Below are 461,373 nucleotides of genomic sequence, written 5' to 3' on the forward strand. Positions count from 1 at the left end.
TATCTACCGCGTACTTACGAATTAAAAACATTGCACTTTGCGCTGCTTTTAACTCACAAATTAAGTGATCGATTAAAATAATCGATAAATTTTCTTTTTTTACTGCCTCAATAACCCATTCATTTGGGGTTTCGCACAATAAAAAATTATTAATAGGGGCTAAAAGTTCGCTATGTGGCACAGGGCTGCTCGTTACTTCAAATAATAAAAAGCCATTTTAACACGAAAAATAACTAAGAATAAAACGAGCTAAAACAACCTCTTTAAAATGTTAATAAGCAGTTAACTTGACTTTGTATATGAACTAAACCATAAATATAGATACTGTATAAAAAACAAACTAACTAAAGCTAAATTATAACCAACAGTAATACGTTCCTTTTATGGAGTACCGCTATGATACTGAACCACCTGTGGGGCATTTATGCTCATCCACTCGAAGAATGGCAAACAATAGATAACCGCCACGAAAGCCTGACTTATAGCCTGTCGCATATTTTACTTATTGCATTATTTCCATCGATTATGGGGTATTACTCATCGGTGTATTTAGGCTGGAGTATTGGTGCGGGCAACCCAGTATTTTTAACACATGAAAGCGCACTGCTAATTGCCGTGGCTATGTATGGTGCGTTAATAGCCGGTGTGTTTGCACTGGCCTATTTAGCCCATTGGATGGCCGTTACATTTGGTGCTAAACCTACCTTTACACAAACGCTTGAACTTGCCGCTTATACTGCTACACCCGTGTTTATGTCGGCCTTAGCCGCTTTTTTACCTGAGCTGTGGTTTGTTGTTTGCGTAGGTATGATTGCCCTAGCCTACTCGGTGTACTTGCTTTATACAGGCGTGCCAATACTAATGCATATTCCACAAGAGCGCGGCTTTATTTATGCCAGCTCTGTTGTTACCTGCGGGCTAATTTTATTGGTAATAATTTTAGCTGTAACCGCAATACTTTGGACTAACGGCATTGTGAGTCCAATGTTTACCTAATCAACCACGTTGTTTGATATGAAGTGTTCCCTTTCTTTCCTTCGCAAAAAAGGAGCTAATTAGCTCCTTTTTTTTATGTCTGATTATGTTTAATCACACATTAATCAGCTTCGTTGGCATCTTGATTGTGTATTTCAAGGCCTGATGACATGGCGTTTTCGCGGTTACTTTTAGCCGAGTCGTTACGCAATTGATCAATATGGTTTAAGTAATCTTGATCGATATCGCCGGTAATGTATTGCCCATCAAATACAGAGGTTTCAAACTTAGTAATTTCTGGGTTTTCTTGGCTTACAGCGGCAATTAAATCGTTTAGTGATTGAAAAATTAAGCCATCAGCACTGATGCTTTGGTTAATGTCTTCAACTTCGCGGCCATGCGCAATAAGCTCTGCGGCAGATGGCATATCAATACCATACACATTAGGAAAACGAATTTCTGGTGCTGCTGAGGCAAAATACACATTTTTTGCTCCGGCTTCACGGGCCATTTCTACAATTTGTGCCGAGGTTGTACCGCGTACAATTGAATCATCAACCAGTAAAACGTTTTTACCTTTAAACTCACGGTCAATCGCATTTAGCTTTTGACGCACTGACTTTTTACGCATTTCTTGGCCAGGCATGATAAATGTACGACCAATATAACGGTTTTTAACAAAGCCTTGGCGGTAAGGTAAATCAAGCATGCGGGCAATTTCTAACGCCACATCGCATGAGGTTTCAGGAATTGGGATAACAACATCAATGTCTTTATCGCTCCACTCACGCGCAATTTTTTCACCCAGTTTAGTACCCATGTTTACACGCGTTGCGTAAACCGACATTCGATCGATGGTTGAATCAGGGCGAGCAAAATAAACAAACTCAAAAATACACGGCGCATAAGAGGCTTTTTCAGCACAACTTTGTGAATGAAATTGGCCATCTTCAGTTACGTAAATCGCTTCACCTGGTGCAACGTCACGCACAAATTCAAATCCGTCTGGCTTTAATGCTACGCTTTCTGAGGCAAACATGTACTCAGTGCCTTTAGGGGTTTCACGCTTACCAAATACCAAAGGACGGATACCATTTGGGTCACGAAATGCTAAAACACCGTGGCCAATAATCATCGCAATAGCGGCGTAGCCACCGGTTACTTTGTTGTTTACTTCGGTTACTGCAGTGAAGATGTCTTCAGCGTCTAAATGTAATTTGTCAGACTTACTTAGCTCATGTGCCATGATATTAAGTAGTATTTCTGAGTCAGACGTTGTATTAACGTGACGACGCGCTTCTGAGAACAGTTGCTGCTTTAGAGTTTCAGCATTGGTTAAATTACCATTGTGCGCAAGCGCAATACCAAATGGTGAATTAACATAAAACGGCTGCGCTTCAGATGAACTTGACGAGCCAGCAGTAGGGTAACGTACGTGGCCAATACCAATTGTGCCTTGTAGTCGTTTCATATGGCGGGTGTGAAACACATCCTTTACTAGGCCATTTGCTTTGCGCAAGCTAAACGTATTGTTTTCAATGGTAATGATGCCCGCGGCATCTTGACCTCGGTGCTGCAAAACAGTTAAGCCATCATAAATCGCCTGATTAACAGGAGATGTTCCGACTATCCCAACGATACCACACATGTAATTTATCCTCGCCGATTAACGGTTTACTGAATTTAAAAAGCTCGAGTTGTTTTCTAGGTACGAAAAGAACCATTCAACAACAAAGCCAAATTCTGGAATCAAAATAGAATTGCCCCACCAGTGCGTGTTTGGTGCACCAGTAAAAGCATCAAGAAAGAAGAGTAACGCGCTCACGACCAACACGCCTCGTAACGCACCAAAAACAATGCCGAAAACACGATCGGTGCCAGATAAACCAGTACGTTGTACAAGCTCACCTAAAATGTAGTTTAGTAAACCGCCTAACAGTAGCGTCGCAAAGAAGAGTATGGCAATGGCCGCCGCATTTCTTAAAAGGGGTTCAGAAATACTTGTTAGGAAGGAAGCTAAATATTGGTAAAACAAACTAGAGATGATAAATGCGCAAGCCCATACTGCTAATGACATAGCTTCTTTAACAAAGCCGCGTATTAAACCGATGATGGTAGACAGTGCAATGATGCCAAGAATGGCGTAATCAACCCAGATCATATTAACCAATTAGTCGCTATTTTGGGGCGCATTCTATACCCAAACCTCGTTAATATGCAAGTTAAAGCGGGAGATAACCAGCAACTAGCACGTACAAAAACTTATCACTTTAACGGCTATTTTTAGCCCTTAAAAACAAAAAAAGCCTTACTATAGTAAGGCCTTTTAAAATCAATTAGAGACACTGTATTGGGTGACTTTACCGTTTAACTTGGTAACAGCTTTAAGCTCGGGTAACTTTTTGGTCAGCTCCCCCTTATCAAGCGAGGGCCCAACAAACACTTTAGTCAATGTGCCGTTTGGCGTTTTAATTGGTTTTGTAAACGTTTTAAAGCCTTTCGCTTTAAGCTTAGCTTGTAAGGCCTTAACATTAGCCGCATGGGAAAAACTACCTAGCTGAATTACATAGGCCATATCAGTGAGGTTTTCTTCACTTTTACGTGGCGCAATAGGTTTTGCTTTTACCGGCTCTGGCGCTTTCGCTACAGGCTCTGGCGCAGTCTGAGGCTCTATGCTTGCTTCGACTATTTCAGGCTCTGCTGCGTATTGGCTTTCTTTGCTTGTTAGCAAATCGTCATCGGCAGCTATGTCTTCAATTTGCTCTTGTTTTAAAGGCTCAGCCTGCGCTACTTTTTCATCTATAGACTCTTGAAGGTCAATAGTTTTAAACTCAGAGCGTTCGGGGATAGCTTTAAAGCCCTCTTTGTAGTGGACCTTTTCGCCATCGAGTATATTAGGAATAAACACAATTGCTGCGATCACCACAATACTGGTTCCGACTAAACGATTTATAAAACCTGAGTTCACCGACTTTCTCTCTATTTTTTAAAGTAGTTTATAGCATCTGCAACAGTAAAAAATGACCCAAACACAATTAAAAGCGTATCACTTTGCTGTGTAGGCATAATTACATTAAGTGCTTCGTGCACACTATTATAGCGTTCATGCGTGCCTGTATGAGGTATAGTTTGCAACGTCGCGGCCATATTTTCAACGTTATCGCCACGAGGTATGTGCAAGCTAGTAAGAGACCAGTGATCAATTACATGGCTTACCTCTTTAAGTACACCCGCTTTATCTTTATCAGCAAGCATAGCGGCTAATGCATGAATTTTAAAGCCTTTATCTTTATAGCTTGCAAGCTTTAGTGCTAAATAACGAGCAGATTCGGGATTGTGAGCTACATCGGTAAACACTAAAGGTGAAGTGCTTAACTGCTCAAAGCGTCCCTCAACAACTAAGTTAGCTAAACAATGCTTAATTACCTCATCACTTGGCAATAAATTTAGCACAGCTAAGGTTGTTAAGGCCGTTGCTGCATTTTGTGCTGGGATCGCTGGCTTATCTAACAGCAAATTATAATTTTTATATTGCCATGTAAAATGCGCTTCGTGCTCTTTGAATATAAAATCAGTACCGGATATAACCATGCCTGCTTTAATCTCAGCACCGTAATCGGTCATTGTATGTGGTATGTTTAAATCACCAATAATAGCCGGCGTGTTTTGACGAAATATACCTGCTTTATCATAAGCAACTAACTCTCGTGTATCGCCTAGGTATTCTTTATGATCTAAATCTATGGTGGTGATCACGCTTGCATAAGGTGTAACAATATTGGTGGCATCAAAGCGCCCGCCCAAACCAACCTCAAGCAGCACATAATCAACTTCAAAGCGTTTAAAAATAGCCAGCGCACCTAGGGTGCCATATTCAAAATACGTAAGCGCCGTGCTAGCGCGACCTTGCTCTAGCGTGTTAAAGGCATCAACATGGTATTGATCATCAAGCTCTTGGCCATTTATGCGCACACGCTCGTTGTATCTAATTAAATGAGGAGAGGCATACGTACCTACGCTGTAACCTTGCGCAAGTAATAGCGATTCTAAACAGCGTGCAGTTGTGCCTTTGCCGTTTGTGCCGCCAATAAGAATAATTTTGCTGGAAGTGTTTAATAAGCCAATGTTATTTGCAACAGTAGCAACGCGTTCGAGTCCCATTTCAATATTTGCAGGGTGAACACTCTCTAAATAACAAAGCCAATCATCAAGGCTTGATGATTGGCTAGGAATTGTATTTGTCATAGCGTGTAATCAGTAAAGCTGAAATTTACGCTACTCTATGCTCTTGTTCGGTAGAAGGCAAGTTCATAAATTTAGCAAGTACGCGTGCTAATGTGTCGCGCATTTCACGACGGTCAATAATCATATCAATTGCACCGTGCTCTAATAAGAACTCACTGCGTTGAAAACCTTCTGGCAAGGTTTCACGTACTGTTTGCTCAATTACGCGCGGACCCGCAAAGCCAATTAAAGCTTTTGGCTCAGCTACGTTAATATCACCTAACATCGCTAATGATGCAGATACACCACCCATGGTTGGGTCGGTCATTACTGATATAAACGGCAGGCCTTTTTCGCTCATTTTAGCAAGCGCAGCGCTGGTTTTAGCCATTTGCATTAGCGACATAAGCGCTTCTTGCATACGTGCACCACCTGAGGCAGAAAAACACACTAATGGCATGTTGTGCTCTAAACATTGGTCTACGGCATCAACAAAACGTGCGCCTACAACCGAAGCCATTGAACCACCCATAAATGAGAATTCAAAAGCAACCGCAGCAACAGGAATACCTTTTAAGCGGCCCTTCATTGCTACTAACGCGTCTTTTTCGCCACTTAATTTTTGGGCTGCGCTAATACGGTCTGAGTATTTTTTAGAGTCTTTAAACTTTAATACATCTTTAGGTTCGTGCTCAGTGCCAAGCTCCGTGCGGTCACCTTCATCTAAAAAGTGCTCTAAACGTTTACGGCCGCTCACACGCATGTGATGGTCGCATTTAGGACATACGTTTAAAGATTTTTCTAGTTCAGCTTTATATAAAATTGAATCGCAAGCTGTACATTTAGCCCAAACGCCTTCTGGAATTTCTTTACGACCTGACGACTTAGTCGTTTTAGGTAAGATTTTTTCTAACCAACTCATTTGCAACTCTCTTAATGCTGTTCTGTGTCGCGAGTCTGCTAATAAGTAGCAGACAGATTTTTTCAATTAAAACATGAATTACACAAACACGGTATAAAAAACTGGTCTTAGTAGTTAGATAAACGCTTATAAATTCAACACTAACATTTCGAGTCAGGTAAAAATAATGGCCCTAGTGGGGTTTTAGGAATATTAAAGTGTTCTGGGTAATCTACATCTACTAAATAAAGACCCGCGGCTTTTGCTGTGGCACTGGCTTTAGCACGCTCTTTTAAATCTAATAGCTCTTTTAACCATACAGGTTGGTGCTTGTGTAGGCCTATATCCATTAAACAGCCGGTAATATTACGCACCATATGGTGTAAAAAAGCGTTCGCTTTAATATCAATAATAACGTAATCGCCCTGGCGTTGTACCGATAAATGATGAATAGTTCTGTTTGCTGTATTAGCTTGGCAATGCAGCGCTCTAAAAGAGGTAAAGTCGTGCTCGCCAATTAAGTACTGACACGCCTCTTGCATTTTCGTTTCATCAAGTGGGTGATGAAAGTGCGTAACGCCTTCATTCATAACTGCGCCTCTATAAGCGTAATTATAAATAACATAACGATAACGACGCGCTGTTGCGCTAAAGCGTGCATGAAAGTCTTCACTAACAGGTTGTGCAAAACGAATCGCTATATCTTTAGGGAGTAACGTGTTCATTCCCATAGTAAATGCAACCATCTCACGGGGAGCATGGGTTTCAAAGTGTACAACTTGACCAGTGCCATGTACACCTGCATCTGTGCGGCCCGCACACACTATTTCAACCGGATGATTACAAATGCTCGACAACGCTTTTTCTACTTCTTGTTGTACGCTATTTACATGAGACTGACGTTGCCACCCACTGTAACGTGCGCCGTTGTATTCAACTCCAAGTGCTACTCGCATAATTACTGCTTTACCTACTGTGCTAATGAACGGGGCATTTTATGCTATCTCGCGGTGCAATAAAAGTAACCTCGTCTATTTATAGTTATTCGCAAAATTAAGTAATTTATTTTACCCCAATAAAACACAGCGATAAGTTAGTGAGCTTTTAACGTCTTGGGTTTAATAAACATCTAAAACTAATTAAGTGCTTTTATAGGTTAGAGTTATTCGTACCTATAAAAAAACCGCATTAACAAAGCTAATGCGGTTTTTTTAATCATGAATGCTCTAGTTAAGTTTAGCTTTTAAACTTTGCGCTTCTTCTTGTACATCTTCAGGGCCACTTTCAATAACATCTTCAATCACTTTAAGGGCTGAGTCAAAGTCGTCAATTTCAATGTATGCTCGTGCCAAATCAAGCTTGGCAGAATAACCACCGCTTTCTAAGTCAACATCTGTTGGGTTATCGCCTGCAAGTAACGAATCAAAGTCACTTAACCCTACATCCATATTAACCTCGTCATAGGGTTCGTGCTCAAGTACTGAGTCATTGCTTTGTTCAAGTAGCGCGTCAATATCAACAAAATCATCGGTTGTAGCCTGCTGAGCATTTTGCGAAGGCTCTTGTTGCACCGCTTTCGCTTCAACTTCAGTGTCTAAGTCTTCGTTTAATAGGCTATCAAAGTCGACATCAAATTCGCTGCTATCTTCTAAATTTAACTCATCCGGTTCACCTAACTCACTAAGCAACGCATCAAAATCGGTTTGCGTTAAGTCAGCCATAAACTCATCGTCTAGCTGCTCGTCGGGTATAACGTCTTCATTAGTTTGATCATCAGCAGCCTGTGTTAGCTCGGCTTCTAATTGCGAATTTGTTATTTCATCTTCAACGTCTTCTGAAAGTGCTTGTTCTAAAATTGCATCGTCAAAATCAGGCTGTTCCTGCGCACTATCCGTTGTTTTCGCCTCACCTAAAGGTTCCTCTTGCGGTAAAGGCGCATCAAGCTCATCGTCAATCAGCGGCTCGTCATCTAGGTCGGCTTCTAACGCATCAATACCAGTGTTACCAGCAAGTGCATTTGCTAAATCTTGCTCAGCTTGGCTTGGCGCCATACCGCTTGCTTGCCCATCAAGTTCATCACCTTGTAATTCTTGCGGACTATATGATTGCTGATCATCTAAATCAATTTCGTCATCGTTATCAAGCTCTAACTCAGGGTACTCGTCAAGTTCTTCACTTGGAGTTACTTGCTCATCTAATAAAGCATTGAGCTCGTCGTCTAGCTCATCAACGCTTTGCAATAAATCATCATCGAAAACCCCTTCGTCTTCATCCGTATTTTCAGATAAATCTCGCTTGCTTTCATTATCAGTTAATTCATCTAGTGATGACGGCACTTGAGCGTGGTTATCATCTGCACCTATATCATCGGTATGCTTCGGCTCAAGCTCTGGCTCTGAAAAATCGTTATCAATGAGTAACTCATCATCAAAGTCGTCTTCTAAGCTATCTAATTCACTGCCTGAAAGTGCGTTTGCTAAGTCTTGTTCAGCTTGGCTTGGCTGCATGCCTGTTGCATCACCATCAAGCTCATCTCCCAATAACTCATCAGGAAGATATTGCTGTTGCTCTGTTACATCTAACGTCTCGGGCTTATCATCTGAAAAGTCTATATCATCACTAAGCGTATCATTTACAGCATCATTTTCAGGTTGAGTATCTAAAAGCGGACTCGCTGGTGTTTCTTGTGAATCAAGCGGATCGTCACCTAAATCAACCTCTACCTCTTCAATGTCATCATCAAGATCATCTAACGCCCAATCAGGGTTTTCAACATAGTCTTCGTCTGTAGCCTGCTGTAGCTCGTTGAGTAATTCATCAACACTTTTTAGGGTATCGTCAGTGTACTCTTCCTGTGCATCTTCTGGGTCGAGTAACGTTTCTGAACTATCTGTAAAGTCAGTGTTTTCAAGCAAGTCAGCATTAAGCTCTGGTTCCTCGAGAAGTTCAGGCTCTTCTTCGAGCTCTGGCTCATCTGCAAGCTCGGGTTCTTCTTCAAGCTCTGGTTCCTCGAGAAGTTCTGGCTCGTCTGCAAGCTCAGGCTCTTCTACAAGCTCTGGTTCCTCGAGAAGCTCAGGCTCCTCTTCAAGCTCAGGCTCTTCTACAAGCTCAGGCTCTTCTACAAGCTTTGGTTCTTCTGCAAGCTCTGGTTCTTCTACAAGCTCAGGCTCCTCTTCAAGCTCTGGTTCTTCTACAAGCTCTGGTTCCTCGAGAAGCTCTGGTTCTTCTGCAAGCTCTGGCTCATCAATAAGTGAAGACGCTAAGGTTTCAATATCATCTTCGTCAAAATCTTGCTGTGCATCAGCTAGATCTTCGACTGAATCAGCTAATGCGCTATCAATATCTCGCTCTGTATCATTATCTGTTGCTACTTGAGCGGCAGGTGAATCTTCAACTTCATCGATTAGGCTATCTATGTCGTCTAAATCAAAGTCATCGCTTTCTTCAACTAGCGCGTCAGTAGGTGTTTCTTCGGTTGTATCGCCGGCTTCATCAATTAAGCTGTCTATGTCGTCTAAATCAAAGTCATCGCTTTCTTCAACTAGCGCATCAGCAGGGGTTTCATCAGGTGCATCGCCCGCTTCATCAATTAAGCTGTCTATGTCGTCTAAATCAAAGTCATCGCTTTCTTCAACTAGCGCATCAGCAGGGGTTTCTTCAGGTGTATCGCCTGTGTCATCAATTAGGCTGTCTATGTCGTCTAAATCAAAGTCATCGCTTTCTTCAACTAGCGCATCAGCAGGGGTTTCATCAGGTGCATCGCCTGCGTCATCAATTAGGCTGTCTATGTCGTCTAAATCAAAGTCATCGCTTTCTTCAACTAGCGCATCAGCAGGGGTTTCATCAGGTGCATCGCCCGCTTCATCAATTAAGCTGTCTATGTCGTCTAAATCAAAGTCATCGTTTTCTTCAACCAGCGCATCAGCAGGGGTTTCTTCGGTTGTATCGCCGGCTTCATCAATTAAGCTGTCTATGTCGTCTAAATCAAAGTCATCGCTTTCTTCAACTAGCGCAGCATCAGTAGGTGTTTCTTCGGTTGTATCGCCGGCTTCATCAATTAAGCTGTCTATGTCGTCTAAATCAAAGTCATCGTTTTCTTCAACCAGCGCAGCATCAGTAGGTGTTTCTTCGGTTGTACCGCCGGCTTCATCAATTAAGCTGTCTATGTCGTCTAAATCAAAGTCATCGTCTTTTGGTGATTCTTTATCAGCTTGTTGATCTAATAATTCATCAATATCAAAGTCATCATCCTCTTCTTGGGCTAGCTCTTCGCTTAAGGCGGCCAACTCATCATTACTTTCTAAGCTGCTATCCTCGGTAGGTTGCTCAACCTCAGGCAAGTCAATTTCAGGCAGGCTATCGTCCTCGTCAAATAAATCGTCTAGGTCGTCACTGCTTAAAATATCGTCCGAATCTTTTGTATCATCTAAATCAAGGTCAATTTCATCATCTTGTTTTTCATCTACAGGTTCATCAAAGCCCTGCTGCATGAAAACGTCTAACTCGTCCCCTTCACTGCCTTCGTCATCAAAAACAATATCATCACTTAATAGGCTTTCTAATTCGTCTTGATCGAGCAAGTTTTCTGAATCAGAAAATTCATCGTCTAACGCATCATCGAGAGAATCATCAAATGCAATATCATCCTCTGGCAAAATATCGCTGCTATGATTGTCATCTAGTTGAATATCTAAATCATCAAGAGGGTCAGGAATGATTGGATCGTCTAACGCATCATTACTTTGCGGCTCGTCTTCGGTAAAGCTGGGCGTTTGTGGCAGAAAATCATCGTCATCTTGAGTTTCTTCGTCTTTGTTGGCGCGCTTTCGTAAAAACATCACCACAGCAAAAATAATTAATAACGCAGGAATGGTCATTAATAAAATAAGTACAAGTGGGTTAGACATTAAAGCGCCTAGGTCAAAAGGTTCTTCTTTTGGTACTTCTTGCACTTTTTGCTGAGCTATTATTTCGTTTTGTTTTTCTATTAGCTCTTTTAGCTGTTTTTGAATTTCGCTGTCTTGACCTAGCTGTTCTTTTACATTGGCGAGCTCTTTTGAAATACCCGACAATTGTTTTTTGAGATTATTATTCTCAGCTAATATTTCTTCTACATTATTAACCGAGCTTTTAAATTGCTGCTGCAGCTCTACAAGCTTATTACCTTGCTGCGTTTTTATTTCATTTAATTCTTTTTGAATTTCTTTTTTAGCGTCGTCAACATCGGCTTTACGTGCTTGTGTTACTTTAGTTTGCGCGGCGTTAATTTCACTGGTGGTTAGTGTGCCATTTTTCTTTTTTCCCCACAGCGCGTCATCTTGCTCTGAGCGTTGTTTAGCAAGCTGTGGATCTACGCGTCTAATTTCCGCTAAGGTGGGTATTTTTAAATATGCACCACTTTGCATGTGGTTTAGGTTTTGTTCTAAAAAAGAATTAGGGTTTTTGTTATACAAGGCTTGCATAACTTGGTAAATACTAACTGAGTTATCTGGGCGTACTTTGGCAGCAATACGCCATAGTGTATCGGTTGGCTTTATAGGCCCTATTGATCGCCCTTGCGCACCATAGTCAGCGCCTTTTGGCCCCTTTAATTGGGTGCTGTCTTGAGAGTAAATTGGAGTTACTACCAATGCAGACGCTAATATAATAAGTGAAGCTAAACCGCGCATGCTGATCCTTTAATGTGTAAATGTTAAATGATTTGCTATTTATTTAGCTGCTCAACATTAATTATTCTTGCCGTAACCAGCCAAATAGCTGATCTACATTTGTTATTACAATCTATTTTTATTGCAAGCTCTATTCCAGTTACAAACTATAAACCAGTTGCGGCCTAATATCCATTGCAACGCTTTGAAAATAAATACCTTAAAACTTTATTCTTAATACTATTTTATCGTGATAGATCAAGGCGTTTAGTTTGTAGCAACGCTAAGCGGCAATAATTTGGCTCCCTTAAATACAAAAGCGGCAAACTATAAAAGTTTGCCGCTTAATTTACACACAATATTAGCGAGTATTTATAAGTAGTTAGCGATTAACTCTTCCGCTATTTGCACACTATTAGTGGCAGCCCCTTTACGGGTGTTATCACTTACAACCCACATATTTAAACCATGAGGGTGCGAAATATCAGCGCGTAAGCGGCCAACGTAAACTGTATCATTACCACTGGCATCTGAAACCGCAGTTGGATAATCGCCCTCATCTTCAATAAGCTCGACTCCTGGGGCATCATTTAAAAGCTGTTTAACGTGTTCAAAGTCATACGGCATGCGTGTTTCAATGTTGATTGACTCAGAGTGGCCAAAAAATACAGGTACACGTACACAGGTTGGGTTAACAGCAATAGTGGTATCGCCCAAAATTTTATGCGTCTCGTTTACCATTTTCATTTCTTCGCGCGTGTAGCCGTTATCTTCAAAGGTATCTATTTGAGGAATAACGTTAAATGCAATTTGCTTAGGAAAAATTTCGTTTTCCATTGGGCGAGCATTCATTAAATTAGCTGTTTGCTTTGCTAGTTCATCTACGGCTTCTTTGCCTGCACCAGATACAGCTTGGTAGGTAGATACATTAATGCGGTCAATACCATAAGCATCGTAAATTGGTTTAAGCGCTAGCATCATTTGAATAGTAGAGCAGTTAGGGTTTGCAATAATATTGCGGTTTCTAAAGTCTTCAAGGCTTGCTGCATTAACTTCTGGTACCACTAGCGGTACTTCAAAGTCATTTCTAAAATGTGAGGTGTTATCAATTACAACACAGCCCGCATCGGCTGCAATTGGCGCGTATTTTTCTGATACACTGCCACCAGCTGAAAACAAACCTATGTGTGCTTGGCTAAAGTCAAAGCCTTCTACGTCTTGCACTTCAATGGTTTCACCACGAAACTTTATGTCTTCACCTGCGCTGCGGCTACTGGCTAGTAAAAAAAGTTGGTCTACCGGAAATTTACGATCTTCCAGGGTTTCAATAATTTGACGACCTACTAAGCCTGTAGCGCCAAGTACAGCAACGTTATATTTTTGCGACATATTTTATCCTCTTTAAGCAGTGTTAAAACAACACTACTAGTTAAATTAGTTTGCGGTGTTAAAGCCAAGCTGAGCGAGTGCATCTGTATGCTGTGCACTCCCTTTTACCGTTAAAGTGCTAAACTCACGCCTTACTGGGTAGTTTTTACGTAAACTATCAAACCCGTCTTTTGCTAAGTTGCGCAGCAAAATGCCATCATCACGGCGTACGTCGTAAATTAAATGCACTAAACGCGCAATATCAGCCTCAGTAAAGCTGCTTTGTAAACTTAGGCTTGTAACAGCAGGTTGTGGTAAAAAATCAGCAAGAGATTTTTCTGCGGTTACGCCTTTTAATTTACACAATGCTTGGTACAGCATTTGTGTGCCGCGGGCTTTTCCTTCAAGGGTATGGCCGGCAATGTGCACGCTGGCATAGCGCACATGATCAAGCAATGGAATTAAAATGTTAGGCTCGTTTTCCCAAACATCCAAAACCAAATCTAAGTCTGCCCCTTGCTCCATAACCGATAACAAAGCTTGATTATCAATTACTTCTCCGCGGCTCGCATTTATAACTGCTAACCCAGGCTTTAACGCTTTAAGGCGTTTTTCATCAATTAGATGATGCGTTTTGTGCTCACCGGTTTTAATCAGCGGTACATGAAAGGTAACCGCATCTACGCGTTCAAGTAGTTCGTCAAGCTCAACATGCTCGGCTAATAAGCCCTGCTCATGTTTAATTGGGTCACATAATAAAACATCAACATTAAGTGCTTTTAGTTTTTGTGCTAAACAGCTGCCAATGTTACCCACCCCAACAATACCTATTGTTTGACCACTTAAAGGGGCTGCGTTTTCTTGGCTTAAGGCAAACAAGCTACTTATTACATACTCAGCCACCGCCACTGCATTGCAACCTGGGGCACTACTAAAGGCAATGCCTTTATCGTTTAGTAACTGTGTATCTATATGATCAACACCAATAGTGGCGGTACCTACAAAGCTTAATTTATTAGCGTGGGCAAGCAAGTCACTGTTTACTTTAGTAACCGAACGCGTAAGTAATACATCAACATCAATTAACGCATCGGGTGTTAAGTTTCGTCCATCAAAGCGCGTTACCTCACCAAAGTCTGCAAAATACTGCTCAACTAAAGGCATGTTTTGATCGGCAAGAATCTTCATTGGGGAGTCCGTATGGCAAAATGAGGCGCTATTGTAACGAACAACCGAGCCATTACACAAACTAAAAAGCCGAGCAATGCTCGGCTTTTAATCACTATAAAGAGAAAACGAATTAACCTTTATATTTGCTCATAACTAATGTGGCGTTTGTACCACCAAAGCCAAAGCTATTAGACATAACAGTATTAAGCTGTGCATCACGGCGCTCAGTTACAATGTTAAGGCCTTGTGCTTGCTCATCTAGCTCATCTACGTTAATAGATGGCGCTACAAAGTCGTTTTCCATCATTAAAATTGAGAAAATAGCTTCGTGAACACCCGCAGCACCTAGTGCGTGACCCGTTAATGATTTAGTCGCACTAATAAGCGGCGAGTTACCACCAAACACTTCTTGAATAGCGCCTAGCTCTTTAACATCGCCTACCGGCGTAGATGTACCATGCGTGTTTAAATAATCAATTGGTGTATCAACGCCTTGCATTGCTTGGCGCATACAGCGTACTGCGCCTTCACCTGACGGTGCTACCATGTCGTAGCCATCAGATGTAGCACCGTAGCCTACAATTTCTGCGTAAATATGTGCGCCACGAGCAAGTGCATGCTCAAGCTCTTCTACTACAACAATACCGCCACCAGCAGAAATAACAAAACCATCGCGGTTTGCATCGTACGTACGAGATGCTTTTTCTGGTGTTTCGTTATATTTGGTAGATAACGCGCCCATTGCGTCAAATTCCATTGCAAGAGTCCAGTGGAGCTCTTCACCACCACCGGCAAAAATAACATCTTGCTTGCCTAATTGAATTTGCTCAACAGCGTGGCCAATACAATGTGCAGATGTTGCACACGCAGAGCTTATAGAATAGTTAACGCCTTTAATTTTAAATGGCGTTGCTAAACAAGCCGATGTCGTGCTTGCCATCGTACGCGGAACCATATAAGGACCTACACGCTTTACGCCTTTTTCGCGCAAAATATCGGCCGCTTCTACTTGCCACTTTGAAGAGCCACCACCAGAGCCAACTAATAAACCCGTGCGCTCATTAGATACTTGCTCATCAGATAAGCCAGCATCTTCAATTGCTTGCTTCATAGAAATATAAGAGTAAGCAGCAGCATCACCCATAAAGCGCATTGCTTTACGGTCTACGTGTTCTTTAACATCAATATCAATTTTGCCCGATACATTACTACGTAAGTTGTAATCGGCAAATTCTTGGTTAAAAGCAATACCGCTTTTGCCCGCTTTTAGTGACTCTAATACTTCTTGTTTGTTATTACCGATGCTTGATACAACACCGATACCCGTAATTACGGCTCTTCTCATGGGTAATTCCCTTAGCTTGATACTAAATTACTGTGTATTTTACGCTGTTTTTAGGTGTTAAGTGGTCAGCTTTCTAGCGTACACCTGTACTCTGAATTTAATAGCTTATAAATAACGCCAGACTATTTCAAAGAAAACCCGTAAAATAATTAAAAAATACTGTCTAAAAATTTAATAAGTCATGATAAAAAACGCCCAAATACACTTTAATGAAGTAGGCACACCGGTAGCCGATAACTTTGACGATGTTTATTTTTCTAATGACGACGGCCTTGCTGAATCGCATTACGTGTTTTATCAACAAAACAATATACAGGCGCGGTTACAAAATCATGACCAAACGCATTTTGTTATTGCCGAAACCGGTTTTGGTACTGGTTTAAACTTTCTAAATGCATGGCAACACTTTAATGACCACCTTGCCAATCAACAAGTTCAAAATCAAGTAGACAAACGGGTTAAGCGATTGCATTTTATTTCGTTTGAAAAATACCCACTTAATGCTGATGATCTAAAAAAAGCACTGCAAGCGTGGCCAACATTAAACAAGCTTAGTGACGAATTAATAACGCACTATCCTATAAACTTAGGCGGCTGTCATCGCATAGAATTTAATAACGGCCAAGTTATACTTGATTTGTATTTTGGCGACGTGCTTGATTCAATAAATGCAATGAGCTACCCGCAATCAGGGGTGGTCGATGCGTGGTTTTTAGATGGCTTTGCACCAAGTAAAAACCCTGACATGTGGCAACAAAGTGTGTTTAATGCCATGGTTGATATATCGCGCAAGCATGCAACACTTGCCACATTTACCGCTGCAGGCTTTGTACGCCGAGGCTTAATAGCTGCAGGCTTTAGCATGCAAAAAGCGAAAGGCTTTGGCCGTAAACGCGAAATGCTGATAGGCCAATTAGCACACGCTAATAGTGCACAGTCATCGCCCCCGTACTTTGATCAACCCCCTGCCAAGCTAGAGCATGTTGCTGTAATTGGCGGCGGGATTGCGAGTAGCTGTATTTTGCACAGTTTGGCTAAGCGTGGCATTAAAAGTAGCCTATTTTGCCAAGATGAAAAACCAGCTATGGGCGCTTCACATAACGTACAAGGCGCGGTTTACCCCCATCTGCAAGCTAAAAATTCACCTCATAGTGAATTATTTGCGCACAGTTTTTTATACGCTAAACGCAGTTACCAGCAACTACTAAAAAACGGCTTTAATTTTGATTATAGCTGGTGCGGTGTACTGCAACATGCGGTTAAAAAGCCTCTTGCCGATAAACATCAAAACTTAGAACAAAAACAGTTATGGCCTCAAGCCTTAATGCGCAATGTAACTGTAGAGCAAGGAGATAAACTGGCAGGCGTAAAAACCGGCTACCCCGGCGTTTATTTTGAGCAAGGCGGTTGGGTAAACCCACCCCAGCTAGTTGAGGCAATGCTAAAAGCAGCCAATAGCCTTAACCCTATTAATAGCTATTTTAATTGCCATATACAGCAACTTACTAAAACCGATGCAGGCTGGTATTTAACCCACAAGCATACCCAATATGGCCCTTTTAGTGATGTAATAATATGTGCAGGTGAGCATAGCGATGCGTTTGAACAAACAAACGCATTACCTATTGTAGGGGTACGTGGTCAAGTATCGCATATTCAAGCGAGTGAACAATCTAAGCAGCTTAAAACTGTGTTGTGCCATAAAGGTTATTTTACCCCCGCCTATTTAGGTAAACACTGTATGGGCGCTACATTTGAAAAAAACACAAAAAGTCGCGTCGTTACAGAAAAAGACAACCAGCTAAACCACGAGCAATTACTTAGCTTTTACCATCAAAGCGACTTTGCCACCACATTAGGTGACATTACCTGTGCTAAAGCAGCTGTGCGCTGCACGTTTATAGATCACTTACCAATGGCAGGACAATGGTGTGAGCAAAGCGATTACAGCACCGCCTTTGCTAATTTACGCCTAGGTAAACGCTATCAATACTCACCTCTATGCAAGCCACAACAAGGCTTACATATTTTTACCGGATTTGGAGCGCGCGCATTATGCAGCGCACCGTTATTAAGCGAGCACTTTATTAGCACGTTAAATACTGAACCACGCCCACTCAGCGAGCGTGTAAGCCAGGCCATTCACCCTGCGCGTTTTATAGTGCGTGATTTAATACGAAATAAAATTTAAATGACATCATTCATTTTTTGCGTAAAATAATAACCATAAAAGGAATTTATACCAATCCGCTTAATTAAGTGATCAATTTTGAGGCAGAAAAAACGTGTTGATGGCTAGGTAAAAAGTTCGCTATTTAGTTGTTCTAAATAAGAATTTTTAAAACAGGCAACGACACTGTTAGCACCGAAAAATGAATAAGTATTATTACGCACTGGTATTATATAACCAATGCGCACCATATGTATGAATGCGGATGGGTATCAATAAAAGGATAACAATGAAAGCTTTAACCTGTGCTGTAACATTACTCGCCGCTATATCGTTTAACACATTTAGCCAAGACGTAACCGCCATCCCCTTACCTGAAGAATTCATCACCACCATGGATGTAACTGGCGAATACCCGCTGGTTAGAACAGGGTATTTAGCTGCTTCTATTGATGCTATTTCTAAATTTTATCAGCAGGCCCTTGGTGATCCCATTAACAGCAAAGGCGATAATAACTACCGCACCCTTTACTATAACTACCAAAACCATGCTGTTCGCATCAGTTTATACCATCATAATTATGTTACCGAAGTCAGCATAATGATTAGCGCACGTTGACCTTTGGTGGGTGAATATGCGCTGCCCAACGGGTTCTTTCTAGGGACGATAAACTCTTAGTTGCCTACATGGATGTAGGTAAGGGGCGTCAGCAGAACGTGGAAGCTTTACTCGCTTTTTACTTATTCTTACAGGGATGTAAGTCATTACAATAATGCAGGAGCAGTTACCGAGCCTACTAGGTTACAAAGCTCACGCCGCGATTCAATCGCCCCTAGATTGAACAAATTTCAATCCAAAAAGGTCAACACACCCTAAATAAACACAGTAAAAAGCGGCTGATTTTCATACTCAGTTCAGACTCAATTTTTATTTACTTTTAAATAACCACTTTGTAGAGAAAAACAGCGTTTTACCCTTTAAAAACGAATGCCTACCCCAAGGTCTATTTGTACTAAATACCTTTACACTAAATTGAGAAGGAATTAATTATGAGTAAGACCCTAATTATTGGCGCTAGCGGACAAATTGGCAAAATGGCAACCAAATTGCTTTTAAACAATGAGCAAAATGTATCTGCATTAGTGCGTGATAAAAGTAAGTTAGATGATTTAGATAGTCCATTTTTAACCATTGTGGAGCAAGATCTCGAAGGAGATTTTTCTGGTGCGTTAAAAGATTGCGATCAAGTTATTTTTGCTGCTGGCTCGGGCGGAAGTACAGGCACAGATAAAACCGTGCTTATTGATTTATGGGCAGCCACCAAAGCAGCAACGTATGCTAAAGAGCATGGCGTAAAGCATTTTATTATGATTAGCTCTATTGGCGCTGACGATCCAGACTCAATTGAAAGCGACTTAAAACCTTACTTAGTTGCCAAACATATGGCCGATGAGCACCTTATCAACAGTGGCTTAAACTACACCATAGTGCGCCCAGGTGGGCTGACCGATGAAAGCGCCTCAATGAAAGTAACCACCGAGCGTCCAAACGATCGTTCTAAAGCTAAAATTAGCCGCGAAAACGTTGCCAATGCCCTATTACATATTGCTACTAACGCATTTAATGGCAACCGCGTTTTTGAACTATTTGACGGCGAAACGCCCATTAAAGCAGCTGTAAAATAAACACTCTGGTTGCCCTTTGTAAACCCTCTTGCAAAGGGCAACGTATTTAAATGCTAAATCGCACGCGCCCTCCCTTGCTTCACTATATTTATTAAATGTAAACAACTCGTTTAAATCGCTTTATAAAAGCAAACCCATCGCGTTCCTAATAAAACAACATGAAAAACAAGCACTTCCAATAAAACCACCACAAAACAATGCGTTAAAAACTCAACAGAGTAAATTTTGTTCAGGCTTTTTTACTAGTTTAATAAGGCTAAATACTAGAACCCCCCTATTATATCTGGTAAATTAACAGCGTGTTAAAACAATAATAAAAATTCCTCAATGGAAGTTGCACGAATAAGGACATTGCGTGAGCGCCTCATTTAAAATTATTTTTAATGGTCAATTACACCAAAATGCTGACATTAGTACCGTACAAGAGCAACTCTGTCAGTTTTTAAAAATTCCCCATAATGTCGCTGTAAAGTTATTTGATGGCCGAGCCTACGCACTCGTAAAAGGCCTATCGAGTATTGATGCAGTTAAAACAGAATCTAAACTAAAAAGTTTTGGTTTAATCACCAAAGTAGAGCCGCACGCAAGTGTAAGGGCACCCCAAAGTGCCGCGGGTACTAAACTGGTTGTTGCTCACAATGAGCCTGCAGTAAAAAACATAGCTAATACAATAACCAGCATTAAAAAATCCGGCGTAAATAGCCCTGCTGCCTTGCCCAAATTAGCACTGCAAAGCGCATTATTTTTTTGTTATAGCTTATTATTCATCTGCCTTATTTGCTCAGCAGTAATAAGCTTTAACACACTTAAAATGAGTATGATAGACAGCTCATCAGCTTCGCCCTCAACAACATTAAATTACGTTCATTATAAGCAGTACTTAGCAAAACAAAAAAAGCACCCAGAAGTCACCTTGCCTAACACCCACAACACAGGTGAGCTTAACCAAGGGGCGCAGCAAAAAATTGATAGCTATTTTGCTCGTTTTTCAACGCATATAAACAGTTACGCAAAAATTCTAAAGCAACCAAATATAAACAGCATGGGCGCAGAAAGGTTAAAGCAGCACCTACAAGAAATAGATGCGCTAGGCACTGAACATGTATTTTGGGAGCAATTAATTAACCTTGCTAAATCGCTTAATAACGACGCCCATGTAATGAGCAAGCTTGGTAATGATAACCCTGATAAAATTCAATGGATAAACGCCGTTGATTGGATAAGCCAAAGCTACATTAGGCAACAACAAAATAAGCCTGACGCTTTGCCCGTCACGCCTACAAACACACAACTCGCCAAGTCACCGATATTAGATTTAACTCTACTAATTAGCTTAATGTCGTTTTTAACGCTTATTATTATTAGTATTAAAATGAAAGTAAGGTCGATAAAAATGAAGCTAGCCACTACAAGCACAGAATAAATTAAAGCCATAAAAAAACCGCCAACTTGATTGCTCAAATTGGCGGTTTTTTATGGTTTTTAAGTAACGAACTTAAATACCTGTATTGGTGGAGCTGGGGGAGTCTTGGTAGACAATGCAATGCATTGATTTGCTTATAAATGCCAAATCAAAAACGAGGTTGATGGTACTAACCATGGTACTAAAAACAAGTGTCATATTCGAACCCCTACGTTAAATTCGTTTAATAAAACTTTTATAACTTTTTGTCCTACATTTCTTCCCACAGACTATCAGCATCTACATTTGGGTCTTTTTTCAGCTCTACTTTTTTAGTTTCTTCTGGCCATTCTATATTACTATCTCTTATTAAACCTTCCAGTGTATGCAATGACTTTGCCTTCAATTAATTTTTACCATACCATTTAATAAATCGAACTCCCAATCCCCTTACCCATATTTTACAGCTATAAAGTGAAGACCTATTTCTGTAGAAAGCCAATAACCATTTTTATGAGCTGCCTGTGCGGCAGTGAACGGCTTCTCTCTACTTGGCCGCTTTATTTCTAATTTCTGAGCTGCCTGTGCGGCAGTGAACGAGTCCGTAACGAGTTAATTAGTCTTACAGGTTTTCTGAGCTGCCTGTGCGGCAGTGAACTTAGTAGTTACACTTCGCCTATATCGTTGGCATTTCTGAGCTGCCTGTGCGGCAGTGAACTAGTAAATATTTCATGGATAGTGCTTGTTGCATTTCTGAGCTGCCTGTGCGGCAGTGAACGCGATACAAACCGCGATGACTCTAAATCGTATTTTCTGAGCTGCCTGTGCGGCAGTGAACGAAACGACGTTTTACACTCGACGCGACCCGAATTTCTGAGCTGCCTGTGCGGCAGTGAACATCCAGCAGATAGAACGTTATTTGTTGATCAATTTCTGAGCTGCCTGTGCGGCAGTGAACTTTATTGGTGTTGCCGGTACAACTTACGATGCTTTCTGAGCTGCCTGTGCGGCAGTGAACTTATAAGATTAACGAATACCGGCTTTAATTCGTTTCTGAGCTGCCTGTGCGGCAGTGAACATAAACGCCAAAGTTTCATTTACTGAAATGCAATTTCTGAGCTGCCTGTGCGGCAGTGAACATGCGTGGGGCGGCGAGATTCAAGCGGTTAATTTTCTGAGCTGCCTGTGCGGCAGTGAACGCTTACAGGTGACACAGATGAAGGTGCTCTTATTTCTGAGCAGCCTGTGCGGCAGTGAACGCTTGCCTATTGATAACTCGGTGTTTTTTATTCTTCTGAGCTGCCTGTGCGGCAGTGAACCACCTGAACCATTATAAGATGCGCGGGCACAATTTCTGAGCTGCCTGTGCGGCAGTGAACGGAAAAGCTAAGTTGCTCGGACTCGATAAGCATTTCTGAGCTGCCTGTGCGACAGTGAACTAATAGGCTGCGACCCTGACAGCTCAAAGAGTTTTCTGAGCTGCCTGTGCGGCAGTGAACAATAACACCGGAGCGGTGGGCTTTGTTGCTGATTTCTGAGCTGCCTGTGCGGCAGTGAACTTGTTGGCATGGGTCCGTGGGCTGCTGGAATATTTCTGAGCTGCCTGTGCGGCAGTGAACGTTCAACAGGTTCATAAGGGTCATCTTGACAATTTCTGAGCTGCCTGTGCGGCAGTGAACTTGCACACCAATCGCATTTACAAACGCTTCGATTTCTGAGCTGCCTGTGCGGCAGTGAACTTCAGTCGACGCAGGGCGTGTAATTAACACATTTTCTGAGCTGCCTGTGCGGCAGTGAACGTATTGGTCGTCTGAAATCGTTGAACCCGCACTTTCTGAGCTGCCTGTGCGGCAGTGAACCTTAACCCAGTCTTTCAACGATGGGCGCTTATTTTCTGAGCTGCCTGTGCGGCAGTGAACAGATGGATATTCCTGCTTCATCTTGCCTTTTTTTTCTGAGCTGCCTGTGCGGCAGTGAACTTAGCGGTTGTGTTTGACCAAGCCCCTGTTGATTTCTGAGCTGCCTGTGCGGCAGTGAACCTCTTCTGCTTGATTTAGTAGCTCAAGCTCTTTTTCTGAGCTGCCTGTGCGGCAGTGAATTGACGGCACAGCGGAGGTGGTACCCAGTGGTTTTTCTGAGCTGCCTGTGCGGCAGTGAACCTTTAAACGATTTATTATTGAAGCCATGGACATTTCTGAGCTGCCTGTGCGGCAGTGAACGCCTACCTATTGATAAGTCAGTGTTTTTTATTTTTCTGAGCTGCCTGTGCGGCAGTGAACAACAGAATATCAGCATAAAAATAAGTTACAACAAACCATTATATAAAAAGTATGTATTTAACCTTATTTAAATGAAAAGCTGTAACATTCTGTTTTTATGTCATATTTTTAAAGAGCAAAAATAAAAGGTGCATACCACCCTTTATAGATTAAAATTGAGGTACACAACCAAAATTATTTTCACCGTTCGATTTTGCACTGAGCCCATAGCTGTCAAATGTGCCATTCTCAGAGCCATTGACTTCTACTTTAGAAATAAACAAAGGGAACTTACTATTTTTATGGGGAGAACGTCGCTTAGTCTCTTGGCTATGCAAAAAGATAAACGGTAGCTTACTGTGTCCTACTGGTTTTGTCTTTTCAAGCTCAAGTAAGCATTGCGCTAAAGATTGACCACTTTTAGCAGCCCAACGTTTTGCTTTTTCTTGCATATCTCGGTCTATACGTTCAGCCGACTTAACATGTGTACGCTTAAAACAAACATAAGTTACATCAGCCGGTACTGGTTTAATGGCTTTTACGTGCACATAATCTTCAAGGCGTGTTAACCATTCGCTAATACCTAACTGTTCAAGCTCTGCTTTATCTTTAGCAAACAAGCGTAGTTTACTACCCAGTGGGAAGTTCGTTTGTTTGTAATCAGGAAACCCCACCGCGATAGCTGATTGATTCGGCGCTATTTTATTTTCAACAAGTGCTATATGAACCTGTTGAAATACATTTTTCCAAATAAAACCTAGCGCAATTTCAGCATCGGGCAGCAAGGTGACTTCTTGGTAATAATTCATGGTCTCTCCTTATTCGCCAAATACACCGCCACGAATTAACATGGCCATAATATAATGCTGTTGCTCAAGTTCAGGCTCTTTACCTTTTAACATCCAACCATCAAGTAGCTTATAAAAATCCATACTTTGTTTTGGTTGACGGTATGCTGCACCACGATTTGTAACAGACCCATATGGTTCTACTGCTATTGGCCCAATTTCATCTGCTTCAGAATGCCATGTATCTATGGTACGCAAAGCATTACCCACTTTTTGTGAATGTATTGCTGCTTGGCCATCCAATTGATATAAGAACTTGCTCTTATCACCCTTACCACCGCCCATCACCAGTTCTTGTGATGGATAAACTGCTTGCCCTTGCCCTAACTGACTATAAGCTTCAACTTTGATCAACGCATGCTCTTCGGTAAGACCTTGCTGAATGATTTGTGCTAATTCATTTATTTGTTGGTTTTCTTCAAAATCGCGCAGGCTAAACTCATAACTATCAAAAGTAAATTGCTTTCTATTTTCTTTATTACCCGCAGTAACCACCACTTTTACCGCTTCAGCGCCTACACGGTTGCGCCACAAAAAACGACCATTGGCAATGTTATGCGCGTAGCGCTTGGCTAATTCTTTAAACTCTGTTGAAATTTGGTATTGCTTTACTTTTTCAACTAATGCACTTTGATAAGCGGGATCATTACACGTTGATGGAACATGTAGGTTACTTAACACGCGTAAGGTGAAGACTAATTTTAAGGTATCTGTACTGTGTGGTAATGCGGCAACATCAACAGTTTGTAAATTGGCTTTTGATACTTCTGCATCCAATTTCGCTGGATCATTTGCCATTGCGGCTTTTAGTCTATTTGAAATGGTGCCACGTACTGCTTTTTCGCCAACTAAAATTGGTTGCCAGTTATTTTCATCTACATTCCCTGCAAACATCAGGGCATCAGATGGGATCAATTTTGCTTCAAACGCTAGTACTGAAGGGGTTTTAAGTTTTACATCTGCCATGGTTAAATCTCCGTTTATTATTAAAAGTCAGGGTCAAATACAGTATCACTTGTTTGGACTTCTATATCTGGTTCTAAAATAGTTGTTGTGGTTGAAGTTGTTTTGGCAATATACCAAGGGTACTGATAGGTATAGCGCCAAACGCCATTATTAATTTGTTTAAGGCGGTGAACGCTTTGCCACTCACCAACGCTATACGCGGTTTCTGCAAATGCGACTGGCACTGTTTTATCGCGCACGTTTTCAACTTCACCGGCCGCATAAAGCTCTGAAATTGCATAGTAGCCCGCAGCTATTGGTACTAAATAACCACCATTAGGCTTTACAACATACTTCCACGAGGCTCTTATTTTTGTGCTTTCTTCGTTTTCTTGCGCAGGCTCTACTTGCTCACTTTCACTGTTTTGATTTTCAAGTGGCGTGGCTTGAAATTTTAATTTGACAAAATCGCACCATGCATCAAATAAGCTTGTATTTTCTTGTTTAGCTTTCAGTGTTGAAAAGTGCGCTTCGAGGTAGTCACTTCTATCGAGCAAGACAAAGCCCGGCATTAAGCGGCGTAATGCTTTTTGTTGTGACTGTTCATCATTTAACACTTCACAGGATTCAAAGCTCGTTATTTGCCCACCAGCTAGGCGCATGGAAGGAATTGAATTATTTAACTCTTCTTGCAATAGCTGCAGTGTTGTTTGATCGCCTGCAACCAACCCCTCCACTTCAATCAATAAAGAGATTTGCATATTCATGCGACCTTCTTCATTAATGGGGGCAGTATTACCTTGTTGTGTAAGCGGGTTTCGCGTTAAAGCGAAAACGTAATCTCCCCATCCTTTAGGTTGGCGTACATGGACGTTATTTTTATGACTGATTACTGCGACACCCCCCAACTTTATTTTAAGCTTGTCAGGTAATTTCCGTGATAGCGCATGAGCAAAACCTAAAAAATTAGTAATCGCAGGAAAACCATAAGTTAAGCCTGCAATCGCATTAGCATTTTGTACGTTAAGTTTTTTAAGTAGAATATATTGCTGCATATTATTGTTCTCCCAACTTTAGCGTATGGCGCTCAAAAACTTTTAACTCGTGTAAACACAGCTTTTTAAAGTATTGTTGTTCAACATCGCCCAACAAATAGCACTGTTTATTTTCAAGTTTGCGCAACAGCCAAAGTGAAAAGTCGTTTGCAATAACCTCAAGCCAATCGTTCTTTTCACGCTCAGCTTGAAAAGCCGTACTTGGATTATTTACATCTAACCAAAGCGCGTGCTCACGTTTCATTTGGCATTGCTCATCACTTGCCCAACCCGCGTGTTCGGTTAGGCTTTGAATTTGTACTGCATGATTAAATAAGCTGTCGAGTAAAGGCTGAACAAAGCCATAATCAAGCTTATAACGGGTTTTAAAGTTTCTATCTTGCTCAGTAAGCCCAGTTAAAAAGGCTTTAAATTCACGAATAAGTGTTGTCGTTTTAAAACCAAATTCACGATTAAATATCGATGCACTGGTTAACGGTGGTTTACTCTGAACTTGAAAGGTTGGCGGCGCACAGTTGAGTAAAAAGCTTTGACCATATCGCTCGCTATTTAACTGTGAAATATTCTGTGGTTTAGAACCACCAAAATTTTGTACTGCGGTGGCTGGAAAGCTTTCATCTAACGCTTGATGAAAATGCCCTTTTTTTCGTGCATCTCGAATCTCTTTCGACTCACCAAAACGCGTTTTAGTAACCTGTTTATGTAGTTCATGAGCGAGTGACGATGAAAATAACGGGCACAATAAATGATATTTTTCAGCGTCATTTCCCTCTAAGTCCACGGGGTAATAAAGCTGTTTTGTCAGAGTGTGACCTGAGCGTTTTTCATCACCTAGCGCCTTTTCAAAGCCCAACTGCCACTCACGAAGTAACGCTTCATCATCAGAGAACGCCTTTAACGCATCTACATGCTTATTTTGCAGCTGATCAATTAAGCTTTCGCCGTTAACGGTTATTTTCAAAAGCTTTGCAATATCAAGTGCTGCTGCATTACCCACTGCATCAATTGCTTTAGACTCTAAGTTAGCAGTGGTTACATACCCTGTATTCTGTTGTTCTATGGCTGTCACCAGAATGCTGCTAGCTTTAGCGTCACTGTGGGTAAACTTTGCTGCATGTGTCGCTAAACTAATTTGTTTAGCTCGCTTGGCGGCATCAGTTAACCAATCGGCAGGTTGAAATGCCGATTCAATCGGTGCGGCAGCTTCATAATATTGCGATTTAGCCATGCTTATTTCGGTAAAGTCGTCACTTTTTTCTAGCACTTTATCGAGCGCTTTTTGCAAAGGCTCTAATTTAATTTTTTTGCGCTGCTCGATATAATCGGCAATCGCTTCACTTAAGGTCAATTCCATTGGTTTTCCTTATTTTTTGATTGCTCATAAACACCTAATTGCGGGTGCCATGACCATGTAATCAGTTGTTCTTCTTTTTCTGCCCTTAAATTTATTTCACCTAATTGCTGGCTGGCTTTTTGTAAGTTGCAATCAAGCGCTTCAGAAAAGTATTGATAGATATCGATTGGCGTCTCTGCAAACCACCAATGGCAGCCCTGAGCTAAGATAATATCTTCACTATTAAAGCGGCTGTTCTTTGGTGTATACCTGTAGGGTTTTTGCGTTATATCTAACTGACACCATATGAGTTGCTCATCTTCATCAATCCGTAAAACAAACGCTTCTTGCATCTGAGATTTTCGGAACTCTGTTTGACGAATAAATTCCCCATTCCAACTAGCGTGTGTCGCTGTGCACTCGCTCCACCAGATATCGGCTTCTTTATAATTGCGGTAAAACTCTTTTTTAAATTTCCCACCGTCCATAGTTTCTAAGTGAAAACGCAGCGCACGATGCTCTTGTACCATAAATTGATTCGTTGCTTTTGCAGCACCATATTTTTCATCCACTTCAAAATCAGCTAAGGTGAACTTTGGTTCGATAATCCGAGATATTGCTGAGATATGGGCTAGTTCGTTACTAACTAGTTCATTCAGGTCATGAACTGAAAGTGGTAATGAAGTACTTTCAAAGCCCGGCTTACAATAAGCAGGTATCTCATTTTTCAATGCTCGGATATTTTTATTTAATACCCGTACATTACTGGTTTTTGGTACATGTTGGCGATGCCTTTGCACTCGCCCCGCCAATTGAATAATGGAGCGCATTGAGCTCGGTTCGGCTATTGCCCAGTCATAATCATGATCACGTCCTACTTCAACTACAGATGTACCAATCACAACGAAAATATGGTTTGTCATTGAATTCATTTCTATAGCGCGTCGTATTTCTGGTTGTTGCCATAATTGCTGCTCGTCTTGGCGGCTAAGGGTCATATCTAAGCGACTTTCTTTAAAAGAGCGCATTGCCAAAGGAAACTGTGAGTGATAAATACAAAAATGAATATGGTGATCACTTTTAGGTGTCATATTCATTAAGCATTTAGCAACTTCGACCATCGGGTTAATATTGGCCATACGTACCACGCCCAATGAGACTTTTTTGCCTGACGAGTGTGTTACATAGTGGCTACTGTGCAATTGATGCATGTGTTCATAAATAGTTTGAGATGTACTTAAATACTCGCTAGGAACTGGGTAACTGCTTGCGCTCTCTAACAGTACAGGTTCAGTATTAATGATTTCACCTTTACGTAATATTTTTTGTTCTCTGGTGAGTTTTGCTATCCGCTTTTCCACAAATGCTTTATGGGTTGCGATAAAGTTTTCTTTATTTTGTATTTCCACCGTTTGGCTTTTAAATTCATCAAACCAGCCGCACCATATAGGTTGTTCTTTATCTTTTGGGAATTGCGCTTGATTGAAGTGCTGACGCCCTGATTGGTATGCATCAAATAACGCTTTCATCAATGAAGGTGGCAGTGTGGCTGAAGAAAGCAGCACCCGTGAACCCAACATCCCAGCCCAATTCACTAAACGACACAATGCTGGTAGGTCTTCTAAACCAAAATCGTCGGGTTCATCCAACACTAAATCTGAAGTGAGTAAGCGTAACATTGGCGCTATTTGTTTACCGCCACGTTTACTTTCTGTTGCTGGCATGAGGTGATCGATAGTGCTCACTAATACCGGCGCACTAATTAGCTGTTCTAACTTAGGACTAGCACTGAGCCAATACTTTAAACGGCCATCGTATATTTGACCTTCATAACTCACAAATAGCTGATCAAACAATTCATCTGCTGATTCACTACCGGAGTTTGCCATTTCAGGCTCTTTATTAAGTTGGTGTAATGTCTTAACGGCTTGAGACCCAACTAATACTGCCAATTCATCAACACCGAGCTTTAATAAGTCACGGTAAGCATCTCCTGTTTGCAAGGTTAGTGTGCGTAAACCCAATGCAACAGAAAAACGGCAGCCCTCTTTTTCATCTGACAAACCATACATAACACGCGCATTGGCAACAGTTTTACCACAGCCTGTTGATGCCATATTTATACCGAAAAACCCCTGCTTTTCAGTTGCTTTTGAAATGGCCTTTGCATGAGAAAATGCATTATCCTGCCAGCGATATTTCTCATGTTCTGCTCGTTTACTAAATAGCTTGTGCTGCGCAATAGCAGGTAAAGTATACTTAAGCGCTGGTAAGTTTTGAGCAAAGCGCTGTGCATTAACGGAAACACCAATATTATGCTCATCAAGTTGCTGCTTGGGTTTATAACTTGTCTGCTGTACGTTTTGCCTATCTGTATTGGCGATCGCTTTGTATTGTTTATCTCGCCACACTGTTTTTGACTTTTCAATTGGCAATGAGGAATAGTAGTGATCAGCAAGCATTAGCGACAATCTCGCCATATGGCTGACAAAACGTTGTTCAAACCAATTTATTTCATCAGTAAATAATAAAGGTGTATTTAAAGCCCGCTTTGCTATACGACTTGCTTTATGTTGCCATGGTTTACTGACAAAAGGCGTACCTTGCGCAAAAAGCCAGTTTTGTGAAATTGTTTTGGCACTGTATTTATCAAGGTCGATAGCATTAGCTGAATTCCAATGACAATCAAAGCAATGAGACAACCACTTATTAATGTCTTTAATTTGGACAGCATCACCATTTGCCATAGGTAGGCGATGATGCGATACGATCAACCAACCAACTAACTTTGCAAAAGGAGCAAGCTCGTTAAATACGCGTTGACTGCCTTCCCCATCAATAAACAGGTTACTGAGCACTTGTTTTTCAACTTCAACACCGTGACCATTTTCAAAAATATTCGCTAATTGCTCTAACCAATCGTTATCTGCTTTCCCTTTGGTGAACGCTTCAAATAAACGCAGCGAAATCCATTCATGACGATAAGGCTCTGCTTTTGATTCTGTTAACCCTTTTAATTTCTGCTGAAACAAATCATTAGCTTTACCAAAATCATGAAATAATCCCGCAATACTTGATGCTAAAACGACCATTTCATTTAAATACCAGCCTTGTTCCCACTCTTTATGATCTAGATTAAGAGAGGTTCGATTAACAGGCACTATGCCCTGTTCATTAAATTTCAATCTATTTCCTACAACCCACAATAACTGACTACGTGAGCGACTTCTTATCCAATGGCAACTTACTGCAGTACTGCGACTGGCAGTTTTACGCAGCATTCTTCTAACCGTTAGTAAACCGTCATCGGTGATTAACGTTTGCCATGTGTTGTCGCCAATGCGGTTGGCAAAAGCGTCAAGTACGCGGCGGGTTTTGGTAAGGGCGTTTTTTTCACATTGTGAGACAAAGGTGACCATCATATGTTTTGTGCCTCAATGTCTTGTGTTGAATAATTTTGTAAGGCAATGTCCTTAACTGTATCGAACATAAAGGCATGTGCTTTGTGGTCGGTAAAGGCTTGTAATACTTGCTGGCGAAACTCTTGTTCAGTTGCGCTTTCTTTGGCACAAATAAACGCCCAAGGTAGGACTATTGCGTCTTTAATTAAGTCAGCAACATCGAACACTAAAGCGCCGCGTCTAGTTTTACCGTGCATAACAGCAAAACCATGGGGGATGCCAAGTACCCATAAACAACTCGCCGCTAAGCCATACGCTAAGTAGTTGCCATGATTTAAAAAGTCATTGGCTTTATTGATACTATTTTTATCTGGTTGGTGTTGGCGCTTAAACTCTGATGCATTGGTATTGTTGGCAGCATATTTATAGAGTAATTTGGTGAGCTGTGCTTCGGTCAACAGCAAGTCTGATTGCTTGTTTGCAGCATCGGTGCGGGCATGGAACTTGGTTAACGCGTTCTGAATTTGCTCGCTATTAAAATCGAATCCCTCACTTTTTAAATCACGATCTTTTTGCCAGACCTTTTGTAAGTAATCAATTCGCGCTTGTTGAAATGTCTTTGCGGCCTTGAGGCGCTTTTCATCATCAAACCAAAACTGTAACCATCCATGAAGGTATTCCGTTGGGCGATATTCACTTTGCGGCGTAAACCATTCTACTTCGCAGGCCATATGTAATGGTGTGCCCCCGCCACCAGCAAAACCGACTAGTACACCTGCTTGTGCCAACATTCGTATAGCCGCTTGGGTAATTGATGTACCATTGCCCAATAACACAACAGTAGTGTTCGCGATTGGAATATTGAAAAACTGATTTTCGTTTTTAGCTTCTGTAAGATAAAGAACACGGCCATCTTTTTGCATTACCCTACAGTATTCAAGGTAAAATATATTGGCGCGTTTAGAGTGCAAAATTGTTTTTAACTCTGAGGGCGAAAAGTCATCCATTAGCTTAATCCTTTAAATCATTATCCTTTTCCGATATTCAATACACTATAAAAGTGGATGATATTCAACCTTTTTGTAATCCTTTAAACCACAGCCCTATTGAAAAGTACTTTTAATCTTCCATAAAGTAATCGCTATCGAGCGCTTTTACTTCAAATACATGTTTGGTGCTTACGCCTAAATTATGGGTAAGCATGAGTTCGGTTAGTTGTGCGCCATCCACCAGCACTATGCGTTTTTCTATCATGCCTACATATTCGAGGGCTTCTTTACTAAAGCTACTGGTGGTAATAAAAACGCCCTTTTTAGCACGGTGCATATCAAGCGCACCTGCAAAGGCTTGTATATCTGGGCGACCAACTGTTTTATTGGTATAACGTTTGGCTTGCAAGTATATCATTTCAAGACCAAGTTTATCTTCTTTGATTACACCATCAATGCCACCATCTTGGGTGTATTGAGTAGCTTGGCCTGCATCTTTACGCGAACCGCCGTAACCCATAGCAAGCATTAAATCGACCACTAGGTTTTCAAAAAATACGGGGGAGGCTGCTAATATCGCTTTTAGTATTTCGTCACTTAGGTTGGTGTTGAGCGTATCAATTGCAGCTTCTATAAGCTCTTCTGGGGTTTTATCAGCGTTATTACTTACTATGCTGGTGGTGTTTACTTGTGTGGGCTCGTTTGCGTCTTTAGATCGTGTTTTAAAATCGAGGAAAGCATCGAACTTACTTAAGTATTGGTTATTGATTGGCTCCCCCGACTCTATTGCAGCTAGACCTTTTTGTGTGATTTTGCAAAAAGCTCTTTTAGGCTGCTCTATTAAACCCGCTTGAACTAGGTAAGTTTTAGCCCATCCCAAGCGATGATAGGCATAGGTTTGCTTACCACTGGGTATGCGGAGCTTTAGTTGATCGGCACTAAGCCCAAGCTTTCGGTAAACTTCGGCATCAATATCACGCAGTTTAACTGTTTTACCATTGGCTAAGCATGCAAGTAACGGGGTCATAAAAGATTGGTAATCAGGGAGTGGCATAGTGTTCCTTTACTGGTGAAGTAGCAATAATCCATTATTAAGTAAAAGATATTATATAAAACTGACCCGTTTATCAAAACAAAGGCTACTTTGACTCTTGCATGGTAGTGAAATGGTAAATTTAAAGGCCAAAGGTGATCGAATACGAGGGCGATCACCTTTTAGAATTAATACAAGGCTTGCCACAAAAATCTTAAGCCATTGAATTTAAATGAAAAATTAGAATATCTTTGATTGTTTGGTAGCTTGATCGGTTACTTTCCTTTTTTTATTTTGCCGTGTTAAAGCGACTCTGCAGTGTACCAAGCCCACCAAAATCCTTAAAAGTCGAACGACAAAGTGCCTTTATACCTCATAAAATGTTTATAAATTAGAAGTCTAGATTCGTAACTGTCATCTTTATTAAGCTTTTTGAGAGTTTCTAACTGTACTAAGCACAACGCTTTATATTCAAAGTCAGATAGCTCTTTATCTAAGGGTACACCATGCATTACCTTAGCCCTGCCGCCATGCTTAAGAGCATTTATGTTACCTTTTGGCGCACCTGCTCCTTTTCTTTTGCCACCCCTAGCCATTTAACTACCCTCATTATATTCAAGTCTACTTGAAGAATAGTTTTTTACGGATTGCGAAACACGCCGTTTAGAATAGCATTTAGCAAGGTAACTAAGCCTGTAAACGGCCTCCTTAAAGTTATCGTAAAAGTTAGGCTGATTAATAAATAACTGATAAAAGCAATGTTCAGGTATATATAGTGTTCCACCAGCCGAAGCTTTAAACCACCCTGCTTGAATTAAACTTATTACTTTACTAGGGTGTATGATTTTATGACCATTAAAAAAGTAAGCTATGTGGTAGTGCTGCTTATCAGCTTTGTTTTGCTCTCTTACCCATATATAGGCGAACTCACCGTATGTATTCTTTATTTTCTTTTGAATACTATTAATAAACTGTGAAACAACTTTATTGTCTTTACTATATTGTTCTAATCTTAAATCGAGCCTGAGTACGAGTACTTTTGAAAACTTACAAAGCATCACATCCAATTGCTTTAGCGTAGCTTTAATAATGTCGTAGTAATATCCACTTGGGAAATTCATTATCTCCAAAGCTATATAAGACTCTTCTGATAGTTTTTGATAATGTACTTCAACACCATATTTATCTTTTAATTTTTGAACTAACTGAGATGGCATGATTTTCTCTAAATATTATAAATAACCTGCACTACAACAATGAAGTTAACCGCACTATTACTGGCGCTTTAAGCAAGTAAAGGTCATGTAAAAGGGTCTAACTAATAAAATAACATCCCTTGTTATCCTAAGAAGTGCTAATTTGGTTGAGTTGCTTTACCTCTGTCAAAGGCCAACCAATAACTTTTTGAGCTAACTCCACTGGCTCTGAAAGAGTCCTTTCTTTTACTAGCTTGCCTATTAAGTAAGACGAAAAACCAAAGTGCTTTTGAATTGCAACTTTTGAAATAAAAACATCTTCATCAGCAATTTTAACTTCTCGTTTAGCTAAAAATTTCATGCTTGTACTCTTGAGTCAATCCAATTAATAACATCACTATATTGCCACCCCATAGCGCGCCCACTTTGCACTAACTTTATACTTTGTGGGAAATCGCCTTTACTCTGTAAGTCGTAAATCATAGTTCGAGATAAACCAGTCAAAGTTTGTACATCTTTAAGGCGAAGAATTCTTTTGCTGTTAGTTAATAGGTTATTTAAATTCATGATACTGCTCCGAATCATTTGAGACTTTGTCCCGTTAATTTCTAAGATAGACAGATATGTCCGTCTAGGTACGAAGCTATATTGCAAAACTTTTTTCATCGTTTAATTAACTATTCCGTGAGGAATCGGCATTAAAACAATTCAATTGCACAAAAATCACACATAAAACTTAATTTTTTATAATTTAATTGAGTTGCTACTAATATATGTGACTAATTTGAAGAGTATTTATGGTTAATTATTAGTTTTGTCTACAGTAAGTTTTAACTGATTAGCACTGCATACTTATAGTAAAAGCCTGTAATTAAAAACTGACAAGGCTTTGTGGATGTGCTCTATAGTTTGTATTTAACCTTTTGGCTGTGTGCCAATCCAGCCTCCTTAAATGAGTACTTGATTCTGATCTCAAGTAGCTGTGATTCAATAGGTGTTAAATAACAATTACTTGGCTGCGAAAAAAATGTAGGGCTTATTGCTTTTATCTCATTATAAATAGACTGGCTATACATAAACTCATTTAAATCGGTTAAAGGCTTGCTACCTGATATTTTAATTAATGATTTAAGATGTGAGAGTATATATTGAGTTACAAGCTTTGCAGAAAGCCTCATTATAAGAGGAACATGAAGTGGCTCTACTTCCTCATCGTAACGCAATTCATACTTTAATAAGTAATGTAAGGCATCTAGGCACTTACTTAAATTAGCATCTATTGAGTCAGTGCTAGTGTGATTCTTGTATTCGAACTCTTCACTTTTATAAAATGTTGAGTAAAGTTCATGAATATCAGAGCTATACTCACGATTTAAAAAAACAACAAGCTTATCTCTTAATTTCAGCATCTCACTATTTGGCTTTCCTTTGCCTATTTCTATATTTAAATATTTAGCAATTTTTTGGGATGAACTCTTTTTTTCTATAAGCATTGCACTATCTAGCGAAGCCTTAAGAAAAATATCTACGCCACTGATAATCGCCCAATCGTTATTGGCAAAACCTAGAGTTTTTATTGCGCAAAAAATCTCTTTAGAAAGTTTTAAATAAGTTTGAGTTTTTATTTGCTTGCCAATATTAGCTTTTTGCGCTTTTTCTTTTGTTTGTTGATGTAAAAGTAAGCTATTAGCAAACCGGTGAAGGGTGTTGTATTCGCCTATTAGAGCACCTAATGTAAATAGCTCTAAGCCTTCAGGTTGCTCATTATTTAGCACATTAGTCAAAAGTTCTTCCGCTTTTGTTTTTAAATGAGTAAGGCTAACCCCTGTTAAATGCAACAAATCAAAGTCATTTAATATCCTATCCGATGTATTAGCCTCAATGGCGTAAATAGACGCGATAACATCTTTTAATATTTGCTTTAAATAAACTTTGCCTCCCTCTGCAGCCTGAAGCCGAGAGGGTTCAAAATCAATCCGTTGGATTGTTGTTTCTTGTAGCAAATTAAGGCTAGCTAACGCTTTAAAGTTAGACAAGAGACTGTACCTTCGCTTTGTGTATATACTCACTCCACCAGCACATCATTTCTCTTCTACTTTCTAGATAGTCACTTCGATTATATGCAGCTCGAACTTGGTTCGTGTCTTGATGCGCTAATGCAACTTCTATTAACTCATAGTCAAATAACCTAGATTCATTTAACACAGTACTTGCAAGTGATCTTAAGCCATGTGCAACAAGCTCCCCTTTATAGCCCATTCGACTTATTGCTGCATTTGGGGTTTGAGGGTTCATATGATCTCTAGGGTTTCTATCAGCAGGGAAAATAAATTCTCGGTGTCCACTTATCGGGCTCATCAACTCAAGTAATTTTAGCGTTCTTGGAGTTAATGGTATTTTATGGACTTTAGCTGCTTTCATTTTTTCTGCAGGTATTATCCACACATTGTTTTCTAAATCTATCTCAGACCATTTTGCTTTAGTGGCTTCATTTGGCCTTACCATTGTATGTAATTGCCACTCAATCGCACACCGAGTAGGAAACTTTATACTGGCTCTCGAAAGATCCGCCATAAACTCAGATAACCTGCTAGCATCTATCGTTGGCATCGGCTTTGTTATTGGTTTTGCAAAGCCATCTCTAATTCTTTCCAAAGGGTTATGCTTTATAATTCCTGTATTTACTGCGTAGCCCATAACTTGATTGAGTACCTGACACGTCTTTCTTACTGTTTCAAGAGTGCCTTTTGCAGCAACAGGCCTCAATGCATTAATTGTTACAACAGCATCGATACTACTTATAGGCCGCTTGCCTAGTTCAGGAAACACATGATTTTTTAACTTTCCCAGAATGCCCTCTGCGTGCTTAGGCTTTATTTTTGGTTTGTGAATCTCAAACCATTCCATCGCTACTTTCTCTAAAGTATTTAAACGCGCTTGCGTCTCTTGAATATATTGTTGCTCTTTGAACTCTTTTGGGTCTTTTTCATTAGCAAGAAGCCCGCGTGCCTCTTCTCTTTTTACTCTAGCAGCGGCAAGGGTAATTTGAGGATACTGTCCAAAAGAAATGTTTGTCCTTTTTTTAGTGAGTGGTTTGTAGTACTTAAATATCCAACTTTTAGTACCATTAGGTCTAATAGATAGCTGAAGCCCACTACCATCTGAAAGTAAGTATTCTTTTTCTTTAGGCTTAGCTTGCTTAATTTGTGTATCGTTGAGGGGTTTTACAGTTCTGGCCATTTCTTTTATGTATACCATGTTCTAGCCCTGTGAATTCAAGGCTTTCTTATTTTTAGTACCACAGCATTTTCACTAATAAGTGCTGTGGTACTAACCATGGTACTAAAAATACTGGATGCAGGTAAACATCTTGGGATATTACAGGCAATAAAAAACCCGCTAGCCTATATGGTTAGCGGGTTTCCTGTATCTGTTCGGATGTTATCGAACAGCGAATTGGTGGAGCTGGGGGGATTTGAACCCCCGTCCGAAAAGCCTCGACCGTCGGTACTACATGTTTAGTATTGTCATTTAATTAACCTTTAAATCCCGGACAAACACGGTAGATAAAGGCGAGGCCGCTTAGTTTTAACGCTTCAACCCCGGCCAGGGTTTCCGTCGCGATCAGGTGTTAGGGTGACACTCCAAAATCCAGTCCACAAGAATACATGGAAGGAGCGCTAGCCAGCCTAAGCTGCTAGAGAGTAGTTATCGTCGTTTGCGATTACTTTAAATTGCGGCTTTTTTACGAGGCAAACCGCACCTCGACATGCACCTCAGGCTTCTTGAATTCCGTCGAATCCTAATCAGCCCCTGAAATATGAATTTCTTTCAGTAAGGGCAGTATAACTGAGTAAACGACTGATACTCAAGGGGTGTGACACTTTTATTTTAGCTAACTGAATCAACTGAACAGTAAACAAGCACAAGTTTGTAAAAAAGCAAACAAATACTGAACATTTACTTAACATACCGGTCAAGTTGTGCTCAAATAAGGAGTTAAATTTACACTAGCTATAAGGCTTTAGTAGTAAAAGTAATAATCATAATAACAGGCATATTACGTAGGGAATTTATAAATGTCGGTTTTTTTATTTAATGAACAAACGGGTGAGCTGGCGTTATCTGCACACCCTATTGATAATGGATTTCCGGTGACGAGTGCTCAACTTATTGAGCTGCTTGAACAGTCTGATTATTGCGAGTTTGAAGTACTCTCTGGCAATATTGGTAAGTTATTTTCACCGAGTAAAAATTATCAGCAAGAATCATTAGTAATTGCCAAAGCCACGGACGCGAGCATTGTTATTAACGTTGATGAAAAAAACATGGTTGCAGAGGCTACGCTTACCACGGCCAAAGGCGGCGCATTACTCTCAATGGAGGCAGCTCAAGCAGCTTTAGTTAAAGCCGGTGTAAAAAAAGGCATTAGTCCTCGTGCACTTGATACGTTTTTAGGTCAGCAGTTTTCTCACCCTGCAGGTACATCATACAGCGCTATTGTGGCTCATGGCCGAAACCCTAAAGAAGGCAGTGATGCGAGGTTTGTTCGCCTTTGCTCTACAGCGCAAGACCGCGTACTTAGCCCCCAAGCAAAAGAAGGTGGCAAGGTCGATATGAAAGACCTTGGCGCGATTATTACGGTAAAGCCCGGCACCCCTTTAATGCAGCGAGTAGCAGCTACTCCAGGTGAAGATGGCTATACGGTTTTTGGCGATATGATCAAGGCAACGCCTGGTAAAGAACATCAATTACAGCCCTTTGAAGGCACAAAAATAGACCCTAATAACCCAAACATGCTCATTGCCGATTGTAAAGGTGTGCCTGTGGCCTTACCTAGAGGCATGCGGGTTGACGATGTTTTGTGTTTTCATAACGTAGATGTAAGTACAGGCCACGTTGATTTTGATGGCAGTGTAATTATCTCTGGTGATGTAAAAGACGGTATGCGGGTTAAAGCCAATGGCGATATTACTGTATTAGGGTTTGTTGAATCAGGCACGATTGAAAGCCAAAGCGCGGTAACTATTATGCTCGGCGCTATTGGCCGTAAGCGTGAAAATGAAGAAGCATTTACGTGTGAAATTTCAGCCCAGCGTATTATTTCTATTGGCTATGCCCAGTACTGTAATATTAAAAGTGCGCAAGATTTATTTATAGAACGCCAAGCATTACATTGTAATTTAAGTGCAAGGCGCTTAATACGTGTGGGTAAAGCAGGTAACCCTCGCGGCAAAATAATTGGGGGGAATATTCTTGATGCTATGCGTATTGAAACAGGTGAGCTAGGTGCGCCGGCAGGGACTAAAACCCGTGTGTTTTTAGCTCAAAACTGGCATGAACTGCGCTCAAAGCAGTCTCAAATAATTGATTTTGAAAAAGTATTAGCAAGTAAAACATCTGCACTTAAACAAGCTAAAGAAAAAGCGATAAAAATTCCAGTTGCTGCTCAACGCCAACAGCTACTAGATAAAATTGCCGCTAATGAGCAGCATATAAAAACTCGAGCTATGCACGTACAACGTCAAAAAAGATTGGTGAAGCAAAAAATATCTCAGCTATTGGCAACTAGCCGACTTAAAATTAACGAAATAATGCACCCAGGTGTGGAGCTTAAAATAGCAAAAGACACAAAACAGTTTTCGCGTATTTACCCACCCCACTTAGTAAAACTTTCTGAGGGAAAAATCACTCAGTCGTTTTAGTCTCCTCTTCGGTGTTTTCAGATTCTTGGGCGTCACTTTCGGGTAGTGGCGCTAATGGCCAGCCCCCTAGTTCTTGCCAACGATTTACTATTAAACAATATAGTTCTGCTGTGCGTTCTGTATCGTAAAGTGCAGAGTGTGCTTGGCTGTTATCAAACTCAATCCCCGCGGCTCTACATGCTTTAGCCAGTACCGTTTGACCTAAAGCTAACCCTGCAAGCGAGGTTGTGTCGAAACTCACAAATGGATGAAATGGCGTACGCTTAATATTGTTACGCTCAATGGCTGCGTTTAAAAAGCCATGATCAAAGGCGGCATTGTGTGCCACTACAACTGAGCGTTGACACCCAGCAGCTTTTTGCGCTTTACGTACTGCTTTACAAATTTCTTTAATTGCTTCGTCTTCTGGTACAGCGCCGCGCAACGGACTAAACGGGTCTATGCCGTTAAATTCAATTGCGGCTTGTTCAATATTAGCGCCTTCAAAAGGCTCTACATGAAAATGAACGGTATGATCTATGCTGAGTAACCCTTCGTCATCCATTTTTAAAATTGATACGGCAATTTCAAGTAAGGCGTCGGTTTCTTTATTAAAGCCGGCGGTTTCTACATCAATAACAACAGGAAAAAAGCCGCGAAAGCGTTGTGCGAAAAGTGTTTGCTCAGTATTTGCCATAGTCTTCTTGGTTTATGAGGATAAGCTCACTATTATGTCAAAATTGGGGGCTACTCGGCTAGGGCTTTATAAATTATTTAATTAATATATTGTAGGCATGCTATTTGCTTTTAAATAACTGCTAATTGTATTGGCTGTTATTAATTCCCATCGCATTAAATTACGGATACCAGTATGGCGCCTAGAAAATAGCGCAATAACAAGGCGAAATTATTTATAGCTTTGTTTTACATCAGTAAGTTTAACGCAGTGAGCGGGCTATTTAATATGATACGAAGATTATGTTTTTAATTAAGTTGGTATAGAGCCCTACTTTAGCCGTACGCCAAAATATTGGCTTAGTAGATTAACCGGAGCGTTTTATGAAGTGTAAGTTGTTTTTTATTAGCGTAAGCCTTGGCACCGCCTTGATGAGTTATTCATCGCAAGCGGCTATGCGCCAATACAGCGCAAATCAAGATAACTCCAATTGGGAAGTTATAAAAAAAACACGCTTACAGTGCCAATTAAACCACGAAGTGCCCTACTACGGTGAGGCCATATTTAAGGCATCGGCTAGTAAAAACAAAAACCTAACTTTTAATCTAGATATGGTTGTGCGCCCCGACAATTACGATATAGCCGGTTTAAAGGCGGTGCCACCAGCATGGCGTTCAGGCCTGCCCGCGCGTGATATAACCACGATGAAGTTACTTAAAAAGTTTGATGGTGAGCTTGGTAATAAAACCGCATGGGAAATGCTAACTGAACTTGAAAAAGGGTTTCATCCTACCTTTTACTACCAAGACTGGCAAAATAGTGCCGACAAAATTGCCGTTGGTATTTCAAGCGTTAATTTTAAGCAAGCCTACTGGGCGTTTTTACAGTGCCGCGATGAGCTTCTACCATACAGCTTTGAAGATATTTCATTTACTGTAATGAACTACCAATCAAATAGCAGTAAGCTCACTAAAGAGTCGCAAAAGCGCTTAGATAAAATTGCTGAGTATTTAAAAAATGATACCAGTATTGAGTCTATAAATATTGATTCGTATACCGATAGCTACGGTGGTCGTTGGAATAACTTAGATTTATCGCGTAAGCGTGCTAAAGCTATAAAAGATTATATGATCAGCTTAGGTGTTGATGAGGGCAAAGTACAAACCACAGGCCTAGGTGAAAAACGTTTTGTTGATACTAACGAAAATATTTTAGGGCGAAATAAAAACCGTCGTTTAATTATTCAAATAGCAAAAATGTAACCGCCCTAAACTGCTAGCTACCGCTGCGCCGCTTTGTGAGCTTATCGCCAAACTGAAAAAACGTTAGGCTCAAAAATATAATTATGGCTCCTATAATAAGCTCCTGACTTAAAGGCTCGTTATTAAGTAATGCGCCTAGCGCTAATGCAAAACTTGGTGTAATTAAACTACTTAAGGCTACAGTACTGGCGTTTAACTTTTGTAATACATGAAAATACGCTAAAGCCCCTACAATCGAGCCAAAAATACCTAAATACGCAATACTCCATAACGAGCGAGCACTCCAATAATCCATACTTATTTGCCCATCTACCAGCCACCACAGCAGCCCAAATAAAGGAGTAACAAAAACCAGCGCTCCAAAAGTGGTTGCCATAGGGTGAATAGCAATTTTTACACGTTTGATCATCACCCCACTGAGACTAAATAAAGTAACCGCCAATAACACATACATCAGCCCTATGCCCTGAGTTTGTGAGGTTTGTAGCTGGTTATAACTTACAAAATAAAGGCCTATTAATGCACAGCTCAGCGCTATTAATTTAATAGGGCTAAATTTAGGCTCATTAAGTAACCTTTGTGCTAAAAAACCAGAGAGAATAGGCGCAAGGCCAAACACTAACGAAATAATACCTGAAGGTACTGTGGTAGCAGCCATGTAACTTAATGACATACCGCCAAAAATACCCAAACTGGAGTATGCATATAACGTACACGCGTTTTTGCTCCAAGGTACACGAATATTGCCTATAGCAACAATTAACCCAGCAACAAATAAGCCTATAATCATGCGCATTAAAACGGCGAGCGTTGGTGCTACAGTTTCACTGCTCCATACAATACCTAAAGGCGTAGTACACCAAATAATGACAAGTAGTAAATAAGATAATTTAACTGGCACACGCCATTCCTTTGCACTGAGGAGGTAGAAACCCTATTAAAGTAAATTATACGCGCGAAAGTAATACGCAGTACATATATAAACGTCTAAATACAGCTGTAAATTCATAGTTACATTATTATTTACCGGCATTTATTACAAAACTATTTATGTTTTAAGTAACTAGTTATATCTTGAGTGCCTCTCACACATTTTAGGATAGTTAAGTGCTTAAAAATAAAACAATAGGCAGCATGTTAATTGTTGCAGGCACCACCATAGGCGCAGGTATGCTGGCATTGCCAATTGCCTCTGCAGGACTTGGGTTTAATACCGCGCTTACACTGATAATAGCCAGTTGGTTACTGATGACCTACACCGCTTTATTAATGCTAGAGCTCCACCAATACGCCCCTAGAGATGCAACGTTAAACACCTTAGCAAAGCGCTGGTTAGGAAAACGCGGCCAGTACATTGCTAACTTTTCGATGATATTTTTGTTTTACGCCCTGTGCGCAGCCTATATAGCCGGGGGTGGCGCGCAGTTGCAGTCGCGTATTAGTAGTGATTTGAGAATAAACATAGCGCCCCAAATTGCCTCTATTGTTTTGGCCATTGTAATAGGTAGCGTGGTTACTTTAGGCACCAGTAAAGTAGATAAACTTAACCGCGTGTTATTTACGATTAAAATTTTAGTACTAGGCAGCTTGTTTTATATGCTTACACCCTATGTACAAGGTAAGCACTTACTTGAAATGCCCGTTGAGCAAGGGCTGATTTTATCTGCCTTACCCGTTATTTTTACCTCATTTGGTTTTCATGGCTCTATTCCGTCAATTGTTAAGTATGTGGGGCTAGAAACAAAAGTATTGCGTAAAGTAATGATTGCAGGGGCTGCTTTACCTTTAGTGATTTATATTTTTTGGCAACTGCTTAGCCAAGGTATTATGCAGCAAAGTGATTTACTCAATAGTAATGGCTTAACAGGCTTTGTAGAGAGTGTGGCAAATATTGCGCATAATCCGCAGGTAACAAGCGCTGTTACACTGTTTGCCGACTTAGCATTGGCCACCTCTTTTTTAGGTGTTAGCTTAGGGTTATTTGATTTTTTCGCTGATGCATTTAATAAAGGCGACACCAAATCAGAAAGAATAAAAACCGCACTAATTACTTTTATTCCCCCTTTAGGATTTGCGTTATTTTACCCTCAGGGATTTATAATGGCGCTAGGCTTTGCAGCCATCGCCCTTGTGGTATTAGCAATATTTTTACCGGTTTCTATGGTGTATAAGCAACGTAAATCGGGCCCTCAAACGGGATACCAAGTGCGAAGTGGTAATATGGGATTAGCGGTGGCAGGGCTGTGCGGCATTGTAATTATTGTAGCTCAATTTATGCAAATGTTGGGATTAGTACCCGCTATTGGTTAATAACAAAACTAACCCCTTTAGCTTAAAAAGGGGTTAGTTAAAAATGTTAAAATACCCGAGACTCACCCCGGCCTGTAGCCTGAGAAGCTGCTTGTAACTCACCGTCTTTATTTACAATAACCTGCAAATCACCAAAGCGGCGCTCATCCAGTGTGTAGCCCATTTTTATAAGTTCAGCTTGTGTGTTTTCACTGAGCCCTGCATGTGTTCTGATCACGTTTTTAGGCCATAACTGATGATGAAACCGCGTGCTATTAACAATATCGTTGGCGCCCATGTTAAATTCAACCGCATTTAAAATAGATTGATACACCGAGCTAATAATTGTTGTGCCCCCAGGCGAGCCTGTGACCATTTTAACGCTGTTGTTTTTGAGCAGTATGGTTGGCGACATTGAGCTAAGCATACGCTTTTGTGGCTGAATTTCATTGGCTTTACCCCCGAGCGCACCAAAGGCGTTCATTACCCCAGGTTTAGCGCTAAAGTCGTCCATTTCGTCATTTAATATAAAGCCAGCCCCTTCAACCACAACGCCACTACCAAAGCTTAAATTAATCGTTGTGGTATTGGCCACCGCATTACCCATTTTATCAATAATAGAAAAATGCGTGGTTTGCTCACTTTCTTTGAGGCCTGGTTTAATGTTTTCGGTCGTTGAAATAGCTGTTAAAGAAATATCTTTACTGCGCGCTTTTAGGTAATCAATATGAGTAAGCTCAGTCACTGGTACATCAAAAAAGTCCGGATCGCCCAAATACTCTGCTCTATCGGCAAACACACGTTTACCTATTTCAGCAAGTAAATGTACGTATTGAGTAGAGTTATGTACCAGCCCCATTTCACTTTTTTTAAGCTCAAACATTTTTAGCCACTGCAAAATAGCTATTCCGCCAGAGCTTGGCGGTGGAGAGGTTAATACTTCATAACCGTTCCAGTTAGCTTTAATCGGCGTGCGCGACACAGCCGTGTAATTAGCCAAATCAGTTTGGTTAATAATGCCGCCGTGCTGGTGCATAAAGTTGGCAATAATGCGGGCTGTTTCGCCTTTATAAAACCCGTCTTGGCCGTTATCTCTTATGCGTTTTAAAGTAGCGGCTAGCTCAGGCTGTTTAAAAATCTGATTTGCTTTTATATCTGCAAAATAGTGTTTAAAATTTACATTTATATTTTGTTTGTCTAGATGAGCAATGTATTGTGCGACCCCTTGAGCCAATTTGGGCGGCACTTTAAAGCCTTGCTCTGCTAAGGTAACCGCTGGCTGTACTAATGTTTGCCATTTTAAGGTGCCGTGTTTTTGATGGGCCAGCCACATACCGGCTACGCTCCCTGGTACACCACTTGCGTGAATACCATAAATTGACTTGTTTTTAATTACATCGCCCTTGGCATCTAAATACATATCCCTGTGCGCTGCTTGGGGAGCCGTTTCGCGATAGTCTATAAAGTCGCCTTTTCCCTCTTTTTGTATAAGCATAAAGCCTCCCCCGCCAATATTTCCGGCTTCGGGTAGCGTTACCGCTAATACAAATTGCGCAGCAATAGCCGCATCAACGGCATTTCCACCTTGCTCTAAAATAGCTTGTGCTGTATCTGCACTAAACGAGTCAGGCATTGCGACAGCGCTTTTAGTAACTTGCTCCGCCTGCACGCTAAATATACAAAATTTTGCAATCAACACACTCTTTACAATGAGCCGGCTTGGTCGAAAAAATAACCCCATAAAACATCCTTACTTTATTATTTGAATCTCGCTTGGCTCATTTATGCATACCATAGAATGTTAGGTCAATGTTTATACAAGTAATTTTTTGTATGCTATAACGCCTTTGCGTATAAAACGGCATCCAAATCGCCTTGTTCATCAGTGTGTATATAGTTTTTGACCCAGGTAAACCCCAGCTTTTGCATGACGCTAATTGAGGCTTTATTATCGGCCAGTGCCATTGCTGATAGTGTTTTTATCTCTGGCTGCATTTTTAAGGCGTTACATAATGCACTAGCCGCTTCCGTTGCATAACCCTGTCCCCAACTAGATTGCTTAAAGCGCCACCCTATTTCAATATTTGTAAAATCGGGAGTTTGAGTAAAAAAGTGCATAGGCCTAATCAGCACCCACCCTATAAAAAAGTCCTCTTTTTTAAGGGTGACTTTCCACAGCCCCCAGCCTTTGTTTGCATTTTTATAGGCAAGCATTCTGGGGATCCCTATTTCTTTAATTTGTTTTAATGTCGAAGGCGTTCCTCGGTTTATGTATTTCATTACCGCGGGGTCTTGATCTAGTTCATGCAGCAGCGGCCAATCGTGTTCATTCATTAATTTGAAATTTAAGCGTGTTGTTACAGGTGTGTTCATCTTCGCTGTTCTATTATTAAGTGGAATTAATTATTTGTCTCTAAGGAGAGATAGCACATGAACAAATTAGCAGGTTTAGCTTTATTAGGCACTTTAATTACACTAGCGGGCTGTGAAGATGCTCAGGAAGTACAAGAAGATGCAAAAGATAAAAGCGCGCAAATGCAAGAGCAGCTTGGTGATACATGGAACGATGTAAAAGATAAAGCCACAGAGCTTAAAAATGATGAGTCATTAAATGAGCTGCTTGAACAAAGTAAAGCAATGGGCTTAGACATGTACGACGATGGCAAAGAGATTGCCGTTGATGCATGGATAAAAAGCAAAGAAGCAGCGGGTGAATTAACCGAAAAAACGAAGCAAAAAGCGCAAGAAATTGCCGAAGAAATTGAAGAAGCGCGTGAAGAACATGCTGAAAAACAGTAATATTATTGATACTAATTCATTTAATTAAGTAATTTTCTTTGGGGTAAAAACATTCTTTAGTAAGTAAAAATTGCTATTTAGGTGTTCTTAACAAGCGTTTTAACGCACTTAGCGTGAGGCTTAGCCCCTTAAAATACTTAATTATTATTGCTGATTGGTATTAAATAGTATTTACAAAAAAAGGCTGCAAATAACATTATTTGCAGCCTTTTTATTTATGCGCTTATTACTATAATTAAATTGCTTCTTCGTCTTCTTCTGCGGTGCGTATACGTACTACACGCTCAACATCTGTGACAAATATTTTACCATCACCAATTTTGCCTGTTTGCGCTGTTTTTACTATTACTTCTATAGCGCGTTCAACATCTTCATCGGTTAGCACAATATCAAGTTTTACCTTAGGTAAAAAATCCACCATGTACTCAGCGCCACGGTAAAGTTCTGTGTGACCTTTTTGACGACCAAAACCTTTTACTTCACTTACAGTCATACCCGTGATACCTACATCTGATAGGGCTTCGCGTACGTCGTCTAACTTAAACGGTTTGATGATTGCTTCTATTTTTTTCATGCTCACTACTTATTAAAGCTTTAGTTGCCTCGATTTTAGACAATCATGGAGTTCATAGCAAACAAAGCAATTGAATTCGATGATAAAACAACCAAGCGTGGTATAATTATTTATAAGTCTGAATTATAAATCTTTCTCAACTAGCTATAATAATAACAAATGTAGTAGGTATAAATAATATGAAAAAATTCCAAACCGGTTTAACTTTATTAGAGCTCATGGTGGCAGTAGCCATAGTAGGTATTATCGCCTCTATAGCTCTTTGGGACAGTAGCGATATGCTTGAAGAAAACCGCGCTGAGAATTTTTTGCTTGAGCTAAAACGCAATATTAGCTTTGCTCGTGCCCAAGCCGCCAGTACAGATGAGATTGTTATCATATGCCCAGCTCCTATAAATCAAGTTGAGAGTAATCGATACTTTAAATGCCAGAGCTCTTGGGGGGGGGAGTCCATAATTACTCTCTTTGTAGATACCAATAATAACGGAATATATAACTGGCAAAAAGACACTATTTTACGCACAATGGAGCAAATAAATAGTATCGACAAGGTTAAATTTACTGGGAATAGTAGCCTTCGCTTTAATACTAGTGGGCGCATTACAACAACCCTAAGCAACAGCGATAACTTTTCTGGCTTTGTATATTGCCCCAATAATGATAATCAAAACAATAAAGCGCTAAATGTATCAGTATCTGGCACTGCTTTTTACCTTGGTGACACCACCGAGGGTTGTGATTAAAAAACAGACAGCCATATCTTGTCATATTCGTATCATTTACTACACTGAGCTAATACATTTTTTTATTCAGGGCTTCAGGGATGAGGTTATCTACCCAAACTCAGGCTGGCTATACGCTTTTAGAATTAATGGCATCTATTGCTATTGTGAGTATTGTTAGCCAAATTTCTCTATCGGTTTTTCCTGATTTTTTAGCAAAAACCCGAGCCGACAATCATGTTAGTTTGCTACACAGAAACATTAATTATGGCCGCCTTTACGCCATTGAAAATGGCACTTATGTTACTTTGTGTACTTTAAAAGATAATCAATGCACTAAAGATGAGTGGGATGGGAAAATGTCGCTGTTTATTGATAACGACAAATCTACCTCATTAGACACCGACGACTTATTAATAAGCACATTTGAAAAAATCCATGATGCAGATTCTATTCAATACCCCCGAAGTGCAATTACCTTTCGGCCCGACGGCTCTTTAAATGGTTTTCAAAATGGAACATTTATATATTGCCCAAATAAAGATAAAGCCAACCTTGAGGGGCTGGCTTTATCTGTCAGTCAAACAGGCCGTATACGTATTAAATCAACTGATAAATGTCAGAAAAAGTAGCTCGAACTATCGGCCCCAACAATAACCAACATCGGAATCTCCTTTAGTACCTTCTGCACCTTTTAAACCGATATCAGTAATTGAAAGCTCTTTACAATCAGTATCCCCTTTTACAGCACCCGTAATAGGTTTTGCAGTAATTGTAAACGTATTATCGTCATCACCCACATCAATCGACAGCTTAAAATGGCCGTTTTCTGTGGTTTCTTGTATACCTAAGTCTGAGAATGTCTCTGTGTACTCACGATTATCTACAAAGTACTGCTCTTGTTTGTTTGCAGCGTCTAAAAGCGCCGCTGCGGCCTCGGCCCGAGAAGAGCGTTTTACATACTCAGTATAATTAGGCAGTGCTATTGAGGCTAAAATACCTACAATAGCTACGGCTATCATTAACTCTATCAACGTGAATCCGCGTGCTTGTTTATTCATTAATATTCCTTAATCATCAATTTCATCATTTTCTTCACGTTTATAAATATAGGTTTGTTGGGTTTTAAAGCCAAACCCTACACTATCATCGTCATTCACTAATTGTACGGTACCATCTACAACCGTTAAGCCTGGGCCCATTATTTCTACTGGCTTCATTGGGTTTTGTGCATCTTCGCCTTTTATTCCCGGCCCAATTAGGTAAAATTGGCTTTCTTCGGTCACTTCAATGGTTGGGTTATCATCACAAAAGCCGTCGCCATTTCCATCGGCACAAGAGGGGCCTTCACCAAAGTACAATTGTGGTGTATCAGGTACATCATAGCTAGTGGTAAACTTTAAGTCGTCATATACCTTGGTGCCATAATGTAAATGGAACGCATACAACGAGCCGCCACCGCCACTCAACGAACATTGGTTCTCTGTAGAGGTTTCTGATGATGGAGTAAAGCTTGTATAGTAAGCGACACCGCCCACCACTGTGGCTGCTGCTAAAGATTTTTCGCCTGTGCCTAATTCATAGCGCCAGCCTTTAAATTTGGCTAAATCGACTTCTAAATCAACAAACTCATCTACATCATCAAGTGCATTACCAAACGGGTCGCTGTTCATTAGCATTAAATCTGCTGGTTTAATCGCTGTAGGGGCGCTAGTGAATGACTGAGTTACTGTATTTTCATCTCTTATCATAAACAGCTGATCGTCTTCATTTGTACCTGTTGGTTTTGAGCGATTTCCGCTGCCTATTACAATAGCGTCATACGGCGTATCTAAACGTGTAATCACTGTTTCACCATTAATCGTTGTTTCACTTACTTTGCTATAAAGTGTACGTGCCACCAACGGCTGGTAAAAAAAGCGACGGTCTTGGCTTGCTAAACTGCTACCAAGCTCTGCAAGTTTAAAGTGCGTAAAATTACTGGTGCTTGTGCCTGGCATGTCTATACGCCAAATATCGCCCCCGGTATCGGCAGCATAAATTCTGTCAATGTAACCATCGTAATCTGAATCAAGCGTAGAAACATTTGCTGCAATCGAGTGCTTGCCTTTAAATCCATTTTCGTTTGGCGTTAAAGCCCACACTTTTTTACCTGTTTCAGCTTCTACTATATAAATACCGCGACCAACAGAGTCTTCACTTCTAACCACGGCATCTTTATTTGTATCGTACCCTGCACCAAAGACGAGTAATGGCTTATCGCCAAATGCTTTTATGTACGCTATTTTGGGTTTTGACCACGTTTGAGCTAGCTCTTTAAAATCGCCAGTACCGCCTTCTATAGGATTATCCCATAGTTTTTTAGGCTGATCGGGGTTAGTAATATCAAAGGCGTAATAGTTTTTTCCACCACGGCGCATACCTGCAAATGCCCACACGTCGTCACCATCGCTTGCATCAACAATACCATCGTTAATGCCTTCGTCATTTAAGCTTTTATCACTAAAGTAAACACTGATTGGGCCGTCCATCCCGTAGAGTTTACCGGTGTCTTCATTGCGTAAAGGCTTAATAATATCGTAAAGATCAGAGGGAATGAACGCCCAACTTTCGGTCACTTGGTTATTGGTATCATCGTCTTTAAACATATGTAAAAAGCCGGCATTAGTACCAATCAATATACGTAAGTCGTCATTGCCATAGTCGATTGCTACGGGCTTAGAATGTAAAGGGTCGCCAAAAATATCGCTGCGTTGATCGGTGTTTGAACCATCGTTGTCTTCATCGTCAACATCTATCCCCATTGCCCATTTTATATCTGAACTAGCTAGGCTAATCGGGTTGTTGGTGACTAAATCTAAAATATCGCTCACAATATTAGTAGTAAACTCAACTATATCGCCTTGCTTATCTGTATAGAGGTTGCGTCTATCTTCAGCTGGAGTCCCTGTGAGCGTAGCTAAATGATAGTTTACGCCCCCTTGTGCAACTAAGTTACCATCGGCAGACTGGCCATCTGGCAGCCAAAACGTTTTAGCATCTGTGTCTATTAAGCCATCAGAATCAAGCGCTGTATTATCTTCAGAGTCAACTATTTCACTGCCTGATACTTTTAATTTTTTTAAATTCCCACCCCACCGGGTGTTTGTTTCTGGGTAAAACATGGCAAAGTAAATAGCATCACGGCTACGTGTTTGGTCTACGTTGTTACTCGCAACTGAAGGCGAAGAAAAACTATCGTTAACTTCACGAATGCGAGAAATAGCGCTATTTAGCGAGTTAGAAAGCTCATCGGGTGTACTTGCAGGTAAGTTTTCACCACCACCTAATAAAGCTGTTTGCCGCAACAACTCTTGCCCTTCGTCACTCATGCCTGACCCAAAACCTATGGTGTATATGCGGCCTGTTTCATGAATATCAGGTGTTGATGGATACAAATCAACTGTCGTATTACTGGTGCCATGAATTATTTTAGCTAATTGATGCAAATAATTATTATAAACGTAGTCCCCCTCGACCAAAGGTTGCCCAAAATAATTATTGTGTATTGCGCTTATTGAAGCATCACTGCCATTATCGCTATTTTCGTTAATGTAACGTCTTCCCCAACGATCATATACATATCGGGGTGAAGGGTCTCCATCCGTCATGTAAATTATATTTACTGAATTATCACAACGTTTTGCCTCTGCATTTGAGTCAGCGAAAGGGGAAATATAGTTATAACTATATGTATTTTCCCACTCGTTCCAACATCTCCATCTATTACATTTACGAACACGCTCTCTTCCAGTTAATACTTCGTTCTCGATTGAGGTGTCTCTATCTGATTGATCTATTGGCTCCGCATACTCTAAACCGCCACCTGTAATATACAGATATGCTTCCCACAGAGTCTCGGCTAATGGCGTACCCCCATTAGCAGGAAGCCTGTCGATTGATGAAGTAATATCCGAGTGCGGGCTTCCTATGCCTTCAACCACATAGCCACCAGCTGTTCCTACAAAACGCATTAAGCCGAAATCGATCCCTTCATTGTCATTCACTACTTTTTTCATTGCAGTCTTTGCAGCAGCAAGACGGCTATCTGGGCAAGGAATATACAGGTTACTACTTTCATTGAAACCACAACTAAGACCTGTGTTAGATGAAAACGCCATACTGCCTGAGGTATCAAATATAAGTAAAACCCTTGGCTTTTCTTCCACATCCACATCGTGGTTTACATAAAGCTCTATGTCTTCAGCCAATGCTGAGGCGCTAAGTGCTAAACCAAGTAAAGAGACCAATGGCTTATTAAGATTAAATTTCATTCTAAATCCCCTTACTTATACTGGCCATTTCTTGAGCTACACCTGTTACAATTGTAAGTTCGTGCTTTGCTTTAGAGCCATATTGAATAGTGGTAGAAACTTGCAGCATGTTACACGATATACCCGCAGTAAAATTAAATCGACGTGGGCATTCTAAATCAAGCGCCCCCTGATTTAGGTTTATCATTTTGCTTTGCATATCGTCGTGCGTGGCTATTACCATCCCTTCATCATCTGCGCCTGCATGAGTTGATACTTCATCTGGCGTTAAAAAAAACTGATTAGCAGCACCTTTGCTTGCCTCATCAGAAATCATTCGCTGTACTTCCCCAATAAGCTCATTTTCAGCGACTTCTCGCTCTTGAGCTGCATTGGTAATTTTTATATCTACACTACTGCTGCTCATTAGTGTAACGGCAATTCCCGTTACAGCAATGACCATAATAAGGGCTGTAATAAGCACAACACCTTGTTGTTTATTTGCGTGTTTACTTAGATACGCCATAAATTTGCTCCCACGTTATTTAAACGAATTGTGGTGGTAAATACTGTTCTTCTGTAAGTATCGGTAAAAGTGAGCTCTCGGGAGTCTTCATCTTCACCTAAAATATATGTCTGATTTTTTATTTTAAGACCCGGATCTGGCTGCAATGCTCTAACTAATAAAAAAACCTGCACTGTTAGAATACTTTTGCGGTTTTCCCAGTCAGAGTGCTGCATGTCCTCAATACTTCGGTACGAATCAACACGGCTATCACTGTCTGTATCTAAACCAAATACAAAGCGCATGTTTTCAACGCCCTCCATAATGGTTTCGGCCTTCATGTTGGCGCCATTTAAGCGTTTACGCATTAATGCTGGTACTGTAAGGCTTTTATTATTTACCGTATAAGTTTGTTCTGCGAGGTAATAAACATGATGGCTATAAGGCCACACCGTGGCATTAACGTTTAAACTACCCGCAGCTACAACGCCTCGGGTAAATTCTGCGCTTTCTTGCTCAGCTATAAAATAGTTTTCATCCGCTTGTGTTTCATTAGTAGCGCCATCTACCGTGAGCTGCTCACCTTGTAAAAACTTGATTTGTAAAATGTCAGTCCCTGCAATTGGCTTACTTATACAGTTAAGCTCACTTGTTGAACTGGCTTCTTTTGCATAAATAGTTCTGAAATTGCTAGAAGATGCTAAATCTGGAAAGCTGCCGTTATTAAGCCCTTCGAAGCAATCACCATCAGGGTTAGCTAACGTTTGTGTGTTTGCTGCAGTAAACGAATCATCATAATAAGTTCCCCAAAAGCCCACCTGCTCTATATCACGCTGCATAATATTAATGGCTAAGCGGCCTGACTCTTGTAACTCGCTTATTGTCATTGTGTCTTTTGTGGTTACTTTCATGCCAATATAGGTAAACATTACCCCACCTAAAATAAGCCCACCAATAAATAATGAAATCATCATTTCTATTAGTGTAAAACCTTTTTCTCTCATGTTAGCTCCTTAGGTATATATAGCTATTTAATGCAACCAAACGGCGTTTCTTATCGTCAGTACCGCATTTTAGCGCTTTGGTTTCATCATTGGCATTAAACTCTTGGCGGCCTTGCCAAGACACTATTACTTCAATATTAAACCCACGCCCACCCGTACCTGCTGCAGCAGTAGGGTTTATACATACAGTGGCATCATCGAGAGAGCCGGTATTTTCGCGTGCACGAATGGCGCGTTTCCATTGCTGTAAATCAAGGGCTGCAACTTGCGCTGCAGTGCATGACCCACTAAAACAAGCCGTAGAGGTAGACGTTGATGTTTTACTGGTGAAAGTTTGCGTATATAAAGTAACTAGCTGTGCGGTATCATTTGATCTAATGCGCTGAATAATATCATTTCCTAACGCTACCGCGGCTGCGCGCTGCATAGAGTCAAAGCTTGCTTGCTTAGCTTTTGCTTGCAGTGCAACAGCGCCTAATAAGCCAAAGCTTAAAATAATAAACGCAATCAGCACTTCAATTAAGGTAAAGCCTTTTTGAGGTTTTTTGTGAGGTGAATGCATAGTAAAAACCAAATAAATTTTATCTGACTATAAGTTTATGCATTGAAAATGTAGATGCAATACATACTAGGACAAGCGGTTAAATTTGTTGATAAACGGTTAACAGCATCAAGCCAATTGAGCTTTGAGGATTAAAGTTACTCTATCTAGAAGCGATTTAATTCCAGCGCAATGCTGCTAATTTAGTGGGCTCAATAACGGCCTCTGCCTTACTTAAAAAGCCGAGCAATCTACTACAAATTCAACCTAAAATATAACAGGCTCTAACATAGCGCATTTTTTACTGTTTTTAGCTCTCGCCTACTTACGCTTAATTGCTCCTTACATCCGGCTAGTTCTACGCTATGTACACCAGGGCTTTGAGTATGCAAGGCAACAAGCTTTTGTTTGTTTATGAGCGTGTTTCTGTGAATACGTAATAATTGCGTTGGGAAGCGTTGCTCAAGTTGTTTTAAGCTTTGTTCAATTAGTGCCTCGCCTTCTTTGAATACCATATTGGTGTATTTTTCTTGGGCATTAAAGTAATACACTTGATCAAGTTCAATACTTTTTATTGTGCCACCAAGCTGATAACTAATTTTTGTAGATTGCTGCTTTTGCATATGCGCTTTATTTAAACGCCCTACTTGCGCTAACACTTTATTTAATGCCTGTTCAGTAACTGGTTTTACTAAGTATCCTGCGGCACTGAGCTGAAGCGCATCAAGTGCATGCTCGGGGTAAGCCGTTACAAATACTATTGCCGGTGGCACGCTCAGCGTATTTAGTTGCTGTGCTACTTCTAGGCCATTAATACCCGGCATATCTATGTCTAAAAAAACCAAATCGGGATGAACCTGCTTGATAATGGCAAGCCCCTGCGCGCCGTTATCACCTTCGCCTTTAACTAAAATATGCTCGTTGTGCTGCAGTAGCCGCTTTATTCTAGCGCGAGCTAGTGGTTCATCATCAATAATTACAACATTCATTGGGGGTTCTCAAACTGCTTAGGGATCACCACTTTTACTCTAAATACATCCTCTTTTTGTGTGATCGTTAGTTGGGCTTTTTCTTTGTAATATATAAACAATCGTTGGCGAATATTTTCAAGTGCCATGCCGTTATTTGGTCTTTTTAACGCCTCATTATGAGTGATAGGGTTAGAAACAATCAATGTTAAATACCCAGTAGTTACGTGTAGCTCTACACTAATAACGGCCCCTGTTTCACTGGGCTCTACCCCATGGCATACCGCATTTTCTATTAGCGGCTGAAGGGTTAAGCACGGAATACTAATATCTGGTAAATCAGCAGGCACTTGCCAATTAAGCTTTAAACGGTTGCCAAAGCGCCATGTTTCCAGCGCAACATATTGTTTTGATAAGGTCAGCTCATCTTCGAGAGAAACGCGCTGCCCCGAGCGCATAGCCGCTTGCGACAGCGCCGCAAGCGCAAGTATTGCTTGCTCTGCAGCATCGGCATCATGATGTGTTAGCTCGGCGGCGGTATTAAGGCTATTGTACAAAAAATGAGGGCGAATTCTGGCTTGCAAAGCATCAAGCTCCGCGCGTGAGAGCGCTTTTGTTTGCAGCTCTTTTTCAAAATAAATCAGTAAAAACTGTACAAATAAAGCCGTGATCAAAAAAACAATTAAGCAGTTTCGTAATACAAAATAAATACTCGTTTCATTATTTGTAATATCTAAAAAATAGCGGGCACACAGCACACTAAATAAAGCGGTACTGACTAAAAAGGAAATAAAAAAAGCAAAAAGTTGGGTGGTTTGCGGCTTTTTTTGTAAAACACCCCGAAAAGAGTATAAAGCAGAAATACAGACCAAAACGGTCATATGAGAAAATAAACTAATTACGCCAAGGCTTTGCCAGCTATCCCCCTCAACAAAAGGAGCAAACGCTAAGATGGTAGCTACAACTTGGGTAACAATAAGCGTGGCAAGTACCCCGCGCTCATTAAAAAGAGCCGAAAAAAGCAATGTTTCACCTTGCGGCAACTTGCTCATAACGGCTCTCCTTGTAATCTAAATAATTAATTTATATAGATTAACGCAGCTCTACAGGAACGGCAAATACGATATTCTCTTCTTCACCTGGGTTTTCAACTACCTGCTTGCCGCCAAGCTCTTTTAAGCGGGCAATAACTTGTTGTACAAGCACTTCTGGCGCAGAAGCCCCCGCAGTTACTCCCACAGCGTTAGTTTCGCCAAACCACTGTGCTTCAACATTGGTTGCATCATCGATTAAATAAGCGGTTGTGCCCATTTTATCTGCAAGTTCACGTAAACGGTTAGAGTTAGAGCTGTTTTTTGCTCCCACAACTAATAACACATCTACTTTGTCTGCTAAATCACGCACAGCATCTTGACGGTTTTGTGTCGCATAGCAAATGTCATCTTTGCGCGGGCCATCAATTGCTGGGAATTTTTCGCGCAGCGCATCAATTACATCTGCAGTGTCATCTACTGAGAGCGTTGTTTGGCTACAATAAAATAGGTTATCAGCATTTTTAACGTTAAGTTCGGCAACATCTTCTGCGGTTTCTACAAGGTAAATACCACCGTCGTTATTGTCATACTGCCCCATAGTACCCTCAACTTCTGGGTGACCATGGTGACCAATTAAAATACACTCAATACCTTTACGGCTCGCACGCGTTACTTCCATATGCACTTTAGTAACTAATGGGCATGTTGCGTCAAACACTTTTAAATCGCGGCGTTTAGCTTCTGAGCGTACTGCTTGCGATACACCGTGGGCGCTAAAAATAACAATGCTGTCATCAGGTACTTGGTCTAGCTCTTCAACAAATACGGCACCACGGTTTTTTAAGCCATCTACTACGTAGCGGTTATGAACAACCTCGTGGCGTACGTAAATAGGCTTTTCAAAAATATCTAAAGCGCGCTCTACTATGCTAATTGCACGGTCTACCCCTGCACAAAAGCCTCGCGGGTTCGCTAATAAAATATCCATTAGCCTTGCACCTCAATAATATCTACTTCAAACGTTAAACGTTGGCCTGCTAACGGATGATTAAAATCTATAGTAACCGACTCACCTTGTACTTCGCGTACCAGTCCTGGCAGCTCAGTACCATCTGGCTGAGTAAAGGCAATAATTGCACCGACTTTAGCTGGCGTTTCTGCACCAAATTTACTGCGTTCTACATAGTAAATATTATCTGGATTAGGTTGGCCAAAGGCGTCTTCTGGTTCTAACTCAAACGTTTTGCTTTCGCCTGCACTTAAACCTAGTAAGCACTTTTCAAAATTAGCCGTTAAGCTGCCATCACCCATCGTTAACTTGGCTGGTTTATTATGCACCTTGGTTGAGTCTGCGGCAGAGCCATCTTCTAGTTTAATAGAAAAGTGAAAAATAACCTCTGAGTTTTCACCAATTACAGCTTGGCTCATGCTTTATGCTCCTTCGGACTTTCGCCTGTAAAGGCATCAAATAATAATAATGCGGCACCAATACAAATTGCACAGTCGGCAATATTAAATACTGGAAAATGCGAGTTTTTATAAAACACATGTATAAAGTCAATTACATAACCATAAGCAACACGGTCATATAAATTACCAATAGCGCCAGCAAGCACTAACGCATAAGCACTACATAATATTTTATTTGTCGCTGGTAAACGCTTTAACCACCACACTAATAGCGCACTAATAGCAATGGCAATAAAACTTAAAAACCAACGTTGCCAGCCACCCGCTTCACTTAAAAAGCTGTAGGCCGCTCCATAGTTATGTACGTAGGTAATACTAAAAACAGGCAGTAAATTAATCGACTCTTGATAAGCCATGGTATTTACAACAAGTGTTTTAGTGGCAAAGTCTATTACAAGCAGTAATAGACTTAACCAAAGCCACACTAAACCACTTTTTTGGGCTAGTTTGCTCACTGAGTAAAGCTCCTAAGCGAATTGACGCTTTTCACCTTCGCCGTCAACATTGCTTACACAACGACCACAAATTTCAGGGTGTGCGGGCTCTGAACCTACATCATCGCTGTAATGCCAACAACGCTCACATTTAGTTGCATCTGTGGCTGCTACGCTAATGTACAAACCTTCAATTTCGGTTGTTTGTGTATCACTTGGCTGGCTATCCACTGCAGATACAGTGACCGCAGACGTTAGTAATACAAAACGTAGTTCATCACCTAATGCTGCTAACTTATCAGCCAGTGCTTTTTCGGCGTATAAGTTAACGCTTGCTTGTAACGTTGCGCCAATCACTTCTTCTTTTCGGGCTGCTTCTAGTACGCGGTTTACTTCGTCGCGTACATTTAGAATCGCTTGCCAGTCATCGTTGCTAAATTGGCTGTTTGTCGGTGCTTGTAAACCGTCGTACCATACCGATGTAAATACGTAATCGCTACGCTCGCCCGGTAATGCTTCCCAAATTTCTTGAGCTGTAAAGCTCATAATTGGCGCCATCCAACGAGTCATTGCTTCAGCAATATGATAAAGCGCAGTTTGACAAGAACGACGTGCATGACTGTCGCTTTTTGCTGTGTACTGGCGGTCTTTAATTACATCTAAGTAGAACGAACCAAGCTCACCTGTACAGAAGTTCATTAGCTTTTGCGTTACTAATAGCATTTGGTAGCTATCGTAAGCTGCTAAAATTTCTTCTTGTAATTGGGCTGCACGGCCAACAATCCACTTATCAAGCTCAACCATATCATCAACAGCAACTTGGTCTGTTTTTGGATCAAAACCACTTAGGTTAGCTAATAAGTAACGGCTAGTGTTACGAATACGGCGGTAGCGATCTGCAGAGCGTTTAAATATTTCATCCGATACCGTCATTTCGGCGGTGTAATCGGTAGAAGCTACCCATAAACGTAAAATGTCAGCGCCAAGTTTATTCATCACGTTTTGTGGTGAAATAACGTTGCCTAACGACTTTGACATTTTGCGGCCGTTTTCATCTACGGTAAAGCCATGCGTTAGTACTTGCTTGTAAGGTGCGTGACCGTTAATAGCAACTGAGGTCATCATTGATGACATAAACCAACCACGGTGCTGATCAGAACCTTCTAGGTATAAATCGGCTGGGCCAACTAACTCTTCTCGTGCATCAACAACACATGCATGTGTTACGCCCGAATCAAACCATACATCTAACGTATCTTGTACTTTCATGTATTGCTTGGCATCTTCTTCGCCTAACAACGTGGCAGGCTCTAGGTCATACCATGCTTGAATGCCTGATTTTTCTACCAGCTCTGCAGCTTGCTCAATAAGCGCTTGCGTATTTGGGTGTAAAGCACCAGTGTCTTTATCAACAAATAAAGCAATTGGCACACCCCAAGTACGTTGGCGTGAAATACACCAATCTGGGCGACCTTCAACCATGTTCGCAATGCGGCTTTCGCCCCACTCTGGCAACCATTGGGTGTTTTTAATTTCGCTTAACGAGTCTTGACGTAAGTTAGCCTGATCCATGCTTACAAACCACTGCGGTGTAGCACGGAAAATTATAGGTGTTTTGTGGCGCCAACAATGCGGGTAGCTATGCGTAAGCGCATGATGATGCATTAAAGCACCGCGCTCTGTTAGTACGTCAATTACACTGGCATTTGCTTTAAATACATGCTGACCAGCAAATAATTCTGTATCAGGCAGGTAAACGCCATTCGCGCCCACAGGGTTTGCTACTTCAAGATTGTAATTTAAGCCTGCCGCGAAATCTTCTTGGCCATGGCCTGGCGCGGTATGTACCACACCCGTACCTGAGTCAGTAGTAACGTGGTCTGCTACAATTACCGGTACATCAAAATCGTAAAATGGGTGAGCAACGTGTAAGTTTTCAAGTGCTGCACCTTTAACATAACCTAGTACGTGGAAATGATTAAAGCCATAACGGTCCATTGCATCTTTAACAAGCTCTGAGCCTAAAATTAAACGTTGCTGTGAGCCTTCATCATCTACTTGTACTAAGGCGTACTCTAAATCTGCATGCACTGCTACCGCACGGTTAGCGGGTAAAGTCCACGGCGTTGTAGTCCAAATAACAGTACCTACACTGCCTTGGCCTTTATGGCCATCGGCTAAATCAAAGGCATTAACAACCGCGTCTTGATCTGCAAATGTAAAACGTACGTCAATGGCTGGAGATTGCTTATCTTGGTACTCTACTTCGGCCTCTGCTAATGCAGAGCCACAGTCTGTACACCAATGCACAGGCTTTGCACCTTTATGAAGGTGGCCATTTTTAATAATACGACCAAGCACACGAATAGCGTTTGCTTCAAAGTCATAGTTCATTGTTAAGTAAGGTTTGTCCCAATCGCCAAACACACCTAAACGTTTAAAGTCTACTTTTTGACCTTCAACTTGCTTTTTAGCGTAAGCACGGCATTTTTCACGAAACTCGCTCGCGGTTACTTTAACGCCTGGCTTACCTACTTTTTTCTCAACCATTAACTCAATTGGCAAACCATGACAGTCCCAACCAGGCACATAAGGTGCATCAAAGTCAGATAAAGTTTTAGACTTAACAATTATGTCTTTTAAAATTTTATTTACTGAGTGGCCTAAATGGATATCGCCGTTTGCATACGGAGGGCCGTCATGCAAAATAAAGGTCTTTTTACCTTTTTTAGCGCTGCGAATTTGACCGTACAGGTCGTCTTCATACCATGCTTTAAGCATTTTTGGTTCACGTTGTGCCAAATTGCCACGCATTGGAAACTGTGTTTCCGGTAAATTCAAAGTATGTTTGTAGTCGCTCATTAATCCTACTTTCCGTATCTATCGGCTACCTAATTTAAACCAAAACACTGTTTTGCGGCGGCAACATCGGTTGCAATTTGTGCCGTTAACTGTGTTAATGTCTCGAATTTTTTCTCATCGCGAAGTTTTTTTATTAACTCCACGTGCATAAACTGTCCATATATATCTTGTGCAAAGTCAAAAAGATGAACTTCTAACAAAGCACGAGTTCCATTAAAAGTGGGCTTATTACCAATATTGGCTACCCCATAAACGTGTTTTCCGGCAATGTTTGCTTTTACGGCAAACACCCCATTTACAGGGCAAACTTGGCGTTTAAGCGCTATATTTGCAGTTCGAAAACCAAGCTCTCGCCCTCTTTTCCAACCATGTATTACACGCCCTGAAATAGCATAATTATGCCCTAGCATTAACTTAGCATTTTCTAAGTCGCCTGCGGCTAATGCTTCACGTATTAGTGTGCTGCTTACTCTAGCATTTAATTGGCGAAAACTCGCGGTGCTTTTTACATCCATGCCCGCTTGTTTGCCCATACTGAGCAGTAAATTAAAATTCCCTTGGCGCTGTTTACCAAATTTAAAATCATCACCTACTGTGAGTGCTTTAACGCCTAGCTTTTTAATTAAAATATCACTAACAAATTGCTCAGCATGCATATTGGCAAATTGTTGGTTAAAGCTAATACAAATAACCCGCTCAATACCTAAGTTACTTAGTAATCTGAGTTTGTCGCGTAACCGAGTAAGTCGAGCTGGCGCATTGTTTTTAGCAAAAAACTCTTGCGGCTGCGGCTCAAATAACATCACAGTACTGGGTAAGTTATGTGCTTTGGCATCCGCTAACAGCCCTTTTAACACTTCGCCATGGCCTAAATGCACACCGTCAAAATTACCAATAGTCAACACACAACCATAATGTTGCGCTCGAATATTGTGTATACCTCTAATTAACTCCATGCCACCTAATGCCTTTTTCAGCGAGTATTATTAACGACTTTAAAATCGTTCAAAACCACAGGGCTGCCGATTATAATCTTTTTTTTAGTTTGATTCAGTAGTTGCTACACTTTTTATCATATTTAGTCTTACACCAAGTAAAAACAGCACCGCAAAGTAACTTATTGCAGCAATTACTAGCAATGCAATTAACAACATTACTTGCTCAGAAAAATGCCATGTAGCCCAATAATAACGGCTGCTGACGTACCACGTTAGAGCGCCCATTACCAAGCTTGCCACTATGCACTTTACGCTAAAGCGCAGGCTCATTGCAGAAAACTGATACACGTTTTCTTTTTTAAGTTGCCTGTAAAGTAAAAAAGCATTGCAGCTGGCCGACATAGACGTTGCTAAAGCAAGCCCTAAATATCCTATAAACGGGGCTAACATAATATTAAATACCATATTAAGCACCAGCGTAATAATACCAATGCGCACAGGTGTTTTGGTATCTTGGCGCGAGTAAAAACCCGGGGCTAATACTTTAATAAGCATAAAGCTAACTAACCCTACCGAGTAGGCAACCACCCCTAGGCTTACCGCTTTGACATGATCAACATCAGCGTCTTTAAATGCGCCGTGATCAAATAGTACAGTAATGATAAGCGGGCTTATAATCACTAAACCAACCATGGCGGGTATGCCTAAAAAAATCACAAAACGCACCCCCCAATCTAACGTATGTTGAAAATCACTGAGCTTTTTACTGCTATGTAATTTAGAAAGCGCGGGTAAAATAACAGTGGCAATACCAATACCAAATAAACCAAGTGGAAACTCAATTAACCTATCTGAGTAATAAAGCCATGCGATAGAGCCCGTCATTAATAGCGAGGCAATCATGGTGTCGAGCAGGAGGTTAATTTGGCTTATTGAAACACCAAATAATGCCGGTAGCATAAGCTTACGCACTTTTTTAACGTTCTCGTCTTGCCACGCCCAGCGAGGACGTGCCAGCATTTTTGCTCGGTATAAAAATGGTAACTGAAAGAACAATTGCACCACTCCGCCCACAAATACACCAATAGCTAACGCATACGCCCCCACGCTAAATTTGTCGTGCAATAAAATGGCGCAGGTAATAATTGAAACATTAAGTAATACGGGCGTAAAAGCAGCCACTGCAAAGCGGTTATACACATTCATTACCGCACCGCTAAGTGCTACCAAACTAACAAATAACAAATACGGAAAGGTTAACTTTAATAATGAGCTTGCCAGCACAAACTTTTCTGCATTGGGGCCACCTTGCCACCAATCTATAAACCAGCCAGTACCAAATAACGCGGCAATAACAGGCGAGGCAATAACGCCAAAAATAGTCACACAAAGCAAAATAGTGCCCAGCGTACCGGCAGCCTGTGCTACAAATAACTTAACTTTATCATCGCCATGGTGTTCTTTAATTTCACTAAGTACAGGCACAAATGCCTGAGCAAAGGCCCCCTCTGCAAATAGACGGCGTAAAAAATTGGGAATACGGTTAGCAAACAAAAAAACATCAGCAGCTGCACTAGCACCTAATAAGTTTGCAACGACAGCGTCTCGTACTAACCCTAAAATACGCGATATCATTGTCATACAACTTACAATCATACCGGAGCGAAATAATCCTTTTGACACCTTAAACCTACTTAAAAACCTTTAGTTAGCGCAATTATGCCACAGTCTTTTTTATAAATCGCTTTAAAGCACTAGGCTGGGCGTCTGTGCTTTGTTACAATAGCGATATTAACTGCTAAAGCGGCAAATTGATGTTCGTTATAAGGAGCAGTTTTTCTTGAGTTGTTAAATTTAAATTGACATTCATGATAAAAACAGGCATATTCCACGGCCTTTAATTTAAGCTTTATTTAAGATTGTTAGGAGCAAACCTTGGCTAACATCAAGTCTGCAAAAAAACGCGCTATCACTAGCGAAAAAAACCGTCAGCACAACGCAAGCCGTCGTTCAATGATGCGTACTTACTTCAAAAAAGTAACCGCTGCTATTGAAGCTGGCGATAAAGAAGCTGCACAGCAAGCTTTCTCTGTTGCTACACCTATCCTAGACCGTTACGCAACTAAGGGTCTAATTCATAAAAACAAAGCAGCTCGTCATAAGAGCCGTTTAGCAGCTAAAATTAAAGCGCTATAATTTGTTTTATGATTAAAAAACCGGCCTAGGCCGGTTTTTTTATATCTAAAATTTGGTATTTAGCAATCCGCTAAACTTTAAGCTAATTTAACGCATTACTATTAAAGCTGGTTAAACGTTTTCCAAATCGGGATAAAACTTTTTCAACATGGCCGCAATTTTTTTAGGTGTAAATGGCTTAACCACAAATCCTTTAGCACCTTTATCGATGGCTTCTTTAACATTTTCTACTGCTGAATGGGCCGACACCATCACCACATTAGTTTCAGGGTTAATATCATTAATTTGCGCGATTAACTCTTTACCATCGCCGTCAGGCAGTTCAATATCTAAAAAAATCATATTGTAATTAGCTGCTTGGCATTCGCTAATGCATTGTTTAGCCGTTGAAGCCTCTTTAACGTTTTCTATTCCTAAGTGCATGAGCGTTTGGCTCAAAAAACTACGCACTGTGCTAACATCATCTACTATTAAAATTGATAGCTGCGTATCCATGTATCTTCCTCGTAGGCTAAAAGCATTGTATAAGTTATTATATAACTAGATATTTAATCATTTTATTATAGAGACCTACGCTCAAAAGGCCAGATTTGCTTTATGTCAAACAACACAAAAAAACAATCATTGCTTGGTAAAACACCACAAAAAAGAAAAACCCCTGTAAAAAAGCCCCGCAATAGGCCGCAAACAGCACCGCAATCTTCAGCTAACCCAACATCAACCCCAGCGGAGCAGCCTGTAAAGTCTAAAAAAGGGTTACTTATTACGCTGGCTATCATTTTTGCCGTAGCCATTATTTTTCCAAAACCTACTTTGCTCACCTATAAAAAATTAGGGTTAGTGAGCGAAAGTATTTATTGGCCTGGGGTCTTTGGGTATGGCCGTACATTACTTGATTCAAACTTACACCCGCAGCTAGACGAGAAGCGCAATGCCCTTTATTTATGCGCAGATATGATGGCGCCGCAAAGCTGTCAAAAGTACCAACTAATAAAAAATAATGGCTTTTTTGCAGCACTAGCTAGCTATATTTAGCATTAAAAAAACTAATCTGAAAATTTAAAATTACTTGGTTGAAAGGTGTGCAAAAGATCAACATAATGGCGCTCCTTTTTTCAACAACTGAACTATTGAAACGACCATGCTAAACGAGCTAGATTGGCTTTTAAACACTGTATTACTTGCACTAGGTTTAGGTGCATTCTTTATTAACCACATAACAATACTGCGTGTTGCAGCGATTAGTGCATGTGGTCTGTTATTTTTGTCTTTTAGCTTGGATTTAATGTCGTCGAGTGTTATTTCGAATATGAGTTTAGTGTTGATCAATACATTTTACTTGTTCAAAGTGTATACGTTTGGACAATTTAATGTAACGCAGAGTTAACATTTCCCCTTAGAATATTTTATAGCCCAGCCTTGCTGGGCTTTTTTATTTGAAAAAATTAAAAGGCTTGGGGAACAGATTGAACTAAGATAAAATTTATCTCGTATTAATCTTCATTTAGGTCTTACTATGTCTTTATCTGATTTCGATTTATTTTTATCTTCTATGGAAGATGTAAAACCTATAAACCACGATACTGTAACTCCCCTTGCAAGTAATCCCAGTGCCACCCTTGCCCAACAAGAAAAACGCAAAGCTGCCGAGCTTAGCCTTGCGAATGACGAAAATTACTTACAATCTGAGCATGTAGAGCTTTTAGACCCGCATGCATTACTCAGTTTTAAAAAAGATGGCGTACAAAGCGCAGTATTTAAAAACTTACGCTTAGCTAAATACCAAGTTGATGCCACATTAGATTTGCATGGCCAATTACTCAAAAACGCACGCACAACATTATTTAACTTTATTACTGATTGCCACCAGCGAAACATTCGCGTTGTATTAGTTCGCCATGGCATTGGTATAAAAAATAAAGCTAAGCCCGGTATACTAAAGAGCTATGTTAATAAGTGGCTACAGGCTCTACCCGCGGTATTAGCGTATCATACCGCTTTAAAGCACCATGGTGGCAGTGGCGCAACGTATGTGTTGCTTAAAAAAAGTGATGAGAAAAAGCATGAAAACCGAGAGTTCCATGCTAAACGGTACTAATTAACTTATTTTACTAAATACCAGTAACGAAGCGCACTTTAGTAATTAAATGGCCTAATGAAAGGTGGGTATTCTTTAATGATCTGGCTTTATTAAGCCAAAAACAAATTAATAGAGTCCCCTTTTTATAATGTGCCTACGAATACGCCTATTCACTTTGTGAAGTTTGTGAAGTTTCACTTTGTGGCACTTGATCGGCACTTGCTTGGTTAAACCAAGCAGACACGCCTAGCACTATAATAGAAACCACTACTAAACTTAGTTTTACTCCGCCTTGACTTGATTTCATACGTTACTCTTATTATTTTTATTTTAGTGACTAAACTTCACAATAATTAAAATTACAAATGTTAACAAGCTGTTTGTTAAACTGTTTTGCTATCTATTAATAACCTTTTGTTCTATTAACCCGATTATTTAATGTAAGGCCGCTTTTTAGGCGATTAATATTTTCTGCAATTTGCGCTGTTACGCTATTTAAATCAGATAACGCGGCGCAGTGTGGTGTAATCGTTATTTTAGCGTTATGCCAAAATGGGTGGTCGTGCGGTAGCGGCTCTTGGGTAAATACATCGAGCGTGGCAGCCCTTAACATTTCACTATTAAGTGCGTTTATTAAATCTTGCTCTACTAGGTGCTTTCCTCTGGCAACGTTAATTACACACGCATGGGCCGGTAACTTAGCTAATAAATCGGCATTAATAATACCCTTAGTATCTTTTGTTAGCGGCAGTAGACATACCAAGTAGTCAATTGTGGGCAGCATTTCATTAAGGCCTTGCTGCTGAGAATATAAATGCACCTGCTCATCACTTTTTTCAGTTTTTGACCAAGCGCTTACCGTAAAGCCATTCAGGGTTAGTTTTTTGGCGCACGCTTTACCTAGCTCACCAAAGCCTAAAATACCCACGTGATTATATTTATATGCGCGCTTAGGTTTATAATTGCATTGTGATTGCTTAACAAAATACTCTTTTAATCGCAGCTTGTGCGCAAATACATGGCCTAGTACGTACTCTGCCATATCTTGAGCAAGCTCAGTATCAACAATGCGAACCACGTCTACCTCTTTAGGCAATAAAGACATATTAATACTATCTACACCCGCCCCAAACGATGACACCGCTTTTAAGTTAGGTAATTGCTGCCACAAATCATCTGGTGCATTCCAGGCTAATACAAACTCTACATTGTTGAGCTTTTTACACTCTGGCCATTGCATTATCTCTTCATTGGGTAATAGCTCTTTTAGCTTTGCAATTAGCTTTGTATTATCTCGCCCGGTAATGGCTACTAATACCGACATAGAAGCTCCTAATTTTATTAAATAAATTTTATCTACACTAATAAACAACTGAGCAGCTCGTTATGTGCTCTTTAAAAAGTCACACAACTGCAAAGTAAATGTCACACCCTTTTTTTACTCTAAACAGGATGGCGAATAGGCCAAATTGTAAATGAGGTTAATATGATAAGCGTTGATAAAGTAATAGCTGCAAACTTACCACAATTAGAGAACTCCCCTAAAGTAAAAGGTTTAGTTAAAAAGGGGCTTGGCTACTTATTACATGAACAAGAATTTGTCGCCTTTGGCGATGCTTACCCCCATTTACAAGGGCTAGAGTTTGTTGAACAAGTGCTTGATGAGCTTGACTTTGATACCCGCTACAAACCAAAGCAAATTGAAAACATACCCAGCGAAGGTAAGTTAGTTATTGTGGCTAACCACCCCATTGGCTCGCTCGACGCACTTGCGCTGATAAAAGTACTTTCCAGCGTTAGGCAAAATTTAAAAGTGGTTGCCAATCGCATGCTAATGTCGGTCACCCCTATGCATTCATTGCTGTTGCCAGTAGATAATTTATCGGGAACCAGTAAAAAACAAGAATTAAGTAATATACAAAAACACTTAAAAGATGAAGGTGCGTTACTTATTTTTCCTGCGGGAGAGGTCTCGCGTTTAAGCCCTACCGGTATTAAAGATTGCAAGTGGAACAGTGGCTTTTTACGCATGGCTAAAAAAGCAAACAGCCCTATTTTACCTATTTATATAAAAGCTAAAAACAGCCCGCTTTTTTATGGCACCTCAATGATTTACAAACCACTTGCGAGCTTATTATTAGTAAAAGAAATGTTTAAGCAGCGACAAAAGTCATTAGAGTTTGAAATTGGTGCTTCCATTCCGCCTGAGTCATATTTAATCGAAAACTTAAAAGATAAAGAAATCGTTAATCTCATTCGCAAGCAACTTTATCGCCTTACCACTAAAAAGCCCCTTCCCCTTAAAACCCAAACCCCTATTGCAATACCTGAGTGCCGCAAAGAGCTTAAAAAAGCCATAGAGAGTTGTCAGTTATTAGGCAAAACACAAGATGGCATGCATATTCATTTATACCAGTACACTGGCAGCTCACCAGTGTTTAGAGAGCTTGGACGACTGAGAGAAATTGCCTTTAGAGCGGTAGGTGAAGGCAGCGGGAAACGCCGCGACATCGACAAATATGATATGGATTATCAACACTTAGTGCTATGGGATCCTACGCAGCTAGAATTAGTGGGTGCATATCGCCTTGCTTGTGCAAAGGAAATAATAGAGAAACATGGCCGAGAAGGCTTATACACCGATAGTTTGTTTAGTTACACACAAGCAATGAAACCGTATTTAGAGCAAGGTATAGAACTTGGCCGCAGCTTTGTGCAACCTAAATATTGGGGGCGTAAAAGCTTAGACTACTTATGGTACGGTATTGGCGCATTTATTAAAAACTACCCGCAATATCGTTACTTATTTGGCGCGGTGAGCGTTTCTAACGCCTTGCCTGAACAAGCAAAAGCCATGCTTGTGCATTACTATCAACATTATTATAAATCAGAGCAACACCTCGCCACCCCCAATAACGAGTTTAAATTAAGCGAGCAACAACTCACTCAGTGTGAAACTGTTTTTAGTGGCAACGATGTAAAAGAAGACTTTGTAGAATTAAAACATGTACTGGCCAATATGGGGGCACAAGTTCCTACGCTATTTAAGCAATATACTGAGCTGTGTAAGCCTGGCGGCGTAAAATTTTTAAGCTTTAGTATCGACCCCGACTTTAACAACTGTATTGATGGGTTGGTGCTGGTAGATTTACAAAACGTAAAAGAAAATAAAGCCAAACGCTATTTAGGCTAGTCAAATAAAGCAGCGAAGTGATTCTCGCTGTTTATTTTTATTGGGCGATTACTATTTATGGCTAAAAATTCGTGCTAATAAGTCTGTGTAAATGGCCTCAATTTTAAGTAAATCATCAACCGGAACATGCTCGTTTACCTGATGAATAGTACTATTTTTAACGCCGCACTCAATAACTTGGGTATGCTGGTTTGCAAAAAATCGGCCATCAGAAGTACCGCCACTGGTACTTAACATGGGGTAACTCCCTGTTTGCGCATAAATGGTGTGCTCTAACTGCTGCAATAAACTCCACCCGTTGGTTGGTGGCGTATAATAGGGCTCACACGCTCGCTCCCATTCAACCTCAAGGTGCTGAGCGTATTCACTCAGCGCCGCTGATATACAGTGCTTTATTGCATTGCTTGTATAACCATGGCTATATCGCACATTAAAGGTAATTTCGCATTCACTAGGCACTAAATTATCAACAACATTATTTATATTAATGCCGGTCACTTGCAAGGTGGTTTTAGAGCTTGGCTCATCGTCAGGCCATGTTAAATTACTTAAACAATTTACAATATTACCCGCAATATGCGCAGCGTTTATAGTGTTCTGTGGGTAGGCAACATGTCCGGCCTTGCCGTGAACTTTTATACGAGAAGAAATAGCGCCTCGGCGACCATTTTTAATTGTATCGCCTACGTGTGTAGAGCTTGTCGGCTCACCAACAATACAGCCATCAAGCTGTATATTATTTTTTGCTAAACGCGCGGCTATTACCTCTGAGCCAAATACGGCCTCTCCTTCCTCATCGGAGGTAATAAGCCAGTAAAAACGCCCTTTTTTACTCTTAGTATCTTTTAATAGTGCCTTAGTAGCACCAAGCATAGCCGCCACACCGCCTTTCATATCGGCAGCGCCGCGACCATACACGGCATTATTAATAATATTGCCGGCAAAAGGCGGGCTTAGCCAGTTGCTAGACTCTGCGGGCACAACATCAATATGCCCAGAAAACGCAACACATGGCCCTTCTTGCTCAAAACTAACGTAGGCAATTAAATTGGTAACGCCTTCACAAATAAACTGCTCACAGTTAAAACCAAGCGCAGTTAACTCATTGCTAAGCCAATCTATGGCACCGCCTTGGTTAGGCGTTACAGACTCAAACCTAATAAGCGTTTGCGTATTTTTTACCACCGCGCTTAAAGGCTTACTTACACTGTTTTGCGATACTTTTGCAACAGACATAACAACACACTCAATAACCATAAGAGAGATTATTAAAGCGCGAGAATATGACCAAATAATGGCAAAGTTAATACAGTGCGATGACCGTTAAATACATAGCTGTGTCAATTAATTAAAATACTTTTTGCACTGACTTTAATCTAAATCAAGAAAAGGGTTCACATACTTCAAACATTTTTGAAACTTTGATCTAGAACAGGTTTTCAACGCTCGGAGATTGTAATAATAGCGTCAATCAAAAAGTAGTTATTGGAGCACAACATGAAAACCCAAATCAGCATTGCATTACTTACCTCTTTACTTGCTATTACCCCTGCGGCACACGCTAACCTTAGCGTTAATGTTGGCGCTATTAATGTAAATCCAGATAACAGCAGCTCGGCAATTAACGAAGCGCCAACACTGGGTCTCAAAGGCGACTCTGACACGCAGCTAGGTATTACAATCGATTATGCATTTAACGATAAGTGGGTGGTAGAGCTTATTGCCGCTACGCCGTTTTCGCACGATGTAAATGGCGCAGGTGGGTTAGCTGGCAATAAAATTGCCGACATCAAACAGCTTCCGCCATCATTGGTTGCGCAATACCACTTTTTAGATACAAGTTACGCGCTACGCCCGTTTATTGGTGTAGGGTTAAATTACACCACCTTTTTTGACGAGCAGCCTTCTCAAGCGCTAAAAGCAACCCTAGGCACTGATGATGTTGAAGTAAAACTCGATGATTCGTTTGGCTTTATTGCACAAGTAGGCGCTAACTATAAAATCGATCAACATTGGGGGCTACATGCCATGGTGTCAATGATTGATATAGATACCGATGCCACAGTGTATGCAAACGGTGCAAAAGCCCTTACATCAACCGTTGAGCTTGACCCTGTCGTTGCCATGTTTGGTGTAAGGTACAGCTTTTAATTAAGTTTGCAGCGCCTATGTTCTATGTGTTTAAGGCCGTAAGGCCTTATTTTATGAAAATTATTTAGGAAGGTTATTCACCTTTTTTTGCTCAAGCATTTCTTTCCAGTGCATAATTTCGCTTGGCAAAATAGGCGCTACACCATCAAACTCGGCTACTTCAAGCATTTCTTCAATACTGACAATGCCTTTTTTGTTTTTAAACACACCGCGCACATACGCTATAGCGTGCAGGCCACGCGCAGAATGAAACTTTTGTTCAATGTAAAAATATTTATGATCCCACCCCACCAGCTTGGTACTAATGGTATAACGCTGCATAGGTTTAATATCGCGAATATAAGTAATGGCTGTAGCATTAACAATAGGAAACCAACGGCGCTTCATTACTTGTTTTAATAGACCAATTCGCTCAATCATCCAAGTACGCGACAAGTCCATCATAGCCAAATAACGCGAGTTTGTTAGATGCAGGTTGATATCGCAGTCTGTTGGCAGTGCTTTGTAATCAATATCAACAGTATCAAGTAACTGTTGGTAGTCGCGGTTGCGCTTAATTTTAAAAAATAATAAAAGAAGTCTAATATATAAGTTCACGAGAAGGTCTTACCAGTATAAAGTTAACTCAGTGTAACATAGCCACTTGTTAAGGCGAATGTTCTGTTTTAATCTCAAATTATAAATATAAAAAAGTCATAGTATGAAATATAAATTAGCGACACTTTTCACAACCAGTTTATTATGCATTAGCACCAGCGCACTGGCCGATTTTACAATTAAAGGCCCAGGTACGGTAACTTACCCAACAGGTATAGAAAAAACCTTTAATTTTGGCTTTGCATGGCAGCAGCAGCTTGGTAAATTTTCGATAGGTAGCAAAAGCTACGATATGTCGCAATTACCTAACTCATACTCGGTGGCAATCACTTTAGCTAAAGATGAAAGCCAAGTGTGGGTACAAGAGTTTAATAATGGCTTTATTGAAGCGTTTGATTGGCAAATAGGTAAACATACTGTCAGTTTAAAAAAGCAGCAATTTAAAGACCCCGTAAAAGGCAATTACGTGATTGAGCTGAATGGCCGCAGTTACTTTTTTACTCGTAATAACGCAAGCATAGTGATTAATTTTGATGAAAATGGCATAGAAACTATCGCCATTGATGGGGTTACTAAAAACATGGGCACTAAGAGCTAGTGCCCAGTAAAGCGGCTATTAAACTTTAACAGTTTTGCGATTAATACCGTAATCTCGTAGTTTATTTGCCACTGCAGTGTGGCTAAGCCCTAAACGCTTAGCTAATTGTCTTGAGCTTGGGTAAGCCGGATACAATTTGCGTAGCAAGGTTGCTTCAAAACGTTTTACAGCTTGATCTAACGACCCTTCAAAATCTGACTCTAAGTAGCCTAAATCGTGGGTAAAGGTGGGCAATTGCAAATGCTCTACACGTAGCTCGCTATCATCAAGTAACGACACCGCCCGATAAATTGCGTTCTCTAGCTGGCGCACATTACCTGGCCACGGGTACTCTTGTAAAAAGCGTAAGCACTCTTGTGATAAAAGCGGAATTGCATGGCCGTTTTGCTGTGCGTACTTTTGAATAAAGTGCTCGGCTAATGGGCCCACATCAGCTTTTCGGTCTCTCAGTGGTGCAATCTCTAATGTGAGTACATTAATTCGATAGTATAAGTCTTCTCTAAATACGCCCTCTTGCACCATTGCGGGTAAATCTTTTTGTGTGGCTGCAATAATACGCACGTTTACTTTTACTTCGTTTTCGTCTCCCACTTTTCTAAATGTGCCGTCTTGCAAAAAGCGCAGCAGCTTTGTTTGTAGCTGTGTAGACATTTCGCCAACTTCATCTAAAAACACAGTACCGCCATCGGCTTGCTCTAGTACCCCGCGTTTAGGTGCGGTGTTTTCTTCATATCCGGCGTAACCAAATAATTCAGATTCAGCCACATCATCGGGCAAAGATGCGCACGAAAGTGCAATAAACGGCTTAACCGAACGATTAGAGGCATAGTGGCACGCACGAGCAAGGAGCTCTTTACCTGTGCCAGTTTCTCCGGTTATTAAAATGGGGGCTTCTAGCTGCGACATTTTTCGTGCTTCGCGCACTACCCGGCGCATAGCAGTACTAAAGTTGTGAATTGTTGCAAAGCTTTCTTGCCCGTAACGTCTAAAGGCACTGACCTGCTGACCAAGGCGGCTTTGCGATTTTATATTTATAACCGCACCAGCTAACACGTCACCTTCACCACCTTGCGGGACGGCAATCGGTAAAATATCGGCAATAAAGTCTTCACCAGCAACATCTACCCGGGTTGTTTGTCCAAGTACTTCTTTGCCTTCTAACCAACGCGTAAAGTTAAACCCTTTTAGTAGGTTATTAATATTGGCCCCTACTACTTCTTTTTCGCTCAACTGTAGGTCTTTACAGGCAGCGTCGTTACACAAACGTACCCACCCTTTTGCGTCAATCGAGATAACACCATCGGGAAGTGCACGCAACAGTGTATTTAATTCGTTATGCTCTCGCTCAGAGGGTAAAAAGGCGGTTGTGCGAACATCATGTACGCCATCAATCAAACGAATAGAAGGCATAATTTTTTGAAATTGCTCAAATTCAATTTCAGGAAAGCTTACATACATACGGCAATTTACCGAATCAACCTCAATCCCTTTTAAGTCAACATCGTAGTTTACTAAAATATTTAGGATCTCTTGGGCAATACCTACACGGTCGGCACAATGAATATCTAGACGCATACATCCTCGAATAAGGAAAAACTATATTAGCCGAATAATACGCTAACTCCGTTATTCAATACAGTAAATTGTAAACAAATTTGGACAAACACCGCCTTTATCGCTGTAAACTCACGCCTATAAACATCAAACTGTAATAACGTGCAGCTTAAAACTAAAAAACGCAGCGTGTAAGCTGCGTTTTAAAAGGGGTCGTGCATATATGCTATTAATTTTGCGGGTATGGGGTCCAGTCTCCGCCATCTAATTGAATATAAGGGCGCTTATTAACATACATCATTATTGTGTCAGCGTTTTCGGCTACTTTAGGTGCACGAGGCAGCGTATCAACTAAGTCGGCAATATTGCCATTACCTGCAAAAAAGTTTGTGCTAAGCACGCCACTAATTAGCTCCGATAAACCAAAGTAACTTGTTGATTCGCTTACAAGCGTTTGTGAATAGCTTTGTACATTTTTACCAATAAACTTAATCGCCACTGGAACAGATACAATACTGGGGCTTGGTATCTCACGAAGCCCAGCAAACTGCACTTTATCGCCTTTTAATGCTGCGCCGTGTTCAGGTACTATCATCAGCATGACATTACGGCCACGTTTTTCTAGGTTTTTAATAAACCCGTTAATATCGTTAAATAAGTTTTTATGTCTAATTGGGTAACTTTCAAGGCTACTCATGCGGGCTTGATTCGCTAGTTGATTGCCATCATGCAAACTGGTGGTGTTGTAATACATAGCACATGGCGCGCAGTCTTCACCTTTTTCATTTAACCATGAGTTTAGTACTGCCCCGTCTGAGTAAATAGGTTTGTTGTCAAACCCGTATTGAGCTACAGGTAAGTTAGTTATATCGTAAGGCTGCTCATCTATTTTACCAAACTTTTTCACCAAACCTTTAAACTCATCAAAGTGGCCGTCGTGGTTCATTACCACATTACTTTTATAGCCTAAGTTTTCTAAATTTTTAAACAAGTGACACTGCTCTGGCGCATTTTCAAATAAGGCAGTTTGGCTTGTTTGACCACAGCTTGCTCGTAGAAGGCGAATTGCAGCAGGTCCAGAGTAAGAAGTAGCCGAATTAAAATCAGAAAACACAACATCAAAATCGCTATATAAATCATCAAGGCTTACGCCAATAGCCTCTAGATCAGCCACGGCCATCGAGCAAATATTTAGTACTATGACATCAAATAACTCGCCATTATATTGCTGAGGGAATTGGCTTGCTAGCAAACTTTGCTGCTGATAAAACTCTTTTAATTGCTGATCAGGCGATTTTGCTTCTTGTGTTACCACCTGTGCTTGTGCACGAGGCGCTGCTGTTTGAACATTATTAGCCGCCACTGGCTGTGTAATTAAATTATCCTCGTTGTTTGTGCCCTGCCAAGCTACAAACATAAGCCCAACTATTGTTACGGTGGTAAAGCGTATCCACTGTGAGCAATACCAAAAGCACACAGTAATAACAAACAGTGCCAATAACATATCAACATTAATAACACGCGCCATCAGCTCTAAAAAGTAGCCAAAGCTAAAGTCTTGCACGTTACCAGCTTGGCGTGTTAAACGGTCTATAGGGGGCAACCACGAATCTTTATAAAGTAAAACAATGGCCATTACTGCGCCTAACCAATGTTTGGCTTTATTTAGTAAAGGGTGCGTGTAAGAAATAGCAAAAAAAGCAGCCAGCGCTGCATTTGCTAATAAGCCAAAGTCGATTGCACCATAATAAAAAAGTGCAAACTTAACTAAAAAATAGAGGTTCCACACCCCTAAGCCTGATAATTTCACTATTTACCCTTCTTTATTCTATTTGGTTTGTAAGGTTCGAGTACTTCATGTTTAAACGTAAGCTGAGCATAGTATTTTTTTATTTTTTTCAGTATCAACGACCCCGACATACATAAAAATACGCCAACTAGCATCGCTAAAATTGCTGTAATCAATAATTGATTAATACTCATACGTTACTCTTTATAGCCATTTTGAACGGCACGGCATCTGCGCGCTCGTTTTTAGTAAACTCTGGTGTTTCTAAATTAGTTGCAACACTTGCATCTATTTTTTGCGAAAATTTATAGCTGTCATTCTCTGTTAATTGGGCAGAGTAATCGGTTATATCTTGGCCCGCATAATAACGCCTAAGCTGTTTACATTCTTGCTGAATATAAAAATGATCGGAAATAATATTTTGCTGCGCAAAAAAATCGTTTGTTTCTAATTTAAACAAGTGCTTTATCGCATTGTTTACATCATTTTCGCGACACGCATGTAAATACAAATACACGGTGTTTTCTACCAAACTGAATACGTCACCTTCTCGCTTTATATGAAATAAATGCAAAGGGTGGATTGGGTCAATCCGAGGCAAAAGCTCTAATTTAACCAACACCCCGCTTACCCCTAAATTTACAGCTGAGTCGCTGTGAACTTCTACCTGTTTGGTAAATTCTATAAAAGGCAGGTAACCTTTAGAAAAGGTATTTTCGGTAAATTGAAGTACATGTTCAATAGAAGGCGGTAACGGTCTTGAAAATTGAAACCCTTGAATTGACTGCACCTGTGAGAGCAACCTAGAAGGCTCTGAAAAACTATACAAAATTAGATTAACACCTAAGGTCAAAAATAAGCATTCATCTTGATGGCGGATCACCCCATCAACGTTCTGAATCACTAATTTAAGCCAGCGACCACAGTTTTTTCTCAGCTCAAAACATTGCTTGGCAAGCAGGGCTAAATCGGTATAGCGCGAAACTGCAAATACCAATGTTGCCGCCTCTAATTTAGGGCCTTTAGAAAAAAGCGCATTGTTGTCTTTTATTATTTTATATTTTGCAGGAAGCTTGGTCCCTTCAGGAATAGCTCCTTGTACAATCCACACGTCGTCTTCATCTGCAAATACACCCGATGTTGAGGTTTGTTGTTCCGTAATACTATTTTGCTGCACTTTAAAGCAGCCATTTTCAATCATTAATGGATACTGTACAGAGGCGATGATACCTGTACTGTGATGCCAATAATCGTACTCTAGTACGCGCACTGTTGAATCATTTTCAACATATACCAACCCGTCGAGGTCCGAATTTAACCGCCTTAATAAAAAGCGATAGTTAGTCACCTCAGGGCCAGAAACTAAAAATAAAACGGTCGCTCCTGATTGTGTACTAAATTTTTTATAGGTCTGAACACTTTGCATCAGTTGCTTTTGATCCAATGAGGCTAAATCAGTCGTACTAAAGTGAACAATGACCAATGCGTTATTTAGCTGTTTATAAGCATTTAGCTCTTTTAGGGTGTTGTTAATTATTTGTTGCTTTGGCCAGTCACGCGTATCTGCCGAAAACCTAAACGGATGCACTTTGTGTTGGTCAAATGCATGATTTAATGCATCGCTAAAAGGGCCTTCAAAAAATGTTTCTATTTGAGAAGAAACAATATAAATATCAGAGGTTGAGGGTTTATTAATTGCATGTAATGCCAGTTCAGTAGCAAAATTGTCTAAAGGGGCTAAAATTGCATATAACGATGCAGGTTTTAGCTCTGCAGCAGAGGGCTGCAAGCCTGAAATGTTAAAGTTTTGCACTGAATTTAGCCTATAAAAAATACTTTTTTACTAGTTTTACCCGCTATTCTATATATAATAGACAAATATTGTCCACTTTAAATAAAAATAATAAACTTCACTATAAAGGCAACAATGCGTAATTTAACGACAAAAAGCTCTGAAACCTTAACATCAAATGACATTGAGAACCTTGCACGGCGTTTTGGCGGCAAAAGTGAAGATTACGTTGAAATTGTTAATAAACAAAAAAATAAACAAACAATAGAAAAATACGCATTACTGAACGAAATACACCGTGCAGTAAATGCGTAAGTAGTAATTGAAACGACAAGTAAACAACCCCTTGCAAAGAATTTTTCTAAAAGGCATTAAAGGCGGCACTGGCGCTACTTCTATGGTTGCCAACTTAGCCTGCGTATTAAAAAAGTCGGGCTCTGACGTTATTGCTATAGATTTAGATTCTAAAAGCGATTTGGGCCTGCACTTTGGCCTGCCTTGGCAGTACAACCACGGCTGGAGTAACGAGCAGGACTTTGAACAAGCCCTTGAGCACTTTCATCAAGATAGTGATGGCATAGTGTTTTTACCTTTTGGCGATAAAAGTGTTAGTACCGCCGCGCTATTCGATTTTATAAACAATTGCAATAAACTGGATTATAACAATAATGCTTGGCTTCTTTTTGATTGCCCTGCACATATTGATATCACCCACTATCCGCTCGATAAGAACGACATAGTGATTGAAATAGTTAATTGTGATGCTATTTGCCACAGCTTAATTTATAAAAAACTACAAACGTTAAAACACACTGACAACCAGTGGAAACACTTCTTTTTAGTCAATCGTTATAACTCTGCATCAACACTTGAGTTTGACCTGTTTTCTTTGTGGCAATCTACCTTGCCGCTTATGGCGCCTTTTTTTATAAATAGTGATGAAGTAATTAAAGAGTCTACAGCCTATAGAAATGTAGCGCTTAATTGTGCGCCTTACAGTGTTGCTAACGATGACTTTGAAACACTTGCCGGCTGGCTTGTAAGTAAATCGGCCCTGTAGTTATGAGCTTTTCTTTATTTTATAAGCGCCCAATACACAGTACTTTGTATTTACTGTTAAGCATTATTTTTACTGAAAAACTTGTACGTTATATTTTATTTAAGTTTCATAGTTATTTTAACCAGCACAAAGTAAACGTAATAGAAGCCTTTTTAATGCCTTTTATTACGCTGATTAGTTCATTGTTTATCAATATAAAAGACCACAAAATTAACTTTGAACTTATTTTATATGATTACTACCCGCACCTTCGTTTGCCGTACCGCACGTTTATTTATTCAAATATTTTGCGCTTTATCATTCAAAGCGTTTATTTGTTATTTTTTAAATACAAACCTAAAAATAACTCTGTAAGGGAACGGCTATCAAATCAGTTTTATAATGGGGTAAGTTATTCACTTAAACAGTTGCGTTGGTTTGACTTAAAGCTAGGTAGATTACTAAAGCGTTTGTTATCAAAAAACGTTAAGGGTTCTAAAAAAAGTGCTTTTAAAACCATGGCTGACGCTAAGATATGGCAAAATAAACTAATAAAATATGTGGTTGTAGCCTTTATATTGTTTTTACTGGCTATTTTTATAACCATTCCGTTTAGCCTAGAAGCGCAAGCCGTGTTTATTAGTTTTATTTTGATAGTGGCATACGGGCTCAAGCGCGTTAAAGGGCAAATGGCCACCATTGTAATGATCACCCTATCGGTAACCACTTCATCGCGTTATTTATGGTGGCGCTACACAGAAACCCTCAATTGGGATGACCCTGTTGCGCTTACGTTAGGCGCAGGCTTGCTGCTGGCAGAAACCTATGCGTGGCTAGTGCTCATTTTAGGCTTTTTTCAAACTATAAACCCCCTTGAGCGTAAACCTGTTCCGTTGCCAGAAAACACCGACTTATGGCCAACAGTCGATGTATATATTCCTACTTATAATGAACCATTAAGCGTTGTACAACCTACCACGCTTGCGGCGATGAGCATTGATTGGCCTGCTGATAAGCTCAACGTGTATATTCTTGATGATGGCAAACGCCCTGAGTTTAAAGAATTTGCTCAAAAAGTGGGGGTGGGTTATTTAACACGACCCGATAATAACCACGCTAAAGCCGGTAATATGAATAGCGCCATGCGCTACACTAACGGCGACTACATTGCTATTTTTGACTGCGACCACGTACCTGCCCGCTCATTTTTACAAATGACCATGGGGCAATTTTTAAAAGACAGCAAAGTATGTTTAGTGCAAACACCGCATCACTTTTTCTCAGCAGACCCGTTTGAGCGTAATTTAAATAACCACAGCCAAATCCCTAATGAAAACATGCTTTTTTATGGCTTGATCCAAGATGGTAATGACATGTGGGACGCCACCTTCTTTTGTGGCTCATGCGCTGTTTTAAAACGTGAAGCACTCGACAATATTGGTGGCTTTGCATTTGAAACGGTAACCGAAGATGCCCACACTGCACTGCGTATGCAACGTGCCGGTTATAAAACCGCTTATATAAATATCCCACAAGCTGCAGGCCTTGCCACCGATAGCCTCTCTGCACATATTGGCCAGCGTATTCGTTGGGCTCGGGGTATGGCGCAAATATTTAGGCTCGATAACCCAATTTTAGGTAAAGGGCTCGATATACCACAGCGCCTGTGCTACTTAAACGCCATGCTGCACTTTTTATCGGGCATTCCGCGTATTGTATTTTTAACCGCGCCACTGGCACTCATATACTTTAATGCTTACATTATTTATGCGCCGTTTTTAGCTATTTTTATTTATGTAGTGCCTACACTCATACAAATAAAAGCGACCAACTCACGAATTCAGGGTAAATATCGCTACTCTTTTTGGGGTGAAGTGTATGAGTCTGTTCTTGCGTGGTACATATTAAAGCCTACAACCGTTGCGCTAATAAACCCTAATAAGGGTAAGTTTAACGTAACAGAAAAAGGCGGCTTAAATGATAAAGAACATTACGATTGGGGTATATCTAAACCCTACTTGGTACTTTTACTCATAAACTTAGTTGGCATGCTTGTAGGTGTTTTACGCTTAGGCTTTGGCGATCCGAGCCAAGTGGGCGTTTTGTTAATCAGCATGGGCTGGGCAATTTATAATATTATTATTTTAGGCGCTGCGGTAGCCGTTGCTGCAGAAGCTAGGCAAGTAAGGCAGTCACACCGTATTAAGGCAAACTTTCCGGCGGGCGTGCGCTTAGCAAATGGGCATACGTTAAAAGTTAAAATAACCGATTACTCTGATAATGGGGTAGGCATTGAAACAGAGCACGCTCATTTATGCCGAGTAAACGACAAAATAGAGCTATTAATGAGCCGCGGTAATAAACAGTTTTCGTTTACAACGTATGTATGTAACACCCGAAACAAACAAATAGGCTTAACGTTAAAAGATCTCTCGCTCGAAAAGCAAAAAGCATTTATACAGTGCACCTTTTCAAGAGCGGATGCGTGGCTTGACTGGCAAAATAATTTTCGTCATGACCGCCCTTCATATAGCTTTAAAGAAGTACAAAAAACAAGTTTAAGAGGATTTAGCAATTTATTGTTTCATGCTCCTAAGCCATTACAACCCTTTGTAAAACTAATGACAAAAATTGTTGTATATATAAACTCTTTCACCCCTAAAAAACCAATAGTGCATAATAATTATGATTAAAAATTTGCTTAATACATTTCTAATACTGTTTTTAACATGCAGTGCTTACAAAGCATGTGCTATTGAGCCAATGCACGATAAATCTGTGTTTATAAATGGCTACCCAGAAAGCGCCAACGTGTCTAGTTTAAGATTAGACTTTGCTGCTTTAGGCTTTAATGGCTACAAGCTTGATGGCATTAACAACAACTCAAGAGTGGATTTTACCAACCGCATTGATAAATTAAGCACCGATTTACAGCTTAATTTTTCGTACACAAACTCGCCATCATTGATTGCTAACGTGTCGCATTTAAAAGTGTATTTTAATGAAAACTTAGTCACTGTACTGCCCATAAATGAGCAACTAAGTGTGGTTAAAAATACCGTTAACCATAGCCTAAAACTCAATGCTAAGTATGTACAAGACTACAACCAAGTACGGTTTGAGCTTGTTGGTTATTATGATTTACGTTGCCAAGATTACTTTAGCCGCTCTATTTGGACCGAAATTAATAAATCGAGCAATATTACGCTCAACCAAAAACAACTGGCAATAGATAGCCGTTTAGAATATTTACCAGAGCCCTTTTTTGATGCCAAAGATTACAATAAGTTAAGCTTACCGTTTGTGTTTGCAAAAACACCTAACTCCAAAACGATTGAAGCGGCTGCGACTCTTTCAAGCTGGTTTGGCGCGCAAGCTGACTGGCGTGGTGCTGATTTTCCGGTGGTGATTAACAAATCATTAGATACGCACAGCGTGGTTTTTATTACCAACGATTCAAAGCCTGACTTTTTAAAAGACTATCCCGATGTGGAAAAGCCAACCGTTGAGATTATTTCAAACCCACTACATAGATACAGCAAAATGTTGCTTATTTTAGGGCGTGATGAAGACGATTTAAAAACCGCCGTCACGGGATTGGCCTTTGGCCATAAAGTCATGACCGGCAGAACAGCTAGCATAGAAGCAATTAACCAACTACCGCTTCGCAAGGCGTACGATGCCCCGCGCTGGTTACGCGCTGATAGAGCAGTACACTTTGACGAATTAATTGATTTTGACAATCAGCTACAAGCACAAGGGTTAAATAACGGACCCGTAAAATTAAACGTGCGTTTTGCTCCAGATTTATTTACTTGGCGTGAAAAAGGCATCCCCATTACATTGCAATATCGCAGCACACCCGAGAGCGAGTCTTTGGACTCTCGGTTAAATATGTTGATTAATCAAAAATTTATTAGTGGATATTTGTTAGATAATGACGACTCTGCACTCAATACTACAAAAACATTATTGCCACTTATTGCCAATACCGATACTACACAAAACGCAGAAAACTTTTCACTGAATGGCATAAACTTAGCCACTCGGAACGAGCTAAACTTTGATTTTCGATTTGGTGTGCTGAAAAAAGGTGAGTGTGCAATAGCACCACCTGGTGGTGAGTTTGGTGTTATTGATGGTAATTCTAATATTGATGTAAGTGGCTTTGATCATTACATTGCCCTGCCAGATTTAAATGTATTTGCGAACAGTGGCTTCCCGTACACCAAATATGCCGATTTACAGCAAACACTTGTACTAATTGACCAGCAGCCTTCTGCAAAAGCGTTAACTTTGCTGTTTAATCTTACCGGTCATTTTGGCGCAATAACGGGGTATCCAACCCACAGAATGACAGTGGCCCATTTAAATGAAAATGTTGATTTAGACGACAAAGATATTTTAGTTGTTGCAAAGCCTGGCAGCACAGCTCAGCAACTAGATGAAGATGCGCATACAAACGTACTTTTAACGAATAACCAACGTGAAATAAAGCAAGCAATTTACAACGGTGCATACGATGAGCAAGCCACAGATAAAATACAAGTGAGTGTAAGAAGTAGCGGAGATATGGCGGTAATTACAGCTTATCAATCTCCTTTTGATTCTGAACGCTCTGTTGTATCACTTAATGCCACCACTGAAAAAGCATTTGGCTTAATTGATAAAACCCTTATGGACTCGCAAACATTAAGCCAATTAAAAGGCAGTGCTGCGGTTATAAACTCACAAGGCGTTAAAACAATAAAAACCGAAGAGCAATACTTTGTTGGTCATATTCCTGTACATACGCTGGTGTGGTTCCATTTATCTGACCATCCATTTATTTTAGCCCTGCTTTCTATATTAACGCTGTTACTAATTTCATTTATTTTATGGCGATTACTACAAGCACTCACCCATAAGCGTTTAGCTGAAGGAGATGAATAATGACATTACTTAACCGAGCATTATTAGTAGCCGCTTTTTTAAGTTTTTCTGTGTCAGCGCAAACGCAGCAGTGCGAGCCTTGGCAGGGGTGGCAAGTATTTAAAAATCACTTTATTAGTGATGAAGGCCGCGTAATAGACCTAGGCTCAAAACAAAATATTACCACCTCAGAGGGCCAATCATACGCGCTATTTTTTGCGCTAGTAGCAAATGATAAAGCCGCGTTTGATAGCATTTTAGATTGGACGCAAGACCATCTCTCTGAAGGCGATTTAAGTACACGTCTGCCTGCGTGGCAATGGGGTGAAACAGGCAATGATACCTATGGGATTATAGACTCAAACCCAGCATCAGATTCTGATTTATGGATAGCATATAGTTTATCGCAAGCAGCTATTTTATGGGATGACCGCCGCTATAGTATTTTAGCTGCTGTATTAGCGCAGCGTATTATGCGAGAAGAAACCGCCTATATTTCAGGGTTAGGGCTTACTTTATTACCCGCCCCTGCTGGGTTTGAATTTGAAAATAACACCTATAAACTCAACCCTAGTTATTCACCGTTATTTATTTATCAGCAATTTAGCAAATTATACCCGCACTCACCTTGGCAGCAATTACATGAAGCGTCTGCAAAGCTTATTTTGGATACCGCTAAAAACGGAGTTAGCCCTGACTGGGTGATGTATAGCCCAGCAAAAGGTTTTTATTACGATAAAAAAGCAACCGATTTAGGCAGTTTTAACGCCATTAGGGTTTACTTATGGGCCAGCATGATGGCGAACGATGCGCCATACAAAGCACAACTAAGCGAGCAGTTTACCCCTTTTGTAGAGGCTATAAACAGCCGTGGCTATGTCCCTTTAAATACCTATGCGCGCTCTGGCAAAACCCAAAAGCGTGGCCCATTAGGCTTTAATGTTGCCCTACTGCCCATGCTAAAAGAAAATGGCGATGATTCTTTGGTTATGGCCATTCAACAAAAGTTAATGGTCGATAAGTCATTCACACAAACACGCTATTACGACAGTGTATTAAACCTGTTTGGTAGTAGCGCGCTTAATAAGCGCTTTTTAATAACAGCAGACGGGACGCTCAAGCCAAGGTGGAGCACTGAATGTCGTTAAAATGGGCTGTTGTTTGTACGTTAGCAGTCAGCGCAAGTGTGCATGCTAAAACAAATAATGACATTGATACACACTCTGTTGAGTGGCTTTTAAGCCAAATCAATATTGGTGAAGTGCAAGAAAATAAAGATTTAATTGCCGATAGCTTACAAAAGTTATTGGCCATTGCCCCTAATCGAATAGAAAGCCAGTGTGCGCTTGCTCGTTTTGAGTTTGCCGATGGTAAGGCTATACAAGCAAATCAAATTTTAAGAAAAATTGACGGTAACAACACACGTACCCACCCTTGTGTAGAACAGTTACGATTAATTGCTAGATTAGAAAACGAAGACAAAGCAGATATACAACAAGCTAAATTACTTGCCCGTGCGGGACGTTACGAACAAGCGCGATTAATTTACAGCAGGCTTTTTAAAAACACCTATCCAAGCTTAGCGTTTGAGCTCGAGCACTTAAGTTGGTATGCACAAGAGCAAAGCCAATGGAAAAATGTAAAAAAAGGCTACGAAAGGCTACTACGCAGTTACGAGAACATCGGCGCGGTAGATATTGCATATGCGCGCCACTTACTCAGAAATAACCCCATTGATAGCACCGCGCTAACTATTTTAAGTAAATATGGTGCCACCTCTCGCTACAGTAATGAAGTAGAAACAATCTGGTTAGGTGCTTTATCTAACATGCAATTAAATAGCGCTACAGAAAAACAATTTCAGCGCTACTTTAGCGTGTATCCGTTTAGCAGCAAAGGCGAATTACAGTATCAAGATTTCAAAAAAGATTTAAAAGCGCGACAAAAATTATTAGCTAACCCGGCCTACCAACTATGGCTTAAAGGTGAGGCGTTACTTGAAAAAAACAAGCTCGTTGCCGCAGAGCCGCTTTTACTAAAAGCGCTCAAAGGGCGCCCTAACGATGGCGCAATTATGCGCAGCCTTGGCACCCTTTATTTGCGTATGGGTAAAAATCAAACGTCTTATAATTATTTTACTAAAGCGTATTCGCATACCGCCGACTTTGCCGAGCGAGAAACGCTAAAAGACTTAGCCACCACGGCAAAGTTTTGGCTTTACATACGCCAAGCTAAAGAAGCCATTAATAATAGCCAGTTTAAAACGGCGTTGCTTAAATTAAATTTAGCCGACACACTTGAGCAAGACCCTGCTAGCGTTTTGTATAACCGCGGATTGTTACTATTTGCTCAAGGTAATTATTCACAAGCGGCCGCTATTTATCAAACCGTGTTAAAAAATGATCCGCTTAATAATGGCGCTCTAACAGGGTTATTAGAAATTGTTGAATTGGATAACAATGAGCAGTCGTTAATCAAGTTTTATAATGCTTTATCTCAGTCTCAAAAAGCACAACTTAAACCTGTGTATTCGGCAACGTTAAGTAGCCAGCTTCGCGAAAAAGCACGCCAATATAGTGATGCAGGCGATACAGAGCTTGCTGAGCAAACCTTAAAAGAGGCTATTGAACTGGCCCCTGAGCAGCCTTGGCTTTATTACGATTTAGCGTTTATTTATCAACAAAACGGGTTAACTCAAAAGGCAAAAACGTTATTTAATAATGTGCTTTGGCAGTTTCCGCTCAATCCACAGTTACGTTATAGCCATGCTTTATTTTTACGCTCAATTGATGATTATCAAGGCGCTTTAAACACCTTAGAGTATGTGCCGGTTAATGATCGAAATGACGACATAATTTCTCTTGAGCAACAGCTTAGGCTCAACGAGTCTCTTCGACAAAGCGAGCGACACTTAAATACCAAAAATAGAACCACGGCTATTTTTCATTTAAGTAATTTAGAAGCGCAAAATTTAACTCCAGTAATGAAAGCCGAGCTATCGCGTAGCTGGTATCAAATAGATGAGAAAAAACACGCTCTAAAGTTAATTAATAATGCATTAAATACCGAGCCTACTTTATCACCTTATTGGCATATGCTTTACGCGCAGTGGCTATTAGAACAAAACGAGCGCCCTTCTGTAGCGCAATGGTTTTCTCATTACAGCTTGCCTAATAATGCAAGTGCTGGCGAAGTAGAACAGTACGTCAATTTATACACCACGTATATTAATCAGTATTACGAAGGTGGCGAATTATTAGCAAAGCTTAACCAGCTTGATCAAAAGTACCAAAGTACACCCGCCATCACCACGGCATTAATAAATGCTAATTTAGCTCTGGGGCAGCAAGAGTCAGCAATTATTGTTTATCAGCAAAAACTGAAAAACAATCAGCCAATTGAACCTCAAGCAATGCTTGCAATAGCTAAAGCTTACAGAGAATTAGGTAACGACTTTCAGGCAAAAGAAGTTACTGAGCGCGCAATAACGCAAACAGATGATCAGCAAGCCTACTTACAACGCCAAATAATGGCCTCGTTAAATGACTTTAATTACGCAGGTGATGCTTTAGTTTTAGCCAATCAATTAATTGCTAAATCACCCAATGATAAAGAGCTTAGTTATTTGGGCGCTGAAGTTGCTCGAAATTTTAATGAACAAGACCAAGCTAAGCAATGGTATTTAAAAACGCTATCAAGCGAGCAACGCCTAAACGATGAATCGTTTTACAAACAAATTGCTCGCATAGATGAAAATGATGCGTGGTATATTAATGGCGCTAAGCGCGAGCTTATAAATGAGCAAAGCAAAAACCAAGCATACATTGCTATTGGGGTAAACTTTAGTGGCCAAACAAGCACCGAAAGCGAGGCAACTCTTGGCGCAGGCTTAGTACCTATTGAGGCCTACTTTCCACTTTGGCAAGGCCAAGGGTTTATTAAAATAGACCCAACCACTATTAGCGCACAAACAACTCGCTTTGATGAGCAATTTGCTGGTAGCCGCTACGGCCAAGGTGCACTTTGTATATTTACCTGTACTATTGATGAAGTAAGCCCTGAGCAAGATGGGGTCGACATAGGTATTGGATGGCAAAATGAAAATTGGCGTGTTGATGTAGGCACGACCCCACTTGGCTTTTTAATTGAAGACATAGTATGGGGTGTAAATTACGCCAACAGTATTGGCGACTTTGGTTATAGCCTAGAGTTCGAAAAACGCCCAGTAACAAGCTCCGTGCTCTCTTATGCTGGGCTTGAAGATGTAAATACCGGTGAAATTTGGGGCGGCGTGCGCTCAACAGGCCTAACTGCCAACCTATCTCATGACTTAGGTGGCGATTGGGGCTTTTGGTCAAGCGCCGACTTTACGCTCTATAAAGGGAAAAATGTTAAAGATAACCAACGCTATAGAGTAATGGGCGGGTCTTATTATCGCGTTATTAGTAATCAAGAACGCGAGTTTACCGTCGGCGCAAGTCTATTACATTGGGCATATCAGTATAATTTAAGTGAAGAAACATGGGGCCACGGCGGTTACTATAGCCCACAAAACTACGTTGGGTTGTCGGTGCCTTTAAGCTACGATGCGCGCTGGGGCGATGATTTTGTTTATCGCTTAAAAACGGGGATTTCGTATTCGCAAACAAAAACCCAAGCCATTGATTTTTATCCTAACGATACAGACTTGCAGCTACAAGCCTACGATAGAGAATCGATTACCGGGGTAGACCCAGTATTTGAGAGTGATGACAGCTCTGGCGTGTCATACAATCTTGAAGGGAGCTTTGAGTATCGTATAACGCCACATTGGTTTTTTGGTGGTTATTTAGCCATCGATCGCGCTGACTTTTACGAACCAAACTTTGGCCAGCTCTATATTCGCTATTACTTCAATCCTGTGTACGGGACGTTAGAGTTTCCTGGCACCCCAATTATTCCCTATGCAGACTTTTAACGCAGTGCAAGGTGATACATCGCGAATGCTTCCCCTCGCACTAAGGTATATGTATACTTGAGCGCAATTGTAACTAGGATAAGGGTGTGTCTCTTACCTTGTGGTGTTACTACCATTTAGCAAATCATTATCTTAGCTACAAATAATATACAGATGGTCGAGCGTTTTAGTGCCCCATGGCACAAAACAGCTAAAGCAAAAAATTATAAGGCCATTACAACAATTCTTAAAGTTAGGAAGTAAATATGAGTTCAGCTCCAGATAGTGGTTGGTTTGGCCACCCTAAAGGACTTTCGACATTGTTCTTCACTGAGATGTGGGAACGAATGAGTTACTACGGCATGCGAGCGATGCTCGTATTGTTTATGACAGCAAGCCTACAAGAAGAAGGCCTTGCCTTTACTGTTGCATCAGCGGCTGCAATCTACGGTTTATACACAGGTGCCGTTTATTTCTTAGGCTTACCGGGTGGTTGGCTAGCGGATAGATTATTCGGTGGTCAAAAGGCCGTATGGTACGGCGGTATCATCATCATGTGTGGCCATATTATTTTGGCCGTGCCTCATGAGTATTCATTTTTTATTGGTTTGATCTTTGTTGCTACAGGTACTGGTTTGCTAAAACCAAATATCAGCGCAATGGTAGGCCAGTTATACAGCGATGCTGATGAGCGCCGTGATGGCGGTTACGCTATATACTACATGGGTATTAACTTAGGTTCTTTAATTGGTTACTACGTATGTGGCTACTTTATGGAAAACGTAGGTTGGCACTGGGCATTTGGTGCAGCTGCTGTGGGTATGGCTATTGGCTTAATCCAATATAAGCGCACGCTTAACAATCTACCAGAGCACAGCGCTTTGCCTGCTAACCCATTAAGCGCTAAAGGTGCATCTCGTGCATGGTTTGGTATTGCTGCTTTTGTTGTTATCGCCGCTGGTGTGACCGCTGCAGCAATGACGGGCGCAATTATTATTAACCCAACTGTTTTAGCAGGCTACACAGCTGTTGTGTTTACTATTATATTCTTTATTTATTTCGGGGTTATTTACTTTACAGGTAAATTAACAGCGGGCGAAAAACAAAGAATGTGGGCACTATTTTTAGTGTGTGTTGCCTCTGCGTGTTTTTGGTCTGGCTTTGAGCAAGCGGGTTCATCACTTAACTTATTTGCCCGTGATTACACAGATCGCCTTATTGGTACTTTTGAAATTCCAACAACATGGTTCCAATCTTTAAACTCACTATTTATTATTGCTTTATCGCCATTTTTCGCCGCGCTTTGGATTAACTTATCTAAAAAGATGGTATCGCCGACTTACAGCGTAAAATGTGCAATGGGCTTAATTATTATGGCTTCGGGCTTTTTAGTTATGTTTATGGCCGCTCACTACGCAGCTGAAGGCTTAAAAGTAGCGCCATACTGGCTGGTAACAACCTACTTTTTACATACAGTGGGTGAGCTTTGTTTAAGCCCTGTAGCATTAAGTGCGGTAAGTAAACTTTCGCCACGTCGTTACACAGGCCAAATGATGGGTGTATTTGTATTAACTTATTCAATTGGTAACATTATTGCTGGCTTACTAGCTGGTAACTTTGATCCAAATAACGTTGAAGAAATCCCTAACTTATACTTACAAATTGCCTTATTTAGCATTGGCGTAGGTATTGTTTTAGTGCTTATGAGCTTTAAAGCGAAAGTATGGGAAAAACAAGGCCTAGAAGAAAAAGCTGCATAATATTGCACGTTTAATTACGCGTAATACTATTTATAATTTCCCCCATAAGCGCTATGGGGGAAATTTTCTCAAATTTCTATATCACCTCGCTGTAAACTGGTATCATCTGCTGATTAATTTTTAACTAGTCTCAGGGACGCAGTACATGCGCTTGTTAACTTTATCTCACACCCTATTTTTAACCTTAAGCATTGTTTTTTTATCTGCATGCGGTGGTTCAGACGATCAAGTTACAACTACCCCTAATGATCCCGTTGAGCCTGAGCCTAGCGAGTTAACAGTATCTACAACTACAGGTTTAGATGTCAGCCTTGATGAAGGAAGCTTTTTACTGACTGTACCTGCCAATGCAGTCTCTCAAAACACTGAGCTTACCTACGAAAAAACAGTATTAGATGATGCAAATGCACTACTAAATATTATCTCAGATATACACCTACTCACCCCAAGTACGCTTTCTTTTAGTAACCCAATAACAATTACCATAAAAATACCTGATGATTACCAATTAGGTGGCCAGCTATTTATTGCTAGACAATCTGGCGATAGCTGGGCGGTTATTGATAACTCTTTTGTTGCAGATGGTTTTGTAAGTGCGCAAGTAACAACACTAGGAACCTTCGCTATTATGATGCAGCGCAATGAGGCCTTTGCTGCTATAGGCCCAACGTGTGATGCCACAGCCACAGAGCAATCGGTTAGATTTGTTCATGTTGCCGACCTACATGCGCGATTTGGTTATGAGGAGCAATACTTTAGCCGTATAAAGGCCTACTACAATCAAGCACTTGCCCAAACGCCGCATACCCTTTTTACCAACGGGGGGGATGACTACGAAAAAGGCACTGTTGCTGAGCAACTATCACAAGGTAGCGCTACAGAAGAAGCCATTAAGGCCATGAAGTTTGATTTACGTGTGGTAGGAAATCACGACTACGCATGGGGGCCAGAAAAGTTATTAAGCTACTCGCAAGATGATAACGCCATAGTACTTGCCAGTAATACACGCTATGAAGGCGAACAATTACAAGACTTTGCCGCTGTAGGCTTTGCTAAAGTACAAGTAGGCTGTGTGACCTTAGGTGTATTTGGTATGACCTCAGTACCTTGGAACGAGCTAGATGAACCGATAGACGATGAGCCTATACCTGATTTTATCAAACAATTTAAAATGAGCTGGCAGTGGCAACAAATAGCACAAAGTATAGTAAACCAATACCAAGACGATGTTGACTACATGGTAATGCTAAGCCATTTAGGTGAAGGCTTAGACATTGATATGGCAACCGATGTAAGCGGTATTGATTTAGTGTTAGGCGGCCATACTCATGGCGGTGAAAGTTATAATACGCTCGAGAACGGCGCTGTGGTTATTCAGCCAGATTTTTACGCCAAAGGCATCACCGATGTTACTCTTACGTTTAACTTGCAAGATAAAACATCGCCAACAATAGATTACAGCACCATTGAAACTGACAGCATTAGCGAACGTGATGAACCAACTAAGCTGGCAATTGATGAAATTATGGGCCGCTATGCGCCTGATGCAAACACAGAAATTGCTATTTCTGAAAACTACCCAAGTAGTTTAGAACTTGCAGAAATAACGGCTTTAGCTGCAGCCCATGCAAGTGATATAACGGCGGCCATGCTTAACCCAGAATTAGTACAAACGAGGTGGACACCAGGGACCTTAACACAAGAAGACTTTCATAAAGCCTACTATGTTGAGCGCCAGCCCTCTAACACTCCGGGCTTTAATTCGTTATATAGCGTAACGGTTACAGGTAGCGATTTAAACACCATGTTTGCCAATCAGCCAGATTGGTTTTTACTCAAACCAGATGATATACAAGCTGCGAGCACTTACCAGGTTGCGTTATTTAAAGGCGCAGCACTTAATCCTGAGCTATTTTTTAGCGGTGTTACCTTTTCAAACGTAGAAGCCATTGACGAAGCATGGTGGTTACTTGATCAATATGCGCGTTTTAGAACAAGCCAGTGCTTATACCTAGATACCGATAATCAACTCTTTTCATGTAATGAGCAAAGCAATGTCACAGTGTGGAATTTTGACGATGCAAATAGCCCTTTGGCAGCAGATTATGGCCCTTCAGTATTGAGCTATTTTGACCCAGAACAAACAAACTGGGGCCCTGAAGAAACGCAATATAATACAACTCAAGCACTTGGTATTGCTGATTTTGCTGATGGCAGCTCTGGTGTAATGGCGTTTTCACGCCACGCCCCTACCGAGGGGTTATTAATAACCTTAAATACACCTGCCAATGGTGATTATGCAAGTGAAGGAATGGTTTCTGATTACACCTTAGTAATGGATTTATATTGGCCAGAAGAAGGCAAAGATATTTATCGCGCTATCATGCAAGCAAACACACAAGATTACCTCACTGATGATGCCGATATGTTTATCGACCCAACCGGCGGTTATGGTAAATCAACCAGTGATAGTGGTTACTTTGGACAAACAGAGCCTGAAAACTGGCACCGAGTTGCATTTGTATTTTATACCGCCCCCAGTAATGGGGTATTTGAAGTGTACATAGACGGCGAGCTTGCTGGTGTTAAACAAGACGGTGAAATAAATAACACCTGGGCATTAACGTCATCTGTTTTACTCTTTACAGATAACAACTTTGAAACAGTGCCCGGTTATTTAAACGCCCTTTTATATGCTGGGCGCGCCCTGACTCGAGACGAAATTAAAAGCATGGGCAGCGCACAATCAAAGCTGACATTTACCCCTACAACACGGGTATTAAACCAAGCTATTGAGCGCCATTACCAAGCAGCTCCAACCGTAACACCTAATCTTTGGCTCGAGCAGCGCAACACGTTTTTTAACAATCGCACACAAAGTGTAAACAATTAAATACAAAAAACATTACGTAGCTACATTTTTAAAAGAGGTTTTATTTTTATAAAACCTCTTTTTTATTCATTTATATCAATATCTTAAACTTTAATAAACGAAAAGCATCAAGCTAATACATGCTCGTTTACCCTAAAACGTAAGGTATAAACCTATTGACTAAGTAAACGTCTTATTAAATTTACAGTTTGCTCGAATGCTAAATCTGCTCCCCCTCTTCCCCAAACTTAAAATCTAGTTGATTATCTAGCTCAACACGACAACAACACATAATCGCAGTAGCAATATTTATTGCAGGAGTAATAAAAATGAGTGAAGCAAATAATCCACTAGGTTTAGTTGGTATTGAGTTTACTGAATACGCAACACCTGATGCAGACTACATGGATAAAGTGTTTACTGATTTTGGTTTTTCAAAATTAAAAAAATTTAAAGGCAAGGATATTGTCTATTACAACCAAAACGACATTCACTTTTTACTAAATAACGAACGCGATGGTTTTTCTGCTGAATTTGCAAAAAGTCATGGCCCAGCAATTTGCTCTATGGGTTGGCGCGTTGAGGATGCACAGCATGCATTTGAAACAGCTGTAGCACGTGGTGCAAAACCCGCAACCGACTCAACCCATAAAGACTTACCTTATCCCGCCATTTACGGTATTGGCGATAGCCTGATTTACTTTATTGAGCAATTTGGTGATAAAGGGTCTATTTATGAGTCTGACTTTGAAGATTTATCATCACCTAATGTAGTTGAAGATAAAGGCTTTATACGTATAGATCACCTAACTAATAACGTTTACAAAGGCACTATGGAAACATGGGCAAACTTTTACAAAGACGTGTTTGGTTTTACAGAAGTACGCTATTTCGATATTAAAGGTCAAAAAACAGCGCTGCTATCGTATGCATTAAAATCACCCTGTGGCACCTTCTCAATTCCTATTAATGAAGGTAAAGGCAATAACAACAACCAAATTGACGAGTATTTAGGCGAATATAATGGCCCTGGTGTACAACACCTCGCGTTTTTAACTGACGATTTAGTTAGCTCGCTTGATAAGCTTGATAAATCGACCATTGCTACTTTAGACATTATTCCTGAGTATTACGACACTATTTTTGACCGTGTACCGTGGGTTGCAGAAGATAAAGAAAAAATTCGCGAGCATCAAATATTAGTCGATAGCCAAAGTGAAAACTGCTACCTATTACAAATTTTCTCTAAAAACCTATTTGGACCTATTTTTATAGAAATGATCCAACGTGTAGATGATGGTGGTTTTGGTGAAGGTAATTTCCAAGCATTGTTTGAGTCAATTGAGCGAGACCAAGAGCGCCGCGGCGTTTTATAACTTTTTTGAGTAAATTAAAAGCAGCGATCTTCGCTGCTTTTTGTCGTTTTAATATTTAAAAAGTAGGGTGCAAGATACAAGTATGCTTAAATAAATGCATGCACCCAACATCAAACCTAAAGGATAAGTAATGAGCCAAATTAACGAAACCCACGACATTAATTTAACTAGCTGGGTAGAGTCGGCCAATATTAAAGGCTGTGATTTCCCGATTCAAAATTTACCTTTTGCAGAATTTCGTACTAAAAACACAAATGAAGAATTTAGAGGCGGGGTTGCTATTGGCGATCAGGTTATTGATTTAGCAAAATTGAGCCACTTAAACATTTTTACCGGTGATGCTAAAACAGCCCTAGATGCAGCAAGCGAATCAACACTAAATACATTTATGGGTTTAGGGGAGCAATACTGGTCAGCACTGCGCTTAGCGCTTTCAAAAGCATTGCGTGAAGGCGCACAGCAACAAAAAGAAATGCAAAGTACCCTTATTGCTCAAGCTGATATAGAGTTTTCACTGCCGTGTCGTATTGGTGATTACACCGACTTTTATACCTCAATTTACCATGCAACAGCCGTTGGTAGCTTGTTTAGACCAGACAACCCGCTTTTACCAAACTATAAATGGGTGCCGATTGGCTATCATGGCCGCTCTTCTTCTATTGATGTATCGGGGCAAACGTTTCACCGCCCTAAAGGGCAAACTAAAGCGCCCGATGCAGATACCCCATCATTTGGCCCATGTAAGCGCCTAGATTACGAGTTAGAGCTCGGTATTTACTTAGGCAAAGGCAATGCGCTGGGTGATGCTATCGCCATTGAAAACGCTGAAAACCATGTATTTGGTTTTTGTGTATTTAATGATTGGTCAGCACGTGATTTACAAGCATGGGAATACCAACCATTAGGCCCGTTTTTAGCTAAAAACTTTGCATCAACCGTATCGCCTTGGATTGTCACCACTGAAGCACTTGCACCTTTTAGAACTAGCTGGACACGTGATGAAAACGACCCTCAGCCAATGCCGTACCTAGAATCTGCCGCTAACCGCGAGCAAGGTGCATTTGATATTCAAATGGATGTTAAAATTCAGACTCAAAAAATGCGTGATGAAAACCACCAACCTACGCAGGTCTCTACCTCAAGCTTCAAACATTCATATTGGACTGTGGCGCAAATGGTGACCCATCATACTGTAAATGGCTGTAACTTTATGCCAGGTGATATGCTCGGCTCTGGCACGCAGTCAGGCCCTACACATGAAGAAGCGGGCTCTTTATTAGAGCTTTCTCGTGGTGGTAAAGAAAAAATAACCCTGAGTAATGGTGAGCAACGCAGCTTTTTAGAAGATGGCGATAACGTAATTATGCGCGGCTGGTGTGAAAAGCCAGGCTATGCCCGTATTGGCTTTGGTAGTGTAGAAAGCACAGTATTACCTGCTAAATAACTTATTGGTTATTGATATGTCCTAAATAAGCAAACACATTTGAGGACAACACATAGCAAATAAAAAAGCCACCTAGTTAAACTAGGTGGCTTTTTCGTATCTAAAGTACGGGTTGATTAAAGGTCTTTTTCAACCTCATCAAATAGCGCAGTAATATTTTGCGCTGGCTCTTTCGTCGCTAAGCTTACAACTACAATTGCAATACTTGCTAAAATAAAGCCTGGTACAATTTCGTACATGTAACTGCTTAAGCTTTGCCCATCAATCATAAATGGTGAGTAAATCCAAAACAGAACCGTACCAGCACCTACAACCATACCTGCTAGTGCGCCTTCAAAGTTCATGCGTTTCCAGTACAGGCTAAATAAAACCAGTGGGCCAAATGCCGCACCAAAACCTGCCCATGCATTACTTACTAAGCTTAATATTGAGCTGTCTCTATCGTACGCTAAGTAAATAGCACACAAAGCGACTGCTGCTACACTAATACGCCCTACAGTAACAAGCTCTGTGTCGCTTGCTTCTTTGCGTAAAAACGTTTTGTAAAAATCTTCAGTTAACGAACTTGAGCTAACAAGTAACTGCGAAGAAATTGTACTCATGATTGCAGCTAAAATAGCCGCCAATAAGAAACCAGCAATTAATGGGTGGAATAATAACTCAGAAAGAATTAAGAAAATGGTTTCTGGGTCTTCAACAACAATGTTGTTTTCGTAAGTGTACGCGGCACCAAATAAACCAGTACCCACAGCACCAATGGCTGCAACTATCATCCATGTCATACCAATACGGCGAGCCGTTGGCATATCTTTTACGCTACGCACCGACATAAAACGTACAATAATATGAGGTTGACCAAAGTAGCCCAAGCCCCACGCCATTGCCGAAATAATCCCTAATGCAGAGCCTGCACCTATCCAATTAAGCATATCGGGGTTAACGCTATGTAGCGTTGACTCTAGCGGTTGATCTAATAAAGAGTAAGCAACGGTCGGTACCAGTATCAAGGCAATAAACATAATACAGCCTTGCACAAAGTCAGTTAAGCTAACTGCTAAGAAGCCACCAAATAAGGTATATAAAACAACAACACCAGTGGTGATGTATAAACCCATTTCGTAACTTAAGCCAAACGAGCTTTCAAACAATTTACCGCCTGCTACAACACCTGATGATGTATAAAGCGTAAAGAACACAATAATTACTACCGCAGAAACTACACGTAAAAGGTTTGATTTATCATTAAAACGATTAGAGAAGTAGTCTGGGATTGTGATTGAGTCGTTCGCTTTTTCAGTGTAAACACGCAAACGAGGCGCAACTAAAAAGTAGTTTAACCACGCACCAATAACCAAGCCTATTGCTATCCATGTGCTACTAAAGCCAGTAACGAACATAGCGCCAGGTAAGCCCATTAAAATCCAACCGCTCATATCCGATGCGCCAGCAGATAATGCTGCAACACTTGGAGATAAGCTACGTCCACCTAGCATATAACCCGATACATCACTTGTAGACTGTTTGTATGCATAAAGTCCAATGCCAAGCATGACTATAAAATACAATGCCAGTGAAATAATCATTCCTGTTTCCAAATTCGCCTCCACAAAGTTGTATAAAACAGGCTTTTAATCCTAATAATGACTCTTAAAATATTATAATAAAGACACTATTGGGGTAAAAACCATCCGTCTTGACTATACCATGCTTAAAGGTGATAACTCCAACTTGTTACACTGAAGTGAACAAAAAACAGCCGTATTGACTATTTAACCCTCAAACACCCGATATACGGTAAATTTATTTACATATATAGCTAATATTTAATAACAATTCATTAAATCAATAATAATTACCTAATGCTATTTCGAACGTTTTGCCATATATTATAGCCATTGCTAATAATTATTATTTTGTACGGAACTATTTATGTATTTTTATGCTGCACGCCAACCTATTTTAGACCGCGAAAAGGAGCTTGTTGGATACGAGTTATTATTTCGTGATGGCGTTGATAATGTATTTCCAGACATAGACGGTGACGAAGCAACAACTAAGCTAATCGAAGGGAGTCAGTTTAATTTTGGCTTAGAAGATTTAACTGGCAACAAACCCGCCTATATTAACTTTACCCTAGAAACCTTACTTAAAGGTTACCCTACTATGTTAGGGAAAGAGACGGTCGTTGTAGAAATCCTTGAAACAGTGCAACCAGGTAAGCGCTTACTGGCTATTGTTAAAGATTTAAAAGAAAAAGGCTACACCCTAGCGCTTGATGATTACATTCACCAACCAGTATGGCGCCATTTTTACCCGTTTATCGATATTTTAAAAATAGACTTTTTAACCACTGATGAAAATGCAATAAAAACCATAATTAACGATATTAAAGCCTATCCACACATCAAGCTTTTAGCTGAAAAAGTAGAAACCTATGAAGCCTATAATTTAGCTCTTGAGCTTGGGTTTGAATATTTTCAGGGGTTCTTTTTTTCAAAGCCTGAAATGGTACAAAGTAAAGCACTGCCGCCATCAGAAATGGCATTAGCAGAGCTGCTTTACGAAACCTCATCTGTTGAAATGGATCTTAAAAAGATAACCGATGTGTTTGAACGTGACGTAAATCTATCTTACAAGTTATTGCGTTATTCAAACTCAGCTGCGTTTGCGCGCAGAGCAGAAATAAACACAATTAAACAAGCACTCATCGTCCTTGGCGCTAACGAAATTAAAAAGCTGTTATCTTTGTTATTTGCAGCGCAAGTTTCTGCCGATAAACCTGTTGAGCTAATTAGGCTTTCGCTAACACGTGCACGATTTGGCGAACTACTTGCTATTTCACACGGGCAGTTTAAAGATACCGGTATGGCCTTTTTAACTGGCATGATGTCGCTTATGGACGCTATTTTAGATGAAACCATGGAAAGCGTTATGCAAAAGCTCCCGCTGTCTGCAGAGATAAAAGCTGCGCTATTGAATGACGAAGGCCTGCTTGCTCAGTATCTAAACTTGGTTAAGTTTTATGAGCACGCAGATTGGGAAGCCGCCAACGAAATTGCTAAACAGTTAAATTTAGGCGAAGAAGTTGCCAATGCATACCATGACGCCTTAACGTGGGTTAATGAGCAAATGCAGCTGATGGTTAAAGAACAATAAACATTAGAGCTTATTTATTTAAGCTCAAAATACACATAAAAAATGCCAGCAATTGCTGGCATTTTTTATAGCTGTTATTTATAGGCTTTCTAAGAAGTCTTCATCAAAGTCTTCAGGCTCTTCTTTGATTGGAGGATTGCCGTCGTATAGCTCATAAAGCTGACGCTGGAAGTATATGTCTTTAACAAACAAATACGGGTCAAGAGAGTCATTAAGTAGGCCTTCTTGCGGGATAAGTGAAGCACGAGCTTCAACCGCTTTAAGCGCAAAAACTAAAATAGTTTGAGGCGTAGTCAGGGCGATTTCTGGTAACACAAAGTTATCAACTACATCGCCTGTTAAGTTACGTGCTGTAGTTGGCCCCATTGCCGGCAGCATAATATATGCGCCGTCGCCAACGCCCCACACGCCCAATGTTTGACCAAAGTCTTCATCTACCAGCTCAAGTCCAAGTGAACTTGCAACATCAAAAATACCAAATACACCTACCGTAGAGTTAACTAAAAAACGCGCTAAACTCACGCCTGCGTTACCCGCTTTACCTTGTAGCCCTGCGTTTATCATATCAACAGGCGCACTAATATTATCGGTAAAGTTAACAATCCCATTGCGTACAGGCACAGGGGTCACTTCTACATACCCTACAGCCACAGGGCGTAAAATATAAGCATCAAGAATATCCATATTAAAGTCGTACAATGGACGGTTAATGCTTTGTAGCGGGTCGCGCTCATCAACTTTGTTTTCTGGTACTTGTGCACATCCGGCTAGCACCAATAAACATAAAAAAGTAAAACTATGCTTTAACATCTAATGTCCTTAAGGTATTAATGTATCAATTTGAAGTTGGTAGTCACTTACGTTTTCACGTTGTAATGTCTCAGAGTGACCCTCTAACTCACCACTACTTGGCATAACTGACTCATCGATTGAGATCCGCGCTGTGATCACTATATCTTTAGCACTTGATAAGTTTAACCCATCAACCATTGCATTAGCATCAGTGAGTTGCACCGTTAGCGGAAAGCTGTATTCATTTAGTTTAACAACCGCTAATGGCATAGGAGAGCCTTGAGCAGCCTTGGCAAAAATAAATAAAGTCCCCTGCTGTGGCTGCTTATCGAAAAGCTCATCTGCTAAGCTCACAGTAACACTAATAGCACTGTTAGCAGAGACCGGCATTACAGAGCCCTCATTTTGCATTTGTTGCTCTATATCGGAAATACGCTGCGCTATCATTGAATAACGCGTATCGCTTTTATCCATGCTTGCCAGTAATACTTCAAACGCCGCTTTGGCTTGCGGCCAGTCCTTGCGCTCATAGGCAATAAGCGCTAATAAAGAAATAGCATCAAGGTTTGTTGGTTCAACCTTTAGCACTTTAGATAGCATACCCGCTGCACGCGTCATGTTCTCTTCGCTGCCTTCAAGCAATAAAACTTGGCTGTAGCTAATGAGTACTTGCATGTTGTCTGGGTTCATTCGCAGGGCTTTATCAAACGATTGCTGCGCCATATCAAATTCGTTTAACGACATAGCCACACGTCCAAGCAGCATCCACGCAACTTCGTCATCGCCTGATTCACTAAGCTTAGTGCGCAGCGCTAAAGCAAACGCTTGCAACTCGTTTTGAGTTAGTGGCTCACCTTTTTGCATTACCGCACGCTCGCCATAATCTGCAAGGTTATCCATTGCATCATACCACGCTGCTATTTGCTGCTGGCTCCCTGTAAAGGTGTAAAAAACACCGGTGAGGGCTAATAAAAATGCTGCGCCTGTTAAAGCAAAAATACGGTTATTACCTTTGCTATTAAGCGATTTTTCTGGCGATAGCTCGTTCAATAAACGACGTTTTAGCTCAATAACCGATTCACTGTGGCTTTGCGCATCAATACGTTGATTGTCTAAGTCGTTTTGCAGCTCAACTAAACGCTGCTCGTAAATGCTGATCAATTCTGCATTAGCATTGTGAGTAATGGTTTGCACGCGCTCTTTTTTTAAAAAAGGCAACATAATAAAAGCCAGTGCAATTAGTGTGAGTAAAGTAAAACACGCCCACATTAAAATCATTAATTTTGCTCCTGACGTTTATTTTCTGCAATTAACTTAGCAAGTTTTGCTTCATCATCGCTGTTCCAGGTTTGCTTAACTGACGCCTTACGCTGGCGAATTACAATAAAACCAAAACCCAAAATAACAATAAGTACAGGTAAAACCCAAAGTACTAATGTGGCTGGTGTTACAGGCGGATCGTAATGAACAAAATAACCGTATCTGTCTATCATGTAATCGATTACTTCGTCTTTTGTTTTACCTTCTTTTACCAACGCGAGTACCTTGTCGCGTAAATCTTTTGCAACAATGGCATCAGAGTCTGCAATATTTTGGTTTTGACATTTAGGGCACCTGAGCTCTTTGGTTAACTCTTCAAAGCGCACAGCTTGTTGGTTATTGTCAAACTGGTAGCGATCTTGCTCGGCATACACTGCCATACTTATAAAAAAGCTCAGGGTTAATAAAAACACTCGCATTAATTTAGCTCCTGCATAACAGGGGCAAATTTAGCACGCCATACGCGCAGGTTTAGATCCCCTGTATGGTGTAATAAAATTTTACCCGTTTTATCCACTAAAAATGTTTCAGGGGCACCTGATACACCTAAATCAAGTGACAAGGTACGGTGCAAGTCTAAAATATTAAACTGGTATGGGTCGCCAGCACGGCTGAGCATATCACTCACATCGGTGCGCAAAGCTTGCATATCAAATGGACCATCAAAATCGGCATCGTAGCCTTGTACATAGTACAAACCAATAATTTTTACGCCTTGCTCACGCAGCTTGGTTAAATACCCAAGTTCAACTAAACATGTAGGGCACCAAGTCCCCCATACATTAAGTAAATAAACTTCGCCTTTTAGGCTTTCATCTGTCCAGCGCTTATCATCTTGCATTAAATCAGGCAGGTTAAACGCAGGCATCGTTTGGCCTAGTCGACCGGTTTGAATTTCACGCGGGTTGGCAAACAAACCTTGATACAAAAATACACATAAAAATATAAATATTAATAACGGTGCTAAAGCTAAAATTTTACGGTTCATTACGCATTCTCCAACGCTTTTTTGCGTGTACTTGCTGATGTACGGTAGCGTTTATCAAATAAAATCATAAACCCTGCAAGCGATATAAGTACACCGCCTATCCACATCCAACGCACGAACGGTTTGTGATAAATACGCAGTGACCATGCCCCTTTACTTAATTGCTCTCCGAGCGCTAAATATAGGTCGCGAGTAAAGCCGGCATCAATTGCCGCTTCGGTCATAAATTGCATACCAATATCGTATTTGCGTTTTTCTGCGTGCAGCTCAGTCACTAGCTTATCGTTATTAAATACCGACACTACACCAGCATGTCCACTGTAGTTAGGGCCGCGTATTGCTTTAACGCCATCAAATCGGTATTCGTATTGATTAAGCGTAACAATATCGCCTTGCTTCATAGAAACATCACGCTCTACCGAGTACGCCGAAGTAAGCGTAACGCCTGCAATAACAAATGCTAAACCAACGTGACCAAGCACCATAGCCCAGTAGCTAATGCCTAAACGTTTAATGCCTTCTTTTAGCGTCCCGTGAACCGACGCCTTAGCGTATAAATCTATGGCAGTTGAGACTGCAACCCATACACCTAAGGTGGTGGCTAATAATGTAAGTGGTTTTACGACATCGTAGCTTGAGAACAACCACGCACAGGTAATAACAACACTTATCAACACGCCTATTAATACTTTATTTTGTAGTACAGCCCACTTATTTTGTTTCCAACGAAGAAAAGGCCCTATTCCCATTAATATGGCAAATGGTACTAATAAAATGGCAAACATTTTATTAAAGAACGGTTCGCCAATAGAAATACTGCCTAGGCCCATTTCTTTATGCACCATAGGTAACAAAGTACCTAAAAGAACAATTAATGTGGCTACCACTAAAAAGATGTTGTTAAGCCACAAGGCCACTTCACGTGATACAAACTTGTAACGGCCTTCGCTTTTAACTTGTGATACGCGCAGCGCATACAACGATAAACCGCCGCCAACAACAATGCCTAAAAAGGCTAGAATGAATAAACCTCTATCAGGGTCAGTGGCAAATGCATGCACCGATACAATAATGCCTGAGCGAACAATAAAGGTGCCTAATAAGCTTAGGGAAAATGCAGCGATGGCAAGCAGCACAGTCCACGATTTAAATACACCGCGCTTTTCTGTCACGCTCAAAGAGTGCAATAAAGCCGTAGCAACTAGCCAGGGCATAAGCGATGCGTTTTCTACCGGATCCCAAAACCACCAGCCACCCCAGCCAAGCTCAGAGTAAGCCCACCAGCTGCCTATGGTTATTCCTAAACTTAAAAAGCCCCAAGCAGTCATCGTCCATGGGCGAGACCATTTAGCCCAGGTGTTATCAAGTTTACCTGTTAAAAGTGCTGCAATAGCAAATGAAAACGCAACCGATAACCCCACATATCCCATATACAGTAATGGCGGATGAATGATCATACCTGGGTCTTGCAGAAGCGGATTTAAATCACGCCCTTCAACAGGGAAATACGGCAGTAAGCGTTCAAATGGGCTTGAAAGCAGTAGTGTGTACATCATAAAACCGACACCTAAAAAGCCAAGCACACCTAAAACACGTGCACGCAACACCCAAGGTAGCGATTTAGAACGCATAGCAACCACGGCGGTCCACCCTGCTTGCATTACAAGCCACAGTAAAATAGCGCCTTCGTGCCCACCCCACGTAGAGGTAATTTTATAATACCAAGGCAACGTACTACTTGAATGATACGCCACATAAGATACCGTAAAGTCATCAGTTAAGCTGGCATAGATAAGCGCAGCAAACGAGAGAAGTACAAAAGCAAACTGCCCAACGGCTAAAGACGGGGCCGCACGCATTAAACGAAGATTACCGGTATGCGCGCCCCACAGCGGAAAAATACACAGTAAAACGCTTAGCACCATGGCAAGCGTTAAAGAAAAATAACCAAGTTCTGGGATCATATTAGCTACCGCTATCTAGGTTGTATTTTGGTTTTTCGTGTTTAATTCCTTTTACGGCTTCTGCTACTTCTGCTGGCATGTATTCTTCATCATGCTTAGCCAGTACTTCAAAAGCTTCAATCACGTTTGGTTCTACAAGCACACCTTGCGCTACAATACCTTGGCCTTCGCGAAATAAGTCAGGCAAAATGCCTTGGTATTTAATTGTTACCAATGGCCCAGTATCAATCAGTTTAAAGCTGACTTGTAAACTTTGTTCATTACGAATGACAGAACCCGGCACAACCATACCGCCAATACGCAACTTTTGCCCTATTTGCGGTTTTTCTTTATCTGGGCCTTTGCCGTCTATTAGCTCGCTTGGTGTATAAAATAAGTTTATGTTTTCTTGAAGTGCATAAAGCACTAGGCCTACAGAGGCACCAATACCAAACAGTACTGCAATAATTACCAATAGGCGTTTTTTACGTCTTGGGTTCATGAGATTTGTTCCTGCTTCGCTTTTTTAATTCGCGCTTCACGCGCAACTTGCTGCTCTACTGAGGCCATAATACGTTTTGTATCACGTAAAGAGCTAAATAAAATGCCCAACAAAATTAAGGCGCATGTACCAAATGAAAGCCACACGTAAAACCCGTAGCCTCCCATTGCAATAAAATCAGAAAAAGAGTCAAACTGCATAATTTACCCCTTACTTAACAAGGCTCGAACCCAAGGTCGATGCTTTTCACGTTGTAATATTTCATTTTTAAGGCGAATTAACGTTACAGTGCCCACAAACGCTGCAAATGCTAAAATGTTTACCATAAGCGGCCAAAACATACTTGGGTCAATGGCTTTTGTATCAAGCTTTGTGATTGTTGCGCCTTGGTGCAGAGTGTTCCACCACTCTACGGAGTAGTGAATAACAGGTAAATTAATTACCCCTACAATGGCTAAAATAGACGCTGCGCGCCCTGCTGATTTTTTATCTTCAAAGGCATGGTAAAGCGACAGCACGCCTAAGTATAAAAACAATAAAATAAGTTCAGAGGTTAAACGTGCATCCCATACCCACCAAGCACCCCACATAGGTTTACCCCATGCAGCGCCGGTAATTAAGGCAATAGCTGTAACACAAGCTCCCACCGGGGCAATAGCAATTACAGCAAGTTCAGCGTTACGTAATTGCCACACTAAAGCGACAATAGCTGCTATAGCCATAGAAGAGTATGCGCCCATAGACAAAATAGCCGATGGAACATGAATGAAAATAATACGGTAGCTGTCTTTTTGTTGATAATCAGCCGGTGCAAAACCTAAGCCCCAAATCCAACCAACAAGCATACTTATAACCGTAACAACGGCAAAATAAGGCAGTAACGTATTACATAATTGATATGCGCGCTCTGCTTTTGCGTAGGGATGTAACCACTTCCACATATTAACTTACACTCACTTTTAATGCTGACGATATGGCGATGGGTGCGCACATAATAGCAACTACTAACATGGCCCCAAGAATGGCAAGCTGCCCGCTATAATCCAGCGACATAGTACTGGTATCAATGGCTGACGTTGCAAAAATTAAAACAGGAATATACAAAGGCAACACTAATAAGCTCATTAAAATGCCGCCTTTTTGTAATCCCACAGTAAGGCCAGCCCCAATTGCACCAATAAAGCTTAATAATGGCGTGCCTAATAATAATGTTAATACGGTCGCTAACAGCGCAGAGCTCTCTAAATTAAGCAATAAAGCAAATAACGGTGTCATTAATACTAATGGTAAACCGGTAACAACCCAATGCGCCGCAACTTTAGCCAACACGGTGAGTGATAGCGGGTACGATGAAGCAATTAACTGCTCCAACGAGCCATCGTTATAGTCGTCTCTGAATAATTTATCGAGTCCAAGCATGGTAGAGAGCAAAGCTGCTACCCAAATAATACCTGGCGCCATTCTGTTTAATAGACCGGGCTCTGGGCCAATTGCTAACGGAAATAAAGAAATAACAATGAGAAAAAACAAGATAGGATTGATAATTTCAGCACGCTGGCGAAACGCAAGCTTTACATCTTTACTAAATACCGCACTAAACAGCAGCCAATATGAATGTTGACGAGTCATCAGTAACGATACTCCAAGGTCACCGTTTGTAGGTTTTCAAACTGTGTTGTTAAATCTTGATGGGTTGTTAGTAAAATAGCGCCACCACTTTTTAAATGCTCAGAAAAACGTTGTTGTAAAAATGCAACGCCATTTTTATCAAGTGCAGTAAAGGGTTCATCAAGCACCCATAGTTTTGCATCACTTAACCATAATCGCACTAAAGCGACACGACGCTGCTGCCCTGCAGAGAGCATTCTTACCGGCACATCTTCAAGGCCCACTAAGCCAAGCTTAGCTAAAATTGGATATAAGTCGGGCTCATTTGTATAGCCGTTAATGTGTAACCAATGGCGTACGTTTTCCAGTGCGCTGAGCTGCACATTGACACCGGTTTTATGGCCTATAAATAGCAGGTCTGTGGCGTACTCTTCATAATGCTTGGTAATAGCTTGCTGGTTATAAAAAATAGCGCCTTCATCAGGCACACTAAAGCCTGCGACAATACGCAATAATGATGTTTTGCCAGCCCCGTTAGGACCCGCTAATTGCATGATTTGACCGCTATTTAGGCTAAAATTAAGATCCGCAAACAAACAACGTTCTTGCTTGATGCAGGTGACGGACTTAATGTGTAACAAGATGACGTTTCTCTATGCCAAAAATTAGGCGTTAGTCTACCATAATGATAGGGTAATACGAATATTGCTTTAAAATCGATTCACGAAAATTAGCGAAAACTTGATTTAAAATAATGAATAATCCAACGCAAATCACATTATCTAATTCATTGGTTAATAACCAAAGCGCTCCGAGCACTTCGGACGAATTAGTACAATTACCAGAGCAGGTACTTGCGGCTAAAAATATTCAGTTTTCAAAAGGCTCAATTACACTCGATGTTTTAATAGATAAACACTGGCAAACTCTACGCTTAGGCATAACGCATGCCCCTCAAAATACAGACAAAATAGCAAGTGCTAACATACAGCTCAGCGCTGATGGAAAGCAGCTAAATATTACTCCTAACAATACCAATATTACACTTAGCAACGCATCACAACTGCAGCGTTTTTTAAATTATGTTAGTACCGGTAGTGAAATACAAAGTAAACCCTTGCCAGTCAATGTACAGCTTTCGCCGTCACCGCAGCTTATGATACCTAGCCTTAATGCCAGTATTGCAATTAACAAAGAAACCGCACAGCTGTTAAATACCGAGCAGCCATTACAGGTACTTATTAATACAACCAATAAAGGCGCACAAATAAATGTTATTAACCGCTTTGCTGACACCGTCCATACTCAAACTCTCAGCCAACATAAAATTTCGCAGCTATTAACTAACTTACTGCCCAGCGCGCAACTACAAGCAACGCCTAAATTAGCTATTATTTCGCACCCTCAGCATAGCGGCTCGTTCACAACCCCGATAACCAATAAACAGCTTAGTGAATTGCCTAGCAAGCCCGTGGCAGTAAATATTACTAATCAAGCAGATAAGCTGCTCATTAAAACTAACTTACCTAAAATGCAGGTCGCACTTAATAACTCATTTAGTAAACCCTTTACCGACTTGGTTTTATCACAGCAGCAAAATGCAGCCAGACCCCCCGCTGATAAAACAAGCCCGCAGTTAAGTGCACAAAGCCCTATAAAGTCATGGTTACAAAGCAGCTTTAGCGATTTAAAAACGCGAATTAACGATGCCGTTAAATACTTTGAAAACAAACCCTTTGCGAGTAAAACGTCACCTTTGCAGGCTCAACAAGCTAAGCTTGATGTAAATAAAACGCCGACACAAATAAACACGCTAACAAACCTTAATTTAAGCAAGCTAAATATAACCGCTGAAGTTGCTAATCATTCTTTTACCCCTAACAGCCCTTTAGCTAAACACTTTGCGCAGCTTCCTCCTTTAGTGCAAATAACCCAGCAATTAAAGGCAAGTGTGTCGTTATGGCAATCAGCAAACAATACAGCTCAGCCCCAAGCAGTGAGCGCCCAACCAACAAATGTAAGTACGCAAGGCAACGCTTCTACGCCGCTGAGTTTAAAAACACTACATGCCACAACTTCACAGGTAAATACTCCCAATCAACCCAGTTTGTCTCACTCGCTTTTTAACACAGCTGTAAGTCAGCAGTTACAACCAACAGAAGCTAAAATTTTAACCTCGCTTTTAAATTTGCCAACAGAGAGTGAGCGCCCAAATAGTGCTTCCAACCCTAAGACATTGTTGAGTAGCCAAATTACTGACATAGCAAGTAAAGCTACTCAAAATACACCTGATCTTACGCGTTTAGTGAATCAAGCTTTTAATAGAATGGTCTCCAGTACTAATGTCCACCCAGCCACCATACAGCGAGAGCTTTTAAGTACCTTACAACCGCTTACTACGCCAAACGACACACTACAAAGTAGCTTTACAAAAGGGCTTGAGCAACTTGCGGTTACTATTTTAGCGGCGCCAATAATAAGCCAACCAAGTACTTCGCTAACGTTTAATAACCACACAGGGGTTGATGCCCTACTTAATGTGCTTTTACCTACTTTTAAAGTAGGTAATGGCGCGGATAAACTATTAGAGCAACTTCAACAAACACAAATACAAGAGCTTGCCCCAGAGCTGCTACAAGTTAAAAATACCCTTAGCCAAGTACAAGTAACTACGCCAAACCAACAAAGCGACACAAACCCGCTAGCACAGTTTTTATTTCCGATGAAACTTCCGCCTGAAGCGGGACAAACAGAGATAACCTTAGGGCAATATAAAAAAGCCAGTGTAGATAAAACCGAAAAAAACGTGTGGTTTGTTAGATTAAATTTTGATTATGCACAGCAAGGGCAATTACAAATAGTGGCTGAGCTTATGGACAAAGCGCTCGATTGCCAGCTGCTTGCCTCTAGCCAAGAAGTAAGTGCAATTGCACACCCTCACTTAGATAGCCTCAGGGCTAAATTAGCTCAGCATGGCTTGCAAGTAGGCGAGCTAAACTTAAAACGCGGAGATGCTAGTCATCAAGCGTTTTATCAATCGCATGCCATTATAAATATTAAGGTTTAACATGACTGACACCTCTAATTTAGCAGCAAATAATAAATCCGCGATTGGCCTGTTGTATGAAGCAGGAAGTACCCCAGCAGTAAGTGTAAAAGGGTTTGGCGAGTTAGCCGATGAAATAATCGCAGCAGCAAAACAAAAAGGCATTATGATCCACCAAGATGAAGCACTTGCTAAAACACTCTCACACTTAGAATTGGGAGAGGAAATACCTAAAGAGCTTTATTATGTTATTGCTGAATTGATTGCTTTTTCGTACGTGCTTCGTGGGCAGTTCCCACCTGGCTGGCAAGACTTTCAAGGTAAGCTAAATGTAAAGGCATAACTAGGTGGATGAATTATATCTCCCCCTTTATTAAGTATTACTGCACATTGGTGTTGTGTGTAGTTAAAAGCAAAAAAGACGCTAGGCGTCTTTTTGTTTATGTAACGAAAATAATAGTTCAGCCTCAGCCCTAGGAAGCTCGCACTCGCGTATCACCTCATCTAAATCTGCGCCAAGCTCAACCATTTTAACAGCACGTGAATATATTTTTGCGTCTGGGTCATCATATTTTTGGGCAGCTTGTTGTTGCATCAACTCTTGATTTTGTTGCTCAACTTCAAGTACGCGCTTACCTATACTTAAAAGCCCTGTTCTGAGCTCAGACACTTCACTGCGTAATATATGTGTTTGCTCTGAGGTATCTTTTAATTGCTGTGATACCGCATTAAGCTCCGCCGACTGTTTATTTTTTAATGCAACAATTAGCGCCAGCGATATTAAACCTATCCCTAGCGCTGCTATTGCGATACTGAGTAACAACATAATTTTAGTGGTAAAGCTTAAATATCGCTTAACTCATCCCATTCGTCATCGCTAAGTAATTTATTTAAATCGACTAAAATAAGTAATTCGTTATCGCGGTTACATACACCTTGGATAAACTTAGCGCTTTCTTCGGTACCAACATTTGGGGCGCTGTCTATTTCAGAGCTGCGTAAATACACAACTTCAGAAACACTATCGGCTAAAATACCAATTACTTGCTCTTCTGCTTCAATAATTAAAATGCGAGAGTTATCAGTTGCATCCGCAGCAGGCAAACCAAAGCGTGCACGAGTATCAATAACAGTGACTACGTTACCACGTAAATTTATAATGCCAATAACGTATGAAGGTGCTCCAGGTACTGGGGCAATTTCGGTATAACGTAAAATTTCTTGCACCTGCATTACGTTGACGCCATACGTTTCTTCTTCAAGCTTAAACGTTACCCACTGTAAAATTTCATCGTTGTTATCTGCGTTTTTATTCGCTGATAATAGTCTATCTTCGCTCATGCTGTTACCCCGTAATGGTCGTTACTACTGACGGCTATCTAAGCCTTTTTCTAATAGTGCATTTAAATTATCTACATCTATTAAAGCACACATTTTTTCTTTAATAACACCGGCAAGCCAAGGGCGTTTGCCACTGTTTTTTCGCCATTTTACATCTTCTTTACTCAATGTAATGTTATTTATTAACTTTTCGGCCAATAAACCCCAGTTGCTATCGCCTAAGGTTATTAAATACTGATAATTAAGAGAGGCCTCTAACTTTTCATCGTACTTTTCAGGCATTACCCAACGGGCAGTATCAACTACGTTTAGCTTTTCATCTCTATTAAGCATAACGCCTTTAAACCACTTTGGCTTACCAAATAAATGATTTACTTCACCTAATTGATGAATTCCTCCAAGCGCTTTCAAAGGAACAGCCAATGTTAAACCAGCCACTTCAAAAAACAGAGCCTGAAATTCACCTTCAAAGTAATCTTCTTGGCTATGTAATAAAGGGGCAGGTTCTGTACTTAACTGGGTTTGCACCTCAGCTGTCTCTACTGGCTCAGGCTCAATAGGTGCCGGTGGCGAAATAGTGGCGTCAGCCTCGCTATTACTCTCTTTTACTTGCTCAGAATAAAGCTGCTCGGTTACTTTTAATTGCGCTTTGGGCTTTAAAAGTACTTCGTCGTTTTGTAAGGCACTAGGTACTTGCTCAAGTAGCTTTGCTACAGGCTCAAGGTTTTCCTCAGGTTCGTCTTCGCATAATAGCGCCCCTAAGTATTGAGTCATTACTTTTTCATTAGCAAATAATTGCTTACTCATTCATTAACCTTGTCCAATTAAATAATCTAATAACGCTTTATAAGCGTAAACCCCACGCGAACGTGGGCAAAACTCTATGGGTACCTTTTGTGCAAGGCTTGCATCTCTAAACTTTGTATCAACGGGGATCACTCCTGGCCATACTTTATCTTTATATGTATTTTGCAACGTTTTGTAGGCTTCAAGCGACGCTTTAGTGCGCTTATCATACATAGTAGGGATTATAGTATATTGGTACTGTTTCGCTTGAGAGCTTTGCATTAATTCCATAGTGCGCATCATTCTATCAAGCCCTTTGAGCGCCAAAAACTCAGTTTGCACAGGCACTAAAATACGTTCGCTGGCGGCTAATGCGTTCACCATTAAAACACCTAAAACGGGCGGGCAATCAAGCAGCGCATAATCGTAATGTTCACTAATTTTTGCAAGTGTTTTTTTTAAAATTAAGCCCATCCCCGTTTTATTGCCCATACTTCTATCGAGGGTTGCTATAGCCATCGTCGCGGGCAATATATCTAGGTTTTCCATGGTAGAGGGGCACAAGGCTTGTAGTATTTCTTCACTTTGCATTGAGGTGCCGCGGGCAAAAATATCGTACACACTGACTTCTAAATCTTCAGAATCAATACCAAAATAGTACGTTAGTGAGGCGTGAGGGTCGGTATCAATGAGTAATACGCGTTTACCTTGCAAGGCCAAAATACCAGCAAGACTGACAGCCGTTGTGGTTTTACCTACACCGCCCTTTTGATTTGCTACTGTCCAAATCTTCACATTAAGTCCTAATTACTGTTCATTGCGCGTGGTGATTCTGATGCCACCATGAGGTAAACGAATTATTTTAATAGAGTTATCATCAGAGGGAAGTTCCACCTCTGGCTCAGGCGCAGCTTGTTGCACTTGCTCATCAGGCTCAGCTTCATTTTCGGTGGTTTGTTGTACTAAGCCATACTTAGAAAGCGCAATAACAACTTTACGATTCTCTGCTCGACCCGCTGCGGTGTCGTTATCGGCAAAAGGTGAGTATTGCCCATACCCCTCGATTGCCATTCGCGCTGGGTTAATTCCTAACGTTTCTAATTCAACTAAAATAGAGGTCGCCCGTGCAACTGACAACTCCCAGTTAGAGCGAAACATTTCATTGCGAATACTTTCGTTATCTGTGTAACCTCTTACCCTTATGTAGTTATCTACTGGGGCAATAATATCTTTTACAATTTTTACGACTTGCTTAGCTCGCGCGTGGGCCACTGAGCTACCACTTGAGAACAGCATTCCTGAACTTAGCTCAATAATAAGCCAATCTTGGTTGAGCTCTAAACTTGCTTCTCCATCACGAATTTCATCAATAAGTGCTGAATGTAATTTAGTTAACAGACTATCGAGTGGTTTACCTAAATGTTTTTGTTTTATATTGCTGGTATCACTATGTCCATCTAACAGCTCTGGGCCAGACTCCTGTTTTTGAATGCTCTCACCATACAATAACTCTTGCTCTGGGGTAACACGGTCAGTAAGTAGCCCTTCGCCTTTCACGCCCTCACCTTGTTGCGATTGTTGCCTTGCTGATTTGTCAAAAACCTGTTCTAGGGAGTCGGAGAGGATTTGAAAACTTTCTTCTTTATTTATGGCAATGGCATACATAACCACAAAAAAGGCAAACATAATGGTCATGTAATCAGCATAAGAGACTAACCAACGTTCTGTAAGTTGATTTTTTTCAGCTGATTGACGTAAGCGCCGGCGTAACATAAAAGTTACTCTACCACGACATTAGGGCGCTCTGTGCGATAAGCTTCAAGCTTTAATTCTATGTTTATAGGACTTTCGCCAAGGCTTATAGCAATCACCCCTTCGGCCATCATTTCATGGTAAAGCATTTTTTGCTCTACTCGCTGCTTAAGCTTATTGGCCATAGGTAAAAATAATAAGTTAGCTAAACCCACCCCATATATTGTTGCAATAAATGCGGTGGCGACCCCTGCACCAAGCTTTTGAGGGTCGGTAATAAATGACATTGCTTGAATAAGGCCAAGTACAGCCCCTAAAATACCTATAGTTGGGCTATATCCGCCCATGGCTTCGTACACTCTACTTGCTTCAAGTAAGCGGTCTCGTTCAAGCATTAAATCTATTTCTAAGGTGTCGCGTAGCTTTTGCTCCGAACACCCATCTACTAGTAAGCTAAGCCCTTTTGCTGCATAAGGATCTGGGTGACTAAGTGCCTCTTTTTCAAGCGCTAAGTACCCTTCCTGGCGAGCTTTATGCGACCACGTTTTAATTTGCTCTATGGCTTGCTCAATATTGTACTGAGGTGAAAAAAACACCCAATGGCTCATGCTTAGCGTTTTTTTAAAGGTGCTTGTCGCCGTTTGCAACATAACAGCCCCTAAGGTGCCGCCAAGTACAATAATAAGTGCAGGGCCATTAAATAACGCCGTGACAACGCCCCCCTCTAAAGAGTAACCAATCGCTATAGCGCCCAGCGCAATGATTAACCCTAAAACAGAGAGCTTATCCACAACCAGTCTCTCTTTTTATTCTTGCTGCTACGTCGTTTAACGCTAAATGCTCAGAGGCAAGCCCAGCGTTGGCAATAGCTTGAGGCATACCGTATACCACACAGCTTTTTTCATCTTGCGCCCAAATTGTTGCGCCAGATTGCTTAAGCATTCGCGCGCCATCACGTCCATCAGCGCCCATGCCGGTTAAAACAATAGCAAGTACATCTCCTTGGTAGCTTTTGGCAACACTTGCAAAAGTCACATCAACGCTTGGTTTGTAGCTTATACGTTCACTATTATCTTCAAATACACGCAACGTTTTGTTACCACTTCGCCCTTCTACCATCATTTGCTGTCCACCAGGTGCTAAGTAGGCTGTGCCGGCTTCTAGCCTGTCACCTTGTTGCGCTTCTTTAACGCGTATTTTGCAAAGGCTATTTAAACGTGCCGCAAACGCAGGCGTAAATGCTGCCGGCATGTGCTGAATTAACAAAATAGGGTGAGCAAAGTGAGCAGGTAATTGGGTTAATATGGTTTGTAAAGCAACTGGCCCGCCAGTTGAAGTGCCAATAGCCACTATTTGATAGTGTTTACCGCTGGCACGCGTGGGCATACTGGGTGTAGTTGTTGTCTGCACTGGGGCAGCACGTTGAAAGCTTCTATCAGGTTGTTTAAGCGATGAGCTTGTTGTGGCAAGTTTGCTTGCAGATGGAGCAGTAGTCTTACTTGATGTTAATGGCCTAACAGGGCGCGGTGCTCGCCTGCGACCAATTTCCTTCACTTTAGCTTGCAATAACTTGATTGCATCTTCGTTATTTCGTGCAATGTCTTCAAACTTTTTCGGTAAAAAGTCCATAGCTCCGGCATCAAGTGCATCTAAAGTTGCGGTTGCACCGTCGCGAGTTAATGAAGAAAACATAAGTATTGGCGTTGGGTTACTCCCCATAATTTCTTTAACTGCGCTAATACCATCAAGCACAGGCATTTCTACATCCATGGTGATCATATCTGGACGTAACTGCGCTGTTTTTTCTACGGCTTCTCTACCGTTAACAGCAAAGCCTATTACTTCGATACCGCTGTCTTGTTCAAGGATTTCGCTCACTCGACGGCGAAAAAAACTGGAATCGTCAACAACTAAAACTTTTACGGCCATTGCGCTCTCTTATTAAATTTATGTATAGGCATACACAGGTATGCCTACATTTTACCCTGCGTAATGCTTAAGCATATTAGGTACATCCAGAATCAGCGCAATACCACCGTCAGATGTAATTGTTGCACCAGCCATTCCAGGCGTACCTTGTAATAACGCATCAAGAGGCTTAATAACAACTTCTTCTTGGCCAATTAATGAATCAACCACAAAGCCAACTTGCTGAGTACCTATTTGTACAATTACCACATGACCTTGCGCTTTTCGCTGAGAACAATCAGCACCTTTAACTAACCAATGCTCTAAGTAAAATAGCGGTATCGCTTTTTTACGAACAATAATTGTAAGCTGACCATCTACCACATTGGTTTTGGTTAAATCTAAGTGGAATATTTCACTCACACCAGCAAGTGGTAACGCAAACGTTTGCTCACCAACAATAACCATCAGCGTAGGTAAAATAGCCAGTGTTAATGGTACTTTTATTTCTAAAATAGTCCCTACGCCCAACTCTGACTGTATACTCACAGAGCCATTAAGCTGCGTAATTTTAGTTTTTACTACATCCATGCCTACGCCACGGCCAGAAATATCAGATATCTCTTCTTTGGTCGAAAAGCCTGGCGCAAATATTAAGTTATACGCTTCTGTATCTGATAAGCGACTTGCCTGATCATGGTCAATAACGCCTTTACTGATCGCTATTTTTTTCAGTTTTTCCGCATCCATACCTGCACCATCATCTTTAATGGTTAACAAAATATGGTCGCCTTCTTGCGAAGCCGATAATGTAACGTTACCGGTTCTAGGCTTACCCGCAGCTTCACGCGCTGCTGGCATTTCAATTCCGTGGTCAACTGAGTTTCGTACTAAATGCACCAACGGATCGGCCAGTGCCTCAACTAAGTTTTTATCTAAATCGGTTTCTTCACCTACAAGCTGTAAATCAATTTCTTTATTTAAGCTACGGGCTAAGTCACGTACTACGCGAGGGAATCGGCCAAACACTTTTTTGATAGGCTGCATTCGCGTTTGCATTACTGCACCTTGAATATCAGCAGTGACCACATCAAGATTTGATATCGCCTTACCCATCGCTTCACTGTCTGTATTGGTCGCTAAACTGACCAACCTATTTCGTACTAATACCAACTCGCCAACCATATTCATTATTTGATCTAAACGCTTTGTATCAACACGTACTGTAGTTTCAGCAGGTGGAGGCGTAGCTTTTTTAGGTGCAGCGCTACTCGCTGGTTTTTCAGCCACTTTAGGTTTAGGCGCAGCGGCTTTTGCCGCCGGAGCTTGTTTTGCTGCAGGTGCTGGCGTAGGCTTTTCTGGCGTAGGTTTTGCTGGCGTTTGTGCTACAGGTGCAGCCTTAGGTGGCTGCGGTGCAGGTGTGTCAGCTTCTTTTGATTCTGGTGCGGCACCTTTACCATGCAGTTCATCAAGCAATGCCTCAAATTCATCATCGCTGATTTCATCATCACCGCTATCATTTGTAACAGCCGCTGGTGGTGCTGTGTGTTTTACTTCTGACTCACTGCTTGAAGTATCTCCTGCAACCGGACCAAAACTACCTACACCGTGTAATTCATCTAATAAACTGTCAAATTCATCATCGGTAATATCTGAACTTGAATCTGGCTCTGCACTTGCACTTGGTTGCGACACCGGGCTCTGGCCTTTGCCGTGTAGCTCATCGAGTAAGCTTTCAAATTCATCTTCTGTAATTTCATCAATTTGCGTGCTATCTGCTGAAGGGCTTGAACCTGCCACATCAAATAGTTCATCAAATGCAAATGGGTCTTCATCATCTGTTGCGCTAACGGGAGCTGCGGGTTCTTGTTCAACAACTTCGGGGGCTGTTTCAGTAAGCTCTTCATCCGTAGGCGGTTGACCAAGTTTGTGAAGGGTTTCTAGTAATTGAGGGTCTGCTGGGTCTGGCTGTTCGCGGTTTTGAATAGTGGCAAACATTTCATTAATGGTATCTAGTGCTTGTAAAATCACATCCATTAATTCTGAATTAACGGTTCTAACCCCTTGGCGTAAGAGATCAAATACGTTTTCAGCACCATGACAGGCATCAACAAGCTCAGTCATAGCTAAAAAGCCTGCTCCCCCTTTTACGGTATGAAAGCCCCTAAAAATAGCATTTAGTAACTCAGTATCTTCTGGGTTATTTTCTAGCTCAACTAACTGTTCAGATAAAAGCTCTAGGATTTCTCCGGCCTCTACAAGAAAGTCTTGTAAAATATCTTCATCGACTTCAAAGCTCATGCAGTTACTCTCCTCTTAGAAGCCCAAACTTGATAATAGGTCATCGACCTCGTCTTGGTCAGATACAACATCATTTCGCGACTCTTTATCAATAATAGGGCCTTCAGGACCTGCTAATGTTTGTGCGGCAACCAGTTCTTCTGTTTCTTGTTGTTCTTTACTTTCAGCTATGCTGTCATCTTGTGCAGCAAATGCTGTTAAAAGGTGGATTAAACTTTCTTCTACTTCTCTGACTAATTCAATTACACGGCGGATAACCTGGCCGGTTAAATCTTGAAAATCCTGCGCCATTAGTACATTAGTCATTAAGGTTTGCAACTCATCGGTTTTATGATGAGAGCTGTTCATAAACTTGTCGATGCTGTGGCATAAGGTTTTAAACTCGCCCAGCTCTATTTCGCGGTTCATAAGCCTATCCCAAGTAGGCTTAATATGTGCAATTTCATCTGCTAGCTGCTGCGCAATAGGGAGGCTTGCTTCGACCGCATCCATTGTCTTATTAGCTGCATTTTCTGTCATTTCCATGACATAGTTTAAGCGCTTTTTCGCATCCGGAATTGCATCAGTGGTTAAATCGGTTAAACGCGTATCAAGTTCAAAGCTTTTAAGGGCTTCGTGTAATTGGCGTGTTAACTTACCTACTTCAGCAAAAAGCTGCGATTGCTCTTGAGAGGCAGTATCTAAAATTAATTGATCTGCTTTATCTTGCTCACCGTTTTCTAAAAAAACGACGAGCTGACGAGCTTGTTCTAAAGTAATTTGAGGCGCAGCTGGTGCTGACATAAGCCTCTCCTCTCATTAACCTAAGCGTTCAAACACTTTTTCTAATTTAGTTTTCAAAGTACCAGCAGTAAATGGCTTAACAATATAGCCATTAACACCTGCTTGCGCTGCCGCTATTATTTGTTCTTTTTTAGCTTCTGCCGTCACCATTAAAACCGGAATATGTTTTAATTTTTCGTCAGCTCTAATGGCTCTTAGCAAGTCAATACCCTGCATGCCTGGCATGTTCCAATCGGTTACAACAAAGTCAAAAACCTGATTTTGCAACATAGGTAATGCTGTAGAACCATCGTCAGCTTCTTGAACATTCGTGAACCCTAGGTCACGCAACAGATTTTTTATAATACGTCTCATTGTAGAGAAATCATCAACAACAAGAATTTTCATGTTTTTATCCAAAACATCCTCCGGTGAGGTCTTAACCTATAATTTACTTACTACTAGTTTATCCAGTCATTGATTTTTGCTTTGAGCTTAATCATCGCCTGACCATGTATCTGACTTACACGCGATTCACTTACATCGAGTATATGCCCAATTTCTTTTAAATTCATTTCATCGTTGTAATACAAAGAAAGCACCATTGCATCTCGCTCTGGTAAAGACTTTATTGCCTCTAACAATGAATTATTAAACCGTTCATTTTTAACATTATTAAATGGTTTGTCTAGCGCTAAATCTTGACCTGCAGGGCTAATAACATCTTCATCTACCCCTAGGTCTTCTATACCAAGCACTTTACTGGAATTAACATCATTTAAAATATGATGGTATTCTTCTAGCGAAATATCAAGTTTTTCAGCTACTTCAGTATCTTTTGGTTCTCTATTTAAGCTATTTTCTAATTCTGTGATGGTTTCGGCTACTAATCGGCTTTTGCGGTGCACCGAACGTGGTGCCCAATCCCCTCTGCGCATTTCATCAAGCATAGCGCCGCGGATACGAATACCAGCAAACGTTTCAAAGCTTGCCCCTTTACTGGCGTCAAAGTTTTTTGAGGCCTCGATAAGGCCAATCATTCCCGATTGGATTAAGTCATCAAGCTGAACGCTAGGAGGAAGACGAGCTATTAAATGGCACGCCACTTTTTTGACGAGCGACGCGTGCTTTTCAACAATCACATTTAAATTTTGTGTTGATTGATATCCCATAGCTCTTTTCACCGATGTTGTCATAATCAGCCGTTTACTAGCTTCTCAATGAAAAACTCTAAATGTCCTGAAGGTTGATTAGGTATAGGCCATTTTACTGCTTTTGTCGCTAATGTTTTAAACGCAACTGCTGCTGGTGAATTAGGGAAAAGATCGACAATTACTTTTTGTTTACGCGTAGATTTACGCATATTTTCATCATATGGAATAGTCGCAACAAGCTCCATAGACACATCTAAAAAGCGGTCTGTTACTTTAGAGAGCTTTGCAAAAAGCTCTTGGCCCTCGCGCATACTGCGCACCATGTTTGCAACAATTTTAAATTTATAAACGCCATGCTCGCGGCTAAGTACTTTAATAAGCGCGTAGGCATCAGTAATAGAGGTCGGCTCGTCACACACCACCACCATGACATCTTGCGCTGCACGAGAAAAACTCAGCACCATGTCAGAAATACCAGCGGCGGTATCTACAATTAAAATATCAAATTCGGTATTAAGCTCACTAAAGGCACGAATTAACCCAGCATGCTCAGATGGGGTTAGCTCCACCATACTTTGCGAGCCTGATGTAGCAGGCACGATTTTAATGCCGCCTGGGCCTTCAACTAAAATCTCGTCAAGTTCGCACTCGCCTGAAAGGACATGAGATAAGTTTTTTTCAACACGTAGTCCTAGCATTACATCACAATTAGCTAGGCCTAAATCGGCATCTAATACTAATACACGATTACCCTGCTGCCCTAAAGCAATTGCAGTATTTAAAGAGACGTTGGTTTTACCCACCCCTCCTTTACCGCCGGTGACAGCGATAACTTTTACGCCGTTGTTGTTTTGACTCATTTTGCGCAGGCCGCTTGCTTGATCTAATACTGTGTTAATCATACATCCCTACTGTGCTTGGCGCCACTGCTTGGTGCCTTGAATGTTGTGCTTTTGCTCTTTTTAAATACAATTGCTCAGCTTTTTTTACTAGTTTTTCAGCATTTGCAACGCGAATATCTTCTGGTACGCGCTGACCATTAGTAAGATACCCTATTGGAAGACGATTTTGAATCGCTATACTAATAATCTCACCTAAACTTAATGATTCATCTAACTTAGTGAAAATACAACCGCTTAGCTGAACCTTTTTAAAATGTCTTACGGTTTCTTGCAATACATTTATTTGTGCTGTGGCACTTAATACTAAATAACTACGTATATCTACTCGCTGGTTGCGCATTAACGTATTTAATTGCTCTGTAAGGCGTAAATCACGTTGGCTCATACCCGCTGTATCAATTAATACTAGACGCTTATTGCGTAAATGATATAAAACTTCAGCTAATTCATTGGCATCTTTTACTTGTTTAACACCACAACCAATAATACGACCATACGTTGCAAGCTGCTCATACGCACCAATTCTGTATGTATCAGTGGTGATTAGGGCAACTTTGTCGGCGCCATACTTTTGTGCGCCTAATGCGGCAAGTTTAGCTACTGTGGTTGTTTTACCTACACCAGTAGGCCCAACAAGGGCGTACACACCCCTTTGGCGAAGAATTTCGTTGTTGGTGGTTTGCATTTGATCTTCAACCATTTGCAATAATGCTTTCCAACCTTGCTGACGCGATACGTCATCTGGGATAAAACACGCCATTTGCTCTGCAACGTCTTTATCTATTCCCATGCCAACTAAACGGTCAATCATGCATGCACGTGTAGGGTCGCGACGTGCCATATCTTGCTGCATTAAACCCGATACTTGGTGTTCTAGTAACTGGCGAATTGCGTTCATTTCATCACGCATCGCGCTCATTTGGGCGCTTTCGTTGTTATTAGCTTGACTACGCGGAGCCACAGGCGCATCTAAATCGTCAAAGTCTTGATCTAAGTCATCAAAGCCTAGGCTGTCTGCTTGGGTTTGCATGCGTTTTGGCGCTTCATTTTCGCGAGCAAACATATTTGTCGTACGTGGCTGTGCTGGTTCTTGGTAATGCTCAGACGTATCAATACCTGATTGCGAAAACATAGAGGCAAGCTCAGGAGAGCGAGGGCGTGGCGACTGGCGCTCTAATAAAGCTTGTAAGCTATCAGCTACTTTTGCTTGTGGCTCAGGTTGCGCACGCTTAGGCTCTGGCTTTACAAAGTTATGAGTAGGCTGTTGCACGGCTCTTTGCGGAGCAGGCGCTGCCTGTGGTTGCGCTGCGGCTTTAGGGGCTGCTTTGTCGTAATCTACTGCGGCAACAATTTCTACACCATTAGCGAGTTTTTTGTTCGACATAATAACGGCATCAACACCTAGCTCATCTTTAACCTCTTTCAGTGCGGTGCGCATATCTTTGGCAAAAAAACGTTTAATCTTCATGGTTCAACCCCTGTTAAAATCTTTATTGTTGGCCTACTGAGCTGACAATCTTGATCTGTCTTTCATCTGGTACCTCTTGATAAGACATCACCCTTAAACCCGGTATGGTGTACTTAACAAAACGAGATAACACAGTGCGTAACATTCCTGACGTTAGCAATATTGAAGGTTCTCCGGCCATTTCTTGATTCTGATGCGCTTCGTTTAATGATGTTTGAAGTCGCTCAGCAAGGCTTGGTTCTATTCCGGCACCTTCGTCGCCTGCATTTTGTAACGACTGATGCAACATCTGTTCCAACTCAGGCGCCAAGGTTATGACAGGGATTTCTGATGACATTCCCACAGCGTCTTGAACTATTAAACGGCGCAGCGAAATACGCACTGCAGCTGTTAAAACATCGGCATCTTGGCTACGTGGGCCGTACTCTACAAGGGTTTGAACAATAGAGCGCATATCACGAATAGCCACACCTTCGTTTAATAAATTTTGCAGTACTTTTACAACGGTTGTCAGTGGTAGTACTTCTGGCACTAACCCTTCGACTAAACGTGGATGGCTTTTAGCTAACATATCAAGCAGGTTTTGAACCTCCTCATGGCCTAGTAATAATGCGGCACTGTTAGTTAATAACTGGCTAATATGGGTGGCTACCACAGTGGCTGAGTCAACCACGGTGTAACCTAGTGATTGTGCTTCGTCTTTTTGATCAGGCTTTATCCACACCGCATCTAAGCCAAATGCAGGGTCTTTGGTTTCAACCCCTTTAATAGGGCCAAATACTTGCCCAGGGTTTATGGCCAGTTCATCGCCATGTTTGAGTTCGCCCTCACCACTTGAAACACCCATCATGGTAATACGGTACGCATTAGGGTCTAACTCTAAGTTATCGCGAATATGTACAGGCGGTACTAAAAAGCCAAGCTCCTGAGATAACTTTTTACGCACCCCTTTAATTCGGTTGAGCAGCTCACCACCTTGAGATTGGTCAACAAGCGGAATAAGCCTGTAGCCAACTTCTAAGCCAATAACGTCAATTTGTTGTACATCGTCCCATCCAAGCTCTTTTTGCTCTTGCTTGTTTGCAACGCCAGTACCGGCAACGGCACCACTTTCAGCCTCTTGGGCTGCTAGAGCAGCGGCTTTTAATTTTTGCTGCTGAGTAAAGTAAGCTAAGTAGCCAAGTAGTGCGCCTAAACTTAAAAAAGCAATATGAGGCATACCCGGAACCAACCCCATAATGATTAAAATACCTGAGGCGATAAATAATGATTTTTCGTTACCTAATTGGGCTTTAAATTGCTCACCCATGTTATGTGATTCGTTTTGGCGAGTAACAACAATAGCAGTACCAATAGAGAGTAATAATGAAGGAAGCTGCGCCACAAGGCCGTCACCAATGGTAAGTAAAGTATATACTTCCATTGCGCGGCTAAAGCTCAAGTCATGTTGGATCATGCCCACAAATAAGCCGCCAACAATATTAATAATTAATATCACGATACCGGCAATGGCATCGCCTTTTACAAACTTACTCGCCCCATCCATAGAGCCGTAAAAGTCGGCTTCGCGGGTTACTTCGCTGCGGCGCTCACGTGCTTGCTCTGCACTAATAAAGCCAGCGTTTAAGTCGGCATCTATCGCCATTTGCTTACCCGGCATAGCATCTAGCGTGAAACGAGCCGATACTTCAGAAATACGCCCTGCACCTTTGGTTATTACTACAAAGTTTATGATGATCAAAATTAAAAACACCACTAAACCTACCGCGTAGTTTCCGCCAATAACCACTGAGCCAAACGCTTCAATTACCTTACCAGCCGCATCGCCCCCGTTGTGACCCTCAAGGAGCACCACGCGTGTACTGGCAACATTTAGGGCTAAACGCATAATTGTAGCGATTAACAATACCGCCGGAAACATACCAAATTCGAGGGGTTTCATGGTGTAAACAGTCACCAGTAAAACAACTAAGGCAAGGGCAATATTAAATGAAAATAATATATCAAGAAGAAATGGCGGCAGCGGTAAAATAACCATACCCAGCGCTGCAAGTACTAGTAGCGGTGTGCCAACACCTTTGGCATACTCTTTTTTATCTTTGTTAAGTTGTTGTAATACCGCTTTAAAATCCATAACTCTACAATTCAATAAATTGACACTAGCCTGAAATTGCAATAACTATTCCAAGTATAGAGCCAGCAATAGATTCATTGAGTATTGATACAAAATTTAAAGCAAGTGAGAGACAAGAGCGAATGGGCTTTATGATTAGTATTTGCAGCCCCGTGTTGGTATTTAGGCAAGGCGCCCCTGTAAAGTGTGGTTAGCTCATCTTACCCTAATCGTATTTAAAATCATCCGGAATAGGCAGTTTAGATTTAAGAGGGATGGGGCGCTTTCCGCGACCTTTTTTAAACCGTTTAAGCTGAAATACATAGGCTAAAACTTGAGCGACAGCAGTAAATAGCTGATCTGGTATCTGTTGGCCTATTTCGGCGGTATGATAAAGCGCCCTCGTAAGCATAGGAGATTCTACAATCGGTACTTCGTTACCTTTGGCTATTTTACGAATTTGCATAGCCATTTCATCTATCCCTTTGGCAAGTACAATCGGTGCACCTGCTCGCTCAGTATCGTATTTTAACGCTACAGAATAGTGAGTAGGGTTGGTTACAATTACGTCGGCATCGGGAACATCTTGCATCATTCTTCGCTGCGACATTTGCCTTTGTGTTTGCCTAATGCGCGCTTTAATTTGCGGATCACCCTCTGAGTTTTTGTACTCGTCTTTGATCTCCTGCATGGTCATTTTAAGTTGTTTGTTGTGGTTATAACTCTGATAAGGCGCATCTATTGCGGCAATAATCACCAAAGTGCACGACAATCCTAAAAACATCCACGAGAGTATTTCAAGGGCATGAATTATATTACTAGGTGCGCTTTCAATACTTAAATGCAAAATTTCATCAAAAAAAGTTTGAATCAAAAACACCGCAAAAATAGCCACCAGCGCAAACTTTAATATAGATTTTACAAGCTCTATCGCTGCTTGTGGGCCAAACATGCGTTTAAAGCCCTTCATTGGCGACATTTTACTGGGTTTAGGTGCCGCAGCTTCCCAACTAAAATTAAAGCCGCCGAGTAAGGTATTTCCTATAAATGCTGCAATAACAATAATTAAAACAAACATCGCCATAGGAAACAGCAGCGCACTGTCCACCTCACTCCATACCGCAAACATTTTAGTGGTGTCGTAGGTTTCACTGCGATTTAAAGACAGCATCCTGCCCATAATATTGTATAAGCCTTTGCCTATTTCGGGCCCATACAACAGCAACGAAATTGCAGAAAAAATAAGTACAAACATAGTACCTAGTTCTTTTGAGCGTGCTATTTGACCTTTCTTTTTAGCATCTTCGAGCTTTTTGGAGGTGGGTTCTTCTGTTTTTTCTTGTCCTGAATCTTCAGCCATTGCCCCTCCTACACCGTACAGCCAACAAGGCTACACATTAGCTCAATCATTTTTAACCACTGAAACTCAAATTGGGTTACAAAATTACCCAAGGTGGCCCAAATAATCATTAAACCGGCAACTAATGTAAACGGAAAACCTATTGAGAAAATGTTTAATTGCGGTGCTGCGCGGGTCATAATACCAAATGAAATATTAATAATGAGCATGGCCGTTAGGGGGGCTAAAGCCAATACCAATGCAGTGGTAAACATCCAGCTGCCCCACGTTACTATGTCCCAGTAATGATCAACAGCCCACCACTGGCCGTTTATAGGCAACACCGAAAAACTATGCACCACCATTTGAATCATCATTAAATGGCCATTAAAAACAAAAAATAACAAGGTCGCTAAAATTAAGTAAAACTGGCCAACTGCAGGCACACTCGCACCATTTGAAGGGTCTATAACAGAGGCAAAGCCCAAACCGGTTTGCATTGCCAGTATTTGCCCAGCAAGCACAAAGGTATTTAGCATTAGCGTAGAGGCAAACCCTATCGCAACACCTATCAACATTTGCTGAATAACCACCAGCACCATTTCAAAAGAAAATAAATTAGTAAATGTTGCAGGTGGCAGCGCTGGCACCACTAAAAACGTTACCACTACCGCCAGCCCCATTTTAATGCGGGTAGGTACGTTTTGCGCGCCTAAGCCCGCCATAATCATGATCATAGAGCTGATGCGAACTAAAGGCAGTAAAAAATCACTTAACCATTGAATAACAACAGAAAAAGGAAATTCCACAATTAGCCTGCAATTTCAGGAATGAGTAACACTAGGCGGGTAAAAAAGTCCATTAGCTCTTGAGTAAGCCAATGCCCACCTACAATAAGTGCCCCAATGGTAATTAATAAGCGCGGTAAAAAACTTAGGGTTTGTTCATTAATAGAGGTGGCAGCCTGAAACACCGCCACCACTAAACCAACAAGTAAACCAGGTACCACAATAGCTGATACCAGCTTAATAACTAAAAATAGTGCATCGCTAAGAATATCAACAAAAATTTCTGGTTCCATGTTGTACTCCTAATGTTTAAAAGTGCGAATGTAAAACATGGTTTATGTCCCTAAGCCAAAGCTTTTGGCTAACGTGCCCATTACTAAGCTCCAGCCATCGACCAGTACAAATAACATTATTTTAAAAGGCAAGGACACTATCATGGGCGAGAGCATCATCATACCCATGGCCATTAACACCGAGGCAACCACTAAATCCACAATTAAAAACGGTATAAAAAACATAAAACCAATGATAAACGCGGTTTGTAGTTCACTGGTCACAAATGCAGGTATTAACACAATAAGCGGTGTGGCCTCTGGCGAATCAAGCTGCTCATAACCTGCTATTTTGGCAAACGTTTCTAAGTCTTTTAATCGTACCTGCGAGAGCATAAAGGCCTTCATGGGCTCCTTTGCAAGCTCTAATGCTTGTACCGAAGTAACTTGTTCATTTAAATAGGGTTCTATCGCACGTTCGTTAACTTGCTGATAAATAGGCGCCATAATAAAAATACTTAAAAAAAGCGACATCCCTAATAAAACTTGGTTTGAAGGTGTTGATTGTAAACCAATGGCTTGGCGCAAAATGGCCAGTACAACAATAATACGGGTAAACGAAGTCATCATAATTATGGCGGCAGGAATAAAGCTCAGCGCCGTCATAATTGCCAGTACTTGCAAGGTTACAGAGTAATCTTGCGTCCCGTCGGCATTGGTTGTAATGGTTAGAGCGTCTATGCCCTCTGCACTGCTTGCGGCAGGTACAAATAACACAGCTAAAATAATCAGCAGCCACTTTATCATAGGGTTAATTCTTTTTATTTTGATTCGTTTGCGGGTTTAGTAGTTTGCTAAATCGCTTAGCAAGTTCTGGCAGTTCTTTTTCACTTAACGGCGTGTCTAATTTATGTAAGTAGTTAATACTGTGCGGGGTGACCCCTAATAAATGCTGTGCATTATCTATTTCAACCACCATTAAGCGCTCTCGAGAGCCAAGCGGTAAGCTTCGTACCACTTTAAATTCTTCGCTATTAGCTAAATTTGGGTTAAGTTTTTTAACAAAAAATGCCAGCACTACAATCAATACTAGCACCGCAACCAACGACAACACCATAGACAAAATGTCGGCCGTAGGTGTTAAAGTTTCTGCCTTTGTAAATACTGAGTTTGTTAAAGCAGCAAGGGAGCTCATCGTAATTTTTTGATCCGCTCTACCTGGCTAATAACATCCGTTAAACGAATACCAAATTTATCATTCACTACAACCACTTCGCCATGGGCAATGAGCGTACCATTTACTAATACATCCAGTGGTTCACCGGCTACACGGTCTAGTTCAACAACAGAGCCTTGGTTTAGCTGCAGTAAGTTACGAATATTTATTTTAGAGCGCCCTACTTCCATAGAAATAGTCACAGGAATATCTAAAATTGTATCGAGTTTACGCTTTTCGTCACCGCTAAGTTCATGTTTAGCATCACTTAGTTCATCAAGCTCTGCTACATGCGCTTCGGCGCTCTCATCACCGCCTTCGGCTTCAGCTAGGGCTGCTGCCCATTCGTCCATTGTGTCTTGATCATCGCTCATACTTTTAACCTTTTAATCAATTACCAGTCTAAGTCTACACCGTCAGAAAGGTGTAAATCATCTTCTAGTTCTGCTAATTCTGCATCTGAATCAATTTTCTTGCCGCCTTTGGTAAATACATGCAGCTCAGATTTAACTGAATCAGGGCGTTTAATTTTTTCACTAATTTGTAGCGCAACGTTATCGCGAGAACGACCCATTTTAGCTCTAAATGTAGGTAACTCCTCAACAAATACCGTAATATGCTCTGGCATTTCTACCGGTATAATATCGCCCGCTTTAAGTTCCATTATTTGTTTAAGAGACAAATCCACCTCAAGAAGTTGAGTCGACATATCAACCTCAACGTCCATAATTTCATCGCGTAAAGCTTTGCTCCAGCGCAAATCGGTGTCTTCTGTATCCGATTGTACACCCGCATCTAATAGCTCTCTAATGGGTTCAAGCATTGAATACGGCAGAGCGATGTGAAAATCGCCGCCACCGCCATCTAATTCAATATGAAAAGAGCTAATAACCACAACCTCAGTAGGGCTCACAATGTTAGCCATTGCTGGGTTTACTTCTGAATCGAGGTATTCAAACGACACGTCCATAACCGGCGCCCATGCTTCTTTGTAATCTTCAAAGATAATTTTTAGTAGCATTTGCACGATTCGACGTTCGGTAGGGGTAAATTCGCGGCCTTCAATTTTGGCATGGTAACGCCCGTCACCACCAAAAAAGTTATCTACCAAAATAAACACTAAACGTGCTTCCATGGTGATAAGGCCAGTGCCTTTTAGCGGTCTAAAACGCACCATATTTAAACTTGTTGGTACAAATAAGGTATGAATGTATTCGCCAAATTTAATCATTTGTACGCCATTAATCGACACCTCTGCGGTGCGGCGCATCATGTTAAATAAGCTTATTCGCATATGACGAGCAAACCGCTCGTTAACAATTTCCAGGGTCGGCATGCGACCACGCACGATCCGATCTTGCGAAGAAAAGTCGTACTGTAATGTACTGCCTTCGCCGTCTTCACCTTCGTGTATATCTTCCTCTTCGACTTCATCAACGCCGTGTAAGAGTGCATCAATTTCGTCTTGGGATAATAAATCGCTCACGCTAGCCCCTTATTGCATCACAAAGCCGGTAAACAATACCCGCTCAATTACTTTAGTGCCTTCAACATCATTTAGCGCAGCTTGCACTTTTTCAAGCGCAGTAAAGCGTAATGTTTCTTTGCCTGCACTGGTGCTGAGCTCATCAGCTGTAGTGGTTGAAAACACGCTTAACAAGGTGCCTTCAATCAGTGGGATGTGCTTTTTAGCGGTTTCTTCATTTACATCGCCACGCACAAGTAATTGCACTTTTATTTGTACAATTCTATCTCTGCTTGACCCAGGTACATTAAACACAAAGGGTCTTGGCATAGCAACATACAAGGCACTGCCCATTTCAGCTGAAGAGCCTGAAGGTGTAGCCGAGTCGCTTTGCGCTGCGGTTGTTGTTTCTTCATCTAATGTTTCAACGGGTGCATCATCGCCCGCCATAAAAAAATAGCCTGCACCACCGCCAACAACAAGCAGTACTGCCACTATGATTATGATCAGCTTTTTTTTGCTTTTACCGGTTTCTTCTATTTCTAAACTTGTTTCTTCGGCCATTGTGATTCCTTTTTTAGCAAAGGTACTTGCTTGTTTTAGTTATTATAATAGCAGTACTTAGGCATAGTAATCTATTGATGATGAAGTTTGTTGTCGAGAACTTTGTGGGTTAGCTCCATCTTGCTCATCATTTTTATCCTGCTGTGTATTTTTATTAGCCGTTTGACCTTGTGATTGCCCCTCGCCTTCATCGCTTTGCTCATTACCAGATTGCCCGTAAGAAATCGTACTTTCACCTAAATCAATTCCCTGCTCGGCTAACATTTCACGTAAGCGCGGCATTGATTGTTCAAGTGCTTCTTTAGCTTGCTGGTTTTGCACTACAAAATTTATTTGTGCTTGTTCAGCATCACTTCTGATACGAATTTGCATACTGCCCATTTCTGGCGGATCTAAGCGAATTTCAGCTTCTTTATTGCTAATGCTTAGCATTGAAGATACACGCTCTTGAAGCATTTTAGCTGCATCACTTTTAACAATATTAATAGCCTGCATCATGCTTGCATCTATATTTACCTGCTTAACCTGCGCGGTGCTGCTTTGTAATTGCTGCGACTGTATAGCTTGGCTCTCTAAAATAGACTGCTCATAACGAGCGTTGTCGTACTGAGTATTTATTTGTGCCTGCGTGTTATTAATGCCATCGGTTATCAACGTAAACACCTGAGCTACACGCGATAAACCAGTATTTGTTTTAGGCTCTTTAAGTAAGCTTTCCTGCTCGGCCTCTAGGGCGTTGAACTCATCTGGATTTACACCGTCCTGCTCAATACTAGAGGGTGCTTCTGCATTAATCATGGCTTTATTTTGCGGTGTATTCGCATTCATTGCAGCATTACTGGCTTGCTGCGCATTTAAAGCCGCATTTGCAGAGCTCGACACACTTTGCGCTTTGCTCTCACTAAGCTGCGTATCAAGCATAGTTTGTAAGTTGCTTATTGTTTCATTTACTTTTTTGAGCGTATCACCTGTTGGTTGCTCGTTACTCACATAGCTTTTTAATTGGCTAAGTAGCGCCTGCTTTTCATCGCTATTTAAGTTTTTTAACTGAGATTGAACTAGCTCACCGCGCGTGCTTGTCTCTTTTTCGTTTTGTACGACAAATTCTGTCAGTAATTGTTTAACGGAGCTTGCACGATTATCACCTTCACTTGGCGTGGTTTCAGTAAATGAGCTTTTAACGTGCTCGTTTAATTGTGCACGTTGCGTTTCGCTTAATGAGTTGAGTACTTTAGATGTAGTTGATAGCTCTGATTGCGTAGATGAACGAGTCAGTTCTTTGGCTAATTGCTCTATGTCTGCATCGCTTATAGGCAGCGCACTTTCAGCATTTAATACAGTGCCTGGCGCTTTTGTATTCTCAGCACCTTTACCTTCATTATTTACAGAGGCTGCACTGCTATTAGTTTTATTAATTTGTGTTTGCACCGCTTCTGCTATTGGATTTTTAGCGGCACTACTTGCTAGGCTCTCATTTTTTAAAGACGGGGCTAAATTTTCTCCAGCGCTTTGCTTAGCTGCTTTAGTTTCAAGCTCGGCGCTCATAAACGCGCTTTTTTTGCCGTTGCTATTAACATCAGCTAAAAGAGTATCATCGGCTTTAGTCGTTATGGCATCTGCTTCATCAGTTTCACCTAATTGCGAAGCTAAAAAGTTGACACTTTTATCACTCTTTTTAGCACTTAAATCGCTAAAATCATTATCGCTACTGCCGTGTTTTTTTACACTTACGTCAATCACTTGCGAGGAGTTTATTTGTGCTAAAACGCTATCGCCAGATAATAACGTATCTTGCGTGTCATCACTTGATGAAGCTGTCGATTTTTTGCTATTGGCTAGCTGCTTATCATCTGTTGGCAACAAAGAGCCTGTTTGGCTAGTAGCCTCAGAATTAGCAGGCAATACAAAGGGTTTGTCTGCATCTTGTAGCTGGCTTAAAAAAGCATCACCAGATTCGTTACCTGCAGGTAAGTTATTGTCTTTAAATGCTAAAAAAGAGTCTTTTTCAGCTGTTGCCAACATTGAAATATCGTTTATTGCCATAATTCACCTACACAGCACTGCGGCAAGTTGCCACCGCACTTTGCCAAAATTAATTACCACCTACCAATAAAGCAATAAACGCGCCAGAGTTATAAACTTTTACGGCGCTGAAAAAATTGATTAGCAGAAAACTCGTCCAGCATTTTTTGCTCACTCTTTGCCATTAACGCTGCTTCTTTTAGGTTTTGTTTTTCAATTAATTTTGCTACGGCTTTTGCTTTTACCTGCTGCTTTAACCACAAAGCTTTACGCTGTGTTACAACTTGCTTTGCGGTATTGACCGTACTGGCTTGCTGACGAATCGCTTCTTCAATTTTTGCTATAAAGGCATGGTACTGGCCAAAGCCCGCGCTTGATAAACCGGACTTTCCTTTCACATGTAATTGCTGAGAGTATTCTAATCTAAAGTTATTTAACCCTTGCAGCTTTTGTTGGTTAGCTTGTAAATTTTGATTGGCTTGTAAGTAGCTCATGCGCAGATTTTCTTCTTTGTCGTTTTCGAGCTTAAGCAGCAAATCGAGCTTATTTTTTGCCATTATGCTTGTCCTAGTAATTGGGCTAGGCCATGTAAACCATCGTCGTAACTTATGACATCGCGCATACCTTGCTGTAAAAACGCATTGACGCGCGGCATCATATTTATAGCTTGATCAAGCATTTGGTCAGCCCCTTTTTGATACGCACCTAAGGTGATCATATCTTTATTTTGCTGATACATTGAATACACTTGTTTTAATACGCGGGCCTGCTGCATATGAGGCTCAGACACCACTTGCGGCATAACACGAGAAATTGATTTTTCGATATCTATCGCGGGATAATGACCGCTATCGGCTAAATCTCGAGAAAGTACAATATGCCCATCTAAAATAGCACGTGCAGCATCGGCTATTGGGTCTTGCATATCATCGCCCTCACTAAGCACTGTAAAAAACGCAGTGATAGACCCTTGCCCTTCGCCGCCATTACCCGCTCGCTCCACCAGCGCCGGTAATTTAGCAAATACAGAAGGCGGATACCCTTTTGTTGCAGGAGGTTCGCCAACCGCTAGCGCTATTTCGCGTTGCGCCATGGCGTAACGGGTTACTGAATCAAGCAATAACAATACGTTTAAACCTTGATCACGAAAGTACTCAGCAATGGTCACCGCACTTTCACAGCCTTTTAAGCGCATAAGGGGCGATGCATCAGCAGGAGCAGCTACCACAACAGAGCGTTTGCGCCCTTCTACACCGAGTATCTCTTCAATAAATTCTTTTACCTCACGGCCACGCTCACCCACTAGGCCAACCACAATAACATCGGCTTCACTGCCGCGGGTCATCATACCTAAGAGGACCGATTTACCTACACCAGAGCCTGCAAACAAGCCCATACGCTGGCCTTGCCCTACAGTAATAACTGAGTTTATAGCCCGTACACCTACATCCATAGGTTGGCTGATTGGTCTTCTAGCGAGGGGGTTTATGGGGTTTTGTGCAAACTTTAAATAGTGTTCGGCGTTAATTTTCCCCAGGCCGTCAAGCGGGCGGCCTAAGCCATCCACAACGCGGCCCAGAAGGCTCATACCTACGGGCAAGCCGGTATCATTTACTTGTGGAATAACACGCGCACCGGGTAACACACCGGAAATGTGGTCATTAGGCATTAAGTAAAGGGTTTGCTCACTAAAACCCACTACCTCAGCATCTACAAAGCCCGACATAGTTTCTATTTTGCATTGGCTGCCTACAGGCGCACGTAGCCCTTTCGCCTCAAGGGTTAAACCGACTACGCGGGTTAAAATACCCGCTACAGCAGGTTTAAACGCTGCAATATGTTGTTGGTATTGATTTAAGCGTTCGCTTAGAGGTGCACGTTGAGCTGCCATAACACGCCACAAAAAAGATTAGATACCGCTATTATGCAAAAAGCTATCCAACGTTTCTTTGACACGGGTTTTTAGGGTCATATCTAAAGACGATTGTGGCGTTTTAACTTCGCAACCGCCGCGCTCGAGTGTGGGTTCTGCAATTAGCTGCCAATTATTATCTGCAATAGTTTGCTCACCATAGCTTTGCTTTACCAGCTCTAGGTCATCTGGGTTTAAATGCACTCGAACTTTTTCTTGCTCAGTATTTAATGCATCTATGCTTTTTTTAAGCGTATGTAAAATAACATCGGGCGATGTTTTAATTTCTTGATAGGTTATAGCTTCTGCTAACATAACCGCTAATTGCACTAAGTGCTTTTCTGCCAGTTCGTCCACTTTATCAAGCGGAGCGCTGAGGTTGTCGATTATGCTACGCAAGCTGGTTAACTGCTCTTCTATTAACGGCTTTACGTCTTCTTGGCCTTGTGTTTTACCAAGCTCTACGCCTTCTTTATAGCCTGCTTCTTTGCCCTCACCAACCCCTTTTTCAAAGCCATCTATGTAGCCTTGTTCGTGCCCTTGCTTTAAGCCTTCCTCATAAGCATCTTGCCTAATGCGCTCAAGCTCAGCCATAGTTAACGAAGGCAGTTCAGGCTCTTGCGGCTGAGTGTCTTCTACAGCTTCTTCTTCAACTTCTTTTTTATACAAATCAGAAAGTGGTGTGCCAAAAGCCGTTGAACGATTGCCAAAACTGCGCTCATCAGGAGCAACATCAGGTATTGGCCAGTTTTTTAAAAGCTCATCAGCTTCATCTGCATGTAAAGGGCGACCTTTTAATTTAGACATAGCTTACAGGAACTCCTCGCCACCGCCGCCGCCTAACTGAATCTCACCCGAGTCAGATAGACGCCTTGCTGTAGAAAGCACTTCTTTTTGGGCAGCTTCTACTTCACTTATTCTAACTGGTGCCATTGCTTCTAAGTCATCGGCAAGCATTTCGGCTGCACGTTTAGACATATTACCCAAAATTTTATCTTTAAGCGCTTCGTCAGTCCCTTTAATTGCTTTCATTAGTACGTCTTGCTGTACTTCACGCAATATGGCTTGAATACCGCGGTCATCCACATCCATAAGGTTTTCAAACACAAACATAAGATCTTGAATTTGCTGAGACATTTCTTCATCGTGTTCACGAATAGAGTCCATCAACTGCCCTTCTACATTTGTATCTAGGTAGTTCATTATATCTGCCGCGGCTTTTAAGCCACCCATTTTAGCGGCTTGTGCGCCTGCTTGGCCGGCAAATTGTTTTTCCATAATTTCGTTAAGTTCTTGCAATGCTGCAGGTTGCACTTCTTCAAGGTTCGCAATACGCATAGTTAAATCTAGGCGCACTTTTTCAGGAAATTGCGCTAGGATTTCTGCAGATTGCTCAGGCTCTAAATACGATAAAACAATAGTTTGAATTTGCGGGTGCTCATTACGAATAATATTGGCAACTTGCTTTGAGTCCATCCATTTAAGTGAATCTAAGCCTTTTGCGCCCGAGCCCATTACAATTTGGTCTATCAAACTAGCTGCTTTATCTTCACCTAATGCGGCGGTAAGCGCCTTTTTAATAAAGTCTTCTGACTGGAAGCCAATTGTACTAAAGCTTTGTATTTGTTCTATAAATAAATTGTGAACTGCGCTTATTTTAGATTGTGACAAGTCATCTAGCGCAGCCATTGCCATACCCACTTTTTGCACTTGCTTAGGCTCTAAGTGTTTAAGTATTTGCGCTGCGTCTTCTTCAGATAAGCTCAATAAAAGAATCGCGGCTTTATCTACGCCATCTAACTTGTCAACATCAAACGCTGGCGGGAGTTGTTTTTGTTCTTGATCAGTCATCTTCTGTTAACCACGCTTTCACTACTTGTGATGAGAGTTCAGGTTCGTTCGCTACAAGTGCTCTTACCGCTTTAAGCAAATCTTCGTCGCCATGTAAATCTGGCAGCTGTAGTGTACCATCGCTTGAGAAGCCTACAGAAGCAGAATCAAAGTCTTTATTTAGCATATCTAGCGTGCTATCGCCAATATCCACCCCAGAGCTTAATGCATCTTCATCGTACTCTTCGAGCGTATCATCTGGATATATTAAGCGTTTAAGCATAGGCTTAACAACTGCCATAATAAGCACAATAATAACCAGCGCACCCAGTACTAAGCGGACGATTTTCATAAACCAGTCCTGCTCCCACAGCGGTACTTCTAAATCTAAATCAACTGCTTCGCGTACAAATGGCACGGTTACCACCTCTAATGCATCGCCACGTTGCATATCAAAACCTACCCCACCTTGTAATAGGCGACGTATATTTGACAAAGCCTCTACCGAGCGCGGCGCCATGGTTGTTTCGCCGTTTTCACCTACTTTTGGCACATAATCAACGGCAACCGAGACGCTAATTCTGCGAATAACCCCTGTTTGTTGGCGCTTATGCGAAATGGTGGTATCTAGCTCAAAGTTACGTGTAGCCTCTTTATGCACTCGGCTTGGGTTCGTTGCTGTACCAGCATTGCCTTGACCTGCCACTTCTGGAATAGTTGAATTCATAGGTGGCTGATTAGTAAGTGCCCCAGGGATACCTACCGCTAAGCCACCAATGTTGTTCTCTTCAAATGTGGTTTCGCTTCTTACTGCTGGTAAGTCTGGGTTGTAGCGCTTTTGTGTTTCTTCTACTGAGCTAAAGTCCATGTTTAAATCAACTTGCGCCGTGTAGTTACCCAAGCCGACTACAGGAATAAGAATACTGTCTATTTTTTCTAAATACTCTTGTTCACGCTTTCTTTCAATGTCGTACTCTTTACGAGAGCGTGCTGCTAATGAGTCTTGCGAGCCTGAATTAAGTAAGCGGCCGTTTTGATCTGTTACCGTAACACGTGAAGGCTCAAGCCCTTGTACTGCAGAGGCAATCATATCAACCACTGAGTCAATCTCTTCGCCATCAAGCATTCTGCCGCGCTTAAGAGTCAATACCACTGTGGCTGATGGCTTTTTCTCTCTGCGTGCAAATACGTTTTCTTTTGGAATGGCTAATAAAACTTTAGCGCGTGTTACGTTGTTTAATTCTTCTATGGTGCGGGCAAGTTGTTGTTCGCGGCCGTGTTTTAAGCGTTCACGCTCTAATCGTTGGCTAACACCAAAGCCCATATCTTGCATTATGATGTCGGTGCCTGAAGTAGGACCTTGCTCAAGGCCTTCACGGGCCATCAGCAATTTAATGTTTTGATACTCGCTTTCATCAACCGAAATCACGTTGCCGTCTAGTTCGTAGTCAATTTTTTGTGCATCTAAAAAATCAAGGGTTTGGATCAGCTCTTCTGTTGGCATTTTACCCAGCGGACGCATGTCTGGCTGACGTGCCCAAATAATCACAAATATGGCAATAGCTAAACAAATAGCCAGCGCAATAATAAGGGTGACTTGGCGAAGCACATCAACACCATTTAAGGCGCTTAAGTAGCCCGACTTTTGTTCTTGTTGCTCGTTATCTTCGCTTTGGTCAATACCGCCGCCAGCAAGAGCAAGATCTGTTGATTGATTAGATTGCGCCACAATAATTCTCCACTACCTACTTAAACAGGCATGTTCATAATTTCTTGGTATGACTCAACAAGTTTATTTCTTACTTGTACTGTAGCCTCAAATGCCACTGACGATTTTTGTGAGGCAATCATTGCCTCAGCAAGCGATACACTTCTATCACCCATTTCAACAGCCACTACTTTTTGTTTAGCATCTTGTTGTAAGCCATTAACCGTGTTTAATGCATCACTTAGTAAGTCACCAAATTGAGCAGACGATGTTGGCTGAGCTTGAGTAGGTAGCTTATTGATTTGATTTGTATGGCCTGCTTCTAAAGCCATTGATTGCATTTCTTGAAATAGCGCGCTGTTTTGAATTTTCATAATTTTCTCTGGCAAATGCAGTTAACGTTCATAAAGGGAATAAAGCACAAAGTGTGCCATAAAAATAAACCCTTAATTACATGAGGTTAACTATTATTTTGAGAGTCAGAGATTTGACAACCCTAAACTAAGCGTGGTTAGTTTAGGGTTATATAGAAGAAAGGGATAAAGTTATGCGGGCAGCGAAATACCTAAATCGCGCATTTGCGCTAGTTTATAACGTAAAGTACGCGGACTGATCCCAAGTGTTTGTGCAACATCTTTACGTTTGCCTTGGCAGCGCGCTAGGGTTTCTAATATTATTTTATGCTCTTTATCTTTTAGCTCATCTTTATAGCTGCCAGTATCAACACTAGGCAGAGAGCTACTCGCCTCTGCAGGCGTTATTTTGTCATCATAATACGCGCCACTGGGAGTGTTCGCTGGTTCAGCCGCTACCTCCTGTTTAGGCGTACTGTTAATTGGCGCTTGCACTAAGTTTTCAATAAAAATAGCCTGTTCGCCAATTACATTGCCCGTTCGCAAAATAAGCGCACGTTGAATTACGTTATCAAGCTCGCGTACATTACCAGGCCATGCATGGCTTAGTAATTTTTGCTCAGCGGCACTATCAAGCGTTGCTAGCGGCTCTTTACTTTTAACTAAATGGCGCTCTATTAAATGCTTAGCCAATACAATTATATCCCCTGGACGCTCACAGAGCGGTCGCCACATTAGGGGGAATACATTTAAGCGATAATATAAGTCTTCTCTAAATTGGTTATCTGCAACGGCTTCTTTTAGGTCGCGGTTACTGGTGGCGAGTACTCTTACATCGAGTGAAATTGTTTTACGGGCACCTAAACGCTCAACTTCACGCTCTTGCAATACCCGTAATAGCTTAGCTTGCAGCCCTAAGTCCATTTCGGTTATTTCATCAAGTAATATGGTGCCGCCTTGGGCTTGTTCAAACTTACCTGGGCATGCTTGTATTGCACCGGTAAACGCGCCTTTTTCGTAGCCAAATAAAGTGGCTTCAAGCATGTTTTCGGGAATAGCCGCACAGTTTATTGCCACAAAAGGCGCATCGCATCGGTTTGATTTATCGTGAATGTATCGCGCTAACACTTCTTTACCAGAGCCACTAGGGCCTAGCACCATAACACTTGCATCTGAGCGCGCCACTTTGCTCGCCAGTTCTAAAAGCGCAATACTGCTAGGGTCGGCAACAATTGGGCCGTCAGTGTCTTTTGGTTTTTCGGGTAAATACCGACTAACCATATTTAAAAGCACCTCAGGGGCAAATGGTTTAGCCATATAATCAATTGCGCCTAAGCGCATTGCCTCTACTGCATCATCAATCGTTGCATAGGCAGTCATCATTAATACGGGGAGATCTGGGTAGTTAAGCTTAATGCTTCTAAGTAAATCTAGGCCGCTCATCGCGCCCATTTGCACGTCGCTGACCACTAATGAAAACTCAGATTTTTTTAATTGGATCATGGCTTGCTCAGCACTATCGGCTGCAACACAGGCAATACCCGACATCTCTAACGTGTCTATGAGTGCTTCTCTTAAACCTGCATCATCTTCAACCACTAGTATTGTATTACTCATGCTGTTTTCTCCTGCGTTGAGGCCGTGCATATGGGCAGCAATAGACTAAAACATGCACCACCATTGGCATTATTAACCACTTCAACACGTCCTTGATGCGCATTAGCCACAGAGCTTACAACAGCAAGCCCAAGCCCTGTACCTTGGCTTTTTGTGGTATAAAACGGTTCAAAAATTTTCTCTATTTGGCTCAAGTCTACACCAGGGCCGTTATCGCATACGCTAATACGCACGGTATCGGGTTCGCTGCTATCGCGCTGCGCTTTTAATGTCACCTGGGCTTGGCTGCCAATAATTTGAATACTATTGTGAATAAGGTTTTGAATAGCACTGGCCAGCGCGGTTTTATTACCGGTAATTTCTATGTCTGGTTCTGGTAGCTCAACAACAAGTGAGCTGTTATTTAAGGCCACCATTGCATCGGCACCTAGTTTTACCTCGTTTAAAAGCTGCTGCATAGAAACCTGTTCAACCACTTGTTGCTCGCCGCTTTTAGCAAAAAGCAGCATATCGTTAACTTGGGTTTCTAAGTCTTTTAATCGCGACATTAATTTAGTTTGAAAGTTATCCCGTGATGACTCTGGTAGCTTTTTAGAGCCCAAATTAGCCGCGTATAACATAGCCGCCGAAAGCGGTGTACGCACTTGGTGCGCAAGCGATGCCACCATTTTACCAAGCGCACTCAAACGTTGCATATGGGCTACGCGCTTTTGCAAACGGCGCGTTTCTGTTAAATCTGTCATTAATATTAATTGCCCAGGCTCTGGCGCTAGCGCAGTAATATCAAGCTTTATAAGTCGCCCATCTTTAAGCGACACTTCGTGCCCATCATCTTGGTGGGGACGAAAAGAGCGCTGAATAATGTTAAACCACTTCTCTCCTTCGAGCGGCTCGCCTAACATATCAATCGCTATTTGATTGGCTTTTGCAATAAGCCCTTTGCCATCAAGCACTACAACACCCGCAGGCATGGTATCAACTAAATGCGACAGCCAACTTGCCTGCTGTCTTAAATCACTTAATTCACCAATGTACTCTTCTTGAAGTAAACATGGGTTATACTGCTTTGCAGTAATAAACTGTGGTTTAAGTACACTCGCAAGGGCCATAATCAAATCTCTTAATGATGTAGATATAGGGCTAAATGCACAATTTATACCAATATTATTTTATATATTTTTCATTTAGTTACCTTACAATATCGCGTAACAAAAAAATGACGCACACTAAAAGGAATAATAATGAGTGAGCAAAATAAATGCCGTTGTGCATGGCTCGACGCCACAAAGCCTGATTATGTGAAATACCATGATGAAGAATGGGGAGTCCCCCTTTATGACGACACGAAATTATTTGAATTTATTACTCTCGAGTCGGCGCAAGCGGGCTTAAGTTGGTACACCATTTTAAAAAAGCGCGCAGGCTATAAAAAAGCATTTACTAATTTTAATGTGCAAAAAGTGGCTAACTTTACAGCCGATGATATAGAACGGCTAATGCAAGATGAGAGCATAGTGCGTAACCGCTTAAAAATTGCTGCCACCGTTAATAATGCTCAACGGTTTATTGAGATTCAAAAAGAATTTGGCAGCTTTAGTAATTACCAATGGCGATTTGTGGGCAATAAACCAATTATTAGTGATTTAAATAGTGTTGAAGACACCCCTGCAATTACCGAGGAGTCAAAAGCGTTTGCAAAGGATTTAAAAAAACGAGGTTTTAAATTTTTGGGCCCTACAACGGTATACGCACATATGCAGGCCTGTGGCATGGTAAACGATCATAGTAATGATTGTTTTAGAAAAGAAGAAATTATAAAGGCTTTTGGTGAATAAGTGATTTATCACCATAAAAGTGATCTGTTCTTAAAAAGGTGAAGAGACGCTTCGCTTTAGAGAAGTAACGTGTAAGTTAATTGTGGTTTCTCATTTGATCTCGTTTTTTGGGTGGGCTAAGTAATTAAAAGCTGCGCTTTTTACGCGAGCAAGCTTCGCGTCTACCGCCAAAGTTTACGTTTTTCTTATAGCGCGAAGCTTGCTTGCGTGACGGGCAAAGCCCGTAAATTAACTCCTCAAAAATGAATAATAAATAACGAAAAGTCTTTCACCATTTGCATACTGCTAATCTCGTGAAAGATTGTACTTTTTCATTTTTTCAACAAGCGTTGTACGCCTTACACCTAATATTTCTGCGGCGCGCGCAACAACGTAATCAAAACGCTCTAACGCTTGGGTAATTAAGCTTATTTCAAGCTCTGCTAAATAATCTTTAAGCTCTATGCCCTCTTCGGGTAATACGCCAGATCCCGGTTGGCTAAATTCAGGCTCTGGTTCATTATCATAATCGCTAAAGCCTGAGCTAAAAATATCGTTAAAGGCATCTTTTTCAAGTAGCTCTTCAGGGTATTCTGGCTCGTATGCGTCTACCTCTATGTAGCGATATTTATTGGGTAAATCGGGTACATCCACTACTTTTTCAGGGAACATAATCACCATGCGCTCCACTAAATTAGCAAGCTCTCGAATATTACCAGGCCAAGCATGCTCTTTTAGGCTCTCTACCGCGCGCTCTGTAAATTTAGCCGACGTACCACTTTGCTCATTCACACGACGCATTAACTCTTTAAGTAATAAAGGTATGTCGTCTGCACGCTCATTAAGAGACGGGTTTTCAATAGGAAACACATTTAAACGGTAATATAAATCTTCCCTAAAGCTGCCCTTTTCAATCATTTCCTCAAGGTTGCGATGAGTAGCGGCAATCACCCGTACATCTGCTTGAATAGCTTTGGTGCCACCTACACGCTCGTAGCTGCGCTCTTGTAATACCCGCAATAGCTTAACTTGCATTTGCAGCGGCATATCGCCAATTTCATCTAAAAATAGCGTACCGCCTTGAGCCAATTCAAAGCGCCCTTTACGTGCAGAAATAGCGCCGGTAAACGCCCCTTTTTCGTGACCGAATAACTCGCTTTCGAGCAACTCTCCAGGAATAGCGCCACAGTTTACTGGTACAAACGGCCCAGTATTGCGTTTAGATAATAAATGGACGTTACGCGCAACCACCTCTTTACCTGTACCCGACTCGCCTAAAATAAGCACATTTGCATCGGTTTTAGCCACTTGCTCAATTAAAAAGCGTACGTTTTTAACAGCATCGGTTTCGCCAACTAAACCATCAAATGTTTTATGTGGTTTATGCTGCTTGTGACTCCCAGGAAGCATACGTTGGTACTGTTGGCAGTCGTGTAATAACTGTGTGGTTACTTCGTGATTAAACGGCTCACAAATTAAGCCCACCACATTAGCAATACTTAATAAGGGCTTGAGTGTTTCACCAATCAGTAAAAAAGGTAGGGTTGGAAAACGCTTAATTAAGCTTTCATGATCTAAGCTTTGCAATGCACCTAAAATAACAATGCATTCTTGTTGTTGATACTTACTAGATACTTGCTCAAAATCACTTTCGTCAAGTAACTGCACAGCTTCCCCAATAAAGGTAAGCGATGCATTTAATCCTATTGCACGGTTATTATTATTATCTAAAATCAAGATCATAGTTAGCGAGCCATAATTTCACTAATTTATTTTATTAGCTAAATTGTAAGCGAGATCTGAATGGATGCAAGTAATAGCGGCGGTTTTTTGACATAAACGCCAAAAAATAGACATTGCTATAAAACAATAATACTTAATAATTAAAACTTAAGTACTGGTTTATCAATTAATACTTAAAGCTAATATTCTGTACTACTTTTACTTAGTGCATAAAATTACTTTGGTCAAAAATATAAACTATAATTAGCTTAAGTTGAAAGCAACGATGCCGATAACTAAATAAACGCAAGATGCTTGGCATTAATATTGCTTTTGTTTCGTACAGACGATTTCACATATTTATTTAGGATTTCCCCATGGCTCATGTTTCATTAAAAAAATATTCTCAAGTGCGTGCCAGCAACATCGCTGAAATGGCGCCCTATGAGCAAATTAACCTTATTTTTAGTAACATAATTGGCCGTTTGGCCGCTACTAAAGGTTTTATTGAGCGCAAAGAAATAGAAAAAAAAGGCGAAAACCTTTCAGCATGTATTTTACTACTAGGTGCACTTCAAGATGCGCTTAACTTAGAAGTAGAGCAAGATCCTAGTATTTCTGATAATTTATTGGCGCTATACGCATACTGCCAACGCAGGTTAACTCAAGCTAATATAAATAATGATATTGAAGCAGTTGTTGAAGTTTCAAGCATCATTAAAGAAATAAAAGAAGGCTGGGATAGTATTCCTGTCGATCAGCGTATTCCTGCGGTATAAACTAATGGCTTTAGAGCAAATAAGCAAAGCTGAGTACATTAACCAATTACTCAGCCAAATTGAAGTATTAGTGCAAAGCAACAAAGCTGATGACGCGACGCCAATTATGGCTACTTTAAATAGTGAGCTTGAGCGCTGGTGCGAAAGCGATAACCCGCCTAACGCCGAGCAGCTTATGGCAGTTCAAACCAACATAAACAACATTAGTAAACAAGCAAATGCTGTAAAAAATGAATCATCTAAAGCCATAATTAAACAAAAAAAAACAGGTAAAGCTATCTCTGCCTACAAATCAGTTTAACTAAGTATCGCACGACGCTATTTAAACTTAATTGAGCATAAAAAAACCGTTTATAAAACGGTTTTTTTATATAGGCATTAACAAATTTTAATGGTTATGAATTGTTACTCACCACACCAGGCATATTTTCAAGCTGCGCTTGCACATAACTACTTGTAGAGTTAAGGCTCGCGACTAGTAAATCCATGGCGTTGTACTGAGCGTATAGCCTGTCAGATAAAGACTCCATTTTGCTGGCAAGGCTAAGACGTTGATCATCTAAATCGTCTAGTTGGTTAGTTTTACTGTCTATACGGTTTTGGATAATACCGTCAGAGTCTGTATAAAAGCTCATTAGCTCATCAAAAGACTGCGCAAAACCGCCCTCGTCTTCGTCATCACCTACAAAAAACTGCTGTACTAAATCTACATCAGATTCTATTTGCTCGTTTAGTGTTTCAGTATTGAGTGTTAAAACACCGTAGCGATCTGTTTCAACACCTAATTGTGAAAGTGATAATGAATTACCATCGCCTAAATCAACCGACTCAGTTATTTCACTACGTAGCTTTGACATAACACCACGAAGGAGTGAATCACCCGCCATTACACCAGCACCGCTTTCACTTGATGCACCTAAATTATTACTGAGCTCTAACAGTTCGTTGTAACTTGTAATAAAGCTATTTAAACCTGCTTGTATATTATTATTATTTTCAGTGACAGATATATCGCTCACATCATCGTCGGCATCATGCAATTTTTTTGCGGTGATATCTACGCCATCAATTACATTGCTAAATTCATTTGTATTGCTAGATACCGTTAATGCGCCATCAATCGTTATTTGGGCATTTTGCGCAGCGTTTACTTCAGTTAAGTTTGTAGTATGGTTTAGTGGGTCGGCGTCAGATACATCGTAAGCTAACCGTGAAAGCCCACCTGTATCGGTATTATTACCATCATCATCTTGTACGGTAATAGTAATTGCGTTGTCTTCACCGGTTTCTTTACTAGTAAGCACTAAATGCTGACCTGAGTCACTGGTTACTATAGTCGCCACCACCGAGTCGTTACTGTCATTCCCAATAAAAGGGCCGTTATTAATTTGGTCGCGTAAATCTTCTAAGGTGTTGGTTGCTGATAAAACAGTAGAGAAGCTATTTTCACCAGAGCCAATTGTAATTACTCCCGCGCCAATGGCTTCATCGGCCGCAAATGCAGGGGACGATAATTTATGTGCTTGCGCTAATGCATCTACTTTTACGTTGTAGCTACCTGGTTGAGCGTCTTCATCTGCACTTATCGATATAAAATCATCACCGCCAGAAGCCGTGCGTTGTTGGTATTTATCGCTGTCTCCTAACGCTTCCATTGACGTTTGTACTTTTTCAAGCGCAGACTTTAATGCACCAACGGCAGAAATATCCGTAGTTAAGTTACTTTCGGTAGTATTTAAACGAGCCTCAGCTGGAGCTTGCTCAGCATTAACTAGTGCATCAACTATATCTGATACCGCTAAACCTGAGCCTAAACCATTAAACGAAATAGACATACTTCACCTCTTTAAACCCAAAAAACTTGACTAATAATATATCAACGATACGGCGACTAAACAGTTTGGTCGATTAAAATACCCGCAGATTCAGAAAGCTTTGACACTAAGCTTAACACTTCTTCCGAAGGGTATTGCTTAATTACATTACCACTCGTTTTATCAAGTATTTTAATAACATCACGGCCTGAGTCTTCATCAACTTGAAATTGCAGACTACGGCTCATCTCCCCCATAAACTCCTGCAATTGTTGCGCCACTTTTTCAAGCTGCTCACGCTCAAGTTGTTGGTTTTGTGAACTATTAGTCTCAGTTCCTTGTTGAGCGTATTGGTTGTTTAACTGATTTTGTGGGCCTTGTTCATCCGTTTTATTTACGTCATCAACAGCGCGCTGAATCAATGTCGCTCCAGACTGCCCTACTGGTTTATCTTCACCAGTTAAAGATGTTGATGCTATCGTAACTTCTGCGTTTGAAGTAATGGTGTTCATAACGCCTCCTAAATTTTGCCGAACTTGTATAGTTATTAAACTAACAATAGCTTAATTTATACCCTTAAACCACAAAAGGAGGTAGCTAAAGCCACCTCCTTGTTTTTAAAACTAATACTGACTTTATGTACTAGATAGCTAGCCATTAAGCTATAACGTTTAACTTATTAACCTAATAAGCTAAGTGCTGTTTGAGGTAACTGATTCGCTTGCGATAAAATTGACGTACCTGCTTGTTGCAAGATTTGGTTTTTCGTCATTTCTGCGGTTTCAGTTGCAAAATCTGTATCTTGAATACGGCTACGTGACGCTGATACGTTTTCTTCAATGTTAGCAAGGTTACTAATAGTGTGTCCGAAGCGGTTTTGAACAGCACCTAAGTCAGCTCTTTGAGAATCGATATCTGCTAACGCAGCATCAATAACTGCAAGTGCATTCTGAGAGCCCACAGCAGTTTTCAAATCAATTTTAGCTACCTGATCAAGCGTTGAAGAGGTCGCTCCTACAATATCCCCAGAAGTTCCACCTACTGAAAAACTATCTGAAGATGTTAGATTTAACTCAGCATCAACGACAACACCGCTATCGTCTGCAGTCGCAGAATTTAAGGTCATAGTGTTAGTTGCTCCACCCACAATCATAACACCAGCTACATCGGTTTCTTCAATAACAACACTATCAGTGTCACTTGAGTATGTTGCATTTACACCAGATTTACCCAAATCCGATGCAAGCTCTTTAGCTGACCCCTTATAACTAGCTAAATCAAACGTTTTATCTCCCACTGTCAGCGTTCCAGTATCAGCTGAGGTGAACCCTGCGATTGTAGCTGTTACACTTGTTTGAGCGTCTATACCTGTCCCCAAACCATTGATTGTAGCTGCAACTTCTTGAGCGTTTTGACCGCTTATGTCTGTCGCAGCGGAATTGCTTACAGGGCCTGAAAATGTCGTATCTGTTGACGTAGCTGTATTAAATGCAGTCCCAACTGCAGCTGTATTATTAAAAATACTACCACCACCTTTAATTGCATTCTGGCCAATACTATCAGCGGCAATATTACTCAAAGACACGTCTATAGTTTCGTTCGCATTTGCGCCCACCTGAAACTTTTTAGTAGCAAATGAACCATCTAGTAATTGCTGCCCACCAAAAGAAGTAGTTTCAGCTATTCGCGTTAACTCTGTTTGCAATGCTGAGACTTCTTTTTGAAGAGATGCTCTGTCTGAATCAGAGTTTGAGCCATTAGCCGATTGAAGAGCAAGCTCACGCATTCGTTGTAAAATATTTGTAGATTCGCTCATCGCGCCTTCAGCAGTTTGCGCCATTGAAATACCGTCGTTAGCGTTACGTTGCGCCACTGCTAAGCCATTTACCTGTGATGTTAAACGGTTTGAGATTTGTAGACCTGCCGCATCATCTTTTGCGCTATTAATACGCATACCCGATGATAGACGTTCCATAGAAGTTGCTAAATCAGAACCTGATTGAGATAAGTTACGTTGAGCATTTAGTGAAGATACATTTGTGTTTACTGAAATCATAATAAAACTCCTGATTACTTTCGTAATGTGACTGTTTAGATTTAACCAAGAGCTATCACAATTGTATGCTCAAGCTCTATACTGGTTAAGTTAACGGCAGGAAAAATACTATCTTTAGCGTTATTTTTATTTTTTTTTAAGTAATTCATAAGAATACACTTAAGAATCTGATTTTAAATAAAATAATTAATTATATTTTTTGTTAAATGTTATTTATTTTCTTGAAACATGCTACTTACCTTCAATAAAATAAAGAAGCACACCATGAAAGGTGTGCTTCTTATTATCGGTTTTACTAATTAGAGGTCGTTGCTAACCACCTAGCAAGCTAATAGCCGCCTGTGGAATTTGATTAGCCTGCGAAAGTATTGATGTACCCGCCTGCTGTAATATCTGATTTTTAGTCATATGTGCTGTTTCAGTTGCAAAATCTGTATCTTGAATACGGCTGCGTGAAGCAGATACATTTTCGGAGATGTTTGCAAGATTACTGATTGTGTGACCAAAACGGTTCTGTACTGCACCTAAATCAGCTCTTTGCGCATCGATCCCTGCTAATGCAGCATCAATAACTGCTAACGCATCTTGAGAACCTACAGCTGTTTTTAAATCAATTTTTGCTACCTGATCAAGCGTTGAAGAGGTCGCTCCTACAATATCCGCAGAAGTTCCACCGACAGAAAAACTCTCTGAGGATGTTAAGTTTAATTGAGCATCAACAACAACACCGCCATCGTCTGCAGTCGTAGAATTTAAGGTCATAGTGTTAGTTGCTCCACCCACAATCATAACACCAGCTACATCGGTTTCTTCAATAACAACACTATCGGTATCACTTGAATATGTAGCATTTACACCTGACTTACCCAAATCCGATGCAAGTTCCTTAGCTGAACCTTTATAACTAGCTAGATCAAACGTTTTATCTCCCACAGTCAACGTCCCAGTGTCACCTGATGTAAAACCTGCAATTGTAGCTGTTACGCTTGTTTGAGCGTCTATACCTGTCCCCAAACCATTGATTGTAGCTGCAACTTCTTGAGCGTTTTGACCGCTTATGTCTGTCGCAGCGGAATTGCTTACAGGGCCTGAAAATGTCGTATCTGTTGACGTAGCTGTATTAAATGCAGTCCCAACTGCAGCTGTATTATTAAAAATACTACCACCACCTTTAATTGCATTCTGGCCAATACTATCAGCAGCAATATTACTCAAAGACACGTCTATAGTTTCGTTCGCATTTGCGCCCACCTGAAATTTCTTTGTTCCATATGAGCCATCTAGTAATTGCTGCCCACCAAATGAGGTTGTGTCAGCTATACGTGTGAGCTCTGTCTGTAATGCGGAGACTTCTTTTTGTAAAGCATCACGGTCTGAATCAGAATTTGAGCCATTAGCCGATTGCAAAGCAAGCTCTCGCATACGCTGTAGAATATTAGTTGATTCTTGCATCGCACCTTCAGCGGTTTGCGCCATGGAAATACCATCATTCGCGTTACGTTGAGCAACTGACAAACCATTTATTTGTGAGGTTAAGCGGTTTGAAATTTGTAAGCCCGCCGCATCATCTTTAGCGCTATTAATACGCATGCCAGAGGCTAAACGCTCCATTGAGGTAGCCAAACCTTCGCCAGATTTAGTTAAGTTACGTTGTGCGTTTATTGACGACACATTAGTATTTACTGTTAATGCCATTTTACCATCTCCTAGGTTTAAACAGAGTGTGGTTCAACACGTTTTAACAGGAACCACTATTCGATAATTTCTAATTATTAGAAAGCATTTACTGTGCCAACTTTTAAACAAATATAACCGCATGTTTTTAAAGCCTTTTCAATCAAAATGTCAAACGTTAATAATAAGTTACCTGGTTAGCTGGAGGGATGACAAATTATTGCCGCTTTTTTGAGGGAGGTTTTTGCCGCTTTGTATTAACTAAAGCGGCAAGGTATTTCTGCTTATAATCTGTTTATAAGTAATCAAATAAAGAAAGGTTAGTTAAACGGCCAAACGTGGCTTGTGAGGCTTGCAGTGCGGTTTCTTGTTTAGTGAGTTCACTAATGGCTTCTGCCATGTCTACCTCTACTAAATCAGATAGGTTGCTTTTGTTTTGAATATCTTGCGCAAGATTAGAGTCGCTAACTCTTTCAAGTGCATTCATACGCCCACCTAAACTTGCTTGTGTAAACACAACTTGCTCGCTGGCATTTTGTAATTGCACTAAGCCATCGGCTAGTACTTGCTGAAAATCATCACCCTCAAGTGTGCCGTCATTTAAACTTGTAATAAGCGATTGTAATGTATTAAGCACGTTTTCTTTGTGCGGCTTTTCGAGGGTAAAATCTAGCTGGCCTGGTGCTGCGCCTTCAAATTCGATTTTCATGCCTGCAAAATCGATTGTATTATCATTAACTTCCCCTGTTTGAGGGGGGTCAAGCGGCACGCCATCTTGTAAAATTTCATATGTATCAGGATCGTTTACTGTTGCACCAGCTGTGGTTACAACACTAAAAGTATTTGCTGTGGGTGACACTGAAGTCCCTGGATCAGCATTGTAATTTGTCTGATGAAACTTATCGAACTCTGTTTGACCATCGACATAAACCGTCCCTGCAGTAATATTATTTGCAGGCGTAGTTACCGGAATCGCAGCTTGATTATCAGTAACATCAAGTCGTGCGTCGCTTTTCTCAAACGTATCAAAACCGTTATCGCTAGATTTAATACTTACACCTTCAGCAATAGTTATTACATGCTGGCCTTGATCTCCATTATAAGTATATTCACCCGTAGTAGAGTCAAACTGGTATGGTTGAGTGCTATCTTGGTAGCCTGAAAAAATAAACTTACCGTCTTCTGAGCGGGTATTCATTAAATTGACGAGTGTTTTTTGTATTTCACTCAGCTCAGCCGCGATTGACTCTAAATCATCTTGAGTATAAGCACCATTGCCCGCTTGAATCGCTAGCTCTTGTGCTTGTTGGATATTGGTATTTATACTTTGTAAGATGGTTTCTTCAGTCTCAAGACGGCCAGTTAATTGGTCAATATTTTTAGTATATTGCTCATTTGTTTGTATTTTATTTGAATACAGCATTCCTTGCGAGATAGCGGCAGGTGCTTCTGAGGTAGTTAAGTATTTTTTACCTGTTGTTACTTGCTCTTGTGCATTAGCAACACTTTGTTGGTTATCGAGTATTTTATTAATGTTGTTTTGATACATTAAGTTATTTGATAAACGCATAATTACCTCGCTGCACTTAATAAGGTGTCAAAAATTTCTTGAGCTGCAGCCAACACTTGAGCTGATGCTGAATATGATTGCTGAAAACGCAGTAAATTGGCAGCCTCTTCATCTAGGTTTACACCTGAGAGCGACTCATACCACGCTTCTGATTGCTCTGCTAACGCATCAAATGCGCTAGCACTGGTAATGGCTTGGCCAGTGACTACGCCAATATCACTCACTAACCCTGAATAGGCTTGGTTAAACGTGCCATGATTGTCGGCAGCGGCTGTTGTCACTACATTTTTACGCACTAATTCGCCATTTTGTAAATCAGCAAGTTTTAAACCATTACGGTTATCATCAAAGCCGCCTTCGTTAAATTCAAGGGTAAAAGTGTCTCCAGTAGCTGGCGTGCCTTCAATATCAAAATCAAAGCCATAGTTGCTATAAGGTACGCCAGCCTGAGCCAGTACGCCCTCTGCTGGAGGCGTTACTGTAAACGTAGAGGTGCCATTTGCATCTGTAATTTGATATTCGTTTGCAGTGCCTGTTTTAACTAACGTGATATCGCCATTGGCTAAACCAGGGGTAGTGTTAAAGCCACCCGAGGTAACACTTGTTACTTCTCCGGCTGAAATAGTCGCTGTACCTACATTATCTATGCTGTTAGCTGTACGAATAGGCGATGCCAGTGCTAAGTCTTCACCGCGGCTTGTCGCAAGGGAAATACTGGTTGCCGCCTCTGAGTTAAGTTTAATTTGAAACTGATCACCTGTATTACCAGTACCTGCTACATCAATTTGTAAACCAAACGACTCCCCACTCGTAATATCATCTGAGTCGATAACACCAGATGGCGGTATCGTCGCTAAAGAGGCGCTGCCTATCGGCTCCCCTTTATTATCTATAGGCTGAATGCTCACTTCATTTGCATTAGCGGTATAAGTAACAATAAAGTCGCTGGCAGGCAGTTCACTGCCTTTACCAGCCTCAAGCGTGGCAGTTAAACTGGCGCCGCCGGTATTAGCTTGGTATGCATAAGCACCCACGGTAGGTATATTAAATATATCACCGCCTAGCTCGCCGTTAGCATCCATACCCAATTTATTTTGCTCGTTGAACGCATCTGCAATGGCCAATCCCATTTGGCCAATTTGGTTTTGTGCAGGCACGAGTATGTCGTCTCTAAAAGCCAACAAGCCGCCAATTTTGCCTTTTAATTTAGTTGCATCTATTTCTAGCGGCACAGCTTTGCCGCCATTAACGTCAAGCGTCAATTCTTTAAAATTAGGATCGGGGTCGCCCGACAGTGAAAACAAGTTAAATGTACCGTTTTCCATAACTAAAGATTCACCGCTGCCCATAAAGACGAGTTTTTCGCCATTAGGGCCATCAAGTGTTTCTATATCAACAAGCTCTGATAATTCACGAATCGCTAAGTCGCGCTGGTTATAAATAGAGCTTGCGCTTGATGCGTTATTTGTGCCATTTACGACTGCAATTTCTTGGTTTAACGTATTTATATTTTGGATAAGTGAGTTGGCTTCTTCAGAAAAAATCTCAAGCTGCTCATTCACTATACCTTGTTGCTCAAGCACGATACCCGAAAGCCTATCCATTTGATCAACTAAGCTTTGCGCATCGGTCATTACTAATGAGCGAGCAACTGTTGAAGATGGCTGATTTAGCGCCTCTTGCACGTTATTAAATAATGAATTTATGCCCGTTGATAAGTTATTAGACTCTTCTGAAAAAATAGTATCAACACGGTTGGCTTCTGTTACAAATTGATCAAAAAACGATTTATTTGAGGTGTCACGGTTTAACTGCGACTGGGCAAACTCGTTCAATAATCTGTATGTTTCGCCGCGACCTACTTGGTTATCTACCATCGTAGTAAATTCAGTGCGCTCACGTACGTAGCCTTCTGTATTTACATTGGTGATGTTTTTACTGGTCGTTTGCAACAGCTCAGAGCTTGAACGCACCCCAGCACTGGCAATATTTAATAAACTAAACGACATATTACTTCACTCCTTGGGTAAACGCGCTTGTTGCAATATTTTTAAGCTCACTGCTATTTAGCACTTTTTTTATTTTACTCGCGTAATTAGGATCGGTTGCATAGCCTGCTTTTTGTAGCGAATCTAAAAATTCGTTTGGCTGTGCTGTTTTTTGTAATGCTTCTTCGTAGCGTGGGTTTTGCGTTAAAAAATCGACAAAGTCGTTCACGCTTTCTTTTATAGATTCGTAAGCTCTAAAACTTGCTTGCTTTTTAACAGGGGTACCTTGCTCAAATTCAAGCGTTACTTTACTTGCTTTATCGCCTTCCCAGCTTTTATCTGATTTAATATTGAACAGGTTATTTGAGCTATTCCCGTCGCTTTTATTAATAATATGCTTACCCCAACCCGTCTCAAGTGCCGCTTGGGCCACCATTACTGCAGGGTTTAAACCAATTTTTTCGGCCGCTGTTTTAGCATGCTCCCACACTGCACTAACAAACTCTTCAGCATTATTAAATGACGACTGTTGTGTAGGCTGTGTTGTGGTTTTAGTTTGTGTTGCCGCGCTGCTGACTACTGAGTCATCTTTATTTGCTTGCTTTTCACTGTGTACCTTTTCGTGCGGTAGTTCAGAGCCTGCGCGTTTATCACTGATAAAGTCGTTAGTAGTTCTTAATACGGAGCCAGGCATAAAGTTCTCAGCCTCTGGTGAGAGCTGCTGAACAATTAAATCAGCCAAACCCAAAGACCCATTTGATGAAAGCTCAGAAGAGAGCTGCTGATCGTGCATTTCTTCAAAAAACTTTACACCGCTTGAGTTAAACGGGCTGTCTTCATCTTCAAATGCTTCGTTGGCTTTACGCATCCCTTTTAGAAGCATTTGTGTAAAAATAGCTTCAAATTGTGCCGCTGCTTTTTTTAGCGCCGCTTTAGACGCATCAGTAGATGCATCACCGCTGTTTAAAGCGTCTTGACGTAAAGTATTAAGATTACTTAAATCAAAAAAGTTTTGCTTATCGAGGTGATTTGTTTCCATCAGCTTTTTGACACAAAAATGAATAATGCTTTAAGAAATGCAAAAATTGAGCCAAAGAAAGGTAAACAGTAAAAAGCTTAAGTACCTTTTGAGTACTTAAGCATTATGTGGAAGGGTAAACATTCTTAAAAATAATTAAATAACAACAAGCTGTCCGTTAATTGCACCCGCTTCTTTAAGCGCTTCTAAAATAGCCATTAGGTCTCCAGGTGCTGCGCCTACTTCATTTATAGCACGCACTAAGTCATCTAAGCTAACGCCGGGGTTAAAAACAAACGCACGAGAATCATCTTGATTAACGTCAATAATACTTTGCTGTGTAACAACAGTTTCGCCTTCTGCTAACGGATTAGGCTGCGTTACATTTTGCTGTTCAGCAATTGTGACTGTTAGGCCGCCATGGGTTATTGCCGCAGGCTGTAGCTTCACATTTTTGCCAATGACAATCGTTCCCGTACGTGAATTAACAATAATCTTGGCTGAGGTATCAGCAGGCTTAAACTCTAGGTTTTCAAGCGTTGATAAATAAGACACTCGTTGCGATGCATCACGTGGCGCAATAACGCGTACTGAGGCAGCGTCAATAGCTTGTGCACTATTAGGGCCTACCAAATTGTTAATTGTTGCTTCTAAACGTTTTGCCGTTGTAAAGTCTGGGCGGTTTAAGTTAAAAGTAATGTAGTCGCCTTGCATAAAAGGGCTTTTAACTTCGCGCTCAACAGTGGCTCCGTTAGGTACGCGGCCAACTGTCGGGGTGTTAATGACCACTTTGCTGCCATCAAGCCCTTGTGCTCCTAAACCACCCACAATTAGGCTACCTTGTGCTATGGCGTATACGTTTCCATCCACCCCTTTTAAGAAAGTTTGGAGCAAGGTGCCGCCACGTAAACTGCCTGCACTGCCAATAGAAGATACCGTAATATCAATTGTTTGACCCGGCTTTCTAAACGGCGGAAGCTCAGCATGGACTGCCACTGCTGCTACGTTTTTAATTTTAGGGCTTTGTGTTGAAGGCAGTGTAATACCAAAACTGTTTAGCATGCCTCTAAAACTTTGTTGCGTGTAAGAGTTTTGCTCTCCAGTACCAGGTAGCCCCACCACTAAACCATAGCCAACCAATTGGTTAGCACGTACACCTTCAACCATAGAGACATCTTTTATACGCTCGGCGCTGGCAGAAAATTGCCAGCCTAGCAGTATGATCAAAATAAACGCTTTAATGCTATTCATACTACTATCCTCTAAAACGGAAATAACGAGCTACTAAAGAAACGTGTTAACCACCCTGGGCTTTGCGCTTCTTGTGTTTGTCCTTTACCTGAATATTGAATTCGGGCATTGGCAATTCTATTCGACTCAACCGTGTTATCGGCGCTTACATCTTGCGGACGTACAAGGCCTTCGAGCCTAATAAACTCTTCGCCGGTGTTAAGTGTTAGCCATTTTTCACCACGAATAACTAAGTTACCATTGGGTAAAACACGCATAACATTCACCGAGATATCGCCCACTAAACTGTTTGACTGATTTGATTTAGAGTCACCGGTAAATGATGAATCACTACCAATGCCAAACTGAATACTGTCGCCACCTATATTTACTGGTAAACCACCTAACCCAATAACGGGGTCTAGGCTGGCTTCGGTTTCTTTATCGGTTTCGGTTTTAGCCGCTTTTGTAGCTTGTGTTGACTCTTCAAGCTTAACGGTAATTATATCGCCGGTTCTAAGTGCTTTTTTGTCTGAATACAAATCATTAAATGTATTGGTGTTAAACAATGAACCCGTTGCAACAACAGGCTCTGCTACAGGCTCTGGGTACATGGGTGCGTAGTAGGGGTCATCTTGAACCACTTCACTATTTTGCGTAGAAACACAGCCACTTAAAAATAAGGTGCCTGCTGCAAATAAAATAACATTACGCATAACTATCCCCTTGTGCACGGTTATAACTGTTGATTGATGTAGCTCATCATTTCGTCAACGGCCGAAATTACTTTTGAGTTCATTTCGTAAACACGTTGAGTTTCGATAAGGTTTACCAATTCTTCCGTTACATTAACGTTTGATGTTTCAAGTGAGCCTTGAATAATAGTTCCTAAGCCTTCTACGCCTGGATTACCTTGAACAGGCGCACCACTAACAGCGGTTTCGGTGTAAAGGTTTTGACCAATTGGCTCAAGACCCGATGGATTAATAAAGTCACTAATTGTTAGCTGGCCAATCACCACGTTATCGGCTTGCCCTGCAACGCGTACAGATACTTCACCATCTTGAGAGACTGTAATTGATTGCGCATCATCGGGTACATTCATTTCGGGCTGAACAACAAAACCTGCACCTGAGGTAACAATGCGGCCGTCTTCATCGGTAGTAAATTGTCCATTTCGCGAATACGCAATATTGCCATCGGGTTGCAGCACTTCAAAAAAGCCTTCGCCTGAAATCATCCAATCGAGTGAATTTTCGGTGGTGAGCATATTACCTTGCGTAAACTCTTTTTGGTTAGCAACCACTTTTGCACCAGCACCTAGCATTAGGCCTGATGGCAGCTCGGTATCTTGTGAAGATCGCCCGCCAGGCTGGTTGATGTTTTGATACAGTAAATCTTCAAAAATAGCGCGGCTTTTTTTGTAACCTACGGTACTGGCATTCGCCAAGTTATTTGAAATAACTGAAATATCAGTTTGTTGAGCGTCTAGCCCTGTTTTACTTATCCACAATGCAGGATTCATAAGTATGCCCTCATTTTAAAGTTAAACTATGCGCATCAACTGATCTTGACGTTCGTCAATCTCTTCAGCTGTTTTCATTAGTTTTACTTGTAGCTCAAATTGACGTTGGTGGTTGATCATATCGACCATTTCGTGAACTGGATTAACGTTAGACATTTCCAGTGCACCACTTAACACTTTTACATTTGCAGAGGTATCGACGGTTTGCCCTGGTACAGGTCTAAATAAACCATCGTTGCCTTTTTCAAGCTCTCTGCTGTTTCCTTCAACAACGCGCAGCGTGTCTACTTCTTCTAAAAAATTGGCTGGTGCCCCTTGCGGGCGAACCTGTATGGCGCCATCTTCACTAAAACTTATTTTTTCTATAGGAACCGGTAAAATTACGGGGCCACCTTCGCCAATAACTTGACGACCATGACTTGTTACCAACATACCTTGCGCAGTAATGTTTAGCGTGCCTACTTTTGTATAGGCTTCGTTTCCTGAGTCATCTTGAACCGCAAGCCAGGCGTTATCGCTCATGGCAATATCTAAATCACGACCTGTTTCGATTATGCCGCCAGAGGTCATGTTAGAACCTGGTCGCTCTTGCATTGAAAACACGCGCGTTGGCAAGCCCTCGCCAAATGCTTGCATAGAGCGCGCTTGCGCAAAGTCAGCTTTAAAGCCTGTGGTGTTTGCGTTTGCCAAATTATTGGCTTTAAGTGCAAGCCCTTGTAGGCTTTGCTTAGCGCCAGAGGCTGCAATGTAGACCATTTTGTCCATAACATCGACTCACATAAAAAATCTCTGAGTTGATAAATGCAAAATAGATGCCAGGTTAAATTTGACGCAATATAAGGAAGGTATTGAACGGTTCAGCTACGCTAGTTTTAGCTACATAGCTACAAAAAAGGCTGCAAAAATGCAGCCTTAAAATCTTAACCAAAAATAAGGTTAACTTATCGAATCTGCAAAATACTTTGCTGAATTGTTGAGTTAACTTCAAGCGCTCTTGAGTTTGCTTGGTAGTTACGTTGAGCGGTAATCAAATCAACTAATTCGTTTGTTAAGTTGGTATTTGATTGCTCAAGCGCGGATGAATTAATACTACCAAAAGTACCCGAGCCTGCTTCACCGGCCACTGGCTCACCAGAGTCTATACTTTGCTTCCAGCTGGTATCGCCTACTTGCGAAAGGCCTTGAGAGTTTGGAAAGCGAACCATAGCAACTTGGCCTAAGTAGGTTGAATCGCCATTGCTGTATGAGGCAACAATTTTACCGTCTGTGCCAATATCAATGCCCGCTAAACGACCCACTGTAGAACCATCTTGGTCAAGTGCTTTTACTTCAAAGCCACTTGAGTACTGAGTTGGAATACGGCCAGCTGTGTTGTTTTCATCACGCCAGTTTAGCTCAATACCTGTACTTGGGAATGTTGCGCCGTTATCAAGCATTGACGATAAACCAGTACCTGCACCTGCCGGTAAATTAATTTCATCAAACGTGGTGGCGTTAGTATTTGCTACACCATCTGTTGTGGCGGGTAAACCGCTAGAATCAAAACCAAGTGTGGTAATAGGTGTATATGGTGTAGTTGTTTGCTCTGCACCAGATGTACCGTCTACCACTTTACCATCAAGCGTAGCGTATACTTCCCAGCTATTGTCTGTACCACCTGCAGCTGCATCTTCTTCTTTTACAAAAAAGTATTGCAGAATATGTGGTTCACCTAATGAGTCGTAAACAGTAGTAGACGTCGACGAATTATAGGTACCGTTCGATGTCGGATCAAAATCGAGGCCTGTTGCATCCGCTGTTGCATCTAAGTTGAACGATAAAAATACGTTTTCGGTTGCGCGAGGCGAACCAGATGAATCAGGAATTTGAATTGGGTTAGTTGTACTTAGACTTACCGATGTGGTATCACCTGATGACTCGTCTACTGGAAAAGCTTGTAAATAATTACCTTTGGCATCAACCATAAAGTTATCTTGGTTAAGCTTAAATGCACCTGCACGAGTGTAGGTTAAATCTTGCGACGAAATATCGTCGGTCATTGCAAAATACCCTTCACCGGTAATCGCTAAGTCTAATGAGTTGTTAGTAAATTGCAGTGACCCTTGGTGGAATTGCTGTGCAACCATGGTTGTTTGCACACCATCACCGTTTTTAGTTTTACCTGCACTAAAAACAGATGCAGCGTATACATCGGCAAATTCAGCACGCGATTCTTTAAAACCGGTGGTGTTTACATTAGCAATATTGTTTGCTGTTACGTCTAAGTCTTTTTGAGCGGCAGCTAGGCCTGTAAGTGCGATATTAAAGCTCATAATTCACCTCTAACTTTTAATCTAATAGCCTGCTAGCAGGCGAAATACTTTTTAATTGGTTATGCGATCTCTGCGACATCAGTCAACCTAACCGCACCCTCTTTAGTGTTAATAATAATGCCACTAGAGCCATTGATATTAACGCTTTCAATGTTTTTGAATGTTGCCACCGGTAAGCTTGAAAACTCGCCGTTGGTACTGCCCTCTGCAGTAATAGTGTATTCGCCCTCTGGTAGGCGCTCACCGGATTCATTATTACCATCCCAGCTAAAGCGCACTGCACCCGCTGCTTGCGAACCCATATCGATAGTTCTAACCAGTTGCCCAGAAGCATCTGTGACTTTAATTGTTAAATTATCAACGGCTTCTTCAGCAACCGCAGACCCTTTTGCCTCTCCGCTTTCGCCAAGCTCAAGCGTATTAGATTCTAAAAGCGCTTGCTTACCAACCAGCGTTGATGCTTGTAAGGCAGAGTTTGAGGTCATTGACGAGGCAAGTGACTCAAAATTTGTGTTTAAATCGGTGATGCCTTGCGCCATGGTAAAATTAGTCATTTGCGCAATCATCTGATCGTTATCAGCCGGATTACTCGGATCTTGATACGATAGCTGCTGAGTTAGCAACGAGAAAAAATCTTCCTGCGTTAATGCATCGCTCTCTTCAGTGGTTGTCGCTACTTGGGTCTCTTGCCAAGTTATAGAGTCCAAAAAAGATGAACTAGTACTAATATCGTTACTCATAACCTACCCTCGGTTATCGCTGCCCAAGTAACAGCGTTTTGCTTAACATTTGCTTAGCTGCATCGGCAACTTGCACGTTTGTTTGATAAGAGCGAGAAGCAGAGATCATATTTGCCATCTCCTCAACAACATTAACGTTGGGTTTATAGATATAGCCATTTTCATCCGCACTGGGGTGATTAGGGTTATATTCAATTTGTAGTGGTTTGTTACTCTCAACAATTCCCAGCACTTTAACACCAACAGCGGAGCCCTGAGGGTTGCTGGCTGAGGCAGACGCTTTCGTCAGCTCGGCAGCAAATACAGGTTGGCGTGCTCGGTAAGTTTTGTCTTGGGATGAACTAATTGTATTAGCATTCGAAATATTACTCGCGGTGGTATTTAAGCGAACATTTTGTGCACTCATACCACTGCCTGAAATATCAAAAACGTTATATAAACTCATAATTATTATCCTTGACTACCGAGCGCTTTATTCAGGCCCTTAAATTTACTACTTAAAAATTGCAGGCTTGCCTGATACTCCATCGCATTCTGTGTATACAAGTTTCGTTCCACCTGTATATCAACTGAGTTACCATCGCCTGTATCTCCTTGATTTGGATTGCGAAATAATTCAGAACCACCTACACTTCGAGTACCGCCAGCAATGTGTTTTTCATTGGTAGTAACCATGCTATTGCCGCTTTGCTGAGTTGACCTTGCCGCTTTTAATGCTGAGGCAAAGTCGATATCTTTTGCTTTATAGCCAGGCGTATCAGCATTCGCTATATTTGTGGCAAGTACTTCTGCCCGCTGTGAGCGGATCAACATTGCATGCGGGTGCACACCTAATGCTTTATCAAAACTGATAGCCATAACGTTCTCCAAAAAATTGACTTGCTTAAGTTAAAGCAATTTATAAGCCAGTAGTTTTTAGTTACGTTATTTTTTTATAGAGGGTTGTTATTAAATAAAAAAACGACGCTAAGAACGTCGTTTTTTAATAACAAAGTGATAGGATTATTTTTTTTGGTAGATGATTCCAGGGTTACAACGAACCATATCAAACTCATTACTTAAGCCCGTCATCGACTCCGACGCACCTAAAAATAAATACCCTTTTGGGTTTAGTGCTTGGGCAAACTGACCAATTATTTTTGCTTTAACCTCTGGTGAAAAATAAATCAGGACATTGCGGCAAAAAATAATATCAAACTTCCCCATTAAGGCGTAAGAATCAAGCAAGTTTAAATGTCTAAAGCTCACCTGTTTTCTAACTGAGTCGACAACTTTTGCCATACCGTTGCCGCTATCCATAAAGTACTTTTTACGGCGCTCTGCTGATAGGCCTCGCGCTAATGCCAACGCATCATATTCAGCGTTTTTACACATATCGAGCATTGTGTTAGAAATATCAGTACCAATAATTTGAGCCCCCATACGCAACACGCCCGGTTGCTTGGCCTGAAACTCAGCAACAGACATGGCAATAGAGTATGGTTCTTGGCCTGAAGAGCTGGCCGCTGACCAAATTTTTAATGGTCGGCGGGCGTCTTTAAACTCTGGAAACAGTTTATTTTTTAAAAGCTCAAATGGGTATTGATCCCTAAACCACAAGGTTTCGTTAGTGGTCATGGCATCAACTACAGCGGCTCTAAGTTGCCGCTCATGAGGGCCAAGCGTTTTACTCACTAATTGTGATAAAGATTCAACATTAAAACGAGCCATAAGCGGCGCAAGCCTACTTTTTACTAAATACTGCTTGTTTTCGCCTAGCACAATACCACATTGTTGCTCTAAAAATGAGCGAAACTGATCGTAGTCACTTTGCTGCAAATCTTTATTATTCAAATTAATAACACCTATTGTTGTTTAGTCGCAATGAACCCATTTTTTAACTGCTGTTGCCAATTCATCAGGGTTAAATTTTGCTATAAAGTCATCCGCGCCTACTTTTTCGATCATCGCCTGATTAAACACCCCACTCAAAGAAGTGTGTAAAATAACATGTAGAGGCGCTAATTTTGGATCTGCTTTAATTTCTGCTGTTAATGTATAGCCGTCCATTTCAGGCATTTCAACATCAGAGATAAGTAAACCTACACGCTCAGTAATATCATTTTTACAATCAAGCTCGGCTATTTCTTTAAGCCTAACTAAAGCCTCTTTACCATTTTTTGCAAGCTCAGTTTGCACGCCAAGTGGCTCAAGTGCTCTTTTTACTTGGTTACGTGCAACAGCTGAATCGTCGGCAATAAATACAATGCGCTCGCCTAAATCTTTTTGTATTGCACTATCGGCAGCAAGGTCGGCACTAACCTCGGTATTTACTGGACAAATTTCGTTTAAGATTTTTTCTACATCGAGAATTTCGACCAATTCGTTTTCAATCTCGGTAACGGCAGTTAAATAAGAGTAACGCCCTGCTCCTGACGGAGGTGGCATTATTTTTTCCCAGTTCATGTTAACAATTCGCTCAACGCCGCCAACTAAAAAGCCCTGCACAGAACGATTGTATTCTGCAATTATAATGAAGCTGTCTTTAACATTTTCAATAGGTCGGCCGCCTACGGCCATTGATAAGTCGATAACTGAAATAGTTTGACCACGAATATGCGCCACACCCCGAATGTATGCATTTGATTTAGGCATACTCGTTAAAGGAGGACATTGCAGTACTTCTCTTACTTTAAATACATTGATCCCAAAACGCTGACGCCCTCTGAGCTTAAATAATAGTAATTCTAGGCGGTTCTGCCCAACCAACTGGGTGCGTTGGTTTACTGAGTCTAAAATGCCTGCCATTCAAATCTCCTAAAGAAAACAAATAATGCGGAACGATAATTGCTTTCTGTTTATAAAGCTACATAACATCGCGGGAGCGTCTACTTTTTGACGCAAAATATTTATACCCTGTTTGAAACCATAAGCATAGTCGAAACATTATGAGTTTGTTAAAAAAAGTCAGAAGATACAGTGTTTTTTATTTTCTTGCTAGCCTCTGCTTAGCAACACCTTTGCATGCAAAAGTGTTTAGTAAAGATTTATTACAAGAAATAGCAATTTCTCATATTGCAGAGCAAGTTACCGTGCCACTTGAAAAAAATGTGGAGATTACCGCGCTTGCCCTCGATAGCCGCATTCCTGATAGAGTATGCGAAAACGAGCCAGAATTAGTCGTGCCAAATGAGCCGCCATTTACCCGCCAGGTGACTGTACAAATAAAATGTAACGATGCGCAAAGCTGGACTCAATATGTCCATGTAAGAATAGTTAAAATGGCGCCCGTTGTGGTTGCCACGGCAAATCTAGCCCGTGGTGAAGTTATTACTAAGTCTCATTTAAGCGTACAAATGAAGCCTTCGCAGTTTGTTAGGGTACAATATTTAGATGACCCTTTAATGCTTATTGGCAGCCGCAGTAAGCGAAATATAAGAAGCGGTATGCCGGTTTTGCTTAACCAAATTTGTATGGTTTGCAAAGGCGACGCTGTTAATATTTATGCGAGTATTAAAGGACTTAGAATAAAAACCACGGGGATAGCACTTGAAGATGGCACCCTTGGTGAGCAAGTACAGATCAAGAATAAAAAATCCGGTAAAATTTTGAATGCACGCGTAGATGGTGTAGAGTCTGTGCAAGTAAATATTTAATTTCGATTTATACTAAAGTATCCTATGTATATGCCGATAACTTGGCATAAGTTGGGTAATATACAGGTTTATTATTATGGTTAATCAAGTTAATGGCAGTAATCAACAAGCTAATGCGCTTACAAACGCAAAACAGCAACAAGTTGATATTAAAAAAGATAACGCTGCAAGTACACAAACAACACAGACTCCTTCGCCTAAAGCGGCGAGCGATTCAGTGAGCCTGACGCCGCAAGCACAGCAGTTAAAAACACTGCAAGATAAAGCACAGCAATCATCTGGCTTTGATAGTGAAAAGGTCGCTGAGCTTAAAAAAGCGATTACCGAAGGTAAATACCAAATTGATGCTGAAAAGCTGACTAAAAACTTAGCTGATTTTGAGTTTAACGTATATGGCTGATCACAATAGTTTAATTAGCGTTAAATTAAATGAACAAGTTAAATGCTTGGATTCATTATATGCGTTATTAAACGAAGAGCTTAGTATTATTGCCTCTCGCAGAGGTGAAGGTTTAAAAGAACTTGCCCAACAAAAAATGTCTTTTTTAACTAAGCTTACGCAGCTCGATAAAGAGTTGAATAAACTTTTTGCTGCAAATGATGAAAATGCCCCTGACGTGACTGAACGAGTAGCGCAAGTTAAAGCGCAGTTAGCGCAGTGCCAAAAACAAAATAAAGTAAACTCACATGCTGCCCGCCAAGCACACTTAAGTGTAAAACAATTAAAAGATATTTTAATTGGCGCCCCAACTAGTATGACTTACGACCAAGGCGGTAGCGTAGTAAATACAGATAACAAGTTAGTTCGTAACCTAAAAGCTTAACTGCTTTTATCTATCCTAATTTATTAAAAAAGCCCTTATTGAAGTCTCAATAAGGGCTTTTTTAGGTTTACTACTTAGCACAAAATAATAACCACACTTTTGATTAAGTGAGTTTTAGAAACCCACTTCAGTTATTTAACTGAAGTGGGTTACTGATTTAAATATCTGTTTGGTTATTACCATTTTCAATTAAGTGTTTAATCATTTCCTCTGATTGATTTTGAACATCAACTGCTGGCGCAGCTTCATCGGTACTTCCGCCACTTTGTGCAGGGCTATAAGCAATTGCAGAGCCTTCATCGTCAATCAAAGTATTAAGAGCAACGAGTTGCTCGGTTTCAGAGTCAATAATTACATCGTTTATATTAAGTGGCTCTGTTTCACTCACTTGTACAACTTGCTCTGATGAACTTGCCATGGCCCCTGCGTTTGCTAAGTTGGTGGTTTCGGTGCTCAACAGACCTTCATTTTGCGTATCACCCAATGCTGACTCTTCGCTAAATGACGCCGGCATAGTGTCGCCAGCACCTGAGCTAGATTGTGAGGTATACATATTTCCGGACTCCTCTATCACATTATCCGTATTTTTGATTAAGTAGTTTCCTGCCTCATCAACAGTAACAAAATAGTATTGCTCCCCTCCACCAATGTTTAGGTTGGCTAAGTTTAATACCCCTCCCCAATCTCCATTATTATCTGAAGTAAAGCTACTTGATAGTTCTAATACATCTAAATCTAGACCGAGTAAGTCAACGCCCAATAACGAAGAGCCAATAATGTATACTTCAGTATCTGGCTCTGTTGTCCCTTCAACTGATGGAAATAAAATTCCTAATACTCCTGAACTAAAATCAGTAACCACAAAACCTATTGGCGTGGTATCTATAATCAATCCAGAGAGGCTACCGCTTGAGATTGTATTGCCTGATGCATCAGTTGCTACCGCTGATACAGTATAAGCCCAATCAGCTAACCCCGTATCCGGTGAGGCACTCCATACACCTGATCCGTTAGCAGTTACCTGTTTAGTGACTTCTGTTGCACCGCTAAAGGTGACTAATATAGTTTCACCAGCGCCCGCAGTCCCCGTAACAAGTGGGTTTTGATCTGCTGTTAGTTCTAACCCCGAGTCAATTGTAATACCTGAGTCAATTGCGCTACTTGTTGATTGTGTACCTGTATTACCTGCGCTATCAGCAATGCTTACATCTACGCTGTAATTACCCTCAGGAAGTACTTCTGCAGAGGTCACACTCCAACTTCCATCAGGTCCAACTGTTGTTTGAACATTGTGAGTGGCACCCGCTGAATCAGTAAACATAACGATTACTAACGCGCCTTCAAAGCTTCCAGTTACTGACCCTGTAACAGTAGGCGTAGTATCTTGACCTACAACAATTGGATCTATGACTACAGTTGGTGCAGTGTAGTCTGTGCTTGACACCATTGTATCGCTAGAGGAGTTACCCGCAGTATCACTTATTGATGCTGTTGCACTAAAGCTACCTTCACTTAATGGAGTAGTCGCTGTTACTGACCATGTGCCATTGCCTGCAACTTGGGCAGTAAGTGTTTGTGAACCGTTATTAGCATCAGTAATAACCACGCTCAGTGTTGTACCTGCTGGTGCATCACTTATACCTGTAATGGTTGGTAGCGGATTATTAGTAACGGATAACTGGTCAACCTCAATTGTTGGCGGTGTTAAATCAACAATACCACCTAGGCTTGTAGAACTAGTAAGCCCTAAGTTTTCGACTGTCGCATCACCCGTAAACGCGCCTTCAGCTAATGGTGTGGTGGGTATTAATGTCCATACACCAGAAATAGCTTGAGTATTGTAGGTTGTTGCATTACCACTGCTATCTGTAATAACAACTTCTACATTACCGTTTATTACATCGGTAGTACCACTAATCGTAGGAGTTGTATCGCTTGTATCTATTATTGGGTTAATTAATAGGCCCGGTAAAGTGGTGCTAACGGTGCCCGTTTGTGTCACTGTTGCTATATTTCCTGCATCATCAATACTAATAGCCTCGACGGTTAAATCGCCCTCAGCAAGTAAAGGTGCAACAACAAGCCACGTGCCATCTCCTAATACTGTTGTAGTAACTTCATAAAGTGTGTTAGCAGAGTCGGTAATATTAACCGTGATTAAGCTACCGGTTTCTTCGTCACTGGTGCCAGTAATAGTAGGCGTTAATGTATTAAGTACACCAAAGGCGTCTATTTCTAACGATGGCGGTATGGTATCAATCGTCACTTGCTCAGTAGCAGACTGGCCTAGATTACCCGCAGCATCAGTAATACTTGCGAATACACTATATATACCATCAGGTAGGCTAGTGGTTACTAATGACCACGTGCCGTCGCTACCAACAAGGGCATCAAATACTGTTGCGTTGCCGTTACTATCTATCACAGTTACATCAATGTCTGTGCCTTGAGCTTCTTCAGAAGTACCAGAAATAGTTAAAATGTCAGTATTGCTGATGCTCAACGGTAAAATATCTACCACAGGCACTAACGTATCAACAACAAACTCGAGCGTTTGTGTTACTACATTTCCGGCATCATCAGTGATACTCACGTTGGCAACATGCTGCCCTTCAGTCAGCGCATCAACCTCCAGTGAAAATAGCCCTGCTGCATTCACTGTTGTTGTTAGTACTGAGCCTCCGTCCAGCTGAATCTCTACCACTCCATTAATTAAATCACTGGTTCCTTGAATAATTGGAGTAGAATCTGACGTTGTACCAATCACTTGCAAATTAAGCGTTGGCGAGATGGTATCTACTACACTGCTTAGCAGCTGTGTAGCTGTGATCCCGACTTCACTTAATACATTTACAGTTACAGTAAACACGCCCTCAGCAAGTGATTGAGGAACCTGTACAGTCCATGAATTATCTGCCTGCACTATGGCAAGCAAATCTTGTGCTATGTTATCGCTATCTACCACTCTAACTAGCACTTCGGTGCCTGGGGCTTGGTCGGTCGTACCGCTAATTACTGGTAAACCCTCGCCAGCTACAAAGTCAACCACCGCATTAAGTAACGGCGTTGAAGCATCTACATCTGCCGTCGTAATAGTGGTGGTGTTACCCGCTTCATCAGTTGCAGAGGCTTCAACAATTGATAGGCCAATAATATTAACCGCTAGGCCTAATAACTCCCAATCACCATTGGCATCGGTGGTTACATCGTAAGTTAAGTTAGCCAAATCACCTGCTAATTCTAAATTAACGGTAACTGTTTTACCTTCACCTAAATCGGAAGTACCAGATAAAGATACTAGCTGTCCTAATACGAACGAAGGCACAATTGGACTTCCCATAGTTTGCTAGACACCCAATGAGTTACATTGTAACTTCTAATTAGAGGTGTTTTATGAGCAAAGGCAAACGGTATACCCAAGAATTTAAAATAGAAGCAGTTAAACAAATAACTGAACGTGGTTATTCAGTTGCTGAAGTATCAGAACGATTAGATATTTGTACCAAAACGTTATATCACTGGCGAAGCCAGTTATCAGAGAAACCCAAACAAACCAAATCATCAGATGAACAACTAAGGATCGCCAAACTTGAGGCCGAGCTAAAACGTGTCACGGAGGAACGCGACATTCTAAAAAAGGCCGCAAGGTACTTTGCCAGCAACCCCGAGTAAAGTACGCTTTTATTCGTGAGCATCAAAATGAGTTTTCTATTGCTGCGATGTGTAAACTCTTTAAGCTACACCGCAGTGGCTTTTATGCGTGGTTAAAGAAGCCATTGAGTGACAGAGCAATCGAAGATAATCGTTTGCTTAAGCTTATTAGAGAGTTTTACGTTGCCAGTGGTGGCACTTACGGTAGTCCTTGGATACACGCAGATTTACGTGAAGCTGGTGAAAAATGTAGTGTTAATCGCGTAGCTAAGATCATGCGCCAACATAAACTCAAAGCGCAAATAGGGTATAAACGTCGCCATATTAAAGGCGGTAAAACATCGCGCATTGCAGATAACTTGCTAGCTCGTCAGTTTAATCCTCCTGCGCCGAATCAAACTTGGGTAAGTGATATTACTTATGTGAGAACCTATGAAGGATTCTTGTATGTAGCAACTGTCATGGATTTATTCTCTAGGCGCATCGTAGGCTGGTCGATGGATAAAAACATGGACAAGCACTTAGTAATTAAAGCATTGCTCATGGCAGTTTATCAGCGCCAACCCAAAGCTGACGTAATGGTACATAGTGATCAAGGAAGCCAGTATGGTAGCGCTGATTACTTAGCCTTTATGAAAGAACATAACCTTGTACCCTCAATGAGTCGAGCTGGGAATTGTCACGATAATGCAGTTGCTGAAAGCTTTTTTGCGACGATTAAAAAGCGAATAGTTAAGCGTAAGATATATTCGACAAGGGAAGATGCGAAAGCAGAGATATTTAATTTTATAGAAATGTTTTACAATCCGAAAAAACGTCACTCGCATACAGGCGGTGTTTCACCTGCTAAGTTTGAGGAAGCGTATTTTTCTGAGTTAGAAACTGTCTAGTAAAAGCTGGGAAGTCCAATACGCGCAATATAGTTTTCTGAAAAGTGCGCCTGGTTCGACTCTAAAAACTGTGTTAACACCTGAGAAAAACGGCGTAAAAAGTTAACCATTTCTACACGGCTAATCGATTCACTTATTTTATCTAAATTAACCACCCTAAATAAAAACAAAGCACCATGGGCATGATCTTTCACTTTTTGTAAATGAGCCTCTAATGTGGCACTAAAATACTCTCGATTGGCAAGCCCTGTTAGCTCATCGTGCTGGGCTTTAAAACGCAACTCCTCTAAGCGTTTATTATCTTCTTTTATAATGCGACTAAACCGTGTCGATAATAAATTCATCGACTGCACAAGGCGAGCAAACTCAAAGGTTTTTGGCACTTTTGATTTAATAAAACGCTTATCGCCAAAGGCGTTTGCTTGGTACACCACATCATCAAGTGGCGTTAAAATTCTACGTAATAAATACGCACTTATGGCACAGGCAAAAAAGGCCACCACTAAAAAGCTAAAAAACAGTTTAAGGGCGCTTTCCCACAATGCTTGCTCAGCATATTGGCTGTGGCTTTCAACAAATAAAGTGCCAAATTGCTGCCAACCGTTGTTAACCTGCCCTACACCTGGCTGTACATTAAGCCCATATACCGCTCTAAACCAAGCTGGTGCGGTATTTTCTAACGTGTCGGTAAATACGCGCTTTACAATAACCTCACCATTTGGGTCTTGCAGTTCTATGCGTTTGTAGTGACCGGTATCAAAAGTGGCCGACACTAACAGCTCAAGCTCTACAGGGTCTTTTTCAAGCTGACTAATCATCAGCGCTAAAGAGCTGGCATTATCAACATTTTTTAAATACAGCTGCGTAGAAAAATAGTTTCTAGCAGAGTTAGTACTTATTAACACGCTACTTATAAAGCCAACAAAAATCACCACCAGCAAGGTGATCCACAGCTCTTGCCTAAGAGTGATTTTTCTTTTTTTGAAAAACTTAAATAAGGAAAATGACGCCATTACCACATAATCCCTTCTTGTGATGTCTGCTCCAAAATTTTACGCCAACGCGATAGCCTTGCTGTCGGGCTGGCTACACTTTTAGTCGAGTTATTTGCCCATAAACCTTGGCTGTTAAAACTAAATACCGGGCTTAAATCAACGCGTTTTGCTGCAGGTAACACTTTTGTTATTAAACTATCTAAAATAAGCGGCTGAGCATTAGGCGTAGCAAAGTAGCCTAATACCATGTGTGCTTGTGTTTTGTTTGTACCAGCAAGCTTAGCTTTTACATATATAAGCCTAAGCTTGTCGTCGCTTACGCCTAAGGCGCGTAAACTAATGTATTTAGCAATGGCATAATCTTCACAATCACCTAAACCACGGCCAAGGGTTTCTAATGGCGTAGCCCAATAGTCGTTTTGCTTCCAAAGCTGTATATCGGTTTGGTATCGAAGATTGCGTGCAAAAAAGTCGTTGACAATTAAAATTTGTTGTTATTCTGGTTTATTTTGGGTGCGCACCAGCATAGTTTGCCAATTACGCGCTACAGTGACTCGCGCAGGGCCATATTTTTGCCCCATTAATTCTATAAAGGTATTAAATTGAATAGTTAAACGGCTCGCAAACACGCCGCTTGAAAGTAAAAAAAATAGCAGTAAATAGCGCAAATTGCTTTTGCACCAAAAAAATAGCTTATTTGAGGAAAGAGTGGGTCTAAGTGTCATTCACAGCCCAAAAAAAGAAAAATTAAAAACATATACCAAACGCTACACTACTTGTTCAAATATTATTCGTAACAACAGCATAGCACTCAATATAAAAGGATGAGATATTTTGTATGTGTTTTTTTACTAGATTTAAATTTTAACTCGGCCATTTCAACATTGCTTAATACATTAACTAACATATTGAATCATCGTTGTATTTAAAGCTGATTTATCAAACCCTAGATTTACAGAAAAACGCTCCCGTAAATAGCAAAGTTATGTATTGCTGTACGAATATATTCGACGCGTTTAACACTAAAACCAGCTGCCAAAATAGCAGCTTAATATAGCTTTACTATTTAAAGTACTGGCCAGTTACTTAGTAGTAGGTCACTTTTTTAACTTCACGCGGCTTAATTTCACCTATGTATAAGTCGTGCACGCGCTTCATGTTTAGCTCAAGCTCGGTAACGTATACATCGTCAACTGAGTAAGTTTTAATAATTTGCGCACCTTTAATTATGCCCTGCACTTTACTTTCCATGTAATCGTTTTGAGCGATAGCACCTGCTACAGACGTGCCCGCTGTAATTTTTTGCCCATAAACTTGCTCAGTCAGTTCACGGTACGCCTCAAGCTTAGAGGCCTTAATTGCCATTAATTGCTTTTGTGATTTATTAGCCCCTTGCTGCAAGCTAATAGGTGCATAACCAACCGCTTTAAGTATGGGATAATTATTTGGCTCTACATATTTGTACTCAACATGTTTATCAAACACGTTGCTGCAACCGGCAAGGCCAAGGCCTGCTAAAGTAAGTAATATAATTGCACGCATTTATTTGCACCCTTTAAAGTAATTGCGCAAATAAATGCAGGTTTAATGCCATTTGTTATAAAGTCCTCATATTGGTGCAGTCCTTGCTTAGCTAAAGCGTAATTAACTAATTTTATGTGGAGTACCAGTATGAACACGTTTTTATCATCACTATTTGCAGGTGTTACTAGCGCTGCATTATTAACGTTTTCTGCCAGTACTTACGCACAATGGTTTGAATCTACCGGCCATGCACAAATACAAAATGGCGACATAAGCAGTGCTAAATCGGCCGCGATTAAAGATGCAATTACACAAGCATTAGTGTTTTCTGGCGCCCGGGTTAGCTCGGTACAAACCTTGGTAGATGGCGTGCTAACGCAAGATCAGCTAAAAATTAGTAGCCACGGCGAAATACAAAAAATAGAGCTGGTGAGCGAGCAACGCCAAAATCAACAATTTGCCATTACGCTTAGGCTTGATGTATTTGCCCAAACAGAGCAATGCCCACAAAGTAGCTTTAATAAATTTGTTGCTGTAACCCAAAGCCAGCTTGTTCATCGTGAACATGCCTTAATGGGTCAAATATTTGACGTAAATAAAACCATTAGTAAAAAGTTATTTAGCGCTTTGCAAAGCACAAAAATGAGCGCCCTGCCCGTTGCTTACTACAATAAAGCAATTAATGTAGACAATTACTTTAATCAGCAGCACGACTACTCAAATGCACAACTAGAAGAGCTTTCAGCCAGAAGCAACGCGCAATATGTTTTATTAAGCCAAATAACCAATTTAGCGCCAAGCGATAAACTCAACAACGACTACGCCTTTTGGCAAGACGAAACCTACCAGCGCAGCTACGCTATTGAGTTTATGTTGTTAGATGGCACCACGTACGAACAATTATGGCAAAACAGCTATCATACCCAAGCTGTATGGCCATTTGAAAAAACAGCCATAGTTGATGTAAATAGTGATAGGTTTTGGCAATCACCTTTTGGGCAAAGTATTAGCGATATAAATCAAACGGTCAGTTACGATATACAAGCGGCTATGGCGTGTTTTCCTACTAAAGGAAAAATAATGCACATGGAAAACAATAAATTGGTGATAAACCTAGGCAAAGATCATGGCCTTAAAAAAGGCCAACTATTAAGCATTGCGCACCATAACTACTTAACCGATGCACAAGGCAATACTATGCCGCATACCATCACCACGCTTAACACCATTGTGGTTGAGCAACTTTATAAACAAAGCGCCATTGCTGTAAGCCTTAACGACAAGCCTTTGCCTGGGGTACAAATAAACGATGTGGTAGAAGTTGCAAGCCAAGAACGCTAAATAAGCGCCCGCTTTAAATTTGGGTGCTCTGCCAACCACTGGGCTAATTGCTCAACGCCCGCCAAACGCGGGTAGTGTTTTCTGCAAGCAAATACCACATTACGTTGCTGATTAGGAAAAATAGCTAAATAATTAATCCCTACACGCTGTGTACACGCAAGCTTGGGCACAAATGTCACCCCGTCATCTATCGCCACCAGCGCCAATAAAGTCTCTAAACTATTGCCCTGATATTGGTTTGACACATCCACTCCCGCAGCAAAACAAAACTTTTGGGCTTGATCTTTAAAGCAATGGCCATCACTTAACATTAATAGGCTACAACTTTGTAAATCGCTTAGCGCTACTTTTTTACGATTAGATAACGGGTTATCGGTTGAAACAGCAACCATAAAGTCTTCTTTGTACACATTAACCGTATGGTAGTTTTTAAGCTCGGGAACATCGGCCAAAACTGCAAAGTCGAGCTCGCCGTTATCAAGCGCCTCTAGCATAGTCGCTGTTTGCATTTCTATAAACGAAAAGTGGCTCTCGCTAAAGGCCGCTTTCATAGAGGTCAGTAAAGCGCTGAGTAAGTACGGCGCAATAGTAGGAATAATACCAATTCTTAGCTTACCTTGTAGCGGCCCGTTTGAAGTAGCCGCCAGCTCTTTTAAGATTTCTGTTTGCTCTAAAATAACGTTTATTTGTGTCAACAAACGTTCACCTTGCGCTGTTAATGTAACTTGCTTAGTTGAGCGGTCAAATAAAACAACATTAAGCTCTTGCTCAAGCTTTTTTACTTGCCCACTTAGTGTAGGCTGGCTAACAAAACAGGCATCGGCCGCTTTGCGAAAATGCTTGTGGTGCGCTATTGCTTTTACATACTCTAAATCTTTTAAGTTCAAATTCATCTCCACCTGATAGGCTATACCTATTAGTTTAATACAAACAAACGATTGGAACTATATTTAAATTCTCGCCATAATGGCTCCAACAAATCAAGAGGAACAAACTATGTTAAAGAATATTGAAGGTCAAACAATCCCAAGCGTTACATTTGCAACACGTCAAAACGACGAATGGAAATCAGTAACCACAGACGAAATTTTTACAGGCAGAACCGTTGTTGTGTTTTCACTACCGGGCGCATTTACACCAACCTGTTCATCAACTCACTTACCACGCTACAACGAGTTAGCCGGTGTACTTAAGCAAAATGGCGTTGATGAAATTGTATGTGTATCAGTAAACGATACATTTGTAATGAACGCATGGGCAGAGCATCAAGAAGCGCAAAACATTACATTATTACCTGATGGCAACGGCGAATTCACTGACGGCATGGGCATGTTAGTAGATAAAAACGATTTAGGCTTTGGTAAGCGCAGCTGGAGATACTCTATGCTAGTTAAAGATGGCGTTATCGACAAAATGTTCATTGAACCAGATTTACCAGGCGACCCGTTTGAAGTTTCTGATGCAGACACAATGCTTGACTACATCAACCCTAAACAAACTAAGCCAGAGCCAGTAACCGTATTTTCTAAGCCTGGTTGCCCTTTCTGTAAAAAAGCAAAAGAGCTACTAACAGAAAAAGGCTACGCATTTGAAGAAGTTGTTATGGGTGCAGGCGCTACATTAACAAGCCTTAAAGCAATTTCTGGCCGTGACACTGTTCCACAAATATTTATTGGTGGACAACACATTGGCGGCTCAGACGATTTAGAAAAATACTTTGCTTAATTAAGTAAAAAAATAGCAGGGGCGTACGCGCCCCTCTATATCAATCTCATCGCTCAGATTGAAAATAATAAAGGATACCACTATGAAAGAATTACAAACCGATGTTGTTGTTATAGGTGCAGGTACTGCAGGCTTAAGCGCATACCGTAACGCAAAACAATTCACCCCTAACGTTTTAATGATTGAATCAGGCCCATACGGTACTACCTGTGCACGCGTTGGTTGTATGCCAAGTAAATTACTTATTGCCGCAGCCGAAGCCGCGCATTCAATTGAAATGGCACCTGCATTTGGTGTACATAGCTCAAAGCCACGAATAGACGGCAAAGCAGTTATGGCACGTGTTAAAAGCGAACGAGACCGCTTTGCAGGATTCGTAGTAGAAGCCGTAGACGACATTCCTGATGAAGATAAAATTCGTGGCTACGCCAAGTTTTTAGACGCCAACCGCGTACAAATTGACGATGATATTATTATAACTGCTAAACGTTTTGTAATTGCCACCGGTTCGCGCCCATCATACCCAGGCGTGTTTAATAACTTTGGCGACAAACTTATTATAAACGACGATGTATTTAACTGGGACGACCTACCAGAGTCAGTGGCTGTATTTGGCCCAGGCGTAATAGGCCTAGAAATTGGCCAAGCACTTAGCCGCTTAGGCGTAAACGTAAAATTATTTGGTGTTGGCGGCGCAATTGGCCCACTTACCGACCCAGTAATTAAAGACTATGCAAACACTGTTTTTGCTGAAGAATTTTTTGTAGATACCGACTCAAACGTATCTGACATGATGCAAGTTGGCGATAAAGCCCAGCTTACTTACACCGATAAAGACGGTGCTAAACACACCGAGCAATTTGACTACGTACTTGCAGCCACAGGCCGAGTACCCAACGTAGACAAGCTAGGTTTAGAAAATACCGGCATAGAGCTTGATGAGCGCGGTGTGCCACACGCCGACCCGCACACAATGCAATGTGGTAACCCAAATATATTTATAGCGGGCGATGCCAGCAATATGATCCCTCTGCTACACGAAGCATCTGATCAAGGCACCATTGCCGGACAAAATGCTGGGCGCTTCCCCGATGTACGCATTGGCCTTCGCCGCGCTAAAATTGCCGCAGTGTTTAGTGACCCACAAATAGCAATGGTAGGCGACAGCTACAAACAAATTACAGACCGCCTAGGTGAATGTGGTTGCTTTGAAGTAGGCGAAGTGAGCTTTGAAAACCAAGGCCGCAGCCGAGTAATGCTTAAAAATAAAGGCCACATGCGCGTTTACGCAGAGCAAGGCACAGGCTTATTTTTAGGTGCAGAATTTATTGGCCCACAAGCCGAACACCTTGCTCATTTATTAGCATGGGCTGTGCAAAACAAAATGACCGTACCAGAAATGCTGGATATGCCATTTTACCACCCAGTAATTGAAGAAGGTTTACGCACTGCCCTACGCGATTTAAATGCCAGACTTAAATTTGGCCCAGATATTATTAACAGCTGTATGGAATGCGGACCAGGCGCTTAACTTTTATACAGCAATAAAACAAATACATACTTGCTAACAAAAAGCCAAAACAGTTGTTTTGGCTTTTTTATGCGCTTTTTTAACGCTAATACCCATTGTATTAAATTATGAGGTATTGATAGCAACAGATAAACAGAGTAATAACACAGGCATAATTTTCGATAGGCATTTGTTCTACTTAAAAATTTATAACGCCGTTTACGCTTTATTTAGCACGTTAGAATGACTAAATTTTTAATTCGATCGCTATAACCTCTCAAAAATTATTTTAGCTGTTACACTTATTTGATCACTCAATCACAACAAGATGGAAAAGCTATGCCCAATAATAAATTTAGACTAGTCACCCGCAGCGATTTCGACGGCTTAGTATGTGCCGTACTGCTCAAAGACTTAGACCTAATTGATGACATTTTATTTGTACACCCAAAAGACATGCAAGATGGCAAAATAGACATAACTGCAAACGACATTACCACTAACCTACCCTACGTTGCTGGCTGTCACATTGCATTTGACCATCACTTAAGCGAAACCGTACGTAACGCAAGCGATATTAAAAACCACGTAATTGACCCTAAAGCCCCTTCTGCTGCACGCGTTGTTTATGATTATTATGGCGGCGCAGAAAAATTTCCAAACATCAGCACAGACATGATGGAAGCCGTAGATAAAGGCGATGCAGCGCAGTTCTCAGAAGACGAAATACTCAACCCAACAGACTGGGTATTAATGAACTTTATCATGGATGCACGCACAGGCCTTGGCCGCTTCCGCGAGTTTAAAATTTCAAACTACCAATTAATGATGAAGCTAATTGATGCCTGTAAAGATCAAAGCATTGAAGATATTTTAAAAATGGAAGACGTAGCCGAACGTGTTGCGCTTTATAACGAGCATAACGAAAAGGCCAAAGAGCAAATAGCACAATGCGCAACCGTGCATAAAAACCTCGTGGTGCTAGATTTAACTCAAGAAGAAACCATTTACGCCACCAACCGTTTTGTAATTTACGCCATGTACCCAGACTGCAATATATCAATTCACAAAATGTGGGGCCTTAAAAAACAAAACGTAGTATTTGCCATTGGTAAATCAATCACTAACCGCAGCTCAAACACCAATGTGGGCGAGTTATGTCTTAAATACGGCGGTGGCGGCCACTTAAACGCCGGCACCTGCCAAGTAGAAACCAGTAAAGCCGAAGCAGTGCTTGGTGAGCTGATAGATACGATTACGAGTGATGCTTGAGCTGTCAGCTGTAAGCTGTAAGCTGTAAGCTGTCTGATCTGACCCCGATAAAGTAGACACGGGGTTTTAATTCATTGATTCATATTGTATGGGGCTAACATTTCCAATCGTCCCATGCATTCGCACTGAGTTGTAGTAATTCTCAATATAAAAACGACTTTGTATTGTCATTTCGCTACGACTCAGTTCATTTAGATTACTCATCCATTCTTTTTTGTACTGAGCAAAAAAACTTTCTGAACAGGCATTATCCCAGCAGTTCCCCTTTCTCGACATGCTAATCGTTACACCTCGCTTGTTCAACCACGATATAGTCTCTTTAGCTCGATACTGGCTCCCTTGATCTGAATGAAACAGTAAACGTTGCCCGTTCGGCTTGCGCACATTCCAAGCCTTCTTTAGTGTTTTAATCACTAAAACCGCATTATTAATTCGACTTGTTGCCCAGCCCACAACTTTGCGTGAGTATAAATCTAAAATGACACATAAGTACTGCCAGCCTTCTTTACAGCGCACCTGAGTTATATCCGATACCCATACACTATTAGGCTCTTCAACATCAAATTGACGAGCAAGTAGATTCTCTGTCGTTATAAAACCCTGCTTTTTATTACCACTGGTGTAGCGACGCTTACCTGATTTAGAGCGATAACCTACGCTTTGTAATAAACGCTGCACTCGGCCTTTACTGCAATCATATCCGTCGGCTATGGCGGCTTGCCACAATTTTCTGTAACCAGGTATGCAGTGCTCTTCATTACTTCTTTTTATTAAAAACTGAAGTAAAAAATCATTTTTTCTTTCAACTGGATTCGACGACTGTTTCAACCATTTGTAATACCCAGCCTTAGAAACAGATAATAACTTACATAACTTGCTTACTGTTTTCTTCACCGTCGTGGTCTTATGAATATATTGAAACCTTATTCTTTTAGACTGTCGAAGTAGGCCCTCGCCTTTTTTAGTACGTCGTTCTCCAACTGTACGTCCTCAAGCTGCTTTTCAAGGTTACGAACTTGACGTTCAAGGTCTTTATATGACTTTTCTGGACCATGGTTTTTAAGTGGCTTAGGCTCTTTTCTTGAGGTCATTTTACTTCTCCAACTTGACAGCATATCGGGATGAATACCGTATTTATTAGCGGTCATTTTAACGGTACCGTGTGAGTCTAATGACTCCTGCACCACTTTTCTTTTAAATTCCTCTGTATGTTTACGAAACGCTTTTACTTTCATGAGAACTGACTCCTAAATAGGTGTCTACTTTTATGGAGTCAGATCAGTAAGCTGTCGAAATTATAAAGCGAGTAGATTTATATTTACTCGCTTTTTTATGTGTAGTTATTAAAATTACTGTTTTACTAACACTTCAACTTAGTAGTTATTGGCATCTTTGGTTTTTTAAGGGCGGCTTTGAGCTATAAGCGGACGATCGGGTAAACTCGTTGTTAGACAGAAACGTGTTAGATCTGATGGTCTAATACGTTACTGTCAAATTAGGCAAAGTATGTGGATTTCTGTTTGTTAGGCTTTTGTACTGCACCACTGGACTTCCCACAGAAATCATCAAGCATTCTGAGAAGCTAACAGCGAAAGATGATCAAACCCGATTATAAGTTTAACAAGCGCATTAAATCTGACGCCCTACATTGTCCGATTTTTTGCTTAAAAGAAAATGACGCAAAAAAGCGTCCAACATGTTCCGCAGTTTATGCGGGCGTTAGCAGTCGATATGAAATTTCGCATAATTAGAAGCATTGAAGCACATATTATTAAAGATCGTGTACCAACTGAGTACAAGAGCTTAGCGGCAGCTTGTGAACCTCAGTTTTCTGAAAAATGTACTTTGATTACTTTTCCACATAATAGAAAAGATGTGATAAAAAGTAACCTTACAGAAAAAGCATTAAAAAAGTTTGGAGAGCCGAGCCAAGATACTTTAATAGTTGTTGGAGGCTGTTTTTCATTAGAATCTGTTAAAAAATTAAAAAAGTACAATGCCGTTTTTCTTGCTCTATCGGAGTTCTCATGGACAGATGAGCGGTACACGTTAATAAAGTCAGGCGAACCTAGGTAGAGTCAACTGCTAAGAAGTCGTTTAAAAGGACAAAAACAGTTGGCTTTTAACGAGTCGTTACGAACGTCCGGAAGTGGCACTGAGCCGAACTTCGACAAAGAGCGAATTACGGACATTGAGCTAATCTTCATTCTTAAATAATATTATGCTATACCATTATAATGACTCTTTATTTTATAGGGATTTGAAATAACAAATGATGAGAACTTTTTTATTGTGTTGCAGTTTAATCATTGCGACGTCTGCTTATGGAAATATGCCATCCTATTTCAACGAAGACATTGATAGCGAGTACAGAGAGCTGCTTAAACATGCGGACAAGATGCTTCCCCAAACGGATAAACAGCTAGCATACCTTCCTTCATTCTTTCCATTTAGTCTGTTGGATGTTCGCCCAACGAATTTCGTCAATAATGACAAGCAAGCCTTTGCAAATTTTAATTTTGGGGTATTAGGAAGTAGGTTCCTGAATATTAATAAGAAGCAACTTTCTAATTTGCCAAGCATCTCAATATGCAAGGAGCAAAAATGTAAAAAAGAACGAATTGAGCTGATAAAGCAGTTTTTAGTGGATTCTAAGAGTGAAGTTGAAATGTTGAGACAAAATACAAATCTTTATATTGTCCAGCAAACGGCACCACATGTTTTTCGCATAAATAACACGTTTTATAGTCCAACGCAGCTTATTACCTACTACCCATCCAAACAAGCAGGATTTATCCCGTCAGGTGACTATAGGCTATCCAAGCCTGAAGAAGCTCCCAAAATGTTGGCATTATCTGAAGTTACTAAGGCTCTGAGAGAGGTGATGGCTAAGTATAATGTTGCTGCAATCACGAGAGTAAACGAAGAGAGTCTCAACATAATCTTTGGAGGTATAAGCGATAACCATTGGGGAATCGTAATTAACCATAATTCAACTATTCCAACTTCTGGTGATTATAGCCATATAGGTTTGGAATTCGATATTGTTCAAAAAGTTTCTGATAGCAGTTTTTACTATCAAACTAACTAATGGCTGTTATTGGCACTACCTAGCCACTCGGCAACACAAAGTATTGATAATAATTGGTAAGGTATTTTACTGTGTCGGATGGCGCTTCGCTTATCCGACCTACGCAGGCACAAAAGAGTTACTAATATTGCATTAGGTTTTTGGTTGGTAGCCCCTGCAACCACCACGTCAACCATTTAACTTACTGATTAATATATAAATAATAAAAATAAAAAGGAGCTAGTGTAACTTACAGTGTAACAAAAACATTTTCTCTGCGTAGGTATAAAAAAACCTTCGTTATATAACTCAAATCAAAAATTGAATTTAAATATAAATAAACCTATATTTAAAAACCAAATTTAAAAACCAATCATTCAAAGAGTTACTATCATGGACGATAAAATGGATACGGCGAGAACCATTCTTAATATAACCTCTTCAATCGAGAAAATAGAGAAAGATAAAAACGAACTTTTCATTATTTTATGGATCGGGCTTGGGGTTTTATTTTCTGCTTTGAGAGATGAGCTTCTAACCTCTTGGGTTGCGGCAATTACAATCGCAGCTGTTTATGCCTATGGATTTTACAAAAAAGATGAGCTCAACAATTTAAAAAAATCAAAGAGCTATTACTTGCAAATACTCAACCCTCACATGCAACCTAAAAAATAAATATTATTTAATCTTTAAGTTTACTGAGGGGTATGCGGCCTATTTTATCGTCAAAGCTTCACTTGGATAATATCTATTAATAATGACTTAGACCTTAACGTTACCTCGTTGCGTAATAAGCATATTTTATTTGAACCGGTAATATATAAAATTTACTTAGTTTTAGTTATAACTATATGGTAAAAATAATTAAAAATTTAAGGCAAAGGAAGGCTATGAATATTTATGACAACAGACTATCTTTTCAAGAACAGTTAGAACAGTGTAAGAAAAATTTAGACAGACTCTCTGATAATGCTTTTGTCTCATTGGAGGTAGCTCAAAATTTTATCCAAGAATCTGTTTGGTGGAATCACCCTAAAAGTGGTTGGGTTAGAGCACCTAGGCATTCGAGAAATATAGAGCGAGGTAGTCGAGGCTGGGAAATTCACTTTGGTGCGAACAAGTTTTGTATAAGTTTAGCTATTACTCGATGCGTGTCAGTTCTTCATACTTTAATTACTAAATTTAGTGAAAATAATGAATATCCGCGTGAAGAGTTATTAGAAACACTCTATCACCAAGTGAGATGCTCTATCTGTAATTACAACGGAGATTTGTATAAAACCCCTTATAAGCTAAATGGCAATGATATGATATTTGGTACTACTTCTATTGATATTAAAGACTTCGTAGATGAAGTCATTTTAATATCAAAAATAACGCGATTATATAATTATAAAATAGTTAACAAGTCGTCTGCCAATTTAAATTCTTTAATCAAACATCAACATGCTACGTTTATTTCATTAAGTTCTAAGTTTTTAGAAAGTGAAGGGAATCCTGTAATGTATGAGTATGAAGCTTGGAGCAGCCAAGACTACTTCGCGCTACTTGGTGAATTAAAAACAAATTTAGATGAGAATGAGCAGCAGCTTTCTGATATTGATTACCTGTATGAAAAATATAAACCGCATATTCCTCTAAGGTAAGTTACACATCTTGCTTTATATAACGCGCACTTGACCGCACCTGTCAAAATAATTAGCAGTATTTTACTAATTATTTTGTAATTAACCTTGATTAATACCTGATCCGACCGTATGATCTTGCTATCTCATCTACCAACGTTTACGTATAAGTGTAGAAGGAGTTACGGTTCCGCCTTCTTCGGAAGGCGAGACTAGCTTTCCCCCTTCTCAGTTCAGCTTTTATTCCTTTCCCAACGCTTATTGTACTTCTTACGTTGGTGCTCATATTCAATATAAAAAGCAGTCCAGGGTAAAATAAAATCTTTTCTGTCATCTAGCACTACTAAATAACCCTCAGGCTCAAACCAAATATGAATACGCTGACTACTGCCGCGCTTTTCTGACCATACTTTGAGTGAAGGGTCTGTACTATTGTCAATAATTGGCTTAGGCCAGCAGATACGCTCACAACGACGCATATCGGGTGTTCTTTCTGCTTCATTACTGCCTTCGCTCATCATATGCCAAAACGTTGCTGACTTACCATCATACTCTGGGTGCCTTTTTAACCCTAATCGCTTGCCTCTATAGACTGGTTTATTCAAAATAAAGTCTTTTTCAAAGCAATCATATATAAAATCAAAAAAAGCATTCCAATCACCTTGGAAGTCTTCTAATAAAATGAGATCTGGCAACCACTCTGGGAGTATATTAGCTGTCATGCTCTAGGCTCCCATATTAATAAATTAAACTTGGATTCCATTTGTAAGGTATTTTTTAACAGCGCGTATCCGCTACGTTTTCGGATACGCTCAATAATGGCATTTTTAGCAGTGCTTTCGCTTAAGCCCCTATGAAGGTAAGACAAAGCACCAATTAATAAGTCAGCTAGCTGTAACTGCTCTGCTTCATCTGAATGAACTTGTTGAATACGCTCTACCATTTTTCGTGAGTAATCGTAAGCATTATTACAAAGCACATCATGTAGTGTGCTTATTTTTTCAGCGCCAAGCGTGTCTTTAATATCAATATAAACACGGTATTTTGATTGCGGTTTGAAGATAGCTTTTAGCATCACAAAGTACATTTTGTAATACCAGTCATCATGGCTTTGACCAAACTTGCCGTGTTCTAAAATATTTTTATCTGGCGCAACTACGCCTCTAAAATGTAGATCATCGTCATCAAAAAAATAATCTATCACATCTAAATAGAAAGCGAGTTTGCTGGGGCTGACCTTAGTCCATTTAATCTCAAATTGTTTTGATAAACCGTGTTTTTGTTTAATCTCACGGATGCGCTCAGCAACCTCTCGTCGCTTATCTTTAGCACACCATACTGCGCCCAGCACCATCGCTTTTTGCTTGTCATTTTCTAAGTGACAAGACTCGTCACAATAAACGTTATATGTTTGACTCATAATATCCCCTACTTACAGCGCCTGCTCGACTATGGCGTCGGTTAGGTGAAGTTTAGTGGTTTGTGCGTCGGTTAAACGGGCTTTTAGTTGATCGCATAGGGCCATTAATTCATCGACTTTAGCGACGATGCGTTGTTGCTCCTCTAATGAAGGAAAAATAATAGGAATCTGTAATAATGTGTTTTTCGTAAGCTTCTTCCTACCTGTAGTACCCGATGTTAGAGGAATAAAGGGATAATACGACAGAAGAAAATTTAAAAAGCTAGGTAGAATCACAGATGTACATTTTAACACATGTACATGATTATTTACCCAAGATTCACCCTTTATCAAATATGAAAAGGGTTTAACTCTTCCTATAAATGTTTCATCCTCTACAACTAAAACAAGCTCTTCATCGAAAAGGTATTCGCCAATAAAACCAACTGGGCCATTAGCCCCATAATAAGGAATATTACCTTTTGTCCTTTCGGACTTTTTCACCGGTACTCGTTTATGATCGAGGCTTATTACAACATCACAAAGTAAACATTGCGTCCAATTAGTAGGAGCTTTCTTATATTGATTTACAATGGTAATAGGCTTTATTTTTTCTAGCTTACCCTCTTTATTTCTAATAGATTCTTCTATCTCATATAAAGCCTTGGATAAAGGCTCAGACTCTAAATTATTAGTTTGAAAATGAGTACTATCAGAAAAACTACCTACAACAGATAATTCAATAATAGTTCTCTTTAGCGTGTCGATGCTGGCGGTGGTGGTGAATAGCGTATCGAAGTGCTCGCTTAAACGTTGCCAGTTTTGTTGGAACTGTTCAGCTGTTTGTTCCGGTGTTGCGCCTTGCTCTGGTGCTTTCAGCAAGGCCTCTAACAGCACTTCAACTAATGTTTGATGTGCCGCAATACTATTTTCAGTTTGCGCCTCAAGCGCATCACACAAGCCCATTAGCTCATCGATTTTATCAATCAACAACTGTTGATGGCTCGTTGGGGGTAACGGTATTATAAAGCCACGTATATCACCCATAGATATGTTGTCATTTGTGGAGTTTTTAGCTTCTTCAATTACACTTTGTATTAAATTTGTTTGCAAAACGTACTTCAAATATCTGGGCTCAACTTCACTTAAAAGCCTAATACCAGCTACCCTCTGATTCACTAATAAAGGTTCTGAGACTTCTTTTAGTAACAAAGACTTACCAACTGTTCCACCAGTCATCGCCATTAACAAATCGTTTTTGGCAAGTAAAAAAGGTTCAAGTTTTGGCTCGTATTCGTATCGAACAATATTTTCGTTTTTTAGCCCCCTTTCATCAAAATCTGAAATTCTTATCACTCTTGTACCGTCACCAACATATTGGGAGCTTTTGAAAGCAAAACCTCCTGTAAATACAGCTATCCGATCTAATTGTGCAAACTCCCAATTATCTGGTAGTAAATAATCAGGAACAAACTTGTTGTCGATTGCTTTAGGCTTTTTAATTTTTTTATCTTTAACCAATTGCGCTTTTTCAGCGGCTATGCGCTCTAGCAACACTGAGGCTGGTTCATCATTTGGATCTTGTGGCACTAACTTGCCACGTACTGCGAGCTCTAAAATAAGTTCACGCAGTTTTTTAATACCGTGAAGTGAAAACTTTTTAGATGAGCCTCGACCTGATGACGACTTTTGCTCAATGGCAGTCGTCCAAATATCAAGGTGCTCGGTTATTAGCTGCTCAGCGCTTGTGTTTGGTGCTTTAGTATCAGCCATTACTTGCCCTCAGTATCTTTTGAAAGGGCTGCTGATAATATACCTTTAAGCTGGTCACGCAGTGCTTGTATATCAGCTTGCTGCTTTGAGTAGTCGGCTAATAGCTCTTCTGGGTCGTGGCTGATTACCTCGCCTACGTGCGGGTTTTTAATGTCTAGGTTGTAATTACGGGCAATAATATCGTCGATTGATACTTTCCACGCTTGCTCGGTCTCTGTACGGCTGGCAAAGCCGTCTGCTTCGTTGCCCCACCATTCGAGTTCAGTTTTAAACTCTTCAAACTTCATTGGTTTTGTTTTGTTGTAATTTTTTACACCGGCTGGGTATGGGTGCTCGTAAAACCACACGTCTTTTGTTGGCGTGCCTTTGGTAAAAAACAGAATATTAGTTTTAATACTGGTGTACGGGTTAAACACGCCATTGGGTAAGCGTATTATGGTATGTAAGTTACATTCCTCTACCAATAGCTTTTTGATTTTGGTTTTTACGCCTTCACCAAACAAGGTGCCATCGGGCAATACGACTGCGGCGCGGCCTTTGGTATTAAGTACTTCTATAATGAGCTGTAAGAACAAGTCGGCTGTTTCGCGAGTTTGCATATCGCTTGGGAAGTTTTTTTCGATGCCGTCTTCTTCAGTGCCACCAAAAGGGGGGTTGGTGATGATTACATCGACTTGATCATCCCAACTTGAAAGCGGCTTATTTAGGGTATTGCCGTGTTTAACTTGTACCGGTACCTCAATGCCGTGAAGCATCATGTTGGTAGTACACAGTAAATGCGGGAGTTGTTTTTTTTCTACACCGTGTATTTGCTTTTGAAGTATTTGGTGGTCGTCGCCCGATTTAACATAGTTTGCTTTTACATGGTCGAACGCACACGCTAAAAAGCCACCAGTACCACAAGCCGGGTCCATGATTGACTCGCCTAGTTTTGGGTCGGTTACTGCCACTATAAATTTAGTGATGGCGCGCGGGGTATAAAATTCGCCCGCGTTGCCTGCGCTTTGTAAGTCTTTTAGTATTTGCTCGTAAAGGTCGCCAAATAAGTGGCGCTCTTTTGAGTCGGTAAAGTCTATTTCGTTTAGCTTATTAATTACCTGGCGTAGTAGCGTGCCGTTTTTCATGTAGTTAAAGGCATCGCTAAATGCTTGGGTGACTACATAGCCGCGCGGGTTTTTATCTATGGGTGCTGTTAGGTTTTTAAGCTCAGGGAATAGCTTGTCGTTTACAAACTCTAACAGCTCATCGCCCGTTATGCCTTCGTTATCGGCTGCCCAATTGCGCCATAAAAATTGCTCAGGGATTGGCTCGCGGTAATCGTCTAATTCAAGCTCTAGTTCTTCTTCTTGCGCGTCGAATACTTTTAAAAATAGTAACCACGACATTTGACCAAGGCGTTGCGCGTCGCCATCGACACCGGCGTCTTTACGCATAATATCTTGAATAGACTTAATAGCTGAACTGATAGACATAGTATTCTCTTGTTTGATTATTTTTATAAACAGCGGCTAAAAAGAGTGTGAAAGCTGTTTATTTTGATTTATTTGATGCTTTGCTGTCGCTAATACATAGCGACAACAAACATATAATTAAGCTGTTTTAGGCGCTGGCATTTGGTAAATTTCGGCCTCGAGCTCTTTAAGTGCTTGCTCATATTGTGGTTTGCCACCAAAGCCTTTTTTTACTATTTCACTTAGGCTGCCTATTTCGTTAAACGGCGCCACTTTAAGTGCTTGCATAGATTCTATTTCTTGCACGCCTACATCGGCGTATTTTAACAGAAGGTTCTCGAGTACGGTGTGTGCGGTACCCGAATATTTAGTGAAATAGTTACGCTTTTGTACGTTATCTGCGCGCTCTTTGCGGGTAAGGGGTGGTTGGTCGTAAACTACATGGCAGATCATATCAAATGGGTCCATGTCTTTGCCGACTTCCTCTTCAAGCGCTGACCAAATAATCCCTTCTTCGGCAAGCTCATCTATTACGGCTTGCTTACGGTCTGACTCATTCCAACGTTTTACAAAGTCATCCAATGAACTGTATTGTTTGCTCATGGTTTTACGGGTGTAATCTATAAATGACTCGGTAACCAGCTTACCATCGGTATCGTAATACTGGACTCGCTCTGCCACTTTATTAACGGTAACACCTGATACGCGGTACTTAACCATTTTACTTGTTTCATCGTCCCATTCGCCATCCAGCGTGCCATCGCCTTTAGGGTCGTTAATTGTGTCGTTATTGGCATCGGTTGTATCGTCAACGGTTGATTGATCATCGAATACGCTATCAGTCTGCTCGACACCGGTTGTATCTTCTTGTGATTCAAGATCAACGTCTTCGTCTTCAATGTCGATGGGCGTTACTTTTATTATTTTTTCTGGTGTGCCATCAAAGCGTTCATCGGCAAACAGTTCGGTGGCTTTTTTAAAGTCGAGTATGGTAAACCATAGCTTGCCGTAGCGGTCGTCAATACGGGTACCACGACCAATGATTTGCTTAAACTTGGTCATTGATTGGATGTTTTGATCAAGCACTACTAGCTTACAGGTTTTAGCATCTACTCCTGTGGTCATAAGCTCTGAAGTGGTAGCAATAACTGGGTATGGGCGTTTAGGGTTTATAAAGTTATCGAGTTGGCCTTTACCTAGTTCGTCATCGCCAGTGATCTTCATTACGTACTTATCGTTTTTAGCCATTTGCTCTGGGTTTAAGTTGGCAATGGCGCGGCGCATACGTTCGGCGTGATCTATGTCGTTACAAAACACGATAGTTTTAGCCATAGGATCTGTACGCTTTAGGTAGTTGGTAATGGTTTCGGCCACCAGCATGGTGCGCTCATCAATCACCATTGTTCGGTCAAAGTCTTTTTGATTGTATATACGGTCTTCTATTACTTCGCCTTGGTTATCAACTTGGCCTTTAGTGGGCCGCCAGCCTTGTAGGTCTACGTCAAGATCGACACGGACCACTTTGTATGGTGCTAAAAAGCCGTCTTCAATACCTTCTTTTAGTGAGTAAGTATAAGCAGGGTCGCCAAAGTAATCGGAGTTTGATACTTCGTCGGTTTCTTTGGGGGTTGCGGTTAAACCTACCTGCGCTGCGCCTTTAAAATATTCAAGTATTTCGCGCCATGCGCTATCTTCACTTGCGCTGCCTCGGTGGCACTCGTCAATAATAATGAGGTCGAAAAAGTCTGGGTCAACCTGCTTAAATGCTTTTTGAGATTCTTCTGGGCCTGTTAGCGCTTGGTATAGTGCTAGGTGTATTTCGTAAGCGGGGTCGATTGTTCTGCCGGTAATTTTGGTCATTGAAGTACCAAATGGCTGAAAGTCGTTAATACGAGTTTGATCGACCAATATGTTGCGGTCGGCTAAAAATAATATGCGTTTTTTAGCGCGTGATTTCCATAAGCGCCAAATGATTTGAAACGCGGTATAAGTTTTACCGGTGCCGGTTGCCATAACAAGGAGTACGCGGTCTTTACCTGACGATATAGCCTCTACTGTTTTATTAATTGCTTGTAGCTGATAGTAACGCGGGTGTTTACCGCTACCATCATCGTAATAGGCTTGGTTTATTATAGGGAGTTGCGATTCGGTATAGCCTTTGTAAGCACAATACTTAGCCCAAAGCTCTTGAGGTGATGGAAAGTCCTCTAAGCGTATTTCGGTTTCAAGATTATGCGCATCAGGCGTACCTAGCTTGGTTTTATCGTGGAATATAAAGCCATCGCCGTTAGAGGCGAATATAAATGGCACATCAAGCAGCCTAGCGTAATCTAAGCCTTGTTGAAGGCCTTTGCCTACTTCATGCTTATTGGCTTTAGCTTCAATGACAGCAAGCGGCATACTGGGTTTATGGTACAGCACTATGTCAGCCGATTTAACCGTTTTACGTACACCAAGTTGCCCACGTACGATTACTTTACCGTCACGTAGTTTAACCTCTTGGCGTATTTGGGTTATGTCGTCCCACCCTGCGGTTTTAACTGCGGGCAGAATGAACTTGCTGATTATATCGGTTTCACTGAGCTTTCTTTTATCCATAACTTAAACCATCCCTAAATACTACGCTATGAGTGCGCACAACTCGTTGATTCAACGCGTTTCATGCTATTTAGTGATGCTATATAAAATACGGTTAATAAGCAAAAATAAAAGGTAAACAAAATGATGTGATTAAAAATAAAATTATAACTTTTATACAAAATAGAGAAGAGGACAAATCGTTTATTTAGCGCTTTTTATGTTCCGATAAAACAACAAAGTATTATTCTATCATGCACTTAAAAATATATTTGTTCCGCCATTTGTTCCGCGTTGTTCCGTTTATAAAAAGCGTTTTTAGAACAGGTAAACGAGTGATATTTTTGCAATATTAAAGTTTACTACAACTGCTAAGCATTATCGTAATCATCTAGCCACTCGGCTACAGTTTGCTCTTGTGGTTTTCGTTTTAAATATATTCCCTCTTCTTGCTCTATAGAACGGGCTATAGCATTACCTTTTTCCGCACTACCTTGTTTACTTATACCGTGGCTATAAGACTCCGTATTATTTAATGTCCGTGATTCACAATATACGTAGTTATTCATACTCGTAGTCTCACCATTTTCTATGCCTTGGTATATGTGGCTATTAGCATTTTCGCTGCCACTGTTTAATGCCCCATAAACATGCCCCGCTATATTGCCACGGCTAAGTGCCGCACGAGTGCCACCGCTTTGCCCTTCGCCTGTCGCTAAAACGCCCCGATTAACCGCCTTAATAATTTGCTGATATGTTATGTTTGCTAAGCAAAGTGTTTTAGAGTCGAGTTTATTACCTTTTCTTATTTCAGCTTGCCACAGGTAGTTTTTCATAATATTTATTTTTTTATAAAGTTCACTTGGCCTTCTTGGTTTTGGTAAGTTTGAGCAACTCCAGAATTTGAGTAACGCTCCTTGTGCTGGTGGATTAAAAAGTTTTCCATTTAAGCGCCCTGACTTTTTTTTACGATCCAATGATACGTTAAAAATTGTGTAGTAATCTTCGTGGAAACTCAAATCAGTAAAGCTCATTGTTAGGCCATCGTATTTACTCAAATATCGTCCAACTTTAAACTGTCTAAATTGGTATATAGGCTGTGCGATCACACTGCTTAACTGGCTTAGTAAAGTGTTTTGATAGATGTGGAGCCAGTCACTAGGAACCGGCTTTCCACTTTTTGGAGTAATATTTAATTTGCCGTTTATGATACTAATTACATCACCACGGTTAATTAAGTCATTAAGATTAACCATATAACCTCCTAGCTTCCCAGGAGGTGCTTTATTGGCTTTAAAAGTTCAGCTGTTTGCTCTGGTGTGAACTCAGCTAATTTGCGTTTAATACGGCTTTTATTTATGGCAGTTATGATAGTTTCAGCAATATCTAATGAGCTAAAACTATATTTTAAATGACCACCGATACCATCTGAGTTTGGTATTTTTTCGCGTATAAATTTGAATCCGAACTCGCGCTCAAGATCTGTAAAGTAGTTTCTTCCACTTGATAAACCAGCATTACGTAAAATATCTAATTCAGTCGCACCCTCAGGATGAGCAAGAATATATAGGTTAGCTCGCTCTGTTTTAGACTGCGGCTTTTTAGGAGCAGGGCTTACGGCGTTACTACCGCTTACAGCACACATTAAGCTGCCCCTTTATGATGTTTTACACTTGGCAGGTTTTCAAGCCATTGCTGAATGTCGCTTTCAAGCCAGCCAACTGAGTTTAAACCTAGCTGTTTTCTTTTTGGAAATAAACCTAGTCGCTCTTTGCGCCAAATAGTTGAACGACTCAAACCGGTGAGTTCTGTTACTTCTTGGAAACGTAATATTTTGTTGTTCATGGAGATTCGCCTTGTTTAGTTATAGTTCAAGGCGAATGTTAGAGATTCAGAAAAAATGAACGAGAGTGATTTTTAAAAATATTTTTTCCATGAAAAATATAATATTAAAAACTCCGGTTAAAACACTAGCTATAAAACTCCGTTGGCTTTATTAATTGAAAAGTTTGCATGTAAAATAGTTTTTATCAGTTTACTTACTTTTGCATTACCTCCGGCTAAATCAGCACTATCTAAATCATTGAGATAAAATTCGACACAATTAGCTAAGACTCGCTTAGAGATCGTTAAATTTTCATGCAATTCCCAAATCATTAAATCAAATAAAGGAATGATCTTATAATCTTTAATTTTATTTATCTCAGCATTTTTAATAAATCTTTTATTTGGCTCTGGGATTTTTAATATATTTGTTCGCCAACTCGGCAACTGATTCCTAATTGACTGTAATATTTCCTCATCTGTGTGATTTTTTAAATCTAATGAGCAACTGATTTCTCCGTTTGGCTTTAAAAGAGAAATTGAGCTTAAAAGGGAGGTTCTTTTTGAGTCTTCAAGGCTAGTTTCATCGCCATCATAATAATTATTTTCAAGTAACCATCGATGATTTTTAAGAGTTTCAAAAATACTCGTAGGCATTACAGCAGAGCCAAAATTCAACACATTTTGGAAATAGAACCCTGTAGAAGAAAAAATTTCAGGTCTTATTCCAGGTACCTCTTCAGCATTCTCAAATTCAATACCGCGCTCAGAATTCGAAAGCTTTATTTTAGGATCTCCATTAAAAATAAACTCACATTGTTGAGAATAAAAAAACTCATCGCTAGATGTATTACCCAATAAGATATCTCGCCGTATTTCTAATTCCAATAAAATATCACTTTCATCGAGATAATGAATATAGTCGTAATTTTCAATCTTGAACCAAGGTATATCTTTTTGAGATTTTATTTTTTTCATAGTGCCCTCCTAGACTATTTTTAAATGCTGGTTACCTGTGACAGAATAATTGCCCGTACTAGCTTCTTCAATATGTTCAGACCACCAGCACATCATCTTACGTCTGCGTTCTAAGTAATCAGTTCGGTTGTAGGCAGCACGAACTTTATTCTTATCTACATGTGCTAAAGCTGCTTCAATAACATCAGCATCAAAACCTTGCTCATTTAATGTGGTGCTAGCAAGCGCTCTTAACCCATGAGCTGTTTGCTTGCCTATTAAACCCATACGCCTAAGTGCTGCGCCTAAAGTTTCTCGGCTGGCATGCGATCTGGGATCTTTATCAGCAGGGAAAATAAATTCTCGATGCGCACTAATAGGTTTTAGGTACTCGAGTAAAGCTAGTGCCTGCGGTGATAAGGGTACTGTGTGTGGTTTGCGCTTTTTCATTCGCTCAACGGGAATATTCCATAGCTTATTTTCAAAGTCTATTTCATTCCAAGCAGCACCGGCAGCTTCACCAGGGCGAACCATAGTATGTAGTTGCCATTCAAATAAGCACCGTGTCATTAACTTGATATTAGCGCTGTTCACTATGCTAATAAGTTTAGGAAGCTCCTGGGGTGTAAAACTAGCCATGCTTTCATGTTTGGCAGAATCAAATGCCTTACTTATACCTCTTAGGTTATTTGTTTGTATTCGGCCGGTGTTAATAGCAAACTCCATAACCTCATTTACTCTGCGACAAATACGTCCAAGAATATCGAGCTTATCAGCAGCGGCTAAAGGCTTTAAGGCCTCAATTGCTTGTTGTGCCGACAACTTGCTAATGGGCACCTTCCCTAAAGAGGGAAACAAGTGGAGCTCAAAACCTCTTCGTAAATTAAAAGCATATCGCGCGCTTACTTTTGGCTCTTTTAAGGCTATCCACTCTTTAACTACAGCTTCAAATGTACTTTTAGCTTCGGCAGCTTTATGGTTTGCAAATGCTTCTTTATGCTCTTTAGGATCTATGTTCTTTGCTAATAAGGCTCTGGCCTCATCTCTGCTCGTGCGAGCATCAGACAAAGTTACATCTGAATACATACCAAAACTAATTTGAGCTCTTTTTTTGGTGTAGGGTTTAGAGTAAGTAAATAACCACATTTTTGAGCCATTTGGCTTAACTCTCAGAGCAAGGCCTTTGCCATCGGCTAAAAGGTATTCCTTTTCTTTTGGCTTCGCTTTTTTTACTTGGGTGTCATTTAATGGGGTAACTAATTTAGGCATTTAACGCTCCACTGTCGAACTGGTAACCAGCGCTAAGAAAACAAAAAAAGTTATAATTTTGATTCTTCCTTTAATTTTCATCTGGTTACGGTTTTATGTTACACCAACCACTAAATTTTGGTTCGGTGTAACAAACAGTGTAACTAAAAATTTGAATTATGGCGACACCCTATGAACCAAGGTGGAACGCTAAAGCCTTTCATATAAAAGGCCAAAGGATAGTTGTGGTGTGTAGTGAATCACGCTGAATAGTGGTTGTGGTAGCCCCTGCAGGAATCGAACCTGCAACTGCCCCTTAGGAGGGGGCCGTTATATCCATTTAACTAAGAGGCCGCATCGAGCTTACAGCTTACAGCTTACAGCTTACAGCTTACAGCTTACAGCTTACAGCTTACAGCTTACAGCTTACAGCTTACAGCTTACAAAAATTATAACGGCATCTTGTTTTTCATATCAAGCTAAAATTAACTTAATTGCTTGATAAATATATATCTTCTTTGTTTAACACGTACAGCGGTATGAGTTTACGGCTGCTTGCTACAATATGTTTGCTGTGAACATTTATAACGCGGGTGTTTACTGCTACGCCATTTGGGCGGTAAATTAACGTACCTGCTAATACATAGTTAGCCATGCTGCTTTCGCTTAGCTTTTCTATATCGCGAGATAACACGAAGTCGCCTCTGTTTGATACATCAATGTTGTCCATGGTTTTAAAATCTACCACGCCGTAGCCAAATTTTTGCAGCTGATGAATAAACGTCTCTGCTAATTGATTACCCAACTGGTTACTTTTATTAAGCGATGCGTCTAAATCTACAATGGTGGTAACCGCTATGTTGATGCTGTTGTTATCGGGCGCTTCGGCTTCAAGCGTATCGACTAAATCCAGCGCCATTTGCTCTACATAGTTTGCCAGCGTTTTGTGGTGTTTAAGCGGTGTAAACTGCCTTGCTGTGTCGTACTCACTTTGCTGCTGCACAGATTGGTTGGCATACATAGGCGTGGGTTGGCTACTTTGCGTTACCACGGTGTAATCTGAGCGCGTGTTTATGCTTTCGTTATGCTCATTATTTTGCGTTATTGAACAGCCAGTTAATGCTAACGTTGCCGTTAGCCCCGCTATAGCAGATAGTTTGTAAAACATGGTCAACCTCACTCGCTGGCTTGTTTAAGCATAATTCCGTCGGTGCGATAGCTACTGTTTAGCGCATCAACCACTGATTGAGGGATAAACCCTTGCGCACTGCCCACTACCGCTTTACTTTTAATGCCCACTATTCGTGCATTTACCAGTACGCCACCTTGGTGGCTCACAAGAGTTCCTGCTAATACGTAATTAAAGTTTTGATCTTGGTTTAGCTCTAGGTAATCGCGGCTAAATACAAAGTCGCCTGCGGGGGTTACTCGCATATAATCGGTGGTTTTAAAATCGATAACCGGTACTCCAAAACTATGCAGCTCGTGCATAAAGCTTTCGGCTATTTGGTTACCTAACAGGCTTCCATCGCTATAGTCATCATCTAAAAATACAAAGCTAGAAACGGCAAGTGGCGTTTTGTCGTTTACGTATTGCAGGTTTTCGACCATGTCTTGCATTATACCGCGCACATAATGGTTTATATTTTTGCGTTTTGCAGGGGCACTTTTGGTGTAGTTACTTTGCTTGTTTAAATTAGACTGAAATAACGCTTCATTTGGTGCAGGTGCTTTTACCGCACGTTGCTCTGAAACAAGCTGGGCTGCATTATCTTGCTCAACCTGCTCCGGCTCTGAATGTAGCGAATTTAACATTTGCGAACAGCCAAAGCCTAATGGCAAACATAGGGTAATTAATAGGTTTCTCATGGTGTGCTCCTGATTAATATTCGCTGCGGTACAAAGAGCCGTCACGCTGCTGAATTTTTTCGTTTCCCCACATTACATTTATAGGGATCTCTGTGCTGCCTGCCGACAATACTTGCTTGTTTTCAATATTAACGAGTCGTGCATTAACTATGTAAGCATGCTGTTGGCGCGTTACAGTGCCGGTGATGACTAAGTCAATATTTTGGCGATTGCGTAATTTACTTAAGTCGCGGCTTAATATGCTGTCTGCGTTTTGCGCTAATATAAGGTTATTGCCAAGGCGGTACTCAACGGTATGATAGCCAAGCTGGGTAAATTGCGTTAATAAGCTTTCTTGAATTTGTAAGCTCAAACCCGAGGCCTGCCCTGCTACTAGCTTAGTATCTAAAGCATCGGCATAAAAAAAGCTACTCACACCAATGCGCGCATTGGCATTTAAAGCGCCATTTACATGGTTAAGCTGCGAGGTTAGATTTGCTACATACTCGTTAACGGTATAGGGTGCCATTGCTGCTTTTGGCGCGTCAGTAGGCACACTCGGCTCTGGGGGCGGAACCAAGTTGCAAGCAGTTAAATTTAACAATACTAAAGGCAGTAAAAGGCGCATAGTTGTCGTCCTCTTTAAAACATACCGAGGATATAGCAATTATTATGCCTAATTAACCTAAACTCTGGATAATAAACCTATCTCTAGCAGCTATTTTCAGTGCTAACTGCGTTAAATTTACTTGCAATAGGCCAGCTATTGACGCGTAAATTCGCCTTGTTTTCATTGAAAATCTCTGGCTAGAGATAATAAATTTAAGTATCAAGATAGTTCAATATGCTAGTAAGGCTTTTAACCAGAGTTCAGGTTAATTAACTTTGAGGCGTTTTGACGTAGTAGGTTACAAAGCAAGTATTATTGTTTATTAATGACTTACATGCATCCTTTGCTGCTTCTTTTGTTTTAAACGCACCAAGCTTTAATCTATAAAAGGTGTGCTGGTCAATCAGTACTTGCTCGGTATTTACTTCAAGCTTATTTGAGGCCGATTGAAATTGCTTTATAGCCGCTTCAAGTACCGCTTTATTTTTATATGCCCCCACTTGCACAGCAAACAGCGCATTTGTATTTACAACAGCTAAGTGGTTAGTTTGCTGTGGTTTTGGCTGCGCGTTAAGTTGTTTTAATTTATCTACTGTGCGCTGTAATTCACTTTCTAGCTTTAACAGTCTTTCTAGTTGAGGCTTGGTTTGTTGCCACTGCTGCGCTGACTCTTTTAGTACGGCTAAGTCATCTTTTTTAATGAGCACCGCCTGCTTTTGGGCCGTTGCTAGTGCGTGAGCACTGTTTGCTAATGCAAAGCCTAAAACTAATGTGGCTAAAAAATCCTTGTAGTGCAGCATAAGTATGTTGTTAATATGGGTAAGAGTGGGCGCTATTTTAACAGCCAATCAACGCTTAGCAAGTCACGCGTGCTAGGACCTATTACGCTTTTATACCAATTAGCTTAATTAAGTAATCTATTATGAGGATAGTAAAACGTATTGATAGCTAGGCAAAAAAATTGCTATTTAGTTGCTCTAAATGAGAATTTTTTAACGCAGAACGCAACTCGATTAGCCCCGTAAAATGATTATTTATTATTGCGGGTTGGTATCACTATTAAAGTTTAATTGGCTTATCGGTGTAGTTACTTACAATGCAGTCGAGCTTATACATTTTAAATACTTCACAGTCGGCTTTGGCATTTTTAAGGTTTTTATAAGAGCCAAGCTTTAAGCGATAAAAGGTTTTATCATTTATTTTTGCGGTTTCTACGTTAGTTAATATTTTATCTCTAAATAGTGGCGCTGCTTTGGTATTTAGTTCTTGCCAGGCTTTGGCTACATCCTGCTTAGAATCAACTGAGGCAACTTGTAATGCAAATACATGTTTAGGGGTATTAAGCTTTAGAGTTTGCTTTTGGTTATTGTTAGCGGCTTTGTAAGTTTGCTGACGACGTGGCTTGTTACTGGTTGAGCGCGAAGGCGTACGAGTGTAACGGCTGCTATAGGCAGGGCTTGCATTAGATTGTGCAATAGCTTTAGAGTTTATTATATCTATATGATTAACCAGGTAAGTAATTTCTTTTTCAAGCTTTAAAATACGCTCTATACCGGCGCGTGCTTGCTGCCATTGCATTGCGGCATCTTTTAATTGCGCAAGCTCTAGTGCAGTTATCGATACGTAATCGGGCGTGGTGTTAGGTATTTCATTATCAACAGCAGGTTTAGCAGTAGGCGTAATAGAGCACGCCGTGCCAAACGTAAGCGTAAAAAGGCATACAAAAAAGTGTTTATAGTATTTTTTTAATTTAAGCATGTACCCGTTATCCTGAAAGCAGTGCCTGTGCACTTACATTTCAGTTAAACATTCTCACAAGAAAGCGTTTAACTTAGCAATTTAAACAATGAGCGATTTTTGCTCCCGCACGCTAATTTACCTGCATAGATAAAATTAACATGACCCTTCCGTGAGTTTGGCTTTTAATACAACTTTGATGCCAATTAACATAAACTTTACAATATAAATTACGTTATGTTGCTATATAACGCAAGTCAAATTCAGAACATAATTAAGCGTAGACCATCTTTATTACTGGCGTGGTTAAAATTAAGTAAACCCATACCTATTTTTGTATTAATAATTTAGCACTAAAAAAGGCGCCTAAACAGGCGCCTTGGTGGGTAATTTAATAAAACCTAAATTAACGATTTAATAAATGTTTTTAAATCATCTGCAAACTCGTCGCGGCGCAGAGCAAACTCTATCGTTGCTTTTAAGTAGCCTATTTTACTACCGCAATCGTGGCTGCGGCCTTTCATTGCGTACGCGTCTACTTTTTCTTGCTGCATTAGCATGGCAATTGCATCTGTAAGTTGAATTTCGTTGCCAGCCCCTTGCGGCGTTTTAGCAAGCAGTGGCCAGATGTTTTCGCTTAATACATAACGCCCTACTACCGATAGGTTTGAAGGTGCTTCATCTACTGGCGGTTTTTCTACCATGTTAATAATTGGCGAGCTTTCACCTTGGTGAAGCTCTACGTCACCTAAATCAACAACACCAAATTTGTCTACTTCGTCCATTGGTACTGGCTCAACCATAATTTGGCTGTGCTTAGTTTCTTCAAAACGGGCGATCATCTCTGCTAGGTTGTCTTTTTTAAGGTCGCTCTCTACGTCATCAACAATTACATCTGGCAAAATAACCACAAAGGGTTCGTTGCCAATAATTGGCGCTGCACAGTTAATTGCGTGGCCTAAGCCTTTGGCTTCGCCTTGGCGTACGTGAATAATGGTCACATCTTTAGGGCAAATTGCCTGTACTTCGGCAAGTAATTGCCGCTTTACGCGTTTTTCAAGCGTGGCTTCTAACTCAAAGCTGGTATCAAAATGGTTTTCGATAGAGTTTTTACTTGAGTGCGTTACAAGTACAATCTCTTTAACGCCTGCTGCTACCGCTTCATTTACTACATATTGAATAAGCGGGCGGTCTACCACAGGGAGCATCTCTTTAGGGATAGCTTTTGTGGCAGGTAACATACGCGTTCCAAGGCCTGCTACTGGGATCACTGCTTTCATCTTGTTCTCCTTAATCTTATTATACTGAAAACGGATATTGGATTGGTTCGTGGCATTGATAGCCTACTACTTCAAAATCGTCTCGTGTTACCCATGTTTCTATATCTTCTAGTGATTTTATGTTTGGGTTAATATTTAATTGCGGTGAGTCAAATGGCTCACGTGTTAACTGCACATCGCGCATTAACGGTAACTGGTTTTCGTAAATATGCGCATTAGCAATTTTATGATACGCCTTACCTGCTTTATGGCCGGTAATTTGCGCTACCAATGCCAGTAATACAAAACACTGAATTTGATTAAAATTAAGGCCCAGCGGCACATCGCAACTGCGCTGATAGGATGTTAAATATAGCGTGTCGCCAAGCAGCGAAAACGTATGCGTGTGCATACATGGGCGCAAGCAACCAAGCTCAAACTCACCAGGATTATAAAAGGTAATTATTTCACCTCTGTCATCAATCCCGTTTTTTAAGTTATTTATTACTTTAGCAAGCTGATCGAGCGTTGAGCCATCTGGGCGCTGCCAATTACGCCCTTGCACGCCATAAACGCGGCCCATGTCGTCCTCGCCTTTGCGGTTAGGGTTATTTAGCCATGCGTTATTATCATTTGCGTTTGCATCCCAGGTTTTACAGCCTATATCGCGAAATTGCGCTGCGCTATCGTACCCTCGTAAATAACCTAAAAGCTCTGCTATAGCAGCTTTGTAGTAACTTTTACGAGTGGTGATCATAGGAAATTTATTATTACCTACATCGTATTCTAAGTCGGCATTAATAACGGTTAAGCAACGCGTGCCTGTGCGTTTGTTTTCTACCCATACACCTTCGTCAACGATGCGCTGACATAATTTTAAATATTGTTTCATGATCTGTTCTTACTATGCCTTTGCTGCGGTTACAGGTTGCGGTTTTTTGTACGCCCAAATTAATAGCCCTAGGCCACCAATTATCATAGGTAACGAGAGTATTTGACCCATTGAGATAAAATCGGCAAATAGACCAAGCTGCGCATCTGGTTGGCGGAAATATTCAATACAAAATCTAAATACGCCGTACCCTAATAAAAATACACCGGCTACACTGCCTGCAGGGCGAGGCTTTTTGATAAACCATAATAAAATTAAAAACAGGACTAGCCCTTCAAAAAAGGCTTCGTATAACTGCGATGGGTGACGCGCAAGCGGCCCACCCGTTGGAAATACCATTGCCCATGGCACATCGCTTACGCGGCCCCATAACTCGCCATTTATAAAGTTACCAATACGCCCTGCTAATAAGCCTACCGGAACCAGCGGCACCACAAAATCTCCCACTGCAAATAGTGATTTTTTGCGGGTTTTGGCAAATAGTATAATAGCGGTAATAACCCCTAATGTTCCGCCGTGGAACGACATACCGCCTTGGTCAATTCTAAATAAATATAATGGATTTTCTAAAAAGTAGCTAAACTGATAAAACAATACATAGCCAATTCTGCCGCCTAAAATAACCCCTAGCATGCCGTAAAAAAGCAAGTCGCTAACTTGCTCTTTAGTCCAGCCAGAGTTTGGTTTTTCGGCTTGACGATTAGCAAACCACATCGCAAATGCAAAACCAATTAAATACATTAAACCGTACCAACGTACGCTTAGCGGTCCAACAGAAAAAATTATTGGATCGATTTGAGGAAACTCAAGTGCCATAAATAAACCTTTAGCTAAAAACCATTTTAAGTGCGATGAGCACAAGCAACACCGCGAAAATTTTCTTTATTATATTAACAGGTAAATAATGAGTTGCTTTAGCCCCTAAGGGCGCCACAAACCACGATGTTATTACAATACCAAATAATGCAGGTAAGTATACAAACCCTGCGAACCCATGGGCTAAATCGGTTACCTGCCAGCCTGCGCTTATATAACCAATAGAGCCAAATAGCGCGATAACAATACCGCTCGCTGATGCACAGCCTATCGCTTTTTTCATATCAACTGAAAAGTAATTAAGCATAGGGGCAATAAGTGCGCCGCCACCAATACCTATTAAACCAGAAAGCGCGCCCATAAGGGCTGAAATGCTCCCTAAAATAATCCCTTTTGGTAGCGGTTTTTCTTTAAGCGATTTACTACGTGATGCCAACACCATTCTGCCTGCAATAAATACAACACTTATTGCAAACACGTTGCGTAATGCCTGTTCGGGTATTAAACTTGCGGCAAAGCCACTTATTAACGCGCCTAAGCCTACACCCGACATAACCCACGGTGCAATTTGCCACGGCACATTATCATTTTTATGATGAGCCAAGACTGAAGAAGTAGAAGTGAATAAAATAGAGGCAAGCGATGTTGCAATAGAAATAACTAATACGTGATCAGGTGAAGTAACGTCAAACATCAGTAATAAGCTACTTAAAACAGGCACAATAATTAAACCGCCGCCTATCCCTAATAGCCCAGCTAAAAAGCCAACTACACAGCCAAGTAGCGCACAACTGGCCACGAGTAAAGCTAAGTCATACATAGTGTTCTCAAATACCTTTTCGTGCGCCTATATTAAAGGATTATAAAGTTAATAGCATCTTTAAGCGCTGCATTATTTGGCGGTATAAAACAGATCGCCTAATTGGTGTTCAATCATAAAATTGCGCGTTAAGCGCAGTACCTGTTTAGCGTTCGATTGCACTAAGCACTCTGCGAGTAATTGCTGCATATCGTTAATATTTAAACGCCTTAAAATCCACTTTACTTTAGTTAACGACGACATGTTCATACTTAAATGCCTATAACCCATGGCAATGAGTAAAATAGCGCCCTCTGGCTCGCCGCCTAGCTCGCCACATAAACTAAAGGGTAAACGGTGTTTATTACATTCATTCGCTACTTTATTTAATACCCTTAACACACCGGGGTGATATGGGTTAAATAACTGAGCCACGCGCGCATTTGCTCTATCGACAGCAAGTAAGTATTGCGTTAAATCGTTACTGCCTACTGAACAAAAATCGACTTTTTTAGCCCACTCGTCGAGCATAAATATACTTGAGGGTACTTCAAGCATAATGCCCACTTCTGGGCGCTCCAAGTTTTGCTCTGGATGTTTTTCTGCCAGTTCAAAATAAGCTTGTTCAAATAACGCGAGCGCTTCGTCTACCTCTTCTGTACCGCTGATCATAGGCAGCATTATTTTTAAATTACCTAAGCCCATGTTTGCTTTTAACATAGCTTTGAGCTGATCTAAAAACAGCTCTGGATGGTCAAGGCTTATGCGTATGCCGCGCCACCCTAAAAAGGGATTTTCTTCGGTGATATTAAAGTAATCTAAAACCTTGTCGCCACCAATATCTAGGGTTCGCATAACCACTGGCGCTGGGTGGTAACTTTTTAGCACCTCCCTATACCAGTTTTCTTGCTCAGCTTGCGATGGAAATTGCCCCTTTTGCATAAACCATGCTTCGGTACGATAAAGCCCTACCCCATCGCAAATATGCGCACTGCTTTGCTCGGTATTAAGCTCAAGCCCTGCATTTAGCATTAAATTTATTTGCTCACCATCTAAGGTAACCGACTGTGCACTTTGCTCTGCTAAAAAGCGGTTATTGAGTAGTTTATCTTGGTGCTTTAGCTGTGCGTATTCATCGAGTAACACTTGCGAAGGAGAAATATATAAACGCCCTGCAAAGGCATCTAAAATCATTGGTTTAGCATCAAATTGCAATAAGGGTAAATCTTCAATACCCCAAATAGCCGGTATTCCCATCGCTCGGGTTAATATAGAGGCATGGCTATTTGCCGAGCCATTCACACTCACTACACCGGCTAAATGCCCGTTAGGTACTTCAGCCAGCATGGCGGGCGTTAAGGTATTCGCAATTAATATGGTATTGGGTGGGTAATCTTTTACTGCGTGCTCTGTGTTTACAAGGTGGTGTAATACCCTTAAACCTATGTCTTTTACATCAACTGCGCGCTCTTTAATGTAGGGGTCTTGCATGGCATTAAACTGCGAAATAAGCCGCTCAATAACAATTTTTAAGGCGCTTTTTGCACACCAGCCCTCTTGTAACTGTACCTCAACATTGTGGCCTAAACTTTTCGCATCAAGCAATTGTTGGTATACATCAAATACCGCGAGTGCTTCTCGCGGTATTGAGTCACTCAAGGTCATAGACAGGGTATTAAATTCTTTGCGGGTGGCAGCAACGGCTTGTGTAAACAAACGGCGCTGCTCGGCGCTATCGGGATCTTTTTTTAGCTCTATAGATTTAAAATCAAGCTTGGGCAGTACCACAAAGGCTTGGCCAATCCCAATACCTGGGGCACTCGAGACCCCTTTGAGCACTGAGGTTTGGTGTGATGATTCGTCTTGGCGTAAAAGCTCTTTTATTTCAGCATGCGCAAGTTGTGAGGCTAGCTGTGCTGAAAGGGTAATTAAAAACGACTCTTCGTCTTGGCTAAAAACCCGCGCCATTTTTTGTTGTACAACAATAACGCCCAATACCTTTTTTTGATGCACCACAGGCACAGACAAAAAGGCATTGTAACCTTCTTCGTTTACTTCGGGGGAGAGCTTAAAACGCGGATGAGATTTTGCAAAAGCTATATTAATGGGCTCTTCACGCTGGGCCACTAAACCTACAAGCCCTTCGGTAAAGCCAATTCTAAACTTACCTACGGCGTCGGGGTTAAGGCCTTCGGTTGCCATAAGTACAAAGTTATCTTGGCTGTAGTCGGCAAAATAAATAGAGCAGCACTGGGTTTTCATGGCCTCTTTAACCATTTTCACAAAGCACACTAAGGCACTGTCTAAATTCGCTTGTTGCGAAACAGACTCAGCAATAGTTCTAAGTGTTGCCAGCATTACCTGCTCCTTATTTTATAATTATGCTACTACCTTTTGTGTCGCCACTGTTCTTTATGATGTTCTCTTTTATTAAAAGGCATTGCAAACGGTGCAAACTCTTTCATCACCCGTCTGTATACATCGCGTTTAAACGATACCACTTGCCTTACTGGGTACCAATAACTCACCCAGCGCCAATCATCAAACTCGGGATGATGTGTTTTAAGCAAGTTTACATCTTCATCTTTGCAACGCAGTTTTAATAAAAACCATTTTTGTTTTTGCCCAATACACACCGGACTAGAGTCGCGGCGAATTAATCGCTTGGGTAATTTATAGCGTAACCAATGTTTTGAGCTTGCAACTATTTCTACATCTTCTGGTCGCAAACCTACTTCTTCGTGTAATTCACGGTACATGGTTTGTTCGGGTGTTTCTCCGTCATCAACACCGCCTTGGGGAAATTGCCAAGAATGTTGACCGTAACGTCGAGCCCAAAAAACCTGCCCCTGATTATTGCAAATTACAATTCCGACATTGGCACGAAAACCTTCGGCATCAATCACCTTAGTGCCTCATTTGTAAGTCGATTTTTAATGATTGTTCCACATTAGCTGCAATTCGGCAAACACTATTATCCCCAAAGTCATCACGCCCTAATCGCACGTTTACTATTTACGCTGTGCATAACGACTTAACCTTAAATGAGCACTGAGTAATTACAAGGATAAAATAACCCTTAATTCACGCAACTTTTAGCAAAAAAAGCTAAGCTATGCCTTGATTATTATGTTTAGTGCTATTTACTCACAGCTTGTGTATAACTTTTGATAAACAAGGCTATTTTGCAAACAAGTCCACAATAGCAGATCTAAAAACTCGCTTTCTCCACAGATTCTGTGGATAAACATGTTTATATAGTTGTATTTATCCCATATAGAATTTGCTAACTTAATTAAAGCTGAATGAGTTAATTGAAAATATTAAAGCTAGTCAGTCACTTACAGTTAAACTGTGACTTTTTGGGGTGAGCAAAATTACGCCAAACACAGTACGTATAAAAAACAACCAAAAGCAAAGATATCCACCTTACGGGGGTTTTGCTATCATGGCGCTGTTAATTATTCAAGGTAAATGAGTAGCATGCGACCAACAAAACCCCATTCAATTAATGACTTAATGCAACGCGTAAACGCTATTGCTGGTTTAACATTAGGGCAATTAGCCTCTCAATACAGCTTTAAAACCCCTGACGACCTATTACGTGAAAAAGGCTGGACCGGGCAACTTATTGAATACGTGTTAGGCGCTACTGCAGGCTCAAAACCCCTCCCCGACTTTGAAGATTTAGGCATTGAATTAAAAACACTGCCTATTTCGTATAAAGGAAAACCCTTAGAAACCACTTTTGTGTCGGTTACCCCCCTTATAAACGTAACCGGCATGACGTGGCATACAAGCGCTGTGCGTAAAAAACTCAATCATGTTTTATGGCTGCCTATATTGAGTGAGCGCGATATTGCGCCTTTTGATAGAACCATAGGCAGTGGTTTTTTATGGCAGCCTACGCCTGAGCAAGATGCGTTGCTACAACGCGATTGGGAAGAACAAATGGAGTTAATAGCGCTTGGGCGAGTTGATGAAATATCAGGCCATTTAGGGGATGCTATACAAATTAGACCTAAAGCCGCTAATAGCAAAGTAGTTACCGATGCTATTGGCCCAAATGGGCAAACAATAAAAACCTTACCGCGTGGTTTTTATTTAAAAACCAGTTTTACAGGGGCTATTTTAAAGCAGCAGTTTCAGCTCTGAGCTGTGCAGAAAATATTATGAGTTAAGCAAACCCTGTTTCGCACTACTTGCGCGAGTCAGCGAGCTTAACGCCTACAAAGCATTCTCATCTCTTTAAAAAATTATCAGGCATAAAAAATCCCCGCATTAGCGAGGATTTTATCATCTAAAATTAAAAATAAGATTCTATATAGAATAGAATTACTGACCTTTAACTTCTTTAAGACCGTTGTAAGGTGCTTTAGAACCTAGCGCTTCTTCAATGCGAAGAAGTTGGTTGTACTTAGCAACACGGTCAGAGCGGCTCAATGAACCTGTTTTAATTTGGCCTGCAGCAGTACCTACCGCTAAATCAGCAATTGTTGCATCTTCTGTTTCGCCAGAACGGTGTGAAATAACAACTGTAAAGCCTGCATCTTTAGCCATTTTGATTGCTGCTAACGTTTCAGTTAGTGAACCAATTTGGTTAAATTTAATTAGGATTGAGTTAGCAATACCGTTATCAATACCGCGTTTTAAAATCTTTGTGTTAGTTACGAATAAATCATCGCCTACTAATTGGATTTTATCGCCCATTAATTTAGTTTGGTGTGCAAAGCCATCCCAATCTGACTCATCTAAGCCATCTTCAATAGATACAATTGGGTATTGCTCAGTTAAATCTTTTAAGAAGTAGTTAAACTCTTCTGAAGTGAACTTTTTGCCTTCACCTTTCAGATCGTAAATGTTTGCTTCTTTGTCGTAAAACTCAGATGCTGCACAGTCCATAGCCAGTGTAATATCTTTACCTAGCTCGTAACCTGCGTTTGCTACAGCTGTTTTAATAGCAGCAAGTGCTGCTTCGTTTGATGCAAGGCTTGGTGCAAAACCACCTTCATCACCTACCGCTGTAGAGTGGCCGTCTGCTTTTAATACTTTAGCAAGGCTGTGGAATACTTCAGCGCCCATACGTAGGCCTTCGCGGAAGTTTTCAGCGCCAACAGGTTGGATCATAAATTCTTGAATATCTACAGAGTTATCTGCGTGCTCACCACCGTTGATGATGTTCATCATAGGTAATGGCATTGAGTAAACACCTGGTGTACCGTTTAAGTCTGCGATGTGCTCGTAAAGCTCAACTTTTTTAAATTGTGCAGCGGCTTTTGCAGTTGCTAGTGATACCGCTAAGATAGCATTTGCACCTAGTTTTTCTTTATTTTCGGTGCCATCTAAATCTAGCATTACTTTATCTACAGCACTTTGCTCTAATGCATTTTGGCCTTTTAGCGCATCCGCAATTTCGTTGTTAATAAAACCAACTGCGTTTAATACGCCTTTACCTAAGTAACGGGCTTTGTCACCATCACGTAGCTCTAGAGCTTCGCGAGTACCTGTTGATGCACCTGAAGGAGCGGCAGCGCGGCCCCAAGAACCATCAGCTAAATATACATCAGCTTCAACAGTAGGGTTACCACGCGAGTCCATAATTTCGCGACCAATTACTTTTACGATTTCTGACATCTTGATTCCTCTATATTCCCAAAATGGTGAGTTCAGCTAACTTTACTACGTTTTATATCTTTTAGTCAGCCCTTTAGACAAAAAAGCCGTGCATTATGCACGGCTTTTTCTAATTACGAAGACGTTTTTTGGTGAGTATGAGCGGCTGCTACAAACCCTTCAAATAACGGGTGACCATCACGTGGTGTTGACGTAAATTCCGGGTGGAATTGCGCGGCAATAAACCATGGGTGATCTTTGTTTTCGATGATCTCTACTAGTTTTTTATCTTCTGATAAACCGGTAAAGCTTAAGCCTGCTTGCTCTAATTGCTCTACAAAGTTGTTGTTTACTTCGTAGCGATGACGGTGACGTTCAATAATTTCTGTATTGCCGTACACTTCGTGCACCTTAGAACCCGGCGTTAAGTGACATTTTTGTGCGCCTAAACGCATGGTGCCACCTAAATCAGATTTTTCATCACGTATTTCAATGTTACCTTCAGCATCTAACCACTCTGTAATTAAGCCCACTACTGGCGCTTTTGAGTGAATATTAAACTCAGTTGAGTTAGCGTCGGTTAAACCTGCAACATTACGTGCGTATTCAATAAGTGCTACTTGCATACCTAAACAAATGCCTAGGTAAGGTACTTTGTTTTCACGGGCATACTTAGCTGCTAAAATTTTACCTTCAACACCACGGCCGCCAAAACCACCTGGTACTAAAATAGCGTCTAGATGAGAAAGAAGTTCTACCCCTTTGCTTTCTAAGTCTTGCGAGTCAACGTATTCAATATTAATGGTTAAACGGTTTTTAAGACCTGCATGTTTTAGTGCTTCGTTAACTGATTTGTATGCATCTGGTAGTTCAATGTACTTACCAACCATACCAATTGTTACTTCGCCGGTCGGGTTAGACTCTTGATAAAGTACTTGTTCCCATTCAACTAAATCAGCTTCTGGTGCGTCAAGGTGGAAACGACGACATACAAAGTTATCTAGCTCTTGTGATTTTAATAGCGCAGGAATTTTGTAAATGCTGTCTACGTCAGGAAGCGAAATAACCGCTTTTTCTTCAACGTTTGTAAACAATGCAATTTTTGCACGTTCGTTGTTAGGCAATTTACGGTCTGAGCGACAAATAAGAATATCTGGCTGAATACCTACAGAGCGTAACTCTTTAACTGAGTGCTGTGTTGGTTTGGTTTTCACTTCGCCTGCAGGGCCTAAGAATGGCACTAGCGTTAGGTGAATAAATAGCGCACGTTCGCGGCCAATTTCTGTACCTAACTGACGAATTGCTTCAATAAATGGTTGTGATTCAATATCACCTACTGTGCCACCAATTTCCACAATCGCAATATCATGACCTTCAGCACCGTCGTATACACGTTGCTTAATGTCGTTTGTGATGTGTGGAATAACCTGAATGGTTGCACCTAAGTATTCACCACGGCGCTCACGACGTAGTACATCTTCGTACACTCGCCCTTGTGTGAAGTTGTTGCGGCTGGTCATTTTGGTGCGAATAAAACGCTCGTAGTGACCTAAATCAAGATCCGTTTCGGCGCCGTCTTCTGTAACGTATACTTCACCGTGTTGAATTGGGCTCATTGTGCCTGGGTCAACGTTTATGTAAGGATCCAGCTTTAAAATGGTAACATCTAAACCGCGGGCCTCTAAAATAGCTGCCAATGACGCTGCTGCAATACCTTTACCCAACGAAGAAACAACCCCGCCAGTAACGAAGATAAATTTTGTACTCATGCGAACCCTAGAATATCAGGAATTAAAAGGAATATAACACCCGAGAAAGAGACTCTGGGTATATCATCAAGACGGGGCGAAATTGTACCAAAACAGCGTTGAGCAATCCAGCTAAAAATAGCGTTTAGACGCACAAAAAATGTTCGTTGATTAACATTAGGTTGTACTGAGCTAATCTTATTTCGCTTTTTTAATGGCTTCCCATGCTTCTTCCATTTCGTCAAGCGTTGCGCGCTCTAAACTTTTACCTTTTGCAATTAAATAACCTTGCACTTTTTCAAAGCGCGCCGAGAACTTATCGTTGGCTTGTCTGAGTAGTTGCTCTGGGTCGCGTTTAACATGGCGAGCCACATTTACCGTGGCAAATAATAAGTCGCCTATTTCTTCTGCTGTATGATCGGATGAAGGGTCGTGCTCAAGCGCTTCTTTTACTTCAAGTACTTCTTCACTTAATTTATCAAGTGCCCCGTGGTAACTCGGCCAATCAAAACCAAGTGCGGCAACACGCTGCTGAATTTTTTTAGCTTTAGTTAGGCTTGGCATATTGGTGGGTATATCTTGCCAAAGTGAGGCTTGGCTTGGCTGTACTTTTGCTGCACGCTCTTGTGCTTTAATTGCTTGCCATTGCTTTGCTAATTGCTCGTCGGTTAATGCTTGCTTAGTGTTAAAAACATGAGGGTGACGGCGGGTAAGTTTACTATTTAGCTCACTAACCACGTCGTTAAAATCAAACATGTCCTGCTCTTTGGCAAGTTGTGCGTAAAAAACGATTTGAAACAGTAAATCACCCAGCTCATTTTTAAGCTCGTTTAAATTACCCGACTCTATGCAATCGGCCACTTCTAAGGCTTCTTCTAGCGTGTGCGGAACAATCGATTTAAAGTTTTGCTTGCGATCCCACGGGCAACCGTCGGTAGGATCGCGAAGCAACGCCATAATATCGAGGAGTTGCTCAAGGGCGTTACTGTTTGCCATTTTATTGGTTTCGCTTGGCACTGTGCACACCTTCAATTTGATGCAATTTAGACAAAACCCGGTTTGTGCCCGACAGGTCATGCACTTCTATTTGCATAGTAAATACCGCTAACTGATCGGCCCCAACGGTATTGACGTTCATGTTGATCACATTTACTTTTTCGTTAGCCAGTACAGAGCTAATATCGCGAATTAAACCTGAGCGATCGCTTGCTTCTATTTTTATACTTAGCGCATAAGAGCCGTTTATTTCATCTGACCAACTAACCGATATAACACGCTCTGGGTGTTGCTCTTTTAAGTTGTTAAATGAATCGCAATCTTCGCGGTGTACCCCAATGCCACGGCCTTGTGTAATATAGCCAATTATTTTATCGCCAGGTACTGGGCGACAACACTTAGCAACGTGGCTCATTAAGCTGCCCACGCCATCCACCACAATGCCGTTTTTATCGCCAGTTACTTTACTTGGCGCTTTAAAACGAATAACGGGTTCTTCTTCAGTACGATCACTGACAAAGTTAAGCATTTGGTTTAAGCGAACATCGCCGGCACCTATGGCAACCATTAAGTCATCTAGTTCTTTAAAATTAAAGCGCTTAATAGCTGGGTCTAAATCTTTGTAGGTTAAATCTAGCTTTTGCAGTTCGTTATCAAGAATCTCTTTACCGGCGCTTAAGTTTTTATCGCGGTCGAGCTGTTTAAACCAATGATGGATTTTAGCCCTTGCACGCGACGATTTAATGTAACCAAGCGATGGATTTAGCCAATCGCGGCTTGGATTAGGCTGCTTTTGCGTGAGAATTTCTACCTGATCGCCCGTTGATAGCTGATGTGTAAACGGCACTATTTTGCCAAATACTTTAGCCCCTATACAGCGGTGCCCTACATTTGAGTGAATGTAGTAAGCAAAATCAAGCGGTGTAGCGCCAACAGGTAAATCGATAATATCGCCGCTTGGGGTAAATATATAGACGCGGTCTTCTACAACTTGGTTTTTAAGCTCTTCGGCTAAATCGCCCCCATCAACCACTTCTTCTTGCCATTGCAATAATTTGCGCAACCAGCTAATTTTTTGCTCGTAGCCTGAGCCACGCCCAGGTAAAGCGCCTTCTTTATACATCCAGTGCGCGGCTACGCCTAGCTCAGCATCTTGGTGCATTTCGCTGGTGCGTATTTGTATTTCAACGGTTTTCCCTTCAGGGCCAAATACCACGGTATGAATTGATTGATAGCCATTTTGCTTAGGTGTAGCAACGTAGTCGTCAAACTCTTTATTAAGGTGGCGCCAATTAGTGTGCACTATACCTAGCGCGCCGTAACAATCTTGCAGGCGCTCTACAACAATTCGCATTGCTCTAATATCAAACAGCTGATCAAACTCGTAGTTTTTTTGCTGCATTTTTTTATAAATGCTGTAAATGTGCTTAGGGCGGCCATACACTTGCGCCTCAATACCGGCTTCGCTTAAGCGAGCTTTTACTTGCGCAACCATATCTTCCATATAGGCTTCGCGGGCAAGGCGCTTGTCATCAAGTTGTTTAGCAATGCTTTTATAGGTGTCGGGGTGTAAATACCTAAACGATAAATCTTCTAGTTCCCACTTAAGCTGGCCTATACCTAACCTGTTTGCTAACGGGGCAAAAATATCGGCGGTTTCTTTAGCGGCAATAACACGCTCTTCTTCATCGCCATTTTTTACATTGCGTAAATGGCACACTTGCTCAGCAAGTTTAATCACCACAGCGCGCACATCTTCAACCATGGTAAGTAACATTTTACGAATGTTATCTACCTGCATAGTGCCTTTACCTTGGTGCGATAAAGTACTAATAGCAGCCATTTGCGCAACCCCAGTTAAAAGCATGGCTACATTTTTGCCAAGTTGTGCTTCTACGGTTTCAAGGTCTACTAAGTCATTTAAGTAGTAATGCGTGAGATACGCGGTTGCGAGAGATTCTGCATCTAAATTTAGCTCGGCTAAAATCTCGACCATTTCTATGGCCGTGTTTTGCCGTGCTTGGTTGTCACATGTACCACACAATGCTTGCGCTTTGTTTAGTAGCGTTATTTTCTCTTGCGATAACGCTAACTGTTTTAGGCTAGTAGCAAAGTCACCTGTGTCGTCCTGTTGATGTGATTGACGTGTAGCGACCATAAAACGCTTTACCTCCGTTGAAATAACGCCATTGTTTCTATGTGTCCTGTATGTGGAAACATATTCATTAGCCCAATTTTAGTAACTTCAAAGCCTGCTTGCGAAATAATTGCACTGTCACGGGCTAAAGTAACAGGATCGCAAGAGACATATAAAATGGTTTTAAACTGCTTTAAAGGTAGTTGCTCTAAAACAGCCATAGCACCTGTGCGAGAAGGGTCTAATACTAATACGTCTAGCGCCTTATTAAACCATTGTGCTGTTTCAATTTTTTGCGTTAAATCAAAACAATGAAAGTGCGCATTAGTGATAGAGTTAGTTTGCGCATTTTGTGTCGCCATTGCAACCGCCGATGCAACCCCTTCTACTCCAATAACCGATTTAGCATGCTGGGCTAGCACTAATGAAAAGTTACCAATACCACAAAATAAATCCAATACTTGCTCGTTTCCTTGCAAGTTAAGCCAATTTACCGACTGAGCTAACATAGCTTGGTTAACTTCATCATTTACTTGAATAAAATTACCAAGGCCAAATTCAAATTTTAATTTAAACTTTTCTAAAAAATAATACGGCGTAGGCAAATGAGCTTGCTCTATAACATCGCTGTTGTCTTGCCAAGTAATTAACCATTGCTGTGCGTTTGCCGCTTCTTGTACGTAGCTTTTGGCTTCATCTGGTATCGCTTTAGTATGGCGAATAACAATAAAGTTCCCAGCTTTGTTTTGGCACAACTGTAAATGACTTATACTGTGTAGCGCTTTATATTGATTAATAAGCGTTTCAAAAATACTAAATACGTTAGTAAATGCCTCACTAAGCACATCACATTGCTCAATACTAATCACATTTTTAGAGCTAGGCGCACGATACCCAACTCGCATTTTTTTAGCGGCTTTATCATACATTACGGCAATACGCGCACTGCGTCTGTAATGAGTGGGCTTACTTAAAAGAGGCGCTTGCCAATTTAAGTCGCTTAATTTGGCAAATTTTTGAAACAATTGCGTCACTGCATTTTGCTTTTCAGCCACTTGCTGATTTATTTCTAGGTGCTGCAACTGGCAACCACCACAGTGATTATAATGCTGACAAAAAGGCTGCGTGCGTGCATCGCTTGGATTAATAACCTTAACCAGCTTTGCACTACTGTATTTGGCTTTATCTTCTATTAGGGTTGCCGTTACTTTTTCATTCATTAAAGCGCCGCTTACAAAGCACACTTTATTATTGTGTTTGGCAACGCCCCGCCCTTGATGATCCATGGCCGTAATATTAAGTGTGAGTGTTTGCTGTTTAAGTGGTTTTTTCTTTGCTTTAAAAATTTGCGCCATGCGGCATTACCTTAAATTTTGTATTACGTATAAGCAAATCAGATGCTTTGAGAATAGCCGATGAACCGTATATACTCGATCCATACTAATAATGATAATAACGCTTCCATTATGACCAAATTAGGCTTACGTGATTCTGTTTTAACCTTAACCTTGATCCCCACAGTGATCATTGGTTTGTTACTTGGCGGCTATTTTACAATAAATCGTTACATTGAGCTTGATGAAATTTTATATCAGCAAGGCAGCTCAATATCTGAACCCTTAGCAATTGCTTTAGAGCAGCCTTTACTTGAAAAAAATAAAAAGCTGCTCAACCGTCTGATTAGTTACACACACAATAAGCACTCCCCAACCATTAAATCGATTGCTATTTTTGATACCAGCAATCAGCTTATTATGACCAGTAACTATCATCGCTCGTTTGATGAACTAACTCAAAAAGAACAAATTGAAAATCTTCACACAACAAAAATTAATAAATCAGAAGAGTTAATCACGTTCTATACTCCAATTTTTAATCACTCTGCGCCGGTATCAAAATGGGATATTAATGATTTTCAAACCCCGCTTGGCACCGTTATTTTACAACTTAATAAAGACCAAGCGATTATAGGCCAGCAGCGAGCGGTTTTAATTAGCGGCATTGTTATTTTATTTTCAATAATATTGGCATCTATTTTAGCGCTTAAGCTTAGCCGTATGTTTATGAACCCGCTTAATAAGTTAGTACTTGCCACCGACAAACTAGTTGAAGGTAAAAGAGACACGGATTTAAACGACACCATGATGGGCGAATTTGAACTTTTGCGTGAAGGGCTTAATACCATTGCCCACACTATGGTTATGCAAAAAGACGAAATGCAGAAAAATATTGATCAAGCCACGAGTGATTACCGCGAAACCCTAGAGCAATACGAAACCTCAAATATTCAGCTAACTATGGCCAAAAAAGAGGCGCAAGATGCTAACCGCGTTAAGTCCGACTTTTTAGCTAAAATGAGTCACGAGTTACGCACCCCACTTAATGGGGTTATTGGCTTTACGCGCCAATTGTATAAAACACCTTTAAATAAACATCAAAAAGACTACCTCGATACCATAGAGCTTTCTGCCAATAGTTTATTGACGATTATTAGCGATATTTTAGATTTTTCTAAACTTGAAGCAGGCGCAATGGAGCTTGAATCAATCCAGTTTCAACTGCGCGATAGCGTAAACGAGGTTATGACATTATTAGCTCCCTCGGCGCATGAAAAACAACTTGAGCTATCTATTTATATCAACCCACAAGTGCCTGATGATTTAACCGGTGACCCCACTCGCCTTAAACAAGTACTCATTAACTTGTTAAGTAATGCCATTAAGTTTACTGAAAAAGGCTCTATAAAAGTTGATATAAGCTACCGCTTATTAGATGAAGACCGCGCCTCTATTTTAGTATCAGTAACCGATACCGGTGTGGGTATTCCAATGGATAAGCAAGATGCGTTATTTACTGCATTTGGCCAAGCAGATTCATCTATCACCCGAAAATTTGGCGGCACTGGTTTAGGTCTCATTATTACTAAACATATTGTAGAGGCTATGAATGGCCGAATAACGCTAAATTCAGCCCCAGGAAGCGGCACCTGTTTTACCTTTAATGGTGTGTTTAGGTTGCCTGATCATACCTTTAGTAACGACTTACCTTCTAAATCACTTATTGGTAAACGCATATTATACCTAGAGCCACACGAGCATACGCACCACTCTGTGCTTTCTGTATTAAACGAGTGGGAAGCGGTTGTAACCGCCTGTTTTAATGAAGCAGCGTTTTTAGACGCCATCAAACATAAAATGTTCAAGTACGATATTTGTATTATTGGTGATATGGCATCGGTAGATGATATGCAGCGACTTAAGAGCTATGTGAATATGGTTCGCGAGTCGTGCGATTATTTATACCTTATGCTCAATACTGTATCGCATAATATGCGCGAAGCGTTTATTGGTAGCGGTGCCGATGCGTGCTTAAGTAAGCCGCTTAATCATCGTAAATTATGTGAAGTACTGGCTGCGCCTTATCGCCTTGATCATCCAACCTTAAATATTGAGCCAAGCGATCAAACATTATTGCCATTAAAAGTACTGGTGGTAGATGACAACGATGCAAACTTAAAACTTATTTGCACCTTGTTAAAAGAGCAAGTTGAATTTATAGACACCGCTTATAATGGCTCGCAAGCCTACAGCTTAAGTAAAAGCCATAAGTACGATGTTATTTTTATGGACATACAAATGCCGATTATGGATGGCATTACCGCGTGTAAACTTATTAAGGAGTCTTCTTTAAACGAAGACACACCTATTATTGCGGTAACCGCGCATGCACTGCACAGTGAAAAAGAGCAGCTATTAAAAGATGGCTTTAAAGGCTATTTAACTAAGCCTATTGATGAGGACATGCTGAGCCAAATTATTTGCGATCATAGTCCGCAATCGCCCGTAAGCCGCGACAAAATTAAAAGTGTAACGTCACAAAGCCCAGCTCCATTTGAAAGTAACTGCTTAGATTGGTCGCTTGCGCTACAACGTGCAGGGGGCAAAGGTGAGCTGGCGCTGGAAATGCTCAATATGCTATTACAAAGTGTGCCAGAGACGCTCTCGCAGCTCAACGAAGCTATTGAGCAAAACGATTGCCAAACGGTATTAAGTGTTATTCACAAATTCCATGGCGCGTGCTGTTATACCGGTGTGCCTAAGCTTAAATCACTGGCAGAAACCATAGAAACCTCACTTAAAAGTGAGTGCGTGCTAGATAACGTTGAGCCTGAACTATTTGAGCTTCAGGATGAGCTGGAAAACCTCATGGCAGATGCAAGTGTTACCGAGCATCAACGCTAAAAAACACGTAATAAAAAAGCGCAGTAAATGCGCTTTTAACAGGTTTTGATACCATTTTACTTAATTAAGTATTGCTATGAAATGGTGCCACTATAGGGTTAAATTTATAACCTTGCCTCAATCATAAGACGTTTCATGTCGCGTACTGCTTTTTCAAGGCCATCAATAGCTGCGCGCGCAATAATAGCGTGGCCAATGTTAAGCTCATAAATTTCAGGCATTGCAGCAATAGGTTTTACGTTATGATAATGAAGGCCATGCCCTGCATTTACAATTAAGCCTAAGCTCGCCGCGTATTTCACACCCTCTCGTATGTGCTCAAGCTCTTTGTGTAAATCTTCATCATTAGTGGCATCTGCATACGCGCCGGTATGAATTTCTACATATGGTGCACCACACGCTTTAGCTGCATCTAACTGTGCTTTATCGGCGTCAATAAATAATGACACTTTAATACCCGCATCAGTTAGTGTTTTAGTGGCCGCTTTAATTTTATCTACATTACCAGCCACATCTAGGCCGCCTTCGGTCGTAAGCTCTTCACGTTTTTCAGGTACTAAACATACATACTCAGGCTTTACTTCAAGAGCAATGTTAATCATTTCATCTGTAACCGCTGTTTCAAGATTCATACGCGTTTGAATCGTTTTAGCCATTACGTATACATCGCGGTCTTGAATATGGCGGCGGTCTTCACGCAAATGAATAGTAATACCATCTGCACCGGCGTGCTCTGCCACACTGGCTGCATGTGCTGGGTCTGGGTATGATGTACCACGCGCTTGGCGAAGCGTTGCAATATGATCAACGTTTACGCCTAAAAGAATGTCTTTCATTTTGTTACCTGTAAAATATGTTTATTGAGAGGCCATAAATAATTCACGGCTTTTTAATGGTTTATTACCCAGTAAAGGTTTTAGTAAATAACGGCTTAATTGTTTTGCCATATAGAGTACATCGCTTTGGCTAAAATCATGATTAGCAATCGCTTTGAGCTGCGCGCCGCTAAACCCTGAGCGCGTATCTTGTTGCATCAAAAAACCCAACTCAGGAAAGTAACTATACGTTTGTCTTTCATCAATTGGCTCACCACTGGCATCAAAGCTAAAGTCGACGCCATAGCCCAACAACTCTAATAGTTGAAATTCGTATGAGCGCAGCACCGATTGTAAATCGACATCGCTATTTAAGTTCTCTAGGTGAGTTTTGTAGAGCTCAAACACTTGTTCAAGTGGCTCGTTTACCGGCACAATGCGGTTAGTCAGCTCATTTAAATAAAAACCACAGTAAAGCTTATCCTTTGTTAAATATAAAGGATTACCGTGTAGCTCAAATTTATTAATGTATTTTAAATCGTACTTGCCACTGTAATGAACAAGCAGTGCCTGAAAAGGCTGTAATTGTGCTTTGTGTTTAGTGGCCTGGCGACCACTCACTCTGGCTAGCATTCTAAGCTGGCCTACGCCTTCTACCAGCATATCGAGCATTACTTGGGAGTCGCTATAAGGACGCCGATGTAATAGGTACGCTGTGTAGAAGTCGCTATCCATATTAGTTGGCTAAATGCTGGTTAATCTTCGCCATAGCCTAAACTTCTTAAGGCACGTTCATCATCTGCCCAACCCGATTTAACTTTAACCCAAAGCTCTAAAAACACTTTGTTATCGAGCATTTCTTCAAGGTCTTTACGGGCTTCACGGCCAATCACTTTAAGCTTTTCGCCTTTGTTGCCTATTACCATGCGTTTTTGGGTTTCACGCTCAACAAGAATTAACCCGTTGATATGCCAAACACCGTTTTCTTGCCATTTAAACTGCTCAATTTCTACAGTAACAGAATACGGCAGCTCTTCACCCATAAAGCGCATTAGCTTTTCACGAATAACTTCTGCCGCCATAAAACGCATTGAGCGGTCGGTTACATAGTCATCAGGAAAGTAAAATTCGCACGGTGGTAAGCGTTTAGTTACTTCGGCTTTAATTAAATCAACGTTTTTACCTTGCGTTGCCGATACCGGCATTATGCCCACAAAATCAAATTTGTCGCCAAGCATTTTCATATGCGGTAATACTAAGTCGCGGTCTTTTACTTGGTCTATTTTATTAATAACAAGTAAAACAGGCTTACCACTTTGCGATACTTTATTAAGTACCATTTCGTCATCGGCATTCCAGTGAGTGCCCTCAACAACAAAAATAATAAGCTCTACATCACCAATTGAGCTCGATGCAGCACGGTTCATTAAGCGGTTAATAGCGCGCTTTTCTTCAACGTGTAAGCCCGGCGTATCAATATAAACAGCTTGGTGTTGCCCTTCTGTATGAATACCCATAATACGGTGGCGAGTTGTTTGTGGCTTGCGCGAGGTAATACTTACTTTTTGCTCAATGATTTCATTAAGCAATGTTGATTTACCTACATTAGGGCGGCCAACAATGGCAACCATGCCACAAAACGTATCAATATCACCTTCATGAGGCTGTATTAAGGTATCAAGATTCATTTTTTAGTATCTTCAATGCTTTTTCGGCAGCTTTTTGTTCGGCTTTACGGCGCGAGCTACCAACAGAAATAATGCTATCCATACCTTCAACTATACATTCAACCGTGAACGTTTGATTGTGCGCTTGACCTTTGGTATCAACAACGGTGTAGCCCGGTAAAGATAACTTACGCGCTTGTAGATACTCTTGCAGCAAGGTCTTAGGATCTTTTTGATTAAGCCCTGGTGAAATAGCATCAAGTCGAGATTCGTACCACGCTAAAATTAGCTCGCCACAGCGGTCTATGTTTGAGTCTAAAAACACAGCCCCTATAATGGCTTCTACAGCATCAGCTAATGTTGATTCACGACGAAAACCACCGCTTTTTAACTCACCCGGCCCAAGGCGCAAGTAGTCACCTAAACCAAACTCTAGCCCAAATTCAGCAAGTGTTTGGCCACGCACAAGCGTAGATCGCATACGGCTTAAATCGCCTTCACGCGCTTTTGGAAATTTGTCGTACAAAGCATTGGCAATAACAAAGCTCAAAATTGAATCGCCTAAAAACTCTAAGCGTTCGTTGTGTTGACCTTTATGACTGCGGTGCGTCATTGCCTGTTCAAGTAAACCTTGATCAGCAAATTCGTAGCCAATTCGTTTATATAATTCTGTTACATTTTTTTTCATTGTTACTGAATATTACCTAGGCGTTCAAAACGAACACCAGTTGGAACCCATCCTGGTAAAACATCATCTGGGCCATTCTCAAATTCAAAACTCATCCATATAAAGACAGCTTTACCCACCAAGTTTTCTTTTGGTACAAAGCCCCAAAAGCGACTATCTTGGCTGTTGTCGCGGTTATCACCCATCATAAAATAATGATCAGCTGGTACAGTCCATTCATCCGAAGGAGTACCTGGTTGCTGATAGTAACGCCCTTTACGTTCAGGTGCGCGTGGGTTGATTAAAATGTCGTGCTTGAGTGTCGTTAAATCTTCATTTACTCGGGCAAGCGACATTTGGCCTTGTTTAAACTCATTATCGTTAATTAATTTAAAATCAATTTTATTAAACTCATTACAAAGTAGGTCACCCTGCTGGGTCTCGCCTTCTTTACAATTAGGTTGAATATATAAACGCTTATCACGATAAACGATTTTATCGCCCGGTAAACCAATAGCACGTTTTATATAATCTACTCTCTCATCTAACGGGTATTTAAAAACAACAATATCGCCGCGTTCAGGCTCGCCTACATCTACAAGCTGGCTACGCCATACTGGGTCTTTAATCCCGTACGAGTACTTTTGTACTAAAATAAAGTCGCCTACCAACAGAGTTGGCATCATTGAACCTGACGGTATTTGAAAAGGCTCAAAAATAAACGACCTAAAAATAGTAATAGCTGCAATCATCGGAAAAATCGATTTTGCAGTTTCTGTAATTGCCGGCTCAGGAGCAATTAACGCCGCTGTTTCTTCATCAAGCTGGCCACCGGCAGATGTTTGGGCAAGCGCCAAACGCTCTTGCCTTTTTGGCGCATACATTAGGTGGTCAATTAACCATATTAAACCTGAGCCTAACGTTAATAACACCAATAAAACTGAGAAATAACCAGCCATCTATAATCCTTTGTTTTTATTTACCAACTTTCAAAATAGCTAGAAACGCTTCTTGCGGTACTTCTACGTTACCCAATTGCTTCATTCGTTTTTTACCATCTTTTTGTTTTTGCAGTAGCTTTTTCTTACGACTCACGTCACCACCGTAACACTTAGCGATTACATTTTTACGTAATTGCTTAACCGTAGTACGGGCAATAACATGTTGTCCTATTGCAGCTTGAATCGCAATATCAAACATTTGACGCGGAATAAGCTCTTTTAACGCATCAGCAAGTTGGCGGCCGCGTGATTGTGCACTGTCTCGGTGAACAATAATAGCGAGCGCATCAACACGTTCACCATTGATAAGTATATCAACACGTACCATGTCTGATGTTTGAAAGTGCTTAAAGTTGTAATCAAGCGATGCAAAACCACGACTGGTTGACTTTAATTTATCAAAAAAGTCCATAACCACTTCAGCCATAGGTAGCTCATAAGTTACAGCGACTTGCTTGCCGTGATAACTCATTTTAGTTTGCATACCACGCTTTTCTACACACAGAGTAATAACGCTACCTAAAAACTCTTGCGGTACAAGTATGTTTGCCTCTACCACTGGTTCGCGTATTTCAACAATATCATTTACCGCCGGTAAGTCAGACGGGTTATCAATTTGACTCGTACCTTCTTTGGTTACTACTTCGTAGATTACAGTAGGTGCCGTGGTAATTAAATCAATATCGTATTCACGCTCTAAACGCTCTTGAATAATTTCCATGTGTAGCATACCTAAAAAGCCACAGCGGAAACCAAAACCCAGTGCTGTTGAATTTTCAGGTTCAAAAAATAACGACGCATCATTTAAGCTTAGTTTATTAAGCGCATCGCGGAACGATTCATAATCATCAGAGGCAATTGGGAACATACCTGCATATACTTGCGGCTTAATTTTTTGAAAGCCTGGTAAACGCGCTGGTGCCGCATTTTTTTGATGCGTAATCGTATCGCCCACTGGGGCGCCGTGTATTTCTTTAATACCGGCAATAACAAACCCTACTTCGCCGGTACGTAAAATACCCGTGTTGGTTTGTTTAGGGGTAAAAATACCCACGTGATCAGCTGTATGTACTTGCTCGTTCGACATTATTTTTATTTTGTCGCCGGCACGTAGTTCACCGTGCTTAATACGCACTAGTGATACAACACCTTGGTATGGGTCAAACCACGAGTCAATAATAAGCGCCTGTAAAGGTTGATCTTTTTCACCTACCGGTGGTGGGATATCCTTTACAATCATTTCAAGTACTTCAGCAATACCAACACCTGTTTTTGCACTACATTGCACAGCGTCTAGGGCATCAATACCAATAATGTCTTCAATTTCTTCTGCTACACGAAGCGGATCGGCTTGCGGTAAATCTATTTTATTTAAAACAGGGATTACTTCTAAATCCATTTCAATGGCGGTATAACAGTTTGCCAGCGTTTGTGCTTCAACACCTTGTCCGGCATCAACAACTAAAAGCGCACCTTCACATGCCGCTAAAGAGCGAGAAACTTCATAAGTAAAGTCAACGTGCCCTGGTGTATCGATAAAGTTAAGTTGGTAGGTTTCGCCATCGTTAGCAGTGTAGTTAAGCGTTACACTTTGCGCTTTAATGGTAATACCGCGCTCACGCTCGATGTCCATTGAATCTAACACTTGCTTTTGCATTTCGCGGTCTGTTAAGCCACCACAAACCTGGATCAAACGATCTGAAAGGGTCGATTTACCATGGTCAATATGGGCGATGATCGAAAAATTACGGATATGCTTCATAAACTGGATTCTAAACTTCTATTTTAATAGGCTAAGTACGAACACCTGAGTGACTTGAAAATACTTATTGGGTATAAGTGCTATATAAGTGGCTAAATGCGCTTTAGATAATCAAATTTTTGATTGCCTTTTTACCCTGTATTTCCAAGTTACTCTGGTATAAAACGGCAATTTTACATTTAATTGGCCTTAATCACCATCTATTTGCGTTAAAGGAAGGCTAATTGGATGAATTTTTATCACTTTTACATCATGCCTGAGTGTTTTTACTTTGCTTTTAGCTAAAAAGTAACCACCTACACCGCCCAAAGCGGCGAATAATATTTGCCATCCCTGCGCTAAAAGTAGTAATTCGGCACTAATAAATGCAAGCGTTAATCCTAAAAATAAAGGCAGCATGTATACAGCAAAAGCATGTTTGACTAAATGCGAATCATCTAATGAAAGCGTTACTTTTTGGCCCACTTCTACAGGAGTATCAAATTGATAGGGAAAGGTTTTTTTATCGCTACCAAAGAGTTTGGCAAAGACTTGCGAGCCACAGCGACCATTACACCCTTCGCAGGCTTTTTTTTGCTGGGCTTCTAAGTGGGCAGTGGTGCCATCTAGGGCAACCACTGTAAGTGTTTGTTCAATCATAACAACCCTTACGAATTGTTTATAATGCGCGAGTCACTGACTCAGCAATTGCCTTTGCGGTTTGGCTTGGCACATTACCAACAACAGATACATCAAAGTTTCCGCCATTATGCACATAAATTGTCGTTGCGCCAGAAGTTAATGATCCGCTTAAGCGGCGACCTGGTAGGGGGCGCTGTACAAAAACAGAAATTTCCACAAACCCATCAGAATATAAATAATAGTCAGTAAGTTCGTTGTTTAAATCAAGTTTATGGCGGTCTGATTTTAGTAATTTAAAGCCATTAGGTAACCAACCAATGCGCCAGTTTGTGGCATTACTTTTTTCACCTTCCAGTGCGTTACCTGGTAACGGCGTTGGAAAATTACGGTTGAGCACTTCTAAAATCATCGGTGCTGGTTGCTCTGTTACGCTAATATGGGTTAACTGTAGCTGCTCTAATGCTTCACCTTTGTGGTTAACATAAGCGGCTTTTAATAACAGCGATGACTCTGTATCAAGCCAAATCCAATAGTTATATTTGTATTCATCTTTTGATTCTATTCTCACCAGTTGCGCCGCTCGCCCTGCAATACGGCCTTTACCACCTAGCACAAAATCATATTGGCTGCTTAGCGCTTCAATATCTTTAAATAATACTTCAGGTATTGGCCCAGCAATGGAGTCTGTATTTATAGAATATGGCTGCGATTGCGGTTCAAAGTAGGTTACTTGGTCGTTAATTCTCACCATTTCTAAGCCCGCGCCATTAAGTAAACTTAAATGCTCAAGCTCTGTTTCACCTTGCTTTGCATGCACCCAACGGTAAGGTTCCATGGCTTTACCCTTTACCACCACAAAAGAGGCGTCAAAATTACGGGTATGCACTGCATTCGCCATGTTTAGTAATAAATCTTTGGCGGGATTTGTGTCGTTAGCAAAAACATTAAAGCTTAATACTAACGACAGAACAAAAGTGATTACTTTCATTTAATTAGTTTTTTTCCTCTTGCGCTTTGTCACTATTTTGCGCTGTTTGCAAAGAGTGTGCAACACGTGCTTGACGTTGATGCTCTAAAACTAACGCGCCAATGCGTTGTTGCTGTAATTCGCGTAAACCTTGCTCAGCGTTTTCAAGAGCAGGTTCTGAAGAATAACTCACCGGCGACGCCATACCTGTTAATGGGGTAGTTTGTAAAAGCGGAATTTCGCTTTCTTGCTCGCCCGCACCTTGCGGCAAGGTATTTACGCCAACAATGGCAAACATAGCTACGCTTGCAGCAATAGCAAGTTGTGCAACCGGCTTACGCCAATTAAACGCCACTACTTTGTTGTCTTGCTGCGCTTCACTGCGCTCGGTATCTGGAGCTTTGTTTGCTGTCGATTGGGTGAAATCGGCATACACAGGCTCACTTTCAAGTGCTAAGGCGATGTTATCGCTTATATCGATGTGTATGTCGTTGTTATTTTTTTGAGCACGCATCGCATCACCAATTAGCGCATATCGACCAAACGTAGCAACATCCTGATCAGAAATTTTACCCTCTGCAAGGTGTTGTTCGCCGTCAAGTAATGCTGATAACGTTTCGCTATCCAACTTGTTAACGTGTGCTTTTGTCATACTAAGACTCGCCTATTAATGGGTTTAATTTATTATCTATTGCTTCTCGGGCTCTAAAAATACGCGAACGTACTGTCCCAACAGGGCAATCCATTACCACGGCTATTTCTTCATAGCTCATCCCTTCGATTTCTCTTAGGGTAATCGCGGTTTTAAGGTCTTCAGGCAAACTATCAATCGTATTAAAAATAACAGCGCGTACTTCGTCGCTTAACAGTAAGTTTTCAGGCGATGCGTTTGAACGCATCGAATCCGCACCGTCATAAAACTCGGCATCTTCAGCGTCTATATCGTTTGCTGGCGGTTTACGGCCCTGAGCTACTAAATAATTTTTAGCACAATTAACGGCAATACGGTATAACCACGTATAAAAGGCACTATCACCTCTAAAGTTTGGAAGTGCACGGTAGGCCTTAATAAATGCCTCTTGTGCTACATCTGCAATATCGCCTTGGTTAGACACATAACGTGAAATTAACCCTGCAATTTTGTTCTGATACTTCTTTACTAATAGGTTGAAGGCGTTTTTATCTCCTTGCTGGACCCTTTTTACAAGCGCTAAATCTAATTCCTGCTCGCTCATTCGAGCCGGTACTCCTCTGTTTGATTCTTGCTGGTTATTCATAGTGTCGCCATTGTTCACAAATACTCTGACCTCTTTATGAATAAAAAGTTCTGCTTAATATTATTTTTTTATAAAATAGTCGTAAATAACGGCGCTAAGCCATTAAAATCACTACGTAGTAATATGACAAATATGATACAACTACATTATTAAAAACAAATATTGCTCTAATTTGAGCATTGTAACCGCAAAGTACCTCTGACATGAACCAAAATAAACATCATATTGCTGATGTCGCTATTATCGGTAGCGGCGCGGCGGGCTTATCTCTTGCATTGTCTTTAGCTAACTATTGTAATGTTACTGTGATCAGTAAAGGTGCCCTCACCGAAGGCTCTACACTGTATGCACAAGGCGGGATTGCCGCAGTATTTGATAAAAAAAACGACAGCATAGAATCACATGTTGAAGATACCCTTGATGCCGGCGGTGGTTTATGTGACCGAGAAGCTGTGCATTATACTGCAAGTAATGCGCATCAGTGTTTACAATGGCTCATTGAGCAAGGCGTTCCTTTTGATATGGAGTTTGATAGCAAAGGAAAAGAGCGCTTTCATTTAACCCGCGAAGGCGGACACAGCCATCGCCGTATTTTACATGCAGCCGATGCCACTGGTAAGGCCGTACAAACCACGTTAATTAGCCAAGTTAAAGCGCATAAAAACATTACCCTGCTCGAGCAATACAACGCCATCGATTTGATTAGTGATAAAAGCTTAGGTAAGCCGGGTTCGCATATTCATGGCATGTACGTGTGGAATAAAAAAGCAAAAAAAGTAGAAACTATTTCAGCTAAATTTGTAGCGCTCGCAACAGGGGGGGCAAGCAAGGTGTATTTGTACACTTCAAACCCTGATGTATCTAGCGGTGACGGTATTGCCATGGCGTGGCGTGCAGGCTGTAGGGTAGCCAATATGGAATTTAACCAGTTTCACCCCACTAGCCTTTATCATCCAGAGCTACAAAACTTCTTAATTACCGAAGCTATGCGCGGTGAAGGAGCGTATTTAAAGCGCCCCGACGGCACTCGCTTTATGAAAGACTTTGACGATAGAGAAGAGCTGGCACCGCGCGACATAGTAGCCCGTGCTATCGACTTTGAAATGAAGCGTTTAGGTGCAAATTGTGTATACCTAGATATTAGCCACAAAGATAAAGACTTTATTATTGAGCACTTCCCTACTATTTACGCAAAGTGTTTAAGTGTAGGGCTTGATATAACCAAAGAAGCCATCCCGGTTGTTCCTGCCGCGCATTATACGTGTGGCGGTGTAATGAGCGACTTTAACGGTAAAACCGATTTAGATAACCTATATGCTGTAGGCGAAGTAGCCTACACGGGTTTGCACGGCGCTAACCGTATGGCGAGCAATTCATTATTAGAGTGCATTGTATTTGCTCACGCTGCCGCAAAAGATATTTTAAGTAAACTTGAGCATGCGCCAGCACCACTTGCGCTGCCAAGCTGGGATGAAAGCCGAGTCAGTAATTCTGATGAAGAAATTGTTATTACCCATAACTGGCACGAACTTCGGTTATTTATGTGGGATTATGTAGGCATTGTGCGCTCAACTAAACGCCTAGAACGAGCACTGCACCGTGTTGAGTTATTACAACAAGAAATACATGATTATTACGCAAACTTTAGAGTAAGTAATAACTTATTGGAGCTTCGTAATTTAGTGCAAGTAGCCGAGCTGATAATTAGAAGTGCAATGCAGCGTAAAGAAAGCCGTGGCCTTCACTATACGATTGACTACCCTGAGCAAAATGAAAACCCAACACCCACTATTTTGATTCCACTTCGCCATTAATGGCAATCAATGCTGCGCGCTTTAAACGTGCGTAGCTTTGCTTATTTACGCCATTAGCTGAAATAATAAGCCATTGGCGTTTATTAAAACCTTTAATGTGTAACCAAACAGTAGTATTTAATATTTTTGTTTTAGGGGTTATTTGCCCCTGAACCTTTAAATTTTCGTTTTCAAAGCGTATTTGCTTAGGCTCTAAAATAATAACGCCACTTTCAGGGTGAATAGCCACTATTTTTTGCCATACCCAGTAAAACGCAATTGTATTTACAGTTATACAAACGACAATGCTAAAAAAAGAGCTTAAATAAAGCCCTAATACCACACTTAATAAGCAGAAAAACAGCACCACAGGCCGCTGTTCTGCTTTGTTATTTACTACCGTAAACCTATACACGAACTCGGTCTAAAATTAGCGATACCATGGTGTTAAGCTCAGCATCTTTACACTCTTCATGGCCCATAAACCATGCAAATAAATCAGGGTCTTCTTGGGTTAGCAAACGCTGAAATACAGCCTGTTGCTGTGCATTTAACGAATCATACGCCTGCTCTACAAATGGCATAAACAAAACATCTAACTCTAACATGCCGCGGCGACAAGCCCAGCGTATACGTGCTTTACTATGAATTTCAGTCATTTTAAACCTCATACTTAATTGTCCCGAGTTTAACAAATACCCGCCTAATTAGCAGCTATTAATCTGTGTTCAAATAATAAAAAACTGCCCGCCTTCGTTGCTGTACCCTAGGTTATAACTGCGTTATTATGTCTACTCATTTGTATTGCACAGAAGGTTTTTATGTCGAGCGTTTATGCATGTCCGTTATCTCACCAACTTATTAGCCTAACCGGTGCGGATAAATTGTCTTATCTTCACGGACAAATCACTCAAGATCTCAATAAACTATCTAACAGCAATTATTTATGGGCTGGTCACTGCAGCGCCAAAGGCAAGTTGTGGGGTGTGTTTAAATTATTTTCTCACCAAGATAGCTACTACTTAGCAGGTTCACAGCCTGAGGTAGAGAAGTCGCTCAGTGAGCTAAAAAAATACGCTGTGTTTGCCAAAGTCGATATTGATGTTTCTACGAACAGATTAATCGGGTTGATCAGTGACGATTTAACCCCAGTACTAGAAAAACTTGATATTCGTTTTTCTGATGACCAAACGGCCTGTGACTTCCCAAGTGGTAAAGCCCTTAAGTTAGCGCCAAATCGCGTTTTACTAATGGTTGATAGCCAATTTAGTATGCCAGATGATGTGTCTACATTAGATAACTGCGCGCTATGGCAAGAAGCCGCTATAAAAGCGGGCGAGCCACAATTAAATAGTGACGCCATTGGCGAATACGTACCACAAATGGTAAACCTTCAAGCGATTAACGGCATTAGTTTTAAAAAAGGCTGTTACACCGGCCAAGAAACGGTTGCCCGTATGAAGTACCTAGGTAAAAACAAACGCGCTATGTATATTGTTACAGGTAAAAGCGATGGCCTACTTGAAGAGCCTGAGCTTGAAACCCAAGTGGGCGAAAACTGGCGCCGCGCTGGTAAACTAATTGCCCAAAGCTATAACGAAAATAGCCAAACCTTATTTGGCCTTGTTGTGCTGCCAAACGATACACCAAGTACACACGTACTTCGTGCAAAGCACACCCCTCAGGTAGAGCTAAGCATTCTGCCTCTACCTTACTCTCTTGAAGATGAATAAATAGGAATGACTATGATCGTTGCACCAAACACAGTAGTAAAAATGCATTATTCAGTACTGGATAACGATGGCAATACCATTGATAACTCTTTTGATGGCGAGCCACTGGTTTTTATTATTGGCACAGGCTACTTAATCCCAGGGCTTGAAAATGCACTCCAAGGCAAGCAAGCCGGTGATACATTAAATGTAAAAGTAGAACCTGAAGAAGGCTACGGCGAACGTCACGATAACCTAATGCAAGCGGTGCCTAAGTCGATGTTTGATGGCATGGAGATTGAAGTGGGTATGCAATTTAGAGCGTCAACTGATGATGGTGATCAATCTGTGATGATTATCGAGATTCAAGATGAAGACGTTATAGTTGATGGCAACCACCCGCTTTCGGGTATTACCCTTAATTTTGATGTAGAAATTTTAGAGGTGCGCGAAGCAACCGAAGAAGAGCTTGCGCACGGCCACGTGCACGGTGAAGGCGGTTGTGGTCACGATCACTAATCATACCGCCGTTTATAAAAAAAGCGCCTAAGGCGCTTTTTTTATAACATATTGTTGTAGGTCGCGGTTTTTATTGGCGCCGGTTCCTCTAAAGGGGTTTCACTGGGTGTTATTTTACCCTCAAGCGCACGTAATAAGCCTTGCTGATCGTTTGTTCCCACTCGGTACTTAGTACCGTCTTTTAAGGTTAACTGTAGCGCACTAAACCCGGATACAGAATACACCCACCCATCATGCGTAATACGAATACCAATACCGTGGCGGTAAGAGTTTTGCACCGCTTTAGCCTCTACTATGTCAGCTAGTGCTAATCGTTGCCCCGCAACGCCAGGGCCAAAAGCCCAACTAATTGTTTGCTCGTCAACTTTTACAGTTAAACCATGAAACAAAAAACCGACTAAAACCAATACACCGGCAAATACCATTAATGGCACATCGGCGCCCATTAAGTTCCAGGCTAAGGCTACAAAGCCGCCTATCCATGCTAAAACAAAAAATATAAACACCGCATATTGTTTATGCTGATACATAACGCTCTCTTTATTATTAAAAACTGTACACCAACGTGGCGCTTAATTCTGAGTCGTATTTAAGGTTATCGTCTTCAGGTTTTGAATTATAACGATACATGTAGGCAAACTTTAACGATACCGCACCTATGACTTGGCTAATCAAAGCGGTTTCTGACTTCAAACGCGAATTTAGCCCCGACAAAGACTGCTCAATACTCACATCTTGATTAAAGCGCGTGCGCTTTGATACCAAACGCTCCCACTGCATTGCAATACGTACTAAATAACCAGTTTTGTTTTCATCTTCTTCGCTTACCTCTGATTCATCATCAGCGACAGAGCGATATAAGCCTGGGCCAATATCAATATCTACTTTATTTTTTACACCTTGGTAAACTCTGGCACCATAGCCGGTAGCCACCGTACTTTTGTAGTCTAGGCCACTAAATTTATCTTCTTCGTAGTCACCGTAAATAAAAAATGAAGAGTTTTTAACGCCCACTTTGTAGTTACCCTGTGCAGAGACAAAAATACGGTCTGCCGTTACATCGGTTTGCCCTGTATCTTCGTTTTGATCTCGTTTATACAAGGTGTCTAATTTAAATTGGTTACGCCAATTTTCGAAGTCTTGGTATAAATTCCCTCTAAACTTAAAGCTGGTAGAGTTAGTATTACCCTTACTTAAAATCAAGCCAAATTCCGTATCGCCATAGAGCATTTCGCCTTTATGTAGCTCGTGAATTTCTTCATCAGAGAGTTGTCCATATTCATGAAAGTCTTCAAATGGATCAACAGCCCAACAGCGGCTGCTCATTATTAAAAACACGAATAGTAAATACTTATGCACGGTAAACTCTCTTGCACATACAAACAAAACGGCTTACTCAGCGTGCTCTGTTTCTTTCCACAAAATATGACAAAACGGCGCGTCTTTATCACGGCTAATTAAAATTTTTGCAAATAACACATCTTCGTTTTCAAACTCTAACCCCACTAGCACTTGCACAAATAACTCCGGCTCTATTTCAAGTGCTACAAAGTCTTGCCATTGCTCATCAGGCTCGCCCTCTTCAATAAACCCAAGTTCTTCTCGGTATTCGTTAAAGTCTTCAACATCTTGTTCGCTAAGATTATTTGGCGCCAGCTCTAAAAAAATATCGTACGCTTGATGGGTAACTTCTTCTTCGCTATATAAACGTGGGCCTGACATGGGTAAAACCTCAATGCATTTTAAGTGCGCACATAATATCAAAACTCATCTGTGTTTTGAGAAAAAACAGCTAAAAATAATGACTTTTTTGTTACCAGCTCATGCGCAGTTAAGCTTAAATAAGATTCAAAGTGCTTTGACTAAAAAAGTTAAAAATAATTCAATTTATTTTTTATTATAAAACAAACCGTTACTTTACTTAGTAAGGCGTACATCATAAGCTCAAACACATAATAATAGGAGAGCGCAATGATAAAACTAGAAATACAACAAGGCATTGCTAACGTTATTTTAAGCCGCGCAGAAAAACAAAATGCACTTAGCTTTGATATGTTCATGCAATTAAACAGCACTATTAAACGTATAAAAAAAGATAATAGTGTTCGCGCCGTAGTAATAAAAGGTGATGGTGAGCATTTTTGCTCAGGGCTTGATGTGGCTGCAGTGATGGCCTCACCATTAAACATTGTTAGGCTGTTGCTAAAATGGCTACCTGGCAATCAAAACCTAGCGCAAAAAGTGGTACTGGGCTGGCAATCGTTAAGCGTACCTGTGATTGCGCAAATAAACGGAAATTGTTTAGGGGGTGGGCTACAAATAGCGTTGGGCGCCGACTACAGAATTGTTGATACCCACGCAAAACTGGCCATTATGGAAGCGCGTTGGGGGTTATGCCCCGATATGGGCGCTAATGTAGTGCTTGCTGGTTTATTAAAGCGCGACCAAGCACTGTGGCTGGCAAGCCACGCCAATCCTATTAGTGCACACACGGCCTACGAGCTGGGGTTAGTCACAGAGCTTACAGACAATACCGAACAGGCCACGCAGCGCATGTTAAATATATTACGTGAACGCTCCCCCGATACACTGGCAGCGATAAAGCGCGTTACTCAAAAAAGCTACACAACAAACCAACGACAAATTTTAGCTAAAGAAACGTTTAGCCAAATTCGCTTGTTACTCAATCCTAATACTAAAAAAGCAATTGCCAAAGCAAAAGGGAAAACAGATATAAGCTATGCAAATTCAAAGCGCTGGTAAGACTAAATTAGCATTTAATAATAGTGCGTATTTGCTAACGTTAATTTCTTTCTATATTAATGAGCCATTATCATGAAGTACTTGCTTAGCAGTGCAATTATTTTACTGTGCTTAGGGTGTGCTAAATTAATAATGCACTTAATTGGTGGCAGCTTCCCTGCACCGCTCCTTGGCATGGTTATTTTACTGAGTTTATTACTGTTAGGTGTAGTGAAAGAGCACCATATTAAACCCTCGGCCTCTCCTATTTTAAATATTATGCCAATATTTTTTATACCCGCGGGGGTAGGATTTATCGAGCACATTGCACTTATTAAGCTGCATTGGCCCTATTTGGTTTTGGTTATTTTGCTCGTCCCTGCCAGTACGCTTTTACTGGTAAGCAGCGTTGTTGGCTATGTTAAAGGTAAAAATAACAATGACTGAGCTGCACCTTACGCTATGGTACTTAACAACTCCCGCTATTATGTTGCTGTTTTTATTATTAAGAGCGTTTAATAAACACTGGCAGCACAGCATAGTAAAGTCGCTCACCAACCCGGTGTTTTTAAGTATTGCGATTATTGCCTTAGTGCTTGTTAATTTAAAATTACCTTATGCTGATTTTTCTAGGCATAGCCAACTACTTAGTTGGCTATTAGAGCCTGCTATAGTGGCACTGGCCTTACCTTTGTATCAGCAGTTTATACATGTAAGAAAAAATCTACTGTTAATAGTAAGCACCTGTAGCTTAGGTATTATTAACGCCACTGTGGTGGCTTTTATTTTAAGTATTTTATTTGATGTACCCGCCAATTTAAGCGCCTCCGTAGCTGCATTAAGTGTAACTACGCCTATTTCATTAATAGTTACTGAGTCTTTAGGGGGGATTAGCTCTCTTGCCGCAGCATTAGTTATATTTATTGGCTTACTAGGTGCACTCTTTGGGTTAATGCTCATTAAGTGGGTAGGTGTTAATAACCACCAAGCTCAAGGAATAGCAATGGGAACTGCGTGCCATGCTATAGGCACCGCAGCAGCACTGGACGAGCACCCAAAAATAGGCGCGTTTTCCTCGGTTGCTATGGCTTTAAGCGCATTATTAACCGCCATAATAGTCCCCGTGCTATATCCTTTTTTAGTCAACACTTTGCTATAGTTAGCAAAAAATAATTACGCAATATAAAGAGCCCACTATGATCAGTTCTGAAATAGAACAATTTGAAAAATACTACACCATGCTCACTGAGTATTTAGTTACCTACAGCATGCAAATTGTGGGTGCCGTTTTTATTCTTATACTAGGTTTGTGGGTGGCTAAAAAACTCTCAAATTTAGTCGCTAAATTGATGGCTCGTCACAACATCGATATCACGCTTACCAGCTTTGTCAGTAACGTGGTAAAAGTATTGCTTATTGTGATGGTTGTAGTGATAGCGCTTGGCAAAATAGGCATTAGTGTTACCCCCTTTGTAGCGGCTATAGGTGCAGCCTCTCTAGGTGCGGGTTTAGCCTTACAAGGAATGCTTTCAAACTATGGCGCTGGCCTTGCTATTATTGCCACGCGCCCTTTTGTGGTAGGCGATACCATTGAAGTAAAAGGGGTCAGCGGCCAAGTAAAAACAATTGAGCTGGGTTACACCATTTTAATTGATGAAGAAAAAGTAGAAATCACTATTCCTAACAAGCACATAGTGGGTGAAATTATTCACAACTCGTTTAGTTACTCGTTAGTTAAAGGAGAAATAGACATAGCCTATACTGCCTGCGCTGATACCGCTGTTAGCCTTATTGAAGAAGTGTTAAAGGCTCATGATCAGGTGGCTCAAAACCCTATTTCTCAAGTAGGCATAGAGCGCTTTGCCGATAGCGGCGTAACCATTAGTTATCGCTATTGGGTGCCTACAACCAAAATAATAGAAACCAAGCTTGCTATTAACGCAGGCGTTTATAAAGCCATTAATAGCGCTGAGATAGAAATACCCTTTCCGCAGCGGGTGGTTACTATTAAAGAACGCGACCTTTCTTAATAAAAAACAAAGCCGCTTAATGCGGCTTTGTTGTTTTATAGCTTAAAGCAGTAATAAACTGCCTAACCCTAAAAAGGTCACAAACCCAACTATATCGGTAACCGTGGTTAATATTACCGAGCCAGAAAGCGCAGGGTCTATTTTCATTTTGTCTAAAATAGACGGTATAACAACCCCAGCTAACGACGCAGCCACTAAGTTAAGCAATATAGCAACGGTAATTGTAATGCTTAGCATTATGTCGCTAAACCAAACAAAGGTGAGCGCGCCAATCACTAATGCCCACACTAAGCCGTTCACCGCACCCACCCGTAGCTCCTTTTTTAAAAGTGCATTGCGGTTAGAGTCGGTTACCTGGCCAAGCGCTAAACCGCGCACTATTACCGTTAAAGTTTGACTCCCGGCGATTCCGCCCATAGAGGCCACCACAGGCATAAGTACCGCCAATGCCACAACTTGCTCTATTGTTGCGCCAAATAAGCCAATAAACCAAGATGCTAAAAACGCAGTGGCTAAATTTATACCCAGCCAAATTCCCCGGTTTTTAGCACTTTTTCTTACACTGGCAAACAGGTCTTCGTCTTCGCGTAAACCACCAGCTTTGGCCGCAGCTTCGTCGGCAATTTCTTGGCGTAGTTCGTATGCCGAGCTAATGGTTAAACGCCCGACTAATTTGTTATCGGTATTAACCACCGGCATGGCCATTTTTTCACTGTGAATAACCACTTCTGCCGCTTCGTATAAATCATCATCTGCATGTAATGATGAAAAATCATAGTTTGCCAGCGCCAATAGGTTATCGCCTTCATCGGCTTTTATTAAATCATTTACTGCAAGTTCACCTATTAGGCTGCCTTGGCGGCTAACTAAATACACAACTTCGCTGTATTGTGGCAAACCTTTATGCAGTAATTTTTTAACGCCTGCAATTGTTGCTTTTTCAGTTATTTTTAGAAAGTCGAAACCAACCCAGTGACCTAATTGCTCAGGCGGATACTGCTGAGCAAGATCATATTGTTTCGTTTGTACTTCATCGAGTTGCTTTTTAGCATAATCAACAAAGCGTTCAGGAATAACCTCTTCAAGCTCAAGTAATTCTTCAACATTCACTTCATCTAATAGCGCGTATGCCTCGCTATCATCTAAGGTTTGTAGTAACCATAAGCAGCTGTCATCGCTCAGGGTGACAAATATTTCATGCTGCGTGTCTTTATCTAATAGCTGCCAAATTTCTAGACGCTGTTCTTTTGGGATGGCCTCAAAAAGTAGCGATAGGTGTTCAGTAGATAAATTAAGCTGTGCATCGGCTAAAAGCTGGCTTTTTTGCGTGTGTGTTTCGCATTGTAATAAATCGTTTATTAGCTGCGGTAGTTGGTCGACTGGATACTCAATCATCTTGAAACCTTAAATTTAAAAATGCACATTGCTTATAGTTTACTTGAACAATAAAAAATTGCAGAAAAAACCTAAACTTATTAAGACGCTTTAAGCTTTGATGGTTGAAACTGCGCTCATTACTTTTGCGCATTGTAGGGGCAAAAACACCAGCGATACTACTGTTTATTTTAAAAATTAAAAAAGAAATTATTGGCCTTATTTTTAGCCAAAAAAAAAGCCCATAACGCTAAGCTGTTATGGGCAAAGTCACACAATGAAAAAGGGGAATTAAAATCTATCGGTTAAGTTACGTATTAGGTCAGAGTCCACAAACTGCGTGACCATTGCAGCACCCCATGCATATGCACGTTGTATTGGGTAGCCTTTAAATATCCAGCGTTTACGAACATGGTTAAAACGCTGCAAATACTGCTGCTTAGCACGCGGCAAAGGTGTACTACTTAGCTTATCCCACGCTTTATATACGCCCGACATGTCAGAGCCGCGCATAAAACGTTGCAACCAACGCGAAAAGCGCGAAAAGCTAATGGTTGACTGAAAATCAATGATATAAGGCTTGCCATCGCTACCACATAATATATTGCCCATATTACGTAAATCTAAATGCACAATGCCTAGGCGGTGCATTTTTGCAACTTGGCGTTCAAGCTCAATAAAAAATTCAACAGGCAACGTCTCACCCTGGTGTATTAAGCTTCTAAGCGGCGTGCCTTCTATGTAGTCATACGCCACCGCTATCGGCGATAAACGGCTAAACCGATTAGCAACTGCATCAAGCTGTGCTAAGCGGCTCAACCCTTTAAATTCTTGATTTACAGAAAGCTTGGCAAAGGTTTTACGAATAAACCACGGGCTTTGGCTAAAGTCTTTTACTATTAAGTCAAACGTATCATCTTTGTACCTGTATACAATTGCGTTCGCAAAACGCCCTTTATGAACAACACTTAAATACTGTTGCATAAATACATGTTCAGGAAACTGCTGCTGTAATTGTGATAACAACTTATTTTCAATCATAACAAACCTAACAAGATGATGACTTTAATTGCCTAGGCAACCATATTAGCAAAGTTGGATTTGCCGCACAATTAGATCTAGTACTTAGCAGGCTAAGTTTTTATTGAAACAGTATCGCTAAATTGTTGATAATCTTTTTTAGAGATTTATGAAGGTGTATCTAGGTTGTTTATTGCTCGGTTTAGTAAGTCCATAACGCTGTGTTTTTCATTTTCAGAAAAACCGCTAAGTGCTTTTTCGTACACTTGATTTACTAAGGGCATTATTTGCGGATAAAGCGCTTTACCTTTATCACTTAAACTTAAAAGTGTAGAGCGCTTATCAAACTCACATTGTGTTTTTTCAATTAAGTCTTTTTCTTCTAAACGCTTTAACAAACGGCTCATCGCGCCTTTATCGTACACCATATGATCGCTCAGTCCGGCTAATGTGTTTACTGAGCCACGCGCTAATAGCACCACCACAATATATTGCGCAGAGGTTAAGTCCATACAATCGAGTTGGGCATCAATGTGTGTGGCAATTTTTGAACGTAAAAACGATATCAACCGGCCTAGGTCTTGCTCTGCTACGAGCGTTTCGGGGTCGGCGTTTTGTATTGAAGGCATACTTTGTTGCATATAAGGGTTACTCTGTTTATTCAAAATGCGTGTAATAGACTACACATAATTAATAAAATTCCCTAGGGTTAGCGTACTTTCAAAAATAAAAATTTGTTCTAGCTAGGGTCTGACATGTTTGGCGTTAATAAGCCTATGCCTTTGCAGCAACCTTAAAATATAAGCACAGCTTTACCAAGTAAAGGTACCTTGCTAAAAATTCAACCTCAAAAAGTAAACAGGCCCTAAACCATTTTGCATTTAAAATAAAAAGCCGCAATATAAGTTGCGGCTAGTAGTGGTTTATGTAATGCCGTTTTAAACCTTAAACTGCCCTATTAATTGTCCTAAGTTTTCACCGCGCCCTGCTAAATGCTGGCTAACCTCAGTGGTGGCTTTACTTGCTTGGGTTAGTTCATTAACAATTTCTTGAATGGCAAACACATTACGGTTTATCTCTTCTGTCACTGAGCTTTGCTCTGTTGCAGCGGTTGCAATTTGCGTACTCATGTCGTTAATGGTGGTAACCGACGTAGTCACAGCACCTAAACTTTGCGATATATCGCGCGATGACTCAACTGAGCGATTACAACTTGCTTGGCTCGCCTGCATGGCATCTACCGCGGCGCCCACTAAGTTATGTAATTCACTTAGCATTTCACTAATTTCATGGGTACTAAGTTGCGTACGACTCGCTAAGCTCCTTACTTCATCAGCCACCACGGCAAAACCCCGACCCTGCTCGCCGGCACGTGCTGCTTCTATGGCGGCGTTAAGTGCAAGCAAATTAGTTTGCTCGGCAATGCCACCTATTACACTAAGTACACTGTCTATTTTTTTAGATTGCTCACTTAAAGAGTTTACCTGATCAGCAGCTAGGTTAATTTCGCCCATAAGGTTGGAAACTTCACTTAGTGAAATATCTACGCACTCTTGCGCTTTTGCCACTTCTAGCGTTGCCGAATGAGTAGACTCAGCAACTTGCGTGGTATTTTTAGCCACTTCGTGAGAGGTGGCCGACATTTCGGTAATCGCTGTGGCAACTAAATCCGTTTCGTGGTTATGATTAAGCAGTTTATTTTCAAACAGTTTTGTTTGCGAATTGATATCGCTTGAGGCATTTTTTACATCATTAGTAACATCAGCCACATTACTTATAATGCTTTGCAGCTTGCTAACAAATACATTAAACGATTCGCCCAACTGCCCTATTTCATCGTGCGTATGTATAGCTAGGCGTTTTGTTAAGTCGCCTTCACCTTTAGCAATATCATCTAAGCTTTGGCCCATTATTTGGATAGGTTTAACCATAGCGTTAGACGCTAAAAGTGCGCCCACTACGCTAACCACAACCCAAAATAAGGCAATTAATAACAAGGTGGTTATTTTTTCGCGAGTATGCGATTGCATAGTTTGTTTATAATTTGCAAGCTCTGTTTGTATATCATCCATATAGGCACCCGTACCAATCATCCAATCGGTACCTGGTATCATTACGGCATACCCTATTTTCTCTACTAACCCGTTGGTATTTGGCTTTTGAAAATGGTAATTAAATGCCCCGCCACCTCTACGTGCTTGCTCTAATAATCCAACAATTATTTTTTTACCATTTGGGTCTGTCATCCCTATTTTATTTTGCCCTTCAATAGCACTTCCTAATAAGGCATGGAACACACTAACGCCGCGTGTGTCGTAAATAAAAAAGTAACCGTCGTCACCAAAAGTAAGCTCCCTAAGAACATTTTTAACACTTTGTGTTGATCCGTTATCTAACTGATGGCGTACCAACTTGCTTGCTATTTCCACTTCGGTGGCAAGTAGCGTGTGTTTGTCTTTAATGAGTTTAGATTTAATTGTTTCAAAATTTTGTTGCTGGTTTTGTGATTCTAAATAGTACGAGCTGGCCATTAAGCTAATTAATAACAAGCTCAACGGTAAAATAGCCAGTAGTAAAAGTTTATTTCTCAAGCTTAAGTTACTCATTAACTCTCCGGTGTAAATGCGTAAAGCATTAAATTTAGTAACTTTAATAAATACTTATAGAACAGGTTTAATAAGGTTAAACCCACTATATGGATATAATATTAACGCCCACATATAGTTTTGATAGAAGTGAAGTGTTACCAAGTTAATGGCATTATAAGATATATTATAATTTTTATATAAATCTTTGAACATACAAATGGCGCTACATTAGTCTAATGCTAACTATTTTTATCTATAAAATCAGATTTAATAACCTAGGGTTTTATCAAAACAATTTGAAGAGCTTGAGTACGAAACTTTTATGCTGCAGTAGCATAACGGTTTTCGTATAAAATTAGCCTGATATTCCACGCTTTTTATAATAGGATCTATGAATGAGAAAGTCGTTTGAATTCACGGTCAAATCAAACAAAATTAAAATAATTAATTATTGGTTTGGTGGCATTAAGTTATATGTAAATGGTGACTTGCGCGAGTGTAATAAAACGCTTTTTGCCTTTGGCAACAAAGCTTTGTTATCTGCAAACCTTGAGGATATTGGCACACTAGAAATAAAACCATTATCAGGACTGATTTCTGTAGAAATTGATGCATACCTTGTTAAAGCCGATGATATACATCATGTTTATAGCTCACATAAGCGCCTCAGCCTTAAACAAAAAAGGCTAGCGCAGTAAGTATATAAAATGCTGCTAAAACAAAGAGTATAAAAAGCCAAGGAAACTCCCCTTACTTAGCTTAGCTAATCATTAGCATAGTTAGACATAACTAGTTTGGCTTTATACTAAATGATGATGCAGCTGCAATTACTTACTCACCCAGCGCGCTTTAAAACCACGCGTATCAACATGTATAAATGCACCGCGATGCGATTTTGGCCCGTAAACACCTAAACCGCCAAGTAAGCCTTTAAATGATTCTCGCTTAGCGAGCGACTCCACTATACCAGCCATAGCTTGTGCATCGCCAATAGAGTGCTTGCCGTCGTTGTTTATATCATCCATACGGTAGTCGCCATCGTTATCTATAAATATATCGGCAGCGTCGCCAAACACATGGCGGCTAAGCTTTACGTTACCAATGGCTTTGTTGTAATAAGGGGTGCGGTAACCGCTCATTACCACCATATTTTTAACCGGTATGTTTTCTAAAATCAGCTCTTTGCGTATTTTTTCAAGTTTAAGTAACAACTTATTTTGTAAAAATAAGTATTTAGGGTGCTTACTTCGTTGCTTACTCACAAATTCTTTAAGAGAAAAATGCGGTGATATTTTTATATTTTCGTTCTCTGGGGTCACCTTTACAAAACCATCGGGCACTATGTAATGCTTACTATCTTTAATTTGTGAGGGCGTTGGGTAATGGCCAATGTGGTAATATTTAAGCTTTCCACCTTGTACTTCATCTGCAGGTACTTTAACAAACACATTAATTGTCATACGTTGCTTTTTGTCGGGGGATTCAATAATTACCCGTGTTAAGCCAGGCTTTTTAGGCGCCTGCCACTGCCAGCGGTTTGTATCCGTTAAGGTGGCGTTGCTATGGTTATTAATAAATGAATAGGATCGTTTTGATTGTGCGTAAAGCACTTCAAATTCAACTGCCTCATTAGGCATCACAAATACAGAAAACACCGAATACGGCATTACTATGTCGTTAATTTTTAGGCTAAACTCTGCATCTTCAAAATTTGCTTTATTTTGAATATCAACGCTTGGGTGTGCTTTTTTCACGGGCTCGGCGGCATAACTACCTACGCTTACGCAAAGCGCTAATATGCAGCCTAAAATACGTGGTATAAACGGCATAAATCCTCTCATAGTCTATTTTATCAATGCAGCAATGACTGACTGATCTTCGTTTTTAAGTAATGCTTTTGCGTCATGTTGATAAATATCGTCTCTAAAATTAACGAGCAAGTCTTCATCAACCCACGCCGTCCAATACACCAAATGAATAGGTAAGGGCTCATTTAAATAAAAGGTTTGAGTGGTATCAGTATCTCTGGCTTTATCCACTTGCTTAAGGGTGCGCTCTTCACCTTGGTGCTTAATTATTTCACGCGCCAATGAAAATGGCTCTTCAACCCTTATACAGCCATGTGATAACGCACGCTGCGCTTGGTTAAAACGCTGCTTTGCTGGAGTATCGTGAACATAAATGGCTTCAGGATTTGGAAACAGATATTTCACTTCGCCAAGTGGGTTTTCATCCCCTGCACGCTTAACTAAAAAATGATCAAACTGATAGGGCTTAATAGCCTGCCAATCAATATTACTGGGGTTAACTGTTTTAGAATCTAGGTAGCTGCTTTTTCTAACTTCGATATTATTTTTAGCAAGGTACTGAGGATCTTTTGCCACCTTTGGTGCTATTTCTTTGGTTGCAATAGAGGTTGGTATGCGCCACTCAGGGTTTACTACAAATTTTTCGATTTCGTCACTAAAGGCAGGTGTTTCCCAACTCGGCTTACCCACAATAACGTTATTTTGTAGTTTTACTTCACCTGCTTTTACATAGCGCAATGTGTACTCAGGTATGTTTACATACACATACTGCGAATCACTTGAGCCTGCGAAGTTAGTTATGCGGTAAAAGTTAAGCTTTAATTTAGCCAATTTTTTCTTAGCGGGTACATTAAGCTTAGCTAAGGTGCGCTTTCCTACTCGCCCATCAACCTTTAAACCGTGGCGACGCTGAAACTGTTGCACAGCCTGCTCTATGGTTTTATCAAATGTGCACATTGCGGTGTCACATACATTGCTGGTTAAGTCACGCTCTTGATACAAACGCAGCGCCAACTGACTCACCGCTTTACTAGTGCTGCCAAGTTCAAGCAACTCATTAGTGTATAAAGGGGTAAACCCGCCACTGTTAACTATTTCTGTGTACCAGTTAATTGCTTTTTCGGTGCGCGCTATTAACTGTGCTGCATTTTGATCAAAATAATAATCGCCATTTTGCAATTGTTGTTGCGAGTTGTAAGTGGTCAATGAAGAGTTGGCAAGTGCCACACTTTCAAGATCTGCACTGCCTAGCGCTTGCCCTGTTAGCATGGCGCTAACGCAGCCTGCGAGCGTAGCGTGTAACGTAATGTGCTTTACCTTTGTAGACAATGCCTTTGAAAATAACCCCTTCACTTTGTACCTCCTCGCTAAATATCATTGATAAATGCTTTTGTACTTACTGCTTAACAGTAATTTGAAGGTGCAATGCAGGTGCCAAAATAAAATAAAAACACAACACTTTGAAATTTAATAACTTTTTAAACTTTCACATGCTGATTAAAAAACACTTCAACTACGCAATTATGTAATTTGGTTGCTGTAGTGTGTAAAGTTGCTATAGCAATTAGTCTTTTAAAAAGGCTAAAAAGCCACGTTCATAACGACTCAAGTATTTTGTTTTTCGCGGTAAAGAAAGCGACTCTCGCCACGCTGTTTGGGTTTGTTCATCCTCTTTACACAAGGCAATTAAATCCGGGTGAACATACGATTTACGTGCAATAGCGGGCGTGTTACCTAGCTGCTCAGACACGCTCTCGAGCATACTTTTTAAACTAAGTGCGCCTTTTGCTTTTACAAGTTGCTTAAAGGCAATAACACTGGCTCGCCAGGTTCTAAAGTGCTTAGCGCTAAAGTCCTCACCCATTATTTGTTGAATATACTGGTTAATTTCACTAGAGGTTACGTTTGTGCGCTCTCCATCGCTTATATATTGAAACAAATGCTGACCGGGTAAATCTTGTAGGTCTTTAATTACATGGCTAAGCACTCTGTCGGTTATGTTTACCTCGCGCTCTTTGCCCGATTTAGCCCGATACCGTAGCTGTATATTTTTACCCGTAAGCTTAGCATGGCGATTGCGCAGGGTTGTGGCGCCAAAACTTTTGTTTTGCTTTACATTTCGCTCGTTACCTACCCGCAATGCACCTAAGTCCATAAGCCTAACTACCGCAGCTAATGTGCGCTCTACGCTGAGCTCATCCCCTTGTAAATCGTTTTCTAAACGGGCACGCAGTAATGGCAGCTTATTGCCAAACACCCCACAGGCTTGGTATTTTTTCGCCTCTTGTTGAGCTCTAAAATCTTCATGGTAGCGGTATTGCTTACGACCTTTACTATCTACCCCGGTTGCTAAAATATGGCCATTTTCTTCAGGGCAAAACCAAGCATTTTTGTAGGCGGGCGGAAACGCTAACGCATTTAAACGATCAATCACTTTTTGATCGGTGATTTGCTTTCCTATTGGGTCAAAGTACAGCCACGTTTTGTTTTTACGCTTACGGGTTATACCGGGTAAATTATCATCGACGTAGATTAGTTTCATTTATGCTCCTAGCAACTTAAACCACCATCAATAAATGTATCACTGTAAAATAACCTTAAACTGAACAACGTTATTGATATATAATCAAAAATTGAACAATAATATAAAAATCCGTTTAGTTAATTACCTGCTTAAGTATATAAACTGCACCTATTGGTATCGTTTAGCTATGCTCGTTTTGGCCAAAATATACACGGATAATAATACCAACTCGCTTAATTAATTAGTCTATTTGAGCCCGGAAAAACATAGCTAACACTAGGTTTGGTCCCGCAAATGATTAAGTATTATTGCAAAACTGGTAACCCCCCTTAAATAATGTGCTGTTTACAAGGAGCATACAATGGCATTTGATTATGGTTCTATTGATCTTGGGTTAAAAAATCCCTTTAAGTTGGAAGGTAAAGTAACCGCGCTAAGAGGTATTATTGAGTCGGTAGCAGGCGTAAGTTTACTTGTTATAGCTGCAAGCTCGGTGAAAGAAAGTACCACCGCAGGCTGGATTTTAATGCTATTTGGCATGTTTATTTTAGCGCTGGGTATTCGCTCTTTATCGTCAGGTATTTATGCCACCTTAAAATACTTTGTAGGTAGAAACCACCCTACATCGCTTGCGTATAATTTTAGTAAGTCTGAGAGCTCTACCGCGCAAGAAGAAAAAAAAGAAGTAGCCTATAACGCCCAATCACTCGAAGAAATGCTGGTTGGTCGTAAAAACAGTACCTTTAAAGAGCCTAACGGATTTTTATCTCGTTTGTTACACAGCTTAATTCCCAAACTATTATTTTTACCTTACCCAATTCGAAATGTAGCGCAGCGATTATTTGGCTCATGGGTGAGCACGCTTGTTGCTTTAGTTGCTTATGGGCTTGTAGCGTTTGTTTCGCTGTCGGGCTTTACTGGGGAAGCTGGCGAATTGGCCTTTCCGGTTTACAGTGCTATTTTAATGTTTTATGTGCTTTTTTCTTGGCGCTCAAGTAGCAAACCTATCTCTCGCAATGCTGAAAGAAACATTGAAGCACTGGGAGGCGGTACATTAGCTAAAATTATTTCGTTGTCGTTTATTTTGCCTATTGTTATTGGCCTTTCTATGTCGTGGCTAATGCAAGAGCAACATATCAGCAAACAAGAAATAGACGCGTGGATGGCACAACTGCCAAACTTGCATGCTGGCATATACCTCATTGCCATTATTATATTAGCAACGTTAAGCTGCGCATTAGTATTTACAATGATCAAAGCACGCTTAAACGCAGTGACCCCTACCGCCGAAGTGTCAGAATTACGTGAAAACTGGCAAGAGTCTGTTCACCCTGATGAAGTATTTATAAACCTTGATAATCTTGTCATGGCAAATAGACGCTACAAAGAAGTGCCTAATAGAGTTTACCGCGAGCTAGACCCAAAATTGCAAGAGCAAATAGAGGGTAAAGGCGGTTTTAAAGGCGAAATGATTCAAGAGGTTCAGCCTAAACTACATGCTATGGAGCTAGGTAAAAACTTTACCCTAGCCAGATTAATTGCGCTAATCAGTGCTAATTTACTTTATATTGTGGCGTTAGCATTAACGGTGTTGTTAGCCTATTCATTAATAGATATTTATTACTACATAGATAGCGCTAATATTAATAATTTACAGCAAGCGTTTAATAATCAAAACGTTATACAGTTTAGTAGCTTACTAATGAGCAGTGTTCATATTTTAATAATAGCAGTGATTATTAAAGCCTTTGCTCGTTTACTGGCTAACTGTGCTCATTTATTTTTTGCCGAAATGCAGTTTGAATCATTACTTGTGTACTTTAAGTGCGAAGGTACATTTACCGAATCTAAAATTTCAACGGGTACAGGTATTCACGACAGCACTCGCTCAGAAAACACCTTAGTGCGCAGCAGTATCACGCCATGGGTCATTGTCTCTCGTGTTATTACGAGCACGTTTGCTGCCACCGGTATGAAAAACCTTGAGCATCCTCGCCATATAATGGAAATGCACAAAGATGAAGGTCAATTACAAGCCATTAAAAATGACGTAATTGCCTTTCTAAAAGACCGCGAATCGATTGCCTCCATTACCAGTGAGCGCGATTTAGGCAATGCATCGCAAATACATCAATTAAACCAACAAACCCGTGCAATACCTACTCAGCAAGCAATAACAAAAGAGGATGAAGAGGCCGCTGGTTACCTAAGGCAAGAAGAGAACTTAACACCAGAGCCTAAAGCTTAATAATCGCTTTGCTATATTTGTAAAAACTAAACTGCGCCGCGGTTTGTAATCTAGGCAACTAGGTTACAAACTGTGCGCGCACTAAATACTTACCGCTAAACCTTTTTTAAATACCAGCTTGTTAAAATTTATGGTGTTTATCTGCCTTATTATTAACGTATTTTTAATTGTCCTTCACTTTATTGAATCATTTATACCTATTTGACCGATTAATTCTAAATTTACGCATAAACCCCTTGCTTTATGCGTTAAAAACCAAATAATGAAGCAATTATAAACTGGGTAAGAATGAGGAAAATGAGCTATATACTAACCACCCAATGTGCCGACGATGTAGGCCTAATTGCCAAAATTACAGGGCTTTGCCACGCGCACAATTTAAATATTACACGTAATAACGAATTTGTAGATAAAGACGCCAAGCGCTTTTTTATGCGCACTGAACTAACCGGCGAGCCACAAAGTGACTTTTTATCGCAATTACGCGCTTTATTACCTGAGGGTGCACAACTTGCTCTACATGATGATACAAAAACTAAAGTGGTACTGCTTGCAACAAAAGAAGCACATTGCTTAGGGTCTGTATTACTTAAACAGTTTGAGCAAGCGTTAAATATTGAAGTATTAGCTGTGATTGCCAACTACCCAGATTTAGAGCCATTAGCAAAAGGCTTTGATGTGCCTTTTCATGTTGTTTCGCACGTAGGCCTAAGTCGCGCCGAGCATGATGAAAAAGTAGGTGATTTAATTGCCTCTTATAACCCTGACATTATTGGCTTAGCAAAATACATGCGCATACTAAGCCCTGAATTTGTGGGTCGCTTTGAGAACAAAATTATTAATATTCACCACTCGTTTTTACCGGCATTTATTGGCGCTAAACCGTATCATCAAGCATTTGAGCGCGGCGTAAAAGTTATTGGTGCTACGGCTCACTTTGTAAATAATGAGCTAGATGAAGGCCCTATTATTTTACAAGACGTCACCAGCGTAACGCACGCTAACACCGCTGAAATGATGGCTAAAATGGGTAAAGACGTAGAAAAAACCGTGTTTAGTAAAGCCTTACAACTAGCTTCTGAACACAAACTATTTATTAACGGTAATAAAACCGTGGTATTTAGCTAATACCATTCCGCATAATTAAGTGATCTATTTTGAGGATGGATAAACGTGTTGATAGCAAGGCAAAAAATTCGCTATTTAGTTGCTCTAAATGAGAATTTTTTTACGCAGATAGCGACACGTTTAGCCCCTGAAAATGATTAAGTATTATTGCGGATTGGTATAAGACCCCTTTTTACATACTATAAAGCCAGCAACAGGGCTCTCCCCTTATGCTGGCTTTTTTATGCCTAACAGCTTAATTAGAGTCAGATATTAGCTGTAGCTGTGTTTTATCCGACACCGTAATTAATTGTAAATTGGCATCCACCATTAAGGTGTATAATAAATAGGTGACTCAGGTCCTACTGGCAAGCCTAAAGCAAACACCCATACGTAAAATAAAATGACCCAACCGATAAAAAACACAATACTGTATGGCAGCATGGTGGCCACTAACGTTCCTATACCCATGTCTTTTTTATATTTAACTGCCACCGCTAAAATTAAGCCAAAATAGCTCATCATTGGGGTGATTAAGTTAGTCACAGAGTCACCAATACGATACGCCGCTTGAATGGTTTCTGGCGCGTAACCAATAAGCATAAGCATAGGCACAAAAATAGGGGCTGTAATCGCCCACTGCGCCGATGACGAGCCTAAACTCAAGTTAACCATTGCACACATTAATATAAACAATACAAACACTTCTGGGCCAGTAAGGTTTAACACTTGTAATAGTGCTGCACCATTAATTGCCAAAATAGTGCCTAAATTAGTCCATTTAAAAAAGGCCACAAACTGGGCTGCAAAAAATACTAATACTATATATAAACCCATTGAGCTCATGCTTTTGCTCATTGCGTTAATAATGTCTTTATCGTTTTTCATGCTGCCAACAACACGCCCGTAAACAAAGCCTGGCACACTAAAAGTTACAAATATAATTGCGACTATTCCTTTTAAAAAAGGCGAGCCTGCCACTTGGCCTGTTTCTGGGTGGCGTAAAATACCATCGGCAGGAATAATCGTCCAAGCAAATAACGACAGCACCACTAATAGAGCAACACCCGCCCATTTTAGACCGGTTTTTTCTAACGCGGTAAGTGTATCAATATTATTTTGTGACAAGTCGATACTGGCTTCATCGGGGTTATATTTACCTAAACGCGGCTCTACTATTTTTTCTGTTACGAGTGTACCCAGTGCGGCAATAAGTAATACTGATATCATCATGAAATACCAGTTAGCCTCGGCGCCAACCTCGTACGTTGGGTCAATCATTTGCGCTGCAGGCGTAGTTATACCTGCTAATAATGGGTCTATTGTGCCAAGTAGTAAATTAGCGCTATAGCCGCCAGAAACACCGGCAAAAGCAGCCGCTAAGCCAGCTAAAGGGTGGCGCCCCAAACTATGAAATATCATGGCTGCAAGCGGAATTAACACCACATAGCCAAGCTCAGAAGCTGTGTTAGACATTATGGCCGCAAACACCACCATAAAGGTAACTAAACGCTTTGACGCGCCCATAACCATGCCTCGCATAGCAGCAGAGAGTAGCCCTGAATGCTCTGCAACACTTACCCCAAGTAGTGCCACTAAAACAGTGCCTAAAGGCGCAAAACCGGTAAAGTTAGTAACCAAGCCAGTCATAATACGCTGTAGCCCCTCAGCACTGAGTAAACTAACAACTTCAATTACTCCATCAGGCGCACGCCCTGCTGCCCCAATCGGTCTTGGGTCAATTGCGCTTAGCCCAAACCAATCGGCAATACCACTTATTAGCACAATTGAAACTGCAAATATCGCAAATAAAGTAATGGGATGAGGAAGCATATTTCCTAAGAACTCAACGGTTGCTAAAAAGCGATTAAATAAGCCATTATTGTCTTTAGGTTGATTATTAGGTGAGTGTGTGGAGTCTGTCATACTTGGCTCTATAAATTACAAAATTGCGCTAACCTAGCATTGTTTGCAAAAGAGATCATGTATAAAAGGTAAATGACGTGTAGGTTTTAAGTTTAAAAAGCGCTGCTTGAGTGTATTGGCTTTTGTGGATTGAAGTTTATTCAGTCTTGCCATATCACCCAGAGCAGCGAATATCTGGTATTTGTAAGCGCTTATCACCTATAAACAGGCAATAAGCTCATTAGCTAGGCACGGCTTTGCCTAAACGATAAACAGATTTTCGCGCTTTTAATATTTTAAGCTTGCTCTATTGGTTCTAGTTGTAGTTTAGCTGCAATAAGAACGGCTTGAGTACGGTTATAAACGCCAAGTTTTCTAAAAATTGCAGTAATGTGTGCTTTGACTGTTGCCTCAGAAATATGTAGTTCGTAGGCTATTTGTTTGTTTAGTAACCCTTCATGAAGGTATTGCAATACACGATATTGCTGCGGCGTTAACGATGCAACCTGCGCGGCAATTTCTCTGTCTTCTCCTTCTATTTCGGCTACTTTATTTTTTAACTCTTTTGGAAGCCATGTATCGCCTTCTAGTATTTGGTTTATAGCATTAGCAATATCATCTGAAGATGATGACTTAGGAATAAAGCCTATTGCGCCATAACCCATTACCTTAGACACTATGTTTATGTCTTCACTTCCTGAGACAACCGCTATGGGTAAGCTTGGGTAGTCTTCGCGAATACGGATCAGGCCATATAAATCGCCATTACCTGGCATATGTAAATCTAGCAGTAATATATCAAGATCTTCTTGTTCGCTAAGTACTTGCAGTGTGCTGTCAAAATCTGATGATTCAAATACCTCTAAATCGTCAAACTTAGCACTTAATGCTCCTTTTAGTGCCTCGCGAAATAACGGATGATCATCCGCTATTAAAAACTGACTCATGGTTCGCTCCTAATAAATTCGGCTGCCAATAAGGTATAAAGTACTTACTGACAGCCGATATACTACGTTTAGAATCAACTTGTAATCAAGTTTTTAACGCGCATTTAACGATTTAATCGGTTTTCTATGAGCTCATCTACCACGGTTGGGTCTGCAAGTGTTGATGTATCCCCTAGCTGTTGGTGTTCATTTGCGGCTATTTTACGTAAAATTCGACGCATAATCTTACCTGAACGCGTTTTTGGTAAGCCTGGCGACCATTGAATCATATCAGGGGAAGCTATTGGGCTTAGCTCTTTACGTACCCAATTACGGACTTGAGTTGTCAGCTCATCACTTACAGTAACGCCTTCATTGGGCGTAATGTAAACATAAATACCTTGGCCTTTAATATCATGCGGATAACCTACTACGGCGGCCTCTGCTACAGCTTCGTGAGCAACCAGCGCGCTTTCTATTTCAGCGGTACCTAAGCGATGCCCTGATACATTAAGCACGTCATCAACACGCCCTGTGATCCAGTAATAGCCATCTTCATCACGACGACAGCCGTCACCTGTAAAGTAAACACCGGGGTAAGCACTAAAATAGGTTTGTTCAAAACGTTCGTGGTCGCCATAAACAGTACGCGCTTGTGAAGGCCAGCTATCTAATATCACTAAATTACCGTCAACGGCACCTTCTAGTGTATTACCCTCTGCATCAAATAGAGCCGGCGCAATACCAAAAAACGGATGCGTTGCTGAACCTGGCTTAGTTTGGGTGGCACCAGGCAGTGGGGTGATCATAATGCCGCCCGTTTCGGTTTGCCACCACGTATCTACGATTGGGCAATTAGCATTACCAATATTTTCGTAATACCACGTCCATGCTTCAGGGTTGATGGGTTCACCCACCGAGCCTAAAATGCGTAAACTTTGACGATTAGATGACGCGGTTGGCTCATCGCCTTTAGCCATTAACGCTCGAATAGCGGTTGGTGCAGTGTATAAAATGGTTACGCCGTGCTTATCAATCACCTCACCCATGCGCCCTGCGGTTGGGTAAGTAGGCACGCCTTCAAATACCACTTGCGTACAGCCATTAACCAATGGGCCATAAGCAATATAGCTGTGGCCGGTGATCCAACCTACATCGGCGCTACACCAATATACGTCGTCCTCTTGTAAATCAAATACGTATTCGTGGGTCATTGATGAGTAAACTAAGTAACCCCCTGTAGTATGCACAACCCCTTTTGGTTGGCCAGTAGAGCCCGAAGTATATAAAATAAAGAGTGGATCTTCTGCATTCATTGGCTCCGGTTCGCACTGCGCCGGATGGTCGGCTACAAGCTCATGCCACCAAATATCGTGCTCGTTCCAATCAACTTCGCCACCGGTTAGCTGATGTACAATAACGTGTTCAATGCTTGTCACCGACTCTTGTGCTACGGCTTCATCAACATTCGCTTTTAAAGGAACACAATTACCAGCTCGGCGGCCTTCATCGGATGTGATCACCACTTTAGCGCCAGAGTCTTTAATTCGATCTGCAATGGCAGAGGGAGAAAAACCACCAAATACAACCGAGTGAATAGCACCTATACGTGCACAGGCCTGCATGGCGTAAATGGCTTGCGGCGTCATCGGCATATAAATAGCAACTCGGTCACCTTTTTGTACGCCCAGTTTTTTTAAACCATTGGCAAAGCGCGCCACTTCATCATGTAATTGTTGGTAGGTAATGTTTTCACTTTGGTTTGGGTTGTCTCCTTCCCAAATAAGCGCAACTTTATCGGCTTTGGTTTTTAAATGGCGGTCAATACAGTTATAAGAGGCATTTAAAACGCCATCTTCGTACCATTTTATATCGATATGGCCTTTATCAAATGAGGTGTTTTTTACTTTAGTATACGGAGTAAACCAATCTAAGCGCTGGCCATGTTCACGCCAAAACCCTTGTGGGTCATCAATCGACTGTTTGTAGAGTGTATTATATTTTTCGTTATTAACTAACGTCGTTTTTTCAATATGTGCAGGAACAGGATAGATACTTTGTGACATCTCAGTCTCCATTTTTATAACTTGCCATGATTAAAGGATTACTCAGCAGTACTTTATTAAGTATTAGACCTTAGTTGTACAACCCTTCTAATTAACATTTTGTGGTTTATAATCTCGCCGCTCATGACTTTTTTACATAGAAATACAATATGTTAAATATAAGTAAGTGGCCATTAAATTACTCTTAAACCTTCGTCTTATAGACCAATAGGTAGTTGAGTAAATTTTGCACATATTTAAAAGTGGTTTTCGGACATTAAAATAATGATGCAGCCATGCAAGTTAAACACTTATTTAACGAACTCGTAGCGTGATGCAAGATAAATAAATTTTTATTCGTAAGTAATACCTGTAGCAAGTAATACATTTGAACGTTTAAAAAGCAACAAACAACAAGTAGCCTTTAAAGGACACCACAATGAAATTTACCCCATTAAAAACTCTTGCAGCGAGTGCTGTATTATGTGCTTTAACAAGCACGGCTTATGCGGCAACTGCAGCTAAAGTAGGTAACACCGAATTTACTTACGGCGGATACATTAAGCTAGATACAATGTGGAGTGATTACTCTGCAGGCGCTCCTGATGGCTCAAATGTAGGGCGTGATTTTTACGTACCAAGCACACTGCCAGTAGGCGATGACGATGATTCGGATGCCGTATTTGATATGCATGCACGTGAGTCACGTTTTAACTTTGGTACGTCAACGTTAATGGATAACGGTAAAACAGTTAAAACTAAAATAGAGTTAGACTTTTTAGCATCGGCACCTGGCGGTAACGAGCGCGTATCAAACTCATATGCACCACGTATTCGCCATGCATTTGTAACTTACGATGGCTGGTTATTTGGTCAAACATGGTCAAACTTTCAAAACGTGGGTGCACTTGCAGAAACACTTGATTTTGTAGGCCCTGCTGAAGGCACTGTTTTTGTTCGCCAAACGCAAATTAAGTACACAACCGGTGCTTGGTCGTTCTCACTAGAAAACCCAGAAAGCACAATTACCACTCAAGGTGGCGCACGTGTAGAAACAGATGATGCGTCACTTCCTGATTTTACTGCGCGCTACACACACAATGCCGATTGGGGTAACTTTGTAGTTGCAGCACTTGCTCGCCAACTTACTTATAAAGTAGGCGATGTTGACGCTGATGAAACCTCGTTTGGTATTAGCGCTTCGGGCCGTGTAAATTTTGGCGAAGACTACCTTAAATTTATGCTTACTCAAGGTAAAGGCCTTGGCCGTTACGTGGGCTTAAATGTTGCCCATGGTGCTGTGCTTAATGGCGATGAGCTTGATGCAATAGACTCAACATCTGGTTTTGTTGCTTATCAACATAAATGGACAAGCCAGTGGCGCTCAACCTTCTTATATTCTTTCTTTAGTGCTGACAACAACACCGATCTATTAACAATATCAGGCGACCCTGTTGAATCAAGCCAAAGCTTTAGTGCAAACATTTTATACTCACCGGTTAAGCGTTTAACATTTGGTGCAGAGTTTAAACATGCCGAGCGCGAAACAGAAAGTGGTATTGACGGTGATTTAGAGCGCTTACAATTTTCTGTAAAATACAATTTTTAATTAAACATAGTGTTCACAATAAAGCGGTTTAGGCCGCTTTTTTTTAGCTATACAACTTGAACTCTGCTTAAAAGGTTTAATAGTACTGTGGTAGTAATGGTATTTAAGAATGCTTTTTTGTCTGAGATTTTCAGTAAATTAAACACGGTTAGCGCTTAAACAAGCTTAAATAGCAGCATTTGGAAGAGCTCAGATAAAAGTTTGTACAGAAATAACACTCTCTTTGCGATTAAGGAATATTACCTTAGCGCTAAACTAAGCGGCTATTTAGTTGCTAAAATCCACTAAATCCCCACAATTTCGGATAACTACTAATTATTTTGCACAAACAACAAACATGTTATTGAAAATCACTCTCATTTAGATTATGTTATGCACTTCTTTTTTGAACCTATTGGAAAAACACATGTCGTCCCAACAAATTTTGCGTTTATCTAAGCTAAGCCTTATTACTTCACTTGTTTTATCTGGTCATGCATTTGCACAAGAAACTACAACAAATACAGATGACTCATTAGAAAAAATAGCAGTGTATGGCCAGCATCATAAAAACTACATCACAGAAGATGCGCAATCTGCTACAAAATTAGGCCTAACAATCAAAGAAACCCCACAAAGTATTTCTGTTGTTTCTCGCGCTTTAATGGATGATTTTTCACTAGATGATATTAACTCAGTGCTAGAGAGCACCCCCGGTGTAACTGTAGAACAAATAGAAACTGACCGTACTTATTTTAAAGCCCGTGGCTTTGAAATAACAAACTTTCAGGTTGATGGTTTAGGCATCCCACAAAGCTCAGGCTCTATTCAGGGCACTTTAGATACGTCTATTTACGACCGTGTAGAAATTGTACGTGGTGCAAACGGCCTTATGACTGGCGCAGGTAACCCATCTGCAACCGTAAATATGGTATTAAAAAAACCAACTTACATAACTCAAGCGCATGCATCTGCATCGTATGGTTCATGGAACAACAAGCGTTTAGAAGTAGATGTTTCAACGCCAATTAACGACGACCAAGCTGTGCGCGCCGTATTTACCAAGCAAAAAGCGGAGTCATACCTAGATCGTTACGAAACAGATAAAACAATTGCTTATCTTGCTTACGAAGGCAAGCTAACCGACGACACGACATTAAGCATCAACTATGTTAACCAACAAAAAGATGCCGATAGCCCACTTTGGGGCGCACTCCCTCTTTATTACACCGATGGCACAGCAACAAACTACGACGCCTCTACAAGTACGGCATCTGATTGGTCTTACTGGGACAACAGCGCAGAGCAAGTATATGTAACACTTGAGCAAAACCTATCGGCTACGTGGGTTGCAACAGCGCGTTACGCACACATAGAAAACGAGCAAGACTCAGAACTATTTTACGTATATGGCACACCAGATAGCGAAACTGGCCTTGGTTTAACAGGTTACGCAAGCCGTTACGACTACGAAGATAAGCACGATTTATTTGATTTATACGCCAGCGGTAAATTTGATTTATTTGGCCAAGAACACGACCTGTCATTTGGTGTTAGTCAAGCAAAAATGGATTACAACGAGCAGTCGCTTTACGATTACACCACGGGCAACGGCTTCCCAGCAATGCCTTCGCTTGATACGTGGGATGGCGTAGTACCTGAAGCAACCCTTGCTGATGGCTTAAATGGCAGTGACATAGAAAACAAACAGCAATCAGCTTATATGTCTACTCGCATTAAATTAAGCGCTCCGCTAAGTGTGTTAGCAGGTGTACGTTACACTGATTGGGAAACATCGGGCACTGCTTATGGTGTTGAACAAACACGTAACGACAGCGAAGTTATCCCGTATGTGGGGGCTGTGTATGACTTTAATGAATCGCTTTCAGCCTACGCAAGTTACACAGAGACCTTTGTGCCACAAAAAGAGCTTGATATTAATGCTGAGCAATTGGCGCCAATTACAGGTAAAAGTAGCGAAATTGGTTTAAAAGCACAGCTTTTAGACGATCAAGTATTTGTAACCTTTGCTTACTTTGATGCAAAACAAGAAAACCTAGCTGTTGCATTACCTGATTCATTACCAAGCGATACTCGTTATTATGGTGCTGATGGAATCACCAGCGACGGTTTTGAAATTGAATTAAGTGGTAAAGTGACCGAAGATTTAAGTGCAAGCATCAGCTTTAGTAATTTAAGTATTGATGGTGATGATTTAGTTGAAGATTACACGCCAGAGAATCAGCTAAAACTGGCTGCAACTTACCAAGTACCATTTGTTGAAGGCTTAACATTTGGTGCAAATTATCGTTGGCAAGACTCGGTTAGCCGCGTACAAGTTGAAGATGCAACCGGCGCTGCACTTATAACCACGAACCAAGATGCTTACGGTATTCTTGATTTAATGGCTAACTACAAAATTACAGAAAACGTTGGGGTTACTTTTAACGTCAATAACACCACAGATGAAAAATACCTACACAGCCTATACTGGGCTCAAGGTTATTACGGTGCGCCGCGTAACTACGCGCTATCTGTAAACTGGCAGCTATAAGTCGCTTTTTTAAAGTACGGCTTTTAAAATTAAACGGCACTTTTTAGTGCCGTTTTTGTTTTAAGCCCCTTTAAGTTAAAACGCATATCCCCCCTCCTTGCGCTATCTACCTTATGCAAAGTAATTGCAATAGCATGCTTTTATTACGCGCCTCAATTAAAAAGCGAACTTGTTAGCCAGCCTCACTGAAAATATGGCTAAGTGCTATTTAAACTGCATCTATTAAAGCCTGTAAGGTTATAGTTTTAGCGTGCTTTAAACACAAAAAGGCGCTAACCATTGCTGATTAGCGCCTTTTAAAGCTCGGGTCAAATCAAGCTTAGAGAACGTTTACACTTAAAGGTCAGACTCAGCGCCTAATACGTCTTCGCCATCTTCTGGCTCAACCGTTGCTTTTAATAGCAACATATCACGTAACTTACCTTCAATTTCATCTGCAATTTCTACGTTTTCTTTCAAAAACTTAATAGAGTTTGATTTACCTTGGCCTACTTTATTGCCGTTGTAGCTGTACCAAGCACCTGCTTTTTCAACAATTTTGTGCTTAACACCTAAATCAATTAACTCACCTTGTTTAGAAATACCTTCACCATACATAATGATGAATTCAGCTTGTTTAAACGGTGGTGCAACTTTGTTTTTAACTACTTTAACGCGGGTTTCGTTACCGACTACCTCATCGCCTTCTTTAACAGAGCCAATACGACGAATATCAATACGCACTGATGCGTAAAACTTAAGTGCATTACCACCTGTTGTTGTTTCAGGGTTACCAAACATTACACCAATTTTCATACGAATTTGGTTAATGAAAATACATAGCGTATTTGAGCGTTTAATATTACCTGTAAGTTTACGTAGTGCTTGCGACATTAAACGTGCTTGTAAGCCCATATGCGAGTCGCCCATGTCACCTTCAATTTCAGCTTTTGGTGTAAGCGCTGCAACAGAATCGACAATAACAACATCTACAGCACTTGAACGTACTAACATGTCACAAATTTCTAGTGCTTGCTCACCGGTATCTGGCTGAGAAACTAACAGCTCATCAATGTTAACACCTAGCTTTTGTGCGTATACCGGATCAAGAGCATGCTCAGCATCAACAAAGGCACATGTTTTGCCTTCTTTTTGAGCCTGCGCGATAACTTGCAAAGTAAGCGTTGTTTTACCTGAAGACTCTGGGCCATACACTTCAACAATACGCCCCATAGGCAAACCGCCTATGCCTAAAGCAATATCAATCCCAAGTGAACCTGTAGATACAGCATCAATATTTAGGGCTTTGTTATCGCCCAGTTTCATAATTGATCCTTTACCAAATTGACGCTCAATTTGTGATAGTGCAGCGTCCAGCGCTTTTTGTTTATTATCGTTCATTCTGTTCTCCAAATCCGGCTAATGCGAACAAGTATACTGTATGAAATCACAGTATCAAGTGAAATTTATAATTTTATCTTCTCGATAGTACTTTTCAATGCAAATTCAATAGCTTGCATTCTAACTTGTGCTCTATCGCCGTTAAATATTTGCTTAAACGTAAATTGTTCATTGGCAATTTGTATGCAAAACCACACAAAGCCAACTGGTTTGTCGGACGTAGCACCACCTGGCCCTGCAATGCCCGAAATTGCCACTGCAACATCAGCTTTGGCAACGCTTGCGGCACCAAAAGCCATCTCTTTTACTGTTTGCTCACTCACCGCACCAAATTGCTCTAGCGTAGTATTGGCCACATTAAGCAGTTCATGCTTAGCTTCATTACTATAAGTAACAAATGCGCGGCCCAAATAACCTGAACTACCTGGCGTATCTGTAAGCGCATAACTCACTCCGCCACCAGTACATGATTCAGCGGTAGTGATCCATAAGCGTTTATCCGTTAAAATAACGCCCAATTGCGCAGCAAGTGTTTTAATCTCTTGATGTAATTCCATATTCAGCCTTTGGGTAAATACATGTCGTTTGATCTTTATGCACCGCACACTATAAAACAACAAACCCCTATGATGCAGCAGTATCTAAAAATAAAATCAGAGCATCGCGATATTTTATTGTTTTATCGTATGGGGGATTTTTATGAACTCTTTTTTGACGACGCTAAACGCGCGGCCCAACTACTCGATATTTCGCAAACGCATCGCGGTAAAGCCGGCGGCGATCCTATCCCTATGGCGGGTGTCCCTTATCATGCAGTAGAAAACTATTTAGCTCGTTTAGTGCAAATGGGCGAATCGGTTGCTATATGTGAGCAAGTTGGCGATCCTGCAACCAGTAAAGGGCCAGTAGAGCGCAAAGTCGTACGTATCGTTACACCGGGTACTATTTCAGATGAAGCGCTATTGCAAGAACGCCAAGATAACTTACTCACTAGCGTATGGCAAAATAAAAAAGGGCTATACGGTATTGCCTACCTTGATATAAATTCAGGGCGTTTCAACGTAGTTGAAGTTAACACCGACGAAGCATTTACTTCAACCTTACAGCGCTTAGCACCTGCGGAGCTTTTATACTGTGAAAGTTTTGAAAACACACATTTAATTGAGCATATAAAAGGGGCACGGCGACGCCCTGAGTGGGAGTTTGACCTAGACACCGCTCAACACTTACTGTGCGAGCAGTTTGGCACCAAAGATTTAGTTGGTTTTGGTGTAGATAAAGCGCATGCTGCTTTGGTCGCTGCGGGCTGTTTAATGCAATACGTAAAAGATACACAACGTATTGCGCTCCCTCACATTCGCGCTATTACGCTTGAGCATAACGAGCACGCAGTTATATTAGATGCGGCAACGCGCAAAAATTTAGAACTAACCGTTAATTTATCGGGCGGCTTTGAAAACACCTTAGCGCAGGTACTTGATAAAACCGCCACGGCCATGGGGTCGCGTTTACTTAAACGCCGCATTCATACACCTGTGCGTAATAAAAATGAGCTTAACTCACGTTTAAATGCCATTAGCGCTATTTTAGATGTGCAATTATATGGCGAGTTACACGATTCATTAAAAGAAATTGGTGATATAGAGCGCGTAATAGCACGACTTGCTTTATGCACTGCACGCCCGCGCGATTTAACCCGACTGCGCAGTGCCCTACAAGCACTCGCACCACTGCACGCATTATTAAACGATGCTAATGATGAGCGTATCGCTAGCATTGTTCGCCATTCTCCAGAGCTGCCTGAACTACAAGCTTTACTTGAGCGTGCTGTTATTGATAACCCACCAGTACTAATTCGCGATGGGGGCGTTATTGCACCAGGCTACAACAGCGAACTCGATGAATGGCGAAACTTGAGTAAAGGCGCTACCGATATACTTGAGCAACTAGAGCTTAGAGAGCGCGAGCGCACCGGGATCAGCACATTAAAAATTGGCTATAACAAGGTACATGGCTTTTTTATCGAGGTAAGTCGTGCAAACTCACACTTAGTACCTGCTGATTATATTCGCCGCCAAACGCTTAAAAATAATGAACGCTACATAATACCTGAATTAAAAGAGCACGAAGACAAAGTGCTTGGCAGCCAATCAAAAGCTCTTGCGCTTGAAAAACAATTATATGAAGAGCTATTTGAGTTTATAGCCCCGCATATTGAACAGCTTCAAATGATGGCTGGCGCATTAGCTGATTTAGATGTATTGAATAACTTAGCAGAGCGAGCGCACACGCTTAATTATGCTAAACCCCAGCTATGCGATGATGACAATATAAGTATTAAACAAGGTCGCCACCCCGTGGTAGAGCAAGTAATGAAAGAACCTTTTATTGCCAACCCTGTGGAGCTAAATAGCCAGCGTAAAATGTTGATTATCACCGGTCCAAACATGGGTGGTAAATCAACCTATATGCGCCAAACAGCACTTATCGTATTGATGGCGCAAATTGGCTGTTATGTCCCTGCTGATAGTGCAAAAATTGGTAATATTGACCGTATATTTACTCGCATTGGTGCAAGCGACGATTTAGCCTCTGGTCGCTCTACTTTCATGGTAGAAATGACCGAAACTGCCACAATTTTAAATAATGCAACTGCGCAATCTTTGGTATTAATGGATGAAATAGGCAGAGGCACCAGTACCTACGATGGCTTGTCACTTGCTTATGCAACGGCTGATCATCTGGCACAAAAAATATCTGCTAAAACATTATTTGCTACGCACTACTTTGAATTAACGGAACTTGCCGAGCAAAAAACTGGGCTGGTGAATGTGCACTTAGATGCCATAGAGCACAACGACACCATTGCATTTATGCATACTGTGCTTGATGGTGCAGCAAGTAAAAGCTTTGGCTTACAGGTCGCAGCGCTTGCCGGCGTGCCTAAAGCCGTGATATCCCAAGCAAAGCAAAAGCTTAAACTGCTCGAAAACCACCAAAGTGTAACAGCGCCTAATGCTGAGCAGCAGGCGTTTTCATTTGCTAATGAGTTACCTGCCCCTGAGCCTTCAGAGGTTGAGGAGCAGCTCAGTGCCATTGACCCTGATAATCTATCGCCGCGTCAAGCACACGAACTTCTTTATAAATTAAAAGCACTACTTTAAATATAGATAACTTGAGCGATGGTTAAGAGGCTGATAGTACTGTAAATAGTATTTCTTGGGGGTCATAAGACATAAAAAAGCTGAAGGTTTTATCCTTCAGCTTTTAAACACATAGACAGTATAAAAGGGAGTTACTGGAACTGGTCAAACAAACTTTCTGTTCTTAACCCTTCTTGTTGTAAAATATCTTTTAAACGACGTAATGCTTCTACCTGAATTTGTCTTACGCGCTCTCGCGTTAAACCAATTTCACGGCCAACATCTTCAAGTGTTGATGGCTCATAGCCAAGTAAACCAAAGCGACGCGCTAATACTTCACGTTGTTTAGGGTTTAACTCACCTAACCAATCGACAATATGTTTGTTGATATCGTTGTTTTGAACTTCGCCCTCAGGGCCTGCGCTTTTTTCATCGGCAATAATGTCTAACAGTGCGCTGTCGTTCTCACCGCCAATTGGCATATCAACTGAGGCAATTTTTTCGTTTAAGCGTAGCATTTTAGTTACGTCTTCTACGGGTCTACCTAAGCTTTCAGCAATTTCTTCAGCAGTTGGCTCATGGTCTAGCTTTTGTGTCAGCTCGCGTGCTGTACGCAAGTAAACATTTAATTCTTTAACTACATGTATTGGCAGGCGAATGGTGCGCGTTTGATTCATAATGGCGCGTTCAATTGTTTGGCGTATCCACCACGTTGCATAAGTCGAAAATCTAAAACCGCGCTCTGGGTCAAACTTTTCAACAGCGCGAATTAAACCTAGGTTACCTTCTTCAATTAAATCTAGAAGTGCTAATCCTCGGTTGTTATAACGGCGGGCAATTTTTACAACTAAACGTAGGTTACTTTCAATCATACGCTTGCGAGATGCTTCACATCCACGTAGCGATTTGCGGGCAAAAAAGACTTCTTCTTCAGCGCTAAGTAGGGGAGAAAAACCAATTTCTCCTAAATAAAGTTGGGTTGCATCAAGGTTTTTAGTTACTTCCTCTTTTGCAAATATCTCTTCTTCGTTATCAACCTCTTCAAGTAATGCTGCAGTTTCTGCTACTGCGGTGTCATCAAATTTTTCGTCGGTGGTGTTTTTGTCAAGTTTTGCTGCGTTAGCCATAAGCCTTCTCCCGAGCAATTATCAATACCTAAAAATTAGGGAAGGTATTTAGCAGGACTGACAGCTTGCCCACGGTAGCGAATTTCAAAACGAAGCGCAGTGACCGAAGATTCTGACTTGCCCATTTCTGCTATTTTTTGTCCTGCCTTAACTTTCTGCTTTTCTCTAACAAGTAGTTTCGAGTTATGTGCATATGCACTTAGGTAATCATCATTATGTTTCAAAATGATTAAATTACCGTACCCTCGAAGCGCATTACCCGCATACACCACCGTTCCTTGTGCTGCGGCTAAAACTGAAGCCCCTGTACGGTTAGCAATCTGTAAACCCTTGTAACCGTTTTCCTTATTAGAAAAGCGTTTAGTCACTTTGCCCTTTGCAGGCCAAAACCACTTTACTTTACTGCTCGACGAAGGTTTAGCATTACTAACTATTTTATTGGCTTGTTTTTGAACATACTCTCGTTGTTTCGGCTGTTCAAGATTTTTCTTTAATTTTTTGTTAGTTTTTTGTTTTATTTTAGTGCGGCTATTTTTTTTATTCTTAACTGTATTAGCTATAGCCATTGTATTACCGGGCTTTACTAATAAAATAATCTGTCCAGGATAAATTATATAAGGTGATGGAATTGAGTTGTTTTTTGCAAGTGTTCTAAAATCTTTGCCTGCACTAAAGGCAATGGAATATAAAGTATCACCCTTTTGTACTGTGTATTTATTGCCATTAATGTTAATGCCTTTTTGGAAATCATTAACACTAGTATTGAGGCTGCTAACAGGAGCAGGATTATGGCGAGATGAACACCCCGAAAGCAAAACAACAATAAATACAATTACATATAATGCGTACTGACTTTTCAAGGTGTTTTGCTCCGAAATTTAAAAAGTACTACTTTTGTTTTTTAGCGTAATAAAAAGTAAGCAACCGCTATTAATATAACTAAACCCCAGCCAAGTACTTCAACATATTGACGTAATTTTTGCTCCATTTTAACCCCACCCCACTTCATTAAAGCAGAAACTAAAAAGAAACGCGCACCACGGCCAACGGCAGACGCTATTAAAAATGGTAAAAATGCCATTTGTAATACCCCTGCACCAATAGTAAATACCTTATAAGGGATAGGTGAAAAGCCCGCTAAAAATACCACCCACACGCCATACTCTTTAAACCATGTAAGCGCTGTTTCAAACTTTTCTTGCCAGTGCATCTGCTCAATAAAGGGCTGTACAACAGGCTCAAATAACCAGTAACCTAAAAAGTAACCTACAATCCCCCCAAGTACTGAAGCAACTGTTGCAAAGCTTGCAAAGCGCCACGCTTTACTTGGCTGAGCAAGCGACATAGGGGCAAGCATTACATCTGGTGGTACCGGAAAAAAAACGGACTCAGCAAAGCTCATGGCTGCTAAATAGCGCTCAGCAAAGCGGTGTTTTGCCCACACTAGGGCCATATCGTATAACTTAGTAAACAATTTCAACGTGAATTCCTATTCAATATCACCAGGGACGAGAGGGACAAACCGAACTGGTGCAATAACATGCTCTGTGAAGCTATCGCCTTGGCGAATAACCATGGTTAATTTTTGTTCTTGCTCTCCAATGGGGGCGAGGAGTACACCGCCATCAGCTAGTTGTGCAAGTAAGTCTTGAGGTACTTTTGATGCGGCCGCGGTAACTATAATACCATTAAACGGGGCCTGCGATTGCCAGCCTTGCCAGCCATCTGCGTGTTTCATGGTTACATTGTATAAATCAAGTTGATGTAAACGGCGTTTAGCCTGCCATTGCAGTGCTTTTATACGCTCGACCGAATACACCTTATTAAAACACTTGGCTAACACTGCGGTTTGATAACCAGAGCCTGTGCCAATTTCTAACACTTTGTCGCGTACGCCAGCCAAATGAAGCAGCTCGGTCATACGCGCCACAATATAAGGCTGCGAAATAGTTTGCCCTTGCCCTATCGGCAACGCCGTGTTTTCGTACGCCTTATGTTTTAGTACATCATCAATAAAGGCATGACGTGGTATATCAGCAATGGCTTTTAATACCTGTTTGTCTTCTACCCCTTCTTGCTCTAATAGCTTAGAAAGCGCAATAGCACTGCGCGAGTAATTAGCCAGCACGGTTTATCTCCATTTCAGCTAACCACTGCCCAACCGCTTCAATACTTTCTTTTGCTGTCATATCAACGCTTAACGGTGTAACTGAAGCATAGCCATTATTAACAGCGTAAAAATCAGTGCCCTCACCGGCATCGCTTTCAATACCAAGCGAGCCATACCAAAAAATATCACGCCCCCATGGGTCAGTTTGTTTGGTCATGGTTTCGGCTTTATGTCGGGCACCTAAACGCGTAACTTGCACCCCTTTTAGCTCACTTAGAGGAATATCGGGTACATTTACGTTGATAATTTGATCTTTAGGCAGTGGGTGCGATGCTAGCCCTTTAATTATATTAACGGTCACAGCTGCTGCGGTTTCAAAGTGCTCACCATGGTGTGAGCAAAGCGACACGGCAATAGCAGGCAAGCCTAAATGGCGCCCTTCGGTCGCCGCTGCCACAGTGCCTGAATACAATGTATCGTCGCCCAAATTAGCGCCGTGGTTAATACCTGCTACGACTAAATCAGGCGTTTCATCTACTAACTGATTAACCCCTAAATGAACACAATCAGTAGGCGTGCCATTAACCGATATAAAGCCGTTTTCAAGCGTGGTAGAGCGCAGTGGATTTATTAACGTTAACGAGTTACTGGCACCACTACAGTTACGATCAGGGGCTACAAGGGTTACATCGGCAATTTGCGTAAGAGCCTGGTATAGAACAGCAATCCCTTTAGCATTTACACCGTCGTCGTTACTTAGCAGTATCTTCATTTTGACTGTCCTTTTCTTTTCGCTCATTAGGGCTTGCATCGGTGTAATCCACCAGCTCACGTAAAAGTGCGGTAGCAAAACACCCTTTAGGCAATCCAAAGCTTAATTTTAAAGTCGTTTCGTCTAGTGTTTCTATGGTTAAATCTTGCGGAATGAGGCGCAGCATACGGCGCTCATTTTTAAGGCCTAATTCGCCTAAGCCCTCACACCATGCTTGGTATGGTTTTAGCCATAATTTTTCTTGTTCAGTTAAGCCCTTTTCGCTTTTACCAACCATAGGAGCCGACATCATAATATCGCCAGAGACTAAACGTGCTATGTTTTCATCGCTTATTGCATCTTCAAAAAATGCGTTACTACCGCTTAGCATAAATACTTCACGGTGCATGGTTTTAGCTAACCCATGCTCTTTAACACGTAAGCTCACTATTTGATTAAATACATGTGAACGGGCAGCGGAGATAATAATACCGCGTAGTTTTTTATCGCGAATGCGCTCGCCGGCAAACATTTTTTCGGCCATAACTAAATTATGCCCATCGCGGCCAAAGCGCTGCTCGCCAAAGTAGTTAGGCACACCCGCACGTACGGCATTAATGCGGCATAAAATATCAAGTGGCTGGGTTACATTACGAAGCGTAATAGTGAATCGGTTTCCTTTGTGGCAACCAGTGCGTAATTTACGCTCGTGGCGCTGTTGCGAAACCACAAAAATGCTGTCGCTATTGAGTTCACTAAAATCAATATGCTTTTTAATGGGTACTTTTACACTAAACCATTGGCTACACACGCCGTGGCGGTCTTTCATGCCAGCATAGCTTACTTCGCGCGGTGACACTCCAGCCTTTTGTGCAATTAACTTGGCCACATATTGCGTGTTTTCACCTTTTTTAACGACCTGTAAGCATACATGCTCACCACCGCCGGTAAATTCTATGCCGAGGTCTTCATCAACCATAAAATCTTCAGCAACGGTTTTAAAGTCTGCTTTTGAAAGCGGTGCACCGTATAGGTAATTTAAATCGCTCATGCGCTTGCTGTACTCTCAGGCGCTTTGCTCATAATAACCACCGCATGGCTAGAAATACCTTCTTTACGCCCTTCAAAGCCGAGCTTTTCGGTGGTGGTCGCTTTAACATTTATTTGTGAAAGCTCGCAATTTAAATCGCTGGCTAAATTAGAGCGCATAGCTTGGATGTGTGGCAACATTTTAGGAGCCTGCGCCACAATAGTGACATCGCCATTGCCCAGTACATAACCTTGCTCTTTGGCAAGGCCTACAACATGGCGAAGTAAAATACGGCTATCTATATTTTCATACTCGCTCGCCGTATCCGGAAAATGCTTACCAATATCGCCCATTGCCAACGCGCCTAAAATAGCATCGCATAATGCATGAATAGCAACATCGCCATCTGAGTGTGCTAAAAAGCCCTGCGGGTAATCTATTTTTTCGCCGCAAATTGTTATTGGGCCTTCGCCACCAAATTTGTGTACGTCAAAACCATGGCCAATTCGAATCATAATGCTTGCTCGTTTTGTTGTTTGTTTAATAAAAACCCCGCTAGGTCTAAATCCTCCGGCGTGGTTATTTTAATATTGTCGCTGCGCCCTGCAATTAGCTTAACGGGTTTATTTGCCCACTCAATGGCACTGGCTTCATCGGTAATAGTTACGCCTTCACAAAGCGCACGTTGCAACGCACTTTTAAGCTCGTCATATTTAAAAAGTTGCGGCGTAAGCGCTTGCCATAAATCATCACGAGGCACGGTTTGCTCGCTATGCGTGTTACCACGCTTTATGGTGTCTTTTACTTTGCTTGCTAAAATACCGCCTTCGTCGTCGGCTATACAATGCGCTATTAAGGTTTCAATATCGTTAATAGTGACTAAGGGGCGGGCTGCGTCGTGTACCAGCACCCATTCAGGAGGGTTATTTTCTAAAAATAATAGGCTATTAAGCACTGAGTCTGCTCGCTCTTGCCCGCCGTTCGCGCGTAAAATTCGCGAGTCTATATGCGCAAGCGAGTCAAAATAAGGGTCAGTTTGACTAACGGCTACAACTATTTGGCTTAAGCTTTGTAATTGCGAAAGCTTACAGAGCGTATGCTCTAAAATAGTTTTTCCTGCCAATTTAATATACTGCTTAGGTGCACTGTGCTGCATTCTGCTGCCTACGCCGGCAGCGGGTACAATGGCAGCTATTGAATTATTATTTTTCATGTTGTTTGCCCGGTAAAACACGTATAAATGTTTCATCCGGTTTAATCATTCCTAATTCGTTACGAGCGCGCTCTTCTATGCCTTCTTGGCCAAGCTTTAAATCTTCTATGTCGGCGGTAAGTACTTTATTGCGCTTAATTAGTTTTTCATTAGTTTGTTGATGAGAAGCCACGGCTGCTTTTAAACGCGTATAGTCTTGCACCCCGTTATGACCAAACCAAAGTCGGTATTGTATAAACAGTGCTAAGCACAACAGGCCAAGCTGAAAAAACCGCATTTAACACTCCCTATTTGTTTTTCGTTATTAAATAAAATTAGGCTCGTGGGCGTTTTATATTACGCCAATTAATATTACCCGCTAATAGCATTTCTCTAAGTGAAAGCAACCTAGGTGCGCAGCGTTTTGAAAATTGCCACTGATGCCCGCAACACGCCGCTGTTAAACTCATTTTACTGGGTTTTACCAACTGCGCATTTGCTTGCTCTAGGCCCTTGCCAAAAAAATCGAACCAGCCTAGTTCATTACAGTGCAGTTTATTGTCGCTTACTTGATCTATGCTGTCTATTCTTAGCCTCACTTGGTCATGGCTATTTATTAACACCGGCACTATTAGCCCCACTTGGGCATATTTTTTATAAAAAAGTTCATTTGCCTGAGCGTTAACCTCTGGCGGTGTTGGCTTTTGTTTTTCAAGCCAAGAGCCATTTTGTGAGTCGAGCGCAAACGGCGAACTCCCATTGGCAACCAAAGTGGCCGCCCGTTCTATATAATACGGTAAGCTTTTTAATTGGCGGCGTAGTTTATCGGCATTAGGCTCAGCAACTAAGCGCTGTACCTCTCGCTGATAAAACGCATTGCACAATTGTGCATACAGCACTTTTTGCGCATCACTTTGCCATATTTCTTGCTGCTGAGCTGCAAGTGGCTGACTCTTCGCTACCAATAGTTATACTCAAAAAACAATTAGGTAGCTGTTTTATAGCACAATAGCCGCTATTTTTTAAGCGTACTAGGCAATTTAAGCGCTTGGCTTTTCACCTAATTTAGCAATGCCGCTTTCTAAAAATTGCACCACGGTATTACGCTTTTTACCAATTAATAAACTGCCATCAGCTAAAAACATAAAGTTTTGCCAATTACGTTTAAATACATCAAAGGTGGTTTCTATAACGTTATCGCGTGCCATACAAAAATAAACAGTGGTATTAGCCTGCCAATCTAAATGATCCAAAATAGCTTGCGGTAAGCTTTCGTCGCCATTTTCCCACGCATCTTCCCAATTTACTTCATCGCTAAAGCTTTCTTCTTTACCGCACCAATCAGTTTTATCAAAAAAATCGGGGTGGTCGAACTCGCGGCTCACCATAGTGCTCCAAAGCACCGCAGCACGTTCGCTGCTCATTGGCTTAATACGCGCAGCGTCTTCTTCAGATACAGGGAGGTCTTTATGACGAAAAACCCAGGCTTTTTTGTGATCATCGAGCGAAATATAATTCATAGTGTTGGTGTATTCTTTGGCATAATAAAAAGCAGACGCAATTATACAAGAGATCAAAACATGACTACAGCAATAAAACCGCTTTCCCTCACACCAGGCATATATCAACACTACAAAGGCCCACAATACAAAGTATTTTACGTAGCAACACACAGTGAAACCGACGAGCAACTAGTTATATATCAAGCCCTGTATGGCGAGTACGGCATGTGGGCACGTCCACTAAGTATGTTTTTAGAAACCGTTGAAAAAGATGGACACACTATTCCACGCTTTGCCTACCTTGGAGCTGCAGATTAACTATGGCATTATAATCACATACAACACTGATCAGACCAGGCAAGGGGAACCCGTGCAATTTAATTCTACCGACAACTACATCGCTAGCAGCTCGCTTAAACAGGCTGTAAATGCCGCTATTATGCTTGAAAAACCCTTATTAATTAAAGGTGAGCCAGGTACAGGTAAAACCATGCTGGCTGAAGAGCTTGCTAAAAGCTTAGATACCGAGCTTATTCAGTGGCACATTAAATCAACCACTAAAGCACAACAGGGCTTGTACGAATACGACGCGGTATCGCGCCTACGCGACAGCCAATTAGGCGATGAGCGCGTACATAACATTGGCAACTACATTGTTAAAGGTAAGCTATGGCAAGCGTTTAACTACGCTGAACTTAACGGCAAACGCCCAGTGCTTTTAATCGACGAAATAGACAAAGCCGACATCGAGTTCCCAAACGACTTACTGCTCGAACTTGATAAAATGGAGTTTCATGTTTACGAAACTAACGAGCGCATTGTAGCGAAAGAACGCCCTATTGTGATCATCACTTCCAATAATGAAAAAGAACTACCAGATGCCTTTTTACGCCGCTGCTTTTTTCACTATATTGATTTTCCAAGCAGCGAAGAAATGCAGCAAATCGTTGATGTGCACTACCCTAACGTTAAACAAGATTTAGTTCGCCAAGCACTCGAAGTATTTTTTAACTTACGTGAAGCCAACGGTCTTAAAAAGAAACCTTCCACCAGCGAATTACTGGATTGGTTAAAGCTTTTAATGGCCGAAGATATAGACGCTAAAACACTGCACGATAAAGCCCAAAAAGGCGGCTTAATGCCGATGTTTGGCGCACTGCTTAAAAATGAGCAAGACATAAGCCTCATCGAAAAACTCGCGTTTATGAGCCGTCGCTAACATGCTAGTACAGTTTTTTTTCACGCTGCGCAAATACCGCTTACCGGTAAGCCTGCGCGAGCTACTCGATTTAATAAACGCCTTAAAAAAAGGCGTTATATTTGCCGATGTAGATGGCTTTTACCATTTAGCCCGCACCCTAATGGTAAAAGACGAAACCCATTTTGACCGGTTCGACAAAGCGTTCAGCGACTACTTTAGCGGTTTTGCCGACCTTGATTTGCTCGAAAGTTTAAAACAACAGCACAACTTACCTAAAGACTGGTTGCGCAAAGAGTTTGAAAAACACCTAAGCGATGAAGAAAAAGCCCAGCTAAAAGCCATGGGTGGGCTCGACGAGCTAATGAAAACCCTAAAAGAGCGTTTAGAAGAACAGCAAAAACGCCACGCAGGCGGCAATAAATGGGTAGGCACCGGCGGTACATCACCTTTTGGTGCATACGGCTATAACCCAGAAGGCGTGCGTATAGGGCAAGAGGGTAACCGTAATCGCCAAGCGGTAAAAGTGTGGGATAAACGCGAATACCGCAATTTAGACTCTGATCGCGAAATAGGCTCACGTACTATTAAACTCGCCCTTAAAAAATTACGTAAATTTGCCCGCACTGGCGCAAGTGACACCCTTGATTTAAACGAGACCATTCGCGCTACTGCCAAACAAGGCGGCATGCTGGATGTAAAAATGGCGCCCGAGCGCCACAATGCCGTTAAAGTATTAATGCTGTTTGATATTGGCGGCTCAATGGATGACTACATTCATACTTGCGAAGAGCTATTTAGCGCAGCCTACAGCGAGTTTAAACATTTAGAGTTTTACTACTTTCATAACTGTTTGTACGAACACGTGTGGCAAGATAACGCACGCCGCCATTCAAACATCATCGATACCATGACGCTGATTAATAAATTTACCAGCGACTACAAAGTAATTTTTGTGGGCGATGCTACTATGGGCCCATACGAAATAGCGTACCCCGGTGGCTCAGTAGAGCACTACAATGAAGAGCCCGGCAGTGCATGGTTGCAACGTATAACAAACCACTTTGATAAAGTCGCCTGGCTCAACCCACAACCGGTTGAACACTGGCCGTACTATCAATCAATTGATTTTATAAAGCAGCTGATGGATAACAGAATGTACCCGCTGAGTTTAGATGGAATAAGTAGAGCGATAAAAGAGCTGAGTTAATTCACCAATTTGAACCAGACTCTCCGTAGCTTGCTGGATACTTAATGAGTTACTTTTTAACTTTCAATTATATATATACATTTAGCAAGGTTAAATAATATATTCTCGAATGTAAAATGGGTATTTTGCTAGGCCTAAACTTAATAAAGACTAGGGCAATGCTTTAACTATACTAATAATAAAGTGGTTTAACATGATAGAACCTACTATTTGCGATCTTAAATTTCGAAAGCTCTATAAAGATTTATTAAAGAAGAACTCACTAAATGACTTTGAAAAGACATCTTCGGTAATTAAGTCAATTTACTCTCATGCTAAAGTAGAAAAAATTACAGTAGGACGGTTTTTAGCTATTAAAGGATATAAAATTACTATAGGAAAAAGAACTGCTTTTTTTCCAGTTAGTAAGTCAAGAGATATTAAAAATAATAAACTTAATGGATTATCATTTCTTAGAAATGAATTTTATGAAATTGGTATTGTTCTGCCAACTTTAATCTCTAATGGTGATCAAGAAATGCTTTTAAAGACATTATCTGAAAACCAAGATAAAAATATAAATGAAAAAATAATTACCGATTTTTTCAAAGTTACTTTAGGGTTACCTGAGCTTTTAACGAGCACATACTCAACCAACAAACATATTTCGAAGTACATTAAAATATTAGAGGAGTCGCTTAAAGCTTACCACTTAGGATTATTTAAAGTTGCAGTGATTTCATTATTACCATGTATAGAAGGTGTAATTAGGGATCTTGGTGTAAAGGCTTCATCTGTTTCTTCCAAAGAGTTGATGGGCAATCTCATCAAGCTCCAACGATACTATATTAAGTACTATATTTTTAATTCTTATAATTATATCCCTCAAGATTTCCTAGATATAAAGTTGCATGACACTTATGATGAATGCATCCAAGTAATTGAATCTTTAAGGTGGTTTTTAGAAAAGTCTTTATACCAACATACAAATACATTTAATGAATCTCATAGCCTAAATAGGCATTCAATATTGCACGCCCTGAAACCTGAAAGTAATTACGGTACAGAAAGTAATTTTTTTAGATTGATTAATATATTAAATTCATTATATTTTTGCTCAGTTTTTAGCGGTGAGAATGGAAGCTTATTTCATCCCTCCCACACTGCACAATCAGAAAAGTTGGAATCAAAATATTTACTCTATTCAAGTTTTAAACATTTAATATGATGTGGTCGCGTCTCTTTCTATGATTCGTAATAAATCAAACTTGTCTAAGTATCTCATTTACTTGAATGAGCTCCATAATGCCTATAACTCAGCTATATGATTCAATGTCTCAGGGTGACGCTGCACAAGCTTTAGCAATGTTATCGCTTGCCCATTCGGTGCACTACGCCCTTGCTCCCAGTTTTCGAGTGTTCTTGCTGATGTATGTAGAATGTTTGCAAATACACCGCGCGACATATTAAATGTTTCTCGAATATTTACTATTTCATCGGGTGAGATAGCAAGATCGTTAATATCATTTACCGCATGAGTACGTAACGTAAGCTTTCCTTGTGAATGCGCTTTAGCATCATCAAGTGCTGTCGTTAATTCTGAAAATAAATCACGTTTGCTCATTGCGCCATACCTCTAAGAATTCTTTTAATTGCTTTTTCTGATCTGCTGTTAAATCGGTTACTTCGTTTTTACTGTAAATAGTGAGTAGATAAAAACGTCTTTTGTCGTCCAAGTAATAATATATAACTCTTGAACCGCCACGCTTACCTTTTCCTTTGCTCGCAACTCGAACTTTACGTAAGCCGCCTGTTCCTTGAATCACATCGCCTTGTTTTGGGTTAACCGTGAGGTCTGCTTGAAATAAACGATATTCGTCATCACTCAAGTACAGCTCTCGGTACTTTTCAAATATGCTTGATTCAACAAATAGGCTTTTCATACATAGAAGTATACGCAGATAGCGTATAAATTCAATTAAAGATTTTAAATGGGCGGCAGCTGGTAGCTTTTGCGTTAGCTAAAGCACTTTACTCATAAACAAGCTGTACGGATCTAGCTGATAATCACCGAACGGCTCGCACTCTTTAAAACCAAATTGAGTGTAAAGCTTTTGCGCAGGTAAAAATGCTTTTGCTGTTCCAGTTTCTAGGCTTAACTTTTTATACCCTCGCAGTGTTGCTTGCTCAATAATATGGGTGAGTAACTTAGCGGCTATGCCTTGGCGTAAGTAGTTGCTTGAGGTGCGCATTGATTTAATTTCGCCATGCGTTGTATTTAGCACTTTTAATGCGCCAACACCCGCTAAATTATTATCAATCCATAAGCTATAAAAAGTTATATCGGGCTTTGTGAGTTTAGTTACATCCAGCGCATGTACGCTTTCAACAGGTGAGTGTTTTAGCATATCGTTATGATGCGCTTGTAGTAACTTTATAATGTGTGGGTTTGAAAGCTCGCCTGTTCTAATATCCATTTACACCCCATTTAATCTTTGAATTTAATGCTTTAGGGCTTTAATTAAAGCCCTAAAATAAACAGCTATTTTTAGGCTGCTAGCTTCCACACCACAAACGCAACAGCAAAACCAACCAAGTACACTAAGCCTAACCACGTTAAGCTGCGCAATAGTACGCTGTGTTTAATGGCCGGCTCTGAGCGCACTAAACTAAAGTTAAGCCATGCAAAAACGGGGGTAGTGACAAAAGCAAGTGTCATAGCAAAGGTAAGCATTGGGCCAAGGGCCGATTTAAAAAATAAAATAACGGCCATACCGGCAAAGGCCTGCAGTACTAACCAAATATTTAAACTGTGTTTAGATTGCTTAAAACCAAGTAGTTTATGTGACTCGTTAAGTGTACGTGCATAGCCATCAAGCACTGTGAGTGTAGTGCCAAACATACATAAAAAAGCAATGGCTGATACAAGCGGCCTCGCCCACTCGCCAATAGTCAGTGCATACATATCAATAAGCTGTTTAGCAAAGGCAACACCGCCAAGCTCAATACTGTTGCTTTGCCCGTATTGCACCAGCACACCTAAGCTAAAAAATACCAATGCTAAACAGGCTGTTAGCCAATAGCCTACGTTAAAATCGGATAAGCCTTGGCTTTTAGTAACCGTTTGCTGAGTTTGTTTTTCTTTAAGCCAAAGCGAACTAAGGGCTGAAATTTCAATGGGTGCCGGCATCCAGCCCATTAACGCGACCATAAAGCTCAGCATAGCCAACTCGTAAGGTGATGGGCCAATATAGTCAGCTGGTGCCATTGGGCCGTTACTAAACGCGATAACCAGCGCAATAACAGTAGCTAACGTTAATAGCCCCATTATGCCTTTAGCAACGCTATCGAGCGCTTTAAAGTGCCCAAGTAATAAAATGGCTAAACACACGGCCAATAATATCCAACACAGTAGCGTGACTTCTATCACTATTGGCAGCGCATAATGCAGCAAGCTTGCAGTCAGTAATAACACCCCTGCGGTATTAACTATGGCGGCCAGTATATTTAAGCCAATAAAACTATAAAAATAGACAGGACCTTTATTTTTATAGCCTTCTACTAAACTGTTTTTGGTTGCTAAGGTGTATTCCATACCAAAGCGAAAAAACGGGTACTTTAATACGTTAACAACGAGAATTAGCCAAAACAGTTGCCAGCCAAATAGCGCGCCAGCTTGAGTAGATGCAACTAAGTGAGAGCCGCCAATTGCTGCGGTTGCCATTAAGACACCAGGGCCTAGTGCGCCCAATCGAGATTTCCAAGAGGTGTGTGTTTGCTGCATTAATTTCTCAAATTATGTGTGTTATTCGCTCTGGTTATTAATTTTCATAATTAATAACACCGAGGGCTGCATAACTTACCTAAATTAAAGGCAATAAAAAAGAGCCGTAAGGCTCTTTTTTATAGTACTTTGGGACTAAATCTTATTTTAGTTCCATCTCTTGGATGATTTCGTGCGCTATTTCTGGCGTTGTGCTTACAGGCTTTTCGTGTAAATTTGCTTTTATTTGCCCTTTTCGATGTTTTAGTGCTGCATCGAGTTTTTTAGCTGCGCTTGCAATCGCCGGGTACATAACTTCGTTTTCCCCTTTTACCGATATACGCGCACCTTCGTAATTTGTGCTAATTTCTGCTTGGATTTTGTGATGCTCTTTAGACAATATAATGTCGAGTGCGATAAGTGATGGAAAGTGGCTCTCGACTTTTGAAAACTTTTCGTTGATATGCTCTCTAATAGAGTTAGTAACGTCTACATGGTGACCAGAAAGATTAATTTTCATAGGGTATCCTTTTATTTGTTACCTCATAAATAGTATTGGGGGCTATTTAGATTAACACAAGGAAAAAGCACTGATTTTTGAAATTAATTTATTACTTAAACTGTTTTAAATTATAAGTTGTGCAAAGTTTATGCAAAGCCCATGAGGTATGGGCTTTCAGACGTCTAGCCTTTAGCGTTTAGTCTGTGTACGAACAGCAATAGTCAGCAAAATCACTCACTTTTACTTTAAAGCTAACATTGGCATCAACGTTAAATGATTCGCCCGCGGTAAATGTTTTCCACTGCGTTTCACCAGGTAATAAAATGTCCCACTGGCCGCCTAACAGCTCCATTAATTCTTTTTTACTGGTATCAAATACAAATTCGCCTGGTTGCATAAAACCTAGCGTTTTGGTTGTGCCATCGTTAAATACCACGGTACGGCTTGATACTTTACCGTCAAAATACACGTTCGCTTTTTTAATTACGCTTACATTTTCAAACTGAGACATCCTCACTCCTGTTGTATTATTTTATTTAATCGGCCACCACCTTGCCTGATAGGTCATAGCCTTGCAAGAAAAGCGCTGTGAAAATTACTCATCTGAAATTAAAACTCAAAAGGCTTTAAACTAAGAAAGTACTACGTATTACAAGCAGTGTGATGCAGTATCTTAAGGCTACTACACCGCTTTATAACTCAGTCAGCAAACAAAAAAGCCCGCCCTATTTTACACAGTGCGGGCTTTTAAATATTAAAGCTAACGATTAAAACAACTCGTTTGCTTTATTTACAATGTTCTCTACTGTAAAGCCAAAGTACTCAAACAGCTCGCCAGCAGGTGCCGACTCACCAAAGGTAGTCATACCTACTACTGCACCGTTTAGGCCAACGTACTTGTACCAGTAATCAGCAATACCAGCTTCTACTGCTACGCGGCGTGTAACAGCTGCCGGTAGTACGCTTTCTTTGTACTGTGCGCTTTGCTCTTCAAATACATCAGTACATGGCATAGATACAACACGTACCTTTTTACCTTGGCTGCGTAGCTCTGTTGCAGAGTCTTGTGCTAGTTGCACCTCAGAACCTGTTGCAATAATAATTAGCTCCGGTTCGCCGTCACAGCTAAGGATGTAACCACCCTTTTTAACATCTGCTAATTGCTGAGCGTCACGCGCTTGTTGCTCAAGACCTTGGCGAGTAAAGATAAGTGATGTAGGACCATCTTTACGCTCAATAGCTTGTTGCCATGCAATTGCCGACTCAACTTGGTCACACGGGCGCCAGTTGTATAAGTTTGGCGTTAGACGCATGCTAGCAATTTGCTCTACCGGTTGGTGAGTTGGACCGTCTTCACCTAGGCCGATTGAATCGTGCGTGTATACAAAAATGCTTGGTTGCTTCATTAGCGCAGCCATACGTACCGCATTTTTTGCGTATTCAACAAACATTAAGAACGTTGCCCCGTAAGGAATAAAGCCTTTATGAAGGGCAATACCATTCATAATTGCCGACATACCAAACTCACGTACACCGTAGTAAACGTAGTTACCGCTTGCATCGTCTGCAGTTAGCCCTTTAGAGCCATCCCAAATTGTTAAGTTTGATCCAGCTAAATCGGCTGAGCCACCCATGAATTCTGGTAATAACGGGCCAAATGCATTTAATGCATTTTGCGACGCTTTACGAGATGCAGGGTTTGCAGGGTTTGCTTGTAGTTGCTCTATGTACGCTTGAGATTTTTCAGCCCAATCGCCTGGAAGTTCGTTATTAATACGGCGCTTATATTCAGCTGCAAGCTCTGGGAATGCCTTTGCGTATGCTGCAAATTTTTCGTCCCAGCTAGATTCAAGCTGTTGACCTTTTTCTTTGCTATCCCACTGTGCGTAAATATCATCAGGGATTTCAAATGCACCGCCAGACCAGCCTAAAAATTCGCGAGACGCTGTAATTTCGTCATCACCTAATGGCGCGCCGTGACAATCGTGGCTACCAGATTTGTTAGGTGAACCGTAACCAATCACTGTTTTACAACAAATTAGTGATGGTTTGTCGGTAACACTTTGAGCCTCTGCTATTGCAGCACTAACAGCATCGCTGTCGTGACCATCAACGTCACTTATTACATGCCAGCCGTACGCTTTAAATCGTGCTGGTGTATCGTCGCTAAACCAACCTTCAACTTCACCATCGATTGAAATACCGTTGTCATCCCAAAAAGCCACTAACTTGCCAAGGCCTAATGTGCCAGCAAGTGAACATGCTTCATGAGAAATACCTTCCATTAAACAACCGTCACCCATAAATGCATATGTGTAGTGATCAACAATGTCGTGGCCTTCACGGTTAAATTGTGCAGCAAGCGCTTTTTCAGCAATCGCCATACCTACCGCATTTGTGATCCCCTGACCTAGTGGGCCCGTAGTAGTTTCAATTCCTGGTGCATAACCGTACTCAGGGTGGCCTGGCGTTTTAGAATGCATTTGACGGAAGTTTTTAATTTCATCAAGTGGTAAGTCGTAACCAGTTAGGTGCAATAGAGAATAGATAAGCATTGAACCGTGGCCGTTTGAAAGAATAAATCTGTCACGGTCAGCCCACTCTGGATTAGTTGGATTATGCTTTAGATAATCGCGCCATAATACTTCTGCGATGTCGGCCATGCCCATTGGGGCTCCAGGGTGGCCAGATTTGGCCTTTTGTACTGCGTCCATTGACAAGACGCGAATAGCATTTGCAAGTTCTTTGCGAGATGGCATGAATTCTCCTACCTTTATGTGTATTTGCGCGGGTACTTATGTGTTCGTTAATACCCTTAAGTAACTTAAGAGCTGTTATAGCAACCATTCTTACTTAATGTGGGTGCACTGTGCAATTAAAAACCCCATAAAAATGGGCTATTATGAATATTTTTTAAGACCAAAAAGTTATTACTCATTTTATTTAGACGTCTAGGCGTAAAAACACTATGCAAGGAGTTTTGTTTTAGATAAAATACGCCCCTTAATTTTTTAGCGCTAATACCGACGTTTGTGAAGCGCAATATTTGTGAGCAGAAATACAATGGCAAAACATTTATTTACTTCTGAATCTGTTTCTGAAGGTCATCCGGATAAAATCGCCGATCAAATCTCTGATGCGGTACTTGATGCTATCCTAGAGCAAGACTCTCATGCCCGTGTTGCGTGCGAAACTTACGTAAAAACCGGTATGGTTATGGTTGGTGGTGAAATTACCACTAGCGCATGGGTTGATATTGAAGAAATTACACGTAAAACAGTACGTGAAATTGGCTACACGCATTCAGACATGGGTTTCGATGCAGACTCGTGTGCAATTTTAAACACTATTGGTAAGCAGTCTCCTGATATTAACCAAGGTGTTGACCGTACTAGCCCAGAAGAACAAGGTGCTGGCGACCAAGGCCTTATGTTTGGTTATGCATGTAACGAAACAGAAGTACTAATGCCTGCGCCAATTACTTACTCACACCGTTTAGTACAGCGCCAAGCGCAAGTACGTAAAAGCGGCGAGCTTAACTGGTTACGCCCAGATGCAAAATCTCAAGTAACTTTTGCATACGAAAACGGCAAGCCAGTAGGTATTGATGCAGTTGTACTTTCTACTCAGCACGCTGAAGAAATTTCGCAAAATGACTTAGTTGAAGCCGTGATGGAAACCATCATTAAGCCGGTACTTCCTGCCGAGCTTATTACTAGCGCGACTAAATTTTTCATTAACCCAACGGGTCGTTTTGTAATTGGTGGACCTATGGGCGACTGTGGTTTAACGGGTCGTAAAATCATCGTAGATACATACGGTGGTATGGCACGTCACGGTGGCGGTGCTTTCTCAGGTAAAGATCCATCAAAAGTTGACCGCTCAGCTGCATACGCTGCACGTTACGTAGCTAAAAACGTAGTGGCTGCAGGCCTTGCTGATAAGTGTGAGCTACAAGTATCTTACGCAATTGGTGTAGCAGAGCCTACCTCTATCAGCGTTGAAACTTTTGGTACAAGCAAGCTTGAAGAAGGTCGTTTAATTGAGCTTATTCGTGAGCACTTTGACCTACGCCCTTACGGCTTAATTCAAATGCTTGATTTAGAGCGCCCTATCTACCAACCAACAGCGGCATACGGTCACTTTGGTCGTGACGAATTCCCATGGGAACGTACAGATAAAGCAGACGCACTTCGCGCAGCGGCTGGCCTATAAGCCAAAATGCATTAAATAATAAACGGCCCTTTTAAGGGCCGTTTTTATATCTAAAGCAAAGGCTAATTATGCGCTTTATATCAATTGCATTAATTTAGTTGTTTATCATAGCACCCAAAAAATAGTGCAATAACAAAGTGAATTTACGGCGTACAGTTATTTTATATAAATAATTTTAACGCAGTCAGTGCGCTATTTAATACGCTAAACTAATCGTGTTTTGAATTAAATTGGTATTAGCTAGCCCTCGAATTTCGCACGGTTTTAGGTATATACTCTTTGTATAATAAAAGCTTAAGGGATAAGTAAATGGCCAATAATTTTCGCGTTATGTTTGTAGGACTCGCCGAGGGCACTGAGGCTAAAACGGCCTGCGTAAATTTAGCAAGTAAGCTAAAAACGTCTGAAGATAAAGTAACTCAGTTTTTTAATGGCAAAGCACTCTTTGCACCTAGCAATAAAGACAAAGCCCTAAAGCAGGCCAAATTACTAGCAAGCCTAGGCATTAAAAGTAAGTTACAAGCCACAGGTGAGCTACCCACTCAAAGTCCTAGCGCAGCTAGTCAGCGCGATGAACGGATTTTTGATGCCCTTGATTACATAACAAGCAGCCTGATCCGCCTAGAAGAAAAGCTAGAAGAGCTAGAACAAAGGCTTCCAACCAATGAGCTAAAAAGCCCTACAGATGAAAACGATGAGTGGCAAGAAGATGATCTTATGCTTGACGAGCAGCTCGATGAACCCGTTAAAACGCGTAGCAATACTTTGTTATATTCACTGATTGCCACTGCCGTTTTACTACTTATTGTGCTTGCTGTTTACTTAGCTTTTCCTGATTTAGTGTCTATTTAATCAAAGGTGCGTAATTACAATGAGCAATAAACGTACACACATACGCCAATCTATTCGCCAATTACGCAATAATCTATCAAAAAAACAGCAAGAAAAAGCCGCGGCACAGTTAAAGTTGAATTTTACTCAACAGCTAAATAGCGATAAAACAGCCTCAAAAAAACATATAGCCATTTACTTTAGTAACGATGGAGAATTAGATACATCATTGTTAATTAATGAGTTATGGCAACAAGGCCATACCCTTTACTTACCCGTTATACACCCATTTAATGGGGCTGCTTTGCTGTTTCAACGCTATGAAAAAAACTCACCCATGAGGGCAAATCGCTATGGTATCTTGGAGCCTAAGCTGAACTGCTCTCAAATATGCCCATTAACTGATTTAGATTACTTACTGATGCCACTTGTAGCATTTGATAATCAAGGTAACAGATTAGGAATGGGGGGTGGATTTTACGATAAAACACTGGCGCAATTACACGCTTACAATTGGCAAAAACCGCAACTTATAGGCTTAGCACATAGCTGCCAAAAAGTAGATGCACTGCCAATTGAATCGTGGGATGTTCCACTTAAAACCATTATTACTCCCGATAAAATTTATCACTGGTAATAAACACCCACTACACATTTGAAATATGAGCATAACAATGACGCAAGACGAATTAAAAAAAGCAGCTGCGTGGGCTGCACTCGAGTTTGTAAAAGAAAACACCATTGTTGGTGTGGGGACAGGCTCTACCGTAAATCATTTTATTGATGCCCTAGGCACAGTAAAAGACACCATAACGGGTGCGGTATCTAGCTCTGAGGCTTCAACAGCGCGTTTACACGCATTAGGTATTGAAGTGTTTGAGCTAAACGATGTAGATGCTCTTGATGTATACGTAGACGGCGCAGATGAAATTAATGCCCAAAACGAAATGATCAAAGGCGGCGGCGCAGCACTTACCCGCGAAAAAATAGTTGCAGCCGTTGCAAAACAATTTGTTTGTATTGTTGATGACACAAAATTAGTAGATACATTGGGTGATTTTCCGCTTCCGGTAGAAGTTATACCCATGGCACGCAGCTACGTAGCGCGTGAATTATTAAAACTTGGTGGCGACCCTGTGTACCGCCAAGGCGTAGTAACCGATAACGGTAACGTTATTTTAGATGTACACAATTTAAGTATTAGTAATGCCAAACAACTTGAAACACAAATTAATTCAATTGTTGGCGTAGTTACCAACGGCCTATTTGCGATGCGCGGCGCTGATAAAGTGATTATCGGCACTAAAAATGGGCCACAAATTAAATAGGATGAGGTTATGAGTAAGGTATCGTTAGCAAAAGACAAAATTAAAATTCTCTTGCTTGAAGGTGTTCACCAAAGCGCTGTAGAAACGCTTAAACGTAATGGTTACAGCAACATCGACTACGTAAAAACATCGCTACCTGAGGACGAACTTAAAGAGCGTATTAAAGATGTGCACTTTGTAGGGCTTCGTTCTCGTACTCATATTAACCAAGCAGTTTTAGACTCAGCTGAAAAGCTAGTAGCCATTGGTTGTTTTTGTATTGGTACTAACCAAGTTGACTTAAACTCAGCTCGCGAGCGCGGTATTGCGGTATTTAATGCACCGTTTTCAAACACTCGTTCAGTGGCTGAACTTGTACTTGGCGAAATACTATTACTATTACGTGGTATTCCAAAGCGTAATGCAGCAGCGCACCGTGGCGGCTGGTTAAAAACAGCAACCGGCTCGTTTGAAGCGCGCGGTAAAACGCTCGGGATTATTGGTTACGGCCACATAGGTACACAGCTTGGTATTATGGCTGAAAACATAGGTATGAACGTAGAGTATTACGACATTGAAGATAAGCTCTCTTTAGGTAATGCAACACAAATTCATAACCTAACACAGCTTTTACAGCGCGCTGATATTATTAGTTTACACGTACCAGAAACACCGCAAACTAAAAACCTAATTGGCACAGCAGAACTTGCCGTAATGAAGCAAGGATCAATACTAATTAACGCTTCACGCGGTACTGTAGTGGATATTGATGCACTTGCCGAAGCACTTAGCGAGAAAAAGCTAAGCGGCGCAGCTATTGATGTATTCCCTGTTGAGCCAAAATCTAACGAAGAAGAATTTGTATCGCCACTGCGTGAATTCGACAACGTTATTTTAACGCCGCACATTGGTGGCTCAACCCAAGAAGCGCAAGAAAACATTGGCATTGAAGTAGCCGGTAAATTAGCTAAATACTCAGATAATGGCTCAACTATTACAGCGGTTAACTTCCCTGAGGTTTCGCTACCAGAGCTTGCTAACCGTAGCCGCTTATTGCACGTACACCACAACCGCCCTGGCGTACTTACGCAGATTAACCAAGCGTTTGCCCAGCACGGTATTAACATTGCCGCTCAATACTTACAAACTGATGAATCAATTGGTTATGTAGTTATTGACGTAGATACCGATCAGTCAGAAGTTGCACTTAAAGAGCTAAGCGCAGTAGAAGGTACAATTAGAGCGCGTATTCTTCACTAAAAGATGAAGTGTAAAAAATAATTAAATAAACACCGTGTTTAAAATAAATACGGTGTTTTTTATTTTAAAGCTAACTTAACTTTAGGCTCTCATTTCAACGCATTTACCTAGGTGCCCATTATAAACCTTGAGTAGCGCCTTGCTTAAACAGTTTCAAGTTTTCATAACCACTTATACTTTCACAGCTGATGCTATCCTCGCATTTATCTCCTTTAATACGACTCGATACGGCGGTTCGCATACTAGGCATATTTTTTATATTAGTGATAAAATTACCCATTGTTTGCTTTTCTCTAACAACGGTTATACGCTCAATATCTTTTTTTTCAGGCTCTCTTGGTAAATCAATGCCTAAAGAGGCAAGCTTTAGTTTTGCCCTTGGGTCTTTTATAGCCGCCTTTTTATAATGCTTAATTGCTTTTTCTTTATTGGATTGACCTAAAATTGCTGATTCATACACTTTAGCTAGTAAAAAATTTGCCCTCACATAGCCCTTATTTGCTGCCAGTTCTAGCTTTTCTTTTGCTTCTAAAGCATCATCTTTTGTCGGGTTATTAGTTAGCATATATGCTGCAATATAATAATTTGCTTTTGGTAACTTTTTAGCGGCGTGTCGTAAGTTTGTAAAGCCAAGGCTTTTATTAACTTCACCACCTTGGCCTTCAATCATCATTATGCCAAGTTTAAACTGGCTATTAGGCAGCCCCCAACGAGCGGCTTCATAAAAGTACCTTCTTGCTTTTTTTAAATCTTGCTCTACACCATAACCATTATAATAAAAAGTGCCCAACATCTCTTGAGCAAGTGGGATCTGTTGACGTGAGTATCGCTTTAGTTTTTTAAACTCTTCCTTACATTTTTCCGAAGAGCATGACTCCACCTTGATAATGTGCTCAAAATTAGTTTTTGCTGATAAGGTAGCCGGAAGCGATAAGATTATTACTTGGGTAAGAATTAAAAATAAGCGCATAATTAGGTCCATTTCCGTATGTATAATTAATACACTAGCCAAACAGAGACTAAAAAACAAGCAGTTCAACCAATGAAAAAGCACTTAAAACAGATTATTATATTGCACAAAAAAGCGTGAGATATACCCACGCTCTAACAACTTCATTGTTTGCAGCCAACCATGTAGGTAACTACAAAGCTAAAACGACTTTACTCGCCTTTAACTTCTAAATTAACAAATTTAACTAGCTCTTCTGGCTGGCCAGCTAACATCATTATTTGCTGGTTTACTTCCATCATGGTTTTACTTTCAGGCAATTTTGCCGATATGCTTAATGAGTTTAAACCTTTGGCAAAATCAGTCAGCGCCTGTGCAATTTCTTCAGTTACGGGAGCTTGCTGTAACTGTTGCTGTAGCGTCATTTGCATTTGCTCAAGCGTCATACCTTGTTTTTCAAGCTCGCTCACAAATAGCTCTTTTAATCTGCCTTGGTTATTAAGTACTAAATTAATATTACGTGGCTCAAGCTTGCTCATAGCTTGCATAACTAAGGTTTGCTGTTGTAACTCTTGCTCGTACGTAAGTGGCGTATCACCTGCTTCTTGCTGCGCTTTGCTTATAGCAAGGGATGCGTCCATTAATGCTTTAGAGTTAGCAAGTCCTACATCCATATTAAAACTAGCAATATCTTTTGCATCAAGCTTTAAAACTACGTCGCTGTCGCCAGATTGTTCATCGTAATCGAGCGATGAGCTTAAGTCGTAACTTGCAGAGGCAAGCATTTCGTTTGTATCAGCAGGTAGTTTTGCTACAAAGTCTTTATCGAACTGAAAGCTTTTTACTGTAAACGATGTATGTGGCGATATTTTATCGGTTTCGTAACCGGTTACTTCAATACTTTGAATATGCGCTACGTTATCACCTTCGGGGCTAATTACTTCCATGTTAGTAATTTCAACACTTTGAGAAATAACACTTGCCGATAAACCCGCGTATTTAAATGTTGCACCGGTTTGATCGCTCACTAAAGCAAGCTGCTTGTCTACTTCGGTACGTACTTCTTGAGTTGCTACATAGTTTGCGTAGCTAACACCGCCTACGCCAGCTGCAACAATGGCTATGGCTATTACGAGTTTTTTCATGCTATTTCCTTATTCTGATCTGTATATAAATTGTGTTTGCTCAAGAGTAACATTGCACAGCAGCCGCTGTAAGCGTTAATTAATTAAACTCAGTAACTCGTGCACGGTTTTTACTGGCGTAATTTTAGCCCCTAGTCCTTCCATCGATTTATGGTAATTACGAAACGGAATAAATATTTCAGTAAACCCATGCTGAGCCGCTTCTTTAACCCGTGGTACACCGCTGTCGATTGGGCGAACATCGCCGTTTAAACTAAGCTCACCCATAATGCAGGTTGTACGCGGTACAACAAACTCGTTTAAGCTGCTTAAAAGCGCGGTTACTAACGCTAAATCAATACAGGTTTCGGTTTCATCGATTCGTAAGCCGCCCACAATATTAAAAAACGTATCGTGAAATATTTTAGTTTTGGTGTGTTTGCGTAAAATACCAGTGAGCATTTTTATTCGGTTCATGTTTAAACCCACGCACACACGCTGCGGAAATTCGGCTTCGGTTTCGGTGGTTAAACATTGAATTTCGAGCAATAAGTTACGGTTACCTTTTCGGATACACGTAATAGTAGAGCCTGGTGATTCAGTACTTGATCCCGATAAAAAAATCTCGCTGGGGTTATCAACACTTAGCATGCCGCGTTCGCACATTTTAAAAATGCCTACGGTATCAATATCACCAAAACGGTTTTTGTTAGCTCTAAGCGTACGTACCTGTCCATCATTCGTGTCAATGTGCAATAAGGCATCCACTATATGCACTAATGTTTGCGGCCCTGCAATTTCGTTGTTTTTATTTACATGGGCAATAATAAACATAGTGACATCGTTTTGCTTACAATACTGAGTAAGCGCTTGCGCGGCACTTTTTACTTGCGAAGGCGAACCAGGGCTGCCATTTGCAGTGTCGGTTACAACAGCTTGAATAGAGTCGATAACAGCAAACTTAATTTTATTTTTATCAAGCTCTTCAATAATGGTTTCTACGCTAGTTTCAGAAAGTAAATAAAGCTCATCGGCGTTATAGTTAAGCTTTAAGCGGTTTACACGGTTTTTAAACTGCGACAACGACTCCTCAGCAGTACAGTAAAGTGATGGCATACGCTGCGACATTCTGGCTACTAAATCAGATAACAGCGTTGTTTTACCTGCCCCTGGGTCGCCCGATATAATATTAACCGAGCCCGTGGTTACGCCGCCGCTTAGTACACGGTCAAGCTCGCCTATTTCTGTAAGCTGCTTTTCGGCCTCGGTGGTGGCTACATCATCAATTTTTTTAGAGCCGCCACCAATGCCACCTGCATAACCACCAACGGTTGCTCGCGCAGCGGCTTTTTTACTTTGCCCTGCAGAGGGTTTAAATTCTGCCAACGTGTTCCACGCACCACAGCGACACTGACCTTGCCAACGTTGGTAGTTCATACCACACTCTGTACAAACAAATTCTACTTTTGCCGCCTTAGCCATTTATAACCTTACCTACTATTCTTTAATTTAAAATGCATACATTTAGTTGTTTATTTTATCATGGGGAGAACGACATAGCAGCGCTACATTGCTAAAGCCAATCAAGGATCTATATTAGAAACAAACACATGTAATTTTCTCTTTTACTTTAAGTTAGGGCATACTTATTGCTTTTAAATACTTTAAAGTAACTTGCCAACAAATTGGCATTTAACACATAATAACAAGAGTTAAACTGTACTTACACGAAAAATCGTACCTATATTAATAACATAGCACGATGTTACGTTTATTGAATTTTTCAAATAAATGGACTTTACAGTATACCTACTTTTCAATTAGACGGTGACGATTTATAAATGGCTGAAGACATACTGCTCAAACACGAAGACCTCGTAAATGAGCTAAAAACCTATTTAGGTAACGCAAAGTTCGACCTAATTTTCAAATCTAAAACGGCAGGTTTAACAAAGCCTGAGCAGTTTTTAATGAAAATGGAAATGTCGCGCCTATCTCAGCCAGTTGCCCGTTTTGTTGACCTGCGAGGCTTAGTAACAGGCCAAGTTCGCCCGTATGAGCACAATGGTAAACAACACTTTATGGATGACACCGCCATAGAAGTATTTGAGGCAGCCTTAAAACAACACGGCGGCTATACTTTAGCGGTATACGAAGCGGTAATGAACACCGAAAACAACCATCGCGTACTACAAAAACAAGCACAAGAGCAAAGTGATACACAAGTTGAAAACGACACTCTGACTACCAGCGTAATAAAATTTGCCTCTTATGAAAGCCGCTCTGAGGAGCGAATGAACTACTCGATTAAAGTTAAAATTGAGTACAACGATAAGAAAAACATTGCCGCGAGTACCTCAGATATCTCTTTGAGTGGTTGTAAAATTAAGCTTCCTACCCGCCAAATTATAAAAAAAGGGCAGCTAATTGCCATGCGGCTAGTAGGGCTTGAGCAAGATTTTGAGCTAGGCCTTAAAAATGGCATTCAATATGAAGTAGTTGCAGTTGAAAACATATCTCGTGAATATAACCACATTCGTTTAAAGCGTACTTTTATAGAAAAAAATGAAGCATTCGATAATTTTTTAGATAGCTTTATAAACGGTAATAAACGCCGCTATAAAGTGAACTTAGATAACACCCTAGATGCTTTGGTTTCAAAGGGTTATGAGCAATATTATATTCCGCGCGTTACCTCTTTATACGTATTTTTAAGTAAAAAAGGCGAACAAATTGTTCCTAGTTTAAGCCTAACCACTGAAAATAATATTTTTATTCAGCGCTATTTTACTGATGAACGAAAAGTGCCCTGCCTATATAGCATTTTAAATAATCAACGTATTAGCCAAATGCTTACCCAAGTAAACGCAGTAAAAGAAGATTACTTATATACGTTTACTCATGTTTCTGCAGGAAAAATCTATTACTACTCAGCCACGCGTACAGAGCTTAATAACAACCCTAAATTAAGAAACCTATTTTTAGGGTTTGGTAGCCAAAAAGACAGCTGGCAATGCTTTAAATTACAAGTTATGCCAAGCCACCCAGATGATTCGTTTATTCCATTATCGTTGCCTAATTCGGCGAGTAAAAACATAGAAAAGCTAAATAAGCCACCTTCTCCAAGAGTGGCAGGCCTTATAAAAGATGTAAAATATATTGCGGTTTTAACCACCATTGGCAACAGTGAAGAACAAGCGCATTATAAGAAGCAGCCCTACGATAAGGCGTTAGTTAACCAGCTTAAACATTTTGGCCACGCTAAGCATAATAAGCCTCCTTATTTAGATATTGTGCCACTAGAGTATGTAAATTTACGCTCTCACAAACGATACTTATATAAAACACCTGCCGTGCTTACGTTTGAGGATAAGCAGTATCAGGCTCATACTCGGGATTTTTCGGTTATGGGTTTGCAATTAGAGTCAGCATCGCCGGTTAGCTTTAAAAAAGGTGATATTGTTTTACTGTCTTTCCCCGATTTACAAAAAATAACTAAAAAGCATAATTTAAGTGAGCTTAAATACGAAGTGATGGCAATTAGTAAGTCGTTAACGACCATTAATTTAAAAGCCAACAGAGTTGCTGACTTACCACATGCAGGGGTTAACTTTTTTACCCAATTAATTCAAAGTAATAAAGATAAATTAAAAGTGTCTGAAGAAGCGCCTAAAATAGAAGGCCTTTCTACCGCACTGAGAAATATGGTGACCAAAAGTGTGTGCCAATTCCCGCTTTATTTACATAAAGAAGCAAGCCACTTTATTCCAGGTGCCATAGGTTTTGGTTTATATGCCAGCCCAATTCACGTGATTTTACAAAATTTTGGCTTATTAAATAATAAAACTGACCTAAGCCATATTTTAACGCAGCAACAAATTATTGATGTGATCACCCCAAGCATTAAAGATCGTAGCCGACAAGACCCGCCTTTGCCGTTTACACTCGCAATTAATTTTGACCCTAAACAAGATAACATTGAAAAAGCTGTGACGAGCCAATGCGTACTAGGGGAAAGCTATTCAAGCTTTAGTGAGCAAATTAGCGCAGGCGTTAAGTCTGAGCTGGTATTTGTTATGCGCTTGTACTTATCGCGAACGGGTCGCCCAGATACAGATTACCTATCAAACGAACTTAAATATGTAAGCCAATATGCAATGCACAAAGCAAAAGACATAGAAGAAGCGCTGTGGGCAGTATCTGGGGTGGGTGATATTGTAGATATAACCGACGAAGCGCTTAGCCATTTAGAGTTAGATCAAAAGCAGGTCGCTCAAATGGGCCGCAGAAAGCTGTTATGGTTAAACCGCTTGCGCTAAGCGGCTTAATACCAATCGACTTAAAAGTTTATAGCGTGCTAAATAAAACGTTAGCGGCGTTATAAATTTCTCATGTAGAACAACTACATGTCGAAATTTATGCCTTGTTATCACGCTATTTATCTATCGCTATAAATGTCTAACAACCTAACCCGATTGGTATAACTTATTTTGGTAGTTATTCTCAGGTTACTTATTTAAGGGAATAGCCAGCATATACAGCAATTGCAGTAACGAGCCCTGACATATAGCCGCTTGAGCTTGCTCCACCACTTTTGGTTTACCATGTACGGCAACGCCTAATCCTGCTTTTTCCATCATGAGCAAATCATTTGCACCATCGCCAATGGCTACCGTTTGCGTATTTGCTAAGCCCAGCTTTTGCTGCAGTGTTTCTAAAACAACCGCTTTTTGCTGCGCATCAACAATGGCACCAGAGACTTTTCCTGTGAGTTTATCGTTTGCAAATTCAAGCACATTAGCATGTACTTCATCTAAATTAATCAGCTGCTGCACACGCTCGGCAAAGGGTACAAACCCGCCTGATGCTATAGCAAGATACCAATTATGCTGCTTTAATATTTGGCATAACGCTTTAATACCTGGCATTAATGGTAAGGTGTTTTTTAAATCTTCAATTAAGCTTTGCTCTATGCCGGCTAACTTTGCTACCCGCTGATTTAAACTTTCGCTAAAATCTAGTTTGCCCGCCATTGCAAGCGCGGTCACAGAAGCCACATCGTCATATACATCTGCTAAACGTGCAATTTCATCAATGCACTCTATGGTGATGGCGGTAGAGTCCATATCCATAACCAGCAGCCCTGGCTCATATAGGTTAGGTGGCGTTGTAACTTGCACTAGCTGAAAGTCAAGCGTGTTTGCAAACTCTCTTAGCGCAAGCGGGTTAATTTTTTGCTCTGCCTCTGGGCTATAAAAACACAGAGCTGGGGCTAACCCTAAGTCGGGCTGATATTGACATACAGCGGTTACTTTAAGCGCGTGCGTTTTTAAAAAGTCGATAATACTCGTTACATGCTTTAGTTCAAAATCGCCCGCAAACGCAATACTAAATAACCCAACGGTTTTATCTGGTATTGTTTGAGCAGGAGTAAAACTCCCTTCTTTGTAATCAAACCATGTGTTTAGCGTTAAAGAATGTAATGCTTGCTCAGCAGCTGGCTGTGCCATGTTCATTTGCGACATGGGTTCTCCGTGTTTGTTATTTATTTTTCTAATTTGGCGTATCAATTAGGGTATTCATAACGCTAAATTCGCCATCGGGGTAGATTTAAGGTTATAGTTAGCGTAGTTGTAACATCAAATCAAAATGCTGTCAGTAGCATATACGGTGACTATGAAAAATAACCATATAAAAAGCCCTTTGTCTGCATCACAAAGAAAGCGAATCGTTCGCTTGTTATTGGCTGCGGGCTGTTTTGTATTACTGAGTTTTGTAGGTGTTAACAGTAGCTTTGAAAGCCACCAACTACTTTATAATAGTGCCGATAATACAGCCAAAAGCTTAACCTCATTTATGGCTCTTAATGCTAAAGAGCCTCTGCTTGCTAAAAATAAGCCACAGCTTAGAGCTTTGTGTAATGATATAAGCAAAGACGAGTTTGTACTTTCAGCCACAATTTACGATCAGCAAGGCGTACTTATAGCCAGCAGCGATCACTGGCAATCGCACCACATATTTGGCCAATTGCCAGAGTCTACCCCAGGGATTAGTAAATTAAAAACCCCATTTGTTGAGCCCGTTGTAAGCGACATAGATAAGCCTTTAGGCTTTGTATCTATTACTTATTTAACCCGCGCGGCAATATCTGACAGCCATAATCACTTTCATGATTTAGGCAGGCAAGTTTTATTAATGCTAGTAATAGCCTGTATTTTTACATGGCAGCTAGGGCGAGGCCTAAAACGTTGGCAGGTAAATCGCTATATGCAAAAAACCTCAGAGCAAGAATCGTAAAGCTGCTGAGCAAGTCCGGCTTTATTGCTATTTGGCTTTAAGCTACATAAAACTTCAAATACAGTAGGAATATGCGCAGGGGTGTTAATTTCTCCCTGATGGCCACTTAATGGCATTGAGGGCGCGTCCGTCTCAAGCACTAAATGCTGCGGTTCTATTTGAGCAATTACATCACGGGTTTTTGCTGCTCGTTCATAGGTAATAACGCCACCTACACCTAATTTAAAGCCCTGTTTAATATAATACTGTGCTTGTTGCATGGAGCCTGAGTATGCATGTATCACGCCGCCATATTTTGGCTTGCAGCGCTTAAACGCATGCGCAATTAAATCATGGCTTTGTCTGTGATGCACAATAAGCGGCAGCTTGAGCTCATTAGCAAGGGTAATGTGTTGTTCAAATAGGTTGGTTTGTTTTTCAAGGTCATCAATACTTCTATCAAGCCCGCACTCCCCTATTGCCACCAACTGCTTTTTATTGGTTTTTGCAAAATCGAATAACTGCGCTAAGTGAGCATCTTTATGCTCATCTAAAAAGTAAGGATGAAGCCCTGCGGCAATATGTACTTGTGGGTATTTAGCTTTAAATTCAATTAGCTGCTGAGATTGCGCCAAGCTAATACCTGGCACAATAAAGCGCTCAACACCTTTAGCCATACACTCTTTTATTAGTGATCCGCGGTTTGCGTCAAACTCAGTAAAATCGAGGTGGCAGTGGGAGTCTATAAACTTCACAGCGTAAACCGGTTAAGGGTTTAAACGTGTTATTTGCCAGCTATTATCGGTTTGGCGCTGATATATAAAGCGGTCGTGTAAACGATGTGCGCCACCTTGCCAAAACTCAATTTTAGAAGGGACTACGCAGTAACCGCCCCAAAAATCAGGCAATGGAATTTCACCATTAGCAAATTTACTCTTCATATTAGCAAAGGTTTCCATAAGTACTTTGCGCGATGAGACCGGCCTGCTTTGCGCTGAGGCCCATGCTGCTAATTGGCTTTCTTTAGGGCGCGATAAAAAATATTTAGCGACTGCAGCCGTCGGTAATGGTTTTGCCTCGCCGTATACAATCACTTGGCGCTCCATATGGTGCCACGGAAAGTGCAGCGATATTTTGTTATTGCCTTTTAGCTCTTGCGCTTTACGTGAGCCGGTATTAGTAAAAAATACAAACCCGTTATCATCTAAATGTTTTAACAATACAATACGCTGTGAAGGTTGCCCGGTTTCATCAACCGTTGCCACAACCATGGCCGTTGGGTCTGGGATATTACTGCCCACAGCATGCTCAAGCCACGTTTCAAATTGTTTGAATGGATCATCTTGCAAGTTATCTTCGCTTAGCGCGTCTTGCAGGTATTCACGGCGGATGTCTTCGAGTTTCATAAACAAATCCTTCTCTGTTTATTAAAGCGTATGTGGGTAAGTTAAGGCCAGGCAATCAATAGTAATCAGTAATAAGAACAATTTTATATTTTGGGTTAGTGCTTGGTTAATGTTGGGTTTCGTTTCACTCAACCCAACCTACGGTGCTATCAGCTACAAAATGATTAACTTACAAAAGTTCGTCAAGTAAAGCCTAAAATCATCTGCAAGTGTAGGAGTGCTAGCACAAGGCAGTAAAACTATTTATGCCAAGGAGCATACGGTTTGTATGTGACTTAGGCTAAATAATTTTACCAACGCAGCTAAAGCGAACTACACGAAGCAGAAGGTTCACCTAAGTAGTTTAGCCTAAGACAAGGCATTCACCCCTACTTATCCCTATGAGCATACGGTTTGTATGTGATTAGGGTAAGTTGGGGTGGATAACGCAGTATTAGGTTAAAATACGACGGTAATTACATTTGCTCCATGACTTCAATGCCAAGCAAATCCAATCCTGTTTTTAGCGTATCTGCCACTAAATTACATAACACTAAACGGCTGTCACGTACGTTTGGCTCTACGCCTTCTTTTAGTACTGGACAGGCTTCGTAGAATGTCATGTATAGGCTAGCTAGCTCGTATAAGTAGCTACATAGTACGTGCGGAGTAGCCTCAGAGATCATTAAATCAAGGACTTCTTCAAGCTGTAACAGTTTAAGCGCGAGTGCTTTTTCTTGCGGCTCGGCTATGACTACATCTGCATTTAGCGTAGCGGCATCGACACCTGATTTACGGAAAATACTGCGCACACGGGTATAAGCATATTGTAAGTAAGGTGCTGTTGCGCCTTCAAAGCTTAACATGGTGTCCCAGTTGAATATGTAATCGCTGGTACGATGCTTAGAAAGATCAGCGTATTTAACAGCGCCAATACCTACTTTACGCGCAATTTCGCTGCGATCATGATCTGATAAATCAGATTCACGCTCAGCAAGTTTTGTTGCTGCACGGCTAATTGACTCTTCAAGTAAATCAGCAAGTTTTACTGTACCACCTGTACGGGTTTTAAATGGTTTACCATCGGCGCCCATCATGGTGCCAAACGGGCAAAACTCATAGCTTGTTTCATCGCGTAAAAGGCCTGCTTTACGTGCGGTAAGCTCCACTTGATTAAAGTGAAGGCTTTGGCGTGCATCAACAAATATTAAAATACGCTCAGCGCCTAAGGTATTTGAGCGGTAGTTACACGCGGCTAAATCGGTGGTTGCATATAAAAAGCCGCCGCCAGATTTTTGCACGATAAACGCCGATGGCTCACCATCTTTATTAGCAAGTTCATCTAAAAACACTACTTGTGCGCCTTGCGACTCTACCGCTATGTTTTTATCTTTTAATAGGCTAATAATATCGTTAAGCTCACTGTTGTAAGCACTTTCAGCCATAATATCGTCTTGGGTAAGCGTTACGTTTAGACGTTTGTAAACTTCCTCAGAGTGCTTAACAGAGGTCGCTATAAATAGCTTCCATAACTTTTCACAGTGCGCGTCGCCGCCTTGTAGTTTAACTACATAGTCACGGGCTTTATCGGCAAAGCCTTCTTCATCGTCAAAACGTTTTTTAGCATCGCGGTAAAACGTTTCTAAATCAGCAAGCGCTACCGACTCTAAGTCTACGCCTTGGCTAATTTGATCTTCTAAATGCGCAATTAGCATACCAAACTGTGTGCCCCAATCGCCCATGTGGTTTTGACGAATGACTTTGTCGCCTCTAAATTCAAGCGCACGTACAATGGCATCACCAATAATGGTTGAACGCAAATGGCCTACGTGCATTTCTTTTGCAAGGTTAGGTGATGAGTAATCTACCACGACAGTTTGCGGATTTGCGTGCTCGTTTACAGCCAGTTTTGCATCGTTGTTTGCTGCTTTTACACTGTTGGCTAAAAACTCAGGCTTTAAATGAATATTAATAAAACCTGGGCCGGCAATTTCTGTTTTTTCAGCGATGTCGGTTACATCTAGGTTATCAATAATTTTTTGCGCAAGCTCACGTGGGTTGCTTTTCATTTTTTTAGCGGCGCCCATTGCACCATTAATTTGGTAATCACCAAACTGTGGGCGTGTGCTTTGTGTAACAGCTGGGTTTGTGTCTTCTGGTAAGCCTGCTGCGGTCATGGCGGCAATGGCTTTTTCTACTAAAATAGTACGAATGTTCATTATATTATTTACCTTTGTAAGCCCGCCATAGCAGGCTTTCAGTTAACTTTAGTCAGTCAATTCTAGTTTTCGCGCGTATGGTTAAAGGTTACCTCTGGGTAACGCTCTACCGATAAGTTAAGGTTTACACGGCTCGGTGCTATGTAAGTTAAGTTATCGCCACCATCGAGTGCTAAGTTGCTTTCGCACTTACGTTTAAACTCTTCAAACTTTTTAACATCGTCGCTGCTTACCCAACGTGCCGTATTTACATTTACGCCTTCGTAAATTGCATCTACGTTGTACTCAGCTTTTAAGCGCGCTACAACCACATCAAACTGTAGTACACCCACCGCGCCTACAATTAAATCGTTGTTAGTAAGCGGTCTAAATACCTGTACAGCACCTTCTTCAGAAAGTTGTACTAAGCCTTTTAATAATTGCTTTTGTTTGAGTGGATCGCGTAAACGAATACGACGAAACAGCTCAGGGGCAAAGTTAGGAATACCGCTAAATTTAAGCTTTTCGCCTTGCGTAAAGGTATCACCAATTTGAATGGTACCGTGGTTATGCAAACCAATAATATCGCCCGCATATGCATCTGCTGCGCGCTCACGATCGCCCGCCATAAAGGTTACCGCATCAGAAATACTAATTTGCTTACCAAGGCGTACGTGGTTCATTTTCATGCCTTGGCTGTATTTACCCGACACAATACGCATAAAGGCAATGCGGTCACGGTGTTTAGGGTCCATGTTGGCCTGAATTTTAAACACAAAACCGGTAAAGTTTTCTTCTGTTGCGATTACTTGGCGGTCATCTGTTTCGCGCGGTAATGGCGTTGGTGCCCATTGCGTTAAACCATCAAGTACATGGTCTACACCAAAGTTACCAAGGGCTGTACCAAAGTACACCGGTGAAAGCTCACCCGCTAAAAACAATTCAAGATCAAACTCATTTGAGGCACCAATTACCAGCTCTAGCTCTTCACGTAATTGCTCAGCGAGTTCTTCACCAATGGCAGTATCAAGCTCTGGGTTATCTAGGCCTTTTACAGTGCGAACTTCTTGAATAGTATGGCCTTGGCCTGTTTTGTATAAAACCGCTTCGTCGTTATGAATGTGATAAACACCTTTAAACTCTTTACCACAACCAATTGGCCAAGTAATAGGCGCACAGGCAATATTTAGCTCTGTTTCTACTTCATCGAGTAGTTCCATTGGGTCACGAATATCACGGTCACACTTATTCATAAAGGTTACAATAGGCGTGGTACGTAGGCGCGTAACTTCCATTAGCTTACGGGTACGTTCTTCTACACCTTTTGCGGCATCAATAACCATTAAACACGAATCTACCGCGGTCAATGTACGGTAAGTATCTTCTGAGAAGTCTTCGTGTCCAGGGGTATCAAGTAAATTAACCAGCGCATTGTTATACGGAAACTGCATTACAGAGGTAGTAACCGATATACCACGCTCTTTTTCCATTTCCATCCAGTCAGACTTTGCATGCTGATTAGAGCCACGACCTTTTACAGTACCGGCTTTTTGAATCGCTTGTCCGAACAAAAGTACTTTTTCGGTGATGGTGGTTTTACCAGCATCCGGGTGCGATATGATTGCAAAAGTCCTTCGCTTGCTAATTTCGTTGATAATATTCTGGTCTGCCATTAATAAGTTCTTTTAGTTTGATGCCAAGTTACATGCATAACATTGAGTGTATGCAAGGCAACCCGTTAAGTTGATCGTTATTAACTGGGCTTTGAGCAATTTAGTGTGAATAAATTGACAACAATTAACGCCATATAGCTAATTTTTTAATAGTGGCAATTGTAACAGGAGTCGGTATAAAAGTGTGCTATCTAACTCAAAAATATCTTGGCTTTATATGCAAAAGGAAGGAGTAACTAATTTTAAGGGCCAGCAACATGGTTACTGGCCTTGTAATTAACACAATGTGCTACTGCGTTATTGAAATACTGGGTACCACCGACATACCTACTCGTAACTGCTTAAGCGCCGGCTGGTTTGCATCTAAGCTAATTTTAACCGGTAAACGCTGCACAATTTTGGTGAAGTTTCCCGTGGCGTTATGTGCACCAATGGCTGAGTAGCTCACGCCACTGGCAGGGCTTAGGCTATCAACATAGCCGCGTAAAATTTGCCCTGGTAGTGCATCTACTTTTATTTCAACTTCTTGGCCTACTTTTACATTAGCTAGCTGAGTTTCACGGTAGTTTGCACTAACAAACACTTTATCGAGCGGTACAACAACCAATAGCGGGCTGCCTGGGTTTACATACGCCCCTACACGCACCGATTTTTGGCCAACTATGCCATCAATAGGCGCTGTAATTTGGGTGTACGATAACTTAAGTTCGGCATCTACTACACGTGCTTTAGCTTGTACAAGCGCAGCTTTGGCTTTTTCAATATCGGCACGTAAAATTTTAATCTGCTGCTTTGCTGCCGCAAGGCCTGCTTGGTTTTTATGCAAGTTTGCTTTTTGAATAGCCAGCTTTGCTTGTGCTTCTTCTCGTGCTTGCACAGTGCCTGAGCCATCGGTTGCTAAGTTGGTATAACGCTTTAAATTTAACTGCGCTAATTTAAGTGATGCAGTGTCGGCCTCTACCGCAGCTTGCGCTTGTTGTACCAGCGAATCTTGATAAGTTAACTTAGCTTGCAAGCTAGCTACACTAGCTTTAGCACTATTAGCTTGGGCTTTAGCGGAATCTAGAGCCACTACAAAATCGCGATTATCTATGGTGGCAATTAAATCGCCTTTTTGTACTCGCTGGTTATCTTTAATGAGTACTTGATCTACCGTGCCAGATACCTGAGGTGCCACAAAGGTAAAGTCGGCTTGCACGTAGGCATCGTCAGTTGTTTGAGTTGCACTTTGCGACTCCGGTTTATTAAGATAAATAATACTGCCTGCAACAACGGCAAGTATAGTTGCTGCAACGGTTAATTTAACTACTTTTGGTAAGGCCATAATATATTACTCAACGATTAAAATTTAAGATTTATTAAGATTCGGGGCTGGTACAAAGTTCATACATAGCGCCAGCGGAATTAATACAAGTGCTAACACACCAAGCACCAAGTAGGCATCACCTACCGACATCACTAACGATTGCTGGGCAATAACGCCGCCTAATTGCTCATTAGGTATGGTGTTTGCCAATGAGTTACCGACCAGTGAGGCGCGATCTAATAGCATTTCGTTATGAAAATGACTGCGCACCGTTAATAGCTGCCCCACAACAGCCCCGCCAATAAGCGAGCCAAACACACGTAATGTGTTTATGGTTCCCGAAAAAAACGGCCCTTCGCTTGGGTCTAGTACACTGGTCATTAAAAATAAAATAGAGACCACTGCCATGGGCTGGCCAAATGCTTGCAACAGCTGCGCTGTGATAAATTGATCGCGATGCCATAAAGGCGTAATTTGTGCGCCGCTAAAACAGGCCAGCGCAATTAAAAATAATCCAATTGACATCACAATGCGGGCGTCTACCCATTTTTTGTATAAAAGCAGTGCCACTACCGAGCCAAGTACAAGTTGTGGTAGCGCAATTAATAACCCTACTGGCGCTAGCTGTAATGCTCTATAGCTATGTAAATTGGCTAAATGGGTTGAGGGCAACATTGAGCCCGACATCAACACCACTAACAACATGGTAAGTAGTACAGAGCCAATACCTAAATTGCGTCGGCCTAATAATTGCGGTCTCATAAATGGCGCTTTGTGATGCCACTCGGTTAATACGTAGCAGCCAAATAAAATTAGCCCACCAAAAAAACACACACTAATAAGCGATGAATTAAACCAATCTAAACGCACACCTTGATCAAGCGCGATGGCAATTAACGTCAAAGACGATACGCCGCATACTAGGCCTAACCAGTTTCCTTCTTTAAAGCGCGCATATTTAACACCCTCTTTTGGGAGCCCCCACGCAGTTAGTGAACCTGCAATAATACAAAGCGGAATAACTTGCCAGTAAATCCAGCGCCAGTCCGATAAAACATCAGCCCACTGCCCGCTTAGCCAAATAGCTAAATTTGGGGCGAATGTAGCGGTCATCGCGTAAAGCGCTAAACCGTGTAAACGTATGTTAGGGGGTAAAAATTTAAGTGCAGCCATCATTAATATAGGAATGAGCGCGCCACTACTTACCCCTTGCACAAAACGCAGCGCAATTAATAAGTTTAAATCATGAATAAAAGACAAAATAGCCGCAATAACGCCACATATAGTCACCATAGAAATATGAAAGCGTCTAACCGATAACGTAATGGCAAACCACGAAGCAAAAGGCATAGCGATTAGCTCCCCAACGGTATAGGCGCTTGAAAGCCAAGAGGCATCATCTAAACTTGCCCCTATTACGCCCCTCACATCTGCTAATCCAAGTGCCCCTACTCGGTTATTTAAACCCGCCATCATAGCGGCAATAAAAATGCATAATAGCCCAGCCAGTGCTTGTTTTGATGGCCCTGCGGGCTTAGCAACAGGTGCCGCATTTTGTACAGGCACATTAATCGTGACTGCATTCATTACTCGCCCTCCGCCTTGGCTGACATTGGCGCAAGCGCACTTTCAGATAGCGCGTCTGGGTTCCAGCCACCACCGAGAGATTTATACAAATTTACAACCGCAATCGAGGCATTGGTTGCACTGTTATTTAACTTAGTTTGGCTTGCTAATAAATTACGCTGCGCCGTTAAAACGCTAAGGTAGTCGGCTGCCCCTTGCTGGTAGGCTCTTTCAACGGTTTGTAAAGCCTGCTTATTAAAGTCGTGAGCAATTTCAACTTTGTGATGGTGATTTTGCTGCGCAGCCCAGCCATCTACTGCGTTATCAACTTCGTGCCACGCTTTTAGTACAGTTTGACGATACGTTAATGCCGCGTTTTTCTCGCGCTCTTTAGTCAGCTTAAGCTGTGATTTTAAGCGCCCCCCCTGAAAAATAGGCAAATAAACATTTGGTCCCACTGAAAAAACACGTGAATCCCAGGTTGATAAATCACTTTGCGCATACCCCTCAACCCCTAATGAGCCCGTTAAAGTAATGCGTGGGTAAAAATTCGCTTCGGCCGTGCCAATAGCGGCAACAGCACTGTGTAAGTGTGCTTGCGCTTGTAAAATATCTGGGCGGCGTTTCACAAACTCTGATGGAATAGCCGAAGGGATTTCGCTTGGCATAACAGGCGCAGCAATACGCTCGGCTAACAAAGTATTTAAGGCACGTGGCTTTTCACCTACTAGCAACGCAAGCGCGTTCATTAACACATTACGGCGCTGCGTTTGCTCTGGTAGCGCAGCATTAATTGTTGCCAGCTCTGCTTTTGCACTAATTGTTTCAAAACGTGTACTTACACCGTTTTTTTCGCGGCTTTGTGCAAGCTTTAACACACGCTCTGCAATGGTTTTGTTTTCGTGTGTTATGTTGAGCTGCGTTTGTACACTGCGCAGTAACAAATACGTTTTAGCCACCTCGCCAGCTAAGCTAACACGGGCGGCTTCACGCGCATACAAAGAGGCCTGCAGCATAGCGACGGCCCCTTCTTCAACACGTTTATTACGGCCCCATAAATCAAGTTCCCAGCTGGCATCAAAAACAAGCTGCCAAAAGTTATCAGGGTCTGAGGGCGCACCGAGTGCAACAAACTTACCATTTTCGCTCAGCCCTTCGCGCTTGTAGTCAAACCCAGCAGATACACTGGGTAAGCGGTCTGCCGATGCAATACCCAATGCTGCGCGGCTTTGGGCAATTCGGCTTGATGCTAGCTGTAAGTCAAGATTACCTAACTGTGCTTTGCGCTCTAGCTCCGTTAAAATAGGATCGTTTAAAATTGTCCACCAATTCCACGCCAATTCAGCATTACCGCCTTGTAGCTGAGTAAATTCGGGTGTTGGCTTTATAGCATCGTTGTTTATATTTGTATTAGGCTCTTCAAAGTTAGGACCCACTACACAACCCGACAAAGCCGCAGCTAATGTAAGCGCAATAGCTGAATGCCGCGAATAATTAAAAAGTCTTTTATTAAGACACTGATTAGCCATTTTTAAATCCTAAATTAATAACACAATTATTTATGTACTGTACCGCTCGGTTTGATCGATAAGCAAAAAAAAAGCTAAGCACGCTAATTGCTGCCTAGTCACACCTTAAATACATTTAAACAGGGTAATACCGATAGTTAACAGCTGCTAAAAACACCCTTAACTCAAAGCTTAAATTGAACTGTACCGCTCGGTTTGATACGCTAGGCGTAATTTAACATTATGTCAAGGTGAAATGTAATGACAAAAACGCTTATTAATGCCCAAAACACTCTGCCTCCAAGTGAATTAGAGCTTGGTGCAAAAGCACGAACGGTATTACACGCTGCACGTAAAATATTTTTAATTCATGGTTTTAATGGTGCAACCACCGACATGATCCAACGTGAGGCAGGCGTATCAAAATCGACGGTTTACGCTCACTTTGCAAATAAAGAAATTTTATTTTTAGCGGTCATTAAAAGTGAATGCGAAATATTTACAGCATCAATCGATAATATAACGTTTAAGCCAGGCAACTTAACAGAAAACTTACGCCGCCTTGGGCATGCTTATTTACAAATCGCTCTATCAGAGACTGCCATGGCTCTATACCGAATTGTTGTTGCTGAAGCCACCCGCTTACCCGCCCTAGGTCATATGTTTTATAACTCTGGCCCGCGGGTGGTAAAAGACAAGGTCTCTAATTATTTAAAAGCGGCAGTGGAATCTAAAGAGCTTGATTTTGAAGAATTAAACATTGAAGAAGCCACTAACCTATTTGTTGCCTTAATGCGCAGTGAGCTACATTTAATGTACTTAACTCACCCCGATCAGCCTGTGCTTAAAAAAGATATAGACCGCTGGGTAGAAGTAGCAATAAACTTTTTAGTGCGCTCTTACGGTACGGCTCACACTCAAAAGAACTAATTTTTAAATTTGTAATACTTTAAATAAATAGCATTTTAAAGCCACGCATTAATTTTAAGCGTGGCTAAATTACCCTTAATGCCAATGCCCTAACAACGCATATTTTAATGCATTGTGCTAAACACTAATAAATATAAAATAGCGCTACGGGTTAGCCCCTTGCGCTCAATTTATGACAGGCATTGATACTGCACTGTTAGCTATATAATTAAAAAACCAAGCAGCGCAGCCGCTAACTTATTTAAAATAAAGCTAAATATAGCGCCTTAAAATATAATCTCGCTTTCGGTGCTCACTAGCCTTATTTAAACCAATTATATACACACTTTTTTTACGCTAAATTAACCCAAATCAGCTTACGCTTCTTGTGTAATAAAGTCGTAACGCATATCATTGCTAGATTGCACGGAGGATAAGTAGTTTGGTCATGAAAACCAGTAAGTTAAGTATTCGATTATTATGGTATATAACCCCGCTTGTTATATTACCCTTGTTGTTTTTAGGTGGTTTTACATTAACTAACGTAACCAACTCAACACAAAAGCAGGCTGATCTTATAATGAGTCGCTTTGTTGAGCAGCAACAGCAAAAGGTTTTCAACTACATAGACTCGTTTCATTCAACAGCAAAACTACTGTCTACCTCGCCTGTTTTAAACGATTTTTTATCAAACGACATTCATGCTGATGGCAGCTATACACGCCGCTTAGGGGCACTAATGGATGTTTTTGCCAGTTATAGCGAAGCCTACCCAGATATAATTAGTATTAACTTAGTCTCGGCCAGTGGTAAAAGTGACGCGTATTATTCTAATAATTTAACAACCGCACCGCAGTCATACCCATTTTTTAAGCAAGTACTGCAAAGTAATTTGCGCCAACAACAATTTATGGTGCAAAACAACGACGGCACCACCAACTTATTTTTTGTACAGCGCGTACAAAGTGTTGATTACTATTTAAAACGCCCACAACAACTTGGCTTTATAGTATTACAAGTTGAACCCTCTATATTAAACACCAGTATTTTAGAGGCACCTTATAACAACACCCTTAATTTACTGCTAACCAACGACGGGCAAATTTTATTTAGCTCAGACTACAGCTTACGCGGGCAATATATTACCGAGCACGAGCTTGAACAGGTTCACGATTTAGCCGATGTAGGCACCCTTTCGACTATTGAACTTTCGAGCATAGATAAAATAGAAAGAATGATATTTGCTGTACAAATGAGCGGCGGTTATTACTTTGTATCAACCATTCCAAAAGGCGTGCTTTATCAGTCGGGTAAGGCAATTAGCTTAATCACAGGCTTAATTGTGATAATTTCGGTGATCACCCTGCCTATTCTTATTTTTGTGGTTGTGCGCAATTTACTGCTAAACCCAATTGAGCTTTTAGGGGCCGCCAGCCACCGTGTAGGTGATGGTGATTTATCGGTAAATTTACCTGCTCATACAAATGATGAAGTTGGGGTGTTGTTTAACGATTTTAATCACATGATCAACCAAATAAGACACTACCAAGAACAGCTAGAAGAATATAAACACCACCTAGAAGACAAAGTAGAAAGCCGTACTAAAGCGCTCGAAGCGATGAACAGCCAGCTTGAACTTGCCATAGCTCAAGCAGAGCAAGCTAACCAGCTTAAAAGCCGTTTTTTAGCAAATATGAGTCACGAGATTCGCACCCCACTTACGGCCATTATGGGCTTTACCGAGCAGTTATTAATTAACGATAAAGTGGTTAACGACAAACAGCATTTAAATACCATTTTACGAAACTCTAAACACTTATTAGAGCTAATAAACAACATACTCGATTTATCTAAAATAGAAGCAGAAAAGCTCGCTGTAGAGCAAGCCCCCCTTAATGTAGTACAGCTGGTTCACGATATAGAATCAATTATTGAACCGCTAGCGCACGACAAACAACTGGCGTTTAGCATTCATTACGAGCTGCCATTACCGCGCACTATTTATAGTGATATGACGCGTTTAAAACAAATTTTGATAAACATAGCCAGCAATGCCGTAAAATTTACCGAGCAAGGCAATGTGTCAATTTGTGTGCATTATTTGCAAAGTAAGCAGCAGCTTGAATTTGTGGTTAAAGACACCGGTATTGGTATGTCTGAGCACCAAATAGAGCGTATATTTAAACCTTTTGAACAAGCCGATGCCACCACCACGCGCCGCTTTGGAGGCACAGGATTAGGTTTATGTATTTCTAAAAACTTAGCGCAGTTATTGGGTGGCGATGTTACTTTAAAAAGCGAAATTGGCATAGGCAGTCGCTTTGCTATTACCGTTGATTGCCATATTAACGAGCCGAAACAGCCACTAGAGCTTTTAACTGAGCAAGCACAGCTTATTCCAGAAAAAGACCCTTTCTTGTCGTTTGCCACTTCTAGTTTTGATGCCAACATATTAGTTGCCGAAGATAACCCCGATAACCAGTTACTTATAAAACTGCTATTACAAACCTGGGGCCTAGAGCCAGATATGGCTAACAATGGTGCACAAGCAGTAGAAATGGCGTTAGTAAACGACTACCAGCTAATTATTATGGATATGCAAATGCCTGTAATGGGCGGCCTTGAGGCTACTAAAATGCTACGTCATGCAGCCTACGATGGGCCCATTATCGCGCTTACCGCCAATGTAATGAACCATGATATAGACACATACATTGAGGCCGGTTGCGATAAAGCACTGGCAAAACCCATTGATAAAGACGCGCTTGAAAACGTGCTAGTTAGTTACTTAAATCTTGAAAAAGATAATCAGAACAAGTGGGATAGTTTACTAAAAAGTGAAAAGTTTCAGCAAATTAACGATAACTATGTGGCTAATCTGCCAAGTTACTTGCAAAAGGTAAACAGCTTAAAAGCCAGTAACGATGCAGAGGCACTTCGAAGTGTAGCTCATAGCTTAAAAGGCAGTGCTGGTTGCTTTAATTTTGACGATATTTACCACAGTGCAGCGCTGCTAGAAGAAAACCTGCTTAGTAATGACCAAGCCCAGCGCCCCACATTAATTGTAAATCTAATTAATGCTATTGAGCAAACCATAGCTAGAAGTAAAGAAACCGCCTAAAAGTGCGTGTTTTACTTTAAACGTTTATTTAGCGCTTAATTTAACCCTTTAACTAAACGCTAAGTTAAGCGCCATACCCATTAGTATGGCGTCTTCATAGCCATTTTTAGAGGGCTCATCGCTTGGGTAATAGTTTTTACGTACCGACATTTGCGTAAAGCCAGCATGTTCGTAAAGCTTTATTGCACGCGCGTTTGATTCGCGTACTTCTAAAAAAAGGTTTTCAGCATTTTGCTGCTCGCCATATTCAATAAACTGGCTAAGTAACTGCCTTGCAATGCCTTTACCTTGCTCACTGGGCGTTACACATATATCCATAAGGGTAAAGTCAGGCCCTGCCTTTTCACCTATATAAAAACCTACTAGGGTGTTTTCATCAAACGCCGCTAAATTAAAGTAACGGCCGCCCATGCAAGAGCTCATTGTTTTAAGAGACCAAGGATGAGATTGGCAGGCAGTTTCAATAGCCATTAATTGTGCTATTGCGCTTTCGTTTACAGGTTTAAAGTTTATCAAGGTGTGTGCTCATTAAAGCCCATAAAGCGCGCTTATCAGAAGCACTGAGCTGTGAGGTTGGTAGTGTAAGCTTATCGTCGGCTAACTGTATGTCTGCCCCTTTTAAAACATGATTAATTGTTAAAGAAGGTGCACTAAAACGTATATCACTTAATAACTGCTTGCTCAGCGCTAACGGCTCAGCTGGAGTGCTTTGTGAAACGGCTAAAGTAGTCTCAGTATTTTTAGGACGATAATGCTGATTTAGTTCAAGGTTTTCTATACCAAAAATAGCTGCGTAACGTGGATGCATAACAACTCAGTAGATTAAACACTAGAACAATATATGAAGTAATAAAAACGATGTAAAGAAGAAATGGCAGGGGCGGAGAGATTCGAACTCCCAACCGTCGGTTTTGGAGACCGCTGTTCTACCAATTGGAACTACGCCCCTGCAATGTCGACGAATTATAGAGACCTTTTAGAAAAGGTAAAGTAAAAAATTAACTTTTTAGTTTAACTGCTTTTAAATTATACAAAACGCTGAATTAGCAAGCTAAATAGCGCTGTAAAGCCACTTTAGCTTTAGCAGCACTCACCTTTAAAAAAATAAATGCTGCTCAGCTTAGCGTAATTAAAACTGCAGTATGTGCTTTAAAACCGTACGAGCTTAATAACCGCGGTACTGTTTTTACCTACGCTTAGCCCAAACGCTATGCTGTAAATTCCTTCTTAAGTGTTAAATACTTTAGCTAGCATGGTGTATTTACACTTGCTGCTAGTTATTTTTATAGCGATTTAGCTTGGTGGAGTTGCTGTATACATAAACAAGTCAATAACATTGGCAGCATTTATAATACAATTTAGCGTCTAGGGGATCCGCGCCTTACCACCTAATTGCATATTTCATCATGTATCTTACTTACGCGGGTCATTCACAATGCAAATATGGAGGAGCTTTACTATTAGCAGTTGCTGGTAGTTCACGCCGTGTTATATGAAGTTTAAATCAAAAAAATACAGTATCGATTCAACCGATTACCAAGTAGGACAAGATAACGTTAGCAAATGGGGCATGGATATTCATACTAATGTATTTTCTGTTTCTATTGGCCTATCTCTACTTTTTATAATTACTCTACTTGCCCTCTCGCCTAACGAAGCTAAAGAGGCGATTAACTCAATAAAAAATGCCGCACTAACTAATTTTGACTACGTATTTATGTGGGGCGCCAATATATTGCTGCTGTTTGCAGTGGGTATTGCCGCTTCACCGTTGGGTAAAATTCGCCTTGGCGGCGATAAAGCAACTACAGATTATTCAACCTTATCGTGGGTATCTATGCTCTTTGCTGCAGGCATGGGTATAGGCCTTATTTTTTGAGGTGTGGCAGAGCCCACCGCCTTTTACACCGACTGGTTTGGCACGCCTCTCAATGCAGAGGCCTTTACCGAGCAAGGGCGAGAAATGGCTTTAGGGGCTACTGTATTCCATTGGGGTCTGCACGCGTGGGCAATTTACGGTATGACCGCTTTATGCCTAGCCTATTTTGTTTATAACAAAGGCTTACCGCTTTCTATGCGCTCTATATTTTATCCGCTTTTAGGAGATAGAGTATGGGGCAAGTTAGGTGATGTTATCGATGTAATGGCGGTATTAGTTACCCTTTTTGGTCTTGCTACGTCGTTAGGCTTAGGCGGGGCACAAGCTGCCAGTGGTATTAGCCACGTACTCGGCTTTAAAAGCTCTTTGTTATTACAACAAGGCATTATTTTATTAATTATGAGCTTGGCTATCCTCTCTATTGTGCGCGGTATGGATGGTGGCGTTAAACTCCTAAGTAATATAAATATGGGCATAGCCTTTGTGTTTCTGGGGTTAGTGTTTATTTTAAACTTTACCACGGTACTTGATTCTGCATACACAGCCGTAATAGGTTATGTTAAAAATATCATTCCTCTAAGCTCAAGCACAGGCCGAGAAGATACGCAGTGGCTACATGGCTGGACTGTGTCTTATTGGGCGTGGTGGGTTGCATACGCACCTTGCTTTGGTATGTTTGTAGCGCGTATTTCAAAAGGGCGTACCATACGCGAATTTTTAGTGTATGTATTACTCATTCCTACTCTTGTAACTACTGCTTGGATGTCGGTTTTTGGTGGTGTTGCGATTGATCAAATTATAAATGAAGTTGGGGTACTTGGCGCAAACCAAGGTATTACAGATGTAACGCTTAGCTTGTTTTATATGCTAGATGCTTATGCGTTTGGTACGCTGCTTTCTCTTTTAGCTGTGGCGTTAATAATTATCTTTTTTGTTACCACCCTCGACTCCGGCTCTATTGTAATAGATAGCCTTACATCAGGCGGAAAACTAGAAGTACCTATAAAGCAAAAGCTAGTATGGGCCGTTATTGCCAGTATTATTGCTATGTTAATGCTGTGGATTGGTGGCACCGATTCAATTCAAGCATTGCAATACATTATTATTATTGCCGCCCTGCCCTTTACTATTATTTTAATTCTAGGCTGTATTAGTCTAGTTAAAGGGCTACTTACAGAAACAGAGCAACCTACGCCCGTTCCTGCAAAATAAACCCACTTAGCCCACTTCACTTAATTAGTTTAGTGGGCAAGAACTAACGGTTTTTATTATTTAAATAACAAAACTATGTTTGCTATCTAAAAGGCATTAACCATTAGTAAAAACGGGTGTTATTCCCACTCGAATATCAACAGGCACAAAATACATCGAAATAACAGCTATTTAGAAATACCACCTTTCCCGATACCATCATCTATACCATGCGCAGAATTTTTTGATTTTTTTGCGTCTCGTCGGCGTTTGAGTTCTGCTTTGGCCCAAGCTGAGGATTCTTGCATATCACGACGAAGCTCTTGTATCTATTCAACACTAAGCCGTCGCGGACCCGAGGTAATTCTATCCATCTTGTACCTCCAACTTGTCGCAATACATTTTAAAACGCATCAAAACATGAGTTACCAGCAAGAAACCTTGGTGATATTTTTAGATTGTTTTTCATACACATATTGAAAGCCATCAATACTGCCCAAAGATTATACAACGAGGAATAACCTCGTTAAATAAAAGGATCAAATTATGGGTTTAAAACCAGGACCAAAACCAATAGCCAAGTCGACTGGTAAACCAGATCAACGTCGACGTGACAACAAAAAAACTCCAGGAAACACTCCGGGACTAAAGCCGAGTAAGTCCTCGAACAAGTAGCGTTCCCCTGTTTAGTGCCGAGTCAGAGTATGTGGTACTGACTTTTGTTCTAAACAGCTCTTTTTCTAAACCCATATGCCAAAAAAAAATTTAAAACCGATACTCACAACATTCATTCAAGCCAGATTTGGACTTAGTTTATATAATCCATTACTAGGTCTGTAGTAGCTATTCAACAAGCCCTATTTTATTAATAGGGCTTGTTTCTAATTGCTAGGTTACTGAATACGTTTTAGATCGCCACGCGTTACGGTCAATATCCAAATCGCTGAATTCATCCGGGTCGAATTGGGGATGTTCTATCCCATCTTTAAGTTTGTTTCGGTAATCTTTCAACAGACGCATTACCGTAGGGAACAGCATTATCAGAACGAGTAAGTTCACAATAGCTAGTATACCCATCATTGGATCTGAAAAGAAAAATACTGACGTTGCTGTTGGAGCTACAGCCCCAATGAATACGATAGCAATAACTGAAATTCGTAGGATGTGTAACGCCAGCTTGCTTTTCGATATAAAGGTCAGTGCATTTTCTCCCAAGTAGTAATTGTAGATAATGGAACTGAAAGAGAATAAAAAAATCGTACCCGTTAGAAAGTACTGAGCCCACCCTCCTAGATGAGACACCAATGATTGTTGTGTAAGGACAGCACCATCAGCAACTGTCTCACCCGGTACATATACATTACCAAGTAAAATCACGAAAGCTGTGCAACTGCATACAACGATAGTATCAATGAATACAGACAGAGATTGAGTTATTCCCTGGCTAATCGGGTGCGTTACATCCGCTGTTGCAGCAACATTTGGTGCAGAACCTAGGCCTGCTTCATTGGAGAATAAGCCTCGTCGGAGACCGTTTGCAACTGCTGCCCCCATCCCACCACTTACTACTTCTTCAATACCAAAAGCGTTTTTAACGATTGTTAATATGACCGCCGGAAGATCGGAAATATTCATGATAATTATGAGCAAAGAAATACCTATATATGCAATCGCCATTATGGGGACGATGACGTCTGTCGTTTTAGCGATACGATGGATGCCACCGTATATAATAAAGCTAACGATAACTGCAAGAAATGCTCCGGTATAGATACGATCGATACCTAGACTATCTACAACTACTCCTGCAACTGTATTACCTTGAAATGCGCTGAAGCCGATTGCAAAAGATGCTATTAAGCATATAGAATAAACATAAGCTAGCCATTTGTAATCTTTTCCAAGGCCATGAATAATCGTCCTTGCAGGACCGCCACGGAAAACATCACCGTCTACTCGCTTATAGAGCTGAGCGAGTGAGCACTCTACCAAGCTCGTCGCCATTCCGATAAGCGCAACAGCCCACATCCAAAATACCGCGCCTGGTCCACCTAATGTGATAGCAACGGCAACACCTGCAATGTTTCCGCCACCTACACGACCGCCTATCGACAATAAAAGAGCTTCTCGACCAGAGATCGCATTCTGATCCGAAGTTTGGTTTTTAGTCAGCAACACTCGGAACATGCGTTTGAAGAATCTAAACTGAACGAAGTCAGTTGCGATTGTGAAGAAGAGACCGAATATTAAAAGGAATGGAATAAGTGACCAACCCCATGTGAGATCTCCGATTAATCCAAAAAAGGATTCTAGTATTAGCATTAGTATTCCTTGATATATTAATAATTTTATCTACTCATGCTCTCGTTCTAAATAATATGTAGTTTGAATTTTATTATATTTTTTATTGATTTAATTTGTTCTTAAATTCCTCCTCTTTGATTGAGAGTGCTTTTCTGTTTTATTAGCCTAAAATTAAAAAGTGAAGCAACGCTCTCACTAATATTCCTAATAATATCCCTGGTATTGCATATTTAAATAGTCGTACAAAACGATAGCTTAAACCTAAGAATATACCTACACCTGGTAAGTCGAATGTATTAACCAGAAATCCGGCGGAGGTATTTATCTGCGTAGCGGACATATTGCCTTGTTGAATCAAATCAGTCGCGACACCTAAATAAGCAGTCCCTCCACCTAGGTATTTTGCCAGAGTGGGCATAACAAACATGGAAGATATATTGACGGCGTTCAACAGAGGCAATAATGTTTGCTCTAGAGCAGTAACGGCTCCTGCGGCTTTGAGAATGCCGACAATAGTAATTGACAACGTTAGCATTGGAATAGCACCTACAGCTAATCGAATTGCGTCAATGCCAGCATCATTAATCACCTTTATTAAACCACTATGGGACGAACTGTCATTTGACGCTTGGTCTGAAGAATGATTGTCTTTATCTGATAAATTCCGCCCTGAGAAATACCAAGTCAATGAAGATGCACATAATCCACCGATGATAGAAATGACAATTGCTGCTGTCCAGTTGAGGCCTAAAGGGATCATTGGATAGAGAATATTACCTTGCGCCATTGCTAATAGCATCGCCAAGGTTGCGGCTAAGTGTCGGTCTGATACACCTCGACTTTGCATAATAGACAACGTAGCAAGTGGAGCCGCGAAACTGATAAAGTTCATCTGAAGTAAGGCGAAGGTGCTCATTCCCGTTAAGCCAAATGGCTTAAAAATTGGAGTCAGCTTCTTAACAATGATATCCATTATCCCCTTTGTTTCCAGCACTTTCATGATACACAGCATGACTATCATGACAGGGAGAAGCGTATAAAGCGCGATATCAACAGAGAACCGACCTGAAGACAAAATAATTTCAATGAATGACATGCTGATTCCTGAAAGATACCTTTAGCGTTAAAAGTAGAGGTCTTTTAAAGTAGTGTTTATTTAATTGAAAAGATGGCATCTACCTGAAGAATCATGTTAAAAGGCAGTGAATTAGCTCCCATGACAGAGCGGGTGTGATAGCCCCTCTCGCCTAAAACTTCAACTAGTAAGTCAGAGCAACCGTTCACAACTTTGGCATGGTCAACGAAGCTATCGCTGGCATTGACCATACCAAATAATTTAACGACCGAATCAATACGTGATAAATCACCTAATACATCTTTTGCAACGGCCAGTATTTGTAACCCCACATTGCGCCCAGCCAAATAACCTTCCTGTACGGTAAGATCGTTACCCAAAGTTCCTGTTATAAATTGCCCATCTTCACTTCTTGGTCCTTGCCCAGATAAATAAAGCATATTTCCAACTAAACCAGCAGGTTGATATTGACCTGCTGGTTTAGGAGCTGAGGGTAAAATAATATTAAGTGATTCAAGTGCTTTCTCTGGTGATATTGGCATACCAATCTTCTCAATCATTAGTGAATGTTATTTGATCAGCTAAGCAACCGTGCGCTGCCTGACACTTTGATCCCAGAACCAATTTGAGGTGAGATCTCAGCGGTTAAGCATGAAGACATACCCATATCTTCCCCTTGATAAACCACGATAGATCCTTGATGTGGCCAAGTGATATCTCTGAGATATCCAGAAAGTGCTGCTGCCGCCGCTCCAGTTGCAGGGTCTTCAAATACTCCTCCTACAGGAAACGGATTTCGTGAGTGGAATACTTGATTCTGCTCAGCGTAAATCAGGTTAAATGTCACCAGCTTTTCTCGAAGAGATAAATGACGACCATCTTCTTGGTTATACTGCATCGCTTGCAATGTTTGTCTGTCTTTTAAGGCAAGGATCAAGTGATCTCCACCGCCATGAGCTATCGCAGGCGGAATTCGTAGATCAAGGTTCGCCTCGCTGAGGCCAAATAAAGCGAGGGCTTCAGCGAGTAATTCCTTACTAATTGGGCGGCTATGAGTAGATGGAGAGATAAATGAAGCCCCCCAGTCCTGCTCAGAGAAGTAGCCTTCAACGCTGATTTGCGCGTGATTGAGTGTTAAGTGAAAGGTTCCAGACCCAAAATCTCGCGCAAGAGCGGAGCCGAGTGCAATGGTTGCATGACCGCAAAAGTCTACCTCTACTTCTGGTGAAAAATATCGAACTCGCCAACCTGTATCGTTAGGAGCTGCAAATACTGTTTCTGAATAACCAATATCTGCTGCCAATGTTTGCATCGTTTTGGTGTCAGGCATCAATTCACATAGAACAACGCCAGCGGGATTTCCCCCTTCTGAACCGTTTGAGAATGCAGCAATACGCTGAATATTCATAATATTTTTCTCCGAAAGTAAGGAATTACAAAGATATGCCAATATATCAACAGGTAAGCGGTTCAAAGGAAGCCACTAAGTCTATTTCAACCAAAGCATCTTCAAGAGCCAGTTGTGAGATAACGGTAGAACGAGTTGGCAAATGGTCACCAAATGTGCGGGCAAATGCGGCATCAAATTTCTGAAAATTACTTCGCTCGGTAATCCATACACCGGCTTTTACGACATTTTCTGGCCCCAAATTATATTCAGCCAGGACCTTAAACTGATGAGCAAGAATTAAAGCTGTCTGCTCTTCAACATCACCTTGGATTTTGCCGTTGCTATCGAACGCAAGCTGGCCGGATAAGAACAGAAATGAGCCTGATTTTATTGCTGGGGAAAGGTGTGGCATATTGAGATCTCCTTTGATTATCTGCTGGAGGTGATTGTGTCAACATGCACGGTGGGAGGCAATATCTTAAATTTGCACAATACTCATGCATTATTTGCATGAATCAGACGTAAAAGTAGCACTAACTATTATTTCCATGGTGCTGCCTGAAATAGCTGTGAAATCCATTCACCAAATGCGCCTGTGCGAGCTGATATATAGTGACGCGACGCTCGAACCAGATAAATTCCTCCATCACTATCAAAATGCCATTGCGGCATTAATTGCACTAAGGACCCTGAATGTATGTCTTGAGCAACAAGCCACTCTCCAGCACCAAGTATTCCAATGCCAGCCTTTGCCGCCTCTAGCATGGCGATACTATCGTTAGTGACTAAGGTTCCGTTGGTACGAACCATGGCTAGTTGTTGTCCATCGGACAGGCGCCATATCGGGTAGGAGTGAAGACTGGGGTTACCGATACAGTTGTGTTCAAGTAGTTGGTCTGGCTCTAGAGGCGTTCCATGCTGTTGCAAATAATTAGGTGACGCAACGAGAATTCGTTTATGGCTGATCAGCTTACGTGCAACGAGACGACTGTCGGTCAGATGCCCAATTCGAATAGCAGCATCAAAGCCACCTTCAATAAGATCGACATAATTATCGCTATAGCTAATATCTAGCTCTAGATTGGGATACTTCACCATGAATTCCGGAATTTTCGGTGCTAACCACAAACGTCCCATAGTGGCTGGAAAAGCCAGTTTTAGTCTTCCACTTAGATTATTCGCGTTTTCAGTCGCTTCTTCCTGCGCTTCCTCTATAAGGTCAGTCGCTACCCTATATTTATCAGCGAGACGTTTGCCTGTATCTGTTAGTTGAACTTGGCGTGTCGTGCGTTCAACCAAACGAACCCCCAGACGGGTCTCCAATGACGCTATACGTTTAGAAATAATGGTAGGATGTCGTCCAATTGCTTTTCCGGCGGCGGCAAAAGTTCCGTTAGCAGCAATGGCTAGCAGTGCCGCTATTTCATCAATATGTTGGCTGTTTATTTTCATTATAAATAGGGGCCTGCAGTCTAGTAAACACCTGCGAAGTTGTACGGAATCTGCTAGTGTTTTAACAATACACGAGGTAACGTCCTGATTTTTCCCTGTATAGGTTAGCGATTCAGGAATTAAATATGTCGAATAATTCTGGAATAGTATTAATCCATTGAGTTTTAAGGTAACAACGCTTTTTTTAGTTCGTCAATATCCTCTTCAATTGCTGTTTTCAACCCTCGTTTTTCTAGCCATTGCCTACCCCATATACTTAGATCCAAAACAAGCTTATTTAGTTCCCTCCCCTCTTCACTCAGTGAATACTCAACCTTAGGCGGAACGACAGCATAAACCTTGCGTAGAACTAGTCCATCTTCTTCCAGCTCGCGTAGCTGCTTCGTAAGTAATCGTTGATTAATACTAGGCATAAAACGTTGTAGTTCACTAAAGCGGAGGGTTCCATCTTTGAAGAGATGATAAAGGATTACTCCTTTCCATTTTCCTCCCATGATATGAAGAGCTGCTTCCATGGAGCACCCTGGGGCTGAATCGTAGTTACGTAATTTCTTCATGTTCACCTCTAAGTTACCTTTAGGTAAGTATATGTATTTTTTGCTGTATTTAATAATTTTGTTTATATGTTAGTTTAGTTAGCCTTAATAGCAAGTCACTTTCTGGAGAAATAATGTCAACCTTACTTTTTGAACCAATTACCATCAATGGTATTGAGTTTCGCAACCGTATTGCGATGTCCCCCATGTGCATGCACTCGGCGTCAGATAACGGGCATATTAATGATTTTCATGTAGTCCATTACGGAGCTCGAGCCCTTGGAGGAGCAGGTCTCATCATGCTGGAGACAGCCTCAGTATTACCTAATGGACCCATTGGACCTGGTGACATCGGCATATGGGATGATAGTCATATTGAAGGTCTAGCACGGGTGACTAGCGCTATTCATCGCTTCGGTTCCAAAGCGGGTGCACAAATTGGTCATGCTGGGCGTCAACTGGGTATTGACTTACCTTCAATTGCACCTTCTGCGATTCCTTTTACTTCTGATTCTCGCGTGCCACAAGCTATGACTGTCGATCAAATTAAAGAGGTCGTTGAAGCATTTCGCCAAGGTGCGCGCCGTGCTCGTGAAGCCGGTTTCGATGTAATTGAAATTCACTGTGCACACGGATATTTATTGAATCAGTTTTTGTCACCATTGGCGAATAAACGTGCGGATGAGTATGGTGGGAATCAGGAAAACCGTTATCGTATTGTGCGCGAAGTTATTGATGTAGTACGCAGCGAGTGGGACGGCCCACTGTTCCTTCGTATCTCTTCTACGGATTATGCTGAAGGCGGTAATCGGCCAGAGGACTTCCTCGTTTACGGTAAGTGGATGAAGGAGCAAGGTATTGATCTTATTGATTGTTCAACTGGCGGTATTGCTATGGTTGACGTAAACACTTATCCGAACTATCAGGTTCCTGCGGCTGAACTTCTTCGTCGAGAGTTGGACATCAAAACAGGTGCTGTTGGGCTTATCGAAACTGGTCGTCAGGCGGAAGAAATTTTACAGAATGGTCGTGCAGATTTTGTTTTTGTAGGCCGAGATATGCTCAAAGACCCTTTCTGGGCTCGCACCGCAGCTGATGATCTAAAAGTGGCTATTTCAGTGCCACCACAATACACTCGTTACGGCTCTGGCTGGCAGCGTTCACAACCAAGATTACCTGCCGCGCCATTAGATATAACAGTGGAGTGCACGAACACCTGATGTTCAGGGTTCGATATATTCCGGTTTTTTACCTTCAAATTGAAATACAGGATCTATCCTGTTATCCCCCTGATAGGGCATATCAAGGGGATAACCTCGTTGAAAAATCAGATTAATAAATCAGATTGATCTAATATAGCAAATACAGTCAGTTAAGTTGACTTGGATAAACCAGTTGCAATGATTTTTATCTCGATGGCTGCTGAATCTAAGACAATAAGTTCAAATGTCGTTAAACCACAATCAAATCATCAGAATCTAGACAGTTCTTTAAACAATTCGATACCTGTAGTGATTCATCACTTGCTAAACTAGTAAAATACTTGGCAAGGCTTTGTCCAGATATAAATTGCGTTTTCTATGACACATAACATATCGGTCGGAGATATATAGAAATGCGGGCCGGTGCACCATCACCGGCCCGTGTGCTTTCTAACTACTTGCGTCGGCCAAACGGCCAAACGGCCAACGTCTCATTTTGTCGATTTTATCGACCGATCTCGTCATGTCCTTGTAAACACGCCCGGCTAACCTGTTTTGGAATACCTCCACTTTGTCAGCAATGGCTTTCATCTTCGGGCCGTGTCCGGTGTTGTACAGCCACTGCCCAAAAAAATAGAAGACCAGCATCACAATGAACATCACTGCGAAGAAACCAATTACCTCCGCAAGGGTAGCGTCCAAAGGTGATGGTTTCTTGCCTGCCATTGATTGAGTAGTTGTAGCGAAAGGAGATAGACCCCGCTTTGGTGACAGCAACATAGAGGCCATCACGGTCATTGACTTTGTAAAGTTTATCTTTGGGTTTGAGATTGCGTAGTTTGGTATCAGTCAGCATGTTTCGACCTATTATTATTGTTTAATACCATGCTGAAACACCCTTAAAAAACCAGAGGTTAATCTTTATAAAACAAATAGATATAAAAATTTAATACCATGCCCCATCAAAAACACTCAGCATGGTATCGGGCGTAATCCATGGCATTACTGATGAATCATACCCATCAAAATACCACGGTCAAACCGTGCTTGGCGTTGCCAGACATTGCCAAAATTGACTAAGCCAAAAACAAAAAAAGTCCGCAATTACGCGGACTTAAGGTTGATTTCGTGCCTGTTAATGCCAGACCTTTCTTAAAGGAGGATTATTCCCACTCAATAGTAGCCGGTGGTTTACCAGAAATATCGTAAACAACACGTGAGATACCGTCAATTTCGTTAATGATACGGTTAGAAACCACACCTAAAAACTCATACGGTAAATGTGACCAACGCGCCGTCATAAAGTCGATAGTTTCAACACAACGTAGTGAAACAACCCAATCATATTTACGTGCATCGCCCATAACCCCTACCGACTTAACAGGTAAGAATACAGTAAACGCTTGGCTTACTTTATGATAAAGCTCAGCTTTGTGTAGCTCTTCAATAAAGATAGCATCAGCACGGCGTAGTAAATCACAGTACTCTTTTTTAATTTCGCCAAGTACACGTACACCTAAACCTGGCCCTGGGAATGGGTGGCGGTAAAGCATGTCGTACGGTAAACCAAGCTCTAAACCAATTTTACGTACTTCGTCTTTAAATAATTCACGTAATGGCTCAACTAAGCCCATTTTCATGTCATCTGGTAAGCCGCCCACGTTGTGGTGAGATTTAATTACGTGTGCTTTACCTGTCGCTGAAGCGGCTGATTCTATTACGTCTGGGTAAATAGTCCCTTGACCTAACCACTTCGCATTTTTAAGCTTTTTAGCTTGCTCATCAAATACATTAATAAACGTATGGCCAATGGCTTTACGTTTTTCTTCTGGATCTGATTTGCCCGCAAGGTCAGCTAAAAATTGCTCCTCAGCGTCTACTTTAACAATGTTTAAGCCAAATTTATTGCCAAACATGTCCATAACTTGCTGACCTTCGTTTAAGCGAAGTAAGCCATTATCAACAAATACACATGTTAGGTTTTCGCCAATTGCACGGTGAATCAGCATTGCTACAACAGATGAATCAACACCTCCTGATAAGCCTAAAATAACTTCATCATCGCCAACGGTTTCTTTAATGCGCTCAATAGCATCATCAATAATTTTGGCAGGTGTCCATAGCTTTTCACATCCACAAATATCAATTGCAAAACGCTCTAATAAACGTTGTCCTTGATGAGTGTGCGTTACTTCTGGGTGAAATTGTACACCGTAAAAACGTTTTTCTTCGTTAGACATAGCAGCATGCGGACACGTTGGTGTTTTAGCTGTGGTGCTAAAGCTTGCCGGCACTTCCATTACTTTGTCGCCGTGGCTCATCCACACGTCTAAAACGCCGTTGCCGCCATCGGTAATATGATCTTCAATTGCATCGAATAATGCACAGTTACCCACTTTTTCTACTTGTGCATAACCAAACTCTTTTTTATCTGAGCTGTGTACACTGCCGCCAAGTTGAGCTGCCATGGTTTGCATGCCGTAACAAATACCCAGCACTGGCACGCCAGCGTTAAACACGTATTCAGGTGCACGCGGGCTGTTCTCTAGTGTGGTTGACTCAGGGCCACCAGATAAAATAATACCTTGTGGATTAAATTCGCGAATTTGCTCTTTGGTCACATCCCATGCCCACAGCTCACAGTAAACGCCAATTTCGCGGATACGACGCGCGATTAATTGAGTGTATTGCGAACCAAAATCTAAAATTAGAATTCGTGAATCGTGAATATCTTTGCTCATGAAGGATCTCGTAAAGTAGATGCTAGATTCCACTAATTTGCTTAGTGGCTATAAAAGAGGGCTGGTAATTCCAGCCCCGTAATTTAAACGTGTTGTTTAACCTAAGCGGTAGTTAGGCGCTTCTTTGGTAATTTGCACATCGTGAACGTGCGACTCACCCATACCTGCAGATGTAACACGTACAAACTGCGGTTTAGTATTTAGCTCTTCAATGGTGGCACAACCCGTTAATCCCATTGCGCTACGAAGGCCACCCACTTGCTGATGAATAATCGTTGCAATTGGGCCTTTATAAGCGACGCGACCTTCAATACCTTCAGGTACTAATTTGTCAGCTTGGTTAGATTTTTGGAAGTAACGATCCGACGAACCTTCTTTTTGATCCATCGCACCTAATGAGCCCATACCACGGTAAGATTTGTAGTAACGGCCTTGGTAAAGTTCAACTTCGCCTGGCGCTTCTTCTGTACCAGCAAGCATTGAGCCCACCATTACACACGATGCACCCGCAACCAATGCTTTAACAATATCGCCAGAAAAACGAATACCGCCATCAGCAATTACTGGAATGTCACGCCCTTGTAAGCCATCTACCGCATCAGAAATAGCCGTAATTTGTGGCACACCACAACCTGTAACAATACGCGTAGTACAAATTGAACCTGGGCCAATACCTACTTTAACCGCATCCACACCTGCATCAGCAAGGGCAATTGCGCCTTCGGCTGTAGCAACGTTACCGGCAATAATTTGTAAATCTGGGTAAGTTTCACGAGTTTGAGAAACACGGTCAATAACACCTTGTGAGTGGCCGTGTGAAGTATCGATAAGTAAAACATCAACACCCGCCTCTACTAATGCAGCAATTCGCTCATCAGTACCTGCGCCAACACCAACTGCAGCACCTACACGTAAACGACCTAGCTCGTCTTTACATGCATGTGGTTTGTCTTGCGCTTTTTGGTAATCTTTTACGGTGATCATGCCTTTTAGTTTAAACGCATCATCAACCACTAAGATTTTTTCAATACGGTGTTCGTGCATTAAACCTAAAATTTCTTCGCGCGATGCGCCTTCTTGAACCGTTACCAGTTTGTCTTTTTTAGTCATAACGCTAGAAACTGGCTGTTCAAGCTTCGTTTCAAAACGCATGTCACGACCAGTAACAATACCTAGTAGGTTATTTTCGCTATCAGTAACCGGGAATCCCGAGAACCCTTTTTCTTGCGAAAGAAGCGTCGCATCTGCAATGGTTAAATCGGCAGACACAGTAACAGGGAATGACACAATACCTGCTTCGTAGGTTTTAACTTTACGTACGTTTCTCGCTTGTTCTTCAATGGTCATGTTTTTATGGATAAAACCAAGACCACCTTCCTGCGCGAGGGCAATAGCTAAACGAGCTTCTGTAACAGTATCCATAGATGCTGAAATAAGCGGCAAGTTAAGTTTGATACCACGCGTTAAGCGAGTTGAAATATTTGCCGTGTGTGGCAAAACAGTAGAATGACCAGGTACTAAAAGTACGTCATCAAAGGTAAGAGCTTCTTTAGCGATTCTAAGCATTTTGGCAACTTCTCACATGTGGATCTAAGATAAGGAATTGCGGCCAAATTTTAACAGCGTTGTGGGCATTCGTAAATAATATTTCGCAAATATTTATGATAAACTTGCCTTATAACTTGCCTCATAATAGTTTTAGGTTGTTTTTTATGTTTTCGAAGCCTTCGCAAACGGTTTACACCGTATCGCGCCTTAACAGAGAGATTCGTACAGTTCTTGAGCAGGGCTTTGCATCGCTAATTTTAACAGGCGAAATTTCTAACTTTATTACCCCTGCTTCTGGGCACTGGTACTTTTCGTTAAAAGATGAAAAAGCACAAATTAAAGCGGCTATGTGGCGCGGCAATAACCGCTCTCAAAGTTACCGCCCTGAAAACGGCACACAAGTAACAGTAAGAGCCCGTGTTTCACTTTACGAACCACGCGGTGATTATCAGCTTATTGTTGAGCATATGGAACCTGCCGGTGAAGGCCAGCTTAAGCAAGAGTTTGATGCATTAAAAATGCGCCTAGCCGCTGAGGGCTTGTTTAGTTCGGCCTATAAAAAACCACTGCCGCAAAATATAAACCGTGTAGGTGTAATAACCTCAGCAACGGGCGCTGCTATAAAAGATATATTAACCGTACTTAAACGCCGCGCACCGCAATTAGAAGTCATTATTTACCCAGCCATGGTGCAAGGCAAAGAAGCCCATGTGCACTTAATTAACCAAATACAGTTAGCCAATGCACGCAATGAGGTCGACGTACTTATTGTAGGGCGAGGCGGTGGCTCGTTAGAAGATTTATGGTGCTTTAACCATGAGCAGCTTGCGCGTGCTATTTATCAAAGTGAATTACCCATAGTCAGTGCGGTAGGCCACGAAATAGACACAACCATAAGCGACTACGTTGCCGATGTACGCGCAGCAACGCCCTCAGCAGCCGCTGAGCTTGTCAGCCCCAACACGCAAGAGCTACATGGCAAGGTTATTGAGCTCATTAACCGGTTAAATAATGCCTTTAAACACGATATGGCCGATAAGCGTGCACTAGCAACAGAGTTACAGCATCGGCTTAACTTGTGTCATCCGCGCAATCAACTTAATCAAAAAACGCAGCGATTAGATGAGCTAACTATTGCCTTACAACAGGGCATGCGCAATCGCCTTTACCAACAAGAGCGCACGCTTAATAATTTAACCCCGCGTTTAATGCGTCAATCGCCTGATAAAAAGTTATCGCAGGCCAGCCATCAGCTTATGCAGATACAAACTCGGCTTGAGCAAGCAATGCAGCACAAGTTGCAACACGCGCAAAATAGTTTAGCGCTGCAAGCGAGTAGGCTCGACTCGGTAAGTCCACTTAATGTTTTAGCGCGCGGTTACAGCATAACCAAAACCCAACAAGGCAAAGTGATTAAATCGGTAGATCACATTAAAACGGGTGACGTGCTAATTACAGAGCTGGCCGATGGCGCTATAAAATCAACGGTGTTGTAAAGCTCTTTCAGTTAAAGCTCTGTGGCCATTAGTAAGGTTAGTTCGGTGTCGCTTGACGTTGAGGTTGTTCTTTTAAATTGCAACCAAAACTCTTGCTTCATTAACTTATCGTTTAGCTCTCGCCATTGGGTATGATCAAACGAGTCGTTATCAGTAGGTGCAGCAAGTTCAAATTTACATACTGTGGTTTTACACGCTGCACTAACAATCTCTGGGATAGAGCTTAGATCAGAGGTAAGTAAAAAATCTTGTAAAGCTATTTCTGTTTGATAAGCCCACTCTTCATTACGTATTTGCTCATCAAATTGCGCTTGCAAAACGGCTTGTGCATCAGAGGGGTCACGCAGCTGCTGCGCCGCGTTTTTCATCAAGGCTTTTTGCGCTGCTAATTGCTGTTTAAGTTGCGATACTTGCTCTTCTAAAGGAAGCTCATCTAGCGGTTGTGGTTCTGGTTTAGGGGGATTATCTTTTTGCTCTATATGAGCGCTTTGTTCAGGGGCAGCGGGTACAACACGCTTTGCTGTTGCTTCACTGCTTTTAACTGGCTGAACAAAAGGTGCCTGCTGCTTTGTATCAGCATGTTGTAACTTTGCGGGGTTTGCGTCACTTGAAGATAAATTAAAGTAGCTCCACGTTAAACCTACACCCGCAATAAATCCTATCCCTAGTGTTAATAAGCTATTTTTGTTCATTTTAATTCCTTTTAAAATTATTTTTATTTATACAGGCTGCTATTACAGCATGGCGCTGGTGTGTGATTCGTTTTCAGGCTCTGGAGTGGTTAAAAAGTTTTGGTTCATACTTTGCGCCGGACACGGACAATCCGGTCTGCCAATAATTTTAGCCGGTACGCCTACAGCGGTGGTATGTGGCGGTACCGCAGTTAAAACGACTGAACCTGCGCCAATACGTGCGCCCTCGCCTACTTCAATATTACCCAGCACTTTAGCGCCTGCACCAATAAGCACACCGGCTCTAATTTTAGGATGACGGTCGCCCTGCTCGTTACCCGTACCACCAAGCGTGACCGATTGCAGTATTGATACGTTATCTTCAATTACCGCCGTTTCACCAATAACAATACCGGTGGCGTGGTCAAACATTATCCCTTTACCAACCTGACACGCAGGGTGAATATCAACCCCAAACACTTCTGAGGTTCGGCTTTGAATAAAACGAGCAAGCTCTTTACGGTTTTGCTGCCACAAGCAGTTAGCTAAACGATGCGCTTGAATAGCATGAAACCCTTTTAAGTTTAAAATAACCGTAAGGTAGGTTTCGGCTGCCGGGTCTCTGTCTTTAACGGCTTTAATATCTTCGGCCACATAAGTAAGCATACGGTCGCACTTTACAAACGCTTGGTCGAATAACTCACGTATTGTAAAAGCCGATACAACAGCATCTGCCAACTTATTAGCAACAATAAAGCTTAACGCCGAACCTAAACACTCATGATTTAAAATGCATGAATACACATGACTTGCTAAAAGGGGTTCGCGAGTTACAACTTCATTAGCTTCACTACGAAGCTGTTGCCAAATTTCATGACGCATAATACTACACTGCCTTAAATTGATATAAAAAGAGCCTTTTCCTAAGTTTAACGGATTTAAAGCCTAAGGTGTTAACGCCTTAGTTATTTGTTCTGGTTATTAGGTATAACTAAGAGTAAAAAAATTATATGAGTGCTAAATCACTCACACACAAAGCATCTTTTCCTTTATCTTTTGCTTTATAAAGTAAATCGTCTGCTTCTTTGATTAAATACGCACAGGTAAAGTCACTACTGGGTGTAATAGTAGTGAGGCCTACACTCACTGTAAGGGTTCTGCTTGGTAATGAATGTTTATTTTCAATGTTTAACTGTTTTAATTTTTCTAAAATATCGTTCAATACTAACAAGGCCTGATCTGAGTTTGTATTTCCATACACTAAAACAAATTCTTCACCACCAAAACGGGCACATAAATCACCTGGGCGTTTAGTAAATTCATTGAGTACTTTAGCCAACCTTTTTAAGCATGTATCGCCTTGTTGGTGGCCGTAAGTATCATTGAGTAATTTAAAATCATCTATATCAATAATAGCCAACGAAAGCGGCATACCTAAACGCTGACAACGATTCCACTCTTGCTCTAAAAAGGTATCAAAAAAGCCTCGGTTAGCAATATCAGTTAAGCCATCAATAGCGGCAAGTTTTTGTACTTGCTCTTCAGCAAGTTTACGCTCGGTAATATTTTGATGACTAATAGCGTAATACGCTTTATCGGTATGGCTAAACGGCACTACTCGCATCATAAACCAACGCTTTTCATCTTCACTATGGCATGGATATTCTAAATAGAAGTCGTCATTAGCCCCCGAAATAACTGATTTAATGCCGTTAAATGCCTTTAAACCAAAGCTATCTCCTTTTTTAGCAGCTTTTTCACACTCTGCTAAGTAATTTTGCTGCTCCCACATATCACAGCAGGCACAATCGTTTTGCTCACCAAAGTTTTGCCAGCTTCGGTTTATATAAACTATGTCGCCTTTAGAATTAATAACCACTACTTGGTCGGGCGTGGTATCTAGTACCAACTTAAAAAACGCTTTATCGTCAATCACGAGCTTTCCATTTTAGCTTTGTTGTTAATCATTATAATCAATAACAATTTTTTAACACAATATTATTACTTTACTTCACGCTAGTTGCATAATTTATTAATGTGAAGTAATACTCCGTATGACAGCTAAGTAGTCTATAAAAAATATAAAAATTTTACTTTTACATTAAAAATCAGATACTAAAGCAGCATGACAGGTTACTGTCATATGCCAAACTAGCTACTGGCATACTACTGACGGCGTAAAAAATAAAAACAAACGCTAAATTAGCATCATCAACTCAACAAGGATAACGATGATGAAAAACGATATATTGAATACAAAAAAGCTTGGTTATAAATTTTACTTTCAAGATGGCGACAATCAAATAGCCTGTTTTGGAATCTACTTTACGGGTAAAGAAGAAGTGTTTGTAAACGATGACCTATTCAGTAAAAAACAAAATATCTACTGTGCAAGCACACACTCTTTTGCTTTTGAGGGCTCACAGTACCAAGTAAAATTTGACATGCTTAATATACTTACAGGGCGTCTGGAGTGCACTCTTTATAAAAATAGCAGTGTGATAGCCAAACAAGTTCAAAGTAGTCTTTCAGACGATCCTAAAAAAGCAGCATTTTTTCTTGCTGGCTGTACATTGGGTGGGGCGGTGTTTGGCTATACAACGGCAACAATTGTTGAACTATTTGTAGGGAAGCTTTAACGTGCAATTAAATCCTACAACAGTTAAATCGCTTAGAAGTAAGTTAGATTGGACGCAGCAACAGCTCGCAGATGCCTGCGATGTAAGTTTGCGGACCATTCAACGGGTAGAAAAAGAAGGCGCCGCTTCTAAATAAACCACTATGGCGCTTTGCGCGGTACTTGAAGTACGCCAAGGCGAGCTCATTAAACTTGATGAGCCTATAAATAATGACGTTAAAAGTACGCCAACTAAAAGCTTTTTAGCGGGAGTGGTTATTAGCTCCTTAATAAGCTTTGCTCTAGGCGCAGGCTCAGTGCTTTTAGCGACTAACTAATATTACGCTTTAATAGCATTAATTAAATAAAAATGCCCCAGGCTATAAGCACTGGGGCATTTTTTATATGTTAGAAAAAGAGATTAATTACTGAAACACTTTTTCAACAGCCATTACTTCAATGTTGTTAGCTGGAATAGCTAATTTATAATCGGCAATGACTTTATCCTCAGCAACAAGCGCTGCTGGTTTTTCTGTGTTGTAAACCATTGGCGATGTTTGCTCTGACACTAAACGTTTTTTCATGTCTTCGCCGTCACCGGTAATAAACACGTACTGTACGTTATCTGTTTGCAAATTATCTTTAATCACGCGATTAACATCAGCAAGCGTTAGCTTTTCAAGTTTACTTGTCACGTATTTTACAAACGACTCTGTGTTATAAAATTCACTATCAAGTGCATAACCTAATTGGCGGTTTTGACTTGCGACAAGCTGCGGTACGTAGTTAATTAAAAAGTTACGTGTTGCTTCAAAGTCTTTTTCGGTTAAGCCATTTTTAATAAGCTTATCCAGCTCAAACAGCGCGGTACGTGTTGCAAAGTGTGCATCGTTATTAGAGCGCAGCGGGCGTAACCAAATTTGGAATATTTGCTCAGAGCGTCCTAAGTTTGCATCAGGCTTAGTTTGAAACATGCCACGTGGGAAGTACTCAATGTAGGCGTAATCGCCGTAGTTCATACCACGTGTTTGACGAATTCGCTCATACAAGTATGAGTTAGAACTACGGTGCTCACCAAAGTACGAACGCACCAGCCAAAGGGCTGTCCAATCTTCACTACTACGAATAGTATCAATTGGGAAACCAAACGATACCGCAGTAGATTGCGCCGACTTTTCTACAATCGCGGCATGGTGACCTTCAAGCTCTGGCGCATCAGGAATACTTAAACGGCTTTGCTCGCCTTTAGGTAAGGTTGCTAAGTCGCTCATGATTTCTGCTTTAAGCGCTTTTGGCACAGCGCCAATTAAACCCAGTGTTAGTTTAGATTGGGTAAGCTCTGTGTTGTAAAATGCTTTTACATCATCAAGCGTTAGTGCTTCTAAATCCGAAATATCCCCGTAATTGTAGCTTTCGTATGGGTGATCTTTGTAAAGTGCGCTGTAAAGCACTTCTTTACCTAGCTCTTCATCGTTAGAGGCTTTTAAGCCCGACTTAATACCGTCGATCATTTCTTTTTTAAGGCGTTTAAAGTCATCGTCTCTAAAGCCTGGGTTAAGTAACTGATCGCTTACAAGCGCATACCATGTGGCAGCGTTATCTTTATGAATGCGCCCTTGGAATGACAGCATTTCTTTATCTATTTGATAACCAAAGCTGCCAGCAAGCGGATAAAGCGCTTTTTGTATGTCTTTGTAACTCGTACTTTGCGAGCCACCTTGAGCAAGCATAGCGGCGGTGAGCGCAGCAACCCCTTTTTTACCTTGCGGGTCTGCAGCAGCCCCTGTATTGAATAAAAAGTTTACATCAATCAGCGGCGAGCTATTCGTTTTATCAAGCACTTTAAATACGGGTGCCTCTGGCGCTTTATCACGCTTAGCTACTAATGCGTTTAAGCTTGTTTCTTGTTCAAACCCTGGCGCTTTATCAAGTGCCGACATAGTTACGGTAGTACGCGCGTCATCTACAAAATATTTATTAGCCACAGCTTTAATGTCTTGTGCTGTGATGTTGTCGGCCGATTTATAAAGCTGGTTAATAACCTCTGGGTCGCGCTCAAAATGCATATAACTTGCAAGGGTTGATGCAATCGCTTGTGATGAATCTAAGCCGTTAATAAAGCTGTATTTAAGGTTAGACTTTAAATCACTTAGTTTTTGCTCATCAACAAGTTCGGTACGTGCTTTTGCGTAAGTGCGGTTAATAGCATCGCGTGCTTTTGCTAAATCATCTTCGTTTTCTACTTTTACAAACACATGCAGTAAGCCAGGATCTTTTGTCTCTGGATTGTAGGTAAACATTTGACTCGCTATTTGTTTATCAACAACTAGCTCTTGGTATAAATCGGAGTTATTAGAAAAATAAAGCTGTGAGATTAAATCAAGTGCGGCTCTGTCCTTTTTAGCAGGCTCCCATGCAGCACCTTTGTAAGATACAAGCAACCAATGACCAGGCAAACCTTCGTTTTTCTCATGTACATATTTAGGTGCTTGCTGCGCAGGCTCAGCTTTAATATCGGCAACGTAATCGCCTTTTTCCCAGCCACCCCAATGTTTTTTAACCATAGCCATTGTAGCTTGTGGGTCAACATCGCCCACAATCACTAGCGATACATATTCAGGCTTATAAAACTTATCAAAAAATTCTTTACCGTAAGCCATTTGATCTGGCATGGCTTCTATATCTTCAAAAAAGCCCATGGTGGTATGTTTATAAGTGTGCGTATCAAACGCTTCTTCGCGTACTGCGCTCAATAACTTACGAATTGGGCTGGCGTTATTTTTTAAATATTCCCCTTTAACCGTTAGCGCTTCGGTTCTAAATTGCTCTTCGGTGTAGGTTAAGTTTTGAAAAATATCGGCTTCAATTTCAAGTACTTTATCAAGGTGCTGCTTTGAAAAGTTTAAATGGTAGTTTGTGTAATCGTTAGTGGTGTAAGCACGGTTATCGACCCCTGCACTTTTAAATATGGCAGTGTATTCCTCTTGCGGAAATTTTTTAGAGCCTTTAAACATCATGTGCTCAAAAAAGTGAGCAAAACCGGTTTTACCTGCTTTTACTTCATTACGCGAGCCAACCGAGACCGGAATTTGCAGCGAGACGACATCGGGGTAATCAGTTTTAACAACCATTACGCGTAAGCCGTTATCAAGCTCTTCGATTAAGTACTCTTGCGAAAATACACGTTCGTCAGCTTTTGTTGTTTGCTGTTGTTGTGCCGCTTGGGTGTTTTCGCTTTGCTGTGTTGCGCAGCCTGTTAGTGCCAGCGATACCGCTAAGCTTGTTGCTAGTAATTTAAATTTCATTGTTGTCCCTTTTTAAATTGAGCAAATTTGTTATTAGGTTTAATACTAACTCGCTTAGATTATGCCCCAAAGCCACTAAATATAAGAGCTCATCGGCTATTTATAATGTAAACAACTGTGTCAATTCCCTATTTTAAAAACATTTAAGTATGAAAAAAGCTCAAGTTGATTGAAAAACTTTCACTAAATAAATCTATCTAGACGTCTAAATGGCTGCTATATTAAATTACATACATTGGACTAAGCTGGAATGAGGATTATGGCTTTATCACTACAAGAAAAAATAGAAGACACCAATCAAGGTGTTTATCTTATTGGTACTACTCCACCTAAAATTGGTACTGATAAAACGCAACTAAAAATCATTGCAGAAAAACTACTTGCTCGCTTACACGAAATTGAATACGACGGCGTGATAATTTACGACATTCAAGATGAAAGTAGCCGTACAGATAAAGCACGCCCATTTCCGTTTAAACAAACTGTAGACCCACGTGAATACAGTCACTTACTACGTAATTTATCTGCTCCAGATGTCATCACTTACAAAAGTGTGGCACAACGTGGTGTAGAGGAGTTTAAAGGCTGGTTGGATGAAACTAAAAACGACTACGATTTAAAAAATGTCGTTTTAGTGGGTAGCCCCTCATCGGTAGGTGATATAAAACTAAGCTTGCCCGATGCCTATAAAACATTGGCAGAGCAAAGTGATGACTTCTTTTTAGGGGGCGTTACCATTGCTGAGCGACATTCAAGTAAGCGAAATGAACACGAGCGCCTTATAGAAAAAACAGCACAAGGTTGTCAGTTTTTTATATCGCAAGCGGTTTACGACGCGCAAGCAACTATAGAGCTAATAACAAGTTACGCGCGTACCTGTAAAGCACAGGGTATTACACCAAAACGGATTATTTTAACGTTTACGCCGTGCGGTGGCGATAAAACCTTAGAGTTTATGCAATGGTTGGGTATCTCAGTGCCAGAGGCCACTAAATGGCGCATGCTTGATGCAGACAATACCTTAAGTGAATCTGTACGTATTTGCCGAGAAAATCTCGACCTAATACTCAAAAGTTGTGCGCACCTAGATGTGCCACTGGGCTTAAATATTGAAAGCTTAACAAACCGTAAAGAAGAAATTGACGCATCAATAAACTTATACCGTTTATTAAAAGCTATTATGGAATTAAACCTAGCCGAAAAACAAATCGCTTAAAGCCTAATTATCCCCGTTTATAGCAAGCCTAATGGCTTGCTTTTTTGTTGCTATGTTTAAGTGTATTACTTTTATTATTATGCTTTTTTAACCAATTTGTACGCTTGTTTATTTTTATACATTTGGTGATCGGCCAAATTTAATAACGTATCAAAAGGTTGCTTTTGTTTATTAGTAAAACTTTCGCCTATGCTGAGTGTCAGCGCGCATACGTTGTTTTCTAATAGTGCGTTTGTATACTCAATTTTTATTTTATCAATAATATGGCTAAGCTTACTTCTATCACTAATTTGCATTACTGCTACAAATTCATCGCCGCCTAAACGACCTACTATATCAGCCTCTCTTAAATGTGTTTTTAAGGTATTTGCTAAGAGGATTAACGCTTGATCGCCTATTTCATGGCCATAAGTGTCGTTTAGTTTTTTAAAGTCGTTTATATCAATAAACAAGCAACACACATCAAAACCTAAACGCAGCGCTAAATTAAGTTTGTGTTGGGCAAGTAAGCTAAGTGCACGGCGATTATAAATATTGGTAAGCGGGTCGAGCATGGCTATTTCGCGCATTTGCTCAAAGCTATAAATAAGCGCTAAATCGTCTTCAATTAAATCACGAAGCTGCTCTATTAGCTCAAAATATTCATCGGTGTAACTGGTTTTTTTTGAATCTTTTAAACATAAGGTGCCAAATACTTCACCTTCAGGCCAGTGAATTGGCAAGCCTAGGTAGGATTCAACGCCATCTTCAATAACCTCGGGCATGGTATTCCACTGCGTATCGCTGCGGGTATCGCTAACATACAAAGTGTTGTTGTTTTCGGCTACATATTTACAAAATAAGGGAGTTTCGGGAGGGAGTATAGGGTTGGTTTCAAAGTGTGAGCCACCTTCATTAGCTCTAATAACTACACGATAACCTTTACTAGTAGCCTGAACTATATAACCAGAGGGGGCCGAAAAAAGCCCCGTAATAAGATCAATGGTTTTTTGCCATTTATGTAACGATATTTGGCCATCGACACCAGAAAACGCCCACTGATCTGTTTCAAACATAACTATACCTCAGCTATTTAGTGGCCTTAGTATAGCCAAATAAATATGTTTAAGGCTACTTTCTGCGGCGTTTACTTGGTGCTCTTTGCCCGGTAATGCGCTTTTTATCGCGATCTTTACGCGCTTTGTTGGTGTTTTTACGGTTATCTTTAGGGGGCTTGTTTAAATCAGGCTCGTAACCTTCTAGCCATTGTGGTGCTAAACGGGTGTCCAGTAGCACTTCAATTTCTTCCAATAACCATTGCTCGTCAATACTTACCAGCGACATGGCAAGGCCTTGCTCGCCAGCGCGCCCCGTACGGCCAATTCGGTGTACGTAATCTTCTGCTATGTAAGGTAGCTCAAAGTTTATTACGTATTTAAGCGCTGGAATATCTAAACCGCGGGCAGCTACATCGGTGGCAACTAAAACCCGCGTTGTGCCTTCTTTAAAGTTTTGTAATGCACGGTCGCGTGCACCTTGAGATTTATCGCCATGGATAGACTCAGTTTTTAAGCCGTCTTTACACATTTCTTTGGCAAGTTTATCGGCCATTTGTTTGGTACGTGTAAATATAAGTACTTGGCGCCAGTTTTTCATGCCAATCATGTGCGATACAAGCTCACGCTTTCGCTCTTCATCAACTGCGTAAATAACTTGCTCTACTTCAACGGCGGCTGAGTTACGTTTATCAACTTCAATCAGCTCGGGGTTTTTAAGTAGTTTTTTACTCAGCTCAAACACGCTGTCATCGAATGTGGCTGAGAACAATAAGGTTTGGCGATCGCCCGGAATGTGGCGCAAAATACGTTTTATTTCATCAATAAAGCCCATATCCAGCATACGGTCGGCTTCATCAAATACTAACGAATCAACACTTGAAAGCACCACACTGCCTTTAACAATATGATCAAGTAAACGCCCAGGCGTTGCGACTATCACTTGCGCCGTTTTAAGCGCTTTAATTTGCGGGCCAATACTTGCACCGCCATACGCTAAAGCGCCTTGAATATTTGTGCCTTGGGCGTATTTTTCAAAGCTTGCAAACACTTGCTGAGCAAGCTCACGCGTGGGCGTTAAAATAACCACTCGAGCTATGCCTGGCTCATCTTTTTTTGGTGTATTTAAAAGCTTATGTAGTAGTGGTAATACAAAGGCGGCTGTTTTACCTGTGCCTGTTTGCGCGCTGCCCATTACATCGCTGCCCGCTAATATGTGCGGAATAGTTTTAACCTGAATTGCGGTAGGCGTGGTGTAATTATTTTGCTCAATTGCGGTTAGTAATAACGAATCGAGTTTAAGAGATGAGAACGATGTGGCAGACATAGGCTTAGCTTTAAAATAACAAAGAGCGCTATTGTACGCATATTACGGTACTGCGTAAATTAACCAGCTCAGAAAAGTATTCAGCTTAGTTGTGTTCCCTACACCAATAAAAAAGGCGCTAAATAACAATGTATTTAGCGCCCTTTTTATACCAATCCGCTTAATTAAGTGGTCTATTTTGAGGACAGATAAACGTGTTGATAGCTAGGCAAAAAATTCGCTATTTAGTTGTTCTAAATGAGAATTTTTTAACGCAGATAGTAACACTTTTAGCCCCTAAAAATGATTAAGTATTATTGCGGATAGGTATTATAATTTAATAACGTTTTAAACCGGTTTTAAGGTGGCTTTTCGCTCATTATAAAACGCGATTAAGTCATCGACCGTTGCTTGGCAGTATTCACGAATACCCGACACCACCATGTGCTTTTCACCAAAACCCACTTTTTCGCCGTTTTCTAGTAAATTAAAGCGCAAGGTAATTTTGCCGCGCTTACCCGTGTACTCAAAACTTGGCTCAGCAAACTCAAGCGTTGGCGCTTGAATATTGATGTTATCAAGGTTAATGATCATCGACTCGTAAATAACCATAGGGCGCGCTGGGTTAATCATTACATTTTGCTTACCCATTAGCGGAATAATTACGTGCGGAAATGCAGCACCAGAAAACTCAACATAGTTTTTTATTAAGCTGTTTGTAAGTGTTGGGCATTTGCTGGTTTTACCTTCGCGTTTTACCTTTAAAATTACTTTGTCGCCGTTGGTTACATCAAACTCGTCATCCCCTTCTGGGAAATTAAGTTTGGTGTTTTCATCAACCATACCGGCAAAGGTAAATTCCATTCGCTCACTTATACCGTAGCGGTCTAACACTAAAGAAAAAAGTAAGTCTCCTGGCGCGCAAAACTTTTTGGCATCTTTGTCATGAAGTGGGTTGTAATCATCGGCAACGCACTTTGCGAAACGACACCCTTGCTCACGAGAGATAGAAACATAATCAGCATGCTGCTGAAAGTAAGGACTTAACATAGATTGTTCACTGCTTAAACTGCTTATAACCTGCCCATACTACCAGAAAAAATTTAAAGAGAGGTCGAATCACTTACAAATTCATACAATTAACTTAAGAGTAAATGTTGCGCACACCTGTTTTAGTTAGTAATTTAGGTACCAAACTAAATAAGGGACTAATTATTATGTTACGTGTTTTTGCAGTAATAAGCGTACTCACTACTTTGGCTGGATGTTCTAGCGTGACTTTTCATACCGATATAGATAACGATGTTTTATCTGAGGAAATTGGTACGTACGTTAAAAAACGAGATTTACAACAGTTTTATAGCGACCAAGAAGCACACGAAAGTGGCGCCACACTTTTAGGCCGAATTGAAGGCGAAAGCTGCAATGGCGACGGTAGAGGCGACAATAATATAAGCTACAATCGCTTAAAATCAAATGCTATAGATTTACTTAAAGCAGATGCAATGCGCAGAGGCGGTAACGCCTTTACTATAAATTCTTGTAGCGAAATCTCTGTATCGTATTGTGACCTGTCTGTTTTATGCAGCGGACAGGCCTACGACTATTAATAAATTATATATTAAGCGAGAAGCTAAGTAGTACGCGCTTTCCCGACTCAATTTTAGATACGCTATGCTCGTATTTGTCGGGTCTAAATAAATACACCCGGTTAAACCAATTAATAATGCATTTTGAGCATTTAAAAACCCCACCAGCTTTAGGTTTTACTAGTACAAAATTAAGTTTGTAGTAGCGCCCTTGCTGTACTGGATCTATATGGTTCATCACACTGTGATGTGTAGGGTAAGTAACTAGGTTTATTGAAAAGGCATTACTGCTAAATAAAGCTTTGTTTTTTACAGGTGCAATCATGCTGCCTCCTTTTAATTTACATGCAGCATTGTAGCATTTGCTAAAGTGCCACGGCTTGCGCTAAACAATATCAAAACGCGATGACATATAGCCAAACGGCCTGAAACAAAAAAGCCGAGCTTAATTAATAAGCTCGGCTTTTTATAAAGTATGACTAAAGATTATGCACTTGGGTATGTGCGGTACGCACGCTCAATATTTTTAGCCTGCTTTTTAGAAATGCCTAAATGAGCAAGCGCTACACGTAAACGCGCACGTGATAAGTCTGAGCCCAAAATTTCCATTGCATCAAGCACAGAGGTAGATGATGTTTTACCTGTGATTGCTACAAATATTGGCTCTAAAAAGTCTTTAATTTTAAGCTCGTGGAATGTAGCAACTTCTTTTGCAATAGCAAAAATAGCTGGCTTATCAAAACTACGTAAACCTTCAAGCTGCCATACAAAAAACTGTAGCGCTTGGCGTATTACATTTTCGTCAGCTTTGCCCGCCGTTAACAGTGCTGGGTCGTAAGTTGGAATGCCGCCTACAAAATGCCCTGCTAAATCAACCATGTCCGAAAGCGTATTAATGCGCGTTTTAGCTTCTGGTAATACTTTAGCTAGCATTTCGCCATTAAACTTCCAATCAACAAAGCGCTGCACAAGCTCTTCGTCTGTTAGGTTTTCGCGGATCCACATGCCGTTTAACCAGCTAAGCTTATCAACATCAAATACTGGGCCACCAAGTGATACACGCTTCATGTCGAAGTGTTCAATCATCTCGTTAAGAGTGAATTTTTCACGCTCATCTGGCATTGACCAACCCATACGGCCTAAGTAGTTAAGCACGGCCTCTGGTAGGTAACCCATTTCTTTATAGTAATTAATAGAAGTTGGGTTTTTACGCTTAGAAAGCTTTGATTTATCAGGGTTACGCAGTAGTGGTAAATGCCCTAGTACGGGTGCTTCCCAACCTAAATCTTCGTAAAGTTTTAATAGTTTAGGTGCTGAGTTAATCCACTCTTCGCCACGGAAAATATGGCTTATTTGCATGTGGTGGTCATCCACTACGTTTGCTAAAAAGTACGTAGGGAAACCATCGGCTTTTAATAGCACTTGCATGTCTACGTTTTCCCACGGGATCTCAATTTCGTCGCGTAGGTAGTCGTTAAATTTAAAAGTGCCTTCGCTTGGTATTTTCATACGAATAACGTAAGGCTTGCCTGCGGCTAGGTTTGCTTTAATTTCATCTTCGGTGTGGTTTAAGCCACGGCCGTCGTATTTAGGGCGCAGACCTTCTGCCATTTGCTCTTCACGCATTTGGTCAAGCTCTTCGCTGGTTGCAAAACAGTAAAATGCTTTACCTTGCTCAACTAATTGGTGTGCGTATTTTTTGTATAAATCGCTGCGCTCTGATTGACGGTAAGGGCCAAATTCACCACCTACGTCAGGGCCATGATCCCACTCAAGACCTAACCAACGTAAGCTATCCATAATCGCTTGTTCTGACTCTGGCGTGCTACGAACTTGGTCTGTATCTTCAATACGAAGCACAAACTCGCCGCCTTGTTGTTTAGCAAAACAGTAGTTAAATAAAGCAATATAAGCGGTGCCAAGATGCGGGTCACCTGTTGGAGATGGGGCAACACGAGTACGGATTGTCATGATAATGTCTCTTTTAATAAGTGAGATAAAAATTAAGGGGGTCGTTTAAGCCGCTACTTTGTTTAAGTAAGCAATAATATCGTTAGATTCGTATAGCCACTCTACTTGGCCATTTTTTTCTATACGAAGGCATGGCACTTTAATTTTGCCGCCTTGCTCTAACAGCTCTTGACGAAATTGTTGATTATTTTTTGCATCACGCGTTTCTATTTTTAAGCCTTCGCGCTTAATTGCACGGCGTACTTTTACGCAAAACGGGCATGCTTTAAATTGATAAAGTTTAAATTGTGAGGTTTGCTGATCAAGCTGCGCTTGCACATCGCTTGCACGCTTTTTACTGCGAGGAGTAAATACAAAATTAAAGAATAAAATTATACAACCTAAAAACCAACGAACGAATTTCATGTTTTGTGCCTGCCTACAACAATTTAAGGAGCCAGATTTTAGCACAAATTTACAATCAAAAAAGCTCAATACTATTATCGGTGGTCACTTCTTCATTTACCTCAAGCTCGCTATAAGCAGTCACTTTATTACGGCCGCTATTTTTAGAATGATACAGCGCCATATCGGCTTGGTTTACGATACTAGATACAGTATCAATACTTGCCAGCTCTAAAAAGCCAATACTTATTGTAAGCTGCCCAACTTGCGGAAAAGGATACTCAGCAATATTTGAGCGTAAACGGTTAAGTGCTATATGTGCTTGTGCCTCGGTTTTGGTTTGAAATAACACTGCAAACTCTTCGCCACCATACCTAAATACGTAGTCTTCTAGCCTAAAGTTATTTTTTAACAACCGCGCCACAAGTAAAATAACTTCATCGCCTATTACATGGCCGTAGCTGTCGTTTACGCGTTTAAAGTGATCGATATCTGCAATGGCTAAATACCATCGTCGCTTTTCGTTGGTATCATCACGGGGTAATAAAAAGCCTTTGCCTGAGACAATTTCGATCACTTTTTTATCAAAGGTTTGTCTATTTAAAAGCTCGGTTAAAGGGTCTAACCGCGATTTATGTAATAGCCCTAGCTGGTTGGCATAAATATTTAAAATATGCACGGCGAGCATTGTGGTGGTTTGCGCTAACTCTTTTGTGGTTTCTATTAGTAATATGCCAATTACTTTACCAAAGTAATACACTGGCACATACGTAGTTACTACACCTAAGGCACGGCTTACTCTTATTTTGTTTTGGGTTACTTTATTAAGCAGCGCTAAGGCTTCGTTAGACTCTAATACTTCAAGGCGGGTGTGGGTGTTTATTAGCGTAGGCGGTAATTGCGCACTAAAGTGCTTATTAATATAAATAGCAAAATTTTCAACTTCGAGTAGGTCGCCAATAATCTGCGCTAATGATGCATCTAAATCACTTTCTTCTTCTTGCTGAGTTAGACTGATTATCCATTCGTGCCCGCAATTGTTTGCCTTCATTAGTTTGCCTAAACTGTTTTAACTTCAATCAGTTTAGACAAAACCATCAACTTTGCTAATTAATTAACCAATACTTTTGAATTAGGTCGCATTGAGCTATGTGGATTAAAGTTTGTTTTAGCTAAGCGCTATTAAATCGTAGCGCGAGCTTAGTAACTTAGTGAGCTCAATAACTACTGCGCTGTTATTTAATAACTTAAATACAGCAGAGCCTCAAACAGCCTATGCTTTGCATTTATGCTTTGTATTTATGTTTTTGTACAACCAGTTATACTAAACACAACATAGGTCCTGCCTTGCTTAAATACCGAATATACGGCCGCAATACTAATAACCAATACGCGCTATTTAAAATAGCTAAAACAAAACTAAGTCGTCTCTGTGTAGCACCACAGCGCCACTATCAAAGTCGAGTAGTTCGCCTATTTGCTCTGAATGAGCACCTTTAATTTTATTTACTTCAACCTGGTTAAAACGTGTTAACCCTCGTGCAATAACTTGGTTGTTGGCGTCTATTAAATCTATTAAGTCGCCACGCTCAAAACGGCCAAACGCATTGGTTATGCCTTTTGCCAGCAGGCTTGCCCCTTTGTTTTGTAGCGCCGAAATAGCCCCTTTATCAATCATAATTTGGCCGGTACTTTTAGGCCCTGCCATTAGCCATTTTTTACGGCCATCTTTTGGCGCAGTAAGTTTTAAAAACCGCGTACCGGGTAATTGCTCACTCATGCATTTTAAAATAACGTTGTTGCCAGCGCCTTTTGCAATAATAACCTCTACCCCTGCGCGCCTTGCTACGTCGGCGGCTTGTAGTTTTGTGGCCATACCGCCGGTGCCTAAACTTGTACCGCTACCACCAGCCAGTTGGCGTAACTCATCGTTTATATGAGTGACTTCGTCAATCAGTTTTGCGTCGGTATTTGTGCGCGGATCGCTGGTAAATAAACCTTCTTGATCAGTAAGCAGTAATAGCTTGTTGGCATTAGCTAAAATAGCCACCAGCGCCGATAAATTATCGTTATCGCCTACTTTTATTTCAGCGGTTGCTACCGCGTCGTTTTCATTAATAATAGGCACAACATCGTGGCTTAATAACGCATTTAAGGTATCGCGCGCATTTAAATAGCGTTCACGGTCATCTACGTCTGCACGGGTAAGCAGCATTTGCCCTACGTTTATGCCATACAAGGCAAATAAGCTTTGCCAAATATGTATAAGCTGACCTTGCCCTACGGCTGCCAACATTTGTTTATCTATTAGGCCGCGGCCACAGGGTTTAATAAGTTGTTCGCGACCCGCAGCAACCGCGCCACTTGATACTAATATAACTTGGTGGCCTTGCTTTTTAAGTTCGCTACATTGGCGAACCAGCTCAACCATATGGGCTTTATCTAACTTATCGGTGCCGCCGGTTAGTACACTTGTACCAAGCTTAACAACAATTACCTGTTCCCTACGCATTATTATTTACTATTAAAATGAAAGATAAATAAACTTATACCAGCTCGGTATTTTTGAACAAGTTAAAATTATTCATGCTAGGATCGGCGTTAATTTAATTTGATAAAATTTCATTTATGCCAGCCAGTTTATGCCTAATTATTGCCACCTTTTTATGGGGTAGCTCCTTTATTGCACTTAAATATGCTATTGCCGTTTACGACCCTGCACTAGTTATATTTTTACGCATGCTAACCACCTTAGTTTTATCGCTTTGTTTATGGCGTTATGTAATTAGGTTTGAGTATTTAAAAGGCGATTGGAAGTACTTATTAGGTATGTCGCTCGCAGAGCCATGCTTGTACTTTTTATTTGAAGGCCACGCAATGGAATACACCTCGGCCTCTCAGGCGGGGGTTATTGTTTCGTGTTTGCCTATTATTGTGGCATTGATGGCGTTTTTTATGCTTAAAGAGTATATAAGTAAAGCCATTGTGATTGGGTTTACCCTGTGTATTGGCGGCAGTATTTTACTTACGTTGCTTTCACCAAATACCGATCAGGCCCCTAATCCATTATTGGGTAACTTTTTAGAGCTTATGGCCATGGTATGCGCGGCGTTTTACACCATTAGCATTAAGCACTTGGCCAATCGCTACTCGCCGTTAACGCTAATTGCTTTACAAGGCATAAGCGGCAGTGTGTTTTTTGCACCGTTTTTATTTTTTATCGACTTACCAAGCGAAAACCAGCATGACCTAACCGCCCTTATGAGCATTTTGTATTTAGGCTCGTTTGTCACCTTAGGTGGCTATGGTATGTATAACTATGCAATTGGCAAAGTGTCGGTATTAACGGCTGCAGCTTATTCAAATTTAATCCCTATTTTTACGCTTATTTTATCGGCCATTATTTTGGGTGAAGTACTCGATTTTTGGCAATGGGTGAGTATATTTGTTGTTTTTGCAGGGGTGATGATAAGCCAACGACATCAAGAGCTGGTAGTAGATATACCGCTTAATGACGCTGGCGATGACCCTATCAACTCAGCCGATACAAGCCATCTTAAATCAGTACCTGATGCCAGCGAGTCAAAAGGGTAACAGGTTAATAAATAAAGGCCTGGGGTTTGTAAAAACGCCTGCTGGGATTGATGAATAACCTCAATCCCCTTCACTTTATAATGCTGTATTACGCCGCTTTGCAGCTGCAGCGTAAACGTTTCACCCACTTTGGTGTGTTTTAAAAATGCAAAGTGGGTATCGTTGTGACCCGCTATTAACGCACCGCCATGTTTATCTCCAAGCTTTGCCCCTGGCAAAAAGTGGCTTGGTGCAAATGCTAAATTACGACCACTTGCCCCAGCTAAAACGCTAAGCACTTTATTATGCACAGGCCAGTTAAGCTGCGCGGTTACAAAGCTGTCGGCGTAAAACCACGGTTTAACGCGAGCGTGTGGCGTAATAAGCGCCTCTTGCCAGGCCTGCTCTATTAATACTTGGGCAAGCCATGCCTTGGCTTGCATATAAGCACCATGAGAAAACAGCCCCAGCCCGGCGATTAATAAGCCCGCACTTAGCCACTTATTCATTTAAGCCCTCGGTTTATTTTAAACGCGCCATAACCAAGTAATAAAATACAGCCCAGCAATATGTACAGTCGGCTTTGCCCATCGGTTTGTGGTAAACGCATAGCCAGTCCTTGTGGCGCTGCGTTCTTAGCCAGTGCCGTTTGCTTTGCAGGCTCGTTAATTTGAGTATGCTCAATAGCTATAAAAGCAGTAAACGGGCTCAGTAGTTGATGTGTGAGCGCAAGCCCTTGCACCTCATTTTTAACTGACTGACGGTCATTATACAAAAGCAACGATTTAATTTTTTGGCGCGCCCACAGCTTATCAATCCCTTTTGCGTTAGCGCTATTTTGTGCGCTTAGTTTTATATTTAAAGGGCCTTGAGCGGTTTGCCCACTAAGCGTAATTTGATTTGTATCATTTAGTTTTATAGCCACCATTATTGGCTCGCCAAAATATAAATCGGGCAAGGGAGATGGCCAAAAATCTAAACTGTGATTGCTTTCATCGCGCAGTGCTAAATTAGTGATCGCAGGATGAGCAAGCTTATCAAATAACTGCTGCATTTTAGGCTGTACCTCATTTGTGCTGCCAATAAACGTAAATGACCCTTTACCTATATCAGCTGCGCGACGCATAAAAAAGCTATTGGGGGCACTGCCAATGCCTACAGTAAATAAACGGCTATCACCCAATTTACGCTGAATATTTTTAAATAAGGCATCTTCGTTACTTACACTGCCATCCGTTAAAAACACCACTTGGCGTACAAAGTCTTCAAAACTGCTGCCATCAAGTACCGCATCAAGTGCACCTTGTATTTCGGTACCACCGTCGGCCTCTAGGCTATAAATAAAGCGCTCAGCGCGGCGTAAGTTAAAGTCACTAGCAATAAGGGGTTTATCGCTCATGGGGGTAACCACGTTATCAAAGCCAATAATGTTAAAACTGTCGTCGCTATCAAGCAAAGACAGCGCATAAAACAGGGCCTTTTTAGCTTGCTCCATAGATTGCCCGTGCATAGAGCCTGAGGTATCTACAACAAACACCATTTCGCGAGGTAGGCGCTGCGTTTGTGTAAAGTGATCTGCTGGCGGCATTAGCATAGCAAGCCCGTACCGGTCGCCGTTTTCAAACTGCTGGGTAAAAAATGCTGCTTGTGCGCTTTCTTTTTGCAGCGGTTTAAACTCAAGTACAAGGTCGCGATTAGCCCCCGTTTGCTCATTTAAAGCAACCGTATATTGCCCAAAGGCCGGGGTTTTTACTTCAACACGATGAAATTTAGACGTTATATCTACAAGCTCTAAGCCTACATCTATATCAATATTTAAACTAAATTGGCTGCTTGGCGCTTCGCTGTGCTGCGTTTTGCTATACACAGGGCTTAACCACCCCTGAGGAGCATGGGTTAGGCTAGTTTGCTCAGCTTCAATATTTGCGCTTATTGTGTGATAGCGCGGCGTAATGGTACTTGGGAAGCGAATAGCAAATGTGCCATTGCTGTAATCAATGATCTCTTGGTATTCAAGCTCTATCACAATTTGCTCGCCAGGGCCTATATTTGCCACGTTAGTAATAAACATATTAGCGCGCTGCTGGCGTACAAGTGCGGCTTGCTTGCCAGCATTTTTAGCTGCCTGATACTTTTTTTCGGCCTCTACTTTTTTATCTATTTGGCCTTTTATGACTCGCTCACCTATGCGCATCGTCATCGCATGCACGGCGCTTTCATCAGGTAGCGGAAACACATAACGCGCATTTACCGCAAACGGATTATCGTTTTGATAAGTTTGCTTAACAACCACGTGATTTATCAGCCCGGTTAGGGTCATGCTAGCATCGCTTTTTAATATAATTGCCGGCGCGACAGATGCGCCGCTGCTGTCAAAAAGTTCAAGCTTGGGCGACTGTGCACGGCTATTAAAACTAACCAGAAGCACAGCCACTAAGAAAATAAAAATGCTTACTTTAGTAAGCATTTTGGTTGGGTTACTCAACATAAAATCACTCCATCGAACGCTTAACTTTACTCAAATAAAAGTGGCTTTAGTTACTTGCCGTTTGGCCATTTACTGGGTTTATTGAGCGAGTGCTAAGTGTTACGCGTCTATCAAAAAAGTTATCTTCTACGGTATTGCTGCGCGCTAATGTTTGTTGCTCGCCAAAAGCGTGCGCACTTAAACGTGTATGGTTAATACCGTGCTTTATAAGGTAACTTTGCACTGCGTTTACACGTTTTTTAGACAATAAAAGATTCGCTTGCTCATCACCGCGCTGATCGGCAAAGCCACTTAAATCTAATGCTAGTTGCGGCTGATTTTTTAACAGCACCACAAGCTGGTCTAACTGCGTAGCAAAGTGCGGGGCAATAGCACTTGAGCCGGTTTTAAATTGTACTGTCATGGCAAGTAAGTTATTTATTTGCGATTGTGTTAACTGCTCATTTTGATTAGTTAGTACATCTAACTGCTGCTCTAGCCTATTGTTTTGATTAAGTACCTGTTGGTAGTCACTGGTTTTTTGCTGCATCACTGTTATTGCTCTCTGCTGCTGGGCAATTTTGTCATCAGCTACTTTTGAATCACCAATTAAGCCCCCGGCAAATGCGCCAATAAAAGCACCAATTGGCCCACCAACGACACCACCAATAATGGCGCCAGTACCTAAGCCGATGGCAGTTTCTTTATGTGCTTCTTTAGAAGGGGTGTTAGCGGCTGCGGCAAATGCAGGTGTACACACTGTGGCTACTAGCGTTAATGCGATTAATGTCTTCTTCATAATGTAATCCTTAAACTTGTTTTAATTTGTGATGTTTTGTTTTGATGGTTGTATTAAAACAGCTGCAAGTGGCAACAAAGGGGAGCAAAAATGGCAAACCGCTGAGCAATTGTGGCAAAAAAATGGCAATTGCCTTTTTGAGCGTACATAACTGAAAAACTTCGATATAGTGCGTTTTAAAATAAATAAGGGTGAGTAGAATGAAAAAAATAGCCATCATTGAAGATGAAACCGCCATCCGCGAAAACTATATTGAAATGCTTAGCGCCCAAGGTTACCAGGTAAGTGGTTTTGCTAACCGTGTCAGCGCAGAGATTGCATTTAAAGACGCCCTACCCGATTTAGCCATTGTTGATATTGGTTTAGGCCACGAAATAGACGGCGGTTTTTTACTTTGCCAAACCTTGCGTACGCTTTCTAAAACACTGCCTATTATTTTTTTAACCGCCCGCGATAGCGAAATAGATACCGTGTGTGGCCTGCGTATGGGCGCCGATGACTACCTAACAAAAGATATTAGCTTAGCCCACTTGGCTGCCAGAATAGGCGCGCTATTTAGACGCATGGAAGCGCTTGAGCAACCCGCCGATGCCAATGCATTAATTACACGCGGCCAGTTAACGCTCGACACCCAGCGCATGCAAGTATTTTGGCAGCAGCAATTGGTTGATTTAACCGTGACCGAATTTTGGATGTTGCACTCACTTGCGCAGCGCCCAGGCCATGTAAAAAGCCGTAACGATTTAATGAGCGATGCAAAAATTTACGTAGACGACAGCACTATCACTTCGCATGTAAAACGCATTCGTAAAAAGTTTATCGCCCTTGATAACAACTTTGACTGCATAGATACGGTGTACGGCATGGGCTACAGGTGGGAACAACGCTAATGTTACGATTTGGCCTGCGCAGTAAATTTATATTACTGTCGTGTTTTTTGTTTTTACTGCCTTGGCTTGGCTACGAGTACGTGTGGGAAATGGAAAAGTTTTTACGCCAAGGCCAAGAAAAAACCCTCGTAGGCACCACACGGGCGCTCGCCACCGCCCTGCATGAGCGCCCAGCACTTTTTGATGAGCAAACCAATTTTTTAGACCAGGTAGTAAAAGGGCGCGACTTATATGCGTACAATCTTAAAAACGCCATTCAACTCGATGGCAAACTGAGCGACTGGCAAAGCTATCAACCACTCTTTTGGCATTACGATAAACGCTATTTACAAAAAGCAGACAAGGAACATAAAGCTGAGGATTTATCGTTTGATCATATGGTTGGAAAATTTGATAACTATTTATATGCCGTGTTTAAAGTAACTGACGATCACCTTGTATATCGTGCTAAAAATAGTTTAAGCATTACTAATAACGACCATTTAATAATTGGCCTAAAAAGCCCAGCCGGAGATTTTAATACGTACATTATTGCCCCACGCCAAGATGGCTGGGTAAATGCGTTTGATGCTAATACCAAAACACCGTTTACAAAAATTCAGGGCTATTTTATACGCACTGAATCGGGATATAACGTAGAGCTGCGCTTTCCTATAAATATGCTTGGTAACAAGCTAGGCTTTGCCGTGATCGATATTGACACAAAAAAAGCGCCGCTCGATTTTAAAACAATGTCGACCTCTAATTTAAATAACCCAAGCGATTTAGGCTCGGTATTGGTGCCCTCACCAGAAATTAACCGAATTTTAAAAGGTATGGGTCACAGTGGTAGCCGTATTTGGGTGGTTGATAATCATCATCGCGTATTAGCGCAGTCGGGCACAATTCAAAATGCCGATGGCGTATGGGCCGACGGTCTTAAAAACCAGCCGCCTAAAAATGCCTGGCAACGCTTTGAGCAAACGTATTTGCACCCGCTTTATTATAAAATTTTAACTCGCCCAGAGAACGAATTTTTAGATACCCTGCACGATGTTGCCTCAATGCAGGGCACGCATTTAGCTAAGGCACTGAAGGGGCAACCAGCGTCGTCTTGGCGGTTAACGCCCGACAGTAAAGCCGTTATTTTATCGGCGGCTTACCCTATTTGGATAGAAGATAAAGTGATTGGCGCAGTAATCGCCGAGGAAACCACTAACGGTGTTCGCACCCTGCGTAATAAATCGCTGGAAAAGCTTTTTAACGTTATTTTAGCGGTGATGCTAATTGGTACCGTTACGTTGTTCTTTTTTGCCTCGCGTATTTCGAGCCGTATTAGGCGACTGCGCGACACCGCAGAGCAAGCTATTGATGCCCAAGGGCGCATTACCGGCAGTATTAATTACAGCGACTCAAACGATGAAATAGGCGACCTTTCACGAAGTTTTGCCAATATTGTTGGCCGCTTAGGCGGGTACACTAATTATTTAGAAAATATGTCATCGCGGTTATCTCATGAGCTACGTACACCGGTGGCTGTGGTTCGCTCTTCTTTAGAAAACCTACAAAGCTTGGAGCAAAATGAGCTTAGCCAAAAATACCTAGAGCGAGCGAGTGAAGGGGTTGAGCGCTTAGGTAAAATAATAACCACCATGAGCGAAGCCACGCGCCTTGAACAAAGCATTCAAAGCAACGAGAGCGAGCCGTTTGATTTACAAAAAGTAATTAATGGCTGTATGCAAGGCTACCAGCTCACTTACCCTGAGCAGTTATTTGAGCTTGATGTATGCCAAAGCCCTTTACCTATGCAAGGTGCTCCCGAATTTATAGCTCAGCTACTTGATAAGCTTATTAATAATGCGCTGGAATTTAGTGAAGCAAATACAGCTATTAATGTAGGTCTTAAGCAGAGCGAAAATAAAGCAATATTAGCAGTGAGTAATACAGGCCCTGCCCTGCCTGAAGGGCTAACTGAGCATATTTTTGATTCTATGGTGTCGGTGCGTAGCCAGCAAATGCAGCAGCAACCGCACTTAGGTTTAGGGCTTTATATTGTAAGGCTGGTGTGTGATTACCACAAAGGCAGTGTCACTGCGCAAAACAACGAGCGCGGTAATGGCGTGGTGTTTAAAGTAACCCTGCCTTTACAAAGCTAAGCTGTGCATAAAGTGGCGCCCTACTGAGTCGCCCTTATTTTTTGCACATCGATTACAATTTACTACAACTTAAAATGTAACTATTCACTTTTAATTCAGTCAAACGGCCATACCCTGAACGCTAATTAAGGAGAATAGATCATGAACAACCCACTTGAGCGTGAAGAGATCGAATTTATTTTTGATCTATACAGGCCCCAAGAGCAAGCACCTAGCTTGCCTTCAGAGCCTGCCACCTCTACATATAAAAACTTACGACAGCCAGAACAAGTTAAAAACGAAGGCGTGTCAGAATACCTCAGCTAGGGTATTGCCTATTGCGTTGCTTGCTCGTTTTGTAAAAATGCTTTGATGCAGTTTATTTCTGCCAGTTTTACCTCTTCGCCTATTTCTGGGCCTTTTTTGCCATTTTTAAGTGCAGTTTGTACTACCTGCTTTTTATCCATTTTTTGTAATTCATTAAAAATTGCACGCAGTTTAGCCCCTTGCGGATAGGGCTTATTTACGAGTGTTTCTCCGCGCCCTTGCGCATCACATTGGCATGCTTGGGTAAACGCAATAAATCGCTCTGGGTGCACTAAAGCATTTAAATTAGTGACGATTAATTTATGAATCGTTTGTGGCCTTAATTGCTCAAGCGTATGGCATAAGGTGTGATTATCGCTGGTGAGTACGCCAATATCGCGAAAACGATTAGGCACTTTTAAACGCTCACAAAACTTTTCGACTACGGCTACCCCTTCGCGTTCGTGGCCGCGCAAATTACCGCGTTTTTTAAAGCTCGGGGCCTTACCAAAATCATGGGTTAATGCCGCAAACCGTGTTTCTAAATTAAAATTTAAATCGGCAGCGCGCCTAAGTACCAACATAGTATGAACAAACACATCGCCTTCAGGATGGTGGTTTGCAGGTTGCGGCACCCCTTGCATACTCTCTATTTCAGGGAAAATACCTAAGCCATGTAATGCTTGAAAATACAGTTCAGGGTGTTTTTCACCCAGCGCTTTTTCGGTTTCGAGCCATACGCGCTCGGGCACTAAATGATTAAGCTCACCTTTGTTTTTAAGCTCGCGCATTAATGCATAAGTACTTGGGTGAATACGCCATTCGCTTCCGTAGCGTGCTAAAAAACGCGCTATGCGTAATACCCTTACCGGGTCTTCTACAAAGGCTTCTGTGGTGTGGCGCAGTATTTTATTGTGTAAATCGCTTTGGCCATTGAAAGGGTCAATAACGGTGCCGCTTTCATCAAGTGCCATTGAGTTTATGGTTAAATCGCGCCGTGCTAAATCTTCTTCAAGGGTGACATTAGGGCTGGCATCTACCACAAAGCCGGTATAGCCTTTACCGCTTTTTCGCTCGGTGCGACCCAAGGCGTATTCTTCTTTTGTTTTTGGGTGTAAATAAACCGGAAAATCACTTCCTATAGGCACAAAACCAAGCGACTCCATAGTTTGGGGTGTTTCGCCTATAACAACATAGTCGTTATCTTTTGATGCTATATTAAGTAGCTGGTCGCGTACCGCGCCACCAACAAGGTAAACTTGCTTAAGGTTGTGTTTCACTGTTTATCCTAATCACACTGGGTGGTTATTTGATGTCGATCATACCATTAAAATCACCATAGTTTGCCAAGCTTAAATAAGCTCATTACAATAGCGCTTTATTTTAAGCCATAGCCTTATACTCAATGAAAAATCATTCATCAAAAAAAGAACTTATGCTACTGCCTATATTACTTGTGGTTATTGTAATGTGCGTGGCGGGTCACTTTTTACTACAGGCTAACTTTCAAGATAGCAACATGGTTGAATACATGTTGGCAGCGCTGCCCTTTGCGATGTTTGGCCTAGTTATTGTGGCATTTAAAATGGCAGCTAAAAGCGAAGCCAATGAGCAAAGCGAGCAAGACTCTTAATTTTACTGTTAAAGAATATAATACCCAAACCAATCTGGTTTTATTGGTTGAGCATGCCCACTTGGCGTAAGCTTAATATTTAGTTGGCTGTCGAGCAGGTCTACAGCAAAGCAGTCATCTACATCATGTAAATCATCTTTATGAATATGGCTAAGGCCTGCAAGCAAATCGCTTTTAGCGCGCTCCTTGGCCTCTGCAGCACTACTGGCAACATACAATGCAAAGTCGTGTTGCTCAGCCATAGAGTCACTTCTGTAAGCGCCTAAATTAACAAAATACAGCTGCTTATTTTGCTCAACGTAGGTATCAACAACTTCTACTTTATAACCGTCGATATGGTTAATTGCCATGTAGCTGTCCATATGCACATTGTTTTTATCGCCCACCCATTGGCTTTTTAGCTTTGAGTAGGTTTGCTCAATGCTTTGCCCTACGACAAAGCGAATATCGTGCATTTCTATGTGGCAGCCTTGAATTCGCCCGCCCAGATACACCATAAATAACTGCATTTAATAACCTTACTCTTAAATTACACTAAATTATCGACATCAATATTGTGTTTTTTTATTAACTTATAAAAATCCGAACGATTACGTTTGGCAAGCTTTGCGCCTTCGGCTACGTTACCGCCGGCCATTTTGAGGGTGTTTATTACATAATCGCGCTCAAACTCTTTTTTGGCATCATTTAGAGAAAGCGGCTCTGCACTGGCTTGGTTTGAGTTAAGTGCGTTTAACACTAAGTGCGCAGAAATTACCTCGCTGGCGCTCAATGCGACCACTTGCTCTACAACATTTTGTAACTGGCGAATATTCCCAGGCCAGTCGTAACGTACCAGCGCATGCATGGCATCGTTTGCAAAGCGCTTTTCTTTTTGGTTCATACGTTTAGCAATACTTGCGCTAAAGTGCTGAGCGAGCAGACTTATGTCTTCTCGGCGCTCACACAGCGGCGGTAATTTTAAATTAACAACATTTAGGCGGTAGTATAAATCTTCCCTAAATTGTTGATTGCTAATCGCATCGGGTAAATTTTTGTGAGTGGCCGATACAATACGCACATCAATAGGAATTTCTTCTTGAAAGCCCACCGGGCGTATGGTTTTTTCTTGTAGTACACGCAGTAACTTAACTTGTAAATTAAGCGGCATATCGCCAATTTCATCTAAAAATAAGGTGCCGCCTTGAGCTTGCTGAAATAAACCTTGGTGATCTTTCACCGCCCCTGTAAATGCGCCTTTTTTATGGCCAAATAATTCTGACTCTAAAAGCTCCCCAGGCACTGCGCCACAGTTAATGGCCACAAATGGCCCTTCGCTTACATGGCTGTGTTGATGAATCGCCTGAGCCAGCAGCTCCTTACCGGTGCCGCTGGCGCCAGAAATAAGCACATTTACTTGGGTTGGCCCCAGTAACTTTACTTGCTCAAGGAGGTGCAACATAGCGCCACTGCGCGTTACTATATTGCTTTTTTGGGGCGATTCTTCTGCGTTTACGCCATGTATTTCAATAGCTTTGGCTAGGCTGTCAAACAGCTCGTCTTTATCTACCGGTTTTGTGATAAACGCAAAAATACCTTGTTTTGTCGCCTCCACCGCATCGGGTATAGAGCCATGCGCTGTCATCATTATAACCGGCAGTGCTGGGTAGCGGCTTTGTAATTGGCGATGTAAGGCCATGCCGTCCATTTCGTCCATACGCAGGTCTGTTATAACTGCATCAAACACTTGGTTTTTAAGAATTTGTAATGCAAGTATGCCGCTTTCACAGGTTGTTACTTCATACCCTTTAGACTCGATTCTTAGCGCGAGTAATTTAAGTAAACTTGCATCGTCATCAACGAGTAATACTTTTGCACCTTGTGGTGTGTGTGTTGCCATAATTACTGCTCCTTAGTGTCTTCGCGTAGTAACAGCTGCTGCTCTATGGTGGCTAAAGACGATAACGTTTGCTGCATTTTGTCATTTAACGCCTGCTGCTCTTTTAGGGCATTTATTTGCCGAGTAACATGCTGCTTTTGAAGCCATAAATATTGTTTTATTGGCTCAGGCCAAAAGTAGGCTAAATCGAGTTTTTGTAATCGTGTCATTACCTCCTCTGGTGCACTTGAGGTGTTAACACACATGAATTTAAAAAAACGTTTTAGCTCTTTTTCACCTAAATAAGTATGTAGGCTTGGCTTTACTTTAAAACCGCCACATTGATTAGCATGCCATGCAACAACACGTTCTGCGCTGGGGTAAACGGGGTCACTTTTAGGGCGCTTTTTAGGATTTGGCACCGCATTTTTTGCAGGCTCAACCTCCTGCGACACTGCTGCTGTTTGTGTGTTATTTGTTTCACACCCAGCTAAAACAACCGCACTACTGAGCACACATAAAATAGCTATTAAACGCGTACGCATGCTATTAAACTCCTTGATTAATTAAAGGTATTTTTATTGTAAATAAGCAGCCTTGGGGCTGGTTATGCTCAACACTAAGCTGGCCTTGTAACTGCTCAACCGACTCTTTTACTATGGTTAAACCTAAGCCACTGCCTTGCAGCGTAACATCTTTATTATGCTTGCCTTGGTAAAATGCGCTGAATATCTGGGTTTTTTCTTGCTCTTTAATACCACAGCCTTCGTCGCGCACTTGCATTATTAATAGCTTTTGCTCAAGAGCTAAGGTTACATCAACACTTTGCCCTGTATTTGAAAATTTTAACGCATTAGAAATGAGCTGAATGAGGGTCATTTCTATCAGCTCTGCGGGTAATGCAAGTGGCTGTTTTGTTATGCTGTTGTGCCAATTTAAGCGTTGCTGCTTAGCCGTTAAGCGGTGCTCAAAATGGCTGTTTATTTTATTTATTAAATTATCAAATTCGACTTCGCTTACGCTGTCTTTACTGGTTCTGATAGCGTTATAACTAAGTAGACTGTCAATCATAGTGCGCAAACGCACCATAGATTGGCTAATAAGCTCAAGCACAGCTTGCTGCTCTTTTGTAATGGGGCCGACTATTTCATCGCTAAGTAAATCGGTGCCCTCGACCATTGAAGCCAACGGCGTTTTAAGCTCGTGGGTTACATGGCGTAAAAAGGTATCTTTTTGTTGCTCAAGCATATGTAGCTGCTCTTGCACCCACTGTAGTTTTTCGCCTAATTCCACCAGCTCACTTGAGCCTTGCACTGCAATTTTTTGCTGCCAGTGGCCTTGTCCTAGTTTATCTATTACCGACGTAAGCCCTTTTAAGCGCTTACTTATGCGCCATAAAAAGCCTCCACCCACTAGTAAAGTAAGCGGAATAAGTGCCACTAACCAGTTAATAAACGAGCTTTGTAAAGTACTTAATTCGCTTTGGTTGTTTTGTATTTGTGCTGCATTCGTATCGCGCAACCACACAGTAAGCTCAGCCACTAAATCGCTAATAGGCACAAACAATGCAGCATCTTGTTGGTTATTTTCAATTAAAGCTTGATGAGTACTACGCAATGTTGTTGCTAAGCGACGCCACTGCATAGTGTATTGCTGTGTGGCACTGGCTTGGCTGAGCGTGTCGATTGTTTGTAAGGAGGATTGCCATTTTTCGTTTATTAACGTGTCGAGCGACTCGCTTTTTAACACCCAGTTTTGTCGCGTTGCCCGCTCTAGGCTATTAAGCTCTTGCTTTAAAAAATTAAACGACTTAGTAACTTGGTAATTATTACTAACGATAAGCTGGGTAACAGCGAGCTGTTTGTTTAACGCATTTAAAAAAACAATAACCACTAAACTAAGCGGCAGTAACGACAGCAACATACTAATTATAAACTGACCTATTAAGTTAGGCCGCCAATTAAGCATTGCACGATACTTTTTAGCCAACGTTACAGGCATTATCATTTCCTTTTATTATTTTAAGCGCCCTATTTTAGTTACTTACCTTATACTCTCGCTGAATCAACTTCTATATTTAACCCAATATATCCACCTGTTGCCATTTAGCAACACACTAAGCTATTGATAACTCTATTAACTACTAATAGTACGTACCGCCTGTTGCAAAAATAACACACATTTAAGTAAAAAATTCCGACCAGCGCCCCTTAAACAATATAAACCATTGATTTTAAACACTTATTTAAATTGGCACCATTTTTGTAATAGTGAGTGCAACTTTAATCAATAAGGAAATTAAATGAACAACCGCTTTTTAGTAATTTTACCCATGCTGGCTTTTGGGTTTATGGGCACAGATGCAATAGCTATGGACGTTCAAGCTACATTTAATGAGCTAGATAAAGACAGTAACGGCACGCTTAGCGAATCAGAAGCGGGTGAAGATGCCGTACTACACGAAAACTTTTCACAAATAGACACTAACCAAGATGGCCAGTTGTCGCTAAGTGAATTCAAAAAGTTTATTCAGTAAATTCATTTAATTAGGGAACATGATTATGAAACAACTTATCGCAGCATTTGCATTAATGTTTTTAGCCATTAGCGCCACGGCTTTAGCCTCTTCTGTCAACATTCGCTTTGCTCATTTAGACAAAGATATGGATGGAGCAGTATCGCTTGCAGAAGCCAAACAAGATAAAGAAGTAATGAGGCAATTTGCCGATTTAGACGAAAACCAAGACAAGAAAATTTCTAAAGAAGAGTTTCAAAATTTTAAACCTTAATTTTGATTAAGCGCTTTAATAACAAACTCAATAGTAACGATGTTTAAATCTTTTTCTGTGGCTAGAAATTTTAAGCCGTTAGCGCTAAAACGAGCTGCTTAAAATAGATTTATTATCCACAGCTGAAGTTAATTAAGTTTTACTTAAGCTTTTACCTAGTAAGGTAGGTTTCAAAAGCATTTGCCATAATCCCTGAGGGAATGTGTAAACGGATTTAATGTTGGGAAGTTAAATTATGGCAAGTGCTTTTTTTTATTAATCTACAAACACTGTATGTTGGAAGGAAAACCATGAAGTGTGTTTTTTTTAGTGTTATCGCTATTACTATGATCAGCTTTAATGCTGTAGCGTTAGATGTTAAACAACGTTTTGATCACCTTGATGTCAATAAAAGCGGCTTCTTAACAGAAGACGAATTAGAGCCACAGCCTCAGCTACTCAGCACCTTTACTCGCTGGGATAAAAACCAAGACAAACAAATCTCGCTTCTTGAGTTTAAAGACTATTTAACCAATAACCTTTACTGAGTATAAGTATGAAGACCGTAAGCTATTTAGCGCTTGTTGCGCTGGGCCTTTTTAGCGATGTAAGCCTTGGCCAAAGTACAGAAGTTGCCGATAAATTTGAAAAGTTTGACCGTAACCACGATGGCTTTTTAACCCGTTCAGAAACCGCCATTGACCCCGCTCTTTGGTCGCGTTTTTCAAGCTATGATAAAGATAAAGACGGCAGACTTACCCTTTCGGAATATGGCATATACGCCAGTAAGTAACTCTTTTTTATAAGCGTAAGCGCTAAATTTTTAACAGCCCTTACGCTTTTAAGCTATCTACCTCAACATATTGGTATTCTAAAAGTGAGTTTGCTAGTGTTATTTTACTAACAATAAAAAATAACCAACTTATGCAACTCAAAAAACTATTTAACCCACTACTGCTTGCCGGCTTATTTGTAAGCAGCACTGCGATTGCGCAAACGCAGGTCATTTACAACGCTAATGGTTACACTCCCTTATACCAAGGTGGTATTCAAACGTTTTCTACTTTAGTGATTAAAAACGGTAAAGTTGTTAAAACTGGAGATGATACGCTTAAAAACACTTTTCCTGATGCCACACTTATTGATGCCAAAGGTAATACGTTACTGCCAGGGTTGATTGACGCTCACGGGCATGTAATTGGCCTTGGCGATAACTTATCGCAACTTGATGTCCGCGGCGCTAAATCGGTCGCTGAAATAACCACAAAGCTAGAACAATTTGCGAAAAATAAACAAGGCTGGATACTAGGGCGAGGCTGGAACCAAGAGCTGTGGAGCGACACGCGCTTTCCTACCGCCAAAGACTTAGACAAAGTAGTCAATGACCGCCCAGTGGTACTTTCGCGCGTTGACAGCCATGCAATTTGGGTTAACAGCAAAGCCTTAGAGCTGGCCGGTATTACCGCAGCCACTCAAGCCCCTGACGGCGGCGAAATTATTAAAGATGAATTTGGTAATCCAACCGGTATTTTTGTTGATAAGGCCGAGTCGTTAATTACCCAGCATATGAGCGCCCCTTCAAAACAAGCTATAAGCGACTCGTTAGATGCCGCAGGCGCGCACTTATTAAGCTTAGGCATTACCTCTACTCACGATGCCGGTATTGATAAAACCACCTGGGAAGTTTACAAAGAGCGCAGCGAGCAAGGTAATTTGCCACTAAGAATAGTCGCCATGCTAAGTGCTGCTAGCCCCGATTTAAAGCACATGCTTAAGGCAGGGCGCTATCAAGATGCAGCATCGTTTATGTCTATCCGTAGTGTAAAAGTATATGCCGATGGCGCATTAGGCTCGCGCGGGGCTGCGCTAATTGATGACTACGCAGATAGAAAAAACCACCACGGCCTAATGCTAGAAACCCAAGCTAAGCTTGAAGAATTATTTACTTTAAGCTTTAAAAATGGCTTTAGCGCCAACACCCATGCAATTGGTGATAAGGCAAATAAAGTGGTACTTGATGCGTATCAAAACGTGTTTAAGCAAACGGGCGGTATGTTACTGCGTAACCGTATTGAACACGCGCAAATAGTCACCCCTGATGACATTCCACGTTTTAAAGCTCTTAAAATCATTCCATCTATGCAGCCTGTGCATGCCACCTCAGATATGCATATGGCTCAGCAGCGCTTAACCGATAACCAATTACAAGGCGCATATGCATGGCAAACATTTTTAAAGCAAGGCTCTGTGATTGCAGCAGGCTCTGACTACCCAGTAGAGCTGGCGAACCCTTTTGATGGCTTGTATTCAGCCATTACCCGTATGGATCATAATATGCTGCCTGAGAACGGCTGGCGCACAAGCGAAGTGCTAAGCCGCGAACAAGCCCTAAGAGCGTTTACACTCGGCGGCGCGTATGCAGCGCACCAAGAGTTTAAAATAGCCAGCTTAGAAAACGGAAAATGGGCAGATTTTATTTTAATAGACAAAGACTACTTTAAAGCCCCTGTCGATGAGATTTATAAAACACAGGTTTTACAGACTTGGGTAGCTGGAGAATTACGCTTTAAAAAAGAATAGCTTATAAAGCATACAAACTTAAAAATAAACAAAGTAATTATGGATATTTACTAAAGTAATTAAAAAGTGTGTCGATAAGTGAGGGAATTTAAAAAATCTCTTATGTTTCAGGAAGAAAACATGTTTTCAAAAAAACTATCTCTTACTTTATCGGCTCTTTTTACTTTATCACTTAGTGCATGCTCTACTCACCCAGTTTATAACGGCCACGCTTCGCATAATAATATTGGCCATCACAATAGCCATAATCGTTACACAGACGTTCATCAGCCACGCGTAAATAACTGGCAGTTCCCAGAAAATAACTACCGCCCTATTAACAGCAGTAAATTATTAAGTAACTATACAGAACAATTAGCAATGAAGCTGATTGAAAATATGAACTACATCAACAGTGGAACGCCTGTTGCAATTACTTCGTTTGTGAACTTAGATGACAATTTACAAACCACAAATATATTTGGTAATCACTTGGCTGAAAGCTTTATTACTGAAATGCAGGAGTTTGGCTTATCGGTAGTTGATTACAAACACACAGGCGCTGTGCATGTAACCCCGTTAGGTGATTTCTCGTTTAGTCGTAATGGTAAAGAAATTAAAGGTTACCCACATATTGAATACACTTTATCAGGCACTCTAACTTACACGAATCGTGGTGTAATAGTTAACGCTCGTATTATTGGGGCAAAGTCTAAAGTAGTGGTCTCATCGGCTAAAGGATTTATCCCAAGCTTTGTTGTTGAGTCACTTTATCCAACTCGTAGAACTGATGGCATTGTTTTAGACGCGGTGCTTTAAAACAAAAAAGGGTTAACTTAAATGTTAACCCTTTTTTTGAATTTTTAGCTTCACGCTTCTTTGACTTTGGGCTGTCGGTAGAGCTTTATAATATGGTACATATTTACCAGCGCTAATAATCCATTAGTAAACGCAACAGGCACTGCACCAATAGCCACACCGTAAATAGTAAATACAATACAACCAAACATATTATACCAACGCAGTTTTACTACATCGGTCATTGTTAACGATGCAACCAAGAAAGCTGATGCAATATAACCTAAATATTCCCAACTCAATTGTTCTCTCCTACCCTTTAGGTTAGCATTACGCTAATGCTAACGTGTGGCACTTGTCAGTGTTACAACGTTAAATACCAATGCGCAATAATACTCAATCATTTTGTGGGGCTAAACGTGTCGCTACCTGCGTTAAAAAATGCTCATTTACGACTGCATGGATGCAGAAGGTAGAGCAATGCAGGAGCAATTGCCGAGAACGACTAAATAGCTATTTTTTGCCTAGCTATCAACAGGTTTTCCTAGCCTTAAAATTGATCACTTAATTAGGCTGATTGGTATAAAATAAAAAAACTAACTTGCTTAAAAAACCTTAAAAAGTATATTGGTTGTAGCCAATAGCTTCCTAAATCATTACACGGGAAATGAAGGTATTACGTACTTAGCAAGGCTAAATACAGTAGCAAGTTAGCGTAAATTCTTAGAGCCTTAATAATATCGTCATTAAGGTGTAATAAATAGGACAATTGTCCGAAGAGCATATTGATGTTTCAATACCATTTTTCTAGTTACCTTGTTGAACAATTACTCACTTTTGCAGGGAGTAGCTATCAACAATCAAAAAAAGAAGTGCTGATCCACCAAGATCAACCACTTAGTAAACTTGTGCTGGTGCGCAGCGGTACTATTTCATTTAGTTATGATGTAGGTAACGGACGCCGCCTATTATTAGGCCAATTAGATTGCAACAACACCCTAATTGGTGAAATAGAAGCACTAAACAATAACCCATGTATTTATACGGTCACCTGTTTTAGCGATGTAACCTATAATTTAATAGAGCTTCGCCACTGGCGAGCATTACTACTCGAAAAGCCAGAGCTGAGCTTATATACCGCGCAAACTATTGCGGCTAAGTTTCAAGAAAACCAAAAAATTAATTTAGATAAGTTACTGCTGCCTTTAAGCTACAACATAGCTAAAGACTGCTTACTACGCGCCGAGAACAATAACCCAACGCTACTGCGCGCATACCCAACCGTTAACGCCGAAGCAGAGCGCTTTGCAACCACTGAGCGAGCTTATCGCCGCGTAGTTACCGAACTTGTTGAAAAAGGCTTAGTGCAGCGCAGCTCCCATGGGCTAAAAGCGGTCGATACGCAAAGTTTAAGTGATTATGTAGACAGTTTTGCGCAGCTATAAAAAAATCAGACACAAAAAAAGGCCGTAATGGCCTTTTTTAGTTTTTGTGGTATTTATTAGCACTGCGCTATAGCAATAATTTATTTAAAACGAGTACACAAACACGCCCCCGCGCAAATAAACCCCTACTTAACGCTTTGGCAATTACTTATCTAATAAAATATCTTGGATATTTACTAAATCAGATTTACCTTCAATTATTTCATCTGGCGTTAAACCCGATAACTCATGCGGGAACACTAACCACTCTTCTGACTCATGAATAAAGTAATCTGGCACCATCTCTACTTTTGAGTTTTTAGGCTTATAGTACGGACATGCCACGCGAATATCGCGTGGTAAGTTTAAGCGCATAAGCTCAGAAAGCTTTTCTTTTAGTGCAAATATACTGCGGCCAGAATCAAACACATCATCAACAATAAGCAGTGAGTCACCTGCATTAGCGTTTTCTACAATGTAGTGTAGGCCGTGTACTTTTATTTCTTTAGATTGCTTGCCAATACCGTAATAAGACGACGTACGCACCGCAATGTGATCAGTTTCAATGCCTTTGTAATCGTAGTATTCTTGCACAGCAATACCAATAGGTGCACCACCTCGCCAAATACCAATTATAAAGTCTGGACGAAAGCCATCTTTATAAACTTGTGCCGCTACGCGGAATGAATCTTCAAGTAGCTGTTGAGCTGTGATGTAGCACTTATCTGACATAGTTTAGAACCCCAGTGGTGAGTATAACATTTGAGTGTAGGCACTTTAGCCAATAATTAAACACCCAAACAGGTATTGGCGAAGGATTTTACCGTAAATAAAAATAAATTGCTTGCCTGCAAATAGCAAAATAGGCACCAATTGGTGCCTATTTTATGTATTAAACGCCTAGTTACTTACTATTAAGCTTTTTCTAACAATGTACGTGCCACTGTGCGCATACCTTGCGTAGTTGCACCTGCAGCCCATTGGCTAGTGCTACCCATATTAAATGCTGCAGCTAAATCAATGTGTATCCAACCTTTACCATCATTTGGTACAAAGCGAGATAAAAAGCCTGCTGCATTTGATGCGCCGCCGTAACCGCCACCTTTTTGAGCGCGGCTATTTGCCGTATCAGCATATGGAGATGGGCAGTTTTGCTGGTGCCATTTTTCAAGCGGAAGAGGCCATGCAGCTTCCATTTCTTGCGATGCAAAGTCTTCTACTTCGCGAACCAGCTCTTTATCAAGGGCAAATAATGCGTTGTACTCTTGCCCTACAGCCACTAGTGCAGCACCTGTTAGTGTTGCCGCATCGATAATTAGCTCTGCGCCAGTTTCGCCTGCAGCCATTAGGCCATCAGCAAGCACTAAACGCCCTTCAGCATCGGTGTTTACAATTTCAACGGTTGTGCCATTTTTGTAGGTTAAAATATCACCTAGTTTGTACGCATGGCCCGAAATTAAGTTCTCTGCACAGCATAAAAATAGCTTAATGCGTTTTTCTATACCGCGGTTAATAGCCAGTGCTAAACCCGCTGTTACCGTTGCCGCGCCACCCATGTCGCACTTCATTCCTAGCATACCTTCGCTAGATTTAATTGAGTAACCACCAGAGTCAAACGTAATACCTTTACCTACAAGCGCAGCGCTTACCGGTGCGTTTTCATCACCTGTTGGGTTGTAATCAAGCTCAAGTAAAACAGGTGGGCGCTCAGAGCCACGCCCCACAGCATGAATACCAATCCACTGTTGCTCTAATAACGCATCGCCTTTAATAATTTGGTAGCTTACGTGTTCAGGCGCTAACGATTGAATAAATTCGGCGGCTTTTTCAGCAAGGCTTTCAGGGTAAATGTCATCGGCTGTACCGTTTACCATTTCTCGTGCCCACGTAGCTGAGGCTTTTAAATGCGCAAGCTCGTTTAGATCTGATTGTGCGTTATCAACAAATTCAACACCATGTAATGATTTAGGTGTTACAAAACCTTGGTAAAAAGCCCATTGGCTTTCTGTGCACCATGTATCGCCCGCAAGCTCAACCTGTTTAACACCTTGGCTTGCAATTGTTCGCGCCGCTTTTTGAACATTTTTTAATGTTTCTTGCTCAGATAAATGAACCGTTGCGCCTTGCTCGTTAAAAGACAACGCCGCGTTTTCGCCCCAATGGCTTGGTGCTGCTTGCTCGCTTAGTTGAACAACAAATTTTTCACTCATGTTAGAATACCCTTACACTTAAATGTGCCACCGAGTTTACTATAGTGAGTACAAGTTCCCAACAGCTTGAGATAAATAACATAAACCAACGCATCTGCAGCGTTTAGCATTGGAGTTTAAATGAAATACACCCCAGCTTTACAGCCCGCCACGTTATTAAAACGCTATAAACGCTTTTTAGCCGACCTCCAACTTAACGATGGAACTGAATTTACCGCCCACTGCGCCAACACCGGTAAAATGACAGGTTGCGCAGAGCCTGGCTTTAGCGCTTATTATTCAACCAGCGATAACAGTAAACGAAAATACCCTCAGTCGTTAGAGCTCACTCAAAACTCCCTCTCGCAGTTAATATGTGTTAATACCGCCGTGGCAAATAAAGTGGTCGAAGAGGCTATCAACAACCAGGTGATTACAGAGCTTAACGGCTATGAGCAGCTTCAAAGTGAAGTAAAATACGGCAGCGAAAACAGCCGTATCGACTTTTTACTCACCAGTGACAATAAACCCACTTGCTATGTAGAGGTAAAGTCAGTCACCTTGTTAAGCGAAACCGCACCACAAAATGGGCAAGGCTACTTTCCGGATGCGCAAACCGTGCGTGGGCAAAAACACATTCGCGAATTAATAGAAATGATCGAACAAGGCCACCGCGCAGTATTACTGTTCGCTGTTTTGCACCAAGGTATTAATACGGTGAGTGCAGCAAGCCACATAGATAAAAAATACAGCGACTTATTAAACCACGCGATTAAAAAAGGCGTGGAGGTATACGCTTATAAGGCATCTATTTCACCAAATGAAGTAACGCTTAGTGAGAAAGTGGCCTTTAAATAAAAAATTTAACTTGCTTTTAAACTTTATGCCCATATAACTAGGCAAGTTTAAATACCGAAATAACGATTAATAAAGCATCAAAATTAAAATATGAGCCTTTTTAGTCAACACACTGGTTGAAGCTAATTCGATTAATTAAAAAATAAATTTGCCTAGGGTATAAGATTCTGCTATTTATACCGCCGGCTAATGCTGAGGCATTAAATTAAGGATTTAGGAGAGAGTTATGCCAGACCAACAAAGACATGGTTTATTGGCTCAAGCCGGTTTAGAACCATACCAAGAAAAGCCGGGCGAAGAGTATATGAATGAAGCACAACGTGCTCATTTTAAAGCGATTTTAGAAGCGTGGCGTAACGACTTACGTAATGAAGTTGACCGCACGAAATCGCATATGCAAGACGAAGCTGCCAACTTTCCTGATCCAGTTGACCGCGCTGCGCAAGAAGAAGAGTTCTCTTTAGAACTTCGTACTCGCGACCGCGAACGTAAACTGATCAAAAAAATTGAAAAAACAATTATCTTAATTAAAGAAGATGATTTTGGCTTTTGTGAGTCATGCGGAATCGAAATTGGTATTCGTCGTTTAGAGGCTCGTCCAACTGCAGATTTATGCGTAGACTGTAAAACCCTTGCAGAAATTAAAGAAAAACAAGCTGGGCGCGGTTAATTAAAATTAGTTAACTATGTCTCCTACAGCCGTTACCACGCCAAAGCGTGACTATCGCGGTCGATTTGCACCGTCTCCTTCTGGGCCACTTCACTTTGGCTCACTTGTGGCGGCTGTGGGCAGCTACCTTGATGCTAAAGTAAATCAGGGTAAATGGTTAGTGCGCATTGAAGATATAGACACCACCCGCGTGGTTAAAAATGCCGACACCCATATTCTAAATACCTTACAAGCCTACGGCCTTTACTGGGACGAATCCGTTGTTTATCAAACTCAGCGCCTACCTCTTTATCAAGAGGTAACAAACAAGCTGATCCACCAACAATGTGTATATGGTTGTCGCTGTTCTCGCAAACAAATAAAAGCCATGGGTGGCATTTACCAAGGTCACTGCAAAACGCTTAACTTATCAACAGAGCAAGGCGCACTTCGTCTTAGCCAGCAGCACCCAACATGCCATTTTAACGATTTGATTCAAGGCGATATTACTGTAAATAGTGCATTAGCCCATGAAGATTACATAATAAAGCGCAGTGACGGATTATTTGCCTACCAGCTAGTGGTGGTTATTGATGACATTGAGCAAGGTATTAATCGTGTGGTACGTGGCGCCGATTTAATCGAGCCTACAGCAAGGCAAATCAGTTTATTTAAACAGCTTAATGCGCCCATCCCCCAATACGCACATTTACCCCTTGTGGTGGCCGAGCCTGGTTTTAAACTCTCTAAACAAAATTATGCGCCCGCTATTAGCACAGACAATCCAAAACCTGCGCTTATTGATGCGTTTGAATTTTTAAACTTACCTGTACATAGCCAATTGAATGATTTGTCTGTAGAGCAATTAATTACGTGGGCTATTGACGAATTTAGCTTAACAGCGGTGCCAAACATACCCGAAATTCAAATTTCGCAAGGTCAGCATCCAAACAGCACTAAATTTACGCATTTAAGCAAATAAAAAACTTAAAAACGGCTTAATTTCAGTCCATCAACTTAATTTTTATACCGCGCTGGTATATGATAACCGCCTAAATAGAGGCTATTTACAATAAATACAAAGCACCGCACTATAATACCTAATTTATGTGCTTTTTGATTGCGATGACCAGCCAATCATCATTTCTGTAGGAGACAGATTATTATTTCCAAGCTTTTTCAATTTTGCAGGCAAATAATCGGCCCAAATGCCGATGTGCAAAGCACTCAAACAAGTGATGAACCGGTTGTTGTAACACGCGGCGAACATGGTATTTCACGTAAACAATTTAGCCCAAATGCAATCAAAGTACTTTACCGTTTAAAAGACGGTGGTTACGACGCTTACCTTGTAGGTGGTTGTATTCGCGATATATTGTTAGGTCAACAACCAAAAGACTTTGACGTTGTTACCAATGCCACCCCAGAGCAAGTTAAAAAACTATTTAGAAATTGCCGCCTAATTGGTCGTCGTTTTCGATTAGCACATATTGTTTTTGGTCGCGAAATTATAGAAGTAGCCACCATGCGCGGGCACCACGAAGCGCAAGAAGACAAAAACCAAATTAGCCAATCAAGCGAGCACGGGCAGTTACTGCGCGATAACGTGTTTGGTAGCATTGAAGAAGACGCCGAGCGCCGTGATTTTTCTATCAACGCGCTGTATTACTCTATTAACGATTTTTGTATATACGATTACGCCAATGGCTTAGCGGCCATACAAGCAAAACAAATTGAGTTAATTGGCGACCCAGAAACACGCTACCGCGAAGACCCTGTACGTATGCTACGTGCGGTACGCTTTGCAACCAAGCTTGATATGAGCATAGCGCCAAAAAGCGAAAAGCCAATTACTGCGCTTGCCAGCCTACTTGATAACATACCGCCAGCGCGTTTATTTGAAGAAGTTCTAAAGCTGTTTTTAAACGGTAAAGCCGAAGCTAACTATTTAATGCTACGCCAATACGGCTTATTTAAGTCGTTATTTCCGGTGCTTGATAAAATTTTAGATAAAAACCCTGACGGCTTAGAAGCGGCGTTTATTCAGCAAATGTTTCAAAACACCGATAAACGCATTAATGCAGATAAAAAAGTAACGCCTGCGTTTATATTTGCTGCTTTAATGTGGTTTCCGCTGCTTGAGCGCACAACTAAAATTAAACAACAAGAACAGCTGTCTTACTTTGATGCCTTTGCTCAAGCCATGAATAAAGTACTGAGCGAAAATGCCCAGCATATAGCAGTACCTAAACGCTTTACCTTAGGCGCACGCGACATTTGGCATATACAGCAACGCTTAGATAAACGTGCCGGCCAACGCGCTTACAGACTTACCCAGCAGCCACGATTTAAAGCCGCTTATGACTTTTTATTATTACGAGTGGATGCCGGTGAGCACCAACATAGTGAGCTTGCCCAGTGGTGGACACAATACTTGAGCCTAGATATTAATGGCCAAAAAGAAATGGTAAAAAACCTAGGCCACCAAGGTGGACCAAAACCACGTAAACGTCCGCGCCGCCGCACCACTAAAAAGCCAGCTGAGTAATTGCATGCAGTGTGTATATTTGGGTTTAGGTGCCAACCTAAACTCACCCAAAGAGCAGCTTGATAACGCCGTTTGTGCGCTTAAAAAGCTGCCTCATTGTGAATTTATAAGTGTATCGCATTACTATGCAAGCAAACCAATGGGCCCACAAGATCAACCCGACTATGTAAATGCCGTAGCGTGTATTAAAACCGCGCTTGAACCTGAGCAATTACTTGATTTAACTCAAGCCATAGAGCTTGAACATGGGCGGGTAAGAAAAGCCGAACGTTGGGGGCCGCGTACGCTCGATATAGACACCTTACTGTTTGGTGAGCAAGTGATTAATACTCAGCGCTTAACTGTGCCACATTATGGCCTGTGCGAACGTGAGTTTGTAGTTTACCCTTTACTTGAGCTTGCCCCAGAACTGATTTTACCAAGCGGCATTGCATTAAAAACCATTGCGCAAGACTTACCGCTCAACGACTTACAACAATTACCTCTGTAATTAACCAAGGCTTATGCCTGCGAGGATATTATGTCTAAAATAACCGTTTCTACTTTAAATAAAATGAAAGCAGAAAATAACAAAATCACCGCATTAACCGCTTACGATGCCAGTTTTGCGAAGTTATTTCATGATAACGGTGTGGACGTTATTTTAGTTGGCGATTCTTTGGGCATGGTGCTGCAAGGTGGCGACGATACCCTAGGCGTAACCAATCAAGATATAGCCTATCATACCCGCTGTGTTCGCGGTGGCAGCCGTGAGCTTTTTGTAATAGCCGATATGCCCTTTATGAGCTATTCAAATGTTAGCGACACCTGTAAAAATGCAGCAGAGTTAATGCGTGCAGGCGCTAATATGGTAAAACTTGAAGGCGGTGAATGGCTTTACGACAGCATTAAAAGTTTAACGCAGCAAGGGATTCCTGTTTGTGGCCATTTAGGATTAACGCCGCAATCAGTACACGTATTTGGTGGCTTTAAAATTCAAGGCCGCGAAGACGACAAAGCGCAAAAAATGATTGATGATGCAAAAGCCCTAGAAGCCGCAGGTGCCCAATTATTAGTGCTTGAGTGTATCCCAAGTGTTCTCGCTAAACGCATTACCGATGCCGTCACCATTCCTACCATAGGTATTGGCGCAGGTAATGTAACGGATGGCCAAATACTGGTAATGCACGACTTAGTCGGTATTTCGGCAGGATACATTCCTAAATTTTCTAAAAACTTTTTACTGGAAACTGGCAACATGCCAGATGCAGTTAAAAAATATTGTACAGACGTTAAAAGTGGCGCGTTTCCAAGCGCCGAACATGAGTTTAAATAATGCAGTCAATTACTGAAATTAAATCATTACGTAGTCAAATTAAAGCTTGGCGCCAAGCAGGTTTAAGCGTGGCTTTAGTGCCAACCATGGGCAACTTGCACCGCGGCCACTTTTCATTGGTTGAAAAGGCAAAAACAATGGCCGATAAGGTGGTTGTGAGTATTTTTGTCAACCCAATGCAGTTTGGTGCCAACGAAGATTTAGATAGCTACCCACGTACATTAAACGAAGACAAACAAGGCTTAGCCGACTTAAATACCGATATTGTGTTTACCCCAAGCGTAGACACCATTTACCCAAATGGGCTTGGTGAGCAAAGCTTTGTAGATGTACCAGGCGTATCTATGGGGTATTGTGGCGGCACGCGCCCAGGACACTTTAGAGGCGTAGCCACGGTAGTGACTAAGTTATTTAATTTAGTACAACCAGATTATGCATGCTTTGGCGAAAAAGACTTTCAGCAGCTGCAAGTGATTAAAACCATGGTACGCGATTTATCAATTCCGGTTGAAATTGTTGGTGTACCGACCATGCGTGAAGTTTCAGGCTTAGCTATGAGCTCGCGAAATGGCTATTTATCTGCAGAGCAAAAAGCCACGGCTACCGCATTATTTAAAACACTAAACAGTTGCGCTGAGCAGCTCAAAGCAGGCAATACCGATTATAAAGCACTTGAGCAAAGCGCACAGCTTAGTTTAGAGCAAGCCGGCTTAAAGCCTGATTATTTTGAGATAGCTCAACGAGATACATTAAAAGCTGCTACACTTGATGATACACAACTTGTTATTTTAGCTGCCGCCTTTTTAGGCAATGTTAGATTAATCGACAACTTACAAGTTGAGATTTAACAAAAGCGCAGTTCAACGTTAAGGATAAGCATGCAAACATTTATTAAAACGAGTGTCCTCGCCCTTTCATTTTCATTGTTAGCAGCTTGCCAAAATCAAGTGAAAAACCCTGAGTTAAACCAATGTGCACAACAAAACTATCAGTGCGAAAATAGTTGCGATCAGCAATCAATTGACAAAGGTTTAAAACAGCAAGTGTGCTCTGCCAAATGTGTAGAGAGCTATAATCAGTGTAAAGCACAAGCGCAAAAGCTGACTGATCTGTAATCGCTTTTTAGTAAGTTAGTCTGTTTTACGTTTTAAAATTTTACACACAAAAAAACCGCTCATTGAGCGGTTTTTTTATTGGTTGGGTTTAAATTATAAACCTAACTTTTTAAGCTCTGCTTCTACTAACTTAGCAGATAGTGGTACGTAACCATCTTTTTCAACGATTTTTTGACCGTCTTTAGAAAGTACCATTTTTAAGAACTCAGCTTCAATTGGTGAAAGCGGCTTATTAGGGTGCTTGTTCACGTACACGTATAAGAAACGAGAAAGTGGGTATTTACCTTTAGCAACATTATCAAGCGTTGCATCTACGTAGTTAGTGCCTTTTTTAGATAAAGGAACCGTACGTACACCCGACGTTTTGTAACCAATACCTGAGTAACCAATCGCGTTTAATGAAGATGAGATTGACTGTACAACAGATGCTGAACCTGGTTGCTCATTTACGTTGTTACGGAAGTCACCTTTACACAGCGCTTTCTTTTTAAAGTAACCGTAAGTACCTGATACAGAGTTACGTCCGTATAATTGAATGTCTTTTGCAGCCCAGTCGCCCGTTAGGCCAACATCGCTCCAGCGGTTAACTTGCTCAGACGCACCACATTTACGAGTAGATGAAAAAATAGCATCTACTTGGTCAATACGTAAGCCTTCAATTGGGTTATCTTTGTGTACAAATACCGCTAGTGCATCAATCGCTACACGTACTTCTGTAGGCTTGTAACCGTAGCGTTTTTCGAACGCTTCGATTTCTTTTGATTTCATTTTACGGCTCATAGGACCCATGTTAGAGGTGCCTTCAGTAAGCGCTGGTGGAGCAGTAGACGAACCTGCCGCTTGAATTTGAATATTTACATTTGGGTAAATACGTTTGTACTCTTCAGCCCAAAAAGTCATCATATTAGCTAAAGTATCAGAGCCTACAGATGAAAAGTTACCTGAAACGCCGTTAATTTTTTGATATTCAGGAATTGCGTCGTCAAGAGCAACAGCCTGTGCAGATACTAATGTTGTAACAGCCACACCCATTGCGGCAACTAAGTTTTTAAATTTCATGCGGGGTTCTCCGATTTGTTCGTCCCATTTCCTAACTGCCGTCTACTGTAAAGTGAGTAGATGACAGTTACATTACTCTTAAATGACACTTTTATGACTTTGCTTTTTATTGCCTTTAACTTGCTAAGTTAACAAGCTTATCCTTTGAAAAGTCGAAAGAAAAACACGAGCCTTTGCCAAGCTCACTGCTTATATTTAATTTACTATCGTGACGTGTAAGCACATGTTTAGTAATTGCTAAGCCTAAACCTGAGCCACCGGTTGTGCGACTCCTTGCTTTATCTACGCGGTAAAAGCGCTCAGTTAAACGATTTATATGCTCTGGTGCAATACCATCGCCATTATCATTTACACTAAAGTGCGCAAGCCCCTCTTTACGCTGCCAGGTAACAACAATTTTTCCGCCCGCTTTAGTGTAATGTATAGCGTTAAACACTAAATTAGAAAACGCACTGCGTAGCTCATCTTCAGAGCCTTTAATATCAAGCTCATTATCTATATCAAAAATAAGCTCATGGCCTTTATCTTGGTTTATAGACTGCGCTTCGGTTTTAATGTAGTTGAGCATTTGCGGCACATTAATGGCTTTGTCGTTGTCTTGCCTGCGCGCCCCTTCAATACGCGAAAGAGATAAAAGCTGATTAACTAAGCTGTCCATACGCTTACATTGCTCAAGCATGGTATTTTGCGCTTTATTCCACATTGCAGGCGGTGGCATCATATCGCCATCCATCATCTCAAGGTAGCCAGTAACAACCGTAAGCGGCGTACGCAGCTCATGCGACACATTGGCTACAAAGTCTTTGCGCATTTGCTCTAGCTGCTTTAGGCGTGTTACATCACGTACCACCACCATAAGCTGCGTGTTGGCATACGGCATTACCCTAAATTCAAGCACTTGGTCAACAATATGCCCGTTATCAAGCTCTAATGGCTCTTCAAATTCACCGCGCAGCATGTACTTGGCAAATTTAGGTTCGCGTATTAGGTTATCTAGTCGCTGGCCATGATCGGTCGGCCATTGTAGCCCCAATACTTTAAGTGCAAGTTGGTTACACCAAACAATGCTTAAATCACTTTGCAACACCACTACGGCATCGGGTACGGCTTCAGCTCCATCGCGAAAGCGACGAATTAAATCGGCCAGTTCATTGCGTTTTTTACGATTACGATGCTGTAAATGATAAATGCCTTCAAATACTTGTTCCCACGCACCCTCGCCCTCTGGTGGGTTAAAGCTACGTTGATTTAAAAGCCAATCGCTTAAGCGATAAAGTTGATGATAATGCCAGACTAAAAGAGAAGAAGTGCCTAAAAATAAAAGCAAAAAAGGTGCACCAATAAGCACACCAACTAATAACAGGGGTAAAAAATAGATAAACAGACGTTTTACTAACGCCTGTTTATTAATAACTCGATACATACACTCACTTTACCTTTGAGTAGTAATTTATGCGTACTCACACCCTAGCTGCGGTACCTTATAATTTACTAGAAAAACGATAACCTGCACCACGTACTGTTTGTACTAAGCGATCATGCCCAAGCGGTGCAATCGCTTTGCGTAAACGACGTATATGCACATCAACTGTACGGTCTTCTACGTACACATTAGTTCCCCAAACATGGTCAAGCAGTTGCTCACGGCTATAAACACGCTCTGGGTGAGTCATAAAAAAATGTAATAATCTAAATTCGGTTGGGCCCATATCAAGCTCGCTTCCCTCAGAGGTAACGCGGTGCGATATTGGGTCTAAACGCAAGCCATGTACTTCTATGGCTTCTTCTAATGAGGTAGGCGATACACGGCGAATAACCGCTTTAATGCGAGCCATTAACTCTTTAGGAGAAAAAGGTTTAGTGACGTAGTCATCTGCCCCTACTTCTAGGCCGCGTACTTTGTCTTCTTCTTCGCCGCGGGCTGTAAGCATAATGATTGGAATTTGGCGTGTGTATTCACTTTGCTTAAATTGCTTAGCAATTTGAATACCGCTACCGCCTGGTAACATCCAATCGAGTAAAACCATATCTGGGTATGGTTCAACCATAGCTGCAATTGCAGAATCGTAATCTTCTGCTTCAATTGCTTGAAATCCATTTTGCTCTAAAACAAAAACTAACATCTCTCTGATAGGAGCTTCATCATCTACGACTAGTACTTTACGTGACATTCCAAATTATCTCTTACGCTATCGAATTAGTTTTCATTATTATGACTAAGTATGACATTTTTATGAAAGTGTAACGTGTAAATTAAAATCCTGGTAAAAAAAACACAAAATAGTGACAAAAAACCTCATTAACGTCATATTTTTAAAACTATTTTGCAAATTACAGTTAATCAAAACATATTTACAAAAAGATGACAGTTTTATTTCTGAGTAGATATTCATGGCGGGATCATTACTTTACTAACACAGTAAAAAAACCAGGTACGAAACTGAGTTTGCACTGGAAGATGTGATTACGTGGTTAAAAATAGATCTGTTTTTTACTAAGCAGCCTATAAAAAGATCAGATTTTTACTAAGCCGATCGGGTTTGGGATCACGGTTATACTTAGTCAAACAACTTAGCACCTGATCTATTGTACAAATAAAAAACGATCTGATTAATTGAGCGCCTAACGTGGCGTAAATTTATGCGCTAGTTGGTAAATAAATGATCCAAATGCGGGGCGGTTAGTAAATCAGTGATCCCATTTTATTAAGTTGGTACAACAGTGATCCCAGTGCTTTGCGGTATAAAAAAACCAGCTGGATTACGCCAGCTGGTTTTTATAAAGGTATTTTTTAATCAAAGATCATTATTTAATTTGTGGGTCTAATTCACCACTTAAATACTTAAGGTGCATGTCATCAAGTGAAATTGGCTTAATTTTACCTGCTTGACCAGCCGTACCAAACGCGTTGTAACGCGCAACACAAATCTCTGTCATTGCTTTAGTTGCTTCTGCTAGGTATTTACGCGGATCGAAGTTAGATGGGTTAAGCGCCATATGACGGCGAATAGCACCGGTAGAGGCCAGGCGTAAATCGGTATCAATATTTACTTTACGTACACCGTATTTGATCCCTTCTACAATTTGCTCAACAGGTACACCGTACGTTTCAGGAATTTCGCCACCGTATTGATTTATGATCTCTAACCATTCTTGTGGTACAGACGACGATCCGTGCATAACTAAGTGCGTGTTCGGGATACGTGCGTGAATTTCTTTAATACGATCAATCGCTAAAATGTCATCTGTGGGTGGGCGCGTAAATTTATACGCACCGTGCGATGTTCCACAAGCAATTGCCAAGGCATCAACATGGGTTTTATTTACAAAATCAGCGGCTTCTTCTGGGTCGGTAAGCATTTGATCGGTAGTTAGTTTACCTTCTGCGCCTACACCATCTTCTTCGCCCGCTTCACCGGTTTCAAGTGAGCCAAGTACACCTAGCTCGCCCTCTACCGATACACCACATGCATGTGCCATAGCCACGGTTTCGCGTGTTACTTCTACATTATATTCGTAGCTTGATGGGGTTTTTCCGTCAGTCATTAATGAGCCATCCATCATAACTGATGAAAAGCCAAGTTGAATTGAGCGTTGGCAAACACCGGGTGAGGTACCGTGATCTTGGTGCATTACTACTGGAATGTGCGGCCATTCTTCAACGGCTGCTAAAATCATGTGGCGGATAAATGGAGCACCAGCATAAGCACGTGCGCCTGCTGATCCTTGAACAATTACTGGGCTGTTTGTTTTATCAGCCGCTTCCATTATTGCGCGCATTTGCTCTTGGTTATTCACGTTAAAGGCTGGAACGCCGTAACCGTGTTCAGCTGCATGATCTAAAAGTTGTCGCATACTGATTAAAGCCATTGGGTATTCTCCAATTTATCGACAGCAGTCTCCTGCCATCTAGTTTGAACGGATATGTTAGTTTGACGCAATCACTGCGCCACAAAATAAAGCAATTTACACTGCTCAGTTTTGTCTTAATTAACTATTAAATAAGGGTGAGAGGTATTTAATAATTAATCGTTGGTGAGGGTTGCCCCTCACCTAATGCGGCTAAAAATTTATTATTTAGCGCGCGACTCTAGCATTTCTACTGCTGGAAGTTTTTTGCCTTCTAAAAACTCTAAGAACGCACCACCACCGGTAGAAATGTAAGATACTTTATCGGCAATGCCGTATTTATCAATTGCCGCTAAAGTGTCACCACCGCCTGCAATCGAAAACGCATTAGAGTTAGCAATTGCCTGAGCAATAGCACGTGTACCATTACCAAACTGATCAAACTCAAATACGCCAACTGGACCATTCCATACAACAGTACCGGCGTTTGCAATAATTTTTGCAAGCTGGCTGGCTGTATCAGGGCCAATATCAAAAATCATGTCATCGCTTGTTACTTCGCTTACATCTTTAAGCGTAGCGACTGCAGAGTCTGAAAATTCATTACCTACTACAACATCAGTCGGTACCGGAATTTCACCATCGTTTGCTTTAGCTGCTGCACATAAACGATTTGCTTCATCCATTAAATCAGCTTCATAAAGTGATTTACCAACCGGATGACCCGCAGCAGCAATAAAGGTATTAGCAATACCGCCACCTGTTACAAGCTGATCTACAATCGTTGAAAGCGAGTCTAAAACAGTTAATTTAGTTGATACTTTAGAACCACCTACAATGGCCACCAATGGGCGAGCTGGATTATCTAGTGCTTTACCAAGTGCTTCAAGTTCTGCTGATAATAACGGGCCTGCACAGGCAACATCTGCAAATAAGCCAACACCATGAGTAGACGCTTGTGCGCGGTGAGCGGTGCCAAATGCATCCATTACATACACATCACACAGGGCAGCAAGTTGTTTTGATAAGGCTTCGTCGTTTTTCTTCTCGCCTTTATTAAATCGTACGTTTTCAAATACAACTACTTCGTTATCGGCAACTTCAACGCCGTTTAAGTAGTCTTTTTCAAGGCGTACATTTTGCTCAAGTGCATCGTTTAGGTAATCGGCTACAGGGGCAAGTGAAAATTCGTCATCGTACTCGCCTTCTGTTGGGCGGCCAAGGTGCGACATAACCATTACTTTAGCGCCTTTTTCAAGAGCTAGCTTAATAGTAGGCAGTGCAGCACGAATACGTGCATCTGAGGTCACTTTACCTGCTTTAACTGGTACATTTAAATCTTCACGAATTAATACGCGCTTGCCGTTTAAATCTAAATCTGCCATTTTTATGACCGACATAACATCTCCTTAGTTAACGATACTTGAACCTGAAAAATAAATTTTAAAATTATTATAAAATGCTTACTTAGCCATCATTGCACGTGCTGTATCTAGCATGCGATTGGCAAAACCCCATTCGTTATCACACCAAACAAGTAACTTTATCAGGCGTTTGTGACTAACACGTGTCTGCGTGCCATCAATAATACAAGAATGTGGGTCGTGATTAAAATCAACCGATACCAATGGCTCTTCGGTGTAACTTAAAATACCTTCTAAGCGGTCTTTTGCTTGGGCTTTAAGTGCCGTATTTACCGCCTTTAAATCTACATCGGCATTTACTGTAACACTTAAATCCATTGCCGTTACGTTAATTGTCGGCACGCGAACCGCAATGGCTTCAAAGCGCCCTTCAAATTTGGGTAAAATGCGGTCTATTCCTCGTGCTAATTTTGTATCAACCGGAATAATAGACTGACTCGCAGCGCGGGTACGACGTAAATCATGATGGTACGCATCAATCACTTGCTGATCGTTCATCGACGCGTGAATAGTGGTAATAGCACCCGATTCAATGCCAAACGCATCATCTAGCACTTTAATAACAGGCACCACACAGTTTGTAGTACATGAGCCGTTAGATACTATAGTGTGCTCGCGTTTGAGCTCATCGTCGTTAATGCCATACACAATGGTGGCATCTACATCGTTATCAGCTGGGTGCGAAAACAACACCTTTTTAGCACCCGCAGTAATGTGTAATTGTGCATGCTCGCGCGAGTGATAAACACCGGTACATTCAAGTACTACATCTACATCAAGGGTTTGCCAAGGTAATTCTACTGGGTTTTCTTCACAAAATAGTGCAATGGTATCGCCTGCAACGCTAATGGTGTCTTCACCAAGTTTTACAGGAAAAGAAAAACGACCGTGGGACGTGTCGTATTTTAATAAATGAGCAATAGCTTCAGGGTCAGCAAGTTCGTTAATCGCAACAATTTTTATCTCGTCGCTCAAACCTGACTCGTACAACGCGCGGACAATATTTCGACCAATACGACCAAAACCATTAATTGCAAGTTTGATTGCCATGAAATATAAAATCCACTCTCTTTACGTGCAGACAAAGGCATCGATGCCCTTTAGATGGCTGTATTGTAATCGACCTTGAACATTATTATAAGAGGGAGCGATTAGAAACTTTAAATTAACCCAAAAGTAGCTAATTTACTTGGCTACTTTTAGGCATAAAGCGAGCTTGCTTGAGTGCTTACTGTAGTGCTTACTGTAGTGCTTTTAAAGCATTAATTATATCTTGCGGCTCTGAGCGGGTGCGGTAATCAACATCAACATAGCGCCACGTCACTTTACCTTGGCTATCTAAAACAAACGTGGCAGGAATAGGTAAAATACTGCCATTGCCGTTATTAAGCGACTCTAAATCAAGGCCGCGGTCTTCACGCATATGCTCTAATAAAAATGCAGGTACTTGCCACGCAACGCCATAGCTTGCTGCTACATCTGCATTTTGGTCACTCAGCACAACAAAATCCATATTACGTATGTCGTTTTCGCTCATTGAGCCATCGGGCGCTTGCGGGCTAATAGCCACCAGCTGTGCGCCTAATGCGTGAATTTCAGGTAGGCGTGACTGCAATGCTTTTAGCTGTAAATTACAATAAGGGCACCAACTACCACGATAAAAAGTTATAACCACAGGCCCTTTTGCAAGTAGCTCATCTAATAAAACTTGCTCAGCGTGCTGGTTAGGCAGTTCAAAGCGTGGGGCATTTTGATCTAAATTAAGTGCATCTGCCCCTTCTTGAAACGCTTTTGCCTGAGCAATGGTTTCATCAACGCCTTTCATAAAATCAGGGTTACCTTTTCGCCCTGCAGCTACTTTTGCCTCGGTTTGTGCTTTTAACGTGTTGCTTTCATCGCTCATAATACTGCTACCTTCAAATTAATCAAAAACATAAAACTAGCTTACAGTACGAACATGTATTTGAAATGAAATTATTAATTTAATCAGTTATCTCTAAATCAAACACCACGTTTATGGATGATTTAAAGCTTATTGTTGCCTGTAAATCGTTACTACGTATTTGAGGAAAAGAGTTATTATCATGCTGCGCCCTGTGCATCTTGGTTATGGCTGTACTAAAACCACTGTCATAGTTGTTTTTAGTTGAGCGAATAGTGCGTACTTCACCTACTTTTGCATTGAATGAATCAGCAAGTAAATCCGCTTTTATTTTTGCATCTTCAATTGCTAACTGTGTGGCTTGCGCTTGTAATTGCTCAGATTTTGAAGATAAAAACGCAATATTTTGAATGGCATTTACTTCTTGGTTCAATAAAAAATCGGTTAAATCGCTCACACGCTCAATACTGTTTAGCGTTACTTCAAACGTTCTTATCGCTGCGTATTCGCTAAGGGCCTGATGCCCTGTTTCAATATAATCCATTCCTGTTTTTTCAATTTTAACGTTTGAGGCAACTACGTCATCGGCGCTTATTTCAAATTGATTGAGCCCATCTATTAATAACTTCACTTTATTCTCAAGCGCGTTATTGGCGGCATTCGGCTCATTTTTAACACTATTCACCTTAAATAGTATTTTAGCCATGTCAGGCTCAACTAATACCTCAGCAGTGCCTTGCACTGAGATATGACGATTGGCAGGTAAGCTCGAATTAGCAAAAGCGATCACAGGGAATAAGGTTAGAAGAATAGTGGTAATGAGTTTCACGTCGTTCCTTAAAGTAATTAGTTAAATAATGATTACGTAACCGTACCTATAATCATACAGTTGAAAATAAAAGTAAACTGCCCTTTATTGTAAGCAAGAGTTTACCTCGCGCGGCATAAAGCCGCGCCTACAGCCAACCTAGGTTAACTCACCCACTTTTAGCTCTTTACCACGGTTTATTTGGTAGCACTGGGCTAGTAGTAATTCTGCAGTGGCCTGTGCGTCTGTAAGTGCGTTATGGCAATGATAGCTTGGTAACTCATAACGTTTGCGACACGCACTTAGGGTTAAATCATCTTGTTTTATTTCTGCGCCTTGGCAAATAAGGCGCTTTTTTTCTATGTGGAGGGTGTCGAGTATTAGCTTTGGTTGCGCACTTATATTAGCGTTTTTAAGGGCTGCTTTTAAAAACCTCCAATCCAGTATGGCGTTATGAAAAACTAAAATATGGTCACTAAAATCACGGCTTAGCTGCGTTAATATAGTGTGCAGGCTTTGTCCTTTAGCCACAGTGTCGTCAATAATGCCGTGAAAAACAGGGCTTTGCTCTAGGCTTTTTACATCCTTGTTTATTAAATGCTGAGACTCACTCATTTTTATACATTGGTTATCTATTTTTACCCAGGCTACTGAGACAATTTCATGCTGGTTTACATCAAGCCCAGTAAGCTCTAAATCAATCACTAAATAGCGTTGCGTTAACGCGTTTTGACTTAATAAATTTCGCCTTTTTATATACTTACTGAGCCATTTTTTTACCACAGCGCTTACCTCTTGTTACAAACTGCCACGGGCAAATTTAAACGCCGCGGCTTGCTGCGCTTGTTTTACTAAATAAAAAGCCTCTTTAAGCTGATGGCGCTCTAATGAACTTAATTTATCGGGGTTTATGCAGTTACTTGGCAAACCTTCTTCGTTTATTTGCGTACTAAAACGTAACTGAGTTAAAAATCGCCAGCAATCTTTTAAATTATAAATATCGTCTTTATTTAGCAGTGAATGCTTAAGTAAAGCATCTAAACGCTCTTGGGTATTGGCGCGTTTTATTCCGGCTTTTAACGCATATAAACGCACTATGTCGTTAATGATCACCACACCGCGCTTTTTTAAATCTATGTATTTATGGTTATTATCATTTTTTTGCGTTTTAAGTTTATTAAACAAGCCAATAGGCACTGAACTGGCTCTTATGTCGGTTGCCATAGCAGCATAAAACAACTCATCGCGCGATATTCTGTTTAACTGCTCGCAAAAGCCGCTATATAGAGCATTGGAGCCTTCAATAAAGCGCAAATCAAAAAATATTTTACAGTTAAGCATGGCACTTGGGGTTGGGCTTTTTATCCATTTAAAAAAGCGCTCGCACCACTGGCTTACACTCATTCTGCATTCATCGCTGCTGGCCATAATATTACCCGGGCAACGCCTAATGCCGCACTCTACTAACTGCTCACATACAAACTCCCCCATGTGTTTAAAGTAAGCTTGGTGTTGCTCGCTTAAGTCATCTGGGAGTAATAAGCCGTTGTCTTGATCTGAATGTAGGGTTTGCTCTTCGCGTGCTTGCGAGCCAAAACATATGAAGCAAAAGCTGGTGGGGGCTGCGCCATTTTCTTCTTGAAATAAATGAATAAGACGCGAGGTGAGTGCATCGGTTAAGCCGCTGAGCAACTTACCAATTAGCGATATGTCTTCTATGTTGTACGAAAAACTTCGCAGTAACTCAGGGATTTCTCCCGCATAACGTTTTAAATCGGCAATGCTGTGGGCTTTATAAATGCGGCCAATAAGCTGCACAGGGTCGCTTTTTTGCTGGCGCAGTAAATCGGTACTGGTAAGCATACCCAAAGGCTTATGGTTTTCATCAAGTACAGGTAAATGATGAATATTGTATTTAAGCATTAAATGCAAAGCAGAAAACACCCGATTGTTTTCAAATATAAATTTAGGCTTTGCACTCATTATGCTGCTAACCGCATCTTGTGGGTCGACTTCATCGGCCAGTACACGGTTACGTAAGTCGCGGTCGGTCACTACGCCCACTAAAATGGCGTGTTCGGTGATCATAATTGACGATACACCGTGTTTTTTCATTTTTTTAGCGGTTTGCCTAATACTGGCATCGGGGGCTAAGGTTATGGCGGTGCGGGTCATCAGCTCAGATATTCTGCGCTCAGACCAGCTATCGTTTTTACTTTTATAATGTGATGAAAGTAAACGATTGGCGTGCGCGCGTACAAAATATTGCTCAAACGGTTTGTATTGATGACGTAAAAAATCAAAATGCGTTTGCGCAAGCATATACACTATGCCCTCTTTTTGTACCTGTAGCCTATTTTGAATCGCCTCTCCTGTTAATAAAGAAGGGTAGCCAAAGTAATCCCCCTGCGCTAAACGCTTCACTACATCGCCTTTTGCATCCACTAGGTCGTATAAGCCAGAGCGAATTAAAAAAAGCTTTGGGGTTTGCGTTTGCAGCCACTGCGCTTGGTTTTCTCGGGTTAAATAAACACTATCAATATGGCTTACAAAATACTCACACGCACTGTCGTGTAGCATGCTAAATGGCGCCTGCATACACACAAACTGGGCAACTTCCTGCTGCTCTACACTCATTGCTGTACTCTTAAAAAGTATACACAAAACCTAATGTACTCATTATTTGAACAAATAAAAAGCCCGACTAAAGTCGGGCTTTTGGTGCTTTATTTTTAAGTAGGCTTAGCGCATTAATGTGCGTGTGCTTCACCTGACCCTTTAGGATTACGAATACCTTCCACCATTTGTTGTATTTCAAGCGGTGTCGATTTTGTTAATTTAAGTACGGTTGCAGCAACCACAAAGTTAATGATCATCCCCACTAAGCCAATTCCTTCGGGCGAAATACCTAAGAACCAATTTTCTGGGCTATTAAGCTCAGGGCTTACAAATTTAAAGAAGATAATATACGCAGCGGTAAAGCCTATACCGGTCACCATGCCAGCAATTGCACCTTCTTTATTCATTGTTTTAGAGAATATCCCCATAATAATTGCTGGGAAGAAACTCGCCGCCGCTAAACCAAAGGCAAAGGCGACCACCGATGCAACAAACCCAGGCGGGTTAATCCCAAAGTAAGCCGATATAACAATGGCAATCATCGCAGCTAAGCGAGCAGCTAGTAGCTCTTGTTTATCGCTTATGTCGGGTTTAAGGGTTCGTTTAAGTAAATCGTGCGACACTGAGGTTGAAATAACCAGCAATAACCCCGCTGTGGTTGAAAGCGCAGCAGCAATACCACCGGCCGCAACTAATGCGATTACCCATGCTGGTAAATCAGCAATTTCAGGGTTAGCCAGTACCATAATATCGCGGTCTACTTTTACTTCGTTTGCGCTTGTTGGGTCTTCTACCTTGCCGGCGGTGTAAAACATTTTGCCGTCGCCGTTTTTATCATTAAAGGTAATTAAGCCCGTACGCTCCCAGTTTTTGATCCACGCTGGTGCTTGTGCGTATTCTGTACCGCTACCATCTTTACCGTTAATGGTGTCAATCATGTTTACACGTGCAAACGAGGCAACCGCCGGTGCAGTAGTGTAAACAATGGCAATAAATACAAGTGTCCATGCTGCTGAAATACGGGTATCTTTAACGCGAGGTACAGTGAAAAAGCGAACAATTACATGCGGTAAACCAGCAGTACCCACCATTAATGCGCCGGTAATAGCAAATACGTCAATCATGCTTTTAGAGCCTTCGGTATATTGTGCAAAGCCCAACTCTGCGCTTAACCCGTCTAGCTTATCAAGTACATACATGCCTGAGCCATCACTTAATGTGGCACCAAAGCCGGTTTGTGGGAAGAAGTGGCCTGTCATCATCATTGAAATAAAGATAGCGGGCACAAGATAGGCAAACACAAGCACACAGTACTGCGCTACTTGCGTGTAGGTAATGCCTTTCATGCCGCCAAGTACCGCATAAAAGAATACAATCACCATTCCAATGTAAACACCGGTTTCAATTTCTACTTCTAAAAAGCGCGAAAATACCACGCCTACTCCACGCATTTGTCCAGCAATATAAGTAAAACAAATAAAGATGGCACACAAAATAGCAACAACACGTGCTGTTTGTGAGTAGTAACGGTCGCCTATAAAGTCAGGTACAGTGAATTTGCCAAATTTACGTAAGTAAGGCGCTAAACACATAGCGAGTAATACATAGCCGCCAGTCCACCCCATTAAGTAAACACCGCCATCGTAACCTGCAAACGAAATAATACCCGCCATTGAAATAAACGACGCTGCGCTCATCCAATCGGCTGCGGTTGCCATACCATTGGCAAGCGGAGGTACGCCGCCCCCTGCCACGTAAAACTCATTTGTAGAGCCTGCACGCGCCCAAATTGCAATGCCGATATAAAGCGCAAAACTTAAACCAACAATTATAAATGTGAGTGTTTGAACATCCATTACCTAGCTCCTATTCGTCTACGCCGTATTTTTTATCTAACGTGTTCATTTTGAAAACGTAAACAAAAATCAAAGCTACAAAGGTGTAAATAGCGCCCTGTTGTGAAAACCAGAAGCCAAGTTTAAACCCAAAAAAACGTACTTCATTCAGTACATCTACCAGTAATATGCCAAAGCCAAATGAGACCACAAACCACACTGCTAGTAACTTAAACAGTAGTGAAATGTTTTCTGCCCAATAAGCTTTTGCTTGCTCTTCATCTTTAAAAGCCATTTTTATTTTCCCCTTTAAGCATTGCATAATTGCAATGAGTGGTTTTTTTATAGTCGGTTATTAATTTAGCAACGCGGCGTGAAGAGTGAAGTGAGACCATAGTCGTAACAGCCTGTTAACGTTTACGTAAACTGCAAATGCAATTGTATTTAAAAATACAATTACACATAATTTTCAGTAGGTTAGCTTTTACCTAAGTGCGTTAACGGCAAAATTTAAGTGGCTTTGTGTAAAAATGCGACATTAGTCTAATAAATCATCAACAATATAAATAATCATTTAAAATCAACACAATAAAAACAACGTTAATATTTTGCATAAAATTGTGCACGCACACTTAAAGTTATCTCTGGTATTGTGTGTGGGTATAAATAATAAGGTTTAATAACAACATGACTGCTGTACTGATTTTTGTAGCATTAGGCTATATTGGGGTGCTGTTTTGGCTTGCTAATTGGGGCGATAAAACAACACCACTTGCTAAACGGATTAGCCATCATCCTTTTGTGTATTCGTTATCGTTAGGGATTTATTGTACCTCGTGGACGTACTATGGTTCGGTTGGTACCGCCGCCACCAGTAGTTGGAGCTATTTACCCATTTTATTGGGCCCTTCATTGTTGTTCTTTTTTGGCCAAGGCTTTTTACGCAAACTGGTATTAGTAAGTAAAAAGCAAAACATTACCACCATTGCCGATTTTATTTCTGCCCGCTACGGTAAACGTCAAACCAGTGCAATACTGGTCACTGTTATTGCCCTACTTGCTACCATTCCCTATATTGCGCTGCAGTTAAAAGCACTCAGTACCAGCTTTTTGCTTTTGCAAAACAGCAATCAAATATCTGGCGAAATGCTTACCCTCACCGCCACGTTAATTATGGCGCTGTTTGCAATATTTTTTGGTACCCGTAAGGTAGATGTTACCGAATACCGCTCTGGACTTATGCTAGCAGTTGCCTTTGAGTCAATGATAAAGCTTATTGCGCTTATTGCCGTCGCTGGCTTAGCCTTGTACACCTTATTTAATTTACCCACCCTTAGCGGCGACAAAGTCACAGAGTCGATTTGGCAACACTGGGGCAACTTTAACTTTTTTAGTTTTAACTTTATTGGCCAGTCACTTATGGCTGCCGCGGCCATAATTTGTTTACCACGGCAATTTCATGTCACCGTGGTAGATAACCAAGACAAACGCCATTTATTTACTGCTCGCTGGGCTTTTCCGCTGTATTTATTACTCACCGCCGCGATGATAATTCCTATTGCTACTGCCGCAATTCACCCAAGTATTGGTAGCAGTTTTTCACCCGACAGCTTTGTATTAGCGCTACCGCTTATTCACGACCAAGCTTTTTTAAGTACCTTTGTATTTATTGGCGGGCTTTCTGCAGCCACCGCCATGATAGTGGTGGCCACACTTACGCTTAGCACCATGATCTCTAACGATGTAGTGCTGCCGCTTATGCTACGCCGTAAATTTAAGCGCAACTTAATTACCAGCAGTTATAAATCGCAAATTTTATTAGTCAGGCGCTTTACCATAGCCGGCATACTTATATTGGCTTATTTTTATCAGCAATGGTTTGGCCATGGTAGTGCGCTGGCCAGTATGGGGCTGGTGGCATTTTCGTTAGTAACGCAGCTGCTCCCGGCTATTGTGGGCGGGCTTTACTGGCGAAAAGGCCATGCTTATGGTGTATATGCGGGGCTATTAGCGGGTTTTATTTGTTGGGTATTATTTTTAATGATGCCAATTTTAGATGCCGGCAGTGCCCTTGATAGCGAGCTTCAGCAAACCCTTATTACACGCGGCACTCTGATAGCCTTATTTGCTAACATTGGTTGTTATATTAGTTTTTCGTTAGGGGCAGAAGAGCGCTTGATAGATAAAATTCAGGCCGCTGCATTTGTTAACCCTAAAGATCAGGCTATTTTATCGCGCCGCTTAAACAAAAATGTTAAAGCCACGGTTTACGACTTTAAAATACTGCTGCAAACCTTTTTAGGTATTCAGCGCAGCCAACAAGTACTGGCGCACTTTTCACTTTCGCACCAGCTAAGTGACAATAATGCCCACCCCGAGCCCGAATTTATAGCCTACTGCGAGCGTGCGTTAACTGGGGTATTAGGGGCGTCTTCGGCGCAGGCGCTAATACGTACGGTTTCATCGGGTAAACGTATGGCCTTTGAAGAGGTGGTTAACTTTTTTGACGAAACCACACAAGCATTGCAGTTTAACCAAAACTTGCTGTATACCTCGCTCGAAAACTTAAGCCATGGTATTTCGGTGGTCGATAAAGATTTAAAACTGGTGGCATGGAATAAGCGCTACAGCCAAATGTTTGGCTACCCCGACGGCTTTTTAGAAGTGGGGCAACCCATAGAAGATATAATAAGGTACAACGCAGTCCGCGGTGAATGTGGCCCAGGCGAAATAGAGCGCCAAGTAGAAAAACGCGTTCAGCATTTAAAAAATGGTAGCTCGCATCACTTTATTCGCCACCGCCGTAATGGCCAAGTGTACGAAATGATAGGTAACCCCCTACCCGATGGCGGCTTTGTAACGAGTTTTTCAGACATTACAAACCATATAAGTACGCAAAATGCGCTTGAAGAAATTAACATGGATCTTGAAAACCGCATTGAGGCGCGAACTCAAGAAGTGCAAACCATTAATAAAGACTTACAAGCCCAAATAGATAGCCGAGTAAAAACAGAGCAAGCACTTACTTTAGCCAAGCGCGAAGCAGAGCAAGCCAACGACAGTAAAACGCGATTTTTAGCACTGGCTAGCCACGATATTTTACAGCCCCTTAACGCGGCGCGTTTATACCTTGCAGCCATTGATGAAAAGCAGCTTGATACAACTAACCAAAATAGCTTTAATAAGCTTGGCCACAGTTTAGACTCAACCGTGCATTTAATGTCGGCCTTACTAGAAATTGCCAAGTTAGAGCAAGGCGCAATGACCCCAACCCCTCGGCACTTTTGTATAAACGATATACTTATGCCACTGCAAAGCGAGTACGCTATTTTATCAAGCGATAAAGGCTTAAAACTAACCGTGCGTTCAAACGCACAAATTGTGCATAGCGACATTACCTACTTGCGCCGAATTATACAAAACTTAGTGTCTAATGCGGTTAAATACACTGAAACAGGGCGAGTATTAATAGCGTGCAGAAACCGTAAACATAATTTACGTATAGAAGTATGGGACACCGGCCCAGGTATTAGCCAAATAGAACAAGCTAAAATATTTAACGACTTTTACCGTATAGAAGCCGGTGATAACAAAGGCGTTGGTTTAGGGCTTGGCGTTGTAAAACGTATGGCCGATTTACTTAGCTTAGAGCTTGATGTGCACTCAGAGCCCGGTAAAGGGAGTCGCTTTAGTATTGAAGTACCCTATGGGGATGCGCAATTTGTACAACAAAAAGCAACGGCCAGCAGTTTAGTAGAAAACCGCGACGCGATTAACATAGTCGCGGTAGACGATGACCCCGAAAACCTAGCGGCAATGGCCAGTTTACTTAAAAAGTGGCAAGCCAATTACACCTTGTTTGACGATGTAAATAAAGTACTCGCGCACGCTAAACAGCACACAGCGCCCGATGTAATTTTAATGGATTACCAATTAGGTAATGATTGCGATGGTATTTCGCTTATAAAAACACTGCGTGATACATGGCAAAGCGAAGTGCCCGCCATACTTATAACTGCCGTACGCGACACCGAGCTTAAACAAGAAACCAAAGCGGCTAATATTCATTATTTAAGTAAGCCTATTAAGCCAGGTAAGCTTAAAGCTTTACTTAATCACAGCACGTAATAGCCAATTGGCAGCAAAAAATAAGCCCAGTATTAGCTGGGCGCTTATTTATGTGCTTAACAAAGCGTTGGAACCCTAAATTATTAGGCTGGTTTGGCTTGGCTGCGTAGTTTTTGAAATAACCAACTTAGCCCCACTAACGACAAGCCTAAGCCAATAAACGACAGCGCTTTTAAAAGCCCCGTTAAATTAGCCATGTCCACTAAGAATACTTTTAAAATAACGGCTGCCAATAATCCTAACCCTATCTTTTGGATTAATAGCTGATTTTTTAAATGCCCTAGCACCACAGTAATAGCCCCTAACACAAGCCAAATAACCGAGTAGCTATAAAGCTCTGCGTTGCTTGCACCTGTTGATAAGTAAATATAAGGGCCTTGCCAGTATTGGCGTATAAAGCCATTAATTGCCAACACACTCAATACACCCGCTACTGTGAGTATAAATGACGCAGCTTTTGTATACAGCGGTTTAATTAACGTATAAAGCCAAAACACGAGACCCGCAGGCACTAACCAAAGCAAAAATAGCCAATTAAATACAAAATATTCGCCAATATAAATAGACCTTAAAAATGGATTAGCGTTTAGTAAGGTGCTCAGTGCAGTAACACCCGCAGCACCTGCTAATGCTATGCCTGCCACTTGGTATAATTTAGCTAAGCTACCGGCAATACGAGCACGGTGTAAATATACACAACCCAGCGCAAGCCAATTACAGGTGAGTAAAGCTTGTTCGTAAAAGCTCAAAGAATCAAACTGCGGATAGTGCCCTACCAGTTGATAGCTGGTTTCGGTGGTAATAAATAACGCCAAGCAATGCAGCGCTGCGCCTTCAAGCCAAACTTTTAACTGCGATGCGTTAAAGCATTTGGCTGCAGTGTAAAATAACACCACACACAAAGGATAAACTACTAAGCTCCAGTGCACACCCAATACACTAAGCGCCTCGTAACTTGGGGTCCACGGTGACAGTGTAAGGCGAAGTAGTAATGCAGCCACCAGCGCTTTAATTGGCCAATGTGGCATAGGCACCCGATAGCGGTTTATTAACACGCTAATAAGTAAAACTTGAATAGCCAGTGCAATGGTTAGCCCGCTGTCATTTAATAACATAGTGATAGCAAGCGTGATGTTGGCATTTGCCCCCACCCAATATGTAAAGCGCTGAAAAAGCGTTGCGCCACCTATTGCGCACCTAATTAAAATGGCGCTACTTGTAAGTAGTATCACTGCCCACAATGGATAGGCTGCGGCCAACGCATGGTTTGGGATTATAGCGTATAAGGTGGCAATCATTATAAATACGCTAAACGAGGCAGTAATATGAAAAGCCAATCGTTTAGGCTGCCACTTTATACCAAAATAAAGCCCATATACGCTGAGCGCTAACCCTAAAAAGATAGCGCCACCATATTGGTGCCTAAATATAAATAGCGAGTCAGAATAATCAGCATAATAAGAAGGCGTGCTTAATAGCCAGAGTACAGCTATTAACATCGCCACCCCTTGCCATAAATCCCAGCGGCTATTTTTAAGCACTAAAAACAGCAATGTTAATATGCTTAACGCATTTATTATTTGCCACTGTAAGTAGTTATTACTATCAAAAAGCATAGCCAGTAACAAAGGTACAATACAGGCAAGCATTAAAGGGTTACTAGGGAGTGCGTTTATTAGGCGCTTTAAACTATGTGGGCGAGTTTCAACCACCGCAAGTTTTAACCCCAAGCGTGGCACGGCAATTAAACCAATAACACTTAATAGCCCATACGTGCCCATAAGCCAAATGGTGCTGCTGTTAGCTAAAGTAAAGCCAACAACATACCAGCTAAAATGCCCCGCCCAAAGTAAATACCACAGCCATGCACGCTGTACTTTATACGCGACCAGCGCAGCAGATAAGCTCACAAACCCAATGTACATATAAAGCGCAAATAAATTATTGCTGCCGGTATTAATCAGCACGGGGACACAATAAGCACCAATAATACCTAGTACGGCTAATACTGGGCCAAGCATTATTGCCATAGCGCTCGCACTGATGGCAATAACCCCAAGGACAACAAAGGCTGTTAAAGGGCTGATCATGTTATAGCTGCTATACGCTAATAAGGTCAGTGCAAAGCACGTAATAAAACCCCCACTGGCAAGCGCTGCAGGTATATAGTTATTAAACCCTTCAAATACACTATTTTTGTAATGCATATAAGCTGCGGCTGCAATTAAGCCACCACCAAATAAACCGCCTAGGGTTAATCGCATTGCAGGAGAGAGCAACCCGGCTTCTAAACTGTACTTTGCTAAAAATATACCGCCTAGCGCCAATGCGATTGCGCCTATCCAGGTCATCCAGTTTTGTTCAAAGTCGCTACGCAGTTTTTCAAAAAAAGAAGTGAAAAGTGTGGGTTTGAGATTTTTACTGCCTTGCTTATGTTTACTGGCAGAAGCATTACCGGGAGGCTTTATTGCTGAAGCTGGCGTTTTTACCTGGTCACGAGGCTGATTGGATTGATTAGGACTAACTTGATTAAAAGTCGCTTCATTGCTATTTGCTTGGGCCGTGTATGCATGTTCAGCTGTGGAGCAATCGGTGCTTTTATTTGCGTTTTCAGCGTGGCTTTGTGCGTTGTTAGCTATTTCTAAACTAAGTACTTTTGCTTTTAATTGGGTAATTTCTTGCTTTAAATTACTAAGTTGTGCAATTGCTACAATACCGCAAATAGCACCGGCCATTATTGCAAATGCAAATAAACCCACTATTCCTAAAAACTCATCCATGGCACGCTCTTTTTATTTATTATGTTATGAGTGTACCTAAAATTTTTAAAAGTTATAGCAATCTGCTTATATATGGGTTTATTTAATGTAAACAAAATCACGCTACAGCTAGGCAAAAAAAAGCCCCAAACAATAAAGCTTAGGGCTTTTACTTTCTAGAACGTGTTACATGTTACTTATTCTACGCTGTCTGTAATTGTGCGCGTTACACTCATTTTAAAGCCTGAACTGGTTGTCTCATCGTGCTCTAAAATTAAGATATAGTTACCTTCTTCGGTAAAATCTATATCGCTTTGTTGAATTAACACTATTTGTTGGCCGTTATCTTCGTATACGGCATACACAGTGTAAGCTTCATCATCTACATCAATTTCTTCTTGATCGTATCTATCTAAGCCATCAATTACATTGGTGGCATCATCAACGGTTTCACCATTTAAGGTAAAGTACACGTCAACTTCGCTTACTGCTTGCCCTGCGTAGCTTTCAATTAGGTTAACAACCGAAATAGTATGGCTGTAGCTGCTAGGTGTTAGGTTTTCCTCAACACTCATCATGCGTAAACCATTATCGACATCGTTGTAAAAAACGCCTACCGCACTTTGCTCGCGCTCTAGGGTCATTAAAAAGTTATCGGCAAGCTTAGTGCCCTCTTCGTTGTACATTGCAACGCTGTAACTATTTGGCGAAAGCTCAATGTAATCGGTGTAGGTATCGCTTGCTACCGTATTGGTATCGTTAACTGTGGTGCCACGGGTCGTGCTAAAGCTAACTGGCGAGTAATCGTCAACGGTATTTATAAAGCGCAATTGGCCTAACGCTGATTGGTGCTTTAGTGCTGTAACATAGTTATTGTCAGTCACAATATCGAGCGTGATACCATTTTCTTCTGTTGCATAACTTGGGCGGATCATGGCTACGTAGCTTTCTTCATCGTAAAAATAAACCGACTCCGACTCATACACTACATCAGTGCTACCTGCCTCAGTGATATAAATTGTGTAGTAACCCTCATCAAGGGTTTGTAAATCTAGTTCACTTAAATACTGTGTTGATGTAAATAGTTCAGCACTTTCAAATACGCCATCATCGGTTGCTAGGTAAATATCGTAGCTAGTGTCTTCACTGGTGATATTGTAAAAACCTAAGTTAAACTCATCTGTATCACTTGAAATGGGCACGCTTAGCTCTGTGAACGTAGGTTCGTCAAAGTTACCGCTCATTACAATTAGTTCGGTTTTGTCACCTTTGATTGATACTTCTTGTTCGCTAATTGTAATGTAGCTGTCGTTTGCATATAAGTATTCAAAGCTTAAATCGTAAGTGCCGGTGCTGTAATTATGACGCGTGGTTACATCAGCAAAATCAGTGCCTGAGCGCTCAGTTTCGTCTACAAATAAACGCGTATATGGGCTGTTATAAGAGCCATTATATAATTGTACGTAGCCTGTATCACTTGAGCCGTCGCTGCCGCCACAACCAACTAGAATAGACATTAAACTTAGAGGTAAAGCAGCTTTCAACAGAGAGTTGGTCATTAAAGTTTCCTTATTATTAAAATCACTATTATGACTTCTTTGCTGCATTTTAATTTCATAGTTTACAAAGTATTACCCTCGCTGACAGTTCTTTACGAAAACGTTTAAAAGTGTATTAAATGTGCAAATAATAAGGACGTATTTTTACAAAAAAAGATTTACGCGGCTATTTCAAATCGGTCTCGGCCATTATTTTTAGCAAGATACAACGCCATGTCTGCGCGTTTCATTACTTTATCAAGGGGCTCGTTGGGGGTTTGCAGCGCCATGCCAATACTTACACTAAGGTGCTTAGCCTGCTTAACATTAACACTGTGGGCAATGCTGATTAACTGCTGACAAAATTCAGCCGCTTGGCTTATATTGCTGGTAGGTAAATAGCCACCAAATTCCTCACCACCGAGGCGCGCAAATTTAGCGTTATTAACAAATACATGATTGTATTTAGTGGCTAGCTGCTGGAGCACTAAGTCACCTTCATCGTGTCCAAACTCATCATTAATTGCCTTAAAATGATCAATATCAACAATTAAAATCACATAAGGCGTGGCGGAGGCGGTTTTAACATGCCGATAAAAATAACGCCTATTATGTACTTGTGTTAAGTCATCAGTAATTAGTTCGCGCGCTAAACGGTTATGAATACTTTGCACAAAGCGCATGGTTTTAAATAAGCCATAGGCGGTAAAAAGCATTCCCATGGTTCTGCATAAGTCTTCAAAATAAACACTCATCCAATAAGGCTGCACAACTAATTCATCTATTACATCGGCCGTTGTACCCATACTCCATAACAATAAACCCAATGTAGAAAACAAATACGCTTGTTTTGAAAGCTCAGAGCACTGCACTATCCAAAATAAAAATATAAGCACAATAAGGTTGCAAAAGTCGGTAGTAAAACCGTACACGTTATTTTGCACATCTAAAGGGGGGAAAGTATTTAAAGCATAAAGTGAGAAAACAATAATGTAGAGCAGTAACGCTATACTTACCGCCTTGTTTATCCAACTCATTTTATAAAAGTTAGACAGCCTAACGGTAAGTTTTACAGTTTCAATCATAGGGTGGCGCTTTTTAGTGCGTTATTAACAAACTATAGCACACCAGAAAAAACCGTTATAAAAGGTTACCTTACCCTATACTTGCTGGGTTATTTCACCACCTTGTATACAAAAGCTTGAGCAATGCAGGCTCAAATACAACGCAAAGCTAAAAACCCACATTTGCATTATGTGCCCACACAGTTTTAGTCTCGCTGAGCAGCTTACTTACCTATACCAACCAAGTATAAAACTATATTAAGGTGCTAAGGCCCCATAAAGCTAATATTAAAATAGTAATAGCAATCATCGCTTTAGTTTTGTGTTTACTGATTATTTGCTCGGCTTTATTACCTGCGTAATATACAACAACAGCTAAACTAAAATAGCGAATTGAACGAGCAATACCAGAGGCTAATAAAAACAAACCAATAGAGTATTTCGTAGCCCCAGCGGCAAGCATCGCAATTTGAAAAGGAATGGGCACAATTCCCAGCGTCATTACAAACCAAAAACCTTGGCTTTGCATTTTCTGCTTAACATTTTCAAATTGCTCTTGGCTTGAAAACATTTCAATAACCCAGTCACCTATAGCGTCAAATAGGTAATAACCCAGCGCATAACCAAATAAAGCACCAATCACGCACCCAACTGTAGCCATAAGCGCTATTAACCAAAGCTTTTCACGACGTGCTTGCATAAGAGGCACAAGCACTGCTTCAAGCGGAATAGGGACTATCGTAGATTCTAAAAACGACGCTACGGTAATGCCTGTTAGCATATGTTTAGAATCTATAAAGTGCCGTGTTTTTTCTTTTAGTTTTTTTTGAATAGCCATGTAAATCCTTTTTTTGCTTGTGATGATAAGCCGTTGCTCAATGGGTTAATTCTTACATATTTACGTTAATACACGCTGAAAACAGTTAAAGATTTAACAGCCACATAACTGTTAACAAATTAGAAATATTTATAAGAATATTTTATTATGTGCCAATGCAGTTAAATACCTACCAAAGCAGTTAAAATTTATGCAAAGTGCACGTTTTATTCCCTTTAGAAAACAAGATATTGTTGATATGTGCAGCGCTGAGCTCACAAACAACTCAGAGCAAACATCGTTTAAACAATTTTGCGATTTATTAGCAAGCCTTATCCATTACGATTACCATTCAACACTTGAGTCGCTTAAAAATAACTACGCGCCCTTTGATCCTAATAGCGATACGCGATCTTTAGCGCCAGTATCAGCTGCTCAAAAAGCGCAGTGCCAACGCGAATTTGCTAAAGATTTTGCTAAGGTACTTGATGCAGCTAACTTTGAAGTGATCACCCATCAAGACCTACAAGATGCACTCAACGAAGAGTCACTATTTAAAGTACGCCTTGAGGTAGAGTTTGACGACTTTGAAGAAGTGGTTTTTTATCGTCGTGGCGAATCACAGCTCACTGAAACCATAACTAGTTTTTGGGGCCTTCGTAAAAAGCACCTGCACTTTACCAATTACGACCGCGTTGCGGTGTTTATTCGCTTTAAAGATAAAGCCTACTTTGAGGCTAAAAATAAAATGCCTTTAGGGTTTGAGCCAAGCTCTACCATAGTTAAGCTGTTTCAAAATGTACCCAAAGCCGACCTTGAAATGCTATTTCCGAATAGCGAAGTACGCATGCGCCCTGTTGATAAAGTGATTATTGGCTCATCGGCTTTAGTAGGCGGTGCAGTAGTATTAATCACTAAGCTTGGCGCATCTATTTTATTGTTATTTGCTTTGTTTGCTTTTTGGGGTGGCTTTAGAAGTGAGGCCGTAGAAATGACCCAACAACACTTTATTACCTTTGCTATTGGGATGGGGGTTTTTGGCAGCTTTATTTTTAAAGAGTGGAGTAAATTTAAAAACCGTAAAATTAAATTTATGAAAGCGCTAAGCGATAACCTTTACTTTAAAAACCTTGATAACAACGCAGGTGTTTTTCATACCCTTATTGACGCCGCCGAAGAAGAAGACATAAAAGAAGCCCTGCTTGCCTATACGTTTTTACTAAAATCAGAAAGTGGCTTAAGCGCACAAATGCTTGATGAGCAAATAGAGGCGTGGTTTAAAACAAAGTATAAATGCGAACTCGACTTTGAAATTAGCGACGCGCTTGAAAAACTCACTCGTATGCGTTTAGTAACCTGCACTAACGATGTGTATAGCGCAATAAATTTAGATCATGCCAAAACCATTTTGGATGAGCGCTGGGATAACCTGTTTCAATATAATTAACCTGCAATGTTTACCTAACAACAAAAAAGCAGCTGTAATTACAGCTGCTTTTTACGTTACTTAACAAGATGCAATTAGCTAAGCAGCTTGATGCCTAGTAAACTTTGCATGCACTAACTTATAAAGCGCAGGCAGTATTAATAGCGTAAGTAGAGTTGATGAAATAATTCCACCAACCACAACCGTTGCCAGCGGCCTTTGTAGCTCAGCGCCGGTGCCTGTATTTAGCGCCATAGGAATAAACCCTAAACTCGCCACTAAAGCCGTCATAAGTACTGGTCGCAAGCGCGAAAGCGCACCGGTTTGTATTGCATCTATCAAACTAAGCCCATCGGCTCTTAATTGTTTAATAAACGACAACATAACCACGCCATTTAATACCGCTACACCACTTAGCGCGATAAACCCCACACCTGCAGATATTGATAACGGCATATCACGTAAAAGCAACGCAAGCACACCACCACTAAGCGCAAGTGGCACGCCGCTAAATATAATTAACGAATCACGAAGTGAATTAAACGCGCTATAAAGTAGGCCAAATATAAGCAATAAAGTAACAGGCACAACTAACGACAACCGTTTACTTGCTGATTCTAGTTGTTCAAACGTGCCGCCGTATTCAATCCAATAACCACTAGGTAAATTAAGCTGCGAATTTAAAGCGGCTTGCGCGTCGCTTACAAAGCTTGCTAAATCGCGCCCTTCTACATTTGCAGTTACGACAACATTACGCTTACCGCTTTCGCGGTTGATTTGATTAGGTCCTTTATTAATACTAATATTTGCAACTTCGCCCAGCGGTACAAATGCAAGGTCGGGATTAGCACTTTTTGGCACAGCTACAGGCAAACGCGCAAGCTGTGTTATATCCCTCGACCAACGCTCATCTAAACGCACTAATAACGAAAAACGTTTGTCGCCTTCATAAATTAGCCCAGTTTGCACACCACCTATAGCAACACTTACACTTTGCTGTATATCGGTTACTGTTAAACCTAGCAGCGCCATGTGGTCGCGAAGCGGCGTAACCGAAAGCGTAGGCAGGCCTTCCATTTGCTCAAGGCGTACATCGGTTGCACCAGTAATGCTTTGTACCAAGGCTGTGGCTTTCTCTCCGAACTGTTTTAATGTTGATAAATCATCGCCATAAATACGCACAGCCACATCGGCGCGCACGCCAGCAATTAGCTCGTTAAAGCGCATTTCTATTGGTTGGGTAAACTCATAGTTATTACCGGGTACTTCATTAACTAAATGACGAATTTGCTTAACCAGTTCTTCTTTAGGTAAAGCAGGATTTGGCCATTGATCGCGAGGTTTTAACATTAAAAAGGTGTCGGCAACGTTAGGTGGCATAGGATCGTTTGCAACATCGGGAGTACCTATTTTTGAAAATACTTTTGCCACCTCCGGCTTAGCTAAAATGGCTTGCTCTAGCTCTTTTTGCATTTTTACCGATTGCTCAATACCGGTGCCGGTAATGCGCAGCGCATGCATAGCTATATCACCCTCATCAAGCTGCGGTAAAAATTCAGCCCCCATATTTTTAACTTTAAAGCCAAGCGCAATTACAAGCACACCCGCAATACTAACCATCATCCACGGTAATTTAAGCGATAAGCCAAGTAGCGGTTTATAGCCTTTTTTAATTCCGCGCATCACGGAATTTTCGCTTTCACTCACCTTAGCGCGTACAAATACCGCAATAGCGGCAGGTACAAAGGTAACCGCAAAAATAAGTGCACCCACTAATGCAGCAACAACAGTAAATGCCATTGGCTGAAACATTTTCCCTTCAACCCCGCTTAGTGCAAACAGCGGTAAATACACCAGCATAATAATTAAAATGCCAAATACTGCTGGACTGAACACTTCTTTAGTGGCGGCGGTTACCACATTTAAACGCTCGTTTAGTGTAAGTAGCCTGCCATGTTTATGCTGCGCAAGGCCAAGTTGCCTTAAACAGTTTTCAACCACAATTACTGCGCCATCAACAATTAAACCAAAATCGATTGCGCCTAAGCTCATTAAGTTACCCGACACTCTATTACCTACCATACCGGTAATGGCAAATAACATACTAAGCGGAATAACCATGGCCGTAATCAATGCGCCAGTTACGTTACCCAGTAGTAGCAGTAAAATAACAACCACCAGCACCGCGCCTTCAAACAGGTTCGTTTTTACAGTGTCTATGGTTTTATCAACAAGGGTTGTACGGTCATAAACCGCCTCAACCACAACACCTTCAGGCAAGCTTAGCTGTACATCTTTGAGTTTATCTGCCATGGCTTTTGCCACTACGCGGCTGTTTTCACCAATGAGCATCATGGCGGTGCCAAGCACGGTTTCTTTACCGTTATAAGTAGCAGCGCCTGTTCTGAGCTCTTTGCCTAAACGCACGTTGGCCACATCTTTAATCCTTACAGGTGCATCATCGCGCTTAGCAACCACGGTATTGGCTATATCATCAATGGTTTTTAATTGCCCTGGTGAGCGCACTAAATATTGCCCGTCAAAACGCTCTATAAACCCTGCACCTTGGTTACTATTATTTAATTTAAGTGCCGTAATTACATCACTTAGTGTGAGCTTATAAGCCAATAGCTTTTCGGACATGGGCGCTACTTGATATTGGCGCTCATAACCCCCTTGGCTGTTTATTTCGGTTACGCCTTTTACTTTTAATAGCTGCGGGCGAATAACCCAATCTTGCAGGGTGCGTAAATCTTCTGCGTTAAATGGCGTACCATCGTCTTTTAATGCACCGTTATTTGCATGCACAGAGTAAGTAAAAATCTCCCCTAGCCCGCTGGCAATTGGCCCTAAGTTTGGTTCAATACTGGCTGGTAAATCTGATCTAATACTTTGAATGCGCTCTGATATTTGCTGGCGCGCCCAGTAAATATCGGTGCCTTCATTAAAAATAACGGTAACTTGCGAAAGCCCATAACGCGAAATTGAGCGGGTATAATCAAGCTTAGGAATACCCGCCATTGCAGTTTCAATCAAATATGTAATGCGCTGCTCGGCTTCAAGCGGAGTAAAGCCCGGCGCTTTGGTATTTATTTGCACTTGTACATTAGTTATATCGGGTACAGCATCAACGGCTAAATTTTGTGTGTTGTATACGCCAAACCCAGCAAATAAGAGTGTGAGCGCAAGCACCATCATGCGGCGCTTTACCGCAAACGAAACTATCCAGTTAATCATGTTGCCTCCTAGTGAGAGTGACTTGCGCCGCTTTTTAAAATATCGGCTTTAATTACATAACTATTCTCAGTTACGTACTCACTGTTTGGCGAAAGTCCTTCAAGCACTTCTACCCACTGGCTGTTTTTAGCACCGAGTTTTACTGGGCGTACTTCAAACACATTGCCACTTTTAATAAACACGCTAGGTTTGCCATTAAATTCCTGAACAGCAATCGCTTTAACGCGTACAGCCGCATCTACTTTTGCAGTACTAATGTCGCTATTAACATGCATACCAGGTCGCCAATGGCCATCAGGGTTTTTAAGCTCGATTCGCGCACGCGCAATATGCCCGCCACTCATCATTGGGGCTATGTAAAACACCTCACCTTGGGCATTTAAATGATGATGTAAGTCATACACTGTAGCGCTTTGCCCTATGGCGAGCTTTTCAATGTTATCGGGAAAGGCCGACAGCTCAACCCATACGGTTTCAAGGTTTACTATTTGCATTAAAGCGCTACTGGCAAGCTCGCCGCGCTTTAAATATTGCTCGGTAATAACACCTGTAATTGGGCTTTTTATGGTGTAATTTTGTAGGGTTTCACGGTTGGTTATGCTGGCAAGCTTATCGCCTTTTTTAACGTTTTGACCAATGCTTACAAAAATATCGTTAACTAAGCCAGTATAAGGCGCCATTACTTCAACGGTGCTCTGCGCAGTGGACGCTATAACACCAAATAAAGTATCGGTTAGCTCAACGCTACCTGCTTTTGCAATGTCAGTTTTAATACCAGCGCGTTCAATTGCTTTCTCGCTTAGCGTTGTACGCCCTTCTTCTTGCTCATAATGATAATTTATTTCAGCGCCTTTATAGCGAGCCATTACATCAAGCTTAAAAGAATGCGGCTCGTTTACGCTCACGGTACTTACTAAGTAGTCATCTTCAGCTTTAAAGCGAATAAGCTGTGGCGCTTCACTTAAACGCTGCACGTTTATGGTTACGTCCAACTGCTTTATATCAACGGCTTTATTGTTATTAAACCCATATATTCGCAGCTCGGTATTACCGGCAAACTGGGTTAATTTAAGCTCTAAATCAAGGGCGTTATTGGTTAGTAAAAAGCCGCCATGCGGGCCCTTTTCTTGGTGTTCATCTTCATGGCCTTCTTCGTGATTGTCATCAGATGCCATAGCCATGCTACTTAAAAATGGGAGTGTAAGTAATTGCGTAATTAATAATGCGATAAGAGTTTTATTCATGATTGATGAGTCTCAATTAAAGGTTGGCCAGTTAAACGCTCAAGGGTAAGGAGCACTTGGTATAGCTCGCTATGCGTTATGATAAGTGCGCGTTTAGCATCAAATAAAGCTTGCTGTGCATCGAGTAATTGCAATACCGATATTCGCCCTTGTTGATAGCTTTTTAAGCTTTGTTTTATAAGCGTTTGCGCTTGTGGAATAACCTGCCGTGTTAAAAGCTGTGCTTGCGCCGCTTTGCCTTGGTAATACGCATAGAGCGTGCGTATTTGCTTACGTAACTGTATACGTAATTGCCCTTGTTGCTCATTAAGTAGCGTAAGTTGATGCTGCGCCGCCTCAATATTACCGCCATTAGCATTACTTAATTGCAGCGGCATTGAAAACGAAAACACTAACGAGCTGGCATCAGTTTGCTGGTTATATCGCACACCACCACCAAGGGTTAAATCACTTTGACCCGTTGATTTTTGCAGTGCTAAGTTGGCAGTTTGTTGCATGTATTGCTGCTGTAGTAGTGCAAATTCTGGTGCTGCATTTACCATATCAAGTAACGCTGCCTCACTTTTAATAGCAGCTATTTTTGATAAATCTCCCGCATAGTAATCACTCACTTGCTCCTCTTGCCAAAGCTCATTGAGTGCTAAGCGAGAGCGCTCAAATTCACTTTGTAGCGTGGCCGTATTTAAATCTACTTGGCTTAATGCATAACGCATGCGGGTTACATCAGCACTTGAGACCGCACCGGCTTTAGCGCGTTTTTCAATTGCGTTGAGTGCCTGCTTAACAGTGTTTTTACGCTCACTGTTTAGTGCAATTAACGCCTGAAATTTTAATACTTGGTAATAACGCTCAGCGGTGGTTGCTAAAAGTGCTAACCGAGTATTTTTATACTCAATTGTTTGCGCTTTTATATTTGCAGTAGCGTAATTAATACGATTTTGGCGTTTATCGCCAAGCTCAATTAACTGGCTTAAAGCCAGCGTGTACTGCGCCCCCGAAAACGCATGAGAGCCATGAGTTCCTAAAAAGTTTTCAGCTTCAAAGCTCAGCTCAGGGTTAGGTGAAAGCGCGGCTTGGCTTTTAAGCGCGGTTAATATTTTTTGATGGTACGGGTAGCGTTTAAGCTGTAAGTTTTGCTGCTCCGTATTTTTAAGCGCCTGCTTTAGCGTTAATACGTTTTGAGGCTCGCTTTTTGCCAAAGCGCTCAGTGTTGGTAGTGCACACAGTAGCGCCACCAGCATAAGTGGTTTTTTGTTCATATAGCATATCCGTTTTAACAAACAGAGTTGGCTTAATCACTATGCCTATTTTAAAAACAAGCGCGATTAAGCAACCTAAATATGTACATAATTAGCCTTGTAGCGCACAGGCGCAGGCAGTTATATACAAAGTGTTTAAAATTTAAAAACTAGCTATAAAAATTGGGTGGCGGAACATCTGGTGGGTAATTTAAACCATTGTAACAAGCATTGTTTGTGGCTTGGCTTTGTTCAGGGCTTATTGAATGATTTATCGTACTGTAGTAACCACAGTGGCAATGCTGATGGGCATGAATTTCGGTAGGTGGTTGCGCGTCTTCATCGTTTGTATCGGCCACAGACTGAATGTGCGAAGCATGATCGACTTCTTCTTGTAAATGATACGGGGCAGCATCACAGCTAATAAAGCTGTGTACAAGCACAAGAAGTATCACGACTAAAAAGTAGTTTGAGCGCATCCATTACCTAAAACTATAAAATGCAATTTAAGAAACCGCACAATACCTTAAATTTATTCAAATGTAGAGAGCCGCCCACGTTATTTTCTAAATTCACTTGGTGACACGCCCACTGATTTTTTAAACCGTTTTGAAAAATTAAATATATTAGGGTACCCCACGTAAGCGGCAATATGGGCAACCGGCCAGCGGGTATTTAGTAGCAAGTTTTTAGCCCGTTTAATACGTAAGTAAATCAGCTGCTGTATTGGGCTTTTACCAAATTGCGCTTGGCATAACCTATGTAAATGCGGTGCTGAGTAATGTACTTGTTCGCACATAGCCTCTATTGTCCAATCAAACTGCAGGCGCTCTTCTACTTCTAAAAACAAGCTGGTTAATCTATTTTGCCCGCCTATTTGCGGCTCGCTTTGAAGCGTAGTGTTTAAATAGTGGTTTAAAATAGGCATTACGCCTTCGCGCAAAGTAGCGTTTGCCTCGCTGTATAAAAGCTCCATCGCTAAATGTAATGGCGCTAACTGCTGATTAGTTAATACTTTAGCCTGCGCTAAATTTAAATGTTGCCAGCGCTTGGTATTTGCAAGGTTTAGCCAAATCACATCCCATTTTTCGCTCGCTATTTCTACCTCAAAACTTTGCCTTGCAGGCAATATCGCTAAGCTATTTTCGGCAAGTATAAATTGGTTATTAATGGTTTTTAGCGTGCCCTGCCCAGCTAAGGTATAAAAAAGAGTGTGTTCAAGTGGGTTAGTACGTGCAACACAATAATCACCCAATAAATTTGAGCAACCTGCCAGCTCTATTTCAAGGTTTGGCATTTGCGAAAGCGTGTTTAAATCAATAAACCGCTCTGTACACTCTGGGCCAATATCGAGTACATCTACAATGGTGTTGCGCATAATTTAAAATAATAGTTTTGGATAAATAAAAGAGAGCTTTAAGCATAACCGCAACGCATTATTTTAGCTATATTTAAGCCACTATAATTGCCACACATGCAATAGGACACGAATGAACTCACTACAGCACATAATTAACCGCCGCGATTGGGAAAACCCAATTTCGGTGCAAGTTAATCAAGTAAAAGCGCACAGCCCACTTAATGGTTTTAAAAGCGTTGACCATGCCCGTACCAACACACAATCACAAAAACAAAGTTTAAACGGCCAGTGGGATTTTAAATTATTTGATAAGCCCGAAGCGGTTGATGAGTCATTACTAAGTGAGGCACTCGCCAGCGACTGGCAAAGTATTCCAGTGCCTTCTAATTGGCAACTACACGGCTTTGATAAACCTATTTATTGTAATGTTAAATATCCCTTTTCCGTAAACCCGCCATTTGTACCAAGCGATAACCCAACAGGTTGCTACCGCACTGAGTTTACTATTACGGCGGAGCAATTAGCTCAGCGTAACCATATTATTTTTGAAGGCGTTAACTCGGCTTTTCATCTTTGGTGTAACGGTCAATGGGTGGGCTACTCGCAAGATAGCCGCTTACCAAGCGAATTTGATTTAAGCGAGCTGTTAGTTGCAGGTACTAATCGCATTGCGGTTATGGTTATTCGCTGGAGCGATGGCAGTTACCTAGAAGATCAAGACATGTGGTGGCTAAGCGGTATATTCCGTGATGTTAATTTACTTACTAAACCGCAACACCAAATACGTGATGTATTTATAACCCCAGATTTAGACGCCTGCTACCGCGATGCAACGCTACATATAAAAACCGCAATTGATGCGCCAAATAACTACCAAGTAGCAGTACAGGTTTTTGATGGTGAACTGGCACTGTGTGAGCCACAAATACAAAGCACTAACAATAAACGCGTTGATGAAAAAGGCGGCTGGAGCAATGTCGTATTTCAAACAATTGATATACAAAGCCCTAAAAAATGGACCGCCGAAACCCCGGCCTTATACCGCTGTGTTGTAAGCCTGTTAGATGAGCAAGGCAATACAGTAGATGTAGAAGCCTATAACATTGGCTTTAGAAAAGTAGAAATGCTTAACGGGCAGCTTTGCTTAAACGGCAAGCCGCTGCTTATTCGCGGTGTTAATCGCCACGAGCATCACCCAGAAAACGGCCACACGGTGAGTACCGCCAACATGATTGAAGATGTTAAGCTGATGAAGCAAAATAACTTTAATGCTGTACGTACCGCTCACTACCCTAACCACCCTCGTTTTTACGAGCTGTGTGACGAGCTAGGTTTATACGTAGTAGATGAAGCCAATATAGAAACTCACGGTATGTTTCCTATGGGTAGGCTTGCCAGCGATCCGCAGTGGGCTGGCGCATTTATGTCGCGCTATACGCAAATGGTTGAGCGCGATAAAAACCATCCCTCTATTATTATTTGGTCATTGGGAAATGAGTGCGGGCACGGTGCCAACCACGATGCGATGTACGGCTGGTCTAAAAGCTTTGACCCATCGCGCCCAGTGCAATACGAAGGTGGCGGCGCAAATACCACCACAACCGATATTATTTGCCCTATGTACGCCCGTGTAGATACCCATGTTGCCGACGACGCCGTACCTAAATACTCTATTAAAAAGTGGTTAAGCCTACCGGGTGAAACGCGCCCACTTATTTTATGTGAATACGCCCATGCAATGGGTAACAGCCTAGGTAGCTTTGACGATTACTGGCAAGCATTTAGAGAATACCCGCGTTTGCAAGGTGGCTTTATTTGGGATTGGGTAGACCAAGGTTTATCTAAAACAGATAAAAACGGCAAGCATTACTGGGCTTACGGTGGCGACTTTGGTGATGAACTAAACGACCGCCAATTTTGTATAAACGGCTTATTATTTCCAGACCGTACAGCGCACCCAAGCCTGTTTGAAGCTAAATACAGCCAGCAACATTTACAATTTACGTTGCGAGAGCAAACTCAAAACCAATACACCGTTGATGTATTTAGCGATTATGTATTTAGAGCAACCGATAACGAAAAACTGGTTTGGCAGTTAATAGAAAATGGCCAATGTGTAGAGCAAGGCGAGCAAATTATTAATATTGCTCCGCAAAGTACGCAAACGCTAACGATTAATACAAAAACGGTGTTTAAAGCAGGTGCGCAATACCACCTTAATTTAGATGTTGCGCTGATTAACGACTCAAGCTTTGCAAGTGCCGAGCATGTATTAAACACCGAGCAATTTAAGCTTATAAATAGCCAAAGTTTAAGCGCTGATGCATTTTCGCCTGCTTTAGCAAACGCCTCAACGCACGGCGCACTAAATATTAGCGAAACCAACACACAGCTAAATATTGAAGGCGATACCTTTAAACTTGTGTTTAATAGCCAATCAGGCCTTATTGAGCAATGGTTACACAATCAAACCCAAGTTATTAAAAGCCCATTGGTTGATAATTTTTACCGCGCCCCGCTTGATAACGACATAGGCGTAAGCGAAGTAGACAACCTAGACCCTAACGCATGGGAAGCACGCTGGTTGAGAGCAGATATTGGGCAGTGGCAGCGTACATGTCGCTCGTTTGAAGTAGTGCAATCAACCTTAGATATACGTATTACCTGTGTATTTAGTTATGAATTTAATGGCGCAGTACAAGCAAAAACAACTTGGCTTTATACACTTAATAATACCGGTGAAATTAACTTAAATATTGATGTACAATTAAACGATACTCTCGCGCCCATGCCACGCATAGGGGTAAGCACAACGCTTAATAAACCAAGCGATACACAAGTAAATTGGCTTGGTTTAGGCCCATTTGAAAACTACCCAGATCGTAAAGCTGCTGCGCGCTTAGGGTATTACAGTGCACAATATAATGAGCTACATACACCGTATATATTCCCAACCGATAATGGCGTACGTAGTGATTGCCAATTACTAAGCATTAATAATTTAACCGTGACTGGTACGTTTTTATTTGCCGCCAGCGAGTACTCACAAAGCATGTTAACGCAAGCAAAGCACACCAATGAGCTAGTCGCTGATGATTGCTTACATGTACATATTGACCATCAACATATGGGGGTTGGCGGCGATGACTCGTGGAGCCCAAGTACCCATAAAGAGTATTTACTAGAGCAAAAGCAATACAACTACTCTTTAAAATTTAGTGCTAAATAAAACAGCGCTTAATCCATACAAAAATAGCGGCTAATTTAGCCGCTATTTTTTTAACACCGAATTGTTATTTATTACTACTGAGGCAGCGATTTGTTCGCTAACTTTTTAGCAATTACGTTATCAACCGATAAGCTACCTGCCCCTTGTATAGCCAGTGCAGCCGTTGCAACTAACAAAGTAAGTGCGAACTCATAGCCGTTGTTTGCTACAAATAAACCATGACTTATGTGCACGCTAAATATCGCAATCAGCATAGTAAACGCCGTAACTACAGCTGCTGGGCGCGTTAATAAACCAATGGCTAAGGCAATACCGCCAAAAAATTCAGCGCTGCCTGCCATCATTGCAAGCCAGTAGCCAGGCTCAAGGCCAATGCTTGCCATCCACTGTCCTGTGCCTTCAAGGCCGTAGCCACCAAACCAAGCAAATAATTTTTGTGCGCCGTGCGCTGCTAAAATTAAACCAACGGGTACACGTAAAATAAGTGCTGCCATGCCTGCGTTAGAGCTTAATAATGAGTGTAAGTATTTCATAGTGGGATCCTGTTTTATTGTTAATAAGGCTAGTAACCAATGAGTACAGTTTACTATCATCATTTAAAACAATTAATACGAACATTATTGTCAAATTATCAACATGGTGTTTTTAATTGTTTAACTAAGTTGCGCCTATTTTGTACTTAGCGGGCATAAACACCTCAGGAGCTAGTTTAATAGCGCACTTTTAAGCGTTATTAAACAGTAAACTAATAGCTAAACAGTCCGGCTCTGCTAGTATAAAAAAAGTAGTAAAAATTGGATCCGCTTATGAGCTATAAAAGTAATAGATTGACGTTTTTCCCACCTAAAAATAAGGGGGCGCTCTTTTTTGTTTTCATTACTTTGCTCGCGTTATTTATTACTTTTGATTCTCATGCTGCCGATACATGTAAAATAAAGCACTTAAACTCACCCACGCCTGCCTCTGTGCTAAAGGTAAATACTCCTTCTGAACTCACTGCTCAACGCGGTGTTAATCAATACCAAATAAGTTGCTCTGTTAAAAACGGTGGCGTACTAAGCTTTTTACGCCCGGGGTTAGATAGCTTTACTTGGCAGCAAAACAACACTGTAAAAGCGCCCTTAAAAGCAGGGCAAGTAGCCTACTTAATGGACTCGGGGGCTTTTACAGCCACAATAACATTAGAATCAAAGCTTAATTACACACCGCGGTTTAAATGGCAGCCAACCCACACTTATTTTAAAAAAGCACAGCAACATTCGCTGATTATGGGCTCATTTTATGGGTTGTGCATTACACTTATTTTTTATGTATTAATAATGGGACATAGACTTAACGAAAGTGTATTTAAGCTCTACAGCATTTACATTTTTTGTATTGGCAGCTTTATTTTACTCCAAGAAGGGCAACTGTATTTATTTGTAACGCAGCATGTATCTGGCGTTATTTTTAACTTATACCTACTTAGCATTGGCTTAACCGTACTAAGTGCCACGTGGTTTATGCTTGCGTTACTCGAGACTAATAAACGCTGGCCTAAATTAACTAAGCTGCTCAAAACATTGGCCTGTACTGTAATGCTATGCGCGGTACTTAAAATGCTCGTTACCGACCTGTTATTTTGGACAATAGCAGGGCATATAATGGCTTATTCTTCGCTGTTTATTGTGGCTGTTATTTTTACTTTAGCAGCCATGCAAGCCCTCAAAGGTGTACGCGAGGCAACACTCGTATTTGTAGCGCTTAGCTTTGTATTAGTAAGTATGATTTTTAGGGTGCTGCTTATTAACCAAAGCCCGTTTATGCAGCGTTATGGGTTTGTGTTAGCGTTTGCGGTTGAATCATTTTTATTAGCTGTTGCGGTTTCAAGGCGTATAAGCCGAATGCGAATTGCACAAAAGCGCGCCGAAACCGAAGCAGACTACGACCCCCTTTGTGGTATTTTAAACCGCAGGGGCTGGGCTAAAAAATCATCCGCGCTTATCAATATGCACGCCAAAAAAGGCGGCGTATTATGTTTGATGTATATAGATTTAGACGACTTTAAACAAATAAACGACAGCTACGGCCATGCTGTAGGCGATGACGCTTTATGCAACGTTGCCCGTTGCTTAAAAAGCAGTGTTCGCAGCAGCGATGCTGTAGGGCGCTTAGGCGGTGATGAATTTGTCGTACTTGCACATTTTTATACTAATGCGCAGGTAAATCCTAAAACTCATCATTTAAAAACCGCCTTAAATAGGCTCACAATAAATCACAACAACGACCCTATAGCCATTAAAGCAAGTATGGGTACTACCGTATTTAGTGAACCGCCCCACTCTATTGATGAAATTTTAAAAGCGGGCGACACCGCCATGTACCACGAAAAAATACAACGAAAGGTTAAACCGCTCACGTTAGTAGATGGCTAAATTTAAGCAATACTGCTTATTGCTATTAAACCGTAGCCGGCTTGGCAAATTGTTTACGGTTTACATAGTGGCTCATAATAATGGTAAATAAAGTTGAGCACACTGCAGCCGCTGCATATACCTGCCAAATCACAAATTCAAACTTAAGCGCGAGTGCAATCACAGCAAAAAACACACAGCCCCCTAACGAGCCAATAATGCCGCCGTTAAGCACCTTATACGCCGAGTATTTTTTATCACTTGCATGCGCAATACTGCCCATAACCGCCAAAATTACCGGAAAAGTAGAAAGTAACCCGCTCCACATTGCCCCTATTTTTGCCGATATAAACGTAACTAACATAATAAAGCAGCTGACCAATAACATTTTTAGCGGCAGCTCCCACGCAGCGGTAAAAGGTTTGGCATCGGGCGCAAATTTTAACTTACTCGATGCCAGTGCAAGCACCAATAAAGTACTGAGCGAGAGCACCGATGCAAAGGCAATATTCACCGGCAATAACAAGGTAAATGCACTAAAAGCGCACCATAGTGTTAATGCAGCAAACAACGCTTTAACTACCCCATATTTTGCAAGCATGGCAGCATAACAAAAACAAAATAAGCCTATACCGCTCATGCCATACAACGACGCCACAGCCGAGTTACTCGCAAATAACTTACCTTGCTCAAGCGCAATAAAATACGAAATAGGGCCCGATGTAATAGGCAAGCCCGGAATAATACCGCTCACAAAACTGCCAAAGCGTTTTTGAGCAAAGTGAATAAATAATAAAAGTAATGGCGCAATGGTGAGTTTTAACAGCAACATAAATAACTATAAAGTATGAGAGTTGCGCGTTAGTCTACGTTTAAAATTCCGTACTGTAGAGTGAATAAATATCACTCATACGGTGTAATTATTTTCATCTATAGGTACAAAATAGGCCACTACAAAAGTGGCCTATTCTTTAATAAATATTGCTTACGCTTTTTTAAATAAAACCTCAGGGTTTACCATGGTTTTCATTTCAAGCACGTTGCCGTTTGGATCTTCAATAAAAAAGGTTTCTTGTTCAAACTCATCACCAACAAAACGGCGATACGGTTTATCTAGGTATTCAAGCCCCGCATCTTCTATACGTTTTTTTAAACCGTTACATTCATCTTCAGATAAATGAATACCAAAATGCGGTACCGCCACTGCGCCCATATCTACATCGTGGCGAACAGTGGGTAAGCGCTCTTCGCTTTGGTGTAATGTGAGCTCATTACCCCAAAAATCTATGTCTACCCAGCGCCCTTCTTCGCTGTTCCCTGTTTTACAGCCAAGCACATCACAGTAAAACGTTTTCGCTACTTTTAAATCGCCAGCGGGTATAGCCAAGTGCAAACAGTTAGACATAAATTACCTTTAATCTTTTAAATTTATATATTAATAACCTCTATTATACATAAAATATAATTTATGAAACATTAACAGCCGCAAATAAGCATAGTTAATACCAAGCCAGCTTAAAAAGTAGCCTTAATAACATTTAACGCTACCACCCACATTTTATTTATTAGAGATAGTTAGAAAGCGTAAAAGGATTAGTTTAAAATGCGCCACTATGATTAAATTCTTATTTTTAAAGTTTATAGCCTTCTTTTTAGGCTTTGTAGCCTGCTTTGCCATGCACACAACTTTTGCATTGCCATTAGTTATTTCGGCGGCACTTACAGGGCTAATTGGCTCGTTTATTCCTTTTCCTGCTCGGTTTAAAAACCATCCCTATGCGGCTATTTACGCAGGTAGTTTTGCCGGCATGTGCTCTACACACTTAATTACAAGTTATTGGGAAATAGCCATAATTTCTGTTATTGGCGCCAGTTTATATGTGCTTACCATAAATATGTTTACCGGATTTGGCGGTAAGCTTGGCAGTGTTGCCTTTGCAAGCGTAGCTTTATTTATGTTGGCCAAAGGAATGGTTTTATGAATTTAGAATACCCGTTTATAGCCTTATTAGGAGCGTTTTTAACGTTTTACTTAGCCAAACATAATCGTTTTGACGGCATACGTGCATCGGCCTCGCTTTCTATTATTGCTTATTTACTATTAAGTGCTTTAAACCTAAACCCCGACTTATACTCAGTCGTGTTTTTTGGCGGCACATTTATAGGCATGAGCGCCCCACACCGATTTGGTATTTATACCGTGGCCAGCTCATCTATTTTATTTTCGTTTTTATTTGAATACCTGGTACCAAAGCTTGATGGTTATGGCGGTGCGTTAGGTGTGAGTGCGTTTTTATCTATTTGTATTTGCCACATGTTTATTTTACTCGGAGCGCCAAGAAGTAAAAAGCCACTTGGCTAAATCACTCGTTTTTAACCTTAACGCTACTGGTTGGGTAGCCAAATAGCACTTTGCATTTAGCTTTTAACCCTTTCGCCGTATAGGTACTTTTTAATAAATGAGCCCACTGATGAAACGTTATTATTAGTGGGTTATTGCTATTTAGCTGCCCTACTATGCCGTATTTACAGGGCTGGTTTTTGTCTTCTTCTACAAATGTGCCAAATAATTTATCCCAAATAATAAGCACACCGGCAAAGTTTTTATCAAGGTAGCGTTTATTAATTGCATGATGAACCCTGTGGTGCGATGGCGTATTAAATACGCTTTCAAACCAGCCTAACTTAGCCACTATTTGCGTGTGCACAAAAAATTGATACGCCAAATTAAGTGCCACTACACTAAATACGGTTAAAGGGTCAAACCCTAGCAGTATCATAGGCAGCCAAAATACCCACATGCCGGCTACTGGGTACATTATGCTTTGCCTAAACGCAGTGGTAAAATTCATTTTAGTGGAGCTGTGGTGCACCACATGCGCAGCCCACAACCAATGAATATGATGCGACGCACGATGAAACCAATAGTACAAAAAATCTTGCAGTAAAAATGCAAAAGCAACGCTTAATACACTTAGCTTTATATCAAATAAACGGTACTCGTAAAGCATGTAAAAAAATGGCATAAGTAGCAGCAGTGCCATTGCATCTGCGCCTTGGTGCAACAAGGCTAAAACGGTGTTTGCTAGGCTGTCTTTTATATTGTAATAGCGCTTAAATTTTATAAATTCAAAGCATACAAACACTAAAAAAACAGGGCTTAGGGCAAGTAAAATAATTTCTGAGTTCATACTTTGCCCGCCATAAAGTAATGCTGCAGTTTATTTAATGCCTGGGTTATATCTTTACTAATTAGGTGTTTTAGCAAAGCATTTGGCAGCCACCACGGCGCTTTGCAGCGTATACAATAATTAAGCTCGGTAGTGATACTTTTAGCGCCTGTATTAGCAACTAAATAAATATCACCTTGATGGTTTGCCACAGGCTTATTACCTACTATTTGGTAGCAAATGTGGCTGGGGTTAGCCATTATTATACGCTCATTAAACGTGGCATTTGCCATTTTCACTTGCCTAATAGCGCCTTTCCCGCCTTTTAGCTCACCGCTATTTGCTGTTTTTATTAGCTCAAACTTGGCATTAAAAAAGCGATCTAACTGCTGATGATCCAACAAGGTGGTTATTATTTGCAAAGGATCTGCATTAAGCGTTTGTTTTATTGATATAAAGATCATTGTTTACAGCGAAGATAATTACTCATGTAACTAGCATATAAAAATTGAACATGGCAAGCTTGCTCATACACGACCATTTTTTAGCTTTAGACGACAAATGCATACACTGGCTGATCATTACTTTTCGAGCATTTTAGATTACTTGCAAACCCAAGGTATTGATTCTAATACGGCTCTTAAGGCAATCGGGTTTACTGAATTTAGTCGCCAGCATAGTCAGCAATTAGCACCCCGTATTAGTTTACAAAGTTACAATGCGCTGCTTGTGTATGGTCAAAAAGCGCTAAACGATCCGCTGTTTGGTTTTACTTTAGGTATGCACATTCGCCCCGCAGATTACGGTATATTAGGCTATTTAATAGAATCGAGCGATACCCTAAGTAGCGCTATAAAGGCACTGTTAAATTACGACAGCTTAGTGGCAGATATTGGTAAAGCGCAGTTTTTACAAACTGCAGACACCGCTACGGTGCGCTGGCATGCTCATCCTCATTGTAATGAACAAGTAGTATTACGAAACATGACTGCGTGGGTAAGCGTTATTCGCCAATTGATAAACGCATCACTTTGCCCAAGCAGTATCAGCTTTATACATAATTGGCCTAAAAGGCACACACAACAGTTAGAGGCGTGGTTTAAATGCCCCGTTATAAGCGGCGCAGCGCATAACCAAATAAACTTTCCGAGCAGTTATTTAAACCTTGCCTTTAAAACCGATAACGCCATTGTAAATGCTACATTTAAGCAGCTTTCACAACAGCAGCTATCGCGTTTTAAAAGTCAGCAGTGCTTAACAGAAAAAGTTAAACAGCTACTTATTGCAAAAACAACATTACAAAATTGCCAGCTTATTGCAGTTGCAAGCGCACTAAACGTAACACCGCGCACGCTACAGCGACATTTAAAAAAACAACATGTAACCTTTGCGCAATTGCTTGAACAAGAAAGAAAAAGCCGCTCCCACACGTTAATTGGTACGCTCCCACTTAGCGAACTAGCTAACCTGTTAGGCTTTAAAGATCAGAGCTCGTTTAATCGTGCTTTTTTACGATGGCACCATTGCACACCCACACAATTTTTAAAACGTAAATGAACCGCAGTGTTATTCACATTAAATAAACATTTATGGTATACCTTTTAATCAACACTCTTTAAACTAGAGCGCATAATAATTAAAAATATAGGTTATATTTGTGCGTGTAGTATTAAGTATTTGTGTGTTTATGCTTTATAGCGCCATGTGCAACGCACAGACCATTACCTTTGTAGCAGAAGATCTCCCGCCTTATCATTTTATAAATGAAAATAACGAACCCGCCGGCGCATTAGTTGACTTAGCCAAAGCCACCATTAAACACACAAAGCTATCCGCCAAGTTTGAAATAATTCCTATGGCGCGTATTTTTACAATGCTTAAAAACAACCCAAATGCAATTGCGTTGTCTCTTTTAAAAACCCCCATTAGAGCAAGGCAATACACCTGGCTAGGTGAGTCATACTTTGCCGATGCTTATTTAGTTAGCTTAAAAAACCGTACTGATGAAGTTACCCACCTTAATCACGCAAAATTTTACCAAGTGGCCACAATACGTGGCTATTCAAGTGCCACCTATTTAAAAAACGCCGGTTTTACCGAAGACAAAAACCTAGTTCTAGTAAGCTACTATCAGCAACTGTGGCAAATGCTTTATAAAAAACGCATCGACTTTGTACTAACCAACACACTTACGTTAAATAACGAGCTAAAGCACTCTGGCCTAAATCCCAATTTAATAACTAAGCGAATTCATTTAACCGACTACCCTTCAAAATTATATTTTAGTGCCAACAAAACCCTAGATAAACACACCGCAAGCGCTATTAGCCATGCACTTAACACGCTAAAAGAAAACGGCGAATATCAGGCTATTTTAACCAAGTGGCAACTACCGCTTCCGGCTACTGCCAACAAGTTGTAATAAACAGGGTCTATAATTTTAGCAACGCAAACACTGCTAGTTGGCTATGCGAACAATTAAAACACCTCAGGGTATAAAACTCAGTTACCAAGACGAAGGCGATAAAAAAGCCCCCGCAATCATACTTATTATGGGTTTAGGCGCACAAATGACCGTGTGGCCGGACTCGCTTTACTACACCTTAGTAAAAAAAGGCTTTAGGGTTATACGCTTTGATAACCGCGACACTGGCCTTTCTACTCATTTAGAGCACCACCCTAGCCCGAGTTTATTTAAATCGTGGTTAAGTAAACGCCTGCCCATACGCACGCAAACGCCCTATTTACTTGATGATATGGCAAACGATGTATTGGCGCTTATGGCGGCGCTTAAAATAAAAAAAGCGCATTTTGTAGGTGCTTCTATGGGCGGTATGATTGCTCAGCTAATTGCAGCTCAACATAAAAAAAAGGTGCTAAGTTTAACAACTATTATGTCAAGCTCTAGCCTGCCAAGGCTGAGTGCCAAAAGCATTGGCGTATTTATAAAGCTTGCCAAATTAAAGCCCAAAACATACAGCCGTGATGAGGCAATAAACTACAACATTAAACTTAACCAACTTATTGGCAGCCCCGCTTACCCTCAATCAGAAGACGCACTTCGCCATCATGCAACGCAAATTGTAGAGCGCGCGCATAATCCAAGTGGCTACAAACGCCAACTTATTACTATGGCTGCGAGTAAAGACAGGCAACATTTAATTCGTAAAATTAAAACGCCTACTTTAGTAATTCACGGCAGCGACGATGTGGTAATACCCGTAAGTGCAGGCAAAAAAACGGCAAGCCTTATAAAAAAAGCCAAACTAAGAGTAGTCCCTGGGATGGGCCATAACTTTGCGCCAGAACTTATGCCTCTTATGACAAAGTGGATAGTTAAGCATGTAAAAAAAGCGCAGCGCAAACACCTAAATAAAAAACGTAAAAAACAACAGCAACAAAAAACCACTTTGGTATAACCAAAAAGGCACTATAAAAACTACGAAAACAAAAAATTGGTAATGTTGATATTTTAAATTGGTATGCTAGATTAAAGTTAAGCGAAGTTAATATCGCTCATTTTTAATATCATCACACAGAGACAACAATGAAAAATCTAACATCTACCTTTAAACTCACAGCACTGGCTGCTGTTACCCCTTTGCTATTTATGGGCTGTGCCAGCACAAGTACACCTGTTGATAGTAATGTCGCAGTACCTGCGTCAAAATTTGATTTATCGCAATGGAAAATAAACGTACCTGTAGATCTCAATAACGATGGAAAAATAGATACCGTAGACGTAGAAGAGATCCAAACCTACGCGCACCCTGATTTTTTCTACCTTGATGATCAAGGTTATATGGTCTTTACCTCGCCAAATAAAGCGCTTACCAGCGCCAATTCAACCAATACCCGCAGTGAACTAAGACAAATGATCCGCGGCACTAATACCAAAATAAAAACTAAAAATTCAAAGAATAATTTTGCCCTAGCTGTTCACCCGCTATCGGAGCGCTTTGGCTCGGTAGGCGGAAAAATGGAAGCCACCCTAAAGGTGGATCATGTTGCGCTTCGCGCTAACGATCCTAATAAAAAAGCCGCTTATTCTGTGGTGGTAGGGCAAATTCACGCAGGTAAAGATCAAGCCTTAATAGATACAAAACTGGGTTTTGGCTGGGGTAACGAGCCGCTTAAAATTTATTAAAAAAATGGCCTGGCCATAAAACCGGATCTGTTTTTTGGAATTACGAACGTAACTTACCAAAAAAAGATCCTAACCGAACCGACATTACATACCCTGTGTGGGGTAATACCTGGGAAAACTCGGACGATCCCGGTGCGACAGGCATAGCGCTTGGCGAAGACTTTAGTTACACAGTAAACGTGCATAAAAACATGATGTACTTAACCTTTAGCGCCCAAGGCAAAAAAGACGTTAACTACGCAATTAACTTAGGCAATAACGTAGATGCCTATGGCAAGGTAGATGTAAAAAGATCACCCTAATGGCTATGCTGCCGATTGGCATTACTTTAAAGCGGGTGCTTATAACCAATGTAGCACCAAAAGCGCTAAAGGCATTTGGTACCCAGGCTGTTTAGGCACGGGCGATTGGGCCACCGACAAGCAAAATGGTGATTACGCCCAAGTGAGCTTTAAAAAATTAGTATTAAGCCCATCAACTAAACCGTAAGCGTTGTTGTAGTTAAGTAGTTTTTAAGTGATGTAAACAGTGGCGATGGTAAATTATTAATGTCGCACCAGCGCCACTGCATACATTTATTTGGCTCGTTTAGCACAGGCTCGCCGCCCTCGTAACCGGCTTTTACATATAAAGTAATGTAGTGTTTATTCTCAGCACTAAAAATATCGTTAGTAAAATCAAGCTTAGTAATTTTACTCACATTTAGCCCTGTTTCCTCAAATACCTCGCGTATTGCGCACTGCTCAACACTTTCACCAAATTCTAAATGTCCACCAGGCGTTGCCCATGTATTTGCACCATGCGACCCTATTCGCTCACCTAATAAAATAGTGTTTTGGCGCATTATAATAACCGCAACCCCTACTCTTACTACGTTACTCATATTGCGTTTTCTCTTATTTTAATTGCTCGCCATGCTGAGCCACACGCTTTGTATTGTCAATTTTGTATTTTAAAACCCAAAGTGTTGTTTAACTTTTAGCCGACCATAGTCGAATACCTATCGGTTAAAAAAAAGCCTACCTTTTGTAAGGTCTCTCACACACATTTAGTATTAGGAGCCCATTATGTTAGGCCCATATAAACAACAATACGAAAGCTTTAAACAAAACCCAGCACAATTTTGGCTTGAACAAGCAAAGCGCCTACCTTGGTATAAAAATCCTGAACACGCCTACACACAAGACACTGACGGCCTTTACCATTGGTTTGATGATGGCCAACTAAACACCAGCTTTTTAGCGCTCGACCAACACGTTATTGCCGGTTTTGGCGAGCAAACCGCGCTTATTTACGACTCCCCCGTTACCAACACGCAGCAGAAGTATAGCTACTACCAGCTACAGCAAGAGGTAGCTAAATTTGCCGGTGTAATGCAATCGTTAGGCGTTAGTAAAGGCGACCGCGTTGTTATTTATATGCCCATGATCCCCCAAGCTGTAATAGGCATGCTGGCCTGCGCCCGATTAGGCGCTATACACTCTGTGGTATTTGGTGGCTTTGCAGCGCATGAACTCGCCGTACGTATAGACGATGCTAAACCTAAACTCATACTGAGCGCTTCGTGCGGTGTAGAGGTAGATAGCGTAATAGAATATAAACCGCTGATTGATCACGCCATAGATCTTGCCAATCATAAAATAGATCACTGCGTTATTTACCAGCGCGAACAAGTAGCTGCCACGCTTATCCCCTCAAGAGATATTAACTGGGATGAGGCAATGCAAACAGCCACTGCAGTAGAGCCAGTACCTGTAAGTGGGCGTGATCCTCTTTATATTTTATATACCTCAGGCACCACAGGCACGCCTAAAGGCGTAGTGCGTGAAAACGGCGGCCATGGTGTTGCTATGCACTACAGCATGGAAACCGTTTACGGCATGCAGCCCGGCGAGGTGTTTTGGGCTGCCTCAGATATAGGCTGGGTCGTTGGGCACTCCTATATAGTGTATGCCCCGCTAATTTATCGCTGTACAACAGTGTTGTTTGAAGGCAAACCAGTTCGCACACCTGATGCCAGTGCATTTTGGCGAGTAGTAGAGCAGTACCAAGTAAATGCATTATTTACAGCGCCCACTGCGTTTAGAGCCATCAAAAAAGAAGACCCAAATGCAGAGGGCTTTAAGCAGTACAACACCAATAGTTTAAAACGACTATTTTTAGCTGGCGAGCGGCTCGACCCGCCAACGTACAACTGGCTAAAAGAAAAAACCAACCTGCCAATACTCGACCACTGGTGGCAAACAGAAACCGGCTGGGCCATTGCCTGTAACCCCGTAGGCATAGAAGAATTAGTGACAAAACCAGGCAGCTCTACCGTGCCAACCCCTGGGTTTGATGTGCAAATATTGAATATGCAAGGCGAGCAATGCGCACCAAACGAGCAAGGCGTGGTGGCTATAAAATTGCCGCTGCCGCCAGGTTGCTTACCCACCATTTGGAAAAACACAGCGCGCTTTAAAACCGGTTATTTAACTCAGTACCCGGGGTATTATCTTTCCGGCGATGGTGGTTACATAGATGACGATGGTTACCTATTTATAATGGGCCGCACAGACGATGTTATAAACGTAGCAGGCCATAGGCTTTCAACCGGCGAAATGGAAGAAATAGTCGCATCCCACCCAGCCGTTGCAGAGTGCGCGGTGTTTGGGGTTACCGATACACTAAAAGGCCAATTACCGATGGCCATGATCGTACTTAAAAACGACTTTACCGGCTCCCCTACCGATGTAGAGCAAGAGCTTGTGCAAACAGTACGCAACCAAATAGGCGCTATAGCGTGCCTTAAAACGATAGTAAGCGTAGAGCGATTACCAAAAACTCGTTCAGGTAAAATACTACGCAAAAATTTACGTCAACTGGTCGATGGCGACGAACTACAAATACCTTCAACCATAGACGACGCCGGTATTTTTGAAGAAATAAACCAGCAGCTCACCCTGCGTTAAACCCAACCTAACAAAGCCATTTTATATTTAAAATAAAATGGCTTTTACTTTGACTGAAATTTTATACTCATTAGCACTTTCTTACTTAATGCTAGGGTCTGTTGATCTTTTAAGGTTAAATTTGCAGCTGTCTGTTTGGTATTTAGGCAAGGCAGAGCCTATATAGTGTGGTTGTTCCCCACAAATAGGCGATAACGTAGCATTAATGCCAAACAGGCGCTGCCCAAAGGGTTCTTCCTAGGGGCTATTTACTCTTTGTTGCCTACATGGATGTAGGTAAAGGGCGTGAGCAGGACGCGGAAGCTTTGCTCGGCTTTTACTTATTCTTACAGGGATGTAAGTCATTAGAATAACGCAGGAGCAGTTATCGAGCCCACTAGGTTACAAACCTCGCGCCGCGATTAAATAGCCCCTAGTTTGAACAAATTTTAATCCGCAAAGGTCAACAGACCCTTAGAACATTAAACAGGATTGTGCATGCTTCGCTTATTACAAACACTACTTGCCACCAGCCTACTATTTACAGGTTTTATGGCGCAAAGTTACGAAATTGAAGATTTAGGCGATGGCCTCCACCGCTTTATTGACGACAGACACCGCTCGGTATTTTTAATCACTCCACAAGGTGCAATAGTTACCGACCCACTTAATAAAAAAGCTGCCACGTGGTTAAAGGAGCAAATTAAAACCCGCTTTAACGTACCCGTTAAATACGTTGTATATAGCCATAATCACAGCGACCATATTTACGGCGCAGAGGTATTTAAAAGCCCGTACACAACCTTTGTTGCGCACAAACTTACCGCGCAAGATATTAAAAACACGAAAATAAAAACGGTTATGCCTAATCTTACCTTTGATGACGAACTAATACTTAGCCTTGGCGGCTCAACCTTAAAACTTAACTACCACGGCCCTAACGATGGCCGAGGCTCAGTAAGTATGCTGTTCGAAAAGCAAAAAACATTATTTGTAGTCGATTGGATAGTTATTGGCAGAATGCCATGGCAAAAACTATGGAGCTACGATATTCAAGGTATGATTAATTCAACCCAAGCGGTTTTAAATTACGACTTTAATACCTTTGTGGGCGGCCATGCCGATATGGGTAATAAAACCGATGTTGCACGTTATTTAAGTTATATAGAGCAACTGTACAACCAAGTAACCGCAGGCGCACTTGCAGGGCAAAGCCTAGAGCAAATAAAACAAAACGTTAAGCTCGATGAATTTTCAGATTTAAAGCAATATAAAGCATGGCTGCCACTTAATATTGAGGGCGTATACGAGCGCCTTATGGAAGAGTCGGGCATGGGCTGGCGCAGCGATTTATAAATTGTATGCGTGTGCATTTGTAGCTTGAATGCAAGTGCATACGTATTCACATTGAATTAACAATGCAAGCTTGTGATAGTGCACTTTTTGTATGCTAAGGTGCCACCATGAAATTAGTAGCTTTACTGTTTAGCTTATCAATATTTGTAGTGCATACCAGCTATGCAAACACGCCCACCGTGCAAGTAAGCAAGGGCCAAATTGAAGTGATCGACAATATAGAATCACAGTTTGTAAAAAACCGTTTTTTAAATGTATGGCTACCGCCAGGTTACAACAAAAACACCACCTACGATGTACTTTACATGCACGATGGCCGCATGCTGTTTGATGCCAAGAGCACATGGAACAAGCAAGAATGGCGCGTAGATGAAGTAGCCGGCTCATTAATAGAGCAAGGCAAAGTACGCCCATTTATTGTGGTAGGTATTCCAAACGCCGTAGAAAACCGCCACAGCGAATACTACCCACAACAACCGTTTGAGGCCTTGAGCAAACAAAAGCAAAACGCCCTATACCAGTTAGAAAAATACCCAGGCCACAAATTATTTGCCTCTAAGGTGTACTCAGACAACTACTCACGCTTTTTAGTTAAAGAAGTTATTCCTTACATAGAGTCTAACTACAACGTAAACAAAGGCGCGCAGCACCGCTATATTGGTGGCTCTAGCATGGGTGGGCTTATATCGTGGTATACACTACTTAATTACCCTAACGAATTTGCCGGCGCTATTTGTATGTCGACCCACTGGCCGGGTATTTTTAGCCACGACGACGAGGTATTTGCCGAGTTTAAAAATTACATTGCCAACAGCATCGCCAAGCTAAGTAACCAAAAAGTGTATTTTGATTATGGCGACAGCACTTTAGATGCCATGTACCCTAAGCTACAAGCGCAAATTGATGATTTATTTATGGCGCAACAATACCCAGCAAAGCTATGGCAAAGCCAGTATTTCCCGGGGGAAGATCACACCGAAAACGCATGGGCAAAGCGCCTACACATTCCCCTTGAGTTTATGTTTAGAAAAACCAAGCAAGCTGCGGCCGAATAATCATTTATACCAATCTGCTTAATTAAGTGATCTATTTTGGATGATGGAAAAACGTGTTGATAGCTAGGCAAAAAATTCGCTATTTAGTTGTTCTCGGCAATTGCTCCTGCATTGCTCTACCTTCTGCATCTATACAGTCGTAAATGAGAATTTTTTAACTCTGATAGCGACACGTTTTAGCCCCTCAAAATGATTAAGTATTATTGCGGATTGGTATTATATGTAATGCGCCCTAATAGTAATCATAAAAATGCTGCTTAACGTTCATTGCGTTAAGCTGTAGTGGTGTGATTACCAAGGGATTATGTCGGTCTAATTACCGAGCGACTTTGACGTAAATAGCATACCAGCCAGTTATTTAACGGGCTACAGTTTGTGCGGTTTCTTGTAACACTTGCGATCTTTCAACTCTCAGTGCGGTAGTGTTCAAGTTATTTCTAAGCCACATGCTGCGCACACCACCTGCACTAATATCAACACCAAGTGACTCAGTCAGCTTCATTGCGACTTTCTGTTGACCAAGATGTGGATGCTCAATTGAGAATTGCACAACCGCATCTTCTATCGCTTGATCTACACAATTTTTATGTCGCAGGTTTGGAGTCTCTTGACGTTTTAAAGCATCAGCCCCTCCTTGCTTAACCAGCTTTAAGTGACGGTGAATAGTATCTCGCGATACGCCACTTTGACGTGAGGCTGCACTGACACTTCCAAGCTCCTCAATTAGCGCTAATACTTCAAGCTTTTTCTGTACAGCCAAGTCTTCTGATGCAAGTTTACTTGGTTCGTTTACCTCTGATATTTTAAGCTGTCGTCCAGCGAAGTGAGCAGTAAACTCTTTCTTGCTCGTTTTTCTAATTTCTATTTTTTGATTGGCAATCGAGTATTTGAGCGGTGAATCAATCAAGTAAAATTTGTTGTCATAGCTGAAGGTATGATCATTACGTATTTTACGGTGATCTTTGATGACACAGATATCGTCTAGGTTGGTGTGTTTTGATAATGGTGTGAACTCAGAACGTTGTTTCGATTTCACTTGTATTTTAGTTTGCCAGTATTGAGGAATAAAGACATGTTTAAGGTAAGCATTAGCCCCAGCAATATCATTGATATTATTTAACCTAAGCTCCGGCACAAGTCGGTCTTGGAAGGTATCAAACGCACGCTCAACACGCCCCTTACCTTGTGGTGAATTAGCAAAAATTATTTCAATACCTAATTCTTCACAGGCGCGTTGCATTTGAGAGAAGTTGCAACGCTTTGGCCCGCCGAATATACCAGCTCTGTCTACATAAAGCGTTTTAAACACACCTTGGGTTTCAATACAGTCTCGCATTACCTTTAAGCAACCTACGGTCGTTTCTGAAGGAAAGAACTCGGCGTATACTTCACTAGTAGCATCGTCAATCATGATAACTAAACAGTGCTTTTTATCACCAAACCAACGATGAGGGCTACCATCCATTTGCATCATTAACCCCGGAGCTTCCATGCGTTCTCTGCGTTTGCGAACATTACTACGTCTTCGTTTAGCGCGTTTAACATGGTGGATATCATGCGCCCAACTTCGTAGGGTCTCGCGCTTAACTACGATGTTTTCATTGATTGCTAACTGCTCAGCTAAGTGAAGCAGATTCAAGTCGAAATACTTTTCTTTAATCAGAGTTTGCACGGCTTTTTTAATTGATACTGGTGTTTTATTTGGCGGGGCTTTGCCACGATTACCATGAATAGCAAATTGAATACCGACTTGCTGATATTGTTTGACGTAGCGTTCAATTGTACGTCGTGACTTGTTAAGTAACTTTGCTGCATTGCCAATTGTTATTCTGTTTTCTGCTACTTTAGCAATAATATCAACAGTGAGTTGAGCTTTTGAATCCATCACAATCATCCTCAACATGCCTTATTAGTATTCCAAAAACAAAACACTAACAGACACGTAAAAAAGTGACCGACAAATTCCCTTGGTAATTAGCGATTACGACAGAATCGCTTGGTAATTAAGATACGACAAAGTCGCTTGGTGTTAACAGCGTTAAGCTGTAGTGGCTCATATCTAAACTGACACTTTTATACGCGGGTTGAAGCTTCTTATGACAGGCAGCTACAGACAAGGATTGGACGGTCAGAATGATTTAGGTGTGTATAGTATTTAGCGAAAGAGAAACCGACTTAAACAAAAAGTAGTCCGTGCAGTTTCTATAACGATCATTTGCTTTTTGAATTCTGAGTTTTTCCAAATTTATTATTGTTTTTTTCCGTGGTAATTCGCTTGTTTGCTGCACTTTTGTATCAGATTAAAACAGTCGCACTAACATGGCAAATTCCATCGCAGTGCCTTTCTATTTACGTTCAAAATAATTATTGATGGTGTCAAGCCTCTAAACTCTCCACCTCTAGTTTCAGTATTTCAGCGAGTACATCTGAATCATATTGTATTGCGTAATAATCGCTATGACACATTAAAGTGACTCTTTTCTGGGTATTGGTTAGAACGCTTAGCTCAAAATAAGTTCGTGGCGACTCAGTACTATATATTCGTGTCGTAACTAACAGAAGCTTTTCAAACGAATCAAAAGCGACTTTAATTTTCGGATTGTTCGAACTGCCGACATTTAGCACTTTTTCATTTAGATCAAAATAAAATCTTCTTCTGCTTCTTCTGCATATCAAGGTCGTGCCTAAACTAAAGAGTCCCCCCAATGTAAACACGACAATAACGAAATCGGTTTTCGAATCAAGGTTGGGCTCCAACTGCCAAACTTTAGCTGACATAAATATGCACACTGTCCAACAAAAAATATGCAATCCCCATTCAAACAAATAACTTCTAACGTTAGGTGTAATAGTTACTACATCTTTATTTATGGTCAATTTAGCGTTGCAAAAACTAGAAGCAACTAGGTCTCCCGTAATATCAATTTCGTCACTCGCTTTCATATTTAAGCTCTCTTATGAATCGTAGAAACGAGTATAAGAAACAATAACTCTATAGGCTAGATATAATGGCAGCTGTATTTGAGCCTAGTTTTAAGCTTTCCTGGTAGATGTTTTGAAAAAATATGAAATGAGTTTCCGTCAAGATAATTAAATGAGCTGGTCTTTGAGGTGAAAAAATTCTTTATCCCAAGCTTCACATAACTTACATAGCTGTCTATCAGGTAATGTCCAAACCAATTAACCGAAACTGCAAAATCAGATATGAGCTACTAAATTAAGCCGCTTTTTAATACACTTTTAAACCTAATTAACCAAATAACTAACTAAAATCGACCACCACTTCATAGCGCCCTGGCATGTCGTTTACATCGTAAATCCAGCCGTGGCGTTTTATTATTTTTTCGCTTAATTGCAGGCCTAGTCCGTACCCCATGCTGGCGTGTTTTGCTGAGGGCGAGCTCGCTTTAGGGGCATCGTCTTGCTTACTACAATTAACAATAGTCACTTTACCGCCTTGCTGCGTAATGTGTACTTGGCCAAATTGGGTATGTTGGTAGGCATTACGAATTAAATTAGTCAGTACAATGTGGCACGCAGTAGCATCGGTGGTAATAACGCTCTCTTGTTGGGTGTTTAAAACCACCTCAACGTGCTTAGCATTAAGCAGGTAGTTAAGCTCATTACTCAGGGTCGTTATTTTATCACTAAGGTTTACAGGTTCTGGACTACTTTGCTGCTCTTCGTTGCGGCTTAGCCATAATAACGTATCGGTTAAATCGCTCATGGTTAAACCGGCGCGCTCTATACGCTCAAGTGTAAGCTGCGTTTATCACTTAACGGGGCTTTTTCGCTCAGCCGATTGAGTAGCTCAACGTTACTGCGAATAACCGAAATTGGCGTACGCAGCTCGTGGCTGGCATAGCTTAAAAAGCGCTGCTCACGCTCTACGCTTTCATTTGCCGAAAGTAAGCTGCTGCGTATTAATGTGGCTAAAGTGTTTAGTTCGTTATATGTAAAATCGGGCGGTGTTTGCTGCAGATTAGTTTGGTTTAACGATTTAGCCCAGCCCCTTAACGACTCCACTGGCTTGGCTATTTTTTTCATTACCATAAACAAAAAAAACGCAAATAACACAATGGCAGCAATGCCTGTAATGGCAATCCAAAGCATGCGTTGTTCGGGCTCTATATTAGCGAGCAATTGGGGTTTGTCTTTTTCGAGCATAATGCGCGATATATAACGCGGCTCGCCTTCGGGGCTTGGATAATACACCACAAAAAATAAATTTTGTGGCATAGAAAACATCGATGGCCTGTCTTTTGTTTTATGTAAAAACCCCACCTCTGTTGGTTTTTTAAAACGCTGCTGAATTGACGCAGGCATGTCTTCCCAGCGGCTTGCTATATTAAATCCCACCAGCTCTTTTGTTTCCCCAGGCTTTACTTCTGTGGTTTGCGAAAGCTTTAACATAACCCCGTTTAAGCCTTTATCTAGCCCATCAATAAAGTAATTTACACTTAAAAACGAAAAGCCAATGGCCATAGCAGAGCTAAGCACCACCATACTGGCAAAAAAGTAGAGACTTAAACTAGGCCTTATTTTCATCGTGGTTGCCCTTCATTTGCTGTTATTGCAAAGCCCACACTTGGAATGGTTTTAAGTGTAACTTGGTGTGTGGTGGCTTCTAATTGCTTACGCAAATGATGCACATGCACTTTTAAACTGTTGCTGTCGGGCTGCTCTTCGCCCCATATAGCTTGCATAATGCTACTGCGCGTAACAGGCTGCGGCGCATGGCGTACTAAGGTTTCTAGCAATTTAAATGCAATGGGCGATAACTTTAATGTTTGCCCCTCTACATCGGCACTGCGCTTTGCTAAATCTAAATTTAAATTAGCTAAGGTGAGGCGTTTTGCCTCACCACTTTTGCGCTTTGCCAGCACTTGTACCCGCGCTACTAGCTCTTTCATGGCAAAGGGTTTTACTAAATAGTCGTCGCTACCGGCGGCAAAGCCCTCAAGTTTATTATCGAGGCTATCGCGTGCGGTCAACATTAATACCGGAATATCTTTACCTTGTTCACGCAATGTTTTGCACATTGTTAAGCCGTCCATTTTGGGCATGTTTACATCTAAAATAATCATTTGATAATCATTAATTTGCAGTAAATTTAAGCCCAAAACGCCGTTGCTTGCATGGTCACACTCAATGTCTTCTATATCGAGGTAATCAACAATTGTTGTTGCCAGGTCTATGTCGTCTTCAACCAGTAGTACGTTTATCATTAAGAGGCAGCTCCTTGGGAGCGTTTACCACTTAAAAAGTCTAACACATTGGCAAGTAAGCGCTTAATGTCTATTTGAATCATTAATAATGCCGGAATAAGGATTAATGTAATAACCGTGGCAAACAGAATACCATAACCAAGTGATGCCGCAGCAGGAATTAAAAACTGTGCCTGCATTGAGGTTTCGCTTAATAACGGCACTAAGCCCGCATAGGTTGTAATTGAGGTAAGCATTACCGCGCGCAGGCGGCTTGTGCACGACTCTACAATGGCATTGTGCGTGCTCATGCCTTCATCTTTTACCAGCTCGTTAAAGCGCGATACCAATAATAGGCTGTCGTTTACAACCACCCCACTGAGCGCCAAAATACCATTTAAAGAAAGTATGCTGATGGTTAAGTCGTTCCACCAATGGCCTAAAATAGCACCCACAATACCAAAGGGAATCGCCACCATAATCAACATAGGTTGAATGTACGATTTAAGCGGAATCGCCAGCAATACGTAAATAACTAATAACGCGGCTATAAACATAGTGGCCATTGAGCCTGTTGTTTCGTCTTGCTCTTCGGCTTCTCCGGCAAAGTGAATACTTAAGTTAGGAAATTGCGCGTTAAGCTCAGGCACTAAGTCGCGGCTTAAGTTAGCAACTAATTCATTAGATGCCACAATGTTTTTATCTACTTGAGCGCTTAAGTAAATTGCCCGTAGTCCATCAATGCGGGTTATTTCATCTTGCTGATATTCGCTGCTTATATTGGCTACGTTAACCAAAGGTACTACGGTGCCATCGGGTAACCTAATACGCGATTGCATTATATCGGCTGGTGTTTTACGGGCGTTTTCTGGATAGCGCACACGTACTTTTACTTCGTCTTTATCGCGCTGGTAACGCTGTACAATTGCTCCACCAAAAGCTTGTAATACTTGCTCTGATAGGCTCGCCGTATCCATACCTAAAGCGCGCCCTTGTGCATTTAAGGTAAATTTAAGCTGTGGCTGACCAGGGTTTAAATTATCGTCTATGCCATTAACACCAGCAGTATTTTGTAAGCGCTCTTTAAACAGTGCGCCTGCGGCCATTACGGCTTCGTCATCCCACGCTTTTAATTCTACTTTAAAGTTATCGACCATTTTACGTGTAGCCAATACTTGTAGTTTTTTGCTGCCCTCTGGCATACCGGCAAGGCGCTGCCATTCTTGTGCAAATTCGCTTGCTGTAAAGTCGCCCTCGTTTAATAGCTCAACACTTACCGTACCGCTAGTATCGCTACTGCTCACTAATTGTAAGCTCGTTATTTCGCTTTCTTGCGAGTCAAACTTATCCATTAAATTTTGCTGGGCTTGTAGTGCACTTTGCTCAAGCGCTAACAAGTTTTTATTAGTTTGCCCATACGCTGCATCGTTTTGCATAACAAGCTCAGCGGTTACGGTATCGCCGGCAATACTTGGGAAAAAACCTACTTTTACTGCACCGGTCATAGGCATACCAACAACCAGAATAAAAAAGGCCACAAATGCAGCAACAATGGCGTATCTAAATCGTAACGAGTATTCAATAACGCGACGGTACACTTTATCGCTAAACCAAGTTAGACCGCTGTCGGCGCAGTGCTGCACCTTTGACCACAAGCCACTAAGGCCCGACTTTAACTGGCGTTTAGTACTTACGTGGGCTAAATGCGACGGTAAAATAAGTTTTGATTCAACAACCGAAAGCAGTAAACAAATCGTCACTACGGTCGCAAACTGAGAGTAAATTTTACCTAAATTGCCAGATACATTCGAAAGCGCAACAAACGCAGCTACCGTGGTTAATACCCCAAATATGGTGGGGACAGCCACTTTCATGGTGCCTAAAATCGTGTTATTAAGGGTGTCGCCGTGTTTTTTGCGAGTGGTGTAAATACTCTCCCCTACAACCACGGCATCGTCAACCACGATCCCCAGCGCCATAATAAAACCAAAGGTGGTCATTTCATTTATGGTCAGTGCGATGTAGCTGTCGGTCATAAAGTACAGCGTGCCAAAAAATACAAATGGCAAGCCACCTGCAACCCATAGCGCAACGCGTACATTTAAAAATATCGCTAAAATAACAAACACCATAATAATACCGGTTACGGCATTTTTAGTAAGCAGCGATAGGCGCTCGGTGATCATGGTGCTTTTGTCGTGCCAGCTTTCAAGCTCTACATTTTGCGGTAATAAGCCGCGCTCGTGCCATGTATCAATTACGCTTTGTGCTTGCTCAACTATGGTGGTTATATCGCTATTTTCATCCATTAAAATTTCAATGCCTACGGCATTTTGTTGGTTATAACGACTTAGTGAGTTGGTATCTTCTGCGAATGTGTCGGTAACGGTTGCTACATCACCTAATTTAATTTGTGTGCCTGATTGCGTTGTAAATAACACAATATTGGCAAAGTCGCGCTGCCAGTAAGCTTGGTCTGCCGCTTTTAGGCGCATAATTTTATTGCTATCGCGCAAGCTAGTAGAAAGCGGGCTCGATGATTCGTTGTTAATCACCTCACTTACATCGCTAATAGTTAAACCGTAGGCTTGTAGTTTGCCTTCGTCGATTTCTACCGACATCATAGGGTCAAGCACGCCCGATTGCTCTACATCGCTAATGCCCGATTTAGCTAATAAATCGGCTTTTAGTTTTTCACCTAGGTTTTGCAACGTATGGCGGTCGGCATCACCAAATAATTGTAAGGTTAATGCGTGATCTTGCCTGCGCGCTTTGTCGATCACCGGTTCTTCGGCATCTGCCGGAAAGTTATTTATGGCATCAACTTGGTTTTTAACATCGGTGAGTAGCTCATCAAGCGAGTAATCGGTTTTTTTCTCAATGCTTACATGACTGCCGCTGGCATCGGATGTAGAGGTAATGCGCTTAATACCCGGTACGGTTTCAAGGGCTTCTTCTACTTTTAGGGCGATGCCTTCTTCTGCTTGTAAGGCATCGCCACTGTCGTAAACCACCGATACCGAAATAGTATCTGGCTCAAGGCTTGGAAACGCCTCTTTACGCAAAGTAGAAAGCGACATTATACCCATTACTATTACGCTAATGAGTAATAAATTGGCGGCCACTGAGTTGTTAGCAAACCAGCTAATAATGCCGTGCAAAGGGTTAGTATTATTAGGTAATTGCGGTGTTTGATGCGGGCTCATTATGGCATCTCCTCAACAATTGGGTTTACTAACATATCGTTTAAGTAGCTTACGAGTGGGCGAGCCACCACACGTAAATTAGTGTGCCCTTCAATAGGAGAGATATAAACGTAATCACCGCGCTCAAATAGTTTTTGCGCTTGAATGCTCATTAACGTGTTTTGCTCGTTTACGTACCAAATTAAGCCCTCTTGCGATACTGCTGAGGCGGGTAATTTAATTACGTTGTTAAGCGCTTTACCGGCAATTTGTACCGCTAAAAATGTACCTGGTAACAATGGTGTTGCTTGCTCAAAAGGTTTGTCTAGCGCAACCACTACACTGCGCTGGCGAGAGCTATCGTCAAGATGCTGCTCAAAACGAGCAATGTAACCTTGCCACTGATTCTGTGTTGTTACATCACTTAAAATAACCTCGCCCGACTTATCGCTTGCCAGGTTTTGCCATTGGCTTAATGAAAGCGGTACGCTAATTTCTACTTTGTCGGTGCTGTTTAATGTAGCAAGTGTATCGCCGATGCTTACGTAAGTGCCTAAATCTACATCGCGCGATAAAATAACAGCATCAAACGGCGCACTTATATGGGTGTTTTTTTCATCACGCTGCGCAGTTTGGAGTGCGTATTGGGCGTTATCGGCCGTTGCTTGGGCGGCTTCTAGCTGTAGCGTTCTAAATACTAAAGGTGAGCTTGGCGCTTGTGTTACGCCCGAGCGCTGCCATTCACGCTTTGCTTGGTTTCCTAAGTCTTGCTCTTCTTGTAGGGCAAGTTTGGCATCTGCTAATGTGGCTTTAGCGCTCGCGACTGCTTGTAAGTATTCGGTGTTATCTATTTGTGCAAGCACTTGGCCCTTTTTAACTACATTTCCGGTAGCAAATTGCTCGCTCATATTCGTTATTTCGCCCTTAACTTGTGCTTTTAAGCTAAGTGCCCAGTGTGCTTTAGCCTCACCGTGGCCGCTAACATAGGCTTGATACGTACTTGGCACAGCGTTAATAACCGATACATTGGGTGCCACAGATTTAGCCGGCTCAGGCTTAGGGCCATTTGCTTGCTGCGCCATTTTTTGGCCGTTATATGAAATAGCAAGCCCTATACAAACAATGGCAACAAGAGTTACAACAACAGGTACTGGCGAAATTTTCATGACGATACTCCAAGGCCCAAGGCAAGGCCTAAATCTATACGGTTAGTTAAAAGGGTGTAATTTATTTGGCTAAGCTGAGCTTGTAGGTCGTACACCTGCTGCTGCACAGTGAGTAGGTCTAAAATATCAACCAAACCTTGCTGGTATTTGCTTTGGTAGTTGCTATAACTGCGCTTAGCACTGGCAAGTGCTTTATTAATTTGTAGCTGCTGCGTTAATGATTGCTCTTGGCCTAGTGCATTTTCTACTTCGTTTACGGTGCTAAGTAGCGTGTCTTGGTATTCCCAAAAGGCTTGTTCGGCATTTAATTTTGCAATATCAACTTGCGCACGAAGTGCCCCGCCTTGAAACAACGGCGCACTTAAACTGCCTAATAAGTTCCATACTGGGCTGGTTAATAATGCTTGGCTTGGTGTAGTTGCTAAATCGCTAAGCGATGCCGAAAGCGTAATGCTTGGCAGTAAATCTTTGTAAGCTACATCCACTAAATAACGTTTAGATTGAATATTGTAATAGGCACTTTGTAAATCGGGGCGACGCGCTAAATCTTGCTCTGGTAGCGCGCTTAGCGGCTCAATAACCTCAGGTAAAACAGAAGTAGTAGGTAAGTTTTCAAGTTTATCAACACCCACTAATAATACTAAAGCACGTTTAGCTTGCGCTATTTGCTCTTGGTAATCGGCAATAGTGGCTCGGGTTGAAGCGGTATTTGTACGCGCGGTATCAAGGGCTTCTAAATCACCTAAGCCGTATTGGTAACGCTCAACAATGCTTTGCTCGTTATTTTCTAAAACCGTTAAGCGCTGCTGCTCAATGTTAAGTAAATCTTGCTGCAAAATAATGTTTAAATACGTGCGCATCACGCTGGCTACTAAGGTGTCTTTAGCGCCTTGGTAAGTGGCCTGATTACTGGCTATGGTCATGTCTTGCGCGGCTACGTTATCAGCAATTTTTTGCCATACGTCGGCCTCCCAGCTAACCCCTAGTGATGAGCTGTACTGTGTGCCAGTTGTTTCGTTGCGCTGAGCGTCAAAATCGGCATCTACACTAAACCACTGGCTTGCTGCGGTAACATCGCGCTGTGCATAAGCAAGTTTTAGCGCCACATGCACTTGGTTAAATGAAGGGTTATTTGCAATGGCTTGGTTAATAAGCGAATCAAGCCCCGCTATATTCACTAAATCAGTGATATAACTTACCTCGGTTGCATCATCTTGTGTGTATTGCCAATTTGCATGCTGCTTTAGCGATTGCTCGGTGCTATTACCTGTATAGCTTGGCTGGCTACTACACGCAGCAAGCGTGCAGCTAAGTGCAAGCAATAAAACCGTTGAGCGCTTTTTAAAATAAACCATTTAACTGTGCCTAATTTACATCATTACACACAGTGTATTAGGGCAAGGGTTAAGGATGGGTTAAAAGGGGTTAACTAAAAACCTCAGTGAAGTATTTTTCACTGAGGTAGTAATATTTAAAGTGCGCGTGAGTAGCTTAGCGATATAAAATCGAGGCCTGGGTTGGGCTTTTTAATACCAGCGTTTGAATAATGAAAATACTTAAGTGACACGCTATGTTGCTCAGCCTCACCAAATTTCATGGCAATGCCTAGGCGGTCTTCAAACTGGTAATGTGTGCTTATGTTTTTTCCCGCAAATTTGGTGTCATCTAATAAGCTTAAACCAATACCAAACTCGGCAAAAACGCGGTTCCCAGCAATACTGCCAATAGGATAAAAAATAACAGGCGAAAGCGATAAGCCTAAATTAGCGTCATAGCGTTTTGGATCATCGTATTCAAAAAAGTTGGCATTGGCTTCTAGGTAAATCTCTAGCTCTTCAAAGCCTTCTATTTGGTAATCTAAGGCATATTGATAAGCCACCTTAATCCCTCGCACGTCTCCTTCACCTTGAATATAGCTCATCGAAAAGTAATCTTGTGCAGCCGTTGCAGCGCCTGCGTATAGCGTTATAGCTATTAAAAATAATTTATAAAGTTTCATGTTATTCACCTCAAGCAGCTCTATTTTTATTGCAATTGCTTGACCTAAACACAGCAAATTTAGCTGCACTAGATTAAGCAATGATTCAATGAGGTGCATACTAATTGCATTTAACTATTTTGATAATTGCAATTTAAGTGGAATAACTTTCTTTAATATATTGATAATTAAACAGTGATTGAGCGCACGCTAACGTGTGTTGTTAACCGCTTATATTGCTGCTTAAAAAGCTGCCAACCCACAATACCCGACAAGGTATTACCGCATGCCATACCGATAAATAACCCTGTTAAACCGTAAAAATGCGAGCCTAACCAAAGTAGTGGTAAGTAACACATAAATAGCCGCAATATGGAGATAAATAAGGCCGTGGTCGCAAACCCCAGCGCGTTACATACCGATACCGTGATCATACATACACCCAAAGCCGCATAGCTCAGGGGCACAAATGCAAAGTAATCTGTTAGGTTAGCTACTATTTCACTATTATTGCTAAGCGCATTTGCAAGCGGGTTAGCCACACCTAGCATAATAACCGCTAATAAAATTTGTATGCCAATTACAAAACCGCACGCAAGTTTTACTACGCTTAATATTTGCCTAAGCTCGCCCCGCCCTTTTAAATTTCCAACAATGGGGGGCAGCGCCATGGTAAGCGCTAAAATTAAAATAATCGCAATATATTCAATACGGTTTGCAAGCCCCCAAGCTGCTACAGCAAACCCACCATACGCGGCAATCAGTGCCGTTACTATCATGGCTGAAATAGGCGGAATGAACTGTGAAAGTAAAGCCGGTGCCATCATTTTTGCAATGGCTTTTATTGCCTGCTCGGTGCGGTTTTTTAAAACGTCAAAGGTTACAAGTTCTCGTTTAATAAGCGTGTAAAACACCACTACTAAGCCTATTGCAAAAGCAACACAGCTTGCCCATGCAGCACCCGCTAAACCCATATCAAAGGTAAACATAAACAATGGATCGAGCGCTATATTTAACACACTGGTTAGCACCATAATTCGCCCAGGCAATAAGGTTTCGTTATGAGCACGGCAAATGCTGTAACCAAAATAAAGCAGCGCTCCAAGCCAGCAGCTTATTAGCCAAGGCAACCAGTAAAGCTCAGTTAAATTAAATAACGAAGGCGTTGTACCCAGCGCTAAAGTTATAGGCTGCTGAAAAAGCCACAACGCCAAGCACAATAGCGTTACTATTACGGTGCCAATAAGTACGATTAAACTACCTAAGTAGCGTGCATAGTTAACTTTATTTTCCCCAAGTGCAGTAGAAATGGTCGCAGTTGCCGCAATACCTAAGCCTACTTGTACTCCCACAATTACCTGAAAAATAGCAATACTAAAGGCAACTACAGCGAGCGGCTCAGCGCCTAGCTTAGCAATAAAAATACTATCAACCAGCTGGCTTCCCATAATAGAAAACAAGCCAACCAACATAGGCCAAGTTTGCTTAAATAAATACTTTAAAAGTAATGATGTATTACGGCTCATAAGGCAGGCTCACTCTAAACTTAAAAATTTAAACGAGAAAAATACCGAAAAAAAAAGACGCTTATAGTAAGCGCCACAGGAAAAGTCACAATGAATAAGCTGCTAGTATATTTACACAACTAAGTATTGATAATATAGTTGTTTAAATAATCAGTTTATTGAAAAATTTGATAATGAACATTGCCCATTTAAATCTGTTTGTCAGAATCGCAACAACACATAATATTAGCTTAGCTGGCAAGGAGTTAGGTTTGTCGGCTGCGGTTTCTAGTGCCCAAATGAATAAGCTTGAAGAAACACTCGGCGTTAAACTTATTCATCGTACAACCCGAAAAGTATCGCTAACCGAAGAGGGGCAAGCTTTTTTACCCCACGCCGAGGAAGTGCTTGCCAATGTTGAAATGGCGCGCGCCTCGGTAGGTATAGGCAGTGTAACTCCACAAGGAAAATTGCGCATTACCGCCCCTGCTTCGTTCGGGCGTATGCATATTATTCCTGCATTGGCTGGATTTATTGAGCAATACCCCGACCTGACAATTGATTTACGCTTAAGTGATAGCATTATTGATATGGTTGGCGGTGGTTTTGATATAGCAATACGCGACGCCGCATTAAACGACTCAACCCTTATAGCCCGAAAGGTTGCCCGCGATAAACGCTTAATTTGCGCATCGCCTAATTACCTTGCAAAACACGGCACCCCAACAACACCGCAAGATTTAAAAAATCATACCTGTGTTAATTTACATGGTTTAACTACGTGGTCGTTTATTACACCCGAGGGCACACAAAACATTAAAACCAATAACGTATTACAAGCCGATAACGGTGAAGCGGTGCGCGATGCGTGCGTGCAAGGCTTAGGTATTACGCTAATGTCGAGCTGGTGTGCCTATAAAAAACTACAAAGTGGTGAGCTGGTACAAATTTTACAAGACTACCCACTTGCATCCGACACCGCTATTTGGAGTGTTTACCCAAGTTCGCGTTTATTAGCGCCAAAAGTAAGGGCCTTTATAGACTACTTTAGCGGCTACTTTGGTGACGAACCCTACTGGGAAAAAATATAATTATTTAACCGTAAAATATAAAATCACAAACCTAGGTTTGTGCTTTTTGCGCTTTAAATATATGGAGCTTTATTGGTAAACCTTGGGCAAGTAAAAACAGCAGTTGCTAACTTGTACTTTTATACTTAGTATTTAATCGTGTAAGTTTATTAAATAACTTAATAACAACTCCCAATAATGTTAATTAAAAGCTAGCCATGCATCTCAAACATATCAATAACTCTTTTAAAACTTTCATTTTATTTGCACAATTTATTGCCATACTAAAACCTTCGTATATAAATCGTTTTGGGGTAAGTATGAGAACAATTAAACGAAGTCGTTTAAAAGCGCCTAGCGTTAACACTACAAAAACTAAGCTCGCATTTTGCCTGCTTAGTGCCACGGTACTTTTAACTGCATGTGGCGAGCAGATAAAAAGCGAAAGTACACCTGCCTCCCCAGAAACTAAAAGCGCTAAAAACACGCTTATAAATACCGATGAATTTAATATTAAAGCCATGGTAAAGCTGCCACAAACTGTTGAGTGTACGCTTGAAAACGGCTTACAAACTCAGTGTGCTCAAGTGGTTTTAAAATATCAGCCCGACAACATTGAAGTCGGCCCTTTTTGCCCAGAAACACTCGACGACGTAGGCGGAATTTGGGATTGGGATGGCACCGATGCGGGGCTATATAGGTTAGGTAAAGCATTTTTAACCATGCTTAACGAGCAAGGTTTTACCTTTTACGATGAAGACGGCAAAGTGCATATTGTTGATAACGCGACCATTCGCCCAACCGTTGATCATGCATGTATTAATGTATCGGTAGATGAAAGCGTAGAAATTACCGCCCTTTTACCACTGCACCCTGTTATGTCTGAGCAATCAACAGCGTTGGGCACTGTATCTAAAGTGGGTATAGCGCTTGCGGGTGTGCCTATTTTTTCGGATGCGCCAAGTGTGCAACATACAGGGCATTTACCCGCGCTTGATACCTGCGCAGGTCATATTGATCCGGGCGGTTGGTACCACTACCACGGCACCGCCAGTGATATAGACAGCGTATATAAACACGAACATGTAAACGCCAACTGTAATAATTTAACGCAAAAGCCAAGCGCCCTATTTGGTTATGGCTTTGATGGCTACCCAATTTACGTAAGCCAAGAAATTGATGGTACATCCCCAACCGAGCTTGATAGCTGTAATGGCCACACAGGCCCCGTGGGTGAAAGCGGCATAGTTACTTACCACTACCATGCAATTAATACATTCCCTAACTTACCTAAGTGCTTAAAAGGCGTGGTTGCACAAAATAATTCTACGACCACAGCACAAGCGGGTGTAGGCGCTAAGCCACCTGAAGGCACTAAAATAACTCGCCATGAACCACCTGGTGGCGGTGGCCCAAAAGCGGGTGGCCCTAACGGCGGCATGTCGCCACTGGGGTTTGCTGAGGCAGCTAACAAACTAGGCGTTAGCGAAAAAGTGCTTATGCAAGCAATGCAAAAAGCCGGCGGCCTTAATGCCGATTTAACGGTTGTAGCAAAGTCACTTAACGTAACACCGGCGCAATTAAAAGCCGCCTTACCAGAAAAACCTAAACGCTAATTAACCTGAACTCTGGTTAAGAGATTTACTAAAATATTGAACCATGATGATATTTAAGTTTATTCTCTATCCAGAGATTTTCAGTAAATTCAACGCGGTTAGCACTGAAAATAGCTGCTCGAGATAGATTTATTATCCAAATTCAGGCTAATTATAAATTACGGCAAGTGTTAAAAGCACTTGCTGTAACAATTAGTTACGCAACTTATAGCCTATAAAAGTTCCTAAAATCGTCAAAAATGTGAGAAAACGTTGGCTTGTGTCAAGAACAGTAAACGTTAGTAAAAAGCTGTAAACACGCCCCTGTTATCGGTTACATGTCAGTTACCATTCAGTTTAAAGCGCTAGTATTGAACCCAGTTATGTAACAACATACACGAGGCACTAGTATGAAACTGACTCAATTACTCCCTGCTCTACTTGCCATAAGTGCAGTATCTGGCGCTGCATATGCAGCACCCAATGAGCGAGAGCACGCAAAAAGTTTTAATAATGAGCGCGCAAAACGCATCGAATACAAACGAGATGAGCGCCGCGATGACAAAAAACAGCGTATAGAATATAAAAAAAACGACCGTAAAGAGCGCAAACAAGCCAAACGCGAGCACCGCAAAGAGCAAAAGCGCAAAGTTGCCCATTACAAACAGCAGCAACGCACTCGTAATTATTTTAAACATAATCGCCACAACGTAGTGACCTACCGGCCTGGGCATTATTTTAATCATTTACCGCGCAATAGTGCTTCAATCAGATTTAATGGCATTACGTTTACATTTAGTGATGGTATTTACTACAGAAAAGCAAAAAGAGGCTACCACGTAGTTAAGCCACCACGAGGCTTAAGAATACGCTCACTACCAAGGCATTATTCACACTTTAAACGCCATAATACCACTTACTATACCTACCAAAATGTATATTACGTGGCAGATAATAATGGTTATAGAGTAGTTGATGAGCCTAAAATAGTGGTTAATCAGGCTATTAAGGTAGGCAGTGCTAAAAATTATGATTTAGGGCAAACCTACGACACCCTCCCTATTTCGGCAGAGGCTGTCACGATTAACGATCAACAATATTTTAAGTACCAAGATATTTATTTTCTACCGCAAATAAACGGTGACGAAATAAAATATTTAGCGATAAATTTAGGGTAAACAATTTAGCTCAAACGCAGGGCAAGCTGCTTTATGCATCTTGCTCTTTTGACATTAAGTCGGCCATTCGTTGGTTAATTTCTTGCTCACTTAAATCTTCTTTATGGGTGCCTATGGTCCAAATATGCCCGAATGGGTCTTGTAGGGTGCCGGCTCTATCACCATAAAACTGGTCGTGCACTGGGCGTACTTCTGTAGCGCCAAGTTCAATTGCCTTTTTAAATACGCTGTCTACATCTTCTACGTAAAGCATTAAACTTACCGGTGTGCCACCAAGTGCATTGGGGCTTTTAAATGACTCATCTGGGCATGAGTCCGAAATCATAATATGGGAGTCGCCAATTATAATTTCAGCATGGGCTATACCGCCCTCTGGCAGCGGCATTTGCATTACTAACTGCGCATTAAATGCATCACGATAAAAACAAATAGCTTGCTGAGCACCTTCTATAATTAAGTACGGTGTTACCGAACTAAACCCTTTGGGAATTGCTGAAACAGTCATAACGCTCTCCATTATTTTTTATGGGTGTATGTATTTAGCCTATAGGTTAAAAACACTTCTTTCAATGTGTTAACTCATTTAAGTCACTATAATTAAATTAGCCAATTTGTGGTCAATAACTATACTAGCTGTAATATATATCTTACTTTTATTTGCTTAGGACTTTTATAATGTTAGCTAAAATTAGCCTAGCCGCTAAAAAGTATAAAGTTCTGAAGTATTTAGTTTTAAGCTGGTGTGCTTTATTTGCCCACCAAAGCGTGGCTAAAGTTGTGATTGCCATTGTAGGTAAAACAAAAAACGACTCCTTTTATCAGCAAGCCTTTAAAGGCTGTTTGCACTTTAGTAATGAGCACCCTGAAATAGAATGCAAGTACGATGGACCAAAAGACTTTCAGATATTCGTAGCCAATCTATGGTCATTAATAGGTTAGTTGATCAAGAAATAGATGGGTTAATTGTAGCAACAACCGACTCTCAGCACTTGGTCACTCGTTCATTAATGGCGCTTAAAAGTAAAAACATTCCTGTTATAACGTTTGATTCTGATCTGCTTGAAAAACACCAACAGTACCGCCTAGCCTACGTTGGCAGTAACAACTTCGACTTTGGCGTTGCCCTAGGCGAGCAAGTAAAAAAACTGACCAACAAAGTAAATAATACGCTTTGCATGTAGTCGGGGCACCATACAACCCCTAATTTAAACAAGCGTATTGCTGGGGTTAGGTACGCGCTGTCTGATCAAGCGACAGCGCACCTATCAGGTAAAAACGGCTGGCGCGAACATAGTCGCTGCCCCTTATTTAGTTTAGGTAAGCGCGAAGAGTCACTAAAGCAGTTAATGCATTTATTAAACATGGACAACCCACCCATTTTTTTAGCTGTGGCGGGGTTTGCACAATTTAACCCTCATTACGTAAATGCCTTAGCGCCTTTTAAGCAACGTATTGCCGATAAAGACATTATTATTGTTTCTGCCGATACAGAAGAAATACAGCTCAATGTGTTAAGCAGGGGTCTATCTTCGGCTAACATAGGGCAAAACCCTTTTGAAATGGGCCGCTTGAGCACCAAGCTAATGCACGACTACATTTTATATAATAAAAAGCCTGCGCAATCTCACTACTACACCGACTTTCATTACTGTACACAAAGTAACGCCTCAAAGTGCACTGTTAATCATTAAAGTTTTACCCAGTTACTGGGAGTTATGCCCTTTTAAGTACGATGCAGTGCACTTTAGCCAGCGTATTATTGCTCTAAGTTTAAGCGTTGGTGCCACGCTGCAATGCTTTCATAGGGGTATTCATCAAACTGTTTATCATTCTTTTGGATATGCGGGGTAACCCAATTGGCCTTACTGGCAAGCATTAAATGGGTGTGCTCTGGCGGTACGGGTAATTCGCTGTCTATTGCGCCAGCAAAGGGATGAACTTGCTCAGGCCATCGCGAATCATATAACCACAAGTTACTGCTGCAGTGTTTACAAAAATGGCGCTCAGCGGGGCTGGTTTTATCACCCACTTTGGCATGATAAATAGTAATATGCTCACGCCCTGTAACCTCAAGCGTGCTGTATTGTGCGTTCAAGTTTATAACAAACCCGCCACTGCCGGCCGTTTTACGACAAATAGAGCAGTAACATAAGTTATAAGGATAAGGGTGTTTAGAGCTCACACTAAACGTTACTTTGCCACAGTGGCAAGCGCCTTTAAGCTTCATAATAAATCCAATTAGTTACTGTTTAGAGTTAATACCATAACCAGTTAGCAAATAAAAACCACACCCTTTACAGGGTGTGGTTTTTATTTGCTAAAGCGTTTTGTTCTAACGCTGCCAAAATCTTAAATTGCGCAATGTTTCAATAAACTTATCTGCAGAGTGCATGTTTAAATCTATCCACCCATCGTCGGCTTTACCATCAAGCCCTGCGGCTTCAAATAATGCCATGGCATCTTTTGTGTAGCCTATGTATTTCATGTGCGCGAACGCATCGCTCACAAAGTCTTTCGCCTCAGGGATACCAGCAAGCTTCTTAGCGCCCTCTTGCGTTGCAAGTACCATCACCGCATCGTAAAGCACCGAAGGGCCGCCATTGATTACTTGATCCGCTGCTACATGCTTACCTTTACTGCAACATGCACCACCTACTTGTGCGGCAACAATTTCGTAGTTAGCACCTTCAGCGTCTAAGGCATTTGTAACCGAATTAAAAATATCAGCATCAAAGCCATCGCTCACTAAAATTCCTAACTTACGACCTTTAAAGGTATCTGGCGCATTTTTTAAAATACTTAGCGCATCTGATACAGGTAAATCGTTACGCGTTGGCATAGCAGCTTCAGCCGGCTCTGGCATGTCTTGCAGGCGCAGGCCTTTTGCAACTTCTTGCGCTAATGTGTTGTCTACATTTAATAAGTGCGAAACCACACGCTCACGAATCGGCACATGCTCTACTTTTGAAAGCTCAAATACAAACGCATATTGAATGTGCGCTTGCTCTACTTCTGTTTGGCTTAAGTAAAATTGGCGCGCTTGGCTGTAGTGATCGCTAAATGTTTCTGAGCGATAACGCAGCTTATCTCCACCGCTTACTTCTGGCTCGCTTGAGCTTTTAAAGCCATGCACTGGGCATTCGCGGGGGTTATGCTCATCGCCGCTCCAGGAGTTTGGCTCGTAGTTAGCACGCCCTTTAGGGTTATGCATTGCCATGTGGCCATCTTGTTGAAAATGACGCATTGGGCATTTAGGCGCATTAACCGGAATATGCGTAAAGTTAGGACCGCCTAAGCGTTTGGTTTGAGTATCTAAATACGAAAAGTTACGCCCTTGCAGTAATGGGTCGGGTGTAAAATCAAGCCCAGGTACAATGTTTTGAGTACAAAAAGCGACTTGCTCTGTTTCAGCAAAAAAGTTATCAACTACACGGTCAAGCACCATGCGGCCCACAATTTTTACTGGTACTTGCTCTTCAGGTATAAGCTTGGTGGCATCAAAAACATCAAATTCAAATTCATCAGCAAATTGCTGATCAAACACTTGTACACCTAGCTCCCACTCTGGGAAGTCGCCTTTACCAATAGATTCCCACATGTCTCTGCGATGAAAATCAGGGTCAGCACCATTGAGTTTAAGCGCTTCGTTCCACACTACTGACTGCATTCCGGCTTTTGGTTTCCAATGAAACTTAACAAATTTTTCATCGCCATTTGCATTAATAAATTTAAAGGTATGAACACCAAAGCCTTCCATAAAGCGTAAAGAGCGCGGTATGGCTCTATCTGACATGGCCCACATAATCATATGAATTGACTCAGGCGATAAGCTCACAAAGTCCCAAAAGTTATCGTGCGCGGTTTGCGCTTGTGGAAAACCACGGTCTGGTTCAGCCTTAGCTGAGTGAATTAAATCAGGAAACTTCATCGCATCCTGAATAAAAAATACAGGTATGTTGTTACCCACTAAATCCCAGTTTCCTTCTTGGGTGTAAAATTTAACAGCAAACCCGCGAACATCACGTGCTAAATCGGGAGACCCTTTATTCCCTGCCACAGTTGAGAACCGTGCAAATACCGGTGTTTTTTCACCTTTGCGCTGAAAAATATCAGCACAGGTTAAATCTTCAAGCGTATCGTAGGTTTCAAAATAACCATGAGCACCGTAGCCTCTGGCATGTACCACACGCTCTGGAATGCGTTCGTGATCAAAGTGAAACAGCTTTTCGCGCATTACATGATCTTCTAATAAACCTGGGCCGCGCTTGCCTGCACGTAATGAGTTTTGATCGTCGCTAACAGGGCACCCTTGCGCGGTGGTCATCGTTGGGTATTCATCAGAAGCCTTTTGATGTAATTCGCCACCATGCCCTTTATTGCCTGAGTATTTAAATGATTCAGCCATGTTTAGTCCTTCATACAATTTGATTTAATGGGTCGATAGTTTTTATGGGCTTTAAATTAAAAGCGACTATGCAAATGCAAAATAAAGACCATCCATCCAACCTAGTAAAAAAAAGGGCTGTACAGACAAAAAAGTAGTATTTGAGGTAATTTATAAAAGAAAAAATTACACAGGTATGTAACTTTTTCAGACAAAAAAAGAGCACTTATAAAGTGCTCTTAGGCTTAAGCCTTAATCTTTATTCTCGTTAACTAAAATAACTTTACGATGTGGGAATGGAATTTCGATATTGTTTTCATCAAGGGCTTTTTTAATCAGCTCTGGCACCGTGTATAAAATTTCGAAGTAGTGCTCGCCTTTACAAAAAGGTCTTACTAAAAAGTCTACCGAGCTGTTGTTTAGTGTTTCTACTTCAACAAAAGGAGCAGGGTCTTTTAGTATGTGTGGATGAGCCTCGAGCACGCTATCAATAACTTTGCGAACAGCGTCGGTGTTTTCATCGTATGCCACACCAAAGTGCATATCTACGCCACGAATAGGGTGATGCGAATGATTAATAATTTGCGCTCCCCAAATTTGGCTATTTGGGATAATAACTTGCTGATTATCGAACGTTTGCAAAATAGTTGTAAACATATCAACCTCGGTAACTTTACCAAAGCGCCCTGCGGCTTCAATAAAGTCGTTTACTTTGTAAGGTCTAAATATAAGTAACATTACACCTGCAGCTAAGTTAGACATAGCACCTTGCAGCGCTAACCCAATAGCTAAGCCTGCCGCACCTAATAGCGCAATTATTGAAGCTGTTTGCACACCAAAGCGGTTTAACACGGCAATAAATACAAACGCTAAAATAACATAGCGCGCCATACTGCCTAAAAAGCGAAACAGCGTGTCATCAAAGTGAGTGTATTTATGGCATAAACTAATAATCATATTACGCACTTTACCCGCAAGCCATAAGCCTATTAGTAATATAACAATTGCCATTAGAATATTTGTTGCCCACATTACTGCTGCCGGCAAATACTGATTTACATCAATATTATTTATTATCTCATCCATTTTATTGTTCCTGTTAGACTGGTTGTAAATACAAAAGCATACAAAACACTTTGTATTAACTTTTTATTAACCTGCCTACGAGTTTTATATTGTATTTTTATATAAAGCAGCTCTATTACGTTTTAAATTTAAATAATCCTTTAATACAAATTACCTCTGGTTTTAAAAAGTAAATTTACCGATAATTGCACCTGTAAATCTCGTGTAGCAGTTAGGTTACTGCTCGCTAAATATTAAAAAGGACTATTATGAAAAAACATTCCCTTCTACTTATGGCCTCCGCACTCACCTTCTTTGTAGGCTGCACAACAACTGTCCCAGTTAAAAATTTTGAGGACCATCCAATTCCAAAAATTTCTTCAACGAATAGCGATCTTCAACAGATCGAAAAAGGGATAGTTAAAGCCTGTATAAAACTAGGGTGGAAGTGTACACCTGAATCTGCAGGAGTAATTAATGGTGTTTTGAACATTAGAACTCACCAACTAACAGTTGCAATTAACTTCGATGAAACTGCTTATAGTGTTAGTTACGTTAGCTCTAAAAACCTTAATTACAATGGCAAAAAAATTCACCGTCAGTACGTAAATTGGGTCACAAACTTAATACGTCACATCGACGCTGAAATGATCTAACTTATTATTGTTTACGGTTGTAGCCTACCTACTTGGGCTACAATAATTCTTTAATTTAGGCATGACACAAAATAAACCGACTACTTAGTGAACAATTCAAGATTTTCATTCGTATAGTTTTACCTATAAACAAAAAAATTAAGTTATTGATACCCAATAACTAAAAATTTCTCTTTAATTATTCAATCTCTAATTTTACTCAGCCCTTACATTTGTAAATAAAGCCAATGTGTTCTAAACCTTTAAGAGACACCTTGTTAAGGAGCGTTGTTATGCCAACAACAAATACGATTAATAAACACTCTGAATTTGCCCGCTGCATTGAATGCAATAAGGTAAACACATTTGCGGCTTTTCACTGGCTAGCACTGGCATTTAAAGACATGACCCGTGCGCCCATATTGAGCCTTATTTACGGGGTAATATTTACCCTTATCCCTGTTGCTATTGTTTACTGGGCAATGTTTACAGGTACATATTTAGTAATACTGCCTGCAACCGTGGCGTTTGCATTAATAGGCCCAGCCTTTGCGGCAGGCCTTTACGATGTAGCATGGGAGCTTGAAAAAGGCCATAAACCCACACTTAGCCACTCTATAAAGTCGATGTTTAGAAACCCAGTAGGCGAATGGGGCTTTGCAATAATGCTAATGGTTATCATGATTGCTTGGATGCGTTTAGCCGCGCTTGTGCATGCTTTATATCCTAGCCATGCCAATCCCACCTTTGAAGAGTTATCGGCGTTTTTAACGTTAGGCAGCATAATAGGAGGGGTATTACTGGTGACTGTATTTTCGCTTTCTGCTTTTGCTCCACAAATAATGATGGAGCGCCGAGTAGATATTATGACCGCTGTAATAAGCTCTATGAACGCTGTAAAAACTAACTTTGCCGCTATGGTGGTATGGTCAATTTGTATATTTTTATTGGTAGCTGTTGGTTTTGCTACCGGTGCCACGGGCTTTATTGTAATTATGCCTTTGCTTAGTTACGCCAGTTGGCATGCTTATATTGCAGTTATTAAAACCAAAAAACCTCGTGGTTACGAGTAACAGCCAACCACTTAAAGTTCCAACCACACTGACTAAAAATAGCGCCAAAAGGCTAATGCCGATCAGTTAAGAAATATTTTAATGATCGGTTGACCGATCTTTTATAGATGTAAGAATCCGATGAGCATTTGCCATCGGATTTTTTATGAATATTAAAACAGCTTTAGACACCGCATTTAATACCAGCACCCAATTTCATTCATTTGAAAAACTCTCATCACTTCTAGATCCATCTATTATTGTTGAGGCTTTTGTTGAAGCGGGAGTCGCAACCGTCAGAAAGCGTCGCTTACCTCTTGAATCTGTGATGTGGTGCGTAATGGGGATGAGTCTTTTTAGGCAAGAGTCAGTGTGGAATATTGCGACTAAGATGGATATTGCACTTCCAGGTAAAGCACCGCTTGTTGCACCCAGTGCGATGGTTCAGGCTCGACAGCGCCTAGGAACCAAAGCTGTCGAACAATCCTTTAAGAAGATGGCTAAGCACTGGTATCAACAAGGTAAATTCGAAATATGGAATGGACTAAATTTACTCGGTGTCGATGGGGTTGTGTGGAGAACGACTGATACTGCTCAAAACCGTGAAAAGTATGGCTCTGGTAGTACTCAGTATGGCGACACAGCATTTCCTCAAATCCGCATGGTGTGCCAAATGGAGCTGACAAGCCACCAACTCATTAATAGCGCGTTTGATAAATACAAATCGAGTGAAATGGTGCTAGCAGAGCAGCTAATTAGCGATACGCCTAATCATTCACTGACCCTGTTTGACCGTGGTTTTTATTCCTTAGGCTTACTCCATCAATGGCAACTCGCTGGAGAAGAGAGGCACTGGATGATACCGGCAAGAAAAGGGCTCCAATTTGATGTAATAAAAAGTTATAGCCGTGTAGATAAACAGGTAAGGCTGAGAGCCACACCACAAGCGAGAAAAAAGTTCCCCGAGCTGCCGGAGGAGATTGAGGCGCGGGTAATTACGAAAAAAGTGAAAGGAAAAGAGTGCCGAATTCTTACATCGCTTACCGATGTAATGCGTTACCCCAGTGACGAAATTGTAGACTTATACAGTCACCGCTGGGAAATTGAGTTAGGGTATCGTGAAATGAAACAAACGCTACTGAACAGTGAATACACGCTTAGAAGCAAACGCCCAGACATGGTTGAGCAAGAATTGTGGGGATTACTGCTTGCTTACAATTTGATAAGAGTGGCTATGACCGAAGCGGCTACACGTAAAGGTATCTGGCCAAATCAGCTAAGCTTCAGTGGGTGCTCAAGCGCGGTTGTGGCATTCTTACTTACAACGGGACTTGCAAGCCCAGGAAAACTCCCTGTGCTGTATGAGAACCTTATCAATCAGCTAACTTATTACGAGCTTCCGACGAGGCGGGAAGATAGATTTTACCCTCGAAGGGTCAAACCCAAACCAAGTAAATACCCCACCAAAAAGAAAAATACCAGTCAGCTTAACTGACTGGCATTAGCCAAAAGGCGCTATTTTTTTATCAGCCTAGCAAAGCAAGCTTTGCTTAAAATACCCAAATAGCATGTAAAAAGGGCTGGTTTTCTATTTTATTAGTCCCTAACTTGTTGTACCAATAGCGCCACTCTACCCCTACCATTAACTGTTGCGGGTTTAAATTAAAGTTTTGCCCTACATCCCAATGCACAGCGGGTTGAGCAAGCAACCACTCATTAACTTTATTCCCTAGTTCGTCATCACGCCCAGAAATATATTCTACGTGGCCGGTAAAATAAAATGCTTGGCTAGCTAGTGTAAAAGGAGCACCCCATGCAAGGTCTATAAAAATGCTGTTGTCTTGCTTGGCTAGCTGATCTTTTTGCACGCCGCCGTTGGCATCAATGTAACCTGCAAAAGTAGTTGTAAAAAAATCAAAACCTGGGGCATCCCAGCTGAGCTTGATGCCTGGGGTATATTTCATTAACCCCTCTTCACCGGCGTTTATACCAAACACTAAACCTGTGTCTTTTATTGCACCATAACGCACAGAGGTATCAAAGGCTTTTGATAAGCTAAGTGTTGTGTACCACTCGCCATATATACCCGTATCTTGAAAACCATCACTAAGGCTGTCGTTTAAAAAGTCGATAAAAAAGTAGTTATCACCTAAGTCATGCTCTGAGGCATGCTCTATGGTGTAGGTGCGTGTAAATGACGACTCCCCGGTAAAGGGATTTAAGGCATCGCCAAAATTTGTGTGAAGCTGTGTGACGCTCCAATTTTCTGCTAGTGCTGAGTGAGACAAAAGCAGTATAGATGTTGTAAACAGTGTTTTTAAAAAATTCATGATTTATTTACATAACCCCAATTAAAATGCGGCGGGAGTATATCAGTGAGCATTCACCAACTAAAGAGATTAAATAAGCACAAAGGCTGATTTTTAAAATCTAAGCAGTAAAGCCCAGTAGCGCGGCTTTAAAAGAGCAGCGTTAGCCCTGTATAAAACACCTGAATTAATCATTACGCAGGTAATAAATAAGCGCCTTTATATTTTGTATACCCTTGCTTAGCTTATTTACTGGGTTTTATTTAGAGGTTGTAGCGCGTGCAATATTAAGGTGAGCTTTAAAGGCAATTTAATAACGGCGTGAATTGTAAGACTAGGTACTTTAGGTAGATGTATTACACAGACTACGCCTTATTGAGCATAAACAAATTTCAACTCTTTCGATAAACAGCCACAGCTTTTTTACTACTGTGCACAATTTACAAAAATAAGTGCATAAAATTCATATTCTACGCCTCTCCCTTTTTAACCCTACGTACCCAATTAAAAATAAAACATTAAATATCAATAATTTAAACAAATAAACTTGATAGGCATAGGCTTTGCTTCATGTATTGCAAGTTAAATGGTAGCAATGGCTACATACAACAAATTACACAACGGGAGACATTATGAGTAACTCACAACACCCAATTGAATTTACAGCCCCAGGTATGGATAACGAATCAGCAAAAAAAACAATTGAAACACTCGATAACCGACTCGTAGCGCTTTTAGACTTACAACTTACTTTAAAGCATATTCACTGGAATGTAGTAGGCCCAAGCTTTATTGGTGTGCATGAAATGTTAGACCCACAAGTCGATGCTATTCGCGAAATGACCGACACCATCGCAGAGCGTATTGCTACATTAGGCGGTACGCCACAAGGTACACCTAAGTCAATTGTAGATCGCCGCACATGGGAAGAATACTCATTAGGTAAAGCTTTTGTAGTAGAGCATTTAGGTGCATTAGACAAAGTATACAGCGGCGTAAACGCCGACCACCGCAAAGCCATTGGTACGCTGTCTGAATTAGACCCAGTATCAGAGGATATGATCACCAGCCAGCTAGGTGACTTAGAACAGTTTCAATGGTTTGTACGTGCACACATTGAATCGTCTGCAGGTAAACTAAATCATTAATTTATTACCCACTTTGCCATACAAGGAATGTTAATAAGAGTTAAAGGACTAATAAAGATACAAGGATACGTTACATAAGTAGGTACAGGATGAAGTGCAAACTACAAGGACTCGTTGCTTATTACATAAAGGATGTAGTAAATGCACCAAGGATGACTAAAGCTTGCTAATGGATTTGGTAAACCTACATGGATTGTTAAAATACAAACGCCTAGCCATGCTAAGCGTTTGTATTTTTTACCACTTTAAAGCTTAAAACTATCCCAAGGACCAGTAATAGCCAACGTTTTAGTTGGCATGTATACGTTTACAAACAAGGTTTGCCCGTCAGGTGAAAAACACGCCCCAGCAAGCTCTGTTTGCGCATGCAATTTAGCAAAGTTATACACCTCTCCTTTGGGTGTTACCCCGCGTAAATGGTTATTCACCGTGTCTGTGTATTGATCCTCACATACAATTAAATGCCCGTTAGGTGCTACCGTTAAATTATCACCAAAGTTGTATAACGACTCGTTTGTACTTTCTACAAATAGTTGTATTTTACCAGGCTCATTTTGCTCTAACTCAGTGCCTTCGTTTTTTGAAGGTGTGTACTTCATTACCTGACCTAACTGCTTTTTGCCCCCATTAGTACAGCAAAAATAAAGCTCATTTTTACCCCAATGTATTCCCTCTCCTCGTGCAAATAAGGCTGCACCTTTTTTATAACCTTGCTTACGTAGGTCATCATTTGGGCTTTTAGGATCTGTGAGCGTTATCCATTCAACTAAAAGGTCGCTGTGTAATGGCATGACCGGTGAATCCCAATTTCGGCTATCAAACTGAGGTTGGTTTTTAATTACCATAGCTTGCAATGTGCCGCCTTTATTTAACTTACCGCGATGATGAGGAATAAACCGATAAAACAAACTATCGCCTCTATCTTCAGTTAAATAAACAATACCGGTTTGTGGGTCTATTGCTGCGGCTTCATGATTAAACCGGCCCATATCATATAATGGCTCTGGCTTAATTAGGCCTTTGGCGCTGGCTGGTACCTCAAAAATGTAACCGTGAGATTGAGACAAGCCATCGCTTTTATCCATAACGGTTTCTTCGCAGGTTAGCCAACTACCCCACGGCGTTACACCGCCTGAGCAGTTTCTTATTGTGCCACATAGCGATAAATACTCTTTCGCGTTTTTGCTTTTTTAAGTTATAAATAATGTGGCTAGTGCCCCCAGGCAAAGCTACACCATTTTTAAATGAATCATAGGCTAAGGGGGTTTTGTGGTTACTAATTAAATCAGATGCTTTATTAATGTGTTTAGGTTGTAGCTCATGGTTACGTATAAGGGCTACGCGTTCGTTATCTAATGCAATACAACCCATACCATCAGCACGGTCGGGTACGTCTAAACCATCATCCATTTTATCGCCAAGTGCCGATATAACCCGATAACTAAAGCCTTTAGGTAAATCTAATAAGGCCTGAGGGTCGGCTATTAATGGGCCATAAGCAGGTAACTTTGTTGTTACTTCAGGTAAAGCAACGTTACCCATTGCGCTGCGCGATAAGCCAATAAACGCAAGCGAGCCTGCACTAAATAAAAACTCTCTTCTAGAAACCATTATTTTATTCCCGTGTTTTTTATTAAATCTATAGTAAATGAAATAACCCGCTAGAAGTGCGGCGCTTTGCTAAATTCATCAAAATGTAATCATGTAACATCCCATCCGTACCAGATATCAGTTAATTCAACTTTAAATAATTGCCCTCACTGTTTAATAGTAGGATAGTAAGTTACTCAAATAACAACGGCTTAATTAGGAGTATCATGATCAAAGTATTACTAGCAACCAGCTTAATTGCCTCTTCATTCGCAGCTTTAAGTAATCCACTCACCGTTGAAGAACAGCGCATTAGCAAAGCGCAAACAGCTATGCCTACTGTGTTAAACGCCTTTAATAAAGAAGTAACCACCTTTGAGCAACAGTTTAAAGCACTCAATAACTTTAAAGAGGCAAAGCAGCTCATTCAAACCTATAGTTTTGAGCTGTGGGAAAGCGCTAAGCAACGCATTATTAAAACTAACAATTACGACGACCGAGCACTTTACTGGGCGCGCTTGCTTTCAAGCAAAGTAATACGTACAACCGCAGCTAACGTTGAGCTATCTGACGCGCAAATAAATACGCTGCTAAGCATGCTTGAAGAGGGCAGCCGAGGCCGCACCGATTTAGCTTTTTCATCAGGCAGTGATAAAAAAATTATACTTACCGGATTTGACCCTTTTTTACTCGACAAAAATATCAACCAAAGCAACCCATCTGGGGTCGCCGCATTGTTACTCGATGGCCAAGTTATTAATTACAATGGCGTTAGCGCCGAAATTAACACAGTTATGGTACCAGTACGCTACGAAGACTTTGACCAAGGTATAATAGAATCACTCCTTGCCCCTTACTACGCACTTAATAACGTCGACATGGTTGTAACGGTTAGCATGGGCAGAACCGAGTTTGATTTAGAGCACTTCCCTGGTAAACGCCGCAGCGTAACCGCGCCAGATAACGCCAATATTGTCTACGGCGGTACGCAAACAAGCCCTGTTATACCCCAGTTAAATGGCCGCCCATTACCTGGTAATGAGTTTGTAAAATTTAGCCTACCAGTAAGCGCCATGCAAAACGCCAAAGGCCCATATAAAGTAATCGACAACCGCGAAGTAACTACACTCGATAAAACCTTTAAAGCCGGCTCGTACGGCGCGCTTAAAAACAGTGTTGCGGTAAATGGCGGCGGGGGTGGTTATTTGTCTAACGAAATATCGTATCGTAGTATTCGACTGCGTGACGCGCTAAATTCGAGCATTCCTACTGGGCATATCCATACCCCGCGTATTCAACAATTTGAACCCGAAACAGAAGCCAACATAGTTAAACAAATTAAAGCAATGCTCACGCAAAGCTTAGTGGCGCTGTAGGTTTATAAAAGTAAATTTAAGTGTATTAAAAAAGGGCTATATTTGCCCTTTTTTATTATATTAACCAGTCTTTTGTAATTTTTTATAAGAACTACAATACTTTAACTGCATCGGCTAAATTACCACTAATATAATTAGCTCAAAAACACTAACCCACGAACCACTCTATTAACAGCTAAAAGCCACAGTTTATGTATTCACTTTTAAAGCCAATTTGCAGCTTTACCATAAAGTATCTAGTATTCATAAATCGTGCTTAAATTTGGTACAAAAAAAGGATGTCTAATGTCATTCGAATATACATCTAAAATATTACTCACATTAGCTTTAATGTTAGCGTTAACTGCATGCGGCTCTGGAGGTAATGACTCTAAAATAGCTGAGAATAAAGAAACACTAATATCACCACCTGTAACTAATAACAATCCACAAGGTGATTACAAAATAATTATTTACGGTAATAGCCATAGTTCAAGTTTAGGTACTTTATTAGAAACCATAATTACACATCAACTATCTAACAGCTCAGTACAAACAATGACTGTTGGCGGGCGGTTTTTAGATGAAATAGCCGAAGTAGACTCTAATATAGATAAACTAAGTGAAAATAACTGGAGTCATGCTATTTTTCAAGGCCAGAAATATTCGCAATCAGGAGCCGTTGACTACCCGACCGATGCCACCGAGCGTTTACTCTCAGTTGCTAAAGAACAAAAAACAACCCCCATATTATTTCCAGAGCATCCTCAAAAAGGGGATCCCACAGAAGCAAAGCTGGTTTACGACCTCCATTTATCAATCAGTAAAAAACAACCTAGCTGCATAGCGCCTGTTGGCTTTGTATGGAATCGAGTATTAGAAATAATGCCTAGTATAAACCTTCATAGTGCCGACGGTAATCACGCATCCTATGCAGGCAATGTCCTTACAGCGATGACCTTTTATCAAATCATTACCTCAGAATTAACAGACACAATGCCATTTATACCTGCTATAGATTTAACACAGCAAGAACAAGCCTTATTTGCACAAGTAGTAACAGAAGTACTTGAGTTATATCCGGCATGTGGAGCTAAATAATCTTAAAAAATTTAAAAACTAGATTTTAGATTTGGTTATTTCCAGAGGCGTTCGATATCAGTAGATTAATACCATGCACATAATCTGGCTAAAAAGACAAACGCCTCAGGAGCATTAACTTTTATAGTTAACTTTTCTGCCAAATTATAAATTTAATATCTTGATAAATAATCACCTGCAATTTATTAAAATAACCACCGTCCTAGCTATACTTATTTTGTTATTAAATTTACTATCGAGGCGTTACCACCAACAGGAAAATTGCAGTGCTGTCGCGTTTATATAATTTTATGCCGGGTTTAGCTACATTGCTGCACTACGAGCGACAATGGTTTGCTGATGATGTAAGAGCGGCGCTATCGGTAGCTGCCGTAGCTTTACCTGTTGCCATTGCTTACGCACAACTAACCGGTGTTAACGCCGCGGTAGGGTTATATTCTTGCATACTGCCAATGATGCTATATGCTCTTTTGGCACTTCCAAACAACTAATAGTTGGCCCTGATGCCGCCACCTGCGCCGTTATTGCAGCCGTAGTAACCCCTCTTGCTGCAGGTGACAGCTTTAAGCATTGGCAACTTGTTGTCACCATGACCGCTATGACTGGCTTTTGGTGTTTTATAGCCAGTAAATTGAAGTTAGGTGTATTAGCCGATTTTTTATCTAAGCCTATTTTAATGGGCTTATTAAACGGCGTAGCCATCACTATTATTGTTGGTCAATTTTCTAAAGTATTCGGTTTTACCTTTGACGAGCGCTACCTACTTGAACGCCTAGGTGGTATACCCTCCTACCTAGCGCAAACACATGTTCCCACCTTGTTAATGGCCTTGTTCACATTGGCGGTTTACTTTGCCATGAAACGCATAAAACCCACGTGGCCTGCATCAATGTTTGCCATTGCATTTGGTGCGTTTTTGGTATGGATTTTTGATTTAAAACAACATGATATAAAAACTATTGGCACCGTAACTGGCGGGCTTCCCGTTTTTAATACTCCTGTTTTTGATTTAGGAATTATTCGTGAGCTAGTGGTACCCGCACTTAACTTAGCCATTGTGAGCTTTGTAAGTATGATGCTAACTGCCCGCAGCTTTGCTGCTAAAAATGGCTACGACATAGACGCCGATAAAGAATTTAGAGCGCTAGGTATTGCCAATATAGCGTCAGCTCTTCCGCAAGGTTTTGCAGTCAGTGGCGCCGACTCACGCACCGCAGTTAACGATGCAACGGGTGGTAAAACGCAGTTAGTATCAATAATTGCAGCAGCTATTATTGCGGTCATAGCCGTTTTTTTAACAGCCCCCGCTTGAGTTTATTCCAAGTGCAGCGCTGGGTGTTGTACTTATTATTGCTTCTGTTCATTTACTCGATTTAAAAGCTGTTTGGCAATTAAAACGAAAAGATAAACAGGCATTTTATCTCGCCTTAGCCACCTTACTTGCGCTGTTATTTATTGGCGTTATACCAGGGATCACACTTGCTGTATTACTGGGGTTATTTCAATTTATTCGCACTGTTATGCGCCCAACCGACAATATACTCGGCGTAGATGTTAACGGTGTAGTAAGAAGTTTAGACGCCAAAGATAAAGCAAAAGCAGTGCAAGGCGTGTTTATTTATCGCTTTAATTCACCTTTAACTTACTTTAATGCCAGCTACTTTAAACGCAGATTACTTGAGCAATACGCAAGGCAAAAAGACGACACCCAATGTGTAATAATTGACGCTGTGCCCTGCTTTACTCACTTAGATTTAAGCGTAATGGCTATGCTTGCCGACCTCGACGTTATATTTAAAAAGCGCGATATAAGGCTTGAACTTGCAGGTAGAAAACGCCAACTACTTTCGTGGTTTGATATTGCAGGAATGAAGTCAGGAAAAGAAGGTATATATATTCACTCTGATCTATATGTTGCGCTACAAAAAAATAGAGTAAGCCAGCCTACCGACGAAGTTGCCTTATTTGAAGCTCATACCAATTAGGAATAATTAGCCGAGTTGTAAAATATAAACGGCAATAAAAATAAAAAAGAGTCACTGTATTTTATTATTCGTTGAACGGCTAAGCCCCCTATTACTGTGTAAGTTATTTTCAATTCACTACATAAGCTATTTAATGGGCTAAAATAGCTAAATTATTAACAGGCTTCTGATAATGAAGTCACATTAATAGAGCAGCTAAGTTATAATACGGTTTAACCAACAACGCTATTATACAACCTTGTTGGTTAAATTATTATATCAATTAGCATTATAAAGTCGTCGATATTGATACAGCGTGTGGCTGCATAAGATCTTTTGCTTTTTCCATTTTCTCGTGGGAATCGGTATGTACAACAATCGCCCACAGACCCGAGCGAGTTGCTTCTCTTATATTGTTGATCAAATCATCGTGATCTGGCCTTAACGAAAAAGCTCCAGCAATTAGTAAACCAACAAAAGTACAAAGAATACTTATCGAAACATATGTTTCTAGGATATGTTGTTGTAAAAATTCAAACTCTAATAAAAAGAGTATACTGGCAATGATCACACCAACAACAAGACCAACTACGGCAAATACTAAGTGTGATTTCAACATAGTTTTAGCAATTTTTTTATCTTCAGGCTCAACCTTTTCATCGTAATGTTGATCGTGAGGTGGAATTAGCCTTATGCTTTGTTTTACAAAGTTCTCGTCATTATTTAAAATATCAAAGGTTGCTTTAGCTTTATGTTCGCTGTTAAAAATACCGCCCACTTTAGTGGTTTTATCTCCACTGCTTATATTCGCTTTCATGGCTATTATCTCCGCATTAAACAAATAGTGGTTTAGTAAAACTACTAACACTAATTAATAAAAATTATTGATAATTGAAAATACGACTAATAAATTCACTTTATCATCATAAAAGCAATTGCAAGACTAACACCAACTTGATTGACGAGTAATAACTCAATTACCAAAGTAAATAAGCTTACGTGTAAATTAGAGGTGGAGGGGGTTATCCTTTGTTTTTTAATACTTTTAGTACCTATATAAATTCATCGATTATTCTAACCTTATTATTTTTGTTGCGAACTCTGCACTACAATAATTAACGTCCATATAAACCACCGTGTAGAATATACAAAAAATATTTCAAACCTCGAAGCAACTAAAAAGTAATAATTCAGTATCACCTTGTTGATAAGCCTAGCTATCAACAGGCGATAAATTAATAGCATACCCTCGGAGTTAAGTTTTGGGATATATGGCTTTAAGTTAGCCTTAATAATTTGTATGTGAATACTTATAACTTCATGAAGGCCCGTTTTTTATTTCTTTGGATCTATGCTTAAATTACTGTGGATGAACCATATGTTCAACTTCATGCCAGTTAATTTAGTAATCACTTTAATCACATAAAAGAAAATACCAATCATTGCCAACATAGACGGAATATTTAAAAAGCGTGATATAAGGCTTGAACTTGCACGAATGAAATCAGGAAAAGAAGGTATATATATTCACTCAGACCTATACATCGCCCTAAAAAAAATAGCGTAAGCCAGCATACAGAGGAAGTTAATTTATTCGTGGCAGATGAAAATAAAGAGGCGCTCACACATCCATAAAATACTAAACAGCAGATCAGCTAGCTGGCTCTGCTGTTTAGTATTAAGTACTTTTTATACTTTTGGGTAATTTGAAGGGAAAAACGCACGTTTGGCTTCTTCATCAAACTCTTTTTTAAAGGCGACATCGGTGCCAATTTTGCGTGCACGCGCAACCGCTGGGCGGCTATCAATGCTTTCAAACCAACGTTTTAAATTAGGGTATGGCGCTAGGCCTTCTTCACCAAGTACTACTGGCGCTTTATCAATCCAACCCCAAGCAGATACATCAGCAATGGTGTATTCATCACCCACTATAAAGTCGCGACCTTCAAGGTGTGCATCAAGCACTTCGTAATGGCGCTGCGCCTCACGCAAGTAGCGATTAACTGCGTAATCAAGCCCTTCAGGCGCCATGTGTCTAAAGTGTACACTTTGCCCCGAATACGGCCCAAGGCCCGATGCTATAAACATTAACCATGAAAGCATTTCGGCGCGATTCTCTGGCTTACCTGCTAACTTACCGTGTTTTTCACTTAGGTACATTAATATAGCGTTCGAATCAAACACACGTGTTTCACCATCAACAATGGCAGGTGCTTTTGCATTAGGATTGATGGCTTTAAACTCAGGTGTGTGTTGCTCACCTTTTAAGGTATCAAGTGGTACAAGTTCAAACGGTAGGCCTGTTTCTTCTAAAAACAAAGCAACCTTCATTGGGTTAGGTGTATGGTGAAAATAAAATTTGATCATAAAACGCTCCTAAAAGTAGTAGATGCAATTAAATCACAATTTGAGCAGTCGTTCAATTTAACTATTATCTTGACGAAATAATATATAGCCCACTTAAATAGCTACCAGCCCTAGCTTCACATTCTTTAATTCAATGGTTAATAGGTGAGTATATTCAGCATAGGAGTAAGAATTACATTTGTTATGCGATTGAATATATTAATATTAAAGTAATAATAACATTGCGTTTACATGAGTTTTTGTTTATAAAGTCGCTTGGAATGGATTCTTGAACTTAAACACACTTTTCTTGTGCAAGCTCCTTTCTAGATTACTTCTGCATTTATTTAAACGGATATAAGAAACTTATGCGCATAAGCAACAAACACATTAAAACAATTATAATTTCTGCACTTACTGCATCTACATTATCGGGCTGTGCTACTACATCGTCAAAAGTAGTTGAAACGCCAACGGTAGCAAGCTACAACACAACTTACTCTGGCACAAAAAGTAAATTAGTCGTAGGCCAATTTGTAAATCGCTCTAGCTTTCAGAACGGCATATTTTCTTCAGGACAAGACCGTTTAGGTAGCCAAGCCAAAACTACATTAATGAGCCATTTACAACAAACAAATCGATTTAGTGTTCTAGACCGCGACAATATGGCAGCCCTAGCAGAAGAAGCAAAGTTAACAGGTACAAAACAGGTTCTGAGTGGTGCTAAATTTGTAGTCACTGGCGATGTAACAGAGTTTGGCCGAAAAGCCATTGGCGATCGCCAACTGTTTGGTTTACTCGGTAAAGGTAAATCACAAATTGCGTATGCAAAAGTAACCTTAAATATTGTTGATGTAACAACTTCAGAAGTTATTTATTCCGTTCAAGGCGCTGGCGAATACAGCTTATCTGAACGTGAAGTTATTGGCTTTGGTAGTACAGCTTCATACGATGCAACTTTAAATGGTAAAGTGCTCGATTTAGCAATTCGTGAAGTGGTAAATAAGCTTGTTATAGGTTTAGAGTCAGGCCAGTGGGGTGATAAATAATGAAAAAACTGTTATCCCTAATTATGGTCTGTGCAGCTTTAACAGGTTGTAACTCGACTAAAGAGCCAATTTATTATTATGGCGATTATAGCACTGCGGTTTACGCCTACTTAAAAGCTGATGAAGTAACCGCTGAAGAACAAATTAGTATGCTTGAGCAAATCATTAGCGAGGCCACAGGTAAAAACAAGCCTGTTGCGCCTGGCCTTCATGCTCACTTAGGTATGCTCTATTTTGAAACAGGTAACCCTTCATTAGGTACAACTCACTTCGAAACAGAAAAAACACTTTTCCCTGAGTCGGTGCAATACATAGATTTTCTTCTAAAGTCAGCGGAAGGTGCTTAACATGTTCAACTTGAAAACACTTACAACAGCAGCATTATTAGCACTACTTGCAGGTTGTGTATCAGCTCCACCAGCACACGATTACACTGCATTTAAACAAGCAGACCCTCATTCAGTAATTATTTTGCCACCATTGAATAATACACCTGAAGTAATTGCACCATACAGTGTTATGACACAAATGGTTGCCCCTATTGCTGAATCTGGTTTTTACGTTTTTCCGGTAGCGCTAGTTGAACAAACGTTTAAAGGTAATGGCCTTACAGTGGCAAGTGATGTACACCAAGTACCAGTAGAAAAGCTGCATGATATTTTTGGTGCCGATACTGCCCTTTACATTACCATCGAAGAATATGGTACTAGCTATGTTGTAATTTCTAGCGAAACCGCTGTAACTGTATCAGCATCGTTAGTAGATTTACGTTCTGGTGAACAACTATGGCAGGGTAAAGCAAGAGCCTCATCAGCAGAACAGCAAAGTAATGGCGGTGGCGGACTTGTAGGTATGCTAGTAGTTGCGGCTATTAATCAAATAGCTGAGACGGTGACCGACAAAGGGTTTGAGATTGCAGCTATTACTTCAACTCGCTTACTATCGTCTGATACTTACAATGGCTTGCTTTACGGACCACGCTCGCCAAATTACGGTAAGCCAGCACCAAGTGAAAAACAAAAATAACGAGTTCCGTTATTAGGCAAAAGTCAAAAAGGCCAAACTAAATGTAGTTTGGTCTTTTTAATAACCCCTTTCAAGAGCGCTCTCTTTTACATGTTCAATTAACTCAGGGAAAAATGCTAAAAATACCGATTCTAACTCATGGTAGTTTTGCGCTATATCCTCAGCGGAACCGGTAAGGTTATTAGTAAAACGAATGCGTTTGGCTATGTTATCAAGCGCAAGCCCTACCCCTTCTATAGTTTCGTATTCTTTAAACCAATCGTTTGTAGTCATGCTGGTTACAACATGCTGCATGCGCGGTGGCATAACTGCTATGCGCTCATTTAAAAGTGCGTAGCTGCTGCGTTTAAAATCATTTAAAGGGTGTTTATTAAATTGCTGCCAATGCCTAATTAAAAAGTGATCAAACAGCACGTCAATCGCTACGCCTGCAAAGCGCTTTCGCTCGGGCGAAAAGTACTGTTTAGTGGTTTTTACTAAAGCGTGTGAGTCGGTAAATTTATCCACTAAGTAATGGTTTTCTAGTGCACTTTTAACGCTATTGGGCAGGTATTCTGCGTGCCTGCGTCCACCAAAATCACCTAATAAATTGCCAAAGTGTGAATCGGCTGTAGGCTTTGCTAAGTAAAGGTGAGCTAAATAATTCAACGTAATCCCAATGGGTTTAAACAAACTTAATTTTGCCAAATAGTAACGCACATTTAAGCGAAACTCACACGAGTGTTTAGCGCACTCCCTGTATATTTACCTAACACTTTAGTTTGAAAATAATACAAATACTCTGTAAAGCCGTTGCACTCAATTCAACATTAAATATTTAAAATAGAATTATCAATTACTTAAAATTTAAAAATCGCTGGAATATATATTGCTACTTAGCGTATTTAGCACTCAAACATGTATAGCTCTTTTTATTAGTGAGTAGATTAAAGGAGCATAAAACATAGGTTAAATCAGTTATGGATATAGCTATATTTTTTAAGTCGTTACTATTACTGGCCTTTTTTTTAACGCTAGGTAATTTAATTAAGTACACACTTTTAAGGGGCTTAATTGTGCCCTCATCGTTAATTGCTGGCGTATTGGCTCTTTTATTAGGGCCACAATTACTCGGTGAGCATATTAATTTGTCGCTCCAAGGCACTAATTTATGGATAGATGAAAAGGTCACAAGCATATGGAAGGAGCTACCAGGGTATTTAATTGTAGTGGTGTTTGCAGGTTTATTTTTAGGTAAAAAAATACCTACAATTAAACAATCGCTAAACCAAAGCCTACCCAATTTAAGCTTTGGCTACAGCATTGCCATAGGCCAATATGTGGTGGGTATGATCACGGCATTATTAGTACTTGCCCCTTTATTTGATACCAACGAAGTTGCCGGCGCACTCATTGCGGTGGGATTTCAGGGCGGGCATGGCACCGTAGCTGGCCTGCAATCCACTTTTGAAAGTATCGATTTTGCAAAAGGTATGGACTTGGGGTTAGGTATAGCAACAATAGGCCTTATAAGCGCCATCATATTAGGGACTATTATGTCTAACCGCACCGATGGGGGCGACCAAGAACTTGAAATTAGCCACGACGAAAAAGTAGAAGTAAAAGACCGCCCATTTGGCCTGCACTTTGCTATTTTAGGCACGGTTGTTATTGTTGCTTGGCTTATTCTTAGTGGCTTACAAGTAGCCGAAAAAAACCTTTTTGCCGATTCATCGGTAAAAATACTTGAGTACATGCCTTTATTCCCCATTGCGATGATGGTGGGTTTAGTGGTGCAAATAGTGCTTAATAAATCAGGCATGGGTAACTTAATTAGTCACTATCAAATAAATCTGCTTTCTAACCTCTCCCTCGATTTACTAATAATTGCCGCACTGGGTGCGCTTAACTTATCGGTACTTGCTAAATATTGGCAAAGTATTTTAATTTTAGGCGCGGTGGGGGTTGCCTATAGCGCGGCTATTTACTTTTTCTTTGGTGGGTGGTTTTTCCCAAAAGATTGGAAAGTGAGAGGAATTGGCGAGCTTGGGCAATCTATGGGCACTACGGCGGTTGGGCTGTTAATGCTAAAACAGGCTACCTCAAACCCAAGCGAGCATATTCGCCCCTTTAGTTACAAACAACCACTTTATGAGCCCGTGGTTGGCGGCGGTATTGTTACAGCCCTTGCACTTCCTGCCATTGCTAATTTTGGGCCGTGGGCATTTACTATTATTATGGCGGTTATATTAGCCTGTGTAGTGGGTGGTTTTGCCTTTTATAAACGCCGCAAACACAAAAGCGAGTAGCCTAATTACGCTATAAAAAAGCCGCTACAACTTTTGTAGCGGTTTTTTTATGCATTGGTATTTTACTTTTACCAGTAACTAATTACTCGACTTAACCCAATTGCCATTATCATTTTTACTGTAGCTATTTTTAACCGCAGACCAAGCCACTTTATGCGCTGTGGTTTCGCGGTCGTCGTCGTTTTTTCTATCGCTTGGGTCCTCGTAGGTATCCCACGCGCTATTAAACGCCTCTTGATATATCTTTTGGGCATGTTTAGGTAAGTTACTTTTTACCGAATCCGGTAACTCGTTTGTGTTTTGATAAGGCATAAATAATCTCCGTATTACTTAATTACGCCGCACGCAACACGTTTACCGCCACCACCTAATTTCTTGGGTTCGTCGGCATAATTATCGCCCCCTTTGTGGATCATCACTGCGTGTTGCTTAAGCTGCTCAAGCTTGAGCCTTGGCGCTAAAACAGGCGATTTAGCTTCGCCGCGCTCATTTACAAATAACGCAGGTAAATCCCCTAGGTGGCCATTACTCCACGGTTCATCGTGGTGTTTAGCACTGTTAGGATCAAAGTGCCCACCAGCAGCACCGGCCGGTACAACTTTACCGTTTTTTTGCTTTGGCTCGCAGCTAGCATATTGATGAACATGAAAGCCATGCTGCCCAGGCGTTAAGCCTTTAAGCGCAGGGGTAAATACCACCCCGTGCTCATTTTCTGTCAGTGTAACGGTGCCAAGTAGCTCACCTTGCCCCGACTTACTTACTGCATGCATATCAACATCTACATCTACATTCGCCAATGCGCTATTTTGTAGCATTGCAGCGGTAAATAATATGGCGCAAGCTGGTTTAAAAATACGTGTTACGCTTTTTTTAGCGGTTGAATCAAACTGTAAACAATTCATCGTGATCTCCTCATGTAGTATCAGGTTTGTAAATAACGCGACTGCTCAGTTATTAGGTACAATCTCTATACCAAGCTCACTGTAGGCAAAAAATTTCACCTGCGCTAAACGTAACGCATTGATTAAAAATAAAATAAACAAGGCTAGATAATTAACCACTACACATACATAAAATTTACTGCATGTTTTTGTTTAAACGCTGTACAAAAACTAGTGCAAATTTACAAAAGAAATGACAACTTTACAGGCTTAACACGCCCACCCGTCTAATACTAAGTACCGCTCAAAACGGGTAAAAAAGCAGCTTAACCACTTAATAGCGCATTTACTAATACCGCGCTAAGCCAATAGCACAGCGCGTTTAATCAAAATACGCGCCCATGCACACGCTAAAATAAACCATGTTCACCACGCCTGCTGCGCTATCGGTATACTAATTGCTGAACATACTAGTGTTATTAAACGGGTTATAGATGACCCTATCGCTATTAAACAATCGAGGGAATTATGAGTAACAAGCAACTAATTAAAACACTAGGTATAGGCCTAGCCGCCGCATCAGCTGGCATGCTAACCAGAAAAAGTTTACAAAAATCGTGGGAAAAGGTAACCAACGAGCCCGCCCCAAAAGACAAGCCAAGCGAGCATACAGATCTTAAAGAAGCCGTTACATGGGCGGTGGTATCTGGCATTGGTGCAGGCGTGGCAAGAATGGCCGTACATTATGTGCTCGACAAACGTAAATCTAAGTAAGCCAATAGCTACTCAAGTGCAACGTAAAAAAGCATAAAAAAAGGTGAAACTAAGTTTCACCTTTTTTATTACTTTAAACTAATTAGCTTTACGCGGTAGACACACTACTCGCGCCTGCATTTTTAAGTATTTCTTCAATCGCGCTTTTGTTATCGCTGTCGTACTTAACACCAATTAATATAGAGCCTTTTTCAATGGCGTCTTCGTAAAATTTAACTTCGTGCTCAGGAATAAACGCCCCAATAGCAGCGCCTAAACTTCCGCCAACGGCAGCACCAGCGCCGCCCGCTGCAAATGCAGCCACTAATGGACCTGCTACTAATAAACCTGTACCACCGGTTGCCACGGTACCTACGGCAGTAAAACCGCCAACAATTGCAGCTATAATACCACCAGACGCTGCACCAACAATGCCGCCTTCAGCCGCTTTGGTTCCCTCATCTAAGGCAAAGTCTTCCTTTGCGTATGAGTCATTGGCTACAATGCTTATATCAGCTTCATTAATACCTAATGCTTCTAATCTATAAATAGCCAGTGTTGCTTGTGATGCGCTTTCAAATAACCCAGTAATAACCGTGCTCATAATAACTCCTTTATTTATTTAAAAAATACAGCTATTACTAAGCAAAACCTAAACCACTTAAATTATTACTATTAATCAATGAGTTAAATAACAAACCCAAACTGCTGCTTTCATTTACACAGTAAATATTGCTAACTGTTGTAAAAAACTCCTACCACATAAATAAATACACTAACGCTTAGCGCTTTTATATAACGCGTTAATAAACTCAATTACTTAGACCAAGTAATTTCGGCTAATTGATTAGTAGCCGTTTGATGAATAATTAAGCCGTTATTGCCCATACGCATGTGCCTGATTAAGCCAGAGTAAACCCCTTCTTTACTGGGAATTTGCCAGCTCTGCATAGTTTGAGTTTTTAAATCAAACCTAACCAGCGTTTCGGGGCGCTTAGCCCACGGCAAGATCATTATAAATTGAACTTATAGAATATGTAGTGATCAGATCAAGGCATAATAATCACCTTGGTCACGTAAAATATGAGCGCTACTTTTCTGAAACACTTTAATTCAATTACCGATCCTCGCATTGAACGCTGTAAAAAGCATGAGCTTATCGATATTCTCCTTTTAGCCATTAGTGCAGTAATCTCCGGTGCACAAGGATGGGAGGATATTGAAGACTTTGGGCATCTAAAACTTGATTGGTTAAAAAGATATGGCGCTTTCAACGCGGGTATTCCAAGACACGACACCATAGCCCGTGTCATTTGTCGGTTAAAATCAGATGAAATAGAGCATGCATTTCAATCTTGGATATCTTCACTTATTGAAACCACGGGTGCTGATATTATTGCTATGGATGGAAAAACTGCACGTCGTTCATTTACAACCAAAGATAGAAAAAGTGCTTTACATACCGTCAGTGCATGGAGCTGCCAACACCAGTTAGTTTTAGGGCAAACAGCCGTTGATAGCAAAACAAATGAAATCACAGCCATACCTGAGTTACTCACCATGCTAGATATTGAAAATAGCATCATTACACTTGATGCTATGGGCTGCCAGCAAGAAATAGCGAAACAAATAATTAAACAAAAAGCTGATTATATCCTAGCGCTCAAAGGTAACCATTCAGGTATGCAGAGTGAATTAGAAGCTTGGTGGCACAAGAGTGAGCGCGAAGGATTGACCAATAGCAACTATGATAAACATACCGAAATAAGCTCAGGGCATGGGCGCATTGAAACAAGGGTTTGTCAGCAATTGCTTATTGATAAAAGCTGGTTAGATAAAATCTACCAATGGTCTGGCTTAAAGAGTGTTATTCAAGTAACCGCTGAGGTTCACGATAAATCATCAGGTACAGACACGATAGAAACGCGTTGGTATATTAGTTCGTTAGCGTTAGGTGCGGAGCAAGCTCTTAATGCGGTACGAAGCCACTGGCAGGTTGAAAGTATGCATTGGATGTTGGATATGAACTTTAGGGAAGATGAATCAAGAATCCGTAAGAAGCAAGGACCCCTTGTTTTTAACGTAATGAGAAAAATAGCCATGGCGTTATTTAAACAAGATACAACTAAAACAGCCAGTATGGCGAGAAAAAAGAAAATGGCAGGGCTAGACGATGATTATCGCTCAACCCTGTTAGAATCTGGGATTAAAATGCGCTAGCCGTGGCGCTTAGCCGACTCATTAAACCAAATAGCATTATCGGCATATTCAATGGCATACGGGTGGCTGTTTTCGCCGCTGGGATTATCCCACTGCGTTATTTTACCGTTTTTGGGGTTATAGCGACCAAGTTTACCCATGCCAGAGTTTACATAAAACACCATATCATCAGGCGTAATAGCAAGGCGCCTAGTATGTGTTTTAGCACCTGGGAGTTTTATTTCGCTAAGCTCCATGGTGTTTTTATCAACTTTAACCAAACAGTTACTGCCATTACACGACACCCACGGCGTCCCGCTTGAATCAAGCTTTATACCATAAGGCCGCGAGCCTTTAGTGGGTAAAGTAGCCAGTTTAATATCACCGCTTTTAGGGTTTAGCCTGCCAATCATGTTGCTGTGCTGCAGGGTAAACCAAAATATACCCGCATCATCAAACACGCCAGTATGCGGGTCACGGGCGTTTTTATCAGGCATTTTATACACTTTAAATTTTTCGGTTTTTAAATCTAAATACCCAACCGTGCCATTTTTATTACCTAAAAACCAAGGGGTTTGGTTTTTATCAAGCGATACACTGTGCGCATACGTACCACTTGGCAAAGTGTACTCTTTCATTTCACCGGTTTCAGGGTTTAATCTACCTAAAATATTCCCCCACTGGCCAACCCACCAAATAAGCCCGTTTTCACCTTGCACAGGGTCACGAGCACGTTGCCCAAGCGTAGGCACTTGCCAGTATTTAAAGCTAAGTTTTAAATCGCCTTTAACCACCGTTGACTCACGCTTATTATTAACAGGGTAATGCTTGGCCAAATACGCGCTAATATCTTTACTAAGCGCAGTGCCCTCGCCTGTATCTACCATATAACTTATGAGTGTTTGCCAATCCGCTTAGCTATAACCCGCACTGCGCTCAAGGTTGTTTAAACTATGGCAACTAGCACAAAGCTGCTCAACTAATACCCCAGGCTCGTTACTCAATACAGGTAACGGCGCAGCTAAAGCCCCTAGCGCAGCCATTGCCGTAACATGTTTATTAAATAAAAATCGATTTTTACGCATAACGCCCTCCCTTTTTTAATATTAAAACATAGGGCGAAAGTGTTTACTATATGAGCACTTTTAGCTTTTAGCTTTTAGCTTTTAGCTTTTAGCTTTTAGCTTTTAGCTTTTAGCTTTTAGCAGAATAGTGTCGTTTTTATTTTCGGTGTGGAAATCGTTATTTTTTTGGGGGGTAATGGTAATTTAGGTACGTTTTCTTGCTTAAAAAACTAAAACAAACTCCCCCCTTCATATTAAACCAAATAGTTCGCGCTTTCGGCCAACGCACTAGCAAGCTAAGCGCCTACAATAAATAACATTGTATTTAACTTTAGCTGTGGCTATTACATTAGCTGGGTGTTGGGTTTCGCTTCGCTCAACCCAACCTACGGTTGTTGCATAGCTACAAGCTTGCGTATAATGCCCGCACTCTGGCTGTATCTATTAGCCGCTAATTTGGATTTAAATAATGAAAAAACTCTCTGCAGTGCAAGTAAAACAACAAGCACTTGTGCTTAATGTTGCCGATAAACTAGAAGCACAAGGGCGCGAAGAAATCCCTGGTATGTTGCAGTGCTGGTTTGATGTGGAATATCACTTATTTCCAAGTTCACTACTGCTTTGTTTTCAGTTCGAAAACGAACAAGCTTTAGCAGCCGCAGAGCCTGATTTATTAAAATGGCAAAAGCGTTTAAGCGCCGCAATGCTTAAAAAAGGCGTGATTTTAAAAGATATGCGTAAACATTTAGTGTTTACCTTAAAGGGGCCTGACGATTAAAGCAGGCCTATAATTAAGGGCTAGAGCAAAACATAGTCGCGCTATGGCGCTATGGGTTATAAAAATAAGTTTAAGCGCGTAAAAAAGGGCAATAACACTGCCCTTTTTAAATAGGGTTACTAGGGGCAGGTTTTGCATTTTTTAATCACAAAAGGAAAAAGAAAGACCTGACCCTGCTGATTCGTCATAGCCTTAGCCCATATCAGATTAACCTATTTAACTTGGTATCAAACAGGCTCACTCATTGAGAAAATACAAAGCCAGACTAATCTGGCTTTAGGTACATATAATAGTATTTACGACTAAGTTAATGGTAGGTATTTATTAATTTCAAACTGCGTTAAGTCATCTTGCCTACTTAAGTAGCTTATGAACTCTTCATTAGCTTTTACATGCCCAAAATCATCTACTTCAATGTTATCAAGTTGCTTATCAAACTCTAATTTTTGAATTAACGCGCCACTCAATCCTAATTTAGTCAAATCAGTATTTCTTTTCTTAGCTGTACCATATATAAACACGTTGTAATCATCCTCAGAAATTGCGTCAAACTCTTTTAAGAGAGAAACAAACTCGTTCAACTTATACGATACAAAATCACTTTCCATTTTTAATTTTACCAGTGCCAAGTTCACTAACTCTTTATGTGATTTGGAAGCCAAATCTATATATGTTGTAGCACCGAAGGGGGTGCCGTCTTTGGCTAACTCACCATAGGACTCACCAATATAAAATATGTTATTTTTAGTTTCTTCAGCATTACTGTAGAAATATTTAACAGTTGCGTTTATATGATTTTTTAAAGTTAAAGCATGAATATTTTTAACGAACATTCGATAATAATTGCGTGCTTTTACATTTTGAAGCCGTGCTAATACTTTATCTTTTAATGCTTCTTCAAGACCTTCAATAAAAACGGTGTAAACTTTCTCAATCGGATCTAA

418 protein-coding genes, 2 tRNA genes, 1 other RNA gene, 6 pseudogenes and 1 CRISPR repeat array (2 of these 428 only partly in view) are annotated in these 461,373 nt (G+C 41.1%); of the genes and pseudogenes, 136 read left to right on the forward strand and 291 right to left on the reverse strand.

What is annotated here, in order from left to right; genetic code table 11:
* Positions 1–181, reverse strand: the 5' end (the start) of a protein-coding gene (gene miaE / locus VOI46_RS11435; protein ID WP_004586888.1) for a tRNA isopentenyl-2-thiomethyl-A-37 hydroxylase MiaE. Its footprint begins 590 nt before the window's first position; the window shows 181 of its 771 coding nt (coding positions 1–181); it begins with the start codon at positions 179–181; the stop codon falls past the left edge of the window.
* A 215-nt stretch (positions 182–396) separates the two neighbouring features.
* Here miaE and VOI46_RS11440 point away from each other — a divergent pair, with 215 nt between their 5' ends.
* Positions 397–996, forward strand: a complete 600-nt coding sequence (locus tag VOI46_RS11440; protein WP_004586887.1) for a Yip1 family protein — start codon at positions 397–399, stop codon at positions 994–996.
* Positions 997–1,096: 100 nt separating this feature from the next.
* On the opposite strand, the gene purF is transcribed toward VOI46_RS11440, so the two are convergent.
* The 10 genes from purF to fabB form a co-directional block, all read right to left on the reverse strand.
* The gene (purF, locus tag VOI46_RS11445) at positions 1,097–2,623 is read right to left on the reverse strand and encodes an amidophosphoribosyltransferase (protein WP_004586886.1); all 1,527 of its coding nucleotides are present in this window, start codon (positions 2,621–2,623) and stop codon (positions 1,097–1,099) included.
* An 18-nt stretch (positions 2,624–2,641) separates the two neighbouring features.
* Entirely contained in the window at positions 2,642–3,136 is a 495-nt protein-coding gene (locus VOI46_RS11450) for a CvpA family protein (RefSeq protein ID WP_004586885.1), read from the reverse strand.
* A 171-nt stretch (positions 3,137–3,307) separates the two neighbouring features.
* Positions 3,308–3,943, reverse strand: coding sequence for an SPOR domain-containing protein (locus VOI46_RS11455; protein ID WP_004586884.1), 636 nt, complete (start codon positions 3,941–3,943; stop codon positions 3,308–3,310).
* Between the two features lie 11 nt (positions 3,944–3,954).
* On the reverse strand, positions 3,955–5,220 hold the full coding sequence (gene folC / locus VOI46_RS11460; RefSeq protein WP_004586883.1) for a bifunctional tetrahydrofolate synthase/dihydrofolate synthase: 1,266 nt from the start codon (positions 5,218–5,220) through the stop codon (positions 3,955–3,957).
* Between the two features lie 25 nt (positions 5,221–5,245).
* On the reverse strand, positions 5,246–6,121 hold the full coding sequence (accD, locus tag VOI46_RS11465) for an acetyl-CoA carboxylase, carboxyltransferase subunit beta (protein WP_004586882.1): 876 nt from the start codon (positions 6,119–6,121) through the stop codon (positions 5,246–5,248).
* Positions 6,122–6,261: 140 nt separating this feature from the next.
* Positions 6,262–7,056: a tRNA pseudouridine(38-40) synthase TruA gene (gene truA, locus VOI46_RS11470; RefSeq protein WP_004586881.1), complete on the reverse strand. Its 795-nt coding sequence runs from the start codon at positions 7,054–7,056 to the stop codon at positions 6,262–6,264.
* A 270-nt stretch (positions 7,057–7,326) separates the two neighbouring features.
* Positions 7,327–11,769 (reverse strand): FimV/HubP family polar landmark protein, encoded by a 4,443-nt coding sequence (locus VOI46_RS11475; RefSeq protein ID WP_324738020.1) that lies wholly within the window; start codon positions 11,767–11,769, stop codon positions 7,327–7,329.
* Between the two features lie 351 nt (positions 11,770–12,120).
* Complete coding sequence (locus VOI46_RS11480) at positions 12,121–13,137, reverse strand: aspartate-semialdehyde dehydrogenase (RefSeq protein ID WP_004588395.1); 1,017 nt, start codon at positions 13,135–13,137, stop codon at positions 12,121–12,123.
* Between the two features lie 45 nt (positions 13,138–13,182).
* Entirely contained in the window at positions 13,183–14,304 is a 1,122-nt protein-coding gene (locus VOI46_RS11485; protein WP_004588394.1) for a 4-phosphoerythronate dehydrogenase, read from the reverse strand.
* A gap of 112 nt (positions 14,305–14,416) precedes the next feature.
* Complete coding sequence (gene fabB, locus VOI46_RS11490) at positions 14,417–15,631, reverse strand: beta-ketoacyl-ACP synthase I (RefSeq protein ID WP_004588393.1); 1,215 nt, start codon at positions 15,629–15,631, stop codon at positions 14,417–14,419.
* Between the two features lie 181 nt (positions 15,632–15,812).
* On the opposite strand from fabB, the gene mnmC reads away from it, so the two are divergent.
* The 4 genes from mnmC (at position 15,813) to VOI46_RS11510 (ending at position 20,910) form a co-directional block, all read left to right on the forward strand.
* The gene (mnmC, locus tag VOI46_RS11495; RefSeq protein WP_004588392.1) at positions 15,813–17,822 is read left to right on the forward strand and encodes a bifunctional tRNA (5-methylaminomethyl-2-thiouridine)(34)-methyltransferase MnmD/FAD-dependent 5-carboxymethylaminomethyl-2-thiouridine(34) oxidoreductase MnmC; all 2,010 of its coding nucleotides are present in this window, start codon (positions 15,813–15,815) and stop codon (positions 17,820–17,822) included.
* 268 nt (positions 17,823–18,090) lie between these two features.
* Positions 18,091–18,420, forward strand: coding sequence for a hypothetical protein (locus tag VOI46_RS11500; protein WP_004588391.1), 330 nt, complete (start codon positions 18,091–18,093; stop codon positions 18,418–18,420).
* Between the two features lie 431 nt (positions 18,421–18,851).
* Entirely contained in the window at positions 18,852–19,487 is a 636-nt protein-coding gene (locus VOI46_RS11505; protein WP_004588390.1) for an NAD(P)-binding oxidoreductase, read from the forward strand.
* Positions 19,488–19,842: 355 nt separating this feature from the next.
* On the forward strand, positions 19,843–20,910 hold the full coding sequence (locus VOI46_RS11510; protein WP_004588389.1) for a hypothetical protein: 1,068 nt from the start codon (positions 19,843–19,845) through the stop codon (positions 20,908–20,910).
* A 489-nt stretch (positions 20,911–21,399) separates the two neighbouring features.
* Positions 21,400–23,168: direct repeats of the CRISPR family, unit length 28 nt; unit sequence TTTCTGAGCTGCCTGTGCGGCAGTGAAC.
* 149 nt (positions 23,169–23,317) lie between these two features.
* Here VOI46_RS11510 and cas6f read toward each other — a convergent pair.
* The 14 genes from cas6f to ssrA form a co-directional block, all read right to left on the reverse strand.
* Positions 23,318–23,956, reverse strand: coding sequence for a type I-F CRISPR-associated endoribonuclease Cas6/Csy4 (gene cas6f / locus VOI46_RS11515; RefSeq protein WP_324738021.1), 639 nt, complete (start codon positions 23,954–23,956; stop codon positions 23,318–23,320).
* 9 nt (positions 23,957–23,965) lie between these two features.
* Positions 23,966–24,961 carry a type I-F CRISPR-associated protein Csy3 gene (csy3, locus tag VOI46_RS11520; RefSeq protein WP_033102946.1) on the reverse strand — a complete coding sequence of 332 codons (996 nt, stop codon included), beginning with the start codon at positions 24,959–24,961 and terminating at the stop codon, positions 23,966–23,968.
* A 20-nt stretch (positions 24,962–24,981) separates the two neighbouring features.
* Positions 24,982–25,995, reverse strand: a complete 1,014-nt coding sequence (gene csy2, locus VOI46_RS11525; protein WP_324738022.1) for a type I-F CRISPR-associated protein Csy2 — start codon at positions 25,993–25,995, stop codon at positions 24,982–24,984.
* Position 25,996: 1 nt separating this feature from the next.
* Positions 25,997–27,349, reverse strand: coding sequence for a type I-F CRISPR-associated protein Csy1 (csy1, locus tag VOI46_RS11530; RefSeq protein WP_324738023.1), 1,353 nt, complete (start codon positions 27,347–27,349; stop codon positions 25,997–25,999).
* Positions 27,340–30,750, reverse strand: a complete 3,411-nt coding sequence (gene cas3f, locus VOI46_RS11535) for a type I-F CRISPR-associated helicase Cas3f (RefSeq protein ID WP_324738024.1) — start codon at positions 30,748–30,750, stop codon at positions 27,340–27,342. Before cas3f ends, csy1 begins: the two co-directional genes overlap by 10 nt.
* The gene (gene cas1f / locus VOI46_RS11540; protein WP_324738025.1) at positions 30,747–31,736 is read right to left on the reverse strand and encodes a type I-F CRISPR-associated endonuclease Cas1f; all 990 of its coding nucleotides are present in this window, start codon (positions 31,734–31,736) and stop codon (positions 30,747–30,749) included. The genes cas3f and cas1f overlap by 4 nt, the downstream gene beginning before the upstream one ends.
* Positions 31,737–31,848: 112 nt before the next feature.
* The gene (locus VOI46_RS11545) at positions 31,849–32,772 is read right to left on the reverse strand and encodes a restriction endonuclease (RefSeq protein WP_324738026.1); all 924 of its coding nucleotides are present in this window, start codon (positions 32,770–32,772) and stop codon (positions 31,849–31,851) included.
* A gap of 320 nt (positions 32,773–33,092) precedes the next feature.
* Entirely contained in the window at positions 33,093–33,347 is a 255-nt protein-coding gene (locus VOI46_RS11550; protein ID WP_256845295.1) for a hypothetical protein, read from the reverse strand.
* Positions 33,348–33,968: an inovirus-type Gp2 protein gene (locus tag VOI46_RS11555; protein ID WP_273611414.1), complete on the reverse strand. Its 621-nt coding sequence runs from the start codon at positions 33,966–33,968 to the stop codon at positions 33,348–33,350.
* 127 nt (positions 33,969–34,095) lie between these two features.
* Positions 34,096–34,308, reverse strand: coding sequence for a hypothetical protein (locus VOI46_RS11560; protein WP_324738027.1), 213 nt, complete (start codon positions 34,306–34,308; stop codon positions 34,096–34,098).
* Positions 34,305–34,514, reverse strand: a complete 210-nt coding sequence (locus tag VOI46_RS11565; RefSeq protein WP_324738028.1) for an AlpA family phage regulatory protein — start codon at positions 34,512–34,514, stop codon at positions 34,305–34,307. The genes VOI46_RS11560 and VOI46_RS11565 overlap by 4 nt, the downstream gene beginning before the upstream one ends.
* Positions 34,515–34,849: 335 nt before the next feature.
* A complete protein-coding gene (locus VOI46_RS11570) occupies positions 34,850–35,983 on the reverse strand; it encodes a hypothetical protein (protein ID WP_324738029.1) in 1,134 nt (377 codons plus the stop codon).
* Positions 35,976–37,205, reverse strand: a complete 1,230-nt coding sequence (locus tag VOI46_RS11575) for an integrase domain-containing protein (RefSeq protein WP_324738030.1) — start codon at positions 37,203–37,205, stop codon at positions 35,976–35,978. The genes VOI46_RS11570 and VOI46_RS11575 overlap by 8 nt, the downstream gene beginning before the upstream one ends.
* A gap of 199 nt (positions 37,206–37,404) precedes the next feature.
* Positions 37,405–37,761: a transfer-messenger RNA gene (gene ssrA, locus VOI46_RS11580) on the reverse strand.
* A gap of 265 nt (positions 37,762–38,026) precedes the next feature.
* Between ssrA and VOI46_RS11585 the strand changes: the two genes are divergently transcribed.
* The gene (locus tag VOI46_RS11585) at positions 38,027–39,652 is read left to right on the forward strand and encodes a FapA family protein (protein WP_004588379.1); all 1,626 of its coding nucleotides are present in this window, start codon (positions 38,027–38,029) and stop codon (positions 39,650–39,652) included.
* Here the strand turns inward: VOI46_RS11585 and rnt are convergent.
* Positions 39,636–40,328, reverse strand: coding sequence for a ribonuclease T (gene rnt / locus VOI46_RS11590; RefSeq protein ID WP_004588378.1), 693 nt, complete (start codon positions 40,326–40,328; stop codon positions 39,636–39,638). The genes VOI46_RS11585 and rnt overlap by 17 nt on opposite strands.
* Positions 40,329–40,690: 362 nt before the next feature.
* On the opposite strand from rnt, the gene VOI46_RS11595 reads away from it, so the two are divergent.
* Positions 40,691–41,569: an OmpA family protein gene (locus tag VOI46_RS11595; protein WP_004588377.1), complete on the forward strand. Its 879-nt coding sequence runs from the start codon at positions 40,691–40,693 to the stop codon at positions 41,567–41,569.
* Positions 41,570–41,582: 13 nt separating this feature from the next.
* Here VOI46_RS11595 and VOI46_RS11600 read toward each other — a convergent pair whose 3' ends face one another.
* Complete coding sequence (locus VOI46_RS11600) at positions 41,583–42,470, reverse strand: DMT family transporter (RefSeq protein WP_004588376.1); 888 nt, start codon at positions 42,468–42,470, stop codon at positions 41,583–41,585.
* Between the two features lie 206 nt (positions 42,471–42,676).
* On the opposite strand from VOI46_RS11600, the gene VOI46_RS11605 reads away from it, so the two are divergent.
* Positions 42,677–43,879 (forward strand): aromatic amino acid transport family protein, encoded by a 1,203-nt coding sequence (locus VOI46_RS11605; protein ID WP_004588375.1) that lies wholly within the window; start codon positions 42,677–42,679, stop codon positions 43,877–43,879.
* 46 nt (positions 43,880–43,925) lie between these two features.
* Here VOI46_RS11605 and ggt read toward each other — a convergent pair whose 3' ends face one another.
* Together ggt and VOI46_RS11615 are read right to left on the reverse strand one after the other, a co-directional pair.
* Positions 43,926–45,599, reverse strand: coding sequence for a gamma-glutamyltransferase (gene ggt / locus VOI46_RS11610; RefSeq protein ID WP_004588374.1), 1,674 nt, complete (start codon positions 45,597–45,599; stop codon positions 43,926–43,928).
* A gap of 95 nt (positions 45,600–45,694) precedes the next feature.
* The gene (locus tag VOI46_RS11615; protein WP_004588373.1) at positions 45,695–46,231 is read right to left on the reverse strand and encodes a GNAT family N-acetyltransferase; all 537 of its coding nucleotides are present in this window, start codon (positions 46,229–46,231) and stop codon (positions 45,695–45,697) included.
* Positions 46,232–46,288: 57 nt separating this feature from the next.
* On the opposite strand from VOI46_RS11615, the gene VOI46_RS11620 reads away from it, so the two are divergent.
* On the forward strand, positions 46,289–46,657 hold the full coding sequence (locus VOI46_RS11620; protein ID WP_004588372.1) for a hypothetical protein: 369 nt from the start codon (positions 46,289–46,291) through the stop codon (positions 46,655–46,657).
* 235 nt (positions 46,658–46,892) lie between these two features.
* Here VOI46_RS11620 and VOI46_RS11625 read toward each other — a convergent pair whose 3' ends face one another.
* Positions 46,893–47,231 carry a P-II family nitrogen regulator gene (locus tag VOI46_RS11625; protein WP_004588371.1) on the reverse strand — a complete coding sequence of 113 codons (339 nt, stop codon included), beginning with the start codon at positions 47,229–47,231 and terminating at the stop codon, positions 46,893–46,895.
* 179 nt (positions 47,232–47,410) lie between these two features.
* Here VOI46_RS11625 and VOI46_RS11630 point away from each other — a divergent pair, with 179 nt between their 5' ends.
* Positions 47,411–47,974: a GspH/FimT family pseudopilin gene (locus tag VOI46_RS11630; RefSeq protein WP_004588370.1), complete on the forward strand. Its 564-nt coding sequence runs from the start codon at positions 47,411–47,413 to the stop codon at positions 47,972–47,974.
* 80 nt (positions 47,975–48,054) lie between these two features.
* Positions 48,055–48,585 carry a GspH/FimT family pseudopilin gene (locus VOI46_RS11635; protein ID WP_004588369.1) on the forward strand — a complete coding sequence of 177 codons (531 nt, stop codon included), beginning with the start codon at positions 48,055–48,057 and terminating at the stop codon, positions 48,583–48,585.
* Positions 48,586–48,591: 6 nt separating this feature from the next.
* On the opposite strand, the gene VOI46_RS11640 is transcribed toward VOI46_RS11635, so the two are convergent.
* The 13 genes from VOI46_RS11640 to murJ form a co-directional block, all read right to left on the reverse strand.
* Positions 48,592–49,014, reverse strand: coding sequence for a type IV pilin protein (locus tag VOI46_RS11640; protein ID WP_004588368.1), 423 nt, complete (start codon positions 49,012–49,014; stop codon positions 48,592–48,594).
* A 9-nt stretch (positions 49,015–49,023) separates the two neighbouring features.
* Positions 49,024–52,266, reverse strand: coding sequence for a PilC/PilY family type IV pilus protein (locus VOI46_RS11645; RefSeq protein WP_004588367.1), 3,243 nt, complete (start codon positions 52,264–52,266; stop codon positions 49,024–49,026).
* Position 52,267: 1 nt separating this feature from the next.
* Positions 52,268–52,771, reverse strand: a complete 504-nt coding sequence (locus VOI46_RS11650) for a hypothetical protein (RefSeq protein WP_004588366.1) — start codon at positions 52,769–52,771, stop codon at positions 52,268–52,270.
* Positions 52,759–53,754, reverse strand: coding sequence for a PilW family protein (locus VOI46_RS11655; protein ID WP_004588365.1), 996 nt, complete (start codon positions 53,752–53,754; stop codon positions 52,759–52,761). Before VOI46_RS11655 ends, VOI46_RS11650 begins: the two co-directional genes overlap by 13 nt.
* A 1-nt stretch (position 53,755) precedes the next feature.
* The gene (pilV, locus tag VOI46_RS11660) at positions 53,756–54,316 is read right to left on the reverse strand and encodes a type IV pilus modification protein PilV (RefSeq protein ID WP_004588364.1); all 561 of its coding nucleotides are present in this window, start codon (positions 54,314–54,316) and stop codon (positions 53,756–53,758) included.
* Between the two features lie 263 nt (positions 54,317–54,579).
* The gene (locus tag VOI46_RS11665) at positions 54,580–55,284 is read right to left on the reverse strand and encodes a LytTR family DNA-binding domain-containing protein (protein WP_004588363.1); all 705 of its coding nucleotides are present in this window, start codon (positions 55,282–55,284) and stop codon (positions 54,580–54,582) included.
* A complete protein-coding gene (locus tag VOI46_RS11670; protein ID WP_004588362.1) occupies positions 55,281–56,315 on the reverse strand; it encodes a histidine kinase in 1,035 nt (344 codons plus the stop codon). The genes VOI46_RS11665 and VOI46_RS11670 overlap by 4 nt, the downstream gene beginning before the upstream one ends.
* Positions 56,316–56,355: 40 nt before the next feature.
* Positions 56,356–57,285, reverse strand: coding sequence for a 4-hydroxy-3-methylbut-2-enyl diphosphate reductase (ispH, locus tag VOI46_RS11675; RefSeq protein ID WP_004588361.1), 930 nt, complete (start codon positions 57,283–57,285; stop codon positions 56,356–56,358).
* Positions 57,285–57,725 (reverse strand): FKBP-type peptidyl-prolyl cis-trans isomerase, encoded by a 441-nt coding sequence (fkpB, locus tag VOI46_RS11680; RefSeq protein WP_004588360.1) that lies wholly within the window; start codon positions 57,723–57,725, stop codon positions 57,285–57,287. Before fkpB ends, ispH begins: the two co-directional genes overlap by 1 nt.
* Positions 57,722–58,222 (reverse strand): signal peptidase II, encoded by a 501-nt coding sequence (gene lspA / locus VOI46_RS11685; protein ID WP_004588359.1) that lies wholly within the window; start codon positions 58,220–58,222, stop codon positions 57,722–57,724. Before lspA ends, fkpB begins: the two co-directional genes overlap by 4 nt.
* A 12-nt stretch (positions 58,223–58,234) precedes the next feature.
* Positions 58,235–61,063, reverse strand: a complete 2,829-nt coding sequence (gene ileS, locus VOI46_RS11690) for an isoleucine--tRNA ligase (protein ID WP_004588358.1) — start codon at positions 61,061–61,063, stop codon at positions 58,235–58,237.
* 29 nt (positions 61,064–61,092) lie between these two features.
* A complete protein-coding gene (gene ribF, locus VOI46_RS11695) occupies positions 61,093–62,019 on the reverse strand; it encodes a bifunctional riboflavin kinase/FAD synthetase (protein WP_004588357.1) in 927 nt (308 codons plus the stop codon).
* 84 nt (positions 62,020–62,103) lie between these two features.
* Positions 62,104–63,684 carry a murein biosynthesis integral membrane protein MurJ gene (murJ, locus tag VOI46_RS11700; protein WP_269745358.1) on the reverse strand — a complete coding sequence of 527 codons (1,581 nt, stop codon included), beginning with the start codon at positions 63,682–63,684 and terminating at the stop codon, positions 62,104–62,106.
* A 252-nt stretch (positions 63,685–63,936) separates the two neighbouring features.
* On the opposite strand from murJ, the gene rpsT reads away from it, so the two are divergent.
* The gene (gene rpsT, locus VOI46_RS11705; protein WP_004588355.1) at positions 63,937–64,197 is read left to right on the forward strand and encodes a 30S ribosomal protein S20; all 261 of its coding nucleotides are present in this window, start codon (positions 63,937–63,939) and stop codon (positions 64,195–64,197) included.
* A gap of 111 nt (positions 64,198–64,308) precedes the next feature.
* On the opposite strand, the gene VOI46_RS11710 is transcribed toward rpsT, so the two are convergent.
* Positions 64,309–64,692 carry a response regulator gene (locus VOI46_RS11710; RefSeq protein WP_004588354.1) on the reverse strand — a complete coding sequence of 128 codons (384 nt, stop codon included), beginning with the start codon at positions 64,690–64,692 and terminating at the stop codon, positions 64,309–64,311.
* Positions 64,693–64,794: 102 nt separating this feature from the next.
* Between VOI46_RS11710 and VOI46_RS11715 the strand changes: the two genes are divergently transcribed.
* The 3 genes from VOI46_RS11715 (at position 64,795) to smrA (ending at position 66,295) form a co-directional block, all read left to right on the forward strand.
* Positions 64,795–65,232: a hypothetical protein gene (locus VOI46_RS11715; protein ID WP_004588353.1), complete on the forward strand. Its 438-nt coding sequence runs from the start codon at positions 64,795–64,797 to the stop codon at positions 65,230–65,232.
* Positions 65,233–65,338: 106 nt separating this feature from the next.
* A complete protein-coding gene (locus VOI46_RS11720; protein WP_083901815.1) occupies positions 65,339–65,584 on the forward strand; it encodes a hypothetical protein in 246 nt (81 codons plus the stop codon).
* 129 nt (positions 65,585–65,713) lie between these two features.
* Positions 65,714–66,295 (forward strand): DNA endonuclease SmrA, encoded by a 582-nt coding sequence (gene smrA / locus VOI46_RS11725; protein ID WP_004588352.1) that lies wholly within the window; start codon positions 65,714–65,716, stop codon positions 66,293–66,295.
* A gap of 148 nt (positions 66,296–66,443) precedes the next feature.
* Here the strand turns inward: smrA and VOI46_RS11730 are convergent, their stop codons facing one another.
* A complete protein-coding gene (locus VOI46_RS11730; RefSeq protein WP_004588351.1) occupies positions 66,444–66,584 on the reverse strand; it encodes a hypothetical protein in 141 nt (46 codons plus the stop codon).
* 96 nt (positions 66,585–66,680) lie between these two features.
* The gene (locus VOI46_RS11735; RefSeq protein WP_004588350.1) at positions 66,681–67,601 is read right to left on the reverse strand and encodes an NAD(P)-dependent oxidoreductase; all 921 of its coding nucleotides are present in this window, start codon (positions 67,599–67,601) and stop codon (positions 66,681–66,683) included.
* A gap of 162 nt (positions 67,602–67,763) precedes the next feature.
* Between VOI46_RS11735 and VOI46_RS11740 the strand changes: the two genes are divergently transcribed.
* Complete coding sequence (locus VOI46_RS11740; RefSeq protein WP_004588349.1) at positions 67,764–69,470, forward strand: lysophospholipid acyltransferase family protein; 1,707 nt, start codon at positions 67,764–67,766, stop codon at positions 69,468–69,470.
* Between the two features lie 51 nt (positions 69,471–69,521).
* Here the strand turns inward: VOI46_RS11740 and dapE are convergent, their stop codons facing one another.
* Entirely contained in the window at positions 69,522–70,706 is a 1,185-nt protein-coding gene (dapE, locus tag VOI46_RS11745; RefSeq protein ID WP_004588348.1) for a succinyl-diaminopimelate desuccinylase, read from the reverse strand.
* 261 nt (positions 70,707–70,967) lie between these two features.
* Between dapE and VOI46_RS11750 the strand changes: the two genes are divergently transcribed.
* Positions 70,968–71,621 (forward strand): OmpW family outer membrane protein, encoded by a 654-nt coding sequence (locus tag VOI46_RS11750; RefSeq protein ID WP_004588347.1) that lies wholly within the window; start codon positions 70,968–70,970, stop codon positions 71,619–71,621.
* A 60-nt stretch (positions 71,622–71,681) separates the two neighbouring features.
* On the opposite strand, the gene VOI46_RS11755 is transcribed toward VOI46_RS11750, so the two are convergent.
* A complete protein-coding gene (locus VOI46_RS11755) occupies positions 71,682–72,218 on the reverse strand; it encodes a thioesterase family protein (protein WP_004588346.1) in 537 nt (178 codons plus the stop codon).
* A gap of 103 nt (positions 72,219–72,321) precedes the next feature.
* Between VOI46_RS11755 and VOI46_RS11760 the strand changes: the two genes are divergently transcribed.
* On the forward strand, positions 72,322–72,816 hold the full coding sequence (locus tag VOI46_RS11760; RefSeq protein ID WP_004588345.1) for a hypothetical protein: 495 nt from the start codon (positions 72,322–72,324) through the stop codon (positions 72,814–72,816).
* An 18-nt stretch (positions 72,817–72,834) separates the two neighbouring features.
* On the opposite strand, the gene tyrR is transcribed toward VOI46_RS11760, so the two are convergent.
* The 3 genes from tyrR to bcsE all read right to left on the reverse strand — a co-directional run bounded on the left by tyrR (position 72,835) and on the right by bcsE (position 77,972).
* Positions 72,835–74,391, reverse strand: a complete 1,557-nt coding sequence (tyrR, locus tag VOI46_RS11765) for a transcriptional regulator TyrR (protein ID WP_004588344.1) — start codon at positions 74,389–74,391, stop codon at positions 72,835–72,837.
* A 208-nt stretch (positions 74,392–74,599) separates the two neighbouring features.
* Entirely contained in the window at positions 74,600–76,180 is a 1,581-nt protein-coding gene (gene bcsG, locus VOI46_RS11770; protein ID WP_004588343.1) for a cellulose biosynthesis protein BcsG, read from the reverse strand.
* A gap of 169 nt (positions 76,181–76,349) precedes the next feature.
* Positions 76,350–77,972 carry a cellulose biosynthesis protein BcsE gene (gene bcsE / locus VOI46_RS11775; RefSeq protein WP_004588342.1) on the reverse strand — a complete coding sequence of 541 codons (1,623 nt, stop codon included), beginning with the start codon at positions 77,970–77,972 and terminating at the stop codon, positions 76,350–76,352.
* Positions 77,973–78,086: 114 nt separating this feature from the next.
* Here bcsE and bcsR point away from each other — a divergent pair, with 114 nt between their 5' ends.
* The 10 genes from bcsR (at position 78,087) to fahA (ending at position 96,289) form a co-directional block, all read left to right on the forward strand.
* Positions 78,087–78,266 (forward strand): BcsR/BcsP family cellulose biosynthesis protein, encoded by a 180-nt coding sequence (gene bcsR / locus VOI46_RS11780; protein WP_004588341.1) that lies wholly within the window; start codon positions 78,087–78,089, stop codon positions 78,264–78,266.
* Between the two features lie 31 nt (positions 78,267–78,297).
* Positions 78,298–79,011 (forward strand): cellulose biosynthesis protein BcsQ, encoded by a 714-nt coding sequence (gene bcsQ, locus VOI46_RS11785; RefSeq protein WP_004588340.1) that lies wholly within the window; start codon positions 78,298–78,300, stop codon positions 79,009–79,011.
* A gap of 2 nt (positions 79,012–79,013) precedes the next feature.
* Positions 79,014–81,683: a UDP-forming cellulose synthase catalytic subunit gene (gene bcsA, locus VOI46_RS11790; protein ID WP_004588339.1), complete on the forward strand. Its 2,670-nt coding sequence runs from the start codon at positions 79,014–79,016 to the stop codon at positions 81,681–81,683.
* Complete coding sequence (bcsB, locus tag VOI46_RS11795) at positions 81,676–83,922, forward strand: cellulose biosynthesis cyclic di-GMP-binding regulatory protein BcsB (protein ID WP_004588338.1); 2,247 nt, start codon at positions 81,676–81,678, stop codon at positions 83,920–83,922. The genes bcsA and bcsB overlap by 8 nt, the downstream gene beginning before the upstream one ends.
* Complete coding sequence (gene bcsZ / locus VOI46_RS11800; RefSeq protein ID WP_004588337.1) at positions 83,922–85,049, forward strand: cellulose synthase complex periplasmic endoglucanase BcsZ; 1,128 nt, start codon at positions 83,922–83,924, stop codon at positions 85,047–85,049. Before bcsB ends, bcsZ begins: the two co-directional genes overlap by 1 nt.
* Positions 85,040–88,858, forward strand: coding sequence for a cellulose synthase subunit BcsC-related outer membrane protein (locus VOI46_RS11805; protein ID WP_004588336.1), 3,819 nt, complete (start codon positions 85,040–85,042; stop codon positions 88,856–88,858). The genes bcsZ and VOI46_RS11805 overlap by 10 nt, the downstream gene beginning before the upstream one ends.
* Before the next feature lie 245 nt (positions 88,859–89,103).
* The gene (locus VOI46_RS11810) at positions 89,104–90,597 is read left to right on the forward strand and encodes a peptide MFS transporter (RefSeq protein WP_039972292.1); all 1,494 of its coding nucleotides are present in this window, start codon (positions 89,104–89,106) and stop codon (positions 90,595–90,597) included.
* Between the two features lie 145 nt (positions 90,598–90,742).
* On the forward strand, positions 90,743–93,490 hold the full coding sequence (locus VOI46_RS11815; protein ID WP_004588334.1) for a metallophosphoesterase: 2,748 nt from the start codon (positions 90,743–90,745) through the stop codon (positions 93,488–93,490).
* Between the two features lie 308 nt (positions 93,491–93,798).
* Positions 93,799–94,845, forward strand: coding sequence for a 4-hydroxyphenylpyruvate dioxygenase (gene hppD, locus VOI46_RS11820; protein WP_004588333.1), 1,047 nt, complete (start codon positions 93,799–93,801; stop codon positions 94,843–94,845).
* 130 nt (positions 94,846–94,975) lie between these two features.
* Entirely contained in the window at positions 94,976–96,289 is a 1,314-nt protein-coding gene (fahA, locus tag VOI46_RS11825; RefSeq protein WP_004588332.1) for a fumarylacetoacetase, read from the forward strand.
* Positions 96,290–96,405: 116 nt separating this feature from the next.
* Here fahA and putP read toward each other — a convergent pair whose 3' ends face one another.
* The gene (gene putP, locus VOI46_RS11830) at positions 96,406–97,884 is read right to left on the reverse strand and encodes a sodium/proline symporter PutP (RefSeq protein WP_004588331.1); all 1,479 of its coding nucleotides are present in this window, start codon (positions 97,882–97,884) and stop codon (positions 96,406–96,408) included.
* Between the two features lie 334 nt (positions 97,885–98,218).
* On the opposite strand from putP, the gene VOI46_RS11835 reads away from it, so the two are divergent.
* Positions 98,219–99,445, forward strand: a complete 1,227-nt coding sequence (locus VOI46_RS11835) for an HDOD domain-containing protein (RefSeq protein ID WP_004588330.1) — start codon at positions 98,219–98,221, stop codon at positions 99,443–99,445.
* Between the two features lie 78 nt (positions 99,446–99,523).
* Here the strand turns inward: VOI46_RS11835 and VOI46_RS11840 are convergent, their stop codons facing one another.
* From VOI46_RS11840 to ccmA, 10 genes are read right to left on the reverse strand one after another with little or no spacing between them, the layout of a single operon-like run.
* A complete protein-coding gene (locus VOI46_RS11840) occupies positions 99,524–100,255 on the reverse strand; it encodes a VacJ family lipoprotein (RefSeq protein ID WP_004588329.1) in 732 nt (243 codons plus the stop codon).
* A gap of 9 nt (positions 100,256–100,264) precedes the next feature.
* Positions 100,265–101,515 carry a c-type cytochrome biogenesis protein CcmI gene (gene ccmI, locus VOI46_RS11845; protein ID WP_004588328.1) on the reverse strand — a complete coding sequence of 417 codons (1,251 nt, stop codon included), beginning with the start codon at positions 101,513–101,515 and terminating at the stop codon, positions 100,265–100,267.
* Complete coding sequence (locus VOI46_RS11850) at positions 101,515–101,976, reverse strand: cytochrome c-type biogenesis protein (RefSeq protein ID WP_004588327.1); 462 nt, start codon at positions 101,974–101,976, stop codon at positions 101,515–101,517. The genes ccmI and VOI46_RS11850 overlap by 1 nt, the downstream gene beginning before the upstream one ends.
* Positions 101,976–102,545, reverse strand: a complete 570-nt coding sequence (locus tag VOI46_RS11855; protein ID WP_004588326.1) for a thiol:disulfide interchange protein — start codon at positions 102,543–102,545, stop codon at positions 101,976–101,978. The genes VOI46_RS11850 and VOI46_RS11855 overlap by 1 nt, the downstream gene beginning before the upstream one ends.
* Positions 102,545–104,509 (reverse strand): heme lyase CcmF/NrfE family subunit, encoded by a 1,965-nt coding sequence (locus VOI46_RS11860; RefSeq protein ID WP_004588325.1) that lies wholly within the window; start codon positions 104,507–104,509, stop codon positions 102,545–102,547. The genes VOI46_RS11855 and VOI46_RS11860 overlap by 1 nt, the downstream gene beginning before the upstream one ends.
* Before the next feature lies 1 nt (position 104,510).
* Positions 104,511–104,990, reverse strand: a complete 480-nt coding sequence (gene ccmE, locus VOI46_RS11865; protein ID WP_004588324.1) for a cytochrome c maturation protein CcmE — start codon at positions 104,988–104,990, stop codon at positions 104,511–104,513.
* Positions 104,987–105,190 (reverse strand): heme exporter protein CcmD, encoded by a 204-nt coding sequence (ccmD, locus tag VOI46_RS11870; RefSeq protein WP_004588323.1) that lies wholly within the window; start codon positions 105,188–105,190, stop codon positions 104,987–104,989. Before ccmD ends, ccmE begins: the two co-directional genes overlap by 4 nt.
* Before the next feature lie 3 nt (positions 105,191–105,193).
* The gene (locus tag VOI46_RS11875) at positions 105,194–105,931 is read right to left on the reverse strand and encodes a heme ABC transporter permease (protein WP_004588322.1); all 738 of its coding nucleotides are present in this window, start codon (positions 105,929–105,931) and stop codon (positions 105,194–105,196) included.
* Between the two features lies 1 nt (position 105,932).
* A complete protein-coding gene (ccmB, locus tag VOI46_RS11880) occupies positions 105,933–106,619 on the reverse strand; it encodes a heme exporter protein CcmB (RefSeq protein ID WP_004588321.1) in 687 nt (228 codons plus the stop codon).
* Positions 106,619–107,239 (reverse strand): cytochrome c biogenesis heme-transporting ATPase CcmA, encoded by a 621-nt coding sequence (gene ccmA, locus VOI46_RS11885; RefSeq protein ID WP_086004334.1) that lies wholly within the window; start codon positions 107,237–107,239, stop codon positions 106,619–106,621. The genes ccmB and ccmA overlap by 1 nt, the downstream gene beginning before the upstream one ends.
* A 113-nt stretch (positions 107,240–107,352) precedes the next feature.
* On the opposite strand from ccmA, the gene VOI46_RS11890 reads away from it, so the two are divergent.
* Positions 107,353–109,665 (forward strand): flagellar hook-length control protein FliK, encoded by a 2,313-nt coding sequence (locus tag VOI46_RS11890; protein ID WP_004588319.1) that lies wholly within the window; start codon positions 107,353–107,355, stop codon positions 109,663–109,665.
* A gap of 1 nt (position 109,666) precedes the next feature.
* Positions 109,667–109,987 (forward strand): EscU/YscU/HrcU family type III secretion system export apparatus switch protein, encoded by a 321-nt coding sequence (locus VOI46_RS11895; protein ID WP_004588318.1) that lies wholly within the window; start codon positions 109,667–109,669, stop codon positions 109,985–109,987.
* Positions 109,988–110,068: 81 nt separating this feature from the next.
* On the opposite strand, the gene VOI46_RS11900 is transcribed toward VOI46_RS11895, so the two are convergent.
* From VOI46_RS11900 to VOI46_RS12050, 31 genes are all read right to left on the reverse strand, one after another.
* Entirely contained in the window at positions 110,069–110,470 is a 402-nt protein-coding gene (locus tag VOI46_RS11900; RefSeq protein WP_004588317.1) for a DUF2802 domain-containing protein, read from the reverse strand.
* Positions 110,471–110,487: 17 nt separating this feature from the next.
* Positions 110,488–110,985: a chemotaxis protein CheW gene (locus tag VOI46_RS11905; protein ID WP_004588316.1), complete on the reverse strand. Its 498-nt coding sequence runs from the start codon at positions 110,983–110,985 to the stop codon at positions 110,488–110,490.
* Between the two features lie 24 nt (positions 110,986–111,009).
* Positions 111,010–111,792 (reverse strand): chemotaxis protein CheW, encoded by a 783-nt coding sequence (locus VOI46_RS11910; protein ID WP_004588315.1) that lies wholly within the window; start codon positions 111,790–111,792, stop codon positions 111,010–111,012.
* A gap of 3 nt (positions 111,793–111,795) precedes the next feature.
* Complete coding sequence (locus VOI46_RS11915; RefSeq protein WP_004588314.1) at positions 111,796–112,566, reverse strand: ParA family protein; 771 nt, start codon at positions 112,564–112,566, stop codon at positions 111,796–111,798.
* A gap of 12 nt (positions 112,567–112,578) precedes the next feature.
* On the reverse strand, positions 112,579–113,544 hold the full coding sequence (locus VOI46_RS11920) for a flagellar motor protein MotB (protein WP_004588313.1): 966 nt from the start codon (positions 113,542–113,544) through the stop codon (positions 112,579–112,581).
* Between the two features lie 5 nt (positions 113,545–113,549).
* Complete coding sequence (locus VOI46_RS11925; RefSeq protein ID WP_004588312.1) at positions 113,550–114,314, reverse strand: flagellar motor protein; 765 nt, start codon at positions 114,312–114,314, stop codon at positions 113,550–113,552.
* Positions 114,307–115,452, reverse strand: a complete 1,146-nt coding sequence (locus VOI46_RS11930; protein ID WP_004588311.1) for a chemotaxis response regulator protein-glutamate methylesterase — start codon at positions 115,450–115,452, stop codon at positions 114,307–114,309. The genes VOI46_RS11925 and VOI46_RS11930 overlap by 8 nt, the downstream gene beginning before the upstream one ends.
* A 51-nt stretch (positions 115,453–115,503) precedes the next feature.
* Positions 115,504–117,732, reverse strand: coding sequence for a chemotaxis protein CheA (locus tag VOI46_RS11935; RefSeq protein WP_004588310.1), 2,229 nt, complete (start codon positions 117,730–117,732; stop codon positions 115,504–115,506).
* A 15-nt stretch (positions 117,733–117,747) separates the two neighbouring features.
* Entirely contained in the window at positions 117,748–118,515 is a 768-nt protein-coding gene (locus tag VOI46_RS11940; RefSeq protein ID WP_004588309.1) for a protein phosphatase CheZ, read from the reverse strand.
* Positions 118,516–118,530: 15 nt separating this feature from the next.
* A complete protein-coding gene (gene cheY, locus VOI46_RS11945) occupies positions 118,531–118,914 on the reverse strand; it encodes a chemotaxis response regulator CheY (protein ID WP_004588308.1) in 384 nt (127 codons plus the stop codon).
* A 41-nt stretch (positions 118,915–118,955) separates the two neighbouring features.
* Positions 118,956–119,666 (reverse strand): RNA polymerase sigma factor FliA, encoded by a 711-nt coding sequence (locus VOI46_RS11950; RefSeq protein WP_024032309.1) that lies wholly within the window; start codon positions 119,664–119,666, stop codon positions 118,956–118,958.
* Positions 119,667–119,692: 26 nt separating this feature from the next.
* Positions 119,693–120,550 (reverse strand): MinD/ParA family protein, encoded by an 858-nt coding sequence (locus VOI46_RS11955; RefSeq protein WP_004588306.1) that lies wholly within the window; start codon positions 120,548–120,550, stop codon positions 119,693–119,695.
* Entirely contained in the window at positions 120,543–122,018 is a 1,476-nt protein-coding gene (gene flhF, locus VOI46_RS11960) for a flagellar biosynthesis protein FlhF (protein WP_324738031.1), read from the reverse strand. Before flhF ends, VOI46_RS11955 begins: the two co-directional genes overlap by 8 nt.
* 22 nt (positions 122,019–122,040) lie before the next feature.
* Positions 122,041–124,152, reverse strand: a complete 2,112-nt coding sequence (flhA, locus tag VOI46_RS11965) for a flagellar biosynthesis protein FlhA (protein WP_024032312.1) — start codon at positions 124,150–124,152, stop codon at positions 122,041–122,043.
* A gap of 205 nt (positions 124,153–124,357) precedes the next feature.
* The gene (flhB, locus tag VOI46_RS11970) at positions 124,358–125,491 is read right to left on the reverse strand and encodes a flagellar biosynthesis protein FlhB (protein ID WP_324738032.1); all 1,134 of its coding nucleotides are present in this window, start codon (positions 125,489–125,491) and stop codon (positions 124,358–124,360) included.
* A gap of 8 nt (positions 125,492–125,499) precedes the next feature.
* Complete coding sequence (fliR, locus tag VOI46_RS11975; RefSeq protein ID WP_004588302.1) at positions 125,500–126,279, reverse strand: flagellar biosynthetic protein FliR; 780 nt, start codon at positions 126,277–126,279, stop codon at positions 125,500–125,502.
* 2 nt (positions 126,280–126,281) lie between these two features.
* Positions 126,282–126,551, reverse strand: a complete 270-nt coding sequence (gene fliQ / locus VOI46_RS11980) for a flagellar biosynthesis protein FliQ (protein ID WP_004588301.1) — start codon at positions 126,549–126,551, stop codon at positions 126,282–126,284.
* A gap of 42 nt (positions 126,552–126,593) precedes the next feature.
* Positions 126,594–127,337, reverse strand: a complete 744-nt coding sequence (gene fliP, locus VOI46_RS11985) for a flagellar type III secretion system pore protein FliP (protein WP_004588300.1) — start codon at positions 127,335–127,337, stop codon at positions 126,594–126,596.
* Positions 127,338–127,341: 4 nt separating this feature from the next.
* Positions 127,342–127,725 (reverse strand): flagellar biosynthetic protein FliO, encoded by a 384-nt coding sequence (gene fliO, locus VOI46_RS11990; protein ID WP_004588299.1) that lies wholly within the window; start codon positions 127,723–127,725, stop codon positions 127,342–127,344.
* Entirely contained in the window at positions 127,722–128,120 is a 399-nt protein-coding gene (fliN, locus tag VOI46_RS11995) for a flagellar motor switch protein FliN (RefSeq protein WP_004588298.1), read from the reverse strand. The genes fliO and fliN overlap by 4 nt, the downstream gene beginning before the upstream one ends.
* A gap of 20 nt (positions 128,121–128,140) precedes the next feature.
* Entirely contained in the window at positions 128,141–129,232 is a 1,092-nt protein-coding gene (fliM, locus tag VOI46_RS12000; RefSeq protein WP_004588297.1) for a flagellar motor switch protein FliM, read from the reverse strand.
* A 9-nt stretch (positions 129,233–129,241) separates the two neighbouring features.
* The gene (fliL, locus tag VOI46_RS12005) at positions 129,242–129,775 is read right to left on the reverse strand and encodes a flagellar basal body-associated protein FliL (RefSeq protein WP_004588296.1); all 534 of its coding nucleotides are present in this window, start codon (positions 129,773–129,775) and stop codon (positions 129,242–129,244) included.
* A gap of 57 nt (positions 129,776–129,832) precedes the next feature.
* Positions 129,833–131,818 (reverse strand): flagellar hook-length control protein FliK, encoded by a 1,986-nt coding sequence (locus tag VOI46_RS12010; RefSeq protein ID WP_324738033.1) that lies wholly within the window; start codon positions 131,816–131,818, stop codon positions 129,833–129,835.
* An 89-nt stretch (positions 131,819–131,907) separates the two neighbouring features.
* Positions 131,908–132,354: a flagellar export protein FliJ gene (gene fliJ, locus VOI46_RS12015; protein ID WP_324738034.1), complete on the reverse strand. Its 447-nt coding sequence runs from the start codon at positions 132,352–132,354 to the stop codon at positions 131,908–131,910.
* On the reverse strand, positions 132,354–133,688 hold the full coding sequence (gene fliI, locus VOI46_RS12020; RefSeq protein ID WP_054982998.1) for a flagellar protein export ATPase FliI: 1,335 nt from the start codon (positions 133,686–133,688) through the stop codon (positions 132,354–132,356). The genes fliJ and fliI overlap by 1 nt, the downstream gene beginning before the upstream one ends.
* An 18-nt stretch (positions 133,689–133,706) precedes the next feature.
* Positions 133,707–134,516, reverse strand: coding sequence for a flagellar assembly protein FliH (gene fliH, locus VOI46_RS12025; protein WP_064386715.1), 810 nt, complete (start codon positions 134,514–134,516; stop codon positions 133,707–133,709).
* A gap of 3 nt (positions 134,517–134,519) precedes the next feature.
* Positions 134,520–135,560, reverse strand: a complete 1,041-nt coding sequence (fliG, locus tag VOI46_RS12030; RefSeq protein ID WP_004588291.1) for a flagellar motor switch protein FliG — start codon at positions 135,558–135,560, stop codon at positions 134,520–134,522.
* Positions 135,553–137,268: a flagellar basal-body MS-ring/collar protein FliF gene (gene fliF / locus VOI46_RS12035; RefSeq protein WP_004588290.1), complete on the reverse strand. Its 1,716-nt coding sequence runs from the start codon at positions 137,266–137,268 to the stop codon at positions 135,553–135,555. Before fliF ends, fliG begins: the two co-directional genes overlap by 8 nt.
* A 20-nt stretch (positions 137,269–137,288) precedes the next feature.
* Positions 137,289–137,621 carry a flagellar hook-basal body complex protein FliE gene (gene fliE, locus VOI46_RS12040; protein WP_004588289.1) on the reverse strand — a complete coding sequence of 111 codons (333 nt, stop codon included), beginning with the start codon at positions 137,619–137,621 and terminating at the stop codon, positions 137,289–137,291.
* Positions 137,622–137,792: 171 nt separating this feature from the next.
* Entirely contained in the window at positions 137,793–139,217 is a 1,425-nt protein-coding gene (locus VOI46_RS12045; protein WP_324738035.1) for a sigma-54 dependent transcriptional regulator, read from the reverse strand.
* Complete coding sequence (locus VOI46_RS12050) at positions 139,214–140,326, reverse strand: ATP-binding protein (protein ID WP_324738036.1); 1,113 nt, start codon at positions 140,324–140,326, stop codon at positions 139,214–139,216. Before VOI46_RS12050 ends, VOI46_RS12045 begins: the two co-directional genes overlap by 4 nt.
* A gap of 132 nt (positions 140,327–140,458) precedes the next feature.
* Here VOI46_RS12050 and VOI46_RS12055 point away from each other — a divergent pair, with 132 nt between their 5' ends.
* Positions 140,459–141,052: a DNA-3-methyladenine glycosylase I gene (locus VOI46_RS12055; protein WP_324738037.1), complete on the forward strand. Its 594-nt coding sequence runs from the start codon at positions 140,459–140,461 to the stop codon at positions 141,050–141,052.
* A 285-nt stretch (positions 141,053–141,337) separates the two neighbouring features.
* On the opposite strand, the gene VOI46_RS12060 is transcribed toward VOI46_RS12055, so the two are convergent.
* Entirely contained in the window at positions 141,338–142,774 is a 1,437-nt protein-coding gene (locus tag VOI46_RS12060; protein WP_004588285.1) for a sigma-54 dependent transcriptional regulator, read from the reverse strand.
* Positions 142,775–143,130: 356 nt separating this feature from the next.
* On the opposite strand from VOI46_RS12060, the gene fliS reads away from it, so the two are divergent.
* Together fliS and VOI46_RS12070 are read left to right on the forward strand one after the other, a co-directional pair.
* Positions 143,131–143,532, forward strand: a complete 402-nt coding sequence (fliS, locus tag VOI46_RS12065; protein ID WP_004588284.1) for a flagellar export chaperone FliS — start codon at positions 143,131–143,133, stop codon at positions 143,530–143,532.
* A 4-nt stretch (positions 143,533–143,536) separates the two neighbouring features.
* Entirely contained in the window at positions 143,537–143,833 is a 297-nt protein-coding gene (locus VOI46_RS12070; protein WP_324738038.1) for a hypothetical protein, read from the forward strand.
* Between the two features lie 94 nt (positions 143,834–143,927).
* Here VOI46_RS12070 and fliD read toward each other — a convergent pair whose 3' ends face one another.
* The 17 genes from fliD to VOI46_RS12155 all read right to left on the reverse strand — a co-directional run bounded on the left by fliD (position 143,928) and on the right by VOI46_RS12155 (position 162,246).
* Positions 143,928–145,367 (reverse strand): flagellar filament capping protein FliD, encoded by a 1,440-nt coding sequence (fliD, locus tag VOI46_RS12075; protein ID WP_324738039.1) that lies wholly within the window; start codon positions 145,365–145,367, stop codon positions 143,928–143,930.
* A gap of 56 nt (positions 145,368–145,423) precedes the next feature.
* Positions 145,424–145,858, reverse strand: coding sequence for a flagellar protein FlaG (locus VOI46_RS12080; RefSeq protein WP_324738040.1), 435 nt, complete (start codon positions 145,856–145,858; stop codon positions 145,424–145,426).
* Between the two features lie 167 nt (positions 145,859–146,025).
* On the reverse strand, positions 146,026–147,405 hold the full coding sequence (locus VOI46_RS12085; protein WP_324738262.1) for a flagellin: 1,380 nt from the start codon (positions 147,403–147,405) through the stop codon (positions 146,026–146,028).
* A 309-nt stretch (positions 147,406–147,714) separates the two neighbouring features.
* A complete protein-coding gene (locus VOI46_RS12090; protein ID WP_324738041.1) occupies positions 147,715–149,097 on the reverse strand; it encodes a flagellin in 1,383 nt (460 codons plus the stop codon).
* A gap of 274 nt (positions 149,098–149,371) precedes the next feature.
* The gene (gene flgL, locus VOI46_RS12095; protein ID WP_324738042.1) at positions 149,372–150,646 is read right to left on the reverse strand and encodes a flagellar hook-associated protein FlgL; all 1,275 of its coding nucleotides are present in this window, start codon (positions 150,644–150,646) and stop codon (positions 149,372–149,374) included.
* 2 nt (positions 150,647–150,648) lie between these two features.
* Entirely contained in the window at positions 150,649–152,655 is a 2,007-nt protein-coding gene (gene flgK, locus VOI46_RS12100) for a flagellar hook-associated protein FlgK (RefSeq protein ID WP_324738043.1), read from the reverse strand.
* Between the two features lies 1 nt (position 152,656).
* Complete coding sequence (gene flgJ / locus VOI46_RS12105) at positions 152,657–153,673, reverse strand: flagellar assembly peptidoglycan hydrolase FlgJ (RefSeq protein WP_324738044.1); 1,017 nt, start codon at positions 153,671–153,673, stop codon at positions 152,657–152,659.
* Between the two features lie 135 nt (positions 153,674–153,808).
* A complete protein-coding gene (locus VOI46_RS12110; protein WP_004588022.1) occupies positions 153,809–154,903 on the reverse strand; it encodes a flagellar basal body P-ring protein FlgI in 1,095 nt (364 codons plus the stop codon).
* An 11-nt stretch (positions 154,904–154,914) separates the two neighbouring features.
* Positions 154,915–155,598, reverse strand: a complete 684-nt coding sequence (gene flgH, locus VOI46_RS12115) for a flagellar basal body L-ring protein FlgH (RefSeq protein ID WP_004588021.1) — start codon at positions 155,596–155,598, stop codon at positions 154,915–154,917.
* Positions 155,599–155,618: 20 nt separating this feature from the next.
* Positions 155,619–156,407, reverse strand: coding sequence for a flagellar basal-body rod protein FlgG (gene flgG, locus VOI46_RS12120; RefSeq protein ID WP_004588020.1), 789 nt, complete (start codon positions 156,405–156,407; stop codon positions 155,619–155,621).
* A gap of 21 nt (positions 156,408–156,428) precedes the next feature.
* Positions 156,429–157,172 carry a flagellar basal body rod protein FlgF gene (locus VOI46_RS12125; protein ID WP_004588019.1) on the reverse strand — a complete coding sequence of 248 codons (744 nt, stop codon included), beginning with the start codon at positions 157,170–157,172 and terminating at the stop codon, positions 156,429–156,431.
* 176 nt (positions 157,173–157,348) lie between these two features.
* Positions 157,349–158,719 carry a flagellar hook protein FlgE gene (flgE, locus tag VOI46_RS12130; RefSeq protein ID WP_004588018.1) on the reverse strand — a complete coding sequence of 457 codons (1,371 nt, stop codon included), beginning with the start codon at positions 158,717–158,719 and terminating at the stop codon, positions 157,349–157,351.
* 59 nt (positions 158,720–158,778) lie between these two features.
* Positions 158,779–159,459, reverse strand: a complete 681-nt coding sequence (locus VOI46_RS12135) for a flagellar hook assembly protein FlgD (RefSeq protein WP_004588017.1) — start codon at positions 159,457–159,459, stop codon at positions 158,779–158,781.
* Positions 159,460–159,472: 13 nt separating this feature from the next.
* Positions 159,473–159,904 carry a flagellar basal body rod protein FlgC gene (gene flgC / locus VOI46_RS12140; RefSeq protein ID WP_004588016.1) on the reverse strand — a complete coding sequence of 144 codons (432 nt, stop codon included), beginning with the start codon at positions 159,902–159,904 and terminating at the stop codon, positions 159,473–159,475.
* A gap of 5 nt (positions 159,905–159,909) precedes the next feature.
* Positions 159,910–160,317, reverse strand: coding sequence for a flagellar basal body rod protein FlgB (flgB, locus tag VOI46_RS12145; RefSeq protein WP_004588015.1), 408 nt, complete (start codon positions 160,315–160,317; stop codon positions 159,910–159,912).
* Positions 160,318–160,461: 144 nt separating this feature from the next.
* Complete coding sequence (locus tag VOI46_RS12150; RefSeq protein ID WP_004588014.1) at positions 160,462–161,292, reverse strand: protein-glutamate O-methyltransferase CheR; 831 nt, start codon at positions 161,290–161,292, stop codon at positions 160,462–160,464.
* Between the two features lie 21 nt (positions 161,293–161,313).
* On the reverse strand, positions 161,314–162,246 hold the full coding sequence (locus tag VOI46_RS12155) for a chemotaxis protein CheV (protein WP_004588013.1): 933 nt from the start codon (positions 162,244–162,246) through the stop codon (positions 161,314–161,316).
* Positions 162,247–162,386: 140 nt separating this feature from the next.
* On the opposite strand from VOI46_RS12155, the gene flgA reads away from it, so the two are divergent.
* The 3 genes from flgA (at position 162,387) to VOI46_RS12170 (ending at position 163,918) form a co-directional block, all read left to right on the forward strand.
* Positions 162,387–163,094, forward strand: coding sequence for a flagellar basal body P-ring formation chaperone FlgA (flgA, locus tag VOI46_RS12160; protein WP_039972266.1), 708 nt, complete (start codon positions 162,387–162,389; stop codon positions 163,092–163,094).
* A 76-nt stretch (positions 163,095–163,170) separates the two neighbouring features.
* Positions 163,171–163,494, forward strand: a complete 324-nt coding sequence (gene flgM, locus VOI46_RS12165; RefSeq protein ID WP_004588011.1) for a flagellar biosynthesis anti-sigma factor FlgM — start codon at positions 163,171–163,173, stop codon at positions 163,492–163,494.
* A complete protein-coding gene (locus VOI46_RS12170) occupies positions 163,487–163,918 on the forward strand; it encodes a flagellar protein FlgN (protein WP_004588010.1) in 432 nt (143 codons plus the stop codon). The genes flgM and VOI46_RS12170 overlap by 8 nt, the downstream gene beginning before the upstream one ends.
* 157 nt (positions 163,919–164,075) lie before the next feature.
* On the opposite strand, the gene VOI46_RS12175 is transcribed toward VOI46_RS12170, so the two are convergent.
* Entirely contained in the window at positions 164,076–167,258 is a 3,183-nt protein-coding gene (locus VOI46_RS12175; RefSeq protein ID WP_004588009.1) for an Ig-like domain-containing protein, read from the reverse strand.
* Between the two features lie 53 nt (positions 167,259–167,311).
* Here VOI46_RS12175 and VOI46_RS12180 point away from each other — a divergent pair.
* A protein-coding gene (locus tag VOI46_RS12180; RefSeq protein WP_324738045.1) for an IS3 family transposase occupies positions 167,312–168,459 on the forward strand; the annotation gives its coding sequence in 2 pieces (ribosomal slippage) (positions 167,312–167,549 and positions 167,549–168,459; 1,149 coding nt in all).
* Here VOI46_RS12180 and VOI46_RS12185 read toward each other — a convergent pair.
* From VOI46_RS12185 to VOI46_RS12200, 4 genes are all read right to left on the reverse strand, one after another.
* Positions 168,456–169,472 (reverse strand): LapD/MoxY N-terminal periplasmic domain-containing protein, encoded by a 1,017-nt coding sequence (locus VOI46_RS12185; RefSeq protein WP_004589649.1) that lies wholly within the window; start codon positions 169,470–169,472, stop codon positions 168,456–168,458. The two genes, VOI46_RS12180 and VOI46_RS12185, sit on opposite strands and share 4 nt — an antisense overlap.
* Entirely contained in the window at positions 169,472–169,942 is a 471-nt protein-coding gene (locus tag VOI46_RS12190; protein WP_324738263.1) for a transglutaminase-like cysteine peptidase, read from the reverse strand. The genes VOI46_RS12185 and VOI46_RS12190 overlap by 1 nt, the downstream gene beginning before the upstream one ends.
* 6 nt (positions 169,943–169,948) lie before the next feature.
* Complete coding sequence (locus VOI46_RS12195) at positions 169,949–170,122, reverse strand: hypothetical protein (RefSeq protein ID WP_232424019.1); 174 nt, start codon at positions 170,120–170,122, stop codon at positions 169,949–169,951.
* Positions 170,123–170,540: 418 nt separating this feature from the next.
* Positions 170,541–170,996, reverse strand: coding sequence for an LPP20 family lipoprotein (locus VOI46_RS12200; RefSeq protein ID WP_004589651.1), 456 nt, complete (start codon positions 170,994–170,996; stop codon positions 170,541–170,543).
* Between the two features lie 129 nt (positions 170,997–171,125).
* Between VOI46_RS12200 and VOI46_RS12205 the strand changes: the two genes are divergently transcribed.
* On the forward strand, positions 171,126–172,319 hold the full coding sequence (locus VOI46_RS12205) for a flagellar assembly protein FlgT (protein WP_004589652.1): 1,194 nt from the start codon (positions 171,126–171,128) through the stop codon (positions 172,317–172,319).
* On the opposite strand, the gene VOI46_RS12210 is transcribed toward VOI46_RS12205, so the two are convergent.
* Positions 172,316–173,206 carry a LysR substrate-binding domain-containing protein gene (locus VOI46_RS12210; protein ID WP_171046488.1) on the reverse strand — a complete coding sequence of 297 codons (891 nt, stop codon included), beginning with the start codon at positions 173,204–173,206 and terminating at the stop codon, positions 172,316–172,318. The genes VOI46_RS12205 and VOI46_RS12210 overlap by 4 nt on opposite strands.
* Before the next feature lie 109 nt (positions 173,207–173,315).
* Between VOI46_RS12210 and VOI46_RS12215 the strand changes: the two genes are divergently transcribed.
* From VOI46_RS12215 to VOI46_RS12225, 3 genes are all read left to right on the forward strand, one after another.
* Positions 173,316–174,044: a glutathione peroxidase gene (locus VOI46_RS12215; RefSeq protein WP_004589654.1), complete on the forward strand. Its 729-nt coding sequence runs from the start codon at positions 173,316–173,318 to the stop codon at positions 174,042–174,044.
* Positions 174,045–174,126: 82 nt separating this feature from the next.
* Positions 174,127–175,575 carry a dihydrolipoyl dehydrogenase gene (locus VOI46_RS12220; RefSeq protein WP_004589655.1) on the forward strand — a complete coding sequence of 483 codons (1,449 nt, stop codon included), beginning with the start codon at positions 174,127–174,129 and terminating at the stop codon, positions 175,573–175,575.
* A gap of 318 nt (positions 175,576–175,893) precedes the next feature.
* Positions 175,894–176,826, forward strand: a complete 933-nt coding sequence (locus tag VOI46_RS12225; protein ID WP_004589656.1) for a hypothetical protein — start codon at positions 175,894–175,896, stop codon at positions 176,824–176,826.
* A gap of 66 nt (positions 176,827–176,892) precedes the next feature.
* On the opposite strand, the gene VOI46_RS12230 is transcribed toward VOI46_RS12225, so the two are convergent.
* Positions 176,893–178,061, reverse strand: a protein-coding gene (locus VOI46_RS12230) for an IS3 family transposase (protein WP_121637701.1) whose coding sequence is annotated in 2 segments (ribosomal slippage) — positions 176,893–177,791 and positions 177,791–178,061 — 1,170 coding nt in all. Because the reading frame shifts where the segments join, the coding sequence is not laid out codon by codon here.
* Positions 178,062–178,557: 496 nt separating this feature from the next.
* Here VOI46_RS12230 and VOI46_RS12235 point away from each other — a divergent pair.
* The 4 genes from VOI46_RS12235 (at position 178,558) to VOI46_RS12250 (ending at position 181,542) form a co-directional block, all read left to right on the forward strand.
* A complete protein-coding gene (locus VOI46_RS12235; protein ID WP_051063381.1) occupies positions 178,558–178,902 on the forward strand; it encodes a hypothetical protein in 345 nt (114 codons plus the stop codon).
* 196 nt (positions 178,903–179,098) lie between these two features.
* Complete coding sequence (locus tag VOI46_RS12240; protein WP_232423967.1) at positions 179,099–179,917, forward strand: hypothetical protein; 819 nt, start codon at positions 179,099–179,101, stop codon at positions 179,915–179,917.
* A gap of 372 nt (positions 179,918–180,289) precedes the next feature.
* Positions 180,290–180,571 carry a hypothetical protein gene (locus tag VOI46_RS12245; protein ID WP_324738046.1) on the forward strand — a complete coding sequence of 94 codons (282 nt, stop codon included), beginning with the start codon at positions 180,290–180,292 and terminating at the stop codon, positions 180,569–180,571.
* A 215-nt stretch (positions 180,572–180,786) separates the two neighbouring features.
* Positions 180,787–181,542, forward strand: coding sequence for a hypothetical protein (locus VOI46_RS12250; protein WP_324738047.1), 756 nt, complete (start codon positions 180,787–180,789; stop codon positions 181,540–181,542).
* A 212-nt stretch (positions 181,543–181,754) separates the two neighbouring features.
* Here the strand turns inward: VOI46_RS12250 and VOI46_RS12255 are convergent, their stop codons facing one another.
* From VOI46_RS12255 to rppH, 22 genes are all read right to left on the reverse strand, one after another.
* Positions 181,755–182,243: a hypothetical protein gene (locus tag VOI46_RS12255; protein WP_324738048.1), complete on the reverse strand. Its 489-nt coding sequence runs from the start codon at positions 182,241–182,243 to the stop codon at positions 181,755–181,757.
* A complete protein-coding gene (locus VOI46_RS12260) occupies positions 182,240–182,941 on the reverse strand; it encodes a DUF3800 domain-containing protein (protein WP_324738049.1) in 702 nt (233 codons plus the stop codon). The genes VOI46_RS12255 and VOI46_RS12260 overlap by 4 nt, the downstream gene beginning before the upstream one ends.
* A 12-nt stretch (positions 182,942–182,953) precedes the next feature.
* Entirely contained in the window at positions 182,954–184,693 is a 1,740-nt protein-coding gene (locus tag VOI46_RS12265; protein ID WP_324738050.1) for a restriction endonuclease subunit S, read from the reverse strand.
* Positions 184,693–186,165, reverse strand: a complete 1,473-nt coding sequence (locus tag VOI46_RS12270; RefSeq protein WP_324738051.1) for an N-6 DNA methylase — start codon at positions 186,163–186,165, stop codon at positions 184,693–184,695. The genes VOI46_RS12265 and VOI46_RS12270 overlap by 1 nt, the downstream gene beginning before the upstream one ends.
* 117 nt (positions 186,166–186,282) lie before the next feature.
* Positions 186,283–188,742 (reverse strand): DEAD/DEAH box helicase family protein, encoded by a 2,460-nt coding sequence (locus VOI46_RS12275; protein ID WP_324738052.1) that lies wholly within the window; start codon positions 188,740–188,742, stop codon positions 186,283–186,285.
* Between the two features lie 350 nt (positions 188,743–189,092).
* The gene (locus VOI46_RS12280; RefSeq protein ID WP_324738053.1) at positions 189,093–189,977 is read right to left on the reverse strand and encodes a hypothetical protein; all 885 of its coding nucleotides are present in this window, start codon (positions 189,975–189,977) and stop codon (positions 189,093–189,095) included.
* 8 nt (positions 189,978–189,985) lie between these two features.
* The gene (locus VOI46_RS12285; RefSeq protein WP_324738054.1) at positions 189,986–190,366 is read right to left on the reverse strand and encodes a hypothetical protein; all 381 of its coding nucleotides are present in this window, start codon (positions 190,364–190,366) and stop codon (positions 189,986–189,988) included.
* Positions 190,366–190,566, reverse strand: coding sequence for an AlpA family transcriptional regulator (locus VOI46_RS12290; protein WP_324738055.1), 201 nt, complete (start codon positions 190,564–190,566; stop codon positions 190,366–190,368). Before VOI46_RS12290 ends, VOI46_RS12285 begins: the two co-directional genes overlap by 1 nt.
* A gap of 129 nt (positions 190,567–190,695) precedes the next feature.
* Complete coding sequence (locus tag VOI46_RS12295) at positions 190,696–191,523, reverse strand: DUF6387 family protein (protein ID WP_324738056.1); 828 nt, start codon at positions 191,521–191,523, stop codon at positions 190,696–190,698.
* A gap of 9 nt (positions 191,524–191,532) precedes the next feature.
* Positions 191,533–192,771, reverse strand: coding sequence for an integrase domain-containing protein (locus tag VOI46_RS12300; RefSeq protein ID WP_324738057.1), 1,239 nt, complete (start codon positions 192,769–192,771; stop codon positions 191,533–191,535).
* A gap of 258 nt (positions 192,772–193,029) precedes the next feature.
* Positions 193,030–193,104: transfer RNA gene (locus VOI46_RS12305), tRNA-Arg, on the reverse strand.
* Between the two features lie 136 nt (positions 193,105–193,240).
* Positions 193,241–193,918 carry a FlgO family outer membrane protein gene (locus tag VOI46_RS12310; RefSeq protein WP_004586249.1) on the reverse strand — a complete coding sequence of 226 codons (678 nt, stop codon included), beginning with the start codon at positions 193,916–193,918 and terminating at the stop codon, positions 193,241–193,243.
* A gap of 8 nt (positions 193,919–193,926) precedes the next feature.
* Positions 193,927–194,619 (reverse strand): FlgO family outer membrane protein, encoded by a 693-nt coding sequence (locus VOI46_RS12315; RefSeq protein ID WP_004586248.1) that lies wholly within the window; start codon positions 194,617–194,619, stop codon positions 193,927–193,929.
* A gap of 13 nt (positions 194,620–194,632) precedes the next feature.
* The gene (locus VOI46_RS12320; RefSeq protein WP_004586247.1) at positions 194,633–195,226 is read right to left on the reverse strand and encodes a FlgO family outer membrane protein; all 594 of its coding nucleotides are present in this window, start codon (positions 195,224–195,226) and stop codon (positions 194,633–194,635) included.
* Positions 195,227–195,477: 251 nt separating this feature from the next.
* Entirely contained in the window at positions 195,478–196,056 is a 579-nt protein-coding gene (locus VOI46_RS12325; protein ID WP_004586246.1) for an SPOR domain-containing protein, read from the reverse strand.
* Between the two features lie 211 nt (positions 196,057–196,267).
* Positions 196,268–196,966, reverse strand: a complete 699-nt coding sequence (locus VOI46_RS12330) for an SPOR domain-containing protein (protein WP_004586245.1) — start codon at positions 196,964–196,966, stop codon at positions 196,268–196,270.
* Positions 196,967–197,346: 380 nt separating this feature from the next.
* On the reverse strand, positions 197,347–198,225 hold the full coding sequence (gene galU / locus VOI46_RS12335) for a UTP--glucose-1-phosphate uridylyltransferase GalU (RefSeq protein ID WP_004586244.1): 879 nt from the start codon (positions 198,223–198,225) through the stop codon (positions 197,347–197,349).
* Between the two features lie 19 nt (positions 198,226–198,244).
* Positions 198,245–199,096, reverse strand: a complete 852-nt coding sequence (locus VOI46_RS12340) for a thymidylate synthase (RefSeq protein WP_004586243.1) — start codon at positions 199,094–199,096, stop codon at positions 198,245–198,247.
* Positions 199,097–199,108: 12 nt separating this feature from the next.
* Positions 199,109–199,912, reverse strand: coding sequence for a prolipoprotein diacylglyceryl transferase (gene lgt / locus VOI46_RS12345; RefSeq protein WP_004586242.1), 804 nt, complete (start codon positions 199,910–199,912; stop codon positions 199,109–199,111).
* A 10-nt stretch (positions 199,913–199,922) separates the two neighbouring features.
* Complete coding sequence (locus VOI46_RS12350; RefSeq protein ID WP_004586241.1) at positions 199,923–200,732, reverse strand: sulfite exporter TauE/SafE family protein; 810 nt, start codon at positions 200,730–200,732, stop codon at positions 199,923–199,925.
* 72 nt (positions 200,733–200,804) lie between these two features.
* Positions 200,805–203,069 (reverse strand): phosphoenolpyruvate--protein phosphotransferase, encoded by a 2,265-nt coding sequence (ptsP, locus tag VOI46_RS12355; protein ID WP_004586240.1) that lies wholly within the window; start codon positions 203,067–203,069, stop codon positions 200,805–200,807.
* 29 nt (positions 203,070–203,098) lie between these two features.
* Positions 203,099–203,617: an RNA pyrophosphohydrolase gene (gene rppH / locus VOI46_RS12360; RefSeq protein WP_004586239.1), complete on the reverse strand. Its 519-nt coding sequence runs from the start codon at positions 203,615–203,617 to the stop codon at positions 203,099–203,101.
* Positions 203,618–204,194: 577 nt separating this feature from the next.
* Between rppH and mutH the strand changes: the two genes are divergently transcribed.
* Positions 204,195–204,866, forward strand: coding sequence for a DNA mismatch repair endonuclease MutH (gene mutH, locus VOI46_RS12365; protein WP_004586238.1), 672 nt, complete (start codon positions 204,195–204,197; stop codon positions 204,864–204,866).
* A 180-nt stretch (positions 204,867–205,046) separates the two neighbouring features.
* Here mutH and eno read toward each other — a convergent pair whose 3' ends face one another.
* The 5 genes from eno to rlmD form a co-directional block, all read right to left on the reverse strand.
* Entirely contained in the window at positions 205,047–206,345 is a 1,299-nt protein-coding gene (gene eno, locus VOI46_RS12370) for a phosphopyruvate hydratase (protein ID WP_004586237.1), read from the reverse strand.
* A 113-nt stretch (positions 206,346–206,458) separates the two neighbouring features.
* Positions 206,459–208,093, reverse strand: a complete 1,635-nt coding sequence (locus VOI46_RS12375; protein ID WP_004586236.1) for a CTP synthase — start codon at positions 208,091–208,093, stop codon at positions 206,459–206,461.
* A 177-nt stretch (positions 208,094–208,270) separates the two neighbouring features.
* Positions 208,271–209,068: a nucleoside triphosphate pyrophosphohydrolase gene (mazG, locus tag VOI46_RS12380; protein ID WP_039972130.1), complete on the reverse strand. Its 798-nt coding sequence runs from the start codon at positions 209,066–209,068 to the stop codon at positions 208,271–208,273.
* A 1-nt stretch (position 209,069) separates the two neighbouring features.
* Positions 209,070–211,226, reverse strand: coding sequence for a GTP diphosphokinase (gene relA, locus VOI46_RS12385; RefSeq protein WP_004586234.1), 2,157 nt, complete (start codon positions 211,224–211,226; stop codon positions 209,070–209,072).
* An 8-nt stretch (positions 211,227–211,234) separates the two neighbouring features.
* Complete coding sequence (gene rlmD / locus VOI46_RS12390; RefSeq protein ID WP_004586233.1) at positions 211,235–212,560, reverse strand: 23S rRNA (uracil(1939)-C(5))-methyltransferase RlmD; 1,326 nt, start codon at positions 212,558–212,560, stop codon at positions 211,235–211,237.
* 111 nt (positions 212,561–212,671) lie between these two features.
* On the opposite strand from rlmD, the gene barA reads away from it, so the two are divergent.
* On the forward strand, positions 212,672–215,446 hold the full coding sequence (barA, locus tag VOI46_RS12395) for a two-component sensor histidine kinase BarA (protein ID WP_004586232.1): 2,775 nt from the start codon (positions 212,672–212,674) through the stop codon (positions 215,444–215,446).
* Between the two features lie 104 nt (positions 215,447–215,550).
* Here the strand turns inward: barA and pdxJ are convergent, their stop codons facing one another.
* The 10 genes from pdxJ to rpoE all read right to left on the reverse strand — a co-directional run bounded on the left by pdxJ (position 215,551) and on the right by rpoE (position 224,181).
* Complete coding sequence (gene pdxJ / locus VOI46_RS12400) at positions 215,551–216,282, reverse strand: pyridoxine 5'-phosphate synthase (RefSeq protein WP_004586231.1); 732 nt, start codon at positions 216,280–216,282, stop codon at positions 215,551–215,553.
* A gap of 21 nt (positions 216,283–216,303) precedes the next feature.
* Positions 216,304–216,996: a DNA repair protein RecO gene (recO, locus tag VOI46_RS12405; RefSeq protein ID WP_024033080.1), complete on the reverse strand. Its 693-nt coding sequence runs from the start codon at positions 216,994–216,996 to the stop codon at positions 216,304–216,306.
* A 20-nt stretch (positions 216,997–217,016) separates the two neighbouring features.
* A complete protein-coding gene (era, locus tag VOI46_RS12410) occupies positions 217,017–217,949 on the reverse strand; it encodes a GTPase Era (RefSeq protein WP_004586229.1) in 933 nt (310 codons plus the stop codon).
* On the reverse strand, positions 217,939–218,616 hold the full coding sequence (gene rnc / locus VOI46_RS12415) for a ribonuclease III (RefSeq protein ID WP_004586228.1): 678 nt from the start codon (positions 218,614–218,616) through the stop codon (positions 217,939–217,941). The genes era and rnc overlap by 11 nt, the downstream gene beginning before the upstream one ends.
* Positions 218,617–218,618: 2 nt before the next feature.
* On the reverse strand, positions 218,619–219,554 hold the full coding sequence (gene lepB, locus VOI46_RS12420) for a signal peptidase I (RefSeq protein WP_004586227.1): 936 nt from the start codon (positions 219,552–219,554) through the stop codon (positions 218,619–218,621).
* A 16-nt stretch (positions 219,555–219,570) separates the two neighbouring features.
* Positions 219,571–221,358, reverse strand: a complete 1,788-nt coding sequence (gene lepA, locus VOI46_RS12425) for a translation elongation factor 4 (protein WP_004586226.1) — start codon at positions 221,356–221,358, stop codon at positions 219,571–219,573.
* Positions 221,359–221,547: 189 nt separating this feature from the next.
* On the reverse strand, positions 221,548–221,997 hold the full coding sequence (locus VOI46_RS12430) for a SoxR reducing system RseC family protein (protein WP_004586225.1): 450 nt from the start codon (positions 221,995–221,997) through the stop codon (positions 221,548–221,550).
* Positions 221,998–222,016: 19 nt separating this feature from the next.
* Positions 222,017–222,967 carry a MucB/RseB C-terminal domain-containing protein gene (locus VOI46_RS12435; protein WP_273587472.1) on the reverse strand — a complete coding sequence of 317 codons (951 nt, stop codon included), beginning with the start codon at positions 222,965–222,967 and terminating at the stop codon, positions 222,017–222,019.
* A gap of 4 nt (positions 222,968–222,971) precedes the next feature.
* A complete protein-coding gene (locus VOI46_RS12440; RefSeq protein WP_004586223.1) occupies positions 222,972–223,598 on the reverse strand; it encodes an RseA family anti-sigma factor in 627 nt (208 codons plus the stop codon).
* A 1-nt stretch (position 223,599) separates the two neighbouring features.
* Positions 223,600–224,181 carry an RNA polymerase sigma factor RpoE gene (rpoE, locus tag VOI46_RS12445; RefSeq protein ID WP_004586222.1) on the reverse strand — a complete coding sequence of 194 codons (582 nt, stop codon included), beginning with the start codon at positions 224,179–224,181 and terminating at the stop codon, positions 223,600–223,602.
* Between the two features lie 245 nt (positions 224,182–224,426).
* Between rpoE and nadB the strand changes: the two genes are divergently transcribed.
* A complete protein-coding gene (nadB, locus tag VOI46_RS12450; protein ID WP_004586221.1) occupies positions 224,427–226,037 on the forward strand; it encodes an L-aspartate oxidase in 1,611 nt (536 codons plus the stop codon).
* On the opposite strand, the gene VOI46_RS12455 is transcribed toward nadB, so the two are convergent.
* Complete coding sequence (locus VOI46_RS12455; RefSeq protein ID WP_004586220.1) at positions 226,012–226,431, reverse strand: hypothetical protein; 420 nt, start codon at positions 226,429–226,431, stop codon at positions 226,012–226,014. The genes nadB and VOI46_RS12455 overlap by 26 nt on opposite strands.
* Entirely contained in the window at positions 226,424–226,675 is a 252-nt protein-coding gene (locus VOI46_RS12460) for a succinate dehydrogenase assembly factor 2 (RefSeq protein ID WP_004586219.1), read from the reverse strand. Before VOI46_RS12460 ends, VOI46_RS12455 begins: the two co-directional genes overlap by 8 nt.
* Positions 226,676–226,837: 162 nt before the next feature.
* On the opposite strand from VOI46_RS12460, the gene VOI46_RS12465 reads away from it, so the two are divergent.
* Together VOI46_RS12465 and VOI46_RS12470 are read left to right on the forward strand one after the other, a co-directional pair.
* Positions 226,838–227,749: a transcriptional regulator gene (locus tag VOI46_RS12465; RefSeq protein WP_004586218.1), complete on the forward strand. Its 912-nt coding sequence runs from the start codon at positions 226,838–226,840 to the stop codon at positions 227,747–227,749.
* A 12-nt stretch (positions 227,750–227,761) separates the two neighbouring features.
* The gene (locus tag VOI46_RS12470) at positions 227,762–228,247 is read left to right on the forward strand and encodes a peptidylprolyl isomerase (protein ID WP_004586217.1); all 486 of its coding nucleotides are present in this window, start codon (positions 227,762–227,764) and stop codon (positions 228,245–228,247) included.
* A 41-nt stretch (positions 228,248–228,288) separates the two neighbouring features.
* Here the strand turns inward: VOI46_RS12470 and VOI46_RS12475 are convergent, their stop codons facing one another.
* From VOI46_RS12475 to VOI46_RS12485, 3 genes are read right to left on the reverse strand one after another with little or no spacing between them, the layout of a single operon-like run.
* Positions 228,289–228,777 carry a hypothetical protein gene (locus VOI46_RS12475; RefSeq protein WP_004586216.1) on the reverse strand — a complete coding sequence of 163 codons (489 nt, stop codon included), beginning with the start codon at positions 228,775–228,777 and terminating at the stop codon, positions 228,289–228,291.
* Positions 228,778–228,793: 16 nt separating this feature from the next.
* Positions 228,794–229,606 (reverse strand): DUF481 domain-containing protein, encoded by an 813-nt coding sequence (locus VOI46_RS12480; protein ID WP_004586215.1) that lies wholly within the window; start codon positions 229,604–229,606, stop codon positions 228,794–228,796.
* A 33-nt stretch (positions 229,607–229,639) separates the two neighbouring features.
* The gene (locus VOI46_RS12485; RefSeq protein ID WP_004586214.1) at positions 229,640–229,969 is read right to left on the reverse strand and encodes an HI1450 family dsDNA-mimic protein; all 330 of its coding nucleotides are present in this window, start codon (positions 229,967–229,969) and stop codon (positions 229,640–229,642) included.
* 249 nt (positions 229,970–230,218) lie between these two features.
* Here VOI46_RS12485 and VOI46_RS12490 point away from each other — a divergent pair, with 249 nt between their 5' ends.
* The 4 genes from VOI46_RS12490 to VOI46_RS12505 all read left to right on the forward strand — a co-directional run bounded on the left by VOI46_RS12490 (position 230,219) and on the right by VOI46_RS12505 (position 233,019).
* Entirely contained in the window at positions 230,219–231,010 is a 792-nt protein-coding gene (locus tag VOI46_RS12490; protein WP_004586212.1) for a crotonase/enoyl-CoA hydratase family protein, read from the forward strand.
* A gap of 72 nt (positions 231,011–231,082) precedes the next feature.
* Positions 231,083–231,436: a CidA/LrgA family protein gene (locus VOI46_RS12495; RefSeq protein WP_004586211.1), complete on the forward strand. Its 354-nt coding sequence runs from the start codon at positions 231,083–231,085 to the stop codon at positions 231,434–231,436.
* Positions 231,429–232,148, forward strand: a complete 720-nt coding sequence (locus VOI46_RS12500) for an LrgB family protein (RefSeq protein WP_004586210.1) — start codon at positions 231,429–231,431, stop codon at positions 232,146–232,148. Before VOI46_RS12495 ends, VOI46_RS12500 begins: the two co-directional genes overlap by 8 nt.
* 37 nt (positions 232,149–232,185) lie before the next feature.
* Positions 232,186–233,019 carry a mechanosensitive ion channel domain-containing protein gene (locus VOI46_RS12505; RefSeq protein ID WP_004586209.1) on the forward strand — a complete coding sequence of 278 codons (834 nt, stop codon included), beginning with the start codon at positions 232,186–232,188 and terminating at the stop codon, positions 233,017–233,019.
* Between the two features lie 42 nt (positions 233,020–233,061).
* On the opposite strand, the gene VOI46_RS12510 is transcribed toward VOI46_RS12505, so the two are convergent.
* From VOI46_RS12510 to VOI46_RS12525, 4 genes are all read right to left on the reverse strand, one after another.
* Entirely contained in the window at positions 233,062–234,414 is a 1,353-nt protein-coding gene (locus tag VOI46_RS12510; RefSeq protein WP_004586208.1) for a magnesium transporter, read from the reverse strand.
* A gap of 270 nt (positions 234,415–234,684) precedes the next feature.
* Entirely contained in the window at positions 234,685–235,434 is a 750-nt protein-coding gene (locus VOI46_RS12515) for a hypothetical protein (RefSeq protein WP_004586207.1), read from the reverse strand.
* A 146-nt stretch (positions 235,435–235,580) separates the two neighbouring features.
* Positions 235,581–236,042 carry a MarR family transcriptional regulator gene (locus VOI46_RS12520; protein ID WP_039972129.1) on the reverse strand — a complete coding sequence of 154 codons (462 nt, stop codon included), beginning with the start codon at positions 236,040–236,042 and terminating at the stop codon, positions 235,581–235,583.
* Between the two features lie 309 nt (positions 236,043–236,351).
* Positions 236,352–238,019, reverse strand: a complete 1,668-nt coding sequence (locus VOI46_RS12525) for a methyl-accepting chemotaxis protein (RefSeq protein ID WP_004586205.1) — start codon at positions 238,017–238,019, stop codon at positions 236,352–236,354.
* Between the two features lie 377 nt (positions 238,020–238,396).
* Between VOI46_RS12525 and VOI46_RS12530 the strand changes: the two genes are divergently transcribed.
* Positions 238,397–238,699 carry a hypothetical protein gene (locus VOI46_RS12530; protein ID WP_004586204.1) on the forward strand — a complete coding sequence of 101 codons (303 nt, stop codon included), beginning with the start codon at positions 238,397–238,399 and terminating at the stop codon, positions 238,697–238,699.
* A 129-nt stretch (positions 238,700–238,828) separates the two neighbouring features.
* Here the strand turns inward: VOI46_RS12530 and VOI46_RS12535 are convergent, their stop codons facing one another.
* From VOI46_RS12535 to VOI46_RS12545, 3 genes are all read right to left on the reverse strand, one after another.
* Positions 238,829–239,830, reverse strand: coding sequence for a D-Ala-D-Ala carboxypeptidase family metallohydrolase (locus VOI46_RS12535; RefSeq protein WP_004586203.1), 1,002 nt, complete (start codon positions 239,828–239,830; stop codon positions 238,829–238,831).
* Between the two features lie 15 nt (positions 239,831–239,845).
* Positions 239,846–241,162, reverse strand: a complete 1,317-nt coding sequence (locus VOI46_RS12540) for a L,D-transpeptidase family protein (protein ID WP_004586202.1) — start codon at positions 241,160–241,162, stop codon at positions 239,846–239,848.
* A 211-nt stretch (positions 241,163–241,373) separates the two neighbouring features.
* The gene (locus tag VOI46_RS12545; RefSeq protein ID WP_004586201.1) at positions 241,374–242,351 is read right to left on the reverse strand and encodes a DNA topoisomerase IB; all 978 of its coding nucleotides are present in this window, start codon (positions 242,349–242,351) and stop codon (positions 241,374–241,376) included.
* Between the two features lie 343 nt (positions 242,352–242,694).
* On the opposite strand from VOI46_RS12545, the gene VOI46_RS12550 reads away from it, so the two are divergent.
* A complete protein-coding gene (locus VOI46_RS12550; RefSeq protein ID WP_004586200.1) occupies positions 242,695–244,581 on the forward strand; it encodes a hypothetical protein in 1,887 nt (628 codons plus the stop codon).
* 297 nt (positions 244,582–244,878) lie between these two features.
* On the forward strand, positions 244,879–245,709 hold the full coding sequence (gene purU, locus VOI46_RS12555) for a formyltetrahydrofolate deformylase (protein WP_004586199.1): 831 nt from the start codon (positions 244,879–244,881) through the stop codon (positions 245,707–245,709).
* Positions 245,710–246,018: 309 nt separating this feature from the next.
* Here the strand turns inward: purU and VOI46_RS12560 are convergent, their stop codons facing one another.
* The 3 genes from VOI46_RS12560 to acs form a co-directional block, all read right to left on the reverse strand.
* Positions 246,019–247,614: an AbgT family transporter gene (locus VOI46_RS12560; protein ID WP_004586198.1), complete on the reverse strand. Its 1,596-nt coding sequence runs from the start codon at positions 247,612–247,614 to the stop codon at positions 246,019–246,021.
* A gap of 275 nt (positions 247,615–247,889) precedes the next feature.
* Entirely contained in the window at positions 247,890–248,540 is a 651-nt protein-coding gene (locus tag VOI46_RS12565) for a response regulator transcription factor (RefSeq protein WP_282337607.1), read from the reverse strand.
* A gap of 104 nt (positions 248,541–248,644) precedes the next feature.
* On the reverse strand, positions 248,645–250,585 hold the full coding sequence (gene acs / locus VOI46_RS12570) for an acetate--CoA ligase (protein WP_004586196.1): 1,941 nt from the start codon (positions 250,583–250,585) through the stop codon (positions 248,645–248,647).
* A 418-nt stretch (positions 250,586–251,003) separates the two neighbouring features.
* Here acs and VOI46_RS12575 point away from each other — a divergent pair, with 418 nt between their 5' ends.
* Together VOI46_RS12575 and VOI46_RS12580 are read left to right on the forward strand one after the other, a co-directional pair.
* On the forward strand, positions 251,004–252,173 hold the full coding sequence (locus VOI46_RS12575; protein ID WP_004586195.1) for a DcaP family trimeric outer membrane transporter: 1,170 nt from the start codon (positions 251,004–251,006) through the stop codon (positions 252,171–252,173).
* 406 nt (positions 252,174–252,579) lie between these two features.
* Positions 252,580–254,706: a TonB-dependent siderophore receptor gene (locus VOI46_RS12580; protein WP_004586194.1), complete on the forward strand. Its 2,127-nt coding sequence runs from the start codon at positions 252,580–252,582 to the stop codon at positions 254,704–254,706.
* Positions 254,707–255,042: 336 nt separating this feature from the next.
* Here VOI46_RS12580 and recA read toward each other — a convergent pair whose 3' ends face one another.
* The gene (gene recA, locus VOI46_RS12585; RefSeq protein ID WP_004586193.1) at positions 255,043–256,086 is read right to left on the reverse strand and encodes a recombinase RecA; all 1,044 of its coding nucleotides are present in this window, start codon (positions 256,084–256,086) and stop codon (positions 255,043–255,045) included.
* A gap of 65 nt (positions 256,087–256,151) precedes the next feature.
* On the reverse strand, positions 256,152–256,643 hold the full coding sequence (locus VOI46_RS12590; RefSeq protein ID WP_004586192.1) for a nicotinamide-nucleotide amidohydrolase family protein: 492 nt from the start codon (positions 256,641–256,643) through the stop codon (positions 256,152–256,154).
* A 21-nt stretch (positions 256,644–256,664) separates the two neighbouring features.
* On the opposite strand from VOI46_RS12590, the gene mutS reads away from it, so the two are divergent.
* Positions 256,665–259,250 (forward strand): DNA mismatch repair protein MutS, encoded by a 2,586-nt coding sequence (gene mutS, locus VOI46_RS12595; protein ID WP_004586191.1) that lies wholly within the window; start codon positions 256,665–256,667, stop codon positions 259,248–259,250.
* 131 nt (positions 259,251–259,381) lie between these two features.
* Here the strand turns inward: mutS and rpoS are convergent, their stop codons facing one another.
* From rpoS to VOI46_RS12650, 11 genes are all read right to left on the reverse strand, one after another.
* The gene (rpoS, locus tag VOI46_RS12600) at positions 259,382–260,356 is read right to left on the reverse strand and encodes an RNA polymerase sigma factor RpoS (protein ID WP_004586190.1); all 975 of its coding nucleotides are present in this window, start codon (positions 260,354–260,356) and stop codon (positions 259,382–259,384) included.
* A gap of 35 nt (positions 260,357–260,391) precedes the next feature.
* On the reverse strand, positions 260,392–261,216 hold the full coding sequence (locus tag VOI46_RS12605) for a peptidoglycan DD-metalloendopeptidase family protein (RefSeq protein ID WP_004586189.1): 825 nt from the start codon (positions 261,214–261,216) through the stop codon (positions 260,392–260,394).
* A 41-nt stretch (positions 261,217–261,257) separates the two neighbouring features.
* Positions 261,258–261,836, reverse strand: coding sequence for a YqaA family protein (locus tag VOI46_RS12610; RefSeq protein ID WP_004586188.1), 579 nt, complete (start codon positions 261,834–261,836; stop codon positions 261,258–261,260).
* A 9-nt stretch (positions 261,837–261,845) separates the two neighbouring features.
* Positions 261,846–262,484: a protein-L-isoaspartate(D-aspartate) O-methyltransferase gene (locus VOI46_RS12615; RefSeq protein WP_004586187.1), complete on the reverse strand. Its 639-nt coding sequence runs from the start codon at positions 262,482–262,484 to the stop codon at positions 261,846–261,848.
* Complete coding sequence (gene surE / locus VOI46_RS12620; protein WP_004586186.1) at positions 262,474–263,238, reverse strand: 5'/3'-nucleotidase SurE; 765 nt, start codon at positions 263,236–263,238, stop codon at positions 262,474–262,476. The genes VOI46_RS12615 and surE overlap by 11 nt, the downstream gene beginning before the upstream one ends.
* Positions 263,219–264,268 (reverse strand): tRNA pseudouridine(13) synthase TruD, encoded by a 1,050-nt coding sequence (locus VOI46_RS12625; RefSeq protein WP_004586185.1) that lies wholly within the window; start codon positions 264,266–264,268, stop codon positions 263,219–263,221. The genes surE and VOI46_RS12625 overlap by 20 nt, the downstream gene beginning before the upstream one ends.
* On the reverse strand, positions 264,265–264,762 hold the full coding sequence (ispF, locus tag VOI46_RS12630) for a 2-C-methyl-D-erythritol 2,4-cyclodiphosphate synthase (protein WP_004586184.1): 498 nt from the start codon (positions 264,760–264,762) through the stop codon (positions 264,265–264,267). Before ispF ends, VOI46_RS12625 begins: the two co-directional genes overlap by 4 nt.
* Complete coding sequence (ispD, locus tag VOI46_RS12635; RefSeq protein WP_004586183.1) at positions 264,759–265,460, reverse strand: 2-C-methyl-D-erythritol 4-phosphate cytidylyltransferase; 702 nt, start codon at positions 265,458–265,460, stop codon at positions 264,759–264,761. The genes ispF and ispD overlap by 4 nt, the downstream gene beginning before the upstream one ends.
* On the reverse strand, positions 265,450–265,737 hold the full coding sequence (gene ftsB / locus VOI46_RS12640) for a cell division protein FtsB (RefSeq protein ID WP_004586182.1): 288 nt from the start codon (positions 265,735–265,737) through the stop codon (positions 265,450–265,452). Before ftsB ends, ispD begins: the two co-directional genes overlap by 11 nt.
* A gap of 37 nt (positions 265,738–265,774) precedes the next feature.
* Positions 265,775–266,404 (reverse strand): hypothetical protein, encoded by a 630-nt coding sequence (locus tag VOI46_RS12645; RefSeq protein ID WP_004586181.1) that lies wholly within the window; start codon positions 266,402–266,404, stop codon positions 265,775–265,777.
* Between the two features lie 75 nt (positions 266,405–266,479).
* Positions 266,480–266,959 (reverse strand): DUF2947 domain-containing protein, encoded by a 480-nt coding sequence (locus VOI46_RS12650; protein WP_004586180.1) that lies wholly within the window; start codon positions 266,957–266,959, stop codon positions 266,480–266,482.
* A gap of 60 nt (positions 266,960–267,019) precedes the next feature.
* Between VOI46_RS12650 and VOI46_RS12655 the strand changes: the two genes are divergently transcribed.
* From VOI46_RS12655 to VOI46_RS12670, 4 genes are all read left to right on the forward strand, one after another.
* Complete coding sequence (locus VOI46_RS12655) at positions 267,020–267,259, forward strand: DUF1653 domain-containing protein (protein WP_004586179.1); 240 nt, start codon at positions 267,020–267,022, stop codon at positions 267,257–267,259.
* A gap of 52 nt (positions 267,260–267,311) precedes the next feature.
* Complete coding sequence (locus VOI46_RS12660) at positions 267,312–268,160, forward strand: MoxR family ATPase (RefSeq protein ID WP_004586178.1); 849 nt, start codon at positions 267,312–267,314, stop codon at positions 268,158–268,160.
* Between the two features lies 1 nt (position 268,161).
* Positions 268,162–269,349, forward strand: coding sequence for a VWA domain-containing protein (locus VOI46_RS12665; RefSeq protein WP_004586177.1), 1,188 nt, complete (start codon positions 268,162–268,164; stop codon positions 269,347–269,349).
* 193 nt (positions 269,350–269,542) lie between these two features.
* Positions 269,543–270,556 (forward strand): hypothetical protein, encoded by a 1,014-nt coding sequence (locus tag VOI46_RS12670; RefSeq protein WP_004586176.1) that lies wholly within the window; start codon positions 269,543–269,545, stop codon positions 270,554–270,556.
* A gap of 81 nt (positions 270,557–270,637) precedes the next feature.
* On the opposite strand, the gene VOI46_RS12675 is transcribed toward VOI46_RS12670, so the two are convergent.
* The 7 genes from VOI46_RS12675 to tkt all read right to left on the reverse strand — a co-directional run bounded on the left by VOI46_RS12675 (position 270,638) and on the right by tkt (position 276,352).
* Positions 270,638–270,952, reverse strand: a complete 315-nt coding sequence (locus VOI46_RS12675; protein WP_004586175.1) for a type II toxin-antitoxin system MqsA family antitoxin — start codon at positions 270,950–270,952, stop codon at positions 270,638–270,640.
* Entirely contained in the window at positions 270,939–271,271 is a 333-nt protein-coding gene (locus tag VOI46_RS12680) for a type II toxin-antitoxin system RelE/ParE family toxin (protein ID WP_004586174.1), read from the reverse strand. Before VOI46_RS12680 ends, VOI46_RS12675 begins: the two co-directional genes overlap by 14 nt.
* 78 nt (positions 271,272–271,349) lie before the next feature.
* The gene (locus VOI46_RS12685; protein WP_282337605.1) at positions 271,350–271,805 is read right to left on the reverse strand and encodes a GNAT family N-acetyltransferase; all 456 of its coding nucleotides are present in this window, start codon (positions 271,803–271,805) and stop codon (positions 271,350–271,352) included.
* 71 nt (positions 271,806–271,876) lie between these two features.
* Entirely contained in the window at positions 271,877–273,112 is a 1,236-nt protein-coding gene (locus VOI46_RS12690; RefSeq protein WP_282337604.1) for a divalent metal cation transporter, read from the reverse strand.
* 142 nt (positions 273,113–273,254) lie between these two features.
* Positions 273,255–273,611 carry a ribosome-associated translation inhibitor RaiA gene (gene raiA / locus VOI46_RS12695; protein WP_004586171.1) on the reverse strand — a complete coding sequence of 119 codons (357 nt, stop codon included), beginning with the start codon at positions 273,609–273,611 and terminating at the stop codon, positions 273,255–273,257.
* Positions 273,612–273,789: 178 nt separating this feature from the next.
* Entirely contained in the window at positions 273,790–274,104 is a 315-nt protein-coding gene (locus tag VOI46_RS12700) for a pyrimidine/purine nucleoside phosphorylase (RefSeq protein ID WP_004586170.1), read from the reverse strand.
* A 256-nt stretch (positions 274,105–274,360) separates the two neighbouring features.
* Positions 274,361–276,352 carry a transketolase gene (gene tkt, locus VOI46_RS12705; protein WP_004586169.1) on the reverse strand — a complete coding sequence of 664 codons (1,992 nt, stop codon included), beginning with the start codon at positions 276,350–276,352 and terminating at the stop codon, positions 274,361–274,363.
* 304 nt (positions 276,353–276,656) lie between these two features.
* On the opposite strand from tkt, the gene metK reads away from it, so the two are divergent.
* From metK to serA, 5 genes are all read left to right on the forward strand, one after another.
* Positions 276,657–277,808, forward strand: coding sequence for a methionine adenosyltransferase (metK, locus tag VOI46_RS12710; RefSeq protein ID WP_004586168.1), 1,152 nt, complete (start codon positions 276,657–276,659; stop codon positions 277,806–277,808).
* A 309-nt stretch (positions 277,809–278,117) separates the two neighbouring features.
* Positions 278,118–278,660 carry a hypothetical protein gene (locus tag VOI46_RS12715; protein ID WP_004586167.1) on the forward strand — a complete coding sequence of 181 codons (543 nt, stop codon included), beginning with the start codon at positions 278,118–278,120 and terminating at the stop codon, positions 278,658–278,660.
* Between the two features lie 19 nt (positions 278,661–278,679).
* Positions 278,680–279,276, forward strand: a complete 597-nt coding sequence (locus VOI46_RS12720) for a 5-formyltetrahydrofolate cyclo-ligase (protein ID WP_282337603.1) — start codon at positions 278,680–278,682, stop codon at positions 279,274–279,276.
* Between the two features lie 37 nt (positions 279,277–279,313).
* The gene (rpiA, locus tag VOI46_RS12725) at positions 279,314–279,967 is read left to right on the forward strand and encodes a ribose-5-phosphate isomerase RpiA (protein ID WP_004586165.1); all 654 of its coding nucleotides are present in this window, start codon (positions 279,314–279,316) and stop codon (positions 279,965–279,967) included.
* Between the two features lie 9 nt (positions 279,968–279,976).
* Positions 279,977–281,206 (forward strand): phosphoglycerate dehydrogenase, encoded by a 1,230-nt coding sequence (gene serA, locus VOI46_RS12730; protein ID WP_282337602.1) that lies wholly within the window; start codon positions 279,977–279,979, stop codon positions 281,204–281,206.
* A 118-nt stretch (positions 281,207–281,324) separates the two neighbouring features.
* Here the strand turns inward: serA and VOI46_RS12735 are convergent, their stop codons facing one another.
* The 3 genes from VOI46_RS12735 to radA form a co-directional block, all read right to left on the reverse strand.
* Positions 281,325–282,176, reverse strand: a complete 852-nt coding sequence (locus VOI46_RS12735) for a tetratricopeptide repeat protein (RefSeq protein WP_004586163.1) — start codon at positions 282,174–282,176, stop codon at positions 281,325–281,327.
* A 191-nt stretch (positions 282,177–282,367) separates the two neighbouring features.
* Positions 282,368–283,300 carry a hypothetical protein gene (locus VOI46_RS12740; protein WP_282337601.1) on the reverse strand — a complete coding sequence of 311 codons (933 nt, stop codon included), beginning with the start codon at positions 283,298–283,300 and terminating at the stop codon, positions 282,368–282,370.
* Between the two features lie 75 nt (positions 283,301–283,375).
* A complete protein-coding gene (gene radA, locus VOI46_RS12745) occupies positions 283,376–284,761 on the reverse strand; it encodes a DNA repair protein RadA (RefSeq protein ID WP_004586161.1) in 1,386 nt (461 codons plus the stop codon).
* A gap of 359 nt (positions 284,762–285,120) precedes the next feature.
* On the opposite strand from radA, the gene VOI46_RS12750 reads away from it, so the two are divergent.
* A complete protein-coding gene (locus VOI46_RS12750) occupies positions 285,121–287,598 on the forward strand; it encodes a PilZ domain-containing protein (RefSeq protein WP_004586160.1) in 2,478 nt (825 codons plus the stop codon).
* Between the two features lie 189 nt (positions 287,599–287,787).
* Here VOI46_RS12750 and serB read toward each other — a convergent pair whose 3' ends face one another.
* The gene (gene serB / locus VOI46_RS12755; RefSeq protein ID WP_004586159.1) at positions 287,788–288,804 is read right to left on the reverse strand and encodes a phosphoserine phosphatase SerB; all 1,017 of its coding nucleotides are present in this window, start codon (positions 288,802–288,804) and stop codon (positions 287,788–287,790) included.
* Between the two features lie 151 nt (positions 288,805–288,955).
* Between serB and VOI46_RS12760 the strand changes: the two genes are divergently transcribed.
* Positions 288,956–289,576, forward strand: coding sequence for an AhpA/YtjB family protein (locus VOI46_RS12760; RefSeq protein ID WP_004586158.1), 621 nt, complete (start codon positions 288,956–288,958; stop codon positions 289,574–289,576).
* Here VOI46_RS12760 and VOI46_RS12765 read toward each other — a convergent pair.
* The 7 genes from VOI46_RS12765 to VOI46_RS12795 all read right to left on the reverse strand — a co-directional run bounded on the left by VOI46_RS12765 (position 289,543) and on the right by VOI46_RS12795 (position 299,212).
* Positions 289,543–290,310, reverse strand: a complete 768-nt coding sequence (locus VOI46_RS12765) for a TatD family hydrolase (protein WP_039972114.1) — start codon at positions 290,308–290,310, stop codon at positions 289,543–289,545. The two genes, VOI46_RS12760 and VOI46_RS12765, sit on opposite strands and share 34 nt — an antisense overlap.
* A gap of 12 nt (positions 290,311–290,322) precedes the next feature.
* A complete protein-coding gene (pdxH, locus tag VOI46_RS12770; protein ID WP_004586156.1) occupies positions 290,323–290,961 on the reverse strand; it encodes a pyridoxamine 5'-phosphate oxidase in 639 nt (212 codons plus the stop codon).
* Positions 290,962–291,416: 455 nt separating this feature from the next.
* A complete protein-coding gene (argS, locus tag VOI46_RS12775) occupies positions 291,417–293,159 on the reverse strand; it encodes an arginine--tRNA ligase (protein WP_004586155.1) in 1,743 nt (580 codons plus the stop codon).
* A 62-nt stretch (positions 293,160–293,221) separates the two neighbouring features.
* Positions 293,222–294,811 carry a peptide chain release factor 3 gene (prfC, locus tag VOI46_RS12780; protein WP_004586154.1) on the reverse strand — a complete coding sequence of 530 codons (1,590 nt, stop codon included), beginning with the start codon at positions 294,809–294,811 and terminating at the stop codon, positions 293,222–293,224.
* A gap of 289 nt (positions 294,812–295,100) precedes the next feature.
* Positions 295,101–296,135, reverse strand: a complete 1,035-nt coding sequence (locus VOI46_RS12785; protein ID WP_004586153.1) for an HlyD family secretion protein — start codon at positions 296,133–296,135, stop codon at positions 295,101–295,103.
* 24 nt (positions 296,136–296,159) lie between these two features.
* The gene (locus VOI46_RS12790) at positions 296,160–297,704 is read right to left on the reverse strand and encodes an MFS transporter (protein ID WP_004586152.1); all 1,545 of its coding nucleotides are present in this window, start codon (positions 297,702–297,704) and stop codon (positions 296,160–296,162) included.
* Positions 297,704–299,212: an efflux transporter outer membrane subunit gene (locus VOI46_RS12795; protein ID WP_324738058.1), complete on the reverse strand. Its 1,509-nt coding sequence runs from the start codon at positions 299,210–299,212 to the stop codon at positions 297,704–297,706. Before VOI46_RS12795 ends, VOI46_RS12790 begins: the two co-directional genes overlap by 1 nt.
* A gap of 240 nt (positions 299,213–299,452) precedes the next feature.
* On the opposite strand from VOI46_RS12795, the gene VOI46_RS12800 reads away from it, so the two are divergent.
* Both VOI46_RS12800 and VOI46_RS12805 read left to right on the forward strand, forming a co-directional pair.
* Positions 299,453–300,121, forward strand: a complete 669-nt coding sequence (locus tag VOI46_RS12800; protein ID WP_004586150.1) for a TetR/AcrR family transcriptional regulator — start codon at positions 299,453–299,455, stop codon at positions 300,119–300,121.
* A 427-nt stretch (positions 300,122–300,548) separates the two neighbouring features.
* Entirely contained in the window at positions 300,549–303,221 is a 2,673-nt protein-coding gene (locus VOI46_RS12805) for an ATP-binding protein (RefSeq protein WP_273604633.1), read from the forward strand.
* A 48-nt stretch (positions 303,222–303,269) separates the two neighbouring features.
* Here VOI46_RS12805 and rimI read toward each other — a convergent pair whose 3' ends face one another.
* The 3 genes from rimI to VOI46_RS12820 form a co-directional block, all read right to left on the reverse strand.
* A complete protein-coding gene (rimI, locus tag VOI46_RS12810) occupies positions 303,270–303,737 on the reverse strand; it encodes a ribosomal protein S18-alanine N-acetyltransferase (RefSeq protein WP_004586148.1) in 468 nt (155 codons plus the stop codon).
* Positions 303,724–304,029: a hypothetical protein gene (locus tag VOI46_RS12815; RefSeq protein ID WP_004586147.1), complete on the reverse strand. Its 306-nt coding sequence runs from the start codon at positions 304,027–304,029 to the stop codon at positions 303,724–303,726. The genes rimI and VOI46_RS12815 overlap by 14 nt, the downstream gene beginning before the upstream one ends.
* A gap of 64 nt (positions 304,030–304,093) precedes the next feature.
* A tRNA-Trp gene (locus VOI46_RS12820) sits at positions 304,094–304,170 on the reverse strand.
* Between the two features lie 543 nt (positions 304,171–304,713).
* On the opposite strand from VOI46_RS12820, the pseudogene VOI46_RS12825 reads away from it, so the two are divergent.
* Positions 304,714–306,312, forward strand: a pseudogene (locus tag VOI46_RS12825) (BCCT family transporter).
* Between the two features lie 867 nt (positions 306,313–307,179).
* Here the strand turns inward: VOI46_RS12825 and VOI46_RS12830 are convergent.
* From VOI46_RS12830 to VOI46_RS12860, 7 genes are all read right to left on the reverse strand, one after another.
* The gene (locus tag VOI46_RS12830) at positions 307,180–308,613 is read right to left on the reverse strand and encodes an alanine/glycine:cation symporter family protein (RefSeq protein ID WP_004586144.1); all 1,434 of its coding nucleotides are present in this window, start codon (positions 308,611–308,613) and stop codon (positions 307,180–307,182) included.
* A 142-nt stretch (positions 308,614–308,755) separates the two neighbouring features.
* Positions 308,756–309,691, reverse strand: a complete 936-nt coding sequence (locus VOI46_RS12835; protein WP_004586143.1) for a nucleoside recognition domain-containing protein — start codon at positions 309,689–309,691, stop codon at positions 308,756–308,758.
* A gap of 56 nt (positions 309,692–309,747) precedes the next feature.
* Positions 309,748–310,230 carry a RidA family protein gene (locus VOI46_RS12840; protein ID WP_198288819.1) on the reverse strand — a complete coding sequence of 161 codons (483 nt, stop codon included), beginning with the start codon at positions 310,228–310,230 and terminating at the stop codon, positions 309,748–309,750.
* Between the two features lie 17 nt (positions 310,231–310,247).
* On the reverse strand, positions 310,248–311,144 hold the full coding sequence (locus VOI46_RS12845; RefSeq protein ID WP_212751110.1) for a PhzF family phenazine biosynthesis protein: 897 nt from the start codon (positions 311,142–311,144) through the stop codon (positions 310,248–310,250).
* Positions 311,125–311,472, reverse strand: coding sequence for a RidA family protein (locus tag VOI46_RS12850; RefSeq protein WP_004586140.1), 348 nt, complete (start codon positions 311,470–311,472; stop codon positions 311,125–311,127). Before VOI46_RS12850 ends, VOI46_RS12845 begins: the two co-directional genes overlap by 20 nt.
* Before the next feature lie 128 nt (positions 311,473–311,600).
* Entirely contained in the window at positions 311,601–312,512 is a 912-nt protein-coding gene (locus VOI46_RS12855) for a LysR family transcriptional regulator (protein ID WP_004586139.1), read from the reverse strand.
* Positions 312,513–312,676: 164 nt separating this feature from the next.
* Positions 312,677–313,069, reverse strand: coding sequence for a helix-turn-helix domain-containing protein (locus VOI46_RS12860; RefSeq protein WP_004586138.1), 393 nt, complete (start codon positions 313,067–313,069; stop codon positions 312,677–312,679).
* A gap of 113 nt (positions 313,070–313,182) precedes the next feature.
* On the opposite strand from VOI46_RS12860, the gene namA reads away from it, so the two are divergent.
* On the forward strand, positions 313,183–314,268 hold the full coding sequence (gene namA / locus VOI46_RS12865) for an NADPH dehydrogenase NamA (protein ID WP_004586137.1): 1,086 nt from the start codon (positions 313,183–313,185) through the stop codon (positions 314,266–314,268).
* A 432-nt stretch (positions 314,269–314,700) separates the two neighbouring features.
* Here namA and VOI46_RS12870 read toward each other — a convergent pair whose 3' ends face one another.
* From VOI46_RS12870 to guaB, 4 genes and pseudogenes are all read right to left on the reverse strand, one after another.
* Positions 314,701–314,976 carry a hypothetical protein gene (locus VOI46_RS12870; RefSeq protein WP_051063377.1) on the reverse strand — a complete coding sequence of 92 codons (276 nt, stop codon included), beginning with the start codon at positions 314,974–314,976 and terminating at the stop codon, positions 314,701–314,703.
* Positions 314,942–315,106 (reverse strand): annotated as a pseudogene (locus tag VOI46_RS12875) (Arm DNA-binding domain-containing protein); the annotation flags it as partial. The pseudogene VOI46_RS12875 and the gene VOI46_RS12870, both read right to left, overlap by 35 nt.
* A gap of 307 nt (positions 315,107–315,413) precedes the next feature.
* Complete coding sequence (guaA, locus tag VOI46_RS12880) at positions 315,414–316,991, reverse strand: glutamine-hydrolyzing GMP synthase (protein ID WP_004586135.1); 1,578 nt, start codon at positions 316,989–316,991, stop codon at positions 315,414–315,416.
* Between the two features lie 96 nt (positions 316,992–317,087).
* A complete protein-coding gene (guaB, locus tag VOI46_RS12885) occupies positions 317,088–318,557 on the reverse strand; it encodes an IMP dehydrogenase (protein WP_004586134.1) in 1,470 nt (489 codons plus the stop codon).
* Between the two features lie 146 nt (positions 318,558–318,703).
* Between guaB and xseA the strand changes: the two genes are divergently transcribed.
* Positions 318,704–320,035, forward strand: a complete 1,332-nt coding sequence (xseA, locus tag VOI46_RS12890) for an exodeoxyribonuclease VII large subunit (protein WP_004586133.1) — start codon at positions 318,704–318,706, stop codon at positions 320,033–320,035.
* 11 nt (positions 320,036–320,046) lie between these two features.
* Here the strand turns inward: xseA and VOI46_RS12895 are convergent, their stop codons facing one another.
* The 3 genes from VOI46_RS12895 to VOI46_RS12905 all read right to left on the reverse strand — a co-directional run bounded on the left by VOI46_RS12895 (position 320,047) and on the right by VOI46_RS12905 (position 322,642).
* Entirely contained in the window at positions 320,047–320,727 is a 681-nt protein-coding gene (locus VOI46_RS12895) for a hypothetical protein (RefSeq protein WP_004586132.1), read from the reverse strand.
* A gap of 42 nt (positions 320,728–320,769) precedes the next feature.
* Entirely contained in the window at positions 320,770–321,588 is an 819-nt protein-coding gene (gene cysE / locus VOI46_RS12900) for a serine O-acetyltransferase (RefSeq protein WP_004586131.1), read from the reverse strand.
* A gap of 124 nt (positions 321,589–321,712) precedes the next feature.
* Positions 321,713–322,642, reverse strand: coding sequence for a GGDEF domain-containing protein (locus VOI46_RS12905; RefSeq protein ID WP_004586130.1), 930 nt, complete (start codon positions 322,640–322,642; stop codon positions 321,713–321,715).
* A 295-nt stretch (positions 322,643–322,937) separates the two neighbouring features.
* Between VOI46_RS12905 and VOI46_RS12910 the strand changes: the two genes are divergently transcribed.
* The 3 genes from VOI46_RS12910 to VOI46_RS12920 are packed head-to-tail and all read left to right on the forward strand — an operon-like array spanning position 322,938 to position 323,661.
* On the forward strand, positions 322,938–323,345 hold the full coding sequence (locus VOI46_RS12910; protein ID WP_039972112.1) for a hypothetical protein: 408 nt from the start codon (positions 322,938–322,940) through the stop codon (positions 323,343–323,345).
* A gap of 1 nt (position 323,346) precedes the next feature.
* Positions 323,347–323,481, forward strand: coding sequence for a helix-turn-helix domain-containing protein (locus VOI46_RS12915; protein WP_004586128.1), 135 nt, complete (start codon positions 323,347–323,349; stop codon positions 323,479–323,481).
* 6 nt (positions 323,482–323,487) lie between these two features.
* The gene (locus tag VOI46_RS12920; protein ID WP_004586127.1) at positions 323,488–323,661 is read left to right on the forward strand and encodes a hypothetical protein; all 174 of its coding nucleotides are present in this window, start codon (positions 323,488–323,490) and stop codon (positions 323,659–323,661) included.
* 87 nt (positions 323,662–323,748) lie between these two features.
* Here the strand turns inward: VOI46_RS12920 and VOI46_RS12925 are convergent, their stop codons facing one another.
* Positions 323,749–326,628, reverse strand: coding sequence for a pitrilysin family protein (locus VOI46_RS12925; RefSeq protein ID WP_004586126.1), 2,880 nt, complete (start codon positions 326,626–326,628; stop codon positions 323,749–323,751).
* Between the two features lie 259 nt (positions 326,629–326,887).
* Between VOI46_RS12925 and VOI46_RS12930 the strand changes: the two genes are divergently transcribed.
* Positions 326,888–327,844, forward strand: coding sequence for a methylenetetrahydrofolate reductase (locus tag VOI46_RS12930; protein WP_004586125.1), 957 nt, complete (start codon positions 326,888–326,890; stop codon positions 327,842–327,844).
* Between the two features lie 77 nt (positions 327,845–327,921).
* Here the strand turns inward: VOI46_RS12930 and VOI46_RS12935 are convergent, their stop codons facing one another.
* The 3 genes from VOI46_RS12935 to VOI46_RS12945 all read right to left on the reverse strand — a co-directional run bounded on the left by VOI46_RS12935 (position 327,922) and on the right by VOI46_RS12945 (position 331,234).
* Positions 327,922–328,899, reverse strand: coding sequence for a sensor domain-containing diguanylate cyclase (locus tag VOI46_RS12935; protein ID WP_004586124.1), 978 nt, complete (start codon positions 328,897–328,899; stop codon positions 327,922–327,924).
* Positions 328,900–328,954: 55 nt separating this feature from the next.
* The gene (locus VOI46_RS12940) at positions 328,955–330,205 is read right to left on the reverse strand and encodes a DEAD/DEAH box helicase (protein WP_004586123.1); all 1,251 of its coding nucleotides are present in this window, start codon (positions 330,203–330,205) and stop codon (positions 328,955–328,957) included.
* Between the two features lie 327 nt (positions 330,206–330,532).
* The gene (locus tag VOI46_RS12945; RefSeq protein WP_004586122.1) at positions 330,533–331,234 is read right to left on the reverse strand and encodes a DUF3581 domain-containing protein; all 702 of its coding nucleotides are present in this window, start codon (positions 331,232–331,234) and stop codon (positions 330,533–330,535) included.
* Between the two features lie 167 nt (positions 331,235–331,401).
* On the opposite strand from VOI46_RS12945, the gene VOI46_RS12950 reads away from it, so the two are divergent.
* Positions 331,402–331,794 (forward strand): hypothetical protein, encoded by a 393-nt coding sequence (locus VOI46_RS12950; RefSeq protein WP_029773896.1) that lies wholly within the window; start codon positions 331,402–331,404, stop codon positions 331,792–331,794.
* A 4-nt stretch (positions 331,795–331,798) separates the two neighbouring features.
* On the opposite strand, the gene VOI46_RS12955 is transcribed toward VOI46_RS12950, so the two are convergent.
* From VOI46_RS12955 to proB, 5 genes are all read right to left on the reverse strand, one after another.
* Positions 331,799–332,098, reverse strand: a complete 300-nt coding sequence (locus VOI46_RS12955; RefSeq protein WP_004586120.1) for a hypothetical protein — start codon at positions 332,096–332,098, stop codon at positions 331,799–331,801.
* Between the two features lie 161 nt (positions 332,099–332,259).
* Positions 332,260–333,744 (reverse strand): glutamate--tRNA ligase, encoded by a 1,485-nt coding sequence (gltX, locus tag VOI46_RS12960; RefSeq protein WP_004586119.1) that lies wholly within the window; start codon positions 333,742–333,744, stop codon positions 332,260–332,262.
* 45 nt (positions 333,745–333,789) lie between these two features.
* Entirely contained in the window at positions 333,790–334,149 is a 360-nt protein-coding gene (locus VOI46_RS12965; RefSeq protein WP_004586118.1) for a glutaredoxin domain-containing protein, read from the reverse strand.
* 55 nt (positions 334,150–334,204) lie between these two features.
* Complete coding sequence (locus VOI46_RS12970; protein WP_004586117.1) at positions 334,205–335,179, reverse strand: GGDEF domain-containing protein; 975 nt, start codon at positions 335,177–335,179, stop codon at positions 334,205–334,207.
* A 357-nt stretch (positions 335,180–335,536) separates the two neighbouring features.
* Positions 335,537–336,640 (reverse strand): glutamate 5-kinase, encoded by a 1,104-nt coding sequence (proB, locus tag VOI46_RS12975; RefSeq protein WP_004586116.1) that lies wholly within the window; start codon positions 336,638–336,640, stop codon positions 335,537–335,539.
* Between the two features lie 116 nt (positions 336,641–336,756).
* Here proB and VOI46_RS12980 point away from each other — a divergent pair, with 116 nt between their 5' ends.
* Positions 336,757–337,722: a DMT family transporter gene (locus tag VOI46_RS12980; RefSeq protein WP_004586115.1), complete on the forward strand. Its 966-nt coding sequence runs from the start codon at positions 336,757–336,759 to the stop codon at positions 337,720–337,722.
* Here VOI46_RS12980 and VOI46_RS12985 read toward each other — a convergent pair.
* Genes VOI46_RS12985 through pdsO form a run of 3 tightly spaced genes read right to left on the reverse strand, consistent with a single transcriptional unit; the run spans position 337,611 to position 340,967 of the window.
* Entirely contained in the window at positions 337,611–338,210 is a 600-nt protein-coding gene (locus VOI46_RS12985) for a class GN sortase (RefSeq protein ID WP_004586114.1), read from the reverse strand. The two genes, VOI46_RS12980 and VOI46_RS12985, sit on opposite strands and share 112 nt — an antisense overlap.
* The gene (locus VOI46_RS12990; protein ID WP_004586113.1) at positions 338,207–340,189 is read right to left on the reverse strand and encodes a marine proteobacterial sortase target protein; all 1,983 of its coding nucleotides are present in this window, start codon (positions 340,187–340,189) and stop codon (positions 338,207–338,209) included. Before VOI46_RS12990 ends, VOI46_RS12985 begins: the two co-directional genes overlap by 4 nt.
* A 46-nt stretch (positions 340,190–340,235) precedes the next feature.
* Positions 340,236–340,967 (reverse strand): sortase-associated OmpA-like protein PdsO, encoded by a 732-nt coding sequence (gene pdsO, locus VOI46_RS12995; RefSeq protein ID WP_004586112.1) that lies wholly within the window; start codon positions 340,965–340,967, stop codon positions 340,236–340,238.
* 200 nt (positions 340,968–341,167) lie between these two features.
* On the opposite strand from pdsO, the gene pdsR reads away from it, so the two are divergent.
* From pdsR to VOI46_RS13010, 3 genes are all read left to right on the forward strand, one after another.
* The gene (gene pdsR, locus VOI46_RS13000; RefSeq protein WP_004586111.1) at positions 341,168–341,857 is read left to right on the forward strand and encodes a proteobacterial dedicated sortase system response regulator; all 690 of its coding nucleotides are present in this window, start codon (positions 341,168–341,170) and stop codon (positions 341,855–341,857) included.
* Positions 341,857–343,992 carry a proteobacterial dedicated sortase system histidine kinase gene (gene pdsS, locus VOI46_RS13005; protein ID WP_004586110.1) on the forward strand — a complete coding sequence of 712 codons (2,136 nt, stop codon included), beginning with the start codon at positions 341,857–341,859 and terminating at the stop codon, positions 343,990–343,992. Before pdsR ends, pdsS begins: the two co-directional genes overlap by 1 nt.
* A 141-nt stretch (positions 343,993–344,133) precedes the next feature.
* Entirely contained in the window at positions 344,134–344,298 is a 165-nt protein-coding gene (locus VOI46_RS13010) for a hypothetical protein (protein WP_024033174.1), read from the forward strand.
* 8 nt (positions 344,299–344,306) lie between these two features.
* On the opposite strand, the gene VOI46_RS13015 is transcribed toward VOI46_RS13010, so the two are convergent.
* A complete protein-coding gene (locus VOI46_RS13015; protein WP_004586109.1) occupies positions 344,307–345,557 on the reverse strand; it encodes a multifunctional CCA addition/repair protein in 1,251 nt (416 codons plus the stop codon).
* Between the two features lie 125 nt (positions 345,558–345,682).
* Between VOI46_RS13015 and VOI46_RS13020 the strand changes: the two genes are divergently transcribed.
* Entirely contained in the window at positions 345,683–345,910 is a 228-nt protein-coding gene (locus VOI46_RS13020) for a hypothetical protein (protein WP_004586108.1), read from the forward strand.
* Between the two features lie 8 nt (positions 345,911–345,918).
* Here VOI46_RS13020 and VOI46_RS13025 read toward each other — a convergent pair whose 3' ends face one another.
* Genes VOI46_RS13025 through VOI46_RS13040 form a run of 4 tightly spaced genes read right to left on the reverse strand, consistent with a single transcriptional unit; the run spans position 345,919 to position 349,769 of the window.
* Positions 345,919–346,419, reverse strand: coding sequence for a DUF1543 domain-containing protein (locus VOI46_RS13025; protein WP_004586107.1), 501 nt, complete (start codon positions 346,417–346,419; stop codon positions 345,919–345,921).
* 20 nt (positions 346,420–346,439) lie between these two features.
* Complete coding sequence (locus tag VOI46_RS13030) at positions 346,440–347,789, reverse strand: sigma 54-interacting transcriptional regulator (RefSeq protein WP_004586106.1); 1,350 nt, start codon at positions 347,787–347,789, stop codon at positions 346,440–346,442.
* A 2-nt stretch (positions 347,790–347,791) separates the two neighbouring features.
* Positions 347,792–348,313: a hypothetical protein gene (locus VOI46_RS13035; RefSeq protein ID WP_004586105.1), complete on the reverse strand. Its 522-nt coding sequence runs from the start codon at positions 348,311–348,313 to the stop codon at positions 347,792–347,794.
* Positions 348,314–348,317: 4 nt separating this feature from the next.
* Complete coding sequence (locus VOI46_RS13040) at positions 348,318–349,769, reverse strand: HAMP domain-containing sensor histidine kinase (RefSeq protein WP_004586104.1); 1,452 nt, start codon at positions 349,767–349,769, stop codon at positions 348,318–348,320.
* Positions 349,770–350,070: 301 nt separating this feature from the next.
* Between VOI46_RS13040 and VOI46_RS13045 the strand changes: the two genes are divergently transcribed.
* The 6 genes from VOI46_RS13045 (at position 350,071) to VOI46_RS13070 (ending at position 353,914) form a co-directional block, all read left to right on the forward strand.
* Positions 350,071–350,304, forward strand: a complete 234-nt coding sequence (locus VOI46_RS13045) for a calcium dependent protein (RefSeq protein WP_004586103.1) — start codon at positions 350,071–350,073, stop codon at positions 350,302–350,304.
* A 25-nt stretch (positions 350,305–350,329) separates the two neighbouring features.
* The gene (locus tag VOI46_RS13050) at positions 350,330–350,557 is read left to right on the forward strand and encodes a hypothetical protein (protein ID WP_004586102.1); all 228 of its coding nucleotides are present in this window, start codon (positions 350,330–350,332) and stop codon (positions 350,555–350,557) included.
* A gap of 290 nt (positions 350,558–350,847) precedes the next feature.
* Positions 350,848–351,084: an EF-hand domain-containing protein gene (locus VOI46_RS13055; RefSeq protein ID WP_004586101.1), complete on the forward strand. Its 237-nt coding sequence runs from the start codon at positions 350,848–350,850 to the stop codon at positions 351,082–351,084.
* A gap of 8 nt (positions 351,085–351,092) precedes the next feature.
* On the forward strand, positions 351,093–351,329 hold the full coding sequence (locus tag VOI46_RS13060; RefSeq protein ID WP_004586100.1) for a calcium-binding protein: 237 nt from the start codon (positions 351,093–351,095) through the stop codon (positions 351,327–351,329).
* Positions 351,330–351,460: 131 nt separating this feature from the next.
* Complete coding sequence (locus VOI46_RS13065; protein WP_004586099.1) at positions 351,461–353,116, forward strand: amidohydrolase; 1,656 nt, start codon at positions 351,461–351,463, stop codon at positions 353,114–353,116.
* Positions 353,117–353,236: 120 nt separating this feature from the next.
* Positions 353,237–353,914, forward strand: a complete 678-nt coding sequence (locus VOI46_RS13070; protein ID WP_004586098.1) for a FlgO family outer membrane protein — start codon at positions 353,237–353,239, stop codon at positions 353,912–353,914.
* Positions 353,915–353,964: 50 nt separating this feature from the next.
* On the opposite strand, the gene VOI46_RS13075 is transcribed toward VOI46_RS13070, so the two are convergent.
* Positions 353,965–354,195, reverse strand: coding sequence for a YgjV family protein (locus tag VOI46_RS13075; RefSeq protein WP_004586097.1), 231 nt, complete (start codon positions 354,193–354,195; stop codon positions 353,965–353,967).
* Positions 354,196–354,681: 486 nt separating this feature from the next.
* On the opposite strand from VOI46_RS13075, the gene VOI46_RS13080 reads away from it, so the two are divergent.
* The gene (locus VOI46_RS13080; protein WP_004586096.1) at positions 354,682–355,338 is read left to right on the forward strand and encodes a Crp/Fnr family transcriptional regulator; all 657 of its coding nucleotides are present in this window, start codon (positions 354,682–354,684) and stop codon (positions 355,336–355,338) included.
* Between the two features lie 144 nt (positions 355,339–355,482).
* Here the strand turns inward: VOI46_RS13080 and VOI46_RS13085 are convergent, their stop codons facing one another.
* Both VOI46_RS13085 and pepB read right to left on the reverse strand, forming a co-directional pair.
* Positions 355,483–356,049, reverse strand: coding sequence for a phosphoribosyltransferase family protein (locus VOI46_RS13085; RefSeq protein WP_004586095.1), 567 nt, complete (start codon positions 356,047–356,049; stop codon positions 355,483–355,485).
* Between the two features lie 182 nt (positions 356,050–356,231).
* Positions 356,232–357,527, reverse strand: a complete 1,296-nt coding sequence (gene pepB / locus VOI46_RS13090) for an aminopeptidase PepB (RefSeq protein WP_004586094.1) — start codon at positions 357,525–357,527, stop codon at positions 356,232–356,234.
* A gap of 120 nt (positions 357,528–357,647) precedes the next feature.
* Here pepB and sfsA point away from each other — a divergent pair, with 120 nt between their 5' ends.
* The 8 genes from sfsA (at position 357,648) to VOI46_RS13130 (ending at position 363,991) form a co-directional block, all read left to right on the forward strand.
* Complete coding sequence (gene sfsA / locus VOI46_RS13095; RefSeq protein ID WP_004586093.1) at positions 357,648–358,364, forward strand: DNA/RNA nuclease SfsA; 717 nt, start codon at positions 357,648–357,650, stop codon at positions 358,362–358,364.
* A gap of 226 nt (positions 358,365–358,590) precedes the next feature.
* The gene (dksA, locus tag VOI46_RS13100; protein WP_004586092.1) at positions 358,591–359,034 is read left to right on the forward strand and encodes an RNA polymerase-binding protein DksA; all 444 of its coding nucleotides are present in this window, start codon (positions 358,591–358,593) and stop codon (positions 359,032–359,034) included.
* Positions 359,035–359,050: 16 nt separating this feature from the next.
* A complete protein-coding gene (gluQRS, locus tag VOI46_RS13105; protein ID WP_004586091.1) occupies positions 359,051–359,995 on the forward strand; it encodes a tRNA glutamyl-Q(34) synthetase GluQRS in 945 nt (314 codons plus the stop codon).
* A gap of 216 nt (positions 359,996–360,211) precedes the next feature.
* Positions 360,212–361,561: a polynucleotide adenylyltransferase PcnB gene (pcnB, locus tag VOI46_RS13110; RefSeq protein WP_171036107.1), complete on the forward strand. Its 1,350-nt coding sequence runs from the start codon at positions 360,212–360,214 to the stop codon at positions 361,559–361,561.
* 4 nt (positions 361,562–361,565) lie between these two features.
* The gene (folK, locus tag VOI46_RS13115) at positions 361,566–362,051 is read left to right on the forward strand and encodes a 2-amino-4-hydroxy-6-hydroxymethyldihydropteridine diphosphokinase (protein ID WP_004586089.1); all 486 of its coding nucleotides are present in this window, start codon (positions 361,566–361,568) and stop codon (positions 362,049–362,051) included.
* 30 nt (positions 362,052–362,081) lie between these two features.
* Positions 362,082–362,876: a 3-methyl-2-oxobutanoate hydroxymethyltransferase gene (gene panB / locus VOI46_RS13120; protein ID WP_004586088.1), complete on the forward strand. Its 795-nt coding sequence runs from the start codon at positions 362,082–362,084 to the stop codon at positions 362,874–362,876.
* Complete coding sequence (gene panC / locus VOI46_RS13125; protein WP_004586087.1) at positions 362,876–363,724, forward strand: pantoate--beta-alanine ligase; 849 nt, start codon at positions 362,876–362,878, stop codon at positions 363,722–363,724. The genes panB and panC overlap by 1 nt, the downstream gene beginning before the upstream one ends.
* A 30-nt stretch (positions 363,725–363,754) precedes the next feature.
* Positions 363,755–363,991 carry a hypothetical protein gene (locus VOI46_RS13130; RefSeq protein ID WP_004586086.1) on the forward strand — a complete coding sequence of 79 codons (237 nt, stop codon included), beginning with the start codon at positions 363,755–363,757 and terminating at the stop codon, positions 363,989–363,991.
* 93 nt (positions 363,992–364,084) lie between these two features.
* Here the strand turns inward: VOI46_RS13130 and VOI46_RS13135 are convergent, their stop codons facing one another.
* The 12 genes from VOI46_RS13135 to VOI46_RS13190 form a co-directional block, all read right to left on the reverse strand.
* Entirely contained in the window at positions 364,085–365,050 is a 966-nt protein-coding gene (locus VOI46_RS13135; RefSeq protein WP_004586085.1) for a phosphate ABC transporter substrate-binding protein PstS family protein, read from the reverse strand.
* Between the two features lie 115 nt (positions 365,051–365,165).
* Positions 365,166–366,473, reverse strand: coding sequence for a phosphate regulon sensor histidine kinase PhoR (gene phoR, locus VOI46_RS13140; protein ID WP_004586084.1), 1,308 nt, complete (start codon positions 366,471–366,473; stop codon positions 365,166–365,168).
* A gap of 58 nt (positions 366,474–366,531) precedes the next feature.
* Entirely contained in the window at positions 366,532–367,221 is a 690-nt protein-coding gene (gene phoB / locus VOI46_RS13145; protein WP_004586083.1) for a phosphate regulon transcriptional regulator PhoB, read from the reverse strand.
* A gap of 634 nt (positions 367,222–367,855) precedes the next feature.
* Entirely contained in the window at positions 367,856–368,920 is a 1,065-nt protein-coding gene (gene fba / locus VOI46_RS13150; protein ID WP_004586082.1) for a class II fructose-bisphosphate aldolase, read from the reverse strand.
* A 203-nt stretch (positions 368,921–369,123) separates the two neighbouring features.
* On the reverse strand, positions 369,124–370,299 hold the full coding sequence (locus tag VOI46_RS13155; protein WP_004586081.1) for a phosphoglycerate kinase: 1,176 nt from the start codon (positions 370,297–370,299) through the stop codon (positions 369,124–369,126).
* Positions 370,300–370,362: 63 nt separating this feature from the next.
* Positions 370,363–371,373, reverse strand: coding sequence for an erythrose-4-phosphate dehydrogenase (epd, locus tag VOI46_RS13160; protein ID WP_004586080.1), 1,011 nt, complete (start codon positions 371,371–371,373; stop codon positions 370,363–370,365).
* 190 nt (positions 371,374–371,563) lie between these two features.
* Positions 371,564–372,226, reverse strand: coding sequence for a peroxiredoxin-like family protein (locus tag VOI46_RS13165; protein ID WP_004586079.1), 663 nt, complete (start codon positions 372,224–372,226; stop codon positions 371,564–371,566).
* Between the two features lie 79 nt (positions 372,227–372,305).
* On the reverse strand, positions 372,306–373,034 hold the full coding sequence (locus tag VOI46_RS13170) for an SIMPL domain-containing protein (RefSeq protein WP_004586078.1): 729 nt from the start codon (positions 373,032–373,034) through the stop codon (positions 372,306–372,308).
* A gap of 138 nt (positions 373,035–373,172) precedes the next feature.
* The gene (locus VOI46_RS13175) at positions 373,173–373,796 is read right to left on the reverse strand and encodes a 3'-5' exonuclease (RefSeq protein WP_004586077.1); all 624 of its coding nucleotides are present in this window, start codon (positions 373,794–373,796) and stop codon (positions 373,173–373,175) included.
* Between the two features lie 15 nt (positions 373,797–373,811).
* On the reverse strand, positions 373,812–375,650 hold the full coding sequence (locus tag VOI46_RS13180) for a DUF294 nucleotidyltransferase-like domain-containing protein (RefSeq protein WP_004586076.1): 1,839 nt from the start codon (positions 375,648–375,650) through the stop codon (positions 373,812–373,814).
* A 113-nt stretch (positions 375,651–375,763) separates the two neighbouring features.
* The gene (locus VOI46_RS13185; RefSeq protein WP_004586075.1) at positions 375,764–377,488 is read right to left on the reverse strand and encodes a sodium:solute symporter family protein; all 1,725 of its coding nucleotides are present in this window, start codon (positions 377,486–377,488) and stop codon (positions 375,764–375,766) included.
* A gap of 10 nt (positions 377,489–377,498) precedes the next feature.
* Positions 377,499–377,762, reverse strand: a complete 264-nt coding sequence (locus VOI46_RS13190) for a DUF4212 domain-containing protein (RefSeq protein WP_004586074.1) — start codon at positions 377,760–377,762, stop codon at positions 377,499–377,501.
* 392 nt (positions 377,763–378,154) lie between these two features.
* Here VOI46_RS13190 and VOI46_RS13195 point away from each other — a divergent pair, with 392 nt between their 5' ends.
* Positions 378,155–381,595, forward strand: a complete 3,441-nt coding sequence (locus VOI46_RS13195) for a PAS-domain containing protein (RefSeq protein WP_004586073.1) — start codon at positions 378,155–378,157, stop codon at positions 381,593–381,595.
* An 83-nt stretch (positions 381,596–381,678) separates the two neighbouring features.
* On the opposite strand, the gene VOI46_RS13200 is transcribed toward VOI46_RS13195, so the two are convergent.
* From VOI46_RS13200 to VOI46_RS13215, 4 genes are all read right to left on the reverse strand, one after another.
* Positions 381,679–384,375 (reverse strand): DUF2339 domain-containing protein, encoded by a 2,697-nt coding sequence (locus VOI46_RS13200; protein ID WP_282337598.1) that lies wholly within the window; start codon positions 384,373–384,375, stop codon positions 381,679–381,681.
* Between the two features lie 176 nt (positions 384,376–384,551).
* Positions 384,552–385,913 (reverse strand): DUF4397 domain-containing protein, encoded by a 1,362-nt coding sequence (locus VOI46_RS13205; protein ID WP_004586071.1) that lies wholly within the window; start codon positions 385,911–385,913, stop codon positions 384,552–384,554.
* 158 nt (positions 385,914–386,071) lie between these two features.
* The gene (locus VOI46_RS13210) at positions 386,072–386,977 is read right to left on the reverse strand and encodes a GGDEF domain-containing protein (protein ID WP_004586070.1); all 906 of its coding nucleotides are present in this window, start codon (positions 386,975–386,977) and stop codon (positions 386,072–386,074) included.
* Between the two features lie 232 nt (positions 386,978–387,209).
* On the reverse strand, positions 387,210–387,794 hold the full coding sequence (locus tag VOI46_RS13215; RefSeq protein WP_004586069.1) for a VTT domain-containing protein: 585 nt from the start codon (positions 387,792–387,794) through the stop codon (positions 387,210–387,212).
* Positions 387,795–387,984: 190 nt separating this feature from the next.
* Here VOI46_RS13215 and VOI46_RS13220 point away from each other — a divergent pair, with 190 nt between their 5' ends.
* Entirely contained in the window at positions 387,985–389,220 is a 1,236-nt protein-coding gene (locus tag VOI46_RS13220) for a TMEM143 family protein (protein ID WP_004586068.1), read from the forward strand.
* Positions 389,221–389,298: 78 nt separating this feature from the next.
* Here VOI46_RS13220 and VOI46_RS13225 read toward each other — a convergent pair whose 3' ends face one another.
* The 5 genes from VOI46_RS13225 to VOI46_RS13245 form a co-directional block, all read right to left on the reverse strand.
* Positions 389,299–392,436 carry a CusA/CzcA family heavy metal efflux RND transporter gene (locus VOI46_RS13225; RefSeq protein WP_004586067.1) on the reverse strand — a complete coding sequence of 1,046 codons (3,138 nt, stop codon included), beginning with the start codon at positions 392,434–392,436 and terminating at the stop codon, positions 389,299–389,301.
* 8 nt (positions 392,437–392,444) lie between these two features.
* The gene (locus tag VOI46_RS13230) at positions 392,445–393,680 is read right to left on the reverse strand and encodes an efflux RND transporter periplasmic adaptor subunit (RefSeq protein ID WP_004586066.1); all 1,236 of its coding nucleotides are present in this window, start codon (positions 393,678–393,680) and stop codon (positions 392,445–392,447) included.
* Positions 393,677–394,939 (reverse strand): TolC family protein, encoded by a 1,263-nt coding sequence (locus VOI46_RS13235; RefSeq protein WP_004586065.1) that lies wholly within the window; start codon positions 394,937–394,939, stop codon positions 393,677–393,679. The genes VOI46_RS13230 and VOI46_RS13235 overlap by 4 nt, the downstream gene beginning before the upstream one ends.
* Positions 394,940–395,088: 149 nt before the next feature.
* On the reverse strand, positions 395,089–395,397 hold the full coding sequence (locus tag VOI46_RS13240) for a hypothetical protein (RefSeq protein ID WP_282337597.1): 309 nt from the start codon (positions 395,395–395,397) through the stop codon (positions 395,089–395,091).
* 80 nt (positions 395,398–395,477) lie between these two features.
* Positions 395,478–396,296, reverse strand: coding sequence for an AraC family transcriptional regulator (locus VOI46_RS13245; protein WP_004586063.1), 819 nt, complete (start codon positions 396,294–396,296; stop codon positions 395,478–395,480).
* 112 nt (positions 396,297–396,408) lie between these two features.
* On the opposite strand from VOI46_RS13245, the gene VOI46_RS13250 reads away from it, so the two are divergent.
* Positions 396,409–399,507 carry a beta-galactosidase gene (locus VOI46_RS13250; RefSeq protein ID WP_324738059.1) on the forward strand — a complete coding sequence of 1,033 codons (3,099 nt, stop codon included), beginning with the start codon at positions 396,409–396,411 and terminating at the stop codon, positions 399,505–399,507.
* A 74-nt stretch (positions 399,508–399,581) separates the two neighbouring features.
* Here VOI46_RS13250 and VOI46_RS13255 read toward each other — a convergent pair whose 3' ends face one another.
* Positions 399,582–400,040 (reverse strand): DoxX family protein, encoded by a 459-nt coding sequence (locus VOI46_RS13255; protein ID WP_004586061.1) that lies wholly within the window; start codon positions 400,038–400,040, stop codon positions 399,582–399,584.
* A gap of 273 nt (positions 400,041–400,313) precedes the next feature.
* Between VOI46_RS13255 and VOI46_RS13260 the strand changes: the two genes are divergently transcribed.
* The gene (locus VOI46_RS13260; protein WP_004586060.1) at positions 400,314–401,921 is read left to right on the forward strand and encodes a diguanylate cyclase; all 1,608 of its coding nucleotides are present in this window, start codon (positions 400,314–400,316) and stop codon (positions 401,919–401,921) included.
* 25 nt (positions 401,922–401,946) lie between these two features.
* Here the strand turns inward: VOI46_RS13260 and VOI46_RS13265 are convergent, their stop codons facing one another.
* Entirely contained in the window at positions 401,947–402,732 is a 786-nt protein-coding gene (locus VOI46_RS13265; protein ID WP_232423966.1) for a hypothetical protein, read from the reverse strand.
* Between the two features lie 153 nt (positions 402,733–402,885).
* Positions 402,886–403,305, reverse strand: a complete 420-nt coding sequence (locus VOI46_RS13270; RefSeq protein WP_004586058.1) for a VOC family protein — start codon at positions 403,303–403,305, stop codon at positions 402,886–402,888.
* A 271-nt stretch (positions 403,306–403,576) separates the two neighbouring features.
* Between VOI46_RS13270 and VOI46_RS13275 the strand changes: the two genes are divergently transcribed.
* Positions 403,577–403,882: a hypothetical protein gene (locus tag VOI46_RS13275; RefSeq protein WP_036963831.1), complete on the forward strand. Its 306-nt coding sequence runs from the start codon at positions 403,577–403,579 to the stop codon at positions 403,880–403,882.
* Positions 403,879–404,262, forward strand: a complete 384-nt coding sequence (locus tag VOI46_RS13280) for a hypothetical protein (protein WP_004586056.1) — start codon at positions 403,879–403,881, stop codon at positions 404,260–404,262. Before VOI46_RS13275 ends, VOI46_RS13280 begins: the two co-directional genes overlap by 4 nt.
* Position 404,263: 1 nt before the next feature.
* Here VOI46_RS13280 and VOI46_RS13285 read toward each other — a convergent pair whose 3' ends face one another.
* Together VOI46_RS13285 and VOI46_RS13290 are read right to left on the reverse strand one after the other, a co-directional pair.
* A complete protein-coding gene (locus VOI46_RS13285) occupies positions 404,264–405,091 on the reverse strand; it encodes a sterol desaturase family protein (protein WP_004586055.1) in 828 nt (275 codons plus the stop codon).
* A complete protein-coding gene (locus VOI46_RS13290) occupies positions 405,088–405,534 on the reverse strand; it encodes an SRPBCC family protein (RefSeq protein WP_004586054.1) in 447 nt (148 codons plus the stop codon). Before VOI46_RS13290 ends, VOI46_RS13285 begins: the two co-directional genes overlap by 4 nt.
* A 97-nt stretch (positions 405,535–405,631) precedes the next feature.
* Here VOI46_RS13290 and VOI46_RS13295 point away from each other — a divergent pair, with 97 nt between their 5' ends.
* The 4 genes and pseudogenes from VOI46_RS13295 to VOI46_RS13310 all read left to right on the forward strand — a co-directional run bounded on the left by VOI46_RS13295 (position 405,632) and on the right by VOI46_RS13310 (position 409,706).
* Positions 405,632–406,627 carry an AraC family transcriptional regulator gene (locus VOI46_RS13295; RefSeq protein ID WP_004586053.1) on the forward strand — a complete coding sequence of 332 codons (996 nt, stop codon included), beginning with the start codon at positions 405,632–405,634 and terminating at the stop codon, positions 406,625–406,627.
* 94 nt (positions 406,628–406,721) lie between these two features.
* Entirely contained in the window at positions 406,722–407,492 is a 771-nt protein-coding gene (locus VOI46_RS13300) for a transporter substrate-binding domain-containing protein (protein WP_039972110.1), read from the forward strand.
* Between the two features lie 46 nt (positions 407,493–407,538).
* Positions 407,539–408,489, forward strand: a complete 951-nt coding sequence (locus VOI46_RS13305; protein WP_324738060.1) for an alpha/beta hydrolase — start codon at positions 407,539–407,541, stop codon at positions 408,487–408,489.
* Between the two features lie 128 nt (positions 408,490–408,617).
* Positions 408,618–409,706: pseudogene (locus VOI46_RS13310) on the forward strand (polysaccharide lyase family 7 protein).
* On the opposite strand, the gene VOI46_RS13315 reads toward VOI46_RS13310, so the two are convergent.
* Positions 409,696–410,100, reverse strand: a complete 405-nt coding sequence (locus tag VOI46_RS13315) for an NUDIX hydrolase (RefSeq protein ID WP_004586050.1) — start codon at positions 410,098–410,100, stop codon at positions 409,696–409,698. The pseudogene VOI46_RS13310 and the gene VOI46_RS13315 sit on opposite strands and share 11 nt — an antisense overlap.
* Before the next feature lie 184 nt (positions 410,101–410,284).
* Between VOI46_RS13315 and VOI46_RS13320 the strand changes: the two genes are divergently transcribed.
* From VOI46_RS13320 to VOI46_RS13330, 3 genes are all read left to right on the forward strand, one after another.
* Complete coding sequence (locus tag VOI46_RS13320; protein WP_004586049.1) at positions 410,285–412,168, forward strand: AMP-binding protein; 1,884 nt, start codon at positions 410,285–410,287, stop codon at positions 412,166–412,168.
* 477 nt (positions 412,169–412,645) lie between these two features.
* Positions 412,646–413,503: an MBL fold metallo-hydrolase gene (locus VOI46_RS13325; protein WP_004589686.1), complete on the forward strand. Its 858-nt coding sequence runs from the start codon at positions 412,646–412,648 to the stop codon at positions 413,501–413,503.
* 107 nt (positions 413,504–413,610) lie between these two features.
* Positions 413,611–414,558, forward strand: a complete 948-nt coding sequence (locus VOI46_RS13330; protein ID WP_004589687.1) for an alpha/beta fold hydrolase — start codon at positions 413,611–413,613, stop codon at positions 414,556–414,558.
* Positions 414,559–414,916: 358 nt separating this feature from the next.
* Here the strand turns inward: VOI46_RS13330 and VOI46_RS13335 are convergent, their stop codons facing one another.
* From VOI46_RS13335 to VOI46_RS13380, 10 genes are all read right to left on the reverse strand, one after another.
* Positions 414,917–416,452, reverse strand: a complete 1,536-nt coding sequence (locus VOI46_RS13335) for an ISNCY family transposase (protein WP_039972460.1) — start codon at positions 416,450–416,452, stop codon at positions 414,917–414,919.
* Positions 416,453–416,934: 482 nt separating this feature from the next.
* Positions 416,935–417,501 (reverse strand): hypothetical protein, encoded by a 567-nt coding sequence (locus VOI46_RS13340; RefSeq protein ID WP_004588882.1) that lies wholly within the window; start codon positions 417,499–417,501, stop codon positions 416,935–416,937.
* Between the two features lie 319 nt (positions 417,502–417,820).
* Positions 417,821–418,285, reverse strand: a complete 465-nt coding sequence (locus tag VOI46_RS13345) for a HAMP domain-containing sensor histidine kinase (protein WP_232424011.1) — start codon at positions 418,283–418,285, stop codon at positions 417,821–417,823.
* Positions 418,286–418,302: 17 nt separating this feature from the next.
* Positions 418,303–419,106, reverse strand: a complete 804-nt coding sequence (locus VOI46_RS13350; protein ID WP_232424010.1) for a histidine kinase dimerization/phospho-acceptor domain-containing protein — start codon at positions 419,104–419,106, stop codon at positions 418,303–418,305.
* Entirely contained in the window at positions 419,103–419,786 is a 684-nt protein-coding gene (locus VOI46_RS13355) for a response regulator transcription factor (protein ID WP_004588881.1), read from the reverse strand. The genes VOI46_RS13350 and VOI46_RS13355 overlap by 4 nt, the downstream gene beginning before the upstream one ends.
* The gene (locus tag VOI46_RS13360) at positions 419,786–422,971 is read right to left on the reverse strand and encodes an efflux RND transporter permease subunit (protein ID WP_324738061.1); all 3,186 of its coding nucleotides are present in this window, start codon (positions 422,969–422,971) and stop codon (positions 419,786–419,788) included. The genes VOI46_RS13355 and VOI46_RS13360 overlap by 1 nt, the downstream gene beginning before the upstream one ends.
* Positions 422,971–424,116 (reverse strand): efflux RND transporter periplasmic adaptor subunit, encoded by a 1,146-nt coding sequence (locus tag VOI46_RS13365; protein WP_004588879.1) that lies wholly within the window; start codon positions 424,114–424,116, stop codon positions 422,971–422,973. Before VOI46_RS13365 ends, VOI46_RS13360 begins: the two co-directional genes overlap by 1 nt.
* Positions 424,113–425,471, reverse strand: a complete 1,359-nt coding sequence (locus VOI46_RS13370; RefSeq protein ID WP_004588878.1) for a TolC family protein — start codon at positions 425,469–425,471, stop codon at positions 424,113–424,115. Before VOI46_RS13370 ends, VOI46_RS13365 begins: the two co-directional genes overlap by 4 nt.
* Before the next feature lie 116 nt (positions 425,472–425,587).
* The gene (locus VOI46_RS13375; protein WP_024033246.1) at positions 425,588–426,115 is read right to left on the reverse strand and encodes an acyloxyacyl hydrolase; all 528 of its coding nucleotides are present in this window, start codon (positions 426,113–426,115) and stop codon (positions 425,588–425,590) included.
* Between the two features lie 167 nt (positions 426,116–426,282).
* Entirely contained in the window at positions 426,283–427,620 is a 1,338-nt protein-coding gene (locus VOI46_RS13380; protein ID WP_004588876.1) for an MATE family efflux transporter, read from the reverse strand.
* A 173-nt stretch (positions 427,621–427,793) separates the two neighbouring features.
* Here VOI46_RS13380 and VOI46_RS13385 point away from each other — a divergent pair, with 173 nt between their 5' ends.
* From VOI46_RS13385 to VOI46_RS13395, 3 genes are all read left to right on the forward strand, one after another.
* Positions 427,794–428,690 carry a LysR family transcriptional regulator gene (locus tag VOI46_RS13385; RefSeq protein WP_039972407.1) on the forward strand — a complete coding sequence of 299 codons (897 nt, stop codon included), beginning with the start codon at positions 427,794–427,796 and terminating at the stop codon, positions 428,688–428,690.
* Positions 428,691–428,989: 299 nt separating this feature from the next.
* Positions 428,990–430,285, forward strand: a complete 1,296-nt coding sequence (locus VOI46_RS13390; protein ID WP_039972408.1) for a YHYH protein — start codon at positions 428,990–428,992, stop codon at positions 430,283–430,285.
* A gap of 389 nt (positions 430,286–430,674) precedes the next feature.
* Positions 430,675–431,442 (forward strand): DUF6515 family protein, encoded by a 768-nt coding sequence (locus VOI46_RS13395; RefSeq protein ID WP_004588873.1) that lies wholly within the window; start codon positions 430,675–430,677, stop codon positions 431,440–431,442.
* A 31-nt stretch (positions 431,443–431,473) separates the two neighbouring features.
* Here VOI46_RS13395 and VOI46_RS13400 read toward each other — a convergent pair whose 3' ends face one another.
* On the reverse strand, positions 431,474–431,947 hold the full coding sequence (locus VOI46_RS13400; RefSeq protein WP_004588872.1) for a VOC family protein: 474 nt from the start codon (positions 431,945–431,947) through the stop codon (positions 431,474–431,476).
* 170 nt (positions 431,948–432,117) lie between these two features.
* On the opposite strand from VOI46_RS13400, the gene VOI46_RS13405 reads away from it, so the two are divergent.
* From VOI46_RS13405 to VOI46_RS13415, 3 genes are all read left to right on the forward strand, one after another.
* Positions 432,118–432,381: a hypothetical protein gene (locus VOI46_RS13405; protein WP_004588871.1), complete on the forward strand. Its 264-nt coding sequence runs from the start codon at positions 432,118–432,120 to the stop codon at positions 432,379–432,381.
* Positions 432,363–432,623: a substrate-binding domain-containing protein gene (locus VOI46_RS13410; protein ID WP_324738062.1), complete on the forward strand. Its 261-nt coding sequence runs from the start codon at positions 432,363–432,365 to the stop codon at positions 432,621–432,623. The genes VOI46_RS13405 and VOI46_RS13410 overlap by 19 nt, the downstream gene beginning before the upstream one ends.
* Positions 432,624–432,788: 165 nt before the next feature.
* Complete coding sequence (locus VOI46_RS13415; RefSeq protein WP_324738063.1) at positions 432,789–433,133, forward strand: hypothetical protein; 345 nt, start codon at positions 432,789–432,791, stop codon at positions 433,131–433,133.
* A 65-nt stretch (positions 433,134–433,198) separates the two neighbouring features.
* Here VOI46_RS13415 and VOI46_RS13420 read toward each other — a convergent pair whose 3' ends face one another.
* The 3 genes from VOI46_RS13420 to VOI46_RS13430 all read right to left on the reverse strand — a co-directional run bounded on the left by VOI46_RS13420 (position 433,199) and on the right by VOI46_RS13430 (position 436,912).
* A complete protein-coding gene (locus VOI46_RS13420) occupies positions 433,199–433,669 on the reverse strand; it encodes a GFA family protein (protein WP_004588870.1) in 471 nt (156 codons plus the stop codon).
* A 105-nt stretch (positions 433,670–433,774) separates the two neighbouring features.
* Positions 433,775–435,847 (reverse strand): catalase, encoded by a 2,073-nt coding sequence (locus tag VOI46_RS13425; RefSeq protein ID WP_004589491.1) that lies wholly within the window; start codon positions 435,845–435,847, stop codon positions 433,775–433,777.
* Between the two features lie 231 nt (positions 435,848–436,078).
* Entirely contained in the window at positions 436,079–436,912 is an 834-nt protein-coding gene (locus VOI46_RS13430; protein WP_004589490.1) for a mechanosensitive ion channel domain-containing protein, read from the reverse strand.
* Positions 436,913–437,160: 248 nt separating this feature from the next.
* On the opposite strand from VOI46_RS13430, the gene VOI46_RS13435 reads away from it, so the two are divergent.
* From VOI46_RS13435 to VOI46_RS13445, 3 genes are all read left to right on the forward strand, one after another.
* A complete protein-coding gene (locus VOI46_RS13435) occupies positions 437,161–437,547 on the forward strand; it encodes a hypothetical protein (RefSeq protein WP_004589489.1) in 387 nt (128 codons plus the stop codon).
* A gap of 272 nt (positions 437,548–437,819) precedes the next feature.
* Positions 437,820–438,599: a DUF2189 domain-containing protein gene (locus VOI46_RS13440; RefSeq protein WP_004589488.1), complete on the forward strand. Its 780-nt coding sequence runs from the start codon at positions 437,820–437,822 to the stop codon at positions 438,597–438,599.
* Positions 438,600–438,744: 145 nt separating this feature from the next.
* The gene (locus VOI46_RS13445; protein ID WP_324738064.1) at positions 438,745–440,073 is read left to right on the forward strand and encodes an IS4 family transposase; all 1,329 of its coding nucleotides are present in this window, start codon (positions 438,745–438,747) and stop codon (positions 440,071–440,073) included.
* Positions 440,074–440,128: 55 nt separating this feature from the next.
* Here VOI46_RS13445 and VOI46_RS13450 read toward each other — a convergent pair whose 3' ends face one another.
* Positions 440,129–440,908 carry a nucleoside-binding protein gene (locus tag VOI46_RS13450; protein WP_282338571.1) on the reverse strand — a complete coding sequence of 260 codons (780 nt, stop codon included), beginning with the start codon at positions 440,906–440,908 and terminating at the stop codon, positions 440,129–440,131.
* Positions 440,909–441,519: 611 nt separating this feature from the next.
* Between VOI46_RS13450 and dps the strand changes: the two genes are divergently transcribed.
* On the forward strand, positions 441,520–442,035 hold the full coding sequence (gene dps, locus VOI46_RS13455; RefSeq protein WP_004587573.1) for a DNA starvation/stationary phase protection protein Dps: 516 nt from the start codon (positions 441,520–441,522) through the stop codon (positions 442,033–442,035).
* A 245-nt stretch (positions 442,036–442,280) separates the two neighbouring features.
* On the opposite strand, the pseudogene VOI46_RS13460 reads toward dps, so the two are convergent.
* Positions 442,281–443,646 (reverse strand): annotated as a pseudogene (locus tag VOI46_RS13460) (alkaline phosphatase PhoX).
* Positions 443,647–443,852: 206 nt separating this feature from the next.
* On the opposite strand from VOI46_RS13460, the gene VOI46_RS13465 reads away from it, so the two are divergent.
* From VOI46_RS13465 to VOI46_RS13475, 3 genes and pseudogenes are all read left to right on the forward strand, one after another.
* Entirely contained in the window at positions 443,853–445,001 is a 1,149-nt protein-coding gene (locus VOI46_RS13465; RefSeq protein WP_004587574.1) for a hypothetical protein, read from the forward strand.
* A 285-nt stretch (positions 445,002–445,286) separates the two neighbouring features.
* Positions 445,287–446,081 carry a hypothetical protein gene (locus VOI46_RS13470; RefSeq protein ID WP_004587575.1) on the forward strand — a complete coding sequence of 265 codons (795 nt, stop codon included), beginning with the start codon at positions 445,287–445,289 and terminating at the stop codon, positions 446,079–446,081.
* Positions 446,082–446,347: 266 nt separating this feature from the next.
* Positions 446,348–448,066, forward strand: a pseudogene (locus VOI46_RS13475) (SulP family inorganic anion transporter).
* A gap of 268 nt (positions 448,067–448,334) precedes the next feature.
* Here VOI46_RS13475 and VOI46_RS13480 read toward each other — a convergent pair.
* On the reverse strand, positions 448,335–448,862 hold the full coding sequence (locus tag VOI46_RS13480) for a hypothetical protein (RefSeq protein WP_004587576.1): 528 nt from the start codon (positions 448,860–448,862) through the stop codon (positions 448,335–448,337).
* A 615-nt stretch (positions 448,863–449,477) separates the two neighbouring features.
* On the opposite strand from VOI46_RS13480, the pseudogene VOI46_RS13485 reads away from it, so the two are divergent.
* A pseudogene (locus tag VOI46_RS13485) lies at positions 449,478–449,680 on the forward strand (sodium-independent anion transporter); the annotation flags it as partial.
* Between the two features lie 54 nt (positions 449,681–449,734).
* On the opposite strand, the gene VOI46_RS13490 reads toward VOI46_RS13485, so the two are convergent.
* Positions 449,735–450,412, reverse strand: a complete 678-nt coding sequence (locus VOI46_RS13490; protein WP_282338578.1) for a glutathione S-transferase family protein — start codon at positions 450,410–450,412, stop codon at positions 449,735–449,737.
* A 347-nt stretch (positions 450,413–450,759) separates the two neighbouring features.
* Between VOI46_RS13490 and VOI46_RS13495 the strand changes: the two genes are divergently transcribed.
* Genes VOI46_RS13495 through VOI46_RS13505 form a run of 3 tightly spaced genes read left to right on the forward strand, consistent with a single transcriptional unit; the run spans position 450,760 to position 452,466 of the window.
* Entirely contained in the window at positions 450,760–451,440 is a 681-nt protein-coding gene (locus VOI46_RS13495; RefSeq protein ID WP_004587578.1) for a CsgG/HfaB family protein, read from the forward strand.
* Positions 451,440–451,787, forward strand: coding sequence for a DUF4810 domain-containing protein (locus VOI46_RS13500; protein ID WP_004587579.1), 348 nt, complete (start codon positions 451,440–451,442; stop codon positions 451,785–451,787). The genes VOI46_RS13495 and VOI46_RS13500 overlap by 1 nt, the downstream gene beginning before the upstream one ends.
* Position 451,788: 1 nt before the next feature.
* Positions 451,789–452,466 carry a DUF799 domain-containing protein gene (locus VOI46_RS13505; protein WP_004587580.1) on the forward strand — a complete coding sequence of 226 codons (678 nt, stop codon included), beginning with the start codon at positions 451,789–451,791 and terminating at the stop codon, positions 452,464–452,466.
* Between the two features lie 57 nt (positions 452,467–452,523).
* Here VOI46_RS13505 and VOI46_RS13510 read toward each other — a convergent pair whose 3' ends face one another.
* Positions 452,524–453,114 carry an ACP phosphodiesterase gene (locus VOI46_RS13510; protein WP_039972237.1) on the reverse strand — a complete coding sequence of 197 codons (591 nt, stop codon included), beginning with the start codon at positions 453,112–453,114 and terminating at the stop codon, positions 452,524–452,526.
* 311 nt (positions 453,115–453,425) lie between these two features.
* Here VOI46_RS13510 and VOI46_RS13515 point away from each other — a divergent pair, with 311 nt between their 5' ends.
* On the forward strand, positions 453,426–454,754 hold the full coding sequence (locus tag VOI46_RS13515) for a hypothetical protein (RefSeq protein WP_004587582.1): 1,329 nt from the start codon (positions 453,426–453,428) through the stop codon (positions 454,752–454,754).
* A 78-nt stretch (positions 454,755–454,832) separates the two neighbouring features.
* Here VOI46_RS13515 and VOI46_RS13520 read toward each other — a convergent pair whose 3' ends face one another.
* On the reverse strand, positions 454,833–455,066 hold the full coding sequence (locus VOI46_RS13520; RefSeq protein ID WP_004587583.1) for a ChaB family protein: 234 nt from the start codon (positions 455,064–455,066) through the stop codon (positions 454,833–454,835).
* A gap of 14 nt (positions 455,067–455,080) precedes the next feature.
* Positions 455,081–455,656, reverse strand: coding sequence for a superoxide dismutase family protein (gene sodC / locus VOI46_RS13525; protein ID WP_004587584.1), 576 nt, complete (start codon positions 455,654–455,656; stop codon positions 455,081–455,083).
* A 507-nt stretch (positions 455,657–456,163) separates the two neighbouring features.
* Between sodC and VOI46_RS13530 the strand changes: the two genes are divergently transcribed.
* Entirely contained in the window at positions 456,164–456,409 is a 246-nt protein-coding gene (locus tag VOI46_RS13530; protein WP_004587585.1) for a DUF4235 domain-containing protein, read from the forward strand.
* An 88-nt stretch (positions 456,410–456,497) separates the two neighbouring features.
* Here VOI46_RS13530 and VOI46_RS13535 read toward each other — a convergent pair whose 3' ends face one another.
* Both VOI46_RS13535 and VOI46_RS13540 read right to left on the reverse strand, forming a co-directional pair.
* The gene (locus tag VOI46_RS13535; protein ID WP_004587586.1) at positions 456,498–456,992 is read right to left on the reverse strand and encodes a hypothetical protein; all 495 of its coding nucleotides are present in this window, start codon (positions 456,990–456,992) and stop codon (positions 456,498–456,500) included.
* Between the two features lie 212 nt (positions 456,993–457,204).
* Positions 457,205–457,402, reverse strand: coding sequence for a hypothetical protein (locus VOI46_RS13540; protein WP_324738065.1), 198 nt, complete (start codon positions 457,400–457,402; stop codon positions 457,205–457,207).
* Positions 457,403–457,471: 69 nt separating this feature from the next.
* Between VOI46_RS13540 and VOI46_RS13545 the strand changes: the two genes are divergently transcribed.
* Positions 457,472–458,608: an ISAs1 family transposase gene (locus tag VOI46_RS13545; protein WP_024602346.1), complete on the forward strand. Its 1,137-nt coding sequence runs from the start codon at positions 457,472–457,474 to the stop codon at positions 458,606–458,608.
* On the opposite strand, the gene VOI46_RS13550 is transcribed toward VOI46_RS13545, so the two are convergent.
* Both VOI46_RS13550 and VOI46_RS13555 read right to left on the reverse strand, forming a co-directional pair.
* On the reverse strand, positions 458,605–459,474 hold the full coding sequence (locus VOI46_RS13550) for a cytochrome C (RefSeq protein ID WP_324738066.1): 870 nt from the start codon (positions 459,472–459,474) through the stop codon (positions 458,605–458,607). The two genes, VOI46_RS13545 and VOI46_RS13550, sit on opposite strands and share 4 nt — an antisense overlap.
* Before the next feature lie 27 nt (positions 459,475–459,501).
* A complete protein-coding gene (locus VOI46_RS13555) occupies positions 459,502–459,672 on the reverse strand; it encodes a hypothetical protein (protein ID WP_232423996.1) in 171 nt (56 codons plus the stop codon).
* A gap of 448 nt (positions 459,673–460,120) precedes the next feature.
* Here VOI46_RS13555 and VOI46_RS13560 point away from each other — a divergent pair, with 448 nt between their 5' ends.
* Positions 460,121–460,429, forward strand: coding sequence for a hypothetical protein (locus tag VOI46_RS13560; RefSeq protein ID WP_004587588.1), 309 nt, complete (start codon positions 460,121–460,123; stop codon positions 460,427–460,429).
* Between the two features lie 302 nt (positions 460,430–460,731).
* On the opposite strand, the gene VOI46_RS13565 is transcribed toward VOI46_RS13560, so the two are convergent.
* On the reverse strand, positions 460,732–461,373 hold the end of the coding sequence (locus VOI46_RS13565) for a DEAD/DEAH box helicase family protein (protein ID WP_324738067.1). The gene runs 1,821 nt beyond the window's last position; 642 of the gene's 2,463 nt are visible here — the last part of the coding sequence; its start codon lies off the right edge, out of view — the gene reads right to left on this strand; it ends in the stop codon at positions 460,732–460,734.

This window comes from Pseudoalteromonas sp. CuT4-3, assembly GCF_035666335.1.
Lineage (GTDB): Bacteria > Pseudomonadota > Gammaproteobacteria > Enterobacterales > Alteromonadaceae > Pseudoalteromonas > Pseudoalteromonas atlantica.

Excerpts from the sequence above, each read along its gene's own strand:
- VOI46_RS11440 (WP_004586887.1), top strand. The coding sequence starts at position 397 with ATGATACTGAACCACCTGTGGGGCATTTATGCTCATCCACTCGAAGAA.
- purF (WP_004586886.1), bottom strand. The coding sequence starts at position 2,623 with ATGTGTGGTATCGTTGGGATAGTCGGAACATCTCCTGTTAATCAGGCG.
- VOI46_RS11450 (WP_004586885.1), bottom strand. The coding sequence starts at position 3,136 with ATGATCTGGGTTGATTACGCCATTCTTGGCATCATTGCACTGTCTACC.
- folC (WP_004586883.1), bottom strand. The coding sequence starts at position 5,220 with ATGACAAATACAATTCCTAGCCAATCATCAAGCCTTGATGATTGGCTT.
- accD (WP_004586882.1), bottom strand. The coding sequence starts at position 6,121 with ATGAGTTGGTTAGAAAAAATCTTACCTAAAACGACTAAGTCGTCAGGT.
- truA (WP_004586881.1), bottom strand. The coding sequence starts at position 7,056 with ATGCGAGTAGCACTTGGAGTTGAATACAACGGCGCACGTTACAGTGGG.
- VOI46_RS11475 (WP_324738020.1), bottom strand. The coding sequence starts at position 11,769 with ATGCGCGGTTTAGCTTCACTTATTATATTAGCGTCTGCATTGGTAGTA.
- VOI46_RS11480 (WP_004588395.1), bottom strand. The coding sequence starts at position 13,137 with ATGTCGCAAAAATATAACGTTGCTGTACTTGGCGCTACAGGCTTAGTA.
- VOI46_RS11485 (WP_004588394.1), bottom strand. The coding sequence starts at position 14,304 with ATGAAGATTCTTGCCGATCAAAACATGCCTTTAGTTGAGCAGTATTTT.
- fabB (WP_004588393.1), bottom strand. The coding sequence starts at position 15,631 with ATGAGAAGAGCCGTAATTACGGGTATCGGTGTTGTATCAAGCATCGGT.
- mnmC (WP_004588392.1), top strand. The coding sequence starts at position 15,813 with ATGATAAAAAACGCCCAAATACACTTTAATGAAGTAGGCACACCGGTA.
- VOI46_RS11500 (WP_004588391.1), top strand. The coding sequence starts at position 18,091 with ATGAAAGCTTTAACCTGTGCTGTAACATTACTCGCCGCTATATCGTTT.
- VOI46_RS11505 (WP_004588390.1), top strand. The coding sequence starts at position 18,852 with ATGAGTAAGACCCTAATTATTGGCGCTAGCGGACAAATTGGCAAAATG.
- cas6f (WP_324738021.1), bottom strand. The coding sequence starts at position 23,956 with ATGAATTATTACCAAGAAGTCACCTTGCTGCCCGATGCTGAAATTGCG.
- csy3 (WP_033102946.1), bottom strand. The coding sequence starts at position 24,961 with ATGGCAGATGTAAAACTTAAAACCCCTTCAGTACTAGCGTTTGAAGCA.
- csy2 (WP_324738022.1), bottom strand. The coding sequence starts at position 25,995 with ATGCAGCAATATATTCTACTTAAAAAACTTAACGTACAAAATGCTAAT.
- csy1 (WP_324738023.1), bottom strand. The coding sequence starts at position 27,349 with ATGGAATTGACCTTAAGTGAAGCGATTGCCGATTATATCGAGCAGCGC.
- cas3f (WP_324738024.1), bottom strand. The coding sequence starts at position 30,750 with ATGATGGTCACCTTTGTCTCACAATGTGAAAAAAACGCCCTTACCAAA.
- cas1f (WP_324738025.1), bottom strand. The coding sequence starts at position 31,736 with ATGGATGACTTTTCGCCCTCAGAGTTAAAAACAATTTTGCACTCTAAA.
- VOI46_RS11545 (WP_324738026.1), bottom strand. The coding sequence starts at position 32,772 with ATGCCACTCCCTGATTACCAATCTTTTATGACCCCGTTACTTGCATGC.
- VOI46_RS11550 (WP_256845295.1), bottom strand. The coding sequence starts at position 33,347 with ATGGCTAGGGGTGGCAAAAGAAAAGGAGCAGGTGCGCCAAAAGGTAAC.
- VOI46_RS11555 (WP_273611414.1), bottom strand. The coding sequence starts at position 33,968 with ATGCCATCTCAGTTAGTTCAAAAATTAAAAGATAAATATGGTGTTGAA.
- VOI46_RS11560 (WP_324738027.1), bottom strand. The coding sequence starts at position 34,308 with ATGAAATTTTTAGCTAAACGAGAAGTTAAAATTGCTGATGAAGATGTT.
- VOI46_RS11565 (WP_324738028.1), bottom strand. The coding sequence starts at position 34,514 with ATGAATTTAAATAACCTATTAACTAACAGCAAAAGAATTCTTCGCCTT.
- VOI46_RS11575 (WP_324738030.1), bottom strand. The coding sequence starts at position 37,205 with ATGGTATACATAAAAGAAATGGCCAGAACTGTAAAACCCCTCAACGAT.
- VOI46_RS11585 (WP_004588379.1), top strand. The coding sequence starts at position 38,027 with ATGTCGGTTTTTTTATTTAATGAACAAACGGGTGAGCTGGCGTTATCT.
- rnt (WP_004588378.1), bottom strand. The coding sequence starts at position 40,328 with ATGGCAAATACTGAGCAAACACTTTTCGCACAACGCTTTCGCGGCTTT.
- VOI46_RS11595 (WP_004588377.1), top strand. The coding sequence starts at position 40,691 with ATGAAGTGTAAGTTGTTTTTTATTAGCGTAAGCCTTGGCACCGCCTTG.
- ggt (WP_004588374.1), bottom strand. The coding sequence starts at position 45,599 with ATGGGGTTATTTTTTCGACCAAGCCGGCTCATTGTAAAGAGTGTGTTG.
- VOI46_RS11615 (WP_004588373.1), bottom strand. The coding sequence starts at position 46,231 with ATGAACACACCTGTAACAACACGCTTAAATTTCAAATTAATGAATGAA.
- VOI46_RS11620 (WP_004588372.1), top strand. The coding sequence starts at position 46,289 with ATGAACAAATTAGCAGGTTTAGCTTTATTAGGCACTTTAATTACACTA.
- VOI46_RS11625 (WP_004588371.1), bottom strand. The coding sequence starts at position 47,231 with ATGAAAAAAATAGAAGCAATCATCAAACCGTTTAAGTTAGACGACGTA.
- VOI46_RS11630 (WP_004588370.1), top strand. The coding sequence starts at position 47,411 with ATGAAAAAATTCCAAACCGGTTTAACTTTATTAGAGCTCATGGTGGCA.
- VOI46_RS11635 (WP_004588369.1), top strand. The coding sequence starts at position 48,055 with ATGAGGTTATCTACCCAAACTCAGGCTGGCTATACGCTTTTAGAATTA.
- VOI46_RS11640 (WP_004588368.1), bottom strand. The coding sequence starts at position 49,014 with ATGAATAAACAAGCACGCGGATTCACGTTGATAGAGTTAATGATAGCC.
- VOI46_RS11645 (WP_004588367.1), bottom strand. The coding sequence starts at position 52,266 with ATGAAATTTAATCTTAATAAGCCATTGGTCTCTTTACTTGGTTTAGCA.
- VOI46_RS11650 (WP_004588366.1), bottom strand. The coding sequence starts at position 52,771 with ATGGCGTATCTAAGTAAACACGCAAATAAACAACAAGGTGTTGTGCTT.
- VOI46_RS11655 (WP_004588365.1), bottom strand. The coding sequence starts at position 53,754 with ATGAGAGAAAAAGGTTTTACACTAATAGAAATGATGATTTCATTATTT.
- pilV (WP_004588364.1), bottom strand. The coding sequence starts at position 54,316 with ATGCATTCACCTCACAAAAAACCTCAAAAAGGCTTTACCTTAATTGAA.
- VOI46_RS11665 (WP_004588363.1), bottom strand. The coding sequence starts at position 55,284 with ATGAATGTTGTAATTATTGATGATGAACCACTAGCTCGCGCTAGAATA.
- VOI46_RS11670 (WP_004588362.1), bottom strand. The coding sequence starts at position 56,315 with ATGAGCAAGTTGCCGCAAGGTGAAACATTGCTTTTTTCGGCTCTTTTT.
- ispH (WP_004588361.1), bottom strand. The coding sequence starts at position 57,285 with ATGGATATTTTATTAGCGAACCCGCGAGGCTTTTGTGCAGGGGTAGAC.
- fkpB (WP_004588360.1), bottom strand. The coding sequence starts at position 57,725 with ATGAGCCAAGCTGTAATTGGTGAAAACTCAGAGGTTATTTTTCACTTT.
- ileS (WP_004588358.1), bottom strand. The coding sequence starts at position 61,063 with ATGAGCGACTACAAACATACTTTGAATTTACCGGAAACACAGTTTCCA.
- ribF (WP_004588357.1), bottom strand. The coding sequence starts at position 62,019 with ATGGAGTTAATTAGAGGTATACACAATATTCGAGCGCAACATTATGGT.
- VOI46_RS11710 (WP_004588354.1), bottom strand. The coding sequence starts at position 64,692 with ATGGATACGCAGCTATCAATTTTAATAGTAGATGATGTTAGCACAGTG.
- VOI46_RS11715 (WP_004588353.1), top strand. The coding sequence starts at position 64,795 with ATGTCAAACAACACAAAAAAACAATCATTGCTTGGTAAAACACCACAA.
- VOI46_RS11720 (WP_083901815.1), top strand. The coding sequence starts at position 65,339 with ATGCTAAACGAGCTAGATTGGCTTTTAAACACTGTATTACTTGCACTA.
- smrA (WP_004588352.1), top strand. The coding sequence starts at position 65,714 with ATGTCTTTATCTGATTTCGATTTATTTTTATCTTCTATGGAAGATGTA.
- VOI46_RS11730 (WP_004588351.1), bottom strand. The coding sequence starts at position 66,584 with ATGAAATCAAGTCAAGGCGGAGTAAAACTAAGTTTAGTAGTGGTTTCT.
- VOI46_RS11735 (WP_004588350.1), bottom strand. The coding sequence starts at position 67,601 with ATGTCGGTATTAGTAGCCATTACCGGGCGAGATAATACAAAGCTAATT.
- VOI46_RS11740 (WP_004588349.1), top strand. The coding sequence starts at position 67,764 with ATGATAAGCGTTGATAAAGTAATAGCTGCAAACTTACCACAATTAGAG.
- dapE (WP_004588348.1), bottom strand. The coding sequence starts at position 70,706 with ATGTCTGTTGCAAAAGTATCGCAAAACAGTGTAAGTAAGCCTTTAAGC.
- VOI46_RS11750 (WP_004588347.1), top strand. The coding sequence starts at position 70,968 with ATGAAAACCCAAATCAGCATTGCATTACTTACCTCTTTACTTGCTATT.
- VOI46_RS11760 (WP_004588345.1), top strand. The coding sequence starts at position 72,322 with ATGAAATATAAATTAGCGACACTTTTCACAACCAGTTTATTATGCATT.
- tyrR (WP_004588344.1), bottom strand. The coding sequence starts at position 74,391 with ATGCGTCTAGATATTCATTGTGCCGACCGTGTAGGTATTGCCCAAGAG.
- bcsR (WP_004588341.1), top strand. The coding sequence starts at position 78,087 with ATGCGTAATTTAACGACAAAAAGCTCTGAAACCTTAACATCAAATGAC.
- bcsA (WP_004588339.1), top strand. The coding sequence starts at position 79,014 with ATGAGCTTTTCTTTATTTTATAAGCGCCCAATACACAGTACTTTGTAT.
- bcsB (WP_004588338.1), top strand. The coding sequence starts at position 81,676 with ATGATTAAAAATTTGCTTAATACATTTCTAATACTGTTTTTAACATGC.
- bcsZ (WP_004588337.1), top strand. The coding sequence starts at position 83,922 with ATGACATTACTTAACCGAGCATTATTAGTAGCCGCTTTTTTAAGTTTT.
- VOI46_RS11805 (WP_004588336.1), top strand. The coding sequence starts at position 85,040 with ATGTCGTTAAAATGGGCTGTTGTTTGTACGTTAGCAGTCAGCGCAAGT.
- VOI46_RS11810 (WP_039972292.1), top strand. The coding sequence starts at position 89,104 with ATGAGTTCAGCTCCAGATAGTGGTTGGTTTGGCCACCCTAAAGGACTT.
- VOI46_RS11815 (WP_004588334.1), top strand. The coding sequence starts at position 90,743 with ATGCGCTTGTTAACTTTATCTCACACCCTATTTTTAACCTTAAGCATT.
- hppD (WP_004588333.1), top strand. The coding sequence starts at position 93,799 with ATGAGTGAAGCAAATAATCCACTAGGTTTAGTTGGTATTGAGTTTACT.
- fahA (WP_004588332.1), top strand. The coding sequence starts at position 94,976 with ATGAGCCAAATTAACGAAACCCACGACATTAATTTAACTAGCTGGGTA.
- VOI46_RS11835 (WP_004588330.1), top strand. The coding sequence starts at position 98,219 with ATGTATTTTTATGCTGCACGCCAACCTATTTTAGACCGCGAAAAGGAG.
- VOI46_RS11840 (WP_004588329.1), bottom strand. The coding sequence starts at position 100,255 with ATGTTAAAGCATAGTTTTACTTTTTTATGTTTATTGGTGCTAGCCGGA.
- ccmI (WP_004588328.1), bottom strand. The coding sequence starts at position 101,515 with ATGATTTTAATGTGGGCGTGTTTTACTTTACTCACACTAATTGCACTG.
- VOI46_RS11850 (WP_004588327.1), bottom strand. The coding sequence starts at position 101,976 with ATGCGAGTGTTTTTATTAACCCTGAGCTTTTTTATAAGTATGGCAGTG.
- VOI46_RS11855 (WP_004588326.1), bottom strand. The coding sequence starts at position 102,545 with ATGAACCGTAAAATTTTAGCTTTAGCACCGTTATTAATATTTATATTT.
- VOI46_RS11860 (WP_004588325.1), bottom strand. The coding sequence starts at position 104,509 with ATGATCCCAGAACTTGGTTATTTTTCTTTAACGCTTGCCATGGTGCTA.
- ccmE (WP_004588324.1), bottom strand. The coding sequence starts at position 104,990 with ATGAACCCAAGACGTAAAAAACGCCTATTGGTAATTATTGCAGTACTG.
- ccmD (WP_004588323.1), bottom strand. The coding sequence starts at position 105,190 with ATGCAGTTTGACTCTTTTTCTGATTTTATTGCAATGGGAGGCTACGGG.
- VOI46_RS11875 (WP_004588322.1), bottom strand. The coding sequence starts at position 105,931 with ATGTGGAAGTGGTTACATCCCTACGCAAAAGCAGAGCGCGCATATCAA.
- ccmB (WP_004588321.1), bottom strand. The coding sequence starts at position 106,619 with ATGACTCGTCAACATTCATATTGGCTGCTGTTTAGTGCGGTATTTAGT.
- VOI46_RS11890 (WP_004588319.1), top strand. The coding sequence starts at position 107,353 with ATGAATAATCCAACGCAAATCACATTATCTAATTCATTGGTTAATAAC.
- VOI46_RS11895 (WP_004588318.1), top strand. The coding sequence starts at position 109,667 with ATGACTGACACCTCTAATTTAGCAGCAAATAATAAATCCGCGATTGGC.
- VOI46_RS11900 (WP_004588317.1), bottom strand. The coding sequence starts at position 110,470 with ATGTTGTTACTCAGTATCGCAATAGCAGCGCTAGGGATAGGTTTAATA.
- VOI46_RS11905 (WP_004588316.1), bottom strand. The coding sequence starts at position 110,985 with ATGAGCGAAGATAGACTATTATCAGCGAATAAAAACGCAGATAACAAC.
- VOI46_RS11910 (WP_004588315.1), bottom strand. The coding sequence starts at position 111,792 with ATGAGTAAGCAATTATTTGCTAATGAAAAAGTAATGACTCAATACTTA.
- VOI46_RS11920 (WP_004588313.1), bottom strand. The coding sequence starts at position 113,544 with ATGTTACGCCGGCGCTTACGTCAATCAGCTGAAAAAAATCAACTTACA.
- VOI46_RS11930 (WP_004588311.1), bottom strand. The coding sequence starts at position 115,452 with ATGGCCGTAAAAGTTTTAGTTGTTGACGATTCCAGTTTTTTTCGCCGT.
- VOI46_RS11935 (WP_004588310.1), bottom strand. The coding sequence starts at position 117,732 with ATGAGCTTTGAAGTCGATGAAGATATTTTACAAGACTTTCTTGTAGAG.
- VOI46_RS11940 (WP_004588309.1), bottom strand. The coding sequence starts at position 118,515 with ATGTCAGCACCAGCTGCGCCTCAAATTACTTTAGAACAAGCTCGTCAG.
- VOI46_RS11950 (WP_024032309.1), bottom strand. The coding sequence starts at position 119,666 with ATGGGATATCAATCAACACAAAATTTAAATGTGATTGTTGAAAAGCAC.
- VOI46_RS11955 (WP_004588306.1), bottom strand. The coding sequence starts at position 120,550 with ATGATTAACACAGTATTAGATCAAGCAAGCGGCCTGCGCAAAATGAGT.
- flhF (WP_324738031.1), bottom strand. The coding sequence starts at position 122,018 with ATGAAGATTAAACGTTTTTTTGCCAAAGATATGCGCACCGCACTGAAA.
- flhA (WP_024032312.1), bottom strand. The coding sequence starts at position 124,152 with ATGGATTTTAAAGCGGTATTACAACAACTTAACAAAGATAAAAAAGAG.
- flhB (WP_324738032.1), bottom strand. The coding sequence starts at position 125,491 with ATGGCTGAAGATTCAGGACAAGAAAAAACAGAAGAACCCACCTCCAAA.
- fliQ (WP_004588301.1), bottom strand. The coding sequence starts at position 126,551 with ATGGAACCAGAAATTTTTGTTGATATTCTTAGCGATGCACTATTTTTA.
- fliP (WP_004588300.1), bottom strand. The coding sequence starts at position 127,337 with ATGATAAAGTGGCTGCTGATTATTTTAGCTGTGTTATTTGTACCTGCC.
- fliO (WP_004588299.1), bottom strand. The coding sequence starts at position 127,725 with ATGAGCTCCCTTGCTGCTTTAACAAACTCAGTATTTACAAAGGCAGAA.
- fliN (WP_004588298.1), bottom strand. The coding sequence starts at position 128,120 with ATGAGCGATGATCAAGACACAATGGACGAATGGGCAGCAGCCCTAGCT.
- fliL (WP_004588296.1), bottom strand. The coding sequence starts at position 129,775 with ATGGCCGAAGAAACAAGTTTAGAAATAGAAGAAACCGGTAAAAGCAAA.
- VOI46_RS12010 (WP_324738033.1), bottom strand. The coding sequence starts at position 131,818 with ATGGCAATAAACGATATTTCAATGTTGGCAACAGCTGAAAAAGACTCT.
- fliJ (WP_324738034.1), bottom strand. The coding sequence starts at position 132,354 with ATGGCAAAAAATAAGCTCGATTTGCTGCTTAAGCTCGAAAACGACAAA.
- fliI (WP_054982998.1), bottom strand. The coding sequence starts at position 133,688 with ATGGCAGCTCAACGTGCACCTCTAAGCGAACGCTTAAATCAATACCAA.
- fliH (WP_064386715.1), bottom strand. The coding sequence starts at position 134,516 with ATGTCTAAATTAAAAGGTCGCCCTTTACATGCAGATGAAGCTGATGAG.
- fliG (WP_004588291.1), bottom strand. The coding sequence starts at position 135,560 with ATGACTGATCAAGAACAAAAACAACTCCCGCCAGCGTTTGATGTTGAC.
- fliE (WP_004588289.1), bottom strand. The coding sequence starts at position 137,621 with ATGAAAATTCAAAACAGCGCGCTATTTCAAGAAATGCAATCAATGGCT.
- VOI46_RS12045 (WP_324738035.1), bottom strand. The coding sequence starts at position 139,217 with ATGAGTAATACAATACTAGTGGTTGAAGATGATGCAGGTTTAAGAGAA.
- VOI46_RS12050 (WP_324738036.1), bottom strand. The coding sequence starts at position 140,326 with ATGGCCCTTGCGAGTGTACTTAAACCACAGTTTATTACTGCAAAGCAG.
- VOI46_RS12055 (WP_324738037.1), top strand. The coding sequence starts at position 140,459 with ATGAGTGAGCAAAATAAATGCCGTTGTGCATGGCTCGACGCCACAAAG.
- VOI46_RS12060 (WP_004588285.1), bottom strand. The coding sequence starts at position 142,774 with ATGATCTTGATTTTAGATAATAATAATAACCGTGCAATAGGATTAAAT.
- fliS (WP_004588284.1), top strand. The coding sequence starts at position 143,131 with ATGGCTCATGTTTCATTAAAAAAATATTCTCAAGTGCGTGCCAGCAAC.
- VOI46_RS12070 (WP_324738038.1), top strand. The coding sequence starts at position 143,537 with ATGGCTTTAGAGCAAATAAGCAAAGCTGAGTACATTAACCAATTACTC.
- fliD (WP_324738039.1), bottom strand. The coding sequence starts at position 145,367 with ATGTCTATTTCGTTTAATGGTTTAGGCTCAGGTTTAGCGGTATCAGAT.
- VOI46_RS12080 (WP_324738040.1), bottom strand. The coding sequence starts at position 145,858 with ATGAACACCATTACTTCAAACGCAGAAGTTACGATAGCATCAACATCT.
- VOI46_RS12090 (WP_324738041.1), bottom strand. The coding sequence starts at position 149,097 with ATGGCATTAACAGTAAATACTAATGTGTCGTCAATAAACGCACAACGT.
- flgL (WP_324738042.1), bottom strand. The coding sequence starts at position 150,646 with ATGCGTTTATCAAATAACTTAATGTATCAAAACAACATTAATAAAATA.
- flgK (WP_324738043.1), bottom strand. The coding sequence starts at position 152,655 with ATGTCGTTTAGTTTATTAAATATTGCCAGTGCTGGGGTGCGTTCAAGC.
- flgJ (WP_324738044.1), bottom strand. The coding sequence starts at position 153,673 with ATGGAAACAAATCACCTCGATAAGCAAAACTTTTTTGATTTAAGTAAT.
- VOI46_RS12110 (WP_004588022.1), bottom strand. The coding sequence starts at position 154,903 with ATGAATAGCATTAAAGCGTTTATTTTGATCATACTGCTAGGCTGGCAA.
- flgH (WP_004588021.1), bottom strand. The coding sequence starts at position 155,598 with ATGCGTAATGTTATTTTATTTGCAGCAGGCACCTTATTTTTAAGTGGC.
- flgG (WP_004588020.1), bottom strand. The coding sequence starts at position 156,407 with ATGAATCCTGCATTGTGGATAAGTAAAACAGGGCTAGACGCTCAACAA.
- VOI46_RS12125 (WP_004588019.1), bottom strand. The coding sequence starts at position 157,172 with ATGGACAAAATGGTCTACATTGCAGCCTCTGGCGCTAAGCAAAGCCTA.
- flgE (WP_004588018.1), bottom strand. The coding sequence starts at position 158,719 with ATGAGCTTTAATATCGCACTTACAGGCCTAGCTGCCGCTCAAAAAGAC.
- VOI46_RS12135 (WP_004588017.1), bottom strand. The coding sequence starts at position 159,459 with ATGAGTAACGATATTAGTACTAGTTCATCTTTTTTGGACTCTATAACT.
- flgC (WP_004588016.1), bottom strand. The coding sequence starts at position 159,904 with ATGAGTTTATATAACGTTTTTGATATTTCAGGCAGTGGTATGAGTGCA.
- flgB (WP_004588015.1), bottom strand. The coding sequence starts at position 160,317 with ATGGCTATCAGTTTTGATAAAGCATTAGGTGTGCACCCGCATGCAATG.
- VOI46_RS12155 (WP_004588013.1), bottom strand. The coding sequence starts at position 162,246 with ATGGCAGGCATTTTAGACTCAGTAAACCAACGCACCCAGTTGGTTGGG.
- flgA (WP_039972266.1), top strand. The coding sequence starts at position 162,387 with ATGAGTTTGTTAAAAAAAGTCAGAAGATACAGTGTTTTTTATTTTCTT.
- flgM (WP_004588011.1), top strand. The coding sequence starts at position 163,171 with ATGGTTAATCAAGTTAATGGCAGTAATCAACAAGCTAATGCGCTTACA.
- VOI46_RS12170 (WP_004588010.1), top strand. The coding sequence starts at position 163,487 with ATGGCTGATCACAATAGTTTAATTAGCGTTAAATTAAATGAACAAGTT.
- VOI46_RS12175 (WP_004588009.1), bottom strand. The coding sequence starts at position 167,258 with ATGGGAAGTCCAATTGTGCCTTCGTTCGTATTAGGACAGCTAGTATCT.
- VOI46_RS12185 (WP_004589649.1), bottom strand. The coding sequence starts at position 169,472 with ATGGCGTCATTTTCCTTATTTAAGTTTTTCAAAAAAAGAAAAATCACT.
- VOI46_RS12200 (WP_004589651.1), bottom strand. The coding sequence starts at position 170,996 with ATGCGTGCAATTATATTACTTACTTTAGCAGGCCTTGGCCTTGCCGGT.
- VOI46_RS12205 (WP_004589652.1), top strand. The coding sequence starts at position 171,126 with ATGAACACGTTTTTATCATCACTATTTGCAGGTGTTACTAGCGCTGCA.
- VOI46_RS12215 (WP_004589654.1), top strand. The coding sequence starts at position 173,316 with ATGTTAAAGAATATTGAAGGTCAAACAATCCCAAGCGTTACATTTGCA.
- VOI46_RS12220 (WP_004589655.1), top strand. The coding sequence starts at position 174,127 with ATGAAAGAATTACAAACCGATGTTGTTGTTATAGGTGCAGGTACTGCA.
- VOI46_RS12225 (WP_004589656.1), top strand. The coding sequence starts at position 175,894 with ATGCCCAATAATAAATTTAGACTAGTCACCCGCAGCGATTTCGACGGC.
- VOI46_RS12235 (WP_051063381.1), top strand. The coding sequence starts at position 178,558 with ATGAAATTTCGCATAATTAGAAGCATTGAAGCACATATTATTAAAGAT.
- VOI46_RS12240 (WP_232423967.1), top strand. The coding sequence starts at position 179,099 with ATGATGAGAACTTTTTTATTGTGTTGCAGTTTAATCATTGCGACGTCT.
- VOI46_RS12245 (WP_324738046.1), top strand. The coding sequence starts at position 180,290 with ATGGACGATAAAATGGATACGGCGAGAACCATTCTTAATATAACCTCT.
- VOI46_RS12250 (WP_324738047.1), top strand. The coding sequence starts at position 180,787 with ATGAATATTTATGACAACAGACTATCTTTTCAAGAACAGTTAGAACAG.
- VOI46_RS12255 (WP_324738048.1), bottom strand. The coding sequence starts at position 182,243 with ATGACAGCTAATATACTCCCAGAGTGGTTGCCAGATCTCATTTTATTA.
- VOI46_RS12260 (WP_324738049.1), bottom strand. The coding sequence starts at position 182,941 with ATGAGTCAAACATATAACGTTTATTGTGACGAGTCTTGTCACTTAGAA.
- VOI46_RS12265 (WP_324738050.1), bottom strand. The coding sequence starts at position 184,693 with ATGGCTGATACTAAAGCACCAAACACAAGCGCTGAGCAGCTAATAACC.
- VOI46_RS12270 (WP_324738051.1), bottom strand. The coding sequence starts at position 186,165 with ATGTCTATCAGTTCAGCTATTAAGTCTATTCAAGATATTATGCGTAAA.
- VOI46_RS12275 (WP_324738052.1), bottom strand. The coding sequence starts at position 188,742 with ATGGATAAAAGAAAGCTCAGTGAAACCGATATAATCAGCAAGTTCATT.
- VOI46_RS12280 (WP_324738053.1), bottom strand. The coding sequence starts at position 189,977 with ATGGTTAATCTTAATGACTTAATTAACCGTGGTGATGTAATTAGTATC.
- VOI46_RS12285 (WP_324738054.1), bottom strand. The coding sequence starts at position 190,366 with ATGTGTGCTGTAAGCGGTAGTAACGCCGTAAGCCCTGCTCCTAAAAAG.
- VOI46_RS12290 (WP_324738055.1), bottom strand. The coding sequence starts at position 190,566 with ATGAACAACAAAATATTACGTTTCCAAGAAGTAACAGAACTCACCGGT.
- VOI46_RS12295 (WP_324738056.1), bottom strand. The coding sequence starts at position 191,523 with ATGAAAAAAATAAAATCTCAAAAAGATATACCTTGGTTCAAGATTGAA.
- VOI46_RS12300 (WP_324738057.1), bottom strand. The coding sequence starts at position 192,771 with ATGCCTAAATTAGTTACCCCATTAAATGACACCCAAGTAAAAAAAGCG.
- VOI46_RS12310 (WP_004586249.1), bottom strand. The coding sequence starts at position 193,918 with ATGTTTTACAAACTATCTGCTATAGCGGGGCTAACGGCAACGTTAGCA.
- VOI46_RS12315 (WP_004586248.1), bottom strand. The coding sequence starts at position 194,619 with ATGAGAAACCTATTAATTACCCTATGTTTGCCATTAGGCTTTGGCTGT.
- VOI46_RS12320 (WP_004586247.1), bottom strand. The coding sequence starts at position 195,226 with ATGCGCCTTTTACTGCCTTTAGTATTGTTAAATTTAACTGCTTGCAAC.
- VOI46_RS12330 (WP_004586245.1), bottom strand. The coding sequence starts at position 196,966 with ATGCTTAAATTAAAAAAATACTATAAACACTTTTTTGTATGCCTTTTT.
- galU (WP_004586244.1), bottom strand. The coding sequence starts at position 198,225 with ATGAAAGCAGTGATCCCAGTAGCAGGCCTTGGAACGCGTATGTTACCT.
- VOI46_RS12340 (WP_004586243.1), bottom strand. The coding sequence starts at position 199,096 with ATGAAACAATATTTAAAATTATGTCAGCGCATCGTTGACGAAGGTGTA.
- lgt (WP_004586242.1), bottom strand. The coding sequence starts at position 199,912 with ATGGCACTTGAGTTTCCTCAAATCGATCCAATAATTTTTTCTGTTGGA.
- VOI46_RS12350 (WP_004586241.1), bottom strand. The coding sequence starts at position 200,732 with ATGTATGACTTAGCTTTACTCGTGGCCAGTTGTGCGCTACTTGGCTGT.
- ptsP (WP_004586240.1), bottom strand. The coding sequence starts at position 203,069 with ATGCTGGCAACACTTAGAACTATTGCTGAGTCTGTTTCGCAACAAGCG.
- mutH (WP_004586238.1), top strand. The coding sequence starts at position 204,195 with ATGCGACCAACAAAACCCCATTCAATTAATGACTTAATGCAACGCGTA.
- eno (WP_004586237.1), bottom strand. The coding sequence starts at position 206,345 with ATGTCAGAAATCGTAAAAGTAATTGGTCGCGAAATTATGGACTCGCGT.
- VOI46_RS12375 (WP_004586236.1), bottom strand. The coding sequence starts at position 208,093 with ATGAGTACAAAATTTATCTTCGTTACTGGCGGGGTTGTTTCTTCGTTG.
- mazG (WP_039972130.1), bottom strand. The coding sequence starts at position 209,068 with ATGGCAAACAGTAACGCCCTTGAGCAACTCCTCGATATTATGGCGTTG.
- relA (WP_004586234.1), bottom strand. The coding sequence starts at position 211,226 with ATGGTCGCTACACGTCAATCACATCAACAGGACGACACAGGTGACTTT.
- rlmD (WP_004586233.1), bottom strand. The coding sequence starts at position 212,560 with ATGGCGCAAATTTTTAAAGCAAAGAAAAAACCACTTAAACAGCAAACA.
- barA (WP_004586232.1), top strand. The coding sequence starts at position 212,672 with ATGACCAAATTAGGCTTACGTGATTCTGTTTTAACCTTAACCTTGATC.
- pdxJ (WP_004586231.1), bottom strand. The coding sequence starts at position 216,282 with ATGAAAGACATTCTTTTAGGCGTAAACGTTGATCATATTGCAACGCTT.
- recO (WP_024033080.1), bottom strand. The coding sequence starts at position 216,996 with ATGGATAGCGACTTCTACACAGCGTACCTATTACATCGGCGTCCTTAT.
- era (WP_004586229.1), bottom strand. The coding sequence starts at position 217,949 with ATGAATCTTGATACCTTAATACAGCCTCATGAAGGTGATATTGATACG.
- rnc (WP_004586228.1), bottom strand. The coding sequence starts at position 218,616 with ATGAAAAAAAATGTAACAGAATTATATAAACGAATTGGCTACGAATTT.
- lepB (WP_004586227.1), bottom strand. The coding sequence starts at position 219,554 with ATGGCTGGTTATTTCTCAGTTTTATTGGTGTTATTAACGTTAGGCTCA.
- lepA (WP_004586226.1), bottom strand. The coding sequence starts at position 221,358 with ATGAAGCATATCCGTAATTTTTCGATCATCGCCCATATTGACCATGGT.
- VOI46_RS12430 (WP_004586225.1), bottom strand. The coding sequence starts at position 221,997 with ATGATTGAACAAACACTTACAGTGGTTGCCCTAGATGGCACCACTGCC.
- VOI46_RS12435 (WP_273587472.1), bottom strand. The coding sequence starts at position 222,967 with ATGAAAGTAATCACTTTTGTTCTGTCGTTAGTATTAAGCTTTAATGTT.
- VOI46_RS12440 (WP_004586223.1), bottom strand. The coding sequence starts at position 223,598 with ATGACAAAAGCACACGTTAACAAGTTGGATAGCGAAACGTTATCAGCA.
- rpoE (WP_004586222.1), bottom strand. The coding sequence starts at position 224,181 with ATGAGCGAGCAGGAATTAGATTTAGCGCTTGTAAAAAGGGTCCAGCAA.
- nadB (WP_004586221.1), top strand. The coding sequence starts at position 224,427 with ATGAACCAAAATAAACATCATATTGCTGATGTCGCTATTATCGGTAGC.
- VOI46_RS12460 (WP_004586219.1), bottom strand. The coding sequence starts at position 226,675 with ATGACTGAAATTCATAGTAAAGCACGTATACGCTGGGCTTGTCGCCGC.
- VOI46_RS12465 (WP_004586218.1), top strand. The coding sequence starts at position 226,838 with ATGTCGAGCGTTTATGCATGTCCGTTATCTCACCAACTTATTAGCCTA.
- VOI46_RS12470 (WP_004586217.1), top strand. The coding sequence starts at position 227,762 with ATGATCGTTGCACCAAACACAGTAGTAAAAATGCATTATTCAGTACTG.
- VOI46_RS12475 (WP_004586216.1), bottom strand. The coding sequence starts at position 228,777 with ATGTATCAGCATAAACAATATGCGGTGTTTATATTTTTTGTTTTAGCA.
- VOI46_RS12485 (WP_004586214.1), bottom strand. The coding sequence starts at position 229,969 with ATGTCAGGCCCACGTTTATATAGCGAAGAAGAAGTTACCCATCAAGCG.
- VOI46_RS12490 (WP_004586212.1), top strand. The coding sequence starts at position 230,219 with ATGATAAAACTAGAAATACAACAAGGCATTGCTAACGTTATTTTAAGC.
- VOI46_RS12495 (WP_004586211.1), top strand. The coding sequence starts at position 231,083 with ATGAAGTACTTGCTTAGCAGTGCAATTATTTTACTGTGCTTAGGGTGT.
- VOI46_RS12500 (WP_004586210.1), top strand. The coding sequence starts at position 231,429 with ATGACTGAGCTGCACCTTACGCTATGGTACTTAACAACTCCCGCTATT.
- VOI46_RS12505 (WP_004586209.1), top strand. The coding sequence starts at position 232,186 with ATGATCAGTTCTGAAATAGAACAATTTGAAAAATACTACACCATGCTC.
- VOI46_RS12510 (WP_004586208.1), bottom strand. The coding sequence starts at position 234,414 with ATGATTGAGTATCCAGTCGACCAACTACCGCAGCTAATAAACGATTTA.
- VOI46_RS12515 (WP_004586207.1), bottom strand. The coding sequence starts at position 235,434 with ATGATTGAAAATAAGTTGTTATCACAATTACAGCAGCAGTTTCCTGAA.
- VOI46_RS12520 (WP_039972129.1), bottom strand. The coding sequence starts at position 236,042 with ATGCCTTCAATACAAAACGCCGACCCCGAAACGCTCGTAGCAGAGCAA.
- VOI46_RS12525 (WP_004586205.1), bottom strand. The coding sequence starts at position 238,019 with ATGAGTAACTTAAGCTTGAGAAATAAACTTTTACTACTGGCTATTTTA.
- VOI46_RS12530 (WP_004586204.1), top strand. The coding sequence starts at position 238,397 with ATGAGAAAGTCGTTTGAATTCACGGTCAAATCAAACAAAATTAAAATA.
- VOI46_RS12535 (WP_004586203.1), bottom strand. The coding sequence starts at position 239,830 with ATGCCGTTTATACCACGTATTTTAGGCTGCATATTAGCGCTTTGCGTA.
- VOI46_RS12545 (WP_004586201.1), bottom strand. The coding sequence starts at position 242,351 with ATGAAACTAATCTACGTCGATGATAATTTACCCGGTATAACCCGTAAG.
- VOI46_RS12550 (WP_004586200.1), top strand. The coding sequence starts at position 242,695 with ATGGCATTTGATTATGGTTCTATTGATCTTGGGTTAAAAAATCCCTTT.
- purU (WP_004586199.1), top strand. The coding sequence starts at position 244,879 with ATGAGCTATATACTAACCACCCAATGTGCCGACGATGTAGGCCTAATT.
- VOI46_RS12560 (WP_004586198.1), bottom strand. The coding sequence starts at position 247,614 with ATGACAGACTCCACACACTCACCTAATAATCAACCTAAAGACAATAAT.
- VOI46_RS12565 (WP_282337607.1), bottom strand. The coding sequence starts at position 248,540 with ATGAGTCAGTTTTTAATAGCGGATGATCATCCGTTATTTCGCGAGGCA.
- acs (WP_004586196.1), bottom strand. The coding sequence starts at position 250,585 with ATGTCACAAAGTATCTATCCTGTTCCTGCACATATTGAAAAAACGACG.
- VOI46_RS12575 (WP_004586195.1), top strand. The coding sequence starts at position 251,004 with ATGAAATTTACCCCATTAAAAACTCTTGCAGCGAGTGCTGTATTATGT.
- VOI46_RS12580 (WP_004586194.1), top strand. The coding sequence starts at position 252,580 with ATGTCGTCCCAACAAATTTTGCGTTTATCTAAGCTAAGCCTTATTACT.
- recA (WP_004586193.1), bottom strand. The coding sequence starts at position 256,086 with ATGAACGATAATAAACAAAAAGCGCTGGACGCTGCACTATCACAAATT.
- VOI46_RS12590 (WP_004586192.1), bottom strand. The coding sequence starts at position 256,643 with ATGGAATTACATCAAGAGATTAAAACACTTGCTGCGCAATTGGGCGTT.
- mutS (WP_004586191.1), top strand. The coding sequence starts at position 256,665 with ATGTCGTTTGATCTTTATGCACCGCACACTATAAAACAACAAACCCCT.
- rpoS (WP_004586190.1), bottom strand. The coding sequence starts at position 260,356 with ATGGCTAACGCAGCAAAACTTGACAAAAACACCACCGACGAAAAATTT.
- surE (WP_004586186.1), bottom strand. The coding sequence starts at position 263,238 with ATGAAGATACTGCTAAGTAACGACGACGGTGTAAATGCTAAAGGGATT.
- VOI46_RS12625 (WP_004586185.1), bottom strand. The coding sequence starts at position 264,268 with ATGAGCGATTTAAATTACCTATACGGTGCACCGCTTTCAAAAGCAGAC.
- ispF (WP_004586184.1), bottom strand. The coding sequence starts at position 264,762 with ATGATTCGAATTGGCCATGGTTTTGACGTACACAAATTTGGTGGCGAA.
- ispD (WP_004586183.1), bottom strand. The coding sequence starts at position 265,460 with ATGAAAAATAATAATTCAATAGCTGCCATTGTACCCGCTGCCGGCGTA.
- ftsB (WP_004586182.1), bottom strand. The coding sequence starts at position 265,737 with ATGCGGTTTTTTCAGCTTGGCCTGTTGTGCTTAGCACTGTTTATACAA.
- VOI46_RS12650 (WP_004586180.1), bottom strand. The coding sequence starts at position 266,959 with ATGAATTATATTTCGCTCGATGATCACAAAAAAGCCTGGGTTTTTCGT.
- VOI46_RS12655 (WP_004586179.1), top strand. The coding sequence starts at position 267,020 with ATGACTACAGCAATAAAACCGCTTTCCCTCACACCAGGCATATATCAA.
- VOI46_RS12665 (WP_004586177.1), top strand. The coding sequence starts at position 268,162 with ATGCTAGTACAGTTTTTTTTCACGCTGCGCAAATACCGCTTACCGGTA.
- VOI46_RS12670 (WP_004586176.1), top strand. The coding sequence starts at position 269,543 with ATGATAGAACCTACTATTTGCGATCTTAAATTTCGAAAGCTCTATAAA.
- VOI46_RS12675 (WP_004586175.1), bottom strand. The coding sequence starts at position 270,952 with ATGAGCAAACGTGATTTATTTTCAGAATTAACGACAGCACTTGATGAT.
- VOI46_RS12680 (WP_004586174.1), bottom strand. The coding sequence starts at position 271,271 with ATGAAAAGCCTATTTGTTGAATCAAGCATATTTGAAAAGTACCGAGAG.
- VOI46_RS12685 (WP_282337605.1), bottom strand. The coding sequence starts at position 271,805 with ATGGATATTAGAACAGGCGAGCTTTCAAACCCACACATTATAAAGTTA.
- VOI46_RS12690 (WP_282337604.1), bottom strand. The coding sequence starts at position 273,112 with ATGCAGCAAACACACACCTCTTGGAAATCTCGATTGGGCGCACTAGGC.
- raiA (WP_004586171.1), bottom strand. The coding sequence starts at position 273,611 with ATGAAAATTAATCTTTCTGGTCACCATGTAGACGTTACTAACTCTATT.
- VOI46_RS12700 (WP_004586170.1), bottom strand. The coding sequence starts at position 274,104 with ATGTCTCAGTTTGAAAATGTAAGCGTAATTAAAAAAGCGAACGTGTAT.
- tkt (WP_004586169.1), bottom strand. The coding sequence starts at position 276,352 with ATGCCATCTCGCAAAGAACTTGCAAATGCTATTCGCGTCTTGTCAATG.
- metK (WP_004586168.1), top strand. The coding sequence starts at position 276,657 with ATGGCAAAACATTTATTTACTTCTGAATCTGTTTCTGAAGGTCATCCG.
- VOI46_RS12715 (WP_004586167.1), top strand. The coding sequence starts at position 278,118 with ATGGCCAATAATTTTCGCGTTATGTTTGTAGGACTCGCCGAGGGCACT.
- VOI46_RS12720 (WP_282337603.1), top strand. The coding sequence starts at position 278,680 with ATGAGCAATAAACGTACACACATACGCCAATCTATTCGCCAATTACGC.
- rpiA (WP_004586165.1), top strand. The coding sequence starts at position 279,314 with ATGACGCAAGACGAATTAAAAAAAGCAGCTGCGTGGGCTGCACTCGAG.
- serA (WP_282337602.1), top strand. The coding sequence starts at position 279,977 with ATGAGTAAGGTATCGTTAGCAAAAGACAAAATTAAAATTCTCTTGCTT.
- VOI46_RS12735 (WP_004586163.1), bottom strand. The coding sequence starts at position 282,176 with ATGCGCTTATTTTTAATTCTTACCCAAGTAATAATCTTATCGCTTCCG.
- VOI46_RS12740 (WP_282337601.1), bottom strand. The coding sequence starts at position 283,300 with ATGAAAAAACTCGTAATAGCCATAGCCATTGTTGCAGCTGGCGTAGGC.
- radA (WP_004586161.1), bottom strand. The coding sequence starts at position 284,761 with ATGGCTAAGGCGGCAAAAGTAGAATTTGTTTGTACAGAGTGTGGTATG.
- VOI46_RS12750 (WP_004586160.1), top strand. The coding sequence starts at position 285,121 with ATGGCTGAAGACATACTGCTCAAACACGAAGACCTCGTAAATGAGCTA.
- serB (WP_004586159.1), bottom strand. The coding sequence starts at position 288,804 with ATGTCGCAAATGAACATGGCACAGCCAGCTGCTGAGCAAGCATTACAT.
- VOI46_RS12760 (WP_004586158.1), top strand. The coding sequence starts at position 288,956 with ATGAAAAATAACCATATAAAAAGCCCTTTGTCTGCATCACAAAGAAAG.
- pdxH (WP_004586156.1), bottom strand. The coding sequence starts at position 290,961 with ATGAAACTCGAAGACATCCGCCGTGAATACCTGCAAGACGCGCTAAGC.
- argS (WP_004586155.1), bottom strand. The coding sequence starts at position 293,159 with ATGAACATTCGTACTATTTTAGTAGAAAAAGCCATTGCCGCCATGACC.
- prfC (WP_004586154.1), bottom strand. The coding sequence starts at position 294,811 with ATGGCAGACCAGAATATTATCAACGAAATTAGCAAGCGAAGGACTTTT.
- VOI46_RS12785 (WP_004586153.1), bottom strand. The coding sequence starts at position 296,135 with ATGGCCTTACCAAAAGTAGTTAAATTAACCGTTGCAGCAACTATACTT.
- VOI46_RS12790 (WP_004586152.1), bottom strand. The coding sequence starts at position 297,704 with ATGAATGCAGTCACGATTAATGTGCCTGTACAAAATGCGGCACCTGTT.
- VOI46_RS12795 (WP_324738058.1), bottom strand. The coding sequence starts at position 299,212 with ATGGCTAATCAGTGTCTTAATAAAAGACTTTTTAATTATTCGCGGCAT.
- VOI46_RS12800 (WP_004586150.1), top strand. The coding sequence starts at position 299,453 with ATGACAAAAACGCTTATTAATGCCCAAAACACTCTGCCTCCAAGTGAA.
- VOI46_RS12805 (WP_273604633.1), top strand. The coding sequence starts at position 300,549 with ATGAAAACCAGTAAGTTAAGTATTCGATTATTATGGTATATAACCCCG.
- VOI46_RS12815 (WP_004586147.1), bottom strand. The coding sequence starts at position 304,029 with ATGCATCCACGTTACGCAGCTATTTTTGGTATAGAAAACCTTGAACTA.
- VOI46_RS12830 (WP_004586144.1), bottom strand. The coding sequence starts at position 308,613 with ATGCTAATACTAGAATCCTTTTTTGGATTAATCGGAGATCTCACATGG.
- VOI46_RS12835 (WP_004586143.1), bottom strand. The coding sequence starts at position 309,691 with ATGTCATTCATTGAAATTATTTTGTCTTCAGGTCGGTTCTCTGTTGAT.
- VOI46_RS12840 (WP_198288819.1), bottom strand. The coding sequence starts at position 310,230 with ATGATTGAGAAGATTGGTATGCCAATATCACCAGAGAAAGCACTTGAA.
- VOI46_RS12850 (WP_004586140.1), bottom strand. The coding sequence starts at position 311,472 with ATGCCACACCTTTCCCCAGCAATAAAATCAGGCTCATTTCTGTTCTTA.
- VOI46_RS12855 (WP_004586139.1), bottom strand. The coding sequence starts at position 312,512 with ATGAAAATAAACAGCCAACATATTGATGAAATAGCGGCACTGCTAGCC.
- VOI46_RS12860 (WP_004586138.1), bottom strand. The coding sequence starts at position 313,069 with ATGAAGAAATTACGTAACTACGATTCAGCCCCAGGGTGCTCCATGGAA.
- namA (WP_004586137.1), top strand. The coding sequence starts at position 313,183 with ATGTCAACCTTACTTTTTGAACCAATTACCATCAATGGTATTGAGTTT.
- VOI46_RS12870 (WP_051063377.1), bottom strand. The coding sequence starts at position 314,976 with ATGGCAGGCAAGAAACCATCACCTTTGGACGCTACCCTTGCGGAGGTA.
- guaA (WP_004586135.1), bottom strand. The coding sequence starts at position 316,991 with ATGAGCAAAGATATTCACGATTCACGAATTCTAATTTTAGATTTTGGT.
- guaB (WP_004586134.1), bottom strand. The coding sequence starts at position 318,557 with ATGCTTAGAATCGCTAAAGAAGCTCTTACCTTTGATGACGTACTTTTA.
- xseA (WP_004586133.1), top strand. The coding sequence starts at position 318,704 with ATGTTTTCGAAGCCTTCGCAAACGGTTTACACCGTATCGCGCCTTAAC.
- VOI46_RS12895 (WP_004586132.1), bottom strand. The coding sequence starts at position 320,727 with ATGAACAAAAATAGCTTATTAACACTAGGGATAGGATTTATTGCGGGT.
- cysE (WP_004586131.1), bottom strand. The coding sequence starts at position 321,588 with ATGCGTCATGAAATTTGGCAACAGCTTCGTAGTGAAGCTAATGAAGTT.
- VOI46_RS12910 (WP_039972112.1), top strand. The coding sequence starts at position 322,938 with ATGATGAAAAACGATATATTGAATACAAAAAAGCTTGGTTATAAATTT.
- VOI46_RS12920 (WP_004586127.1), top strand. The coding sequence starts at position 323,488 with ATGGCGCTTTGCGCGGTACTTGAAGTACGCCAAGGCGAGCTCATTAAA.
- VOI46_RS12925 (WP_004586126.1), bottom strand. The coding sequence starts at position 326,628 with ATGAAATTTAAATTACTAGCAACAAGCTTAGCGGTATCGCTGGCACTA.
- VOI46_RS12930 (WP_004586125.1), top strand. The coding sequence starts at position 326,888 with ATGGCTTTATCACTACAAGAAAAAATAGAAGACACCAATCAAGGTGTT.
- VOI46_RS12935 (WP_004586124.1), bottom strand. The coding sequence starts at position 328,899 with ATGTTTGAAACAGATCAGTGGGCGTTTTCTGGTGTCGATGGCCAAATA.
- VOI46_RS12940 (WP_004586123.1), bottom strand. The coding sequence starts at position 330,205 with ATGTCTGCCACATCGTTCTCATCTCTTAAACTCGATTCGTTATTACTA.
- VOI46_RS12945 (WP_004586122.1), bottom strand. The coding sequence starts at position 331,234 with ATGTTAAGTCCTTACTTTCAGCAGCATGCTGATTATGTTTCTATCTCT.
- VOI46_RS12950 (WP_029773896.1), top strand. The coding sequence starts at position 331,402 with ATGTTACGTGTTTTTGCAGTAATAAGCGTACTCACTACTTTGGCTGGA.
- VOI46_RS12955 (WP_004586120.1), bottom strand. The coding sequence starts at position 332,098 with ATGATTGCACCTGTAAAAAACAAAGCTTTATTTAGCAGTAATGCCTTT.
- gltX (WP_004586119.1), bottom strand. The coding sequence starts at position 333,744 with ATGACAATCCGTACTCGTGTTGCCCCATCTCCAACAGGTGACCCGCAT.
- VOI46_RS12965 (WP_004586118.1), bottom strand. The coding sequence starts at position 334,149 with ATGAAATTCGTTCGTTGGTTTTTAGGTTGTATAATTTTATTCTTTAAT.
- VOI46_RS12970 (WP_004586117.1), bottom strand. The coding sequence starts at position 335,179 with ATGAAGGCAAACAATTGCGGGCACGAATGGATAATCAGTCTAACTCAG.
- proB (WP_004586116.1), bottom strand. The coding sequence starts at position 336,640 with ATGCGTAGGGAACAGGTAATTGTTGTTAAGCTTGGTACAAGTGTACTA.
- VOI46_RS12980 (WP_004586115.1), top strand. The coding sequence starts at position 336,757 with ATGCCAGCCAGTTTATGCCTAATTATTGCCACCTTTTTATGGGGTAGC.
- VOI46_RS12985 (WP_004586114.1), bottom strand. The coding sequence starts at position 338,210 with ATGAATAAGTGGCTAAGTGCGGGCTTATTAATCGCCGGGCTGGGGCTG.
- VOI46_RS12990 (WP_004586113.1), bottom strand. The coding sequence starts at position 340,189 with ATGTTGAGTAACCCAACCAAAATGCTTACTAAAGTAAGCATTTTTATT.
- pdsO (WP_004586112.1), bottom strand. The coding sequence starts at position 340,967 with ATGAAGAAGACATTAATCGCATTAACGCTAGTAGCCACAGTGTGTACA.
- pdsR (WP_004586111.1), top strand. The coding sequence starts at position 341,168 with ATGAAAAAAATAGCCATCATTGAAGATGAAACCGCCATCCGCGAAAAC.
- pdsS (WP_004586110.1), top strand. The coding sequence starts at position 341,857 with ATGTTACGATTTGGCCTGCGCAGTAAATTTATATTACTGTCGTGTTTT.
- VOI46_RS13010 (WP_024033174.1), top strand. The coding sequence starts at position 344,134 with ATGAACAACCCACTTGAGCGTGAAGAGATCGAATTTATTTTTGATCTA.
- VOI46_RS13020 (WP_004586108.1), top strand. The coding sequence starts at position 345,683 with ATGAAAAATCATTCATCAAAAAAAGAACTTATGCTACTGCCTATATTA.
- VOI46_RS13025 (WP_004586107.1), bottom strand. The coding sequence starts at position 346,419 with ATGCAGTTATTTATGGTGTATCTGGGCGGGCGAATTCAAGGCTGCCAC.
- VOI46_RS13030 (WP_004586106.1), bottom strand. The coding sequence starts at position 347,789 with ATGGCAACACACACACCACAAGGTGCAAAAGTATTACTCGTTGATGAC.
- VOI46_RS13035 (WP_004586105.1), bottom strand. The coding sequence starts at position 348,313 with ATGCGTACGCGTTTAATAGCTATTTTATGTGTGCTCAGTAGTGCGGTT.
- VOI46_RS13040 (WP_004586104.1), bottom strand. The coding sequence starts at position 349,769 with ATGCCTGTAACGTTGGCTAAAAAGTATCGTGCAATGCTTAATTGGCGG.
- VOI46_RS13045 (WP_004586103.1), top strand. The coding sequence starts at position 350,071 with ATGAACAACCGCTTTTTAGTAATTTTACCCATGCTGGCTTTTGGGTTT.
- VOI46_RS13050 (WP_004586102.1), top strand. The coding sequence starts at position 350,330 with ATGAAACAACTTATCGCAGCATTTGCATTAATGTTTTTAGCCATTAGC.
- VOI46_RS13055 (WP_004586101.1), top strand. The coding sequence starts at position 350,848 with ATGAAGTGTGTTTTTTTTAGTGTTATCGCTATTACTATGATCAGCTTT.
- VOI46_RS13060 (WP_004586100.1), top strand. The coding sequence starts at position 351,093 with ATGAAGACCGTAAGCTATTTAGCGCTTGTTGCGCTGGGCCTTTTTAGC.
- VOI46_RS13065 (WP_004586099.1), top strand. The coding sequence starts at position 351,461 with ATGCAACTCAAAAAACTATTTAACCCACTACTGCTTGCCGGCTTATTT.
- VOI46_RS13070 (WP_004586098.1), top strand. The coding sequence starts at position 353,237 with ATGTTTTCAAAAAAACTATCTCTTACTTTATCGGCTCTTTTTACTTTA.
- VOI46_RS13080 (WP_004586096.1), top strand. The coding sequence starts at position 354,682 with ATGTTTCAATACCATTTTTCTAGTTACCTTGTTGAACAATTACTCACT.
- VOI46_RS13085 (WP_004586095.1), bottom strand. The coding sequence starts at position 356,049 with ATGTCAGATAAGTGCTACATCACAGCTCAACAGCTACTTGAAGATTCA.
- pepB (WP_004586094.1), bottom strand. The coding sequence starts at position 357,527 with ATGAGTGAAAAATTTGTTGTTCAACTAAGCGAGCAAGCAGCACCAAGC.
- sfsA (WP_004586093.1), top strand. The coding sequence starts at position 357,648 with ATGAAATACACCCCAGCTTTACAGCCCGCCACGTTATTAAAACGCTAT.
- dksA (WP_004586092.1), top strand. The coding sequence starts at position 358,591 with ATGCCAGACCAACAAAGACATGGTTTATTGGCTCAAGCCGGTTTAGAA.
- gluQRS (WP_004586091.1), top strand. The coding sequence starts at position 359,051 with ATGTCTCCTACAGCCGTTACCACGCCAAAGCGTGACTATCGCGGTCGA.
- folK (WP_004586089.1), top strand. The coding sequence starts at position 361,566 with ATGCAGTGTGTATATTTGGGTTTAGGTGCCAACCTAAACTCACCCAAA.
- panB (WP_004586088.1), top strand. The coding sequence starts at position 362,082 with ATGTCTAAAATAACCGTTTCTACTTTAAATAAAATGAAAGCAGAAAAT.
- panC (WP_004586087.1), top strand. The coding sequence starts at position 362,876 with ATGCAGTCAATTACTGAAATTAAATCATTACGTAGTCAAATTAAAGCT.
- VOI46_RS13130 (WP_004586086.1), top strand. The coding sequence starts at position 363,755 with ATGCAAACATTTATTAAAACGAGTGTCCTCGCCCTTTCATTTTCATTG.
- VOI46_RS13135 (WP_004586085.1), bottom strand. The coding sequence starts at position 365,050 with ATGAAATTTAAAAACTTAGTTGCCGCAATGGGTGTGGCTGTTACAACA.
- phoR (WP_004586084.1), bottom strand. The coding sequence starts at position 366,473 with ATGTATCGAGTTATTAATAAACAGGCGTTAGTAAAACGTCTGTTTATC.
- phoB (WP_004586083.1), bottom strand. The coding sequence starts at position 367,221 with ATGTCACGTAAAGTACTAGTCGTAGATGATGAAGCTCCTATCAGAGAG.
- fba (WP_004586082.1), bottom strand. The coding sequence starts at position 368,920 with ATGGCTTTAATCAGTATGCGACAACTTTTAGATCATGCAGCTGAACAC.
- VOI46_RS13155 (WP_004586081.1), bottom strand. The coding sequence starts at position 370,299 with ATGTCGGTCATAAAAATGGCAGATTTAGATTTAAACGGCAAGCGCGTA.
- epd (WP_004586080.1), bottom strand. The coding sequence starts at position 371,373 with ATGGCAATCAAACTTGCAATTAATGGTTTTGGTCGTATTGGTCGAAAT.
- VOI46_RS13165 (WP_004586079.1), bottom strand. The coding sequence starts at position 372,226 with ATGAGCGATGAAAGCAACACGTTAAAAGCACAAACCGAGGCAAAAGTA.
- VOI46_RS13180 (WP_004586076.1), bottom strand. The coding sequence starts at position 375,650 with ATGAGTGTAGAGCAGCAGGAAGTTGCCCAGTTTGTGTGTATGCAGGCG.
- VOI46_RS13185 (WP_004586075.1), bottom strand. The coding sequence starts at position 377,488 with ATGGATGTTCAAACACTCACATTTATAATTGTTGGTTTAAGTTTTGCG.
- VOI46_RS13190 (WP_004586074.1), bottom strand. The coding sequence starts at position 377,762 with ATGGCTTTTAAAGATGAAGAGCAAGCAAAAGCTTATTGGGCAGAAAAC.
- VOI46_RS13195 (WP_004586073.1), top strand. The coding sequence starts at position 378,155 with ATGACTGCTGTACTGATTTTTGTAGCATTAGGCTATATTGGGGTGCTG.
- VOI46_RS13200 (WP_282337598.1), bottom strand. The coding sequence starts at position 384,375 with ATGGATGAGTTTTTAGGAATAGTGGGTTTATTTGCATTTGCAATAATG.
- VOI46_RS13205 (WP_004586071.1), bottom strand. The coding sequence starts at position 385,913 with ATGACCAACTCTCTGTTGAAAGCTGCTTTACCTCTAAGTTTAATGTCT.
- VOI46_RS13210 (WP_004586070.1), bottom strand. The coding sequence starts at position 386,977 with ATGATTGAAACTGTAAAACTTACCGTTAGGCTGTCTAACTTTTATAAA.
- VOI46_RS13215 (WP_004586069.1), bottom strand. The coding sequence starts at position 387,794 with ATGGCTATTCAAAAAAAACTAAAAGAAAAAACACGGCACTTTATAGAT.
- VOI46_RS13220 (WP_004586068.1), top strand. The coding sequence starts at position 387,985 with ATGCAAAGTGCACGTTTTATTCCCTTTAGAAAACAAGATATTGTTGAT.
- VOI46_RS13225 (WP_004586067.1), bottom strand. The coding sequence starts at position 392,436 with ATGATTAACTGGATAGTTTCGTTTGCGGTAAAGCGCCGCATGATGGTG.
- VOI46_RS13230 (WP_004586066.1), bottom strand. The coding sequence starts at position 393,680 with ATGAATAAAACTCTTATCGCATTATTAATTACGCAATTACTTACACTC.
- VOI46_RS13235 (WP_004586065.1), bottom strand. The coding sequence starts at position 394,939 with ATGAACAAAAAACCACTTATGCTGGTGGCGCTACTGTGTGCACTACCA.
- VOI46_RS13240 (WP_282337597.1), bottom strand. The coding sequence starts at position 395,397 with ATGCGCTCAAACTACTTTTTAGTCGTGATACTTCTTGTGCTTGTACAC.
- VOI46_RS13245 (WP_004586063.1), bottom strand. The coding sequence starts at position 396,296 with ATGCGCAACACCATTGTAGATGTACTCGATATTGGCCCAGAGTGTACA.
- VOI46_RS13250 (WP_324738059.1), top strand. The coding sequence starts at position 396,409 with ATGAACTCACTACAGCACATAATTAACCGCCGCGATTGGGAAAACCCA.
- VOI46_RS13255 (WP_004586061.1), bottom strand. The coding sequence starts at position 400,040 with ATGAAATACTTACACTCATTATTAAGCTCTAACGCAGGCATGGCAGCA.
- VOI46_RS13260 (WP_004586060.1), top strand. The coding sequence starts at position 400,314 with ATGAGCTATAAAAGTAATAGATTGACGTTTTTCCCACCTAAAAATAAG.
- VOI46_RS13265 (WP_232423966.1), bottom strand. The coding sequence starts at position 402,732 with ATGTTGCTGTTAAAACTCACCATTGCGCCATTACTTTTATTATTTATT.
- VOI46_RS13270 (WP_004586058.1), bottom strand. The coding sequence starts at position 403,305 with ATGTCTAACTGTTTGCACTTGGCTATACCCGCTGGCGATTTAAAAGTA.
- VOI46_RS13275 (WP_036963831.1), top strand. The coding sequence starts at position 403,577 with ATGCACACAACTTTTGCATTGCCATTAGTTATTTCGGCGGCACTTACA.
- VOI46_RS13280 (WP_004586056.1), top strand. The coding sequence starts at position 403,879 with ATGAATTTAGAATACCCGTTTATAGCCTTATTAGGAGCGTTTTTAACG.
- VOI46_RS13285 (WP_004586055.1), bottom strand. The coding sequence starts at position 405,091 with ATGAACTCAGAAATTATTTTACTTGCCCTAAGCCCTGTTTTTTTAGTG.
- VOI46_RS13290 (WP_004586054.1), bottom strand. The coding sequence starts at position 405,534 with ATGATCTTTATATCAATAAAACAAACGCTTAATGCAGATCCTTTGCAA.
- VOI46_RS13295 (WP_004586053.1), top strand. The coding sequence starts at position 405,632 with ATGCATACACTGGCTGATCATTACTTTTCGAGCATTTTAGATTACTTG.
- VOI46_RS13305 (WP_324738060.1), top strand. The coding sequence starts at position 407,539 with ATGCGAACAATTAAAACACCTCAGGGTATAAAACTCAGTTACCAAGAC.
- VOI46_RS13315 (WP_004586050.1), bottom strand. The coding sequence starts at position 410,100 with ATGAGTAACGTAGTAAGAGTAGGGGTTGCGGTTATTATAATGCGCCAA.
- VOI46_RS13320 (WP_004586049.1), top strand. The coding sequence starts at position 410,285 with ATGTTAGGCCCATATAAACAACAATACGAAAGCTTTAAACAAAACCCA.
- VOI46_RS13325 (WP_004589686.1), top strand. The coding sequence starts at position 412,646 with ATGCTTCGCTTATTACAAACACTACTTGCCACCAGCCTACTATTTACA.
- VOI46_RS13330 (WP_004589687.1), top strand. The coding sequence starts at position 413,611 with ATGAAATTAGTAGCTTTACTGTTTAGCTTATCAATATTTGTAGTGCAT.
- VOI46_RS13335 (WP_039972460.1), bottom strand. The coding sequence starts at position 416,452 with ATGATTGTGATGGATTCAAAAGCTCAACTCACTGTTGATATTATTGCT.
- VOI46_RS13340 (WP_004588882.1), bottom strand. The coding sequence starts at position 417,501 with ATGAAAGCGAGTGACGAAATTGATATTACGGGAGACCTAGTTGCTTCT.
- VOI46_RS13345 (WP_232424011.1), bottom strand. The coding sequence starts at position 418,285 with ATGAGCGATTTAACCGATACGTTATTATGGCTAAGCCGCAACGAAGAG.
- VOI46_RS13350 (WP_232424010.1), bottom strand. The coding sequence starts at position 419,106 with ATGAAAATAAGGCCTAGTTTAAGTCTCTACTTTTTTGCCAGTATGGTG.
- VOI46_RS13355 (WP_004588881.1), bottom strand. The coding sequence starts at position 419,786 with ATGATAAACGTACTACTGGTTGAAGACGACATAGACCTGGCAACAACA.
- VOI46_RS13360 (WP_324738061.1), bottom strand. The coding sequence starts at position 422,971 with ATGAGCCCGCATCAAACACCGCAATTACCTAATAATACTAACCCTTTG.
- VOI46_RS13365 (WP_004588879.1), bottom strand. The coding sequence starts at position 424,116 with ATGAAAATTTCGCCAGTACCTGTTGTTGTAACTCTTGTTGCCATTGTT.
- VOI46_RS13370 (WP_004588878.1), bottom strand. The coding sequence starts at position 425,471 with ATGGTTTATTTTAAAAAGCGCTCAACGGTTTTATTGCTTGCACTTAGC.
- VOI46_RS13375 (WP_024033246.1), bottom strand. The coding sequence starts at position 426,115 with ATGAAACTTTATAAATTATTTTTAATAGCTATAACGCTATACGCAGGC.
- VOI46_RS13380 (WP_004588876.1), bottom strand. The coding sequence starts at position 427,620 with ATGAGCCGTAATACATCATTACTTTTAAAGTATTTATTTAAGCAAACT.
- VOI46_RS13385 (WP_039972407.1), top strand. The coding sequence starts at position 427,794 with ATGAACATTGCCCATTTAAATCTGTTTGTCAGAATCGCAACAACACAT.
- VOI46_RS13390 (WP_039972408.1), top strand. The coding sequence starts at position 428,990 with ATGAGAACAATTAAACGAAGTCGTTTAAAAGCGCCTAGCGTTAACACT.
- VOI46_RS13395 (WP_004588873.1), top strand. The coding sequence starts at position 430,675 with ATGAAACTGACTCAATTACTCCCTGCTCTACTTGCCATAAGTGCAGTA.
- VOI46_RS13400 (WP_004588872.1), bottom strand. The coding sequence starts at position 431,947 with ATGACTGTTTCAGCAATTCCCAAAGGGTTTAGTTCGGTAACACCGTAC.
- VOI46_RS13405 (WP_004588871.1), top strand. The coding sequence starts at position 432,118 with ATGTTAGCTAAAATTAGCCTAGCCGCTAAAAAGTATAAAGTTCTGAAG.
- VOI46_RS13410 (WP_324738062.1), top strand. The coding sequence starts at position 432,363 with ATGGTCATTAATAGGTTAGTTGATCAAGAAATAGATGGGTTAATTGTA.
- VOI46_RS13415 (WP_324738063.1), top strand. The coding sequence starts at position 432,789 with ATGCATTTATTAAACATGGACAACCCACCCATTTTTTTAGCTGTGGCG.
- VOI46_RS13420 (WP_004588870.1), bottom strand. The coding sequence starts at position 433,669 with ATGAAGCTTAAAGGCGCTTGCCACTGTGGCAAAGTAACGTTTAGTGTG.
- VOI46_RS13425 (WP_004589491.1), bottom strand. The coding sequence starts at position 435,847 with ATGGCTGAATCATTTAAATACTCAGGCAATAAAGGGCATGGTGGCGAA.
- VOI46_RS13430 (WP_004589490.1), bottom strand. The coding sequence starts at position 436,912 with ATGGATGAGATAATAAATAATATTGATGTAAATCAGTATTTGCCGGCA.
- VOI46_RS13435 (WP_004589489.1), top strand. The coding sequence starts at position 437,161 with ATGAAAAAACATTCCCTTCTACTTATGGCCTCCGCACTCACCTTCTTT.
- VOI46_RS13440 (WP_004589488.1), top strand. The coding sequence starts at position 437,820 with ATGCCAACAACAAATACGATTAATAAACACTCTGAATTTGCCCGCTGC.
- VOI46_RS13445 (WP_324738064.1), top strand. The coding sequence starts at position 438,745 with ATGAATATTAAAACAGCTTTAGACACCGCATTTAATACCAGCACCCAA.
- VOI46_RS13450 (WP_282338571.1), bottom strand. The coding sequence starts at position 440,908 with ATGAATTTTTTAAAAACACTGTTTACAACATCTATACTGCTTTTGTCT.
- dps (WP_004587573.1), top strand. The coding sequence starts at position 441,520 with ATGAGTAACTCACAACACCCAATTGAATTTACAGCCCCAGGTATGGAT.
- VOI46_RS13465 (WP_004587574.1), top strand. The coding sequence starts at position 443,853 with ATGATCAAAGTATTACTAGCAACCAGCTTAATTGCCTCTTCATTCGCA.
- VOI46_RS13470 (WP_004587575.1), top strand. The coding sequence starts at position 445,287 with ATGTCATTCGAATATACATCTAAAATATTACTCACATTAGCTTTAATG.
- VOI46_RS13480 (WP_004587576.1), bottom strand. The coding sequence starts at position 448,862 with ATGAAAGCGAATATAAGCAGTGGAGATAAAACCACTAAAGTGGGCGGT.
- VOI46_RS13490 (WP_282338578.1), bottom strand. The coding sequence starts at position 450,412 with ATGATCAAATTTTATTTTCACCATACACCTAACCCAATGAAGGTTGCT.
- VOI46_RS13495 (WP_004587578.1), top strand. The coding sequence starts at position 450,760 with ATGCGCATAAGCAACAAACACATTAAAACAATTATAATTTCTGCACTT.
- VOI46_RS13500 (WP_004587579.1), top strand. The coding sequence starts at position 451,440 with ATGAAAAAACTGTTATCCCTAATTATGGTCTGTGCAGCTTTAACAGGT.
- VOI46_RS13505 (WP_004587580.1), top strand. The coding sequence starts at position 451,789 with ATGTTCAACTTGAAAACACTTACAACAGCAGCATTATTAGCACTACTT.
- VOI46_RS13515 (WP_004587582.1), top strand. The coding sequence starts at position 453,426 with ATGGATATAGCTATATTTTTTAAGTCGTTACTATTACTGGCCTTTTTT.
- VOI46_RS13520 (WP_004587583.1), bottom strand. The coding sequence starts at position 455,066 with ATGCCTTATCAAAACACAAACGAGTTACCGGATTCGGTAAAAAGTAAC.
- sodC (WP_004587584.1), bottom strand. The coding sequence starts at position 455,656 with ATGAATTGTTTACAGTTTGATTCAACCGCTAAAAAAAGCGTAACACGT.
- VOI46_RS13530 (WP_004587585.1), top strand. The coding sequence starts at position 456,164 with ATGAGTAACAAGCAACTAATTAAAACACTAGGTATAGGCCTAGCCGCC.
- VOI46_RS13535 (WP_004587586.1), bottom strand. The coding sequence starts at position 456,992 with ATGAGCACGGTTATTACTGGGTTATTTGAAAGCGCATCACAAGCAACA.
- VOI46_RS13540 (WP_324738065.1), bottom strand. The coding sequence starts at position 457,402 with ATGATCTTGCCGTGGGCTAAGCGCCCCGAAACGCTGGTTAGGTTTGAT.
- VOI46_RS13545 (WP_024602346.1), top strand. The coding sequence starts at position 457,472 with ATGAGCGCTACTTTTCTGAAACACTTTAATTCAATTACCGATCCTCGC.
- VOI46_RS13550 (WP_324738066.1), bottom strand. The coding sequence starts at position 459,474 with ATGGTAGATACAGGCGAGGGCACTGCGCTTAGTAAAGATATTAGCGCG.
- VOI46_RS13555 (WP_232423996.1), bottom strand. The coding sequence starts at position 459,672 with ATGCGTAAAAATCGATTTTTATTTAATAAACATGTTACGGCAATGGCT.
- VOI46_RS13560 (WP_004587588.1), top strand. The coding sequence starts at position 460,121 with ATGAAAAAACTCTCTGCAGTGCAAGTAAAACAACAAGCACTTGTGCTT.